The sequence below is a fragment of the Prochlorococcus marinus XMU1402 genome, assembly GCF_017696205.1.
Lineage (GTDB): Bacteria > Cyanobacteriota > Cyanobacteriia > PCC-6307 > Cyanobiaceae > Prochlorococcus_A > Prochlorococcus_A marinus_AC.
The window spans coordinates 283,619-636,556 of sequence record NZ_JAAORD010000002.1; the positions used below are offsets into that span (position 1 = coordinate 283,619).

General features: G+C 31.7%; 380 protein-coding genes, 8 tRNA genes and 1 other RNA gene (1 of these 389 running past the window's edge). 173 read left to right on the forward strand and 216 right to left on the reverse strand.

Going from position 1 to position 352,938, the window contains the following annotated elements:
- Nucleotides 1-446: the 5' portion of a DoxX family protein gene (locus HA141_RS07710; protein ID WP_209118524.1), read on the reverse strand. Its footprint begins 106 nt before the window's first position; only the first 446 of its 552 coding nucleotides appear in the window; its start codon is at nucleotides 444-446; its stop codon lies beyond the left edge, outside the window.
- Nucleotides 447-588: 142 nt separating this feature from the next.
- Nucleotides 589-1,737, reverse strand: coding sequence for an FAD-binding domain-containing protein (locus HA141_RS07715; protein ID WP_209118526.1), 1,149 nt, complete (start codon nucleotides 1,735-1,737; stop codon nucleotides 589-591).
- A 276-nt stretch (nucleotides 1,738-2,013) separates the two neighbouring features.
- Between HA141_RS07715 and HA141_RS07720 the strand changes: the two genes are divergently transcribed.
- Together HA141_RS07720 and HA141_RS07725 are read left to right on the forward strand one after the other, a co-directional pair.
- A complete protein-coding gene (locus tag HA141_RS07720) occupies nucleotides 2,014-2,763 on the forward strand; it encodes an NAD-dependent DNA ligase (protein WP_209118528.1) in 750 nt (249 codons plus the stop codon).
- Nucleotides 2,764-2,871: 108 nt separating this feature from the next.
- Nucleotides 2,872-3,801: an oxidoreductase gene (locus HA141_RS07725; protein ID WP_209118530.1), complete on the forward strand. Its 930-nt coding sequence runs from the start codon at nucleotides 2,872-2,874 to the stop codon at nucleotides 3,799-3,801.
- On the opposite strand, the gene HA141_RS07730 is transcribed toward HA141_RS07725, so the two are convergent.
- On the reverse strand, nucleotides 3,796-4,062 hold the full coding sequence (locus tag HA141_RS07730; RefSeq protein ID WP_025913802.1) for a hypothetical protein: 267 nt from the start codon (nucleotides 4,060-4,062) through the stop codon (nucleotides 3,796-3,798). The two genes, HA141_RS07725 and HA141_RS07730, sit on opposite strands and share 6 nt — an antisense overlap.
- Nucleotides 4,063-4,162: 100 nt before the next feature.
- Between HA141_RS07730 and murD the strand changes: the two genes are divergently transcribed.
- The gene (gene murD, locus HA141_RS07735) at nucleotides 4,163-5,593 is read left to right on the forward strand and encodes a UDP-N-acetylmuramoyl-L-alanine--D-glutamate ligase (protein ID WP_209118532.1); all 1,431 of its coding nucleotides are present in this window, start codon (nucleotides 4,163-4,165) and stop codon (nucleotides 5,591-5,593) included.
- 86 nt (nucleotides 5,594-5,679) lie between these two features.
- Nucleotides 5,680-5,994 (forward strand): hypothetical protein, encoded by a 315-nt coding sequence (locus HA141_RS07740; protein ID WP_025923472.1) that lies wholly within the window; start codon nucleotides 5,680-5,682, stop codon nucleotides 5,992-5,994.
- Nucleotides 5,995-6,007: 13 nt separating this feature from the next.
- Here the strand turns inward: HA141_RS07740 and HA141_RS07745 are convergent, their stop codons facing one another.
- The 6 genes from HA141_RS07745 to HA141_RS07765 form a co-directional block, all read right to left on the reverse strand.
- Nucleotides 6,008-6,739, reverse strand: coding sequence for a pirin family protein (locus HA141_RS07745; protein ID WP_209118534.1), 732 nt, complete (start codon nucleotides 6,737-6,739; stop codon nucleotides 6,008-6,010).
- 93 nt (nucleotides 6,740-6,832) lie between these two features.
- On the reverse strand, nucleotides 6,833-6,961 hold the full coding sequence (locus HA141_RS09730) for a hypothetical protein (RefSeq protein ID WP_257472126.1): 129 nt from the start codon (nucleotides 6,959-6,961) through the stop codon (nucleotides 6,833-6,835).
- A gap of 65 nt (nucleotides 6,962-7,026) precedes the next feature.
- Nucleotides 7,027-7,569 carry a DUF1643 domain-containing protein gene (locus HA141_RS07750; RefSeq protein WP_209118536.1) on the reverse strand — a complete coding sequence of 181 codons (543 nt, stop codon included), beginning with the start codon at nucleotides 7,567-7,569 and terminating at the stop codon, nucleotides 7,027-7,029.
- Nucleotides 7,566-8,051, reverse strand: coding sequence for a DUF2214 family protein (locus tag HA141_RS07755; protein ID WP_011863482.1), 486 nt, complete (start codon nucleotides 8,049-8,051; stop codon nucleotides 7,566-7,568). The genes HA141_RS07750 and HA141_RS07755 overlap by 4 nt, the downstream gene beginning before the upstream one ends.
- Before the next feature lie 87 nt (nucleotides 8,052-8,138).
- Entirely contained in the window at nucleotides 8,139-8,888 is a 750-nt protein-coding gene (locus HA141_RS07760; protein ID WP_209118538.1) for a GAF domain-containing protein, read from the reverse strand.
- 119 nt (nucleotides 8,889-9,007) lie between these two features.
- Nucleotides 9,008-10,252, reverse strand: a complete 1,245-nt coding sequence (locus HA141_RS07765; protein WP_209118540.1) for an NAD(P)/FAD-dependent oxidoreductase — start codon at nucleotides 10,250-10,252, stop codon at nucleotides 9,008-9,010.
- A gap of 185 nt (nucleotides 10,253-10,437) precedes the next feature.
- Between HA141_RS07765 and HA141_RS07770 the strand changes: the two genes are divergently transcribed.
- Both HA141_RS07770 and HA141_RS07775 read left to right on the forward strand, forming a co-directional pair.
- On the forward strand, nucleotides 10,438-10,674 hold the full coding sequence (locus HA141_RS07770; protein WP_209118542.1) for a hypothetical protein: 237 nt from the start codon (nucleotides 10,438-10,440) through the stop codon (nucleotides 10,672-10,674).
- A gap of 139 nt (nucleotides 10,675-10,813) precedes the next feature.
- The gene (locus HA141_RS07775) at nucleotides 10,814-11,686 is read left to right on the forward strand and encodes an EamA family transporter (RefSeq protein ID WP_209118544.1); all 873 of its coding nucleotides are present in this window, start codon (nucleotides 10,814-10,816) and stop codon (nucleotides 11,684-11,686) included.
- Between the two features lie 197 nt (nucleotides 11,687-11,883).
- Here HA141_RS07775 and HA141_RS09735 read toward each other — a convergent pair whose 3' ends face one another.
- Nucleotides 11,884-12,018, reverse strand: a complete 135-nt coding sequence (locus tag HA141_RS09735) for a hypothetical protein (RefSeq protein ID WP_012008254.1) — start codon at nucleotides 12,016-12,018, stop codon at nucleotides 11,884-11,886.
- 119 nt (nucleotides 12,019-12,137) lie between these two features.
- On the opposite strand from HA141_RS09735, the gene HA141_RS09665 reads away from it, so the two are divergent.
- The gene (locus tag HA141_RS09665; protein WP_209118546.1) at nucleotides 12,138-12,389 is read left to right on the forward strand and encodes a cupin domain-containing protein; all 252 of its coding nucleotides are present in this window, start codon (nucleotides 12,138-12,140) and stop codon (nucleotides 12,387-12,389) included.
- A 116-nt stretch (nucleotides 12,390-12,505) separates the two neighbouring features.
- Nucleotides 12,506-12,676, forward strand: a complete 171-nt coding sequence (locus tag HA141_RS07785) for a hypothetical protein (RefSeq protein WP_179852245.1) — start codon at nucleotides 12,506-12,508, stop codon at nucleotides 12,674-12,676.
- Between the two features lie 66 nt (nucleotides 12,677-12,742).
- Here HA141_RS07785 and HA141_RS09740 read toward each other — a convergent pair whose 3' ends face one another.
- On the reverse strand, nucleotides 12,743-12,874 hold the full coding sequence (locus HA141_RS09740; protein ID WP_257008698.1) for a hypothetical protein: 132 nt from the start codon (nucleotides 12,872-12,874) through the stop codon (nucleotides 12,743-12,745).
- Nucleotides 12,875-13,155: 281 nt separating this feature from the next.
- Between HA141_RS09740 and HA141_RS07795 the strand changes: the two genes are divergently transcribed.
- The 3 genes from HA141_RS07795 to HA141_RS07805 all read left to right on the forward strand — a co-directional run bounded on the left by HA141_RS07795 (nucleotide 13,156) and on the right by HA141_RS07805 (nucleotide 14,512).
- The gene (locus tag HA141_RS07795; protein ID WP_209118551.1) at nucleotides 13,156-13,335 is read left to right on the forward strand and encodes a hypothetical protein; all 180 of its coding nucleotides are present in this window, start codon (nucleotides 13,156-13,158) and stop codon (nucleotides 13,333-13,335) included.
- A 611-nt stretch (nucleotides 13,336-13,946) separates the two neighbouring features.
- A complete protein-coding gene (locus HA141_RS07800) occupies nucleotides 13,947-14,111 on the forward strand; it encodes a hypothetical protein (RefSeq protein WP_209118553.1) in 165 nt (54 codons plus the stop codon).
- Nucleotides 14,112-14,176: 65 nt separating this feature from the next.
- Nucleotides 14,177-14,512, forward strand: a complete 336-nt coding sequence (locus HA141_RS07805) for a DUF805 domain-containing protein (protein WP_209118555.1) — start codon at nucleotides 14,177-14,179, stop codon at nucleotides 14,510-14,512.
- 3 nt (nucleotides 14,513-14,515) lie between these two features.
- Here HA141_RS07805 and HA141_RS07810 read toward each other — a convergent pair whose 3' ends face one another.
- Nucleotides 14,516-14,842, reverse strand: coding sequence for a restriction endonuclease subunit S (locus tag HA141_RS07810; RefSeq protein WP_209118557.1), 327 nt, complete (start codon nucleotides 14,840-14,842; stop codon nucleotides 14,516-14,518).
- A 205-nt stretch (nucleotides 14,843-15,047) separates the two neighbouring features.
- Here HA141_RS07810 and HA141_RS07815 point away from each other — a divergent pair, with 205 nt between their 5' ends.
- On the forward strand, nucleotides 15,048-15,236 hold the full coding sequence (locus HA141_RS07815; RefSeq protein ID WP_209118559.1) for a M protein: 189 nt from the start codon (nucleotides 15,048-15,050) through the stop codon (nucleotides 15,234-15,236).
- Between the two features lie 352 nt (nucleotides 15,237-15,588).
- Nucleotides 15,589-16,695 (forward strand): fatty acid desaturase, encoded by a 1,107-nt coding sequence (locus tag HA141_RS07820; RefSeq protein ID WP_209118561.1) that lies wholly within the window; start codon nucleotides 15,589-15,591, stop codon nucleotides 16,693-16,695.
- A 3-nt stretch (nucleotides 16,696-16,698) separates the two neighbouring features.
- On the opposite strand, the gene HA141_RS07825 is transcribed toward HA141_RS07820, so the two are convergent.
- Nucleotides 16,699-16,881 carry a hypothetical protein gene (locus tag HA141_RS07825; RefSeq protein ID WP_209119246.1) on the reverse strand — a complete coding sequence of 61 codons (183 nt, stop codon included), beginning with the start codon at nucleotides 16,879-16,881 and terminating at the stop codon, nucleotides 16,699-16,701.
- Between the two features lie 256 nt (nucleotides 16,882-17,137).
- On the opposite strand from HA141_RS07825, the gene HA141_RS07830 reads away from it, so the two are divergent.
- Both HA141_RS07830 and HA141_RS07835 read left to right on the forward strand, forming a co-directional pair.
- Complete coding sequence (locus HA141_RS07830) at nucleotides 17,138-17,296, forward strand: hypothetical protein (RefSeq protein WP_209118563.1); 159 nt, start codon at nucleotides 17,138-17,140, stop codon at nucleotides 17,294-17,296.
- Complete coding sequence (locus tag HA141_RS07835; RefSeq protein WP_209118566.1) at nucleotides 17,289-17,441, forward strand: hypothetical protein; 153 nt, start codon at nucleotides 17,289-17,291, stop codon at nucleotides 17,439-17,441. Before HA141_RS07830 ends, HA141_RS07835 begins: the two co-directional genes overlap by 8 nt.
- Before the next feature lie 260 nt (nucleotides 17,442-17,701).
- Here HA141_RS07835 and HA141_RS07840 read toward each other — a convergent pair whose 3' ends face one another.
- Nucleotides 17,702-17,842 (reverse strand): hypothetical protein, encoded by a 141-nt coding sequence (locus tag HA141_RS07840; protein WP_209118568.1) that lies wholly within the window; start codon nucleotides 17,840-17,842, stop codon nucleotides 17,702-17,704.
- 187 nt (nucleotides 17,843-18,029) lie between these two features.
- Here HA141_RS07840 and HA141_RS09745 point away from each other — a divergent pair, with 187 nt between their 5' ends.
- The 3 genes from HA141_RS09745 (at nucleotide 18,030) to HA141_RS07850 (ending at nucleotide 19,845) form a co-directional block, all read left to right on the forward strand.
- Entirely contained in the window at nucleotides 18,030-18,161 is a 132-nt protein-coding gene (locus HA141_RS09745; protein WP_257008834.1) for a hypothetical protein, read from the forward strand.
- Between the two features lie 241 nt (nucleotides 18,162-18,402).
- Nucleotides 18,403-19,566 carry a fatty acid desaturase gene (locus tag HA141_RS07845; RefSeq protein ID WP_209118570.1) on the forward strand — a complete coding sequence of 388 codons (1,164 nt, stop codon included), beginning with the start codon at nucleotides 18,403-18,405 and terminating at the stop codon, nucleotides 19,564-19,566.
- A gap of 117 nt (nucleotides 19,567-19,683) precedes the next feature.
- Complete coding sequence (locus HA141_RS07850) at nucleotides 19,684-19,845, forward strand: hypothetical protein (protein ID WP_209118572.1); 162 nt, start codon at nucleotides 19,684-19,686, stop codon at nucleotides 19,843-19,845.
- A 50-nt stretch (nucleotides 19,846-19,895) separates the two neighbouring features.
- Here HA141_RS07850 and HA141_RS07855 read toward each other — a convergent pair whose 3' ends face one another.
- On the reverse strand, nucleotides 19,896-20,513 hold the full coding sequence (locus HA141_RS07855; protein ID WP_209118574.1) for a DUF938 domain-containing protein: 618 nt from the start codon (nucleotides 20,511-20,513) through the stop codon (nucleotides 19,896-19,898).
- Nucleotides 20,514-21,083: 570 nt separating this feature from the next.
- On the opposite strand from HA141_RS07855, the gene HA141_RS07860 reads away from it, so the two are divergent.
- Complete coding sequence (locus HA141_RS07860) at nucleotides 21,084-21,191, forward strand: high light inducible protein (protein ID WP_011132751.1); 108 nt, start codon at nucleotides 21,084-21,086, stop codon at nucleotides 21,189-21,191.
- Complete coding sequence (locus tag HA141_RS07865) at nucleotides 21,191-21,331, forward strand: high light inducible protein (RefSeq protein WP_209118576.1); 141 nt, start codon at nucleotides 21,191-21,193, stop codon at nucleotides 21,329-21,331. The genes HA141_RS07860 and HA141_RS07865 overlap by 1 nt, the downstream gene beginning before the upstream one ends.
- A 478-nt stretch (nucleotides 21,332-21,809) precedes the next feature.
- On the opposite strand, the gene HA141_RS07870 is transcribed toward HA141_RS07865, so the two are convergent.
- Nucleotides 21,810-22,016 (reverse strand): high light inducible protein, encoded by a 207-nt coding sequence (locus HA141_RS07870; RefSeq protein WP_209118578.1) that lies wholly within the window; start codon nucleotides 22,014-22,016, stop codon nucleotides 21,810-21,812.
- Between the two features lie 893 nt (nucleotides 22,017-22,909).
- Between HA141_RS07870 and HA141_RS07875 the strand changes: the two genes are divergently transcribed.
- Nucleotides 22,910-24,109, forward strand: a complete 1,200-nt coding sequence (locus HA141_RS07875) for an LptF/LptG family permease (protein ID WP_209118580.1) — start codon at nucleotides 22,910-22,912, stop codon at nucleotides 24,107-24,109.
- A gap of 184 nt (nucleotides 24,110-24,293) precedes the next feature.
- Here the strand turns inward: HA141_RS07875 and HA141_RS07880 are convergent, their stop codons facing one another.
- Both HA141_RS07880 and HA141_RS07885 read right to left on the reverse strand, forming a co-directional pair.
- Nucleotides 24,294-24,965 carry a pectate lyase gene (locus tag HA141_RS07880; protein WP_209118582.1) on the reverse strand — a complete coding sequence of 224 codons (672 nt, stop codon included), beginning with the start codon at nucleotides 24,963-24,965 and terminating at the stop codon, nucleotides 24,294-24,296.
- A 189-nt stretch (nucleotides 24,966-25,154) separates the two neighbouring features.
- Nucleotides 25,155-25,298, reverse strand: a complete 144-nt coding sequence (locus tag HA141_RS07885) for a hypothetical protein (RefSeq protein ID WP_209118584.1) — start codon at nucleotides 25,296-25,298, stop codon at nucleotides 25,155-25,157.
- Nucleotides 25,299-25,644: 346 nt separating this feature from the next.
- Here HA141_RS07885 and HA141_RS07890 point away from each other — a divergent pair, with 346 nt between their 5' ends.
- Entirely contained in the window at nucleotides 25,645-25,803 is a 159-nt protein-coding gene (locus HA141_RS07890; RefSeq protein ID WP_209118587.1) for a hypothetical protein, read from the forward strand.
- Nucleotides 25,804-25,992: 189 nt separating this feature from the next.
- On the forward strand, nucleotides 25,993-26,442 hold the full coding sequence (locus HA141_RS07895) for a hypothetical protein (protein ID WP_209118589.1): 450 nt from the start codon (nucleotides 25,993-25,995) through the stop codon (nucleotides 26,440-26,442).
- A gap of 3 nt (nucleotides 26,443-26,445) precedes the next feature.
- Here HA141_RS07895 and HA141_RS07900 read toward each other — a convergent pair whose 3' ends face one another.
- Entirely contained in the window at nucleotides 26,446-26,922 is a 477-nt protein-coding gene (locus HA141_RS07900) for a carbon storage regulator CsrA (RefSeq protein ID WP_209118591.1), read from the reverse strand.
- A 129-nt stretch (nucleotides 26,923-27,051) separates the two neighbouring features.
- Here HA141_RS07900 and HA141_RS07905 point away from each other — a divergent pair, with 129 nt between their 5' ends.
- Nucleotides 27,052-27,432, forward strand: coding sequence for a DoxX family protein (locus HA141_RS07905; protein WP_209118593.1), 381 nt, complete (start codon nucleotides 27,052-27,054; stop codon nucleotides 27,430-27,432).
- A gap of 30 nt (nucleotides 27,433-27,462) precedes the next feature.
- Here HA141_RS07905 and HA141_RS07910 read toward each other — a convergent pair whose 3' ends face one another.
- On the reverse strand, nucleotides 27,463-27,657 hold the full coding sequence (locus HA141_RS07910) for a hypothetical protein (protein ID WP_209118595.1): 195 nt from the start codon (nucleotides 27,655-27,657) through the stop codon (nucleotides 27,463-27,465).
- A 287-nt stretch (nucleotides 27,658-27,944) separates the two neighbouring features.
- On the opposite strand from HA141_RS07910, the gene HA141_RS07915 reads away from it, so the two are divergent.
- From HA141_RS07915 to HA141_RS07950, 9 genes are all read left to right on the forward strand, one after another.
- Nucleotides 27,945-28,331, forward strand: a complete 387-nt coding sequence (locus HA141_RS07915) for a DUF3804 family protein (RefSeq protein ID WP_209118598.1) — start codon at nucleotides 27,945-27,947, stop codon at nucleotides 28,329-28,331.
- Nucleotides 28,332-29,989: 1,658 nt separating this feature from the next.
- On the forward strand, nucleotides 29,990-30,199 hold the full coding sequence (locus tag HA141_RS07920) for a hypothetical protein (RefSeq protein ID WP_209118600.1): 210 nt from the start codon (nucleotides 29,990-29,992) through the stop codon (nucleotides 30,197-30,199).
- A gap of 343 nt (nucleotides 30,200-30,542) precedes the next feature.
- A complete protein-coding gene (locus HA141_RS07925; protein ID WP_209118602.1) occupies nucleotides 30,543-30,746 on the forward strand; it encodes a hypothetical protein in 204 nt (67 codons plus the stop codon).
- Between the two features lie 76 nt (nucleotides 30,747-30,822).
- On the forward strand, nucleotides 30,823-30,978 hold the full coding sequence (locus tag HA141_RS07930) for a hypothetical protein (protein ID WP_209118604.1): 156 nt from the start codon (nucleotides 30,823-30,825) through the stop codon (nucleotides 30,976-30,978).
- Between the two features lie 503 nt (nucleotides 30,979-31,481).
- Nucleotides 31,482-31,607: a hypothetical protein gene (locus HA141_RS09750; protein WP_257473171.1), complete on the forward strand. Its 126-nt coding sequence runs from the start codon at nucleotides 31,482-31,484 to the stop codon at nucleotides 31,605-31,607.
- 130 nt (nucleotides 31,608-31,737) lie between these two features.
- Nucleotides 31,738-31,995 (forward strand): hypothetical protein, encoded by a 258-nt coding sequence (locus tag HA141_RS07935; RefSeq protein WP_209119248.1) that lies wholly within the window; start codon nucleotides 31,738-31,740, stop codon nucleotides 31,993-31,995.
- A 202-nt stretch (nucleotides 31,996-32,197) separates the two neighbouring features.
- Nucleotides 32,198-32,344 (forward strand): hypothetical protein, encoded by a 147-nt coding sequence (locus tag HA141_RS07940; protein ID WP_209118606.1) that lies wholly within the window; start codon nucleotides 32,198-32,200, stop codon nucleotides 32,342-32,344.
- A 79-nt stretch (nucleotides 32,345-32,423) separates the two neighbouring features.
- A complete protein-coding gene (locus HA141_RS07945; protein WP_209118608.1) occupies nucleotides 32,424-32,942 on the forward strand; it encodes a hemagglutinin in 519 nt (172 codons plus the stop codon).
- 1 nt (nucleotide 32,943) lies between these two features.
- Complete coding sequence (locus HA141_RS07950) at nucleotides 32,944-33,798, forward strand: LOG family protein (RefSeq protein WP_209118610.1); 855 nt, start codon at nucleotides 32,944-32,946, stop codon at nucleotides 33,796-33,798.
- Between the two features lie 950 nt (nucleotides 33,799-34,748).
- On the opposite strand, the gene HA141_RS07955 is transcribed toward HA141_RS07950, so the two are convergent.
- Complete coding sequence (locus HA141_RS07955; protein ID WP_209118612.1) at nucleotides 34,749-35,057, reverse strand: hypothetical protein; 309 nt, start codon at nucleotides 35,055-35,057, stop codon at nucleotides 34,749-34,751.
- A gap of 292 nt (nucleotides 35,058-35,349) precedes the next feature.
- Between HA141_RS07955 and HA141_RS07960 the strand changes: the two genes are divergently transcribed.
- A complete protein-coding gene (locus HA141_RS07960; protein ID WP_209118614.1) occupies nucleotides 35,350-35,802 on the forward strand; it encodes a hypothetical protein in 453 nt (150 codons plus the stop codon).
- A 35-nt stretch (nucleotides 35,803-35,837) separates the two neighbouring features.
- Here HA141_RS07960 and HA141_RS07965 read toward each other — a convergent pair whose 3' ends face one another.
- The 4 genes from HA141_RS07965 to HA141_RS07980 form a co-directional block, all read right to left on the reverse strand.
- Nucleotides 35,838-36,356 (reverse strand): S24 family peptidase, encoded by a 519-nt coding sequence (locus HA141_RS07965; RefSeq protein WP_209118616.1) that lies wholly within the window; start codon nucleotides 36,354-36,356, stop codon nucleotides 35,838-35,840.
- A gap of 186 nt (nucleotides 36,357-36,542) precedes the next feature.
- On the reverse strand, nucleotides 36,543-38,546 hold the full coding sequence (locus HA141_RS07970; RefSeq protein ID WP_209118618.1) for a tetratricopeptide repeat protein: 2,004 nt from the start codon (nucleotides 38,544-38,546) through the stop codon (nucleotides 36,543-36,545).
- An 8-nt stretch (nucleotides 38,547-38,554) separates the two neighbouring features.
- A complete protein-coding gene (locus tag HA141_RS07975; RefSeq protein ID WP_209118620.1) occupies nucleotides 38,555-41,041 on the reverse strand; it encodes an Hsp70 family protein in 2,487 nt (828 codons plus the stop codon).
- Between the two features lie 2 nt (nucleotides 41,042-41,043).
- The gene (locus HA141_RS07980; protein ID WP_209118622.1) at nucleotides 41,044-41,379 is read right to left on the reverse strand and encodes a hypothetical protein; all 336 of its coding nucleotides are present in this window, start codon (nucleotides 41,377-41,379) and stop codon (nucleotides 41,044-41,046) included.
- Between the two features lie 346 nt (nucleotides 41,380-41,725).
- Between HA141_RS07980 and HA141_RS07985 the strand changes: the two genes are divergently transcribed.
- From HA141_RS07985 to HA141_RS07995, 4 genes are all read left to right on the forward strand, one after another.
- Complete coding sequence (locus HA141_RS07985) at nucleotides 41,726-42,079, forward strand: hypothetical protein (protein WP_209118624.1); 354 nt, start codon at nucleotides 41,726-41,728, stop codon at nucleotides 42,077-42,079.
- Between the two features lie 230 nt (nucleotides 42,080-42,309).
- Nucleotides 42,310-42,579, forward strand: a complete 270-nt coding sequence (locus HA141_RS07990; protein ID WP_209118626.1) for a hypothetical protein — start codon at nucleotides 42,310-42,312, stop codon at nucleotides 42,577-42,579.
- 70 nt (nucleotides 42,580-42,649) lie between these two features.
- Nucleotides 42,650-42,772, forward strand: coding sequence for a hypothetical protein (locus HA141_RS09755; RefSeq protein WP_257471681.1), 123 nt, complete (start codon nucleotides 42,650-42,652; stop codon nucleotides 42,770-42,772).
- A gap of 46 nt (nucleotides 42,773-42,818) precedes the next feature.
- Nucleotides 42,819-43,079: a hypothetical protein gene (locus HA141_RS07995; protein ID WP_209118628.1), complete on the forward strand. Its 261-nt coding sequence runs from the start codon at nucleotides 42,819-42,821 to the stop codon at nucleotides 43,077-43,079.
- 471 nt (nucleotides 43,080-43,550) lie between these two features.
- On the opposite strand, the gene HA141_RS08000 is transcribed toward HA141_RS07995, so the two are convergent.
- Both HA141_RS08000 and HA141_RS08005 read right to left on the reverse strand, forming a co-directional pair.
- Nucleotides 43,551-43,700 (reverse strand): hypothetical protein, encoded by a 150-nt coding sequence (locus tag HA141_RS08000; RefSeq protein WP_209119250.1) that lies wholly within the window; start codon nucleotides 43,698-43,700, stop codon nucleotides 43,551-43,553.
- Nucleotides 43,687-43,869 (reverse strand): hypothetical protein, encoded by a 183-nt coding sequence (locus tag HA141_RS08005; RefSeq protein ID WP_025926966.1) that lies wholly within the window; start codon nucleotides 43,867-43,869, stop codon nucleotides 43,687-43,689. The genes HA141_RS08000 and HA141_RS08005 overlap by 14 nt, the downstream gene beginning before the upstream one ends.
- Nucleotides 43,870-44,041: 172 nt before the next feature.
- Between HA141_RS08005 and HA141_RS08010 the strand changes: the two genes are divergently transcribed.
- The 3 genes from HA141_RS08010 to HA141_RS08020 all read left to right on the forward strand — a co-directional run bounded on the left by HA141_RS08010 (nucleotide 44,042) and on the right by HA141_RS08020 (nucleotide 45,415).
- Nucleotides 44,042-44,236: a hypothetical protein gene (locus HA141_RS08010; protein WP_209119252.1), complete on the forward strand. Its 195-nt coding sequence runs from the start codon at nucleotides 44,042-44,044 to the stop codon at nucleotides 44,234-44,236.
- Nucleotides 44,237-44,995: 759 nt separating this feature from the next.
- Nucleotides 44,996-45,151 (forward strand): hypothetical protein, encoded by a 156-nt coding sequence (locus HA141_RS08015; RefSeq protein ID WP_187151099.1) that lies wholly within the window; start codon nucleotides 44,996-44,998, stop codon nucleotides 45,149-45,151.
- Between the two features lie 48 nt (nucleotides 45,152-45,199).
- On the forward strand, nucleotides 45,200-45,415 hold the full coding sequence (locus tag HA141_RS08020; RefSeq protein WP_209118630.1) for a hypothetical protein: 216 nt from the start codon (nucleotides 45,200-45,202) through the stop codon (nucleotides 45,413-45,415).
- Between the two features lie 773 nt (nucleotides 45,416-46,188).
- Here the strand turns inward: HA141_RS08020 and HA141_RS08025 are convergent.
- Together HA141_RS08025 and HA141_RS08030 are read right to left on the reverse strand one after the other, a co-directional pair.
- Nucleotides 46,189-46,515 (reverse strand): hypothetical protein, encoded by a 327-nt coding sequence (locus HA141_RS08025; protein WP_209118632.1) that lies wholly within the window; start codon nucleotides 46,513-46,515, stop codon nucleotides 46,189-46,191.
- A gap of 534 nt (nucleotides 46,516-47,049) precedes the next feature.
- Entirely contained in the window at nucleotides 47,050-47,187 is a 138-nt protein-coding gene (locus HA141_RS08030) for a hypothetical protein (RefSeq protein WP_158078879.1), read from the reverse strand.
- A 188-nt stretch (nucleotides 47,188-47,375) separates the two neighbouring features.
- On the opposite strand from HA141_RS08030, the gene HA141_RS08035 reads away from it, so the two are divergent.
- A complete protein-coding gene (locus HA141_RS08035; RefSeq protein ID WP_209118634.1) occupies nucleotides 47,376-47,537 on the forward strand; it encodes a hypothetical protein in 162 nt (53 codons plus the stop codon).
- A 40-nt stretch (nucleotides 47,538-47,577) separates the two neighbouring features.
- Here HA141_RS08035 and HA141_RS08040 read toward each other — a convergent pair whose 3' ends face one another.
- Nucleotides 47,578-47,760, reverse strand: a complete 183-nt coding sequence (locus HA141_RS08040) for a hypothetical protein (protein ID WP_079296299.1) — start codon at nucleotides 47,758-47,760, stop codon at nucleotides 47,578-47,580.
- A gap of 42 nt (nucleotides 47,761-47,802) precedes the next feature.
- On the opposite strand from HA141_RS08040, the gene HA141_RS08045 reads away from it, so the two are divergent.
- From HA141_RS08045 to HA141_RS08055, 3 genes are all read left to right on the forward strand, one after another.
- Nucleotides 47,803-47,952 (forward strand): hypothetical protein, encoded by a 150-nt coding sequence (locus HA141_RS08045; RefSeq protein WP_158516825.1) that lies wholly within the window; start codon nucleotides 47,803-47,805, stop codon nucleotides 47,950-47,952.
- A 259-nt stretch (nucleotides 47,953-48,211) separates the two neighbouring features.
- Nucleotides 48,212-48,349, forward strand: a complete 138-nt coding sequence (locus tag HA141_RS08050; protein WP_187151428.1) for a hypothetical protein — start codon at nucleotides 48,212-48,214, stop codon at nucleotides 48,347-48,349.
- 30 nt (nucleotides 48,350-48,379) lie between these two features.
- Nucleotides 48,380-48,541 carry a hypothetical protein gene (locus HA141_RS08055; protein ID WP_209118636.1) on the forward strand — a complete coding sequence of 54 codons (162 nt, stop codon included), beginning with the start codon at nucleotides 48,380-48,382 and terminating at the stop codon, nucleotides 48,539-48,541.
- A 261-nt stretch (nucleotides 48,542-48,802) separates the two neighbouring features.
- Here the strand turns inward: HA141_RS08055 and HA141_RS08060 are convergent, their stop codons facing one another.
- The 4 genes from HA141_RS08060 to HA141_RS08075 all read right to left on the reverse strand — a co-directional run bounded on the left by HA141_RS08060 (nucleotide 48,803) and on the right by HA141_RS08075 (nucleotide 51,335).
- Nucleotides 48,803-49,792, reverse strand: coding sequence for a hypothetical protein (locus HA141_RS08060; RefSeq protein ID WP_209118637.1), 990 nt, complete (start codon nucleotides 49,790-49,792; stop codon nucleotides 48,803-48,805).
- Between the two features lie 10 nt (nucleotides 49,793-49,802).
- A complete protein-coding gene (locus HA141_RS08065) occupies nucleotides 49,803-50,183 on the reverse strand; it encodes a hypothetical protein (RefSeq protein ID WP_209118639.1) in 381 nt (126 codons plus the stop codon).
- 85 nt (nucleotides 50,184-50,268) lie between these two features.
- Nucleotides 50,269-50,514, reverse strand: a complete 246-nt coding sequence (locus tag HA141_RS08070) for a hypothetical protein (protein WP_209118641.1) — start codon at nucleotides 50,512-50,514, stop codon at nucleotides 50,269-50,271.
- Nucleotides 50,515-50,990: 476 nt separating this feature from the next.
- Nucleotides 50,991-51,335, reverse strand: coding sequence for a hypothetical protein (locus HA141_RS08075; protein WP_209118643.1), 345 nt, complete (start codon nucleotides 51,333-51,335; stop codon nucleotides 50,991-50,993).
- A gap of 283 nt (nucleotides 51,336-51,618) precedes the next feature.
- Between HA141_RS08075 and HA141_RS08080 the strand changes: the two genes are divergently transcribed.
- The 5 genes from HA141_RS08080 to HA141_RS08100 all read left to right on the forward strand — a co-directional run bounded on the left by HA141_RS08080 (nucleotide 51,619) and on the right by HA141_RS08100 (nucleotide 54,847).
- Nucleotides 51,619-52,086: a hypothetical protein gene (locus HA141_RS08080; RefSeq protein ID WP_209118645.1), complete on the forward strand. Its 468-nt coding sequence runs from the start codon at nucleotides 51,619-51,621 to the stop codon at nucleotides 52,084-52,086.
- A gap of 84 nt (nucleotides 52,087-52,170) precedes the next feature.
- Entirely contained in the window at nucleotides 52,171-52,812 is a 642-nt protein-coding gene (locus tag HA141_RS08085) for a DUF1651 domain-containing protein (RefSeq protein WP_209118647.1), read from the forward strand.
- Nucleotides 52,812-53,315, forward strand: a complete 504-nt coding sequence (locus tag HA141_RS08090) for a hypothetical protein (protein ID WP_209118650.1) — start codon at nucleotides 52,812-52,814, stop codon at nucleotides 53,313-53,315. Before HA141_RS08085 ends, HA141_RS08090 begins: the two co-directional genes overlap by 1 nt.
- On the forward strand, nucleotides 53,312-54,202 hold the full coding sequence (locus HA141_RS08095; protein WP_209118652.1) for an SHOCT domain-containing protein: 891 nt from the start codon (nucleotides 53,312-53,314) through the stop codon (nucleotides 54,200-54,202). The genes HA141_RS08090 and HA141_RS08095 overlap by 4 nt, the downstream gene beginning before the upstream one ends.
- A 180-nt stretch (nucleotides 54,203-54,382) precedes the next feature.
- Nucleotides 54,383-54,847: an EVE domain-containing protein gene (locus HA141_RS08100; RefSeq protein ID WP_209118654.1), complete on the forward strand. Its 465-nt coding sequence runs from the start codon at nucleotides 54,383-54,385 to the stop codon at nucleotides 54,845-54,847.
- 6 nt (nucleotides 54,848-54,853) lie between these two features.
- On the opposite strand, the gene HA141_RS08105 is transcribed toward HA141_RS08100, so the two are convergent.
- The 3 genes from HA141_RS08105 to HA141_RS08115 all read right to left on the reverse strand — a co-directional run bounded on the left by HA141_RS08105 (nucleotide 54,854) and on the right by HA141_RS08115 (nucleotide 56,025).
- Entirely contained in the window at nucleotides 54,854-55,105 is a 252-nt protein-coding gene (locus HA141_RS08105) for a DUF2811 domain-containing protein (protein WP_209119216.1), read from the reverse strand.
- Nucleotides 55,106-55,414: 309 nt separating this feature from the next.
- On the reverse strand, nucleotides 55,415-55,786 hold the full coding sequence (locus tag HA141_RS08110) for a DUF1818 family protein (RefSeq protein ID WP_209118656.1): 372 nt from the start codon (nucleotides 55,784-55,786) through the stop codon (nucleotides 55,415-55,417).
- Nucleotides 55,787-55,788: 2 nt separating this feature from the next.
- Nucleotides 55,789-56,025 (reverse strand): DNA-directed RNA polymerase subunit omega, encoded by a 237-nt coding sequence (locus tag HA141_RS08115; RefSeq protein WP_079298258.1) that lies wholly within the window; start codon nucleotides 56,023-56,025, stop codon nucleotides 55,789-55,791.
- 96 nt (nucleotides 56,026-56,121) lie between these two features.
- Between HA141_RS08115 and HA141_RS08120 the strand changes: the two genes are divergently transcribed.
- Nucleotides 56,122-57,690, forward strand: coding sequence for an Hsp70 family protein (locus tag HA141_RS08120; RefSeq protein WP_209118658.1), 1,569 nt, complete (start codon nucleotides 56,122-56,124; stop codon nucleotides 57,688-57,690).
- A gap of 7 nt (nucleotides 57,691-57,697) precedes the next feature.
- Here the strand turns inward: HA141_RS08120 and pyrR are convergent, their stop codons facing one another.
- Nucleotides 57,698-58,234 (reverse strand): bifunctional pyr operon transcriptional regulator/uracil phosphoribosyltransferase PyrR, encoded by a 537-nt coding sequence (pyrR, locus tag HA141_RS08125; RefSeq protein WP_209118660.1) that lies wholly within the window; start codon nucleotides 58,232-58,234, stop codon nucleotides 57,698-57,700.
- Between the two features lie 136 nt (nucleotides 58,235-58,370).
- Here pyrR and gpmI point away from each other — a divergent pair, with 136 nt between their 5' ends.
- On the forward strand, nucleotides 58,371-59,993 hold the full coding sequence (gene gpmI, locus HA141_RS08130) for a 2,3-bisphosphoglycerate-independent phosphoglycerate mutase (protein ID WP_209118662.1): 1,623 nt from the start codon (nucleotides 58,371-58,373) through the stop codon (nucleotides 59,991-59,993).
- 22 nt (nucleotides 59,994-60,015) lie between these two features.
- On the forward strand, nucleotides 60,016-60,243 hold the full coding sequence (gene secG, locus HA141_RS08135; RefSeq protein ID WP_025930835.1) for a preprotein translocase subunit SecG: 228 nt from the start codon (nucleotides 60,016-60,018) through the stop codon (nucleotides 60,241-60,243).
- A 69-nt stretch (nucleotides 60,244-60,312) separates the two neighbouring features.
- Here the strand turns inward: secG and groL are convergent, their stop codons facing one another.
- A complete protein-coding gene (gene groL / locus HA141_RS08140) occupies nucleotides 60,313-61,950 on the reverse strand; it encodes a chaperonin GroEL (protein WP_209118664.1) in 1,638 nt (545 codons plus the stop codon).
- Between the two features lie 51 nt (nucleotides 61,951-62,001).
- Entirely contained in the window at nucleotides 62,002-62,313 is a 312-nt protein-coding gene (groES, locus tag HA141_RS08145; protein WP_032527362.1) for a co-chaperone GroES, read from the reverse strand.
- A 219-nt stretch (nucleotides 62,314-62,532) separates the two neighbouring features.
- Here groES and atpD point away from each other — a divergent pair, with 219 nt between their 5' ends.
- Together atpD and atpC are read left to right on the forward strand one after the other, a co-directional pair.
- Nucleotides 62,533-63,993 carry a F0F1 ATP synthase subunit beta gene (gene atpD / locus HA141_RS08150; RefSeq protein ID WP_209118667.1) on the forward strand — a complete coding sequence of 487 codons (1,461 nt, stop codon included), beginning with the start codon at nucleotides 62,533-62,535 and terminating at the stop codon, nucleotides 63,991-63,993.
- Nucleotides 63,994-64,037: 44 nt separating this feature from the next.
- Nucleotides 64,038-64,442, forward strand: a complete 405-nt coding sequence (atpC, locus tag HA141_RS08155) for an ATP synthase F1 subunit epsilon (protein ID WP_209118669.1) — start codon at nucleotides 64,038-64,040, stop codon at nucleotides 64,440-64,442.
- Nucleotides 64,443-64,449: 7 nt separating this feature from the next.
- Here the strand turns inward: atpC and HA141_RS08160 are convergent, their stop codons facing one another.
- The 3 genes from HA141_RS08160 to HA141_RS08170 form a co-directional block, all read right to left on the reverse strand.
- Nucleotides 64,450-64,917: a 30S ribosomal protein PSRP-3 gene (locus tag HA141_RS08160; protein ID WP_209118671.1), complete on the reverse strand. Its 468-nt coding sequence runs from the start codon at nucleotides 64,915-64,917 to the stop codon at nucleotides 64,450-64,452.
- Between the two features lie 106 nt (nucleotides 64,918-65,023).
- Nucleotides 65,024-65,182 carry a hypothetical protein gene (locus tag HA141_RS08165; RefSeq protein WP_209118673.1) on the reverse strand — a complete coding sequence of 53 codons (159 nt, stop codon included), beginning with the start codon at nucleotides 65,180-65,182 and terminating at the stop codon, nucleotides 65,024-65,026.
- A 52-nt stretch (nucleotides 65,183-65,234) separates the two neighbouring features.
- Nucleotides 65,235-66,560, reverse strand: coding sequence for an aminopeptidase P N-terminal domain-containing protein (locus HA141_RS08170; protein WP_209118675.1), 1,326 nt, complete (start codon nucleotides 66,558-66,560; stop codon nucleotides 65,235-65,237).
- A gap of 75 nt (nucleotides 66,561-66,635) precedes the next feature.
- On the opposite strand from HA141_RS08170, the gene HA141_RS08175 reads away from it, so the two are divergent.
- The 4 genes from HA141_RS08175 to HA141_RS08190 are packed head-to-tail and all read left to right on the forward strand — an operon-like array spanning nucleotide 66,636 to nucleotide 71,136.
- On the forward strand, nucleotides 66,636-67,613 hold the full coding sequence (locus HA141_RS08175) for a CNNM domain-containing protein (protein ID WP_209118677.1): 978 nt from the start codon (nucleotides 66,636-66,638) through the stop codon (nucleotides 67,611-67,613).
- Between the two features lie 3 nt (nucleotides 67,614-67,616).
- On the forward strand, nucleotides 67,617-68,855 hold the full coding sequence (locus HA141_RS08180; RefSeq protein WP_209118679.1) for a DUF697 domain-containing protein: 1,239 nt from the start codon (nucleotides 67,617-67,619) through the stop codon (nucleotides 68,853-68,855).
- Between the two features lie 8 nt (nucleotides 68,856-68,863).
- Nucleotides 68,864-69,442 (forward strand): nicotinate-nucleotide adenylyltransferase, encoded by a 579-nt coding sequence (locus HA141_RS08185; RefSeq protein WP_209118681.1) that lies wholly within the window; start codon nucleotides 68,864-68,866, stop codon nucleotides 69,440-69,442.
- Nucleotides 69,439-71,136, forward strand: a complete 1,698-nt coding sequence (locus HA141_RS08190; protein WP_209118683.1) for an NAD+ synthase — start codon at nucleotides 69,439-69,441, stop codon at nucleotides 71,134-71,136. The genes HA141_RS08185 and HA141_RS08190 overlap by 4 nt, the downstream gene beginning before the upstream one ends.
- Here the strand turns inward: HA141_RS08190 and HA141_RS08195 are convergent.
- The 11 genes from HA141_RS08195 to HA141_RS08245 all read right to left on the reverse strand — a co-directional run bounded on the left by HA141_RS08195 (nucleotide 71,133) and on the right by HA141_RS08245 (nucleotide 78,483).
- The gene (locus tag HA141_RS08195; protein WP_209118685.1) at nucleotides 71,133-72,191 is read right to left on the reverse strand and encodes a DUF3326 domain-containing protein; all 1,059 of its coding nucleotides are present in this window, start codon (nucleotides 72,189-72,191) and stop codon (nucleotides 71,133-71,135) included. The genes HA141_RS08190 and HA141_RS08195 overlap by 4 nt on opposite strands.
- A gap of 27 nt (nucleotides 72,192-72,218) precedes the next feature.
- Nucleotides 72,219-72,410, reverse strand: coding sequence for a hypothetical protein (locus HA141_RS08200; protein ID WP_209118688.1), 192 nt, complete (start codon nucleotides 72,408-72,410; stop codon nucleotides 72,219-72,221).
- Nucleotides 72,407-72,733, reverse strand: a complete 327-nt coding sequence (locus tag HA141_RS08205; protein WP_209118690.1) for a 2Fe-2S iron-sulfur cluster-binding protein — start codon at nucleotides 72,731-72,733, stop codon at nucleotides 72,407-72,409. The genes HA141_RS08200 and HA141_RS08205 overlap by 4 nt, the downstream gene beginning before the upstream one ends.
- Nucleotides 72,734-72,749: 16 nt before the next feature.
- The gene (locus tag HA141_RS08210) at nucleotides 72,750-73,700 is read right to left on the reverse strand and encodes a F0F1 ATP synthase subunit gamma (protein WP_209118692.1); all 951 of its coding nucleotides are present in this window, start codon (nucleotides 73,698-73,700) and stop codon (nucleotides 72,750-72,752) included.
- Nucleotides 73,701-73,719: 19 nt separating this feature from the next.
- A complete protein-coding gene (gene atpA, locus HA141_RS08215; protein WP_209118695.1) occupies nucleotides 73,720-75,237 on the reverse strand; it encodes a F0F1 ATP synthase subunit alpha in 1,518 nt (505 codons plus the stop codon).
- Between the two features lie 30 nt (nucleotides 75,238-75,267).
- Nucleotides 75,268-75,810, reverse strand: a complete 543-nt coding sequence (gene atpH / locus HA141_RS08220; protein WP_209118697.1) for an ATP synthase F1 subunit delta — start codon at nucleotides 75,808-75,810, stop codon at nucleotides 75,268-75,270.
- Nucleotides 75,810-76,322, reverse strand: coding sequence for a F0F1 ATP synthase subunit B (locus HA141_RS08225; protein WP_209118699.1), 513 nt, complete (start codon nucleotides 76,320-76,322; stop codon nucleotides 75,810-75,812). The genes atpH and HA141_RS08225 overlap by 1 nt, the downstream gene beginning before the upstream one ends.
- Nucleotides 76,319-76,780, reverse strand: coding sequence for a F0F1 ATP synthase subunit B' (locus HA141_RS08230; RefSeq protein ID WP_209118701.1), 462 nt, complete (start codon nucleotides 76,778-76,780; stop codon nucleotides 76,319-76,321). Before HA141_RS08230 ends, HA141_RS08225 begins: the two co-directional genes overlap by 4 nt.
- Before the next feature lie 68 nt (nucleotides 76,781-76,848).
- Nucleotides 76,849-77,094, reverse strand: coding sequence for an ATP synthase F0 subunit C (gene atpE / locus HA141_RS08235; RefSeq protein ID WP_002805169.1), 246 nt, complete (start codon nucleotides 77,092-77,094; stop codon nucleotides 76,849-76,851).
- 164 nt (nucleotides 77,095-77,258) lie between these two features.
- The gene (gene atpB, locus HA141_RS08240) at nucleotides 77,259-77,984 is read right to left on the reverse strand and encodes a F0F1 ATP synthase subunit A (RefSeq protein ID WP_011863567.1); all 726 of its coding nucleotides are present in this window, start codon (nucleotides 77,982-77,984) and stop codon (nucleotides 77,259-77,261) included.
- Nucleotides 77,985-78,006: 22 nt separating this feature from the next.
- The gene (locus HA141_RS08245) at nucleotides 78,007-78,483 is read right to left on the reverse strand and encodes a hypothetical protein (RefSeq protein WP_209118704.1); all 477 of its coding nucleotides are present in this window, start codon (nucleotides 78,481-78,483) and stop codon (nucleotides 78,007-78,009) included.
- Between the two features lie 266 nt (nucleotides 78,484-78,749).
- Here HA141_RS08245 and HA141_RS08250 point away from each other — a divergent pair, with 266 nt between their 5' ends.
- The 3 genes from HA141_RS08250 to HA141_RS08260 all read left to right on the forward strand — a co-directional run bounded on the left by HA141_RS08250 (nucleotide 78,750) and on the right by HA141_RS08260 (nucleotide 82,011).
- The gene (locus HA141_RS08250) at nucleotides 78,750-79,985 is read left to right on the forward strand and encodes an FtsW/RodA/SpoVE family cell cycle protein (protein ID WP_209118706.1); all 1,236 of its coding nucleotides are present in this window, start codon (nucleotides 78,750-78,752) and stop codon (nucleotides 79,983-79,985) included.
- Nucleotides 79,986-80,067: 82 nt separating this feature from the next.
- On the forward strand, nucleotides 80,068-80,724 hold the full coding sequence (locus tag HA141_RS08255; RefSeq protein WP_209118708.1) for a cytochrome c biogenesis CcdA family protein: 657 nt from the start codon (nucleotides 80,068-80,070) through the stop codon (nucleotides 80,722-80,724).
- Nucleotides 80,725-82,011 carry a cytochrome c biogenesis protein ResB gene (locus HA141_RS08260; RefSeq protein WP_209118710.1) on the forward strand — a complete coding sequence of 429 codons (1,287 nt, stop codon included), beginning with the start codon at nucleotides 80,725-80,727 and terminating at the stop codon, nucleotides 82,009-82,011. It begins immediately after the preceding gene.
- Here the strand turns inward: HA141_RS08260 and queF are convergent.
- Nucleotides 82,008-82,418 carry a preQ(1) synthase gene (gene queF, locus HA141_RS08265; protein WP_209118712.1) on the reverse strand — a complete coding sequence of 137 codons (411 nt, stop codon included), beginning with the start codon at nucleotides 82,416-82,418 and terminating at the stop codon, nucleotides 82,008-82,010. The two genes, HA141_RS08260 and queF, sit on opposite strands and share 4 nt — an antisense overlap.
- A gap of 189 nt (nucleotides 82,419-82,607) precedes the next feature.
- On the opposite strand from queF, the gene HA141_RS08270 reads away from it, so the two are divergent.
- Together HA141_RS08270 and HA141_RS08275 are read left to right on the forward strand one after the other, a co-directional pair.
- The gene (locus HA141_RS08270; RefSeq protein ID WP_209118715.1) at nucleotides 82,608-82,853 is read left to right on the forward strand and encodes a hypothetical protein; all 246 of its coding nucleotides are present in this window, start codon (nucleotides 82,608-82,610) and stop codon (nucleotides 82,851-82,853) included.
- Nucleotides 82,854-82,877: 24 nt separating this feature from the next.
- Nucleotides 82,878-83,216 (forward strand): P-II family nitrogen regulator, encoded by a 339-nt coding sequence (locus HA141_RS08275; RefSeq protein WP_011377098.1) that lies wholly within the window; start codon nucleotides 82,878-82,880, stop codon nucleotides 83,214-83,216.
- Between the two features lies 1 nt (nucleotide 83,217).
- On the opposite strand, the gene HA141_RS08280 is transcribed toward HA141_RS08275, so the two are convergent.
- A complete protein-coding gene (locus HA141_RS08280; RefSeq protein ID WP_209118717.1) occupies nucleotides 83,218-84,030 on the reverse strand; it encodes a TlyA family RNA methyltransferase in 813 nt (270 codons plus the stop codon).
- Nucleotides 84,031-84,311: 281 nt separating this feature from the next.
- Between HA141_RS08280 and purB the strand changes: the two genes are divergently transcribed.
- Nucleotides 84,312-85,607 (forward strand): adenylosuccinate lyase, encoded by a 1,296-nt coding sequence (purB, locus tag HA141_RS08285; RefSeq protein ID WP_209118719.1) that lies wholly within the window; start codon nucleotides 84,312-84,314, stop codon nucleotides 85,605-85,607.
- Nucleotides 85,608-85,655: 48 nt separating this feature from the next.
- Nucleotides 85,656-87,041 carry a class II fumarate hydratase gene (locus tag HA141_RS08290; RefSeq protein ID WP_209118721.1) on the forward strand — a complete coding sequence of 462 codons (1,386 nt, stop codon included), beginning with the start codon at nucleotides 85,656-85,658 and terminating at the stop codon, nucleotides 87,039-87,041.
- Nucleotides 87,042-87,051: 10 nt separating this feature from the next.
- On the opposite strand, the gene HA141_RS08295 is transcribed toward HA141_RS08290, so the two are convergent.
- Nucleotides 87,052-89,778 carry a DEAD/DEAH box helicase gene (locus HA141_RS08295; protein ID WP_209118723.1) on the reverse strand — a complete coding sequence of 909 codons (2,727 nt, stop codon included), beginning with the start codon at nucleotides 89,776-89,778 and terminating at the stop codon, nucleotides 87,052-87,054.
- Nucleotides 89,779-89,917: 139 nt separating this feature from the next.
- On the opposite strand from HA141_RS08295, the gene HA141_RS08300 reads away from it, so the two are divergent.
- From HA141_RS08300 to bioA, 5 genes are read left to right on the forward strand one after another with little or no spacing between them, the layout of a single operon-like run.
- Nucleotides 89,918-91,057, forward strand: coding sequence for an aminotransferase class I/II-fold pyridoxal phosphate-dependent enzyme (locus tag HA141_RS08300; RefSeq protein ID WP_209118725.1), 1,140 nt, complete (start codon nucleotides 89,918-89,920; stop codon nucleotides 91,055-91,057).
- On the forward strand, nucleotides 91,054-91,758 hold the full coding sequence (locus HA141_RS08305; RefSeq protein WP_209118727.1) for a hypothetical protein: 705 nt from the start codon (nucleotides 91,054-91,056) through the stop codon (nucleotides 91,756-91,758). Before HA141_RS08300 ends, HA141_RS08305 begins: the two co-directional genes overlap by 4 nt.
- Nucleotide 91,759: 1 nt before the next feature.
- Nucleotides 91,760-92,518 (forward strand): methyltransferase domain-containing protein, encoded by a 759-nt coding sequence (locus HA141_RS08310; RefSeq protein WP_209118730.1) that lies wholly within the window; start codon nucleotides 91,760-91,762, stop codon nucleotides 92,516-92,518.
- Nucleotides 92,515-93,180: a dethiobiotin synthase gene (bioD, locus tag HA141_RS08315; RefSeq protein WP_209118732.1), complete on the forward strand. Its 666-nt coding sequence runs from the start codon at nucleotides 92,515-92,517 to the stop codon at nucleotides 93,178-93,180. The genes HA141_RS08310 and bioD overlap by 4 nt, the downstream gene beginning before the upstream one ends.
- Nucleotides 93,181-94,482 (forward strand): adenosylmethionine--8-amino-7-oxononanoate transaminase, encoded by a 1,302-nt coding sequence (gene bioA / locus HA141_RS08320; protein ID WP_209118734.1) that lies wholly within the window; start codon nucleotides 93,181-93,183, stop codon nucleotides 94,480-94,482.
- A gap of 8 nt (nucleotides 94,483-94,490) precedes the next feature.
- Here bioA and HA141_RS08325 read toward each other — a convergent pair whose 3' ends face one another.
- Both HA141_RS08325 and HA141_RS08330 read right to left on the reverse strand, forming a co-directional pair.
- Nucleotides 94,491-94,748 (reverse strand): DUF3143 domain-containing protein, encoded by a 258-nt coding sequence (locus HA141_RS08325; RefSeq protein WP_209118736.1) that lies wholly within the window; start codon nucleotides 94,746-94,748, stop codon nucleotides 94,491-94,493.
- 15 nt (nucleotides 94,749-94,763) lie between these two features.
- Complete coding sequence (locus HA141_RS08330) at nucleotides 94,764-95,204, reverse strand: J domain-containing protein (RefSeq protein ID WP_209118738.1); 441 nt, start codon at nucleotides 95,202-95,204, stop codon at nucleotides 94,764-94,766.
- Nucleotides 95,205-95,293: 89 nt separating this feature from the next.
- On the opposite strand from HA141_RS08330, the gene rsmG reads away from it, so the two are divergent.
- Complete coding sequence (gene rsmG / locus HA141_RS08335) at nucleotides 95,294-96,007, forward strand: 16S rRNA (guanine(527)-N(7))-methyltransferase RsmG (protein ID WP_209118740.1); 714 nt, start codon at nucleotides 95,294-95,296, stop codon at nucleotides 96,005-96,007.
- 2 nt (nucleotides 96,008-96,009) lie between these two features.
- Here rsmG and HA141_RS08340 read toward each other — a convergent pair whose 3' ends face one another.
- From HA141_RS08340 to rpsT, 13 genes are all read right to left on the reverse strand, one after another.
- Nucleotides 96,010-97,203 (reverse strand): aldo/keto reductase, encoded by a 1,194-nt coding sequence (locus HA141_RS08340; RefSeq protein WP_209118742.1) that lies wholly within the window; start codon nucleotides 97,201-97,203, stop codon nucleotides 96,010-96,012.
- Between the two features lie 10 nt (nucleotides 97,204-97,213).
- On the reverse strand, nucleotides 97,214-97,573 hold the full coding sequence (locus HA141_RS08345; protein WP_209118744.1) for a ferredoxin: 360 nt from the start codon (nucleotides 97,571-97,573) through the stop codon (nucleotides 97,214-97,216).
- A gap of 9 nt (nucleotides 97,574-97,582) precedes the next feature.
- The gene (locus HA141_RS08350) at nucleotides 97,583-97,975 is read right to left on the reverse strand and encodes a DUF1257 domain-containing protein (RefSeq protein WP_209118746.1); all 393 of its coding nucleotides are present in this window, start codon (nucleotides 97,973-97,975) and stop codon (nucleotides 97,583-97,585) included.
- A complete protein-coding gene (locus HA141_RS08355) occupies nucleotides 97,962-98,177 on the reverse strand; it encodes a DUF2997 domain-containing protein (protein ID WP_209118748.1) in 216 nt (71 codons plus the stop codon). Before HA141_RS08355 ends, HA141_RS08350 begins: the two co-directional genes overlap by 14 nt.
- Before the next feature lie 150 nt (nucleotides 98,178-98,327).
- Nucleotides 98,328-99,095: a HEAT repeat domain-containing protein gene (locus HA141_RS08360; protein WP_209118750.1), complete on the reverse strand. Its 768-nt coding sequence runs from the start codon at nucleotides 99,093-99,095 to the stop codon at nucleotides 98,328-98,330.
- An 18-nt stretch (nucleotides 99,096-99,113) separates the two neighbouring features.
- A complete protein-coding gene (locus tag HA141_RS09760) occupies nucleotides 99,114-99,239 on the reverse strand; it encodes a hypothetical protein (RefSeq protein WP_257473174.1) in 126 nt (41 codons plus the stop codon).
- A 66-nt stretch (nucleotides 99,240-99,305) separates the two neighbouring features.
- Complete coding sequence (gene rlmN / locus HA141_RS08365) at nucleotides 99,306-100,352, reverse strand: 23S rRNA (adenine(2503)-C(2))-methyltransferase RlmN (protein ID WP_209118752.1); 1,047 nt, start codon at nucleotides 100,350-100,352, stop codon at nucleotides 99,306-99,308.
- A gap of 29 nt (nucleotides 100,353-100,381) precedes the next feature.
- On the reverse strand, nucleotides 100,382-100,534 hold the full coding sequence (locus tag HA141_RS08370) for a high light inducible protein (RefSeq protein WP_011863593.1): 153 nt from the start codon (nucleotides 100,532-100,534) through the stop codon (nucleotides 100,382-100,384).
- A 53-nt stretch (nucleotides 100,535-100,587) separates the two neighbouring features.
- On the reverse strand, nucleotides 100,588-104,688 hold the full coding sequence (locus HA141_RS08375; RefSeq protein ID WP_209118755.1) for a DNA-directed RNA polymerase subunit beta': 4,101 nt from the start codon (nucleotides 104,686-104,688) through the stop codon (nucleotides 100,588-100,590).
- Nucleotides 104,689-104,722: 34 nt separating this feature from the next.
- Nucleotides 104,723-106,627: a DNA-directed RNA polymerase subunit gamma gene (locus tag HA141_RS08380; RefSeq protein WP_209118757.1), complete on the reverse strand. Its 1,905-nt coding sequence runs from the start codon at nucleotides 106,625-106,627 to the stop codon at nucleotides 104,723-104,725.
- A gap of 48 nt (nucleotides 106,628-106,675) precedes the next feature.
- Nucleotides 106,676-109,969 (reverse strand): DNA-directed RNA polymerase subunit beta, encoded by a 3,294-nt coding sequence (gene rpoB / locus HA141_RS08385; protein ID WP_209118759.1) that lies wholly within the window; start codon nucleotides 109,967-109,969, stop codon nucleotides 106,676-106,678.
- 235 nt (nucleotides 109,970-110,204) lie between these two features.
- The gene (locus tag HA141_RS08390; RefSeq protein WP_209118761.1) at nucleotides 110,205-110,999 is read right to left on the reverse strand and encodes a TatD family hydrolase; all 795 of its coding nucleotides are present in this window, start codon (nucleotides 110,997-110,999) and stop codon (nucleotides 110,205-110,207) included.
- Nucleotides 111,000-111,015: 16 nt separating this feature from the next.
- A complete protein-coding gene (gene rpsT, locus HA141_RS08395; RefSeq protein ID WP_209118763.1) occupies nucleotides 111,016-111,309 on the reverse strand; it encodes a 30S ribosomal protein S20 in 294 nt (97 codons plus the stop codon).
- Nucleotides 111,310-111,431: 122 nt separating this feature from the next.
- Here rpsT and hisD point away from each other — a divergent pair, with 122 nt between their 5' ends.
- Entirely contained in the window at nucleotides 111,432-112,718 is a 1,287-nt protein-coding gene (gene hisD, locus HA141_RS08400) for a histidinol dehydrogenase (RefSeq protein ID WP_209118765.1), read from the forward strand.
- On the opposite strand, the gene rpiA is transcribed toward hisD, so the two are convergent.
- Both rpiA and HA141_RS08410 read right to left on the reverse strand, forming a co-directional pair.
- Nucleotides 112,715-113,428: a ribose-5-phosphate isomerase RpiA gene (gene rpiA / locus HA141_RS08405; protein WP_348535323.1), complete on the reverse strand. Its 714-nt coding sequence runs from the start codon at nucleotides 113,426-113,428 to the stop codon at nucleotides 112,715-112,717. The two genes, hisD and rpiA, sit on opposite strands and share 4 nt — an antisense overlap.
- A 45-nt stretch (nucleotides 113,429-113,473) precedes the next feature.
- Nucleotides 113,474-114,604, reverse strand: coding sequence for a trypsin-like peptidase domain-containing protein (locus HA141_RS08410; RefSeq protein ID WP_209118767.1), 1,131 nt, complete (start codon nucleotides 114,602-114,604; stop codon nucleotides 113,474-113,476).
- A 155-nt stretch (nucleotides 114,605-114,759) separates the two neighbouring features.
- Between HA141_RS08410 and rimP the strand changes: the two genes are divergently transcribed.
- Genes rimP through infB form a run of 4 tightly spaced genes read left to right on the forward strand, consistent with a single transcriptional unit; the run spans nucleotide 114,760 to nucleotide 120,337 of the window.
- Nucleotides 114,760-115,227, forward strand: a complete 468-nt coding sequence (gene rimP, locus HA141_RS08415; protein WP_209118769.1) for a ribosome maturation factor RimP — start codon at nucleotides 114,760-114,762, stop codon at nucleotides 115,225-115,227.
- Nucleotides 115,228-115,262: 35 nt separating this feature from the next.
- Complete coding sequence (gene nusA, locus HA141_RS08420) at nucleotides 115,263-116,666, forward strand: transcription termination factor NusA (protein ID WP_209118771.1); 1,404 nt, start codon at nucleotides 115,263-115,265, stop codon at nucleotides 116,664-116,666.
- Between the two features lie 17 nt (nucleotides 116,667-116,683).
- Complete coding sequence (locus HA141_RS08425; protein ID WP_245157318.1) at nucleotides 116,684-116,944, forward strand: YlxR family protein; 261 nt, start codon at nucleotides 116,684-116,686, stop codon at nucleotides 116,942-116,944.
- A 45-nt stretch (nucleotides 116,945-116,989) separates the two neighbouring features.
- Nucleotides 116,990-120,337, forward strand: a complete 3,348-nt coding sequence (gene infB / locus HA141_RS08430) for a translation initiation factor IF-2 (RefSeq protein WP_209118775.1) — start codon at nucleotides 116,990-116,992, stop codon at nucleotides 120,335-120,337.
- 16 nt (nucleotides 120,338-120,353) lie between these two features.
- Here the strand turns inward: infB and HA141_RS08435 are convergent, their stop codons facing one another.
- A complete protein-coding gene (locus tag HA141_RS08435) occupies nucleotides 120,354-120,590 on the reverse strand; it encodes a DUF3493 domain-containing protein (protein ID WP_209118777.1) in 237 nt (78 codons plus the stop codon).
- 55 nt (nucleotides 120,591-120,645) lie between these two features.
- Here HA141_RS08435 and HA141_RS08440 point away from each other — a divergent pair.
- The 4 genes from HA141_RS08440 (at nucleotide 120,646) to HA141_RS08455 (ending at nucleotide 125,159) form a co-directional block, all read left to right on the forward strand.
- Nucleotides 120,646-120,717: transfer RNA gene (locus HA141_RS08440), tRNA-Thr, on the forward strand.
- 23 nt (nucleotides 120,718-120,740) lie between these two features.
- Nucleotides 120,741-122,297, forward strand: a complete 1,557-nt coding sequence (locus HA141_RS08445) for an ArnT family glycosyltransferase (RefSeq protein WP_209118779.1) — start codon at nucleotides 120,741-120,743, stop codon at nucleotides 122,295-122,297.
- Between the two features lie 40 nt (nucleotides 122,298-122,337).
- Nucleotides 122,338-123,429: a glycosyltransferase family 2 protein gene (locus HA141_RS08450; RefSeq protein WP_209119220.1), complete on the forward strand. Its 1,092-nt coding sequence runs from the start codon at nucleotides 122,338-122,340 to the stop codon at nucleotides 123,427-123,429.
- Nucleotides 123,430-123,536: 107 nt separating this feature from the next.
- Nucleotides 123,537-125,159, forward strand: coding sequence for a photosystem II high light acclimation radical SAM protein (locus HA141_RS08455; protein WP_209118781.1), 1,623 nt, complete (start codon nucleotides 123,537-123,539; stop codon nucleotides 125,157-125,159).
- A gap of 12 nt (nucleotides 125,160-125,171) precedes the next feature.
- Here HA141_RS08455 and clpS read toward each other — a convergent pair whose 3' ends face one another.
- Complete coding sequence (gene clpS, locus HA141_RS08460) at nucleotides 125,172-125,489, reverse strand: ATP-dependent Clp protease adapter ClpS (RefSeq protein WP_209118783.1); 318 nt, start codon at nucleotides 125,487-125,489, stop codon at nucleotides 125,172-125,174.
- Between the two features lie 30 nt (nucleotides 125,490-125,519).
- Nucleotides 125,520-126,746 (reverse strand): LL-diaminopimelate aminotransferase, encoded by a 1,227-nt coding sequence (locus HA141_RS08465; protein ID WP_209119222.1) that lies wholly within the window; start codon nucleotides 126,744-126,746, stop codon nucleotides 125,520-125,522.
- A gap of 298 nt (nucleotides 126,747-127,044) precedes the next feature.
- On the opposite strand from HA141_RS08465, the gene HA141_RS08470 reads away from it, so the two are divergent.
- Together HA141_RS08470 and HA141_RS08475 are read left to right on the forward strand one after the other, a co-directional pair.
- The gene (locus HA141_RS08470) at nucleotides 127,045-128,868 is read left to right on the forward strand and encodes an Rne/Rng family ribonuclease (RefSeq protein WP_209118785.1); all 1,824 of its coding nucleotides are present in this window, start codon (nucleotides 127,045-127,047) and stop codon (nucleotides 128,866-128,868) included.
- Nucleotides 128,825-129,442 (forward strand): ribonuclease HII, encoded by a 618-nt coding sequence (locus HA141_RS08475; RefSeq protein WP_209118787.1) that lies wholly within the window; start codon nucleotides 128,825-128,827, stop codon nucleotides 129,440-129,442. Before HA141_RS08470 ends, HA141_RS08475 begins: the two co-directional genes overlap by 44 nt.
- Here the strand turns inward: HA141_RS08475 and HA141_RS08480 are convergent.
- Nucleotides 129,428-129,946: a DUF1997 domain-containing protein gene (locus HA141_RS08480; RefSeq protein WP_209118789.1), complete on the reverse strand. Its 519-nt coding sequence runs from the start codon at nucleotides 129,944-129,946 to the stop codon at nucleotides 129,428-129,430. The two genes, HA141_RS08475 and HA141_RS08480, sit on opposite strands and share 15 nt — an antisense overlap.
- A 53-nt stretch (nucleotides 129,947-129,999) precedes the next feature.
- Here HA141_RS08480 and pheA point away from each other — a divergent pair, with 53 nt between their 5' ends.
- On the forward strand, nucleotides 130,000-130,845 hold the full coding sequence (pheA, locus tag HA141_RS08485; RefSeq protein ID WP_209118791.1) for a prephenate dehydratase: 846 nt from the start codon (nucleotides 130,000-130,002) through the stop codon (nucleotides 130,843-130,845).
- A gap of 1 nt (nucleotide 130,846) precedes the next feature.
- On the opposite strand, the gene HA141_RS08490 is transcribed toward pheA, so the two are convergent.
- The 7 genes from HA141_RS08490 to rpsL all read right to left on the reverse strand — a co-directional run bounded on the left by HA141_RS08490 (nucleotide 130,847) and on the right by rpsL (nucleotide 137,209).
- The gene (locus tag HA141_RS08490) at nucleotides 130,847-131,782 is read right to left on the reverse strand and encodes a methyltransferase domain-containing protein (protein WP_209118794.1); all 936 of its coding nucleotides are present in this window, start codon (nucleotides 131,780-131,782) and stop codon (nucleotides 130,847-130,849) included.
- Complete coding sequence (locus tag HA141_RS08495; RefSeq protein ID WP_209118796.1) at nucleotides 131,783-132,439, reverse strand: LON peptidase substrate-binding domain-containing protein; 657 nt, start codon at nucleotides 132,437-132,439, stop codon at nucleotides 131,783-131,785. It abuts the gene before it with no gap.
- 55 nt (nucleotides 132,440-132,494) lie between these two features.
- Nucleotides 132,495-132,815, reverse strand: a complete 321-nt coding sequence (gene rpsJ / locus HA141_RS08500) for a 30S ribosomal protein S10 (protein ID WP_002807536.1) — start codon at nucleotides 132,813-132,815, stop codon at nucleotides 132,495-132,497.
- Nucleotides 132,816-132,918: 103 nt separating this feature from the next.
- A complete protein-coding gene (tuf, locus tag HA141_RS08505; protein WP_025923574.1) occupies nucleotides 132,919-134,118 on the reverse strand; it encodes an elongation factor Tu in 1,200 nt (399 codons plus the stop codon).
- 46 nt (nucleotides 134,119-134,164) lie between these two features.
- Nucleotides 134,165-136,240 carry an elongation factor G gene (gene fusA, locus HA141_RS08510; protein WP_209118798.1) on the reverse strand — a complete coding sequence of 692 codons (2,076 nt, stop codon included), beginning with the start codon at nucleotides 136,238-136,240 and terminating at the stop codon, nucleotides 134,165-134,167.
- 97 nt (nucleotides 136,241-136,337) lie between these two features.
- The gene (gene rpsG, locus HA141_RS08515; protein WP_209118800.1) at nucleotides 136,338-136,808 is read right to left on the reverse strand and encodes a 30S ribosomal protein S7; all 471 of its coding nucleotides are present in this window, start codon (nucleotides 136,806-136,808) and stop codon (nucleotides 136,338-136,340) included.
- Nucleotides 136,809-136,834: 26 nt separating this feature from the next.
- Nucleotides 136,835-137,209: a 30S ribosomal protein S12 gene (rpsL, locus tag HA141_RS08520; protein ID WP_025915119.1), complete on the reverse strand. Its 375-nt coding sequence runs from the start codon at nucleotides 137,207-137,209 to the stop codon at nucleotides 136,835-136,837.
- Between the two features lie 195 nt (nucleotides 137,210-137,404).
- On the opposite strand from rpsL, the gene gltB reads away from it, so the two are divergent.
- Together gltB and HA141_RS08530 are read left to right on the forward strand one after the other, a co-directional pair.
- Nucleotides 137,405-141,979, forward strand: a complete 4,575-nt coding sequence (gene gltB / locus HA141_RS08525) for a glutamate synthase large subunit (protein ID WP_209118802.1) — start codon at nucleotides 137,405-137,407, stop codon at nucleotides 141,977-141,979.
- Complete coding sequence (locus tag HA141_RS08530; RefSeq protein WP_209118804.1) at nucleotides 141,980-142,273, forward strand: YciI family protein; 294 nt, start codon at nucleotides 141,980-141,982, stop codon at nucleotides 142,271-142,273. It abuts the gene before it with no gap.
- Between the two features lie 6 nt (nucleotides 142,274-142,279).
- Here the strand turns inward: HA141_RS08530 and lipA are convergent, their stop codons facing one another.
- Nucleotides 142,280-143,173 (reverse strand): lipoyl synthase, encoded by an 894-nt coding sequence (lipA, locus tag HA141_RS08535; RefSeq protein WP_209118806.1) that lies wholly within the window; start codon nucleotides 143,171-143,173, stop codon nucleotides 142,280-142,282.
- Between the two features lie 348 nt (nucleotides 143,174-143,521).
- Between lipA and HA141_RS08540 the strand changes: the two genes are divergently transcribed.
- Together HA141_RS08540 and HA141_RS08545 are read left to right on the forward strand one after the other, a co-directional pair.
- Nucleotides 143,522-144,145 carry a recombinase family protein gene (locus tag HA141_RS08540; RefSeq protein WP_245157320.1) on the forward strand — a complete coding sequence of 208 codons (624 nt, stop codon included), beginning with the start codon at nucleotides 143,522-143,524 and terminating at the stop codon, nucleotides 144,143-144,145.
- Between the two features lies 1 nt (nucleotide 144,146).
- Nucleotides 144,147-144,359: a hypothetical protein gene (locus tag HA141_RS08545; RefSeq protein ID WP_209118810.1), complete on the forward strand. Its 213-nt coding sequence runs from the start codon at nucleotides 144,147-144,149 to the stop codon at nucleotides 144,357-144,359.
- Here HA141_RS08545 and HA141_RS08550 read toward each other — a convergent pair.
- Entirely contained in the window at nucleotides 144,338-145,264 is a 927-nt protein-coding gene (locus tag HA141_RS08550; protein WP_209118812.1) for a serine hydrolase, read from the reverse strand. The genes HA141_RS08545 and HA141_RS08550 overlap by 22 nt on opposite strands.
- 3 nt (nucleotides 145,265-145,267) lie before the next feature.
- On the opposite strand from HA141_RS08550, the gene HA141_RS08555 reads away from it, so the two are divergent.
- The gene (locus HA141_RS08555; protein WP_209118814.1) at nucleotides 145,268-146,026 is read left to right on the forward strand and encodes a C40 family peptidase; all 759 of its coding nucleotides are present in this window, start codon (nucleotides 145,268-145,270) and stop codon (nucleotides 146,024-146,026) included.
- A 72-nt stretch (nucleotides 146,027-146,098) separates the two neighbouring features.
- Here the strand turns inward: HA141_RS08555 and HA141_RS08560 are convergent, their stop codons facing one another.
- Nucleotides 146,099-146,698 (reverse strand): photosystem I reaction center protein subunit XI, encoded by a 600-nt coding sequence (locus tag HA141_RS08560; protein ID WP_209118816.1) that lies wholly within the window; start codon nucleotides 146,696-146,698, stop codon nucleotides 146,099-146,101.
- Between the two features lie 27 nt (nucleotides 146,699-146,725).
- The gene (locus HA141_RS08565) at nucleotides 146,726-146,839 is read right to left on the reverse strand and encodes a photosystem I reaction center subunit VIII (protein ID WP_209118818.1); all 114 of its coding nucleotides are present in this window, start codon (nucleotides 146,837-146,839) and stop codon (nucleotides 146,726-146,728) included.
- A gap of 308 nt (nucleotides 146,840-147,147) precedes the next feature.
- Between HA141_RS08565 and HA141_RS09670 the strand changes: the two genes are divergently transcribed.
- A complete protein-coding gene (locus HA141_RS09670) occupies nucleotides 147,148-147,312 on the forward strand; it encodes a hypothetical protein (protein ID WP_245157321.1) in 165 nt (54 codons plus the stop codon).
- A gap of 5 nt (nucleotides 147,313-147,317) precedes the next feature.
- Here HA141_RS09670 and HA141_RS08575 read toward each other — a convergent pair whose 3' ends face one another.
- The 3 genes from HA141_RS08575 to psaA all read right to left on the reverse strand — a co-directional run bounded on the left by HA141_RS08575 (nucleotide 147,318) and on the right by psaA (nucleotide 152,944).
- Entirely contained in the window at nucleotides 147,318-148,280 is a 963-nt protein-coding gene (locus HA141_RS08575; RefSeq protein WP_209118823.1) for a glycosyltransferase family 2 protein, read from the reverse strand.
- 104 nt (nucleotides 148,281-148,384) lie between these two features.
- A complete protein-coding gene (psaB, locus tag HA141_RS08580; RefSeq protein WP_011819135.1) occupies nucleotides 148,385-150,613 on the reverse strand; it encodes a photosystem I core protein PsaB in 2,229 nt (742 codons plus the stop codon).
- Between the two features lie 27 nt (nucleotides 150,614-150,640).
- Complete coding sequence (gene psaA, locus HA141_RS08585) at nucleotides 150,641-152,944, reverse strand: photosystem I core protein PsaA (protein WP_011863632.1); 2,304 nt, start codon at nucleotides 152,942-152,944, stop codon at nucleotides 150,641-150,643.
- Between the two features lie 334 nt (nucleotides 152,945-153,278).
- Between psaA and cobJ the strand changes: the two genes are divergently transcribed.
- Nucleotides 153,279-155,081, forward strand: a complete 1,803-nt coding sequence (gene cobJ / locus HA141_RS08590; RefSeq protein WP_209118825.1) for a precorrin-3B C(17)-methyltransferase — start codon at nucleotides 153,279-153,281, stop codon at nucleotides 155,079-155,081.
- A 94-nt stretch (nucleotides 155,082-155,175) separates the two neighbouring features.
- Nucleotides 155,176-155,964: a TIGR01548 family HAD-type hydrolase gene (locus HA141_RS08595; protein WP_209118827.1), complete on the forward strand. Its 789-nt coding sequence runs from the start codon at nucleotides 155,176-155,178 to the stop codon at nucleotides 155,962-155,964.
- 223 nt (nucleotides 155,965-156,187) lie between these two features.
- Here the strand turns inward: HA141_RS08595 and HA141_RS08600 are convergent, their stop codons facing one another.
- The 6 genes from HA141_RS08600 to alr all read right to left on the reverse strand — a co-directional run bounded on the left by HA141_RS08600 (nucleotide 156,188) and on the right by alr (nucleotide 161,488).
- Nucleotides 156,188-157,399 carry a hypothetical protein gene (locus HA141_RS08600; protein WP_209118829.1) on the reverse strand — a complete coding sequence of 404 codons (1,212 nt, stop codon included), beginning with the start codon at nucleotides 157,397-157,399 and terminating at the stop codon, nucleotides 156,188-156,190.
- Between the two features lie 4 nt (nucleotides 157,400-157,403).
- Nucleotides 157,404-157,565, reverse strand: coding sequence for a DUF5989 family protein (locus tag HA141_RS08605; RefSeq protein WP_209118831.1), 162 nt, complete (start codon nucleotides 157,563-157,565; stop codon nucleotides 157,404-157,406).
- Nucleotides 157,566-157,568: 3 nt separating this feature from the next.
- The gene (locus HA141_RS08610) at nucleotides 157,569-157,961 is read right to left on the reverse strand and encodes an SxtJ family membrane protein (protein WP_209118833.1); all 393 of its coding nucleotides are present in this window, start codon (nucleotides 157,959-157,961) and stop codon (nucleotides 157,569-157,571) included.
- Between the two features lie 2 nt (nucleotides 157,962-157,963).
- Nucleotides 157,964-159,817, reverse strand: a complete 1,854-nt coding sequence (locus HA141_RS08615) for a carbamoyltransferase family protein (protein ID WP_209118835.1) — start codon at nucleotides 159,815-159,817, stop codon at nucleotides 157,964-157,966.
- Between the two features lie 321 nt (nucleotides 159,818-160,138).
- Nucleotides 160,139-160,227, reverse strand: a tRNA-Ser gene (locus tag HA141_RS08620).
- 61 nt (nucleotides 160,228-160,288) lie between these two features.
- Nucleotides 160,289-161,488, reverse strand: a complete 1,200-nt coding sequence (alr, locus tag HA141_RS08625; RefSeq protein ID WP_209118837.1) for an alanine racemase — start codon at nucleotides 161,486-161,488, stop codon at nucleotides 160,289-160,291.
- A gap of 17 nt (nucleotides 161,489-161,505) precedes the next feature.
- Between alr and HA141_RS08630 the strand changes: the two genes are divergently transcribed.
- Nucleotides 161,506-162,063, forward strand: a complete 558-nt coding sequence (locus tag HA141_RS08630; protein ID WP_209118840.1) for an HNH endonuclease — start codon at nucleotides 161,506-161,508, stop codon at nucleotides 162,061-162,063.
- Between the two features lie 13 nt (nucleotides 162,064-162,076).
- Here the strand turns inward: HA141_RS08630 and prfA are convergent, their stop codons facing one another.
- The 30 genes from prfA to rplC all read right to left on the reverse strand — a co-directional run bounded on the left by prfA (nucleotide 162,077) and on the right by rplC (nucleotide 178,197).
- Entirely contained in the window at nucleotides 162,077-163,171 is a 1,095-nt protein-coding gene (prfA, locus tag HA141_RS08635) for a peptide chain release factor 1 (protein WP_209118842.1), read from the reverse strand.
- Between the two features lie 28 nt (nucleotides 163,172-163,199).
- Nucleotides 163,200-163,460, reverse strand: a complete 261-nt coding sequence (gene rpmE / locus HA141_RS08640) for a 50S ribosomal protein L31 (protein WP_209118844.1) — start codon at nucleotides 163,458-163,460, stop codon at nucleotides 163,200-163,202.
- A gap of 13 nt (nucleotides 163,461-163,473) precedes the next feature.
- On the reverse strand, nucleotides 163,474-163,884 hold the full coding sequence (gene rpsI / locus HA141_RS08645; protein ID WP_209118846.1) for a 30S ribosomal protein S9: 411 nt from the start codon (nucleotides 163,882-163,884) through the stop codon (nucleotides 163,474-163,476).
- Between the two features lie 9 nt (nucleotides 163,885-163,893).
- Complete coding sequence (gene rplM / locus HA141_RS08650; protein WP_209118848.1) at nucleotides 163,894-164,325, reverse strand: 50S ribosomal protein L13; 432 nt, start codon at nucleotides 164,323-164,325, stop codon at nucleotides 163,894-163,896.
- A 115-nt stretch (nucleotides 164,326-164,440) separates the two neighbouring features.
- Complete coding sequence (gene truA / locus HA141_RS08655; protein ID WP_209118850.1) at nucleotides 164,441-165,247, reverse strand: tRNA pseudouridine(38-40) synthase TruA; 807 nt, start codon at nucleotides 165,245-165,247, stop codon at nucleotides 164,441-164,443.
- Nucleotides 165,248-165,283: 36 nt separating this feature from the next.
- Nucleotides 165,284-165,634, reverse strand: coding sequence for a 50S ribosomal protein L17 (rplQ, locus tag HA141_RS08660; RefSeq protein WP_011863642.1), 351 nt, complete (start codon nucleotides 165,632-165,634; stop codon nucleotides 165,284-165,286).
- A 13-nt stretch (nucleotides 165,635-165,647) separates the two neighbouring features.
- Nucleotides 165,648-166,586, reverse strand: a complete 939-nt coding sequence (locus HA141_RS08665; RefSeq protein ID WP_209118852.1) for a DNA-directed RNA polymerase subunit alpha — start codon at nucleotides 166,584-166,586, stop codon at nucleotides 165,648-165,650.
- A 59-nt stretch (nucleotides 166,587-166,645) separates the two neighbouring features.
- Complete coding sequence (rpsK, locus tag HA141_RS08670; RefSeq protein WP_012008434.1) at nucleotides 166,646-167,038, reverse strand: 30S ribosomal protein S11; 393 nt, start codon at nucleotides 167,036-167,038, stop codon at nucleotides 166,646-166,648.
- A gap of 44 nt (nucleotides 167,039-167,082) precedes the next feature.
- Complete coding sequence (gene rpsM / locus HA141_RS08675) at nucleotides 167,083-167,448, reverse strand: 30S ribosomal protein S13 (RefSeq protein WP_209118854.1); 366 nt, start codon at nucleotides 167,446-167,448, stop codon at nucleotides 167,083-167,085.
- 41 nt (nucleotides 167,449-167,489) lie between these two features.
- Nucleotides 167,490-167,606, reverse strand: coding sequence for a 50S ribosomal protein L36 (gene rpmJ, locus HA141_RS08680; protein WP_011377173.1), 117 nt, complete (start codon nucleotides 167,604-167,606; stop codon nucleotides 167,490-167,492).
- Nucleotides 167,607-167,651: 45 nt separating this feature from the next.
- Nucleotides 167,652-168,200, reverse strand: a complete 549-nt coding sequence (locus HA141_RS08685) for an adenylate kinase (protein ID WP_209118856.1) — start codon at nucleotides 168,198-168,200, stop codon at nucleotides 167,652-167,654.
- A complete protein-coding gene (gene secY, locus HA141_RS08690) occupies nucleotides 168,200-169,519 on the reverse strand; it encodes a preprotein translocase subunit SecY (protein WP_209118858.1) in 1,320 nt (439 codons plus the stop codon). Before secY ends, HA141_RS08685 begins: the two co-directional genes overlap by 1 nt.
- Nucleotides 169,520-169,549: 30 nt before the next feature.
- Complete coding sequence (rplO, locus tag HA141_RS08695; protein WP_209118860.1) at nucleotides 169,550-170,005, reverse strand: 50S ribosomal protein L15; 456 nt, start codon at nucleotides 170,003-170,005, stop codon at nucleotides 169,550-169,552.
- Nucleotides 170,006-170,010: 5 nt separating this feature from the next.
- Complete coding sequence (gene rpsE, locus HA141_RS08700) at nucleotides 170,011-170,631, reverse strand: 30S ribosomal protein S5 (protein WP_209118863.1); 621 nt, start codon at nucleotides 170,629-170,631, stop codon at nucleotides 170,011-170,013.
- Between the two features lie 14 nt (nucleotides 170,632-170,645).
- Nucleotides 170,646-171,014, reverse strand: coding sequence for a 50S ribosomal protein L18 (rplR, locus tag HA141_RS08705; RefSeq protein ID WP_209118865.1), 369 nt, complete (start codon nucleotides 171,012-171,014; stop codon nucleotides 170,646-170,648).
- A 14-nt stretch (nucleotides 171,015-171,028) separates the two neighbouring features.
- Nucleotides 171,029-171,568, reverse strand: coding sequence for a 50S ribosomal protein L6 (gene rplF, locus HA141_RS08710; RefSeq protein WP_209118867.1), 540 nt, complete (start codon nucleotides 171,566-171,568; stop codon nucleotides 171,029-171,031).
- Between the two features lie 12 nt (nucleotides 171,569-171,580).
- Nucleotides 171,581-171,982, reverse strand: a complete 402-nt coding sequence (gene rpsH / locus HA141_RS08715) for a 30S ribosomal protein S8 (RefSeq protein WP_032521994.1) — start codon at nucleotides 171,980-171,982, stop codon at nucleotides 171,581-171,583.
- Between the two features lie 9 nt (nucleotides 171,983-171,991).
- A complete protein-coding gene (gene rplE, locus HA141_RS08720; RefSeq protein WP_025954891.1) occupies nucleotides 171,992-172,531 on the reverse strand; it encodes a 50S ribosomal protein L5 in 540 nt (179 codons plus the stop codon).
- Between the two features lie 74 nt (nucleotides 172,532-172,605).
- A complete protein-coding gene (gene rplX / locus HA141_RS08725; protein WP_209118869.1) occupies nucleotides 172,606-172,962 on the reverse strand; it encodes a 50S ribosomal protein L24 in 357 nt (118 codons plus the stop codon).
- Nucleotides 172,963-173,328 (reverse strand): 50S ribosomal protein L14, encoded by a 366-nt coding sequence (gene rplN, locus HA141_RS08730; RefSeq protein WP_209118871.1) that lies wholly within the window; start codon nucleotides 173,326-173,328, stop codon nucleotides 172,963-172,965. It abuts the gene before it with no gap.
- Nucleotides 173,325-173,591 carry a 30S ribosomal protein S17 gene (gene rpsQ / locus HA141_RS08735; RefSeq protein WP_011819162.1) on the reverse strand — a complete coding sequence of 89 codons (267 nt, stop codon included), beginning with the start codon at nucleotides 173,589-173,591 and terminating at the stop codon, nucleotides 173,325-173,327. The genes rplN and rpsQ overlap by 4 nt, the downstream gene beginning before the upstream one ends.
- A gap of 9 nt (nucleotides 173,592-173,600) precedes the next feature.
- A complete protein-coding gene (gene rpmC / locus HA141_RS08740) occupies nucleotides 173,601-173,819 on the reverse strand; it encodes a 50S ribosomal protein L29 (RefSeq protein WP_209118873.1) in 219 nt (72 codons plus the stop codon).
- A complete protein-coding gene (rplP, locus tag HA141_RS08745; protein WP_209118875.1) occupies nucleotides 173,816-174,298 on the reverse strand; it encodes a 50S ribosomal protein L16 in 483 nt (160 codons plus the stop codon). Before rplP ends, rpmC begins: the two co-directional genes overlap by 4 nt.
- Nucleotides 174,299-174,309: 11 nt before the next feature.
- Nucleotides 174,310-175,041, reverse strand: a complete 732-nt coding sequence (gene rpsC, locus HA141_RS08750) for a 30S ribosomal protein S3 (protein WP_011819165.1) — start codon at nucleotides 175,039-175,041, stop codon at nucleotides 174,310-174,312.
- Nucleotides 175,041-175,427, reverse strand: coding sequence for a 50S ribosomal protein L22 (rplV, locus tag HA141_RS08755; RefSeq protein ID WP_025895064.1), 387 nt, complete (start codon nucleotides 175,425-175,427; stop codon nucleotides 175,041-175,043). Before rplV ends, rpsC begins: the two co-directional genes overlap by 1 nt.
- Nucleotides 175,424-175,702 carry a 30S ribosomal protein S19 gene (gene rpsS, locus HA141_RS08760; protein WP_011819167.1) on the reverse strand — a complete coding sequence of 93 codons (279 nt, stop codon included), beginning with the start codon at nucleotides 175,700-175,702 and terminating at the stop codon, nucleotides 175,424-175,426. Before rpsS ends, rplV begins: the two co-directional genes overlap by 4 nt.
- 37 nt (nucleotides 175,703-175,739) lie before the next feature.
- Nucleotides 175,740-176,603 (reverse strand): 50S ribosomal protein L2, encoded by an 864-nt coding sequence (gene rplB / locus HA141_RS08765; RefSeq protein WP_209118878.1) that lies wholly within the window; start codon nucleotides 176,601-176,603, stop codon nucleotides 175,740-175,742.
- Nucleotides 176,604-176,615: 12 nt separating this feature from the next.
- Entirely contained in the window at nucleotides 176,616-176,918 is a 303-nt protein-coding gene (locus HA141_RS08770; protein ID WP_011819168.1) for a 50S ribosomal protein L23, read from the reverse strand.
- The gene (rplD, locus tag HA141_RS08775) at nucleotides 176,915-177,547 is read right to left on the reverse strand and encodes a 50S ribosomal protein L4 (protein WP_209118880.1); all 633 of its coding nucleotides are present in this window, start codon (nucleotides 177,545-177,547) and stop codon (nucleotides 176,915-176,917) included. The genes HA141_RS08770 and rplD overlap by 4 nt, the downstream gene beginning before the upstream one ends.
- Nucleotides 177,544-178,197, reverse strand: a complete 654-nt coding sequence (gene rplC, locus HA141_RS08780; RefSeq protein ID WP_209118882.1) for a 50S ribosomal protein L3 — start codon at nucleotides 178,195-178,197, stop codon at nucleotides 177,544-177,546. Before rplC ends, rplD begins: the two co-directional genes overlap by 4 nt.
- 281 nt (nucleotides 178,198-178,478) lie before the next feature.
- Here rplC and ndhN point away from each other — a divergent pair, with 281 nt between their 5' ends.
- From ndhN to recA, 5 genes are all read left to right on the forward strand, one after another.
- Complete coding sequence (gene ndhN, locus HA141_RS08785; RefSeq protein WP_209118884.1) at nucleotides 178,479-178,955, forward strand: NAD(P)H-quinone oxidoreductase subunit N; 477 nt, start codon at nucleotides 178,479-178,481, stop codon at nucleotides 178,953-178,955.
- Between the two features lie 5 nt (nucleotides 178,956-178,960).
- Nucleotides 178,961-179,968 carry an LdpA C-terminal domain-containing domain gene (locus HA141_RS08790; protein ID WP_209118886.1) on the forward strand — a complete coding sequence of 336 codons (1,008 nt, stop codon included), beginning with the start codon at nucleotides 178,961-178,963 and terminating at the stop codon, nucleotides 179,966-179,968.
- A 93-nt stretch (nucleotides 179,969-180,061) separates the two neighbouring features.
- Nucleotides 180,062-180,133, forward strand: a tRNA-Gln gene (locus tag HA141_RS08795).
- Between the two features lie 16 nt (nucleotides 180,134-180,149).
- Entirely contained in the window at nucleotides 180,150-180,926 is a 777-nt protein-coding gene (locus HA141_RS08800) for an HAD family hydrolase (RefSeq protein WP_209118888.1), read from the forward strand.
- Between the two features lie 112 nt (nucleotides 180,927-181,038).
- Nucleotides 181,039-182,136 carry a recombinase RecA gene (gene recA, locus HA141_RS08805; protein ID WP_209118890.1) on the forward strand — a complete coding sequence of 366 codons (1,098 nt, stop codon included), beginning with the start codon at nucleotides 181,039-181,041 and terminating at the stop codon, nucleotides 182,134-182,136.
- A gap of 2 nt (nucleotides 182,137-182,138) precedes the next feature.
- Here the strand turns inward: recA and HA141_RS08810 are convergent, their stop codons facing one another.
- On the reverse strand, nucleotides 182,139-182,384 hold the full coding sequence (locus HA141_RS08810; RefSeq protein ID WP_025895071.1) for a DUF2839 domain-containing protein: 246 nt from the start codon (nucleotides 182,382-182,384) through the stop codon (nucleotides 182,139-182,141).
- 29 nt (nucleotides 182,385-182,413) lie between these two features.
- Nucleotides 182,414-183,862 carry a DNA helicase gene (locus HA141_RS08815; RefSeq protein WP_209118892.1) on the reverse strand — a complete coding sequence of 483 codons (1,449 nt, stop codon included), beginning with the start codon at nucleotides 183,860-183,862 and terminating at the stop codon, nucleotides 182,414-182,416.
- A gap of 95 nt (nucleotides 183,863-183,957) precedes the next feature.
- Between HA141_RS08815 and HA141_RS08820 the strand changes: the two genes are divergently transcribed.
- Nucleotides 183,958-184,797: a prephenate/arogenate dehydrogenase gene (locus HA141_RS08820; RefSeq protein WP_209118894.1), complete on the forward strand. Its 840-nt coding sequence runs from the start codon at nucleotides 183,958-183,960 to the stop codon at nucleotides 184,795-184,797.
- Here HA141_RS08820 and crtD read toward each other — a convergent pair.
- Nucleotides 184,787-186,292, reverse strand: a complete 1,506-nt coding sequence (gene crtD / locus HA141_RS08825; RefSeq protein WP_209118896.1) for a C-3',4' desaturase CrtD — start codon at nucleotides 186,290-186,292, stop codon at nucleotides 184,787-184,789. The genes HA141_RS08820 and crtD overlap by 11 nt on opposite strands.
- A 4-nt stretch (nucleotides 186,293-186,296) precedes the next feature.
- Between crtD and HA141_RS08830 the strand changes: the two genes are divergently transcribed.
- Nucleotides 186,297-187,175 carry a fructosamine kinase family protein gene (locus HA141_RS08830; RefSeq protein ID WP_209118899.1) on the forward strand — a complete coding sequence of 293 codons (879 nt, stop codon included), beginning with the start codon at nucleotides 186,297-186,299 and terminating at the stop codon, nucleotides 187,173-187,175.
- A 7-nt stretch (nucleotides 187,176-187,182) separates the two neighbouring features.
- Here HA141_RS08830 and HA141_RS08835 read toward each other — a convergent pair whose 3' ends face one another.
- A complete protein-coding gene (locus HA141_RS08835; RefSeq protein ID WP_209118901.1) occupies nucleotides 187,183-187,548 on the reverse strand; it encodes a CAAD domain-containing protein in 366 nt (121 codons plus the stop codon).
- Nucleotides 187,549-187,840: 292 nt separating this feature from the next.
- Between HA141_RS08835 and HA141_RS08840 the strand changes: the two genes are divergently transcribed.
- Complete coding sequence (locus HA141_RS08840; RefSeq protein WP_209118903.1) at nucleotides 187,841-188,986, forward strand: ThiF family adenylyltransferase; 1,146 nt, start codon at nucleotides 187,841-187,843, stop codon at nucleotides 188,984-188,986.
- A gap of 15 nt (nucleotides 188,987-189,001) precedes the next feature.
- Here HA141_RS08840 and HA141_RS08845 read toward each other — a convergent pair whose 3' ends face one another.
- Entirely contained in the window at nucleotides 189,002-190,162 is a 1,161-nt protein-coding gene (locus HA141_RS08845; RefSeq protein WP_209118905.1) for a cob(I)yrinic acid a,c-diamide adenosyltransferase, read from the reverse strand.
- A gap of 108 nt (nucleotides 190,163-190,270) precedes the next feature.
- Here HA141_RS08845 and larE point away from each other — a divergent pair, with 108 nt between their 5' ends.
- Nucleotides 190,271-191,095 (forward strand): ATP-dependent sacrificial sulfur transferase LarE, encoded by an 825-nt coding sequence (gene larE / locus HA141_RS08850; RefSeq protein WP_209118907.1) that lies wholly within the window; start codon nucleotides 190,271-190,273, stop codon nucleotides 191,093-191,095.
- A 10-nt stretch (nucleotides 191,096-191,105) separates the two neighbouring features.
- Here larE and speD read toward each other — a convergent pair whose 3' ends face one another.
- Complete coding sequence (gene speD, locus HA141_RS08855; RefSeq protein ID WP_209118909.1) at nucleotides 191,106-191,540, reverse strand: adenosylmethionine decarboxylase; 435 nt, start codon at nucleotides 191,538-191,540, stop codon at nucleotides 191,106-191,108.
- A gap of 51 nt (nucleotides 191,541-191,591) precedes the next feature.
- Nucleotides 191,592-192,755 (reverse strand): DNA replication/repair protein RecF, encoded by a 1,164-nt coding sequence (gene recF / locus HA141_RS08860; RefSeq protein ID WP_348535328.1) that lies wholly within the window; start codon nucleotides 192,753-192,755, stop codon nucleotides 191,592-191,594.
- 4 nt (nucleotides 192,756-192,759) lie between these two features.
- Here recF and HA141_RS08865 point away from each other — a divergent pair.
- A tRNA-Arg gene (locus tag HA141_RS08865) sits at nucleotides 192,760-192,833 on the forward strand.
- A 10-nt stretch (nucleotides 192,834-192,843) separates the two neighbouring features.
- Here the strand turns inward: HA141_RS08865 and HA141_RS08870 are convergent.
- From HA141_RS08870 to HA141_RS08905, 8 genes are all read right to left on the reverse strand, one after another.
- Nucleotides 192,844-193,290 carry an N-acetyltransferase gene (locus HA141_RS08870; RefSeq protein WP_209118911.1) on the reverse strand — a complete coding sequence of 149 codons (447 nt, stop codon included), beginning with the start codon at nucleotides 193,288-193,290 and terminating at the stop codon, nucleotides 192,844-192,846.
- 3 nt (nucleotides 193,291-193,293) lie between these two features.
- On the reverse strand, nucleotides 193,294-196,260 hold the full coding sequence (gene ppc, locus HA141_RS08875; protein WP_209118913.1) for a phosphoenolpyruvate carboxylase: 2,967 nt from the start codon (nucleotides 196,258-196,260) through the stop codon (nucleotides 193,294-193,296).
- Nucleotides 196,261-196,309: 49 nt separating this feature from the next.
- The gene (gene gshA, locus HA141_RS08880) at nucleotides 196,310-197,428 is read right to left on the reverse strand and encodes a glutamate--cysteine ligase (protein WP_209118915.1); all 1,119 of its coding nucleotides are present in this window, start codon (nucleotides 197,426-197,428) and stop codon (nucleotides 196,310-196,312) included.
- A complete protein-coding gene (locus HA141_RS08885; protein WP_209118918.1) occupies nucleotides 197,425-198,948 on the reverse strand; it encodes an anthranilate synthase component I family protein in 1,524 nt (507 codons plus the stop codon). The genes gshA and HA141_RS08885 overlap by 4 nt, the downstream gene beginning before the upstream one ends.
- A 59-nt stretch (nucleotides 198,949-199,007) precedes the next feature.
- Nucleotides 199,008-199,430: a photosystem I reaction center subunit II PsaD gene (locus HA141_RS08890; RefSeq protein ID WP_002807018.1), complete on the reverse strand. Its 423-nt coding sequence runs from the start codon at nucleotides 199,428-199,430 to the stop codon at nucleotides 199,008-199,010.
- 110 nt (nucleotides 199,431-199,540) lie between these two features.
- Complete coding sequence (locus HA141_RS08895; protein ID WP_209118920.1) at nucleotides 199,541-200,905, reverse strand: sensor histidine kinase; 1,365 nt, start codon at nucleotides 200,903-200,905, stop codon at nucleotides 199,541-199,543.
- The gene (gene rodA, locus HA141_RS08900) at nucleotides 200,905-202,173 is read right to left on the reverse strand and encodes a rod shape-determining protein RodA (RefSeq protein ID WP_209118922.1); all 1,269 of its coding nucleotides are present in this window, start codon (nucleotides 202,171-202,173) and stop codon (nucleotides 200,905-200,907) included. The genes HA141_RS08895 and rodA overlap by 1 nt, the downstream gene beginning before the upstream one ends.
- Before the next feature lie 3 nt (nucleotides 202,174-202,176).
- The gene (locus HA141_RS08905; RefSeq protein ID WP_209118924.1) at nucleotides 202,177-203,247 is read right to left on the reverse strand and encodes an Mrp/NBP35 family ATP-binding protein; all 1,071 of its coding nucleotides are present in this window, start codon (nucleotides 203,245-203,247) and stop codon (nucleotides 202,177-202,179) included.
- 158 nt (nucleotides 203,248-203,405) lie between these two features.
- On the opposite strand from HA141_RS08905, the gene hemF reads away from it, so the two are divergent.
- Nucleotides 203,406-204,434 carry an oxygen-dependent coproporphyrinogen oxidase gene (gene hemF / locus HA141_RS08910; RefSeq protein WP_209118926.1) on the forward strand — a complete coding sequence of 343 codons (1,029 nt, stop codon included), beginning with the start codon at nucleotides 203,406-203,408 and terminating at the stop codon, nucleotides 204,432-204,434.
- A 27-nt stretch (nucleotides 204,435-204,461) separates the two neighbouring features.
- Here the strand turns inward: hemF and HA141_RS08915 are convergent, their stop codons facing one another.
- Nucleotides 204,462-205,019: a cofactor assembly of complex C subunit B gene (locus HA141_RS08915; RefSeq protein ID WP_209118929.1), complete on the reverse strand. Its 558-nt coding sequence runs from the start codon at nucleotides 205,017-205,019 to the stop codon at nucleotides 204,462-204,464.
- 162 nt (nucleotides 205,020-205,181) lie between these two features.
- Here HA141_RS08915 and HA141_RS08920 point away from each other — a divergent pair, with 162 nt between their 5' ends.
- Nucleotides 205,182-205,817: a ribonuclease D gene (locus HA141_RS08920; RefSeq protein WP_209118931.1), complete on the forward strand. Its 636-nt coding sequence runs from the start codon at nucleotides 205,182-205,184 to the stop codon at nucleotides 205,815-205,817.
- 3 nt (nucleotides 205,818-205,820) lie between these two features.
- On the opposite strand, the gene HA141_RS08925 is transcribed toward HA141_RS08920, so the two are convergent.
- Both HA141_RS08925 and HA141_RS08930 read right to left on the reverse strand, forming a co-directional pair.
- Nucleotides 205,821-206,087, reverse strand: a complete 267-nt coding sequence (locus tag HA141_RS08925) for a hypothetical protein (RefSeq protein ID WP_209118933.1) — start codon at nucleotides 206,085-206,087, stop codon at nucleotides 205,821-205,823.
- 35 nt (nucleotides 206,088-206,122) lie between these two features.
- Nucleotides 206,123-207,352: a lipid-A-disaccharide synthase-related protein gene (locus tag HA141_RS08930; RefSeq protein WP_245157324.1), complete on the reverse strand. Its 1,230-nt coding sequence runs from the start codon at nucleotides 207,350-207,352 to the stop codon at nucleotides 206,123-206,125.
- A 42-nt stretch (nucleotides 207,353-207,394) separates the two neighbouring features.
- Here HA141_RS08930 and HA141_RS08935 point away from each other — a divergent pair.
- Nucleotides 207,395-207,465: transfer RNA gene (locus tag HA141_RS08935), tRNA-Cys, on the forward strand.
- A 213-nt stretch (nucleotides 207,466-207,678) separates the two neighbouring features.
- Here the strand turns inward: HA141_RS08935 and HA141_RS08940 are convergent.
- The 3 genes from HA141_RS08940 to purM form a co-directional block, all read right to left on the reverse strand.
- Nucleotides 207,679-207,846 (reverse strand): hypothetical protein, encoded by a 168-nt coding sequence (locus HA141_RS08940; RefSeq protein WP_209118935.1) that lies wholly within the window; start codon nucleotides 207,844-207,846, stop codon nucleotides 207,679-207,681.
- Nucleotides 207,833-208,477, reverse strand: a complete 645-nt coding sequence (locus HA141_RS08945; protein WP_209118937.1) for a histidine phosphotransferase — start codon at nucleotides 208,475-208,477, stop codon at nucleotides 207,833-207,835. Before HA141_RS08945 ends, HA141_RS08940 begins: the two co-directional genes overlap by 14 nt.
- 133 nt (nucleotides 208,478-208,610) lie before the next feature.
- Complete coding sequence (gene purM / locus HA141_RS08950; protein WP_209118939.1) at nucleotides 208,611-209,654, reverse strand: phosphoribosylformylglycinamidine cyclo-ligase; 1,044 nt, start codon at nucleotides 209,652-209,654, stop codon at nucleotides 208,611-208,613.
- Nucleotides 209,655-209,752: 98 nt separating this feature from the next.
- Here purM and HA141_RS08955 point away from each other — a divergent pair, with 98 nt between their 5' ends.
- The gene (locus HA141_RS08955; protein WP_209118941.1) at nucleotides 209,753-211,285 is read left to right on the forward strand and encodes a bifunctional pantoate--beta-alanine ligase/(d)CMP kinase; all 1,533 of its coding nucleotides are present in this window, start codon (nucleotides 209,753-209,755) and stop codon (nucleotides 211,283-211,285) included.
- Nucleotides 211,286-211,287: 2 nt separating this feature from the next.
- Here the strand turns inward: HA141_RS08955 and HA141_RS08960 are convergent, their stop codons facing one another.
- Genes HA141_RS08960 through HA141_RS08980 form a run of 5 tightly spaced genes read right to left on the reverse strand, consistent with a single transcriptional unit; the run spans nucleotide 211,288 to nucleotide 214,471 of the window.
- Nucleotides 211,288-211,761, reverse strand: a complete 474-nt coding sequence (locus HA141_RS08960) for a low molecular weight protein-tyrosine-phosphatase (RefSeq protein ID WP_209118943.1) — start codon at nucleotides 211,759-211,761, stop codon at nucleotides 211,288-211,290.
- Between the two features lie 32 nt (nucleotides 211,762-211,793).
- On the reverse strand, nucleotides 211,794-212,555 hold the full coding sequence (locus tag HA141_RS08965) for a phycoerythrobilin:ferredoxin oxidoreductase (protein ID WP_209118945.1): 762 nt from the start codon (nucleotides 212,553-212,555) through the stop codon (nucleotides 211,794-211,796).
- Nucleotides 212,556-213,266 carry a 15,16-dihydrobiliverdin:ferredoxin oxidoreductase gene (locus tag HA141_RS08970; RefSeq protein WP_209118947.1) on the reverse strand — a complete coding sequence of 237 codons (711 nt, stop codon included), beginning with the start codon at nucleotides 213,264-213,266 and terminating at the stop codon, nucleotides 212,556-212,558.
- A gap of 6 nt (nucleotides 213,267-213,272) precedes the next feature.
- A complete protein-coding gene (locus tag HA141_RS08975; RefSeq protein ID WP_209118949.1) occupies nucleotides 213,273-213,983 on the reverse strand; it encodes a heme oxygenase (biliverdin-producing) in 711 nt (236 codons plus the stop codon).
- Between the two features lie 56 nt (nucleotides 213,984-214,039).
- Nucleotides 214,040-214,471: a hypothetical protein gene (locus HA141_RS08980; RefSeq protein WP_209119228.1), complete on the reverse strand. Its 432-nt coding sequence runs from the start codon at nucleotides 214,469-214,471 to the stop codon at nucleotides 214,040-214,042.
- 211 nt (nucleotides 214,472-214,682) lie between these two features.
- Between HA141_RS08980 and HA141_RS08985 the strand changes: the two genes are divergently transcribed.
- A complete protein-coding gene (locus HA141_RS08985; protein WP_209118951.1) occupies nucleotides 214,683-216,107 on the forward strand; it encodes an NADP-dependent isocitrate dehydrogenase in 1,425 nt (474 codons plus the stop codon).
- On the opposite strand, the gene HA141_RS08990 is transcribed toward HA141_RS08985, so the two are convergent.
- Genes HA141_RS08990 through HA141_RS09005 form a run of 4 tightly spaced genes read right to left on the reverse strand, consistent with a single transcriptional unit; the run spans nucleotide 216,104 to nucleotide 220,647 of the window.
- Nucleotides 216,104-217,459 (reverse strand): four-carbon acid sugar kinase family protein, encoded by a 1,356-nt coding sequence (locus tag HA141_RS08990; RefSeq protein ID WP_209118953.1) that lies wholly within the window; start codon nucleotides 217,457-217,459, stop codon nucleotides 216,104-216,106. The two genes, HA141_RS08985 and HA141_RS08990, sit on opposite strands and share 4 nt — an antisense overlap.
- 13 nt (nucleotides 217,460-217,472) lie before the next feature.
- Complete coding sequence (locus HA141_RS08995) at nucleotides 217,473-218,324, reverse strand: galactose mutarotase (protein ID WP_209118955.1); 852 nt, start codon at nucleotides 218,322-218,324, stop codon at nucleotides 217,473-217,475.
- Nucleotides 218,325-218,332: 8 nt separating this feature from the next.
- Nucleotides 218,333-219,238, reverse strand: coding sequence for an alpha/beta fold hydrolase (locus tag HA141_RS09000; RefSeq protein ID WP_209118957.1), 906 nt, complete (start codon nucleotides 219,236-219,238; stop codon nucleotides 218,333-218,335).
- A 41-nt stretch (nucleotides 219,239-219,279) separates the two neighbouring features.
- On the reverse strand, nucleotides 219,280-220,647 hold the full coding sequence (locus HA141_RS09005; protein WP_209118959.1) for a cation:proton antiporter: 1,368 nt from the start codon (nucleotides 220,645-220,647) through the stop codon (nucleotides 219,280-219,282).
- Nucleotides 220,648-220,797: 150 nt separating this feature from the next.
- Here HA141_RS09005 and HA141_RS09010 point away from each other — a divergent pair, with 150 nt between their 5' ends.
- Nucleotides 220,798-223,344 carry a glycogen/starch/alpha-glucan phosphorylase gene (locus HA141_RS09010; RefSeq protein WP_209119230.1) on the forward strand — a complete coding sequence of 849 codons (2,547 nt, stop codon included), beginning with the start codon at nucleotides 220,798-220,800 and terminating at the stop codon, nucleotides 223,342-223,344.
- Here HA141_RS09010 and HA141_RS09015 read toward each other — a convergent pair.
- The 3 genes from HA141_RS09015 to HA141_RS09025 form a co-directional block, all read right to left on the reverse strand.
- On the reverse strand, nucleotides 223,337-223,792 hold the full coding sequence (locus HA141_RS09015; protein ID WP_209118961.1) for a hypothetical protein: 456 nt from the start codon (nucleotides 223,790-223,792) through the stop codon (nucleotides 223,337-223,339). The genes HA141_RS09010 and HA141_RS09015 overlap by 8 nt on opposite strands.
- 31 nt (nucleotides 223,793-223,823) lie before the next feature.
- Nucleotides 223,824-224,156 (reverse strand): hypothetical protein, encoded by a 333-nt coding sequence (locus HA141_RS09020; protein ID WP_209118964.1) that lies wholly within the window; start codon nucleotides 224,154-224,156, stop codon nucleotides 223,824-223,826.
- 78 nt (nucleotides 224,157-224,234) lie between these two features.
- Nucleotides 224,235-224,308 (reverse strand) — tRNA-Arg (locus HA141_RS09025).
- Nucleotides 224,309-224,346: 38 nt separating this feature from the next.
- Between HA141_RS09025 and rnpB the strand changes: the two genes are divergently transcribed.
- Both rnpB and HA141_RS09035 read left to right on the forward strand, forming a co-directional pair.
- An RNA gene (gene rnpB, locus HA141_RS09030) (RNase P RNA component class A) lies at nucleotides 224,347-224,726 on the forward strand.
- Nucleotides 224,727-224,746: 20 nt separating this feature from the next.
- The gene (locus tag HA141_RS09035) at nucleotides 224,747-225,496 is read left to right on the forward strand and encodes a ribonuclease III family protein (protein WP_209118966.1); all 750 of its coding nucleotides are present in this window, start codon (nucleotides 224,747-224,749) and stop codon (nucleotides 225,494-225,496) included.
- Between the two features lie 2 nt (nucleotides 225,497-225,498).
- On the opposite strand, the gene HA141_RS09040 is transcribed toward HA141_RS09035, so the two are convergent.
- Nucleotides 225,499-225,684, reverse strand: a complete 186-nt coding sequence (locus HA141_RS09040) for an NAD(P)H dehydrogenase subunit NdhS (RefSeq protein WP_209118969.1) — start codon at nucleotides 225,682-225,684, stop codon at nucleotides 225,499-225,501.
- Between the two features lie 24 nt (nucleotides 225,685-225,708).
- On the opposite strand from HA141_RS09040, the gene rimM reads away from it, so the two are divergent.
- On the forward strand, nucleotides 225,709-226,248 hold the full coding sequence (rimM, locus tag HA141_RS09045; protein ID WP_209118971.1) for a ribosome maturation factor RimM: 540 nt from the start codon (nucleotides 225,709-225,711) through the stop codon (nucleotides 226,246-226,248).
- A 292-nt stretch (nucleotides 226,249-226,540) separates the two neighbouring features.
- Here rimM and glmS read toward each other — a convergent pair whose 3' ends face one another.
- Both glmS and psaC read right to left on the reverse strand, forming a co-directional pair.
- Nucleotides 226,541-228,436, reverse strand: a complete 1,896-nt coding sequence (glmS, locus tag HA141_RS09050; protein WP_209118973.1) for a glutamine--fructose-6-phosphate transaminase (isomerizing) — start codon at nucleotides 228,434-228,436, stop codon at nucleotides 226,541-226,543.
- 84 nt (nucleotides 228,437-228,520) lie between these two features.
- On the reverse strand, nucleotides 228,521-228,766 hold the full coding sequence (psaC, locus tag HA141_RS09055) for a photosystem I iron-sulfur center protein PsaC (protein WP_007099573.1): 246 nt from the start codon (nucleotides 228,764-228,766) through the stop codon (nucleotides 228,521-228,523).
- A 133-nt stretch (nucleotides 228,767-228,899) separates the two neighbouring features.
- Between psaC and acpP the strand changes: the two genes are divergently transcribed.
- Genes acpP through tkt form a run of 3 tightly spaced genes read left to right on the forward strand, consistent with a single transcriptional unit; the run spans nucleotide 228,900 to nucleotide 232,440 of the window.
- On the forward strand, nucleotides 228,900-229,139 hold the full coding sequence (gene acpP, locus HA141_RS09060) for an acyl carrier protein (RefSeq protein WP_002808065.1): 240 nt from the start codon (nucleotides 228,900-228,902) through the stop codon (nucleotides 229,137-229,139).
- Nucleotides 229,140-229,145: 6 nt separating this feature from the next.
- Nucleotides 229,146-230,390: a beta-ketoacyl-ACP synthase II gene (fabF, locus tag HA141_RS09065; RefSeq protein WP_209118975.1), complete on the forward strand. Its 1,245-nt coding sequence runs from the start codon at nucleotides 229,146-229,148 to the stop codon at nucleotides 230,388-230,390.
- Between the two features lie 43 nt (nucleotides 230,391-230,433).
- Nucleotides 230,434-232,440 (forward strand): transketolase, encoded by a 2,007-nt coding sequence (gene tkt, locus HA141_RS09070; RefSeq protein ID WP_209118977.1) that lies wholly within the window; start codon nucleotides 230,434-230,436, stop codon nucleotides 232,438-232,440.
- Between the two features lie 10 nt (nucleotides 232,441-232,450).
- Here the strand turns inward: tkt and thiC are convergent, their stop codons facing one another.
- The 4 genes from thiC to ruvB all read right to left on the reverse strand — a co-directional run bounded on the left by thiC (nucleotide 232,451) and on the right by ruvB (nucleotide 237,261).
- Entirely contained in the window at nucleotides 232,451-233,830 is a 1,380-nt protein-coding gene (gene thiC, locus HA141_RS09075; protein WP_209118979.1) for a phosphomethylpyrimidine synthase ThiC, read from the reverse strand.
- Between the two features lie 408 nt (nucleotides 233,831-234,238).
- Nucleotides 234,239-235,423, reverse strand: a complete 1,185-nt coding sequence (locus HA141_RS09085) for an amidohydrolase (protein WP_209118983.1) — start codon at nucleotides 235,421-235,423, stop codon at nucleotides 234,239-234,241.
- Nucleotides 235,424-235,427: 4 nt separating this feature from the next.
- Complete coding sequence (locus HA141_RS09090; RefSeq protein WP_209118985.1) at nucleotides 235,428-236,216, reverse strand: tetratricopeptide repeat protein; 789 nt, start codon at nucleotides 236,214-236,216, stop codon at nucleotides 235,428-235,430.
- A complete protein-coding gene (gene ruvB, locus HA141_RS09095) occupies nucleotides 236,203-237,261 on the reverse strand; it encodes a Holliday junction branch migration DNA helicase RuvB (RefSeq protein WP_209118987.1) in 1,059 nt (352 codons plus the stop codon). Before ruvB ends, HA141_RS09090 begins: the two co-directional genes overlap by 14 nt.
- Nucleotides 237,262-237,313: 52 nt before the next feature.
- Between ruvB and smpB the strand changes: the two genes are divergently transcribed.
- A complete protein-coding gene (gene smpB / locus HA141_RS09100; protein WP_209118990.1) occupies nucleotides 237,314-237,808 on the forward strand; it encodes an SsrA-binding protein SmpB in 495 nt (164 codons plus the stop codon).
- Nucleotides 237,809-237,827: 19 nt separating this feature from the next.
- Here the strand turns inward: smpB and HA141_RS09105 are convergent, their stop codons facing one another.
- The 6 genes from HA141_RS09105 to HA141_RS09130 all read right to left on the reverse strand — a co-directional run bounded on the left by HA141_RS09105 (nucleotide 237,828) and on the right by HA141_RS09130 (nucleotide 242,940).
- The gene (locus tag HA141_RS09105) at nucleotides 237,828-238,073 is read right to left on the reverse strand and encodes a hypothetical protein (RefSeq protein WP_002805793.1); all 246 of its coding nucleotides are present in this window, start codon (nucleotides 238,071-238,073) and stop codon (nucleotides 237,828-237,830) included.
- Between the two features lie 29 nt (nucleotides 238,074-238,102).
- Nucleotides 238,103-239,641 (reverse strand): lysine--tRNA ligase, encoded by a 1,539-nt coding sequence (lysS, locus tag HA141_RS09110; protein WP_209118992.1) that lies wholly within the window; start codon nucleotides 239,639-239,641, stop codon nucleotides 238,103-238,105.
- Between the two features lie 49 nt (nucleotides 239,642-239,690).
- Entirely contained in the window at nucleotides 239,691-240,437 is a 747-nt protein-coding gene (rpaB, locus tag HA141_RS09115; protein WP_209118994.1) for a response regulator transcription factor RpaB, read from the reverse strand.
- Between the two features lie 157 nt (nucleotides 240,438-240,594).
- Nucleotides 240,595-241,134 (reverse strand): hypothetical protein, encoded by a 540-nt coding sequence (locus HA141_RS09120; protein WP_209118996.1) that lies wholly within the window; start codon nucleotides 241,132-241,134, stop codon nucleotides 240,595-240,597.
- On the reverse strand, nucleotides 241,134-241,883 hold the full coding sequence (gene mreC, locus HA141_RS09125; RefSeq protein ID WP_209118998.1) for a rod shape-determining protein MreC: 750 nt from the start codon (nucleotides 241,881-241,883) through the stop codon (nucleotides 241,134-241,136). The genes HA141_RS09120 and mreC overlap by 1 nt, the downstream gene beginning before the upstream one ends.
- A 4-nt stretch (nucleotides 241,884-241,887) precedes the next feature.
- A complete protein-coding gene (locus HA141_RS09130; protein ID WP_348535324.1) occupies nucleotides 241,888-242,940 on the reverse strand; it encodes a rod shape-determining protein in 1,053 nt (350 codons plus the stop codon).
- Between the two features lie 133 nt (nucleotides 242,941-243,073).
- Here HA141_RS09130 and HA141_RS09135 point away from each other — a divergent pair, with 133 nt between their 5' ends.
- Nucleotides 243,074-243,445: a single-stranded DNA-binding protein gene (locus HA141_RS09135; RefSeq protein WP_209119000.1), complete on the forward strand. Its 372-nt coding sequence runs from the start codon at nucleotides 243,074-243,076 to the stop codon at nucleotides 243,443-243,445.
- Here the strand turns inward: HA141_RS09135 and HA141_RS09140 are convergent.
- Together HA141_RS09140 and ahcY are read right to left on the reverse strand one after the other, a co-directional pair.
- On the reverse strand, nucleotides 243,442-244,101 hold the full coding sequence (locus HA141_RS09140; RefSeq protein ID WP_209119002.1) for a DedA family protein: 660 nt from the start codon (nucleotides 244,099-244,101) through the stop codon (nucleotides 243,442-243,444). The two genes, HA141_RS09135 and HA141_RS09140, sit on opposite strands and share 4 nt — an antisense overlap.
- Nucleotides 244,102-244,103: 2 nt before the next feature.
- Nucleotides 244,104-245,522 (reverse strand): adenosylhomocysteinase, encoded by a 1,419-nt coding sequence (gene ahcY, locus HA141_RS09145; protein WP_209119004.1) that lies wholly within the window; start codon nucleotides 245,520-245,522, stop codon nucleotides 244,104-244,106.
- Between the two features lie 51 nt (nucleotides 245,523-245,573).
- On the opposite strand from ahcY, the gene tsaE reads away from it, so the two are divergent.
- Nucleotides 245,574-246,011: a tRNA (adenosine(37)-N6)-threonylcarbamoyltransferase complex ATPase subunit type 1 TsaE gene (gene tsaE, locus HA141_RS09150; RefSeq protein ID WP_209119006.1), complete on the forward strand. Its 438-nt coding sequence runs from the start codon at nucleotides 245,574-245,576 to the stop codon at nucleotides 246,009-246,011.
- On the opposite strand, the gene HA141_RS09155 is transcribed toward tsaE, so the two are convergent.
- Complete coding sequence (locus tag HA141_RS09155; protein WP_209119008.1) at nucleotides 245,969-246,967, reverse strand: carbohydrate kinase family protein; 999 nt, start codon at nucleotides 246,965-246,967, stop codon at nucleotides 245,969-245,971. The genes tsaE and HA141_RS09155 overlap by 43 nt on opposite strands.
- Before the next feature lie 89 nt (nucleotides 246,968-247,056).
- Here HA141_RS09155 and HA141_RS09160 point away from each other — a divergent pair, with 89 nt between their 5' ends.
- Nucleotides 247,057-247,971: an alpha/beta fold hydrolase gene (locus tag HA141_RS09160; protein WP_209119010.1), complete on the forward strand. Its 915-nt coding sequence runs from the start codon at nucleotides 247,057-247,059 to the stop codon at nucleotides 247,969-247,971.
- On the opposite strand, the gene HA141_RS09165 is transcribed toward HA141_RS09160, so the two are convergent.
- From HA141_RS09165 to gyrB, 5 genes are all read right to left on the reverse strand, one after another.
- Nucleotides 247,956-248,957 (reverse strand): RpoD/SigA family RNA polymerase sigma factor, encoded by a 1,002-nt coding sequence (locus tag HA141_RS09165; protein ID WP_209119234.1) that lies wholly within the window; start codon nucleotides 248,955-248,957, stop codon nucleotides 247,956-247,958. The two genes, HA141_RS09160 and HA141_RS09165, sit on opposite strands and share 16 nt — an antisense overlap.
- A gap of 109 nt (nucleotides 248,958-249,066) precedes the next feature.
- Entirely contained in the window at nucleotides 249,067-250,464 is a 1,398-nt protein-coding gene (mgtE, locus tag HA141_RS09170; RefSeq protein ID WP_209119012.1) for a magnesium transporter, read from the reverse strand.
- A gap of 374 nt (nucleotides 250,465-250,838) precedes the next feature.
- Nucleotides 250,839-251,204, reverse strand: a complete 366-nt coding sequence (locus HA141_RS09175; RefSeq protein ID WP_209119014.1) for a FluC/FEX family fluoride channel — start codon at nucleotides 251,202-251,204, stop codon at nucleotides 250,839-250,841.
- A gap of 3 nt (nucleotides 251,205-251,207) precedes the next feature.
- Nucleotides 251,208-251,537, reverse strand: a complete 330-nt coding sequence (locus HA141_RS09180; protein ID WP_209119017.1) for a hypothetical protein — start codon at nucleotides 251,535-251,537, stop codon at nucleotides 251,208-251,210.
- On the reverse strand, nucleotides 251,534-253,501 hold the full coding sequence (gyrB, locus tag HA141_RS09185; protein ID WP_209119019.1) for a DNA topoisomerase (ATP-hydrolyzing) subunit B: 1,968 nt from the start codon (nucleotides 253,499-253,501) through the stop codon (nucleotides 251,534-251,536). Before gyrB ends, HA141_RS09180 begins: the two co-directional genes overlap by 4 nt.
- A gap of 150 nt (nucleotides 253,502-253,651) precedes the next feature.
- Between gyrB and miaA the strand changes: the two genes are divergently transcribed.
- From miaA to cysE, 4 genes are all read left to right on the forward strand, one after another.
- Nucleotides 253,652-254,551: a tRNA (adenosine(37)-N6)-dimethylallyltransferase MiaA gene (gene miaA / locus HA141_RS09190; protein WP_209119021.1), complete on the forward strand. Its 900-nt coding sequence runs from the start codon at nucleotides 253,652-253,654 to the stop codon at nucleotides 254,549-254,551.
- Between the two features lie 55 nt (nucleotides 254,552-254,606).
- Entirely contained in the window at nucleotides 254,607-255,179 is a 573-nt protein-coding gene (gene infC / locus HA141_RS09195) for a translation initiation factor IF-3 (protein ID WP_209119023.1), read from the forward strand.
- Nucleotides 255,180-255,258: 79 nt separating this feature from the next.
- The gene (locus tag HA141_RS09200; protein WP_209119025.1) at nucleotides 255,259-256,245 is read left to right on the forward strand and encodes a GntR family transcriptional regulator; all 987 of its coding nucleotides are present in this window, start codon (nucleotides 255,259-255,261) and stop codon (nucleotides 256,243-256,245) included.
- Nucleotides 256,246-256,250: 5 nt separating this feature from the next.
- The gene (gene cysE, locus HA141_RS09205) at nucleotides 256,251-256,985 is read left to right on the forward strand and encodes a serine O-acetyltransferase (protein ID WP_209119236.1); all 735 of its coding nucleotides are present in this window, start codon (nucleotides 256,251-256,253) and stop codon (nucleotides 256,983-256,985) included.
- 8 nt (nucleotides 256,986-256,993) lie between these two features.
- Here cysE and secA read toward each other — a convergent pair whose 3' ends face one another.
- Nucleotides 256,994-259,825: a preprotein translocase subunit SecA gene (gene secA / locus HA141_RS09210; RefSeq protein ID WP_209119027.1), complete on the reverse strand. Its 2,832-nt coding sequence runs from the start codon at nucleotides 259,823-259,825 to the stop codon at nucleotides 256,994-256,996.
- A gap of 170 nt (nucleotides 259,826-259,995) precedes the next feature.
- On the opposite strand from secA, the gene HA141_RS09215 reads away from it, so the two are divergent.
- Complete coding sequence (locus HA141_RS09215; RefSeq protein ID WP_209119029.1) at nucleotides 259,996-260,451, forward strand: GNAT family N-acetyltransferase; 456 nt, start codon at nucleotides 259,996-259,998, stop codon at nucleotides 260,449-260,451.
- A gap of 19 nt (nucleotides 260,452-260,470) precedes the next feature.
- Here HA141_RS09215 and HA141_RS09220 read toward each other — a convergent pair whose 3' ends face one another.
- Entirely contained in the window at nucleotides 260,471-260,902 is a 432-nt protein-coding gene (locus tag HA141_RS09220; protein ID WP_209119031.1) for a nuclear transport factor 2 family protein, read from the reverse strand.
- A 189-nt stretch (nucleotides 260,903-261,091) separates the two neighbouring features.
- Between HA141_RS09220 and HA141_RS09785 the strand changes: the two genes are divergently transcribed.
- Complete coding sequence (locus HA141_RS09785) at nucleotides 261,092-261,472, forward strand: GtrA family protein (RefSeq protein WP_373921829.1); 381 nt, start codon at nucleotides 261,092-261,094, stop codon at nucleotides 261,470-261,472.
- On the opposite strand, the gene HA141_RS09230 is transcribed toward HA141_RS09785, so the two are convergent.
- Nucleotides 261,473-262,507, reverse strand: coding sequence for a glycosyltransferase family 2 protein (locus HA141_RS09230; protein WP_209119035.1), 1,035 nt, complete (start codon nucleotides 262,505-262,507; stop codon nucleotides 261,473-261,475).
- A gap of 59 nt (nucleotides 262,508-262,566) precedes the next feature.
- Between HA141_RS09230 and HA141_RS09235 the strand changes: the two genes are divergently transcribed.
- Nucleotides 262,567-263,847, forward strand: coding sequence for a hypothetical protein (locus HA141_RS09235; RefSeq protein WP_209119037.1), 1,281 nt, complete (start codon nucleotides 262,567-262,569; stop codon nucleotides 263,845-263,847).
- Between the two features lie 71 nt (nucleotides 263,848-263,918).
- Here HA141_RS09235 and HA141_RS09240 read toward each other — a convergent pair whose 3' ends face one another.
- From HA141_RS09240 to psbZ, 4 genes are all read right to left on the reverse strand, one after another.
- Entirely contained in the window at nucleotides 263,919-265,202 is a 1,284-nt protein-coding gene (locus HA141_RS09240) for a hypothetical protein (protein WP_209119039.1), read from the reverse strand.
- A 222-nt stretch (nucleotides 265,203-265,424) separates the two neighbouring features.
- Nucleotides 265,425-265,496: transfer RNA gene (locus HA141_RS09245), tRNA-Gly, on the reverse strand.
- A 62-nt stretch (nucleotides 265,497-265,558) separates the two neighbouring features.
- Nucleotides 265,559-266,035, reverse strand: a complete 477-nt coding sequence (gene ribH, locus HA141_RS09250; protein ID WP_209119041.1) for a 6,7-dimethyl-8-ribityllumazine synthase — start codon at nucleotides 266,033-266,035, stop codon at nucleotides 265,559-265,561.
- A gap of 49 nt (nucleotides 266,036-266,084) precedes the next feature.
- A complete protein-coding gene (gene psbZ / locus HA141_RS09255; RefSeq protein ID WP_002807211.1) occupies nucleotides 266,085-266,282 on the reverse strand; it encodes a photosystem II reaction center protein PsbZ in 198 nt (65 codons plus the stop codon).
- Nucleotides 266,283-266,423: 141 nt separating this feature from the next.
- Between psbZ and mutS the strand changes: the two genes are divergently transcribed.
- The gene (mutS, locus tag HA141_RS09260; RefSeq protein ID WP_209119044.1) at nucleotides 266,424-269,165 is read left to right on the forward strand and encodes a DNA mismatch repair protein MutS; all 2,742 of its coding nucleotides are present in this window, start codon (nucleotides 266,424-266,426) and stop codon (nucleotides 269,163-269,165) included.
- A 30-nt stretch (nucleotides 269,166-269,195) separates the two neighbouring features.
- Here mutS and HA141_RS09265 read toward each other — a convergent pair whose 3' ends face one another.
- Nucleotides 269,196-269,819 carry a precorrin-8X methylmutase gene (locus HA141_RS09265; protein ID WP_209119046.1) on the reverse strand — a complete coding sequence of 208 codons (624 nt, stop codon included), beginning with the start codon at nucleotides 269,817-269,819 and terminating at the stop codon, nucleotides 269,196-269,198.
- Between the two features lie 59 nt (nucleotides 269,820-269,878).
- Between HA141_RS09265 and holA the strand changes: the two genes are divergently transcribed.
- Nucleotides 269,879-270,880 (forward strand): DNA polymerase III subunit delta, encoded by a 1,002-nt coding sequence (gene holA, locus HA141_RS09270; RefSeq protein WP_209119048.1) that lies wholly within the window; start codon nucleotides 269,879-269,881, stop codon nucleotides 270,878-270,880.
- Between the two features lie 23 nt (nucleotides 270,881-270,903).
- Nucleotides 270,904-272,664: an aspartate kinase gene (locus tag HA141_RS09275; protein WP_209119051.1), complete on the forward strand. Its 1,761-nt coding sequence runs from the start codon at nucleotides 270,904-270,906 to the stop codon at nucleotides 272,662-272,664.
- 7 nt (nucleotides 272,665-272,671) lie between these two features.
- Here the strand turns inward: HA141_RS09275 and uvrB are convergent, their stop codons facing one another.
- Together uvrB and HA141_RS09285 are read right to left on the reverse strand one after the other, a co-directional pair.
- Nucleotides 272,672-274,711: an excinuclease ABC subunit UvrB gene (gene uvrB / locus HA141_RS09280; RefSeq protein ID WP_209119053.1), complete on the reverse strand. Its 2,040-nt coding sequence runs from the start codon at nucleotides 274,709-274,711 to the stop codon at nucleotides 272,672-272,674.
- 29 nt (nucleotides 274,712-274,740) lie between these two features.
- Nucleotides 274,741-275,517, reverse strand: coding sequence for a DUF561 domain-containing protein (locus tag HA141_RS09285; RefSeq protein WP_209119055.1), 777 nt, complete (start codon nucleotides 275,515-275,517; stop codon nucleotides 274,741-274,743).
- A gap of 85 nt (nucleotides 275,518-275,602) precedes the next feature.
- Here HA141_RS09285 and tilS point away from each other — a divergent pair, with 85 nt between their 5' ends.
- Nucleotides 275,603-276,613 (forward strand): tRNA lysidine(34) synthetase TilS, encoded by a 1,011-nt coding sequence (tilS, locus tag HA141_RS09290; protein ID WP_209119057.1) that lies wholly within the window; start codon nucleotides 275,603-275,605, stop codon nucleotides 276,611-276,613.
- Here the strand turns inward: tilS and HA141_RS09295 are convergent.
- From HA141_RS09295 to HA141_RS09305, 3 genes are all read right to left on the reverse strand, one after another.
- Nucleotides 276,610-278,595, reverse strand: a complete 1,986-nt coding sequence (locus HA141_RS09295; protein ID WP_209119059.1) for a ribonuclease J — start codon at nucleotides 278,593-278,595, stop codon at nucleotides 276,610-276,612. The two genes, tilS and HA141_RS09295, sit on opposite strands and share 4 nt — an antisense overlap.
- Before the next feature lie 81 nt (nucleotides 278,596-278,676).
- A complete protein-coding gene (gene dapA, locus HA141_RS09300) occupies nucleotides 278,677-279,579 on the reverse strand; it encodes a 4-hydroxy-tetrahydrodipicolinate synthase (protein WP_209119063.1) in 903 nt (300 codons plus the stop codon).
- The gene (locus HA141_RS09305) at nucleotides 279,576-280,607 is read right to left on the reverse strand and encodes an aspartate-semialdehyde dehydrogenase (RefSeq protein WP_209119066.1); all 1,032 of its coding nucleotides are present in this window, start codon (nucleotides 280,605-280,607) and stop codon (nucleotides 279,576-279,578) included. The genes dapA and HA141_RS09305 overlap by 4 nt, the downstream gene beginning before the upstream one ends.
- A 127-nt stretch (nucleotides 280,608-280,734) precedes the next feature.
- Between HA141_RS09305 and tig the strand changes: the two genes are divergently transcribed.
- The 4 genes from tig to HA141_RS09325 all read left to right on the forward strand — a co-directional run bounded on the left by tig (nucleotide 280,735) and on the right by HA141_RS09325 (nucleotide 286,159).
- Nucleotides 280,735-282,126 carry a trigger factor gene (gene tig / locus HA141_RS09310; protein ID WP_209119068.1) on the forward strand — a complete coding sequence of 464 codons (1,392 nt, stop codon included), beginning with the start codon at nucleotides 280,735-280,737 and terminating at the stop codon, nucleotides 282,124-282,126.
- An 86-nt stretch (nucleotides 282,127-282,212) separates the two neighbouring features.
- Nucleotides 282,213-282,857, forward strand: a complete 645-nt coding sequence (gene clpP / locus HA141_RS09315) for an ATP-dependent Clp endopeptidase proteolytic subunit ClpP (RefSeq protein WP_348535325.1) — start codon at nucleotides 282,213-282,215, stop codon at nucleotides 282,855-282,857.
- Between the two features lie 103 nt (nucleotides 282,858-282,960).
- Nucleotides 282,961-284,328: an ATP-dependent protease ATP-binding subunit ClpX gene (clpX, locus tag HA141_RS09320; protein ID WP_209119070.1), complete on the forward strand. Its 1,368-nt coding sequence runs from the start codon at nucleotides 282,961-282,963 to the stop codon at nucleotides 284,326-284,328.
- Between the two features lie 58 nt (nucleotides 284,329-284,386).
- Nucleotides 284,387-286,159, forward strand: coding sequence for a DNA polymerase III subunit gamma/tau (locus HA141_RS09325; RefSeq protein ID WP_209119072.1), 1,773 nt, complete (start codon nucleotides 284,387-284,389; stop codon nucleotides 286,157-286,159).
- A gap of 1 nt (nucleotide 286,160) precedes the next feature.
- On the opposite strand, the gene HA141_RS09330 is transcribed toward HA141_RS09325, so the two are convergent.
- Nucleotides 286,161-287,462: a glycosyltransferase family 2 protein gene (locus HA141_RS09330; protein WP_209119074.1), complete on the reverse strand. Its 1,302-nt coding sequence runs from the start codon at nucleotides 287,460-287,462 to the stop codon at nucleotides 286,161-286,163.
- Between the two features lie 27 nt (nucleotides 287,463-287,489).
- Nucleotides 287,490-289,028, reverse strand: coding sequence for a SpoIID/LytB domain-containing protein (locus HA141_RS09335; RefSeq protein ID WP_209119076.1), 1,539 nt, complete (start codon nucleotides 289,026-289,028; stop codon nucleotides 287,490-287,492).
- A 91-nt stretch (nucleotides 289,029-289,119) separates the two neighbouring features.
- On the opposite strand from HA141_RS09335, the gene rpmI reads away from it, so the two are divergent.
- The 6 genes from rpmI to HA141_RS09365 all read left to right on the forward strand — a co-directional run bounded on the left by rpmI (nucleotide 289,120) and on the right by HA141_RS09365 (nucleotide 293,605).
- Nucleotides 289,120-289,317, forward strand: a complete 198-nt coding sequence (gene rpmI, locus HA141_RS09340) for a 50S ribosomal protein L35 (RefSeq protein ID WP_209119078.1) — start codon at nucleotides 289,120-289,122, stop codon at nucleotides 289,315-289,317.
- Between the two features lie 28 nt (nucleotides 289,318-289,345).
- Complete coding sequence (gene rplT / locus HA141_RS09345) at nucleotides 289,346-289,693, forward strand: 50S ribosomal protein L20 (RefSeq protein ID WP_025895195.1); 348 nt, start codon at nucleotides 289,346-289,348, stop codon at nucleotides 289,691-289,693.
- A gap of 36 nt (nucleotides 289,694-289,729) precedes the next feature.
- Nucleotides 289,730-290,287 (forward strand): tetratricopeptide repeat protein, encoded by a 558-nt coding sequence (locus HA141_RS09350; RefSeq protein WP_209119081.1) that lies wholly within the window; start codon nucleotides 289,730-289,732, stop codon nucleotides 290,285-290,287.
- A 2-nt stretch (nucleotides 290,288-290,289) separates the two neighbouring features.
- Nucleotides 290,290-291,084: a thiazole synthase gene (locus tag HA141_RS09355; protein WP_209119083.1), complete on the forward strand. Its 795-nt coding sequence runs from the start codon at nucleotides 290,290-290,292 to the stop codon at nucleotides 291,082-291,084.
- A gap of 166 nt (nucleotides 291,085-291,250) precedes the next feature.
- Nucleotides 291,251-292,444 (forward strand): NAD-dependent epimerase/dehydratase family protein, encoded by a 1,194-nt coding sequence (locus HA141_RS09360; protein WP_209119085.1) that lies wholly within the window; start codon nucleotides 291,251-291,253, stop codon nucleotides 292,442-292,444.
- 27 nt (nucleotides 292,445-292,471) lie between these two features.
- Nucleotides 292,472-293,605, forward strand: coding sequence for a glycosyltransferase family 4 protein (locus HA141_RS09365; RefSeq protein ID WP_209119087.1), 1,134 nt, complete (start codon nucleotides 292,472-292,474; stop codon nucleotides 293,603-293,605).
- A gap of 12 nt (nucleotides 293,606-293,617) precedes the next feature.
- On the opposite strand, the gene HA141_RS09370 is transcribed toward HA141_RS09365, so the two are convergent.
- The 5 genes from HA141_RS09370 to HA141_RS09390 form a co-directional block, all read right to left on the reverse strand.
- A complete protein-coding gene (locus HA141_RS09370) occupies nucleotides 293,618-293,866 on the reverse strand; it encodes a hypothetical protein (RefSeq protein WP_209119089.1) in 249 nt (82 codons plus the stop codon).
- Between the two features lie 130 nt (nucleotides 293,867-293,996).
- On the reverse strand, nucleotides 293,997-296,906 hold the full coding sequence (gcvP, locus tag HA141_RS09375) for an aminomethyl-transferring glycine dehydrogenase (RefSeq protein ID WP_209119091.1): 2,910 nt from the start codon (nucleotides 296,904-296,906) through the stop codon (nucleotides 293,997-293,999).
- Between the two features lie 45 nt (nucleotides 296,907-296,951).
- A complete protein-coding gene (gene gcvH, locus HA141_RS09380; protein WP_209119094.1) occupies nucleotides 296,952-297,341 on the reverse strand; it encodes a glycine cleavage system protein GcvH in 390 nt (129 codons plus the stop codon).
- Between the two features lie 2 nt (nucleotides 297,342-297,343).
- Nucleotides 297,344-298,636: an aminotransferase class I/II-fold pyridoxal phosphate-dependent enzyme gene (locus tag HA141_RS09385; protein ID WP_209119096.1), complete on the reverse strand. Its 1,293-nt coding sequence runs from the start codon at nucleotides 298,634-298,636 to the stop codon at nucleotides 297,344-297,346.
- Nucleotides 298,637-298,654: 18 nt separating this feature from the next.
- Complete coding sequence (locus tag HA141_RS09390; RefSeq protein ID WP_209119098.1) at nucleotides 298,655-299,353, reverse strand: hypothetical protein; 699 nt, start codon at nucleotides 299,351-299,353, stop codon at nucleotides 298,655-298,657.
- Nucleotides 299,354-299,428: 75 nt separating this feature from the next.
- Between HA141_RS09390 and HA141_RS09395 the strand changes: the two genes are divergently transcribed.
- From HA141_RS09395 to HA141_RS09415, 5 genes are read left to right on the forward strand one after another with little or no spacing between them, the layout of a single operon-like run.
- Nucleotides 299,429-300,367 (forward strand): acyl-CoA desaturase, encoded by a 939-nt coding sequence (locus HA141_RS09395; RefSeq protein ID WP_209119100.1) that lies wholly within the window; start codon nucleotides 299,429-299,431, stop codon nucleotides 300,365-300,367.
- A gap of 20 nt (nucleotides 300,368-300,387) precedes the next feature.
- A complete protein-coding gene (gene rplI / locus HA141_RS09400; protein WP_209119102.1) occupies nucleotides 300,388-300,843 on the forward strand; it encodes a 50S ribosomal protein L9 in 456 nt (151 codons plus the stop codon).
- A gap of 58 nt (nucleotides 300,844-300,901) precedes the next feature.
- Entirely contained in the window at nucleotides 300,902-302,284 is a 1,383-nt protein-coding gene (gene dnaB, locus HA141_RS09405) for a replicative DNA helicase (RefSeq protein ID WP_209119104.1), read from the forward strand.
- A 12-nt stretch (nucleotides 302,285-302,296) separates the two neighbouring features.
- A complete protein-coding gene (gene mnmG / locus HA141_RS09410; RefSeq protein ID WP_209119106.1) occupies nucleotides 302,297-304,264 on the forward strand; it encodes a tRNA uridine-5-carboxymethylaminomethyl(34) synthesis enzyme MnmG in 1,968 nt (655 codons plus the stop codon).
- A 48-nt stretch (nucleotides 304,265-304,312) separates the two neighbouring features.
- Nucleotides 304,313-304,888 (forward strand): chorismate lyase, encoded by a 576-nt coding sequence (locus tag HA141_RS09415; RefSeq protein WP_209119240.1) that lies wholly within the window; start codon nucleotides 304,313-304,315, stop codon nucleotides 304,886-304,888.
- Here HA141_RS09415 and HA141_RS09420 read toward each other — a convergent pair.
- On the reverse strand, nucleotides 304,868-305,431 hold the full coding sequence (locus HA141_RS09420; RefSeq protein ID WP_209119108.1) for an RNA helicase: 564 nt from the start codon (nucleotides 305,429-305,431) through the stop codon (nucleotides 304,868-304,870). The genes HA141_RS09415 and HA141_RS09420 overlap by 21 nt on opposite strands.
- Before the next feature lie 83 nt (nucleotides 305,432-305,514).
- Entirely contained in the window at nucleotides 305,515-306,042 is a 528-nt protein-coding gene (locus HA141_RS09425; RefSeq protein WP_209119111.1) for a SprT family zinc-dependent metalloprotease, read from the reverse strand.
- A gap of 85 nt (nucleotides 306,043-306,127) precedes the next feature.
- Between HA141_RS09425 and HA141_RS09430 the strand changes: the two genes are divergently transcribed.
- The 3 genes from HA141_RS09430 (at nucleotide 306,128) to HA141_RS09440 (ending at nucleotide 308,152) form a co-directional block, all read left to right on the forward strand.
- A complete protein-coding gene (locus HA141_RS09430) occupies nucleotides 306,128-306,547 on the forward strand; it encodes a hypothetical protein (RefSeq protein WP_209119113.1) in 420 nt (139 codons plus the stop codon).
- 22 nt (nucleotides 306,548-306,569) lie between these two features.
- Nucleotides 306,570-307,883 (forward strand): ATP-dependent DNA ligase, encoded by a 1,314-nt coding sequence (locus HA141_RS09435; protein ID WP_209119115.1) that lies wholly within the window; start codon nucleotides 306,570-306,572, stop codon nucleotides 307,881-307,883.
- Nucleotides 307,884-307,999: 116 nt separating this feature from the next.
- The gene (locus HA141_RS09440; RefSeq protein ID WP_011377315.1) at nucleotides 308,000-308,152 is read left to right on the forward strand and encodes a hypothetical protein; all 153 of its coding nucleotides are present in this window, start codon (nucleotides 308,000-308,002) and stop codon (nucleotides 308,150-308,152) included.
- A 4-nt stretch (nucleotides 308,153-308,156) separates the two neighbouring features.
- On the opposite strand, the gene HA141_RS09445 is transcribed toward HA141_RS09440, so the two are convergent.
- The 4 genes from HA141_RS09445 to HA141_RS09460 all read right to left on the reverse strand — a co-directional run bounded on the left by HA141_RS09445 (nucleotide 308,157) and on the right by HA141_RS09460 (nucleotide 312,037).
- The gene (locus HA141_RS09445; protein WP_209119118.1) at nucleotides 308,157-308,753 is read right to left on the reverse strand and encodes a TVP38/TMEM64 family protein; all 597 of its coding nucleotides are present in this window, start codon (nucleotides 308,751-308,753) and stop codon (nucleotides 308,157-308,159) included.
- Nucleotides 308,754-308,755: 2 nt separating this feature from the next.
- Complete coding sequence (locus HA141_RS09450) at nucleotides 308,756-311,512, reverse strand: valine--tRNA ligase (RefSeq protein WP_209119120.1); 2,757 nt, start codon at nucleotides 311,510-311,512, stop codon at nucleotides 308,756-308,758.
- Between the two features lie 90 nt (nucleotides 311,513-311,602).
- A complete protein-coding gene (locus tag HA141_RS09455) occupies nucleotides 311,603-311,995 on the reverse strand; it encodes an AIR synthase (protein WP_209119123.1) in 393 nt (130 codons plus the stop codon).
- A tRNA-Val gene (locus tag HA141_RS09460) sits at nucleotides 311,966-312,037 on the reverse strand. The genes HA141_RS09455 and HA141_RS09460 overlap by 30 nt, the downstream gene beginning before the upstream one ends.
- Nucleotides 312,038-312,135: 98 nt before the next feature.
- Here HA141_RS09460 and mazG point away from each other — a divergent pair.
- The 10 genes from mazG (at nucleotide 312,136) to HA141_RS09510 (ending at nucleotide 322,943) form a co-directional block, all read left to right on the forward strand.
- A complete protein-coding gene (gene mazG, locus HA141_RS09465) occupies nucleotides 312,136-312,981 on the forward strand; it encodes a nucleoside triphosphate pyrophosphohydrolase (protein ID WP_209119125.1) in 846 nt (281 codons plus the stop codon).
- 7 nt (nucleotides 312,982-312,988) lie between these two features.
- On the forward strand, nucleotides 312,989-313,840 hold the full coding sequence (gene speE / locus HA141_RS09470) for a polyamine aminopropyltransferase (RefSeq protein ID WP_209119127.1): 852 nt from the start codon (nucleotides 312,989-312,991) through the stop codon (nucleotides 313,838-313,840).
- 1 nt (nucleotide 313,841) lies between these two features.
- Nucleotides 313,842-314,723: an agmatinase gene (speB, locus tag HA141_RS09475; RefSeq protein WP_209119130.1), complete on the forward strand. Its 882-nt coding sequence runs from the start codon at nucleotides 313,842-313,844 to the stop codon at nucleotides 314,721-314,723.
- 50 nt (nucleotides 314,724-314,773) lie between these two features.
- Nucleotides 314,774-315,886 carry a glycine cleavage system aminomethyltransferase GcvT gene (gcvT, locus tag HA141_RS09480; RefSeq protein WP_209119132.1) on the forward strand — a complete coding sequence of 371 codons (1,113 nt, stop codon included), beginning with the start codon at nucleotides 314,774-314,776 and terminating at the stop codon, nucleotides 315,884-315,886.
- Between the two features lie 55 nt (nucleotides 315,887-315,941).
- The gene (gene aspS, locus HA141_RS09485; RefSeq protein WP_209119134.1) at nucleotides 315,942-317,738 is read left to right on the forward strand and encodes an aspartate--tRNA ligase; all 1,797 of its coding nucleotides are present in this window, start codon (nucleotides 315,942-315,944) and stop codon (nucleotides 317,736-317,738) included.
- A 75-nt stretch (nucleotides 317,739-317,813) separates the two neighbouring features.
- On the forward strand, nucleotides 317,814-319,424 hold the full coding sequence (locus HA141_RS09490; RefSeq protein WP_209119136.1) for a CTP synthase: 1,611 nt from the start codon (nucleotides 317,814-317,816) through the stop codon (nucleotides 319,422-319,424).
- 26 nt (nucleotides 319,425-319,450) lie between these two features.
- The gene (locus HA141_RS09495; protein ID WP_209119138.1) at nucleotides 319,451-320,122 is read left to right on the forward strand and encodes a 7-carboxy-7-deazaguanine synthase QueE; all 672 of its coding nucleotides are present in this window, start codon (nucleotides 319,451-319,453) and stop codon (nucleotides 320,120-320,122) included.
- Nucleotides 320,123-320,128: 6 nt separating this feature from the next.
- Entirely contained in the window at nucleotides 320,129-320,803 is a 675-nt protein-coding gene (gene queC / locus HA141_RS09500) for a 7-cyano-7-deazaguanine synthase QueC (protein WP_209119141.1), read from the forward strand.
- Nucleotides 320,800-322,119, forward strand: a complete 1,320-nt coding sequence (locus HA141_RS09505; RefSeq protein ID WP_209119143.1) for an anthranilate synthase component I family protein — start codon at nucleotides 320,800-320,802, stop codon at nucleotides 322,117-322,119. The genes queC and HA141_RS09505 overlap by 4 nt, the downstream gene beginning before the upstream one ends.
- A complete protein-coding gene (locus HA141_RS09510; protein ID WP_209119146.1) occupies nucleotides 322,116-322,943 on the forward strand; it encodes an aminotransferase class IV in 828 nt (275 codons plus the stop codon). Before HA141_RS09505 ends, HA141_RS09510 begins: the two co-directional genes overlap by 4 nt.
- Here HA141_RS09510 and cobA read toward each other — a convergent pair.
- Complete coding sequence (gene cobA / locus HA141_RS09515) at nucleotides 322,916-323,719, reverse strand: uroporphyrinogen-III C-methyltransferase (protein ID WP_209119148.1); 804 nt, start codon at nucleotides 323,717-323,719, stop codon at nucleotides 322,916-322,918. The genes HA141_RS09510 and cobA overlap by 28 nt on opposite strands.
- Before the next feature lie 57 nt (nucleotides 323,720-323,776).
- Between cobA and HA141_RS09520 the strand changes: the two genes are divergently transcribed.
- The 4 genes from HA141_RS09520 to HA141_RS09540 all read left to right on the forward strand — a co-directional run bounded on the left by HA141_RS09520 (nucleotide 323,777) and on the right by HA141_RS09540 (nucleotide 329,311).
- Nucleotides 323,777-325,045, forward strand: a complete 1,269-nt coding sequence (locus HA141_RS09520; protein WP_209119151.1) for an MFS transporter — start codon at nucleotides 323,777-323,779, stop codon at nucleotides 325,043-325,045.
- Nucleotides 325,045-327,123 (forward strand): polyphosphate kinase 1, encoded by a 2,079-nt coding sequence (ppk1, locus tag HA141_RS09525; RefSeq protein ID WP_209119153.1) that lies wholly within the window; start codon nucleotides 325,045-325,047, stop codon nucleotides 327,121-327,123. The genes HA141_RS09520 and ppk1 overlap by 1 nt, the downstream gene beginning before the upstream one ends.
- Nucleotides 327,124-327,332: 209 nt before the next feature.
- Nucleotides 327,333-328,664, forward strand: a complete 1,332-nt coding sequence (locus tag HA141_RS09535; RefSeq protein WP_245157330.1) for a sigma-70 family RNA polymerase sigma factor — start codon at nucleotides 327,333-327,335, stop codon at nucleotides 328,662-328,664.
- A 5-nt stretch (nucleotides 328,665-328,669) separates the two neighbouring features.
- Nucleotides 328,670-329,311, forward strand: coding sequence for a diacylglycerol/polyprenol kinase family protein (locus tag HA141_RS09540; protein WP_209119155.1), 642 nt, complete (start codon nucleotides 328,670-328,672; stop codon nucleotides 329,309-329,311).
- Here HA141_RS09540 and HA141_RS09545 read toward each other — a convergent pair.
- On the reverse strand, nucleotides 329,304-330,371 hold the full coding sequence (locus HA141_RS09545) for a 3-deoxy-7-phosphoheptulonate synthase (protein ID WP_209119157.1): 1,068 nt from the start codon (nucleotides 330,369-330,371) through the stop codon (nucleotides 329,304-329,306). The genes HA141_RS09540 and HA141_RS09545 overlap by 8 nt on opposite strands.
- Before the next feature lie 97 nt (nucleotides 330,372-330,468).
- Between HA141_RS09545 and acnB the strand changes: the two genes are divergently transcribed.
- Both acnB and HA141_RS09555 read left to right on the forward strand, forming a co-directional pair.
- Nucleotides 330,469-333,042 carry a bifunctional aconitate hydratase 2/2-methylisocitrate dehydratase gene (acnB, locus tag HA141_RS09550; protein ID WP_209119159.1) on the forward strand — a complete coding sequence of 858 codons (2,574 nt, stop codon included), beginning with the start codon at nucleotides 330,469-330,471 and terminating at the stop codon, nucleotides 333,040-333,042.
- Between the two features lie 9 nt (nucleotides 333,043-333,051).
- A complete protein-coding gene (locus HA141_RS09555) occupies nucleotides 333,052-334,410 on the forward strand; it encodes a ClC family H(+)/Cl(-) exchange transporter (protein ID WP_209119161.1) in 1,359 nt (452 codons plus the stop codon).
- A gap of 10 nt (nucleotides 334,411-334,420) precedes the next feature.
- Here HA141_RS09555 and purU read toward each other — a convergent pair whose 3' ends face one another.
- Nucleotides 334,421-335,275, reverse strand: coding sequence for a formyltetrahydrofolate deformylase (purU, locus tag HA141_RS09560; RefSeq protein ID WP_209119163.1), 855 nt, complete (start codon nucleotides 335,273-335,275; stop codon nucleotides 334,421-334,423).
- 48 nt (nucleotides 335,276-335,323) lie between these two features.
- Here purU and HA141_RS09565 point away from each other — a divergent pair, with 48 nt between their 5' ends.
- Nucleotides 335,324-336,406: an FAD-dependent oxidoreductase gene (locus HA141_RS09565; protein ID WP_209119165.1), complete on the forward strand. Its 1,083-nt coding sequence runs from the start codon at nucleotides 335,324-335,326 to the stop codon at nucleotides 336,404-336,406.
- Here the strand turns inward: HA141_RS09565 and dnaK are convergent.
- Nucleotides 336,403-338,310 (reverse strand): molecular chaperone DnaK, encoded by a 1,908-nt coding sequence (gene dnaK / locus HA141_RS09570; protein ID WP_209119244.1) that lies wholly within the window; start codon nucleotides 338,308-338,310, stop codon nucleotides 336,403-336,405. The two genes, HA141_RS09565 and dnaK, sit on opposite strands and share 4 nt — an antisense overlap.
- A gap of 117 nt (nucleotides 338,311-338,427) precedes the next feature.
- Here dnaK and HA141_RS09575 point away from each other — a divergent pair, with 117 nt between their 5' ends.
- Together HA141_RS09575 and rpsF are read left to right on the forward strand one after the other, a co-directional pair.
- Nucleotides 338,428-339,288, forward strand: a complete 861-nt coding sequence (locus HA141_RS09575; protein WP_209119167.1) for a shikimate dehydrogenase — start codon at nucleotides 338,428-338,430, stop codon at nucleotides 339,286-339,288.
- 104 nt (nucleotides 339,289-339,392) lie between these two features.
- Entirely contained in the window at nucleotides 339,393-339,854 is a 462-nt protein-coding gene (gene rpsF, locus HA141_RS09580; protein WP_209119169.1) for a 30S ribosomal protein S6, read from the forward strand.
- A gap of 4 nt (nucleotides 339,855-339,858) precedes the next feature.
- Here rpsF and HA141_RS09585 read toward each other — a convergent pair whose 3' ends face one another.
- A complete protein-coding gene (locus tag HA141_RS09585; RefSeq protein ID WP_209119171.1) occupies nucleotides 339,859-341,073 on the reverse strand; it encodes an argininosuccinate synthase in 1,215 nt (404 codons plus the stop codon).
- A 285-nt stretch (nucleotides 341,074-341,358) separates the two neighbouring features.
- Between HA141_RS09585 and HA141_RS09590 the strand changes: the two genes are divergently transcribed.
- Genes HA141_RS09590 through HA141_RS09600 form a run of 3 tightly spaced genes read left to right on the forward strand, consistent with a single transcriptional unit; the run spans nucleotide 341,359 to nucleotide 342,953 of the window.
- Nucleotides 341,359-341,637: a DUF3134 family protein gene (locus HA141_RS09590; RefSeq protein WP_209119174.1), complete on the forward strand. Its 279-nt coding sequence runs from the start codon at nucleotides 341,359-341,361 to the stop codon at nucleotides 341,635-341,637.
- Nucleotides 341,621-342,697, forward strand: a complete 1,077-nt coding sequence (gene mraY / locus HA141_RS09595; RefSeq protein ID WP_209119177.1) for a phospho-N-acetylmuramoyl-pentapeptide-transferase — start codon at nucleotides 341,621-341,623, stop codon at nucleotides 342,695-342,697. Before HA141_RS09590 ends, mraY begins: the two co-directional genes overlap by 17 nt.
- A 10-nt stretch (nucleotides 342,698-342,707) precedes the next feature.
- Complete coding sequence (locus HA141_RS09600; RefSeq protein WP_209119179.1) at nucleotides 342,708-342,953, forward strand: hypothetical protein; 246 nt, start codon at nucleotides 342,708-342,710, stop codon at nucleotides 342,951-342,953.
- Here the strand turns inward: HA141_RS09600 and HA141_RS09605 are convergent.
- The 3 genes from HA141_RS09605 to HA141_RS09615 all read right to left on the reverse strand — a co-directional run bounded on the left by HA141_RS09605 (nucleotide 342,887) and on the right by HA141_RS09615 (nucleotide 349,127).
- The gene (locus HA141_RS09605) at nucleotides 342,887-344,296 is read right to left on the reverse strand and encodes a glycosyltransferase (RefSeq protein ID WP_209119181.1); all 1,410 of its coding nucleotides are present in this window, start codon (nucleotides 344,294-344,296) and stop codon (nucleotides 342,887-342,889) included. The two genes, HA141_RS09600 and HA141_RS09605, sit on opposite strands and share 67 nt — an antisense overlap.
- Before the next feature lie 197 nt (nucleotides 344,297-344,493).
- A complete protein-coding gene (uvrA, locus tag HA141_RS09610; protein ID WP_209119183.1) occupies nucleotides 344,494-347,397 on the reverse strand; it encodes an excinuclease ABC subunit UvrA in 2,904 nt (967 codons plus the stop codon).
- 53 nt (nucleotides 347,398-347,450) lie between these two features.
- Nucleotides 347,451-349,127 (reverse strand): AAA family ATPase, encoded by a 1,677-nt coding sequence (locus HA141_RS09615; protein ID WP_209119185.1) that lies wholly within the window; start codon nucleotides 349,125-349,127, stop codon nucleotides 347,451-347,453.
- 68 nt (nucleotides 349,128-349,195) lie between these two features.
- Here HA141_RS09615 and HA141_RS09620 point away from each other — a divergent pair, with 68 nt between their 5' ends.
- From HA141_RS09620 to thrC, 3 genes are read left to right on the forward strand one after another with little or no spacing between them, the layout of a single operon-like run.
- The gene (locus tag HA141_RS09620; RefSeq protein ID WP_209119187.1) at nucleotides 349,196-351,052 is read left to right on the forward strand and encodes an ABC1 kinase family protein; all 1,857 of its coding nucleotides are present in this window, start codon (nucleotides 349,196-349,198) and stop codon (nucleotides 351,050-351,052) included.
- The gene (locus HA141_RS09625; RefSeq protein WP_209119189.1) at nucleotides 351,052-351,624 is read left to right on the forward strand and encodes an alpha/beta hydrolase; all 573 of its coding nucleotides are present in this window, start codon (nucleotides 351,052-351,054) and stop codon (nucleotides 351,622-351,624) included. The genes HA141_RS09620 and HA141_RS09625 overlap by 1 nt, the downstream gene beginning before the upstream one ends.
- A 6-nt stretch (nucleotides 351,625-351,630) precedes the next feature.
- A complete protein-coding gene (thrC, locus tag HA141_RS09630; protein ID WP_209119192.1) occupies nucleotides 351,631-352,734 on the forward strand; it encodes a threonine synthase in 1,104 nt (367 codons plus the stop codon).
- The last annotated feature ends 204 nt before the right edge of the window (nucleotides 352,735-352,938 follow it).

A 352,938-nucleotide genomic window follows, 5' to 3' on the forward strand; every position in this document is an offset into this window, starting at 1 on the left:
GAAGGTATAATTTCCTCTTCTTCTTCTGATTTCAAAATTCTGATAATGACTTCATCTAAGGAGAAATTACCGGGGCCTGTTAATGCAATTGAAGTTGCTGAAGCGAAATACAAAAGTAAAAGCTCTAGTAAGAAAATATTAAAACCTGAAGTAACAAGTGCATGATATATAGCGACAGAAATTGTTCCAACAATTGCCAAAGCTCCGAATCTTGTGGCTAAGCCGATAATTAGTAACCAACTACCACCTATTTCTGAGAATGCTGCTATGTATGATAAAAATATTGGGAATGGGAGATGTAATGGTCTTACAAAAGCATCAGCGAAATTTTCTATATTTGCTAATTTCTCATAACCGTGATGAATAAGAACAGTTCCAGTTATAACTCTAAGAATTAATAAAGCAGTATCTTTGCTAAACGACTTGGTAAGAATTTTTGAAAGCACTATAAAAAAATTGTCCTTAAGTAAAAATAACTAGTCACAGTATCCATCGTGGATTAAAGAGCAAAAGTCGCGTCTAAATAAGTATTTATACCTACTTACCAAAGGGGTTATTTTCTGATTAGGAATTCAACTAAGTTAAAAATTATTTTTTTGAAAAATTTTCTAATATTCTCTGATTTATTTTTGGAATATTTTCTTTAAATTTAAAAAACCCTCTTTTAGCAAATTTCCAAGCAAATAAATCTTCATCCCTCACAAGATTAAAAATTTTTTTATGGTATAGATTTTTAAACTCAGTTATGAAATCATAATTTTCTCCCACTCCAGGATAAATAATGTCTATTTCGTTAGTATTTTTAAAAGTATTTTCCAATGAATAAGGATCAATCTGTTCAACATTATCAAATTGCTCTAAAAATTCAGAGACCAAATCTTGTTTAAATTTCAATACAGATTCAGACAATTTAATTTGTCTTTGTTCATTTTTTAAAAGAATAATAAATACTTTTTTATAGCTTGGAAGTAAATTTTTAAGGGTTGCAAGGTGCAGATCATTTTCAAACATAATCAGATTATCTGATTTAGGATCCATATCATTTTTATAAATCTCATCTTCAAATGGAATTTGATGAGATTCTTCAAGATAAATTTGTTGATTACTTATTTTTTCTACATTAAATCTATTATTTGAAAACTTTCTGAGGTTTGATGATGCAAAAAGATATTGTTTTCCCTTAGTTTGCAATCCTCCGACCCATCTCCAGCTAAGGAGATTAGATGAAGCATCTCCATCAAAAAGATATTTAAAGAAAAACTTTGCTCCCAATTGCCATGGAAGGCCTAAATTAAATATCCAAGTACTCGCAAACCACATTCTTGTATGGTTATGCAAATAGTTGTACTGCTTTAATTCATTTACCCAAGAATTAAAAAAATCTAATTCTGTATTGCCATTAATTGCACTTTCATATAACTCATAATCAAAATCGAGATTGTTTTCTAAAATAAAATTTCTCCAAACTTTAGGTCTATTTTCCATCCACCCTTTCCAGTAAACTCTCCAAAATATTTCTTCAACAAATTTAGTTGAATTTTTGATTTTGTACTTACTTTTAATATCATGGATCAGATCATATTCCGATAATATTCTATGAGTAATGAAAGGCGATAATTTTGAAACTGAACTTTCGTTATTTGGCCCAAAATCAAAATTTCTTAATTTTGCATAATCATTGATTTTATATTTCGCAAAATTTTCCCAGGTATTTTGAGCTTTTAATAAAAATGACATTTTCTCATAACTTTAAAAAATTTTTTTTTGTTTTGATAGAAATTTCAAAAATTTGTCTTTAAATTAGTCCTTAAAATTTTCTATTGCACTTTAAGTAAATATGTTTGATTGAAGTATTTAATTTAAACGTCTTATAAGTACATTTTATACTCTTAAATCGCTCTCTGAATAGGAGGATATTTAGTGGTCAATTACTTTTTAGATCTAATTTTAATTTTCAAATCTTTATTTAAATGATTTTTTCTAAAAGATTTTTAAATACTTATCAAAATTATTATGAATAATTTATTAGTGAGAGATGTTAAGTATCTTGATGAACAATACAGAATAGGTGAAGGCATAATTTCGGATGATGCATTTAAGCAACTCGAAAAGCTCTTTATTCCTGTTGATCGAGAGCCTGAATACTTTAATCAAAAAAATAATAAACTTTTGCCAAAATTAGCCAAAGAAAACTTTAAAGAATTTTTGGAAAGTTTATTAACAAAAACAAGATTAAGCATTCAACCAAAAATTGATGGCTGTGCTATTGCAATTAGATATCTAGATGGCAATTTTAATAAAGCTATTACAAAAAAAGGATTTGATGTCTCAAGCAAAATTAAACAAATTAAAAACGTCCCCGATTGTATTCCTATCAAACGAGATTTTCAAATTAGAGGTGAACTATACGCTACAAACCAAGTTGCCGGCATTTCCCAAAGAATTACAAGAAAATACCTCAATGATAAGAACGGGATTGGAGAAAGTCTCCGCTTTTGCTGTTTCCAAATACTTAATGGAAGACTTAATCAATACGAAACCCTTAACTATCTTAAAAAATGTGGCTTCAGCACCCCTGACAGTTACTTCACAAATCATACAAGCGAAATCCAAATATATAAAAAAAATTGGTTAGAGAAAAAAATATTTGCGAAATATCCAACTAATGGGATAGTTGTAAAAATAAATAGTAGGAAATTACAGTTACTTAGAGAGAAAAGTTTATCTGAAAAAAACGAATGGCAATATGCAATTGAAAAATAATATTAAATAGTACCTTCAATAAGAGCTCACGATACTGACTTCCAGTATTTACAGTAGAAAAGTAATTAAATTTTGGTTAAATTCCAAAGCAATTTGCAGGATTACTAAATGACTGCCACTATTTCAAGACCTAAAATCTCTAAATGGGAAACATCTAATATTCCAAACCTTACAGGCAAAACAGCGCTAATTACTGGTGCGAATAGTGGTCTTGGATACTACACTGCAAAGGCCTTAGCAGAAAAAAATGCTCATGTTGTTATAGCTTGTAGATCACTTGAAAAAGCTAATCAAACTATCAAAAAACTTAAAGTCCTTAATCTTGAAGGATTATTTACACCTATAGAATTAGATTTGTCAGATTTAAACAATATTGTTGAAGTTCAGTCCAAAATTTTTGATAATTTTGAAAATTTGGATTTATTAATCAATAATGCAGGCATTATGCATCCGCCTAAAACTCTTAGTGCCCAAGGATATGAAATACAATTTGCAGTTAATCATCTAGCTCATATGCTTTTGACTCTAAAGCTACTTCCAATTATTGAAAAAAAAGAAGAATCTAGAATAGTGACGGTGACTTCCGGAGCACAATTTTTTGGCAAAGTTGGTTGGAAAAATCTGAAAGCCGAGAACTATTACAACAAATGGGAATCTTACTCCAATAGCAAATTGGCAAATGTAATGTTTGCTTTGGAACTAAATGAGAACTTAAAGCACAAAAATATACTTTCTTTAGCTGCTCACCCAGGAATTGCAAAAACAAATCTCTTTACTGCTCAAAAACCTAACCCTGGTCCATTAGAAACATTCTCATTGGAATTATTTAGTCCTATTTTTCAAACTGCTGAGATGGGTGCTTTACCTCAACTTTTTGCAGCTACTTCACCAGATGCAAGAGGCGGTGATCATTATGGTCCTAGATTTAATTTCAGAGGTCATCCAAAACTATCCCCTACTTCTCCTTTCGCCATGAATAAAAAAGAAAGAAAAAATTTATGGGAAAAAAGCCTCGAAATACTTAATAACTTCTTATAAGTTTTTCATTTTTACTAACTTTAGAAAATACTTCAAGATATGTAATTCACTCTCTGAAAGTTTCATAAATTCTGTTAAGGCATCATAATTTTTTTCATCAATTTTTTTTGACAATTGAATAAAACTATCATGGTTTTCATTAACAAAGCGTTCAGCAATCTGAGACGGAGTTAAACCCTTTTCAATTAATTCACCTGGAGCATTTTTCTCCCACTTTTCATAAAACCAAGAGAACCAATATTTTGCAGTATTATCTTCCATTAATTAACTTTTATTGGGCGAATACTATAAATACTGAAGAAAAATCTCATGATTGAATTACCCTTTAAACACAATTAATATAAATGCAATTATAAATTTAATGATAGATAATCTTTCAAGTAAAAGAAATATTAATCTTGTAATTGGATTAGGTAAATCTGGATTTTGGGCTGCCAAGTATTTGAGAAGCATCAATAAGAGAGTAATTGTTTGGGAAAGTAAAGATGGGATAGAATTCTTAGAAAGAAAAACAGCATTAGAAGAGCTTAATATCATAGTTTCTCTAAATAAAGAATTTGTATTTGAAGAAATTCAACCTTTTTTGAAAGAGATCGAATCTGTTGTTGTAAGTCCATCAATACCTTATGACCATATAACTATTATTGAATTAAAAAAAAAGGGAATTAAAGTAATTGGAGAAATTAATGTTGCATGGGAAATTTTAAAAGACACAAATTGGATAGGTATTACTGGCACTAATGGCAAGACTACTGTTACTCATCTACTAAGCCATATACTCTGTGATACTGGATTATATGCTCCTTTTGCTGGAAATATTGGTACACCTTTATGTAAGTATGCTCACTCCAAAAAACATGAAAAAATTGATTGGGTTGTAGCTGAATTAAGCAGTTATCAAATAGAAATATCTCCAGAAGTAAAACCTAATATTGGAATATGGACAACCTTCACAGAAGATCATCTTGAAAGACATAAAACACTTGAAAACTATTTCAACATAAAAAAAAGCTTGTTAGAAAAATCAGATTTTAGAATTTATAATTATGACGATAAAAACCTAAGAAATCACTACAGTTCGCTATCAAGAGGGGTTTGGATAACAACTAGTTTCGATAAATCAAATTTTATTCATTGCGATTATTGGATAGATGAACAAGCGTACATTGTTGAGAGAGGGAAGAAATTATTCAAACTTGAACATTTTTCTTTAAAAGGAATGCATAATCTTCAAAATCTTTTATTGGTAATTGCAGCAGCGAGAAAAGTTGGATTATCTGGCAAGAAGATTAAAGATTCTTTATCTAATTACAAACAATTACCCCATAGGATGGAAACAATTTATAAAAATAATAATCTTGAAATCATTAATGATAGTAAAGCTACGAATTTTGACTCATCTATTGCAGGAATAAGTTCAATTAAAGGCCAAATAATAATCATTGCTGGCGGTAGATTAAAAGGTAATGAATATGGTGAGTGGATAAAAGTTTTAAAGAAAAAAGTTAAATATGTTTTCCTTTTTGGAGAAAGCTCAAAAGTCCTAAAAATGGCGCTTATTAATGAAGGATTTAAAAAAAATATTTTTGAATTTTCAGAACTAAAAGAGCTTTTAAATTTTGTTTTTCATTATTTACAAAATAATAGGGTCGGAACATTATTATTCTCACCTGCATGCTCTAGTTTTGATCAATTTAAAAATTATGAAGAGCGTGGAGATTATTTCAAGAAACTAATAAGTGAAAAATTAAAGGTTAATAAATCCATTTTTTGTTCAAGTAACATTACGTAATTTTCAGGTCGGTCATCACAACCGTTTACCCTCTAGCAAATATTCACTTAATTAGTTAGATTTTGACTATAAATTAACTACTAGCAATGAGTGAATCTAACAATTTACCTCAAGCAATAAGTCATAAAAAATTAAGTTACTTGATGCTTAAGGCACAAAAGGATTCTCATTTTTCTGATGAATTAGCCGAAATAGAAAGCCCTGAAAAAAGAGAATTTGAAGAGTTAATCAACAATTGGGAGGCTTCAACTAAGAAGGTAGTTAATGAGTTATCAAAAAGAAAAGAGAATTTACTAAAAGATAAATCACCAAATTCTTTAATTGCACTTGGTGCTATGGAAGTTCACCTTAATATGGCTTTGCAAGCCTTAAATGCATTTAATAAAGGAGTTGATGGGTAAAATAACAGATAAATTATAAGGAAGGCATCGAAAATAAGAGAAAATCTAAGTTTTTTTCAGTATCTATAGAAACATCATCATAATAATTTACTTCAAAACCCAAGCCATCTCCAGATCCGAGAAATATATTTGAATTAGAGTATTTACTTTTTAATAAAAGATTACCTTCTATTATTTGTATCCAATTATATTTATCGATTTTTAATGGCAATTTTTTTTCTTTAATTGGCTTATACTTACAACGCCATAAAGAGATACTTTGATTTAGAAAAAGCTTATTATTTTTACCGTCTTTGTAATTAAAAATAAGATTATCCCACAACTTTTCATTTAATGAAATTTGATCATATCGAGGTTTGATATTTTCTTTTTGAGGGTATATCCAAATTTGGAACAACCTACAGTTCTCATTTTCTTCATTCTTCTCGCTATGGGAGATTCCAGTACCTGCAGACATAACTTGTACTTCATCTTTGTGAATTTTTCCAAGATTGTTTAAAGAGTCTCTATGAGTTATTGCTCCTTTTGTTACAACAGTAATAATTTCCATATTTGCATGAGAATGTGTATTAAATCCTGCATTAGGAGAAATAATATCTTCGTTTATAACTCTAATTTTCCCAAAATTATCCCATTTTGGATCTCTATGCTCTGCGAAAGAAAATGAATGCATTGAATGCAGCCAATCTCTTCTTGATAAAAATCTATCATCGGATTTTCTTATTTTAATAATATTAAAAACCATGAAAATTAAATAGAATAAAAAAATTCTAAATAATTAGAAAAATATTTGTAAAATTTTTTTGATAAATTATTCCTAAAAAAAGCAACTATAAAATTAAAAATTTATTTTACTTTGAGCCTTATTAGCCTTTATCAATATTTTTTGTGCTTCATCTCTTGTAAGGCATTTTTCTGCTTTTACATTTAAGTTTTTAAGTTTTTGCAGTTGCTTTGTGTTACTCATAATTTAACCCGTCCTTAAAGATATCTTAACATAATTTTTAATTAATTACCTCTTAAACCTTTGCATCAAATAGTTTTTACAGCTTTGAGAATAGAATGATCAGAACAGTATAGAGGATGTATTGGATTATCTTTGATTGTTTTCTTAATTAAAAGCGGTCCAAGAGGGTTATCAAAATTATTTTTTCTGATTGAGTTATATTGCATTATTTTTTTTAATATTCTTTTATTTCTATTTAGAAATTTCCCTTTGTTACCCCAACCTAACCATAAATCACAATTTTTATTTTCAGACCAGTGTTTTAAGTTTTTAAAAATATGATTATTGTTTAAATACCCAACTGGGTTTTTGTGATTAAAGAGTCTTGCTGGATTACTTGAAATAAGAGCAAATAAATTGATTAATTTTACTTTGCCATAATTATTATTTTTCGAGATTTTAATTATCTTTTTTGTTGTATTATCCAAGAAAACTGCATCTGATAATGAAGGATTTAGACCAATAAAAATAATCTCTTTTTTAGATTTAGAAATCTTATAACTTAAACTCCACCTATATAGTTTATTTGCAGTTATCAAACAATTTCTTTCTAAAAATAAATTTTTCAACCTAAACCTACACCTCTAGCCATAAGAGTTGCGAACAAAGGTATTGTTGCAAAGCCAACTAATTCGGTGGTAATGATTAGTCTAAACCTCTTCACTAGGTTTTCTGAAATTTCAGGTAGTTTATTCTTACTTAGTGGAATTGCCCAGAGAATATATGTTGTCGTTGGGTATAAAGAAAGTAAGCCAACCAAAATGTAGAGCGAAACCTTTATCCAAAACACAGGATTACCCGTATAGAAATCACCTCCTTGACCAAAATACTTAACACGCAAAATCCCAGTAACTAATATTGCAACTCCTGCCAAACCATAAACCACATCTGCAATTATCATTGAGATCGTCTCATTTCTATTAAGACCTACTTTTAGGGTCAATCTTTCAAACAAAAGAGAACCGAAACACAAAATAATTCCTAAATAATGAACATATGCTACTAATGCACTTTTAGCAATTTCACCTGTTAATAAAGTTCCTAATAACATGTTCGAGTCAAAATTTATACAATCCTAACCACCAAATGAAGAATTTGTTTAGAAATAAATTAATAACTTAAAAGCAAGTTATTAAATCTAAGACTCTAAAAACCTTTTTTGACCATCTTCAAAAAAATCCTTTTTATTCCACACTTCGATTACATCTGGGAAATGTTTTTCCATACAATTATCACAAACCCCATGACTGAATCTAATATCACTAATTTTCGAAAGATATTTTTCTAAATGCATCCAATCGCCCTCCTTATTTTTCACTTCTCTGCAATATGAACAGACAGATAAAATACCTTCCTGTTTATGCAAATTAGATAAAGCATCTAGCAAGTTCAATGACTTTTTTCTAAGCTCTAAAAATGAAACTATTTGCTTGGATAATAATTCCATAATATTAAATTGTTGTGTAGTTAGATTTCCTGGCTTTCTGTCTATTACACAAAGAGTTCCAAGTTTATTACCATCTCTATTTCTAAGGGGAAAACCTGCATAAAAACGAATCTTAGGGTCTCCGGTTACCAAAGGATTATTTATAAACCTTTCATCTTGGAAAGCATCATTAATAATTAATGGACTATTTTCTTTTATTGCATGGGTACAAAAAGACCAATCTCTTCTAGTTTCTGATATTTGAAGTCCTATTTTGGATTTAAACCATTGTTTATCTTTGTCTACCAATGTCATTAAAGAAATAGGCACATTACAGGTTGTAGCAGCAATTTTTGTAATATCGTCATAGCATGATTCTGGCTTGGTTCCCAAAATCCTATATTCTGCTAAAGCTTTTAATCTTCTTTCCTCTTCTTCTTTTTTTGATACAAGATTCTGCATTAATCTTCACCAATAATTAAAACTTTAAAATTAAAGTTTCTCCAAAAAACTTTTTCCGTCTAATACTTAATAAAAAAAAGATAAACTTATTGAATTGTTACTTACTGATTTATTACTTATTAATTTATTATTGATTGATTTAACTTTGAGACTGCCATCCCAGCGATCCATCCACTTGTCCAACAATGTTGAAAATTAAATCCACCAGTGATCCCATCAACATCCAAAACTTCTCCAGAAAAAAATAACCCTGGACAAATTAAGCTCTCCATACTTTTAAAATTAACCTCATTAATTTTTACGCCTCCGGAAGTAACAAATTCCTCTCCAAATGGACCTTTGCCCGAAATTATATATTTATCCCTCATTAGAATATTTATCATTTTCTCCCTTTCATCTGCCAGTAAATCAGCCCACTTTTTCTCTTTATCAATACCTATTTTCTTTAATAAAAAAATCCATAATCTTTTTGTTAATAGTGGAACAGGTCTACTATTAATAAGATTCACCTTGCCTTTATTTAATCTTAAATAATTAATTTTTTCTTTTAACTCCTTATAACTTAAAGAAGACCATTTAATGATTAAATTAAATTTATATTTTTGGCTATAAATTTCCCTTGCTGCAATTGATGAAAGTTTTAATACTGCTGGCCCACTAAACCCCCAATGCGTTATTAGTAAATCGCCTCTGTTTTGAAAATTCTTATTGTTTAAATTAATCTCTATATCTATGCCCCTTATCGATACCCCACTACATTCATCCAAATTTGGTTCTTTTGTGGAAAAAGTGAAAAGCGATGGTATGGGTTTAATAATGGTGTGTCCAAGATTTTGAGCTAATTTATATCCGCTTGGATTACCTCCAGTTGAAAGAATAATATTTTTTGCAGTTACCTTTGCTTTTTTAAGACTAAAAATATTGAATATATTATCTGGAGTTTTTGCAATTTCTTTTACAAAAAATTTTGTTAGTATCTCTACGTTTTTTGATAAAGCACTTTCTCTCAAACAATCAATAACATCTGAAGAAGAATTAGACACTGGGAATACTCTTAGATCTTCCTCAATTTTTAATTTTAAACCTTTTTTCTCAAACCAATCATATACATCTCCAGCAGCAAAACGATTAAATGATTCCAAGAGCTGAATTCCACCTCTGGGGTAATTCTCAATTAGTTCATTCGGTATCCATGTCGCATTAGTGACGTTACATCTTCCCCCTCCACTAATCCTTACTTTCTCCATAAGTTTTGAAGTTCCTTCAAGAATTATTATTCTTTTTACTCCATTTTCAGCAGCAGTTATTGCTGTCATAAAACCGGCTGCACCGCCTCCAACAACTGCTAAATCAAAAGGTTCCAAAAACTTATTATTTAATATGCTTCAATCTGATAATAGCAATTAGTTATAAAGAAAAATTAGTCCAAAAACCATAAAAAAATACATATAAAACTTTAAAACTACATAATAAATAGCTACGATTCGCTAATTTTTAAATTTCTAGAAAAATCAACACAGTCGTTATTTTTATGCTTTAAGTTAATTAAATGAGTTTGTTATTTTCTTACGTTAAATATTCTGAGGCCAGTTTTCCTATGACTGGTCAATATACTGCTCTTCTTTTAATAACTTCTGTTATTTGGGTTCTACTTTGGCTTGGATATAGACAAAATAAAATAAATGATGAGATCAAGAAAAAACAAAAAGAAGAAAGAATTAATGCGAAAATTCAAAGAAGAAAGAAGTTAGAGAGTTTGTACCCTACTAATAAAAAAACTGTTTAAATTAAATCATTTTAGAAACATGAAAAAAAATAATTTCAAATCACTAATTCAGTACTTACCAGGGATTTTGATTCTTATTTATGTATTCTTTTTAGCATTTACTCAATTTATAAAATAAAATTTTTTAAAATTATTCGTTTTGATTGGAATCCTTTCTGCTTTTGGAGCTGCTACATCTTGGACATATGCGTGCTTTATTTGGCGCTCGCAAACTCAAAAATATAAATCAATAGATATTAATTTAATAAAAAATATAATAGCTTTTTTAATTTTTATACCTGCTTTTATCAATCTAAGTTCTACAACTGAATTAAAAAACATATTTATCCTACTAATTAGTGGAATAATAGGTATTGGTTTAGGTGATACTTTCTATTTAAAGTCACTTCAAACAATTGGCACAAGAAAAACTTTATCTATAGAAACTCTTTCTCCTTTGATTGCAGCTTTATCAGGGGAATTTTTTATTAATGAAAATTTAACAACTAAGTCATGGGTTGGAATAATTATAGTAACGATTTCGCTATTCATAATTCTCAAAAAAGGTAACGATTTTAAAGAGAAAAACTCCTCTTTCTCAGAAAAAAATAACTTTAAGATTTTTGCTTATCCTTTTTTATCAGTTTTATGTGCTGTTCTTGGAGGTCTTTTATCAAGGATGGTTTTCCTTCAAAGCAATTTATCTCCTTTCCTTACAACTGAAATAAGATTGTTAGGTGCAATAATTTTTTTAATTAGTCTAAAAGGATTTAAGATTAATTTTTTCTTAAAAAACATAGACAAAAAACAACAAAAAAGATTTTTAATTTCAATACTTCTTGGAACAAATGTAGGAATATTTCTACAACAAGTTGTGTTTAAAACCCTTCCCATAGGAGTAGGATGGGCTTTATTAAGCATATCTCCAGTAATTTCCTTATTTTTTGCTAAGACTGAGGAAAGAGAAATTACCAAAAAAATAATATTTTTTACTTGTTTTTTATTTTTTGGCTTGACATTAATAATTCTTTAAATCTCTGAGTTAATGTAAAAAATACTCATGTTAATAAAAATCAAATTAAATAAAATTACCCTATAAACACTCAAAAAAATGAAAACATTAAAGAAAAAAAGACTCGGCACATTGGAAGTTTATGTTATTTTTTTAAGCTGCATTTATGCAGGCTTTATAGGTTATAAATCTCTATTAAATGTTTTATTTACTTGGAATTAGTTAATTCTTTCTAATGATTTAATCAACTTACCTCCATCTTGGTCATCATCATCATTTGAAGCGAAAAATAAAAAAAATATTCCTAAAGAAGCTATAGATAGCGAAATTGACAATACAGAAAGCTCATCCATAAATTAGAAATTTTTTTTATGATAAACGAAAAAAAATAAAAGACAGTAAAGAAATACACATTCTCGAAAATAAATATTTCTTTTATTTGTAAAATGAAAAAACACATCCGAACTATTTCGTGAGAGTTATAATCACTTCACCTTGTAGTACAAGAGTAATCATTCAATATGGAATAAAAAATTGGCCTGTTTGGGAATGTGAGCCAAGCAAATTTAAATGGAATTACGATGAAAAGGAAATTTGCTTAATTATTGAAGGCCAAGCAAAAATAAGTACTCAAAACGGTGACATTTATTTTATAAAAGCTGGAGATCTAGTTGAGTTTCCTGCTGGACTTTACTGCGAATGGGAAATAACCAAAAGTATTTAAAAACATTACCGATTGGGCAGCTAGATTTAAGAAAAAAGATTTTTTCTTTCTTTACTGCTAATTCAATGCAGATAAAATATGGTTACTAAATAATTTTCAAAAGGGGAACTAAGATTATGCCTTTTACTGATCAAGAATATTTTGAGGTTATCGAAAAAAACGAAATAGTAAAAAAGGCCTTTGAAAATATTAAGCAAATTTGCATTGATTTACAAAAACAAACAAATTGTCCTGAAGAGGACCTAAAAGATTTTCTTGAGTTTATTTCTAAGAAATGGAATAAGTAATAATTAACAAGCCTTTTAAGAATACTAGATTTAAAATCTAAATTTAGTTTTCTGAATGAAAAACTTCTAATCTAATTCCTTTTTTGGTTTTGTATTGATACTGGAAGTTCCCTTAGCAGCAGAAACGAAGAAAAAGAAGCCTACAATTCCTGATATACCAAATATCGCAGCCAAAGGATCAAAAGTGAAAGAAAACATAGAATTTATAAAATCAAGATAAATAATAGTTTTTGAATCAAAATAGTACAATTATTGTTAAGTATAAAAAATAACAAATACGCGATTCATTATGTCATTATTGGTTTCTCAGTAGGTACAAAAAAATTATTATTCAAATTCATATTTAAGAATAAAAATATCAATATATACTAAAGATTTATTCTTGCGACAGAGAAAAGTTTAAAAAATATTTATAGAAATACTGAATAACACTTCCTGGAGGATCCACAATTGTTGTTTCTTTAGATTAGGATCAACGCATGACAGAATTTTACTCAGCTTCTTCAGCAGTAAGTCCTTTTACAGCAATATTATGGTGTCTTTATCCGATAGCTGTACTTGTAATCATTGAGTTACTTCTAGGGGGTGGATTTGATGATGATAACGATGACCAAGATGGAGGAATGCTGATACCTGCTTACTCTAGAACTGATGTTTGAAATTTTTTGATTTTAAATTACAATCACTGAAAAAATCGGTAAATTGTTTAACAATTTTGATACAACTCAAATTTCCCTAATAATCCTTACTATTCTTATTATTTATTCTCTGTCTTGGCTTGTCTTGAGAACCCTTAAAGAAGGTAGTAAAGCTCTTACAGAAATGAATAAGGATAGATCCTAAATAACACAAAAGATATTTAAAAATATTGAATTTTCATTGAATTTATTAAATTCTTAGATTTTGTAAGCTTTACTAAATAAAATTTATATTCGTAATATTTAAAACTTTTCCATATGAAAGTTTGGGAAATCATAAAAAACTTAAATAAATATTAGAATTTGTAAGATTGTTAAGTTAAACAAATAAAAATCCAATGAAATCCCTTTTTTGTGAAAGGCCCTCTCTCAGCTATTACTTTAATAAATAAACATGCATCTAAATTCTTTACTTTATATTTGTTCTATATTTTTATTCATTTATATAATGGCGCTATTTTGGAGAGATTTGCCAAATCAAAAAAAGTAAATAAATAATTAATATTAATTTTGTTGCTTATCAAAATAAATTGAGTTATTAATTTAATGTTGGATTTAATTTTTTTAAATTAATGCTTAAAGAATCATCAAATAACAATAATAATATATTTTCAGAGACTTCAAGTCTTGCAAAAGAAAAGATGATTTGCAAAGACGGATTCTGTTCATTACCCAATCAAGATGATATCCCAAAAAAAGATTCAAATGATATGAATTTATTTGATCCTATTCAGTAAATAAATAACATTTTGATAAATTGAAGATTAAATTAATAACGTTAAATTCTTTGGATTTTTAATTTATGTTTAATGATTTTATAAGTGCATATAAAGAGTTTTGGATTAAAGCTACAGACTTCAAAGGATTCACCTCTAGATCGGATTGGTGGTTAGTCCAATTAGCGAATCTTATAATTTCTTTCTTAACTATCCCAATATTTTTAAAAACATTTGGTTTCAATGCATATGGAATAGTTTGTATTATTCCTCAAATAGCTATTGATATTAGAAGAATCAGAGACTTTGGGAAAGATTGGAAATGGATCTTTATTAATTTAATACCTATCATCGGATGGATCTTATGGTTTATCTGGTTAGGCTTTGGTAAGACAGGTAATGGGAAAAATAAACTTATATAGAAGTTAACTCTTCATTTTTTTTCTTTTTTTAAAATCTACAAATCTTATCTTGTTTCTTAACTCTATTTGTTTTTCAAGAATTCTAAATACATGCATCTCGCATTCAGTTAATTTAAGAAATTGATCAAGTGTATCTTTATCTTCTTCATCAAAATTCTCAAAAACTTCTGAAATAGCAATACTATTTCTAGAAATAAAATCCTCTGCAACATCTTTTGGATTCTTGCCTAATTCGAAATCCTGAAAAGCTTCATAAGAATTAAATTCTCTTGTTAACCATTTTAACCATGGTTCGTTTTTATTATGTTTTTTATTTATGTTTTTCTTCATGAAAAAAAATTTGCTAGTTTAATCATTATTATTTATTCATTCTTTGACAGCTGTACAATTACTTATTTTTTAAATTTAGTTAAAAAAACCTTATTTTTAAATAAATAACTATCAAAATTACCCATAAAACTTCTTAAAGAATTAAGTATTTATTACTCATTTTTTTGTTTATGAGATATTTAGAATTCATTTTTATTAAAGAAAATTGTCTATTCCATTTTATGACTTTCCTTCATCTCCAATTTTAATAATTGGTGCTCTTGGTATTGCAGTAGCAGTAGCAGTTTTTTGGTTCTCTTACCAAAAATATTTCAATTCTCCTATGAACAAAGAACGTGCAGAAAAGAAAAAAGCCTTAATTAGGGAACAAAAAGAATTAAATCAAAGTTTATAAAAAATAGAACAAGATTTAAAAAATTCATAAAAAATTACTCTTGTAGAGATGACTTAATGATCTCGAATTCAAGACCTTAATTTTTTTAACAGGAATTATGGTCTATAAGGGGACTATGGATAAAGATCATCTTATTGATTTAATTTCTAATAGCCTTCTTTTCGAGAGTAAAAATTCGGACTCTACTAAGAATCTTATTGACTTTAAAAATTATTTGGAAAGATTAAATCTAGATCAATTGAGAACTATGTCTAAAGAATTCATTCTTTAGTATGATGTTTAAAATAATTATTGTTTATTAAATAATCAATTCTTTGTATAAATTTTTATTATCAAAAAAATTAAGATAAATATGCTTAAAGTAAATAGACGTGATTTTTTAATAAAGCCATTTCTAAAAAGAAACAATATTAGAGCTTCCTATCAAATTATTTCTACCATCTTCCCAATAATTTCTATTTGGTTAATCATTTACCAAATAATAAATCAACCTTTTTCATTATTGATAAAAGGATCTTTACTAATACCTATTATTTGTCTCCTAACTCTATTCTCTTCAAGAACATTCTCATTAATGCATGATTGCGGTCATAATTCTCTTTTTACAAAACGTAAATTAAACCGCTTTTTTGGATTTTTGCTTGGTCTGGTAAATGGTATTCCCCAAAAATCATGGTCAATTGATCATGCATTTCATCATAGAAATAATGGAAACTGGGAAATTTATAAAGGCCCGATAGATGTTTTAAGTCTTGAAGAATATAATTCCCTTACAAAAAGAAATAAAATATTTTATAAAGTAAGTCGAAACTGGATAATGCTTTTCCCTGGAGGATTTTATTACTTAGTTTTAAAACCTAGGTTAGGAATGGTTATTATCATATTTAATTTCACTAAAGATATATTAGAAGAAACTTTTACAAAAATTAAATGCAAAGAACTCTCTAAACTACTAACTATTAATTCAAGAGTTAGACCTCCTTTTTCAGATTATGGAGATAATTTTAGTGAACTCTTTGAGTTAATAATAAATAACATAGTAGTAATAATAGGGTGGATTTTCATGTGTAAATGGTTTGGTTTAGCTTTTTTCTTATCATTTTATTCCTTAGTATTAACCCTATCAGCCGCAATTTTAATATGTATCTTTTTCGTCCAACATAACTATAAAAATGCATATGCTAAAAATACAAAAAATTGGGACGTCATCGATGGAGCGATTTTGGGAAGTAGCAATTTAGATATACCTAATTGGCTAAATTGGTTTCTAGCAGACATCTCTTTCCACAGCATTCATCATCTTTCTGAGAGAATACCAAATTACAACTTAAGAGCTTGTCATGAAGCAAATATTCATTTGCTTCATCATTCAAAGTTCTTAAAATTAAGCGATTTTTCAAACTGCTTCAAATATATTATTTGGGATAATAAGAATGAAAAATTAATCCCACTAGGTTAATACCTAATTAAACCTTCTTCTTAATTTTCTTTTAAGAGGAATACTGCTATATGCATGAGCACCTATAGATGGAGGCAAATCATTTTTTAAAGGATGCATAAAAGCGTTTGCCATACTCTCTAACATTTTCGAAAGCCAATTAATTACTGATTTCATTTGAAAATCTAAAAGTGTACTCTTTATCATCCAACTAAATTACTAAAAAGTAAATCAGTCTTTATGCTGATTTTCTAGAAGATTACCTTATAAAATTAATAATAAATAATCAGAATATGCTTTCCTTTTCTCTTTTAAAAGAAGTTTATAACTACCTTTTTAAAGGTAAAATAGGCGCAAAATAAATTTAGTAAATAATACTTATTTTTTCAAATTAACTTAATAAATTAAATTATTGAACATAATTTCATGCTATATCTCTATTCCAAATAAATCTCACAAAATCATGAATGATTCATTTCTTTCTACCAACCAAAATACAGAAATAGATTCTATAAATTCATATTTTGAGTGTATTACTGAATGCAGTATTGTGGATGGTCATCAAGAATGTATTACTCGTTGTTTAGAAATTCACTTAAAAGGGAGTGATCAAAATGAATAAAAAAAATTCACCTCAAAGGAAAACAACTTTGAAATGGAACTCGAATGGAGAGCTTTCAGAAATTGATATGTTAAGAATTTTAGAAAAGATATCATCTGATAACCTTAATCAATGTGAATTGACATGCGATTATGATCAAGGTTAAAAATTATCATTTCATAAACTTATTAAATTATTAATTTCGCAAAAAATTTGATTCTAGTATCAAAGAAAATATTAATATTTAAAAAGGTTTTTAATGATCTAAAGTCAAACTAGATTTAGAAATTTCTTTTTTAATACTTTTACTAATACTGCTGCTGAAAGGCAGATTATGGGATTTTTGTAAGATATCAATTTTTAATTAATCAGATTTCAATCAAGATTTAGAACATTTTCAAAAAATCTAAGATTTCATTTTTAATATTAATTTTTAGAATTTCTACCTTTTTTTAAGAATGTTTGACTAATATCTTTTTTTGTTAGTTGAATCGGTTTTACTAAACCTGAATCGCCATGAGTTGGACAATAATAAGTCATAAGCATCCAATTTTTTTCTTGTTCCATGATTAATCGTTTTTAATGATGTTTAAGTAATTAGGACGAATTATGAAAAAATTGATATTTTTTAATCTTTTTTTCTGTTTTACTTAATAATCTATAAAAATTTTGAATATATTCTCACTTAATAGATATAAATACGCATGACTTTTAAAAACAACCCTGCTATTAATTAATAAATTAGAAATTTTCTATGTCTCTCGAATCTATATTGATGGTAGTTGCTCCAATCTGTCTTTTTACAGTAGGAGTTATTGTTTTACCTATTCTAGTAAAACCACGTAAACAATCTGGTTTACCTAAGAGGTATATACGCGGTCTTTAAATTAATTAAGCTTTAAGGAAGAGCAAATTTAATCAACATAAAAAAGAATTAAATAGATAAATAAAGGCTTGCAATAAAAAATAAAAAATGTTCAACACAAATAATTTTATTTGAAAATGAAATTAAAATCATAAATACTTTATTTAAAAGAATTATAAATTCTTTTCATTATGAGATCCTGTGATGGATGATAGAATATATAAATTCAATTTTATTTAACAAAATTCTTAATCAAAAAAATTTGAGTAATATAAAATTTTCAGGTCTTAAAGGCCAAGCGCTTGTAATAGAGGATAAAGATATTCCAAGCATAAAAGAATTTCAGGATGTTATCCCAGATCACTACTTTAAGAGCAATACCAAAACTTCTTTGAGGTATCTTTTACAAACAGCTTTAATCCAATCATTAGTAGTTGCAATAGGGTTATCTATTCCATTTACCCTAAAAATGATCCCAATTTGGATTATTTACGCATTACTATCAGGCACCACTGCTATGGGATTTTGGGTAATTGCGCATGAATGTGGGCATGGAGCATTCTCTAAAAATAAGAGATTGGAATCTATAACTGGTTATTTACTACATTCATTACTTCTAGTGCCTTATTTTTCTTGGCAACGTTCTCATGCAGTTCATCATCGATTCACAAATAACATAACCAATGGAGAAACTCATGTCCCTTTAGTCATTAAAGGGAATGGAGTTACAGAAAAAGTTGGAGGAGAAAAAGAATTACATTTTTCAAATTCCTTAGGCAAGAAAAATTACGGCATTCTTCAACTTGTTTTACATCTAATATTTGGCTGGCCTGCTTATTTACTTACAGGAAGTACGGGAGGTGTTAAATATGGAACTTCAAATCATTTTTGGCCGATTAAACCATTTTCAAAGGCATTATGGCCATCAATATGGGCCAAGAAAGTTTGGATATCCGATATTGGTGTAGGTTTGACATTAATGGGCAATGTTTATTTAGTTTACAAGTATGGAATATTTCCAGTAATTGCTTTGTATTTTGGTCCTTTATTAGTTGTTAATTGTTGGCTTGTAATTTATACATGGCTTCATCATACAGATTCAGATGTGCCTCATCTTTCAAATACGGAATTTTCCTTTATGAGAGGAGCATTTCTATCTATTGACAGGCCATACGGTAGAGTCCTTAATTTTCTTCATCACAATATAGGGTCTAGCCATGTTGTTCATCATGTATGTCCAACAATCCCTCATTATCATGCAAAAAAGGCAACTGTCCTAATTAAAAAAGCCTTTAAAAAAGCATATCTTTTTAATCCTGATCCAATACACAAAGCTCTATGGAATATTGCTTGCAATTGCGTTGCTGTTAAGTCAGACATCAACAGAAGATATATATGGCAATCTATATACAAAAAAGTGGATTAAAAACACAACAAACATTGATTCTTTATCACATTAATTTACGCAAATCTGAAAAGAATATAAAAGAATTAGCGATAACAAAATTTTCATCTTAGAAATTAATCTAAGTAATTTAATTCTATGAGTGGTGACAATTTGCATGGCAAGCAGCCTATTAAGTTTTATTCGGAAAAAATAACACTTACAAAAGTTGAATTATTAGAAAGACAATTGAGTTTAAACGAAAAAATTTCAGATTTAGATCAAAAGCATAAAGAATGGAGCAGAAAACTATCAAGTTGATCATCTAATATGGCAAATTTGGATAACTTATTGAAATTTTATTTAACTTATCAGGAAACTTTTCTGTAAATTATTGAAAAATTATTTGCAGGCATACTAATAATATCTTCTTGAGAAAAACCATTTTTCTTACTCTCATCACACACTTTCTCAAGGTTTTTAATACCCCAAAGATCATTTTGCATTTTCAATGAAATATCGAAAAAATAATTACTTTCACTTGTATGCTTATTACAAATTTTAAATGGCCCATACAATATCAAAAATTTTCCCTTATTTAATAATTTTCCTGACTCTCTAAAGAGTGCTACAGTAGAAGACCACTGTGCTACATGAATCATATTTATAGAGACTATTCCTTGCAAAGAATGAGCTAATCTAAATGGAATTTTCCAAGGAATTTTTTCTACATCAATCTCAAGAGGTTGAGGCATTTTCCTAGTTAAGTCTTCATACTCAATCCAAGAACTTATACTTTTTCTATGCACTAACTCAGGATCACTCGTTTGCCAAATTATTCCAGGAAAGCGTTTTTGAAAAAATACTCCATGTTCACCGCTGCCACTGCCGATTTCCAATACAGAACCTTTTTTTATAACTCTGGAGAGTACATCACCAATGCAGTCCCTATTTTTTTGAGTTGCTGAAAAAAAAAGTCTATTATCCAAAACTAGTAAAATTGGGCGCTTCAGTTAAAATAATAATTCTAAAATCTTTATTATTTAACCTGTCTCAATTTAGGAGTCTTAAAAAACATTATTTTAAGACTAAAGAATAGTATTGAAAATGTAAGGGCCGGCAAAATATAAAGTATTAAATCAGAATTTACTAGAAAAGGAATTCTTGCAAAAATAAAATGCATGTAATATGTTGCAAATGACATTAAACGTTAATATAACTACTTAACTGATAGCAATTATTTAACTTATAAAAAATATTTTTTATTAAAACTAAAGATTTAACTAATAATTAAGAGTCAGCCTGTATCCCTACTAGCTGACTCTTGTGATTATATTAATTTAAATTAGCTTTAAATGAGGATCATAGTCAAATAAAATGATTCTTTAATCAGAATTTTATTTTTTAAAAGCATCACAAATCAAAGTACCGACAAAGTATGTATTGATACAAATCTGTCGCATACCTGAGAATAAATAAGACTTTTCACGTTTTTAAAATAAATTTTCTTTACATTAGTAAATAAATATGTTATAATTGTTTACAATTACATTTATAAAATGACTCCAGAAGCAGAAAGATTTAATGGCTGGGCAGCAATGCTAGGATTTGTTGCAGCAGTTGGTGCATATGTCACAACAGGCCAAATAATTCCAGGTTGGTTCTAATGAAAAATAGTGAAACTAAAGTTATAGAAAAGGAAAAAATCATAGCTGAAAAGCTAAATGGGAGATTTGCTATGTTAGGTTTTATAGCTCTTGTGGGCGCCTACCTTACAACAGGTCAAATAATTCCAGGTTTTATCTAAATACACCCTTAAAATAACCCACAATATTCAAACTTTTAGTAATTTCATAATTACAACTAAATTCTAAATAAAGTTTAATTTTTTTTGCTAATTAAAGTTTGCTCAAGAATAATTCAAACTAAGACAGTTTTTTTAATGTTGATATTAATGTAATTATTGAACTAAATTGATGCAGAAATTAAATTTAAATAAACCTTACGATAGAGTTTAAATATTGATCATTACTAAATCATTTCTTTTAATATAAATTCCTAAGATTAATTCAAAAGAAAATGTTATTTTATTCAAAATAACTTTGAAAATTCATGAGAGTCAAACTTGAACCAGAGACTGCTTTTATTGGTAAAAAGTTTGTCTATATTTTTCTAGGGATAATTTTTAGTCTTAATGCAATTACTTTTATTTGGTTTTTTCTTTTCTCAGGCTTAAATTAAAAAAGCCTTTTTAAATAAAGAAAAATTAGTTGACAAAATTTTTGTTAAAAAATTCCGGGTATAATCTGTCCTGTTGTTATATAGGCACCCACAAGAGCAACAAAACCAATCATGGCCCACCTACCATTTACTTTTTCTGCATTTTGAGGATATCCTTCATAAGAAACAGACTCATCTATATAGGGCCTAGTTTCGGAAGGGAACATATTTTGTCTCCCACCTGACTCTGTTGTAACTCCTGAATTAGACATTTAAAATTTATTAATTGTTAATTAACGTAACATATATATTAATTTATGTAAACCGAAATAAATAAATTATTAAGTGGCGTGAATTTATTAATAAATATGTGACATTTTTGTCAAGCAATAAGATATATTAGCTAGATAAGCATTTATACTCACACTAAGTAATATTACTTAGTAATATATAAAAAGCATTTAGGAAGTGCTTAGCTGGTTAAATCAACAAATCTTGATTTAACTGGGTCGTCATGAGCTTGCCGGTAGGATACTTGCAAGCTCTCTTAATTTAAAATCATTTAGATAAAATAACTAATTTTATAACTTTTATATTTAAAATAAAAATTTTTTTAAAAATAAATCTTAAAGACTGTCTTAATTTTATTTTTTTGCTAAATAGAAGATAGATTTAATAAAAATATGTCCTTAGATTTTATACTTATTCCCTTATGTATTTTTATTATCCTTTTTCTTTTTAATAAAGAAAATAGAATCTACAAAATAAATAAAAAAACCGGTTAATTTTAAAACTTTTATCAGTTCATTAAATAATATAAGAGAAAATAATTGCCTATTTATGCATTACTACGAAAAAAAATAGATTAGATTCTTACTTAAAGTTAATTTTTCCCAATATGATCTTGAATTATTGACTTGCTCTAATTTTTGCTGACAATGCAAGCACTTACATTCTTTTAATAAATTTTTGTTTTTCATTAATTTCTACTTTTTTTAAAAAAACCAAATTATTTGTATTAATGCAAGTATTAATAAATAATTTTTATAATTTATTTGGAACATCCATAATGTAGAAAATTCCGATTAATCACAAAACTTATATTGGTTTCTAAATGATTAGTATTTTATAATTTAAAAAAATTGTACAAATTTAATAAACCCTTTTGAAAATTTCAAATCACTCACTAATTAATAAAGCCATTAACAAAATAATAACTCCCTGGCACTCAATGCCTCTAATAGATAGATGGTTATTAGGGCAAATAATACCTCCTATGATATTTGCCATTTCTGCTTTTACTGTGATTTCTCTTTCGGTAGGTGTAATGTTTGATTTGATAAGAAAAATAGTTGAGTATGGCTTACCTTTATTAGAAGCCTTAAAAGCTTTAATTTATAGTCTTCCTAGCTTTTTAGTGTTATCATTTCCAATGGCTGTTTTATTGTCAACACTATTATCTTATGGAAAACTATCAGCTAATTCTGAATTATTAGCTTTAAGGTCATTAGGAATTAAGACTTCAAGAATCATTGCTCCAGCTATTGCAGTGTCTATATTCATGACGGGATTAACTTTTTATTTCAATGATAATTTAGTGCCCAATAGTAATAAGCTTGCTGAATCGACATTAAGGTCTGGAATAGGAAGTTCTTTTAATCAAGGGAAAAGTAAAAATAACATTATTTTTACTAGAAAAGGTTCAAGAATAAGTCCTACTAATCAGCCAACTAAAATAAATACTTTCCTAACTCATATCTTCTATGCTTCTCAGTTTGAAAACAATATCATGAAAGAAGTTACAGTTTTAGACTTCTCCAGAGAAAATGTAAAGCAGATCCTCACTGCAAATAGTGCAATCTTCGATAAAGATAATTCTTCTTGGGTATTTACAGATGGAAGTATTGTTTCAACAGACTCTTTTGGTCAAACGACAAATATTAGATTCAAACAATACACATACCCTTTCGTTGAAGGGCCATTGGATCTTGCAAAAGTGCCAAAGGATGCAAGTGATATGTCTTTAAAAGAAGCTTTAGAAGCTGAAAGAATATATAAAAAGATAGGAGATATTAAACAAATTAGAAAGATTCAAGTACGAATTCAAGAAAAATTCACATTACCTTGTGCATGTTTGGTCTTTGGATTAATAGGTAGTATTTTGGGATGTAAATCCAATTTAAGGTCTTCAAAAAGTCAGGGTTTTGGACTGAGTGTAATTCTTATATTAGTTTATTATGTTATGTCATTTATATGCAGTTCTTTTGGTGTCAAGGGATTACTCCCTCCAGTAATTGCAGCATGGTTTCCAGTAGTAACTTCTATAGGCGGTGGATTTTATTTTTTAAGAAGAACTTCCATATAATTAAATAAATAAAACCAACAAAATTATTTTTTTAGCAAAACAAATTTTTTTTTAAATGACCTTTGAATTTAAATTCTGAATATTAAAAGTTTTCAATTTTATTGATTAATTCTTTAACTATCTTAAAACTCTTTCTCTTTAAAATAGATATTAATAATCTATTAGGAGATATAAAAATTATTTTTTAGTGGTTTTTAATAATTTTAAATTCTCCCCAAAAATGCAAAAATATTCCAGTAGATAAGAGAAATTCAAAAATCTCTTGATCATTTCTAATATGTTCAACAGTTGATGCCCATGAAATATCATAATAAGCAAAAAATAAAGACACAAATAGAAAAAACAAGCTATATTTTTTACTCGGCAAAGAATTTAAGTTAGGCCATTTTCTCCATCCCACCCATCCAAAGAAGATACATAAAACATGTAATAGTGGATCAAGAAGAATATTATGAAAAAAAGGAAGATTATGAAAATTGGTCTCACCTTGAATACTTAACTCTGATATTGAATTTAATGAAAAACCTGTAATCCTTTCACCCCAACTAATTTCTTCCGCAGAAATTAGGAAACAAAATATACTAAAAAATAACCAAATCAACGCATCAATTGATCTCTTTTTTTTTGACTTATAATAAATAAAAAGTCCCATTAATGAGGATATAAAAAATTGACTAAACTGCAACCATTCCAAAGGTCCATCTTCTTTTTTCAATAAATCAAACCAAGTAGTTCCAAAAAGATTTTTTCCAAATGGTAATATATACACAAAACCATAAATAAATATCAAATAATAAATTGGAAATAAACTAACTTTTGAGGATATTGAACCCCAAGGTGTTTTTATTTCAGACATTTATTTTAAATTTTAATTTATCAGCATAATTTTAAACCTATGATTTAATTAAGTAAAGATTTTTTTCATCGTAAATATTAGATTTTTTTATATTGTTAGGATTTTTTGTCAGGTCTATAAAGCAATAATAATCATTTCTACAAAATTCAAGATTACTTTTAGATAATCAAATTAGATTCAAATTTATCTTTAATTAAACCAACCTTTTTTCTTTGCTTTTACATTTGGGGTGGACTGAAGTTTAGGTGATTCATCAACTCTTCCCTTAATAATCATTAGAGGAACAATTGCCCAGAGCGCTAAAAATAATATCCAAAATAAGTAAATGTTCATAATGCAAAAATTTCTAAATCTATAATAAAGTCGATTCATTAACATCTGTGAGTTTCTTTTTAAAGTTCTAGTTCACATGTATAATCCAATAAAATTTGAGAACTAAAGCATTGTTATGCGAATTGCCTCTTATCAAAAATATTAAGGAGTTTAAGCTTTAAAAAAATGATATTTTTAATAAGTAATAAGTTGATTTATTTCAGAGATTTGCACTCGTCATAACCACTGCTTTGCTTAAGTAGATGAAGAGTGCTCCAATATAATGAAATCTTTAAAAACCTTTTCGTGAATCTTATAAATTTTATTTTGTAAGTATTAAAAAATTCTTTAATAAAAGTTTAATTAAATGAAAAAATGCGATTTATGTAATAAGCCAGATAGAGTTCATTATAGGGTTAAATCCATAATTCATCCAAAATGGATTTTTTGTTGTAAAGAGTGTTGGAATATTATTTCAAAGCATAGTAAGTATTCCTATGGTGGCACGAGAACTTTAAAACAATAAATTATCTAGCAAATTAACTTTTAGAAAGTAATGCAATAATTTATAAATTGGAATTTAATAAAATTGAATTGAATTAAGATAATGACAATTAATTATGATTTAGAAACATGCTTTATGAAATTTACTAACAAAATAATCTTCTTTTTATTCTTTCACCTATCTTCTTAGTGTACTTTTTGTAAAAGAATTTTGTCTTATTTTGCCAAACCCAACTTTATTATCTATGACGAATGGTTTGATAATGATTTAGAAAAAACTAAACTTGATATTAAAAATAAAAAATTAAAAACTATTTCGAATTTGCATGAATATTATTATGAACAATCAAATTACAAAGTTGGTGCTTCTGAAAAGCATATGCAATTAGATATTAAAGTAAATGAAAAAGAAGTAATTACTTATGATTATCTTGAGAAGAGCGCAGAAAAATATTCTTTAGAATCAAACAAAAAATTTCGTTTTTTTCAAAAACTTTTTGAAAGCAGACTTAAGTTTAATATCTCAAAAAAATTAATTTATTCTTTATCAATTTTTGGGTTTATATTATTTTTTGGATTTCTACTAATTTTTATTTCGCAATCTAAAAAAAATAATTCAACAATAACTGATAATTCATTTTATCTAGAAAAAGAATTTTAATTTTTAAAAGAAATTATTAATTTCTTTTTCTATAGATTTATATTCGGAATTAATATCTTTAATAAATTCATCGACTTCTTTTCTAATTTTCTTGTATTGATTAATCTTTTGTTTGCTTTTCTCATAGAAAATAGCTTGAAATGTTCCTGGATTTACCTCCTCAATCCAATATCCTGCCAAACAATAAATTTTATTAGGCACAATACTTATAATTAATGAATTCTTGGAATTTTTATATTGATCAATTATCTTATTAACTAAGCTTCCTTTAGTTTTATTTGTACTAAACAAAATAATATCTTTTGCAAAAGTCTTATACTTCTTAGAAACGCTCTTACTTTTTTCTAATGAATTTCTAGAGAGTAACTTTTCAAGAGAATAACAATAAGCAATTAAATTAGTGTTTTCTTTATTTGAGGGATAAATAGTTATGAAAGAAATAATAAATAAAAAAAAAGATAAAATTAAATTCTTAAACATTTATAATTTAGGTTAAATTTATTATTACATAAAAAAAAAAGAAATTTCAAAACATGCTCTTTATTATCTTTTATATAGTCACATTAGGAAGAATTCTATTACCTTAGCAAACCTTTTTTATAATAAAAAATGAAAAATTCTATCTTCAAAAATAAAAGTTTCAAATCTTTTCTAGATTTTTTTTCAAGATTATCAATTTCGGCAATATTTATCTCAGCTATACCAGGCAAAATAAATGGTTTTGAAAGAACAGTTGAATATATTTCTTCAAAAGGTATTCCTGATCCAATTTCGTCAATTCTTCTAGTAGGGGCGATTATATGTCTTATCTTGGGTTCTGGATTTTTTATATTTGGAGAAAACCAAAAAATTGGTTCGTTTTTTTTATTACTTTTTCTTATTCCAACAACAATAATTTTTCATTTATTCCCTCTCCATCAAAGAGCAGTTCTTATGAATCTCGGTTTGATAGGTGGATTAATTATTTCTGCATTAAGGGAGCCAACATAAATAGCTTAATAAAGTAAGCCCAAATATTTATTATTTTTTATCTCTGAATTCTGAGAAGCATTTTGAAATAAGGATTAATTCATAAACTTCTTTACTATTATATTTTTTATTAGGAATTCCACTACCTACCTCTATCCCTCTTTCTTTCATCTTCATTAAGATCAATTCTTGTCTTTCACTACTAGACAAAGATTTGAATCGTTTTATTCTTTCTTCTTTATTCACTAGATCTTAATTTAATTAAAGATTATTGTTAAGGCTATATCAATTAGCGATTCATTACATAAGTAAGAAAGCCAGTAAATGTAAGTAATTTAAAACCAATAAAGAAAGGCAAATATTTTTTGACCTTTTTTCTAACGGGCAATAATTTGTTTAATGAATTCATGATCGTTTACATTACAAACCTATTTTCTCAAATATACTAACGAATTTTTTTTAAATTATCCAAGTTCGATTTGTATATTTTAAATAATAGATCTAAAGTAAAAGGTAGATGTATCTGATTTTTTATGAATGATAAAGAAACAATTATTTTATTATTAAATGAGTTTGCTAATCCCAAAAAAATGGCTTCATTTTTTGTTGATAACGCAACTCCAGATTTTTTATTTATAAGGCCGAGTGGTAATCCTATAGATGCAAAAGGATTTAAACAAATGATTACTGGTGATATAGTTCAAGAAAAAGCAGAAATAACCAAAATTCACCGATTCGAATTTTTAAGCGAAAATATAGTAATGTGCATTTTTACACTAGGTTCAAAATTTACTTATAAAGGTACACCTAATGATGACTTACCAACAGTCACATCTATTTTTAAAAAAGTAAATAATGTTTGGAAAATTCACTGGATGCAAAGATCTACAGGGAATTCGGATTTATCTTTATGGGATTAGCAAAGTTAATAGCCCTATTAATGGTCTTACTACTAGTAGGTAGCTCCTTTGTTGGTTCAATTATTTATTTTATAAAATAAAATGGTAAAAAATAAACTATACCTAATAACTATTTCCTTTTTTTGAAATAAATTTCTTCTTTATTGCTAAGAAATTTGTTTTTCAGGTGAAAATATAAACTTTAGAAAGACTAACACCTATATCTAAAGCTAATAAAGCAATTAGTAACTTACTCATTTTTTAGAACTCTCAACTATTTTTTTGTAAAGTTCTTCAGAAATAGGTTGCATAAACTTTTAAAAACTGATTACAAATTAGTAATTTCTAAATTAATTTCTCGTTACAAAATATACGGATATATGAATTTTTAGATAGGCAAAAAATATCTCTATAATTAGTTTTTCTTATGAAGTATTAATTAATACTAAGTTAAAAAAATCCAATAAATGTACAAATTTTTTAAAAAAATTAGAAATCTTATTTTAAGTATCTAGATCCTCTGTAAGTAAGCTTTATCGCCTTTTCTTCTTGTTTTCTACAATATACAAATGACTTTCCATTGAAGTACATGTTAACCATGATGCAGCTCCTAAACTTGCTCAAGTCCCCGTCCTATGGCTTGAGTCGTACTGCGGTCTATCAGATGGTAGATCGGACGATTTTGTAGCATTTACTACATCCTATTTATAAAGTATTTATACTTAGATGTCAACAATTAGTAGGAACTTAACTTCAATTTAAGTTTGGATTCTGCTCTCAAGAACTCCTTAAAAAGAATAAAGAACATATAACTACGAGTAACTCCCATAAAAACTGAAAAAGATGCTAGAACTACACAAATGGGGCAATGCGGGAATCCCATTATTTATTTTCCAATATAAATTTTAATTCAGCCTCTGCATTTAAAATATCAATTCTTCTCTTAAATAGTTTAAAAAATTTAATTATTTTTTTCAAAATTAAACCTTCTGTAGGCATCAATAATAATATTATTCCAAGAATGAATATATCAATGAGCAAAAATACTGAATCTATTGATATAACAAAGTTCTTGTAGCATAACTATACAATAAATAACACCAATATATGCTCAGATACTCTTGATCTAATTAATCAATAAAGGTTGATTCAGAATCAAATATAGTAATTAGGCCTCTAGCTCCATTGCAGTGCCATTTTTCTTTTGCTACAAAAATAGAGCGGGCTAAAGTCCAATACTCCACGAGGATTTAGTCCGCCGCCTTAATTCTGAAAGTGAAAATTTTTCTAGATCAATATAAATCTATGCTTCAAGAGATAAATATCTTAATTACTTGATAAGTTTTTTTTGTATATTGCGTATACAAAATTAATAGGTTATCTTAACTTAGTTACTAAATCCTCGTGGAAAAAGCTTTAGTTAATTTCTTTTACTGGCTACTAATAAGATCAGCCGAATCTCATTATGGAGAATCATTTGCATCTATAGAAGTCCCATTTAATTCAATCAAAAGTTTTTCTTAATTCTTTAAAGTTTTTTTGAAGTTTTTAATATTTAAATTCATAGATTTCTTTACCTTGAATAACTTTTTGAGATAATTTAGTTAATTATCTCTATTGCAAATAAAGATAAGGTTGTTATTCTTGCACTTAAAGAAGATACTTAATTTCTTAAACTGATGCAATTTAATCATTTGAATTCCAACGAAGATGATGGCCTCATGTCAATAGAAGATTTAAGGGCTTTACGTCTTCGAAAAAAGAAAATCGAAAGTGATAAGAAAGCCAGGAAATATATCCTTGAGATAAATCAAAGATATAGAAAAATGACTTCTTGCAAAAGTAATAACTTTTTAAGGCATATGAACCCTTTTAAAAAGGCCGCATAAATTGTTAACCTTGATTTTTTAATTTGTTTAACTTTGCAGCTTGCAGAGTAAGATTTTAATGGTGTTTCTTTGGAAGAGTTTCACCAAGAGGGGCCAATTTTTGGCCCCTTCTTCGCGGAGACATTTTTTAATTGAAACTCGTTCTAAAATAAAAGTAATACTTTCCTAGAAAGCGAAAGTGAAAAAATCTTTTGTTTAGAGTTTTTTATTACTACTTAATGAAAACCCTATATCTTCAAATAATTCATCTTATTAAAAAAACAAAAGTTTTAGCTCATGGACCATATACCTAAATTTATGGAATTTTTTCAACAATTATAAATTTTTTCATTTGCGATTTTGAATGGCTTCACCTACAAGTTGGGAATTCTACAAAGAAGTTAAGAGTAAGATTTTATGGGTGAATATTTGTGCCCAAGATTTAGAAGGAGTAGCTATTTCGATCAATAAATGGTGGAAGACAAGATATCCAGCATACAAAATTAGAATAGTTTCTAAAAAAGAATTTGAACTAGTAAAAATGCAAGCTGAGAAAAAGGAGCAATAAAATTATTATTTGGTAAATATTGATGCTGAATATTTAATTTTTGCGGGTATTATAAGTTCATTAAATTAAGAAACAAATGAACTCTGCATTTGCAAAAGTCTCAAATTTGAAGGTTAATAGGGCTTCTAAAATAACTATTACTCTCGCATCATCAACTTTCTTTTTGTATGCCTTGGGTCAAGCCCCAATTTTTAAAAATATTTTTGCAGGTGCCTTTTCTTGCTCTGGCTAAATAAAATACTATTTTATTAAGAGAAGCTAAAAAGCTAAAATAGACAGTGATTGAGAGTCGATCTACACTAAGAGGGATGAACCCCTCTTTTTTAAAGTTTATAGATTTATTTATTAAAAGATAATGACTATTCTTATTTCTCTTTTCTGCTAATGAATATTTCCCCGCACCTATTAATTGATACTGTGATATTAAGCGCTGCCCTTACAATAACTTTGGTATTAAGAGCAAAAGGTAATGCTGCAAGAGAAGAAAAAGAAAATAAATGATTATTAAAGAAGAAGAAAAAGAATTTAAAAAACCTAAATTATATAGATTTTGGAACTTTCTTATTTATGGAAGTTCCATTACTATTGGAGTTTTCTTAGTTTATTTATATTCTGCTTATGTCTTTATAAATAAATGACCAACATGTACACCATAGCGATTACTTATGGAGTTATGAGTCTTTTATTGTTTGGTGGGTTTGCATACTTTACTTTTAAAATGAAACGCTAATTTTTATGTCCTCTTCAATGAAAGATTTCTTAGATAAATTTTTTGATTTATGTAGAGAATATCAACAAGAAATTCCACCTAAGAAGATGGCTGAGATATTAAGAGAATATGCAGATAGATTAGATGAATGATATATACTGGCAGACCTAAAAAGGTATTAAAAGAATATAATTTCTAGCAAAATTTACACAAAATTTTTAAAGGTGGAATAAATTTTTTGAAGATATTTTCCTTACAATTATTCATAATTTGAGATTTTTTTTGATCCTTAATCCGTACAATTTTGTTCCTCTAACCGCACACATAAAACTTGAAATTTACTATTTAAATGAACTAGAACATAGGTGTAGTCAAGAGGTAAGTCCTATGGCACTAAATGACACATTTACTATCCAAGAAATTAATTTGGATAAAAAAAACCTTTCATTTGATAATAAGCTCGAAGAAATTGAAGCTTATTGGAATAACGAATGTGCAGAACATCCGAGTAACAACCATTGCAAGATTTTTTGTGATTAAAAATTTAACTTTTAGGTATTCTTACGCTTGATTTTTACATAATACCCGTACTAAAAAATAATCAGACAGAAAGGAGGCCAAGCGAATGACTAATTTAGGTATAGAAATTTTATTTTGGACAATTTTAATTTCTTATCTGGGATTAAGGTTTTCTCAAACTTGGAATGGATTCAAAAAACAGTATTAATTAGGAGAATAGAAAATGAAACTACAAACTCAGTTCACGGTTCCAAAAAAAGAATTAAAAGATCTTGATTATGTTAAGAAATTAGATTTCTTACAACAAACTTTAAACAAAGAATGTTTAGATTATCCAAATCAAGAAGATTGCTTGGTTTGTTGCAATTAGAAATCAAAAAATAGCTGTTTTTTAAACGTAAACAAATTTTTATTTGTTTTTATAAATTTTCTAAAAGGGAGTTAGCACTATGGAATTAAGATTCTTCCCAATAAATATTTTTAGAGAGACTCCAAAAGTCACATTCTTTGATGCAGGCATAGATAGTTCTAATGGTTCTGATGTTGTGATCCATTCTGGGGAAGCTATATCTCCTCCAGATGATTTAAAAGATGAGCAATATTACGTTCACAATCATCAAATTGACCACAATTTAGTTATCACTGGAGAAAGGAAATTTGTTTTAATAAATCCTTCCTGGGATGAACCTCATCATGTGATTTATTTAAATAGATCTATGGGAGCATTAGAAATTCCTACAGGAACTTATCACAGATCTATCTCAGGGAAAGAAGGTAGTATTGTTTTAAACCAACCCAAAAGAGATAAATTTTTTGATCCTGCTAAAGAATTTATCCCTCAAAAATTAGACAAAATTAATTTAATTAAGGCAAGAAAAAGTCCGCCTGTTTATTGGATTTACGAAAATAACAAAATCAAAAGAATCTATTTTAATCCTCTAGAAAGAAAAGTTAAAACTCTTGTTTGAAATGAAAAAACATATATCTCATAGTAATAATTTAAAAAACCTGAATTTAATTATTAATTCTGATACTTATAAATTGGCTCACGAAGATATTGGCCTACTAAGCCGAAATGAAATGCGTGGAGTTAGAATGCTTCTTGAAATTACCAAACCAGATTTAATCCTTGAAGAAAATAAAATTCTTTCAACCATAATTATTTTTGGAGGCGCAAGCATTGCAGAAGAATCAAATACAAAAAAGAGAATTGAAAATATAAAAGAATTAATTGAAAAAAATCATAAATCGATACTTCTAAAACGAAATTTAAATAGATTAGAAAATTTGCTTCTAATGAGTAATTACTATCAATCTGCAAGGGAGTTTTCTAAACTTGCTTCAATTAATAATCAAAATAAAAACTGTAATTCTCATGTGATTGTTACAGGTGGGGGACCAGGAATTATGGAAGCTGCTAATAGAGGTGCATTTGAAGCAAATTGTAAGTCTATAGGGTTAAATATCAGTCTCCCTAATGAACAAATACCAAATGCTTTTATAACTCCCGGTCTTTGCTTTAAATTTAATTATTTTGCATTAAGAAAGATCCATTTTGTTATGCGATCAGTAGCTGCCGTATTTTTTCCTGGAGGTTTTGGAACACTAGATGAATTATTTGAACTATTGACACTTTGTCAAACAGGAATGAAAACTAAAATCCCAATCATACTTTTTGGTAGAGAGTATTGGAATAAGGTAATTAACTTTGAATATTTAGCTGATCATGGATTAATTGAAGATGAACATTTAAATCTTTTCCAATATGCAGACACTGCAACAGAAGCATGGAAAATTATCAAATCGTCAAAAAAGTCAGCCTAGAAAACTACAAGCTGACTTGATAACAAATGTAGAAGAATTATTAATAAGTATTTGATATTTTGTTTTTCATGCTTTCAATCTTATTGATTAATTCATCTAACCATTCTGTATTATTTTGCTCTTGTCTTTTATGGCTTTGGCTTTTTTGAGTACTCATAAATTTCTTACTTTTATAATTTATTTAATATATCTTCAGAAATTAAAGGAATCAATAAGCAATATTACCAAATCGATTGATAAAACAAGCTTTAGTAGCATTTCATACAAACCTAAACATCACAAATTAATTAAGAAAATCTAAATCTCTTAAATTAAGTATTTTCTACGATGTTTTTATTTGAAATTATGATTTGAATTATTATAGGTATCTATGGATGTTCCTATGGAAAAATCATTTCTGAATTTTATTTATTGGATCCTATTAAAGTCAGCTGAAAGTTACTACGGAGATTCATTAAAAACAGAAGTACCTTATACTCCTTATTTTTAGTTTTGGTGGAACTTAACTTTTAAGATTAGATTTCTATTTTGAGAGTTATTAGTTTGGAATTAATTTATTTAAAAACACAATATGGGTTACTTACTGATTATGAATATAGTGAAATATTTAGAACGGATTGATTAATAATTAATGTTTTATGTATTAAAACTCTTTATTATTTTCTAGAAGTAATACTAGATAACAAATTTAGAAAGCAGATAAATTAAGAATTTCAGAAATCCAATTAAACTTAAAATTCAAAATATAATTGGTAGTTGGTTTGATATGTTTTGAATTGAAGGGAAACTAACTTATGGTCAAATCATATGTGTTAATTTCTAATGTGCGATTGTTCTACAAGAGAAGTTGAGGGAAATCCTTATTTCATTATTAATTGAATTTATTTTATTGATAAAAGTACTTGTTTTTTGGGTTAAAATCTAAGTCTTTAATTTTAAACTAAGGGTAATCAGCTCCTTCTTACCCAATCAGGAGATCCTTTAAACCAATCAGCAAGATCATCATTTTTTGGATCAAAATGATTTTCAGTTTCTAAACCATCAAGCCCAAGATTCTGGATTAGTCCATTTATTCCGTCTGAATTTTGTTTCCCATATCTTCTCAAGCTGTTAGCTTTCTTAAGCCATGTCCATATAGTTGAATTATGTTTTGAAAACTTTTCTACATAAATTCTTTCCTCCAATGAAACATGTGCATCTAGTGAAATCCTTTTCAAAATGTCTTTAATTTTTAAACGAGACTTGTTTGTTAGAAACATATACATAAAAGAAGTTAATGCTTTATAGAAGTTTTTTTTATGAATGTCTTGTCAATCTTTATTTCAAGAAAAAGTATTTTTTAGAGGGTTTTCAAGGACAAAAATATGGATTTTAAAACAGATTTACTAAATTGGTAATATAGACTACTTTTGTTGATTTATATAACTTATGTATTACCCACTCGTTTATAAGTTTCTCTGCCGAATTTAAGATTTAATTTATAAATAATGACGAAAATTCATATTGAATTTGGATCAAAGAGAGTTAACCCATAGCCAATAAGTTTGTTTGATGAATAACAATTTAGAAATAATCAAAAACTTTTATTCATCACTAATGATGAATAAAACTATGTTTGAAGTTAATATTAAAAAAAAGAAAAATATGATTTTTCTTAGGTATTGGCTATTCCCTGCATTAATCTCTTTCAGCTGGTTTAAATGGAGATTTCAGATCTATAAAAACGAATTTGAAATTATTGATAATGAGCTGAAAGCATGTGTTGAATGGGGTAAATCCCAAGGAATATTTTTACCTGAAAAACCAAAATATTGGATATTTTTTGTAGTAGAAAGACCTTGGAATTTAGTTTTAATTAATATTATTATCCTGCCAATATTTATTTTGAATATAGGATTAATTTTCCTTTTCTTATCTCCATGGCAAAAGAAAGTTCTAAGATATAAAAAAGCGATGAATAATCTTAAAATCAAATGGGAAAGAGAATTTTTTAAAGGATCATAAATTAGCTTCAAAAAAATTTAAAATAAAAATCTCCATCATTTCTTATTTAGCTCTAAATTAGGATTATGAAAAAGATAAATACCAATTATATTATTTATTGGTATTGAAAAATTTTCTAAATAATAATTCAAATATTTTTTATTATCAGGTGCAATTAATATAAATTCGTCTTTAATAGAATAAATACGACCTATTAATATATTTAATTTGTATCTACAAATGACTATTTCTCCAATATCTAAATCTGCATGATTTTTATTAAATAACTTATAAACTATAATATCTTCTTTACAAATTGTAGGTTCCATAGAATCAAAACCCAAAATTATAGTTCTATGTTTTAATAGTCTATTAATTATTAATCTATAAATAGGATCGAAAAAATTCAAAGGTGATAAGTAGATATTTTTTAAAGTAAAAAACAATAGCCATCTAAAATCTTTGTAATCGGCTGTCTTTTTTTGCCAATAAGGCCAGTTTTTAAATAACTTATTAAGAGGATAATAAATTAAATAACTTAAAAATAACGCAGGAGGAGTAATTGAAATAAGCATAGTAGAAACAAAAGATGGAAGAAATAAAAAACCCAACAAGAATAAGAAAGAGTTACTATCAAACAAATAAAAAATTATTTCTTTTACGAAAAGAAACGAAATTATTACTAAAAGGTATAAACCTATATATTTAACATTTTTATTAATCTTTTTAAACAATTTAAAGATCATAGAACTTAAATTACATTATTCTTTATTACAGTTTTTTTGATAAATTTTTTCTATATTTTTGTTTTCTGGTGATAATTTCAAAGCAATATCAAAATCTTGACAAGCATCACTTATTTTGTTGAGATTTTTTTTCGAGAATCCTCTATAAAAGTAAGTAATTGATTTATCTATATTTTTATCTGCATATTTAATTGCTAAGTCATAATAAAAAATAGATTGTTGATACTTTTTATTATAAAAATATGTATCGCCAAGCAATTGATATGCATACCAATTTCTAATACCTGAATTTGTATACTTTAATAAATCCTTTTCAGCAGAATCATAATCTTCTAATTTCAAATAATTTCTCCCCCTACCCAAGTATGCTTTAGAAAAGGATCTATCTAATTTAATTGCATTAGTATATGCTTCTGTTGATAATTGATAATTTTTTTGTAGAAACAAATTATCTCCAAGTTTCAGATATGCATCTCTTTTTTCAAAATTTTCGAATTTCCCAGATATTATTTTTCTAAAATAAGAAATAGATTCATCATAATTATCCAAATAGTATAGAGCTAATCCCAGATTGAAAATAGCTTTAAAATAATTGGGATCTAGAGTTAAAGCTTTTTCATAATGTGCTATAGCAGATTTATAATTTTTAGCCTTATACTGTTTATTACCTCTAAAAAGAAAGTCTGATTTATTATCAGTTTCACGAATTTTTGAATTTCTAATTACTATCGGATTAAAGTTATCGTATTGTTTACCATAAAAATATATTGTTAAGAATACAATACTAATACCTAAAAATAATTTTATAAGATAAGTTTTTTCTGATTTTAAAAAAGATTTAAATTCATTAAAAATTGTATATATATTTTTTCTATCCTTTTTATTTTTATTATTCTTTCTTACTTCAGAAAAGTTTTTATATTTTTTTTTCAAAGATTTTGATTGCGTTTTTGATTTAGATTTTGATTCAGTTTTCTCCTTGATTTTTTTATTTTTAAATTTAGTTTTTTTGACTTTTATTTTTGCTCCGGCTATGGTTAATGCATTTATATCTTGGCTAATCAAATCTTTTATTTCTGAAACTTCAATAAATAATCTTTTTAAATCTATTGATATTTCAAGAGATAAATCGATATCCAGATCAGAAATATTTCCAACAAGTGTTCTAAGAACAACTGCTAAATTCCTACTTTGTGAATGAACAAGCCCTCTTTGTTCAAAATTTATTTGGATCGGTTTTACATATCTTACCCATTCATCTATGGATTTAATTAACTTATCTGTCATTAAACTAAGTGAAAGGCTTCCTTTATAAAATTTGGGCGAAATATACTTTTCTATAGCGTCAATTTGCATTGATATTTTAACTTCCCCTTCATCAATAATTTGTTTCGCATTTAATTCATATCTATCTACTAATTCTGGAAGTAAGTTATATTCATATTTGCTATCAGAGTATAAGTCGTAAATTATATTTGAAAAAAAATTAGAATATTCAGAAATAGTTAATTTATCAAAGAATTTATTTATTGTTGATATATAAAATCTCCTCAAATTATTAAGCTCTTCATTTAAGTCTTTAGCTTCATTAACAAGTTTTATATTGCTTATTTTTCTATCCTGATTAATTGCTTCAAGTACTTTTTTACTATCAATAAAATCAAAAAAAATAATCAGGTTTTTTATTAAAAATAAACCATCTTCATGTAAATCTGAATTTAAAATTGAATAAGCAAAAAAATTAGCCGCAGATAAATTAGTTAAATCAAAATCAATTTTTTTTATATTTATATTTTTAATAGATTCTAAAATCCTATTTAGATTTTTATTATCTTCACCTAAAAACCAAGAACATTCTGCAAAAATTCTTCTCTTAGGACTACTTAACACAAGTCTAGCTGAGTTAATTTTTGATGAATCATTATTTAGAAGAGCTTCTTCAGAAAGTTTTAATAACTTTCTTTTGTCGTCAGTAGTTTTTGCTTTTAATAAATAAAAAGGATTGTCATTTAAATCCATTTTTAGTTTTAACCCCTCAAAATATTTGCATCATCCAACCTATTCTCGTCATCATCATATATAACTAACTCCCAGAGAGAATTAAGAATTTTTCTTAAATTCATTGTATTTTCTTTAAATATCATTTCATTTCCCTCAGCTATTAGTTTTCTATAATTCTCTTTATCTAAAAAGAGATGAGGTGAATTTTCAAATTCCTTAAATTTTCTAATAATAAATTCATCTTGACGCCAAAGAATTTTAAAATTTATTTGATGAATTTGATTTAAAGATAACTCAAAATTATTATTATCTAATTCGATAGTTTTACTTGCTGAATTATAAAGAGTTTCAACTTTATTAGATTCAGATGTAGTTGAATATTCTTTAGAATAATTATTAAAGGTATTCATAGCTTTTTTTAAATCTAATTTACGAATATCTCTTAGATATTCTTGCCTCACTTCAGCAAGTAATTTTTTGCTCTCTTGAACATTTTCTAAAGATTTTTGAACATCCTCGGGATCATTTACATTGACTTTATTTTTACTTATATAATCAACTTTCTGTTTAGCTTTCTGGATTTTTTCATCTGTTATTACAGTTTCAAGTTGCTCTAAGCGCACCATAAGATTTTCTACTTGATCTTGAGCTAAGTCATACATTGTTTCGGAGGTGTACTTACCATCTTGAATAGAATAAAAATTTTTATTATTAAATATTTCGCCAATTGAAGGTATTTTTAATCCAATTACTATATTCCCAGAGTCTAAGATTTCAAATTCACATTCTAAATCTGAACCTACAGGGATAAATCCTTCATAAAAATCATTTCCAGTTATTTCTAAATTACCAATATATCTATTGTCATATATTGGTGATTTTATTTCTCCTTCCCAAAGCTTTATTTTTATAAATCCAGTTTTACCTGCCTGAAGAGATTGGCTGGTTTTGAAAATCTTTTTTACTTTTTTTGGGAGAAGATCACCTTCTTTGACAATAAAATCAAGAGTAGAGTTTCCGCCTAATCTATCAAGAACTTCGACACCAATTGAGTGAGATGCTGGTATTCCATCAATAGATGCTGCTGTTTTAGTAATTGAAATCTCATTATTCTTTATTTTTATTTCAGTTCCATTCTCATCGAAAACTGAAGCCAAAAATCTATTTATACCACTTTTATAAAGTTGCAACTCCAATGAAGTGCCATCTTCAACTTTTATTCTTCCCGATGACCATCCAGTATCTTTACTTTTAATTTCCAATTCAATATTTTTAGGGGCATCTTTCTCCAGAGAAATTCTAAGCCTTGATTGTTTAGATGGAGTTCTAGCAAGGTAGTTAAATTTTAAGCTCAATTCGCCAATATCATTAATCTCTGCAGAACTTCGTTTTCGTTCTCTATTTATAGAATCCCAATCAATAGATTCGGCAAATATTGATGCCCCTTCTGATACTGCAGTCATAGGATTTAATTCTGTACTTCCTTCAATATTTAGGGATGATGTAATTCTGTCCCTAAGAGGTTTATAGCTTGTCGGTCCCCCAATAAATACAATCTTTTGTATATCCTCCTCTTCTAAACCAACTTTTTTTAATGTTTGTCTAATTGAATCAATTGCTTGCTCCAAATATTCCTCAATAATTGAATTAAAAATTTTTCTATCAATTGGGATATCAAGATATAAAGGCTCTCCATCAAGATCATTTAATCTTATTTCATTTTCTGAAAGTGTAATTAAAGAATTATGTTTTGAAGAAAGTTCAATTTTTGCTTTTTCAGCAGCCCAATTACATAACTTAATCAAAGTCGCATAATCCTTCATATTAGAAAAATTTTTGGGTAGCACAAAGTTCTCCTCTAGCCATGGTTTTATAACTTCTTTAACTAATAATCTATCGAAATCTCTCCCTCCACACATCGCAATACCTCCATGTGAAAGGAGCGATACAGATCCATCTATACTCTCAGCAATGGCAATATCTAAAGTACCTCCGCCAAGATCAAATATCAAAAAAATGCCATCTGAGTTATCTGACCTCATCACACTCATTACAGCTGCAATAGGTTCTTGCATGAGAGCAACTTTTCCTATGCCTGCCATGGAAGCAGCCTTTAATGTAGCTGTTTTTTGTACTTGATTAAAAGCTGCTGGGACTGTTATTACAGAAAATGTATCATCTGAATTTCTCATTTCTTCTGGTAGATAACCATATAAAACACTTAAGATTTCTGAAGAACATTCTTCTGGAGTTTTGCTCAATTCCAATGCTGGAAATTCTATTTTTGTGCTTGTCCCCATAAAACGCTTAAAAAGTTTTGCAGTATTTTCGGAGTTAAAAGGTTCATTATCATAAGCTCTTTGTCCATAATATTTTGTTCTTTTATTCATAAAAATTACTGAAGGAGTTATATCGTTTTGCTCTGGACTTTTCCAAATCTTTACTTTATCTCCATCAAAAGAAGAGATAGAACTATTAGTGGTTCCTAAATCAATTCCAATAAAATTTTTCATAATTAATTAAGTCCAATCAAAACTGTACCAGATCTTTCAAGCAAATCACCACACATAACAACTGGCTCTAACATTTTTGTAATTACAAGCTCTTCAGTACCTTTAAACTCCTCAATATTAATTGCTTTAACAGGCATCCCAATATCAAATTTACTATCTTCTAAGTTAACAAGTTTAATATTTAAAGTTTCTAGAATATTTTCTAATTTATCGTTAAACCATAAGACCTTCCTATTAAATTTTTCTTGATCAGTTATGTCTCTATCTTCTATTAATTCTTCAGTAAATTTTGACAATCGCCAAGATTCAATAGCTAGATCAATTATTTGGTTCTTCAATTTTAAAATTTTTTTATAATAATAAACGATAAGTTTATCTTTGGATTCCAAATTAAAAGAAATAAATATTTATGCAATTAAATTATAGGATTACTAAAAATTTCAATATTAGAAATTTTATGGATAATAAATTCATATTGAAGAATGTTATTCTTACTTCATTCAAACTTTTAAATTTAACCGAGATCCCATGCCACAAAAGGAACCTAGCTACTGGCTAATGAACCATGTGCCAGTAGTCATAGCAATGGATCTCAAAAATCAGATAAATTCCGTCCACACCTCGTCCACACTTTTCGCGATTGACAGTCGATCTAACATAGAGTGATAAAAACCATCTTTTTAAATGGTGAAGTTTTTAAATAAATATTGGAAAAATATATTAGGTATTCTTTGGTGGATTTTTTATTTAAACAGTGGACGGTATCTTCTTACTGGGGAAGGATGGGGTAAAGATGGTGAATCTTCTATTCGTGGTGTTTTTTTAATTCTCTATCCACTAACCTTATTTCATTTAAATAGTATTTTAAAAACAGGAGAGTTCTTTTACTTAAATAAAGAACAAGAGGCTTCATTAACTTCTGCTCAAAGAACATTTGTCTCTTTAACAACACTTGCTTCAGGTCTAGCATTTATATTTTTAAATATGGCTCACGGATTTGTTTTTTTAGGTTGGGTTTATATGCAACTAAATAAATGAAACGCTTGCTACTTGCACCTCTTTCTTATTGGCAGATGTCTATTAAGTATAAAAAATAGCTCCTAAATATAGAACTCTTCTTCCAACCTTTTTCCATAAATGATTGCGAATACTAGATTTATACACCTCGATTTTTTGCCAATTTTCTTGCTTTTTCCTTATTTTTTCGTAAGTATGAGTATATTGGCTCTAATTTGCTCTAAAAAACTGTCACATGGGGGTTAACGATTATGGAAATTCCAGAAGAAATGTTGAAAGAAATTAGAGAAAGTGGATACGATCAAGAGCTTGTATATAACTACATAAGAGAACTATTAAACAGCGATAAACAAATTAATGAAAATAACAATCTAGAGCTTATAGACAATTACTTATTAGACAAAGATCTACAAGAACCTGCTGCTGAGATACAGATGGCAGCAGAGCTCATAGACAATTACTTATTAGATAAAAGATTTATGAGAGAGCTTGAAGATGATAAAGAATATGATGCTGCTTAATTAGATAAAGTACCTATTTTTTCCTATTTATTTAAAGGTTATTCTTTTGAGAAATAACAGGATTAAAACAATGATGAAACTTGCAATCATTTTTTTACCAATTTTATTTGCAGTTATTTGGGCTGCTTTTATAGGGTTAAGAATAAATAAAGTAGAAACTAGAGATGGAAAAAGAAAATTAATTAATTACTAATTGATTGACAGTCGATCTAACATAGAGGGATAAAACCCTCTTTTTTATGAATACCTTAATAGTTTCTACTTTTGATTGTTCTTTTGAAAATTTCGATAAATTTGTAGCCGATTTCCATGAAAAGGAGGGACATAAATATGTCGAAGAATATGAACTCATCAAGGTAAATGACCATAAAAGTCACTTGATACTTAAAGTCAAAGATTTAGAAGGATTTGCTGCTGCTACAAGTACTCCAGAGATGAAAGAGTGGGATAAAGAAAATGGTTATAAAGACATTTGTTATTCACTAACTCCAGTTGAATAAATTGAAACGCTTACCAAGATATGATGTGGTCTGATGAATAAAGATTTAATAAATCATTATTAAATCAATCTTAAGGATTCATGCATAATATTTGAGACCGATTACTTTATTTATACGACAGTTCTGGTGATCGACTCGACCAAGGTTGACCAACTAGATCTTCACTAACCAATGGTCTGCAACACCAAGGTAAATTAACTTTTCTAACCTTTACGGAAAGTAAGTTAAGTGATCAGAAATTAAACTTTCGGGATTAATTCTGAACTATCTTAAAAATTAAGTCGTTTGTAAAGCATGAAGAAGTGAGTAATCACTTTTACTTCCAAAACTAATTTCTAAGAAAATTCTTAATCTGATTATTAAATAGATCTCCTTTCTGTCGTCACCATTAAAAAAAGACCTGTAACAGGGTTTTTTTTTATGTCTTAAATTTTATTGATTTACTGTTAATCCATAAATAACTAAATATTTTTATCTCACTCTTTCACGATCAGTTAATGCTTTTTCAAAAGTAGAAAAAAAAGTAAAAATGCTATTCAATGCAACCAACAAAAGAACTACTGATCTTCCATGTTGATTTAATTGAAGTGTTCTTTGAGTCATACTCTTAATAATCTTCATTGTAATCGGATGGACTACCAGTTAAAGAACAAACAACTGATTCCTCTTTTTTCATTTCTTTTATTTCCATTATTGGTCTGCCCATTTTCTTAAGAACATTTATATCTTCTTTAGTCTGACAGCGAGCAATTATGTTTCCTTTTTGATCAAAGCAACTGTAGTAAGTCATTTTATTAAATGCAATTTAAAGTTTATGGTTGATTTCAGCTGGAACAACGCAACCGACTCATGACAACCATGTTTTTAATCTAAGTCAGCAATAGATTTAAATGGCTAAAAAAAAGATACCTCTTTCCGTACCAATATGTTCATCAAACCGCACACATTAGATACGCAGTATTTTGTTCAAATCAATTAGAACTTATTTAAGACTTAGAAAAATTTACGAAGGAGAATTTATGAGTGGAGATTTTGAGACTCTTGAAATTAATCAACCAAAAATTACATATCTAAAACCAGAAGATAATACAGGATGGTTAGACAAATTAATTAATAATATTGAGGACATGAAGAACAAAATATCAAAAGATTCTTAGAAATTAAAGAAAAGAAACCTTTTTATTAGATCTTTAGTTTGCATGAGAATCAATTCAAAAAAGAATTTAAATTTTGTATTTAAGGTAACCGCTTTTTTCTGAGCATTATTCAGAATAAAAGTCCGACTATTTTTTTATGCAAAAAAATTTAGATGAAAATTCTTATGAAAAAAGAATTGAAAATATAGAAAAAGGAAAATCTTATTTAAAAAGCAATGGATTTTTTAAATCAAAATCAAATCTATTCGAAGACATACAAAAATTTATCTATAAAAGGTAATTTAAAAAAATTTTTTACTTTTGATTAATTAATTCTCTCAAAATGAAGTGGGTACTTGATGCTAAAAACTAAAACCTTCCAAATCCCTTAATTCTTTTTTCTATTTTATATCCTGCTTGTACGAATTGAGTATTATCAGTCCCTACATCATAAAGAGTATAATTTTTTCCTGCCCCAATACCAATAACAGCTTTTTGAGGAACTTTCTGCTCTTTCTTACGATTTCCATTTAAATCTTCTACTTCAGAATTAACAATCCCCTCTGTTAATTCAAAGTGAAACTGTTGTTTACTTCTTGCAGTAAATAATCTGTTTACATGAAGACGTGTAAGTCTATCAAGGAGTGTCAGTGGCGGCGTATCTAGTGTTAAATTTTCGCCAACATTTTTTGAGCTTTATATTTATCTGAGTATTTTTACTTATATGTTGAGTTGAAGACTTTTAATAATTAATGTTTGTTTTGGGTTTATATATAAGTCATGGATAAAGAACATTTAATTGATTTAATATCTAATAGCATTATTTCTGAGATTAAAGATCTCGAAATTAATGAGGAAAAATTGATTGCAAATAATTATTTAAATAATCTGAATTTAAATCAGCTTAGAATAATTTCTAAAGAATTTATTTTGTAATTTTTATTGAATATTTATTTAAATAAATGAGATTTTCTTCACTATCATTTGAATTTTAATAAGTTAATACCTCTTAATATGAATGATTCAGAAGAATTTAAACCTAGCCTTAAACAAATAAATGAGGATATCAGACCTACATGGGAAGATATCAAAAAACAATCAGAAGTTTTAGTTAACAAACTTGGTTGCCCTAGATCATTTGTAGGAGGGATGCTTCATGCAATAGCAAGCGACTTCTCTGATATGAAAACTTGGGAATAAATGAAAAACTTATTACTTACACCACTTTTCAAACTATTCAAAAAAAGCACTTTCCTCTTATCACTAAATCAAAACTCGTGCCCTGTTTTAGATGCTGAAGACATAAAAAAGCAAGAACAGGAAGAAGCTATTGAAAGGTTGTACCCGTAAACTTTTAACAGAAATGTATCAGATCACATATACGATGCAGCACGGTCATATGCACCCCCCATGCCACCCATTACTTTCCTAAATTGTGACTTTGATGGATAATGAATTTATAACCAAAAAAGTTTGGATAACACGTCCTCCAAGCCTTAAAAATCGCCGAGATACCTTGATATGACTGAAGAAAAGTTTTGGCTAATGAAAAGTGAGCGCGTCTAGCTATTACTGGGATTTCAGGGAATCGTAATTTTTTACTCAAACTTTACTCAAACTTTTAAAGACTAAAAAACTAACCGATATTGAGTTCGGTTCGAAGTAAGAAAACCCTGAAACTATTAATCTCTTTTGATGAATAGTCTTCAAATGACAAAGACACAAAGCACAAAAACTACATTAAGTAGCAAGCTAAGTGTCTTGGAAGTAATCTGCATTAATTAAAAAGGTTTTTGTACTCGTGTGTAGGAGTGCGGGGTTAACCTTGAAACCGCTAGGCTCAAGTCCTTACGAAAAGGACAAGTCCTTAGACCACTTATACCGATAAAATATATTCATAACAAGTTTAGGTAACTTGATTCACTAGCCAAAAACTAATGAAAAGGAAGGTAAATTATTTAATAAATTTCTGCTTATAATTCTGGCTTCTCTTCTTCAACTGGCTTCTCTTCTTCAACTGGCTTCTCTTCTTCATCTGGCTTCTCTTCTTCAACTGGCTTCTCTTCTTCAACTGGCTTCTCTTCTTCAACTGGCTTCTCTTCTTCATCTGGCTTCTCTTCTTCAACTGGCATCTCTTCTTCAACTGGCTTCTCTTCTTCAACTGGCATCTCTTCTTCAACTGGCATCTCTTCTTCAACTGGCTTCTCTTCTTCTTCAGAAAATCTTCTTTTTAAAAATTCAGAAATTTTTTGGAAAAGATCCTTTAGGAATTCAAAAATTTTATACAGAATGTTTTTCATAAATAAAATTCCCTATTAGTTTTACGAGATAAAACTTAAACAAAATTAAACACATATTTCTTTTCAAAGCATTCCGAAAAAATACTTAATTCTTTTTTTAGAAAAAAATATTTTTGAAATTATCTTGGATGTCACATCTAAGAGCTGAATTGCAGTTCAATTTTTCATTTGCTAAAAAGATAGAGCGGGCTAAAGTCCAATGCTCCACGAGGATTTAGTCCGCTGCCGAAAGGTGAATCTATCCTAATTAAAGTAACTTTCTGCTAGTTTTGATAAGTATATTGATTACTTGATAAATATTTTTTGTATATTGCTATTACAAAACTAATAAGGTTATCTAGATTAGTTACTAAATCCTCGTGGAGAAAGCTTTAGTTAACTTCTTTTACTGGTTACTAATAAAATCAGCTATATCACATTATGGTGAGTCATTGGTTCCAGTAGAAGTTCCATCTAATTCAACCAAACCTTTTTCTTAATTTCTAATGGCAGGTATTAAATACTTTAATCAAAAGCTTAGTTAAACTACCTTTTTTATTTTAAAACTAGAATTAATACTCCAAAAATTAAAGTAGAGGCAACAAATCCAACACCAACTAATCCAGCAATTATTCCAGTATTAAGATAGACCTTTACTGTTGCTAATTCCTTCCCTTCTCCAATAGTCCTCATATTTTAAATTTCTTTTTTGATAATCTAATGCGTTCATGTTCTTATCGAGTATGGCAAAAGGAGAATTAGTAAATTTCATGGCATAACACCTCTAAAAAAAATAGTTTATTGAATATTTAATAGATATGAGATTTTATTTATCTCAAGTAACTAGATCCTCTATAAGTAAGCTTTATTGTTTTCTCTTCTTGGCTCTTGCAATATACGAAAGATTTGCCGTTAAAATACATGTTTACCATTATGCAGCTCCTGGTCTTGATCAAGTCCCCGTCCTATGGCTTGATTCGTACTGCGGTCTATCTAATAGTAGATCGGACGATTTGGTAGCATTTACTACACTTTATTTATAGAGTATTTATACTCATTTGTCAACCCTTAAGATTAAAATTCTCAGTCGCAATAGACTAAACAATGCTGATTAGTTGGATGTTCTCTACATTCCCTCTTCCAATAGTCTTCAAATAAATGGTTATCTCTATCAAGATTTCTTGTTATTTCTTCCATTCTGTTTCCAGCATAATTAAATGCTTTTAGGTATCTTGGAAGGATTGTGAATTGATTGAATAGTTTCATTTAGACCTCCTAGATCTATACTTATATTGTCCTCCTATAGCCTTGAAATTTATAGGTCGGTTTGAGGAACTATTAGGTACGGGAAGAGGTATATATTTTGAATCAAAAAATACTAAAGCAGTCCTAAAATTAATACATGGTTGTCATGAGGCAGTTGCAGGGATACAACTGAAGCCAACCATAAATTATTAGAGATCAATTCAAGATTTAAAAGACACTCATTATTTAAAAAGAAATCTTCTCCACTTTAGATAAAACTAAAATAAATCAGGATTTGAAAACAATGTAATCATAGATACCAACAGGTATTTAGCTAATTGATTATATATTTAACACACGAGTTAACCCGTTCCAATTTGTTGACTCTGAGGTTTTACCGTTGATTCCTTATCTTCTGAAAGTTGTTCCTTGCAGCTTTAGATTAAAAAACGGTCTTTATTTAATCTAAACCATGCAAAAGAAAATCGTAAAAAAATATGCTGAATTAATGCATCAGGCGCAACAAGCTACTGGAAGAAAAGAAGCAGTTGGACTAATACATAAAGCAGCAAAGTTAAAAACTAAATTTGATAATTACGAGATGATGTGATCATCTACAAAGCAATTTTCCCAAATAAGAATGTCATTCTTAAATAAATTCTCGATTAAAGATATCATTCTCTCAAGCAAAGAGGCATATCAAAAGGAACTCAAGAACAACGGTGTGGGTTCACAAATAGGTAAGTCATTATTTAATAAATTCTCGATTAAAGATTTTTCCTTCAATATTTCCAACAGATAAGCGTAATTTATAAAGGGGTACCGTCATGATATATAGAGGAAAGGGGTACACTTTCCTAAATAGAAACTTTGATGGATAATAAATTCATATTCAAAGAAGTTACCCAAACTTTACTCAAACCCTATATATTCGCCGAGATCCTATGGTACAAAAGGAACCTAGCTACTGGCTAATGAAAAAAGAGCGAGATGCATTTTGCTAGTCATAGCAAGGGTTTTATTTTTTACAGAAAATTCCATTCGAACCTCATTCGAACTTTTTTTACTCTAACCACCTTTCCTCACCAGTAAATATAATAACTGGTCCACAATCAATAGAACCGTCAGTTTGCCGGTCGTAACCAACATCTACGGTATATTTAAAATTATATATTTGAGCTTTATTTTTATCACTTAAATTCCAGCATTTTTCTTCATCAAGGAGGTTAAGAGGATAAATAATTATGTCACCTGATTTTGTGAAATATTTTTTTCCAGTTTCATCAGGATATTCTCCTGGTCCTAAAGCAGCTTTGAATATAGCGAAATACGTACCATCCTCTAATTGCAAAACATCATTTCTTTCAGGTTGCCATTTATCTTTATTTTCATAATCATCAATAACTTCTAAAGGATCGCCTATAAAATATACGCCTTTTGGCAAACATCTTTGTTCATAAATTATTTCTTTATATTCCTTTCCATTTTTTAGGGCTTCTTTTTGATATTTTTTGGAAGCTTTTTTAGCTAATTCATATAGTGGAAAATATTCTTCAGAATAATTACCAGCCATATTAGCCGCCTCAAGAAAATACCAATCTGGTGCCGGTTGTGTTCCTTTTAAGAGATAAAACTTTTCGTTTAATAAGAGTGCATTAAACAAGCCTTTTTCTATCAAAAAATTAATAGCTAAAATACACTGCCTACAAGCAACTGCAATTGCCAGTGCTATTGGCAAAAGTAAAGTGACAAATAAATTTGAACTTTGGTTAAATCTTGAAACTACAAAAGCAATAATTAATGACCACGCAATTAAATATAAAAATTTTTTAAGTAACTCAGAAACTTTGTAGTTTTGAAAGTTAGTAAATTTAATAAATTTATTAAATTTTTCTTCATCAAAAGAAAAAGATAATCTATATACAAAAATATAAAGAAGAAGGAAAATAAAAACGTAAGGATAAAATTTTATATAAAAAGCACATATAAAAAGCCCTAAATAAAAAAAATCTATAATGTTTATAGATGGTAGAAATTTTTTAATTAATTTCATCTTTTATATATTAACCCCATAACCATTTCGCTCTTTTTAGGTAAGTTTTTAACTGCCACCCCCAAATGCCATAACCAAAAACCAAAAATTGAGGGAAAAATTTTATAGCAAGTAAAATAATTCCTCCTTTACCTCTTGCTCTTGTTGATGTTCTTGCGGCTACATTTGGGTCTATCGATGGAATTTCCCAATTTCCCCAAATATGAATACCTTTTAGGACCATAATCAAACAACAAAAAGCTCCAAAAATACTCATTAATGAAAGGGCTTTAGCACTCATCGATCCTTGTATAATCTTTGGTGATCCATCCTCTTCTTTATTTAAATACATTAGTCCTCCACATAAAAATGGAGATAAAAAACCTATTAAAGCAAACCAAGCTAATACCATAAAAAAAGAGGGTTTTATCCCTCCAATTTTAGATCAACTGTCAATTATTCAATAATTAAGTGTTCACACTCATTTTCAAGTACACCTACCTCAATTCTTCGTCTGGTTGGTTTAATTGCTCCATGTTATAGCTGTGAACTAATGCTTCCATTACTCTCCTCATATGCTGTAATTCTCCAATAAAAGAACCAGCAGAATCTAAAATCTCCTTAAATTGATTAATGTTCTCTTTGTGTTGTCTGCACATTTCATCAACAACTTCGTTCTTGTCTTCTCTGTGGTGTTTCCTTATTCGAGCAAGTTCATTAACCATGTGAGTTGAGGACCTCATATAACCCTCCATGATGCCCTCTATCCTTTCGAGGATACGTTTGTAATCTTCATCATTTGGTCCATCTGGACTTGTTAATAAAACAGCCATAATTAATAATTAAAAATCAATAAATACATCATTAAACAAAAAACAAATAAAGTATATAAATCATTAGTATTACTAAAGTCTGGCTATTTCGCTAATCAACACAGAGGGCGTTCTGTGAGCAATGTAGGTGGTAGTTGTGGTATACCCCGATTCGCTACTACGATTTCAAGAAATTTTTCTCGATTTATAACATATAAGCCTGACTTATCGAAAAAGAGTATTTTCGGAGGGTATACCCCTATTACTAAAGTAATTAACCAAGAATTTCCAAATATAAGCCAAACTTATCAAAAAATATTCCACACTATTAAGCCCTTGTAGCTCAACGGCAGAGCACTTTCTTGGGAAAGGAGTATTGACGGGTTAATAAGAGGAGAACCTGTACTTTATTCCTCTTTATCAATATCTATAACATTATTTTTACTTTGTTTTAATTCTTCTTTACCCCAACTCGATCCAACTACTCCTCCTCCTATCAATCCCATAATAAGACCAAGAATACCTCCTAAAAAACCAATAATTACAGTGGTCGTTATAAGACTTGATAAGAAACCAGCAAATCCACCACCTGTAATTAAATTTATTATCCCAATAAAAATACCCAAAGGAATACCAAAAGAGAAAGAAGTAGAGATAGATCCTTGTATTATTCCTACCAGACCACCTGCCGCTGCGCCTCCAACTGATCCAACAGTTCCTTTAACTTTCCGTTTTACTTCTCTATCTTCCATTGTTTAAAAACTTTTTACTAATTATGGATAATAATTTTTTAAGAATAAATATTCTTAACAAACTAGTCAAATTAAATTGTTGACACTGACTATAAAATTGAATTAATTAGTATCGTTTTGTGAAAAGTTTTTTAATATCCGGATTAGTAGAGGAATACAGAATCAAAACAAATCTCTTCGCTCTCTCACCAAGCCATGCGATCAAAGTTTTTCAACAAAAATATCCAAAAGCTCAAGATATTTTTGTAATACAAAATTTATTTAAAAAGGGAAAATAATTTTGATGGATATAGATAATAATCAAAAACCAAATAAACCAAAAAAATATGGAATATGGGCTTGGGTAGGAGCTATATATGGACCGATTATTTTTTGGGTTCTTTTTGTAAATCTCCCAAAAGTTGAATGGAAATATGTCTTTGAATCTAATAAAACAAGAGTTGCGCGCCACCATCAAAAAGCAAAAGATATTGGATTACCTGGAATACCTTATTGGAGAAATACTGGAACAGGAGCAGTACTTTATGTAAATGAAGAGGACATAGCATACGCAATGTGCGGTCCTGATTTCTCTTGTTCAGAAAAATTAAATGCAAAAAAAGGTATACATTATTTGCCTGTTGAGGGCGGAGCTAAAAGGATTAAAAGTAATGTCATATTTGCTTTAAATAGCTATTGGTGCGATAGCTACGAAATCAACAATTCTGGCAAATGTAGATCAGGTGGTTGGGTTAATGGTTCAGAGAGATAGGATCCTATTTAAGAAATCTTTTAATAAAGAATATTATTGACAACTGATTTACCATTAATGTACTTCTTGAATGCCATAATCTAGATGCTTTTAAATATATTAATTGCCTCATTAATTCCTTTCGTTGTTTGGGTAATTCAAAAAATATCTGGGAATACAGGTCCTAAAGCTTCATATTTGAGAAGGAGAATATTCGCATATGGAATATTAATAATTTTTATTTTTAGCGTTATTGGTTTTATCTCCTTATTTCAAGAGGCACAAGGAAATGGAAAATCAATAGAGATATTATCAAGAGTCTTAGCAAGAGATAGTGTTTTTTGGGCGATATTATTATGGGCGGGTCTATCAAATAAACCAAATGAAGATAAAGGATTTCTTTATTCAATTTGGCAACCCTTTAAAGCTGAATATATTGCTGATAAAAAAAAGATATCTAAATCCCAAAAGAAAATAATTCAGAATAAAGAACCAAAATTTTTAAGTGATGAAACAAAAGAGGGATGGTTAATTGATCAAAAAAATATCTGGTGCAAAAGATTTTATTTAGAGAAAAATCCAAATGCAGATTTAAAACAATATGTTGTAGAGCAAACTGGTAAATTGCTTCCTAACCAACATCCAGAAATAACAAAGGAGCTTAAATTAAAAATTAAAGAAGCAAAATCAGATTGGAAATATTATTTAAATAATGGATGGTTACCTACAGATAAAAAATGGGATTAATGAAACGCTTACTTCTTACACTTCTATTATTTGCTAGTCCTTTATTGGCAGAAGAATTACCAAAAAGACTTTATGGTTCATGGCAATTTACGGGAACAGCTGGTGAAGCTGTAATTGGAGAACTCACAATCACTAAAGACTATGTGGCATACGGATCTTCTCTTAATGGAGTTTGTAGTGACTCATATAAGGTTAAAAGATTAAAGGATGATAATGACTATCCTGATAATTTGGTTGAAGATACAATAGGTTATATCTCCTACAGGACCTATAGATTAATTCTTGATAATCCTGAGAATTGTGTCCACAAAGATGACACGCTCCAAATATCTTTTGAACAGATTCCAATGGGGAAGTTTAAAAATATTTATCCTGATGAACCGAAGTTCATTAATAAAATTAACTTGGTTACTTATATAAGTGGGAAAGTAACTGGTTGGTATTCAAATGGATTTAGATTATCGGAATATATTAGAAAGCCCTGGTCATGGGGAGAAATATGATCAGAAATGAGTATCGTCCACTTAATAATAAGTTTAGACTCTTTGGTTACATAGTTTCCCTTGTAGGACTATTCAAAATAACAATTCCTCAAAATCAATGGCTTCTTATTCCAATCCTTATTCAGAATTTCTACACTCTTAGAGCTCTAAAAAATGGACCTCATAAAGATATCTTCCGGGAATTTAAGATAAATGTTAGTCCTCTAAAAGATCTTTTAAGAATTTTTATAGTTGGATTGGTGGGCTTTTTATATGGAATAAACGTTTCGGCAGGATTTTTAGTAATTATTTATTCAATAACACTAGAGAGGTTTACAGCTGGATTATTAGGAATACTATGCGCTGGGAGCACTCTTTATTTAGTACTTATAACTTTTAATCCTGATTTTGGAAGTAATATTAACCAAAAAAGTTTAAATCCAAAAGAAGATAAGACCCTTTCAGATGTTCAAGTTAATTGGGTAAAAGATAAAGTGGATTCTTTTACAACTAGACTTCCAGAAAAAGAAACTATAGAGAGATTAGGAAATATTTATAATCTCACAGTTACTGCATCAGAAAAAATCTACCAAGATGCAAAAAAGGTTTCAAAGAATAGAGGTAAATCCCTTCCTGATTTAGAGGACATAAACAAAATACTCTCAGAATCTGCTCTCCAAAGATTAACTTTCAATGAAATGGGAGGTCTTTCAATAGATCATGAATATAAAGAACCTAAGAAATCAAAAAGGGAAAATAGTTTAATAAAAAAAAGAGATATAAAATCATCATTACCAAAAAATAGTTCAACAAAAGACCAATTAAAAGAATACAAACAATTATTTGATGAAGGCTTAATAAGTGAAGAGGAATATACTTTACTAAAGAAAAAAGCATTAGATATGTAACCTATTAAAAATCCCAAAAAAATAAAATAAATCTCTCTTGGGATTTACATATATGCGCAGCATGGAGATAACCCCATGCCACCCATTACTTTCCTAAATAGGGACTTTGATGGATAATGAATTTATATCTGAACGAGTTATTCTAACTTCATTCGAACCTGAAATTTTCGCCGAGATCCCATGCCACAACAGGAACCTAGCTACTGGCTAATGAAAAGCGAGCCTGATGCTTATAGCATAGATACTTTAAAAAATGACGGTGAAACTTTATGGGACGGAATAAGAAATTATCAGGCTCGGAACTTTATGAGAAAAATGAATAAAGGAGATAAGGTTTTTTTCTATCATTCGAACTGTAAACCCCCTGGTATTGTGGGACTTATGGAGGTAATAGATTTAAATATTGTTGATCCTACTCAATTTGATAAAGATTCAAAATATTATGATCCAAAATCGAAACCTGATAATCCGAGATGGGATTGTGTAAAAGTAAAATACAAATCTAGATCAGAAAAGATTTTAAGTTTACCTGAATTAAAGATTTTATTTAATGAAGATGAGTTATTAGTTGTGAAAAAAGGGAATAGGTTATCAATATTACCTGTAAGAAATGATATAGCAAAAATACTACTAGAAAAAATATAAAAAATTTTAGTCCTTAAAATTCATTGAGAACATATTGCCAATATAGAGTCTCGTTAAATCCCTATTTTGAAATCCTTTTTGCATCAAAAATCCTGCAATAGCAGCTTGTATTATCCTATATTGATCCCAGTTAGGGTGCTCCTCAACAAATTCTTTCATAGCCCTTTGAAGATTTTCTTGAAGTTCACATTTGAAACTTATTACTTCATCTTTATGATTTATAACTTTTGAATTTTCGTTGTAATTTAACTCTTGCATATTAAAAAATTGTTGAAATTTAAATCTACAAATTCTAGTTTTCTCCAAAATTACTAAATCGTCAACAAGCATTATTAAAAAATAGTCTCAGGTAATAGAATAATGAGATTCCAGTCATAAAAACAGAGGTCACGGAAATTAATTTTATAAAATTAAATTTCACTGAAATATAAAGATTTATGTAAAATCAGAAGTTTTCCACAAGGTTTAGATCAATAGATATTTTTTATAAAAATGTTGTGGAAAAGTTGTGAAAAAATTTTTTTTGAAGGGGAAATATTTTTTAAAATTTCCAATTTTATTTATCTTTTAATCCATTGATTCCCACATGTTTTTTATTTCATAAAATAAATTTTGCGCAATTGGTATCGGCCAATACATTTCGAATGATCTTGTTTGTTCTTGACTTTCAAAAACAAACCTTAAACTCCACTCTTTTTTTTTCCCTTTTAGCTCTATATACCAAGGCAGTTGTTCTAATTCTAAAGAAATAAATTCCTCATCCATTAATTCATTCTTTATATCTAAAAGTTGTTTATTAATTCTTAAAAGTAAAAGATAAAGTGAATGAAATTCCTTTTTTTGTAATTCAATTGACCAATTATCTACTCCAATCAAAAAGCAAAATTTGCCTTTTTTAAAATCTTTCAACAATCTCCACTTTTTTTGGTCTTTTACCAAAATTAACCAGGTAGTAAATCTGGTTGGTCTTGCTCATCGCTTAGTTCAATAATTGACCTTTGAACGGGTTTTATAGTTGACTCCTCCAATAATCCATCAAAATCATCAAAACGTCTTTGTTTAGCTCTAAAAGCAATTTTTACTGTAGTTAGGTATCTATTAGTTGATTTTCTTATTAAACTCTCACCTCTTTTTGCAAGATCATTAGAGTCGATTCCCGTATTATTTGATATGTTCATTAAAAATTTTTTATTATAAAATATATTTTACAGTTTACTGGACAGATTCAAAGCATAAATTACAAAAAGAACTTAATTAATTTATAAAAATTTCATATGGAAAAAAATTTATCTGGAACGCTTGCTATTGATTTAGGGAATACTAACACTGTTGTAGCTTTTCAGGATCAAAAAAATATAAATTATATTTTAGTTGAAATACCAAATATTACTTCATCACCAGGAGTTATACCCACAGCAGTTTGGTACGAAGAGCCTTCAAAAATTTTAAAAATTGGTAATAGTGCTTTGAAGATGAAATATAGCCCTAATTCGGATTTATTTTTTCATTCTAATTTTAAAAGATTAATTGGAAATTCCATTGAAAAAATTAATCAGAAAAATATTTTAAAGCCTATTGAATGTGGCGAAAAATTTTTTAAATTCTTATGGGAAAACATTCCTCAAAAATACGAAATCAAAAGACTTGTTTTAACTGCTCCTATTGACACTTACAAGGGTTACAGAAAATGGTTAGTTAACCTTTGTAGGGATTTATCAGTAGAGGAAATTGCTCTAGTTGATGAACCTACTGCAGCAAGTTTAGGGATTGATTTGCCATTTGGCTCAAAAATTATGACATTTGATATTGGAGGAAGCACTGTAGATATGAACATAGTCAAATTAGAAGGAGGAGAAGGTAAATCTTCTCCAATAGCTGAATTATTAAAATTTAGAGGGAATGATGTAAGCTCAATTTCAAAACAAAAAATAAGATGTGCTGAAATAATAAGTAAAATAGGAACAAAAATTGGAGGCAAAGATATTGATCAATGGATCGTCGATTATTTTATTCCAAACAATAAGTTTGCAAAAAATCTTTTAAGGGCAGAAGAAATAAAATGTAAACTCAGTTCATCTGAAATTAAATATGAGAATAAATACACTACGAAATTTTTAATTGAAGGATCTAAAGAAAAAGAATTTTACATAAGTAAAAAACTATTTGAGAACATTATTATTGAGAATAATTTTCTTAATCTCCTCAACTCCTTACTCAAAGATTTACTGAATGAAGCAAGAGGTAAATTTTGCACAGTAGATGACTTAAGCGCGATTATTTTAGTTGGAGGGGGTTCCCAAATTCCATTAATTAAAGAATGGATAAGTAAAAAGATTCCAAAAATCCCAATAAAATCTCCTCCACCTATTGAATCAATAGCTTTGGGAGCTTTAGCAATGACCCCAGGGACAAAAATTAAAGATATTTTAATAAAAGGATTATCTATAAGATTATTTAATAGAAGAGAACAAAAACACTTTTGGCATCCAATTTTCTGCAAAGGTCAAACATGGCCAACTGAAAAACCATTTAAACTTATTCTTCAAGCTAGTAAAAATAATCAAAAAACATTTGAAATAATAATTGGAGAAACAAAAAATGAAAAAGCATATGATGTTATTTTTGAAAATGGATTACCAAAACTTTCAGAGGTTCAAAGTGAAGAAGAAATTATAAAATGGGACAAAAACCCACTCAAAATCGAACTAAAAAATGCATTAAATATAGGAGAAGACAACTTAAAACTTTTCTTCAAAATAAATGAAAAAGCTGATTTATTAGTTAAGCATTTTGATATTAAAGATGAATTTCTAGGGGAATATAATTTAGGAAATATTTTTTGAACTAAAGTTATTCAAGAAAAACTCCTTCTTCATTATCAATATTATTTAGACGTAAACTAATACTTTCATTTTTACTAGTTGGAACTATTTTTCCGCAAAAATCTGGTTGGATAGGTAATTCTCTATGACCTCTATCTACCATTACTAATAACATCACTTTTTGAGGTCTGCCCCATGAATATAGGGCATCCATTGCAGCTCTAATTGTTCTCCCTGTATAAATCACATCATCTATCAAGAGGATTTCTTGTTTCTCAATAGGTGCTGGAATATCAGTTGCTTTTATTAGGCGAGTTCCAACTCTATTTTGATCATCTCTATAAAAAGTTGGATCAATTATTCCTCTCCTTATTTTTACACCTGACTTATTAAATAATTCTTTTTCTAGCACCTCAGCCAAATCAATTCCTCTAGTAGGAATCCCAACCAAAAGAAGGTTGTCGAGGTTTTTAACTTTTTCGATAATTTCGGAAGTTAAACGTGAAATTGTTTTTCTAAGCTCAACTGCTGTAAGTATTATTACCCTTTTTGTTTTATTAGACATGATTGATCAAAAAAATCTCGTAAAGTATTTAAAAATAAATTAGCAAAAGCTAACTATGTAAAATATAAATTGTTAAAAAGTAGCGTTTAAAGCTAAATTTAAGATTGGATCACAAAACAATAAATTTGATCTAAATATGTCAAAGATTACTAATAACAATATAAATAGATCAAGTATTCCTCAGAGTCCTGTAGTTCTTGCAATACTAGATGGATGGGGACATCGTGAAGACATATCCAATAATGCTATAAAAAGTGCCAATACTCCAATCATGGATTCATTGTGGCATGCATACCCTCATACTTTAATAAGCGCTAGCGGCTCTGATGTTGGACTTCCTGATGGCCAAATGGGGAACTCAGAGGTAGGTCACCTAACCATTGGCTCTGGGAGAATAATCCAACAAGAACTTGTAAGGATTTCAAATGTTATAAAAAATAATCAATTAGAGATGGTTAGTGAGTTTAGGGACTTAGCGGATTCATTAAAGAAGAACAATTCAACATTGCATATCACGGGATTATGTTCTGATGGAGGAGTTCATAGTCACATAGATCATTTGTTAGGTTTAATAAAGTGGGCATCTGATAATGGCATCGAAAAAGTAGCAATACATATTATCACAGATGGAAGAGATACTCCCGCAAAAAGTGCATCTAAATATCTTAATCAAATAGAGTCATGCATAAAAAAATACAATACTGGTGAGATAGTCTCTATTTGCGGAAGATACTGGATAATGGATAGAAATCTTTTATGGGACAGAACAGAAAAAGCTTACGCTAATTTAACTGATCCAGATATTAAAGTAACAAATATTTCTCCTCAGGATTACATAAAAAAAAGTTATGAAAAAAATATTACTGATGAATTTATAGAGCCTATGAGAATGTCAGATAACTATCTGAAAGATGGGGATAGTTTAATTTGCTTTAACTTCCGTCCTGATAGAGCCAGACAAATAATTAAATCTCTTTCAGAACAAAAATTCTCAGATTTTGAAAGAAAAACTTTTCCAAATATTGATTTAGTTACTTTTACTCAATATGACATTAGTTTTCCTGTAAAAGTTGCATTTCCTCCTGAATCTCTTAATAATTTTATTGGCCAAATAGTTTCAGAAAACGGACTTAAACAATACAGAACTGCAGAAACAGAAAAATATCCTCACGTTACATATTTTTTTAATGGAGGAGTAGAAATTCCCTTACCTGGAGAAGAGAGACATTTAATTCCATCTCCAAGAGTCGCAACTTATGATTTACAACCTGAGATGTCTGCTGAAGAATTAACAATTAGTTGCTCTAAAGCAATTAAAAGTGGAAACTATGCTTTTGTTGTAATTAATTTTGCTAATCCTGATATGGTAGGTCATACAGGCAATATGAATGCAACAATTAAAGCTATAGAAAAAGTTGATAAATGTATAGGTCAAATAGTAAATGCTACAGGAGAAATGGGTGGAAGTATTCTTATAACCGCCGATCATGGTAACGCAGAGGTAATGAAAGGGGCATCAGGAGAACCATGGACTGCACACACTACAAATAAAGTTCCATTAATTTTTATTGAGGGTGAAAAAAGAAAAATCCCGAATATGGGGAATGAGATTAATTTACGCGAAAATGCTGGCTTAGCAGATATTGCTCCAACCTTACTACAGTTATTAAATCTTCCAATCCCAAAAGAAATGACAGGAAAATCTCTTATTAAAGAGATCGAGTTAAAAGGTTATAATAAAGTCGTACAACACGTCTAAAGTTAATACAAGTCAATAAACAATGATTCAAATTTTAAGTTGGATATGGGTATTTTCTGGGGTTCTTCTGATACTTCTAGTTTTACTTCACAGTCCAAAAGGCGATGGAATGGGAGGAATAGCTGCCAGTGGAAGCTCAATGTTCAATAGTGCAAGTAGTGCAGAAGCATCTCTAAACAAAATAACTTGGACTTTTTTAGTTATTTTTCTTTCTCTCGCAATTATTCTTAGTGCTGGCTGGATTTCATAAAGTTAGAACAAAAAAAGGGATCATTTTCATGATCCCTTTTTAAAATTAATTTATTGATTATATGTATAGTTAATAATCAAAATCGCCTCCCATACCTGGAGCTCCTGCTGGAGCAGATGAATCTTTTTTCTCAGGTAAGTCTGCAACTATACACTCTGTGGTTAGAACCATTCCAGCTATTGAAGCTGCATTTTGTAATCCTGAACGAGTAACTTTTGCAGGATCAACTATACCAGCTGAGGACATATCTACATATTCTCCTGTAGCAGCATTAAATCCATCATTAAATGGTTTGGATTTTACATTTTCAGCGATCACTGCACCATTAGAGCCTGCATTTTCCGCAATTCTCATTAGAGGAGCAGTAAGTGAAGCTTCAACAATGTTAGCACCAATTAATTCCTCCCCCTCTAAATTTTTATCTGCCCAATCTTTTAGTATTGGAGATAAATGTGCAAGAGTCGTTCCTCCTCCAGGGACAATACCCTCTTCAACAGCAGCCTTTGTAGCATTAATAGCATCTTCAAGACGAAGTTTTTTATCCTTCATCTCGGTTTCTGTTGCAGCTCCAACTTTAATGACTGCTACTCCTCCGGCTAATTTTGCTAAACGTTCTTGAAGCTTTTCTTTGTCGTATGAGGAATCAGTCTCATCCATTTGCTTCTTAATTTGATCACACCTAGCATTGACTGCTTGTTCATTACCCTCTGCCACTATGGTTGTAGTCTCTTTGTTGATAGTTATTCTTCTACCAGTTCCAAGCATATCAATGGTAGCATTCTCTAATTTTAAGCCTGCATCCTCAGTAATGAGTTGACCATTAGTTAGAACAGCCATATCTTCAAGCATTGCTTTTCTTCTGTCACCAAATCCAGGAGCTTTCACTGCCGCAACATTTAATACACCTCTTAGTCTATTTACAACAAGAGTTGCTAAAGCCTCTTTTTCTATATCTTCTGCAATAATTACTAGTGGCTTGCCAGTCTTAGCTATTTGTTCCAAGACAGGAACTAAATCCTGCACTAAGGCAATTTTTTTATCAGTCAAAAGGATATATGGTTCATCTAGAACAGCTTCCATTCTCTCTGTATCAGTTGCAAAATACGGAGAAATGTAGCCTTTATCAAAACGCATACCCTCAGTGACTTCCAATTCAGTAGTCATTGATTTTCCCTCTTCTAAGGAGATAACACCTTCTTTGCCAACTTTATCCATTGCATTGGCGATCATTTGACCTACCTCTTCGTCATTACCAGCAGCAATAGTTCCGCATTGAGCAATAGCATTGCTATCGCTGATAGGTTTAGAATTTTCCTGAATTTTACCCACAAGAAATTCCGTAGCCTTATCAATTCCTTTTTTTAAAGTGATTGCATTAGCTCCAGCGGCAACATTTCTTAAACCTGCTTTAACCATTGCATGAGCTAAAACAGTAGCAGTTGTGGTACCATCTCCAGCTGCATCATTTGTTTTTGATGCTGCTTGTCTGATTAATGCGACTCCTGTATTTTCAATGTGGTCTTCTAATTCAATCTCTTTGGCGATTGTTACACCGTCATTAATGATTTGTGGAGCACCAAATTTTTTTTCCAGTACAACGTTTCTTCCTTTGGGTCCTAGCGTTACAGCTACAGACTCAGCAAGGATATCGATTCCTCTCTCGAGCGCTCTACGAGCTTGCTCATTGTAAATAATTCTTTTAGCCATGTTTAGGCAGTAATTTAGTAATAAGTTTTAATAATTTTTGAAACAAATATTTTAGCCAACTACAGCTAAAATATCTTTTTCTGAGAGTAAGACATATTCATCTCCCCCCAATTTAATGTCTGTTCCAGCGTATTTGCTGTACAGGACTTTATCGCCAATACTCACTTCTGGAGTTTGCCGAGAACCGTCGTCATTAAGTTTCCCAGGACCTACCTGAGCAACTTCTCCAACCTGTGGTTTTTCTTTAGCTGTATCAGGCAAAAGAATGCCCCCAGCAGTTTTTTCCTCAGATGCGGAAACTTTAATAAATATTCTATCTCCCAGTGGTTTTACTGTAGAGACTGTAAGTGAAACAGCTGCCATAGATTAATGGAGGATCATAATTGAGACGCTTAGCGTCATAAAAATGGAAAGAGGAATTCTCTATCCGTATCATCAACAACATAATCCGCGAAGCAGCAATTAAACCATACTTTAACTGTGCGGGTGGCCGAACCGATTTAACGAATCTACCCATTAGATGGTAGTATTTTCGGATTATAAGCTGTTAAAAATCAGCTATTCATCACCAAACAATAAAAAATGGTAGCAACTCCATCAACTTCTTCACAAACAAAGGGCGTAGTACGTCAGGTAATTGGACCAGTTCTAGATGTGGAATTTCCAGCTGGCAAATTGCCTAAAATATTAAATGCATTAAGAATTGAAGCAAAAAATCCTGCAGGGCAGGAAATAGCGCTTACTGCAGAGGTTCAGCAACTCCTTGGAGACCATAGAGTAAGAGCAGTGGCAATGAGTGGCACAGATGGCCTTGTCAGAGGCATGGAGGCAATCGACACAGGAGCACCAATATCAGTACCTGTAGGAGAAGCAACTTTAGGAAGAATATTCAATGTTTTAGGAGAACCAGTTGACGAACAAGGTCCAGTAAATACTAAAGATACTGCGCCAATTCATAGAGCTGCTCCAAAATTAACTGACCTTGAAACCAAGCCAAAAGTTTTTGAAACTGGAATTAAAGTTATTGATCTTTTAGCTCCCTACAGACAAGGAGGAAAAGTTGGATTATTTGGAGGCGCTGGTGTTGGTAAGACCGTTCTTATTCAAGAGTTAATTAATAACATCGCGAAAGAACATGGTGGGGTTTCAGTTTTTGGAGGCGTAGGAGAAAGAACAAGAGAAGGGAACGATCTATATGAAGAATTTAAAGAATCAGGAGTAATAAATGCAGATGATTTAACTCAATCAAAAGTTGCATTATGTTTTGGACAAATGAATGAGCCACCTGGGGCAAGAATGAGAGTTGGCTTATCTGCTCTTACAATGGCTGAACATTTTAGAGATGTAAATAAGCAAGACGTTCTACTTTTTGTTGATAACATTTTTAGATTTGTTCAAGCAGGCTCTGAAGTATCAGCTTTACTTGGAAGAATGCCTTCTGCGGTTGGATATCAACCAACTCTTGGAACTGATGTCGGTGAATTACAAGAGAGAATCACATCTACATTAGAAGGATCAATTACATCAATTCAGGCTGTTTATGTACCTGCTGATGACCTGACTGACCCAGCTCCAGCAACAACCTTCGCACATTTAGATGCTACTACAGTACTTGCGAGAGCTCTTGCAGCTAAGGGGATATATCCAGCAGTTGATCCATTAGACTCAACAAGTACTATGCTTCAACCCTCAGTGGTTGGCGATGAGCATTACAAAACTGCTAGAGCTGTTCAATCAACTTTGCAGAGATATAAAGAATTACAAGACATTATTGCAATTCTTGGCTTAGATGAACTTTCTGAAGAAGATAGATTAACTGTCGACAGAGCTAGAAAAATTGAAAAATTCCTTTCCCAACCTTTCTTCGTAGCAGAAATATTTACGGGAATGTCAGGTAAATACGTAAAATTAGAAGACACCATAGCTGGTTTCAATATGATTTTGTCAGGTGAATTAGATGATCTACCCGAACAGGCTTTTTACTTAGTTGGTAACATTGATGAAGTAAAAGCAAAGGCTGAAAAAATAAAGTCAGAAAAATAAATTTCTGAATTTATAACAATTAACCTCTAAATAATTTCAAATTAATGGCAATTTCTCTTAAAGTTTTAGCTCCCAATAAAAATGTTTATCAAGGCGAAGCTGAAGAAGTAATACTTCCTAGTACTACTGGTCAACTTGGTGTACTACCTGGACATATTTCTTTAGTAACAGCTATTGATATTGGCGTTTTAAGGATGAGAATGAATTCTCAGTGGAAATCGATAGCATTAATGGGTGGCTTCGCTGAAATCGAATCAGATGAAGTCATAGTTCTTGTTAACAATGCAGAAATTGGATCAGAAATTAATGTTCAAAATGCCGAACAAGATCTTAAGAAAGCAAAATTAACAATTAGTAAATTTACTGAAAATGAAAAAAATTCTGAGAGAATAAAAGCTTTGAAGGAAATTTCTAAGGCCGAGGCAAGGATTCAAGCTGCAAAGAACTAATTAATTTTTAAGCAGTTCCACAAAAGGCTACTTCCGGAAACTTTAACTTAGCTTCCTCTAATTTCTTTGTCTTTCCCTCTTCTTGCCAATAATTGATTACTTCTGTTGCTTTATTCAATATCTCAACTCTCTCATTATCTGTAATCCAACCTTTATTTTCTAATTCACTTTTTAATTTTTCCCAAGCATCATCTCTTGGCCAAAAATAATAAGCAGTGAGAGGGCTTGGGCCTCCTCCTACTATTTGATCAACAGCTAAAGCAACATTATCAGGTAACCACAAAACTTTGATAATGAATCTTCCTTCATCAGGTTTAGGGGTATAACCAGTAGGTACTCCATCTTCATCTATTGTGGCAGCTGCTAAAACAGCTGTAGCACTTATCATTCCTGTATTGGGTGGAGAATTTTTAGACTTTGGGTCATCACTATTTTTTTCTTTTGAATTTTGATTTAACTTATCAGATGAAGTCATTCACATATTTATGATTAATTAACAATTTATCAGTTTATGGACACATTTTGATTGATTTTTTCAAAATTTCTTGATTTTAGTTATTGATACTTTCTAAACAAAAATTTTATCTATCATGCGAAACTTGATAAAAATCATAAATTGTAGCTTCTAATGAATCCCAAAGATCCTTAGGTATATCGTTTTCTTCTGCAAACATTCCTAGCTGACTAGCTAAGCCTCTTGCTTGAGAGAGTTTCGAATCGTATGAATCTGACTTATTCATTTTTAAACATTGAGCTTTATAAAAATAAATCTATTAACTAGATAAGTCAAATTTAAAACTCTAAATCAGAAATTTCTTTTAGTGCAGCAATACTTAAAACTTCTGGTTTTTTATCTTTAACAAGAACATCATCTTCTATTCTTATCCCAATGCCTTTCCATTTATCGTCAATAAGGGGTTGTCCCTCAGGAACTGGTATCCTATCGCTTATATATATACCGGGTTCGACTGTAAGAATCATGCCATTCTGCAATGGCATTTCGTAGTCTCCCATTCTGTATGCTCCAACATCATGAACATCCAAGCCGAGCCAATGACCGGTTCTATGCATATAAAGATGTTTATAAGATTGATTCTCAATTATCTCCTCAGTACTACCCGCTAATAAACCAATTTCTTTTAATCCTTCTATCAAAATTGTTAAGGCAACATTATGCACAGAACTAGAATTAGATCCAGATATGGCACTTTTAATTGCATTTTTCTGGGCAGTCAATACAATTTCGTAAATTACTTTTTGCTCTTCAGAAAATTTTCCACCTATTGGAATGGTCCTTGTTATGTCTCCATTGTAATAATCAGTTAGTGAGCAGCCAGCATCTACCAACAATAAATCATTCTTTTTTAAGGGTGAATTATTTGAGGTGTAATGCAAAATACATGCATTATCTCCTGAAGCAACAATAGAGTTATAGGCTGGTCCTCTCGCCCCTTTTTCTAAAAAGAATCCTTCTATAAGACCCTGAATTTGTCTTTCATTTTTCTTTGATGAGATAGATTCTCTTACTAGTTCATGAGCTTCTGCAGAAATTTGTATAGCCTCTCTCATTCTCTTAATTTCAAATTCACTTTTAATTAATCTCATCTCATTTAAGTAAATTTCTGGAGATTTTATAGAATTTGCCCCAAATCCTAATCTTGAACGATTTTCAATTTGTTGTGAAAAAATCTCCAGAACTATTTTTTCAATTAATGAATGCTTTCCAATTGAAAAAACAAGTTCATCAGATCCATCTATGTAACTTGGGAGTAAATCTCTTAGTTCGGTTATTGAGTGAGCCTTATCAGCCTTAAACTCTTTTTCAGCACCTTCCATACCCCATCTGAAGCCATGCCAAACCTCACTTATAATATCTTTTGGAGCAACAAACATGATAAATCTTTCTCCCTTTGGCTTATGCGATAAGAATAGAGCGATTGCATCTGGCTCATCAAAACCAGTTAGATACCAAAAGTTACTATCTTGTCTAAAAGGATATTCACAATCAGCATGATGCTTTACAAGATTAGCCCCAGGGATAATAGCAGCTTTTCCATCTAATTTATTTAAGAAAATTTCTCTTCTTTCTTCAAAAACTTTATTGTCAGTATTAAACATAAAATTGTGTATTGGCGTGTTTAAAAAAAAAATGGAAGAATGAATTAATACAGATTTAGTATTTAGTCTATTTTAATGGAACCAAGCGTTTACGGTTTAGTTTTTCTTATATTAATTATATTAATTGGGTCAGCATGTTGTTCGGGAGTAGAAGCTGCTTTTTTAGCTGTAAATTCAATTCGAGTTCTAGAAATAGCATCAAAACAAAAACCAAAAAGTACTGCAAATCAACTCCTTAAACTTAGAAGACATCTTGGACGGACATTAACTGTAATTACTATTACTAATAATGGATTTAACATAATTGGAAGTCTTATCCTCGGTGTATACGGAACATTGGTGATTAAGAGTAGTTATGGCTTAACCCTTTTCTCAATTGCTTTTTATATATTAGTTGTTCTAGTTGGAGAAGTACTACCAAAAGCTCTTGGAACAAGATTTTCCGTACAAATAGCATTACTTTCTGTTCCAATCTTAAGAATATTAAATACTTTAATGCGGCCGTTCTTAGTATTAATAGAACAAATATTTCCAGTTATTACTGCAGAAAATGAAATTTCAACTGATGAAGAAGAAATTAGACAAATGGCAAAAATTGGTAGTCAGAAAGGTTTAATAGAAGCTGATGAGGCAGCAATGATATTTAAGGTTTTTCAATTAAATGATTTAAAAGCAAAAGATTTAATGATCCCTAGAGTATCAGTACCCTGTCTTAATGGCTCTTCTTCTCTTGAAGAAATTTCAAAACTCATAATGTTTGATAGCTCTCCATGGTGGGTAATTTTAGGGGATAAAGTTGACAAAATACAAGGGGTAGTTAAGCGCGAGAGTATGTTAGCTGAATTAATTAATGGGGAAAATAAAAAATTATTATCAGACATTAGCGAACCTGTGGACTACATTCCCGAAATGATCAAGGCTGATCAATTATTAACAAGATTTGACAAGAATCATAAAGGAGTGAAAGTAGTAGTAGATGAATTTGGGGGATTTGTGGGGATTATTGGTGCAGAAGCTGTTTTATCTGTATTAGCTGGCTGGTGGAAAAAATAAATCATGAAAAAGAGGATTAATAAAAATTATTTTCTTTTAAAAAATTGGTGGGAGAGTATTGATTTTACCAACTATGAAAAAAGTTTTTTTAATAGAGAAATCATTTATTTTAATCAACAACTTTTTAGGTTTAAAGAAAAAAAAATAAGAATCGGCGCATATGGTAAATCAGGCGTAGGTAAATCCTCTGTTTTAAATTCTTTATTAAAAAAAGATATCTTCAAAATTGATATAATCAATGGGAGCACAAGAGAAATACAAGCTCAAGAATTGAATCTTAAAGATCAAACACTCAATAGTGTAGAGTTTCTAGATTCTCCAGGATTTGATTTCTGCGATATTAAATTCCCAGATAAAGTTTATTCCTATATAAAAAACTCAGATCTAATTTTATTTATAATCTCGGGAGATTTAAATAGAAATGAATTAAGCGAAATTAACTCTTTTATTAAAGATGGGAAAAAAATTATTATTATTTTTAACAAAATAGACCTTTTTAATAAACTTGAATTAAGGGAAATAATAGAAAATATAAAACTTAAGCTTCCACAAGATTTAAATATTCCTATAATTGTTAATCATGAAAACAATCTTAGAGATTACATAACAGAAATAATAAATCAACATGGTGAGGAATTATTAACACTAAATTCTCTTCAATCAGCTGACAAATTGTTTCTGCAGATAAAAGAGCAAAGGTTGAAAAGAAGGCAGAAATTAGCTCAATCAACAATAGGTAAATTTTCGACCATAAAGGCATCAACAGTAGCTCTTAATCCTTTTATTTTGATTGATGTTGCCGGTAGTTTTGCAATAGATACGGCATTGATTAGTGAATTAAGTAAGATTTACGGCTTTAATTTGAAAGATGAATCTACAACAAAAATATTTAAAAATATTTCTATTAATAATTTATTTTTGGGCGTTACCCAAGTCGGAGTTAATACATCTTTCAACCTTATTAAGAAAGTAATTTTATTAACGGCACCTTTCACCAATGGGCTATCATTGGTACCTTATGGACCTATAGCAATTATTCAAGCAGCAGTAGCAGTGTACTCTACAAAAATCCTTGGTAAATTAGCCGCTAAAGAGATATTTATAAGAAGCAAAGCTTCCTTTATAGAACCTTATACAATTATTCAAAATATTAAACTTAATGAACCAGAGATTTTCAAATATATGAATATCTATCTATCAAAAAGAAATTTAAACAATAATTTTGTTAGTTTTTTACCTTAAAATCTAAAATGAAAAAAAGTATTGCATTATTTGGTACTAGTGCAGATCCTCCTACCATTGGACATAAAAAAATACTTGAAGAATTATCCAAAATTTATGCTTTCACCATTAGCTATGTGAGCAACAATCCCAAAAAAAAGCATACAGAGGATATCTCAATTCGCAGCCATTTATTAAAAACCCTTATACAAGATTTAGATAATCCTAAAATTTTATTTAATCAAAGAGTTAGTAGCCAATGGGCTGTAGAGTCAATTAAAAAATGTAAAGAAATTTATGAATTTAATAATTTAGATTTTGTTATTGGGAGTGATTTAATTAAAGATATTTTCTACTGGAAAAATTTTGACAAAATTATAGAAGAGGTTAGTTTTTTTATAATTTTAAGAGAGGGATATCCTGTGGAGTCAAAGACTCTTAAAATGTTAAAAAACCATAACGTGAAATTTAAGGTTTCAACCATTAAAATCCCAAAGATTTCAAGTTCTAAATTTAGATTAAATTTTAATTGTTCTAATTTACCAACCTCATTAATAGATATAGTTAAGAAGAATAATTTATATGAATCCACTAAATTAGTTGAATGAAGTTTTTACTTGCTCAAATAAATCCAATTGTTGGCGATTTAGAGGGCAATGCAAAAAAAATACTTTTTATTGCTTCGCAAGCTAGCTCAACTTCAGCTGATTTAGTTCTTACTCCAGAATTATCATTATGGGGATATCCAGCAAATGACCTGCTTCTAAAAAAACATTTAATCAAAAATCAATATCAAATTCTTGACCAATTAGCTTTAGATATCAAAAAAAAATATGGAAATATGAGTATCACAGTAGGGATAGCTGAGATAATAAATGATTCTTTTTTCCCAAATCTTTATAATTCTATTGCATTGCTTGAGCGCGGTGAATGGAAAATAATTGCTCGCAAAATTATTCTTCCTACCTATGAGGTATTTGATGAAAAAAGATACTTTAGATCAGAAGAAAAAGTTTCCGTATTAATAAAAGAAGTTAATAATAAAACTTGGCGACTTGGTTTTACTATATGTGAGGATTTATGGGTCAACAAAAATATAGAAGGCAGAGGAATTCATAAAAAGAATCCAATTTTTGATTTAAAGAAAAAAAAAGTTGATATCTTAGTAAATTTATCGGCCTCCCCATATACCTTCAAAAAGTTAGAGCTACGAACCAAAGTTTCCAGTTTTGCTGCTCAATATCTTCAAGTACCGTTGATATATGTAAACCAGGTTGGAGCAAATGATAATTTAATTTTTGATGGAAATAGTTTTATTCTTGATAAGAAAGGATCTAAAATTAAGCAATTAAAATCTTTTTCAGAAGACCTCTCCAGTTGGGACATTAAGCAAACAAAACCTCAAAATAATAAATTTGAAAAGTCTGATATGTCATCAATTTTTGATGCATTAGTTCTTGGAGTGAGGGATTATGCTCAAAAATGCGGTTTTAAAACAGCTTTAATTGGACTTAGTGGTGGAATTGATTCAGCACTAGTTTCAGCAATTGCGACAGCTGCTCTTGGCAGTAATAATATTTATTGCGTCTCAATGCCCTCCAAGTGGAGCTCATCTCATTCAAAAAGTGATGCGAAGGATTTAGCGAGAAGATTAAAAATAAATTTCAATAGTATCCCAATTGAAAACTTGATGAGCTCTTTTGAAGAGTCTTTTCTAAAAACCATATCATTCAAGATGGCTGAAATAACAAATCAAAATATTCAATCAAGGATCAGAGGAACGCTTTTAATGGCTTTAGCAAATCAAGAAAAGCATTTATTACTTTCTACAGGAAATAAATCAGAGCTAGCTGTGGGATATTGCACACTTTATGGTGATATGAATGGGGGATTATCGGTAATTGGGGATTTATACAAAACTAATGTTTTTCAATTATCCAATTGGCTTGATAGTGAGGATTCAATTAATCATAGAAAATCATATATGTTAGATACCAATGTAAATATAATTGGAGAAAATATACGAACTAAAGCTCCAAGTGCCGAATTAGGTCCTAATCAATTAGATACTGATTCTCTTCCACCTTATCCTATTTTAGATAATATTCTTAAAGGAATTATTGAAGAGAAAAAAGATTTACAACAACTAGAAGAAGATGGTTATAAAAAAGAATTACTTTTAAAAATAATCTCACTTATAAAAAAAGCGGAATTCAAAAGAAAGCAGGCTCCACCTATTCTTAAAATAAGCAGCCAATCATTAGGAAGTGACTGGAGAGTGCCAATTGCAATATCTTATTAATCGCTATAAGAACAATGTTGGATTTTTTTCAAAGGCCGTTTAACTGAATCAAGGTTAATGCCTTTTTTGATTGCAAGAATTATGCCTGCAGCTTCTAAATAATTATCCACTTCAAAAAGATTGGGATAATCATATAACTTATTTGTCACATTTAATGTATTTTGATTTTTTACAGAGATAATATTTAAACCTTTTTCAATTCCTGATAGTACTGCTTCTCCACCTAGTGCCCCATCAGGAACAACAATAGATTCAATCTGATCAGGGTGAAGTGAGATTAATTCATTTTTTGCTGGCAATTCAACAATGTCAGGTGCATTGCTTAACCCAATCAGTACTGATGGTAAAAAAGTATATCCTATTTCTTCTGCAGCTGCACGAGGATCTAAATTTTCATTAAATTCAATTGGATTTAAAGCAGGTGCGTGAGCGCAGGGCACTTTTAAGAATTTGCTTATTAAATGACTTATAACTGCTTCGACTCCAGAAATAGGATCAACTCCTTTTCCTTCTCGATAAATATTTGTTTCTGAAGAATCTGAATCATCTGGAAATTTTGCCACAATTGCTATAGCCGTAACTCCTTTTTCTATTAAACATTTTCCAGCATCAATTAGAGTATCAGGATTTTCAATTATGCCTCCACTTATTTTTGAAGAATCAGAATCAATAACTATTTTTAATGGTTTTTTTGTAATCACATAAGAATGAACATTAATCCCTAAAGTAGAGACACATGCATCAGCAACTTGTAAATGTCGTACTAATATTTGACTTTCAATGGCTGAATCAAAAATTATCCCAATTTTCTGTTGCTTAACCCTTTTTAAAGCGATTTCTCCTTTAGCAAGTCGGTCTAAACTATAGCCTTCAACATAAAAAATATTTTTATCTTTTTCAGAAAGAGTACCGCCATTCATAACATTTGGATGAGTAATTAAACATCCACTTGCAGATGCTAATAATTTAGCGGTAGGAAGTGCATCCCCAGCAAAACCTCCTACTTCACAGCCAATACCAGTTGGAATAATAAATATTGTTGGTGAATTTTCCATTAATAAAAATATTTCAATTTATATTTTTTAATTAGCTAAAACAGCTTTAATTTTAAGTTTTTTTGTTCCAAAAGTGTCAATAGAATTTTGAATATCAACGATTGACCATCGAATTACATCACCTTTTTTTTCTAGACTTATCATGATAAATTGCCTTAAGTTTTTTAATTTTATTGAAACTGGCCAATCTAAATAAAAATCAACTGAACTTAATTTCATTTTTGATATTTACCAAATTGATCATTATATAAATCATCTTCTACTTCTTTACCAATAACAATATTTAAATCTGACTTAGGATATGCCACACATAAAAGTGCAAAGCCCTTTTCCCTTAAATCATCATTTAATCCCATAGCATCTTCTTGATCTACAGATCCTTCCAATATCATAGAAGCACAATCTGTACAAACTCCAGAACAACAACTACTTGGTAAATCTATTCCATTCATTTTTGCCGCTGAAATAATATCTTGATCCTCGGGACATAAAAAACTTAAAGTCTTTTGTTCAAATTGAACTTTTATATTGTATTCAGGCATATCCTAAATCTTATTGCTAAACTGATGAACCTCCTACAACTTCTAATATTTCTTGTGTAATAGCTGCTTGTCTGGCTTTGTTATAAGTTAGATTCAAAGTACTTGCTAATTCTTTAGCATTATCACTCGCATTATTCATAGCAGTCATCCTGCAAGCGAGTTCTGAAGCTGCCGACTCTTGAAGCGCTCTTAGTACCTGATTCTGTAAATATAATGGTAATAACGAATCTAATAGTTGATCAGGACTTTGTTCAAAGACAATGTCTGAAGGTAACTTCTCTAAATCACTTTTTTCAATATTTGATTTTTCAACAAGTAACTTACTATCTTTTGTAGTCAACCTAAAAATTTCATCGTTTTCCTCAGCAATTCCTTGAGGGTCAAGTGGCAATAGTGTTTGAACTACAGGTGCGCAACTTACTAGAGTGATGAATTTCGTGTAAATAATTTCTACCCTATCAGAGTTTTCTGAGAGAAATTCAGCTAAAATTTCATTTGTAATACCCTCAGAGTCCTTCACTGTTGGTACCTGTTCTAGTTCTTTGAAAGTACTTTTAATTACATATCTATCCTTTCTATTTTGAAAATATCCAATAGCTTTCTTTCCTACCAAAACTAAATTTGGCTGATACCCTTGTTTTACTAATTCTGCATATCTTATTTCTACCTTTTTTATTATGTTTGTATTATAACCGCCGCATAATCCTCTATCTGCAGTTATGCAAACCAAAGTGATGCTCTTTACATCTCTCTTGGATAATAGAGGAGAATCGACAGCCTCGAATTGTACTCTAGATTGAATATTTTCTAAGACCCGTGCAAGTTTATCTGCAAAAGGTCTACTCTTAAGAACTTGATCTTGAGCTCTTCTAACTTTAGCAGCCGCAACTAGTCTCATCGCCTCCGTTATTTTCCTTGTATTTTTAACGGAAACTATTCGATCTCTAATCTCTTTAAGATTTGCCATGGTATCTCCTTAAATATAATTAAACTGTGGCAAGCATTGATGACTTAACTTCATTTATCACCTCTTTAAGTGTTGCTTCTAATCCATCATTTAATTTCTTTTCTTTAAGAATCTCTTCTATAAATTCAGCTTTATTTAACTTTAAATATTCTCTAAGTTCAGTTGCGAATTTAGTAACATCTTCAACAGGTACCTCATCAATAAGACCTTTAACACCTGCATAAACAACTGCAACTTGTTCTGCAAGGTTCAGTGGAGAGAATTGAGGTTGCTTTAATAACTCTCTTAGTCTTTTGCCTCTTTCAAGTTGTTGCTGAGTTGCTTCATCAAGATCAGATGCGAATTGAGAAAAAGCAGCCAGTTCATCAAATTGTGCAAGTTCTAATTTTAAAGTTCCTGCAATTTTTTTAATTGCTTTTGTCTGAGCGGCTCCTCCAACACGGCTAACAGAAATACCAACATTAATAGCTGGTCTTAGTCCTGAGTTAAATAAATCTGCACTCAAAAATATTTGTCCATCTGTAATTGAAATAACATTAGTAGGAATGTAAGCCGAAACGTCTCCTGCCTGAGTTTCAATAATTGGGAGAGCTGTCATAGAGCCCCCTCCCATTGCATCAGAAAGTTTTGCTGCCCTTTCTAGTAATCTACTGTGTAAGTAAAAAACATCTCCTGGATATGCTTCTCTTCCTGGTGGTCTTTTTAAAAGAAGAGACATTTGTCTATAAGCCTGAGCTTGTTTTGTTAGATCATCATAAATAACAAGTGTTGCTTTACCCTGATACATAAAATGTTCAGCAATTGCTGCACCAGTGTAAGGTGCTAAGTACTGTAAAGCAGCTGGTTCAGAAGCACCTGCACTAACTACTACGGTATAATCAAGGGCTCCTCTCTCTCTTAAAACCTCTACGATATTTGCTACTGATGCTGATTTCTGACCAATAGCTACATAAACACAAACTACGTCTTGTCCTTTTTGGTTGATTATTGTATCGATAGCAATTGCAGATTTTCCAGTTTGTCTATCACCGATAATTAATTCTCTTTGACCTCTTCCAACTGGAATCATTGCATCAATAGATGTGATGCCTGTTTGCATTGGTTCATGCACTGATCTTCTCTTGATTATTCCAGGAGCCATTTCTTCGATCAATCTAGTATCACTTGTTGGAATTTCCCCTTTCCCATCTATTGGTTGTCCGAGAGGGTTAACAACTCTCCCTTGCATCGCTTCACCAACAGGAACAGATGCGATTTTTCCTGTGGACTTAACGTTACTTCCTTCTTGGACACCAAGTGCCTCTCCCATCAAAACGGCTCCAACATTATCATCTTCAAGATTCAAAGCTATACCTTCGGTACCATCCTCAAATTCCAATAACTCACCTGCCATGACCTGATCTAAGCCATATATTCTTGCAATGCCATCACCGATTTGCAGAACAGTTCCTACATTGCTGACAGTTACAGATTGGTCATAATCAGTTATTTGTTGTTTTAAGATTGAACTGATTTCATCAGGGCGTATAGATACCATGGATTTAAGAATTTAAGGTTGATTAAAAAGTTACTTGGAAAGGGATAAGCCAAGTTTTCTTATTTGTGAAGCAAGGGAAGCATCAATTACTTTTGATCCTACACTGGCGACGAAACCACCAATAAGAGATGGGTCAATTTTAGTTACAAGTTCTAATTTTTCTGTTCCAGCAATATTGATGATCTTTTTGGTAATTAAACCTTTCTGTTCATCAGTAAGCTCGACTGCAGAAGTAACAGTTGCTAAAGCAATATTACTATTTTCTCGGTAAATCTCTAAAAATCTATCAAGAATTGAAGTAAGAATTCCAATTCTCTGCCTATCAGCCAATAGTTTTAAGAAATTCAGTAAAGAAGAATTAACCTTATTTGAAAAAATTTCAATAATGATTTTCTTCTTAGCATCTGTCTCTAAAATAGGAGAGGATAGTGCCTTCTCCAATTCAGTGGAATCATTTATTAATTCCAAAAGTTGTTTAACCTCAGAAACCATCTCTTCAGTTTGCGAATTTTCATTTACAACTTGAAGTAATGCCTCTGCGTATGGTGTAGTAACTGAATTTAAAAGTGGCATTAGTTCACCTCAATATTATTTATTGATTGAGTCACCAAATTTTCTTGTGTTGTTTTATCAAGTCGATTTGGGAGAGAATCTAAAGCTTTCTTAATTGCCAGTTCAACAGCTTCTTTTCGAAGTTGAGAAATTGCTCTGGATGCTTCAGAGCTCTCATCAGAGATTGCACTTTGTTTAATTCGTGCCATCTCCTCTATCGCTTTTTTCTCACTTTCCATTCTGATTGATTCAGATCTTTTAAGAGAATCTGCTTTTATTTGAGAAGCTTTTTCTTCTGCTGAAGATAAATCTTTCTTTGCCTTCTCTAAAGCTTGAGTTGCATTTAGGAGTCGATTTTCAGCATCCTTTAATTCAATAAGGATTCCTTCTCTCCTTTTTTGGAGCATTTTACCTAGAAAACCAGGTAAAAATTTATAAAGGCCGAAAACCACTACAGCCCAATTAAGGATATTAGTTTCGAATAAATTGAAATTTAGTCCAAAACCTTCTGTAGCTAAGAGAGTTAAATTCATTTTTCTAGAATCAATCTATTAACAATAAGTTCGCTTAAATCATCAGCCTGTTTAGAAAGTTGATCACGAGCAGCAGATGTCTGACTTTCAATTTCTTGTCTTGCTTTTTCTTTTGAAGCATTTGCTTCATTGTTAGCAAGTTCTAGTGCTTCTTTATAGAGCTTGTCAGATTCATTCTCAGCTTCGCTTACAATTCTTTGGGCTTCTGTACGAGCAGTCTGAAGCTGAGTTAATAGATCAGCTTCTAATTTTTTAACCTCTGAAAGTTTATTTTTGGCCTCAATAATATTATTACTTACAAACTTTTCTCTTTTTTCTACAACATTGCCAACAGGCTTAAAAAAGAGAGAATTTAATATGTAAGTAAGCGCAACTACTTGTATTGCCATTAGTGGCAAAGTGGCATTTATATCAAATAATCCACCTTCTGTAGCACCAAAAAAATTAAAGGCCAACATATGATTTAGTTGAAGTTAAGAAATTAAATTTAAATATTGCTAATAAGAATTAGAAGCAATATTAACTTTTAGGAAAAAGGATTCGCAAAAAGTAGTACCAAAGCCACAACTAATCCGTAAATTGTTAATGACTCCATGAAAGCGAAAGATAAAAGAAGAGTTCCTCTGATTTTACCTTCAGCTTCTGGTTGACGGGCTATACCCTCAACAGCACCTTGAGCTGCGTTACCTTGTCCAAGACCAGGGCCAATAGCACCTAGGCCAACTGCTAAACCAGCAGCTACAACTGATGCAGCGGAAGTAATCGAATCCATAATTTTGAAATAAAGAGCTTAATACTTTTGATAAATCTTTTTTGTCATACACGCTTGGACATTCTTTATTTAAGAATGGGTCTGATATTTTCAGACCTACGCGATTAGATATTTTGCCAGATTACAGACCCTTTGTAAAAGCGTCTGAATGTATTGGAAGACAGCTAATGATGTTCTTCAACAGCTTCTCCAATGTAGTAGGCCGCTAAAGTTGCGAAAATCAATGCCTGAATTGCACTAGTAAATAAGCCTAGGAACATAACAGGTATTGGTAGAATTAGCGGAACTAAGAATACTAGAACACCAACAACAAGTTCATCAGCCAAAATATTTCCAAATAGCCTGAAAGAGAGTGATAAAGGTTTAGTAAAGTCCTCTAGTATTTTGAAAGGAAGCATAATTGGAGTTGGGTGAACGTAGTATTCGAAATATCTCCAACCTTTATTACTTAAACCAGCATAGAAATAAGAAAGTGAAACCAACAAAGCCAAGGCTATTGTTGTATTGATATCTGCAGTTGGTGCTCCCAGCTCTCCACTTGGTAACTTAATCAATCTCCAAGGAATTAAAGCTCCTCCCCAATTACTAACAAAGACGAATAAAAATAAAGTTCCTATAAATGGCATCCAATCTCGATAAACTTTTTCACCTATTTGTGTCCTTGCAAGATCTCTTATGTAATCCCAGAGAAACTCAAGCAAATTTTGAAGGCCTTTAGGATCATTTTCCATTTTTTTAGTTCCTAGAGAAATAAAAACTAATAACGCTCCCAATAAAATCCAAGATGTCAAAAATACCTGGCCATGTAGTCTGATATTTCCAATTTGCCAATAAAGATGTTGACCAACTTCTAATGCTGCAAAATTTGTTAGCAAGGAATTAAAGAACATTTGATTTGAATAAAAAATTTAGTTAAGAACGTGAAAAATAGATAATGAGAGAAGGTTTATAAATAAAAAAACCTATCATTGCGGGGAAAATATCCAAAGATCCTAGCTTGCTTGCAAAAATAAAGAGGCAAACTGGAACTAAAAGTTGCAATTTTGATACACCTGATGATTCTTTACCTAGTTTTCCTACACTTTTAGCAAGCAAACGTAAGTAAAAAATACCGGCAATTGCACCTATAAAAATACTAAAACCAAAAATAAATCCGAGAAAAATTCCAGTTATTGATGCTACCAAAATAGAAACAATAAAAGTAATTCCAAAAATTGTTAATTGCAATTTTGTGTATTCGTCATTTTGAGAAAGCAAATTATCTATTGGATTGGCAATGCCATATTTGCTGTCTTTGATGATCGAATTTTTTAGAGATTGAGGAAGTTGAACATTCTCATTAGAAGGATGCTCAAGTTTTTTTCTATTTGAGTCCACTGATGTGAACATAGCTTAAAAACCCCCTCTGAAATGGTTTGAAGTAAGTATATAAACTCACGGAATCTATCACGGAGAGGTACCTTTTAGCTAGTTTTTATTTATAAAAAATTAATTCTTAAGATTTGTGATGAATCCATTAACAGTTTTTGTGTCTTGATATTACGGATTAAATATATAAATTTTTATTTGTTTTAGTTAGTTTACGCATTAATACGTTCATAAACACTTGCAAAGTCTGAATTTAACGTCTCAATAGTATATCTACAGTTAAAAAATTGGAGATAAGTCAAGAAAAAATTAAATATAAAACAATTTCCAACCGTAAAAATTTTCTAAATTCTAATTACAAAAAGAATCAAACATTTTTAAAAGAATCTATATTTCCCTTACCTTGGGCCATATGGCCTTATGAAGCAAAAATACTAATTATCCTTGTCGGAATTTGGTCTATTCTAGGTTTATTCATCTTAGGGTCTTCAAGTTGGTGGGTTGCCAGCAGGGAGATGGGGAATTGGGCTTACTTTTTGAAAAAACAAATTATTTGGACAATACCAGGATTGGGCTGTTTTTATTTGATTATCAATACGAAGATTAGAGATCTTTTGAAATTTTCAAGATTTATTTTTTATTTTTTATTCTTTTTGATTTTTCTCACCAATATTTCAGGAATCACTGTAAATGGATCTTCAAGATGGCTATTACTAGGAAATTTACGTCTGCAACCATCTGAATTGATCAAACCTTTTTTAATTCTTGAGTGTTCTAACCTCTTTGCTCATTGGAATTTAATTAAAAATGATAAAAAATTAAGTTCAATAATCTCTTATGGTTTGTTAATTTTACTAATACTTAAGCAACCAAATTTAAGTACTGCATCATTAACAGGGATACTTTTTTGGGTAATGGGTTTGTGTGGAGGCGTCAGACTACGTTCTCTATGCACATTTGCTTCATTAGGATTTATCACTGGATGTATTAGTATCTTCAATAACGAATATCAAAAACTAAGAGTTACCTCATTTATAGATCCTTGGAAAGATCAGCAAGGCAATGGTTTTCAATTAGTTCAAAGTTTATTAGCTATAGGCTCAGGTGGTTTATTTGGACAAGGCTTTGGGCTCTCTATACAAAAATTACAGTATTTACCTTTTATGTATACAGATTTTATTTTTGCTATTTTTGCTGAAGAATTTGGTTTATTGGGATGTACTTTATTCTTAGGATTTTTAACAGTTTTCTCATATATAAGTTTAAGAATTGCTCTTAAGTGCAGGAATAACTATACAAAATTAGTTGCTATCGGATGTGGCGTATTTTTGACGAGTCAATCAATAATACATATTGCTGTAGCAACAGGTTCAATGCCAACTACTGGCTTACCACTACCCTTCATTAGTTATGGTGGTAATTCATTAATCGCATCTTTTTTTATTGCAGGGATGTTACTGAGATGTTCATTAGAGTCAACAGGTTTGATTGGTATGATTAGTACACGAAAGACTCTTAATTAGTTAGAATTTAAAAGATTTAACCCAAGCTATCGAATCATTTAATTTAGTTATTTCAGAATTATCTCAAAAGGGTAATCTGCTTATGCAGAATGGTCTTGATAGTCCTAGTCCATTTACTATATTTTTGGTTTTCAGCGCAGGACTTTTAACAAGTCTTGGACCATGCTCATTATCATTACTTCCAGTGACAATTGCTTATATAGGAGGAACAGAAAAAAATAAATTTAAACTTATTAGTTTTTCAGGAGGAGTAGTTTTTGCGCTGGTTGCACTGGGGGCTGCGAGTGGATTCTTAGGTAAAATATATGGGCAAATTCCAGCTTATTACACTTCGATTGTTGCCTTGATAGCAATAATAATGGGTTTAAATTTACTAGGAATTTTAAAGTTTCAGTTCCCAAATGGACCTGATTTTAAAATAATTGAAGATAAAATTCCCTCCTTTCTAGCACCTTTTGCCATAGGAACTACTTTTGGACTAGCATCTTCACCTTGCATTACTCCAGTTTTAGCAACTCTTCTGGCTTGGGTATCGCAAGCTAAAAACCCGATAATCTCAATTATTTTTTTATTTTCCTTTGGAATAGGCCAAGTCACTCCACTAATTATTGCGGGAGCGACGGCAGAAAACTTAAAAAAATTTTTAGAGCTTAGAAAATTTAGTCAAATAATTCCTACCTTAAGTGGGATATTTTTAGTAGCACTTGGATTATTAAATTTATTTTCAAATTGGATTTAAATGATTATTTTTAAGAATCTAATTTTAAAAATATCAAGTTTAAGATTCGCAATATCACTGATAATCTTCATAGCTATTACCAGTGGCATAGGCACTTTTATACCTCAAAATAATAATAATAAATTTTATATTGATAATTTCGATAGAGCTCCCATTTTTGGATTTTTAGATGGAGAAAAAGTCTTAAAACTTCAATTGGATCATATATATACAAGCTTTTGGTTTTTATTTACATTAATTCTTCTTTGCATTTCTCTGGCAGCTTGTAGTTTCAGGAGGCAAATTCCTTCATTAAAAGCTTCATTAAAATGGATTGAATATAAGAGCGAAAAAGAATTTAGCAAACTGCAACTAACTACAAGTCATCCAATCAATCAAGATGGAGAACATATATCAAAAGTAGATTTATTACTTAAAAAAAAAGGATGGAAAACATACAAATTTAATAGTCATATTTCTGCAAGAAAGGGGTTAATTGGAAAAATCGGTCCTTTAGTTGTACATATCGGATTAATATTCTTACTTATAGGTTCAGCATATGGAAGTTTTACAAGTCAATCAAAAGAACAATATTTACTGCCGGGAGAAACTTTAGATCTTGTTAATGAGAGCACAAACTCAAAAGCCAATGTAAAGTTAGTCGATTTTTCTATAGAACGTGAAAGTGATGGTGTGCCCAAACAGTTTATTTCAAAATTAAATTTTTCCTCTGAAGATCTAAATTTAAATGAAATAAAAACAACCAAAGTTAATCACCCAATCAGGTTTAAAGGATTAACTATTTATCAAGCAGATTGGGCAATATCAAATGTTGTTTTAGAAATAGATAATATCCTTTATCAATTACAGTTAAAGGAGATTCCAGAAATCGGTAATCAAGTTTGGGGAGTTTTAGTTGAATTAGGATCGGAGACTAAAAAAAATTTCCTTTTAACAATAGATAATGAAAATGGTCCACTTAAAATTTCGAATATAGAAAATTTTTCCGGGAATAATATCTTTATCAATGACGATCCTTTAGAAGTAAACTCTTCAAAAGTATCTCTGAAAAAAATAATCCCCAGCAGTGGATTAATAATTAAAAATGATCCGTCTATACCATTTATTTATTTTTCTTTTATCTTAATAATTTTTGGAACAATAATAAGTCTTATACCAACTAATCAATTATGGATTCTGGTAAATAAAGAATCAAAAAAGTTATCTATTGGAGGCCTTAGTAATAAAAATCTAGTCGGTTTTAAAAAAGAATTTTTTAAATTATCAGATGAAATAAAAAATTTTTAATTTCTTTTCTGGCCACTAAAAATATCTAACTGCATAGAAACATTCCCTCTGGGGTTAAATGCAGCATTTAAATGTATCCAGTGAGGTGAACCTTCATTCACTAAATCATCCATAATTCTATTCACAACTTCCTCATGTGATATTTTTATATCCCTAAAATTATTAATATAAAGCTTTAAAGACTTCAACTCATAGACTTTCAAATTAGGTTGATAATTAATATTTAGCTTTGCAAAATCTGGATAACCAGAAAAGGGGCACTTACATGTAAATTCAGGTAACTGAATAGAAATTTCATAAATTCTTTTCTTATTTGGATTATCGAAACAAATTATTTTTGATTCTTCAATAATTCTTTCACCATATAGCGGTCTTTGAGTCGAATCTTCTAATTTAGCTGTACTCATTTTTAGTAGAACTTTTTTACTAAACCTATATAAAAACTATATATAAAGATAAAAATTCGCAAAAGTATCAACAAATATAAGTATTACAATTGGCTAAGTCAAAAGATGTTAAATCTTATTTTTGTATCAACTGTCACATTCATAAAGTCCGCCGAAAGGTTTAGATGTGTTTAGTTCAATTAAAAATTAATGGACATTTGTTTGATAACTATCGATAAAAACTTAAATAAATCCCTTCAACCAAAAACTGCAATTGGAATGTTATGGCTTCAAACACACTTTGAGAATGATCAGTGGGAAGCGTTGTCAAATAGTACAGTAATAATTTCTGAAGAAAATTCCCAAATATTAATTGAAGACGCCAAGAATGCAGGCCTTAATGTTGAATGTTTTTCTGATATTTCAATATTGGATGTTTTCCCAAAAAACAATTAAAATAGGAATGTTCAATCTTTAATCATGAAGAAAATTGAAGCAATCATACGTCCATTTAAGCTGGAGGATGTAAAAATTGCATTAGTAAATTCCGGTATTGTTGGAATGACAGTTAGTGAAGTTAGAGGTTTTGGAAGGCAAAAAGGACAAGTTGAAAGATATAGAGGTTCCGAATTTACTGTTGAATTCCTTCAAAAACTTAAAGTAGAAGTTGTCGTAGAAGATGAAAAGGTTAATTCAGTCATAGATGCGATTGCTGAAGCAGCAAAAACTGGAGAGATAGGTGACGGAAAAATATTTATCACATCAATTGATTCAGTTGTAAGAATTAGAACTGGCGACAAAGACGAAGAAGCTCTTTAATTCAAAGAGTTTCTTTTACTAAATTTTGTATATATTCACTATTAATACTTTTATTTGATTGACTTCCTAAGGTCATCCAAGCTAGATATTCATGATTCCCAGCAGGACCTACCAGCGGAGAAGCTATCAAATTCTTTATATTCCATTGGAAATTTTTAGCAGCATAGAGAACAGACTCTATAGCCTCAATATGGAATTTAGGATTGCGAACAACGCCTCCTTTACTGACTTTATCTTTACCCACCTCAAATTGGGGTTTAATTAAAAATATTCCCTCACTACAATCACCCTCTAATAAATTACCAATAGATTTAAAAACTAACTTTAATGAAATAAAAGACAAATCAGCAACAACAAAATTTGGTAATTCATTACTTCTAGATAAAAGGTCATTAGGTTTTAAATTTCGAATATTGGTTCGTTCAAAAAGTAGAACTTTTGGGTTGTTTCTAATCTTCCATGCAGTTTGTCCATAACCAACATCTATCCCATAAACTAACTTTGCGCCTTGTTGCAATAAGCAATCAGTAAATCCCCCAGTAGAGATTCCTGCGTCAATACATATTTTGTCTTTTACTTTAATTTCAAGTTTTTTAAATGCCTCCAATAATTTTTCGCCGCCCCTTGATACAAACATAGGCGCGGAATCAATAAAAAACTCAGATCCAATTAATACTTGTTGTCCAGGTTTATCAAATACTTTCCCATTGATATCTCTAACCTTGCCCGCAAGAATTAAACCTTGGGCTTTTTGACGAGTTTCACATAAACCTTTATTTAGAAGATAAAGATCTAATCTACTTTTTTTAATCATATATTAATCAATAAAAAAAGACTGAATAATGAACTTCTATGAGATTAAGATCCAAATTCTTTAATACCTTTCAATTTTAAATAAGAACTAAAAAATTACCCATGATTACCGAAAGAATATATGCAAACATTTTTATATTTAAGCTTTCTTTGTCAGCTTGAAAAATGTTACATAGGAAAATAATAATCGGTCAAATATGTTCAATGGCAATTACATCTTTAAAGGTATAGGGCAATAATTCGATTTTGTTATAAAGTTTAAATTGATAATAAATAAAAATTGTGATCGAGCGTTACACATTACCCGAAATGGGGAAAATCTGGACTGAAAGCGCAAAATTCCAGAGTTGGCTTAAGGTTGAAATAGCTGCATGTGAAGCAAATTTTTCCCTCGGGAAAATCCCTGAGAATGCCATGAAAGAGATACGTTCAAATGCAAAGTTTGATAAATCTAGAATTACAGAAATTGAGAAAGAAGTTAAACATGATGTCATAGCATTTCTTACAAGCGTTAATGAATTTGTAGGAGATTCAGGAAGATACATACATGTTGGCATGACCAGTAGTGATGTACTTGATACTGGCTTATCTCTTCAGTTAGTAGATTCTTGCGAATTGTTATTAGAAGAAATTGAGAACCTAGAAAATGAGGTCAGATTATTAGCAAGGAAGCATAAAAATACATTAATGATTGGCAGATCTCATGCAATTCATGGGGAGCCAATTTCCTTCGGTTTTAAACTTGCTGGATGGTTAGCAGAAATAATAAGGAACAAAAAAAGATTGTTAACTCTGAAAGATTCTGTAGCAATTGGTCAAATAAGTGGTGCAATGGGAACTTACGCTAATACGAATCCTAAAGTAGAACAAATAACTTGTGATTTACTCGGCTTAAAACCTGATACAGCAAGTACGCAGGTTATATCGAGAGACAGACATGCAGAATATGTGCAAACTATTGCACTAGTTGGCGCTTCTTTAGATAGATTCGCAACTGAAATAAGAAATTTACAAAGAACTGATGTTTTAGAAGTTGAGGAGGGCTTTACAAAAGGGCAAAAAGGGAGTTCTGCCATGCCTCATAAAAGAAATCCTATTCGAAGTGAAAGAGTAAGTGGTTTAGCAAGAATTTTGAGGAGTTACGTCTTAACAGCACTTGAAAATGTTCCACTTTGGCACGAAAGAGATATAAGCCATAGTTCAAATGAACGTATCATGCTACCTGACGTTTCAATCTGCTTGCATTTTATGCTCAGGGAAATGCAAGATATAGTTAGCAATTTAGAAGTTTATCCAAAAAATATGCTCAAAAATTTAAATATATATGGTGGTGTAATCTTTAGTCAGAAAGTTTTACTTTTGCTTGTAGAGAAGGGCTTGTCTAGAGAAAAAGCTTATAGCTTAGTACAAAAAAATGCGCATCAGGCCTGGAATACTCAGAATGGGAATTTCAAACAAAATATAGAGAGAGATAATGAAATTATGGATTTTATTGATCAAACTGACTTAGAAGAATGTTTTAATCCTTCAATTCATCTTAATCATTTAAGTGTAATATGGGAGAAGTTAGGTATCTAGGATTACTGAAAACCTTATCTAAGTTAAACCAGTGTTTTCAGAGGATTAATGACCAAAAAATTTAGAATTGAAAAAGATAGTATGGGAACAATAGAGGTTCCCATGGAAGCTTTGTGGGGTGCTCAAACACAAAGATCGATAGTAAATTTTTCTATTGGAGAAGAATTAATTCCAATTGAGTTAATTTATTCACTGACCCTCATAAAAAAAGCTGCTTCAATTGCGAATTTCAATTTAGGTTTAATAAATAAAAGAAAAAAAGATTTGATTGTAGAAGCATGTACGGAAATACTTGATGGGCTTCACGATTCACAGTTTCCCTTAAAGGTTTGGCAAACAGGTAGTGGCACGCAAACAAATATGAATGTTAATGAGGTAATTTCAAATATTGCAGCTTTAAAAACTAATTCAAAGCTTGGTAGTCATCAACCAATTCATCCGAATGATGATGTAAATAAATCTCAGTCAACTAATGACACTTTTCCTACTGCTATTCAAATATCTGTTGTTAATGAAATAATCAAAAATTTAGTCCCAACGATCAGAGAACTTACTAAGGTCCTTGATAAAAAAAGTGAAGAATGGAAAGACCTTATAAAGATAGGAAGGACCCATTTTCAAGATGCAGTTCCCCTTACTTTTGGGCAAGAAATATCAGGATGGTCAGAGCAACTTAAAGATGCTGAGAATGCAATTATTATGAGTCTGAATGAATTGTATTTCTTACCATTGGGAGGAACTGCGGTTGGTACAGGGATTAATTGTCCAAAAGGATTTTGTGAAGAGTCTATAAAATCAATTTCCGATGATACTAATCTAATGTTCTATAAATCAAAAAATAATTTTTCTATCATGGCCTCGCATGATCGTCTTGCTCAAGTAATGAGTCAGATAAAAATACTAGCAGGTGCATTATTTAAAATTTCAAATGATATAAAAATTCTATCTTCTGGTCCAAGATCAGGAATATATGAACTAATTATTCCTCAAAATGAACCTGGAAGTTCTATTATGCCTGGTAAAGTAAATCCAACTCAATGCGAAGCCTTATCAATGGTATGCACTCAGATAATGGGTCTTGAATATGCAGTCTCAATGGCAAATTCTAGCGGCACTTTACAGATGAATGAATATAAGCCTCTTATTGGATTTAATATTCTTACAAGTTTAAAATTACTTAAAAGTGTAATTGAAAACTTCAGAATAAAATTAGTTGATGGGATGGAACCTAATCAAAAGAGAATGAAGTTAAATTTAGAAAATTCACTAATGTTGGTTACAGCCATAGTGCCAAAAGTTGGTTATGAAAAAGCAGCTGAAATTGCAAACCTTGCCTTCAAAGAATCATTAAATTTAAAAGAGGCAACAATTAAATTGGGTTATTTAAACGAAAATGAATTTGATGAAGCAATGAATATCAATTCAATGATTTGATTAAAAAAATTTAAAAATTATTGTCAATTCTTTTTGTTGCAGGATTAATATCTTCAGAGACTTTTATAAGATCATTAGATTCAGAAACAGGAAAACGATTAATAGCTTTTAATGCTATTTTAGCTTTGCTTTTTAATTTATTACTAACACCAATACAGTATTGCACTTGAGAAAGGACATCAATTGATCTTCTAATAATCCTCACCACATCACCTTCGTCTAATGAAGTATTAAAAACTAAATCTTTCCATTTTTTTCCTTTTGCCCATTCGGAAATAATTCCAGTCAACTCTGTTTCTAAATAGATAGGAATTTCAATATGATACTTATTTTGTTGAAAAGAGACTAATTTTCTTAATCCATCTAATTCATTAAAAACATCTATTACCTTTAAAGAAGGCTTGAAATTACACCAAAGATTAGGCCTCCTTACATCAACACATATAGCTTGAATAATTGCAGCTAACTCAGGAGGATCTAAATCGTCTAAATAACCACTAACTAAAACAAGACCAATCCATAATTCATTTTCACTTCTTATTGCACCAACTGTTTGTCCAACTTCTGTCAATTCCAAATCATTTAAACAACCAAAATGATTCAAAATTTTAATCAAATCAGTAAAAGTTCTCCAGTGTTGATTTTCTTTATCCTCAAGAAGTTTTTTTCTAATATTTATTTCTTGTTCAACATCAATAATTCTTTTTCTATATTTCTTTAATTTCTTGGAGTCTCCAAATCTGTGTGCGGGATGATCAGTAACTGTTTCTTCTAAATTATTAATTTGTTGCTTTTGTGCCAAAACTTCCGTTGTCAAATCATATTGTGGAGTTTGTAAATCAATTTTTTTAGAAACTTCTAAAATTCGATCCGCATAACACTGCGACATATCATCTCCCCTAAATACCTCTCCAGAAAAATACATCTTTGGCGCTTCAAGTCCTAAAACATCAATTGCATCCAAATCATTAAAAATACTTACTATGTATGAAGGTTTTATAAGAATAAATATATTATCAATTGTCAAACACAATAAACTCTTAATTTTTTGGGATTCATATATTTTCTTACAAATTAATCCTGGAACAATTTTTCTTTTAATTTGGGGAGCTTTGATTGAAATTAAGCTTCCATCTTTAATAAATGGAAGTGCATTTGTTATCTCTTCTGATAATTTTTCTGCTGATTGTTTTTCTAAAATTTTCAAGAGTCTTCTCTCTTCTTTAAGACGATTTTTTAACTTTTCGTATGCATCAAAATCTTTCCATGAAACGTTAGATGTAATTTTTTTTAACTCAATTAAATCCTTATCTAAATTTTCAAGAATTTTATTCTCACCTGATGATTCACCTAAATATAAAAAACTACCAAAACTTCTTTTAATTAATTCTTTAGACTTCTCTAAAGTATAACTTTGTAAAAGATTAAGTACCATTCCATAGCTTGGAGTGAATTGACTTTCTAAAGCATTTGGTTTACTTATAGCCAGTGCACTTGCTTCTTTGGCACCTTCGAATCTTGTTTGTAATGTAACAACATATCCCTGGGTATCTTTTCCTCTTCTTCCAGCTCTTCCTGACATTTGCAAAAATTCACTGCTAAATAATAATCTATGGCCATCTTCTGTCCTTTTTGATAAAGAAGAAATAACAGTTGTTCTTGCAGGCATATTTATTCCTGCAGCAAGAGTTTCAGTTGCAAAAACAACTTTTATTAAACCTTGCTGAAATAATTCCTCAACCAATTCTTTCCATGCAGGCAATAATCCAGCATGATGCGATGCAATACCGCGTTTTAATGCCTCGCATTGAGATTTATCTTTAATTGCTTCCTGATTATTTTTAAGATAAACATCTAATTTTTGGGATATCATATTTGCTTCTGAATAATTTACTAAAGTTAAATCTTTTATATTCTCAATAGCCTTGTCACATCCTCTTCTACTAAAAATAAAGTAAATAGCTGGCAACATACTCCGTTCAGCTAGTTTCGAGATCACAAAGCCAATTGAAGGAGACTTTGGTTGCATTATCCTGCCCACTTTCCCTCTTGTTTTCTGCCCTTTAGGAGCTCTCCAAATCTTACAGTTTGGATGAATTCCATTACCCTTATTATTTAAAAGTGGATGGAAGCCTTTAACACTACAAAAAATAAAATCAAGTGGGACTGGTCTCTTATCACTATTAATTAGTACTGTGGGGCCATGAACTTTTTCTATCCAATTTTGCAATTGATCTGCATTGGCTATTGTTGCTGATAAAGCAATTATTTGAGTTCTAGTAGGGCAATGGATTATAGTTTCTTCCCAAACTGTACCTCTTTGGGGGTCATTCATATAATGACATTCATCAAGAATTACAGATTCTAAATTTTCTAAGGGATCATCAAATTCATCAAATTCGCCATAAAGCATGTTCCTAAAAATCTCAGTCGTCATGACTAAGATTGGTGCTTCTCTATTTATGCTGATATCTCCTGTTAAAAGACCAACTTTATTCTCACCATATTGATTAGCAAAATCTCTAAATTTTTGGTTTGATAGGGCCTTTAAAGGTGTTGTATAAAAAACTCTGCTCTCATGAGATAAGCCTCTATAGATAGCAAATTCACCTATCAATGTTTTACCCGAACCTGTTGGTGCTGTTAAAACAACAGAATTTCCGCTATTAATAGCTCGTATTGCTTCTAATTGGAAATCATCTAGCGGAAAGGGGAAATATTCCTCTAAATTAAGCAATAATTGTGATTGAAGAGAGGATGAGTTAACTTCTTAATATATGATCTATATAGATATTAATAAACAAAAAATACCTTGCAAACTTTAAAAGTAAATCTAAATCTTTTTAATTAAATCCAATATATTTTATTTTGCCAAAATGAAAAAAGTAAAAATTCCAAAAAATAGAATCCGTGAATTAAAAACATTTTCTTTAGGTAAAAAATCCTTCGAACTTCTAAGTTTAAATTCGCAAAATAAAAAACTTATAGACTTATGCAGTAATGATTATTTTGGATTAAGCAGGGACAAGGATTTAATAAAAGCTGCTTACGAAATAAGCTTGTTAGAAGGCTTTGGTTCAGGAAGCTCTAGGTTTATTACAGGTTCAAGACCAATCCATAAATTATTAGAAACAGAACTTGCCAAGTGGCTTGATCAAGAGAAAGTATTACTTTTCCCAAGCGGATTTCAAGCAAATATAGCCGCTATCCAGGCTTTAGCAAACAGAAATAGTATCGTAATAGCAGATAAATTGATCCATAACTCTTTATTGGTTGGAGTCAAAGCTGCTCAAGCAAAACTAGTTCGATTCTCACACAATAATTTAAAAGATTTAGAAGATAAAATTATTAAATCTAACCCCACAAAAAATTCCATTTTAGTTGTTGTTGAATCTCTTTATAGCATGGAGGGATCAATTGCCCCGCTCAGAGAAATAACGGAAATTTGCAAAAAAAATAGTGTACAATTATTAGTTGACGAAGCTCATGCAATTGGAATCTTGGGACCTGAAGGCAGGGGTTTAAGTTTTAATTGTCGTTCAGATATAACTATGATTACTGGAACTTTTGGAAAAGCATTTGGAAGCGGTGGAGCTTTCATAGCTTCCAATTCAGAGATTGGAGAATATCTTATCCAAACAAGTGGTGCATTTAGGTATACAACCGCACTTGCGCCATCTTTAGCTGCTGGGGCGCTAGAAGGTTTAAAAAAAATTTTAGAAAATAAAGAATGGGGGAATGATTTGTTATCTTCTGCAAATGTATGGAAAGATGAAATTATTAAAAATTTTAGTTTTCCAGTTCAGGGAGATTTTCACATTTTATCAATTATTGTTGGCCAAGAAGAGAAAGCAATTTATCTACAAAAATATCTCGAAGAAAAAGGGTTTTTAGCAATTGCGATAAGACCTCCAACTGTTCCAGTGGGGCAATCAAGAATCAGAATAACAATACGAAGAAACTTAGACTTTAATCTGCTAAATAATTTCATTGCAGTATTAAAAGAGTTTAAATGAAACAAATTATTACTCAACATGGTTGGGGACTAAATAAATATTTCTGGGATGATTATAAAGTTGATTTTTTAAATAATAATTGGCATTGGCAAGATAATGACAGGGGCTATTTTTCGACAAATAATTATCAAGCAAAATGGATTGAAAGCGAATCTAAAAAAGAAATCAGAATGACTTTATGCCATTCATTTGGTTTTCATTTAATGCCAAAAAAAATTTTAAAAGAAGCAACTCATATTGTTCTTATAAATTCTTTTAATAATTTTCTTCCTTTTAGTAATAAGAGAAACTTTATTTTGAGGTCTCTAAAAAGAATGGAAACAAAAATCATAAAAGATGAACCTAAGGATATGTTGAAAGAATTTATATATAGATCATTTATGCCAAATCATATGAATAATAGTTTTAAAAATATCTTTTATAAAAGTCTAGAGAGTTTAAATAAAACTCTTCTTTTAAGTGATTTAAAAGAACTTTACATCAATAGAGATTTTCCAGTATTTTTAAGAAAAAATTGCAAAATTATTTTTATAAAATCAGAAAATGATTTAATTCTTGACAACGAATCAAATAATAACTTTTTAGATTCCTTAAATAAAACACTTGAAAGGAAGCCAATTTTAATTAAATTAGCTCAACAAGGTCATTGCTTGAATAATTTAAATTTATACGAGATCTTACGTAATACGCTTAACAATTGAAATGAATAGTAAAAAGTGGAATGAGAAAATAAAAAATAATTTTAATGATGCTGCATATCGGTATTTAGAGCATTCAAATATTCAGAAATTTTTTGCAAAAAAGATTGTTCATCTTATCAAAGAATTAAATCCTCAAAAAAAAGGTGAATGGATAGATCTAGGATCAGGACCAGGACTATTAGCAGATGAAATAGAAAGAATTTCTCCCCAAAAAGTATCCAGAATTGATTTCAGCAAGAAAATGCTTCTTGAGAATAAATTATCTAGAAAAAAAATTTTATGGGATTTGAATAATGATTTACCTTCTGAAATAAATAACTGTTCTCTATTAACATCTAACTTTTGCATACATTGGTTAAACAACCCAGAAAAGATAATAAAAAATTGGTTTAACAAATTAACACCTGGAGGTTTTTTAATCATTTCATATCCATCAAAAGATTGTTTTCCTGAATGGAAAGATACTTGTAAAGAAATTGATATTGAATATAGTGGTCTTAATTTCCTTTGTTCTAAAGAATTATTAAAAGATTTCAAATCAACTGAAATACATTATTCAAAACGGTTTAATTATCTTGAAAATTTTGAAGATGTATATAAACTTTTTAGAAGCATTAAAAATGTAGGAGCACAATCAACAAACTGTAAACGCAAAACAGTGAAAGAGTTAAAGGAAATTCAAAAGTTTTGGCCAAAGAATTACAATAATACAGTGAACCTTTCATGGCAAGTTGAGATTCAAATCATAAAGAAATTATGAGGATTCAGGATAGTATTTTCAAATTTATAATTTGTGGAACAGATACTGATATTGGAAAAACTTTAATAAGCTCTTTTTTCGTTAAAGGATTAAATTCCTTTTATTGGAAACCTATTCAAAGTGGGATTGAATCGCAAACTGATAGTCAAACTGTAGAACAACTTGCACAAGTAAGTAAAGAGAAAATAATCAAAGAAGCTTATGTCTTTACAAAACCTCTTTCTCCGCATTGGGCTGCTGAAATAGATCAAAAAGCTATTAACTTTGACAAGTTGAGATTGCCAAAAGTACAAGGGCCACTAATTATAGAAACTGCAGGTGGATTAATGGTTCCAATAACACGCAATTTTTTGCAAATAGATCAAATAAAAGAATGGAATCTTCCGGTAATACTTGTATGTAAGAGCTCACTTGGTACTCTTAACCATACCCTGCTTAGTATTGAGGCCTTAAAACGAAGAAATATTGAGATTTTAGGTTTAGTAGTCAATGGCGAAAAACACCTAGATAATCCAAAAACTCTAGTTGATTTTAGTGGTATTCCTTTAATTGCTGAATTTCCTTACATCAAAAAAATGGACTCAAATAATTTAGATATACTATGGAAAGAACTAGACATCAAGAATAAGTTGATCTCACTATTAAACTCAAAAATAAGTTAAATGAAATCTTTGGATTCAAAAACTCCAAATCAAGATTGGCACCCAAATATTTGGCCACCTTTTACGCAAATCAATAACAGCAAACCGCAGATAGAAGTAACTCGTGGTAAAGATGCCCTCCTATTTACTAAAGATCCTAAGAAAGAACTAATAGATGCAATTAGTAGTTGGTGGGTAACTCTTCATGGTCATAGTAACGAATATATTGCGGATGCTATTTTTGATCAATCAAAAAAACTTGAGCAAGTTATATTTGCTGATTTCTTACATCCACAGGCAAAAAAATTAGCTGAAAGACTTAGTGAATTAACAAAACTAGAAAGATTATTCTTTTCTGATAACGGTTCTACTGCAGTTGAAGTCGCTTTAAAAATTGCCTTCCAATCATGGCAAAATAGAGGGGAGACAAGAACTCAAATAGTAGCTTTTGATGGGGCATATCATGGCGATACATTTGGCGCAATGGCTTTAGGTGAAAGAAATATTTTTAATGAGAATTTCGATAATCTTATGTTCCCAGTTAGAAGAGTCCCATGGCCTTCAACTTGGATGAACGATGAAGAAGTAGAAAATAAAGAAAATAAGGCGATCCAAAAATTAGAAACTCTTCTTAAAACTCCCACAGTTGCAGTAATCCTTGAGCCACTTGTTCAAGGAGCAGGAGGGATGAATATGGTTAGGCCTCAGTTTATAAAAAAAGTTTCAGAAATTATAAAAAATAATAATTCTTTGTTAATTGCTGATGAAGTATTGACTGGGTTTGGAAGATGTGGAACCCTTTTTGCTTTTCAAAAGGCAAAAATCATTCCTGATTTAATGAGTATTTCAAAAGGTTTAACTGGTGGATTTTTACCGATGGGAATAACTTTATGTAAAGAAAAAATTTTTCAATCCTTTATTGATGATTCCCCAAGAAAAACTTTTTGGCATGGACATAGTTTTACTGCTAATCCTTTAGGTTGTGCTGCAGCAAACGCTAGCCTTGATTTATTAGAAAAAGAACCACAAAAATACCTTTCATTTGAAGAAAAACATTTATCTCATCTAATTAAATTTAAAAACTTACCTTATATAAAGAAGGTTAGGGTATCCGGCACAATAGCTGCCTTCGATTTAGATATGGGAAACAAAAAAGGTTATTTCAATAATATTGGGAAAGAAATTAAGAGTCTTGCAATGGAGCAAGGTTTATTCATTAGGCCCCTTGGGAATGTTATTTACCTCTTGCCGCCTCTCTGTATAACAGATGATCAATTGGGCAAAAGTTACTGGATAATAAGGCATATCTTAGACAATCTTTAGATAGAAGTTTAAGGTCCCTGCAATATTGCATTTTCCACATCTTCTCTATTAATGCAGTAGGAAAATAGTCTTTTAGTTTCTTGTCCTTCACTTTCCCATGTAACACTTAAATCTTCTTGTTCAAAAATAATAGTTGCATTCCAATTTGAAAGTAACAGATACCATTTAGATGGATTATTAATATCCTTCACAGCACCTAAACCAGTTAGCCACAATTCCAATGATTGCAGTGAATTTTGATTGATAGGTTTTTTAGAGGGATTCACAGACTTTTTTTAAAATTATTTAATTAGCCAAAGCGGTATTGTCTCTAATTCTTTTCCAGTAATAGAAGCAATAAAAATCGAACCAATTAAACTTATAGAAATGATGATAATTAAAAGGAACAAAGAAAACAATTCTCCATTCGAAAAAGGTCTTCTATTTCCTATTAAATTTTGATTATTAGAATCGATTACTAAATTATTTAAAACATTAGTATTATTTTTAATCCTAGAGTTTTCTTTTAGTTTGTCATCATATATTTTCCTTAAATTACTATTATTTAAATGTTCATAAGCTTCAAGAACTTCTTGAAATTTACTTTTAGCAACGTCTATTTCTAATGAAGTTGTATCGGGATGCAACTCAATAGAAAGTTTACAAAATGCCTTTCTTAATTCATGATTGGATGCATTTTCATTTACACCTAAAATTTTGTAATAGGAAGTTTCCCTTTTCAAAATAATCTTTTATTAATATTGTAATTCTAATAAATTTTTACTAAATAGAATGTATTTAATGGATGGTTAAAATTCATATTAATAACGAAATGAAAAAACAAAACATTCCAGAAGAAATTCTTTCCTTAATAACTGAAGAAGAAATAAATTTATTTCAAGAGTTACAAATTAAAATTAAAGAATTAAATAATAAGACCAATCTCACAAGATTAACTGATGGTGATGATTATTGGGTATCTCAAGTTTTTGACAGCATTTGGCCATTCAAAGCTTTCACGAATATTAATTTTGATAATAAAAAATTTTTAGATATTGGATCAGGCTGTGGCTTCCCAGGTTTAGCTTATGCAATAACTCATCCTAATTCTGAGATTTACCTAATTGATTCTTTGAAAAAGAAAACAGATGCAATAAAAATTTTAGTTGAGCAGATCAATTTCAAAAACAATATTCATGTAATCAATGATCGTATTGAGAATTTAGCCCACCAACTGTCAATGAGAAATAATTTTAATATTGCAACAACTAGAGCGGTTAGTAATCCATCAACAGTTTCAGAATATATACTACCAATGTTAAAAAAAGAAGGGTTTGGAGTTTTATATTGTGGCAAATGGACGAATCAAGAAAGCAAAAATCTAGATAAAACTTTAGAAATATTAGAAGGGAAAGTTAAAGATAAAAAAGAGATACTATTACCAAGAAATAAAGGCACCCGAAATATTATTCTTATTCAACCAAAGAATTTTTGTCCTGAAATTTACCCAAGAAAAGTTGGCAAACCTGAAAAAAATCCATTATGAAATTATTTTCTTGATAATCTTTTAGCATTCTTATCTCCAAACTTTTCTTTTAAATTTCTCAATTTTTTTATAACTTTTTTTGGGTTTATATGACCTTCTAATACTTTCAATAATTGCCCTTCAGAAACATCCACATCGAGTAAATTAGAATTAGATCCTGGAAACCAATGACTGCCATTCCCAAGCAGTTGATATCTAGCTCTTGCAAATCCATCCATATCCAACCACTCTATTAAATTAGAAAGCCATAGCAAAACGGGAATATTAATATTACCAGGAGTATATTCCCAACTCGGTAGATTTCTATTCCAATTTTGGTGCCACTCTAGACCTAAAGCATTAATTGATTCCTGCCTTAATCTATTTATTATATTTGGAACATACTTATCGGATTCTGATAACAACGAAACAGCTTCTAAATGAAGATCAAAATCTGTCTCTTTTGCGATACCCACACTAATGGTATGGACATTATTATTTCTTAAACAAAAAAGATCATTAAAAACTATAGGATGAAGTGGTCTACAAAGTTCCAACATTTTGTTTGAGGGAGTATGAAGATGTCCTCCTTTATCAGTAGGACTTATTATAAAAACCCCAAGATCATACTTATTTGCTAAATTTATAACCTTTGCATTTTCCTGATTAATGAAATACCAGTGCAAATTTACATAATCAAATAAATTTGTTGAAATAGCCTTCTCAATTAGCGAAGATTTTCCATGCGTCGAAAATCCAATTGAACCTATTAAATTTTGTTTTTGAAAATTTCTTAAAATGTCAATACAACCTCCATCTTTAACAGATTGGTGTAAATGCTCATCAGTATTGATCCCATGTATTGCAAGCAAGTCAATTCTGTTAACTTTCAATTTTTCAATACTAGTCAAAACATCTTTCTCAAAAATTTCCGGATCAATATTTGGTGGGACCTTTGTTTGAATAATATTTGGAATTGTTTTAGTATTTTGAAACCCCATTCCTAATTGCACCTCAGAAGTTCCATAATACTTAGCAGTTTCGACATGACTAAGGCCATATTTGTTAGCCAGTTTCAAAATATTCTCTACTTTGTTTTGTTCTTTATAAGAAATCTCAGAGAAATCTAATTGATCCCAACTTTTTTGAAATCTCATGCCACCCAAAGATAAAATAGGAATCTTCAGATTGGTTCTACCAAATCTACGATATTGCATCTTTTGTATATTAGTGCTTATTCATTCTCGGTGGCTTTCCAAATGTTTGAAACATATCCCTATCGAGACTATTCTCTAGATCATCTAATTCTTCGAATTTGACCCAATGAATACAATCAACAGGGCATGTATCTATTGCTTCTTGTATAACATCAGAGCTATCTCCATCTTGCCTAATAGCTCGACTTCTACCATGAAATTCATCAACAGTGAAAGTGTTCGAAGCGACGTGAACACAGTACTGACAACCAATACACTTTGCTTCATCAACCCATACAGCTTTTTCGGCTAACTTACCACCCAAAACGGGCTCATAGCCTGTAATCTCAATATTTTCTTCGGTATTATGAAATGGATCCGTAAAATCCATATCTTGGCATTAGTTTTCCCACTTAGTTAAGACCAATTCAATAGAACCATCATTTTTATTTTTTTGCTCTACGATTTGATATCCATCTTCTTGAGTTTTAGAAACAATTGTTTGGTAAGCATACATTTGTGTAACTTTAGAGATAAATCTTTCTACTGGAATCTCAAATTTCCATAGATCAAGGTCAGTAACTAATTCATATGCATTAGAATTATTATCCCATTTAAATCCAACTTGGGTATCACCAGGTAAATTCATGCTTATATCAACGGCTGTGAATTGACCTTTATATCCTTTTACAAACTTATCTTCTTGATTAATACTATAACCGAAATGATTTAAAGCTTTAATTAATGGCTCTGCTTCTTTGAGCTGGGTTTTAATCGTACTAAAATGTGACATTAGATTCGTTATTTAATTGTGTTAAGTTTTCACTTTGATTAGAGAGGAAAGCATCAGATGTTTTATTCATTACTGTTACTTTACCGAGAGCGTTTTCGAGATTCTTTGTAGCTTCATTGCATGAATTACCAATAAATCCCTCAACAGTCTCTTCAACCCTTCCGTCTTGATGAATTTTGAATCTCAATGTTTTTTGAGGCATTAAATTCAAGTACTTAGTACTTTTACTTTATATAGAATAACGAAAATATTTTGTTTCAGTTGGTACAAGTTAAATAATTTTAATTTTTATATTGAATATCTGATAAATAATTTTTTTTTTGCAAAGTTCTAGTAAAAAAATTTAGTTTTTTTAATTATAAAAACCTTGCATACCCATTGAATCCAAGGCTGTTTTTGCTTCTTCCATAACAGATGGCTCCTTATCGAAAAGGGCTATTTTGGTACATTCATCAACGAAACTTTCTTGATATGTATTATCTAATTTTTCATACAGCCTGCACAATGACCAGATGCAATTACTTCTTACACCAGATTCATTATCAATCTTTAAACTTATAAAAAGTTGTTCTGCTGCTAACTGAGCGTTTTCGAAAGAAACATTTCCAATTTCAGCTAAAGAACTAGATGACCATAACCTTACTGCAGCCACATCATTCTTTAAAGCACTAATTAATGGCTTTAAAACAATTTGGTCATCATAATTAGCTAAGCTCCACGCAGTTGCCCTTCTCACATAAGCATTATCATCAGTCTCCAATAGACTGACAAGTTTCTTAACTGCGCTAGGGCATGGATTACGACCTAAAGCATATACTGCACTCATTCTCTCAACAGGACAAGGTTGATCGAGTAATGGTAACAAAAGGGGGAAAGATCTTTTATCTCTATATTCACAAAATATTCTTAAGCCTTGTATTCTCTCTTCTCTGTTGCCTTCAAGCATTTTTAAAGCTTCATTGCACTCTTGAGTTATGTTTAAACCTTTTGAAAAATTATCTTCATCAATTTGCTCTAAAGGATCTATTTCAATCTCTAAAGCCAATTCTTTAGCCAAAATATCTGGATCAACTGCAATTTCAGCAAGGCTTTCTTTTTTAGGATCCTTATTTTGTGTCATTTTCAAATACTAAAAATATTAATTCATGGGGGCAGGCGACATCATATCTCCTGGCAACCAAATTCTTGCACTAACTGCAAAGAAGGCAATCCCAAAAAGTGCAACGATAGCGAAAGGTAAAACTTTTGTCTTAATAAAACCCAAAGATTTAAAATTAATTAAGTCAATAATAACCTGTTTAATATACTTTTAAAAATTTTTCCTTGGTTATCATTTATTTTTTGCATTTTGTCTTAACTGACCACAAGCAGCATTTTTGTCTAGACCTCTGCTTTTTCTGAGGCTAACAGCAATGCCATTATTAGAAAGTCTAGATTGAAATAATTGAAGATTTTTTAAAGATACTCGTTTAAATTCAACCTCATCAATTTGGTTGTACTGTATTAGATTTACGTGACATTGAAAACCTTTTAGCAAATTTGTCAATTCATTAGCATGTTCTAACTTATCATTAACCCCACTAAGCATTAGATATTCAAAACTTACCCTCCGACCAGTATCTTTTACAAATTGCTTAGAATCTTCAATTATGTTTCTGATCTTGTAGTTTTTAGCACTTGGTATTATCGTTTCTCTTATTTTTTGGTTTGAAGCATGTAGGCTTATTGCTAATGTAAATTGACAATTACCTAAAATTTGAAAAGACTTTTCTGATAATTTACTTATCATTTTTGGAACAGCAACTGTGCTTACAGTTATCTTTCTCTGACTAATCTGAAAATCCTCGTTTATGGATCTTATTGAAAGAAGCAATTGTTCAATATTCAACAATGGTTCACCCATTCCCATGAACACAATATTAGTCACTTTTCTATTCATTACATTTTCAATAAATAAAATTTGATCTAGGATTTCACTCGCTTTTAAAGATCTCTTCAATCCTTCTTTCCCAGTCGCGCAAAATTTACAGTCCATAGGGCATCCAACTTGACTCGAAAGACATGCAGTTAGTCTTTTTTCAGTTGGTATGCCGACACATTCAATACTTTCATGATCACCTGTAGAAAGTAATAACTTTAGAGTGCCATCATTAGCCAATATTTTTTCTTGAAAACAAAGTTCGTTTACTTTAAAACCATCATCCTTTAATTTTTTTCTAAAATCTAAAGGTAAAACTTCTATTTGTTCTATATTTTTATTCTTATTTTTATAATTATATATCCAACTGTAAATTTGGCGTCCTCTAAAAGCAGCCTGACCATAATCTAAAGCTATATTTTCTAAATCTTTAATACTACTTCCAAGAAGATTTTTCAAATTATGAAGTCTTTAGTTCAGAACTATTTTTACCATAACAGCAAACCATGTTTTAAAAAGAATTCTGTAAGAATAAGTGCAATAAATCCAATCATGGCCATTCTTCCATTAAGTCTTTCATTATAAAAATGGAATCCATAACGAGGTAATTTTCTTTTGGGAACAATCTCTGGCTTAATCATCACTCGTAAATTAAAAATTTATTCTAGTAACTAAAAATAATAATAGATAATATTTATTCATCAGAAAGAAGGCCCTCCTCCTGTAATCCCTCTAATGCTGCAGGATCTGGTAATTGATCTTCAGAAAATTGATTTTCAGCACTTGGTCTTGCAAAAGCAGCGAAATTACTTGAAGAAGGATCTATTCCATGTCTGTTACGAGTAGTTTCCAAATCTTCATCGCTAGGATCATCAAGTATTGCAGTAGAACTTACTGCAGGTGATTGTGGCATATCAACTGTATAATCTGGTCTTAAGTTCTGTGCTCTTCTATATCCACCAGATTCTTCCGCAAGGATATCAGGATGAGGACCAGCTTCTGAAGCTAATTCCTCTACAAATCCGCTAAAACCAGTGCCTGCAGGTATTAATCTTCCGATAATAACATTTTCTTTTAAACCTCTCAACCAATCAGATTTACCTTCAATTGCAGCTTCTGTGAGAACCCTTGTAGTTTCTTGGAATGAAGCTGCTGATATAAAACTATCTGTATTGAGAGAAGCTTTAGTTATACCCAACAAAACAGGGGTGAACTCTGCTGGGGCTCCTCCTGTAATTGCCATTGCTTGATTTGTATCTTCCACTTGCCTCAATTCTATAAGTTCACCTGGTAAGAGAGTAGTATCCCCAGCATCTTCTATACGGACTTTACTTGTCATTTGTCTTACAATAACCTCAATATGTTTATCATCAATTGAAACACCCTGAGACTTATAGACGTTTTGAACTTCATTCACCATACTTCTTTGTAGTTTTGAAATAGATTCTCGAGCAGCATCAATTAAAGGTTTTACATCTTTTAAATCGCTGAAATAGCAATCTAATAATTCATGCGGATTTATTGGCCCATCAGTTAAAGTCTCTCCACCTGAAACTTGTTGTCCATCACTAACCATTATATTTTTTCCAATTGTTAGTTGATATTCATTAACTAAATCATCTTTTTCAATAACAGTTAAAGAAACTGATTCTTCATCATTACCTTGTTTAATCTGAACAATTCCTGATTTTTTACATAAAATTGCAGAATCTCTGGGTCTCCTAGCTTCTAACAACTCTTCAATTCGTGGCAATCCTTGAACAATATCCCCAGTTTTCTGTCTCTCAAACACAAGTAAAGCTAAACCATCTCCCCTAAGAACTAAATCTCCGTCTTTAACATGTAAAACAGAGTCAGGAGAAACCATATAAGGCCTGCCAAGTCTAAGTGTTACTGAACTCTTAGAAATTTCTTCGATTTCTCCACAAGAAGTGGACTTCTCTGATTCACTAACAGGATCACCATCAACTACTCGATCACCAATTTTAACGACTGCTTTACTGCTTATCTTAATTTGAATTTTATCTTGTTCTCTTTCAACAATTATCCTTCTTATGGGCTCATCATCAACAGCATTTGGCAATTGAACCAATCCCTTTTCTTTACAAAGAATTTGAGTGGTTGCTATTACATCTCCTGCTTTAACTGTTTGATTATTTTTGACTTGCAATTCTGTATGAGTTGAGCCATGACTAGAGTCAGATATCGTATCTCTTCTTACAAGAATAGACTCTAAAATTACTAAATTTAACCTATTTATAGATGCATCATGTTTATCTTCAATCGACTCGACATCAATTGTCATTTGAGGAGTAGCATCAAAGCTTTCGACTCTCAAATGGGTTCTAAGAAGTTCAACTCCTTCAACTGATTTTATCAATTCACCGTCTTTATAGGTCAGTCTTTGGATAGCTTTTAAACCTAAATGTGGTCCTTTTTCTTGCTTAACATGAGATAATTCTGGTAATTCTGCTTCATCAGGTATAGTAAACTCCTCTACAGTTCTTAATAATAGGCCTTTACATTTGGAGGTTTCTATTTTCTGCACAAATAGAATTTCGTTATTATCAATACCATCTAAAATCTTTTCACCAGGATTTACTAAATTACCTTCTTCTGTAAATCTATTCAAAACCTCTTCATCGTCGCACTCATGAAAAGTTCCATTTCTAACAGTTATTTCACGGAGGATGTCATTTTTCTGAGTTACAGTAACAATTCCTGATGTTTGACTGAATATATCTTTTACTACTTCTGTTCCTGCTTCAATCCATTTCATATCTTCAATCATTAGAAGAGAAATATCTTTGTTTATTTCATGTGTCTCTTGAGGAATCCAAAGCAATGTTCCGCCATGACTTACTTCAAAACCATTTTTAGATGATCTTGCCTTCTTAACACTTAATCCCGGAGAGTATTTTACTAATCCTCCAGTTTTTGTACGGAACCTTTCATCAGTTAAATCTGCTATGACTTCACCATTACTGATTTTATTACCAGGCGAAACATTTAAACGATAAGTAGTTCCATCATTAGATTCCAAATTAAATATTTGACCTGAGTGTGTAGATTCTTCAATTAATTTAAAATTGCTTATGGACATTGAAGTGGTAACAATTTGAACTTCTCTTGAATCTCCTACTGAATCTCTTAATCGAATTTGTCCGCCAAACTCACTTGCTTGACTTGCCTCTGCTAAAACAGTTTGTTCATTTACAAACTTTCCAGATGAGATAACTGGTCTTGCATTAGGTGGTAAATTATAGACATCACCTGCAAGTACCCACAATCTACCTAATCTTTGAGCTTTTAAAGTAATATTTCCTTGCCTATCTGTAACTTCCTTTGGTTGAATAACCTTGTCATACCTGACTTGACCGCCTAAATCACAGATAACATCTTTTGTAGCTTTTTCAACGCTCTTTTTTACTGCTCCAACAGTAATCTGAGCAACTGTTATGTCAGAATTAATTTCTTCACCATCTTCAACGAATAAAAGAGATCCACTCGAAACTTCAATTTTTTGAGCTTTATTAGAATTATTTCCTTGAGGAATTATTTTTAGTATGAAGTCAACTTCTGCTTGTTTAGCTTCTACGCCATGTGGAGTTCTATAACCTCTAATCTTTGCTTTTGAGCTAAATTCAACTTTACCGGAAATCTTTGATCTTACTACTCCACTTTCAGCAGTTGATACACCTCCTGTATGGAAAGTTCTCATTGTCAATTGAGTTCCTGGCTCTCCAATAGATTGAGCAGCAATGATGCCAACTGCTTCACCTAAGTCAACCAAGTGATTATGAGCCAAAGCCCATCCATAACATCTCCTACATACAGATCTATTAGCTTCACATGTTAATGGTGATCTTATATTGACTTTTGTAATTAATGCTTTCTCAATTTCTTTTGACAATGAAGGATCAATTGCAGTGTTCTTAGGAATAATTAAATTACCTTCAGAATCTAAAATATCTTCAGAGGTGAGTCTCCCAAGAAGCCTTGTTTCGAATTTACCATCTTCAGCTTCAACAACTATTGATCGTTCCGTTCCACAATCTTCTTCTCTAACAATTACGTCTTGGGCGACATCAACTAACCTTCGGGTCAAATAGCCAGAATCCGCAGTTCTTAAAGCAGTATCCACCAACCCTTTCCTTGCTCCGTAAGATGAAATTACATATTCAGTAACAGTGAGACCTTCTCTAAAGTTTGTTCTTATTGGAAGATCAATAATTTCGCCTTGAGGATTAGCCATTAATCCTCTCATACCAACAAGTTGTCTTACCTGAGACATATTACCCCTTGCGCCTGAATTAGCCATCATCCAAACTGAATTTAGAGGATCATTTTGGTTGAAATTATTTTTAACAGCATCGACTAATCTCTCATTAGTTTCAGTCCAGGTATCTATAACTTTTGTATGTCTCTCCACTTCTGTTATTTCACCAAGTCTGTAGCATTCCTCTGTAGCAGAAATTTGCTCTTCAGCTTGCCCTATCAAATTTTGTTTAGCTTCAGGAACTTTTAAGTCATCTACTGAAATAGAAACAGCAGCTTGAGTAGCATATTTAAATCCTAAGTCCTTTAAATTATCAGCCATTGCAGCAGTTATAGCAGTACCATGAGTTTTGTAAGCCCAAGAAACTAAATTTTTTAAAGCTTTCTTATCAACTACTTTATTCTTGAATGACGGAGGAGTTTTGGCTAAGGCAGGCATAGTAACTGGAATATTCTTTTTTGAGTTTTTAGTAGTTTTACGAACTCTAGAATTTTTTTTAGGTTTAGATGATGTCATGGTTTTAAGGTGAATAAAAAATAGTTTTTGAAGATTACGTTTTAGATACAGAATCAATGATTGTATAGTTCATAACTACTCTTCCAACAGTTGTTAGAACAAATCTACTGATTAAGTTATTCTGAGGATCAAATCTCTCTCTTCTTAAATTCCATATTTCTAATCTTGAACCATCTTCTAGTTCTTCAATTTTTTTAGGGCTAGTCATTTCGTCTTCATCTTCAACTTCGCCATTAAATCTAACCCATATCCATTCATGTAGACTTATTCTTTTATCTTCAAAAGCAGAAATGACATCTTCTAGTGAAGCAAAGGTAGTCTTATTCTGACCAAAGTCAGGTTTTTGATAATTAGGCTGCAAAGCCGTCAGATAATAAGATCCTAAAACCATATCTTGTGATGGAGTAACAATTGGTTCCCCAGTAGCAGGAGAGAGGATATTATTGCTAGCTAACATAAGCATCCGTGCTTCAGTCTGCGCCTCTAAAGCTAGGGGGACATGAACTGCCATTTGGTCTCCATCAAAGTCAGCATTAAATGCAGGACAAACTAGGGGATGAAGTTGTATTGCTCTTCCACCAACTAATTTTGGTTCAAAAGCTTGAATTCCTAATCTATGCAGGGTAGGTGCTCTATTTAAAAGAATTGGGTGGCCTTCAATCACTTCTTGAAGCACCTGCATAACTTCATCATCAGCTTTTTGTATTAATTTTTTTGCAGCTTTTATATTATTTACAATATTTTGGCGTATTAATCTATGAATTACAAAAGGTTGGAAGAGTTCAATCGCCATTTCTTTTGGAAGACCGCACTGATGCATTTTTAATTTAGGTCCCACGACTATGACAGATCTTCCTGAATAGTCAACACGCTTACCCAAAAGATTCTGTCGAAATCTTCCTTGTTTTCCTTCAATGATATCACTAAGAGACTTTAAGGCTCTATTGTTTGCCCCTACAACTGTTCTTCCTCTCCTTCCATTATCTATGAGAGCATCAACTGCCTCTTGAAGCATCCTTTTTTCATTTCTTACTATGATTTCTGGAGCTAAAATTTCTTGAAGCCTAGCTAGTCTGTTATTTCTATTAATTACTCTTCTGTAAAGATCGTTTAAATCAGAAGTTGCGAATCTTCCCCCATCAAGCTGAACCATAGGTCTAAGATCAGGCGGTATCACTGGAATTGCATCTAAGACCATCCACTCTGGTTGTGCGTTAGTTGCGATAAAATTATCAATAACTCTTATTCTTTTTATAAGTTTTGCTCTTTTCTGACCCTTACTATTTGTAATTTCTTCCCTGAGTTCCTCAGCAACCTGATTTAAATCAAGATCCTCAAGTAATTGTTTTAAGGCTTCAGCACCAATACCAACAAAAGGTTCATTTTCAATTGTTGAATCTTCAGCATATATTTCATCTTCAATTTCCAACCATTCATCCTCAGTCAGTAATTGCTTATATTTGAGTTCTTTATGATCACCTGGATCTAAAACAACATAACAATTAAAATAAACTATTTGTTCTACATCTCTAAGAGGAATATCCAAAAGAATAGCGACATAACTAGGAATTCCCTTCAAGTACCAAACATGGGAAACTGGCGCAGCAAGTTTTATGTAGCCCATTCTATGTCTTCTAACTCTACTTTCAGTTACTTCAACTCCACATCTCTCACAAACAATGCCACGATGCCTCACTCTTTTATACTTACCGCAATGACATTCCCAATCTTTAGAGGGCCCAAAAATTTTTTCACAAAACAATCCATCCATTTCTGGTTTAAGTGTTCTGTAATTGATAGTTTCAGGTTTCGTAACTTCACCAACCACTTGTCCATTTGGTAAAGTTCTCTGTCCCCAATCCATTATTCTTTGTGGAGAGGCTATTGAAATTTTGACGTAATCAAAGTGGTTTTCTGTTCTTAAGTTGCTGTTTGTCATTTTTGGGAGTTTATTCGGGAATTTAAATTAAAAGTTTTAATCAAGTATTTAATCTTCCTCATATTCAGAGGTTCCAAGTGATTCGTAAGTTGGTCTAGATGGAGTATTCCTTCTCGGATTTATATCTTGCATTAAATCAACCTCTTTTCCTTCATCTGTATAGACCCCAATATCTAGTCCTAGAGATTGTAATTCTCTCATAAGAACTTTGAATGACTCAGGAGTACCAGGTCTTGGAATTGGTTTACCTTTGACGATTGCATTTAGAGCTTCATTTCTTCCTTGCATATCATCAGATTTTACAGTTAATAGTTCTTGTAGAGTATATGCTGCTCCATATGCTTCAAGTGCCCATACTTCCATTTCTCCAAGCCTTTGTCCACCCTGTTGAGCTTTACCACCCAATGGTTGCTGTGTAACGAGAGAGTAAGGACCAGTAGATCTGGCATGAATTTTGTCATCCACCAAATGAACTAACTTAAGGAAATGCGAGTATCCGACTGCAACTGGCTGATCAAAAGGTTCTCCTGTTCTACCATCTTTAAGTAACAATTTGCCTGGATCTTCAGGATTGTAAACCCATGCTTTACCTGGCTGTTTTGAGGCTTCCTCTAAAAATGCTTGAACAGTCTGATGTGATTTTTCAGCACCATACATTTCATCAAATGGTACAACTTTAACCCTACAATTTAAGTTTGAAGCTGCCCAACCCATCAATAATTCAAAAACTTGACCCACGTTCATTCTACTTGGAACTCCTAAAGGATTAAGAACAATATCTACTGGAGTTCCATCAGGAAGATAAGGCATATCTTCTCTAGGTAAGATTCTGCTAATAATACCTTTATTACCATGCCTACCAGCCATTTTATCGCCTACTTGGATTTTCCTTCTCTGGGCCACATAAACTCTAACAACCATATTTGCCCCTGGAGGTAATTCATCACCTTGTTCTCTAGTGTAAATTCGAACATCCAAAACTCTTCCCTTTTCAGTCTTTGGGACCCTAAGGGAGTTGTCTCTAACATCACGAGCTTTTTCTCCGAAAATCGCTCTCAAAAGTTTTTCCTCAGGAGGTTGGTCTGATTCCCCTTTTGGTGTAACTTTTCCTACAAGGATATCTCCACTCTCTACAAAAGCACCAATCCTAATTATTCCCATTTCATCAAGATTATTCAAGCTATCTTCAGAAATATTGGGAATTTCTCTTGTAATTTCTTCTGGTCCTAACTTTGTTTGTCTTGCCTCAATTTCATATTTTTCAATATGTACTGATGTATATAAATCATCAGTTACCATCCTCTCGCTCACAAGAATTGCATCTTCATAGTTGTATCCTTCCCATGGCATATATGCAATTAAGACATTCTGGCCTAATGCTATTTCTCCACCTTCACAAGCTGATCCATCTGCCAACACTTGCCCAGATATAACTTGATCTCCAATTTTTACAATAGGTCTTTGGTTTAGGCAGGTATCTTGATTTGATCTTTGATATTTTTGAAGATAATGAAAATGTTCGTTGCCATCATCATCTTTAATAACTATCTCATTAGCGTCTACATAAGATACAGTCCCATTAACTTTTGTAATAGGTACCATTCCAGAATCTCTTGCAACCTGAGATTCTAGACCTGTGCCCACCAAAGGACGTTCTGGTCTAAGCAATGGAACGGCTTGTCGTTGCATATTTGATCCCATCAAAGCTCTATTTGCATCATCGTGTTCCAAAAAGGGAATGAGTGAAGTTGCAACTGAAATTACCTGAACAGGAGAAAGTTGAACATAATCAACTTGATGAGGAGGGACTTTTTCAAAATCTTGCCTATATCTCACCGGTATTAAATTTGCGAGTATATTCCCATCCTTATCAGTTGCAACATCTCCTGGGGCAACCCTACACTCATCTTCTAGATCAGCAGAAAGGTAAACAGGATTACCTTCTTTGTTAACCTTTCCATTATTAACTTCCCAAAAAGGAGTTTCAATGAAACCATATTCGTTAACTCTTGCATGTGTAGCTAAAGAATTTATAAGTCCTGCATTCGGACCTTCAGGTGTCTCAATAGGACATAATCGTCCATAATGTGATGGATGAATATCTCTCACTGCAAAGCCTGCTCTTTCTCGTGTTAAACCACCAGGACCTAATGCCGAGATTCTTCTCTTATGTGTTAATTCAGCTAAAGGATTAGTTTGATCCATAAATTGGCTTAATTGACTGGATCCGAAAAACTCTTTTATTGCAGCCACCAAAGGTTTAGGATTGACTAGTTGAGCAGGAGTAAGAGAATCTGTTTCTCCAACAGTCATTCTTTCTTTGATAATCCTTTCTAAACGATTAAGTCCTACTCTTACTTGATTTTGAAGAAGTTCTCCTACAGATCTAACCCTTCGGTTACCAAGATGGTCAATATCATCCAAACTTACACCGCCAATATCCAATTCCAAGTTTATTAGGTAATCAATAGTGGAAAGAACATCTTCATGTGTAAGTGTTCTCACTTCATCTGGTACAGTAAGCCTCAATTTTTTATTTATTTTATATCTTCCAACTCGGCCTAAATCATATCTTTTTGGATCAAAAAATCTGCTTTGTAATAGTTGTTGTCCACCAGAAACAGAGGGTGGTTCCCCAGGACGTAGCTTCTTATAGAGCTCAAGTAAGGCCTGATCTTCTGAGTTTATACCTTCTTCATTGGCTGACTCAATTGAGCTTTGATAAAACTCAGGATGCCGAAGTTTATCAACCACATCATTATCAGAAAGTCCCATTGCTCTCATGAGAACATGAGCATTGATTTTTCTAGTTTTATCGACTCTTACATAGAGTAAATTATTTTTATCCGTCTCGAATTTTAACCATGCGCCCCTATTAGGAATAACGCTGGCATTGTAAGTTCTTCGCCCATTTTTATCTTGTTCATCTTTAAAATATACTCCTGGACTTCTAACAATTTGGTTAACAATTACTCTTTCAGCTCCATTAATGATAAAAGTTCCTCTTTCTGTCATTAAAGGTAATTCCCCAATAAATACCTCTTGTTCTTTAATTTCTCCTGTCTCTTTATTAATTAGTCTGCAAGTTACATACATTTGAGAAGCAAATGTCGCATCTCTTCTTTTAGCTTCTTCAACATCATGTCTAGGTCTTTTTAACCTATATTCTTCTCCAATAAAATGTAATTCTAATTTACCTGTGTAATCAGATATTGGAGAAAAATTTTGTAATTCCTCTATTAAACCTTTTTCCAAAAACCATTTAAAGCTTGCTCTTTGTACTTCAACCAAATCTGGTAGATAAGTAGCTGTTTTTGCTACTTGTAAAGCGCTACTGCTCATCCAAGAAAACCTGCGATTTTGTGAGATTTACTATTTACCTTAAATCTACTCAATAATTATTTTTTTAACTTTTCTTTTTATTTGAAATCAATCATTAAATCTCGATTTCAACAAAAAATCAATTTATTAAAAACAAAAAAATTGATCTTTCTAGTCGCAAAACTGTTACCTTAGAAAGTTAAAACTAAAAATTAAGAAAATTTTCCAGTAATTCCTAATAATAGCAGCTGATATGTCAAATTAACAAGTCAAATTTAAACAAATCTTCAGCATTCTTAAATGACTCTTTGGCAATTGTTTTTAATTGAGTAGATCTAAGATCTGCCATAAATTTGGCTACATTTTCAACAAATGCAGGTTCATTTCTTTTACCTCTGTGAGGAACAGGCGCTAAAAAGGGCGAGTCGGTTTCAATTAAGTATTTATCATTAGGAACTATCTTGGCACATTCATGAATTGCAATTGCTTTTGGGAAAGTCACTATCCCACTAAAACTTATATAAAAACCAAGATCCAAGAATTGCTTCATTTCTCTTGGAGTTCCTGTCCAACAATGAAGTACTCCTTTAGGACATTTACCTCTTTTAGAGAGACTATTACATATATCAATCATGTCATTTGCAGCATCTCTGCAATGAATAATTACAGGCAAATTTAGTTCATAAGCCAACTCCATTTGCGGAATAAGAGCATCAATTTGTTGAGTTTTATTATTACTTTTAAAAAAATCCAAGCCTAGTTCTCCAACCGCAACAACTTTTCTATCTTCTTGAGCTGATTTTTTTAAAATAGACTTGGAACTTAGTTCCCATTTTTGTGCCTCTAGCGGATGCAACCCCACTGAATAATAAATCTCATTAAATTTTTGGGATATTTTTTTTAATTTAGGAATTTCTTTTAATTCACAACAAGCATGAACCAACTTTTTTATACCTTTTGAACGCAACCTTTCAACAACATCTTCAAGGTCTTCTTCAAAATTTTCGAATATTAAATGACAGTGTGAATCTATGAGTTCAATATCGCTCATAATTTTGATCTGTTTATTAATTAGTCGTGAGTGTATTTTTTACAATGTTATTGATTTTTGATTTCTTATTAGCCCCATTATTCTTATGTAGAACATTTTTTTTGACTGCTTTATCAATTAAACTAAAAGTCTTATTAAGAGTTTTTTTAATTAAATTTTTATTCTCTTCGCTAGGATCTTTTTTAAATTTTGTACAATTTTCTAAAGTTCTTTTAGTCAAAGTCTTAACTGTAGATTTGTATGATTTATTAATTAAACGATTTCTTTCCGCAATTTGTATTCTCTTTTTTGCTGATTTGTTATTGGCCACTTGAGACACATAAATATAAGATTTTAATCATAACAAATAAATCGACAACTTATCAATCCTATATAATTTAAATAAGGATTAAATTTGGACTTGTGCCTTTCAATTAATAAAAAACTAAAAATATGAAGATCGTAAGTAATAAAAAAGAAGCTTTCCAAGAACTACGAAGGATCTCTAATAGAACTAATTTAGAAAACAATACCAAGATAAATTTAATTGTCGAAGAAATTCTTCAAGATGTAAAAACTAATGGAGATATAGCTGTAGAAAAATATACAAAAAAGTTTGATGGTTTCAATCCTAAACCTATGCAAATAAAGGCGAATGATTTAAAAGATGCATGGAATAGAATTGATAGCAATTTAAAGTGCGCACTTCAGGTAGCACATAAAAGAATTAAGAAATTCCATGAAAAAGAAATTCCATCATCCTTCTCTATAAAAGGTGAACATGGTGATACAGTTCAAAGAATATGGAGGCCAGTAAAAAATGCAGGAATTTATATTCCTGGAGGCAGAGCTGCTTATCCAAGTACAGTATTAATGAATGCGATACCTGCAAAAGTAGCTGGTGTAGAAGAAATTATCATGGTATCTCCAGGTAATAGAGAAGGAAGGGTTGATGAAACTGTTTTAGCTGCAGCTTACTTATCAGGAATTAATAAAGTTTTTAGAATTGGAGGAGCTCAAGCAATTGGAGCTTTAGCATTTGGTACAAAACAAATTGATAAAGTCGATGTTATTTCAGGTCCAGGTAACATTTATGTAACTACCGCCAAAAAATTAATTTACGGTTCTACAGGTATTGATTCCTTAGCAGGTCCAAGTGAGATATTAATTATTGCAGATGAAACCGCAAAAAGTACTCATATAGCCTCTGATTTACTTGCACAAGCAGAACATGATCCCTTAGCTTCATCAATACTTCTGACTACATCACAAGAGCAAGCTAAAGAAGTTTTAAAAGACGTTTATAAAAAAATAGATGATCATCCAAGAAAAGAAATTTGTATGGAATCAATAAAAAATTGGGGATTAATTGCTATTTGTGAAAATCATGAATCATGTATTGAACTAAGCAATAACTTTGCTCCAGAGCATCTAGAAATTTTAGCTTTTGATCCAAAAAAGATTCTTGACGGTATAGAGAATGCAGGAGCAATATTTTTAGGAAAATGGACACCCGAAGCAGTAGGAGATTACCTGGCCGGACCAAATCATACTTTACCTACATCAGGAAATTCAAGGTTTAGTGGATCTTTAGGAGTTGAAACTTTTATGAAAAATACTTCAATAATAGAATTTAATGAAGAAAGTTTAAAAGTTAACAGTCTTGATATTATTAACCTTGCTAAAAGTGAAGGATTACATAGTCACGCCAATTCAGTACAAATAAGGTTTAAGGATTAGCCCACTTTTGAGGGAGAAAAAACAACTGGAATATTGTTTTCAATTTTACCAACCAATACTTTGTCTGTAAGATCAACAAACAATCCGTTTTCTAATACACCCGGAATATTATTTATAGTCATTTCAATCTCTTTTGGATTCTTAATACCATCATTAAACAATACATCTAAAATTAAGTTACCTTGATCAGTCACTATCGGGCCTGCTTTTTTGGTGGCCATTCTTAGAGTAGATATACCATTCATTTTTGAAATCGATTCCTGCACTTGTTTCCAAGCATTGGGAAGAACCTCTACCGGCAAGGGAAAAGATCGATTTAAATTTTGTACAAGTTTGGTTTCGTCAACAACAATTAGCAATTTATTAGCCTTAGATGCAACTAACTTTTCCCTGACATGGCATGCTCCTCCCCCTTTTATCAATTGAAATCTAGGATCAACTTCATCTGCTCCATCAATAGCTAAATCGATTTGAGAAACAGAAGCTAAATCAATAAGTGGGATATCGAGTTGAAGTGCTAAAACTTCTGACTGAAAGGAAGTTGCAACACCTCTTATATTTTGCAGTTTTCCAGAACGAATATTATCAGCGAGACTTTTTATCATAAGAGCGGCTGTAGATCCAGATCCTAATCCAAGGATCATGTGACTTTTAACCTCTTGAATTGCTGCATCAGCAACTATTTTTTTCATCTGAGTTTGTGAATCCAAAATCTTTTTTTTGACTTTATAGTTTATTAAATTTCAATGGGGGATTTATGTCAAACCTGGGAGTGGTTCTGGTTTGATATTAATTTGTATCTCTTTATTATCTCTTAAAACATTTAAGAGAAATATCTTACCTATCTGAGCTTTTTCTACTTCGTCTAGCAAAGCCTTAGGTTCATCTATAGAGATATTTTCAGCTGCTATTACTAAATCTCCTCTTCTTAAACCGGCTTTTTCAGCAGGACTATTAGGTATGACTGATTGAATTAAAGCTCCATTTCTTTCAGGTAATTGAACTAGTGAGTTAGGATCTTGATTATGTTCTTTAGCAATTCTAGGATTTAAAGAAATCAATTGAACTCCTAAATATGGATGTATAACTTCCCCATTTTTAAGAAGCTGATCTGAAACGCTTTTAGCTAAATTAATAGGTATTGCGAATCCTAGACCTGCCCCTGGGCCGCTTCTCACCAATGTGTTAATACCTATTACCTCACCATCTGAATTAATAAGCGGACCTCCAGAATTCCCTGGATTAATTGCCGCATCAGTCTGTATAAGATCAAGCCTTTTATCTGAAAACCCAAGACTATTAATGTCCCTATGTAGGCTACTTATAATCCCTAAGGTAACTGTTTTTTCTAGACCATAGGGCGTGCCTAAAGCAATTGCCCAATCTCCAACTTCGAGATCTTCAGAATTTCCAAGTGGAGCAAAACTAGAAAAGGTAGATTCCTCAATTTTTACTAAAGCCAAATCAGTTACTGCATCTGTTCCCAAAACTTGTCCATCACAAATAGTTCCATCTGCCAAAGTTACTGAAACATCATCAACTCTCTCTACAACATGAGCATTAGTAAGAACCAAACCATTATCATTAATAATCACCCCAGAACCTTGACCTCTCTCTCTCTCAGGATTAATTCCTTGCTCTCCAAGTAAATCCCTTAAAAGAGGATCTAGTAAAGTTGGATCAAATTGTTGTCTCTCAACCAATCGCTCAGTATCAATTTTTACAACTGCAGGTCCAACATTTTTAACTGCAGATGAAACAAAATTATGACTTTCATAAGAATTAGAAGCTAAAGCTTCAGCATTTTGAAAAAAATTAAGTAAATAAAAACTAGAAATAATGGCAATTTGGATTAAATTAATAAATTTAATCTTTAGCTTCTTCATTATATTTTATTTTAGATTTATAAGATAATCTAATTGAAGAAACATATTATTGTTGTTTTTTTTGTTTACATCCATAAAATAAAAAATTTTCAATTTTTATAGAAAAAACTTTTTTATATGTGAAAATTATTTTAAATTAACTTGAATAAATAAATTTGAATAAAGAAAACCAACGTAAATTGGAAACTCTGTTAAAAAGAGTGGCCAGTGTAAGGGATTTCGAAATCTGCAGTTTTAAAATAAAAACTAATCAAAATCCAATCGCTATAGAAATTATTATAAAAAAAACTAATGAAGATGATATTTCACTTGATGATTGTGCGCTTTTTAATAGCCCAGCATCTGAAGAAATAGAAAATTCAAATCTTTTAAATTGTTCATATGTGTTAGAAATTAGTAGTCAAGGGGTCAGTGATGAATTAACCTCAGAAAGAGACTTCAAAACTTTTAAGGGTTTTCCAGTTAATGTTGAGTTAAACCAGAAGAATTCAAAAATTAAATTTCTGAATGGTTTACTTTATGAAAAGTCTAAAGATTATTTAGCCATTAACATAAAAGGTAAGATAAAAAAAATCCCTTTGGATGAAGTACTTAAAATTAGTCTTTGTACATTGAAAGATTAATTATTTCCACCCATAATTTAATTTTCCCATCATAGATGGCATTAGTTATTCTCCCAGGCTTAAACAATCTTATTGAAGATATTAGTGAGGAAAAAAAGTTACCTCCTAATATCGTAGAAGCAGCATTGCGCGATGCTTTGTTAAAAGGATACGAAAAATATAGAAAAACTTTTTACATTGGAATTAACGAAGATCCATTTGATGAAGAATACTTCAGTAATTTTGATGTTGGACTAGATCTAGATGAAGAAGGTTATCGAATATTATCGAGTAAAATAATTGTTGAAGAAGTTGAAAGTGAAGATCATCAAATATCATTAGTAGAGGTTAAACAAGTGGCCGATGATGCGCAAATAGGTGACACAGTAGTTTTAGACGTCACCCCTGAAAAAGATGATTTTGGGAGAATGGCTGCTGCAACAACAAAGCAAGTTTTAGCCCAAAAATTAAGAGATCAACAAAGAAAAATGATCCAGGAAGAATTTGCAGATTTAGAAGATCCTGTTTTAACAGCAAGAGTCATAAGATTTGAGAGGCAATCAGTCATTATGGGAGTTAGTTCAGGTATTGGTAGACCTGAAGTTGAAGCAGAACTTCCTAAGAGAGATCAATTACCAAATGATAATTACCGGGCAAATGCAACTTTTAAAGTATTTTTGAAAGAAGTTAGCGAAATAGCAAGAAAAGGGCCACAACTTTTTGTAAGCAGAGCAAATGCTGGTTTAGTAGTTTATTTATTTGAAAATGAAGTACCGGAAATTCAAGAAGGTACAGTAAAAATAGTTGCTGTTTCAAGAGAAGCAAACCCTCCTTCAAGAGCTGTTGGGCCAAGAACTAAAGTAGCTGTTGATAGTGTCGAGCAAGAAGTAGATCCTGTAGGTGCATGTATTGGCGCTAGAGGAGCGAGAATACAACAAGTAGTTAATGAATTAAGAGGAGAAAAAATTGATGTTATTAAATGGTCATCTGATCCAATTCAGTATATTTTAAACTCTTTAAGTCCTGCGAAAGTTGATCTTGTGAGACTAGTTGACCCAGCAGGACAACATGCACACGTACTAGTTCCTCCTGATCAATTGAGTCTCGCAATTGGTAGAGAAGGTCAAAATGTTAGACTTGCTGCCAGATTAACTGGTTGGAAGATTGATGTTAAAAACTCACATGAATACGATCAGGAAGCAGAGGATGCTGCAGTTTCCGAATTAATTACTCAAAGGGAAGATGAAGAAAATCTCCAACGAGAAGCTGAGCTAAGATTAGAAGCAGAACAAGCTGAACGTGCTGCAGAAGATGCAAGATTAAGAGAACTTTATCCCCTTCCTGAAGATGACGAAGAATATGGAGAAGAACAATATGATGGTGAGCCTTTATCAGCTAATGATCAATTTGAGGCCTCTCAAGGTGGTGAACTACCTACTTACGAGGAAAGACAACGGTGATAAAACAAACCCCTGTCATGCGTATTTGCATTTCATGCAGGAAAACCTACGACAGGAAAAATCTTTTTAAGATTACCAAAGATCATAAGCAAGGCATCATGCTTCAAAAAGGTATGGGTCGTTCAGCTTATATCTGTAAGTCAACAAAGTGTTATTCAGATTCAAAGATCAAAAAAAAGCTTCAAAAAGCTTTAAAAACATTTTTAGAACCTGAATTTATTGATATTTTTGAAAAAGAAATTGCAAGCTACAATGACCAGCCCAATAAGAGAATATAATAAAATTAGATTCTTTTTAAATTCAAAAAAGTAAAATCAGATTAAATGACTATCAGCGACAAAATAAGAATATATGAACTTTCCAGAGACTTAAATCTGGAAAATAAAGATATATTGGATGCCGCCCAAAAACTCTCAATTTCTGTCAAAAGTCATAGTAGTTCTATAACGGCAGAAGATGCAAATAAAATAAAAAGTCTTATTAATAAAAAAAATTCAGATAAAAAAATACTTTCTATTAATAAACCGTCTTTTAAAGAGGAGACCTCCAAGCAAAAGAAAGATGATAAATCTCCTTTTTCCTCCTCTACAAAAGGAGAAGGATCTCTCAAAAATAATTCAAATAAAAAGCCCTTATTAATAAAACCTCTTAATAAACCCGAGGCTCCAAAAAACATTTTAAATCAATCCAAAAATGTAAACAAACCTACTATTATCAGCACAAATTCACAAACCAAAACAAATCTTCGAAATCCGAATTTAAATAATAAACCTTCGCAAAATTTTAACCGAGATAAAAAAAATACTTTCAGCAATACCACAACTCCACCCATCAAAAGTCCTGCAAAACCATCTATTCAACTAATTGAAAAACCTAAAAATATAATTAATTATAAAACTAACAAAAACGTCTATAACTCAGAAGACAAAAGACAATTATTAAACAGATCTGATCAAAATAAGAACAGACCTAAATCAAAAAATCTTGATAATAAAAAAAATACTCCTGAGCTCGTTGGAGCTCCGATAAGGAGAGACGAAACAAAGTTAAACCCCAATAAGCAAAATTCTAATAATAAACAAAACGTTTCTTTTAAACAATCTAACCCCAACAGACTTGGTGCTCCAAACAGAGCTGGCTCATTCAATAGACAGGGCAATCCTAATAGAACTGGGGCTCCAAACAGACCTGGGGCTCCAAACAGAACTGGGGCTCCAAACAGACCTGGCGCCCAAAACAGACCTGGCTCATTCAATAGACAGGGCAATCCTAATAGAACTGGAAGCCCAAATCGTCCTAATGGTAATTTCAGACAAAGCGATTTTAATAGGCCTGGTTCTAAACTCAATAGCCAAAAGCCCACTGGGATTAGGAAACCTGTTTCTCCTAATGAACTTTTACGGATTCAAAAAACTAATAAATCCGAGAAAGACAAACTAAGTAAAAAGGTTAACGAAAAACCGACTATAGATACATCTAAACAGAAGGCTAAGGCTCCTAATAGTCGTCCAAATAGTGCCCTAAACTCTAAAAAACCACCCAATAGAGCATTTTCAAATAGTTCAAAAAAACCAGGCAGGACAGATTGGGACGATAGCGCGAAACTAGAGGCATTAAGAAATAAAAATCCACAGAAACAAAGACAGAAAGTTCATATTATTGGAGAGAATGATGATCCACTAACTTCAGAAACAAGTGGATACTCAGGTGAAAAAGTTTCAATACTATCAGCCAGTTTAGCCCGGCCAAAGAAAGAGAAAGCTTCTGAACCTAAATCTCAAAAATCTTTAAAACAATTTAAGAAGAAGAAAAAAGAGTCCACAAGACAAAGGCAGAAAAGAAGAGCTATGGAATTAAAGGCCGCAAAAGAGGCTAAGCAGGTAAGACCTGAAATGATAATAGTTCCCGAAGATAATTTAACGGTTCAAGAATTAGCAGATAAGCTAAGTCTTGAAAGTTCTGAAATAATTAAATCTCTTTTCTTTAAAGGAATAACAGCAACCGTAACTCAATCACTTGACTTAGCCACTATTGAAGCAGTAGCAGAAGAATTTGGAGTACCTGTTTTGCAAGATGATGTAAAAGAAGCTGCTGAAAAAACGGTAGATATGATTGAATCTGATGATATTGATAGTTTAATAAAAAGGCCTCCTGTTATCACAGTAATGGGGCATGTAGATCATGGCAAAACAAGTCTTTTAGATTCCATTAGAGAATCTAGAGTAGCTTCAGGAGAGGCAGGAGGAATAACTCAACATATAGGAGCTTATCAAGTTGAATTTGAGCATGAATCTAAAAAGAAAAAATTAACTTTCCTCGATACTCCTGGTCATGAAGCCTTTACTGCGATGCGAGCAAGGGGTACCAAAGTAACTGATGTAGCTGTACTTGTAGTAGCGGCAGATGATGGTTGTAGACCTCAAACACTTGAAGCTATTAGTCATGCAAGGGCTGCAAAAGTACCAATTGTTGTTGCAATAAATAAAATTGATAAAGAAGGTGCATCTCCAGAAAGAGTCAAGCAAGAACTCTCAGAAAAAGATTTAATTGCTGAAGATTGGGGAGGAGATACTGTTATGGTTCCAGTCAGTGCAATTAAAAAACAAAATATTGATAAATTGCTTGAAATGATTTTATTAGTTTCAGAAGTTGAAGATCTGCAAGCCAACCCTGAAAGATCGGCAAAAGGTACTGTAATTGAAGCCCATCTAGATAAAGCCAAAGGTCCAGTAGCGACTTTATTAGTACAAAATGGTACTTTGAAATCTGGAGATGTTCTAGCTGCAGGTTCAGTACTTGGGAAAATTAGAGCAATGGTTGATGAACATGGTAATAGAATTAAAGAGGCTGGACCATCATTCCCTGTCGAAGCATTAGGCTTTAGTGAAGTTCCAACAGCAGGAGATGAATTTGAAGTCTACCCGGATGAGAAAACTGCTCGAGCTATTGTTGGAGATAGAGCTACAGATGCTAGAGCTACAAAATTAGCTCAGCAAATGGCTTCGAGAAGAGTAAGCTTATCATCTTTATCGACACAAGCAAATGATGGGGAATTAAAAGAATTAAACTTAATTCTTAAAGCTGATGTTCAAGGGAGTGTTGAAGCGATATTAGGATCGCTAGAACAATTGCCAAAAAATGAAGTTCAAGTGAGAGTTTTATTCTCTGCACCAGGAGAAATAACTGAAACCGATATAGATCTTGCAGCTGCGTCAGGGTCAGTAATCATTGGATTTAATACCTCATTGGCATCTGGTGCAAAGAGAGCAGCTGATACAAATGATGTTGACATAAGAGAATACGAAGTCATCTACAAACTTTTAGAAGATATTCAATTGGCTATGGAAGGCCTACTAGAGCCCGATCTTGTAGAGGAATCATTGGGCAAAGCAGAAGTAAGAGCAACTTTTGCAGTTGGCAAAGGAGCTATCGCTGGCTGTTATATACAAACTGGAAAGTTACAAAGGAATTGCTCTCTAAGAGTTATTAGATCAGAAAAAATAATTTTTGAGGGTAATTTAGACTCTCTAAAAAGGTCAAAAGATGATGTAAAAGAAGTAAATACAGGATTTGAATGTGGAGTTGGTTGCGATAAATTCTCTTCGTGGACAGAAGGAGACATAATTGAAGCATTCAAATTTGTTACTAAAAAGCGTACATTAACTCAATAATTAAATTCTTAAACTTTTAATTTTTATCCTTATCAAGAATTAATAAAGTGGGAAATAGTATACAGGCACAAAGTTGAATTAAAAGATTATTTTGTTGTAATTCACTGCCGCTTGCAATTTTGGAAAGCATAATTAGAAGTCCTAAAAATGCTGAACCACTAAAAGCAATCCATAATATTTTCCTTAATCCCTTAAAAGGAGCTTGAGATTCCTTAAGTAATTTCTTTTTTAATTCAGGATCTATTTTTGACATAAATTCATTCATTTATAATATGAAGTCTATATGAAAATTTAAACATTTTAATTTTGCCGGTATAGCTCAGCGGTAGAGCAACTGTCTCGTAAACAGTAGGTCATTGGTTCAATTCCAATTATCGGCATTTAAAAGCAAAATAAAAAAAGAATGATTAGTAAAATTTTTAAATCTAAATATCTTTTTAAACTATTAATTTTTATCCCTCTAATTATTTATTTTGGCAAAAGAAGTTACATCGCTTTTGATGAAGGATTTTATGCATTACAAGCAAGATGGATACTAGATAAAGGCAACTGGACAATTCCTCTTTGGTGGGATGAATATGTTTTAGATAGGACAATAGGGTTGCAATTTTTAATTGCAAAGTCTCAAGACATCTTTGGAAGAAATATGTTTTCCGCATATCTGCCCACAACAACTGCTGCAATATTGATGCTATTTATAACTTACAAGTTACATGAAGAATTTTTTAATAAAAAATATGCAATTATATCTCCACTCTTACTTGCCACTACATATATATGGTTTGACTACTCACACCTAGCTAGTCAAGACATTATTTTTTCATGTTTGGTTACAATTGGAGTATTTTCCTTAGTCAAAGTAAAAAGTAAAGATAATAAATTTTATATTCTGCTTTTTGGTATTTGGATTGGTTTGTCTTTTATGATGAAAACTTTTCTAGTATGTGTACCTTTATTATCACTTTTACCTTATTTATATAAAAAAAAGAAAATTTTATTTAGTAAGTTCTTTTGGATTGGTCTACTTATTGGATTTGCTCCGTTTTTATTTTGGTCATTATCTATTAACCCTTATTTAGAGAAAAATATTATTTTTTACTTATTCGAAAAGTTTAATATTCTTTCCAATAAAAATACTTTTACAAATCCTATTTATTATTACTTTTGGAATATACCCGTAACATATCTACCATGGAGTATTTTTGGAATCATAGGCATAATACATAATTTGTATGAACGCAAAGAGAATAAATATATACTTGCCTTTTTTCCCTTAATCTTGATTGCAATATTAAGTATTTTTTCTACAAAGACTCCATATTATACTCTACAAATTTCATCTATTTTGACACTAAATTCTTATGTTGGAATTAAATGTTTATTTAATTCTGAAAAATATAAATCTACTTTAATATTTGTATCTTCGAAAATAATTCCATTCTTATTAGTCTCAATTACATTAATTTATTATTTTTTCTTTAAAAATACAAATAACTTTAACTCCAAGGAAAATGCATTTCTAATTCTTGGATTATTATTTTTTGGACTATCGTGGACATTTATAAAACATAAAAACTCATTTAAAGAAATATTAATAACACTCATCATTGGGCCTTACTTACTGACTTCATTCCTTTTACAATCAGGATTATTTACTGATAGATCAAGAGAAATAAGAGAAAAAATGGAATACGTTTCATCCCTTGATGTCGTAAAAAATCGACAAATAAAGGTTGATAAAAGTGGAATAAAAAATCCCAGATCTCAATCAAAAATCATAAAGATTTCTTTATTAACTCCGATATTAGGTGAAAGTTTGGAAAGTATTGATCAGTTAAATAAGTCAGAATTGGCATGGTCCACCGAATTTAAAGATATAAAAAACAATAATTCTGATTATGAAATAATATACGAGAACGATGTTTTACAGCCATGGAAATTAATATTAAAAAAAAAATAATCCATATATACTAAAGTGTCGTTAGCAAACAAATAAAGTGATGAAATCTGTTAATTCTTGGAATTTAACGAATAATAAACTTCATCAATTATTCAAAGAAAATAATGAATTTATTTCAATTAAAGTAAGAGGTAATACTTGGGAGCCAATAACTAGATGGCTGAGATTAGATTCAAGAATTTTTAGAGAAACCACAAGCAAAGCGAGAATAACTTTATGCGATATTGAATCTCTTGCAGAAATTTATAATTATAGGCCTATTAGATGGAAAGCAAAAAAATTAACACCTTTGACAACTAAACTCATTCCAAAATCTTTAAAAAATATTTGTCGTAAACTCCCAATAATTAAGCAACTAGCCTATGAACTAGAAATATTTTTTTATAAATATAATGAAAATATTTCCAACCACTTAATATCAATAGTAATTCCTGCAAGAAATGAGGCTGGTAATAAACAACTTTTAATAAATGCACTTAATAAATTCAAAAAAATACCCAATAAATTAGAAATTATATTTGTTGAAGGAAATAGTACTGATAATACATATGAGATTCTTCAAGAATTAAGAGAAAATTTCTCAGATTCCTTCCAAATATCTCTTTTAAGACAAACTTCTAAAGGAAAGAAGAATGCTGTTGTAGAGGGATTTAATATTTCAACAGGTGAAACCCTTGCCATAATTGATAGTGATTTCACAGTAGATATTGATGATAGTATTGCTGCAATCATGGAATCAACTAAAAATGAAAATATTTTAATTAATTGTGCCCGCACAACTTTCCCAATGGAAAAAGACGCAATGAGATGGGCTAACTATATCGGAAATAGATTATTTGCAATATTTTTATCAATTCTCATAAACAAACCAGTATCAGATTCACTTTGCGGAACAAAAGTTTTTTCTAGAAAATTTTTCAAACTTATGAAACAAAATGGAAGTTGGGATTCCAAATCTGACCCATTTGGAGACTTCACAATAATATTTGAAGCAGCAAACAATAATATTAAAATACTTAATTATCCTGTTAGGTATTATGCTAGAAAATCTGGAGCTCCAAATATATCGAGATGGATTGATGGATTAAAACTTCTTAAGGTTTGTTGGATTTATATGATTTCTGATATTTAAATTGAAATAAATTTACAGAAGAATTTTCAGAAGATTTTTAATTTCACCAAATTAGTAATAAAATAGTTAGATTCTTAATGAAGATAAATTCATTGGAATTTCATCGCATGGAACTTAATTTCGGGTTCAAAAAATTAAATAAAAAAAATTGCCAAAGAAAACAGTATAGAAAAATTCTTACTGTAAGACTTCCATGTAACCCAATATTTCCAATAGGTCCTATTTACCTAGCTGACCACATTCATAAATGTTTTCCAGAAATTGAACAACAATTTATTGATTTAGCAATAGTTCCATCTAATAAAGTTTCCAAATTCTTAGCTAGAAAAATTGATCAATTTAGACCTCATCTAATTATTTTTTCATGGAGAGATATACAAATATATGCTCCAGTTGATGGGAGAAGTGGGAATCCCCTTCAGAACTCTTTTGAGGTTTTTTACTCAAAAAATATCTTAAAAAAAATTAGAGGTTCTTGGGGAGGATTAAAATTGATTGCATCTCATTATGGAGAAATATACAGAAATACTACTTTAGTTAGAAATGGACTTAAAAGAGCGCAAAAATACAACAGAGATGTAAAAGTAATAATAGGAGGTGGAGCTGTTAGTGTTTTCTATGAACAATTAGGGAATCTACTTCCAAAAGGGACTATTATTTCTGTTGGAGAAGGAGAAAATCTTATAGAGAAAATAATTAGGAATGAACCAATAGAGGAAGAAAGATGTTATCTTGCTGGACAAGAACCTCGTAAAAAATTAATACATGAACAACCCTCAGGAACGATTAAAACTGCTTGCAACTATAAATACATCCAATCTATCTGGCCAGAATTTAATTGGTATATAGAAGGTGGAGATTACTATGTAGGGGTACAAACAAAAAGAGGATGCCCGCATAATTGTTGTTTCTGTGTTTATACAGTTGTAGAGGGTAAACAGGTTCGTGTTAATCCTGTTGATGAGGTAATAAAAGAAATGAAGCAATTATATGATCTTGGAGTTCGAGGATTTTGGTTTACTGATGCGCAGTTTATTCCAGCAAAAAAACATATTGAAGATGCAAAAATACTATTGCAAGCTATTAAGGATCAAGGCTGGAAAGACATTAATTGGGCTGCATACATAAGAGCAGATAATATTGATGCTGATCTTGCACAGCTAATGGTGGATACAGGTATGAGTTACTTTGAGATAGGTATCACTTCTGGATCTCAAGAGCTTGTAAGAAAAATGAGATTAGCATATGACCTCGAAACGGTACTAAATAATTGCAGAATGCTTGTCAAATCAGGCTTCAATAATCATGTTTCAGTCAATTATTCATTTAATGTTTTTGATGAAACTCCAAGCACCATAAGACAAACTATTGCTTACCACAGAGAGTTAGAAAATATTTTTGGCAAAGGCTTAGTTGACCCAGCTATCTTCTTCATTGGATTACAACCTCATACTCTCCTTGAGAAGTATGCAATAGATAATAACATTTTGAAACCTGATTATAATCCAATGAGCATGATGCCCTGGACAGCAAGAAAACTTTTATGGAATCCAGGCTCATTAGGGAAAAAACTTGGTCAAGTTTGTTTAGAAGCTTTTGATAATAAAGAAGATGAATTTGGTAAAACAGTTATCAACATACTCGAGAGAGAGTATGGTAAGTCTGCTTTAAAAGAATCCTTAAAAGTTCGTCCTTTATCTGAGAGAAAATTAGCTAATTCAAAACATTAAATTCTACTCTTATTAATCTTCTTTCTCAATTGAACTAGAAATACCTTTTGATTTTAATGATTCTGAATAAAATTCTGCCGGCTCTAGATCACAAACAATTACCAATCCCACACCAGTATTATGAGCCTCTAGCATTATGGAAATAGCATCTTGCTCACTTAATTGCGGTACAACTTCTCTTAGTGAAATGGTGACATACTCCATAGAATTAACTGGATCATTATGAAGTAAAACCTTATATTTAGGGGATTTATTTTTTAATTCGGCAGGTTTCTTTTCAATAACTGCAGAGTTATTACTTACACTTTGTTCTAACTTTATAGGAGCCATTAAAATTTATAATTTAGATAATAATATTAATTATATATTAATTATTCTTTCCATTGCAGCTAAGACATTTGACCGTGAGTTAAATGCTGACAAGCGAAAATAACCCTCTCCTGCTAATCCAAATCCGCTCCCAGGGGTGCCGACGACACTGACTTTTTGAAGAAGAAAATCAAAAAAGTCCCAAGATGTCATTTGATCAGGAACTTTTATCCAGATATACGGAGCATTATCCCCACCGTAAACCTTATATCCTGCAGTATGAAGTTTATTTTTCATAATATTTGCATTTTCCATATAAAAATCTATCAATCCTCTAACTTCTTTTTTTCCTTCAAAAGAATATACAGCCTCTGCTCCTCTCTGAACAATATAACTTACTCCATTGAATTTAGTAGATTGTCTCCTATTCCAAAGAGGCCATAATTCTATTTCCTCATTAGTTGAGCTAAAACCCTTAAGATTTTTAGGTATTACTGTAAAAGCACATCTAACTCCAGTAAATCCTGCATTCTTTGAAAAAGATCTAAATTCAATTGCGCAATCCTTTGCTCCCTCAATCTCATATATTGAATGAGGAAGATCCTCGTCTTTAATGAATGCTTCATAGGCTGCATCAAAAAGTATTAACGATTTGTTTTGAAGTGCATAATCAACCCACCTTTTCAATTCTTCTTTAGTAATGGTTGCTCCAGTAGGATTATTTGGGAAACAAAGATATAAAATATCAACTTTATTTTTAGGTAGTTCTGGCAAAAAGTTATTTTCTTCGTTAATTGCAAGATATGTCAATCCTTGATAGATACCATTTTCGAGAGCATTCCCAGTTCTTCCGGTCATTACATTACTATCAACGTAAACTGGGTAAACAGGGTCTGTAACTGCAATTGAATTGTCACTACCAAGAATATCTAAAATATTGCTACTATCACATTTTGAACCATCTGAAATAAAGATTTCTTCAGGAGAAATTTCACATCCTCTAGAAATAAAGTCATGCTCAGATATTTTTTCTCTGAGCCAAGAATAACCTTGTTCTGGTCCATAACCTCTGAAACCTTCAATTGTTCCCATATCATTTAAAGCTTTACCCATGGCATCTCTGCATGCTTTAGGTAGAGGTTCTGTTACATCCCCTATTCCAAGTTTAATTATGTCAGCCCCCTGATTTACTTGAGAATAAATTCTTACTCTTTTAGTAATTTCAGGAAACAAATAGCCGGCTTTGAGTTTTAAATAATTTTCGTTTACTTGGACCACTTTAGATAAAATTAAACCCATTATTAGGATAATGGATCAACGTGCTTTAGTGGTGATTAAATGTTAACATTATAGTAGTTATGATTAGATCAATAGATAATCATAGCTATGAATTCAATTTCAATACTTTAAAAGTCGTCTAAAACTAATACATAGCAGAATCTAATTGCTATTAATTTTAATTTAAAAGTAAATAATACTAATTTTAAAACTTTAAAAGATTTCTTTCTTAAAAGATAAAAATTTAGATCCTAAGTTTAGATGATTTTCAAAATTCAAAACACTCATAAACAATTATATGTCTCAGCAAATTATCATCGCTGAGCAGGCGCGAATTGCAGCACTACTCACAGATGATCGAGTTGATGAATTAATCGTCGCACAAGGTCAATATCAAATTGGCGATATATTTTTAGGAACAGTTGAAAATGTTCTCCCTGGCATTGATGCAGCTTTCATAGATATTGGTGAAAGTGATAAAAATGGATTCATCCATGTTTCAGATCTAGGTCCATTAAGACTCAAAAAAGGTATTTTGGGGATAACTGAATTACTAGAGCCAAAACAAAAAGTACTAGTTCAGGTAATAAAAGAGCCCACGGGATCCAAAGGGCCTAGACTCTCAGGGAGTATCTCAATACCAGGCAAATACTTGATACTTCAGCCATATGGTCTGGGTGTAAATATTTCCAGAAAAATAAATACAGAAACAGAAAGAAATCGTTTAAAAGCACTTGGAGTTTTAATAAAACCACCCAGCACAGGTTTACTTTTTAGAACAGAGGCGGAACAGATAAAAGAAGAACTTCTTATTGAAGATTTAGAAAACTTAATTCAACAATGGGAAAACATTTTAAAAGTTTCTGAGTCTTCTAGTCCTCCTTATTTAATAAAAAGAGATAATGATTTTTCTCTCAAGATTTTGAGAGATCATATTAAATCATCAACTAAAAATATAATTATCGATAGTAAACTTTCAGTTGAAAGAGCAAAAGATTTTTTAACAAATAATGAATCTAATTTAGATATTAAATTTCACGATAACGATTTAAACCAACATATTTTGGAAAAATACGAAATCAAGAAAGCAATTCAAAAAGCACTTCAACCTAAGGTAGATCTTCCTTCGGGGGGTTATATAATTATTGAGCCAACTGAAGCTCTAACAGTAATTGATGTAAACTCTGGTTCATTTACAAGATCCGCCAACTCACGACAAACTGTTTTGTGGACAAATTGCGAAGCAGCAGTTGAAATCTCAAAACAAATAAAATTAAGAAATATTGGTGGAGTGATTGTTGTAGATTTTATTGATATGGAATCTAGAAGAGATCAATTCCAGTTACTTGAGCATTTTACTTCTGCGATAAAAGATGATTCTGCTAGGCCTCAGATAGCTCAACTTACTGAGTTAGGTTTAGTTGAATTAACCAGAAAAAGACAAGGCCAAAATATATATGAATTATTTGGTAAAAAATGTTCTATTTGCGATGGTACAGGCCATGTAGAAAATATATTGAATTTCGAAATTTTTAATATGAAAATTAAAAATTTTGAAGACAAGCCTAATAAATCAAATATTATAAAACCTGCGGATATTGATACTTCTCAATTAACTGATAAGCAGGAAAAAATAACTGAAAAGGAAATCCTTAATCCCAACAACCAAAATAAGGATGATTCTTATAACAAAAAAGAAAATGATAATAATGATTTGAATACACCTAATCCAAAAGAAAAAAATATAATAACCGTAGACTTGACTGAGGAAGAAAAAATTGTTTTCAGTCAACTAGGTATCAATCCACTGATAAAGTTAGGTAAAGAATATCTCACTAGTAATAATTTTATACGTTTAACAAACGATAATAAAAACGTTAAAGAAAAAACATTAGTTAATAAAAAAACAACAAAAAAGGTAAAAAAAATCTCAAATTCTAAACAATCAGAAGATGTAGAGAGTAATATTCAAACAAATACAAATTCCCAAGATAAACCAACGAAAATACCTAATGAGAACAAACAAGATGAATTTTTAGATAAAAAGAATGAAATTGAATTTGAAGATGAGATAAATAATGCAAGAAAAAAAAGGAGAAGATCTTCAGCAAATATTGAATAAAATATCTGAAGTTGGATTAGATGAAGTTGGAAAGGGAGCAGTTTTTGGTCCAGTTTTTTCAGCAGTAGTAGTGATAACTAAAAAAAATAAAAATATCCTAAAGCAAATTGGAGTAATGGATAGTAAAAAATTAACTCCTAAAAAAAGAAAATTACTTTTGCCAAAAATTTTATTGCTTTCATCAGATTATGGAATTGGGCAATCATCGGTCAGGGAAATAGATAAGCTTGGAATAAGAGATGCAACAGAACTTTCCATGATAAGAGCTTTAAAAAAATTAAAAAAGAAACCAACTGAAATTTTAATTGACGGTCCCTTACGATTAAGACGATGGAACGGCGAGCAAAATAATATTATATCGGGAGACTCCAAATTTATATCAATAGCATCGGCAAGCATATTAGCAAAAGTATCTAGAGACAATCTAATGGAAAGGTTAGAAAAACAATACTCAGGTTACTTTATATTTAAAAATAAAGGTTATGGTACTGTAGAACATCTTTCAATTATTAAAAAAAATGGAATAACTAATCTGCATAGAAAAAGTTTTTTAAAAAAATCAAATCTTATTTGATTCGCACCAATACAAAAAGTCTTTAACTAATTGTTGTTGAACTCTTGACTTTATACCTAGCAAAATCCCATTTAATACAGAATGACCAGTGGATTCCAAAATTTTCTTTGGTATCAATTTCAACAAAGGAGGTTGACTTACAGATACACCTAGAAGCGCCTCGCCCTCTAATCCAATATCAGTTGCTTCCAAATTTGCTTTCAAAATAAGATTAAAGTCATCAATCATCCCCAGACCATCTAAAGTGCTTTCAAGGGCACTCATTCTTAAAATTCCATCTTTATTCTCTACCCCAATTGAAACAACAGGGTTAATATCTAATTGGAAAACCTTAAAACTTGTTACTGTATACTTGTATCTACCTTCTCCTTCAGGCACTAACTTTTTGGAGTCCAGCATTGCTCCAACAACTCTTTCTTCTTCCAAAAGATATTTAGAAAGATATTCTTTATTTCGTGTTACAGAAAGCTTTAATTTCTGTTTGGCATCAAAAGACAACAACATTTTCTATATCCCTCCAATGCTTATTTGAACTCTTTTTTTTCTTACGATTAATCATGCGCAAACAAGTTGCATATTTAGGTCCCAAGGGGACATATGCAGAAAAAGCAGCTCATATACTATCAAAGCTTGCCAATTTTCAGACACCTATATTTGTACCATGTAATGGGTTACATTCGGTCATTAAATCGATAGCCTACAACAATTGTGATGCTGCTGTAGTGCCTATTGAAAACTCTGTTGAAGGGGGAGTTACTGCTACTCTTGATGCACTTTGGAAATTTCCTGATATTTTTATCAATAGAGCGATTGTTTTACCCATAAAACACGCACTAATAAGTGATGGAGACATGTCAGTCATATCCGAAGTATTATCTCATCCTCAAGCATTAGCTCAATGTTCAGAATGGTTATCTGAAAATCTTCCAAATGCGATCCCTCTTCCTACAAATTCAACATCTGAAGCAGTAAATATGGTAAAAGGGAGTAAATTTAGAGCAGCTATTGGTTCAAAATCATTAATTCAAATAGAAGGACTTAAAGAATTAGCATTTCCTATTAACGATGTCACAGGGAATTGCACTAGATTTGTCTTATTGAGTAAAGAATCAAATTATAATTCAGCTAATATTGTCAGTTTTGCTTTCTCATTAATCTCAAATCAACCTGGTGCTTTACTTAAAGCCTTACAACATATTGCAGATTATGGATTTAATATGAGTAAAATTGAGTCAAGGCCCTCAAAAAGAGAGTTAGGAGAATATGTCATTTTTATTGATTTAGAAATTAATAATCAAAATAATATTAAAGATTTTATTGAATTAAAGAATAATCTCAAACCCCTATGTAACCAGTTTGTAGATTTTGGAAATTATTTTTCTGAAAATATTGAGCTAGATTAATTTATCCTCTGCATTTATAAACACCAAATTCCATCAAACCTTTTCTAAATGCCCAGTTCATGAGAAGTATTGTTGGAATCTCTCTGATGGACTTTACTATAGCTAAAGGACCAAGAGACAAAATAACTAAAGGTCTTCGAATACCTTCAATAATAGAGTCGTACCAAGAAGGATTGGTATAAGAATTCCAATTTGCAGAAAAAACTTTTCCTGCACTATTTTTATTAGTTCGAAGTATATTACTGAATTCGTTAATGCTAATAAAATTAGGATGTACCCACTGTTCAAGTAACTGTTTAAGAACTAACTTCTCAATAAAAGATGGGGGATATGCTCTGAGATCTCTTGAGTTCCAATCAGCCAATGCCAGATAACCTCCAGGCCTTAAAGTCCTCAACATTTCATCAGCAAATTTTACTTTATCATTCATATGTGCACCTGCCTCAACACTCCAAACCGCATCAAATGTTCCATCTTGAAATTTTAAATCTAATGCATCCATAACTTGGAAATTGCAATTAAGTGCAGAAGGTGTAAGTTCTCTTGCTCGTTTTACTTGAGCAGGACTAATTGTAATTCCAGTAACATTGAACCCATAATGTTTTGCAAGAATCCTAGAACTTCCGCCTATTCCGCAACCTACATCAAGTATTCTGGAACCTTTAGGCAGTTGGTCTAAACCACTCCACTTGACTAATTTATGAACAAACTGGACTTTAGCCTCTCTAAAATCAATATTTTTATTTCCAGGAGCATAAAAGCCTAAGTGTATATGCTCTCCCCACAATTTCTCAAGTAATTTATCCTCTGTCCAAGCATCATATGCAGTTGCCACTGTACCAGAAGAAATATATTTTCTAGCTTTAAATCTCCAAACAATGAATAAGACTAATATAAAAAAAAATAATAAAAGAACAGGTAATATTAATTCAATCATTTAATTTTCTTTTATGTCAGGAAAACTTTCTTTCAAAGCTGTTCTTGCAGCGAGTTGTTTTCTTGTATGGTCAAGCATTTCATATTCTCTTTGCAAACGAATATAAGTATTTCTTTCTTCAAGAAGTCTTTGCTGTTCCTCAGCAACGGGACCTCCCAAGTGAGCGCCTATCCAAAATGATAATTCCATTGGGTTGTTTGGTAATTTATCGGGCAGATTTTTTTTGGTATTAGTTAATTTACTTGTAAGATTAATTACATCATTAAGTGCTTCTTTGACTAAATCTTTAAGAGAGTCTAATTTTTGAAGATTATCAGTATTGTCATCACTAATCCAACTTACCATCGCTGTACAAAAAGGAGTTGAGCGAACTATTTCTAAAACTTGGAATCTTTGTTGTCCAAGAGTGATAATATTACTTCTCCCATCTTCTGCTGTTTGATGTTTTATTATTTGGGCACAGCAGCCTACACTAGCCATAGTTTTAGAGGTTGGATCCCACTTTATAACCCCAAACATTGAATCAGTCTCTAGAGCAGACTGAAGCATAATTCTATATCTTGATTCAAAAATATGTAGAGGCAATACTTCTTGAGGGAAAAGGACTACTTCTGGCAAAGGAAACAAAGGTAATTCCCTTACTGAGAGCTCTCCCATTTAAACCTCATAAATATATTTTATGTTAGTCAATTAAAGTCGTTTTCGGGAATTCTTACAGTTTAACTTCTATATCTACACCACTAGGAAGATCCAGCTTCATTAAGGCATCAATAGTCTTTGCAGATGGACTATAAATATCGATAATTCTTCGATGGGTTCTTGTTTCAAAATGCTCTCTAGAATCTTTATCAACATGGGGAGACCTAAGAACACAATAAATTTTCCTTTTTGTAGGTAAAGGTATTGGTCCTATTGCTGAAGCAGAGGTAGTATCGGCAGTTTGTATTATTTTATCGCAGGACAAATCAAGCATTCTTCTATCAAATGCTTTTAGTCTTATTCTTATTTTTTGTTGTGCAATTGATGCAGTCATGATTTCAAAATTAACTTTTGATTGAGGGCCATTGGTTGACAATGACCCTAATCCATTTACTTATCTTAGATGATTGAGGTTAAATTATTAAGATTCAAAAATATTATTTGAGAATCTTAGAAACTACTCCAGCCCCAATAGTACGTCCACCTTCACGGATTGCGAATCGCATACCTTGTTCAATAGCAACTGGACAAATTAATTCTCCAGTCATCTTGATTCTGTCACCTGGCATAACCATTTCAACATTAGAGCCATCATCAGAAGTAAATGCTGTGATTTGACCTGTTACATCAGTTGTTCTGATGTAAAACTGAGGTCTATATCCTGCGAAGAAAGGCGTATGTCTGCCTCCCTCTTCTTTTTTGAGGACATAAACTTCACCTTCAAACTGAGTATGAGGAGTAATGGATCCTTTCTTAACAAGGACCATTCCTCTTTCTATATCTTCTTTCTGAACACCACGTAAAAGTAAACCGACGTTATCGCCAGCCATACCTTCATCTAGAAGTTTACGGAACATTTCTACTCCAGTAACAGTTGTCACTCTTGTATCTCTTATTCCAACGATTTCGACTTCTTCTCCAACCTTAACTTTACCTCTCTCAATTCTTCCAGTAGCCACAGTTCCTCTACCAGTAATTGAGAAAACATCTTCTACTGCCATCAAGAATGGTTTATCAACTTCTCTTTCAGGTTCAGGAATACTTGCATCAACTGCTTTCATCAATTCTTCGATTTTTGATTCCCATGTTGAATCTCCTTCGAGAGCTTTTAAACCTGAAACTTGAACTATAGGAATATCATCTCCAGGAAAGTCATAACTGTCTAATAGTTCTCTGATTTCCATTTCAACAAGTTCAATGATTTCTTCATCATCGACCATATCACACTTGTTTAGAGCAACTACTAGAGCAGGAACACCAACCTGTTTAGCTAAAAGAATATGCTCTTTTGTTTGTGCCATAGGACCATCAGTAGCTGCGCAAACTAGAATAGCTCCATCCATTTGAGCTGCCCCAGTAATCATGTTTTTTACATAATCAGCATGTCCTGGGCAATCGACATGAGCGTAATGTCTGCCTTCAGTTTCATATTCGACGTGAGCTGTATTAATTGTAATGCCACGCTCTCTTTCTTCAGGAGCACCATCAATGTCTCCATAGTCTTGAGCTTGGGCTTGACCTTTTTTGGCTAATACATTAGTAATAGCAGCAGTTAGTGTTGTTTTTCCATGATCAACATGGCCAATAGTACCTATGTTGACATGTGGTTTGTTCCTTTCGAACTTCTCGCGAGCCATTTTGAATTAAAGAATCGAGGGTTTAAGAGTTTTTTTGGTTTAGAGATCAGGAGCTGCCCTGATTCTTGGAAATGATAGCTTCAGCAACATTACGAGGAACTTCCTCATAATTTGCGAACTCCATTGAAAATATACCCCGACCTTGAGTCATTGATCGGAGTTGAGTGGCATAACCGAACATTTCGGCTAAGGGCACTTTGGCCTGTACCTTAGACAATCCATCGTCAACAGATTGTCCTTCTACTTGACCTCTTCTAGAAGAGAGATCACCAATTACAGATCCAAGAAAGTCATCAGGACTTTCGACCTCAACTTTCATCATAGGCTCTAGAAGGACAGGGTTGCATTTTTTAACCCCATCTTTAAAAGCCATTGAACCTGCAATTTTGAAGGCCATTTCAGATGAGTCTACATCGTGGAATGAACCATCGACTAGTGTTACTTTTACATCAATTAGTGGATAACCGGCAAGAACACCAGATTCACAGGTTTCTTTCATGCCATTTGATGCAGGACCAATGTACTCTTTCGGTACTGCTCCACCGACAATTTTATTAACAAATTCAAAGCCTTTACCAACTTCAGCAGGTTCCATTTCAATTACTACATGACCATATTGACCTTTTCCTCCAGTTTGTCTTGCATATTTACCTTCACCTTTAGAACTGGACCTAATAGTCTCTCTGTAAGAAACCTGAGGCGCTCCAATATTTGCTTCAACTTTAAATTCTCTTAACATTCTGTCAACAAGAATTTCTAGGTGCAGTTCACCCATACCAGCTATCACTGTTTGATTTGTCTCTGGATCTGTACTGACCCTAAAGGTAGGATCCTCTTCAGACAAAGCAGTTAAAGCTTTTGATAATTTCTCCATATCCCCTTTAGTTTTTGGCTCCACAGCTACTGAAATAACTGGTTCTGGGATAAACAATGTCTCCAAAACTATAGGATCTTCTGTATTACATAAAGTGTCACCAGTTGTTGTGTTCTTAAGACCTAATACAGCACCTAAATCTCCAGCCCTTAGTTCATCCACCTCTTCTCTTTCATCAGCCTTAAGAATTACTAATCTAGAGATTCTCTCTTTGGCGTCTTTAGTAGAATTCATTACATAACTTCCTTTTGAAAGAACCCCCGAATACATCCTTACAAAAGTTAGTTTCCCATAAGGGTCGGACATTACTTTGAAAGCGAGCGCACTGAAAGGAGCATTATCATCTGAAGGTCTTACATCTTCTTTACCACTTGGTAAAACGCCTTGTATTGGTTTCACATCAACTGGAGCTGGCAAGTAATCAACAACAGCATCTAAAACAAGTTGAACCCCTTTATTCTTGAAAGCTGAGCCGCACAATACTGGGACCAATCCATGTTTTAAAACCCCTTCCCTAATTCCTTTTTTTAGTTGTTCTTCAGATAGTTCTCCAGTTTCAAGGAAAATTTCAATTAACTCTTCATCATTTTCTGCAACACTCTCCATTAACTTATTTCTCCATTCAGCAGCTTCATCTTCCATTTCGGATGGAATTGGAGCCTCTTGAATATCAGTGCCTAAATCATTTTTATAAAGATACGCTTTGTTTGCGACTAAATCAATAATGCCTGTAAGGTCACCTTCAGCTCCAATAGGTAGCTGAATTGGGAGTGCATTTGCCTTTAATCGATCTTTAATTTGTTTATTAACCTTTAAGAAATCTGCACCTGTTCTGTCCATTTTGTTAACAAAAACCATTCTTGGAACAGAGTATCTATCTGCTTGACGCCAAACAGTTTCAGATTGAGGCTGAACTCCACCAACTGCACAAAATACAGCTATGACTCCATCAAGGACGCGCATAGATCTTTCCACTTCAATAGTGAAGTCGACGTGTCCGGGAGTATCAATAATATTAATTCTGTGATCTTGCCAACTAGTAGATATTGCAGCAGCAGTAATAGTAATTCCTCTTTCTCTTTCTTGGTCCATCCAATCTGTTACAGCAGCACCATCATGAACCTCTCCTATCTTATGAACTACTCCTGAATAAAATAAGATTCTTTCAGTTGTTGTTGTCTTACCTGCGTCAATATGAGCGGCTATACCTATGTTCCTTACTCGTTCTAGGGGAAAGTCGCGTGCCAATTTTAAAGCTCCAAATAAAATAATTTTTGATAAGTATAGTTCACCCTAAAAGCAAACTTTTATAATAATAAACTACTTAAGTACCTTTTTGATGAAATTAATATCTGTAATGTGCAAAAGCTTTATTGGCTTCAGCCATTTTATGAGTATCTTCTCTTTTCTTAACTGAACTTCCAGTTTCATTTGCTGCATCCATCAACTCGCTAGCAAGTTTTTGGGACATGCTTTTGCCATTCCTTGCACGTGAGAATGTTACGAGCCATCTTAAAGCCATCGCTGTACCCCTTTCTTGGCGAACCTCCATAGGAACTTGATATGTTGCACCACCAACTCTTCTAGCTCTTACCTCGACAAGAGGAGTAGCATTTTTTACGGCTGTTTCAAATAACTCTACTGCATTACTACCTGTTCTCTCGCTTATTATAGAAAAAGCATCAGATAGTATTTTTTGAGCAGTTGATTTTTTACCATGTTTCATCAACCGAGAAATCATCATTGAAGCAAGACGACTATTAAATTGGGGATCTGGAAGAACTGGTCTTTTTACTGCTGCATTTCGACGTGACATTTTTTTAAAGAAGTGATGTTTACAAATTAATCTTTTGGAGCTTTTGCACCATATTTTGATCTGGATTGACGTCTATCTTTGACTCCAGCGGTATCTAAAGTTCCTCTTATTATATGATATCTAACTCCTGGCAAATCTTTAACCCTTCCACCCCTTAGTAGTACTACAGAGTGTTCTTGCAAATTATGACCAATTCCAGGAATATAAGCCGTTACTTCGAAACCAGAAGTTAATCTCACCCTTGCAACTTTTCTTAAAGCTGAATTAGGTTTTTTAGGAGTTGATGTATAAACTCTCGTACATACCCCTCTTCTTTCAGGGCAAGCTTTAAGTGCAGGAGATTTTGTTTTTCTAGTCAGACGTTTTCTTTCTGAACCTATTAATTGTGAGATGGTAGGCATCTATTATATTTAAAAAAAAATAAACATTTAATCATCATAACCTTTTAAGAGCACCAACTAAAAGTTTTTAATGATATTTTTTAAAAAATTTGTGAAATTAAATTTCTTAGGTAAATATTCATTATCTTTAGATTTATTTTCATATTTATTTTTATAATAGAAATACATAATTAACTAAAAAGAATTAAATAATCTATGGGAGAGAGTATCAAAAGAATCGTTGAGCCATATCAAGATAGTTATTCCCCCAATGGAATAATTGGTGAGAAAGACGCGTGTGGAGTTGGTTTCATAGCAAATATTGAAGGGTTAGAAAGCAACTGGATCCTAAAACAATCCCTTAAAGGCCTTAGCTGCATGGAGCATAGAGGAGGTTGTGGAGGGGATAGTGACTCAGGAGATGGAGCGGGTATTTTATGTTCAATTCCCTGGAATTACTTAGAAAAAGAAGTTAATCTTAAAAATAAAAAAGAATATGATAAAGGTATAGGGATGATTTTCATGCCTAATAAAAAAGAGAAAATTGAAGAATGTAAATCAATATGTGAAGAGGAAGCAGATAAATTAAGAATCAACAAGACATTTTGGAGAACAGTACCTGTTAATAATGAAATCTTAGGTCCTTTAGCTAAAGCAAATGCTCCATTTATAAGTCAGTGGATTTTATTTATAGATAAAAAAGACAATAACGATATTGAAAGGCTTTTATTTCAACTAAGGAAAAGAATTGAGAAAAAAATAAGAGAAAGTTTTAAAAACCATGTTGGCGATTGTGAATTTTATTTTGCCTCACTAAGTTCTAAAACAGTTGTTTATAAAGGCATGGTTCGTTCTGAAATATTATCTGAGTTTTATCAAGACTTAAAAGATGAGAGTTTTAAAGTTTCATTTTCCGTTTACCATAGGAGATTTAGTACAAATACACTTCCAAAATGGCCACTAGCTCAGCCCATGAGATTCTTAGGTCATAACGGAGAAATCAATACTCTCTTAGGTAATATCAACTGGGCTAAAGCTTCAGAAACACACATAGATGATTTTTGGGGAAACTTATCTAACGAAATTAAGCCAATCGTAGATATAAATAAAAGTGATTCATCAAACCTTGATGCAACTCTTGAAATCAATATTCGTTCAGGTCAGCCCATCACTGACTCATTATTGAAACTTGTTCCTGAAGCTTTTAGAGATCAACCAGAACTTGAACAAAGAGAGGACATTAAATCATTTTATGAGTATTCTGCAAGCCTACAAGAAGCTTGGGATGGTCCTGCTCTACTTGTATTTGCTGATGGAAATTTTGTAGGGGCAACGCTTGATAGAAATGGTCTTAGACCAGCAAGATATTCAATAACAAATGATGGTTTTGTAATAATGGGTTCCGAAACAGGAGTAGTAGATCTTGACGAGGAAAGAGTCATAGAAAAAGGTCGATTAGGACCTGGACAAATGTTAGCGGTTGATTTTCATCAGAATAGAATCCTCCGAAATTGGGAGGTAAAATCTGAAGCAGCTCAAAGGCATGATTATAAAAATCTCCTAAGTAAGAGGACTATAAAAATTGAAAATAGTGAATGGCTTAAAGACTGCAAACTAAAAGACCTTGAGTTGTTACAACAACAAACTGCGTATGGTTTTTCATCAGAAGACAATGATCTTATATTAGATTCAATGGCTTCATTAGCTAAAGAGCCAACCTATTGCATGGGAGACGATATCCCATTAGCAGTGCTTTCTTCAAAGCCACATATTTTATATGACTATTTCAAGCAAAGATTTGCGCAAGTTACAAATCCTCCTATTGACCCTCTGAGAGAAAAACTTGTAATGAGTTTAGAGATGCATCTTGGAGAAAGGTGTACACCATTTGAGATTAAAGTTCCTAAACCTTTTGTTCATTTAAAAAGTCCAATTCTCAATGAGGAAGAACTCATTTCCATTAAAAACTCAAAAATTAAATCTCAAACAATTTCAAGTTTGTTTGATATTGAGGAAGGTGTTCAAGGCTTAGAAAACCAATTAAAAGAAATTTGCGAACAGAGTGAACTCTCTATAAAAGATGGTTGCTCTTTAATTATCATTTCTGATAAGGGAATTAATCCTAAAAAGACTTTTATTCCTCCTTTACTTGCTGTTGGGACAGTTCATCATTATCTTTTAAAAAAAGAAATAAGGCTAAAAGCTTCCCTAATTATTGAAACTGGTCAATGTTGGAGCACTCATCATTTAGCTTGTTTGATTGGTTATGGCGCGAGTGCAGTTTGCCCATGGTTGACGTTCGAAGCGGGAAGACACTGGTTAAAACATCCAAAAACACAAAAACTCATTGATAGCAAAAAAATAAATCCATTATCAATAATTGATGTTCAAGAAAATATTAAAAAAGCCCTAGAAGACGGTCTAAGAAAAATTCTTTCAAAAATTGGTATCTCACTTTTATCTAGTTACCATGGCGCACAAATTTTTGAAGCTGTAGGCCTTGGATCTGACTTAATAAAAATTGCTTTTAATGGTACAACAAGCCGTATTGCTGGGATAACTTTAAAAGAATTAACTAATGAAACACTTTCGATACATACGAAAGCCTATCCAGAGATCGATTTAAAAAAATTGGAATTTTTAGGATTTGTGCAGTTTAGAAATAATGGAGAATATCACTCAAATAATCCTGAGATGTCCAAAGTTTTACATTCAGCTGTAAAACAAGGACCAGGATACGATCATTTTGAAACTTACAAAAAACTCATTAGTAATAGACCAACAACATCTCTAAGAGATTTACTAACAATTAATTCAAAAAGAAAAAGCATCCCATTAGAGGAAGTTGAAAGTGTTGAATCAATTTGTAAAAGGTTCTGTACCGGAGGAATGAGTTTGGGTGCTTTATCAAGAGAAGCACATGAAGTATTAGCAGTTGCGATGAATAGAATTGGTGGAAAAAGTAATAGTGGAGAGGGGGGAGAAGATCCAGCTCGTTTTAATCTTTTAAATGATATCGATGAAAATACTCAATCAAAGACGTTGCCATTTATTAAAGGTCTTAAAAATGGAGATACCGCATGCTCAGCTATTAAACAAATAGCATCAGGTAGATTTGGTGTTACACCTGAATATCTAAGAAGTGGTAAACAACTCGAAATTAAAATGGCTCAAGGTGCAAAACCTGGAGAAGGGGGACAATTACCTGGTCCAAAAGTTGATTCTTACATCGCAAAACTAAGAAATAGTAAACCTGGAGTAGCTCTAATATCTCCTCCTCCGCATCATGATATTTATTCAATCGAAGATTTAGCTCAACTTATCCATGACTTACACCAAGTTCATCCAAAAGCGAAAGTGAGCGTTAAACTTGTTTCTGAAATTGGTATAGGCACTATTGCTGCTGGAGTAAGCAAAGCTAATGCAGACGTAATTCAAATTTCAGGCCATGACGGAGGCACAGGTGCTTCACCCCTAAGTTCTATTAAACATGCAGGTTTACCATGGGAACTAGGTGTTGCTGAGGTTCATAAATCTCTATTAGAAAATAACTTACGAGAAAGAGTAATTTTAAGAACTGATGGAGGTCTTAAAACAGGCTGGGATGTAGTTATTGCAGCTTTACTAGGTGCTGAAGAATACGGTTTCGGTTCTGTAGCGATGATTGCTGAAGGATGCATAATGGCTCGGGTTTGTCATACAAACAAGTGTCCTGTTGGAGTTGCCACTCAAAAAGAAGAATTAAGAAAAAGATTTAAAGGTATTCCAGAAAATGTTGTCAATTTTTTCTTATATATTGCTGAAGAAGTAAGACAGATAATGAGTAGTATTGGAGTTTCTAATATGGAGGAACTGATTGGTAATCAAGAATTTCTTTCTGCAAGAAATGTCAGTCTTCCAAAAACTTCTAATATCGATCTTTCTTCTTTAGTAAATAGTGAAAATTCAACCACTGATAGATCATGGTTAAATCATTCAATAAATGCTCATAGTAATGGTTCTGTATTAGAAGACGAGTTTTTGTCTGATACAGAATTTATAAATTCAATTAAAAATCACGAAAAATTAACCAAAGAAATTGAGATAAAAAATACAGATAGAAGTGTTTGTGCGAAAATATCAGGGGAAATCGCAGAACTTCATGGAAACAAAGGCTTCAATGGAGAACTCAACTTAAATTTCAAAGGGTATGCAGGACAGAGCTTTGGTGCCTTTTTATTGAAGGGAATGAATGTTCAATTAATTGGAGAAGCTAATGATTATGTTTGTAAAGGAATGAATGGTGGAATACTCACAATCATTCCACCAAAAGCAGATAAAATCTCCTCCGAACAAGTTATTCTAGGAAATACTTGCCTTTATGGAGCAACTGGAGGGAAATTATTTGCATTAGGAAAATCCGGAGAAAGATTTGCAGTAAGAAATAGTGGCGCTACAGCAGTAACAGAGGGAGCAGGTGATCATTGTTGTGAATACATGACTGGAGGTAAAGTAGTTATTCTAGGTTCCACAGGAAGGAATATTGGTGCGGGCATGACTGGTGGAATAGCATTTATACTCGATGAGAATAATGATTTAAGTAATAAAGTTAATAAAGAAATAGTTAGCATTCATAAAATAACTTCATCCAAGCAGGAAGATATTTTATTGGAAATTATTAGAGAATATCAAGCAAAAACACATAGCTTTAAGGCTGCCAAAATAATTGAAAATTGGTCTGATTTCAAGTGTAATTTCAAATTAATTGTTCCCCCAAGCGAAGAAGAGATGCTTGACATAAAAAAAATGTAAATGGCTTTCTTTGTAAAAACTGAAATCATAAAAAAAAAATATTTAATAAATAATGATTTAAAACGAAAAATAATTAACGAACATATTGATTGGATAAAAAAATTAAAAAAAGAGGGAATAAATATAAAAAGTGGTTTTTTGGTAGATGAGTTAAACAGGCCTGGTGACGGAGGATTACTCATTATTGAAATAAATAATTATAAAAATGCGCTAAAAATCATTAAAAATGATCCAATGATTAAGAATAATCTAGTTGAATGGAAATTAAATGAGTGGGTAGATTCAAATAAATAAAAATAACTATCTTGGATACTTTTTCATAAGTTTTTGAATCTCTTCAGCATGGTAACTGCTTCGAGTTAAAGGAGAACTAACTACTTGCATAAAATCCAAATCTTTTTCCCCGAAAAATTTAAAGTAATTAAATTTTGAGGGACTCACAAATCTTTGAACAGGTAAATGATTAGGGCCAGGAGATAAATATTGGCCAATAGTAACAATATCAACGAAATTACTTTTTAAATCCCTAAGAAGACTTAAGACTTCCTCATCTTTTTCCCCTAAACCAAGCATAAAGCCTGACTTTGTATAAACTTTGGGAGAATAGTCTCTGGTTCTTTTAAGTAACTCAAGAGTTCTTTCATATTTTCCCTGAGGTCTTACTTTTTTATATAGCGAAGGCACAGTCTCAATATTATGATTTAAAACGTTTGGATTTGAATCAAGAACTTTTTCAAGAGCTTTCCAGTTGCCACAAAAGTCAGGAATTAAAAGCTCAATAGAAGTTTCTGGAGATTTTTTTCTTACTTGATAAACACATTCAAAGAATTGAGATGCGCCACCATCCTCAAGTTCATCTCTATTGACTGATGTTATAACAACATGTTTAAGTTTCATTCTATAAACGGCTTCGGCTAAACGATATGGTTCTGTTGGATCTAATTCTCTTTTAGATCTATCAAAATCAATATCACAATATGGACATGCCCTAGTACAGCCAGGACCCATTATGAGGAAAGTGGCAGTTCCACTAGCAAAACATTCACCAATATTAGGACAACTTGCTTCTTGACATACAGTATTGAGATTTAAATCATTTAACAAATTTGCAGTATTCCCAATTCTCTCAACTTGTGGAGCTTTTACTCTTAACCAATCAGGTTTTGATATTAAACTATTTGGATTGTTAGTCAATTTGATTGTTTCTAACCTATAAACTTATTTTACTAAAAACAATTTGAATTAACTATTTATAATTTCAACAATGAAGTCTATTCATTATGAAGTGAAAAAATAAATGAATTTAACTAATCCATCGATAATTAAAAACTTGCTAATTCGATTTATTACATACACAATATTTTTGTTTCATAAACTAAAATTAAAACAGTATTTAGAACGTTATTTTTAATACAGATTTCAAAACAATTCAATTATATATCAGATAGCTCAAAAATTAAGAGTCTAAAGTACTTTTTTGTACTAAAAATGTGTTTTTTTTTAATTTATTGGTACAGTAAAAAATATATATTTAATAAAACATTGTCTTTTAAATTTAAAAGAAAACGTCTTTTACTATCTGAAAAATATAAAAGCTCTAAAGCAATAGGTTATGCTAGAGCTATTCATAATGAACATGCATACTTAGAAGAACAAATAAAAAATTTAAAGGAAGAGGGTTGTAGTTTAGTTTTCTCTGAATTGATAAGTTTAGATGAAGAAATTAAACCCCAACTCAATAAAGCTATAAATTGCTTATCTGAAGGCGATCAATTAATAATGACTCAGCTTGATCGAGCATTTAAAAATAAAAAAGAATGTTTGCGGACAATAAATAAACTTATTAATAAGAATATTAAATTGAGAACTTTGAATGATTTTTTTGCTGATAATGAATCCTCTAAATCAAATTCTTCAATTTTTAAGATTTTATATGAATTAGATAATTTAGAAGACAAAAGTTTAGGTGAAAGAAAAAAAGAACAACTATTACGCAGAAAATTATCTGGAAATAATCTGGGAGGCAGGCCCAAAATAAGTCCTTTAAAAGAATCTTTAGTCATCAGATTGCGTAATGAGGGATATTCATATCGATCGATCAGATCACAAACGGGAATTGCATTATCAACAATAAGAAGAGTGATTTTAGAAGGAGAATTAATGTAAAATGATAAATAAAGAAATTGAAAATTTAATTAAGGAAAATTTCAAAGATACAGCATTGCGTATTTATGAATTAGGTAATGAAGATAGAAGAAGTTTATTAGAAGAATATAGAGAATGGATTATGAATGATTTAGATTTTGAAGAGGTAATGATGTTACCTTATGAAGCCTATACAGATAAAATAGATTCTAGTTATTTAGACGATTTACTATAGTCCTCAAAAGGATATCTCTTATTAAATTCATATATTTTTTGGGCTATTAATGGTAAAAAGGAAGCATCTTTAGAATATTTTTCTCCATTACAAAAAACAACTAATAAAGTGTGTAAAGATTGACTATTAGTCCACCAAGCTGAATCATGTCGAACTTCAGACGTTAAGCCTGCTTTACTCCAAAAATTAATGCTTTGTGGTAATCCTTCACCCAAAAAGCCATCTATTTGATTGAGAGAATCGTTTTTAAGAGCAACTTTATCTAAATTTCTTTTTAAAAAACCTCGTAAATTTAAGTCATTTTTTTCATAATCAATATGAATCATAATTTCCTCCAAAACCCTTGCAGCTGAATCAGAATTCATTGCATTTCTATTCTTATTATCATATCCATAAAATTCTTTTTCCCGACCGAATGGGCCATCATCCCAAGTCTTCTGACAGCAGTTTATACCACTCAATTCCTTCCATTTTAAATCATTTAGCCAATCGTTTATTATACTTCTTTGATATTTCCAATTTTCCCATAATTCGCCTTCAATACAAGGTCCACTTGTTGTACCAGTAAGTAAATCAATTAAGAAGCTTGTTGCATTATTACTCGAGAAAGATAACATTTTACTTACAGCATCAATAAGTTCATCTGATAAAAATAAACTTCCTTTTTTTATCCAATAATATGCAGCAAGGCCATAAACCAGCTTGACTATGCTTGCAGGATAAACCATTTTTTTATTATTAATACCAGTTCCAAAACCTTTAAATACACTTTTATTTTCACTTTTATAATTAATCCAAGTTATGGCTATATCTTCTCTTGAAAAATCTTTATTATAAGAGCATGCTTTCCCTAAAATATTATTTAAGGCTAGACCCATCTCTTTACTTAAATAGTAAAAGGACATTGTATGGAAAATTATAAAAATCCTATCTCACTATTTAAACAAACTAATTTTTCAAAAACTATTTGGTGGAAATTAAAAGTTAATATTTCTGGATATCAAAACGAAAAAGAAGATAAATTAGTCACTGAAATATTTAAAAATAGAATTTTTAGGCTAATTTATCCAAACATTTATCAACATAACCATAATTTTTCAAGAATACTTGTTCAACTGTATGAAGATGGTTACATATGCTGGATAAATTTAGATGGATTAATTATTGAGAAATACGAATTTGGAAAAACTGAGCATTCAAAAAATGAACACTTCTTTATTAAAGATAAAGTTAACTCAATTTTAAAATGGATCAAGGATCAATCTGAGTTAACTAATGAATACCTATGGGGAGGCACATTAGGGCCCAACTTTGATTGTTCCGGGTTAATTCAGACTGCTTTTTTTAAACATCATATCCCCATACCGCGAGACTCTTATCAAATAAAAAGTTTTTGTAAACACCTTTTTTATTTCAACGAATCTTATTCAACTCTACAACCAGGTGATCTTTTATTTTTCGGAAATAAAGGGAAATGTGATCATATTGGAATCTACAAAGGAAATGGATTCTATTACCATAGCTCTGGAAGGGATTTCGGCAGAAATGGAATAGGATTAGATACCCTAAAACAGTCTAATGATAAAATCTCAAAGCATTATAAATCCAAACTAATTTCAGCAGGAAGAGTAACTAGAAGTTATAGATGGGACAGAACCATACGTTAGTAACTAAAGCCTGCCGTTAAATTTCAAATTAAATTTAAAATATTATTTATTCTTTTATTTAGGAATTAAGAATTAACCAGCAGTCCAAATATTTTTAATGATTGGCATTATGGTATCTAGATGTAATGTACCAACAAGTAACCAAGCAAAAACAGCTCCTCCACAGCCTCCTAACCAAAATCCACTTGTAAAATCAGCCCAACCAGCTCTCGTAAATAAGTCTTTTGGCGGATTATTAACAGTCGCATCTGGAGGTTGCACATTAGGTGATTTACCGGGTGCATTGTATAGAACTAAAAGTGCTGTCAAGATATGAACAGCTCCAATAGCAGCAAGAAGTCCAGCTGTTAAAGCAAATTCAGAATTCCTTAATGGGCCAGTCATAGTGAAAGGACCGTATAGAAGATATCCAAAAGCTGCTCCAGTTTCTAAACCTCTAAAATTAGGAGAAATACCTTCTCTGTAAAAAGGCAAATTATTTATAAAGGCTTTTGTAAAATAACCACTATTAACTGGAGTAGCTAAATTACCAACGCAAGGATCAGCAACTGTTTTTACTGCCCATTGTTCTGCAACACCAATATCATTTGGTTGTACAGAACTATCTATGTATTTCTCATCAAACTTAATTGAACTTGTTGATTCTGAGAATGATTTTTGAAAGTCGCTCATTTTTTTAATAGTTTTGTGTTTAATAATTTATTCAGTTGCTGTAATAAATCTTCCAATCAATACGATAAAAACAGCAGGCATTGCTATACCAATTAATGGAATAAAAATTGAAGGTAAAAGACTTGGTAAATCAGATGGCATAATTCTTTAAACATCTTTAAACACTTTAGTATTTATCTGCGAAATAGTGTTAATTTTATTACTGGATGATATAAAAATTATTAACTTTTTACATGTTAAATTTTTTCGTAATTGTACTTATTATTTTTATAGGAATATTACTTCTAGTTTTTAAAAAAAGAAACTTTAAAAAGTTAATTAGTAAAGGCAATCTATATTCTGTCAAATTAAACAAAAAAAATAAATTTCTTTCTAGTAAAAATAGTTTTTTGTACAATCATGAAGAAAAAAAGTACTCATTATTTTATAAAAATTCTCAAAGAAATAAAATGTTTAATCTTTTTCAGGGTAATACAAAAAATAAATTAAAAGCATTAAAAATTGCGGAAGAATTGAGTGATAAATCAACATTACCAATTTTGCGAAAAGGCTTAAGAGATATTTCTCCTGAAGTAGTAGAAATTTCAGCTTTATTAATAAGAAAGTTCAAGTAAAAAATTCAATTTTGATTGGTATTACTTATTGATCTAATTCTATAAATTGGACGACTTTGACTTTCATGGTATGTCCTAATTAATAGTTCGCTCAATAATCCAAAGCTAAATAATTGAACACCAGCAATTCCTAATATTAATGCGAACATTAGCAAGGGACGATTTCCAATATCCTCACCTATTAATTTTAAAACTATCAAATAAGAACTCATTAAAAGGCTAATAAAAATACTTATAATTCCAACAAAACCAAATCCATACATTGGTCTTGTTAAAAATTTAGTCATAAACCAAACAGTAAGTAAATCCATTAAAACTCTAAAAGTTCTATCAATTCCATATTTACTAGATCCATATTGCCTTCTTCTATGATTGACTTTTATTTCTTTGATTCTTGCACCTTCAATATTTGCTAAAACTGGTAGAAACCTGTGCAGTTCACCATACAACTTAATATCATCTATTATTTCTCTCTTAAAAGCTTTTAATGAGCATCCATAGTCATGCAATTTCAAACCTGTTACCAGAGCTATTAATTTATTCGCTATTTTTGATGGTATCTTTCTATTAATTAATTTGTCTTTCCTATTAAACCTCCACCCACAAATCAAATCATAGCCATTATTAATTTCAGAAATTAATTTAGGAATATCATTTGGATCATTCTGTAAATCACCATCCAAAGTAATGACGATATCCCCTTTAGAATTATCAAAGCCAGCTGACATTGCAGCAGTTTGCCCATAATTTTTGCGAAGGGAAATAACTGACAATTCTTTAATTTTTAGAGTTAGTTGTTTTAATACTTGCTGAGTATTATCTTTAGAACCATCATTTACAACAATCAATTCAAAATTAAATTTATAAAATGACATTACATTTATAACTTCATCCAATAAAAGGGCAATACTCTCACTTTCATTGAAAACAGGGACGATAATAGAAATTAATTGTTTTATATCTGACATTTATATTTAATAATAACTATATAATTTTAACTTAATTTAGAACACTAAAATTAAACAAAAAAAAATCACCACAAACGTGGTGATTTAAATTATTTAAGGAAAATTTAACCAAACTTACCTGAGGTTGATGCGATAACAAATGCACCAAACGTAAGTATATTTCCAATCGTGAAATGTGCTAGTCCAACTAGTCTAGCTTGAACGATTGAAAGTGCAACTGGCTTATCTCTCCAACCAACAAGATTAGCTATAGGAGTACGCTGATGTGCCCAAACTAATGTTTCAATTAATTCTTGCCAGTAACCACGCCATGATATTAGGAACATGAAACCAGTAGCCCAAACTAAGTGACCGAATAGGAACATCCAAGCCCAAGGAGATAAAGAATTTACTCCAAATGGATTGTATCCATTAATAAGTTGAGCAGAGTTTAACCAGAGATAATCTCTGAACCAACCCATTAGATAAGTCCCTGATTCATTAAATTGAGCTACATTACCCTGCCAAATTGCTAGGTGTTTCCAATGCCAGTAGAAAGTGACCCATGCTAGTAAATTCAAGGCCCAGAACATTGCTAAGTACATAGCGTCCCAAGATGAACTATCGCAAGTACCTCCACGTCCAGGTCCATCGCAAGGGAAAGCGTAACCTAAATCCTTCTTATCAGGAATTAATTTTGTTCCTCTAGCGTCAAGTGCACCTTTGATAAGGATTAATGCAGTTGTATGAAGTCCTAAAGCAATAGCATGGTGAACTAAGAAATCTGCAGGACCAATAGGTAAGAAAGCACTTAATGCATCTTGTCTATTAATAAGATCCATCCAGTAATGATTACCTGGCAATGAATTAGCTGCGAGACTTGCTGAACTTGTAGGATCAGATAATAAAGCATTAAATCCATACATCATCTTACCCTGAGCAGCTTGAACGAATTGAGCAAATACTGGCTCAATTAGAATTTGCTTTTCAGGATTACCAAAAGCTACAACGACATCGTTATGAACATAAATTCCAAGAGTATGAAATCCTAACAACATGGTTACCCAGCTAAGGTGACTTATCAAAGCTTCCTTTGTTCCAAGAACTCTTGCTAAAACATTATCTTTGTTTAATTCGGGGTCATAATCTCTTACAAAGAAAATGGCTCCGTGTGCGAATGCACCAACCATCAAGAACATTGCAATGTACTGATGATGACTATATAAAGCAGATTGTGTAGTGTAGTCCCTTGCAATAAAAGCGTAAGAAGGAAGTGCACCCATATGTTGCGCTACAAGTGAAGTTGCTACGCCAAGTGATGCTAATGCTAATCCAAGTTGGAAATGCAATGAATTATTTACAGTTTCATATATTCCATCATGATTTATTCCGAAACTACCTTTATGCGGATCATTAGGATGTCTTGTATTATGAGCTTCTGTAATTTCTTTGAGGCTATGACCAATACCAAAGGTATTTCTATACATATGACCTGCAATTACAAAAACTGTTCCAATCGCAATATGATGGTGCGCAATATCAGTAAGCCATAATGCTTCACTTTGAGGATGAAGACCACCTAAGAAGGTAAAGATTGCAGTACCAGCTCCCTCAGCTGTTCCAAATACTTGATCTAGAGAATCAGGATTCTGAGCATATGCTCCCCAGTTTAAGGTAAAGAAAGGAGCTAATCCTGCAGGGTGTGGAAGCACAGTTAACCAGTTATCCCAACCTACATGTTGTCCTCTTGATTCAGGTATAGCAACATGAACTAAATGACCTGTCCAAGCGATACTACTAAATCCAAATAAGACAGCTAAATGATGGTTTAATCTTGACTCTGCATTTTTAAACCAAGCTAGAGAAGGTCTGAATTTTGGCTGTAAGTGTAACCAACCTGCAAATAGAGTCCAACAAGCCAAAATACTCATAAAAATTGAAGCTTGAAAGAGTTGCTCATTAGTTCTCATTCCAATTGTGTACCACCAATGGTAGAGACCTGAGTAAGCTATGTTTACTGGACCACTAGCTCCAGCTTGTGTCATTGCTTCTGTGATTCCAGATCCAAAATGTGGATCCCAAATAGCATGAGCAATAGGACGAACGTGGGTCGGATCAAGTACAAATTGCTCGAAGTTACCTTGCCAAGCAATATGAAATAAGTTACCAGCTACCCAGAGGGCGATTATTGCTAAATGACCAAAATGTGTGGAGAAAAGCTTCTGATAAAGCTTTTCTTCGGTCATACCATCATGACTTTCGAAGTCGTGAGCGGTAGCTATTCCGTACCATATTCGTCTGGTTGTAGGGTCCTGAGCTAGACCCTGGTTAAATGATGGAAATTTTGTTGCCATTGAATTAAAAAGGTGAAGTTCAGGTAATTAGCCCAAGCCGAAAAGGCGAGCATGGAAGAAAGCCCATGTGGTAGCAATACCACCGACAAGGAAGTGTGTTACACCTACTGCTCTACCCTGAGTGATAGATAAAGCTCTTGGTTGAATAGTTGGGGCAACTTTAAGTTTGTTATGTGCCCAAACAATTGATTCAAATAATTCTTGCCAATATCCCCGTCCACTAAAGAGGAACATTAAACTAAATGCCCATATGAAGTGAGCTCCTAAGAACATCAAACCGTACATGCTTATGGATTGGCCATAACTTGTTAAAACTTGAGAAGCTTGCGCCCAGAGGAAATCTCTTAACCAACCATTAATAGTAATGGAACTTTGTGCGAAATTACCACCGGTAAGTCCCCAAACATCACTCTGCATTTTCCAAGAGAAGTGGAAAATAACTATTGATAAACAATTGTACATCCAGAAAAGAGCCAAGAACACGTGGTCCCATGAAGAAACTTGACATGTACCACCTCTTCCAGGTCCATCACAAGGGAATCTAAATCCTAAAGAGGCTTTATCAGGGATCAACCTAGAACTTCTAGCGTAAAGTACTCCTTTGAGAAGTATTAAAACAGTTACGTGAATTTGGAAAGCATGAATATGATGAATCATTAAATCAGCTGTACCTAATGGAATAGGAGCTATAGCAACCTTTCCACCAACCTCTACTAAACTTCCATTAAAAACTTCACTTAAAGCTTTGTGAGGTAAAGCTTCTGCAGTACCTGCTAAAAGCGAAGTTCCAACAGCAGATGCTTGAATACTCTGTACCCATTGAGCAAAAATTGGCTGAAGTTGAATTGCAGAATCACTAAACATATCTTGGGGTCTACCCAAAGCTCTCATAGTATCGTTGTGAATATAGAGTCCAAAACTATGGAATCCTAACCACATACATACCCAGTTCAAGTGACTAATTAATGCGTCTCTTGCTTTAAGTATTCTGTCTAATACATTATCAATATGTTTAGCTGGATCGTAATCTCTAACCATCGCAATACCAGCATGCGCTCCCGCACCTACTATGAATAATCCACCTATCCACATGTGATGAGTAAATAATCCAAGAACTGTCATATAGTCAGTAGCTATATATGGATATGGAGGCATCGCATACATGTGATGAGATACAAGTATGCTTATTGATCCGAGCATTGCTAGGTTTACCGCAAGCTGGGCATGTCTACTTTCTGCCATGAACTCAAAAAGACCTTGATGACCTTTAGGAGCAGGGAATAATATTGGGTCTCCTTGCTGTGAATCTAATATTTCTTTCATACTATGACCAATACCGTAATTGGTTCTATACATATGACCACCAATAATTGCTATTACACCAAAAGCTAAATGATGATGTGAAACATCAGTCATCCATAAGCTTCCTGTCACTGGGTTAAGTCCACCTTTGAAAGTAAGGAAGTCTGAAAAAGCTAACCAGTTTAAACTAAAGAAATTACCTGTTCCACTTGCTAATCCTGGAAATATCTGACCGATAATTTGTGGATCACAAAGTTGATGCGGCATAGGCATATCTGCAATAGTTGCTATTTCTTTACCATTGATGACTAAAGGAGAGCCTGCATCAATTGCATCTAATAGAGCTGCAGTAGGAGCTCCGATATGAATACAATGACCAGCCCATGCTAAAGATCCTAGTCCTACTAAACCAGCTATGTGGTGGTTAAGCATAGACTCAATATCTTGAAACCACTCCATTTTTGGAGCTGCTTTGTGATAATGAAAAATTCCGGCATGAAGCATAAGTGCAGCCATTACTACAGCACCTATTGCTAAAGCCATAAGTTCACTCTCGTTAGTAATTCCCCATGCACGCCACATGTGAAATATTCCTGAACTGATTTGAATACCGTTGTAGTTAGCACCAAGGTCAGCATTTAGCATTTCTTGACCAACAATTGCCCATACTTGTTGAGCTCCTGGTTTGACATGAGTTGGATCAGCTAACCAACCTGAATAATTAGAAAATCTTGCTCCATGGAAAAATGCAGCACTCATCCATATAAAAATGACTGCAAGATGTCCAAAATGGGCTGAAAAGATTTTTCTTGTTGCTTCTTCAGCATCGCCTGTATGCACATCGAAATCATGTGCGTCAGCATGCAAATTCCAGATCCAAGTTGTAGTTTTTGGACCTTTAGATAATTTAGTTGACCAGAAACCTGGCTTATCTAATTTGGCAAAATCAATAGGTCTTGGATCGGCCTTAACAGGATCCTCCAAAACTTTTTTGTTTTTTTCTCCACTTTCTGGTGGGCTGATGGTCATCTAGCACCTCGAAAATAATTGACATTAAAGCCGATTGATCGGATCTTGAACTTATTTCTAATGATAATGTTCAAGAAAACGAATCATTCTGAACTTTAGATATTCGTTTCAAAAATAATAAGGCAAAGATTCTTTCGTTATGCATTAACGTAACAAATGTTCTAATGATTGTTACTATATGAATATTTTGTTAAATTCTAGTCTATGACTAAATTATGAGTATTTTTACTTAAATTTTATATAAATTTCTTAAATTTTTTTTTATATTTCAAAGAGAATTTTTTAAATCCAGCGACAAGATATAATTTCAACGTAACTATCAATAGTTTCTGATTTGAAAGGAATTGCTATAGGTCTATCTAATAATTCAAAAGAAATTTTAAAAAGGCTTAAAAAAACCGAATTTGTCGAAGAGATATATATTGCAGGTTCTTCAAAAGATGATGGAGAGGAAAATGAACTTATTCAAGTACATAAACCGCGAGAAATATTACTTAAACAATGGCCTGAGTTAGATTTAATAATTTTTATAGGTTCAATTGCTGCATCAATACGCATAATAAATTCTTTTTTAACCTCTAAAGATCAAGATCCAGGTGTAATCGTTATAGATAAAAAATGTTCCAAAATAGTTCCTTTAATTGGCTTACATCAGTCAAATACGCAAAATATTGCATATCAAATTTCTAATTTACTTGGTGGCGAAATTATAGAAACTAATAATTCCAATGATCAAAGCTTCTTAAATCTTGATTCATTTGGAAATCAATGGGGTTGGAAAAGATCTGGCAACATAAAAGATTGGTCAAAACTAGTAATTAAACAATCTAAGAACGAAGAAATATTTTGCAAACAATTATCTGGTAATAGCTTATGGAAAACTTCAGAATCAGGTGAGATTATTAATCAAATTAATAAAAAAGAAATTGAAAAACCAGATTCAACATTTCATGTGAGTATATTCGAAAATAATAAAAGAAATTGGCATCCTCCCGTATTATGGATTGGCATTGGATGTGAAAGAAATACAAGTAAAGAATTAATATCAAATTCTTTAAATAATTTTTTGGAGACAGGAAATTTATCAAAACAATCAATTGCGGGATTTGCAACTATTGATATTAAAAAAGACGAGAAAGCAATCTTAGAACTTTCTGAAGAAAAAAACTTGCCTGTAAAGTTTTTTAGTAAAGAAGATCTTTCAAAAATAATTGTTCCAAATCCATCAAATGTCGTCCACAAGGAAATTGGCACACCTTCCGTAGCAGAAGCCTCTTGCTTACTCGCAGCAGGAGAAAAATCAAAATTATTACAAGAAAAAAGAATTTTTAAAAATCAATCTGGGGCAGTAACTATCGCTGTGGCTGAATCAAAAAATCAATATTATCCGGCCAATGGCGAAATACATATTATTGGAAGTGGACCTGGTGATATCTCTTTCCTAACCAGTAATGCAAAAAAAGCACTTTCAAGATGTATTGTTTGGATTGGATACAAGATGTATTTAGATTTAATTAAACCCTTAAAAAGGGATGACCAAGTTTTAGTTGAAAGTAAACTTACTCAGGAAAGGGAAAGATGCATTAAAGCAATTAAACTTGCCGAAGAAGGAGTAAAAGTAGCTTTAATTTCTTCAGGTGAATCTGGTTTCTATGGAATGGCTGGGCTACTTTTGGAGTTGCTACAAAAAATCAAAAAAGAATCTAGACCATATTTTGAAGTACATCCTGGTATAAGTAGCGTTCAATTAGCGGCTGCTCTTAGTGGAGCACCACTAATGAATGACTTTTGTTCAATAAGCTTAAGTGATAAGTTAACTCCATGGTCTTTAATAGAAAAAAGAATTGAAGGAGCTCTTATAGGTGACTTTGTTATAGCTCTATTTAATCCTCAATCAATTGAGAGAAATTGGCAGCTAAAAAGTGTTATTGATCAATGTTTAGAATCTAGGCCTGGGAATACTCCCGTTTTAATAGCTAGGCAAGTAGGGAGAGAAAATCAATCAAAAAAATTCTTTACTTTAGGCACTATCCCTTTTAAAGAAATTGATATGTTATCAATCATTATTATAGGTAATTCTCAAACAACCCTAGTTGATGAAATATTTCTCACTCCAAGAGGATATTTACAAAATTAAGTTTAGATAATTCATTATTTGATAAATAGAATTTTTCTCTTTGCTTTTTTTTTATTAGAATACTAATCTTTTATAGTAATAATTAGAAAATAAATTGAAAAATATTGGTTTAATTTTGTTTGACATAGATGGGGTAATCCGCAGCGTAGAAAATAGTTACAGACTTTCATTAAAAAAAACAGTTTACAAATTTTCCGGATGGGAGCCAAGTTATATAGATATTGATAATGCAAAAAATGAAGGAATCTGGAATAATGACTGGGATTTAAGTTTAGAACTTATAAAAAGATGTATAAAAAAAGAGAACTTAAACCTTAAAATTCCTCCAAGAGAGGAAATAGTAAAATGCTTTGAAGAGTTTTACTTTGGTGCCGATCCAAATGAAGATAGTAAATATTGGTCTGGTTACATAACAAATGAGGAATTATTAGTTGATAAAAAGTTTTTTGATTTAATTCAAGGTAATGGAATAATCTGGGGTTTTGTTAGTGGTGCAGAGTCTGCTTCTGCAAAATTTGTTTTAGAAAAAAGACTTGGACTAAAATCACCACCATTAATATCTATGGGAGATGCACCCGAGAAGCCTGATCCTAAAGGTTTTATTAACTTATCAAAAAAGCTTATTGGAGATAAACTTGGCGAATCAAATATTCCCATTGCATATGTAGGCGATACTATTGCAGATATAAATACAGTTATAAACGCGAGAAAGGAAATACCATCTCAGAAATTCATAAGTATCGGAATAGCTCCCCCTCATTTACATTTAAATTCTCGATTAAAAGAACGTAAATCTTACGAAACAAATCTTAGAAATGCAGGCGCTGACTTGATTTTAAATTCTATTTATGACCTCAAAGATATTAATCTTGACTTGTTTTAAAACAAATATTTATTAAAAAATTTTCTGAATAAATCACGGAGGGGGATTCACTAGAAAGAGAACGCTAGTGAACCTCGATGAACTAATACGAACTAACATGATCCCAGATGGAGTTAATTTACCCACCAGTTTTTTATGTTAATTAATTGATGATTTACGCATCTGAGTTATTAATTAGAAAGTTTACTCAAAAAATTAAAAGTATAAAAAAATATCATTAAACCTACATACCCAACATTTGTGTAACACGCTCTCGAATTAGGTCTGCGATTCTTTTATTACCCTCATTGTTAGGATGTCTAGCATCGGTATAAAGTGAATCATCAATTGTTAAAGCAAGATCATTTGAGATATCTAAACAATAATTTTTTGTGCTGCACAGTTCTCGAAGTATTGAATAAAGGTATCTTATTCTTGCAAGGTATTTAGGGTAGTCTTTACGATCTAAAATCAAACAATTTTCATTTATGATTTTACAGTAATCTTTGTTCAATCCAAGTGTAGGTTGGAGGATTACAAGATATTTTGAATTCATCGCTAGGGATGCAGAATTCATGAATTTAATATTTTTTTCCCAAATTCCCGCACTGTAAGCAAGCAGTTCCTTTTCCTCCTTTGAGATGTTATGGACACCCAATTCTTTCTTTGTGAGATTAGGATTCAGAGTTTTTTTGCTCAAAAAATTTGTTTTTAATTTACTCAACTGCTTGAATGTAGTGGACTCTTTAATGTACCCAATAAGATTTGAGGGGAAGGTCCTCTCTATTTTAAAAGTTTTTCCTTCTAATCCTTTTATAACCCCAGAATTAATTCCCCTCAGAAGCATATTTGAAGCAAGAACGTTTTCTTTATTTCTTAAGTAAGGATTCCAATAAAAATATATTTCATTGATACCATTAAATGAAATGACTAGGTCATATTTGTTACTATGAAACTTGGTTATTAGTCGCAACAATTCGTTAGAAGATGTTGCTCCAGCACTTCCTGCATTTTCAACTAGGTATCTCGAGAAATTGTTTTGTGAAATACCATCAAAGAGATGATGAACCCACGTCCCGCGGAAACCAGAAAATTGTGTACCTAATGGGTCTGTCGTAGAACCACCTAAAGTTAGAACCTTAAATTGTGATGAAAAGTCATCATCATTTTGAAATACTTCGGTTGCAGAAAGGTTATCAAAACTTAGTTCCGATGTGTTGATATTTTTCCTGAAATCATTTAACTGATGAGAATGTCCTACACCAGGGTGAAATACTAATTTATGCCTTTCAGTTGAGATAGTTTTGCCAGTTTGGATCGCATTTGAAATAACTGATTCTGAATACTTAACCTTGTTCCTGATAAATTTTGCAAGATTAAGAGACAATTCTATTGATGCAATCATCCCTGTAAAAATAGCGATATTGATAAATAAAATCTTGAATATTTTTTTCACTGAACTAAAAAATTGTATAAATAAATGGCGCAACTACTGAACCCTGAGTAAATACAATGAGTATCCCCATTAAAACAATCGTAATTATCAAAGGTGCTAACCAATACTTTTTACGAACTTTCAGAAAGTCCCAAATGTCTTTAACAAGATCAAGAAATGCTTCCATGATTCAAAAGATGCGGGTTAGATCTGTTTGATGTTTTTGTTTATTTTCTCTGTAACTCTTATCTCCTTTTCTTCGTCTTCTTAATGGATCATATCCAATTAAACGCATTACAAACGAAATAGGTAGAAGAACAATAATATAAACAAGACTAAGAATTATCCTACTATTAAACCATCCAAGTGTTAGACCGATTGCCATCCAACCCTTATATGGATAGTAAAGTAAGCGGGGCGATGTAAGTCCAAGCACCAATCCTATAATGCCTACCCAAAGAGTCCATGTCCTGAATTCATGCCCAAATAGTAAAGGAAGCAACCAACCAATTAGAATGGGGAATACCAACCCAATAAGCATTCCAAACTCACGAAGTTGTTTTTTAGAGATTGTATCTTTCATAATCAATCGAGTTCAAACTCCTCCTTCCAAGTTTCATCCTTCTCGACCTTGGGTTGCTCGCTCTTGAAAAGAATTTGGTTTTGAAGAACCAAGACATCCATCTCTGTCCTCATAAAACACCTATAGGCATCTTGAGGAGTACAAACAATTGGTTCTCCTCTTACATTAAATGAAGTATTTACAATAGTCGGACAACCAGTCTTTCTCTTGAAAGCACTAATCAAATTATAGTAGCGAGGATTGGTAGTTTTGCTTACCGTTTGAACTCTTGCTGAGTAATCGACATGGGTGATTGCAGGCAGTAAAGATCTTGGGATATTGAGTTTCTCAATGCCAAAAAGTTTTTTGTCTTCTTCTGTCATCTTCTTACAAAGTTCTTTCTTCACTGGAGCAACCAAAAGCATGTAAGGACTCTTATTATTCATCTCAAACTGATTGCTGACATCTTCTTCCAGAACCGATGGGGCAAAGGGACGGAAACTTTCCCGGTACTTGATTTTGAGGTTCATCACGCTCTGCATCTTCTGATTGCGAGGGTCTCCAATGATGGAGCGCGCACCTAGTGCTCTTGGACCAAACTCCATTGGTCCATTGAACCATCCAATCACATGACCTTTCTGAAGTTCCTCAGTTAGACACTCGAATAACTCAGGATCACTATAAGTGTGGAATGGCGTTTTGATTTGTTCAAGATATTTGGTAATTTCATCGTTGCTGAACGCAGGACCTAAATAGGTCCCTTTCATGGAGTCGTTCGTGTTGACCACTCTTTCCTGTTCTAGGTGTTGATGCCATCCAACCAAGGCAGCACCTATTGCTGAACCAGCGTCACCACTAGCAGGTTGAATCCAAATTTCATCAAAGATCTTTTCTTGCAGCAATTTCCCATTGACAACGCAGTTCAGAGCGACTCCACCAGCGAGACAAAGATTGTTGATGCCCGTTTCTTCTCTCAATGACTTTGCCAGTTTGACGACAATCTCTTCAGTGACGACCTGAATAGATGCCGCTAAGTCCATGTGGAACTGGGAGAGTTCAGATTCTACCTGTCGTGGAGATCTACCAAAAAGTTTGTGAAACTTCCGTCCTGTCATGCGGAATCCCCGATGGTATTTGAAGTAACTAATATCGAGACGGAATGTCCCGTCCTCCTTGATATCAATTAAATTGTCTTTGATCTTGGAGACATATCTGGGTTCTCCATAGGGAGCAAGACCCATTAGTTTGTACTCGCCAGAATTGACTTTGAATCCGCAGTAATATGTGAATGCTGAGTAAAGAAGACCCAGGGAGTGTGGGAAACTAATTTCCCAGAGAGGTTCAATGTTCTTTCCCTTACCAATCCAAGCAGATGTTGTTGCCCACTCACCTACGCCATCCATACATAAGATAACCGCTTTATCTAAAGGACTAGGGTAAAAAGCAGCAGCAGCGTGGGAAAGATGGTGCTCTGAAAAAAGCAAGTTGGGAATATCGGTTGAATCAGTGCCAAATAACTTTTGCACTTCTTTAAGATTCTTCTTAAGTTCAGTCTTTAAAAAGAGTTTTTCCTTCAACCAGACCTGCATCGCTGAAACGAAGGACCTTCCTCCCCTTGGTGCGGCGCCTAGATAAGTTTCCAAAAGACGCTCAAAGGTCAGGAGAGGTTTTTCGTAGTAAACGACCTCTTTGACGTCTGAAAGATCAATACCCTGCGATTTGAGGCAGTAAGAAACAGCATTCTTAGGGAAGCGTGAATCATGCTTTTTTCTAGAGAATCGTTCTTCTTGTGCTGCAGCAATTATTTCTCCATTTTTTATCAAAGCAGCAGCACTATCATGGTAATAACAAGACAAACCTATGATATAACTATCCATCAGAAATTTTCCAATTAACTAAATGACAATGTTATTAGAATACACAATTACCGGTTAATATTTCATTTCTATTATTAGTTAATGTTTAATTAATAATTTTACCCACCACAATCGCTTAGAACGGTCTCTCTGAGTACGTTATCTCTACTCACCATTTTTACTCCAGATATACATTTTACCCACCAATTTACCCACAAATTGGTTGACTTACTTTTGAACTTATGCGAAACTTTATGGACCTCATATTCTGGCATCTGTAGTCGTATCAGTAGATCTGAAACTTCAGCGAACTCTTATAAACTTCCACGAACCAAATAATCACGGAGAGGGAGGGATTCGAACCCTCGACAAAAGTTACCTCCTGTAACTCCTTAGCAGGGAGCCGCTTTCAACCACTCAGCCACCTCTCCAATTCTTATAGATTATCAATTTTTTTGCAAACATTCAAAATTTTTTAGTTAATCGAAATGTCTAATCAACTTGAACTCTCGGCAATCTATTTTTGAAAGAACAAAGAATTTCCCATGGAATAGTGTTAGATTCTCTTGCCCAATCAACAGGAGAAATTACTTTGTCTCCGTCAGATCCCAGTAATACCATTGTAGTACCAATATTTATTTCATTTGAACCTGTTATATCTACCATCATTTGATCCATAGTTATAGATCCAACCTGGGGATATAGTTTATTATTATGAATAACGTTTATCTTGCCTGAAAGATTTCTTGGAACTCCATCTGCATAACCAATACTTAATACAGCTAACTTAGTTTTTCTACTACTTACAAATTTTCCTCCGTAACTTACACTTACTCCTCGATCAATAATTCTTATAAAAGCTACTTTGACCTTCAAAAATAAAGCTGGTTTGAGCGATAAATTTTCATCTATTTTTGAAAGAGGACTATATCCATACATAGAAAGACCAACACGTACCATATCAAAATGAAAATCTTTTTTGATAAGCATGGCAGCAGAATTAGCTAAATGAATCTTGATATTGTGATTTTTATAAACGTAAATTTGCTTTAATAATTCCTGAAACTTGAATTTTTGTCGCTGAGCACTGCTTTTAGGATTTAATGAGTTATCTTCATCTGCAGAGGATAAATGACTATATATTCCCTCTATTATAATGTTTTCGAAAGATGTTATTTTTTCAAAATTTTGCACAAATTTATTACATTCAAATCCTAATCTTGACATCCCAGTATCAACTTTCAGATGTAAAGAAAATTTCAACCCAAAGTGTTTCCCAATATTATTACAAATTAAACACTCTCTCATACCACTAATAGTTGGCATAAGGTCATTTTTAAAGGCTATTATCAAATCTCTTTTCGTATATAAATTGCCCAGAATAAGAATTGGTTTTATAACTCCTGAAGAACGAAGTTTAATCCCTTCTTTTAATGTGGCAACTCCTAATTGCGAAGCTCCACCTTTAATAGCATAATCAGATACTACTTTTGCATCATGACCATATCCATCAGCTTTTACAACTGCCATAAATTGACAATTTTTACTTAATTTCGATCTTAACTGCCTTACATTTGTTTCTATTGCTTTACCTTTAACTTCAATCCATGCTCTTTGTTTTGGATCTATATCTTTTTCAAAGGTTGCATATTTATCGAAATTAAAAACCTGATTTGATTGCCGAATTTGCATTAACTTTGCACAATTATATGCGCTTATTGAAATATACAGTTAGCATGACATGTAAATCGAATTTTGGCATGGGCCAGACTCTAGTTTTAAATGCTTCTTATGAACCTCTAAACATCACATCGTGGCGAAGAGCTGTTATTTTGATGATCAAAGGTAAAGCAGAAAGCCTAGAAGAAGATAAATCATATTCAATACATTGTGGAAGAAAATTACCTACTGTTATAAGACTCCGTTACTACGTCAAAGTACCTTTTAGAGAGGTCTCTTTAACAAGAAAAAATATTCTTCTAAGAGATAATAATTCTTGCCAATACTGTAACTATAGAGGTAATGATTTATCAATAGATCATGTTTTACCGAGAAGCAGAGGTGGCACTGATAACTGGGAAAATGTCACTACTGCATGTCTTAGATGTAATGTACAAAAAGGGAACCGTACCCCAGAAGAGGCAAATATGCCTTTAAAGCGAAAGCCATACCGACCACTAAGTAATCTCAATTTTGAGGCTACAAGACAAATCGATTCTGGAAGACATAAAGAATGGAGTAAATACGTGATAGGGGTTGCAGTTTAATAAAAATATAATCTTAATTAACTTCGTTATTAAAATCTTCCATCATTCTCTTTTGTTCTTGCGCTATGCATGCATCTATCACTTCTTCCAATTGACCTGCGAGAATTGGTTCCAGTGAAAAATTGGAACCTAATCTATGATCGGTTGTCCTGTTATCTTTAAAATTGTAAGTTCTAATTTTTTCACTCCTATCACCAGTTCCAACCTGCGAAAGTCTTTGTGACCTTTCTTTTGCATTTGCTTCTTTTAATTGAATTTCATATAATTTGGCTCTTAAAATTTCCATTGCTCGTTCACGATTTTGCAATTGTGATCTTTCTTGAGTACAAAAAACTCTTATCCCTGTAGGTTTGTGGAGAAGGTCAATAGCAGTCTCTACCTTGTTAACGTTTTGTCCCCCTGCACCACCTGATCTTGCTGTACCAACCTCTAAATCGGTTGGATCAATCTTGACCTCAACGGGGTCAGCCTCAGGCATTACAGCAACTGTTGCTGTAGAGGTATGAACTCTACCTTGAGACTCAGTAGCAGGAACTCTTTGGACTCTATGAACACCAGCCTCATATTTTAGTTGACTATATACAGAATCTCCCTTAACAGAAATTACTAATTCTTTGAATCCTCCCATATCCGACTCCGAAGCACTTATAGGTTTTACAGACCATCCAATTTTTTGTCCATATCTTTCATACATTCTTGCTAGATCTCCCGCCCATATGCAAGCCTCGTTACCCCCTGCACCCGCTCTAATCTCTAACATTACACTTCTCTCATCTCTTGGATCTTTAGGTAGTAAAGCGATTGTAGTTTTTTGAATAAGTTGATTCTTACATTCCTCCAAAATAGTTAACTCCTCATTTATTAATGATTCCATCTCCTTATCATTTCGATTCTCTTTCAGTAAATTTTTCGAATCTTCAATTTCCTTATCAGTATCAATCAATTTATTAAAATCAATAACCAAAGGTTCCAATTTTGACCTTTCTTTTGCGATTGTTTCTAATTTTTTAGGATCATTGGCTATGTCAGGATCTGCGAGCTGAACTTCCAAATTTTCAAAACTTTCTGAAGCAGTTTTCAACCTTGCAATTAGTGTTGAGTATTCCAATTAAAATTAAGCTTAATTTTTGAAAATTCTACTTTTTAGAATCTTTTTTTTCTTTTTGCTCTTTTGATGTAGCTGAATTAGCTGAACCCATTCCATATTTTTTCATAAACCTATCAACTCTTCCCTCTGTATCAAGAATTTTTTGAGTTCCAGTAAAGAAAGGATGGTTACCGCTCCATACATCAACATTTAGCTCAGGCTGAGTTGAACCTATTGTCATTACAACTTCTCCATTACAAATAACTTTTGCATCTGGATACCATTTTGGGTGAATTTCTGGTTTTGGCATAATTTAAATTCCTTTAACGTTTGGAGAATTGAGGTGCTTTTCTTGCTTTTTTAAGACCATATTTTCTTCTTTCCTTGGCTCTAGGATCTCTACTGAGATGACCTTCAGTTTTTAGCGGTTTCCTATTGTCAGGTGATAATTCACAAAGTGCTCTAGCTGCACCTTGCTTAATAGCATCTGCTTGACCTGTTAATCCACCCCCAAAAACATTTACCAAAATATCATAAGAATTTTCTAAGCCTAATGTTTGAAGAGGTGCTTTTACTGAATTTAAGTGCAGAGGGTTGAAATTTAAATAATCATCTCCAGAACGACCATTAATTTTAATTTGTCCATTTCCTGGAATCAAGCGAACTCTAGCAACTGAAGTTTTTCTTCTTCCAGTACCCCAATAAACAGCTTTGTTTTTTATTTGACTATCCATTTTAATAAATTAACTATTTAATAATACAGGATTCTGTGCAGCATGAGGATGATCAGTACCTTTATAAACTTTTAGTTTTTTGAATTGCTGTCTTCCTAAAGAATTATGTGGCAGCATACCCTTTACAGCTTGCTCTATTATTCTTTCAGGAATTCTATCTCGAAGAGATTCAAATTTTTCAATTTTCATTCCACCTGGCCTACCAGAGTGTCTTCTATATAACTTTTGTGATGCTTTTTTACCCGTTACCTCTACTTTTTCAGCATTTACAACAATGACAAAATCGCCTGTATCTAAATGAGGTGTAAATGTTGGTTTATTTTTGCCTCTTAGAACAGTTGCAATCTCTGTAGCAAGTCTCCCAAGTGTTTTATCTTTTGCGTCAACTAAAAACCAATTTCTTTCAATAGTTTCTATAGACGGCGTAATTGTTCTATTCATTTACCAAATTTATGCAAATAAATTTAAATTCAGTTTTAAATTCTACCTCATGAAAGGAGTATTAAACAATAATTTTCGATAAATCTCACAAATTAGTTCCTTTATTAAAATTTACTTAAGAAGAACCTCGAATTAAAAATACTGGAAATAAATCATTTTTATTAATTTTGTTAAAAACATTTTCTTCATAAACAGCATTTACAAAGCATAACCCCTTTGCTGGAGCAGATTCTTTAACATCATTTTTTCTTTTATTTACCCATCTATCTGTAAAAATATCTGGCGATATTTTTTTTTCTCCAACCAACACCAGTTGACCAACAATTAAACGGACCATTCCATAAAGAAAACCAGTTGCTTTAATATCAACTAAAATTAAATCTTCTACTCTTTTAATATTTATTTTTTTTATATTTGTAATAGATGTTGCCCTGTTACTTCCACTTTTCTGAAAAGCAAAAAAGTCGTGTTCTCCTTCCATTCTCTTTGATACGTTTGACATTAACACTGCATCTAGTACTTTTTGGTACCTATGCCATGACCAATCATTTATAAACACATTAGTAAATTTACTATTATTAATAACATATCTATAATGCCTATACTTTGCTGAATAGCATGCATGCCAACTATCATTAACTTCAATCGATTCCAAGATTCTAATTGTTGAAGGTAAATAACTATTTAGTAAATCTGAATAACGATTTCCTGGAATAATAAAATCTATATCAAAGTGTACTACTTGACCTGATGCATGTACTCCTGCATCAGTTCTTCCTGCCGCAAAAGTCTTTACGACATGATTTGTAATTTTAAAAAGAGCTTTTTCAATAATTTCCTGAACTGTTTGTGCATTTTTTTGTCTCTGCCAGCCAGAATAATTAGAACCATTATATTGAATAAGTAAAGCTACTCTTTTCAAAAGTGATTTATAGTAAATGCCCTTTTATAAACAATCTTAAACAAGCTCAATTATAGCCATCTGAGCGTTATCACCTTTTCTAGAAACGGTTCTGACTATACGTGTATAACCACCATTTCTATCTCCGTACCTTTCTTTTGCTTTTTCAAATAATGAATGAACTAATTTCTTATCATAAATATAGCCAATAGCCCTTCTTCTTGAAGCCAAACTACCCTCTTTAGCTAGAGAAATCATCCTTTCAGCTTCGTTTCTTAAGGCTTTTGCCCTAGCTTTTGTTGTTGTTACTCTACCTTCTCTTATCAATTGTGTAGTCAAACCTCTTAAGAGTGCTTTCCTCTGGTCAGCAGGTTTACTTAATAATGGGATTCTAAGTTGGTGTCTCATAATCTTAAAAATTTTAAACAGATGTTCTGCTTTGTGGAATAGAAATTCCTATGCGCTCAAGTGCTTCAATAACCTCATCTGCAGATTTAGAGCCAAAGTTCTTAATTTCCAGAAGATCTTCATAGCTAAAACCCATTAAATCCGAAACAGAATTAACTTGAGCTCTTTTTAAACAATTATAAGCTCTAACGGACAAGTTTAGTTCTTCAAGAGGAATTTGGGCTTCTGGGGATGGTTCAGGTTCTTCAGGAACTTCCTCCACCATCGTCACTGTAGCAAGAGGCTGAAAGAGTTCTATTAACTGATTTGCCGCTTCAGAAATGGCATCATCAGGACTTGTTGAACCATCTGTTACTACTTCCATTTTTAATCTTTCTCTACCTGTTCCACCCTCTGCTACAGCAGTTTCATCAATAGTAAAATTAACTCTTTTTACTGGCATAAATACAGCATCTATTTGAAGTAAATCAATAGCAGTTGTCTCTTCATTCTTACGATCTACTGGTCTATATCCTACACCTCTTTCAACATGTATTTCTAACTCTAAGTTATGACCCTCCTGAATAGTTGCAATCGGTTTTTCACCATCAACAATTTCAACTTGAGATGAGAATTGAATATCATTAGCCTTCACGTCCATTGGACCAGTAGCAACTAACCTGCCGATTTCAAGTTCAGGATTAGAACTATTAATTGATAGTTGCTTACAATTGAGAAGAATATCTAAAACATCTTCTCTAACTCCAGGAATAGTTGCATATTCGTGGTTAATTCCTGCTATTCTGACTGCAGTAACTGCACTTCCTTCCAGCCCTCCCATGAGGACTCTTCTAAGCGAGTTGCCTAAAGTTGTAGCTTGTCCCCTTTCTAAAGGGCCAATTAAAAAAGTTCCTGTTTGGGAGCGATCATCTGATATTTGATGGTCGATTCTGTCAATCTGGTATTGCAACACGGAAAATAATAAGGTTGAGAGTTTGTTTTTTTTGGGGTGGGGTTGAGAATGGTTAAGATCTAAACGCGTCTCCGTTTAGGTCTTCTACATCCATTATGAGGTAATGGAGTTACATCTCTTATTAGAGTTATTTCTAATCCGGCAACTTGTAAAGCTCTTATGGCGGTTTCCCTACCTGCGCCAGGCCCTCTAACAAGTACTTCTATTTGTCTCATCCCTTGATCAAGTGCTCTTCTGGCTGCAGCTTCAGCAGCTGTTTGAGCTGCAAATGGCGTACCTTTCCTAGCGCCTTTAAATCCACTTGCGCCTGCGGAAGACCAAGAAATTACATGACCAGAGGTGTCAGAAATTGAAACAATAGTATTATTAAATGTGCTTTGGATATGTACCACACCATTTGGTACATTTCGTTTAGATTTCTTTGAACCTGTTTTTTTTACTGTGGCTGCCATGATGTTTTAATTTAGTACTTCAATTTGTAAATAGATTTAGTTAATTATTTTTTCCTTCCAGCAACTGTTTTTCTTGAACCCCTTCTTGTTCTTGCATTCGTCCTAGTTCTCTGTCCTCTTACTGGAAGACTCATTCTATGTCTTCTTCCTCTCACACAGCCAATATCTTGTAAACGCTTTAGGGCCATTCCTTCTTTTCTTCTCAAATCTCCCTCTAAAGTAAATTCCTCTGAGGCGCCTCTAATTTTTTGCACATCAGAGTCTGAGAGATCTTTGACACGAATATCTGGGTTCACACCCGTATTAGCAAGAATTAGCTTAGATCTTGTTAAACCAATTCCATAAACGTATGTAAGTGCAATTTCTACTCGCTTTTCGCGAGGTATGTCAATTCCTGCAATCCTGGCCACGTGTTTTGAATAAGTAAAAGTTTGAATTATAGGGTTAAGAATTAACCCTGACGCTGTTTATTGCGAGGTCTTTTCTTGTTAATAACATAGATTTTACCTCTTCTCCTCACGATCTGATCGTCAGGACTAATTTTTTTGACTGAAGATCTGACCTTCATAAGGGTTTTTAAAATAAATCAATAATTTTATATTCTACATCATCATCAAACCATTTTCTGTTTGATATCAGAGGAAATGGTTTTTAAATCTCGATCACCATCAATATACTCTAATAATGAAAGATCTTTAAAATATTGAATCAACGGTTCTGTAGTTTCTTTATAAATGTTAACTCGTGTTCTAATAGTATCTTCAGTGTCATCTTTTCTTCCTCTTAAAAGCAAACGCTTGATTAGAACTTCTTCTGGAATATCTAAGTAAAAAACTACTTCTATAGGTTGATTTATTTCAATTAAGACCTTATTCAATGAATTTGCTTGAGATAGATTTCTTGGATAGCCATCTAAAATCCAGCCTTTATTATCCTTATTTAAATTTTGCTTTACTATTTTTAAAACAAGTTCGTCACTTACAAGTTCGCCACTATTAATAATATCCTTAACCTGTCTCCCAAGATTAGTATCCATTTCAATTTCTTTTCTTAATAATTCACCTGTAGAAAGATGCAAGTAAGAATTAGCTTTACTCAGTAATTCCGCCTGAGTACCTTTTCCTGCTCCAGGTGCTCCTAAAAATAATAAATGTTTTTTCATTAATTATTAATTAGTCCCTCATACCTTTGAGAAATAACATAAGTTTGAATTTGCTTAGCAGTATCAATAGCAACACCAACAAGAATAAGTAGTGAAGTTGCCCCTAAACCTTGAAAAGTCTGAACATTTGTAGCCCTCTCGACTGCTGCAGGGATAATAGCTACTGAACCCAGAAATAATCCTCCTAATAATGTCAACCTATTTTGAATCCCTGAGAGGTAATTTGCTGTATTACTTCCTGGTCTAACTCCTGGAATTGCTACTCCCCCTTTCTTTAGATTTGAAGCCACATCAACTGGATTAATTGTAAGAGACGCGTAAAAATAGGAAAATCCCAAAATTAATGCAAAGAATGTAAAAGCATAGGGCCATGGATTAGAAGATCCGGGATTTAAACTACTCGCCAATTTGATTAGTACTGGATTACCCGTAACATTTGCAATAGTTATAGGTAAAAAAATTAAAGCAGATGCAAAGATAATAGGCATAACTCCTCCTGCATTTAACTTTAAAGGTAAATAACTTTGTCTTGTAGGAAGTAATGTTGTATTTCCTATTTGTCTTTTTGCACTAACAATAGGAATACGCCGTGCTCCCTCTTGGACAAAAATTATCCCAACAATTGTTAATAAAAACACTCCAAGTAAAACTGCTATCCCCAAAACATCTCCCCGATCACCAGTTTGGGCTTTTTCTATTGTTGAACTTAAGGCCTTAGGTAGAGTTGAAACAATATTCAAAAAAATTACTAATGAAGCTCCTTGACCTATCCCTTTTTCTGTAATAATTTCACTAAACCACATCACTAACATTGAGCCAGTAACTAGAGCAATTGAGGTTTGCAATACAAATGTAGTTTCACTTATGCCCTGAATTGCATATTGTCTAAGAATTAAAGAAAAAATAATACTCTGCAAAAACCCCCATCCTAATGAAACATATCTAGTTATTTGAGCAATTTTTCTTCTACCTGCTTCTCCTTCATTCTTTTGTAGGTCTTCCAGAACAGGCAATGAAGCTGTAAGAAGCTGGATAATAATCGATGCATTGATAAAAGGAAGAATACCTAATGCGAATATTCCTAAGGTTGAAATTCCTCCACCGGTAAATATATCTAAAAAACCTATTAATTGGCCGCCTTGATCTATAAAACTCTTAAAAGCAACCCTATCAATACCAGGCATGGGAATATAAATACCAAGTCTTACTAAAAGAAGAAGACTTAAAGTAGTTAAAACCCTACTCCTTAGCTCTTTATTTAAAAATAACTGAGAAAGTATTTCAGAAGCGCTAGGGTTTCTAGTTTTGTTAATAAACATTTTGAAGATTAACTAAATTTTTATGTAAAATTATTTATTTATTAACTCGCAAGATCCGCCTGCATTTTCAATTTTTTGTTTAGCAACTTTTGTAAATGCATGAGCTTGGACTGTTAACTTGACATTAACTTCTCCATTACCGAGAATTTTTAAAGGGAATTTTGGCTTGAAGATTAATCCTTTCTTCACTAGTGAGTCCAAGTTAACAGTATCGTTATCTTTGAAATCATTTAATTTATTTAAATTTATTATCGAAAATTTCTTTTGATTGATGATTTCAAAATGCTTTAATTTAGGAACTCTCCTGTAAAGAGGCATTTGGCCTCCTTCAAAACCTGGACGTGTGGGTCTTCCAGATCGTGACTTTTGTCCTCTCATTCCGAAACCACATGAAGCACCCTGACCTGCAGCAATACCTCTACCCTTTCTTAATTTTTTCTTTCTAGAGCCTGAGTTTGATTTAAGTGTATTTAATGTTGAAGTCATAATTTTCAAGAATAGAGTTGTTCAAGTGAGATCCCTCTCTCCCTTGAGGCAGATTTGTGTGTTCTTAATTGTGAAAGAGCTACCATAGCTGCTCTTGCGTTATTTAGAGGTGTTTTACTACCCAATCGTTTTGCTAAGACATTTTTTATGCCTGCCAATTCTAAAACCGTTCTTATTGAACCACCAGCAATTACTCCTGTACCAGGGGCAGCAGGTCTAATTAGTACATTTGCTGCACCATCTCGACCTATAGATAAAGTAGGTATTGAATTATTTGGAGTTAAGGGAACCCTAACAAGATTCTTTTTACCATCTGAAACGCCCTTTCTCACCGCACCAATAACATCACCTGCTTTTCCAACTCCAACTCCAACTTGTCCTTTTTCATTACCAACTACAACAATTGCTCTGAAACTCATTTTTTTTCCACCTTTAACAGTTTTAGAAACACGTCGTATTTGAACAACCCTTTCTTGCCAATCAGAATCTCTCTCAAGATTTTTTCCATCTCCTCTTCTATTTCTTTTTTTATCATTACGATTGTTCTTTTTTTGTTCCACAGGCATGGCTCCAGGAGCATTATCGTTCTTGGATTGGATTTCTTGTTTAGTCGGAGTGTCAGTCATAGTAAAAAATAAAGTTAGAATTCTAAGCCAGCTTCGCGAGCAGCGTCAGCAAGTGCCTTAACTCTACCGTGATATAAATTACCTCCACGGTCAAAAATTACTTGCTTTATACCTTTTTTTATAGCTCTATTTGCTAATAATTTTCCAACAACGGAAGAAGAATTACAATCAGAAGGTAATTTCTCAGATTTTTCTCTGAGTTCCTTATCAAGAGTTGAAGCTGAGCAAATAGTTGTTTGAGCGCTATCATCTATAACCTGAGCATAAATATGGTTATTAGAGCGAAAAACAGACAATCTTGGACGCGTTGCATCTCCAATTAAGAATCTTCTTAATCTTCTATGTCTTTTTTGGGTTTGTGATTTCCTTGAAAGTTTGGTCATTTTTTTAATTGGAATTATTTTTTGCCAGATTTACCAGCTTTTCTGAGAATTCTCTCATCATGGTATTTAATTCCTTTACCTTTATACGGCTCTGGAGGTCTAATTGATCTGATTTTTGCTGCTTCATTGCCAACAATTTCCTTATCAATTCCAGATACGGTAACGTTTGTATTACTCTCAACTTTGTATGTTATACCATCAGGGGGGGTCATTTCTACAGGATGACTATATCCTGCACTGACAACTAGATTTTTACCTTTTACTTGTGCTCTTGATCCAACGCCAACAATTTCTAGTTTCTTCGAAAAACCTTGAGTAACCCCTTCAACCATATTTGCAATTAAGGCTCTACATAAACCATGTCTCTGCCTTGAATGTATTTTAGTTGTAGTAGGACTTACGATAATAGTATTATCTTTCTTATCAAAACTAACTCCCTCAGGCATGAGACGTTTTAACTCCCCTTTTGGGCCTTTTACTGTAACTGTTAATCCATCAAAATCAACTGTAACTTTCTCTGGAATAAGTACTGGTGTTTTTCCGATTCTAGACATGATTAATTCTCCTTAATAAACATAGCAGAGGACTTCACCGCCAATGCCTTGCTTCCTAGCATCGCGATCACTCATGACACCTTTAGAAGTTGATATTATGGCAACTCCAAGGCCCCCAAGAACTTTTGGTAAAGCTCTAGTATTTTTATAAATTCTCAAACCAGGTTTACTTACTCTTTGCATTGATCGAATAGTAGGGAATTTATTCTTACCACTATATTTAAGACCAAGTATTATTTGTGATTTATAACCTTCACCTTCTTCATTAATATCAGAAATAAACCCCTCTTTCTGAAGCACTTTTGCGATACTTAAGGACATTTTTGAACCTGGGATAGTTGTGGTTGTATGCTTTTTTTGACTCGCATTTCTAATTCGAGTAAGCATATCTGAAATAGGATCGTGATTTGACATAGTTTTAATTTAATTCTTACTAAAAGGCATTCCTAACTCCTGCAAAAGAGCTTTACCTTCTTGATCTGATTTTGCACTAGTGACAATAGTTATATCCATACCTCTTATTGAATCTATTTTATCAAAAGAGATTTCAGGAAAAATCAATTGCTCCTTCACTCCAAGGGTGTAATTCCCTCTCCCATCAAAACTTTTTGGATTAACTCCTCTAAAGTCTCTTATTCTTGGTAAAGCTAGATTTATAAATCTCTCCAAAAAGGAATACATTCTGTCTCCTCTCAAAGTTACAGTACAACCAATAGGCATCCCCTCACGAATTTTAAAACCCGCGATAGCTTTTTTAGCCCTAGTTACGAGGGCCTTTTGTCCAGTAATTGTTGCCATTTCGTTTAAAGAAGCTTCTAAAGCTTTAGAATTTGAAGCTGCCTCACCAAGACCTCTGTTAACGTTGACTTTGACAACTTTAGGTACTTGATGAATATTTTTAAGACCAAGGTCCTTTAAAAGTTTTGGTCTAATTGATTCTTTGTAGCGATTTTTTAGAGTCATAATTTTTTGTTAATTCTGGTCTTTGTCAGAATTGGTAAATTAGAAAAAGTTGAAATCTGATTTCTGATGAAAAATTAATCAATTACTTCACCAGTTTTCTTCAATCTTCTTTTCTTAACCCCCTCTTTATCAATAAAGTATTCAATCTTACTTGTAAGATTTTTATCCTTTGAAAAGAACATTACATTTGAAGCATGTAAAGATGCTTCTTCTGTAAGTATTCTTCCAGTTTCTCCTTCTTGATTTGGTTTTACATGTTTGGTCCTAAGGTTAATACCCTTTACAACTACCCTATTTTGAAGAGGGATAGTTTTTAAAACTTCACCAGTTTTCCCTTTATCCTTGCCATTAATTACTTTTACCAAATCTCCAGTTTTGATTCTCATTTTTATTCTCTGGAAATTTTTCTTTTGCTTTAATGAATCCAACATTTAAATCACCTCCGGAGCAAGAGAAACAATCTTAGTATAATTTTTATCCCGCAGTTCTCTGGCTACAGGACCAAAGACTCTCGTACCTTTTGGATTCCGATCTTCATTAATCAATACTGCCGCATTGTCATCAAATCTGATTGAATTACCAGTATTTCTTCTTAATGTTGCTTTAGTTCTGACGATAACAGCTTTAACAACTTCAGATTTCTTAACTCCCATGTTAGGAAGAGCATCTTTTACAGTTGCTACGATTACATCTCCAACATGAGCATACCTTCTATTAGAACCTAAAACCCTAATACATTGGAGTCTTTTTGCTCCGCTATTATCAGCAACTGTTAAATAAGTTTCTTGTTGAATCATTTTTTAACCTCCTTAGCCTGACTTGTTTTATTGAGAATCTCTTCTATTGCCCATCTTTTATGAGCACTGAGCGGTCTAGTTTCTCTAATTTTAACTCGATCACCTAAAACACATGTATTTTCTGGATCATGCGCTTTATATCTTGTAGTTCTACTTACAATTTTTTTATAAGTGGGATGTGGATATCTGTTAATTACAGCAACAACAACTGTTTTATCCATTTTGTCGCTGACAACAGTACCAATTCTTTCTTTAAGTGCCATAACTAATAATTAATCAGAAGTTGTTTTAGAAGCAGATTGACTCTTACTGAGAGTGAGTAATTGCGCAACTTGTTTCTTGATAATTTTAAATTTATGAGTTTCATTAAGCTGCCTTGTGGCTTGCTTGAATCTCAAATCAAAAAGATCTTTTCGTAATTGGTCAATCTTTTCAGTAATTTGTACAGAATTTAATTTTTTAAATTCCTTAAGTGACTCTGAGTTTTTCATTGTTTAACCTCCTCTTGAGATTTTTTACTCTTTTTCGTATTTTCTTGGGAGGAATTATCTAGATTTTTATCAATGGAGATAAATTTAGTTTTTACAGGAAGTTTGTATTGAGCCAGACGCATAGCTTCCTTTGCAATTTCCTCAGTGATATCCTCACCACCCATTTCAAAAAGTATTCTTCCAGGTTTTACAACTGCGACCCAAAACTCTGGATTACCTTTACCAGAACCCATCCTGGTTTCGGCAGGTCTCATAGTTACAGGTTTATCAGGAAATATTCTGATCCAGATTTGACCACCACGTTTGATATATCTGGTCATAGCTCTTCTGCTTGCTTCAATCTGACGTGCAGTTACCCAGCCACAGTCTTGAGCTTGTAGAGCAAATTGACCGAACGCGATAGTATTACCTTTTGAGGCTACACCCCTCATTCTGCCTCTATGTTGTTTACGGAATTTAGTACGTTTTGGACTAAGCATTTTTATACCTCCTATGAATTCTCATTTGAACGATCCTCAAATTGCTGAGGTCTTCTACTAGCTTTCCTCTTAGGGCTAGCACCAACAGGGATAGTTTGTTCTTCTTTAGGAAGAACTTCACCTTTGAAAACCCAAACTTTAATGCCTAGAACACCGTAAGTTGTATTAGCTTCACGTGTTGCATAGTCAATTTCAGCTCTTAATGTATGTAATGGAACTCTACCCTCTCTAGTCCATTCAGTTCTAGCTATTTCAGCTCCATTCAACCTTCCCCCTACTTGAATTTTAAGACCTAAGACTCCAGCCCTTTGAGCCCTTTGTAAGGCCATCCTTATAGTTCTTCGAAAGGCGACTCTTTTTTCAAGTTGTTGCGCAATATATTCAGCTAGTAAAAAAGCATCAGCATCTACGCGTTCAACTTCTACAACGTTAATTCTAACTTGCCTTGTTCTATCCCCTATAGTTTTTTGAATGCCAGATCTTAATTCTTCAATCCCACTTCCTTGTCTTCCAACTATAACTCCTGGTCTTGCTGTTTTTAATTCGAGTTCCAGTTGGTCAGCTTTTCTAGCTATTAAAACATCGCTAATTCCTGCTGCTCCGTATTTTTTTTGTATGAAGGTACGAATTTTAAAATCTTCTTGAAGAAGAATTGGATATGTTTTAGAAGTAGCAAACCACTTAGAGCGATGCTCTTGTGTAATTCCTAATCTTAGTCCAGAAGGATGTATTTTATGTCCCATTAGTTTTGTACCTCCGCATTAGTTTGAGTAGGAGCAGATTCAACAGAAATACTGATATGGCAAGTCTGTTTTTTAATTGAAAAAGCTCGACCTTGAGCTCTGGGCCTATACCTTTTCATTACTGGACCACTATTAGCCCATGCAGAGGAAATAACTAAGGTGGATGGATCCATTCCAAGGTTATGTTCTGCATTGGCAACTGCAGATCTTAAAACTTTAGTGATGGGGTCTGTAGATCTGTAAGGCATAAATTCCAACATAATCAATGCATCTCTATAAGACCTGCCCCTTATCTGATCCAAAACTCTTCTCACTTTAGAGGCTGATCCGCGAACGTAATTCCCATGAGCAATTGCTGTTTTTGTCGTTTCAGGTGTTTTTGTCATGATTTTGCTCCTTTCTTATCTCTAATATGACCACGGTAAGTGCGTGTAGGAGCAAATTCACCAAGTTTATGACCAATCATTTGTTCAGTAATAAATACTGGAATGTGAGTCTTGCCATTATGTACAGCAATTGTGTGACCAATCATTAAAGGTAAAATAGTAGAGGATCTCGACCAAGTTTTGATAACAGACTTGTCATTATCAGTATTTTGTTTTTCAACCTTCTTGAGCAAGCTATCTGCTATAAAAGGTCCTTTTTTTAGTGAACGTCCCATGTTTATGTAATAGAAATTGAAATAATAAATGAAGTAATCAAGAGTCTCTTCCTCCTCTACTCCTCTTAGAAACGCGACGGCGTCTTCGAACAACTAATTTATTACTTGGTTTGTTCTTTTTACGTGTCTTTAATCCAAGAGCTGGTTTACCCCATGGAGTAACTGGTCCTGCTCTACCAATTGGTGCTTTTCCCTCTCCTCCTCCATGTGGATGATCACATGGGTTCATTACACTACCTCTTACTTGAGGCCTTCTTCCAAGCCATCTTCTTCTTCCTGCTTTACCTAAGCTAGTATTTCTTATTTCAGAATTACCAACTTCACCAAGAGTTGCATAGCATTCTTTTCTTACAAGTCTTACTTCAGTAGATGGGAGTTTTAAAGCAACATAATCTCCCTCTTTTGCCATAACTTGAGCACTAGCTCCTGCGGATCTAACCATCTGAGCACCCCTACCTGCATATAACTCAACACAATGAACACTAGATCCTAATGGCATGACAGAAAGTGGCATTGCATTACCATCTTCAATTGGAACACTTTCTCCAGATATGACATTTTGTCCCACTTTTACTCCTGCTGGAGCGATAATATATCTTTTTTCCCCATCTTCGTAGAATAAAAGTGCCAATCTTGCGTTTCTATGAGGATCGTAGTGTATAGCTGCAACTTTAGCGTTAATGTTTCTTTTATCTCTTCTAAAGTCAACTAATCTATATTGCCTTTTGTGACCACCCCCACGATGACGACAAGTAATAACTCCACGATTATTCCTGCCTTTAAGTCTATGTTTTGAAACTATTAGTGATCTCTCGGGTTTTGAACTTGTTATTTCACTAAAGTCAGTAACTACTCTTTGCCTAGTACCAGGTGTATAAGGTTTAAATTTACGGATTGCCATGATTAAAACTCCTTAAGATTCTGGAAAAAGTTGGATTTTGTCTCCTTCAGCAAGACGCACAATTGCCTTCTTGACCTGAGAACGTTTACCGGAAAATTTCCCAACTCTTCTAGTTCTCCTCGGGGGATTCATAGTGTTAACTCCTATGACTTTAACACTGAATAAGGCTTCAACAGCTGCCTTTATTTGTGGTTTTGCCGCTCTATGATCTACTTCAAAAGTATATTGGTTAAGATCTAGCGCATTTGTAGCTTTCTCAGTAATAACTGGCTTTCTAATTACATCGGCTAAACGAGAATCGAATAATTTACTCATGATGCATAAACCTCCTGAATTTTATCTATCGCTGATTGCCCAATGACCAATTTATTAGCATTGAGAATATCAAATACATTTAATTGATCGGCAGCAATTAATTTTACTTTTTCAATATTATTAATCGATTTTTTTATAACATCGGACGGTCTATCAAGAATAACCAAAACTTTTTCAGTTTTTTGTATTCCTAATCGAGCAAGGCCATTGATGATATCACTTGTTTTAGGCTGCTTTAAAGTAGATCCAAAATCTTCAACGGCCTTCATATCAGATACTCTAGACATAAGTGCAGTTCTAAGAGCTAACCTACGTTCCTTACGATTCATATCAAGATTGTAAGAACGTGGCTTCGGCCCAAAAATAATTCCGCCACCAGGTCTTAAGGGTGTCCTTATAGATCCTTGACGAGCTCTTCCAGTACCTTTCTGTTTATATGGCTTTCTACCGCCCCCACGCACTTCAGATCTTGTCAAAGTTGATGCTGTCCCCTGTCTTTTATTTGCTAGCTGCCTAAGGACTGCTCTATGTATTAAGTCTGCAGAAGAATTTTCTTTAGCAACTGCTAAATCAAGGGATACTTTGCCGGATTTTTTTCCATCCCACTTAAGAGTTTCAAGTTTTGTCATGATTTTTCACCTCCTTTTTTGCCTACAACATTATTTGGCTTAATATTTATTATTGAGCCTGGCTTACCTGGAACAGAACCCTTTACTACAAGCAAATTTTTCTGATCATCAATTTTTAGAACTAACAAACCCTTAGTAGTAATCTGTTTTCCACCATATCTTCCTGCCATTCTTTTCCCAGGATAAATTCTGCCTGGAGTTGTTCCTGCACCTGTAGATCCAGGTGCTCTATGATTTTTTGAACCATGACTCATAGGACCTCTGCTAAAACCATGTCTTTTCTGGTAACCAGCAAAACCCCTACCCATAGATTTGCCACTGATATCAACTTTTTGACCAACCTCAAAGTTTTTTACAGTTATTTGATTTCCGATTTCATAAGATGAAGTTTCTTCAACCCTATATTCTTTCAAATGCTTTAAAAGTTCTTCTCCTGATTTCAACAAATGTCCCTTCTCAGGCTTACTTATATGCTTATCCTTTAACAAGCCATAACCTATTTGAACGGCAGTATAACCATCCAAAGCGGTTGTTTTCAATTGAGTGATACGGCAAGGACCAGCCTCAATGAGAGTAACTGGCACCGAATTACCTTTCTCGTCGAAAAGTTGGGACATGCCCAATTTCTTTCCTAAAATTCCTATAGACATAAGACTAAATTAGGCTAGCTCGTAATGATTTTTAAATTATCTAAAACCTTAAGTTATTAAGGTGAAGTTAATAAAAAAACAATTAAATAAGGTTGAGACTTATCTGAAAATCTAGATAGTTTCTCTTGGGATAAACCCACCTGTGTTTTTTAACGAAACGCTAAAAAATGTGAAATTTTACAGAGGCTCGGCTAGCTTGCGAGCTTAAAAATTCACTGAATTACAATTGTACATCATCAAGTACCATAAAATAAAATAAAATAGAAATAAAGGAAATTTTTATGCCATTACTTCTCACAGGGAAAAAGTTTCATAACGATTTAAAAACTAACAAATGTCTTGCTATCTTTGCTCCCCTTGAAGGTGGTTATGAAACTCGTCTTTTGAGAAGAATGAGGGCAAAGGGATTTAAAACTTTTATAACCTCAGCAAGAGGGCTTGGAGATCCAGAAGTCTTCTTGCTTAAATTGCATGGAGTTAGACCACCGCACCTTGGTCATCAAAGCATAGGAAGAAATGGAGCACTTGGGGAAGTTCAACAAGTTATCCCACAAGCTTCTGAGTTATTTAATGAAAATGATAAAAATAAATTACTTTGGTTATTAGAAGGTCAAGTACTTTCTCAATCTGAATTAGAGAGCTTAATAGATATTTGCACTAATGATAATAAACTAACGATAGTTGTTGAAATGGGGGGTTCAAGAAAACTTGAATGGAAGCCGTTAAGTAACTATATTTTAGATGAATTTGAAAGTTAAATTGTTTGATTACAACTAAGAATAAAAAAGATAAGTGGATTAAATTAATTTGTGGTGCAAGTAATGAGGATATTGTTGCCATAGAAGATTTATGCGCAATTTATACAGCTGCTGGTGTCGACTACATAGATGTTGCCGCAGAAGAATCTATAGTCCACGCAGCAAAAAAAGGAATCGAGTGGGCAAAAAAAGTCTTTAAGAACTCCCCTGGATTAATGATAAGCATTAGTGATGGAAATGATATCCACTTTCGTAAAGCAAAATTTGATCCGTTGAAATGCCCCCCTAATTGTCCAAGACCGTGCGAAAAAGTATGCCCCACCTTTGCAATTGATAATTCTGGGATTAAAAAGAGTAAATGTTATGGATGTGGAAGATGTTTGAATAGCTGTCCCCTAAATCTAATTAGTGAATATGAATATAATTTGTCAAAAGATGATTTAGGGTCAACACTTCAGAAAATAAAGCCTAATGCAGTAGAAATTCATACAGAAATCAATCGCCTAGATTCTTTTGCAAAAGTTGTCAGTATCCTTAAATGTTCTGGAATGAAATTAGACAAGATATCTACCAGCTGTGGATTAAATCAATCTTTCAAAAAATCACAAGAGCCCCAAGATCTTTTGAAAGCTCTTTGGGAAAGATATGAAATTCTTAAAAAACTTGATATTCCCCTTATTTGGCAGCTAGATGGAAGGCCAATGTCTGGAGATCTTGCTCCTTCAACAAGTAGGGATGCTGTTCAGTTGTTTGAAAAAATCGGTTCAGATCTTCCACCTGGATTAATTCAATTGGCAGGAGGAACAAATGAAAAAACTCATGAATTTTTCAATTCAAACAATCTCCCAGACGGAATAGCATTTGGAAGTGCTGCAAGAAAAATTATGCAGCCCCTTATTGAATTTGCTCACAAAAATAACAAAAAACTCTATGAGTATCCTGAAAGAATGGCTTTAGCAATCAAAAAAGCTAAGAAATTTCTAGAGCCATGGAAATCGGGCTCATTCAAATAATATTTTTATTTTCCAAACTAGCGTCATGTTTATAAAAACTTTGTATTTTTTGGATAGAAAAAAATCTTTTCATGTATTAAAATAAAAATTCAATGGGCCGTCGCCAAGTGGTAAGGCATCGGGTTTTGGTCTCGACATTCCTAGGTTCGAATCCTAGCGGCCCAGTTCTAATATTCAATAGGTGTCTTCTCAAAAAATATTTCTATTTGATTTCGATGGAGTAATAGTCGATGGAATGCAAGAATATTGGCATAGTTCCCTGCTGGCTTGTGAAAGATATTTAAATTCACCATGCATCTCTGTTGATCAAAAACTTTATAAAAGAGTACCAAATTCTTTCAAAGAAATTAGGCCTTGGGTTAAATATGGTTGGGAAATGATTTTAATTGTTCACGAAATTATAAAAACAGAAAATCCATTAAAAAATGATAATAAAGATGATTTCATTAATAATTATCATGAAAATTGCCAGAGGATATTAAAGGAAAATTCCTGGATTGCTGAAGATTTACAAAAAATGTTAGATCAGTCGCGTAAGTACCAAATTGATAAAGATTTTAAATCGTGGGTAAATTTACATAATCCTTTTTTTGAAATTATAAATTTTATGAAAGAATTAAGGAAAAAAGAAATAAAAACTGGAGTCATAACAACTAAAGGTAAAATATTTACAGAAAAGATTCTTAAACAATTAAATATTTTTCCAGAATTTATTTTTGGTTATGAATCCGGAACAAAAGTTAAAATAGCTGAGAAGATTACGCAAACTTACGAAATTTTAGGCTTTATAGAAGATAGAAAAAAAACTCTAATAGATATTAAACAAAATTCAGAAACTTCTCACATTCCATGCTTCCTAGCTGATTGGGGGTATTTGAAAGGATCAGATAAGCATATTTTAAGTAATGAAATCAAATTATTGAAATTAGATAACCTTGAGGAATTAGTTGCAATTTAAAGATAATCGGTTAGAGTACAGATGTACTATAGTTTGTATTTATGAAGTTTGGTTTAAATAAAAATTTCCAAATTTAGAATAATTACAAGAACTTTAACCGGTAAATCAAACAATGAGCCTTGAAGAAAAGAAAAAAACTGAATCAAAAGAAAAAGACAAAGCATTAAGTCTTGTCTTAGGTCAAATAGAAAGAAATTTTGGACGAGGATCAATAATGAGACTTGGTGACGCCTCAAGAATGAAAGTAGAAACAATATCTACTGGAGCGCTCACCTTAGATTTAGCATTAGGAGGAGGATATCCAAAAGGAAGAGTAGTAGAAGTTTACGGACCAGAAAGCTCAGGAAAAACTACATTAACGCTGCACGCGATTGCGGAAGTCCAAAAGAATGGAGGAGTAGCTGCATTTGTAGATGCTGAGCATGCACTCGATCCAGTTTATGCAGCCTCTTTAGGAGTTGATGTTGAAAATTTGTTAGTTTCACAACCAGATACAGGTGAAATGGCTCTGGAAATAGTTGACCAACTTATAAGATCAAGTGCAGTAGATCTTGTAGTTGTTGACTCGGTCGCAGCACTAACCCCAAGAGCTGAGATAGAAGGAGAGATGGGAGATCACGTAATTGGAAGCCAAGCAAGGCTAATGAGCCAAGCAATGAGGAAAATAACAGGAAATATTGGTAAATCTGGATGTACGGTAATATTCCTAAATCAATTACGCCTAAAAATTGGCGTTACATACGGCAATCCAGAAACAACCACAGGAGGTAATGCATTAAAATTTTATGCCTCAGTGAGACTTGATATCAGAAGAATTCAAACTCTTAAAAGAGGTACTGAAGAATATGGCATAAGAGCAAAAGTGAAAGTAGCAAAAAACAAAGTTGCGCCACCATTTAGAATTGCAGAGTTTGATATTCTCTTCGGAAAAGGTATTAGTACAACAGGATGTTTATTAGATTTAGCAGAAGAGACTAATATCATAATAAGGAGAGGCGCTTGGTATAGTTATGAAGGAGAAAATATTGGACAAGGAAGAGATAATACAATTATTTGGCTTGATCAAAACTTAGAAATCAGGGATAAAGTAGAATCTATGGTTAAAGCGAAATTAACAGAAGGAACTGAAGTCAGTTCTAATTCAATGAAAGCATTAAATAGCAATCCTGCTAATACAATCGCTGTTAATGATATAAAAACAGTAGCTTAGATTTATAGAGAATCAGCTAAAGTCCACCACCCAGCAGCAGGGCCTATAAATCTCACTACAATCCATAAGATAACTAACCCTCCGATTCCAAACCAACTGGCCTTAATACTTAATTTAATTAAGTTATCTCTTTGATTGATTGTAAAGGGAAGCCATTCAAATAATCTTGGAGACTCATCAATTTTAGTTTTAGTATTATTTTTTTTTGGAGGTAAACCAAGTGTTTTACGTCTTTTTGCTTCTCCCATATTTCTTTATTTATTTACAAAATAATAACCTAATCAAAAGGTAGCATATAGTTAATTTTTTTTGAGGGTTGAATGTTATGCAAAAGTAATCTTCCCCAGTTTCTTTTATTTACTCTTCCATCTAAGATTATTAACTTACCTGAGTTTCTTCTTAAAGGCGAAATAGATCTTTCAAGTTTAATTCTGGCTTGAGGAAGAAAGAAGTCTCTAAACCAATCCTGAGAAAGCTTCTTTTTATGCGAGACTGTAATTGCATTAATAGGTTCTGACATATTCGGAATAGGAAGTAAAGGAATAATAATTTGTTCTGGAATTTGAATTAAATAAGAATTCATAATCCACCAGTCAAAACTAGAGCAAAGAATTTCATTTTTACCAGAGGGAATTGTCTCTAGCAATACCCTTTTCCCGTACTCAGAAGCTAAATCTGTAGCAATATTAGTTTTCAAATCAATATCATCAGAAAGAACTAAAGTTAAACCCTTTCTAAAAAGTATTAACTTTTTGCATTTATCCATGATTGAATTTGTAAAAAGAGGATTATTAGGAAGCAACTGTTTAGAGGGTATATATAATGAAATCTTTTTCTCTTCAAAATTACTTTTAAAATTAATAACCAAATCAATATCTAAGCTGTGTTTTTTAAAATACATTTGGAAAAAATTGTCTTTTCTCAATGCTGATAAAAAAACAAATTTATTATTTAAAAAAAATTCCTTTATATGAGAAAGTTCATCTATTGGCTGCAAATACAAAGTCCAATCTAAATTTTTATCGTTTAACTTTACCCAGCACGCCCAACCCTTAGATAATGCTTTATTAACGCTTAAAAATTTATCAGAAAAAAAAGAATTTTCATGAAAAAAGTTTGAAAAAAAACTTATTTCTTTTTCATTTAAGTTGATATAACTATTTCCTAAAACCTTTCTCATGAAGAACTTTTTCTTCAATGAATCATATACTTTTATAAATTTTTGATTGATTAATTCAAATTCATTAAAATTTTTTGTCCAATCCTTTTTAAGCAGGGAAATTCTAAAATGATTTTTTAAATCCTGTTTTATATCCTCAATTCCAGAATAAATTATTCGATGATTTCTAAGATTACGAGAATTGGGATCATTAAGTAAATTATGGATTGTTATCAAACGAATATGATGATTTGCAAAAATAAGTTGATCATCTTTCAAAATAAAATTAAAACCTAGATTTCTCAATGAATCAATCTGAAATTGGCTTATAAATTTAATTTTTTCTTTAGATAAAATAAAAGTTGAATCCTCTTCCTTTAAAAATAAAGAAATCAAAATTGGAGGTAGCCAATCATAGCTAGAGAAAATTTCTGAATTAATTAGATATGTAGAATCATTTTCAATACATTTGGAAATTATTCTCCCAAAAGAATATATGTGTTCCCACTTAATACTTTGATCTCTCAAATAATTTTTCAAATATTGATGACTTAAAATTTCAAGCATTTATAATTAATTTAATTTCAAATACATACAAAAATTATTAACTTAATATACAAAAAATTGGTATCAATATAGGAGAGTCTTGAATTAATCAATCTATGAAAATTGGAATAGTAGGATTAGGTTTAATTGGCGGTTCTTTAGGATTAAAACTCCAAAGTCTAAATCATACAATTTATGGAATAGCAAATAATGAATTAAATGAAAAAAAAGCTAAGGATAAAAAACTTGCAAATTTTGTTAGCTGTGATCTGAGCTTATTAAAAAAATGTGAGCTAATAATTTTGGCATTGCCCATCAAAGATTTGATCAGTCCGTCTCAAGAATTAGTAGCATCAATACCTCAGAAAACAATATTAACTGATGTAGGCTCTTTAAAAGAACCAATTGTAAATACATGGGAAAGTTTACATCCTCTATTTATTGGATCTCATCCAATGGCAGGAACAGAAAAAAAAGGAGTTAATTCAGGTTTTGAAGGTCTTTTTAAAAATGCAAAATGGATTATTACCCCAACACAAAATAGTGACTTTAATGCAGTCAGAACTATTTCCGAGCTTATAAAATCAATGGATTGTGAAATTTGCCAAGCTTCACCAAAAGAGCATGATCAAGCAGTATCTCTAATTTCTCATTTGCCTATATTTTTAGCTTCCGCCCTTATAGAAACTGCACAAACAAAAAATAATCAATCTTTATTAGATCTCACCCAAAAATTAGCTGCCACAGGATTTGCTGACACTTCGAGAGTTGGCGCAGGAAATGAACAACTAGGCTTAGATTTAGCTATTAATAATCAGATTAATGTTTTAAACTCCATAAATAGTTTTAAAAATAAGTTGAATTTACTGGAATCTCTTATTAAAGAAAAAAATTGGGATCTACTTTCTAAAAAACTTGCTGAAGCAAAAGAAAACAGACAAAATTTTATAAACTAAAATTTTCTATGCCTTGGGAAGCTAAAATTTGTCTTGAAACCATTAATGCAGACTGGCTAACACCTGCAGTCCCCTCTCCTGGATAAATCGAATCTCCACATAACCATAAACCTTCAAAAGGTGTCCTACTTGATAATCCAAATAAACCAAAAATATCTGGATTTTGACCCAGCCCGCCTACTATTCCATTAGGTCTTTTTGTCCATTTTTCAAAGCCCAATGGAGTTGCTAATTCCCTATGTAGCCATTTTTCAGGATCAATATCAAATTGACTTTCCAATTCGAGGGATATTTTTTTCATGAAACTATTTTTCTTTTTTAGGTAAGTTTGTTTATCTAAATCAAACCAATCTTTAGTTTTGGTAAAGATACTGGCAATTAAAGTAACCTCACCTTTCGGCGCTCTTCCATCACCATCATCACTAATTGATACAAATAAAGAACAAAATTCTTTCGAAACAAATTGATAATGATTGGAGAATGTTTTTTTAATATGTTCCTTTTTTAAGGCTGAATAAAAAACTACAGCTCCACTTGGATCAGGCAAATTATCAAGTCGATTTTTATAATATTTTTTTCTTTCTAAAGGATCTTTCAAATGCTTGAGCAAAGATTGTGGAGGCGCTGTATAAATAACATCTTTTGCTTGGTAAATAAATGATTTTTTTTTCGAATTAGCAGATACTTGCCAACACATGTTTACATCGTCATAAGTTATAGAATTAACTTCTTGTCCAAAAATTAAATTTACTCCAGTTTTAATCAATGAACTTTCTAATGATTCACTTAAAGACTGCATAGATTTTTTAAGATGCCACAGACCATGTGGCTGTTGACACATCTGAAGAACAGTAGATCCATATAATGCTGCTGTATTATAAACGTCCTCTTGAGAATAAAGTTTTAGTTGAAGATTTAAGAATTTAATCAAGCGCTCATTCTTAGATAATCCACATATCCGCAATAAATCATAAATAGTAGATTTAAGTAAAATACCTGTGACAAGGTTTGAAGGTACTATTGCTTTAAAAAGTTGAGAAAAATCCCAAAAATTACTTATTGGTAATACAGGATTATTATTAGCAAACACCCAATTACTTTCATGTATGAGGGTACAAAGTTTCCAAAACCTTTGACTCCCAGGAAATTGCATTTCTCGTTCTGCTATCCATTTACTTTTTTCATACCAAATAGTTATGGGATTACTACCATCATTCAAATCAACAATGCAAGCAGGATCTAAAATTGTAGCTTCTGGGGATGGGATATCTAAAAAATCAAAAATTCTAGAATGTATTCCTCCCTTCTCTAAACCCGCAACCTGAGTTGCTCCAACATCAAAAATATAATTCTTTCTTTTAAAAGTACCTGCACATCCTCCTGCTTGAGTATGAGATTCGATTAAAGTCACTGATAAGCCTTGTTTTGATAAAATCGCTGCAGAAGTTAGTCCTGCTATACCAGCGCCTACAACAATAACTTCAGACTTTCTCATTAAAATGGAAAAATTATCACCTATTGAAATTAACGAAATTTGTGAAGAATTAGGTGAAACCTATCCAAAAAGTATTGAACAAGTGCATGGTGGTGATATACATAGTTCCTGGCGAATAGAATTCTCAAACAAAAAGTTATTTCTTAAAAAAAACATAAGAAACAAAAAATTTCTTGAATTTGAAAAATATTGTCTTCAAAATTTGAGGAATTATATTAATCAAAAAAATTTAGTTATTCCTGAAGTTATTGCATATAAAAATATAAAAGATATAGAGATTCTATTAATTGAATGGATAGATATGCATAACTCTGACCAAAATAAGCTTGGAAAAGGTTTAGGTGAATTGCACCTAAAATCAGCTGAATCTAATCCCAAAATGTTCGGGTTTCCAGTTGAGGGTTTTATCGGAACAACCGATCAGAAAAAAGGCTTGGAGGATAATTGGATAGATTGTTTTTTAAACTTAAGGATAATACCTCAATTATTAAGTCTTAAATCCCAAATTTTAGATAAAGAAATTATAAATAAAGTTAAAGAAAAAATTAAATCAGAATTACTGAATCACAAACCAATAAATGCTCTAGTTCATGGTGATTTATGGTCAGGCAATGCAGGAATGGACAAAAATGGGAGGGGGGTAATATTTGACCCTGCATCTTGGTGGGCAGATAATGAAGTAGATATAGCTATGACAAGACTATTTGGAGGTTTTAGAAAAGAATTTTATGAAGAATATCATAGAATTTTCCCTCTAAAAAACGGATTTGAAAAAAGAATTATTATTTATAATTTTTATCACATATTGAATCACGCCAATATGTTTGGAGGAGGGTACTTAAAACAAGTACAAGATTACATAAGAGCAATACTAAAGATGTAATATTAAACTAACCTAGATATGTTTTTTTAAGATTTTGAACCTTATCTAAAACAGCTTCACGATTTTCACTGGTACGAAGATTCTGCCAGCTCCATTGACCGACAACAATTACGCCTAGTAGTTCTAGTAAACCTGGGAGAATTGGGAAAAAGTTAATCGTGTCAATGACAACTTTTATTATAATCTGAGCTATTACGACAACAGCGATTATGCCTGCCGCTTTGCCATACTTACCCATCTGAGTCCAATCAACATTGCCAAGGGTTTCGTTGATTTTACCCATAACATCAGAGTATTTCTCTGAAAAGCCTTTGGTTTCTGAGCTTGTATCGGTGCCGGAGTCTTGATTTGACTCTGGAGTGTTATCACTCATGAATTCAGTAAACTTAATATATGAACCAGACAGTATCGGAAAAATCGCCCGTTGACTACCTTTTTGTTGTGCAAAATTCCGAACCGAAACATTTTGTATTTTCTTAGATGCACTGGTGTATATAGTTTTTGAGGATATTTAAACCTAAAATTGCTTTATAAAAACTTCACATTATCATCTTGTTCTAACAAAAACATTAATAAATCCTGGTTATAGGAAAATTTTTAAAGGCTAAAAATTTTTTTTTAATTATTATATTTTCATAGTTTCTTTTGTACTTTAGATAAGTAGTATGCCCAAAGATATCAAATTTAATTACTTAAATACAGATGAAAAGGAAAGATATCAAAAACATTTAAGCCTTAAAGAGATAGGTTATAAGGGCCAAATAAAACTAAAAAACAGCTCTGTACTATGTATTGGAGCAGGTGGACTTGGTTCTTCTGTTTTACTTTATATGGCGGCAGCAGGAATTGGGAAAATTGGAATAGTAGATAATGATCAAGTTGAGAAGTCTAATCTCCAAAGACAGATAATTCACGGAACAAATACTATTGGGAATCTTAAAATTGATTCTGCAAGGGAAAGAATAAAAAAATTTAATCCTAATACTGAATTATTAACATTTGGAGAAAAAATTTATCCTAATAATGCCTTAGAAATAATTAGAGATTTTGATATTATTTGTGATTGTTCTGATAATTTTGGTACTCGATATTTAATAAATGATGCATGTCTGCTACTAAACAAACCTCTTGTCTTTGGAAGCGTACAAGGCTTTGAAGGGCAAGTTAGTGTTTTTAATTTACATAAAAAAAGTCCAAATTTAAGAGACTTGCTTCCAGAATCACCTTCAAAAAATGCTATCCCAAGTTGTGCCGATTTTGGAGTTGTAGGTGTTTCTACAGGTTTAATAGGAATTCTTCAAGTGAATGAAATCATTAAAATCATTTTGAAAAAAGGTGAAATTTTAGATGGTAAAATTTTGATTTTTGATCTGCTGAATATGAATATGAAAAAATTACATTTAAAAAGCGATCAGGTCAATAAGCAAATAAAAAATCTTTCCCAATTTTTAGATTTTTATAATGAGGATGTCTGTTCTGAGAAAGATAATGAAATCAAAAGGATTAACGCTAATGACTTTAATAGCTTGTACAAAACAAAACCTAGCAAAATTCTTTTAATTGATGTTAGGGAATATGAAGAATTTTCTACTTCTGCAATAGAGGGTTCTATATCAATCCCTCTAAGTCTTTTGAACCAATATTCTGACTTTGAATTTATTCAAAAAGAAAGTTTAGTCAAAGAGATTTTTACCATATGTAAATCAGGTAAACGTTCTGAAAAAGCATCAAGAATCCTGTCTAAATTCAAAATTCAATCGAGATCAATTGAGGGTGGAATTGAAAAAGTAAATGAATTATTGAGCAATTAAAACTCTTAAGAAAATTTAGTAATCTACACCTCTTTTCAAATCAACTCCAACATTCGCATAATGCTTATGACAAACCATTTCAGAGTAAACATCGGCAAGTTCAAAGTAGGATGGTTCATTTTTACATCTTCCAGTAATAACAACTTCTGTTTCTGCTGGTTTTCTTAGGAGCGTTTGATATATTGATTCCACTGGTAGCAACTCTAAATCAACAGTCGGGTTCAATTCATCTAAAATTATTGTTTTATACAAACCACTCAAAATAGCAGCTTTAGCAATTTCCCATGCTCTTTCAGCTTCAACATAATCAATTGGTTTTTGCTGACCTCTCCAAACGATCGCATCTCTACCTGAACGCAAATGATCCACCAAATGCGGGTAACTTTCTCTTAATGCTTCTATGGCAGCATCTTCTGTGTAACCGTTTCCACCTTTCAACCACTGCAATATTAAAACTCTATGGCTTTTATCTTGAGATATTCCTTTACCAATAGCTTGAAGAGCCTTGCCAAGTGCACTTGTGGATTTCCCTTTTCCTTCACCCGTATAAATCTCAATTCCACCATTAAATCTTCTTTGCCCTATTCGTTTTGATAAGTCTTCTTTTAAACGTGGTCTCATTTCTGAATGTAGTTGCGATATTCTCACCAAAGAAGTAGGGGCTGCCCTTCCGGTAATAATTATTTCCAGTCCATCAGGCCGATTTTGAAGAGAATCAACTACTTCCTTGATATCAAGCATTCCTAAATCCAAAACTGGATTCAACTCATCAAGTACAACTACAGAATAAAGAGAACTTGCAATTGCCCCTTTAGCAATATTCCAACCTCTTTTAGCCTCACCAATATCAAATTTAGTAACCTGATCAGCATTAAAGAATTCCGATCTTCCTGTCCTTACATGGTCAATTAAGTGTGGAAAGCCTCTCTGCAAGGCCTCTATAGCCGAATCCTCATCGTATTGCCTCTCAGGACCTTTTAAAAATCTGAGAAGAAGGACTCTTGACTGTCTTTTTTCGCATATCCCTAATCCTATTGTCCTTAGCACAACACCCAAAGCAGCTTGACTTTTACCTTTCCCTTCTCCATCATAAATATGCAATTGACCTTTTGACCTCTCTTGACTGTCACTTGCTGTGACTATTCCAATCCCTCTATTTCTATTTGTATTCGTCAATTGAATAACGTGAATAAATTTAATCTAAGATATAGTTAAGATTATTATTAAAAATTTAATAATAAATTCAACCTATTCATAGGTAATCTGAATACTAAAGTAATTAGCATGTTCAATCAACTAGAAATTCTCTCTGATGAACAAAGTGAAAAACTTTATACAATAAGAAGATACATTAAGGATCTTGATAGCGTGTGTATTGCGTATTCAGGAGGAGTCGACAGTACATTAGTAACATCATTAGCATTCGAGCAATTAGGTAGTAAAGCCATTGCAATTACTGGTATTTCTCCTGCATTAGCAAATACACTTCGTGAAGAAGCAAAAAGTCAAGCAAAATGGATCGGAGTAAAGCATTTAGAAATCAAAACATCAGAATTAGACCATCCAAGTTACAGTAAAAATCCCAAAGATAGATGTTTTGCGTGCAAAAAAGAGCTTCATAAACATACAACTTACTTATCAAAAAAACTGAACTACAAGAATGTTTTAGATGGAGTAAATCTTGATGATCTTAAAGATTATAGGCCAGGTATAGAGGCTGCAAAAAAGGCAGGAGTTATTTCTCCTCTTGCAAAATTTCAATTTTCAAAAAAAGATATTCGTGATATATCAAGAGCATTAGGTTTTCCTTGGTGGGACAAACCTGCTCAACCTTGTCTATCATCAAGATTTCCTTATGGTCATGAAATCACTAATGAGAGGCTAAAAATGGTGGAAAAAGCAGAAGAATATCTAAAAGAAGGTGGTTTATCGGATGTCAGAGTTAGATGCCAAGGCTCAACAGCAAGAATAGAAATTCCCCAAGATGAATTAAAACATTTTTTTAATAAATTTAATTTTCATGAATTAGTCCAATATTTTTCAAATTTAGGATTTAATTGCACGAGCCTAGATCTCGAGGGACTAATAAGCGGAAAATTAAATAGATGAAAGTTTCAAGTTAAACAAAAGTTCTCGTCTGTTTAGGGACTTCTACGGGAGGATTACGCTCAATTATACGCAAAGAATGTTCTTCAGCATTCAAAGATTTGATTAAATATTGACTAGCTAGTTCAGGCATCATATTTTGACCACATGTAAAAATATCGACTGCAGAATAGTTAGATTCTGGCCAAGTATGTATTGAAATATGAGATTCCGCGAGTAAAGCAATTGCTGTAACACCTTGAGGTTCAAACTTATTACTTATTAAATTCAAAACTGTAGCATTTGCCAATTTTGAGGCCCTATTTAATGTACAGCGCAAAAAGGATTCATCATTTAATTTTTCGGAATCACATCTATAAAGTTCTAATAAAAGGTGCTTACTTTGATGAATTAATTTATTATCGTCACTAAACGAATGCAAAATTTGATTTTTTTTAGGTACTTCCATTAAAAAAATTTATATAAGTATAAGATTAGCTAAAAATCATCATTTTTAGAATTATAAATAAATCATTTGTGAAGAGCCTATGAAAGATTGATTAAATTTATCTAGATGTGTCGCGCTTATTAAACATTGACTATCTTTGCCGACAGAATTTAGTAACAAATTTTGTCTTGTTATATCTAGTTCCGCTAAAACATCATCTAATATAAGTATTGGAGGAATATTTAATGTTTTAGTTAATAAATCTAGTTCGGCCATCTTTAAAGCCAAGATAAAGGTTCTTTGCTGCCCAGATGAACCATATTTTCTAACTGAACTATTATTAATTAGAAACTCAATATCATCACGGTGTGGACCAAAGCTACATTTCCCAGTCAAAGCTTCCATTGAACGCTGATTTAATAATTGCTCTAATACTTTCTTACGTATAAATTCTTCTTCTTCATCTTCTGGGCTTATATTTTGTATACCTGAAAGGAAATTTATATCTATTTGCTCCTTAGATTTACTTAAGTGATTATGCCAATACTCAACATATGGTTTGATTTTTAATAAAGCTCTTCTTCTACGTCTAAAAATTCTTGTACTTATTATTGACATTTGGATATCAAAACTTTCTACAATGTCATATGATTGGTCATTAAGAGAGCTTTTTGAACGCCAAAAATAACTTCTTTGTTTTAAAAGCCTGTTGAATCTACTTATTAAGTCTAAATATACGGGTTCAAGCTGAACGACAACTTTATCAATCCATGTTCTTCGATAACTTGGTTCACTTCTAACAATATCTATATCATTAGAACAAAAACATACGCTTCGAATATAATTCTTTATTGCACTATGCTTTTTTAAGATTGATTCATTTACATAAATTTTTTTAGGTCCTTTCCGAAACAAATTCAACTTTAAATCATCTTTAAAATCTATTTGCCCCATAACGACAGCCATATCACTATCATTTTCTATTAAATCTTTATCACTTAATGCTCTATTAGATTTTAATTGACTTAAAAATTCAACCGATTCAAGTAAATTTGACTTGCCAATACCATTGCAGCCAAGAACTATAGCTCTTTGCTCTTTTAGATCAATTTCAAAACTTTTATGGTTCCGAAAATTTTTAATTTTTAAGTTATTTAAAAAAATTTTCTTAATGCATTCATTAATTAACCTAGCTAAATTAAAAGTATTTAGATTTTCTTTAAAGAAATTGAAAATTAAAGGGCATGTAGCTCAGTTGGATAGAGCATCAGATTCCGGTTCTGATAGTCGGGGGTTCGAATCCCTCCATGCCCGTAACATAATTTTAAAGTTTATATCCCATTACTCTTATGCCATTGGGATCTAGTATAAATCCATTTTCTTCTAAACTAATTAATGAAGAAACAGGAGCCTGGACAGAAATACTACATCCAGGCATTTCTCTATTTATTTTCTCAAGAGTGAGTTGAAGCAATACTGCATAAAAAAGTTTCTGGTTATTTCCTGTTAATGCACTTAAATTCCATAAGTTAGCATTCAATCCTCTGTCTGATGTAACCCTTACGAAGCCATATAATTTATTTTTTAATTCATTTTGTATGGTGAAGAAGAAATTGCTTTTCTGAATAGCCTCAGACAGTGGTTTTATTGGGAATGTCTCACAACCACAATTAACTAAAAGTTTGTTAACTTCCTTAGCTAATGGGATCTTAGAAGAGTTAACAAAATAACCTTCAGGAAGAATAAGTTTTTTTTTAGAAAAATATTGCAATTATCAACCTGTATTTCTCATGCCAGCTGCAATTCCATTAATAGTTAAGAGTGCCCCTCTTAATAGTTCACTTCTACTATAAGCTCTTCTAGATTCATCTTTTTCAAAAAATTCGCTAATTGGGGGTTGTCTTGTTTGGTCTCTAAGTCTTCTTAAAAGTGAAACCTGCAAAAATCCTAGAGGGATGATTGTCTTATTTCTCAAATTTACTGATGATTTTAAGTCTCTATCAGATTCTAGAAGCTTATTTTTACCAGTTATTTCAAGAATTAAAGATTTTGTTAGATTATATTCTTTAGATATTACTTCAAAAATAATATCGAATGACTCTCTATTTTCTTTACTACCAAGAGTATCAACATAATATTTGGCAACTTCTAAATCTACTTTGGATAATGTCATTTCTACCTTAGATATGAGCATCCTAAAAAATGGCCATCTTTGATGCAAAACTCGTAATAATTCAATTTGTTTAGGATCTAAATTTAATTCAGATGATAAAGCAGTACCCACTCCAAACCAACTAGGCAATAGAAATCTACTTTGTGTCCAACCAAATACCCAAGGAATAGCTCTTAAACTTGACAAATCTTTTGCGCCTTTTTTTCTTCTCGCAGGTCTACTAGATATTTGTAATTTACTTATTTCTTCAATTGGAGTTACCTCTTGAAAAAAATCTAACAAATCAGGATTTTCATGCACTAATTTTCTGTAGTGGGACCTTGATGTTTCTGCTAGTCTAGACATTAATTGATTCCATTCTGGAGTATCATCAAGCCTGTTATTTACTAGACTATTTTGAATAACAGCTGTAGTAACCGTTTCGAGATTATATAAAGCCAATTCAGGAAGACTATATTTTGAAGCTAAAACCTCACCTTGTTCTGTTATTTTTATTCGCCCTTTTAAAGTACCACTTGGTTGAGCCAATATTGCCTGATAAGCTGGTCCTCCCCCTCGACCTACAGATCCGCCTCTTCCATGAAAAAGCCTTAGCAATAGATTATTTTTATTTGCAAGATTTTGCAGAGCTATTTGTGCTCTATGAATTTCCCAATTACTTGAAACAAACCCTGAATCTTTATTACTATCAGAATACCCAAGCATTAATTCTTGAAGGGGTTTAAAAGATTCTCCAACTTTTGGCAATAATGATTTATAGAAATCTAATTTAAATAACTTTTCCATTACTTCTGGAGCTCTTTTCAGATCTTCAACAGTTTCAAAAAGAGGAACGACTAGTAGTTTTGACTTTTGAGGATTTTGATCTAGAAGTCCCATTTCTTTTGCCAACAATAAAACTTCCAGCAAGTCAGATGCACTATGACTCATTGAAATTACATAAGAATGACAAATACGACTGCCAAATTCTTGCTGCAGTCTCTTAACCATTTTAAAAACTGAAAAGGTTTCTTCTGTAGTTTTTGTCCAGTTAACATCAGAGGGGATTAAAGGCCTTTTTGTATTTAATTCTTCTATAAGCCATTTAACTTTCTCTTCTTCAGACATTTGATTGTATTGCAAAGATAAATCGAGATAATTTGTAAGCTCCTCTATTGCCTCGCTGTGCCTTGTACTTTCTTGACGAATATCTAAACTTGCTAAAGAAAATCCAAAAATATGAACCTGAGTAAGTAGATTATTAACCGCTTCGCAAGTTAGATCTGTACTAATAAGGCTATTTTTAATCAGTTCTAAATCATAAGTAAATTCATTAACTGATTTGTAATATAAGTTTTCAACTTTTTCTATATTTTTAGTATCTATTTCCCCCTCTAAGTCAAATTTCCAGCCACTATCAGCTAGTAAATTGTTTCTTTCTTGTGTTAATCTTAATTTTTCTAAAATATAACTTAATTTCAATCTATAAGGTTCTGATCTATACCTTGTAGCCCTAGCTTCATAGATTTCTGGGAACTTAACTCTATCTGTTTCTAATGATTCTAAGAGAGAGGAACTAACTTGGCTCCATTGCATAGATACACTTAGTTGATCTCTAAGATTAGAAATTGCAATAATATATCTCTCCAACATTAACTGCCTTTGGTAGCAAGCAGTTCTCCATGTTATGTCAGGAGTAACCGATGGATTACCATCTCTGTCGGAGCCAACCCAAGAACCAAAGTTGCAAAAAGATTCAGATGGCATCTGAACATCTGGATAATTTTCGGTAAGTGCTTCAAAAATTCTGCCTCTTAATTGGGGCATTGCATTAAATAAAACTTGCTGAAAATAATGCAAGGCATAATCTACTTCGTCTAAAACTGAAGGTTTAAATTGATGTAATTCGTCTGTTCTCCACCAAAGTCTTACTTCCTCCTTTAATTGAGTCTTTAAAGAGTTTTTTTCTTCTTTTGTTAAAAACTGCTCAACCTGTATTTTTTTTAACAAATTTGCCACTCTGGTTTGTTTATGTCTAATCGTATGTCTTACTATCTCGGTTGGATGAGCAGTAAAAACTAAACGAATGTCTATTTCCTGTAATAACTCCTCTAATTTTCCAGGAGGTACATTTAATTTTCTCAGTCTATAAAATAATTCTCTAAATGTTACTGGGGCATTTTGTCTAGCTAATGCTGGGGCAAAAGGATCAAGATTGTCGGGAGATTTTTGAACATTCTTATTGGTAAAGCTTTGAATATATCTATCTTCCTCAACTCTTTGTTCCAAAATATTGACTAGTTGAAAATATAATGAAAAAGCTCTAGCTGCTGCTATTGATTCTGCCAAATCCATGGAATTTACAATATCAACTATCTCTTTTTTAAAAGTTTTTGAAGTATCGTCATCAATTTGTTTTGAAGAACTTAATTCTTTAAGTTGAATTAATCTCTCTGCTTGCTCATTAGGGCATTCTTCTCGAAGCACAGATTCCCATAAATCTTCTATTAGGGGGCGATTTTTATCAAGTGGATCATTATTACTTATAAGATCCATTTTATTATTTTCCTTCTGTTTAAAAGATTCCATATGTTTATTATGTCACAAGTAAAATTGTTCAGATAAAATGTTTATTTAATCAAATACTCTCTTCTTCATTTCTGATCATATCATCAATAGTAATTTTCATGATTTGCTCAATAGAAAGGCCTTGTTTATATTGATTGATCCATTTCATAGATTGATTACCTTCTTCAAGCACTTTATAGATGGGTTGCAAAAGATGTTTCATATTAAATTTTTCTGCTGTAGAGGACAAATCTGATAATAAGTTTTGAATCCATTCTCTACAAATTATTTTTTTACCATCTTGCCAGCAAATTAACTCTGCATTCAAACTATCTCTAGCAGCATTAATTTCATTTTGGTCACATATTTCTGATAATTTATCAGTAGAAAAAATACTTGCTGTCATAGGATCTAAAGTGTTTATATTTTCAAAAAGATCTAAAATCCTGAGTTCTAGCATTGCCGTTATCCCCAATAACAAATTAATATCATGAACGAAATCACAAATTCTTAATTCCAAACGATCAATAATTAAAGGCCTTTGAGGACCATTTGGTCTAATTGAAGACCAAAAATGCCTGATATTTTGCATATTTTTATTAGCTATATTTTCCTCGATCCAATCGATATAAGAATTATGATTTACAAAAAAAGGAACTTTACTTGGTGTTTTTGGAAACTGAATCCATCTCTGAGAGTGATTTTCCGTAATTTTATTATTTAAAAAAGGTGAGCTAGCACTTATGGATAGATACAAAGCAGCCTCAGACCTTATAAGTCTAATAGCAGCAAAAAGTTTATCTAAGTCATCTATTCCTATATTTATGTGGACACTGGAAGTTGCAATAGAAATCCCATAGTTATCTTGTATAAATTGATGATAAACATTATCAATTTCTGATCTTTGAAATTGAATATCGTGTTTAAAGCAAAGTGTAGATGAAGGAATGATCGTTAAATTTTTAGCATTTAGCCACTTTCTTAACTTTCTTCTTGGATTTATTAATTTCTCATATAAAAAATTGTAGTCTTTTTCAGGTGTTGTTATATATTCAACGTTTCTATTATCTGGCTCTTTAACAAAATCAAGAAATTTTTTCTCAATTTCAGCAGAAACACCAATATGAGAATTTACAGAACCCGTGAAAAGTTCTACCTCAAAACCCTTATAAAGATTATTTTGACTCATTTATTTTCCAAACATGCTAATGCTTGTAGTATCCCCTTTGCTTTATTTATCGTCTCTTGATATTCATTTTCAGGATAAGAATCAGCAACTATTCCAGCCCCTGCTTGCACTGAAACATCATATTTCCCATCTCTTGAGGGTTTAACTACCATAGTTCTTATAGTAATTGCCGTATTTAATGCACCATTAATATCAATAGATCCGTAAACACCAGCATAAGGTCCTCTAGCATCTTTTTCAAAGTCTTTAATTAATTGCATAGCTCTTATTTTTGGTGCACCAGTTACTGTGCCAGCGGGAAAAGATGCTTTTAACAAATCCCATACATCAGCATTGTTTTTTAAGATTCCCTCAACTTCACTAACTATATGCATAACATGTGAATATCTCTCAATAACCATTAAATCCTTGACCTTTACAGTACCAATTTCACAAACTCTGCCAAGATCATTTCTCCCAAGATCTATTAGCATTACATGCTCAGCTATCTCTTTTGGATCTTTTAGTAAATCCTTTTCTAATTCCAAGTCTTGTTGATTATCAATACCTCTAGGTCTTGTGCCAGCTATTGGTCTTAAGCTTGCAACAATCTGACTATTTTTATTTTTTTCAGCTTTAACCATTACTTCAGGACTTGAACCTATCAGATACCAAGAGCCAAAATCAAAAAATGACATGTATGGAGATGGATTAACCATCCTCAAACTTCGATATAAATTAAAGGGATCATTATTGACTTTAGTTTCGAATCTTTGACTTATAACTATTTGGAAGATATCCCCCTTTCTTATGTATTCTTTTGCAGAGATAACTGCATCCTCAAAATCTTTTTTCTTCCAATTGCTTTCTAAATCTAAATTCATATTCTTATTTTCATTCCAATCTAAAAACTCATTTTCTTTTAGAGGAACTCTCATTAAATTTCTAGTTTTCTCAATTTTTGAAATTGAGTTTAAATATAATTCTTCGGTCGAGGACTCTTTTGAAAAATCAGTATCTGCATAAACCACCGCAGTAATACATCTTTTTATTTGATCAAAAATAACTAACTGATCAAAAAACATCCAGGATCCATAGGGAATATTACTTCCTTCGATTTTATTTATTGGAACGCTTGGTTCTATTCGATTTATTAATTCATAACCCCAAGAGCCATATAACTGTCCAATTGATGGCAAGTCATCAAGCATGGTTGACTTATATTCCTTTGTCCAACTTTTTAAGATATCAAAAGGATCACCTCTATGTGTTTCAGTTTTGCCATTATTCCAAGTTCTAACTATTTCTTCTCCATAACAGACGGCTTCCCAAAGAGGTTTGGTAGCAACAATACTCCACCTACCCAAACTTTCCCCACCTTCAACAGATTCAAGAAAAACACCATGGGAATCTTTTGAGGATAATTTTAACCAAGTCGATAATGGAGTCTCTAAATCTGCTGGCCAAGTTTGAGTAATAGGTATAAAATTTTTACCTTCTTTGTAAGCTTTTAAAAAATTATTTTTCTGTGAGCTGATCATACTAATAGTGTCAACCCAAATTATAATTATTTTCTTCTTTTATATCAACTTTAAGGAAGTTAATCAAAAGTATTCTTAGTTGTAAATTTCAAACCAGCTGGATTAGGATTCTCACCTATTCTTCTAGGATTATGTCCAACTTTCTCTCTTCCTTCATTTACTTTTTCAGAGAAAACACCATCTTTTGGATGTAAAAATTCAATATCGCCACCTGGGAAAATTCGGTAAATTTTAAAGTCTTCAATTCTTGGTTTAAAGGCTCTTAATTGTGTCCCTAACGCAAGGCATTGTTCTTTTCTTGCAAAGTACATTAAATTATCACCTTCATGCATAATTGCAGCTCCCCCAGTGGGCAATTCAAATGCTTGTTCCTTTGAACTTTTCCATACAATTGCATATTTTTCTTCGGTTTCTGCTGAGTTTAATAAACCCCCAGTACTTCCTATATGCTTTGGAAATTGACCAACTAAAGTTTCAGTCATCCTAGATTTTGAGTTATTTCTAATAAGAAATTAGCATTCATATTTTGCAAAATTCCAAATTTATAGTAAATTTTCTACATTATTTAATATATGGAAAACTTATTTTCATTTTATTTTGAATCTGAAATCGGAAAAAATACTGTCAAACCTGTATCACGTCTTTGTGTGACATGCCCTCCTAAACTAGCTAACAACTTTTGTGTGGCATTTTGACTGAGTTGTAAACTTCCAGTTTGAGGGTTCCAATTTAAAACAGGACCAATATCAGAACCGTTATCTTTTTTTTGAATTTCTTTTTGATTATTATCTAATTTTTGTACCTTTAATTGAAGTTTAAGTTTTTGACCAGCGGGTCTTAATTCTAAAATCAATGTACTACCTTCTTTTAATCCTCTAGTATTTTTATCAATTAATCCTCTTAACATTAATTCTAATTTTTCAGAATCACTCATAATTTCTGGAAGTTGATTGGGGATATCAATCTTAAGAGAAATCCCGCGTCGATTTAATTGTTCATTCCATAAAGGTGCAAGCTTTTTAAAAATTTCGGCTAAATTAATTTTTGCCAAATTATTTAATGACGGAACTTCATTACTAACTAATTCTGCTGCATCAAAGATTAAACCAAACCTATCAATTTGTTCATTACATTCACTTTCTATTTGAATTAAACGATTTTTCATTGATTGGTCCATCTTATATTTTTTTAAAGTAGAACTTATTAGGGTTCTTATTGTTGCCAAAGGCGTTCTTACTTCATGAGATATTGCACGTAATAATTTTGCTTCAGTTATTTGTTCATTTTTTCTATCATTTTTACCAGAATTAAGAATATTGTGATTTGGCGTAATAGTTGCTAATTTTGCCGACAATATTGGCCAAAATAATTTTTCAAATTGATTATTAATATTAAGGTTTCCTAAATTATTAATTGCATTACGAAATTTTACTCCTTCCTCAAAATTTTCTTGATTTAATTTTGCATGCATTAATTCAATTGATAGTTTTAGACTTTCTTCATCACACTTCATTAGTAAAATTTTCTTATCTTTTTCTCCTACAATCGATAATATACACTGAAAATTTGGGGTGATTATCATCAAAAAAGGTTCAAAACCATCTTCTTGACTAAGATTTAAGACTTTATAGTTACTAACTAAATCGAAATCTTTTTTTATCTTTTCTGAATTGTTTACTGGTAAAAAACCTGCATTCTCATTTTGAAAGTATGGAAAGCCCTCAGGAGACCAAAGCCATCCATGAAGTTTATTTAAAAATTTTTTATCATTAAAAGCTGGCAAAGGGGAGGCAACCCAAATCCCCCCATGTTTATAATTCTGAGATAAGAAATCTTTTTGAATAATTTCTAAAGAAGCCCACCACATTCTTCTAGATGTATCATCATCCACATATGTAGTTTGAACTTCTTCAAGCAAAAGGTCTTGAATTTTTTTTATAGTTGTTTGTGATTTCATCAACTTCTTAATGATCTAGAACGTTTCAATATAGATAAAACAAATCCAATTGATATAAAATTCGTAACCAATGAAGTTCGACCATAGCTCATAAAAGGAAGAGGAATTCCAGTAACTGGTCCTAACCCAATAGTCATAAATAAATTAATAATTATTTGGAATAAAAAAGTTGAGGCTATTCCAATAACAATTAGAGATTCAAAGTTAGTCCTAGCATTTGTTGCAGTATTAATAAGATTTTTAATCAAAAAAAAGAACAAGAATAGAACTATTATGCACCCAACAAAACCCAATTCTTCTCCTAAAGCGCTGAATATAAAATCAGTATGTTGTTCTGGTATAAATTGCAAATTAGTCAGCTTACCTCTTAGCAAACCAGTACCAAATAATCCTCCAGAACCAATTGCAATTTGACTCTGAATCAAATGATATCCGCCACCTAATGGATCTCTATTTGGATCTAAAAATAAAACTAATCTATCTTTTTGGTATTCTTTTAAGCCATATTCCCATAAAAATGGTGTCAATTTTGCCACTAATAAATGAAACGAAATAGCCAGAGCAGAAAAAATAATTTTCTTTCTCGAAGATCTATAAGCAAGATACCCTATAACTGGAATCCAGAAAATAAGAAGAGTTGGTAAGGTTAAATATAATATAGAAGTGAAAATACAAAACATTAATATCAAAATCCACTCTATGGGCATTTGTGACCAATAAAGCATCACACTTGTCAAAACTAGTAAAACTAAAGAGGTACCTAAGTCAGGTTGAAAGAAAATTAATAACCAAGGAATTATTACTACTAAGAGAGGCAATATTAAATCTCTTGTTGTTAAGACTAATTTTTTGTCGAGTACTAAAGCGAGAGTTAATACAGTACTTAGTTTAGCTACTTCTGAAGGCTGAAAAGAAAAGATACCCAAGTTTAGCCATCTTTGAGCTCCAGAAACTGAGATCCCAAAAAAATAAATTAGTAATAAGGATACTAAAGTAAACAAATAGAATGGAACTAAATATTTTCTAATTCTCTCTAAAGGTATATAAGAAATAAAAAATGCTAAAAAATAACCTAGAAAACCAGTAAGGATATGACTTAAATAATTCGATACAATTAAACTTTCCTGAACACTTTTTATTAATAAACCTGAAACAATAACTAAAAACAAAGGAATTAAAAGTAGTGGAGAAAATAATAAACCTCTATTAAAGTTGTCTTTTTTTGATAAAAATCCTCTCTTATTTAATAAAGAAATTCTCCTAAACATCAATTATCTATTAACAAATTGATTCTTAATTAATTTAGCTAAATTACCAAATGCAATAGAACTTTCTCTATTAGGCTGGCTTATTGAGATTGGCACACCTTTATTACTTTCATCAACGAGAGGAATTTCAATAGGAATTTGGGCTAATAATGGTAAATCATTTTCTTTAGCTAATGTTTGTCCACCACCTTTACCAAAAATTTCATATTTTTTACTTGGCATATCCGGCGGAATAAATACTGACATGTTTTCTACAATTCCTAGTAAAGGCACTCCGAGTTGTTTGAACATTGCTAACCCCCTCCTTGCATCTTGCAAAGATACTTGTTGAGGAGTAGTTACAACAATAGCTCCAGAAATAGGAACAGATTGAGAAAGGGATATTTGTGCATCTCCTGTGCCTGGAGGCAAATCAATAACCAAAAAATCAAGATTATTCCATTCAACTTGGTACAAAAATTGTCGAATAATACTATTAAGCATTGGTCCTCTCCATATAACTGGCTGACCTTCTTCTATGAGGAAACCCATTGATACCAATGAAATTCCATATTTATTTATTGGAATCAACCTTTGATCACTGCCACTACCTTCTGTAACCTTTGGATTCTGTTCTGCAACTCCCATCATTGAGGGAGTATTAGGTCCATATATATCCGAATCCAACAAACCAGTTTTTAAGCCTAATTTAGCTAGAGAACAAGCTAGATTAACTGCAATGGTACTCTTTCCCACTCCACCTTTACCACTGCTAACAGCTATTATGTGTCGAATTCCGTCTATTTTCTGTAACTCAGTAACATTACTTTGAGTTTTAGATTCTGTTTTAGAAGGATTATTATCTATCTCTATTTGAACATCATCAATATCGTCAAAATCAAGTAATAGTTTTCTAACCTCTTGCACAATTCTATCTCTCTGAGAAATCGCAAATGATGGTAATGATAATGTTACGATTACTCTCGGTATAGATACTCTTACATTTTTGATCCAAGCTAATTCAATAACATTTTTCTGTGATCCAGCATCTAAAACTTTTTGTAAAGCAAAATTCGCATCTTCTATTGTGGTCATTAAATTTTTAAATATTTTGACTAGATAGTCGACTGTTTAAAAGATTAAGAACTATGTCGAACTATCAAATAATAGGCAATAAGGACCCCCTAAGAGAAATTATAAAGGGAAACTTATAATTAACCAAAAAAATTTTTTCTTCAATATTTACTAAATACATGTTCAGAGAACCTCCTAAAAACTCGAGAGAGAAAACTAAAAATCTCTTATTAACTCTACAAGACAAAATTTGTTCAGGACTTGAAAATATTGATGGCAAAGGGAAATTTATAGAAGAATCCTGGCTAAGAGAGGAAGGTGGCGGTGGAAGATCAAGAGTATTGAAAAATGGTTCTATTTTTGAGCAAGCAGGAGTAAATTTCTCTGAAGTACAGGGAAAAGAATTACCTCAATCTATAATCTCTCAAAGGCCTGAAGCAAAAGGTCATAAATGGTTTGCTACGGGAACTTCTATGGTTTTGCATCCTAAGAATCCCTATATTCCAACAGTTCATCTGAATTATCGATATTTCGAAGCTGGTCCTGTTTGGTGGTTTGGAGGGGGTGCAGATTTGACCCCTTTTTATCCTTATCTTTCTGACGTGAGAAATTTTCATAACGAGCATAAAAAAGCTTGTGAGAAAGTTGATAAAGATTTGCATAAAGTTTTCAAACCCTGGTGTGATGAATATTTCTTTTTGAAGCATAGAAATGAATCTAGAGGCATAGGAGGTATTTTTTATGATTATCAAGATGGTTCAGGCAATATTTATAGAGGAAATAATCCAAATGGAGAGGCATCAAGAGCTTCACAAAATATCGGCGAATCTAATTTAAATTGGGAAAATTTGTTTTCTTTAGCAGAAAACTGTGGGCAGGCATTCCTCCCTTCATATTTACCAATTATTGAAAAAAGAGCTAATCAAAAATATACATCCAAAGAAAGAGAATTCCAGCTATATCGCAGAGGTAGATATGTAGAATTCAATTTAGTTTGGGATAGAGGGACAATTTTTGGACTTCAAACAAACGGCAGGACCGAATCTATATTAATGTCCTTACCGCCTCTAGCTAGATGGGAATATGGGTATAAAGCTAAAAAAGGTTCTCGAGAAGAATTTCTCACATCAATTTTTACAAAACCCCAAGATTGGTTAAATGATAAAGATTTAGAGAAATTCTGTATTGAGAATAATATCTTTGATTAAAAATTATCGATAAAATTTTTATAGTATTTAAATAGGTGTTTTAAATAAAGAACCGTCACTTTTTAATTGAAGTTTTTCTCCAAGTTCATTTTCTAAAGAGATTAATTCATCTCTATGCGCTCTTAATCTCATAAAAGTTGAATCATTATCATTTTCATTGATTAACCTTAATTCAAATTTCTCCTCTCTTGCTGATTTTTTAAAATAAACAATGCCAGACAAAGGTCCCCCAATTAATCCTAAAAGAATTGGCCACCAACCTAATTCAGGATATATTTGAATAATTACTAATCCCAAAGCACAAGAACCAAAACCGCCAAGAAAACCTAAAAAAATTGCTAAAAATTTACTAGAAACGACTTGTCCCTTGAATATTAAAATTCTTTGTTCAAAATCTCCTCCCGCTTGCTTCCATCCCCTCAAATTAAGCCATTCACATAAACCATTTAAGACCTTTACTGGCTGCTGAGAAGATGAAATCTCAACGACAGTAGTTCTATCTTTACTAGAAGCCCTAAGAAAAAAAAATAATCCTATGGCCAAAAGAATTGTCAGCAATAACGTTGAATTTAAGGAATAGGACATTAAATAAATTTTTCTAGTAACTCGAGTATAAAAATTAAAATTACATCATAATATAATTTTTTAGATTTATTCTGTAAAATAGTCTCATGAGATCAAAATTCTTAATTAAATAAAATCACAAGTAATATTCTAAATCCTAAACTACTTTAAATTCCTATTAAAATGACATCTGAAAATAAAAATATTGATCTTCTGTATAGCGATTTAACTGAAGATTTGTACAATCTTTATAAAAATTCGTCTTACCTAGCTATTGATACTGAAGCAATGGGTTTAATTCATGGAAGAGATAGACTCTGTTTAGTACAAATATGTGATGAATTCAAAAGAACATCCTGTATAAAAATCGAACTTAATACATTTTCTTCACCTAATTTAAAAGCACTTCTTGAAGATGACAAAATTACTAAAATCTTTCACTATGCAAGATTTGATATAGCAGCTCTAAAATGTAATCTTGAAATTAATACAAAAAATATCTTTTGTACAAAAATTGCTAGTAAATTGGCAAGAACTTATACAAATAAGCACGGTTTAAAAGATTTAATTAATGAATTGTTAGGTATAGAATTAGACAAAAGCGCACAAAGCAGTGATTGGGGTAGCAACGAAGATTTAACAAAAGATCAATTAGATTATGCAGCAAATGATGTTAGATATTTAATTGAAGCTATGCATAAATTAAAAGTTATATTAAAGAGAGAAAATAGATATGAATTAGCTCAAAAATGTTTCGAAACAGTTCCTGTACATGCTGATTTAGACATACTAAAATTCTCAAATATTTTTGAACATTAAGAATCAATCTTCAGTAAAAAAATTATCCTCACCATCAATAGTCTCCATAAGCTTATCAAGTATTCTTGAGGAACTTAATTTATCTCCATCATTTTTTTCACAAATTTCTAAGACTTTTTGAGCAACTTGTATTTTTTCTTGAATAGTTTTCGAACCTTCTTTTGCAATTTGTATTTCTACTTTCTTCTTAGCAGAAGATAAGCTTATACTCATAATTTTTGCAATCTCTGCGCAAATTTTTAGATATTGCCGATCATTTATTGGATACATGAAAGAATTAATAATTAATACGCTAGTGCCATTTACTAAGATAACAAATGAAGGTTTATATAATCTACGATTTTCTTACTTGCTCCGGATTCCCCCATTCTTTTTTTTCCAATTTTTGCTTGTTCTAACCTAATAACTTTTTCTGACAAAAGTAAACTTAAACGCTTTAAAAGAATTGTTTTGTTCTTGCATACTGAAACACTACCTCCCAATAATCTCGATTGCCTTTTTGCAAATGATTTTGTAAATTGTGGTCCAGATCCAGGTAGAGACAGAGATGGAATTCCAAGGCCAGCAATTTGCTCTGTAGCAGTTCCTGCATTACACAAGCCAACTTCAGCCATATTGGCCCATAAATTGAATTTACCCTTTCCAATTACTACATATTGATCTTTCCTTTTCCATACTGAATCTTCTCCAATTAAAAATTGAAGTTTACTCTGTTTTATAAAACTATATTTATTTAAATAACTTTGAATTTGAATCACATTTGCATTAGTGCTCAAAGGCAAAAGTATTATCAAATCCTTTGAAAAATCGAAGTCTTTCAAACAATTAAGAAAATTATCAAGATTTTTAAGAGCTTCAGGGTATCTACTTCCAACCAATAAAATAATCCTATTAAAAGAAACAATATTTGATATCTTCTCATTTGTAGCATTAACAAAATCCATCATTGGATTACCCAAGTATTTTGCATTAATATTTTTTCTATTCAAATTATTAGCTGTGATTTTATCTCTCACAATTAAATTTTTACATCTTGGAGATTTCATTAAAAACATTTCCCATGGATCCCATTCAGAGCCTTTCAAGTTATGATAAAAATCGCTCAAAGACCAACTTGGGCCACTACTCCAAGTATGGTCACTTTTGGGAGTTCCAATAAAACTAAATTCGCATCCTGAACTCCATGCGTAAAGCAATGGTAGAAAATCTCCTACTGCAATAATTTTGCAGTTTTGTTTTGACTTTTGTTTTACAATTAAAAAATTTCTTAAATTATCAATTAAAAATCCTGCAAACAAATCAAGCAAAAATCCCTTTAGGCTTTGATTACTAAAACCTCCACTAGGCAACTCTTTTAAATATCCTATTTTACGAAATTTGTTTGATTTTATTGAATTAAATACATCTCCATTACCTACTAAAGGCATAACTTCAATTTTTTTATTTTTTATCTTTTTTAGTAATCTTTTTATTATTTCTGATGCGATTACATCCTCTCCATGGCCATTACATATAAATAACAGAGAATGAGTCATCTTACTGTTAAGATCATAAAAAGACTTAATTGAATCTTTTTCGGCGGCATGGCCAAGTGGTAAGGCAGAGGATTGCAAATCCTTTATCCCCAGTTCGAATCTGGGTGCCGCCTTCGTTAATTTTTCTACGCATTTAATTATGAAATGTTCGAAGAACTTCAATTTCAAATAAAGGCTAGAAAGTTTCAATTACTTATTGATATATAGAAAAATAATCTTTTCTTTATTATTGATAAATAATACCTTATATGTTTCATTAATAAATACTATCAGATGGATTTATTAATTATTTTCATCAGATTACTTAAATAAGCATTTGAATTATTTTAATAATCATTATCTGCTACACACATTCCTAAACATCTAACTCCATTTGATGCAGTCCTTTTGCAATGATTACATAAAATAGGATCTTTCTCTGAAGAAAGATTGATTTTTGAATTATTTTTATCCTTAAAACTTATCAACTCTTGTGTTGAATCAATTAGAGCCATTCTTGGAATCATTACTTGAATCGATACTAACAACAAGCGAAGCATTTGTGTTGGCAGAGGGTATATCCATGATTTTTACAGTTTCTTTAGGCTCATCAATAACTTGATTTTCATCAGTACTATCATCAACAGCACATGCTTCAAGAGCCTCTCGCAGTAGTGAATCAAAGGTTGCTCCAGGCAATCTATGTCTGGCAACCTCAAGAAAAGTTCTAGGTAAAGATTCAGATGCTGCATCTCTTAAAGCAGGATTATTCTTTCTATGTTCTTGTTCTTCTTCTATTGATTTAATAAACCGCAATGTGACATCTCTTTTGGTAGAGGCTTTTATCAGGGTATCGTTTTCAGGATTATTAACATTAGGCTCATTTTCAAGATCACTAAGCCTTTTTTCCAAACTATTTAAAACTTCATTAGCTTCTTTACTAATATGAGCTAATTGACCATCGGACAAATTAGGTAAATCAGCCACAAATACTTTACCATGATCTCTTAATGTCAAAAAAGTAGGTCTTGGGCCTTGAGCCTGTCTACCACTAAATTCGGAATTATTACCTATCGGTCTTTTTGGTGGTGTTGGACCAGCTGAACTACGTCTACGTGTAATTCTTTGATTATTTGCAAAGGGCATTGAATAAAAGGTTAAATCTTAATACTTAAACTTCCGATATAATTCGGCGGTAATTTTATTATATTACACGTAACTTTTTCATTTTGGTACAAAAAATAATTTTTAAAACTCATTATAAAAAAGATAAAAAAATTTAAATTAAAATTTCCGGCAGAAATTTACTAATAGCTGAATCGTTTTTTCTCATTATCTTTCCAATCTCCCAACTATCTATGTCATGATCTTTACAGATATTTAATATCTCATCCTTAAATTGTTTGTCAATAACTAAACAAAATCCGACTCCAAGATTGAAGGTATTCCAAAAATCTTTTTCAGGAATTGTTCCTTTCTCTTTTAGGAAGTTAAATAAAGTTGGTATTTCCCAAGAATTAGTATTGATATAAGGAATGAAATCAGAAGGTATACATCTTGGTAGATTCTCTGGAATTCCTCCACCAGTAATATGAGACATTGCTTTAATTTCTATATTTTCAGATAACATTTGGTTAATCACATTATTGTAAATTTTTGTAGGTTTCAATAATTCATCATAAAAATTTAAATGATAAACTTTTTCAAATTCTTTATCTATTTGATTATTGTTTTGAATTATTTTTCTTACTAAACTAAACCCATTACTATGCACTCCATTACTTTTTAAAGCAATTATTAAATCATTTTCAGATACTTTTTTACCATTAATAAGATTATCCTCATCAACTATTCCTACACAAAATCCTGCAAGATCATACTTATTTTTTGAATAAAATCCTGGCATTTCAGCAGTTTCCCCACCGAGTAATGAACAGTTATTTTCTCCGCAGCCATGAGAAATTCCCTGAACAACCCTCAATAATTGTTTCTTATCAAGCTTACCAGTAGCAATATAATCAAGAAAAAATAAAGGTTTTGCCCCGCTAGTAATAATATCATTCATGCACATAGCAACCAAATCAATACCAACCTCAAAGTGAAAGTTTTTACTTTGGGCTAATTCTAATTTTGTTCCAACGCCATCAGTTCCTGAAACAAGAACTGGTTTTTTAAAATTATTGATAGGAATTCTAAACAACCCTCCAAACCCACCGATACCCTCAATCACATTAGATGTGTGAGTCTCTTCAACTGCCTGTTTAATTTGGGAAACAAATTCTCGCCCAGCTTCTATATCAACACCTGATGTTTTGTAATCCATGAAATAAAAATGATAGACTTTGCCTATATAGATATTCCTCCTAAGATTGCTTTTGTCCAGTAATTATTTATCAAATAGATTTATTTTTTAAAAACAAAGTGAAGAAAGTAATCATAAGAAAAACTGAAGAAATAGAAAATTGGAGAAGAAATATAAATAGTGAAATTAACTTTATCCCAACAATGGGCAATCTTCATAATGGACATATAAAACTAATAACAACAGCAAAAAATGATAATTCTAATGTTAATTTAGTAAGTATTTTTATTAATCCACTTCAATTTGATAACAAGTTTGATTTAGAGAATTACCCTAAAACAATTGAAAATGATATAAAAATCTCCTTTGAAAATGGCGCAGATGCCATCTTAATCCCAAGTACTGAAGATATATATCCAACAAATAACAAAAATGTTAAATTCCTGAAAGCTCCAATAGAATTAACTTCTGCATTATGTGGATTAAATCGAATTGGACATTTTGATGGCGTTTGTACTGTAGTTTATAGATTACTTAATCTCATCAAGCCAAAAAATCTTTACTTAGGAGAAAAAGATTGGCAACAACTTTTAATTTTAAAAAATCTTGTTCTAACGAAAAAATTAAATATTGCCATTAAATCTATTCCTACACAAAGAGATTTTGATGGAATTCCTTTAAGTTCACGTAATGTACATTTATCAAAAAACGAAAGAAAATTAATTAGATTTTTTTCAAGTGAGTTATTAGAAATAAAAAAAAATTTTCAACAAGAAAAAAAAATAAATTTACAAGAAATAATTAAAAAGCTATCAGAAAAAAAAATTTCAATTGAATATTTAGAACATTTACATCCTCATACCCTTCAAAAAGCAAGACTTGAGGATAATATTTCATTACTGGCTGGTGCGATAAGATGTGGAGAAACAAGATTAATTGATCACGTTTTTCTAATGAAAAGAAAGCCGATTATTGCAATTGATGGCCCTGCAGGGTCAGGTAAAAGTACCGTAACAAAGTTAATAGCGAAGAAACTTAAACTTTTATACTTAGATACTGGAGCAATGTATAGGTCATTAAGTTGGCTTCTACTAAAAGAAAATATTGATTATAAAAAAGAAAAAAATTTACAAAATTTTCTTAAAGATATATCTATTGTTTTCAAGTCGAACACAAATTTAAATCAGGATGTTTTTATTAATAACCACTGTGTTACTCAAGAAATTAGGTCGCAAGAGATAAGTTCAATCGTTTCGAAAATCTCCTCAATAAAAGAAGTAAGAAAATTCTTAGTAGAAGAACAAAGAAGAATTGGAGAAACAGGCGGACTTGTAGCTGAAGGAAGAGATATAGGAACTACTGTTTTTCCCAATGCAGAACTTAAAATATTTTTAACTGCTAGCATCGAGGAAAGAGCAAAAAGAAGAAAATCTGATAAAAATTGTAAAGACTCACAAGAAATTGACCTAAATACATTAAAAGAACTTATAGAGAAAAGAGATTTTGAAGATTCCACTAGGGAAATTTCACCTCTAATAAAAGCGAATGACGCAATAGAAATTATTACGGATAAATATTCAATTAATGAGGTAGTAGATAAAATTATTGATCTCTATAATGACAAGATTCCTAAAGAGACTCAGATCCAATAAATTCAAGAAATACTCTCCAAGAAACCATTTACAGAGTCATCTAATATATCAAGAACATAATCAAAGCCCTCATCACCTCCAAAATATGGGTCAGGGACTTCGTGCTCACAAAAAACTGATCTAAAATCTTGTATTTTTTTAATTGATGCAAAATCAGTTGAAGATGTTTTATTTTTAAGTTCTTGAATATTTCTAAAATTTGAGTCGTCCATGGCAAGAATATAATTAAATTCTTCAAAATCTTTGCAAGTTATTTGACGCGCCCTGCTTAAGATATTTATATCTCTTCTTTCTGCCGCGATTCTCATCCTAGAGTCTGCTCTTTTTCCAATATGCCAACTCCCAGTTCCAGCAGAGTCTACAATAAATCCATCTATTAATCCTTTTTTTTCTAATAGACTTATAAAGATAGCTTCTGCTGCAGGAGACCTACAAATATTTCCCAAACATACAAAAAGAACAGAAATTTTTTTCATATTATTTCAAATTTAAATAAATTATAAGACTTCTAAGTAGTAAACAAAACTTCTTTAATTAAAGATTCAGTAAATTCCTTGCCAAATAAACTCGATAACATTGGCCTTGCTGGATCGTTATCTCTTCTATATTTCAAATAATTATTTTGACCGTTTATTAATTCTTTTTGCAAATCAATATTGACTTCCTTACTTGCAAAAAGAATTTTTAAATACAAATTAAAATATTCCTTAAATGAGGTATAAAGCTGATTAGCAATTAAAAAATCACTCTTTTCTTCTTTTGGTAATTTTGACCAAATTACTCCTGGAGAAAAAAATCTAGCTACGTCTGCAGACATTTTTTCAGCACATGGGAGTGAGGAATGGCAATGAGTTTTGAGTTTTTTAAGTTTTTCTAGTAACTCATTATCATATTGATTTTGTATTTTTAATGAAGGCTGAAAATCTAATACTAATAAATGACTATTAGGTAGAGAAACAAAATCTACACCAAAAAATGGGATATTATAAATACTATTAGGAATAATTAAAAAATTTAAAACAGAATAATTGGGACTATTAATGCAAACTGCTCTTGCTAATTGAATTCTTTTTTTATGTATTACGCACCAAGTAGAGAGATTCACATTTTTTTTTGACTTTTTTGAACCATAAGTTGAATCTTTATAAGAATATTCGGAGGGTATTATTTTTTCTTGACATTTATATTTAATTAAATTTTTAGTTAAATATTTTAGAAAATTATGCCATCTCCAATCTGGTCTATAAAAAATAGTATCTTGTATTAACATTCAATGGATAATCTCATTATTTAATGTAAAGAGAAATTTATTAATAAATTTTTTTGTCCATTTTTCTCCAAAAAAAGATTTAAACAATTTTTCTGCAGGGTCTTTTTCAAAACTGTACTTATCATATTTAATTTGATTAATCTTTATTTCTTCAGTATTTAAAAATTGATTAACAGTATTCAATTTATAAATGTTCAAATAATTATTTACAAATGAATAAAATATATTATTTAAATCTCTATCAAGGTTTAATTTATTTCCTCTACATATAATTACCCATGGGGAAAAGTACTTTTTTGAGTCATAGATATTCTTCATTTTATTATTATCAAATTCAGAATACTTTTTCTTAATTCTACCTAAACTTGAACAATATTTTTCAAGATACTTGCCTTCTTGAATCAAAGGTTGATAATCAAGTATTGCCAATAACTTTTGAGCAGTTCCAAACCATAAAATATCAGCGCCTAAGATGGGTACTTCACTATCAAAATTTGGATATGCAACCGTATTAAAAACTTGTAGTTTTTTGCCGCCATCTAATCGGGTTATACGCCACTTTCTATATTCGGAAGATGAAAAAAGCCAATTTTTAATAATATATTTTGAGTCTTCATTGTGATGTTCTTTAAATTCGCTAGATATTGGTACTTCATGACCATTTAATTCATCAATATTGGTTTTAAGGAAATCAACTAATGAATCAAACATAAATTACTAGGTCTCGGTGCTTCCTTTTCTAACTTTTTTTGTAATGTAATTAAATACAATCTTCCCTAAAACAGCAATCAAGTTACCTTCAAGCTCTTTAAACATTTTCATATTGTAAGTAAAAGCTTGATTAGCTTCATCAATAATTTGATCTGCAGTCTTTTGATTTATTGGAAGTTGGTTCAAAGTAAGGGAATATTCTTCCTTGAATTTTTTTTCGTCAGCAATTAATTCAAACTCGTAAAAGTTTAAACCATCATTTCCCTGCAAATTTAGTGCTTTTTTAGCGATCCTTTTCAAAATTTGCCCTCCAGATAAGTCTCCTATATAGCGTGTGTAGTGGTGACCAACTAATAGCTCTGGTGATTTTTTTGCGACTTCATGGATTCTTTCTACGTATTCTTTTGCTGATTGAGAAATATTAATTTCATTCTTCCAGTTATCCCCGAAATAAAATTTAAGATCATTTACAAGGGTTTCTTTCCTGAATAATGATTTAAAACCAATAGGTTTTATTACGGGATGATCCTCATTAACCAATCTTTCAATCTCTTCTTCCATAGCTTTATAAACAAAATATAAATCACTAATTAATTTTCTATAGGATTTTTTTTCAACAACTCCTTTTAAAAAACAAGCCACAAAGCCAGTATTTTCAGCCATAGTGTGGGATTTTTTTGTCCCCTCTCTTAATTGTCCTGCTAGAGCAACTGCCATATATTTGAAATTTTTTTGTCAGTGTATTTAATCTACAAGGAAAATACAAAAAACAGCTAATTTTTGTTACCAGCGGATGTTGTTGAGAATAACTTATAAAGTTCTTTGCAAACCAAAAAAAGATTATCTTTTTGTTTCTGTTGCGGTAAATGAGTACCAGTCATTTCCCAATCTCCGATGGTTGCTACTCTCCATCTCTCGGAGGGTACAATCATACCTCGCATTATTATACCTAGCAATTTCGGAACTCTGTCAGTATTATCTTTTTCAATTCTTAATTGTAATAGTATTGCTCTACATTCAATCAGAGGACTCCATCCAGGGAAATGAAACGCAAAATCAATTGTATCTTGCATGTATTCGTTATTTGGACTATCCCAAGGACTAAAGTTTACGCTGGCATCAGGAAAGTATTTTCGAAATAAAGCTGCAGTAGAAGCAATTTTATTAGCTATTTCAACATTACTTACATTTGAACTAGCATTCATAAATAGCTGAGTAGTCTTTTGAAAAATGACATAATTTGCTTTATCTTGCTTATTAACTACTTTTTCTTTTAACAAAGATGTTGAAATGCTCATCAATAAACTATTCTCTATTCACATTTGAATAATAAATTTCTAGCTTTTAAAGAAAATAACTCATCGCAAATTACAATACGAGGAAATTCAATGAGTTATCTTTTATTAATTCAAAGCTATGCCAAAATTTGAAAAATTAACTTTACCTAATGAAGGCGAGATTATAACTTTTAATCAAGGCAATCCTAATGTTCCTAATAATCCCATTGTCCCCTTTATCAGAGGTGATGGTACAGGAGTTGATATTTGGCCAGCTACTCAAATCGTTCTTGATTCAGCGATTAAAAAAAGCTATGGAAATGAAAGGAAAATTAATTGGTTTAAAGTTTATGCAGGAGATGAAGCTTGTGAACTTTATGGAACATACAACTATCTCCCTCAAGATACTATTGAAGCAATCAGACATTTCGGTGTAGCCATTAAAGGACCGTTAACGACTCCTATTGGCGGAGGTATTAGATCTCTTAATGTTGCATTAAGACAAATCTTTGATTTATATAGCTGTGTTAGACCATGCAAATATTATTCAGGAACTCCAAGCCCTCATAAAAATCCCCAAAATTTAGACGTTGTTGTTTATAGAGAAAATACAGAGGATATCTACATGGGCATTGAATGGGAAGCCGAGGATAATAATTGTCTTGAATTAATTAATCACTTAAATGAAGTTGTCATACCGAACAGTAAAAAATTAAAAAATAGGTCAATTCCAAAGGGGTCTGGAATTGGTATAAAACCAGTTAGTAAATTTGGTAGCCAAAGGCATATTAGAAAAGCTATTGAACATGCTAAAAGATTATCTGGAGACAAAAGGCATGTGACTCTTGTACATAAAGGGAATATCATGAAATATACCGAAGGTGCATTTAGAGATTGGGGATATGAATTAGCAGTTGATGAATTTAGAGAAGATTGCATTACAGAAAGAGAAAGCTGGATCCTAGACAATATTCAGAAAGATCCAGAAATTACAATTGAAAATAATGCTCGAAAAATCGAACCAGGTTATGACAAGCTTACAAATAACAAAAAAGCATTTATTTGCGAAGAAATTAAAGAAGTTATTTCATCAATATCAAATTCTCATGGAGATGGTAAATGGAGAGAACTTATTCTTGTTGATGATCGGATAGCTGACAGTATATTTCAACAAATTCAAACTAGACCTCAAGAATATTCAATTCTTGCAACATTAAACCTTAATGGAGACTATGTTTCTGATGCAGCTGCAGCAATTGTTGGTGGCTTAGGTATGGCTCCTGGTGCAAATATTGGAGATAATGCAGCAATTTTCGAAGCAACGCATGGTACCGCGCCAAAACATGCAGGCTTAAATAAGATTAATCCAGGCTCAGTTATTCTCAGTGGTGTAATGATGCTTGAATACTTTGGTTGGGATGAAGCAGCTAACTTAATTACTAATGGTTTAAGTAAGGCAATAGAACAAAAAAAAGTCACCTATGATCTAGCACGCTTAATGGAACCGAAAGTAGAACCTCTATCCTGCAGCAGTTTTGCTGAAGAAATTATCTCAAATTTCTAATTTTTAAAATTATTTTTATTTTCAAAAATCTTCCAAATATTAACCAGTGAATCTTTACTGCCAATGTTTCCAGGATGAGTAATAATAGGGAGTTTTTCGTCATTTTTTAAATTATGAGTCACCACTGAAATGCCTGTTAATATCTGTCCTTGAAGATAAACATAATCTGCATTAAGTCCATTACTTAGAATCACATTTGTTGTGATACCTCCTTTTGAAATCAAATATCCTATTTCATATTTTAAATCAGCAACTAATTCAGCAATAAAACAAGCAAGTGAATTATAAAAATTAAATTGTTTAGAATAATCTAAGGACATAAATTTTCTTGAAGTAAACAATACAGGAGTTTTGCCCTTCTCAAATGAAATTCTAATTTCTTTCAAAAAATTTTTTTTTAATAAATTCCTTAGCTCCCGATAATTTTCTGATGAATTAATTTTAAAGAATTCAAAAACATCTAATTCAATTGGATTGCAAATAGTTATTTCTAATAAATTATTCAATTGGATTGTTGAAAGTTCCACATAGGATCCAACAATTATCAATCCTGGGAGAAAAACCTTTTCTTTATTTCTTATTCTTAAGTCAGAAAAATATGTCTCACCCTTAGAGATCCTTTTTTTCTCAGAAATTGAACTTATAAAACTTGCTGCAGTTCTAAAAAGGAATTTTTTTTGTTTAGTCAATTTTTTAATTACTAAAGAAAATTTTTTTAATTGAGAATAATTTTCTATATCTACAATTAGATGTTTATTATTCTTTAAATTCTTTAGTCTTTTAAAAACAATATTATTTTCTTCATCATTTAAAATTTCAATATCTGACAATAAAAGATTTTGAATATCTTCAAAATTTATTTGCGATTTACTTTTCTGAAATAAAAGATTCTTGACATTACTTGTCTCATATCCAAAAATTTTATCTTTTGCAAAAATTGTTTGATTAATTGGAGTTTTATCAACAAAGTGTGATCCATTAATGGTTAATCTTTTACCCTCTATAAAAGCTGGAATATGAAAAGTAGCATCAAAAGGACCTAAGCAACTATTTAAGGCACTTGGCTCTAAAAAGTTATGTCCTCGAAGAGTAGAGTCTCCTCTACTTATAAAAATAATTTCTTCTTCATAAGCTCCAGAAGCTATAACGGTCTTAAGATTTTTGCAAATTTCCTCTATTGTTAATTTCGCATCGTTTTCAGATAGTGACCTTGTATTAGCCAAAATAAAAAATAAATTAGATTTAGATTCAAAACCTTTGACTAAAGTTGAGCAGTTCCACTTAAGAAGTAATAAGCAATCATGAACAGTTTGAGAGCCTGTTGGATCATCATCTATAACAACAAATTTCATGAGTTTTGCATAATTATTTAAAAGATTTTATTTGTATTGATGCATCAAACCTTTGACAATCATTTGAAGGAATCATAATATTTCTAAATCCATCAACAAAAGAATTTCTTGGACTAGTCCAAGGTTCGAGACATATCATTCTTCTTGGAGGATCACTCCAAATGACGCCTAGATCAAAAGGATATGGATGATTTAAAGTTAACTGTCTTTGAAAAATTTTATCTCGAAAAGCGCTTCTGCCAGAAGTATACATAAGTAGATCAACTCCTAAATTAATATTGTTTAATTCATCCAAAGTATTACTTATGATGTTTTTTTCTTGATTCTGACAATTAAGTGGATTATCAATAAACTCTAAATTCTTGAAATCTGAAATATTAAAATAAGGATGCAAACCAAAATTTATAGGCATAGCAATATCAGTTTTGTTATAGATTTTAATTTCAAATTCTAAACAGTTAATCTTTAAGGTAACTTCAATTCTAAGTTCGAAATCGAAAGGATAATATTTTTTTGTTTTTTTAGATTCATTTAAAAATAAGCTCAATGAATTCCCATTTTTATTAAGTGAGTGTTGCCATTGCAAGTCCCTAGCGAAACCATGCTGTTTTAATTGCAAATAATCTTCTCCAAATACTGAATTAGAGGTATTGAGATTTCCACAAATTGGAAACAGGATAGGAATCCCTCCCCTAATACTTTTTGTCTTATCCATAAATCTTTTTTCATCGAAATAAAGTATTTCATTACCATCCGAAACCCAATTTGTAATCAACCCTCCTCTCTCCGGACAAAATTTAATATAGTTTTTTTTGTCTAATTGAAAAGTATATATACCTTGATTGTTGCCTGAACTGATTTCCACAAAAATATCTACAAAGAATCAATCCATTCTAGTATGTGCTTATTAACTAACTCGGGGACTTCATCATGAGGACAATGCCCAGCGTCAAGAATAATTTCTTTAGTATTATTTGGGGCAAATTTTTCATAAAGAAGTCTTTTGCGTTTGGTATTCATCCAAGGATCTGAACCTCCCCACAAAAGTAAAAGTGGAGATTTTAATTTGTTGAATAATTTATCAAATGGTTCTCCTTTAACTCCTGATGGATTCCAAACAGTTTTAAAAACATTAAATGCTCCAGGATCTAGTGAAGGCCTTAAAATTGAATCTATAAGATAATCGTCAACATTAGTTTTATTTACATACACCTTCTTCAAAGTATTTTGAATTGTTCCTCTTCTTCTCATAAAGTCGAATGTTCCTCGTTGAAGAAAAAAATTACCTCTAAAAAATGTTCCAACTAAAGTTCTTATAGAACTCTCAAGTCTATTCTTTGGTGGAACCTCTTCTTCAGTGAATGATCCAGCAGCATTAAGCAATATAACACCTGCTGATAGTTCTTCTAATTCTGCACTGGCAGCAAGAGATGCATAACCACCTAAAGAATTTCCAACAATAAAAGTTGGTTTTTTAATGACTTCTTTTACGTATGATGCAACTTGATCTTTCCAAAGATGACTTGAATATTGAACATCTGATGGTTTGGGACTTTTTCCAAAACCCAAGAGATCTATTGCATGAACCTCATATTTTTCACTCAAAACAGGAATATTAAAACGCCAATGATCTGTGGAGGCTCCAAAACCATGAATTAAGAGAATTGCACAATTTCGAGAGCTCTCCTCTTTTGGTTTTGCAGTAACAGTATGTATTGGATAACTTAAAAAATTCCAAGAGTAATTTACCTCTTTACTAATCTGTACTGATTTTTCCATTTACTAGATATTGTTTCAAATAATTCTAATAAAATAATTTCCTAAAGAAGACCCACAGGATCAGCCGCAACATCATCTGAAATTTTATTGCCATCATTTGGGGGCTTATCTTTTAGAACAATTCTCAAAAGAACAGGTGCGAGAAATGTAGTTCCAATTACCATTAATAAAATAGCCGCTTCAAGAGAAGGAGTTAACAACTTAGCACTTGTTCCTAACCCAAGGAAAATTAAACCTACCTCTCCTCTAGGCATCATACCCAGGCCTACAACTAATCTATTAGTGGGTTTATCACTTGAAAATACCCATCCGGCTGCAATTTTTCCAATAATTGCAACAACTAATAAAAATCCTGCAACTACAAGAGCTGATCTACTTGTTGGATCAAGTGGATTGATAACTGATAAATCCATTCCAGCACCAACTAGTACAAAGAAAATAGTTGCGAATAAGGAAACTAAAGGTAAAACCGATTGTTGTATTGCATGATTATTTTTAGAACTGCTAAGAATCAATCCAGCTGCAAAAGCACCTAAGGCTGCCTCTAATCCAATAGCTGTTGCGACAAAACAACATAATACAAGTATGACAAAAGAAGCCACGACTACAGCTCCAGGCGCTTTCAATCTATCTAATAACCAATCAAATCCTGGTGCTGCTGTTCGACTTAATGCGATAGCAGCAATAACAAATACTACTGCTGCCGCAACTAATTTAATAATAGGAGCAATTTCTAAAGAACCTCCTGCAGCAAGAGCCACAACCACTGCCAGAATAACAATTCCCAAAATATCATCTAGCACTGCTGCGCCAATAACAATTTGTCCTTCTCTAGTTTTCAAATATCCTAATTCACCGAAAACGCTTGCAGTAATTCCTATACTTGTAGCCGTCATCGATGCTCCAGCAAAAACTGCTGGGATTAAATCTACCTGGAAAATAAACATTAATCCGAGAGTTCCAAAGGCAAACGGTAAAATTACCCCAGCCATAGCAACAGTAAAAGCCTGCGCACCGACAGCTACCAATTCCTCTAACTCACTTTCTAATCCTGTTAAAAATAAAAGTGCATATAACCCAAGTGTTGCTACTGCTTGGAGGGATGGGAAACTTTCGAAATAAACCTCAGATACTGATTCCGGAGGTATTGACGCTAATGAACTAATAACATTTACAAGTCCCTCATTTAGTTCAGTTCCTGCTGAGGGCGGTATCAATAAATGGAATCCTGATGCTCCTATTACAACCCCTGCAAGAAGCTCACCAACAATTGTTGGCAAACTTAGTCTTACTAATACTTCTGCTAATGCTCTTGCTGCTAAAAAGATCAATAGAAACCTAATCACTCCTATCAACGTTTCAGCAACTTCTAGATCATGTGCACTTAATTCAGCAAGTAAAGGGTACATTTAAGTGTAAAAAATAAACTATCTAATTGGAAGATAGTTTATTGAGGGCCCACTTTAAGAAATATGTAAGAAAAAAGCAAAAATACTCAACAAGTGTGGATCTGAAGTTACAACAAAGAAATTTTCTTAAAAATGGCTATTGTCTGTTATATGGCTAATCCAATGAATTCCAACAAACCCTTCGATCTACGCTTGCCTACCCCAGGCTGCTATTTAGATCCTGAGAAAGCTGGTATGGATTCAGATGCTGTTTTTCAAGGAATGACAGCCCATCTTTTTTATACCCTTGGAAAGCTAGCTACTTCTGCAAGTCCTCACGACTTGTATATGGCTTTAAGTTATGCCGTTAAAGATAGGCTAATGACCAGATACTTAGCCAGTCAAGAAGTTATAAGAAAAAAACCACAAAAAACAGTAGCTTACTTATCAGCAGAATTTTTAATAGGTCCTCAATTAAGTAATAACCTACTCAATCTTGGAATAACTCAAGAGGCAGAAGATGCTTTAAAGAGATTTGGAATAGATTCGTTATCAACGATTCTTGAAGTAGAAGAAGAACCTGGATTAGGTAATGGTGGACTAGGAAGGCTCGCCGCATGTTATATGGAATCATTAGCATCACTACAAGTTCCAGCGGTTGGTTACGGTATTCGATATGAATTTGGTATATTTAATCAGTTAATTAGAGATGGTTGGCAAGTTGAAGTTACGGATAAATGGCTAAAAGGAGGATGGCCATGGGAACTTCCTCAACCTGATGAATCATGTTTTGTTGGTTTTGGAGGTAGAACTGAAAGTTTTAGAGATGATAAAGGAAACTACAGATCAAGATGGATTCCTTCAGAACATGCTATAGGAGTTCCTCATGATGTCCCTGTACTGGGTTATAGGGTAAATACATGCGATAGATTAAGATTGTGGAGAGCTGATGCGACCGAAAGTTTTGATTTTTATGCCTTTAATATTGGTGATTACTATGGAGCTGTAGAAGAAAAAGTTGCATCTGAAACCCTTTCTAAAGTTCTTTACCCAAACGATGGAACTGATGAAGGTAGAAGATTAAGACTCAAACAACAGCACTTTTTTGTAAGTTGTTCTCTGCAGGATATGTTGAGAAGCCTTGAAAAAAGATCAATACCAATAATAGATTTTCCTCGACATTGGACTGTCCAATTAAATGATACTCATCCTGCTATTGCAGTAGCAGAATTAATGCGACTCCTCATTGACCAATATCATGTAGGCTGGGACAAGGCTTGGAACATAACAACTTCTTCAGTTGCGTACACAAACCATACCTTACTTCCAGAAGCTTTAGAAAAATGGGATTTAGGTTTATTTAATGATCTCCTCCCTCGTCATCTAGAAATTATTTATGAAATAAATTGGAGATTTCTACAACAATTAAGACTACGTTATCCTGGCGATGATAAAATCCTTCAAAAACTTTCCATAATTGATGAAGAAGGATCTAAATCAGTAAGAATGGCTCACTTAGCTACAATTGGGGCCCATCATATTAATGGTGTTGCAGCTCTTCACTCAGATTTAATAAAAAGACAACTTCTTCCTGAATTTGCAAAACTATGGCCTGAAAAATTTACGAATGTTACTAACGGAGTTACTCCAAGGAGATGGGTTGCTCTCTCAAATCCATCTTTATCCAAACTACTAGAAAAAGAAGTAGGTCCTAATTGGATAACTAATATGGAACTACTTAAAAAGTTAGAAGGGAAAAAAGATGATAACGGCTTTTTACAAAAATTTGAAGAAACCAAATTAAATGGAAAGCGAAAATTAGCTAGCTTTATCCATTCAAAAACAGGAATACTAGTTGATCCATCAAGTTTATTTGATGTTCAAGTAAAAAGAATTCATCAATATAAAAGACAACATTTAAACGCTTTACAAGTTATAGCTCAGTATCTACGAATAAAAAATGGTACAAATAATTATGCAGTACCAAGAACAATCATCTTTGGAGGTAAAGCTGCACCAGGTTACTTTATGGCAAAACTAATGATTAGATTCATTAATGGTATTGCTGATGTAGTGAATTCTGATCCAGATATGGAAGGTCTTTTGAGGGTAGTTTTTCTACCAGACTATAATGTAAAACTTGGTGAAATTGTTTACCCTGCGACGGATCTTTCGGAACAAATTTCAACTGCTGGAAAAGAAGCATCTGGAACTGGCAATATGAAATTCGCCATGAATGGAGCTTTGACTATTGGAACCTTAGATGGAGCTAATGTGGAATTAAGAGATCTTGTAAAGAAAGAAAATTTCTTCCTTTTTGGAAAAACTGAAAGTCAAATTATGGATTTAAAATATAGTGGTTACTCGCCCAAAACTTTTATTGACCAATGTCCAGAATTACAAGAAGTAGTTCGCTTAATTGAAATTGGACACTTTAGTAATGGCGATAAAGAATTATTTAAACCTTTATTAAATAGCTTGACTGGATATGACCCATTCTTTGTTATGGCTGACTTCGAAGACTATTTGAATAAACAGGATGAGGTGAGCAAATGCTGGAATAATAAAAAATCTTGGAATAAGATGGCATTACTAAATACTGCAAGATCTGGTTATTTTTCATCAGATAGATCTATCAGAGAGTATTGCAAATCTATCTGGAAAGTATCTCCCATGCCTGTAGAAATTACTTGCGATGTAGAAGAATTAACTAATTAATATTTTTCTTATCTGGGAAATCGGGAGTTTGATGAAATAATCTATTAAGAATTAATCTATCTACGTTTAATGGATCTGGAGCTAATTCATTTGCAATTTCTTTAAATTTTAATTCTATATTGTTTGAAATTTTTATATCAAAAATTCTTTCCATTAATGCCTCAATTGAATATAAATAAGCATTAACACTCTCAAGTTCATCTAAAACTTCAGTAATTTCTATATCAGAAATATGTTTTTCCCCTGAACTAATATCTTCATTAGATTCCCTTTCAGATAATTGTCTCTGCAATTCCTGAGTAACCTTACTACAAAGAGTCCTGAAAGATTGAATTGATGCCCAGTTTAATTCTTGTTGCTGCTTAAAAGTAGGAAATTCTCTAATCAAACGATCATGTTCTTTATAAAATCTCTGACAATCAGAGCATTGGCAAGGTTCTTCAGTCAAAAGAAAATATAACTCTATTTATATCATCTCATTATTTGGGCATACTTGTAGGACCATCCAATAATTCGTCATTTTCATCAAGAGAATCAGGGCTGTCAGGCAAAGGTATTTCAATACTAGTAACCAAGTTAATGACATCTCTTAATCTCATTGAGTCAGCAAACCAACCCATTGCCTGTTCCGCATCTCCTCTTTTTTCGGCATCATTTGCTTGATCTTCATGAGCTTCTGCCAATAAAGTGAGCCAACATAAGCATCTTGCTTGAACTATTGAAAGATCTAAATCATTGGGTTGAGATTTAGAAATACGTTCATGCTCTTGTTGTATTAAGAGCTTTAAACGCATATCATGCAACTTAGCCATAAAAGATTTATTACTATCCTTACGCTAGCTAGAGAGTAGCAATTTTGCACACATACTACATATAGTTTATTAGTTTAACGGGACTGGCGGGACTCGAACCCACGACCTACGGTTTAGGAAACCGTTGCTCTATCCAGCTGAGCTACAGCCCCAATAGATGTTTTTTAGAGTACTAAGCACTATGCTAAATGAAAGCAGGAGAGGCAATCGCAAAAAAGTTTTATTTTGGAAACAAAATAAAACTTTTTTGAGGAAAGTCCGGGCTCCCATGTGGTCAGGCTTGCTGGGTAATTCCCAGTGCGGGTAACCGTGAGGAAAGTGCCACAGAAACATACCGCCTAATACTTTATGTATGGCAAGGGTGCAAGGGTGCGGTAAGAGCGCACCAGCAACATTGAGAGGTGTTGGCTAGGTAAACCCCGGCTGGGAGCAAGGCTTAGTAGATTTATGACCATTAAACAATCTACTTAAAAGCGCCGCTTGAGGCTGTGAAGTAATTCCAGCCCTAGATAGATGATTGCCCATCTTATTTAAGATGAACAGAACCCGGCTTATGACCTGCTTTCTAATTATTTTATTAGTCAAATCAAATGACAAATATAATTAACGCTAAGAGAATTAATCAAATTATTACTTTTTTAAAGTCTTTAAAAGTTAAATCAAAAAGATTTTCTGAGATAATTAGAACGCAAAATATTTCACTAATTCAAAATTTTAATCAAGCATTAACCCATTCTTCAGATAGCAAAGAAATAAATTACGAAAAATTAGAATTCTTTGGAGATGCAGTACTCAGATTGGCCGCATCAAATTTTATTGAAAAGAAATATCCTCAAATGAGCGTAGGCGAAAGATCAGAGCTTAGAGCACAAATTGTCAGTGATGAGTGGTTAACTAAATTAGGGAAAAAAATTGGCATAGAGAAATTAATAATTAAAGGGCCTAAAGCTCTTGGTGATGAAAATTCAAAAAACACTATTATTGGTGAAGCTACAGAAGCTTTAATCGGCGCCATTTATAAATGTTTTAATTCAATTCAAGAAGTCAACCTATGGTTAGATGATATTTGGGAAGAGGATTCAGAAATTTTTTTAAAAGCTCCATACAAATTTAAATCTAAGACAGTATTACAGGAGTGGTGCCAAAGTAAAGGTTTTGATTTGCCAGTTTACAAAATAATTGAGGTCTCTAAAACAAATGGCGACCCAAAAAGATTTTCCTGCGACATTTTTATCGATGGATTAAAAGAATCATCGGCATTTGGCAAATCGCATAAACAAGCCGAAACAAATGCAGCTAGAGTTTTAATAGAACAATTTATAACTTTAGGTAAGATCTAATTTTATACTATTTCTAAATTAGTTAACTGAAAAGTTATGAGCTTATCCCAATTACCTCCTTCAAATAAAACAGCTGCTTTTTTGTTTGTAACTCTCTGTACAAAACCTTTATATCCTCTATATATAGAGTTAGTATCTTTTACAACAACAAAAGAACCAGGGAGTATTGGTTTATTCGATAATTCCATAGAACATTTTATTTAATACAATCTATGATAGATAAAAATGAATGGTTGGTTGTTGGGTTAATAACATCATGTCATGGAATTAAGGGACAAATAAAGGTTAAATCTTTTAGTGATTTTGAAGAAAGATTTCTATTACCTGGAATCAGATGGTTGCAAAAAGACAATGAACCACCCTCAAAAATAGAACTTACCTCTGGTTACAAACAACCTGGTAAAGATACCTTCATTATTAAATTACAAGGAATAAATACTAGAAATAATGCAGAACAACTTAAAAAATATAAAATTCTTGTAAAAACCAATAAACTACCTAAATTAAAAAAAGAAGAATTTCACTTATTAGAACTTATAAACTTGCAAGTCAAGTCTTTAAAAAATAATGAATATAAAATAATTGGTAAAGTAATTAATTTAGAAAATGAAAAGAATAATTTACTTGTTATTGAACTATTCGAAAATAATAAAAAAGTGCTAATACCATTCGTTAAAGAAATAGTACCATTAATCGATATAGAGAATAACTTTCTTATCATCAATCCCCCAAACGGACTTTTGGAGCTATAAGTATCTCGATACAAAATTTATTGTAATTTACTCTTATAAAATATCTAAGTAGCTTTTCTTTAAAAGATAAACTGTTAAAACTTATCTCACATCAATATAAAAATCAGACAAATATTTGAAAATTAATATTCATCATTAGGTTAAATTCACAAATTAAAATGAACCTCTTTTCTGAGAATATCATCTTTAATAATTCTAAAATGCTTAATTCCTAAATTTAAAAATTGTGCAGTTTCCAAAGAAAATAAATTTTAAATATTTATTTATTCAAATGATTTGCTTTAAACATAACCTATTCGACTGTGACGCTTTTAGCTAAATTCCTTGGTTGATCTACATCAAGTCCTCTATGAGCAGCAATATGGTAACTCAATAGTTGTAAAGGGACTATGTTAAGTAAAGGTGAAATCCATTCATTGGAAGAAGGAATTTTCATTAAATAGTCAAAAATTTCAGTTCCCTTACATTCAGGAGCTATCCCGATCAAATATGAGTCTCTAGCTTTTGCTTCTTGAGCATTACTTATAACTTTATCAAAAACTTCACCAGGAGAGGCGATAGAAATTACAGGTACTTTTTTATCTAACAAAGCTATTGGACCATGTTTCATTTCACCTGCTGGATAGCCAGCAGCATGAATATAACTAATTTCTTTAAGTTTTAATGCACCTTCAAGAGCTATAGGATAATTTATGCCTCTTCCTAAAAAAATAACATCTTTAATATTAAAAAAGTCATGTGCTAGTTTTTCCGATGATTGATCATGTTTGTCAAGTAAATCTTCTAGTAATGGAGGGAGTTTGATGAGTTCTGTTATCAATTTTCCGATTTCATCTGAACTTTGACTACTTTTAATTTGCGCAAAGTGTATAGCCAATCCATAAAAAGAAAGTAATTGTGCAAAAAAAGTTTTTGTTGCAGCAACTCCCACTTCTATTCCTGCACAAATATCAATTATGTTTGAAACCTGCCTTCCTATAGAGCTCTCTCTTCTATTAGTTATGGCAATAAGGTTAGGTTTAAATCTTTCATCTTTAAGCAAAGACCTTCTTTTGATTTCCATATCAATAGCTGCAATAGTATCAGCAGTTTCTCCAGATTGAGAAACTCCAATAGTTAATGTATTTGGGAGTAGTGGGGGAGGTGAGTAACGAAATTCACTAGCATAATAAACATTTGTAGGAATACCCGAGAATTGCTCTAGTAAAAAGCAACCTACCATTGCAGCGTGTTTACTGGTACCACAAGCAATAATTTCAATTCTCTCGATTGAATCAAAAAACTTTGTATCAAATGGATACTTGATTTGATATTGGCCATTTTCTAAATTTTGTGTAACGTAGTTTTTCACCCAATTTTTTGCAGTATCGGGCTGATCATATATCTCTTTTAACATGAAGTGTTTGAAATTCATCTTATCAATTACCTGCTCTGAAACTTTTAAGGAAACAGGACTTCGATATTGTCTCTCGTTGTTTGAGTCATATATCTCTATTCCAAGGGGGGTTAATAAAGCTATTTCCTCATCCTCCATGGGAAGAATAATGTTTGTAAAGTTTGCAATAGCAGGAGTATCACTTGCACAAATAAATTCTCCTTCGCCCAAACCAATAATCAAAGGTGCTTGTCTTCTTGCAACTACCAGAGAGGTTGGAGCACCCGCCCACAAAACTGCCAAAGCATAAGATCCTTCTAAATCAGATATTACATTTCTTACAGCTACTAATAATGTTGAGCCATTATTCTCAAGTTTAAGTTTACTTAAGGTATTTAATTCTCTTTGAATTAAATGAGGAATTACCTCAGTATCTGTATCAGAATTAAAAGTAATACCCTCTTTCTCTAGTTTATTTTTTAAGTCTTGAAAATTTTCAATAATACCATTTTGAACAACCGCTATTGCTCCTGAACTATCGGTATGGGGATGGGCATTTTTAACCTCAGGTTTCCCATGGGTAGCCCAACGAGTATGAGCTATACCCACAGTTCCTGGAATATTGTTTTCGTCAAGATGAACTCTTAAATTCTTTAGTTTTCCCTCTGCTTTGTTACAAAGAATAGAATTTGTTTCAGGATTAATAACTGCAATACCTGCGGAATCATATCCTCTATATTCTAATTTTTCTAAACCATTCATTAATAATGGTAAAGCTTTTTTATAACCAGTTACAGCAACTATTCCACACATATGCTAAATCTTTTCTCAATTATTATATTGAAAAAAAATGAGTATTTATTAAGTTATGGACTCTCTTGAAACTGCACTATAAATTTAATATGCTAAGCCCATACTCCTAGAAGTTTCATCTCCTAAATAAACACGGATACTTAAAAAGTCAGTAGGACAAGCCGTTTCACATCTTTTACAACCTACACAATCTTCAGTTCTAGGCGATGAAGCGATTTGGCCAGCTTTACAGCCATCCCAAGGAACCATTTCTAAAACATCAAGTGGGCAAGCCCTTACACATTGGGTACATCCAATGCAAGTGTCGTAAATTTTAACTGCGTGTGACATGTAAAAATTGTCTTTTGAACCTCGCTTTATAATACTATTGTCTTACAAAGAAATTAAAAAAATTAAGATATGCTTCACTCTTGTTAACTCTAGGGCATAAAATCATATAGATAATTAGTAAATTCCATAAACTATGTCACAAGAAATTCTTGAAAAAGTCTGTTCTATTGTTTCAGAACAATTAAGTGTTGAAGCAGGAGAAGTAAAATCAGACTCAAATTTCCAAAATGATTTAGGTGCAGATTCTCTTGATACCGTTGAATTAGTGATGGCTCTTGAAGAAGCATTTGATATTGAAATCCCTGATGAAGCAGCCGAAGGAATCGCTACTGTAGGTGATGCAGTAAAATTCATCGAAGAAAAAAAAGGATAATAAAGAATGCCAAACTTCCATCGAGTAGTTATTACCGGTATCGGAGCAGTAACTCCAATTGGTAATAACATTGATGAATATTTAGTCGGTCTTCAAACAGGTACTAATGGGGTATCAGATATTACTCTTTTTGATCCTGAACAACATCCTTGCAAATTTGCAGCAGAAGTTAAAAATCTTCAATCTGGAAATTTTATAGAAGCTAAAGAATCCAAAAGATGGGATCGTTTTTCCCAGTTCGGAGTAATTGCTGCTAAGCAAGCCTTTAGTGATTCTGGACTTGAAATTACTGAAGCTAATTCATCAAGAATTGGAGTAATTATTGGCTCAGGTGTTGGAGGCTTACTAACTATGGAAAGTCAAGCTCAAATTCTTAGTCATAAAGGACCTAAAAGAGTAAGTCCATTTACAGTTCCAATGATGATCCCAAATATGGCAACAGGACTTGCTGCGATTGCTTTGGGTGCAAAAGGACCAAGTTCCTCTGTTTCAACAGCCTGTGCTGCCGGTTCGAATGCAATTGGTGATTCTTTTAGATTACTCCAACTTGGAAAGGCAGATGCAATGATCTGTGGAGGAGCAGAAGCGAGTATTACGCCTCTTGGAGTAGCTGGTTTTTCCAGTGCTAAAGCTCTTTCTTTTAGAAATGAAAGTCCTCAAACTGCTAGCAGACCTTTTGATGCAGAAAGAGATGGATTTGTTATTGGAGAGGGATCTGGAATTCTTGTTTTAGAAACTTTAGAAAATGCAAAAAAAAGAAATGCAAGAATTTATGCAGAAATAATTGGATATGGAACAACATGTGATGCTCATCACATAACTGCCCCATCTCCAGGAGGAGTTGGAGGCGCTCAGGCTATCAAACTAGCAATTGAAGACGCCTCTCTTAGTCTTGAAAAAGTTGATTACATAAATGCGCACGGAACAAGTACATCAGCTAATGACAAAAATGAAACTTCTGCAATTAAATCCATATTTAAAGACAGATCTTACCTCATTCCTGTAAGCTCTACTAAGTCGATGACTGGTCATCTCCTAGGAGGCTCGGGAGGTATAGAAGCTGTAGCTTGTATACTTTCTTTGACACATAATTTTATCCCTCCTACAATTAACTACGTCAATCCAGATCCTGAATGTGATCTTGACTATGTACCAAATAATGCAAGAGAAGCTCAAGTAGGAGTTGCTCTTTCTAATTCCTTCGGCTTTGGTGGTCACAATGTTTGCCTTGCTTTCAGCAAAATGAATTGAAGACAACCAATTCTGTATTTCCAACTTAACTTTTTTTAAAACAATGGTCGCTGCATCTGTTTCATTAGAATCACTTTGTGTAAATAGTATAAGAATGCTTGCTGTAGATGCAGTAAATAAATCTAATAGTGGACATCCTGGTTTGCCAATGGGGTGTGCTCCTATGGGTTATGCATTATGGCAAAACATACTTAATCACAACCCCAATAATCCAAAATGGTTCAACAGAGACCGCTTTGTATTATCAGCTGGTCATGGCTGTATGCTGTTATATTCATTACTTCACTTAACAGGATACAAATCAGTTTCTATAGAAGATATCAAAGAGTTTAGACAATGGGGATCCAAAACTCCTGGACATCCAGAAACATTTGAAACTGAAGGAGTTGAAGTTACAGCTGGGCCTCTAGGAGCTGGAATTTCTAATGCAGTTGGTTTAGCAATAGCTGAAACTCACTTAGCAGCTAAATTCAATAAGCCTGATTGCAATATCGTTGATCACTATACTTACGTCATTATGGGTGATGGCTGTAATCAAGAAGGGATCGCATCAGAAGCTTGCTCATTAGCTGGTCATCTTAAGCTTGGAAAATTAATTGCACTGTATGACGATAATCAAATTACAATTGATGGGCGAACAGATGTATCTTTTACTGAAGATGTTTTAAAAAGATACGAAGCTTATGGATGGCATGTACAACATGTTGAGGATGGAAATCATGATGTTAAAGGAATAACTGAAGCTATTGAGAAAGCAAAATTAATTACAGACAAGCCTTCAATTATCAAAATATCTACAACCATTGGTTATGGTTCTCCTAATAAATCAGACACTGCTGGAATTCATGGGGCAGCTGTTGGAGAAGAAGAAGCTGCATTAACTAGAGATTTTCTAGGTTGGGATTATCCTCCATTTGAAATACCAAATGAAGTATACGCCCATTTTAGAAAATCAATAAACAAAGGAGAAAACTTAGAGAAAGAATGGGACTCTAGATTTGAAGAATATCAAAAAAAATATCCCTCTGAAGGAGCTGAGTTAAACAGAATGTTAAAAGGGCAATTACCTGAAAATTGGGATTCAGATCTCCCATCTTACACACCTGATGATAAAGGATTAGCTACCAGAAAGCATTCACAAATTTGTTTAGGCGCTCTAGGTCCCAATCTGCCTGAATTAATTGGTGGTTCTGCTGATTTAACTCACTCAAACTACACAGATATTAAAGGAGAGACTGGATCATTCCAGCCTCATAGCCCTGAAAAGAGATATTTACATTTTGGTGTAAGAGAGCATGCTATGGCAGCCATACTTAATGGTATTGCCTATCACAATAGTGGACTTATCCCTTATGGTGGAACCTTCCTTGTTTTCGCTGATTATATGCGAGGTTCAATGAGACTTTCCGCACTTAGCGAATTAGGAGTGATCTATGTATTAACCCATGATTCAATTGGTGTAGGCGAAGACGGTCCAACACATCAACCTATTGAAACTATCCCTTCTCTTAGAGCTATGCCTAATATGCTAGTTTTCAGACCAGGAGATGGAAATGAGACTAGTGGAGCTTATAAGCTAGCGATCCAAAATCGAAAAAGACCTTCTGCACTCTGTTTAAGTAGGCAAGGTATGCCTAATCAGGAAAATACTTCAATTGACAAAGTTGCATTAGGAGGATACGTAGTTTCTGATTGCGAAGGAACACCAGATTTAATATTCATTGGTACAGGAAGTGAACTAAATCTTTGCATCGAAGCAAGTAAAGAAATAACAAACTTAGGTAAAAAAACCAGAGTTGTCTCTATGCCTTGCGTTGAACTATTCGAAGAACAAGAAGAATCATACAAAGAAAGTGTTTTACCTTGCAGTGTTACAAAGAGAGTTGTAGTGGAAGCTGCCCATTCATTTGGTTGGCATAAATATACAGGTTTTGATGGGATTTGTATTACTATGGATAGATTTGGTGCGTCAGCACCTGGTGGAGAATGTATGAAAAATTTTGGATTTACAGTTGAAAACGTTGTAAAAAGAACAAAAGAAATTTTATAAAATTAATTTGCTACTGCACTAAGGTATTACTATTACATTCTTCAAGTTTATCTTTTAACTGATCAAGAGATTCATCAGAAATTTTTGAATTCATTGGACAATGTTTAGGGCCACACATTGAGCAAAACTCGGCTTTTTTAAAGATTTCTTCAGGCAGTGTCTCATCATGGTACTGCTTCGCTCTTTCTGGATCTAGTGAAAGTTCAAATTGTTTGTTCCAATCAAAGTTATACCTTGCATGACTAAGTTCATCATCTCGATCACGAGCTCCAGCTCGATGTCTTGCTATATCAGCAGCATGAGCAGCTATTTTATAAGCAATTAATCCTTCTCTTACATCTTCTGCATTTGGAAGCCCTAGATGTTCTTTTGGGGTTACATAACATAACATAGAAGTTCCATACCAACCTGCCATCGCCGCTCCAATAGCACTTGATATATGGTCATAACCAGGAGATATATCTGTTACTAATGGACCAAGTACATAGAAGGGAGCTTCTGAACATTCTTCCATTTGCTTCCTTACATTAAACTCAATTTGATCCATGGGTACATGACCAGGACCCTCAACCATTACTTGGACATTATGTTCCCATGCTCTTCGAGTAAGCTCGCCTAAGGTCTTCAATTCAGCTAATTGAGCATCATCAGAAGCATCATGCAAACATCCTGGCCTGAGTGAATCTCCTAGAGAAAAAGTACAATCATATTTCTTAAAAATCTCACAAATATCATCAAACCTTGTATATAGAGGGTTTTGCTTAAAGTGATGAAGCATCCATTGAGCTAAGATGCCTCCACCTCTACTTACAATTCCAGTAATTCTTCCTTTGACTTTAGGTAAATGCTCTATTAATAATCCAGCATGAATAGTTTGATAATCTACGCCTTGCTGGCAATGTTTTTCGATAATATGCAGAAAATCATCTTCAGTTAATCTATCTATAGAGCCATTAACACTTTCTAAAGCTTGATAAACGGGAACTGTTCCTATAGGAACAGGAGATTCCTGAATAATTGCTCGACGAACTTCATCTAAATTTACACCTCCTGTAGAAAGATCCATAACCGTATCAGCTCCATATTTAACGGCTAGCTTGAGCTTCTCTACTTCTTCATTGATATCACTTGCATTAGGGGAAGCACCAATATTCGCATTAACTTTACATCTAGAAGCAATACCGATAGACATTGGTTCAAGATTCAGATGATTAATATTAGCTGGAATGATTAATCTTCCTCTTGCTACTTCTTCCATTATTAAAGAAGAGGGTAGATTCTCTCTTTTTGCAACAAAGTCCATTTCTTCAGTAATATAGCCGTTCCTCGCAAAGTTCATCTGAGTTACATTTTCTTTCCCAATGCGAGGATTAATCCAGGAACTTCTCATAATTTATAAATTTTTAAATGTGTTATTACTAAAGTTTGATCAAATTTCCACTTCCCTGAATCAGAATTAATGATTTAGGTTCAAAGGGTATGATCTCAGCTAAGTTTAATTTCTTAGCACCCCTAGTATTAATCTTATTAATAGCTCTTTTCTAAAAAATAGTCATCAAATGTTGAGTAAAAAAAATAAAATAATTTTATTTAACTTTTTGATAAGACTTTATCTTTTTTAAAATAGTTTTCCTATCCAAACGTCTTCTGACATTTTTCTCAAAAATAATTGTGATCCCCATTAAACCAATAGGTAAATAAAAAATCTTCTTATTATCACTCCTAAATACTAAGCCAATAGCGGACATAAAGATCATTAGAGGGGCCACAAAAGACAACATAAATTTTTTATTAACTGTCATTTATCAATTTTATTAATTATTTCATTATTTAATTTTACAATGGATTCTGTTATCACTTTTATTCCAACTGCAATAGCTCTTTCATCTGGATCGAATGTAGAACTATGTAGAGGTGCACATTTATCTGAACCAGAAACACCTAGTCTAAACATAGCTCCTGGGATCTCTTGCAAAAACTCAGCGAAATCTTCAGCACCCAATGATGGTTTTTGTAATTCGATAACATTTTCTTTGCCCAAAACCTTAATTCCAGAATCTCTTAATACTCTATTTATTTCAAAATTATTATTAACGGGTGGAGTAATTTCTCTAAATAATACTTTTGCATCAGCTCCGCAACTATTAGCTAAAGACGAGATATTTTTGCTGAGCCAATTACCAATATTCTTGAATATTTTAAAATTAGTACATCTAACTGTACCAATTAAATTAACCTTTTCGGCAAGAACATTAAATGCATTTCCACCATTAATTTTACCAAAAGTTATTACAACAGGATCTAAAGGATCTAACTGCCGTGTTATTAATTCTTGAATGCCCGAAATAACTTTAGAGGCCACCCAAATAGCATCAACTCCTTCATGAGGTCGAGCACCATGGCCTGATTTTCCTTTTATCTCTACCTTAAGTTCTCCGGCAGCTGCGGTTAGACTTCCCTCTTTGATACCAATAGTCCCTACAGATAAATCAGGGTAGACATGAACACCTAAAATATAGTTTAAACCAATAGTTGCACCATCCCTAATCATCCATCTAGCTCCACTCGCAATTTCTTCAGCGGGCTGAAAAATTATCCTAGTCCCGAAATTAAGTTTTAAATCCTTCACAATTTTTGCTACACCCAACCCAATTGTTATATGCAAATCGTGACCACACGCATGCATAACACCATCTACTTTTGAAGAAAAACTTAATTTAGTCTCTTCAAATATTGGTAAAGCATCCATATCCACTCTTATGCCTATTATTCCTTTATCTAGGGGGCCAAAATCAGCTATAACTCCGGTTCTACCTATAGATTCTGTAACAGTCCAACCAATATTTTTTAAATAACCACTTATCAAAATCGCTGTTTGATTTTCTAGTCCACTTAATTCCGGATGTGCATGAATATGTCTTCTTAAGTTAATTAATTCATCATTAAACGAATCAATTTTTTTAAAAAACTGATCTCTATTCATTAATTTACTTTAATTCGATAAATTTCATTAAATCTTTAGTTGGTTTTGGAGGCCATCTTCTCACTTTTATTAACCACTCTTCATCACTATACCTTGGATCTAACTCAGTTACTGCAATCCAATTACTCTCTGCCTTACCAATTTCACCCTTCGACCAATTTAAAGCTGTTAAAGCTGCCCTAGCATCTGCAAAAGTTGGATAACGTCTAATTAATTTTTTTAATTCTTTTTCAGATTCATTAATACTACCCAACTGGTAATCTGCTAAAGCCATACTTGACCTTGCCATAGCAAATCCTGGATTATATAAAGCAGCTTTAGAAAATAAATCTCTTGCTGTTTCCCATTGTGAAGTAGAGCCTTCAACATTAGCCAAATTATATAATGCAGAGAAATTCTCACTATCTTTCGAAATAACAAAGATATAATCTTTTTTTGCTTGAGACCATAGACCCAATGCTTCCTCTGCTATACCTCTATTAATGTAGGGATCTATTTCGCCAGGATTTAAACTTATTGCATTATTTTGATCATCTATGGATCCCTCTACATCTCCAATAACAAGTCTTACATTTCCTCTATTACTAAAACCTGCAGCATCATCAGGATAATAATCTAGATAGCGATTCCATTCTTGTAAAGCAAGCTTAAATTGTCCTCTTGAACTTAAATCTAATGCATTCTTAAAAAAATCCTCTCTAGAAGATAATGAATAGGATGGATCAATGTAAAAAATATTTACTAAGACAAAAATCAATAACAAACAAACTTTTACTTTTTTAAAAGTTAGCATTTTCTGAATCAATGTACTTTTTACCTGAATTTGTGAGCAATCTTCCTCGAGGAGTTCTAATGAGGAAACCAATTTGAATGAGATATGGCTCAACTACAAATTCTAACATTGATGAATCGTCCCCCAATCCTGCCGCAATTGAATCGAGTCCAGTTGGAATATTATTATTTAAATTTAAGAAAGATAAATATTGTCTATCTAGAGAATCCAATCCTTTTTCATCTATTTGGTAAGAATTTAAAGCTTTTTTCAATAAATTTATGGAGATAAAATTAGTTTCATTTACGACTTGAGCATAATCTCTAACTCGTCTTAGCAATCTTAAAGCAATTCTTGGAGTACCTCTAGATATCTCTGCTAAATTATAGGATGCTTCATCATCTAAATTTAGGTTTATTAATCGAGCAAAATTAACAATTATTTGTTTTAGTTCATCATTAGTATAAATTTCAATTTTCTGAGATATTCCAAATCGATCTCTCAATGGGGGGCTAATTGAAGCTAATTTAGTAGTTGCACCAATTAGAGTAAATTTGGGAAGATTAATTGTTCTACAACGTGCTCCTCTATTAGCTCCCATAGTTAAATCGAGTCTAAAATCTTCCATTGCAGAATATAACAACTCTTCGGTCAACCTATTTAATCGATGTATTTCATCTATAAATAAAACTTCACCTTCTTTTAATCCAAGCAATAATCCTACAATATCTCTAGGTCTTTCAATTGCAGGGGCAGAGGCTATCCTACATTTTGTATTCATTTCATGTGCTATCAAAAAAGCGAGGGTAGTCTTACCTAATCCAGGCTGTCCATATAAAAGAGTATGCTCCATAGGTTCTTTCCTATAAATTGAAGCATCAATAGCTATTCTTAAAGAAGACTTAAGTTTTTCTTGGCCAATAAATTCTTGTAAACTAACTGGTCTCGCCAAGTTTAGATTATTATTTCTTTTTTCTTCTGTGCTGATTTTTGAATCAACTATTCTAAGCTTTTTTTTTCGGTGAGAAAAATCATTATCGTCTATATTGGAGGAAATTATTGCCATAATGAAAGGTTAATTGCAATTGCTCTGAGTAGAAAGATTTTTTACAACTAAAATGGCAAAAAATTTAAACAAAGTTCAAAAAATTACTAAAAAAGAAAATATTATTAAACATCTGGCTGATAATAGATATGCAAAATATCAATATGAAATATCTGAAACAATCGAAGCTGGAATTGAACTTTTAGGGACTGAAGTAAAGTCTATTAGAAACGGAAAGGCAAATTTAAGAGATGGGTACTGTTCATTTAGAGATGGTGAGATTTTATTGTTAAATGTTCACATTTCACCACATAAAAATGTAGGTTCTTTTTTTAATCATGATCCCCTAAGAAACAGAAAGTTGCTACTACACAAAAAAGAAATAATAAAACTGAAATCCAATATCGAAAAGAAAGGAATGACTATTGTTCCATTATCTCTTTATTTAAAAGGCTCATGGATAAAACTAACTATTGGAGTTGGCAAAGGGAGGAAATTACATGACAAAAGGCAAGCTGAAAAACAGAAAAATATAAAGAGAGAAATCAATTCCGCCTTAAAAAGATAAAATTATTGCTATGTCTTTATCAATCTAAACTCACAGAACTTGGAGGAGGGGAAGGATCTGGATCTGCTATAAGCATATGCTGTAAGACAGTTTCAGGTCTCTCACTATCTCTCCATCTAATTTTATAAGCTGGCATTTTTGTACCTCTACTAGTAGTTTGTTCTACTGGTTCAATAACCCATCCTCTTCTAGATCGACCTTGAGGATTTCTTTTCACTACTGCATCCGCGTGTTTGAAACGGAAACCAACACGTTCACCACTCATTTAAAAAATTTCGTATTGGATTAATTTTTTTATTTTACTCCATTCGAGGGTAATTTTTCATTTTTATTCGAAGTTATTTCTGGTTTTAACAATGGGAAAGGGATCACATCTCTAATAGATGGACTATTAGTTATTAACATAATAAGTCTGTCAATTCCTATACCTAATCCTCCAGTAGGAGGCATGCCAATCTCTAAAGCATGTAAAAAATCTTCATCTATACAATGAGCCTCAAGATCGCCTTGATCTCTTAAAGATTGCTGTAATTGCATTCTTTCTCTCTGATCTACTGGATCTATTAATTCACTAAAAGCATTTGCCAACTCTCGACCAACAATAAATAATTCGAATCTCTGAACCATTTCTTTATTATCAAGATGAGGCCTCGCTAGAGGAGAGATTTCAACAGGATAATCAATAACAAAAGTAGGCTCCATAAGCTGTGACTCTACTCTTTGCTCAAAAACCTCATTTAAAAGTCTACCGATAGTATTTACTTTAATAGAGAGTTCTACATTTATACTTTGAACAGCCTTTTTTGCAGCTTGAAAGTTACCACCAAAAGAATCAAAATCTATCCCTGTATATTTCTTGACAATATTTTTCATCGATATTCTTAACCATGGTTTAGAAAAATCAATTTCCTTATCCTGATAATTGATAACTAAAGAACCACATGTATTAGCTACGATATCTTTAATTAATTCTTCTGTTAAATCCATCATATCGAAATAATTAGAAAAAGCTTGATAAATCTCAACTGAAGTGAATTCTGGATTATGCTTTGTACTAATTCCCTCATTACGGAAGATTCTTCCCAATTCATAAACTTTCTCAAATCCTCCAACGACCATTCTTTTTAGATGTAATTCTGTTGCTATCCTTAAATAAAGAGGAATATCTAGTGTATTGTGATGAGTAATGAATGGTCTTGCTTCAGCACCGCCTGCTTCTGATTGAAGAATTGGAGTCTCTATCTCTAAAAAATTTCTTTTATCAAGCCATCTTCTTATAAAACTTATGCATTTAGCTCTTTTTTTAAATACATTTTTAGAGTGAGGATTAACTATTAAATCGAGATAACGTTGTCGATATCTTTTTTCAATATCAGTCAAGCCATGCCATTTATCTGGAAGAGGTTGTAATGATTTAGATAACATTTCCCATTTTTCTACTTTAATTGAAAGCTCGCCTTTATTAGTTTTTTTAATAGTTCCGTTGACTCCTATCCAGTCGCCAATATCTACAATTTCCTTAATATCTTCAAAAGAAAGCAATTTTTGGTTTTCTAAATTTATATTGATAATACTTTTGTCTAAATAAAGCTGAATTTGACCTTCTTGGTCACTTATAGTGAAAAAGGCGATTTTACCCATTACCCTTTTTGCCATTACTCTGCCAGCAATAGAAACATTAAATTCTTCTTCTTGACCGTTTTCTAGATAATCAAATTTTTGAATAAGAAATTGTGTGGTATGAGAAATTCTAAAACTTTCTGCGTAAGAAGAGAATCCTTTACTAATTAGTGAATTAGCTTTTTGTAATCGAGCTTCTCTGATTTCAGACAAAATTTAATTAATATATTTGTTTTATTTAATAAAAGTATCAGAAGAAGGATCAACTTGCCAAAGATGTTGCAGTTTCGCCAACTCTCTGAGATGCATAACCAATTCCTCTAACAGTTAATATTAATTCTGGATTTCTTGGATCTGGTTCCAATTTGCCTCTAAGTCTCGCTACGTATACATCAACGACTCTTAAATCTGCAGCTCTCCTCGGTGGATAACCCCACAACTGTTCTAAAATTTCAGCTCGTGGAACAACCTTTCCTGGCTCATCAAATAATAATTCTAGGAGACTAAATTCGGTATAAGTTAAACTTATTCTTTCGCCGGCTCTAGAAACTTGTCTTCTATTAGTATCAACAACTAAACTTCCAAATTTCATAACACCTTTACCGGAGGGGGTCTCTTTCGTTTCGGCAACCGTTACGCTAGGACCCATTCTTCTCAAAATAGTAGCTATCCTAGCTTCTAACTCTTTCGGACTAAATGGTTTGGATAAATAATCATCAGCACCTAAATCTAAACCTGCGACTCTCTCGGAAATCGCTTCAAGTGCAGTCAAAAATATTATTGGTACAACTGATTCAGCTCTAATTCGTCGGCAAACTGCAAACCCATCCATCTTAGGGAGCATAACATCAAGAACTATCAAATCAGGGGAATCTCTATGAAAAGACTCGAGAGCTTCTTCACCGTTAGTAGCCGAAAAAACTTGATATCCTGCTAGTTGAAGTCTTGTAACTAATACCTTCAAGACTGCTGGTTCATCATCAACAACTAAAATTCTTGCTTTTGACATAGTTTAAAAAGATTTCCAGATATTTCAAAGCAAAAAATATTGCTATTGAATTTTGATTCTAACAATTAAAAATATAACATTAAGAAGCCTCAAAGAGATATTCCCAAGATTCAGAATATCTTAAATATTTTAGGAATTGTGAATTTCCCAAAAATGTTTATTTCTTCGAAAGATTGATAATTATACTTTTTCTCCTAGAAAATTTAAAAAGTCTCAAAAGTTGCGAGCAAATGAAAGGAGCAAATAAGCCTGTAAGAAAAACTTCAACCAAAATATTTTGAACACTTGTGATAAAAAGTAAAAAAGTACTATCTGAAAAATTTTTAACCACAATTTGTGCAAAATACAAAGTACTGCACAATAAACTACCTAAAGAACAAATTAAACCATACCTAAAATGTCCCACCAAAATATCACTATGAATTTTTATTCTGCCAAACCATATTCCACATAAAATTAAACCTGGAATTTGAGTAAAACTACCTTCTAGCGTTAAGGAATCTAAAATAAGGCCTAAAAAAAAACCAAATACTAATCCGTTCATTGATCCATTAATCATTGACCATGGCAACAACCAAAATAAAGGCCAATATGGCTGAATACCTAAAAATCCAAGCCAATTTGGATGCCATAAGAAAATAATTGGAACAAAAATTAAACATATTATTGATAATTTATTTTTGAAAAATTTATTCACTAACTTTTTACTTTTACAATTTGCACCCAATCAATTACTTGAGGTTTTGCTAAAAGAAGTATTTCTGCCATTTTCTTGCCTTTAAATGGCCTATCTATAGATTTGACAATGCCAATAGGGATATTTGGGGGTAACAAAGTACTGGCTGGAGAAGATGAGACAAAATCCCCGACTTTTATATCAGCATCTTTTGAATAAAGTATTAAATTAGGATAATCCTCGCCTGAACCAATAAGTAGTCCATTTATCTGAATTCTATCCACCCATACACCTACTTTACTTTCTGGAGAAGTTAATAATATTACCGACGAAGTAAAAAAAGATGTACTGCTTACTCTTCCTAATAATCCACCGGGTCCCATAACATAACTACCAATTTCCACCCCATCTTTTGAACCTTTATTTAGGGTAATTTGTCTCCACCAACTACCTGTTTTTCTTGAAATAACCGCAGCTGAAATAGTATTACTATTAGATGATTCTTTAAGGTTTAAAATTTCTCGCAATCTTTTATTATCTCTTTTAAGAAGATTTAATTTTATTAGAGATTCTTGTTCTGAGCTCTGAAGAATAACTTCTTTTTGAAATTGACCTGGCCAAAAAGGCTTTGAAATCAAATAATAAAAATCCTTATAAAGAGAACCTTTTGATATCCTTACAAAAACCAAAAATAAAAAAATTGCAAACAATATCCAATTTTTCTTTTTATGCCACCAACGACTAGTAGAAATTCGTCGGATATTTAACATAGTATTAATCTCTTATCGCGTTTCTAATAAATTCTGGAGTATCCACAACTCTTTTAAGTGTTTTAAAATTATCCAAAACCTCTCCGCAACCATTTACTACGCATAGCAGTGGATTTTCGGCTATGTGAGTAAAAATTCCCGTTTCATCACTCACCAAATCATTAATTCCTCTTACTAAAGCTCCACCCCCTGCGAGCATAATACCCCTATCAACAATATCTGCAGCAAGTTCAGGAGGAGTTCTCTCTAAAGTTCTTTTTACAGCTTCAACTATTTTGCTGAGTGGATCAGCCATGGCTTCTCTAATTTCTCCAGATGTCAGAGTAACTGACCTAGGTAAACCAGACAAAAGATGTAACCCTCTTACCTCTAAAGAGGTTTTATCGAAATCGTCATCTGGAAATGCTGAGCCAATTTTGATTTTAATATCTTCTGAAGTTCTTTCTCCAACAACTAAATTGTGAACTTTTTTAAGATAAAGTGCAATTGATTCATTAATCTCATCGCCAGCTATTCGAACAGATTCACTTAATACAGTTCCACCCAGACTTAATACAGCAACCTCTGTAGTGCCACCACCAATATCAACAATCATAGTTCCAATTGGCTCAGTTACTGGTAAAGATGCTCCTATTGCCGCTGCCACAGGTTCGTCAATTAAGTGAACTTCTCTAGCTCCGGCTAATCCAGCCTCTCTTACTGCCCTTCGTTCAACACTAGTAACTCCGCTTGGAATACCAATAACAATCCTTGGAGCTAATAAGCCCTTGCCTTCATTACATTTTTGAATAAATGTTTTTATCATTTGCTCTGCCGCATCAAAATCTGCTATGACCCCATCTCTGAGTGGTCTAACTGCTCTGATATTGCCAGGCGTTCTTCCTAGCATTAACTTTGCTTCTTTACCAACTGCCAATGGAACTCCTTCTTCTAAATCCATTGCCACCACTGAAGGCTCTTGTAAAACAACCCCCTTCCCTGATACATGTATAAGAGTATTAGCCGTTCCCAGATCTATGCCAATGTCTCTAGAAAATTTAAATCTGTTGAAAATCACGATAAGAAATCTTTTTTTTCAATAATATATCTATTTTTTGTTGAGCTCTAACAATTCTTTCATTTAGTTATGAATAGCACTTAAAACTTTGAGCAAAAACTCAAAATATGAGTAGTATTAAAAAAAAAATTTTATGCAAATTAACACTATTAACCTAGTTGGTAGAGCTGGAAGAGAACCCGATGTCAGATATTTTGAATCTGGGAGTACTGTCGCTAATTTTACTCTGGCAGTTAATAGAAGAAGCAGAGACGAAGAGCCAGATTGGTTTAATTTAGAGATATGGGGCAAACAAGCCCAAATTGCAGCAGATTACGTTAAAAAAGGATCTTTAGTTGGAATTACAGGAAGCTTTAAAATTGATAGTTGGAAAGATAAAAATACTGGTGAAGACAGATATAAACCAGTTGTCAGAGTAGACAGGTTAAATTTGCTAAGTTCAAAAAAGGAATCTGAAAATAACCAATATTCTAATAGTAATAACTCTAGTGAAATTCCTTTTTAAGCTCTATTTTTTTTTAAAAATCTAATAAGTATTCTTATAAAAAAATATAAGAAAATTAAAATTAAAATTGGCTTTACAACATATTTAATTTGATCTAAGTAAGTTTCAATGATTGGATAATTTTCACCAAATAAATAACCTGCATAAGTTAGAAGTACTACCCATATCAAGCTCCCAAATGTAGTCCAAATCAAAAATTTTCTTAATGGCATAAGTTCTATGCCAGCGGGAACTGAAATAAGAGTTCTTATGCCTGGTACTAAACGCCCCCAAAAAACTAAAGAAACCCCGTATTTATCAAACCATCTTTTACTTTTAATTAAATCATTAGAAGAAATACCCAGATATTTTCCTTGTTTATCTAAAAAATTTGAAAGTCTTTTTTCATTTACTAATCTACCTAAGTAATACCAAGGCAATGACCCTAAAATAGTACCAAGTAATCCACAAAAAACTAAAATATAAAAATTTAATTTTTGTTGATAAACGAAAAAACCTCCCAAAGGCATAATAATTTCCGAAGGTATTGGGGGTATTATGTTTTCTAAAAACATAGCCAAACAAATAGTGAGGTATGCAATTATTGAATTCTTTTCAACAGCCAAGCTAATGTAGTCGGGGATTGAAGTAAGAAAATTTACAAAAATTAGGCTCAAACTTAATATCTATAAAGCTCTGGTTTATAAGGTCCATCTACAGAAACATTAATATAATCAGCTTGTTCTTTGGTTAATTTTGTTAATTTTGCACCAATTTTATCAAGATGTAATCTAGCTACCATTTCATCTAAGTGTTTTGGTAAAACATAAACCTCTTTAGAATATTCTTCGGATTTATTGAAAAGTTCAATTTGAGCTAAGACTTGATTAGTAAAAGAATTACTCATAACAAAACTTGGATGTCCAGTGGCACAACCTAAGTTGACTAATCTACCTTCAGCTAAAAGGATTATTTTATTGCCACTCGGTAAAGTTATGTGATCAACCTGTGGCTTAATATTCTCCCATGGATAATCTTTCAATGAAGCCACATCAATTTCATTATCGAAATGGCCAATATTACAAACTATGGCCTCATCTTTCATCTTGACAAGATTCTCGTTTTTTATTACCTGATAGTTCCCAGTTGCCGTAACAAATATATCTATATCCTCCACAACATCGTCCAATGTAACGACGCTAAAACCTTCCATTGCCGCTTGAAGAGCACAAATTGGATCAACTTCAGCAACTTTTACAATTGCACCAAGTCCTCTTAAAGACTGGGCTGAGCCTTTACCTACGTCACCAAAACCCATTACTAAAGCAACTTTCCCAGCAATCATCACGTCAGTAGCACGCTTTATGCTATCAACTAAAGATTCTCGGCAGCCATATAGATTATCAAATTTGCTCTTAGTTACTGAATCATTAACGTTAATAGCAGGAAAAGGTAGAGCATTTTGCTTTTGCAGTTGATAAAGTCTTGCAACTCCAGTTGTAGTTTCTTCAGTGACGCCAATAATATTACTCTTAATTCTAGAATAAAAGTTACTATCATTTTCCAACTTGTATTTTATAGATTTGAATAAAGCAATTTCTTCTTCATTACCAGGATTATTTAAAACAGATAAGTCTTTTTCTGCTTTAATACCAAGTATCAATAATCCAGTTGCGTCTCCCCCATCATCAAGAATCATATTCGGAGAGTCGGAGCCCCAATCAAGAATGTAGTGAGTATACTGCCAATATTCATCGAGAGTCTCACCTTTTTTTGCATATACAGAAATTCCTTGATCTGCGATAGCTGCAGCAGCATGATCTTGAGTTGAAAAAATATTGCATGAAGCCCATTTCACTTCTGCGCCAAGATCAACAAGAGTTTCTATTAATACTGCTGTCTGAATAGTCATATGAAGGCTTCCAGCTATTTTTGCACCTTTTAGTGGTTTTTCAGATTTATATTTATCTCTTAGCGCCATTAATCCTGGCATTTCTGTTTCGGCAATTTTAATTTCTTTGCGACCAAAATCTGATAAAGAGATATCAGCAATTACGTAATCAGGTGTAGAGGTCTTAAGTGAATTTGCGATAACCATATCTTGTAAATACTTTTTCTACTAAACTATAAATGATTTTTGAGTAATTTTGTGTTTGTTGAGAATTTAGAAGAAACTTTAAATTTAGGAAAAAAAATTTCACACAAATTAAATCCCCAATCGATTGTTTTATTACAGGGTCCTATTGGAGCTGGAAAAACTTCATTTGTTCAAGGGATTGCTAAAGGCCTATCAATCTCTGAGGAAATTACAAGCCCTACATTTGCTTTATCGCATCACTATAACTCAGGAAAAATTCCACTAATTCACCTTGATTTATACAGATTAGAAAATGTTTCTTCAGCAAGAGAAGTTTTTTTTTCAGAAGAAGAAGAGGCAATGCAAAAACAGGCAATTTTAGTAATTGAATGGCCAGAATTAATAGAACCAGTTATTGATAATTTCTGGAAAGTAGAAATTAGTTACGCAAAAAATTATGGAAGAAACTACGAAATAAGAGATCCAAAAAATTTATTAACCTTCTCATAATCGGGCTGTTGCTCAATGGCGCCTTCACCAAGACAAGTCAATAATCCACAAACACCTGCGAACTTAATGCAATCTTCAACCTCTAGTTTATTTGAAGGGTAGCCAGAAGAAATTAATTTTGAAATTAAGCCAGCTAGAAAAGCATCGCCTGCCCCAGTTGTATCAACAATTTTTTGTGAAGTTGGGTTTTCGGTAATTCCCTGGAATCTATTGATGTACCATGAAACGGGGTTTTTCCCATCAGTTATTATTACATCTGGCCTATTAGACAATTGTTGAGAAATTAGCAAGGGATTTTCATCCTCAAAGAACAAAGTTGCTTCCTCCTTAGCAAGTTTTAAAACATTTGCATGATTTAAAAAGTTCTTGATTAAATTAACTCTAGCCGCTTTACTAATTTCTGATGAAAAACTTGAATGATCCCAAAAGACCTCTCTCCAATTCAAATCAATAACTACTTTGACTCCCAATTTTTTAGCCTGTTCAAGAAGAAAAAAAATAGTCTCAGCTGATCTTGGAGATGATAATAAGATCGTTCCTGTAACCAAATATTTTGTTTCCAGAAAAGATTTATCCAAATTTAAAATTTCTTTTTCGATTAATTTCTTACTTAGAACTTCATCTGCAAAGCATGAATGAGGACTTTGCTCAAAGCCTGAAAAAAAACGATCTCCAAATTGATCTCTATCTACATTAACCACGCGAGTAGCTGAATCATTATCTAATTGCAAGAAATCTAAATTAACGTCTAATTCATTAAATTGAGTAATAAATTTTTTTCCATAATCATCATTACCCAAACTTCCTATAAATGTTGAATCTATTTTTAATTTTCTTAATGCACAAGCAACATTCGCCGGAGCACCTCCCAAAAAATCTGTAAATCCCTGATTTGATTTATTTCTAATTCTGTCTATTAAAGCCTCTCCTATGCATATGACCTTTTCCCTTTTCATAAAATTAGCGCTTTTTCTTAACTTAGAATAATTTATTAAAAACGAATAATTTTTTTTTGAATTAAAGTTTAATTAAAAGAATATTATTTGTGTCTTTAAATAAATCTGAAACTTGGAAATGGGAAAATTGGGAAATTTCATGGTCTCTATCAAAAGAATCTACTTCTGAAAAAGATATTAAAATTTTATTAGTTCATGGATTTGGGGCATCAAAAAACCACTGGAGACATAATCAAGATTTTCTTGGTAAATTTTCTAACTGCTACGCAATTGACTTATTAGGATTTGGAAAAAGCAGTCAGCCAAGTGCTTTATTAAATTACGAACCTTATAAAGCAAGCTCAATTAAATATTCATTTGATTTATGGGGTAATCAGATATCAACATTTTGTGAAGAGGTAATAAAATCTCCTGTTTACTTAGTAGGAAACTCAATTGGTGGTGTTATTGCATTGAAAGCTGCTGAAATTCTCAAAGATAAATGTAAGGGAGTCATTTTGATTGATTGTGCACAAAGAACTATGGATGATAAACGTTTAAAAAAAAGCAATATCTTAATGAATCTACTGAGACCCGTTCTTAAAACGATAGTCAGACAAAGAGTAATTAGTAATACACTTTTTACAAGAGCTGCTAATCCAAAAGTTATAAAGAAAATACTTGAACAAGCTTACCCTTCAGGAAAAAATATCGATGATGAATTAATTGAAATACTATATCAACCGACTAAGAGGTCAAACTCTAAAGAAGCATTTCGTGGCTTTATTAACTTATTTGATGACTATCTTGCTACAGACCTGTTCGATAAGATTCACAAACCAATCCAATTGATCTGGGGAGAAAAAGATCCCTGGGAATCTTTAAGTGAAGCAAAAAAATGGAAGAAAGAATTTAGGAATATTAAAAGATTAGACATTATTGAAGGTGCTGGACATTGTCCTCATGATGAAGAACCTGAAAAGACAAATAAATTAATATTAGATTTCCTTCAAGAGACAAAATAAGCTTCCACGTTATCACTAAGCCTTCTCAAACCTCGTAGTCCATCTCTTTCTAGATTTCTTACACGATCTCTGCTTATCCCCAATACCCTTCCTATACCTGTAAGAGACATTGGCTCATCACCATCCATACCATATCTCATCCTTAAAACTCTACATTGCAGATCAGGTAATTGATGTAAAAGAGAATGAAGATCACCTCTCATACAATCCATTTCTATTTGTTCATCGGGTAAATCCTCACCACCTGCTAATAAATCTAGTAGAACAGTATCCTCACCATCACCAACTTTTGTTTCTAGACTTACTGGCTGTCCAGCTTTGCACATTAAATCTTTAACGTCTTCTTCAGGAAGCTCTACGTATTTCGCAAGTTCACTAACTGTTGGAGTTCTAGACATTTCTTGACTCAACTCCCTTTGACCTTTTTTCAACTTATTTAGCATTTCAGTTATATGAATTGGAAGTCTTATTGCCCTACTTTTTTCAGCGATTGCTCTAGTGATACCTTGCCTAATCCACCAGTATGCATATGTTGAAAACTTATAACCTCTGGCTGGATCAAATTTTTCAACTCCTCTTACCAATCCAATAGTTCCCTCTTGTATTAAATCTAATAACTCCATATTTCTTTTAGTATATTTTTTTGCAACACTTACGACCAGCCTTAGATTTGCGGCAACCATTCTTTCTTTAGCTCTCTGTCCAGCTCTTAATCTTTTTTTGATGATGGAAGTAGACATATTTAGTTTGATTGACAATTCTTCAATACTTGGCTTATCTCCTGTTAATTCAATAATTTCCAATTCTGCCCTTTCGACTTGCATATATTCTTGGACCTGCCTACCAAGAGTGATTTCTTGCTCGTGAGATAGTAAAGGAACTCTACCTATATCTCTCAAATAAGATCTAACAAGATCGACATCGTTACTAGCTTTTAGACTTGATATTGTCGCTAATTTATTCTCACTTAATGTTTCAGAAGACATGAAAGCTAAATGTTGTTTTGTAAACAATACCATTAAGAAATGTAAAGTTAAACAAAAAAATCCACAATTTTACAAAAATGAGAATTTATACCTAGTTGATTAGGGTTAATTAAGAGTTTAACAACCATTTTGCAGTACTTAGATAAATAAATACACCTGCAATATCAGTAACAGTTGTTATGAACGGAGAGGACATTAGGGCTGGATCTAATTTCATCTTGTCAAAAAGTAAAGGGAGAATAGCGCCGGTTGTAGCAGCTAAAGTCGTTATTGATATTAAGCTTATCCCTACCGCAGAAGCTATTAAGGGACCTTCTCCTTGCCACCAAGCGAAAGGGAATACCACTAACATCATCAATATCCCCAAAAGAGCTCCTGTTATTGCCTCTTTAACCACTGCCTTAATGGCTCCAAGAGACTTCAATTTTTGAGTACTTAAACCTCTAATGACAACAGTTGAACTTTGAGCACCAACATTTCCTCCAGTTCCTATAAGTAGAGGGATAAATGCAGCTAATAAAACTATTTCTTTCAATATTTGATCATTCATAGCAATAACTTTTGTTGTCAAACCATTTGCAAAAACCAAAATTAATAACCATAAAATTCTTCGACGAGCTATCGTAAACAATCCACTTTGAAAATAATCATCTTCATCACCAGGTTGAACCGCTCCTGCTGCATAAATATCTCTTGTTGCTTCTTGCTCAATAACATCAATTAAATCATCTACAGTTACAATTCCAACAAGTCTTTTTTCTTTATCAACAACTGGTAAAGCTAAAAAATCATATCTTTGAATTGCTCTTGCGACCTCTTCTTGATTCGTATTAGTAGAAATATTAACCACATCTCTGGTCATAACATCTCCAATTGGCTTAGAGGGTTCAGCAGTGACAAGATCTCTCAAAGAAAGAATACCCGTTAAATGCCTTTCTTTATCCGTAACATATAAGCTATAAATTGTTTCTGTAAATGGAGCTCTTTTTCTGACTAAAGCAAGGGCCTCTGCCGCTGTTTGCATTTCTTTAAGGTCTATGAATTCAGTTGTCATTAACCTTCCAGCAGTTTCAGGCTCATACCCAAGTAATTCAGCTGTTACTTTCCTTTCGCCGGGACTTAAAGCGGACAAAAATTTTCGTACAACTTTTGCAGGTAATTCATCAAAGAGTTGAACCCTATCATCAGGGGACATTTTCTCAACTATTTCTAAAACTTCTCCTGAACGAAGTCTATCTAATAAAGTTTGTTGAACTATTGGATCTAAATATTCATAAACCTCAATTGCCTCATTTTTCTTTAACAAACGAAATGCTAAAGCCTGCAATATTAATGGAAGACTTCCAATAGCATCTGCGATATCTACAGGTTGAGATGGTTCTAGAAGTAACTTTGCCTCATCATAATTTCCTGCGACGAGCAAATCTTCAAGTTGAATAGTAATATTTTCTCGAGTACTTAAATCTGAAGATAAAGATGTAACCGTTTCATGATTATTTTCATTCATAAATATAATTCCCTTTCAAAGTGACATCACTATTATATGAAATCTAATTAATTTTTCTACTGATCCAGAACCCGAAATACATCGTGAATAGATTTATGAAAATGATCAAATTTAAAAAAATTATAAATTTAAGCCAATCTCCTTGATTAAGAATTGGGTACAAAAAATATATAAATCCACTAAACGATGTGAAGCAAGAAAAAAAACCACTTAATAAAATTTTTTCGCTTGTGTAACTTAATTTTTTACTGATAATACAACCAACGAAAAATGATCCAATTATTGAAATAATAAAGTTATTTTCTACAAATAATCTTAAAAAAGTTGCTAGATAACAAGCAATTAGAATATAAAAAAAATTTTTTATTTTCACTTTAAAATAATTTAATCAAATAAAAACCTAAATAAAAAAACATAAAAGAAAAAAATATTACTTCAATATAGTGAAAAAATAATTTGAAGAATTTCCTTTTTTTAAATAAATTAAATAGTTGCTTTATGAAGGAAGAAAATGTACTAAGACACCCTAAAAAACCTGTATACAATAAAAATAATATTTCATTATCAATAAAATTTAGGGCTACTAAAATTCCCAAAAAAAATGAAGCAACAAAGTTGACGATAGTATTACTCTGAATAGCAAAACCTATATTTATCTTAAAATTATTTTTTATAAATATTCTTAGTATTAATCCAAAAGTGCTGCCAATTAAAATAATAGCTATTGAATAAACATCCAAAATTTACATTTTTATCCAGCCTTTTAAAATCTTATTAGGATTGTCTAGAAATTTATTAGAAGCCAATTCAACCCTAACCCAAGTTTCGCTTTCGCTGACTTTCCAATTTCGCAAAATTGACAAAGTTGTACCTATATCAAGAACTAATAATTCATTAGCATGAATTTCAGGAGAAGAATAGAGAAAGGTATTGGAACTCAATATTATTTCATTTGTATTATGAGAAAACTTATTTTGGCTTAAACTTTTTTGAATTCCACCAGCCGGTAACGTAATCGGCGCAATTAATGCAAAAATAATTAAGCAAAAATTCTTCAGAAGATTATTAATCATATATCTAAAGTTGCCAAATCTAGGTTACTACTATGAGTTTCAATAAATTCTCTTCTTGGTGCAACTTTATCTCCCATTAATATATTAAATATTCTGTCAGCTTCAAGTGCGTCTTCAATTTCAACCCTTTTCATCATCCTAGTTTGAGGATTCATAGTTGTATCCCATAATTGTTTTGGCATCATCTCTCCTAATCCCTTAAATCTTTGGATATTATAATTTGCATTTTCTCCAAAATCTGCAATTATGTCTTTCAATTGATTCTCGTTATAGCAATATTTATGATTCTTACCTCTTTCAACTTTATAAAGGGGAGGACAAGCAATGTATATAAAACCATTTTCAACAAGTTCTCTTTGATACCTATAAAAAAATGTTAATAATAAAGTTCTTATATGCGCACCGTCAACATCAGCATCCGTCATAATTACAACTCTGTGATATCTCAAAGAGTTAACATCAAATTCCTCTCCTTTAATTCCTAATCCAAGAGCTGTTATTAGTGACTGAATTTCTGTATTTTTATATATTTTAGTATCATCAGTTTTTTCGATATTAAGAATTTTACCCCTTAGAGGCAAAATAGCCTGAAAATTTCTATCTCTTCCTTGCTTGGCGGAACCTCCCGCAGAATCTCCCTCAACAATATAAATTTCTGATTCTGAAGGATCTCTAGAGCTGCAATCTGCTAATTTACCAGGCAAAGTTGAACTTTCAAGAACACTTTTTCTTCTGACCAATTCCCTAGCCCTTCTTGCAGCTTCTGCTGCATTAAATGATTGAATTGCCTTTTCAAGGATCAAATCTAAAATTCCAGGATTGAATTCCATATATTTTGTAAGAGCTTCTCCAATTAGAGAATCAACAATTCCTCTTACTTCAGTATTCCCCAATTTTGTTTTCGTTTGTCCTTCAAATTCAGGATCAGGAACTTTAACTGATAAAACTACAGTCAATCCCTCTCTAATATTTTCGCCAGCCAAATTTTTTTCAATATCTTTTCTTTTACCTCTTTTTTTTGCAAGATTATTGAATGTTCTTGTCAAAACTGTTTTTAATCCTTCAATATGAGTACCCCCATCAATAGTTCTAATATTATTGGCAAAGCCTAAAATATTATCTGAATAAACATCTGAACACCATTGCAAAGCTGCTTCTACATAAACATTTTCTTTCTGTGAGTCAACATAAATTATCTCAGGATGAATAGAATCCTTTTCTTTATTCATGTATTGAACATATTCTTTAATACCTCCTTGATATAAATAAATTTCTTCTTTGAAAGAACCATCAGACAATTGATTACGCTCATCTCTAAAAACAATTTTTACGCCCCCATTTAGATAAGCTAGTTCTCTTAACCTAGATGAAAGAAGATTATATTCAAATTCGATGCCTCCAGAAAAAATTGTTTTATCGGGTTTAAAACAAATAGTGGTTCCTTTTTTAAAAGGCTTTATGGACTGCTTTTTAGATTGCAATTCGCCCTGAGATAAACCTTTTTCAAAGCGTTGATTAAACTCACTACCATCCCTAAAGACAGTTACATTAACCCATTCACTTAAAGCATTAACTACAGATATTCCTACTCCATGCAAACCACCAGAAACTTTATAACCGCCACTCCCAAATTTTCCTCCTGCATGAAGAACAGTCAGTACAGTTTCCAAAGCACTTTTTCCCGTCCTTGGATGAACATCTGTTGGGATGCCTCGTCCATTATCTGAAATTAAAGCTGATCCATCTGCGCGAAGCACTATTTCTATATGATCACAGTGTCCTGCAAGTGCTTCATCAACTGAATTATCAACGACTTCATATACAAGATGATGTAAGCCTCTAGGACCTGTAGAACCTATATACATCCCAGGACGTTTACGAACCGGTTCTAATCCTTCTAAAACCTGAATCTGATCTGCACCATAATCATCTGAGATTTTATTAGATCTTTTGTCCTCGCTCATTTAATATAAAAAAAATTAAATTTTTAAAAATTGTTATTTTTAAAAGGTCTTTCATTAAATTTACCACTGCAATAAGAGAAAGGCTCGAAGTCTATGAAAATTTTAATCTCTTTCATTAAATAATTAGTAGATTTTTCTTCAGAACCTAATATGTCTTCTTATCCACCATGTGTAATTGTTTTAATTGGACCCACAGCAAGTGGTAAAACAGAATTAGCTATAGAAATTGCTGATTACTTTAAAACTCGTATACATAATATAGATTCTAGACAAATTTATAAGTCTATGGATATTGGGACAGCAAAGCCATCTGAGATTCAACAAAAACAAATAAAACATTTTCTAATAGATATTGAAGAACCTATCCATCCAATAAATGTAAAACAATTTCAAGAAATTGCTGAAAAATCAATCAAAAGTGAAATCCAAAAAAATCATTTACCTTTTCTTGTTGGAGGAAGTGGTTTATATATGAACTCAATAACAAAAGGGTTTTTTGTACCAGATGTCCCTCCGCAAAAAAATTTAAGAAAACAGTTAGAAGAACTTGGTCAGCAAAAATGTTGGGAGCTTTTGAAAAATTGTGATCCAATATCTACAAATAAAATCAATTTTGCTGATCGCATTAGAACAATAAGAGCTTTAGAAGTTTTTTACGTAACAGGAAAACCTTTGTCAAATCAAAAATTACAAAAACCGCCCAATTGGAAGATACTAGAACTTGGATTAGATAGAGATGATTTAAAAAAAAGAATTTATCAAAGAACAAAAAATATGTTTTTATCTGGAATAGTTGAAGAGACCAAGAATCTTATTGCTGAGTATGGTTCTGATTTAAAAATATTAGAAACCATTGGTTATCGTGAAGCCAAAGAAGTTCTAAAAAACGAATTAACTTTTGACGAGGCGATTGAATTAACTACTAGAAAAACTATCCAATTTGCCAAAAGGCAAAAAACATGGTTTCGTAATAAAAATAATCCTATATGGCTTAATAACAAAAACCTGCTAAAAGATGCAATAATTAGAATAGAGTCTTTTATAGGCTAGTTTTATAAAATAAGAAAATTTGCTCATCATCCAATCAATTTATTAACTGAACTGAATGCCACCACGCCCACGTTTTGACCGCCGCGCTCCAGTTAGAGAGCTCCCAAATATTAATGAAAGAATAAAATACCCTCAATTGAGAGTCGTTGATTCAGATGGAAAACAATTAGGAATAATTGATAGATTGAAAGCATTAGAAATAGCCTCTCAAAGAGAACTTGATTTGGTTTTGGTGAGCGAAAAAGCAGATCCACCTGTATGTCGAATCATGGACTATGGAAAATATAAATTTGAACAAGAAAAAAAAGCTAAAGAAGCAAGAAAAAAATCTCATCAAACAGAAGTTAAAGAAGTAAAAATGAGATACAAAATTGCTCAACATGATTATGACGTACGAATAGGTCAAGCTACTAAATTTTTAAAATCGGGGGACAAAGTAAAATGCACCGTGATTTTTAGAGGTAGAGAAATTCAACACTCAAATTTAGCTGAAACACTACTTTTAAAAATGGCTAATGATTTAGAAGAACAATCAGAAGTACAACAAAAGCCAACTAGAGAAGGTAGAAATATGATTATGTTTTTAAGCCCTAGAAAAACCCCTCTTGTAAAAAAAGAGGAAGGATGAAAATTTTTTATCGAAAAGCTATGACGAATGTTAAAGTGTCACTGTGAGAAAATATTAATTAAGTAAGGATTTTTCTAAAGTGAGATTCCATGTTCAACAAGAGAGTGATATACCAGCATCTACACAACTGTATAATCAAATTTGCTTTGCAATAGCAGCAAGACATTTCCCTCCAGGTCACAGACTACCCAGTACTAGACAACTCGCAATGCAGACTGGACTCCATCGAAATACTATAAGCAAAGTTTACAGACAACTTGAAATAGATGGGGTTGTAGAAGCCGTAGCTGGATCGGGTATTTATGTAAGAGATAATATTACTAAGAGAGACTTCAAAAAATCAATTTACTCAAAGGATATAATCAGTAAACCACCAGATCAGGAAGCAAAGAAATCTATTGATAATTTTATAAGTCTTGGATGTACTTTACAAGAAACAAGAGAAGTATTACTGAATGAAATTGATTGGCGTATTAAGTGCGGATCAAGAATTATAGTCAGTACGCCTAGAGAGGATATAGGAGCATCTATGCTTATAGCAGAAGACCTTTCTCCAAAAATTAATGTTCCAGTAGAAGTCATACCTATGGAAGAATTAGAAAAAGTTTTGAGTAGTTCAAATAATGGTACTATTGTCACAAGCAGATATTTTTTACAACCTCTAGAAAAAGTTGCTAAACAACATGGAGTTCGAGCTATTGCAGTCGACTTAAGCGACTTTCAAAAAGAATTAAAGATTCTCAAAGAATTAAATACTGGCAGTTGCGTAGGCATTGTTAGCATTAGCCCGGGTTTGTTAAGGGCGGCAGAAGTAATCATTCACAGCATGCGAGGTAGTGAATTAATGCTCATGACGGCTATCTCAGATAATAACAGTAGATTACTATCTCTTTTAAAAGCTTCAAACCATATCGTTTGTGATGGCCCCAGTTTATCAGTTGTAGAAAACATTCTACTAAAAAACCGTTCTCAACTTATGAGATTACCTCAAATAATATGTGCAAAAAATTATTTGAGTATAGAAACAATAAATCAATTAAAAAAAGAAATTGGAGTTATTACTTAAAAATGATACTTAGAACTTTTAGATCAGATATAGAAATTATTAAAGAGAGAGATCCTGCTGCCAGAGGAATACTTGAAATTTTTCTTTGCTACCCAGGTTTTCAATCAATAGTTATTCACAGATTTACACATAAATTATGGCAATTAAAATTTCCTTTAATTCCCCGTTTTTTAAGTCATCTTAATAGGATAGTGACAGGTATTGAAATACATCCTGGGGCAAAAATTGGTAAACGAGTTTTTATAGACCATGGAATGGGAGTTGTAATAGGAGAAACAGCTGAGATTGGAAATAATTGCCTACTTTACCAGGGAGTTACATTAGGAGGTACTGGCAAAAGTCATGGTAAAAGACACCCGACCTTAATGGAAAATGTTGTAGTTGGAGCAGGAGCAAAAGTTCTTGGGTCCATCACAATAGGATCTAATACACGTATTGGTGCGGGTTCAGTAGTTGTTCGTAATGTAGAGAGTAATAGTACTGTAGTTGGAGTTCCTGGAAGAGTAGTGCATCAAAGTGGTGTTAAAGTGAACCCATTAGCTCACTCTGCCTTACCTGATGCAGAAGCTAATGTGATTAAGAATTTAATGGATAGAATAGATTCACTTGAAAATGAAATTCTTAAATTACAAAAAATTCTTCAATGCCTAGCTAATTCAGAATCTATTGATATTTCTAAACTGGGAAATGCTCAAAATCTTAAAGACAAAGAAATTATTGAATTTCTTGGAGATGATTAAATCTTGATCTAGTTTGCATCATCAATCTGAGTTTTTGGCTGAAACATAAACATTGAATAAATAACATTTCGTCTCATATTAGTCATCATCTCTAAAAACATATCATAGCCTTCATTTTTATATTCAATTAAAGGATCTTTTTGGCCATAACCTCTCAACCCAACTGATTCCCTTAAAGAATCCATGGATTGAAGATGTTCACGCCACAAATTATCAATTTGCTGCAAAATAAAGAATCTTTCAGCTTCTCTCATTAATCCTGGACGAATCTTTTCTATTTGAGATTCCTTTAAATCATATGCTATTCGCAACTGTTCTTGAAGATAGTTTTTTAATTCCTCTATTGACAACAAATTAATATCATCAGGTTTTAAATCATCTAGTAAATAAATAAACTCTTTAACTTTAGAAATTAATTGCTCAATATTCCATTCTTCAGGAGGGAGATCAGGATTAATATAAGCATCTACAATTTCACTCATTGTTCTTTCTCCATAGCCTATTACTTGCCTCTTTAAATCAATTCCTTGCAATACTCTTAGTCTTTCACTATATACTGCTTTTCTTTGATTATTCATTACCTCGTCATATTCAAAAACTTGTTTTCTAATATCGTAATAATAAGTCTCTACTTTCTTTTGAGCACTTTCTAGAGACCTAGTAAGCATTCCTGACTCTATAGGCATATCTTCATCAACCCTAAATGCATTCATTAGATTTGCAACTCTGTCGCCTCCGAAAATCCTTAATAGATTATCTTCTAAAGATAAAAAGAATCTGGTACTACCTAAATCACCTTGTCTACCTGCTCTACCTCTAAGTTGATTATCTACTCTTCTTGACTCATGTCTTTCAGTACCAATGACATGCAAACCGCCAGCTTCTCTTACTTTTCTCTCTTCATGAAGCAAAACTTTTTCATATTCTTCTTTTACATCTGATAAAGCTTCCCTTAAAAGTTCTATCAATTTATCATCGGTAGGTGCTTTTTCTGCAGCTGTAGCTATCCTGTCATCAAGCTCTAAGACAGATAGTTGTCTATCTCCCCAATTATTCACAAGTTCATTAGATAAAAGAGAGAGTTTCTTTTCAATTTCTTCATTAAGTTTGCAAGGGAAAAGACTTGTTGAAGGCTCTGAAATATTCTTTTTCAAATTTGAACCAACTTTTGATGAAAAACCACCTTTCGCTTTTGAACTTCTTTGTTTAGGGATTGGTGGTTTATGCTCATTATCTGGCTTTACTAACAAAGGAATTAAGATATCTTTTAATTTAAGTCTTGCCATATAGTCACTGTTGCCACCCAGAATTATATCTGTTCCCCTTCCGGCCATATTAGTGGCAATAGTAACAGCACCTGCTCGGCCAGCCTGAGCAACAATTTCCGCTTCACGTTCAACATTCTCTGGCTTAGCATTTAACAAATTATGAGGAATGTTTTCTTCGGATAAAAGAACACTTAATAACTCACTTTTTTCAACACTTGTAGTACCAACTAAAACAGGTCTACCATTTCTATGAATTTGTGCAGTTTCTTTGGCAACAGCTTTCCATTTACCTTTCTCCGTCTTAAATACTTGATCTGACCAGTCTTGTCTCTTCCTTATTTGATTTGTCGGTATAACAGTTGATTCTAATTTATAGGTTTTTTCAAATTCAACCTCCTCTGTTTTTGCAGTTCCTGTCATACCTGCTAGGCCAGGATATAAAAGGAAAAAATTCTGATAGGTAATGGATGCTAAAGTTTGTGTCTCGGGCTGAATTTTAAGACTCTCCTTTGCTTCTATTGCCTGATGCTGTCCATCACTCCATCGCCTTCCTGGCATTACTCTACCTGTAAATTCATCCACTATGACAGCCTCATTATTTTTAATAATATAATTTACATCTTTAATGAATAATTCCTTAGCTTTTAAAGCATTGGTTATGTAGTGTGCCCAAGGATCTTGAGGATTATATAAATCACTTATCCCCAAATACTCTTCACATTTGGCGAAACCCTGATCAGTTAAAATGCAACTTCTTTGCTTTTCATCAACTTCGTAATCACCTTCTGGATCAATTCCATCTTTACTTAATTCTTTTGCTCTGACTAATGTCAAAGCTAATTCTGAAGCTTTCTGATATTTTTCTTGGGGTCTTTCAACTTGTCCAGAAATAATTAGAGGTGTTCTTGCTTCATCAATTAAAATTGAATCAACCTCATCAATCACACAGTAATTGAATTTTCTTTGCACTACTTCATTAATATCAGTTGACATATTATCTCTTAAGTAATCGAATCCTAATTCTGAATTAGTGGCATAAGTTATATCACATTCGTAATTTTTCTTTCTCTCAACTGGGCTCATATCTTGTTGAATCAAACCAACAGATAAACCTAAAAAACGATGAACTTGTCCCATCCACTCAGCATCTCTTCTAGCTAAATAATCGTTCACTGTAACAACATGCACCCCTTTCCCAGTTAAAGCATTTAAATAACACGGCAATGTGGCGACAAGAGTTTTTCCTTCTCCTGTCTTCATCTCAGCAATTTGACACTCATGTAAAACTATCCCACCTATTAACTGAACATCAAAATGTCTCATATCAAGAACACGTTTGCTCGCTTCTCTAACAATTGCAAATGATTTAGGGAGGTATTCTTCTAAAAGTTCTCTTTGTTTTTTAATATCTGATTCTGATGAGATTTTTGCTTTAAGATCATGAGTTTCTCTTCTCAACTCATCATCAGTTAATTTAGAAATTTCTTCTTCTAAAAAATTTATATCTTCCACTATTGGTTGATAGCGCTTTAACTTTCGGGTATTCGGATCTCCCAACAAAAGTTTTAGCATAAGTAACAGTCCTTCAAAAATTTATCCTATTACAAACATTATAAATTAGTGCGTTACAAGAGGATGAAGAAAAATCATATCTCTTTATTTATAAAAGTGATCTACAGGGTTATTTAAATTAAAATTACTGATAAACATATTATTATTTATTTTCTGCAAATTTTTAAAAAATGAAGGCAATATCTCTAATTAAACATTCCAGAGGGGCTATAGGATTAAGGTTTTTTGGATTAGGCCCTCATCTAAAGCCAGTCAATGGATTAAATAAACTACAAAAATTACTTGATAGAAATGCTTTTTGGGCAAAAAGCAGAACAATAAATGATCTGAAAAAATGCCTTGCCAATAGTGACGTTATTGTAAGTCTTTGGGTTGGCAACGAAATAGTTGGTTTTGGTAGAGCTTTAACAGATGGGATTTACCGAGGGGTTCTTTGGGATATAGTTATAGATCAAAATCACCAAGGAAAAGGTTTTGGCACATTAATTGTAAAACAACTTTTATCTTCAAATAAGGTTAAAAATACAAAGAAATTATATTTAATGACAACTAATAAAAAATTGTTCTATTCGCAATTTGATTTAAGAGAAGTTACTTCTCAAGATTTGTTAGTTCGTGAAATATAAGAAACTTCTTTATTAAAAATCAAGATACAAATTTACTATAAAGCCATCTTATGAAAGGTCCTAAGATAGGAACTGGTCCAAAAGTGGGACCACAAAAATCAAAATAATCTCTATGCTCTTTTATTAATCCATTTTCACCAAATAATAAACGAGTAGTTCCAGGATAAATAAATTCTTTACCCATAATTTGTAAACCCATTGTCCATTCTACGAAACCACAATTGCCACTTATAGAGATCGCATGAGTTTCTAAAAAGACATCATCACATCTTTTAACCAGATTTTCTTGTGCTTTGATATAAGAATCTAATCCCTTTGTTTCCTGCGTAGGGTCTGTAAAAACAACATTCTCATTATAAAATTCAGCCCATTTTTGCTTTGTTGGTGCATCAGCACCATAAGGTTTAGTAAATAATACTCTTAAATCCTCAATGGAAATTACTTTTTTCATTATAAAAATATAAACACAAATATCCTAAAAGAAACAAAAATTAAAAGCGGAAAAAGAGTTTCTAACCTAAGACATAGTTATCCTAAGGTAGTGGTAGGAATAAGTGTTATTTAATAATATCCTCTATAAAATTTTAATTGAAGTTTTGAATATTTTAGGCTTATCATTTTTAAAATAGAGAATTTTAACATGTATAAATTAAGCAATTTAAATCTTAAAATTCGGTTTATTATATACGGGTTGATAAATACATTGGTTAGTAATATTTTTTTGCAAATAATTATTTTGCTATTTCCACTTTGGATCTCAACATTTTTAAGTCAAATGTTTAATGTAATTTTAGGATTCTTTATATATTCAAATTTAGTCTTTAAATTGAGAAGAAAACCTTTAGAGAAATTCGTAAAATATTTTCTTTTTTCTATTTTCACATGGAATCTTAACGCGTTTCTAATATTTAACATGAATTACCACCTAAATATAAACGTTCGAATTTCAGCTATATTGGCAATACCTATTTTAACTATATTATCTTTCTACTTTCAGAAAAAAATAATTTTTAAAATTTAATTACTGATACTTAGATTTATACTGCATTTCAATATCTTTAAGGTAAAATTCAAAGTTTACATTTTGAACCTTATCAGCTGAAGTATAATCATAAAAGAAAAATAATAGCAATAACATTATTGATATCGTAATCATGCTTGTAAATAGAGTTGCAATTCCTGCGCTGACATAGATTTGTGCAGCAATATTTGGAGCAATACTTTTAAAGTAAATATTTAAAGTATATAGAATTGATGTGAAAAGCAGTATTAATAGTAAACTGCCTAAATTTATACTTAAAAAATAATTATTTTTTAACCTTCTAAATATTGATATCAACCAAAAATTAAATATCGGGAAAATCATTGCTCTACTTTTCATTGAGCTTTGCCAATGTCTAGAGTAATTGGCCGCCATTGGAAACTGAAAAATTTTGCATTTAAACATACAACTTTTTTCTAAAATACTACTTTCAAAAAGATATCTAGAGGATAATTCTGTACCAATATTATTTGATAGTAAATATTCTAATGATAAGGAATTAGTTGCTATGAAGCCATTAGCAATATCTGATAAACCTCTGTAATTTAGAGCCATTCTTGCCATGGGCTCCAATAACACTGATCCTATTCTTCTAATTAAAGGAACTTTAATATTTTTTTCATAAAAATGATATCTAGATCCTTTTAAGATAAAAAGTTCATGTCTTCGAATAGTTAATAAAAATTGTATTATTTCTCCTAAATATTCAGGAGAATGTTGTCCATCAGCGTCAATTTTAATAAAGAAATCACAATTATCTTTTTTAGCCGCATTGAAACCTGTTATCGATGCTCTGCCAACTCCAAGATTCTTAGTGTGTTTAATAATATTCAAATCAAATTTTTTATCGACCTCTTTCCAACTACTATTTGGACAATTATCATCAACTAAATATATCTTAATGAATGCATATTCTTTTATTACATTGGTAGATTTAACTATCCTATCTATAACATTATTTATAAATCTATTAGCTTTGTAACAAGGGATTATTATACCTATAAGTGGTTTCATTCAAAAGGTATTATGAAATTTATTATCAATTATAAACTAAATCAATTTAGTTGAATTTCATGAAAATAAAAAATATTAGAAAAAATATTATTACAGAAAGTACTAAATATCCCCTCTTAATTCTAATTACATTTCTAATTATTTCTTACATATACACATTTTTTCATCCCTTACCTTCCGAAATCGGTGAAAAAACAATTGGTTTAGGAGCTGAAATACTGAACATTGGAGATAGAACTTTTTATTTTAATGAGACAAACTATGATTATGGTTATGGAGATGTAAAAGGAGGAACTTTATATCCATCGTTACTTAAATATATAGCAATTTTGATTTCTAAAGTAAGTTTTGCAAATTCCATAAAATTATGGAATATGATTGTTATTTTTTTTGCTAGTTTATGTTCGATTATTTCTCTAATTTTAATTGACAAATCTGGAAATATTATTTTTAACAAAAAAGTTGCCACTATTTCAAATTTAATATTTGTTCTCAGTCCGTACACTTTCTTCTATTCTCTAAGTGGCGGAATAACAATTTATGTGACTTTAGGATGTTCTTTCTTAACATACGTAGTAGTTAATAGTAACTTATTTAATAAGTCAGAGGTTTGCCATAACTTAAAATTTACATTAATTTTATTATCGATTGGCGTATTATTTTTATCGTCTTTGAGACCCACAGGCATTGTTTTTTCCCTTGTAATATTGATTTTAATAAGCATTGAAATTTATAAAAAACATCGGGAAAATACGATTCAAGTATCAAAAACAGAAAAGTATCTTATCTATTTTATTTTTAGTTTGTGTTACCTATATTGTTTGCATGAGTTAAAAAATAATACACTCTACCTTAATCATACTTTAGAAAATTTCATATCCGAAGGTGGTACGTTTTTTGGATTTGAAAGAGAAGATTTAAGAAATAAAATTTTTTCTTCAAGGACTTTAGATTTTAATGGCTTAAAATCATATTTTTATTTAATTTTATGGAAAATTACTGATTTTGTCTCAGGTTTAAGTGATATCAGAGATACACATAGCAATATAGAAGAAACTCCATTATTCCCTTTCTTCATAAGAACATTTACTGGTATTTTTATAACTTTTCCTTTAAATCTCTTGAGCTTTTTAGGTACATTTATATTTTTTAGAAAGATTTATCGTAGTGGATTATATATACCCATTATTGCTTCATTACTCTGTCTAGTACCAAATCTTCTTGGAGTAGCATTTACAAGATATCTAATAATGATTTCTCCTCCCTTTATTATCTTAGCTTCAGGTGTATCTGCAATTCTCATAAATGCTTTTGAAGACCAAAAAAAGAATATATATTAATTTATTATGAAATGGACATTTTATAATGATGATAAAGAAGCAATAATTATAAATTTATTTTGAAAGCAAAACTACTTCTCATCATAAATACTTATTAAATAATTAAAAATCTTATGATTCTTTATTTCTTTGGGAAATTTAATATTAGGAGAAAATATATCTCCCTGATTTATATGTGAACCTGTCCTATTTAGATTTTTAAAATATTTATAGAAAGGGATTTTCATTTTTTCATTTTTAATAAAAGCATCATGTTCTACATGATGGTAAATATTTAATCTAAAAAATAATTTATTTTTACTCATTCTTGAGACATAAAATAATTTTTCACCAGTATTTAAAGAGCAATTTGATAAAAGATCGAGTGCACTTTTTGTTTTTATAAATGATTGGAATTCCAGTATGGCATCATTTGTCATATTCTGTTCAATTTTTACTTCAGAAATTCCTAACTTTTTCAAGAGAATTCGAGGATTAATTTGCCTATAAATCTGAATATCATTTTTGCTTGTTTTTTTTTGTTTAAATCCGTTTAATATTAAAAGTTTATTTTGCTTTAAATTTATATCTTTAATTAATATCTCAAAAATTTTATTACATATTTTCACACCATATTCCATTTGAGGATGAACCTTGGGAAAATCCTCCCAAAAATGATGCTGTAAATGAGCTATGTGATTTAGAAATAATATAGAAATATCTATATTTTTAATTGATTTTATTTTGGAGTAATATAAAACTAGAACATAATCAAATAATGTAGTCAGCGTATGTATATTAATTCCTGGCCTTAAGATAGATTTTGAAATTTCTGAAATAAGAACTTTAAATATAAAAAAGTTTTCTTTTTTAAAAAAAAATAAAAATGACTTAAAAAATTTCTTTATTAAACTTAAAAAATTAAAAGCTAAATAATTTTTTGATACGTAAATTGGAAGTGCTAATAAATCATTTAATTCATCTGGATAAGGTTTCTCAAGATAATTCCATGGATCAGGACAAAAGGTTACACATCCATTTGATGATCCTCTACTTGCATTTAAAGGACCTATTACTCCCCAACTTAAATTGCTTTTTTCGGATAAATAATTCCACAATTGTTTTTTTTGTTTACTTTCTCCTAATCTTTCAATACCGTGTTCATCAGATGTCAAGCCACTATGAATACTAACCCATTGAACCCAAGGATCTAAACCTTCAAACTCTTTTTCATCATGTGAGATAGAGTGTGTATGTCTGAAGTCTAGAAATTTTTTTAAATAATATAAATCATATTTTAGAGCTAATTTCTTTAGGTAAGAAGGGCAAAACTCATTGAGTTCTATTATTAATAATTTTGTCCTTGCATCTGACATAATTTTTTATAAGTTCAAACTAAATTAACACACAACTTTCATTTTAAGATTTTGATAATCCTTAAATATAATCAAATAAAGCCCATATAGCTAGCTAAAACTATTAACTTACAATTTATAGAAATATACCTTACTAGGCTATTCTGCTCTAAACTAGATAATTTTTTTATCTAGATAATTTCTGCCAATAAGAAAATCCTGTCATAGAAGGGATTTTATAGAAGCGGATGAAGAGATTCGAACTCTCGACATTCTCCTTGGCAAGGAGATGCTCTACCACTGAGCTACATCCGCAGAATATTTCTATTTTATCTCAAAGAAGGTATCAATGATAGAAATAATTAATTTTTTTTCAACTAATTTAAATTCTTAATTAAAGATCCCATCTCAATTGCTTGTAAAGCATAATTCCAGCCAAGATTATTTTTAATCCCTGCTCTTTCTAAGGCCTGCTGCATAGTATCAGTAGTCAAAACTCCAAAAATAATTGGGACATTATTCTCATTTGAAACTTGCGAAATACCTTTGCTAGCCTCAGATATAACTACATCATAATGAGATGTTTCACCACGTATAACAGCCCCTAGAGCAATTACAACATCACAACTCTTTTTTTTAATAAGCGTTTTGGCTGCTATTGGCAATTCAAATGAACCAGGTACCCAAACTATATCTACTTGATTACTTGCTTCCGAAGTATCTAACCCATGTCTTTTTAGACAATCAAGACAACCAGATAGAATTTTATTTGTAATTAAATCATTAAATCTCGCGATTACAATACCTACTTTTAAAGTAGATGCATTAGTAAAAGACCCCTCAAAAATAGCCATTAAATTTTACTTTGGTATATTAATAGACTCTCACGAAAAGGTATTAAGTTCAAACTAATGAAGAAACAATTCCCGTAACAAAAACTAAAACAACCCATACAGCAGCTATAGAATAAATTTTTCTCCTACTTTCTCGCTGTCCCTCCTCAGTAGAAGGTTGAGTTACATACAAAACAGGAACTCCAACTACCGCGATTAAAGAAGCGAATAAAAGAGCATTTACGAAGAAAAAGTTTACAGCCTGCATAATTCAGTCTTAGTTTCAAATTATTATAAATAATATAATCTCATGAAAATGACTATTTTTAGAGAAAATTTACATACTTTAAGCCATTTTAGATGCAAAAGAAAAATTTCTACCTAATATCTATTTAGAAATTAAAAAAGTATGCAAGAAGATACGATAATTCAAAAAAATTTATTTGCGATTGATAATGAAAAAAATCAAAAAAAAGAAACAACAATAATTCCAGAAGATTTATCTTGGGAAGATCTAAAAAAAGAATCGCAAAAAAGGCCTAGACAAAGAAAAAATTCACTTAATTTAATAAATAAATTAAAGACTGATTTAATTACAAATAACAAAAATGTGTGTATCAATGAAGAATCCTACAGCTATAAAACAGTTTCAAAATTAAAATTAACTCCTGTAATGAAGCATTATGTAACTATAAAAGAGGAAAATCAAGATAGGTTATTACTTTATAGATTAGGAGATTTTTTTGAATGTTTTTTTGAGGACGCTGTATTAATATCCAACCTTCTAGAAATAACTCTAACCAGTAAAGATGCTGGCAAAGAAATTGGAAAGATTCCTATGGCAGGGGTTCCTTATCATGCAATGGAGAGATACTGCGCTGATTTAATTAAAAAAAATTATTCTGTGGTTATATGCGATCAATTGGAAAAAAGTTCTGGAAATTACGGGACTCCGATTAAAAGAGGAATAACAAGAATCATTACTCCTGGAACTGTAATTGAAGAGGGAATGTTGATAGCAAAAAAGAATAATTGGATTACTGCTATTTACTTATCAGAAGAAAAGTCAGAGGAATCTTATGAATGGGGTATATCAAAAGCTGATGTCAGCACAGGAGAATTAGTAACTTTAGAAGGTCAATCTCTTTCAAAACTATTTGATGAAATTATTAAATTAGATTCTTCAGAAATCATTGTGGGAAGCAATGAAGTAAGAGATTTATTAAATAAAGAAAATAGTCAAATTACTTATACTGTTTCTCAAGAGACTAATTTTGGCATTAATGAAGCAAATTATCTAATAAAAAAATATTTCGAAATTGCAAGCCTAGAGGGAATAGGACTTAAAAATTTAAACAATGCGACAAGATCACTTGGAGGTTTATTAAATTATTTAGAAAAAATTAATCCTTCAAATTTAGATAAAGATTCTTCTGTAAAAATCTCATTAGACTTTCCACAAATTCAACTTGGTCACAACAAATTAATTATTGATTATCAAACTCAAAAAAACTTAGAAATCAAAAATACACAACGAGAAAACAATTATGTAGGTTCGCTACTATGGAGTATTGATAGAACTTATACTTGCATGGGTGCAAGGTGTTTAAGAAGGTGGATAGATTCACCACTATTAAACATCAATGAAATTTATGAAAGACAAAACATAATTACAAACTTTATTGAATCTAAACAATTACGTATAGATACCCAAAATTTACTTAGAGCAATGGGAGATTTAGAAAGACTTGCGGGGCGAGCTTGTGCAGGTCATGCAAGTCCTAGAGACTTAATTGCAATAGCGGAAGGTTTAAAAAAATTGCCTAGAATAAAATCCATAATTGAATTATTTAAATATGATCTTCCAGATTGGACTGATCAATTAAAAAATATTGATGAAGGACTCTTAGAATTAGCTGATACTATAAGTTTTAAACTAATAGAAAATCCTCCTTTAAATGTAAGTGAAGGAGGCATGATCCACGATGGTGTTGACAATATCTTAGATGGTTTACGAAATTTAATGGATGATTACTCTGAGTGGCTAAATAAAGAGGAATTAAAAGAAAAGAAAATTAGCAAAATTTCAAACCTAAAAATTCAATTTCATAAAAATTTTGGTTACTACATTTCTATAAATAAATCAAAAATTAATTTAGCTCCACAACATTGGATCAAAAGGCAAACACTTACTAATGAAGAAAGATATATCACTTCAGAAATTAAAAATAAAGAAAATAAGATTTTCCAAATAAAAACCAGAATTTCATCAAGAGAATATGAAATTTTCTGCGAATTAAGAAATATTGTAGCTGAAAAAACAAAACAAATAAGATCAATCGCAAAATCCATAGCCTCTCTTGATGCATTGCTTGGTTTATCAATTACTTCAGTAGAAAACAATTTTATAAAACCTTCATTAATACCAATAAATGATTCGATGACAAAAAATAGTACAAAAATTATCGCAGGAAGAAACCCAATAGTAGAGCAATTGTTAAGTGATAAAAAGTTTATAGAGAATGATATCGCTTTTGAAGATAATCAAAAATTAATTATATTAACCGGTCCCAATGCAAGCGGAAAAAGTTGCTTTATAAGACAAATTGGTTTAATACAAATTCTTGCACAAATTGGTAGCTTTGTTCCTGCTAATAATGCTGAAATCAAGATTTCAGATAGAATTTTTACAAGAATTGGGGCAGTTGATGATCAATCATCAGGACAATCAACATTTATGGTAGAAATGTCTGAAACTGCATCCATACTAAATCAGGCAACTTCTAGCTCATTAGTTTTACTTGATGAGATAGGTAGAGGGACATCTACGTTTGATGGCCTTTCAATAGCTTGGTCGGTAAGTGAATATCTTGCAAAAAAAATTAAATGTAATACTATTTTTGCTACGCACTATCATGAGCTGAATTATTTAAAAAATTCAAATAAGAATATACAAAATTTTCAAGTTTTAGTTGAACAGAATAACGATCAGCTAATTTTTAGTCACAGGATTGTAAAAGGGGGCTCAAACAAAAGCTACGGTATAGAAGCAGCTAAATTAGCAGGAGTTCCAAGAGAAGTTATTGAAAAAGCAAAATTAGTTCTAAATTCTTTAGAAGAAAATAATCAATTAAACAATATTATTAATTAAATTATTGACATTTCAATAACATAAAACCTTTTAAATAGATTCCCTCAGTAAGGCATTTACAGTAGCAGCTGCCATAGCAGCACCGCCTCTAGTTGAATTCAAAACAATATTAGAAAGATTGGTGGAAATCAGTTTGTTTTTGCTTTTTTCTACTCCTATAAATCCAACGGGCATTCCAATAATTAAACTTGGTAAATCGTTTGCATTCTCTAAGATATCAATTAAATAAGATAAAGCTGTTGGCGAACTACCAATTACTACAATAGGTGATTTTATTCCAGAATTTTTAACAGATAACTCCTTCCAGCCTTCACTTAATCCATATGCAGTTTTAGTTAATTTTGTGTGATTATTTTTTCCAAACCACATTCTAGCTGTGAACACTTTATTCCTAGTGGTATTTTCTGCCATAGATTTTATAGCTGTTGCAGCCATATCAGTATCAGTTAAAATTGGCGCACCATTTTTAAGAGCTTGAAGCCCCTTTTCGCATGCACCTTCACTAAACTCTATTAGATTTTGAACAGAAAAATCTCCCGAAGTATGTACTAATCTTTCTAAAACTTTTTTTTCCAAATAATTAAGATCATTTTCTCCTAAATGAGATCTTATGAATCTGATACTTTCCAAAAAAATTGGATGATCTATTACCATTGAATTTTATTTGTGTTAGAAGTAATCATAGTTAATATAAGATTCTTTATTGAGCGATTATGCCAATACAAATATTATGGGGCAATGACTTAAATGCGCAAAATACATTTATCAAAGAATTAATTGAAAAAGAAGTATCCAAAGAATGGAAAGAAATAAACGTAACTAATTTAAATGGTGATGATGATGAACAAGTAAATAAAGCTTTTAATGAAATTCTTACACCTCCTTTTGGAGAAGGATACAGAATAGTTACATTAAAAAATAATCCAATTTTTAATACAAAAAATGAGAGTTTAAGAACTAAATTTGAAAAAATTCATGGCAATATTCCAACAAATACTTATTTCATTTTACAAAATATTAAAAAACCTGACTCAAGACTGAAGAGTACTAAATTTCTGCAAAAACTTATTAAAAATAATTTAGCCAAAGAAAAATCATTCTCTTTACCAGAAATTTGGGACTATGAAGGACAAAAAAGATTTTTAGAAGATTCAGCAAATGCAATAAATATCAGACTTGATAAAAAAGCAGCCGAATTAATTATTGATTATGTTGGAAATGATAGCTTTAAATTAAAAAATGAATTAGCTAAAGCAAAAATATACCTTTCCTCAATAGCAAGTTATTCGAATTCCCAACTTTTTCTAAAAAGTAATGATGTAAAAAAAATATTTAGTGATCATCAATCCAACGTTTTCAAAATCATTGATCTTCTCTTGCAAAAAAATATGAATGAAAGCCTTCTTGAAATAAATTATTACTTACAGAAAGGAGAACCTCCTTTAAGACTAAATGCAGGTTTAATTAGTCAAATAAGAATTCATACCATCATAAAATTAGCAGTTAATTCAGGAAACGATAATGCAGAAAAGATTTGTAATCTTGCAGGCATTTCTAATCCAAAAAGAATTTTCTTTATCCGAAAAAAAGTAAAAAATATATCGCAAGAATATTTAATTAATTTACTTAGTAACCTATTAGATATTGAATCATCACTAAAACAAGGTAATAATCCTGTAAATGTTTTTACCGAGAATTTAATTAATTTAAGTTAACGAATTTACATTATTATTTAAATATGGCTTTACTAATAAAAAAATTTGGCGGTACCTCTGTCGGTGATATTAAAAAAATTCAAAATATTGCAAGTAATATTTGTCAAAGTAAAGAAGCAGGAAATGAAATTGTCGTAGTTGTCTCTGCAATGGGGAAAACCACAGATGACTTAAATTGTTTAGCTGAATCAATAAGTAAAAATCCTAATCGAAGAGAATTGGATATGCTTCTCTCAACAGGAGAGCAAGTAACTATAGCTCTTCTCTCAATGGCATTAAACGAATACGGTATACCTGCAATTTCAATGACCGGGAGTCAGGTAGGAATTATTACTGAATCAATACATGGGAAAGCAAGAATTCTAGATATTAAAACAGAAAGAATCCAAAACTATATAAATCAAGGTTTTGTAGTGGTAGTAGCTGGATTTCAAGGAACAACATTAAGCCACACTGGATCAATGGAAATTACAACTTTGGGTAGAGGTGGTTCAGATACATCCGCAGTAGCTTTATCCACAGCTTTAGGAGCTGAGACTTGCGAAATTTATACAGACGTTCCAGGGGTTCTTACTACTGATCCAAGAATTGTTCCTAATGCAAAACTTTTAGATAAAATTAGCTGCGAGGAAATGCTTGAACTTGCAAGCGTAGGTGCCTCAGTTCTACATCCAAGAGCAGTAGAAATTGCTCGCAATTATGGAATTAAATTATGCGTCAAATCAAGCCAAAGTGACTCAAGTGGGACTTTCCTCGAAAGTCAAATCCAACCTCTCCCACTCAAAAGAGGAAGCTTAGAATTGACAAAAACAGTCAATAGTCTTGAAGTATTAGAAAATCAAGCAGTATTCAGTCTCTCAAATATTCCTGATAGACCCGGGATTGCTGCACAAATTTTTGAAAAACTATCTGAAGCAAGTATTAATGTAGATTTAATCATACAAGCGACAAATGACGGAAATAATAACGATATTACATTTACTGTTAATGAATTAGAAGTTAAAAAAACTGCAGAACAATGTGAACTTATAACTAGTCAATTGGGAGGAGAATACAATCTAAAAAGAAACATGACCAAATTGAGTATTCAAGGAGCAGGCATTATGGGCAGACCAAGTGTTTCAGCTGATCTATTTGATACTTTATCTCATGCGAATATAAATGTCAGGTTAATAGCTACTAGTGAAATTAAAGTCAGCTGCGTAATTGAAATTAATAATATTCCAAAAGCTATTAGATTTGTTGCTGAGAAATTTAAGTTATCAGATACACAAATATTTGTTAATCCAATCAACGCAAAACAAGATCAACCTGAAGTAAGGGGCATTGCATTAGATAAAAATCAAGTTCAAGTAAGTTTTCGAAAACTGCCTGATCGTCCTGGTGTAGCCGCATCGATATGTTTAGCATTAGCTGAAAATAATTTAATTTTTGATACGATTGTCCAGTCTGAAAGAATTTCCTCTTTAAAAACTAAGGATATTAGTCTCACAATGAATAAGCAAGATAGAGAAAAAGCGAACTTAGTTTTTGAGGCCTTAACAAAGAAATTACCCGGCTCCTACATCGAAGATGGCCCTGCGATAGCAAAAGTAAGTACTGTAGGAGCAGGAATGGCATTTAAAGTTGGCACGGCTGGAAAAATATTTAGAGCTCTCGCTGACCAAAATATCAATATTGAAATGATTGCCACTAGTGAAATTAGGACTTCATGTATTGTCTTAGAAAAAGATTGTGACAAAGCTGTTAATGCGATTCATAATCATTTCAAATTAGAGAAATAAATTCTTTTTAGTTGTTTCTTGCTAATTTTTGTCTTAACTTTTTGATTCGGTCCCTCAAATTTGCCGCCTCTTCAAAATTTAACTCTTTTGCAGCATCTTTCATTTTAATTTCTAACTTTTCTATTAAGTCAGGCAATTCTTCTAGCAAACATTGATTATCGCTGGAATTGAGAATTGCGTCAGTTTTATTATTAACTATATTTATTAGATCTTTAGATAAACCACCGGCATCTAATTTTCTGGAAAGTTCTAGAAAAGATAATATTGAATTTTCTATTTTTTTACCTGCGGGTTTTGGAGTAATACCATTGACTTTGTTATATTTTTTTTGAATAGTTCTTCTTCTTTCAGTCTCAGATATTGCTCTTTTCATTGAATCTGTGAAGTTATCTGCATAAAGCAAGGCAACACCTTCAACATGCCTTGCAGCTCTTCCTATTGTTTGAATCAATGACCTTTCTGCCCTCAAAAAACCTTCTTTATCAGCATCTAAAATGGCGACTAAAGATACTTCAGGAAGATCTAATCCCTCTCTTAATAAATTAACTCCTACCAAAACATCATATTCGCCCACTCTAAGGTCTTGAATAATTTCAATTCTTTCAATTGAATGAATTTCGGAATGCAAATATCTAACTCTTACTTTATTTTCAGATAAAAAATCAGTTAGATCCTCAGCCATTCTCTTAGTAAGCGTTGTCACTAGCACTCTTTGATTCTTTTCAGCTCTAATTCTTATTTCAGATAACAAATCTTCTATTTGGCCCTCACTAGGTCTTACATCAATTACGGGATCTAATACCCCAGTCGGTCTTATAACTTGCTCAATAAATTCACCATCACATTGATCTAATTCCCATTGACCAGGAGTTGCACTGATAAATAATGTCTGTTTTGATTTATCCCAAAACTCTTCACATTTTAAAGGTCTATTATCTGCAGCACTGGGCAATCTAAAACCATGATCTATTAAAACTTTTTTTCTAGATTGATCACCGTTGTACATCGCATGAAGTTGAGGACATGTTACATGACTCTCATCAACTACCAACAACCAATCTTTGGGAAAGTAATCTATTAAGCATTCTGGCGGTGAACCTTCCTCCCTACCTGATAAATGACGAGCATAATTCTCAACTCCATTACAATAACCTACCTCTTTAAGCATTTCTAAATCATATTTTGTGCGTTGTTCTAGACGTTGAGCTTCTAATAATTTTCCTTCGTAAGTAAATTTATCTAGTTGAGTTTTTAATTCACTTTTAATTGCACTTATTGCACTCTCAAGTCTTTCTTTTGGAGTCACAAAATGCTTCGCTGGGTAAACGCTAATTTTTTCCAAACTTTCAAGTATTTCTCCAGTAGTAGGATCAACATATCTAATAGCCTCGACATCATCACCAAATAATTCGATTCTTATTAGTCTATCTTCATAAGCTGGACCGATTTCTAAAACATCACCTTTAATTCTGAATCTACCCCTAGTAATTTCAATATCATTTCTAGTATATTGATTTTCAACAAGAGACCTCAAAGAAGAACGTAGATTTATTGATTTTCCAACTTCAAATTTAACTGCAGCCTTCAAATACTCACTTGGTATACCAAGACCATAAATACAACTTATTGAAGCTACAACAATTACATCTTTTCTCTCAAATAATGAGCGTGTTGCAGAATGCCGGAGCATATCTATTTCTTCATTAATTGAAGCAGTTTTCGCTATGTAAGTATCACTTACAGGAACATAAGCTTCAGGTTGATAATAATCATAGTAAGAAATAAAGTACTCAACAGCATTTTTTGGAAAAAACTCCCTTAATTCATTACATAGTTGTGCAGCTAAAGTTTTGTTATGAGCTAATACAAGAGCTGGTCTTCCTGTTTGTTGAATTACATTCGCAATAGTAAATGTTTTACCAGTTCCAGTAGCCCCTAATAGAGTCTGAAACTCTTTACCACTATTTACACCTTTAACTAATTTTTTAATAGCTTCTGGTTGATCTCCATTTGGTTCATAAGGGGCTTGAAGCTTATAGTTGTTCATCAAGCAAGTAGCTAAAAGATATTAATATACTAGGAAATTTTTTCTCCAATTATTGAATTTTTCAAAGATTCTTTTAAGCCCCTAACAACAGCAATCATTGATATTAAATCATCTAATTTATTAACTACAGATCCAACACCAACTGCTGAGGCTCCAGAGGATATTGCTAGTGGACAAGTTATTTGGCTTAAGCCAGAGGCACTCATGATTGGTATATCTAGAGACTGTTTCTTAAATTCTTGATGAATAGCATAGGTAGCTGCAAGAGTTGGTACTGATTTTTCAAAAAAGCCCTGAATTCCTGGAGAGTATGGAGTAGAGCTGGTGCCACCTTCTGTTTGAATAATATCAACACCCTCTTCAACTAGCTTTACAGCAAGATCAACTTGTTTATGGATAGGCATAGTATGAGGAACAGTTACTGATAAGGGAACATTAGGCAATAAATCTCTCGTCTGTTTTGTAATGTTTAAAACTTTTTTATCTGAAAAATTAATGCCTTTTTTATAAAAAGTATCGTAATTTCCTATCTCAATTAGTGAGGCACCTGCTTTTACAGAATCTAGAAAAGATTGAGGCTCCACTGAACTAACACATACGGGTATTACTGAATTCTTAAGTACTAAATCAACAAGTTCAGGTTTACAAGCAATATCGACAAGATCTGCGCCTCCTAATGAAGCAGCCTCAACAATTATTTTCACAGATTGAACATCGAAATTATTCAATCCTGAAATAACTTTGAGTAAAGATTTGTTTTTTAACTCCTCTTTAATTTTTTGTGGCAAAAGATTAATCAGACTCATTTACTTAATGAATTTATTACCCGATTGTGACATTGTTTTAGTAAAACAGTGCATTTTTTAAAGAATATTATCTGAGCAACACACAATGTCTGATAAAAAATTAACTCAGAAAAATTGGTCATCATGGCATCATCAGCTTCATAAGGAGATTCTTACCAAAAAAATATTAATTCCCAAAGGATCAAATATTTTAATAAGTGTTTCCGGCGGGCAAGACTCAATGGCCTTATTGACCCTAATTAATGATCTAAAAAAACTTCATAATTGGTCTATTAGTGTTTGGCATGGTGATCATCAGTGGCACACAAAATCTTCAATATATGCTCTTGAATTAAAAAGTTATTGCGAAGATAAAAATATTTCATTCTATGTTGATCAAGCAAATAAAGAAAATATTTCTTCAGAAGAAAAAGCACGAGAATGGAGATATAAAAAATTATGTGAAAGAGCCAAAACTTTATTTAACAAGAACCAGCAAAAAAATAATATTTATTTGTTAACTGGTCACACGAGTAGTGATAACGCAGAAACATTTATCCTCAATTTATCTAGAGGAAGCAATTTTGCCGGTCTAAGTAATATTGAAAGCAAAAGATTACTAGAAAATCAAATTTTTTTAATAAGGCCAATATTAATTTTCAGTAGAGAAGATACAAAACAATTTTGCAATAATATGAAAATCCCAGTCTGGGAAGATCCTACAAATTCAGATCTTAAATTAAAAAGAAATTTAGTAAGAAAAAAAATTATTCCTTCCTTAGAGGTTATGTATCCTGGCTGTTCTGAAAGAATAAATATTTTTTCCCAAAAAATAAGCAACTACAATAATGAACGTAATGATCTAAGTGAACTAGCATACCTATATTGTAAGAATTCAAAAGGTATCAATAGGAATCTCTTAAATAGTATGTGTATTGAAGCGAGGTGCACAATCTTAAATAGATTTTTAAAAGAAATATCTACGAAGCAATGTAGTTCTAAAAATCTGACAAAATTAGCAACTTCAATTTATCAAAAAAATAAAGGTCAAATTAGCTTGCAAGAGTTTTTAAAAATTGTTTGGGATAAAAACTATATAAATTTTAAAGAAAGTTAAGATGTTAAAGCAGATCTTCTTCTTCTTGTTCTACCTTCAAATGAATCTTCTGTAGCAGTCTCAGTTGATGGATTTTGTGAAACTTTTGATTTTTTTTGATTATTTTGCGAGTTATTTGAACTATTGGGATGATGATTATTTGATTTCCTATTGAAATTATTATTATTTCTATTTCTATTGGAAAAATTTTGCTCTTCGGTAATCTTTGGAATATAAGCACGGGTTCCACTTGGTGCAGGTTGAACTAAACACAAAATCAGTGGTTCAACTTGTAATTCTCTCCTCATCCTTCTCGATAAACCATTTTCAATTTCTCTTTGTACACCAATCCAATCTACTTCAAAATTATTCGGCCCAGTTTGCCTAGATAATTGTTTCCATCTATTCTCTAAAACCCAGCTTATTTCTCGTTCTGTCCACATAGACATTTTTCTTGGCTCTGCAGTAGTAACAACTCCTCTTAAATTAACTCTGGGAGGCGCAACCATCTTCCCATCTGTACTAATAGGAGCTAAAACAGTTACTACGCCATCGCCAGCTAATTGCTGCCTTTCCTTTAATACACGAGCATCTACTATCCCATTTCGTGAGTTATCAAGAAGTTCAACACCAGCTTTTACAGGATCACCTTTTTGAATAGAATGAGGTGTTAGTTCAACTACATCTCCATTTTCAATAATTAAAATATTGTCCTTTGGAACCCCCATAGTTTGTGCACTCTTACCATGAGAAACAAGCATTCTATGTTCTCCATGAACAGGAACAAAAAACTTAGGTTTAGCAAGTGCCAACATTAACTTTTGATCTTCTTGAAAACCATGACCAGAAACATGAATATTCTCACCCTTTCCATAAACAACCTTTGCTCCGAGTTTCATTAATCTATCTATTGTATTAACAACAGAAATAGTATTTCCAGGAATTGGGCTAGCTGAAAATATCACAGTATCAGTAGTCTTAAGACGAACATGCTGATGTTCACCACGAGATATTCTGCTTAACGCTGCCAGAGGTTCCCCTTGACTTCCAGTCATTAATAATAAAGTCTCTCTATCTGGTAAATCTCTAATTTGTTTTATAGGAACAAACAAATCATCTGGGCATTTCATATAACCAATATCTCTAGCTTTAGCAATAACATTAATCATCGATCTACCTAACAAACCGACCTTTCTTCCATGTTTCATGGCCAACTCTAAGATCATTGTCACTCTATGAACAGAACTAGCAAAAGTGGTAAGGATAACTCTTTCTTTTGCCTCAGCAATATGTTTTTCTAAAGAGGGATAGATAGTTTTCTCAGAAGGACAAAAACCTGGAACTTCGGCATTAGTAGAATCACTGAACATGCATAAAACACCCTTCTCTCCATAATGCACCATTCTTTCAATATCAAATTGCTCTCCATCTACTGGCATGTGATCAAACTTAAAATCCCCCGTGAAAATAATTGTGCCAACAGGTGTTGTAACTGCTAAAGAAAAACTATCGCAAATAGAATGGGTATTTCGGATAAATTCAACAGAAAAATGTTGTCCAACTTTTACAACATCTCTTGGATTTACTGTCTGTATAGTTGTTCTATCAGATACCCCTGCTTCCTCCATTTTTCCTCTGAGCATTGACATTGCCAGTCTTGGACCATAAATAATCGGAATATTAAAATGCTTTAGATGATGAGAAATACCTCCAATATGATCTTCATGACCATGAGTGACAATCATTCCTTTTATTCTTCTTTGATTTTCTTTTAAAAAAGTTGTATCCGGCATAACAACGTTTACGCCATGCATACCATCAGATGGGAAAGCGAGGCCAGCATCAACAAGCATCAATTCATCACCATATTCAAAAACACAAGTGTTTTTGCCTATTTCATGTAGTCCTCCAAGAGGTATTACACGTAAAGCTGGCGTATTAGTTTTAGATCTAGATGAATCATTAGTAGATCTATTTGCAGTTGAATTTGTACTTGGTTGCATAATTTTGAAATTTTATGAAGGCCTGCTTGTAATCAAATAAGGTTTATTTAAATTTAATTATCAAGTTGAATATAATCCCTATTATAAGGATTTCAGGATAAAAGATAGTTGTTTTTTCATGTCAGTTGTTAATGGTGACAAAGGACTTCTTGGATTACCTACATTCCATCCCGATAGCTCCAAAGCAGCCTTAATTGGGATTGGATTAGTAGTCATAAAGAGTGCTTTAAAAAGAGGCTGAAGTTTTTCATGAATGGCAAGCGCATTGGAAACTTCTCCACTTTGAAAAGAATGAATCATCTCTTTCAATTGCAATCCAACTAAATGACTTGCAACACTTACTACTCCTACAGCACCTACAGATAACATTGGAAGCAACAATGAATCGTCGCCACTATATACAGAGAGTTCGGAGCCACAAATAGCTCTTAGTTCTGTTACTTCTTCTATTCTACCGCTTGCAGCTTTAATACTGAAGATATTTGAGAAATCCATAAGTTTCTTCACAGTATCTGGTAATAAATTGCACCCTGTCCTTCCAGGTATGTTGTAAAGCATTAGAGGCAAATCCTTGGCAGAATTAGCAATAGAACTGAAATGTCTATAAAGACCTTCTTGAGGTGGTTTATTGTAATAAGGAACAACAACCAATGCACCGTCGGCTCCAGAGTCGTATGCTTTTCTTGTAGCTTCCACAGCCTCACTTGTGCAATTACTACCAGTTCCAACTATTACTTTACAGCTTGAATCCAAAGATCCTTTTACTGCAATAAATAAATCATGCTGTTCCGCCCATGAAAGAGTCGGAGATTCTCCAGTAGTTCCGCATAGTACAATTCCATCGGAACCATTCTCAAAAAGATAATTTGAGAGTTTTATAGCTAGTTCAAAATCTACATCTCCATTTTCAGTAAATGGAGTAACCATTGCAGTCAATATTCTTCCAAATAGTGGATTATTACACTCAGTTTTGTCTGTAATCATTTTTTTGGAATTAATAACTCAGCTATTTGAACAGCATTAAGTGCTGCTCCTTTCCTTATTTGATCTCCACATAACCATAATTCTAGTCCATTAGGATGACTTATATCAGTTCTTAGCCTGCCAACAGCAATATTATCCCTTCCCATCACGTCGTTTGGCATAGGAAATCTATTATTTTTATAATCCTCAATTATTTCAATTCCAGGAGATTTTTTTAATTCTTCAAGAGCATCTTTAGGCTCAACTACCCCAGCAAATTCAATATTGATTGATTCAGAATGTGCTCTAAGTACTGGGACTCGAACACATGTAGCAGAGAGCTTTAAATCAGCAATATTTAATATTTTTCTGGTCTCATTAACCATTTTCATCTCTTCTTCGCAGTAATTATTTTCAAGCATGGGAGAATTATGTAAGAACAAATTAAAAGCAAGAGAGTATGGCAAAACTTCACTTTTTTGAGGATTACCATGAAGAAATTGTTCAGTTAAAATTTTTAGTTCCTCCATCGCTAATTGCCCTGCACCACTTACAGATTGATATGTTGAGACTACAACTCTTTGAATAGTCGAAAGTTTATTTAACGGAGCTAAAACTAATGACAATAAAATAGTAGTGCAGTTTGGATTTGCTATTACCCCATCATGATTGAGTACTTCACTAGCATTTACTTCAGGAACTACAAGAGGTACATTCTTATCTAATCTAAAAGCACTTGAATTATCTATCATTAGAGCATTTTGTTCCATAATTGTAGACAACCATTTTTTTGAAATATTTCCACCAGCTGAAGCTAAAACTAAATCAAGATTTAAAAATTCTTCCTTAGTGGTTTTTTTTGTGACTAATTCTTCACCTTTCCAAATAATCTTTTTCCCTTCTGACCTCTCTGATGAAAGCAAAACCAGTTCTGATATTGGGAAATTACGTTGTTCAAGAATTCTGAGTAATTCAGATCCCACAGCACCTGAAGATCCTAAAACAGCAACTTTTAATGGCCTACTAGGCAAAAACGGAGATTGTCTCACACTTTAAAAATGATTTTTATTAATAGATTGACTATTTTTTTTACTTTATCAAAAAATTTACTTTCAAGGAAATCACATAATGTGAAATAATTAAGTTACGTCTTTATAGCAATAATTACACAAAAACATGGCTAAAGAAGAATTAATAGTCAAAACAACTCCTCTGCCTCAAAGTAGAATTTCATTTGAATTAGAAATACCATCGGAGACATGCAAAACCTTTATTAATGAGACAATCAGCACTATTAGTCGTTCGGCTAAAATTCCAGGATTTAGACTTGGTAAGATTCCTAAACAAGTTCTAATCCAAAGAATTGGAATAACACAATTACATGCATCTGCTCTAGAAAAAATAATTGATAAATCATGGCAAGAAGCATTAAAAATTAAATCTATTGAGCCTCTTAGTGAACCAGAATTGGTAGATGGCTTTGAATCTTTACTTGCAAAATTTAGTCCTGAAAAATCACTTAAGGTTACTCTTCAAACTGACATTGCCCCCGAAATAAAACTAAAAAAATCCAAAGGACTTAGTGTTGAAATCTCAAAAACTAAGTTTGATCCTAAGTCAGTAGATGAAGCTCTAGAAAAATCTAGAAATCAGTTTGCAAATATTATCCCAGTAAGCAATAGAGCAGCGAAATTGGGTGATATTGCTGTAGTTAGTTTCAAAGGAAAATATAAAGATTCTGGTAAAGAGATTGATGGTGGAACAAGTGAATCAATGGATCTTGAATTAGAAAAGAATAAAATGATTCCCGGTTTCGTTGAGGGAATCGTAAAGATGAAAATTGGTGATACTAAAACCCTAAACCTTAAATTTCCTGAAGATTATTCTCATGAGGATTCAAGAGGCAAACAAGCTATATTTGAAGTTAAACTTAAAGATCTCAAGGAAAAAGAATTACCTGAACTTAATGATGATTTTGCAAAACAGTCTGGTAACAAAGAATCATTAAAAGAATTAAGGAAAGATATTGAAAAGCAATTAAAAGATAATTTTGAAAAAACTCAAAAAGATATCAAAATTGAAGCTTTATTAGATGCCTTAACAGATGAATTAGTTGCTGAAATTCCAAAATCTATGATTGATTTAGAAGTGAGAAATAATATTGAACAAACCGCCCAAAGATTTGCTCAACAAGGTCTTGATGTTAAATCTACTTTCACTCCAGAATTAGTTAAGTCATTAGCAGAGTCCACGAGGCCTCAAGCTGAAAAAAATGTTAAAAGAAATTTAGCTCTAAAAGCATTAGCTGAAAAAGAAAATATAACAGTTGATAAAGATGAAATTGATTTAAAAATGAAAGATTATGAAGATGCAATCTCTAAATCTTCAAAACAAATAGATATTAAAAAATTAACAGAAGTAATAAATAACGATTTACTCAAAGAAAAATTAATAATATGGCTTGAAGAAAATTCCGAAGTAAAAGAAAAAACTACAAAAACCTCTAAAGCTAATAAAACCTCCAAAACAACAAAAACTGCAGCAAAAACAACAAAAACTAAAAACTAAAAATAAAAAATAAAAAAATAATTTGTGTAATTTCTAACTAATTAAAAGAAAACCCTTTAAATTATTAATATGATGAAAATTATTCTGTGAATTCTGAAAAAAAACATTTAATCCAAAGCTCAATAGGTTCTTACGAAAGCATTAATAAAACTAGTGCTGCTGTTCCTACCGTAATAGAACAATCTGGTAGGGGAGAAAGAGCTTTTGATATTTATTCAAGACTATTGAGGGAGAGAATTATTTTTTTAGGTACTGGAATTAATGATCAAGTATCTGATTCTCTAGTTGCACAATTATTATTTCTTGAAGCTGAAGATCCTGAAAAAGACATTCAAATATATATTAATTCTCCTGGAGGCTCAGTAAGTGCAGGAATGGCAATATACGATACTATGCAACAAATATCCCCAGATGTGGTGACAATATGTTTTGGAGTAGCTGCAAGTATGGGGGCATTTCTACTCTCTGGTGGGGCAAAGGGGAAAAGATTGGCTTTACCTAATTCCAGGATAATGATTCATCAGCCTCTCGGAGGTGCACAAGGTCAAGCAGTAGAAATTGAAATTCAAGCTAAAGAAATACTTTTTCTCAAGAAAACATTAAATTCACTTTTATCAGAACATACTGGACAACCTTTAAAGAAAATTAATGAGGATACTGAAAGAGATTATTTCTTATCTCCGGCAGAAGCAGTCGAATATGGATTAATCGATAAAGTTATCAAAAAATGACAAGGGAGACTTATTTTTTAAGAATATGATGACGAATCGATGTTTATGAGCAATCCTAGTGAATAGGGTTAATTAACACCTTTAATTTTAGACTTTAAAATCGATGGCTAAATTCGACGCCCATCTTAAATGTTCATTTTGCGGCAAATCACAAGATCAAGTTAGAAAGCTAATAGCTGGTCCTGGAGTTTATATCTGTGATGAGTGCATAGATCTTTGTAATGAAATTCTTGATGAAGAACTACTTGATAATCAATCTATTACAAACAACTCCCCACAAGTAAAAAAGAAGTTATCAACTGATAATCCCAAAAAATCTATTCCTTTAGAATTGACCTCAATTCCTAAACCATTAGAAATTAAAAGTTTTCTTGATAACCAGGTTGTTGGACAAGAATCTGCAAAAAAAATATTATCAGTAGCTGTATATAACCACTACAAAAGATTAGCTTGGAAAGTTAAAGAAGAGAATAAAAATAGCAATTCACAAGATTCACAAGCAACGAAATTACAAAAATCAAACATTTTACTTATCGGGCCAACTGGAAGTGGCAAAACATTATTGGCACAAACTTTAGCTGAGTTTCTTGATGTTCCTTTTGCAGTTGCTGATGCAACGACTTTGACAGAGGCTGGATATGTAGGAGAAGATGTTGAAAATATACTTTTAAGACTTCTACAAAAATCAGAGATGAATGTAGAGCTAGCTCAAAAAGGAATTATTTATATAGATGAAATAGACAAAATTGCTAGAAAAAGTGAGAATCCCTCAATTACTAGAGATGTCTCTGGTGAAGGGGTACAGCAAGCATTATTAAAAATGCTTGAAGGAACAATTGCCAATGTGCCGCCGCAAGGAGGCAGAAAACACCCCTATCACGACTGTATCCAAATTGATACGAGTCAAATTCTATTTATTTGTGGAGGAGCTTTTATAGGTTTAGAGGACATAGTTCAAAAACGTATGGGTAAACACTCAATAGGATTTACCACCAACGAAGATCAAAACAAGGTTAATTCAAAAAAATTAGTTGATCCACGAGATTCCCTAAAAAATTTAGAGTTAGATGATTTAGTGAAATATGGGTTAATTCCAGAATTTATTGGAAGAATTCCAGTTTGTGCCGTATTGGATCGTCTTACTAAAGAAACTTTACAATCTATTCTGACTCAACCAAGAGATGCTCTCGTAAAGCAATTCAAAACGTTGCTAAGTATGGATAATGTTGAATTATCATTTGAGCCTGATTCTGTTGAGGCAATAGCGAATGAAGCATATAAAAGAAAAACAGGCGCAAGAGCATTAAGATCAATAATTGAAGAACTAATGCTTGATATTATGTATACTTTGCCTTCTGAAGAAAATATAAAAGAATTCACAATTACAAAAAAAATGGTAGAAAATTTATTCGCATCCAAAATTGTTAAACTACCTTCTGGATCAAAACGAATCATTAAAGAGTCTGCATAAAAATTGGAATTTAATTGTTGAAATTTAAAAATTACTTTATTTAATTAATGAATAATAAATGTCTAATTTACATAAGCCTTTTCATCAAAAATATAGACCAAAAAACCTAGATGAACTTGTTGGGCAAAATTTTATATCTATTACTCTAAAACAAGCATTATTAACAAAACAGATTGCGCCTGCATATCTTTTTAATGGTCCAAGAGGCACTGGCAAAACATCAAGTGCGAGAATATTTGCGAAATCTTTAAACTGCCAAGCATTCGAACAACCAACAATAAAGCCTTGTGGTAAATGTAACTTATGTAGACAAATTACAGATGGGATTGCTTTAGATATTACAGAGATTGATGCAGCATCTAATACAGGAGTTGAAAATATAAGGGAAATTATAGAAAGAGCGAGGTTTGCTCCTACTCAAGCAAGATGGAAGGTATACGTTATTGATGAATTTCATATGCTTTCCACAGCAGCTTCAAATGCTTTACTAAAAACTATTGAAGAACCACCCTCAAGAGTTGTATTTATCCTTGCGACAACAAATCCTGAGAGAGTATTGAATACAATACAAAGTAGATGTCAAAAGTTTGATTTTAGAAGAATAAGTCCCAAGGACATTTTTCAGCAATTATCAAAAATATCAGCAAAAGAATCGATTCAGTACGAAGTTCAAGGATTAAAAATGATTGCAAAAAGATCCAATGGAGGAATGCGAGATGCACTTAGCCTTCTTGAACAAATTAATCTTCTACCGGAAGGTATAACGATTAAAAATGTTCATAACTTGTTAGGTGAAGTATCGGAAATTGAATTAACAAATCTAATTAAATCATTAATTGAGAATAATCCAGAGTCATTAATAATCACCTGCAATAAATTATATGACGATGGAAACGAACCACATCAAATAATTATTGGATTATTGAATATAACGAGAGATTTACTACTACACTCTACAAAAAATAAATATTCTGATCTTTATTACACATCTGAAGAATTTCAAGATGAATTAGACAAAATCTCAAAAAAAATAAATAAATCAACAATAATTAATTGGCATAAAAATCTCAGGAATATTGAATATCAAATCAAAACAAGTGATAATCCCAGGCTTTGGTTTGAAATACATTTAACTGGTCTATTAGATAATCAAAAGATTGAAAATATTGAAAATATTGAAAATAAGCAAGAAAATAAAAATATTTTCATCAAAGAGAAAAATCTCAATACAACAAGCAAGGAAATAATTAATGAAGAAAATATTTCTAATGAAATTCAAAACTCAGCCACCAAAGAGAATATAAGTCGAGAAAAATTTATTTTAAAAGAAGACGAAAAATTAGAAAATTTCAATGGTCTCGAAAAAGAAAAAATGGGAAATATTTCTAACAATAACCAAAACAATATTGGGTCAAATAACTTAAAAAATCAATGGGAATTAATTCTTTCTAAATTAGAGTTACCTTCAACAAGAATGTTGCTTAAACAACAAGCCGAACTTGAAAGTCTTGATTCGGAAAAAATCACAATTGCATTATCTCCAAACTGGGAAAATATGATAAAAGACAGAAAAATTTTAATAGAGAATACTGTAAAAAAGATATTTGGAGAACAAATAATACTTAATTTTTCCTCCAAACAATCAACTAAAATAAACCCAAAAAAAACTTCAGAAACAAACAAAAATGAAGCAAAGAATTTGAAACAGATAAAAAAAATAGAGCCAAAAACTAGTTTTTCAACAAAAATATCTGATGAAGAAACTTATGATGATAGTTCAAAAAACTTAGCAAATTTTTTTAATGGAGAAATTATTGACTTTGATGAATAAATTAAACCCCAGTATGAAGAGTCTTTCGCCAAAGTATCTTTTTTGGGAAAATAGACATCTTTATTGTTACCCATGGAATTACTAAAAACCAATGTGATAAATAAAAAACCGATACAAATACCATCAAAACATTTCTTTTTTGCAATACTGGCACTTCGCTTTTGCAAGAAGAACCGTACCAAAAAGCAATTCCAGAAAGCATAAAAGCTGTGAACGAAATAGGCCAATAAATTGGTGAATCAAATAAAGCAAAACTGAAAACAAGATCAAAAATAGAAATTATTGGCAATGCATATTGCAATATGAAAAAGTAAGTCAGGTCAAATTTTTGCAAATAATCAATTTTATTAGTAACTAATTGATCCCCATAATCAAAGAATCTTTGCAAACCTCCCTCTGCCCATCTTTGCCTTTGAGATAATAAAGCATTTAAATTCTCAACTGCTTCCTCCATAACTGGAGGATCCCATAAGATTCCAATTCGAGATTTTGATAACAATAACCTTAAACTTAAATCTAGATCATCCGTAACTGTATCTTCATTAAAAGAGCCACATGCCAATAATGTATCTTTTTTAATTAATTGACCATTTCCCCTTAATTCAGAAACTCCAGCAACTGATAATCTTCCATACTGAAAGATTGCATCCATGGCCATCTCCATTGACTGACATGAAGTTAAAAAATTTTCACTTACATTTGTTACTGATTTTCTTAATTGAACTGCAGACCAATCATCCTGTTTTACGAAACTAAATAGCCTTTTCAGAGAATCTTGTTTTAGTTGAGCATCAGCATCCAAGACTAATAACCATTCCCCATGAGTAAACTTCAAAGCATAATTTAAAGCTCCTGACTTTCCTCCTCCAGCGTTTGAAGAACGACTTACTACTTTTAGCTTTTCATATTGTCTAGATAATCGATCTAAAATTAAAGGCGTCTTATCAGTACTGCCATCATCGATTATGTAAATATTTAATTTATTTGTTGGATAATCTAAATTAAATAATCTTTCAACTAATCTTGCTATAACATTCTCTTCATCTCTAGCTGCTACTAAAATATCAAGCACGGGTAAGTCTTTATTTCTAATTCTGATGTTTACAGTATTTGAAACCTTATTTCTATTAAAATTTCTAGAAATAACTATTAAACCGTAAAAAACAACCACAAAAGAAAGAATCAAAATAAGGTAAAAGAAATTTTCAATCTTGTAAGCATGAGGAATAAGAGCTACTAAAAAACAAGCACTAAGAAATATAAACGACTTTAATCTTCGATTTTTATAAAAACCCTGACTCATAAAAGTAAATGATTAATTATTTAATTTTCATTGAGACAATATCTCAAATTTTTTTAATTTTGCATCTCCATAGTAATGATTCAATATTTGTTCATAAGAGAATCCTAATTTAGCCATTTCAATTGCTCCTGACTGAGATAAACCTACACCATGACCGAAGCCTCCTCCTCTAAAAAGCCATAAATCATCACTTAATTTATTAATAGTAAACAAATTACTAGGTATAAAATTTAATACCCGTCGAATATCATCTTTAACTAGAACAATAGATTTATTAACTTTGTTCGTTTGTATTGCCAATTTTGTAACTCTGCCACTAAACCCACGTTCAATAGAATTTAAATCGAAAACATCATCATTAATATTTATGAGTTTGTTTTTAATTAACTTTTCTTTAATTTCACTACTAGAAATTTTCTTATTCCATCGAAAAAGAGAATGATTACTCCCATAAAAGTCTTCTTTATCAAAATCTAAAAAATTATTTACATCAGATTCACTTTTAATTGGAAGTTTAAAATTATTATTTAATGATTTAGAACCATCAATGAATGAATTAAAGTAAGAATAATCTTGTATTTGCCAAGACTCTCCTGCAGTAGCAGATACGCCACCATTAGAACCATGGTAAAAAGCATTTATTGGTTGATTTCTATAAGTTAGAATTAAATTTGAAGTTGCTTCTATAGCTTTTTGAACTTTTTTATTTGTAATTCTAGGAGGCTTATAAACTTGACATTGAGTGGTGGTACATAAATGATATTTATCCATATTAAATCTATGAGAATTAAAAATGCCCCAAGTTCTTGCTATTACTGCTTGTGCCTTAAGTGCTTCTAAAGGAGAATTTGGTCCAATTTCGTATGGCAAAACACCTGCCAAATAATCATCAAACTCAATTTTTTGAACTAATGTCCAAGTTCCATATAAATCTTTTAATAAATAAAAATTTTTGCCAAAATTGACACCATTTATTGTTATGTCATCTTGAGCAGTAATATATATAGGTCCTTCGAGTTTCATAAGACTATATTCACTTCTAAGAACAGGAGTAATTTGAAAATTATTTATTTTTCGAGAAATCTTATTTTTTAATTTAAACTCTGGCAGATCATCCTCAAATGGAATCCATACTTCCCAATTTTTAGGGTAAGCAACAGTCGTATCAAATCCTTTATCTTTAAGTTTCTCTGCTTGTTTTTTTGCTGATTCATAGCTAGCAAAAGGACCAAAAACAATTCTTTCGATTGTTTTTGGATTTTTGATAGGTATATCCACCCAACTAATATTAATCTCTTTTGATTTATGTTTAATACCGTTGGACGATATCAGATTTAAAAAACCTTTATCAGTGGTAAAGTTTATATTCTGTTTTTTTGAAAAACTGTCATTCTCCCCACCTAAATATTGCTTTAAACCAATTAAAAAATTTCCTTTTTTGATTTCTGTATTGGTATGAACATTTAGTAATTCTTCTCCTTTTACATTCGAAGTAAATTTAGTGTTTATTAATAAAAGAGAAATACATCCTAAAAACAAGTTGAAAAAGGCAAATTTAAGTTTCATAAGTTAGAACTTTCTTAATCAATTAAAAACTTTAATTTGCACCAATGCGTATAAAGGTTTAGATTATCCTAATTAAACACATTTGACTTAAATGTCTAAACTAAAAACTCGTAAATCAGCTGCCAAAAGATTTAAAATTACTGCGACGGGTAAATTCATGAGAAGAAGAGCTTTCCATAATCATTTACTTGATCATAAAAGCTCAAAATTAAAAAGACATCTATCAACAAAAGCCGTAGTTGATGAAAGAGATGCTGATAATGTAAGATTAATGATTCCATACGCATAAATCTTTAACCAATTTTTATTAGATATTCATGGCACGCGTAAAAAGAGGCAACATAGCCAGAAAAAGAAGAAACAAAATCTTAAATCTTGCAAAAGGTTTTAGAGGCGGCAACAAAAATCTTTTCAGAACAGCAAATCAAAGAGTTATGAAAGCTCTTTGTAATGCTTATAGGGATAGAAGAAGAAGAAAAAGAGATTTTAGAAGACTTTGGATTTCTAGAATTAACGCATCTGCCAGGATAAATGGAACAAACTACAGCAAGTTGATCAATGGCATGAAAAATTCAGAAATTATTATTAATAGAAAAATGCTTGCTCAATTAGCCTTAAACGATCCTAAGTGTTTTGAAAAAATTGTTTCTTCCGTTAGTAAGTAGAAAAAAGCATATAATCTAGAAAACTTAATATAAATAATGGAAATATCTTCCTTTCAATCTTATTTAATAATTCTTTTTGTTGTAATAATAATAATTTCTATTTTTGTATTCAGACAATTCCTAAAAACAAGAAGTGATGAATTAGATTTAGTAAAATTCGAGCAGAAAGGTTTAGATTCTCTCACCCAAGCTACAGAATTATATGAATTTGGGTCTATTCAGATAAAAAAAAGATTATATTCTGAAGCAACTAAAACTTTTTTAAAAGCAATTGAAAATTATGAAAATGAACCTGATGAAGCCAAAGCGATAATAAACAATGCTTTAGGATTTTCTTATGCCGCTCAAAATGAATTTAAGAAAGCAATTAAACACTATAATTCTGCAATAAAATCACTCCCAGAATATCCTATAGCTCTAAATAACCTCGCATCAGCACAACAGCGTTTACTTGAATACGACTTGGCATATGCAACTTATCAAAAGGTTTTGGTGATAGATCCAAAAAACAAAACAGCAATTAAAAAAAGTAAGGAGTTAGAAAAAAGAAACAATTATAAACCTTATAAAGGTATTAAAGATAAGGGATTTTAAATATGGAAAATGATTCTTCTTTACTAATTGGTGGAAAACAATTTTCCAGTAGATTAATGGTAGGCACTGGCAAATACAAATCTTCTCAAGATATGGTAGAAAGTTTGTCAAATTCTGAAACGGAAATTATAACCGTCGCTATTAGAAGAATTAAAAATGATCAAACCGGAGAAAATTTACTCGAAAAGATAAACTGGAAAAAATACTGGATGCTTCCTAATACAGCTGGTTGTATAAATTCCGATGAGGCAGTGAGAATAGCAATTTTGGGTAGAGAACTTGCTAAATTATCTGGTCAAGAAGAAAATAATTTTGTAAAGTTAGAAGTTATTCCTGACAAAAAGTATTTGCTACCAGATCCAATAGAAACCATTAAAGCGGCCGAAATTTTAATAAAAAAGGGTTTTGATGTACTTCCCTATATCAATGCAGATCCTATTCTTGCAAAAAGACTAGAAGAAATAGGTTGTGCAACAGTAATGCCATTGGGATCGCCAATAGGCTCCGGGCAAGGTTTATTAAATTTATCAAACATAAGGATAATCATTGAGAATGCAAAAGTGCCAGTAATAATTGACGCAGGAATTGGGGTACCTAGTGAAGCTTCTCAAGCTATGGAAATTGGAGCTGATGGTGTGTTGATCAATAGTGCAATTGCACAAGCTGAAAATCCTGCTCTAATGGCTCAAGCGATAAATTATGGTGTGAAAGCTGGCAGGCAAGCTTTTCTGGCAGGAAGAATTAAGAAACAAGACTTTGCAGTAGCAAGTTCACCTGAAATAAACATATCTATCTAATTCTCTTTATTGAGAAAAGTTTAAAAAGAAAATAAAAACTTATTATTTGATTAATAGTAATTAAGAAAGAAGATTTGAAACTATTTTCAATGTTTTTTCGCAAATTGGAAGCACACTGTAGTAATTTAATAAATATATTATGAATCTATTAATTCTGGAGTCCTGAGTGAAAGTTATTGTTCTAGGTGGAGATGGTTTTTGCGGTTGGCCTTGTGCGGTGAATTTAGCAGAGCAAAATCATGATGTAATTATTGTCGACAATTTAAGTCGTAGAAAAATTGATATTGATCTAGAGGTAGAATCTTTAACTCCAATTGCTTCGATAACAGAACGACTTTCTGCATGGGAAGAAATTGGAGGTAAGCCTATGAGATTTCTTAACATGGATATCTCTAAACAATATCAAAAATTACTCGATTTGCTAATTGATGAAAAGCCAGATTCTGTGATCCATTTTGCAGAACAAAGAGCAGCCCCTTACTCGATGAAATCTAGTTTTACCAAAAGATATACAGTAGATAATAATGTTAATGGCACCCATAACCTTCTTGCTGCAATAGTAGAAAGTAATTTAGATATCCATGTTGTACATTTAGGAACAATGGGAGTTTACGGATATGGATCACATAGGGGGGCAACAATTCCAGAAGGTTATCTAAAAGTTGAAGTTCCACAACCAGATGGAAGCCGCTTTGAAGAAGAAATATTACACCCAGCAAGTCCAGGTAGTGTTTACCATATGACTAAAACTTTAGATCAATTATTATTTCTTTACTACAACAAAAATGATCTTGTAAGGATTACTGATCTACATCAAGGTATTGTTTGGGGAACAAATACAAACGCAACTTTAAAAGATCCAAGATTAACAAACCGATTTGACTATGACGGTGATTATGGAACTGTTCTAAACAGATTTCTTATGCAAGCTGCAATTGGATATCCATTAAGCGTTCATGGAACAGGAGGACAAACAAGAGCTTTTATACACATAAAAGACTCTGTAAAATGTGTGCAACTTGCTCTTGAAAATCCTCCAAAACCTGGGGAGAGAGTTAAAATCTTTAATCAAATGACTGAAAGTCATCAAGTTGGAGAACTAGCTAAAAAAGTTGCGTCTCTGACAGGGGCTGATATCAATTATTTACCAAATCCAAGGAATGAAGCAGTAGAAAATGATCTCATAGTTGATAATAAATGCTTTATAGAATTAGGCTTAAACCCAACGACCCTTGATAATGGTTTATTAGAAGAAGTTGTTGAAGTTGCTAAAAAATACTCCAATAGATGTGATCTTAAACGCATACCTTGTGTTTCATCATGGACTAAAAAACAAGCTGAGGCTATAAAGACTAATTAAAATTCCTGAAATATTTACCTTACGAAAGTGAAAATTGCATTGTTTACTGAAACTTTTTTACCTAAAGTTGACGGCATAGTCACAAGACTGACTAAAACGATTGAATTTTTAATAAAAAATGGTGATGAAGTTATAATTTTTTGCCCGGAGGGGTGTCCCGAATCATATATGGGCGCAACTGTAGTCGGAGTTGCAGCAATGCCATTACCCTTATACCCAGAGTTGAAGCTTGGGTTACCAGGTCCTGCAGTCTCAGATAAGTTAGAAAAATTTAACCCAGATCTGATACATGTTGTTAATCCAGCTGTACTTGGATTAGGTGGCATATGGTTGGCGAAAACTAATAATATTCCTTTGATTGCCAGTTACCATACTCATCTTCCGAAATATCTAGAACATTACGGTATGGGTATGTTAGAACCACTTTTGTGGGAATTACTTAAAGCAGCACATAATCAAGCCTTGTTAAATTTATGTACATCAACCGCTATGGTAAATGAGTTAAAAGATAAAGGCATTCAAAGGACAGCTCTATGGCAAAGGGGAGTAGATACGTATAGTTTCCGACCAGATTTGAGAAGTGAGAAAATGAGAAAAAAATTATTTGGGGAATATAACGACGCTAATTACTTATTGATTTATGTAGGAAGATTATCAGCGGAAAAACAAATTGAGAGAATTAAACCAGTCTTAGAAAGTATCCCCAATGCTTGCCTAGCACTTGTAGGTGACGGACCATATAGAAACCAGCTTGAAAAAATCTTCGAAAATACAAAGACTAATTTCATAGGATACTTATCTGGCGATGAACTTGCTAGCGCCTATGCCTCTGGAGATATATTTTTATTTCCATCTAGTACAGAAACTCTTGGGTTAGTTTTACTAGAAGCAATGGCAGCAGGATGTCCCGTTATTGGAGCCAACAAGGGGGGAATTCCAGATATTATTAGCGATGGGATTAATGGTTGTTTATATGATCCTGATGAAAAAGATAATGGGGAACAAAGTTTGATTGAAGCGACAAAAAAAATTCTAGAGAATGAAGATAAAAGAGAAGTTATGAGAAAAGAGGCGCGAAACGAAGCAGAAAAATGGGATTGGAATCAAGCAACACTACAACTGCAAAATTATTATGCAGATACTCTCAAAGAAATAGATTAAAGTTATTCTTAATTATGCTACGTGTGGAGGGGTGGGATTATTATACGAACTTAAAGGAAGTATTAGAGTAGCGATATTTTGATTCTTTTCAGGCCTTTTTTTCTTTGAAAATTTCTTACCAAAGGGTACTCTTATAACATTAGTTCCCTCAATGGAACAAATCTTTGAGTTATCACCTGAAAAATTATTGACAAAATTTGGTAAATCTAAGTTTTTAACTGGCAAGTTCTTAACATTACCAGATTTAAAATCTTTGGTCATAGCTTCAAATACCCCAAAAAAATTTGATGCTCGATTATTTTAATAAAAAAATTTAAAAAAATTCTATAAGAAAATATTAAATTTTTATTCTCACTGATAATAACTTAGTAAATATAAGAACGCTAGTCCTTTAAGCACATTTTTTTTCTTCGAAAGTCTCGCCTTGATTTACATTACAAGAACAAATTAAATTGCGATCGCCATATGCATTATTGATCCTAGAAACTGAAGACCAAAACTTAATAGAAGTTGGAGTTTTATAAGGAAAAGAAGCTTTTTCTTTTGAATAAGGATAATGCCAATTATCAGCAATTAACTCTTTCAGCGTATGAGGAGCGTTACTTATTACATTATTATTCTTTAATGCAACATTTTTTTCTATTTCGCTGATTTCTTCTCCAATCAATAGCATAGCCTCGCAAAATCTATCCAATTCAACCAAACTTTCACTTTCAGTAGGCTCTATCATTATCGTCTCTGGAACAGGCCAACTTATAGTTGGGGCATGAAAACTATAATCTATTAATCGTTTAGCTAAATCATTCACACTCAAACCAGTTTTGGATTTTAAATCCCTAAAATCTAAAATACATTCATGTGCGACAAAATTATTTTTTCCTTTATAAAGAATCTTGAATTTATGCTTTAAAGAATGCGCAATATAATTTGCAGATAAAATTGCATGCGCAGTTGCTTTCCTTAAACCACTAAGACCAGCCATTTTTATATACATCCAACTTATTGGAAGAATACTTGCACTCCCATGCTTGGCAGAAGATACGTAATTGGAACTAATAGATAAATTATTATCCATTAAAGAATGAGTAGGAAGAAATGGGCTTAAAGTTTCTGATGCAGCAACTGGACCTACTCCTGGACCACCACCTCCATGTGGAATGCAGAATGTTTTATGTAAATTCAAATGACAAACATCAACACCATAATTCCCCGGCTTACATAATCCAACCTGAGCGTTCAAATTTGCTCCATCTAAATAGACAAATCCTCCCACAGAGTGAATTAAATCACATATCTTTCTGATCTGTAATTCAAAAACTCCATGAGTAGAGGGATAAGTCAACATAAGAGCCCCTATTTGGTTATCAAATTTATTGACCTTGATTGACAAATCTTGAAAATCAATATTTCCTTCTTCATCACATTCAACAGTTAACACGTCAAAACCAGCCATAACTGCACTAGCAGGATTTGTTCCATGAGCACTTTTTGGAATTAAACATTTTTTTCTTAACAGTTCACCTTTTGATTCAAAATAAGAATTTATTGCCAATAAACCTGCAAACTCTCCTTGAGATCCTGCATTTGGTTGAAAAGAAACTGATTTTAAACCAACAATCTCACTAATCCATTTTTCTAGGTCAGAAATAATTTTTGAATAGCCTTTAGTTTGACAAGGTGGGGAAAAAGGATGAATGGAAGATAAATTAGCCCAAGAGACTGGATTTAACTCTGCTGCAGAATTTAACTTCATGGTACAGCTTCCCAATGGGATCATCCCATCTACCAGAGAAAAATCTTTTTCTGCAAGTCGGAATATATATCTCATTAATTCAGTTTCACTTTGGTAATTTGTGAATATATCTTGCTGCATCCATGCACCGGATCTCAACGCTAAACTTTCAAGATGAAATTCTTTATCGTATTTTATATGCTCTAAATCTTCTTCTTTTTCTATAAGGTTTGATATGAAAGACAAAATATCTTTTATTTCTTTTTCATTACTAAGCTCATCTAAAGAGATCCCAAAGCCAGTTGAATTTTCAATAGTTGATCCCAAGGGCAAAATTCTTAAGTTATAGCCATTTTTTAATGCTTCATTATGGATCCTCTGGGAGTGCTCAGAATAAACATCAACACTATCAAATCTAATCCCATCAGGAATATCAAAACCTAAAGCAGCTAAACTTGATTCTAAATTTATTCTCAACTCAACTAATCTCTTAGCAATTTGCGTTAATCCAGAAGGTCCATGATAAATAGCATAAAAAGAAGAAATTATGGCTAACAAAGATTGAGCAGTACAAATATTACTAGTGGCCTTTTCCCTTCTAATATGTTGCTCTCTTGTTTGCAATGCTAGTCTTAGTGACTTTTCTCCATTTTTAGATAGAGTTTGCCCAACTATTCTTCCGGGTATCAGCCTTTTATATTTTTCGCTACAGGCAAAATATGCTGCATGGGGGCCACCAAAACCCATTGGAACTCCAAATCTTTGCATACTCCCCACTGCTACATCAACACCAAATTCAGAAATTGGTTTAATCAAAACTTGTGCTAGTGGATCAATACATGACGTAACAATAATTTCTGATCTATGTGCTTGGGATATTAAGAATGTAGGATCATATAATTGACCATTTTTACCGGGTAATTGCAACAACATTCCAAAAACATCATCATGCTTAGGAAGGTTGCTTTGAGTAAAGCGTTTTAAGGATATTCCCAAAGGTTTTGCTCTGGTTTGTAGAACATTAAAAGTATGATCAAAAACATTTGACTCCACTAAGTACACATTTGAAGATTTATTTTTTCTTGCGGAAAAACTCATGGCCATGGCTTCTGCTGCAGCAGTACCCTCATCCAATAAAGATGCATTAGCGACAGGGAATCCTGTTAGTTCACAAACAATAGTCTGAAAATTAAATAGAGCTTCTAATCTTCCTTGTGCAATTTCTGCTTGATATGGAGTATAAGACGTGTACCACCTTGGATTTTCAAGAACATGTCTTTGGATTACTTTAGGCATATGATTGTCGTAATAACCTAGGCCTATAAGTGATCTCATTTTAGTATTTTTATTCGCAATCTCTTCTAATTCGTTTAAAGCCTCAATTTCTGAACAACCTTGGGGTAATATTTCTGAAAATTTATCTTTAAGCTGAATATCTTTCGGAATAACTTGATTTATAAATTGATCAATATTATTAAAACCAAGCTTGTTCAGCATAATTCTTTCATCATTATCTCCTAACCCAAGATGCCTATCTATAAACAAATCAGACCCAAATTTGGATGTCATATTAAAATATTTTTCTTTAAAATAGCTCTTTTTAAAAAGTTTGCCTTATTTTGGTACAACCTTTGATTGATATTCCTCAGAAGTCATCAAATCAGCAATTGATGTTTTTGATTTTGGTTTCAAAATGACTAACCAACCGTCTCCAATCGGATCATTCTGTAAAAGCTCAGGATTCTCAATAACACTTTCATTTACAGATACTATTTCCCCTGAAAAAGGCAGATAGACTTCCTCTACGGCCTTCACTGATTCTATTGTTCCAAAAGTCTCGCCTTTCTCTAAAGTCGCCCCTTCATCAGCTAGTTCAACAAAAACAATATCTCCTAATTGATCTATAGCAAATTCACTAACTCCAATTTTTAATAATCCATTTTCTTCCAAGACATATTCATGAGTATCAGCATAGTTGAGGTTGTCTGGAAACTTGTAAGACATGATTAAGTAGATAAAGGAGGTAGAGAATCCTTTGAAATTAATTTTTCCTCTAATAATTCAGATAATAATCGAATTAATGCAATTTTGATGTGAGCTATGTTAGAACCACCTTGAACAAAAATATTGTAAGGATCTCTTAAAGGGGCATCAGCAGAAAATTCACTTGTACTACCTTCAATAAAGGTACCTCCTGCCATTAATAATTTTGAATCATATCCATCCATTGATGATGGAACAACATTCAGAAAAGAATCTACTGGTGAAGAATTTTGAAAAGATTGACAAACTTTTTGAACCAAATCAGGATTATTCAATCTTACTGACTGAATAAGATCAGATCTATAAGTTGCTGGCTCTGGTAAAACCTTAAATCCCAAATTTTTAAAGACTGCTGCAACCATATCAGCACCTTTTAGTGATTCGTGAACAATTTGTGGTGCCAAAAACAAACCCTGCAAAATTAATCTTCCTAGTCCAAAATTTATTCCTGCAGAAGAGCCAATGCCTGGTGAGGTTAATCTAGAACATGCCATCTCAACCAACTCTGCATCACCTGCAACGTAACCACCAGTAGGAACGATTGTTCCTCCCAAATTTTTAATCAATGATCCAGCAATTACATTTGCCCCTTTAGAAATTGGTTCACTATCTTCAACAAGCTCCCCATAACAGTTATCAACAAAACATATACAATTAGGATCGAGAGAATGAATAAGACTACAAATTTTCTCTATTTGATGATTCGTAAGAGACTTTCTCCAACTATATCCACAACTTTTTTGTATGAATACTAATTTGTATGAATTTTCTTCAAAAGAATGAACAATTTTTTCTTCAAAAGAATCAAAATTATCGCAGATATTTATTTGCTTATATTCAATGTCAAAATCTTTAAGTGAGCCTTTTCCTCCTCCCCTTATTCCAATGACTTCTTCTAACGTGTCATATGGTTGTCCTGTAAGAGATAACATTACATCTCCAGGTCGAAGAATTCCAAATAAGACAGAACTTATTGCGTGCGTTCCACTTACAAATTGCATCCTCACAGCAGCCTTTTCAGCAAGAAACAATCTTGCAAAAACCGCATCAATTTTTTCTCTAGATATATCATCATGACCACTACCAGAAGATTGATTGAAATGACTAGTAGAAACTTTTTCTTCCTTAAAAATTGTCAAAATATTTTCTAATTTCTGGAAAACCTGATTGGACCTTTCTTGGAAAACTTTATTTAAACTCTCTTCGACAGAAAGAACCGCGTTTTCAGCCAGTTTTAAGTTATCGTCAAGAGTCATTTATTATGAAAATTCATGTTATTTTTCAGAAGCTAAATTTCTTAATTCTGCAAGGAAAGCATTAGGTCCCCTTCCCTGAAAATAAGAAAGTTTTTTTGAAGCCTCATATAAATCAAGAAGTTCTCCATCTAATTCTTCTGCCGTATAATCTCTAATTCCTGCAATTACCTCAGCAAACCGTTCTCTACGGGCAGATTTATTGACAACATAGGCATCCATTACCTGCATTTTACATGATCTCCAAGCTTTATTCTGACAAAAATGCACAGAAAGAGCATCACTTAAAGCAGAAGCTTCTTCATCTTCTATGTACCAGTCAAAAGATGAAGGTAAAGGTTTTAATCCTGAAAATATCTCGAATAACTCCCCGGCCGACAATGGATTACCAAAATCATTTTTTAGGGGTAATGCAGACTCTTCCAAAGATTTCCATAACTCTGGGTAATCACTTTCAAAACGATCCCTGATTTTTTCAATACCTTGATCAAGAATCGTATTAACTTGAGCTAAAGCAAGAAAAACTTCAGGACCTGGCGAAGATAACTTCCCATTCCTAAGATTAGAAATTTGCGAATTATGAACTCTACCTAAATCAAGAACTTCTGAAAGTAATGGCAATACTCTGTGGGACCAACCATTTCTTTCATGCCAGAGGTGTATCAAGTGAGCCATAGCCCTCCGACCTCTAGATAATTTATCGCGATATCCTAGACTCACAGATAATTAAACTTATCAATAGTATAGTATGATAATATTACATATCGGTAATTTTGAAAATAGTATTTCAATATCATGAATTCAGTAATTTTCCAAGAAACAGCAAAATTAAAAAAACCCGTTCCAGCTGAAAAAGTTATAGAACTCTCAGAAAAATTACTGGAACCTTCCACACATTCAAAAAGATATCCTCCAAGACTACATAAAACATGGGGAACAATTATTTTTATGGTTGCAATTCATATTCTTTCTCTTGTAGCTATACAACCAAAATTTTGGAGTCTACCTGCAGTCACTTCATTATTATTTTTTTACTGGGTAACTGCTTGTTTAGGAGTCACCCTTGGATATCACAGATTATTATCACACAGATCGTTCATTGTACCAAGATGGTTAGAAAGATTTTTTGCTACCTGTGGCGCAATAAGTTGCCAGCATGGACCAATAGATTGGGTAGGTTTACATAGGCATCACCACTCTTTTTCAGATACTGAAGTAGATCATCACAATAGTAAAAAGGGATTTTGGTGGAGTCATATGGGTTGGATGTTTAAAGACGTAGAAGCACTAAAAGCTGTTCCAAAACTAAGTGCAGATTTAATCAAGGATCCATACTATAGATTTTTAAATAAATATTTTTTACTCCTACAAATTCCTATTGGACTATCATTGTATGCAATAGGTGAAGAATTAGGAGTTGGAGGATGGGCTCTAGTCCTTTGGGGAATTCCATTGAGGCTTGTGGTTGTTTATCATATAACTTGGTTAGTCAACTCCGCGACGCATTGTTGGGGTAAAGCACCATTTGAAAGTGGTGATTCATCTAAAAACAATGCATGGGTTGCTGCATTAACTTTTGGAGAAGGCTGGCATAATAACCATCATGCATTTCCCAATTCGGCAAAACAAGGATTATTTAAAGGTCAGATAGACATAACATGGGAACATATTAAGATTCTTGCGAAATTTGGTTTTGCAAAAAAAGTAAAGTTACCCTCTAGGTCTTATTATTAACTATATTGTTCAATATTTTCATGGCTAAAAGAGTACAAGTCGCATTAACTGAATCAATCGCATCACTAGGTAAAGAAGGAGATCTAGTTGATGTAGCACCAGGATATGCAAGAAATTTTCTATTACCTTATGGCAAGGCAATGAATGTAACACCAGCAGTCCTTAAACAAATTGAGAGGAAGAAAGAAAAAGAAAAAATCGCTGCTGATAAATTAAAGCAAGAAGCTTTAGATTTCCAAACTGCATTATCTACAATAGGTAGGTTTACTATCAAAAAACAGGTTGGAGAAGATGGTGTCCTTTTTGGAACGGTTACCAATGGGGATGTTGCCGAAGCGATAGAAGCGGCAACTAAAAAAGAAATTGATAGAAGAAACATTACTGTTCCTGATATTCATAATTTAGGTTCCTTTATTGCAAAAATAAAATTACATCCAGAAGTAAATGCAGAAGTAAATATTGAAGTAACAAGTTAATCAATTTGTTGCATTATTTTGAAAAGTAGCCAGAGTATATATCTAAGCAATTAAAGATATGGTTTCCGTACCTTTTCCAAATAATGGGAAAAATAAAAACTTTAAAAAGGATTTTAATACTGAAAACTCTGGATTAGTACCTCCTCAAAATGTTCAAGCAGAGGAAGCTGTTCTTGGGGGCATACTTCTTGATCCAGACGCGATCGGAAGAATTGCAGACTTAATTAAACCTGAAGCTTTTTATATAAATGCCCATCAAGAGATTTATAAAACAGCATTAATGTTGCATACCCAGGGTAAACCAACTGATTTAACGTCAATGAGTGCTTGGTTAGCAGATAATGGATCACTAGAAAAAATTGGAGGAAACAGCAAACTGGTAGAACTAGTTGAAAATGTTTCCTCTACAGCTTCCATAGAACAAGTTGCTAATTTAATTAACGACAAATTCATGAGAAGGCAACTTATCAGATCTGGGAATGAAGTGGTTCAACTAGGTTTTGATCAAACTCAAGATACTAATGAAGTTCTAGATAAAGCAGAGCAAAAAATATTTGAAATCAGCCAAGAAAAACCTTCAAAAGGCCTGACTCAAGCAGCTGAAATCCTTACAAGTACTTTCAATGAAATAGAGTCAAGATCATTAGGTACTTCAGTAGCTGGTATTCCAGTTAATTTCTACGACCTTGATGGGATGACTCAAGGTTTTCAAAGAAGTGATTTAATAATTGTTGCTGGAAGACCTTCAATGGGGAAAACTTCAATAGTTCTTAATATGGCAAATAATGTTGCACAATCGCAAGATTTACCTGTGTGTGTATTTAGTCTTGAAATGAGTAAAGAACAATTGACATATAGATTGCTCTCTATGGAAGTTGGAATCGAGAGTGGCAGGCTAAGAACAGGAAGATTACAACAAGATGAATGGCCATTACTCGGAGAAGGTATCAATTCATTAGGTCAATTACCAATATTTATAGATGACAAACCTAACTTAAGTGTTTTAGAGATGAGATCTCTGTGCAGAAGATTAATAGCTGAACAAAAAAAAGAACTTGGATTAATTGTGATTGATTACCTGCAGTTGATGGAAGGATCAACCCCTGATAATAGAGTGCAAGAACTTTCTCGGATAACAAGAGGTCTCAAAAGCATGGCCAGAGAATTAAATGTACCAGTAGTAGCTTTATCTCAGCTTAGTAGAGGGGTAGAGTCTAGAACAAATAAGAGACCAATGTTAAGCGATTTAAGAGAATCAGGATCTATTGAACAAGACGCAGATTTAGTATTAATGATTTACAGAGACGAATACTACAATCCAGAGACTGAAGATAAAGGAATTACAGAAATCATTGTCACTAAACATAGAAATGGACCCGTTGGAACTGTTAAATTATTATTTGAACCTCAATTTACGAGATTTAGGAATTTAGCTAATTAAATCGATCCTAAAATGCAATATCAACACTCAACAAATGAATCTTTTGATATCATCGTTATTGGTGGAGGACATGCAGGATGCGAAGCCGCTATAACAACAGCAAAATTAGGATTTTCTACAGCCTTATTTACAATCAATTTAGATAGGATTGCATGGCAACCTTGCAACCCTGCTGTTGGCGGCCCGGCAAAAAGTCAGTTGGTACATGAAGTTGATGCATTAGGTGGAATTATTGGTAAATTAGCTGATGAGACAGCTATACAAAAAAGAATATTAAATGCAAGTAGAGGTCCAGCTGTATGGGCATTAAGAGCTCAGACAGATAAAAGAGAATACTCAAAAAAGATGATTGAAATACTTCAAAATACAGATAATTTATCATTAAAAGAAGCAATGATTACTGAACTAGATATCGGAAAAACTGAAGAAATTGGATTGAACTCAAAAAAAATCGTAAAAAAAAGAATAAAGGGTGTAAGGACTTTCTTTGGTAGTTATTATTCAACAAGATCAGTTATCATCACAGCTGGTACGTTCTTAGAAGGAAGAATATGGATAGGAAATAAATCAATGTCAGCTGGTAGATCGGGCGAACAAGCAGCAAAAGGTCTTACTCAAAATTTACACGAAATTGGTATCAAAACAGAACGTTTAAAAACAGGAACTCCAGCAAGAGTTGATAAAAGAAGTATCATTTTTGATGAATTAGATATTCAACCAAGTACTGCAGCAGATAAATATTTTTCGTTTGATCCAAATATCAAAAATAATATGCCCCAAGTTAGTTGTCATATTACAAGAACAACTACTAAAACACATCAACTAATTCGAGACAATTTACATTTAACTCCCATTTACGGTGGTTTTATTGATAGTAAGGGGCCAAGATATTGTCCATCAATTGAAGATAAAATCGTTAAATTTGCTGATAAAGAATCACATCAAATTTTCTTAGAACCAGAAGGAATTAATACCCCTGAAATTTATGTTCAAGGGTTCTCTACAGGTTTACCTGAAAATATTCAATTAGAACTTCTAAGAACCTTACCTGGATTAAATGAATGTAAAATGTTGCGACCAGCTTATGCTGTCGAGTATGACTATATACCTGCAACACAACTCCAAACATCACTCGAAACGAAAGAAATTGAATATTTATTTAGCGCTGGACAAATTAATGGAACTACTGGGTATGAAGAAGCAGCAGCACAAGGATTAGTAGCAGGAGTCAATGCGACAAGAAAACTAAACAAAAAAGATCCAATAATCTTCACTAGAGAAAGCAGCTATATAGGAACAATGATCAATGATTTAATTACCAAAGATCTCAAAGAACCATATAGAGTTCTTACTAGTAGGAGTGAATACAGGTTAACCCTTAGAGGAGATAATGCAGATAGACGATTAACCCCATTAGGTTATGAAATAGGGCTAATTGATGAGAAAAGATGGTCGGTCTATCAAGAAAAAATGAAACTCCTTGAAGAAGAGAAATTAAGATTAAAAAACACTCGTTTAAAAAACACGGACGAAATATCAAAAAAACTAGAATTAGACACTGGATCAAAAATCAAAGGCTCAACAACTTTGAAAGAACTCTTAAAAAGACCAAACTTTCATTATTCAGATTTAATTAAATATGATTTAACTGAAAAAAATATAGCTTCTTCAATACAAGAAGGGGTTGAAATAGATATCAAATACGAGGGTTATCTTAAAAGACAAAAAAACAACATTGAACAAATAAATCGTCAAAGCTGTAAATCTCTGCCTCAAGAAATTAATTATGAAAAGATAGATACATTATCTTTAGAAGCTAGAGAAAATTTGAATAAGATAAAGCCAAAAAATTTTGGTGATGCTTCAAAAATTCCTGGGGTTAGCAAAGCTGATTTAACTGCTTTACTTGTTTGGCTAAAAATAAGAGAAATAAAGAAAGAAAAAACAAATATTTTTGTCGAAAAAAAGTTATCATCTTAAAAGAAATTCCACAGAGCACTGAATAATAAACTTTTTAACTCACCAAAAATTTTATGGGAAGAAAAAGCCTCTACTTTTTTAGTGAAAAATTCATTACCAAAAATATCCGGTCCATGGAAATTAATGCTGCTTGGGGATGGAAGCCCCACCAGGCATCTACAGCTTTTAACTAATCAAGAGACAAAAATTAAACTAATTTCAATGCAAGTAGATCCTCTATTCATTAAAGAGGGTCCTAAAGAATTAAATCAGTTGAATGGACCTTTAATAAGAAGACAAGTATGGATTAAAAACAATAATAAAAACTTAGCATGGGCTGAAAGTTGGTGGAATGCAGAAGAAGTGAATGAAAATTTAAAAGCTAAAGAGGAACCAATTTGGAAGAATTTGACACAAGATAGATCAGAATTATTTAGAGAAGTTGATCGAATTTCGCTTGTTAATTCAAATTGGCTAGAAGATCAATTTTGTTTTAAAGGCCCATTCTGGTCAAGAAATTATAGATTTTTTCGAGACAAAAAGCCACTAACGATTATTAGAGAAGTATTCAACCCTTATTTAGAAAATTTAATAGGTTATTCAGGAATTAAAGAATTTACGAAATTATACTCTTCTCCTTCTTGATCTAGGAAGATTTCTTGATTTTGATTGACCTCGTTGGTTTAATTCATTTCGTTGAATATCATTTTCTTTTTCTGAAGCTCTTTGCCATCTTTCAACTTTCAAATCCATTTCATCTGGCCAATCTTCATCTTTACTTTTAATACCATAAGGTAATTTTTTTTGATCATTTGTCTGCAAATTTTTTGGTTGCCTTAAAGATATTGCTTCTAAAGGTCTTTTTGAATACGTTTTAGTAGATTCATAAGAATTTGATTCTCTAGTAAATGTCTTAATATCACTGTTATCATCATAAAAGTTATTATCATTCCAATCATCATTTTCTTCATCAAAAAATAAATCCACTTTTTCAGATACCCATCTTCCTACTTTTTTAACACTCTTACTTGTTATTCCTTGAAAATCTGAGTTCCTTCTTTTACCTGGCCTAGAACCAGATACTCCATCAACGAATTGTCTGCCAGTTTCAAAAATTTTATCAACTTGCTTATCAACAATATTTCTATCAAAACTATTTTTAAGATTTCTAATTCTCCTTGAATCCATAAATTATTATGCTTTTTAAAATATAAAGTACATTAAAAAATAAATAATTCCAAATATAGAAACAAAAACACATCTTATTATTTCTAATCAAACAAAATTAAACACTTTTTATTCCATGATCCATTAAAGAAATTTATACAACATTTTTTGCAGGCAATGTTCTTTATTCTTTTTCTATAAAAAAATTTCTCACCACAATTTTTACAAGTTCCTATATATTTTAATTCTCTTCTTTCTATAGGAAATGAGTGCCTTACAGCAATTTGAAAATTCTTCTCTTTCTCATTAATTTCATGCATCTTTTCTAAGAAATTTGGACCATGAATCTCATTTTTCTTTAATATCCTATCTACCCATGCATGAATCATTTCATGACATAACGTACTGTTTATTTCATTAGTGGATAATTTACTCAAGATAGGTTTCGATAAGATAATTTCAGAATCTACAAGACCATTAATTCGTTTTCTTTTATAAAAACCAGCAGTAGTTTTTAATCTATTATCACTCCATTTAACTTTTACTAAAGCTTGATTATTGACCGTTAAAGAATTTGCAAAATATTGACTATTAAATCTATGAAATAAGGGTAAAAGAGGAATTAAAGGCATTATGGATTAAAATTAGTATTATTTTGACAAAAAAAGTCATCAAAAACGATTTCTTTTCTTAAAGTAATAAAAAACTCAAATTAACATGGATGCAACACTAGTTAAAGATATCGGTATTAAAGCATTATTAGTTGGCGGAGCAGTACTAGTTTCTTTTTGGACTTTTAATGCAGTAAAATTAGTTTTAAGCGCTAGAGGAATTAATCCATTAGTAAGAAAGTTTTTTGATCAAATAGCTGCTGGCAGAATTGATGCTGCTTATGGTTTGACTACAAAAACTTATAAAACACATGTTAAACGCCAAGATTTTCTAAAATTTTTAGCTAGTTTAAACCTCAATAAATACAGAAATTTAAAATCAGGAAGACCTAGAGTCCAAGAAGATCAAATCATAATAACTTTGAATTTAAAATCAGAAGACAAACAAGATGAGCTTCCATTAGATTTTACTTTCTCAAAAACTGACAATGATTGGAAAATAGACAGAATATCTAAAGTGAATTAAAAAATTTTGTGAGGCAAAAAAATTGTTTAAAGAAGAAATAATACATCAATTAGAATTACACCCAAGTAGATTAGATAAAGAAAAAATCATTTTAGAAGCAATGGAAGAAGGTCTAGATGATTTTTTTGAAGGTATTCGAATGGCACTTGATCCATTGGTAACTTTTGGTGTAAAAATTGTTCCTGAGAAAGAGACTGAAAAAAGTCAAAATTTTTTATGGGAAGATTTTAGAAAATTAGCCAATAAGCTTATTCAAAGAGAACTTACTGGTCACGCTGCTCGCGATGCAATTCTTACCGCTATGGAATCTGCAACAAAAGAAGAATGGAATGGATTTTATAGACGAGTTTTAATTAAAGATCTTAGATGTGGTGTATCGGAAAAAACAATCAACAAAATAGCAAAGAAATTTCCCAAATATTCCATTCCTATTTTTTCTTGTCCTTTAGCTCATGACAGTGCAAATCATGAAAAAAAAATGATAGGAAAAAAGCAAATTGAAATCAAATTAGATGGTGTACGCGTCTTAACTATTATTAGACAAAACAAAGTAGAAATGTTTTCTCGTAATGGAAAACAATTCCATAATTTTGGTCATATTATCTCCGAAATAGAAAACGTCTTAAAAGATAACCCAGCACCTTATGACTTAGTGCTCGATGGTGAAATAATGAGCGCTAACTTTCAAGATTTAATGAAACAGGTACATAGAAAAGATGGCAAAGAAACCAAAGACGCAGTTCTCCACCTATTTGACTTATGTCCTCTTGAAAACTTTCAAAAAGGGAGCTGGAACACTAGTCAAACAAAAAGAAGTTTATTAGTAAAAGAATGGGTATCAAAATATTCTATGCTTCTAAAACATATACAAACACTTGAATGGGAAAATGTAGATCTCGATACTATTGAGGGACAGAAAAGATTTGTAGATCTGAATAAATCTGCCGTAGAAGGTGGATATGAAGGAGTAATGATTAAAGATCCTGATGCTATGTATGAATGTAAAAGAACACACAGTTGGTTAAAAGCAAAACCTTTCATTGAAGTCACTTTAAAAGTTGTATCGGTTGAGGAAGGTACAGGTCGCAATAAAGGTAGACTGGGAGCAATCCTAGTAGAAGGAAAAGATGATGGGGATGAATACAGTCTTAGCTGCGGAAGCGGATTTAGTGATATCCAAAGAGAAGAATATTGGTCAAAACGTAATCATCTAATTGGTCAACTTGTAGAAATCAGAGCTGATGCTAAAACTAAATCCAAAGATGCAGTAGCTTTTAGTCTTAGGTTTCCAAGATTCAAATGCTTTAGAGGATTTAAAGCTGGAGAAAAAATTTAAATTTTAAAAAATATTATTCAACAAAGGAGTCAATGAAAAATATGATTTTTAATTACAAAACTTAAAATCTTAGCTATAAAATATAAGAATAATTTTCAAGATTTTTTGCAAGACTTATGACAAAGAAAACAGTTTTCAACTACATAAAAACACCCTGTGGACAAGCAAAATATATCGAATTAGAAGCTAACAAAACTTTGCTAGGTAAATTTAGACTTTTGTGGTTTATCTTAATTGCATCTATAAGAGATTGGAATATTAAAGACTAAATTCTTAGGATTTTTCAAAATATTCTTTAGAGTATTTAGCTAAAAAATATACAACTAAAGAAGTTGAAACAACACCAATGATGGTCATATATAAATTATTTGGTGATTGTACATTTTTTAAATCCTGAAGACTTTTTGCCAAACTACCTATAGAGCAATACAGAAAAGTTCCAGGAATTATTCCAATAAGACCAAGAGTGAAATCTTTAAACTTAACATTATTCAAACCATAGAAATAATTAAGAATACTGAAAGGAAAGATCGGCGATAATCTCGCTAAAAAAATTAATTTTAGTCCGCCTTTTTCTACTACTTTTTCCATAACACTTAACTTTGGATAACGGCTAAAAAGATTTTTTAGCTTTTTTGCAAAAAAACTTTTTGATACAAAAAAAGCCACTGATGCTCCTATGGAAGCAGAAATAAAAACGATAATTGATCCTAAATATGAGCCATATAAAAAACCTGATAATAAAGATAACCAAGAAGCTGGAAGTATTAATAAAACAATTAAAATATAAATACAAACAAAGGAAAGAATACCAATTCCAGTATTAAAAAAAAACGACAAATTATAAATATTTTCAAGAAATATATTCATTCTTAACTCAAAAGTTCGAGTTTTTTAGTAATTCTCTCCATTTGTACCAAACCTTCGTTTAATTTAAATCTGCATTCCTCAACAATATCTTTTGGAGCCTTATCAACGAAATTTTTATTAGATAATCTCTTATTTAAATTTTCTAACTCAATATTCACCTTTTTTAAATCCTTGTTTAACCTTTCCTTTAATGCATCTAAATTTACAAAATCATGAAAAGGTAAATAAACCTCTAAATCACTAATTATCCCAGAAAAAGATTTTGCTAAATCTTTTTTATTAACTTCATTATTTTTAAAAATAAGTACTTCAGAAGATTTAGATAAAGTTTGAATATCATCAACTAAAATTTTTAAAAAATAAATTAATTCATCATTATCTGAAATTAAGTAAACAGGAACTTTTTCTGATGGCTTGAGGGCTAATTCAGCTCTCAAATTTCTAATCAATCTAATAATTTCAAAGAGTTTTTGGAAGGAGTTATCAAGCTTATTATCAACAAATTTATTTTCTTGGGTTGGCCACTTTTGAAGAGATAATAACGCTTTATTTGGTTTTAGTTGCAGTGCATGCCAAAGTTCTTCAGTAATATGAGGCATAAAAGGATGAATCATTACCAAAATATCATTGAGGACTTTTATTAAAACTTTTTCAGATATTTGTCTATTTTTATTTTCTTTATTATTAAACCTTTGTTTAGCAAATTCTACATACCAGTCACAAAAATCATTCCATGTAAATTCATATAATAGTTTCGCAGATTCTCCCAATTTATATTCTTTCAACAAAGCAGCGACCTTTATATTGACCTGATTCAATTTAGATAAAATCCACTTATCACATAATTCTAAAGAGGTTTCATCATTCTCATTGAGCGAATAATTATTATTGGAAGTTTTATTAATTAATACAAATTTAGTTGCATTCCATAATTTATTTGCAAAATTTCTTGAAGCTTCAACAGTTGAAGATGTATCTTTTTTCCTATCAAAATCAAGCCGAATATCTTGTCCAGCGCCTGCAACTTCTCGGATTAAAGCGAATCGCAAAGCATCGGAACCATATTTATCAATTAAAAGTATTGGATCAATACCATTACCTGAACTTTTACTCATTTTTTTATTATTTTCATCTCGAACTAGACCATGAATATACACATCCTTGAAAGGAATATTACTCGTGAAAGTATTTCCCATCATTGTCATTCTCGCCACCCAAAAGAAAATAATATCGAAACCAGTAACAAGAACACTATTTGGATACCATTTTTTAAAATCCGGATGATTTGTATTTGGCCAACCAAGGGTTGAAAAAGGCCATAAACCACTTGAAAACCAAGTATCTAATACATCTTTATCACGAACTAATTTAATATTTAATCCAAATTTTTTATTAGCTTTGATTAAGGCGTCTTCTTCATTTCTTGCAACTACAAATGGAGTATTTTGTTCTATTGAGTCTTGAGAATCATTTAAAACGTACCATGCTGGTATTTGGTGACCCCACCATAATTGCCTACTGATACACCAATCATTAATATTCTCTAGCCAATCCTTATAAACTTTTTCCCAGCGTGGAGGAATAAATGATGGTTTTTTAGAATCAATTTCATTAAGACATCCTTGAGATATATTATCCATTTTCAAAAACCATTGTGTTGACAATAAAGGTTCAATTGGCACCTTGCCTCTATCAGAAAAAGGAACAGTATGTTTATACTCTTCTATTTTTGTCAAAAGGCCTAAGTTATCCAATTCTTTGATAATTTTCTTTCTAGCCTCATATCTATCTAAATTTTGAAATTTGCCTGCATTTATATTTAAAGTTCCATCTTTGTTCATTACATTAATCTGTTTTAAATTATGCCTTTTCCCTATTGCAAAATCATTTGGATCGTGGGCTGGAGTAACCTTGACACATCCAGTACCAAAATCTTTATCAACATGTGAGTCAGCGATAACAGGTATTTCTCTATTAACGAAAGGAACTTTTACTTTGGCACCAATAAATTCTTTATATCTATCATCATCAGGATTTACTACGACAGCAGTATCACCCAAAAGAGTTTCTGGTCTTGTTGTTGATATCTCTAAGTACTTATCTAAGTGTTCACCACTTTTAGAAAGTAAAGGGTATTTAAAATACCATAAATGACCATTTACTTCTTGCATTTCAACTTCAAGATCACTAACGGCAGATTGAGATTCAGGACACCAATTAACTAAATATTCACCTCTATAAATTAAATTCTTTTTATAAAGAATATTAAAAGCCTCAACAACTGCCTCATTTAATTTTTGATCCAGAGTAAATCTTTCTCTAGTCCAGTCAACTGAATATCCTATCCTTTTTAATTGAGAAACTATTCTGCCACCACTTTGCTCTTTCCAATTCCATGCTCTTTTAAGAAATTCATCTCTTCCAATATCCTCGCTTGTTTTACCTTCGCTTTTTAATTGTTTTTCAAGAATAGTTTGAACAGCTATTGAAGCATGATCAGTTCCTGGTAAACACAAAACATTCTTCCCTAAAAGTCTTTGAAAACGAACTACAACATCTATCAACGCTGTATTAAATGCATGTCCCATATGCAAAGATCCAGTTACATTTGGCGGCGGTATAACAATACAAAAAGGCTCGCCATCATCCTCAGGTTTAGGACTAAACGCTTTTAAGCTTTCCCATTTTTCTTGCCACTTTTTCTCTACTTCAAAAGGTGAATAATTCTTTAAAGGTAATGGATCATTCCTCTCTGTCATATGTAAATTTTCTTTCTAGAATCTTTTTATTTATTTTATCTTGATAGCAGCCAATTAATGAAAATAATATTAGTTTGCAAAAAAGTCACATTAATTCTCCAAAAGTTTGAAGCCAGATCCACAGGAACAACGTTTAGCATTTTTTGGTGTTGAAATAAGAAATCCACCACCGCTCAGATCACCGTAATAATCTAATTTTAAATCTCTCAGTAAATTGAACTTTTTTAAATCCGCATATAAAGTGACTCCTTCTGTTCTTGAAATAGGAGATCCATTACATGTACCTGGCCTTAATTTAATATGCATCCATCCTTCGGAACAATTTTTGTCCTCAACCAAATCAATTGACATTTCTCTAGGGGAACCTCCAAAAGAAGATTGCCTAGATAGTTCTGAAGTAGCGCTTTGACTGATTGAAAGATTGACGATCTCAGTCATTAGAAAAATAATAAATGGGCGATCCAGGGTTCGAACCAGGGACATCCTGCTTGTAAGGCAGGCGCTCTACCGCTGAGCTAATCGCCCTTATAATAGACTATTCTAATGGATGAAGTTGAAATATTTATACTAAGTATTTAAATATTTCATGATTGAGGCAAAATTGAATTAATAAAATTTATCCTATGTCCTCAAACGGTAGATATAACTTGCAAAAGAATTCCGATTTAGAAACTATAGAGAACTTTAAAATTTTAATATCTAATATCAAATCATTAAAAGATAAAACTTGGGGATGCCCATGGCAGAAAATACAGTCTCATGAATCGTTGATCCCATTTTTACATGAAGAAAGTAGTGAATTTATAGATGCGATATACGAAAAAAAGGCAGATAACATTTGTGAAGAGCTAGGAGATCTTTTATTACAAGTAATGCTTCATGCTGAAATCGGTTACGAAAACAAAGAATTTAAACTAAATGATGTTATAAAAAATCTAAACACGAAAATTATTAATAGACATCCATATATTTTCAACAAAAAAGAAAAAGTATCTCTAGAAAAATCGCAGCAGATTTGGGAAAATATTAAAAATTCAGAAAAAGAAGCACCTCATATGGAGGCATCGATTAGTAAAAATTTAAATTTGAAAATCAAAAATTTACCTCCAATGGTTGGAACAGATAAAATCACAAATGTTGTTAAAAAATATGGTTTTAAATGGGAGAGTACCGATCAGATTTTTGAAAAGTTAGAAGAAGAGATTAATGAATTAAAGGAAGCAATTAACAGTAAAAATGGTTCAGACATAAAAAATGAATTTGGGGATATTTACTTTACCCTTATGAATCTCTCAAACTTTTTAAAAATAAATCCTGAATCAGCTCTTCAAAAAACTAATAAAAAATTTTTAGACAGATTTTCAATCATTGAACAACATGCAGGAGATAATATTAAAAAACAAACTCCTAAAGACTTTCGACGGCTTTGGCAAATAGCTAAACAAAAACTTAAAAGAAAAAATTCTTAAAAAGAAAATGAATCATGTTTCAACATGGATAGATGAATATCATAATGGCTCAAGATTCGGGCTAAATGGTGAAATTCTAGTTCAGCAAAACTCGAAATATCAAGAAATTATTGTCATTGAAAATGAAAATTATGGCAGAGCTTTAATGCTAGATGGTTGTTGGATGACATCATTAAAAGATGAGAAATATTATCATGAGTGTCTTGTTCATCCAGCATTGAATAGCATTAACAAAAAAACTAATATACTAATTATTGGTGGAGGAGACGGGGGTACTGCAAGAGAATGCGTTAAATACTCTCAAATATCAAAAATTGATCTAGTAGAGATTGATGAGGAAGTAATCAAAATATCTAAAAAATTTTTAAAAGAGATTGGAGGCGAAGCATGGAATGATAAAAGATTAAAGATTCATATAGATGATGGTGTTCAATGGGTAAAAAAAACAAGAGATAATTTTTACGACGTCATATTTATAGATTGTTCAGATCCCTCAGAATTTTCAAATTTATTATTTTCAGATTCGTTTTATAGAGAATGCAAAAGAATTCTTACAAAAGATGGTATTTTAGCAACGCAAAGCGAATCCCCTGAATCCTTTAAAAATATTCACGTAAATATTTTGAAAACCCTGAAAAAAATCTTTAGAGTCTCTAAAACTATGTATTCTTTTGTCCCTATATATCCAAGCGGTATTTGGAGTTGGACCTTCGCTTCTGAAAAAGTCTTAGATTTATCAAAGCAAAATTCCAATGAAGCACTAAGAATAGAAAAAGGTTGCGAAATTTGGAATTTAAATTTTCAAAATGCAGCATTTAAAATGATGCCAAATAAAATTATAAAAGAACTTAATTCATAGAATGATAAAAAATTTATTTGATAACGAAAATTCAATTTTTATGGGTGCGAAAAGAAGCCCTGATAATTGCTCAATTGGTATATTTGGAGTCAATTATGATGGGACATGTTCTTTCAAACCAGGAGCTAGATTTGGTCCAGAAGCTATAAGACAAGTCAGTTCTTGTTTAGAAACATATTGTCCAAAACTAAATAAAGACTTAGAAGAAATTATGTATGTTGATTTTGGGTCAATACTAATTGATAAAAATGATTCAAAGTCCGTTATTGAATCGGTTAAATCAGCAACAAATTATTTAATTAATAAACGACTTAGTCCTATTATGCTTGGAGGTGAACACTCTATTACCAGAGGTGCTATTGAAGCATTAGTAAAAAAATATCCAGATTTAATATTGGTTCAACTTGATGCTCATGCAGATTTAAGAGAATCATACATAGGAAATAAACATAGTCATGCGTGTACTATGAAAAGATGCTTAGAGGTGCTACCTAAAAAGAAAATTTTACAAGTAGGAATAAGAAGTGGGACTAAAGAAGAATTTCAAATTATGCATAATAACAAACAGTTGGTTAACTTTTGTCCAGGCGGAAATGCAAAAGAGTTAAAACAAGCTCTTGTGCCATACTCTAAGTCTCCAATATATTTAACAATAGATTTAGATTGGTTTGATCCTAGTTTATTAGCAGGAACAGGAACTCCAGAACCAGGAGGATTTTTTTGGAATGATTTTGAAGAAATCCTCAAAACTTTAAAAGATTTTAGAATTGTGGCTTCAGATATTGTGGAATTATCTCCAGAAATTGACAAAAGCGGAGTTAGCAGCATAGTTGCAGCCAAAGTACTTAGAAGCTTAATTTTGTCATTAGAAAATATGCAATAAAAAATTTCTAAACTAAAGTATAAAAATACTAAATACAAAATAAATATTTCATGGATTTGCTTAAAAGTCCTCTGTATTCAAAATATGTTCAATCCAATGCAAAATTAGTGGATTTTGCAGGCTGGGAAATGCCCATATCATTTTCAGGATTAATTAAAGAGCATGAATCAGTTAGATCTTCAGCAGGAATTTTTGATATTTCTCACATGGGTGTAATCTCTATTAAGGGAATTAATCCAAAGGATTATATTCAAAAATTTTTTCCTACTAATTTATACTCCTTCTCTGAAGGTCAAGGGCTTTATACTGTAATGCTCAATGATAAAGGAGGAATAATTGATGACCTAATAATTTATGACCTTGGTTTACAAAAAAATGGCATATCAGAATTATTGTTAATAGTTAATGCAAGTAGATATAAAGTAGATTTTCAGTGGATAAAAAATAATTTAAATAAATATAAAATTTCGATAACAAACTTTAAAAAAGACAAAGTACTTTTAGCACTACAGGGAAAAAACTCATTCGATTTATTTGAAGAATGGATTGAATCTTCGATCTCACATATCCCTCACTTTGGATGCGAATTTAAAATTTTTGAACATATTTCGCCTAAAGAAAAAATCTTCTTTTCCAAGACAGGATATACAGGGGAAGATGGTCTAGAAATACTTTTATCTAAAAAAGCAGCAATAAATTTATGGGATTTCTCAATTTCTAGAAATGTTACGCCTTGTGGTTTAGGAGCTAGAGATACTCTTAGACTTGAAGCAGGCATGCATCTTTATGGTCAAGACATAAATGAAGAAACTTCTCCATATGAAGCAGGGTTAGGCTGGCTAGTACATCTAGAAAATAATCATGAATTCTTTGGAAGAACATTTCTTGAAAATCAGTCAAGATTAGGCATTCAAAAAAAGTTAGTTGGCCTCTCTATAGAAGGTAAAGCAATAGGGAGAAAAGGTTGCGCAGTACTTAAAGGTGAAGAAAATATTGGAACTATCACTAGCGGAAGTTGGTCTCCAACTAAACAACAAGCTATAGCTTTTGCATACATAAATACTACGCATGCCTCAATAAATAATGAAGTTCAAATATTAATAAGAGGCAAAAAATTCAAAGGTGTTATAACAAAAAGAGCTTTTTATAAAAAGAATTATTAACAAAATACACCCTTAAAGAATTATTATAAGTTATTGATCAATAAATCATACTTAGATGAGAAACAAAATTTGCAAAGAACTCAATAATACAGATATTGGTAAATTAGTTAATCTATGCGGATGGGTAGATAGAAGACGAGATCATGGAGGTGTAATTTTTATTGATTTAAGAGACCATAGTGGATTCTTACAAATAACAATTAACCCTGATGATGGAGCAAATCTATTTAAACAGGCAGAAACTCTAAGAAATGAGACGGTAATAATGGTTAGCGGAATTATTAATGAAAGGCCCAGAGATTCAATAAATAAAAATTTAAGTACTGGAGAGTTAGAACTTAAGGTTAAAGATTTACAAATTCTCAATCAAATTAAAAAAAACTTACCTTTTCCAGTGTCTATACATGATTATGAAAATACAAAAGAGGAACTCAGATTAAAATATAGATATCTAGATTTAAGAAGGGGAAAATTACTAGAAAATTTAAAAACAAGACATAAGATCATTAAAGTTGCTAGAGAATTTCTTGATAATTTTGGATTTACAGAAGTAGAGACTCCAGTACTTACAAAATCAACCCCAGAAGGCGCTCGCGATTTTCTTGTTCCTGCTCGTCTTTCGAATGGAGAATTTTTTGCTCTACCTCAATCCCCACAACTATTTAAACAACTTTTAATGGTTGGAGGCTTGGACAAGTATTATCAAATCGCAAAATGTTTCCGTGATGAAGACTTAAGGGCAGATAGACAGCCAGAGTTTACTCAATTAGATATTGAGATGAGCTTTGTTACTGAAGAAGAAATAATTTCTTTTAATGAAAGTCTTATAAAAAAAATATGGAAAGAAGTATTAAATATTAATTTTGATAATGCTTTTCCAAGAATGTCATGGCAATCAGCAATGGATAATTACGGCACTGATAGACCAGATACTAGATATCAAATGTTATTAAAAGATTTAGGAAAAGTATTAGGTGATATTGGATTTAATATTTTTACCAAAGCAATTAAGTCTGGAGGTTATATAAAATCCATAACAGTCAAAGGAGGTAATTCAAGTATTAGCAACGTAAGAATTAAACCAGGAGGTGATATCTTCCAAGTAGCTCAAGATGCAGGAGCTGGTGGTTTGGCATTTATAAGGGTCAAAGGAGATGAGCTTGAGACTATTGGGGCAATTAAAAATAATTTAAGTGAAGAGCATATAGCTGATATTTTAAGAATCACAGAAGCAAAAGATGGAGACTTAATCCTTTTAGGAGCTGGAGATAAACAAATTGTCAATCAGTCGTTAGATAGGGTGAGACAATACATCGCAAAAGACTTAAATCTCATAGATAAAAGTAAATGGAATTTCTTATGGGTAACTGATTTCCCTATGTTTGAGATAAACGAAGAGGAAAAAAGATATGAAGCTTTACATCATCCTTTTTGTTCTCCAAAAAATATAAAATCTAAAGATTCTGAAAACTTGAAAAAAGAAATTGAGAGCTCTACAGCAAATGCTTATGACTTAGTTCTTAATGGATTGGAGTTGGGAGGGGGGTCTTTACGTATTCATGAAGCGAACTTACAACGAGAGGTTTTGAAAACAGTAGGACTTACTGATAAAGAGATTGATGAAAAATTTGGATTTTTAATAGAAGCCTTAGAGATGGGTGCTCCTCCTCATGGTGGAATAGCGTTTGGATTGGATCGTATTACCATGCTTATCATTGGCGCAGATTCAATCAGAGAAACCATTGCTTTTCCAAAAAATCAACAAGCAAAATGTCTTCTAACAAATGCACCTTCAAATGTCTCTGAATCACAATTAAAAGAATTAGATATTGAAATAACAATTGATGAATAAGAATATATATGGATGTTCTAAAAGTTTTTTGTTTAAATAAAATATAAGGAGGACGTGCTTAATTAAAAATATTTAATGTCAAAATTTGTATTTGTCACCGGAGGAGTAGTTTCTAGCATTGGTAAAGGAATTGTAGCTGCAAGCTTAGGAAGATTATTAAAGTCTAGAGGATATAGTGTTTCAATATTAAAACTAGATCCATATCTAAATGTTGATCCAGGAACAATGAGCCCTTTCCAACATGGAGAAGTTTTTGTAACCGAAGATGGGGCTGAAACCGATCTAGATTTAGGTCACTATGAAAGGTTTACTGATACTGCAATGACTAGGTTAAATAGTGTGACTACGGGATCTATTTATCAAGCAGTTATCAATAAAGAAAGAAGAGGTAGTTATAACGGTGGGACTGTGCAAGTAATACCTCACATAACTGGAGAAATAAGAGAGAGAATTCATAGAGTAGCCGCCAACAGCAATGCAGATATTATTATTACTGAAATTGGTGGAACCGTTGGTGATATTGAATCTTTACCTTTTTTAGAGGCAATAAGAGAATTCAAAAATGATGTCAACAGGAACGATGTTGCATACATACACGTAACGTTACTTCCTTACATCAAAACCTCCGGCGAAATAAAAACTAAACCAACACAACATTCAGTGAAAGAATTAAGATCAATTGGAATTCAGCCAGATTTACTTGTATGCCGAAGTGATAAATCTATCAATGAAGCTCTTAAAAAGAAGCTTAGTGGTTTTTGCGGTGTCAGTTTCAACTCTGTAATTGAAGCTTTAGACGCAGACAGTATTTATTCTGTACCTCTCTCTTTAAAAAAAGAAGGTTTATGCAAAGAAACCCTGAAGTATTTGGACCTTGAAGATAAAAAATGTGATTTGAAAAATTGGGAACAGCTAATACACAATCTAAGAAATCCTGGAGCTCCAATCAAAGTTGCTCTCGTAGGAAAATACATTGAACTTGGAGATGCATATTTGTCAGTTGTTGAAGCTTTAAGACATGCATGCATTGAACACAAGGCTTTATTAGACTTACATTGGGTAAGTGCCGAAATGATAGAAAAAAATTCAGCAGAAACTTACCTAAACGAAGTTGATGCAATTGTCGTTCCAGGGGGATTTGGCAATAGAGGAGTCAATGGAAAAATTTCGGCTATAAAATTCGCAAGAGAAAATAAAATTCCCTTTTTAGGTCTGTGCCTTGGTATGCAATGTGCAGTTATAGAATGGGCCAGAAATATAGCTAATCTTCCAGATGCATCTAGTGCAGAACTAGACCCAAACACTCCCAATCCAGTTATACATTTATTACCAGAACAGGAAGATGTAGTTGATTTAGGTGGGACAATGAGACTTGGAGTTTATCCATGTAGATTGACAAAAAATACAACTGGGAAAAAATTATATGATGAGGATGTTATTTATGAGAGACATCGACATAGATACGAATTTAATAATTACTACAAACAAAGTTTTTTAGATTCTGGATACAAAATTAGTGGTACATCACCAGATGGAAGATTAGTTGAGTTAATTGAGTTAGAAAATCATCCTTACTTCTTAGCATGTCAATATCATCCTGAGTTTTTATCACGACCTGGCAAACCTCATCCATTATTTAAAGGTTTAATAAAAGCCTCTCAAGAAAAGTTAACTCAATCAAATTAATATTCTTTATTTTTTTGAATGAAAAAATGACAAATTTTTTACCCTTAGTTGAACAATTTCATTCATTACAAGGTGAAGGTTATCACGTTGGAAAAAGTGCTTTTTTTGTAAGATTAGCCGGATGTAAAGTTGGATGTTCGTGGTGTGATACCAAGAATTCATGGGATGAGAAAAAACACCCTTCAATATCAATTGAAAAAATAATAGATCGCATAAAAATTGCCAGAGAAAAAGGAGCATCTTTTTGCGTTATTACAGGTGGAGAACCTTTACAACATAACTTGGATAATTTTTGCAAAGCCATAAAAAAAATGACTATGGGAAAAGAACAAAACTCAATGAAAATTCATATTGAGACAAGTGGAGTTAATTCGATATCAGGAAGTTATGACTGGATTACTTTATCTCCTAAAAGACACTCACCTCCAAAAGATTATTTTTTAAAAAACTGTAATGAAATCAAAATAATCATAAATGAAATAGAAGATATTGAATTTGCTATTCAAATAAAAAAAGAAACTTTAAAACAACATCAACTTTCTAAAAGCGAGGATGGCTTAAAAAAAGAAGAAAAAATTTTTTATTTACAGCCAGCATGGAACAATAAGAATGGGTTTTCTCTTGCTATTGATTTCGTAAAAAATAACCCCGATTGGAAATTGAGCCTTCAAACTCACAAATACTTAAAAATTAAATGAAATCATATGACTCTTAAAAATAAATCGATAGTAGTTTTATTATCTGGAGGTTTAGATTCTTCTACAGTTACTGGTATCGCAAAAAAATCCGAAGCTAAAATTTTTGGCCTTTCATTTGACTACGGTCAACGCCATAAAAAAGAATTAAATTCTGCATCAATAATTGCAAAACACTTTGATATCGAAGAATTTAAAATAATTAAGCTTGACTTGTCTTTGTGGGGAGGCTCGTCATTAACTGATAGAAAAAAAAATATTCCTACAGAAGGAGTAAAAACCAATAAAATTCCTAATACTTATGTTCCTGGTAGAAATACTATATTTATTTCCGTTGCACTAAGTTATGCCGAAGCAATAGATGCTGATTTTATAGGATTAGGAGTTAATGCACTGGATTATTCTGGTTATCCAGATTGCAGACCTGACTACATAAAAAAATTTCAAGAATTAGCAGATTTAGCCAATAAAAGAGGAAGAGAAAATAATCCAATAAAACTTTGGACACCGCTATTAGATTTAAATAAAGAAGAAATCATTAAATTAGCTTTTGACAATCATGTCCCTTTAGATAAAACATGGAGTTGTTATTCGGGTAATTCAAAACCATGCGGTAAGTGTGATAGCTGCAGAATTAGAAATGCCGCTTTTGAAAAATGGCTTAAAAACAATAATAAAAAATGAAAATAAAAAAAATAATTCTAGAAAAATGGATAGATCCAGCACTGATTGCTTATCATCTAACAAAAAAATTCGGAGATAAAGGATTAGCTTGGCTAGACAGTGATGGTAAAGAAAATGGGGAATGGTCAATAATAGGAATTAAACCTAAAAAAATAATTCAATCAAGAGATATTAATAACTTAGACAAAACTAATAATCCCTTTAACAATTTAAAAAATATTGAAAAAGGATTTTGGATCGGATGGTTAAGTTATGAAGCTGGAGCATACATAGAACCAAAAAACCCATGGCGACAATCTGATATGGCAACTTTATGGATTGCATCATATGATCCAATCATTAAATGTAATCTAATAAAAAATGAAATAATTATCGAAGGCACAAACTCAGATGAACTCATGAGTTATAAAAATATAATCAACAATATAAGAACTATTAAAGAAGAAAATATTATTAAAACAAATTTGAATTTTGATTTTTCAAAAATTAATTTGGACAAAATGGCTGAAAAATTTCAGAAAAATATTTTAAAATTGAAAAAATTAATTTCTTTAGGGGATTTATTTCAAGCAAACCTAACAACTAAATGCGAAATTGAATGTTATAAAAACTATAGTCCTCTTGATATTTATTTAAAAATAAGAAGGAAATTAAGAGCTCCCTTTGGAGGAATAATAGTAAATAATAATGATATTTATAAAGAGGCGGTATTATCTACCTCGCCAGAAAGATTTATAAAAATAGATAATAAAAATTTTGTAGAATCAAGACCTATCAAAGGGACTAGATCAAGAGATAAAGATTTAAATCAGGACGCACTTAATGCTATAGATTTAATAACGAACGAAAAAGATAGAGCCGAAAATATCATGATCGTTGACCTCATAAGAAATGATTTAAGTAAAGTTTGCGAAACAGGAAGCATTATGGTTCCAGAAATATTAAAACTTGAAAGTTTCTTAAAAGTTCATCATCTAACTTCAGTAGTCAGAGGCAAATTAAAAAAAGACAAGAACTGGATTGACTTACTAAAAGCTTCTTGGCCTGGGGGCTCTATAACTGGAGCACCTAAATTAAGATCATGCCAAAGACTTTTTGAATTAGAAGAATGCGAACGCGGACCATACTGTGGCTCATTTTTGAAGCTTGACTGGAATGGAGAATTTGACAGCAATATACTCATAAGATCATTTTTAATTAAAGACAAAAAAATCAATATATTCGCTGGTTGCGGCATAGTTATTGACTCTAATCCTGAAGAGGAAACTAATGAACTAAAGTGGAAACTTTTACCATTAATTGATTCACTAAAATGATAGAAACATTTGGCTGGTACAAAGATCAATGGTCAGATATTAATAGAATATTTATTGCTGCTAATAATAGAGGATTAAAATTTGCTGATGGTGTATTTGAAACCATATTGATCAAGGAAAACAAACTTGTTCTTTTTGATGAACATCTGAAAAGGTTAGAAAAAAGTAGCAAAATTTTAAATATTAATCTCAAAATAAATAAACTAACTTTGAGACAACTTATTAATGATGGAATTAAAAAATTATCGCTTAAGAATGATCAATTTGCTTCAGTAAGAATAAACTATAGTCGAGGAACTAATGAGGGTCGAAAACTAACAATTGATAGCACTCTAGAGACAAAAGATTTAGATAATTTATGGCTTGAGTTCTATAGAATAAAACCAAATTTCAATCCAATAAGCGTTTTTATTAGTCAAACGGAAAAAAGAAATGAATTCAGTCTTATTAGTAAATGCAAAACATTTTCATATAATCAAGCAATACAAGTTTTGACAGAGGCTAATGAAAAATCATTTGATGATTCTATTCTGTTGAATACGTCAGGCGAACTTTGTTGTGGAAGTACTTTTAATCTTCTAATTAGAAGAAATAATCAATGGATAACACCAAGAAAAGAGAGTGGCTGTTTAGAGGGGATAATGGTTTCTAAAGCTTTAGAATTAAAAATTGTAAAAGAGGAATTAATATCTCCAAAATTTCAAAATGATGACATAGTAATTGCAATAAATAGTTTATCTTGCAGACAAATTAATCAAGTTAATAATTTAAAACTTAAACCTAAATTCGATCCAATTTACTTTTGGGATTTATTATATAATTGAACTTTATTAATATCTGGTAAGTAGACATCGGATACTTTAGTTATATTGTTGTTGACCTTAAATTCAACAATTTTTCCAATAATGATAATTGATGGAGCTAAAAATTCTTTATCTTTGATTTTATCTGCGAGATTATCTAATTTCTCTATGAAACATTTTTGATTTTTCAAAGTAGCTTCTTGAATTACAGCACATTTTGTATCCTTACATAAACCACCTAAAATTAATTCTTCAACAATAAATTCAATATTTTTTATACCCATAAAAATAACTAAACTATCTGAAGATTTGGCTAAATCTCTCCAATTCACTTTCTTTTTTTCCTTATCTACATGCTCATGTCCAGTGACGAAAGTTACAGAACTAGCAGCATCTCTATGGGTCAGTGGAATACCAAAATATGTGGAAGCAGCAATCCCAGAAGTAATACCGGGTACTATTTCAACTGAAATTCCACTTTTTTCTAAAATCGATACCTCTTCACCACCCCTAGAAAAAACGAATGGATCTCCCCCTTTAAGCCTTACAACATTCTTACCTTCTTTAGCCAATTGCAAAATAAGAGCATTAGTTTCAGCCTGAGGTACAGAACACTTTCCAGCTCTTTTTCCGACATGATAAATTTCTGTATTCTTTCCAGCTTCATTAATTATTTCATCTGGAATTAGTGCATCATGCACTAATGCATCACAATTTTTTATTAAACGTAAAGCTTTAAGAGTTAAAAGCTCGGGATCACCAGGACCTGCTCCAACTAAATAAACGATACCAGACACATTAATCTCCATTAACAAGTATGGTAGTAGAAGTTAAACGCAATGAAGGTAAATATTGTGAAAGAAAGTTTATTGAAACCAAATAAAAAATTTACTCTCCTAAGTGCTTTTGTAACTCTTCTAAATGATCGATTAAGTGAAAGTATACTTTTGCCTATTTTACCTTCTTTTGTTTTACTGTTTGACTCTAAAGCCAGTACATATGGCTTATTATCGTGTACTTATCAACTAGCTCAATTTACAGCTTCCCCTTTTATCGGACTTATGAGTGATAGATACGGCAGAAGGCCTGTCACTCTTTTTTGTATTACAGGCTCAATAATTGGAATATCAATATTATCTTTTACGGTTCTTTTTAACTGGTCAAATTCAATAGCCTCTATACCTTTATTTTTCTTATTCCTTGCGAGACTTATTGACGGCTTAAGTGGGGGAACTGCAGCTACTGCAACAACCATTCTTGCAGATATTTCAACCCCTGAAAAAAGAGCCAAGACATTTGGTCTTATTGGTGTAGCTTTTGGATTAAGTTTTTTCTTAGGAAATATTTTTGTTGTAATTTTTGCAAAAAATACAAATAATAATTTTATTATTCCTGTTTTGATAGCCTCAATCATTCCAATAATAAATTTTCTCCTAGTATTTTTTTACTTACCAGAAACGAAACCTAATAATGCCTCTAATAATTCAAAAACTTTTTTTAAAAACCCTTTAAAAGAGCTATTTAAAGTTTTCAAAGAAGAAAAGATTAAAAAATTATCATTAGCTTTTTTTATTTACTTTATTGCTTTTACTGGATTAACCAATATCTTGATATTTTTCCTTCAAGAATCTTTGGGCTGGACGACAAAAGCATCAAGTGGAACTCTTGTGGTAGTAGGAATTATTGCAATTATTGTTCAGGGAGGACTGATTGGGCCTCTAGTAAAGCAATTTGGAGAAATGAGATTAACTCTAATTGGATCAAGCTTCATTCTTGTAGCATGCTCACTTTTAATAACTGCTCCAAAAGAAAATGCAATAATTAATATTTATTCAGCTGTTTCATTCTTAGCCGTTGGAGCTGGATTAATTACACCTACCTTAAGAGCATTAATATCAAAGAAATTAGACGTTGATAAACAAGGCTCGATTCTAAGTAACCTTCAAGGCCTTCAAAGTCTTGGAGGTGTTTTAGGAATTGCAATGGCTGGAAAAGTATATGATAGTTTTGGCCCTAAATCCCCTTTTATAGCAGGTTCCATTATCTTAATTTTCATGATATACCTTATTGCAGAGGGTAAAAATAATAATTCTTTGAACAAACAAAAATCAAAAGTTATTTAATGAAAAGCCAAGCTAATGTTTTTATAAATAGAGAATTAAGTTGGATTGAATTCAATAAAAGAGTACTCCTAACTGGCATGGAAAAAGAGTACAAAATTCTAGATCAAGTAAAATTTTGTTCGATTTTTAGCAATAATCTTGATGAATTTTATATGGTAAGAGTAGCTTCATTAAAAGCTCAAGTTGAAGCAGGAATTACAAAAACAAGTATTGACGGACTCAGCCCTAAAGAGCAATTAACAAAAATAAACAAAGAAGTAAAAAATTTAACTGACCTTCAAGAAAACTTTGTAAATGATTTAGTAAATAATAAACTAAAAAAGCAGGGTGTATTTTTAAAAAATTATAAGGACCTAACTGAAAATCAAAAAAATTGGTGTAATAACTTCTTCACTTCATCTATATTTCCTTTATTAACACCATTAGTTGTTGATCCAGCACATCCATTCCCATTTATAAGTAATTTAAGCCTAAACATAGCAGCTTTAATTAAAGATAGGGAGGATACGAAAAATCAGTTTGTCAGAATAAAAATACCAACAAAAAATATTAATCGATTTATACAAATTCCCAATGAAATCATTCAAAGTAGTGATGAAATTTCTCACTTTTTCATAAGTGTTGAAGATTTAATTGGGAATAACATAAATGCATTATTTAACGGAATGGAATGTATAAATTACTCTTTTTTTAGAGTAACTAGAGATGCAGATTTAGAATTAAAAGAACTTGAAGCTGATGATCTTCTCTTAGCAGTTGAAAAAAGCTTACAGAAAAGAAGATTAGGAGGAGACGTAGTTAGATTAGAAGTTAAATCAGATATTCCACAAAACATTCTCAAATTACTTATTGAAAGTATCTCAATACAAAAAGAATATATATACTTTTGCAAAAGTTTATTAGGCCTTGACGATTTAAATCAGCTGACAAAGATTAATAGAGATGACTTAAAAGAAAATCTGCTAATTGGGAAAACTCATCAGGATTTAAAAAATTTAGATTCGCCTTCAAACAAAAATTTAAATTCTATTTTCAAAATAATTAGGAAAAAAAATATTCTGCTTCATCATCCTTACGATTTATTTAAAACTTCAGTTGAAGAATTTATTAACAGGGCAGCTGATGATCCGCTTGTGATGGCTATAAAAATTACTTTATATAGAGTTTCAAAAGATTCACCTATAATCTCGGCTCTAATGAGAGCAGCAGAAAATGGGAAAGAAGTAATGACTCTTGTTGAACTAAAAGCAAGATTTGATGAGGATAATAATATTCAATGGGCAAAACAACTTGAACAAGCTGGAATTCATGTTGTATATGGAATCATAGGATTTAAAACACATACAAAAATTGCTTTAGTAGTTAGAAAAGAAAAAGGACGATTAAGAAATTACTTTCATATTGGGACAGGGAATTATAACTCTAATACTTCGAGATTTTATACAGATTTAGGATTACTTTCAACTGATCCTGATATTGCTTCAGATTTACTTGAGTTATTTAATTACTTATCAGGATTTTCTAAACAAAAACGATATAAAAAGTTATTAGTTTCTCCCTCATCGATGAGAGAGAAATTTATTTTTCTCATAAAAAGAGAAATTAAAAATGCAGAAGAAGGAAAAAAAGCTGAAATAATTGCAAAAATGAATTCTTTAGTAGACCCGGAAATAATTAAACTTCTTTATTTAGCTTCTAACGCAGGTGTAAAAATTAGTCTTATCGTAAGAGGTATTTGTTGTTTATACCCACAAAGAAAAAATTTAAGTGAAAATATTCAGGTTATAAGCATTATTGGACATTTTCTTGAACACTCAAGAATTTTTTGGTTTTGCAATGATAATGATCATGAAGTTTTTATTGGTAGTGCAGATTGGATGAGAAGAAACCTTGATAGAAGGATAGAAGCTATTACTCCAATAGAAGAGTATGAATTAAAAAATCAAATACACACGCTTTTACAAATCTACATTAAAGATGATTACTATTCTTGGATCATGAAAGAGGATGGTTCTTACTCAAAATATAAATTAGATGTAGCAAATAATCGTTCGCAAATTGACCTCATAAAAAAATAAATAAAATATTGATTTTTATAACATTTTAAAAAAAACTCAAAATTTTAGAAATTTTTATATTCTTATAAAACCCCCTCGTATCAGTTGATTTTAAGGAATTTTGATAAAATAAATTTTTTTTGTCTTTAAAGTTTCAACGTAAAAGTAGTTTTTATTTCAATTTCAGTGCTAGTTTTTTAAAAAATCCATTATTTAAGGAGGCCAGGGTGATGGGGATCCCTCTGGAATCTGCAAAGAGCTCTTCAAGTAATATTGATGAGCCTAGATTACCAAACACTGCGGGTAAATCTCGCAAAACAAAATCAGATTTAAATGACTCTTCTAAGAGTTCTTCGATAAATAACTTAGAGGAACCTAAGTTACCTATTACTGGAAATGAATCTCGAAGTAAAAAATCTCGATCAACTTCAAATCAAAGCCAAAAAAGATCAACACGATTTGTAACAGATTCTATTGGTTATTACTTATCTAGTATTGGAAGAGTACCATTATTAACTGGTGAAGATGAGATTGATTTAGCAAAAAAGGTTCAAACCTTAAAAATGCTTATCAAGTCAGTAACAGAAAACAATGAGCTTTCTGAAGCATTAGCTGTCAAAAGTGATTTTAATATTAAAGAAAATATAAGTGATAAAAATACAGAAAAAGAGGCTGATCCTGAAAAATTGTTTAAACATGATTTAGAGAATAGTATTTATGCAGGCAAAGAAAACTTTAGTAAGATAGAAAGCCAATCGAAAAATAGTTTTGCAAAATTAATTTCTTGCCTTGAAAGATATTTTAAAAATTACAATAAAAATGATGAATGGAAACAATTGAAAAGAGGTTTAAAAGCCAGAAATAAAATGATGGAAGCTAATCTAAGACTCGTTGTATCCGTCGCAAAGAAATATCAAAACCAAGGCTTAGAATTATTAGATTTAATACAAGAAGGAACAATTGGTCTTGAGAGAGCTGTAGACAAGTTTGACCCAAAAATGGGATATAAATTTTCTACTTATGCCTATTGGTGGATTAGGCAAGGAATGACTAGAGCTATTGATAATAGTGCTAGAACTATAAGACTACCGATTCACATTAGTGAAAAACTTTCAAAGATGAGGAGAGTTACTAGAGACTTATCCCATAAACTTGGTAGACAACCAAGCAGACTAGAAATGGCAACAGCCATGGGAATTGAACAAAAAGACTTAGAAGACTTGATTTCTCAAAGTGCACCTTGCGCATCCCTTGATGCTCATGCAAGAGGAGAAGAAGATCGAAGCACTCTTGGGGAACTTATTCCTGACCCGAATAGCGAAGATCCTATGGAAGGAATGGATCGATCTATTCTTACAGAACATTTAAGCACTTGGCTTGCTCAATTAAATGAAAGAGAACAAGAAATTATGAAAAAAAGATTCGGCTTAGATGGAACGGAAGAATCCACTCTTGCAGCAATAGGTAAAGATATTGGTGTATCTAGAGAAAGAGTTAGGCAATTAGAAGCAAAAGCCCTGAAAAGGCTGAGAATGATGTCAAATTATGATAAGGCAGCCTAATTAAATTGTTAAAATTTATAATAGTTTTACTATATTTATTTTCAATTTTTTTAATCTCAATAGTTTTTAAAAAATTTAATGAAAATAGTAGAGAAATTGTTAGAAAAATAATACATATTGGAATAGGGCCTTTAATACCAATTGCACAATTTCTAAAAATTGATCAAAATTCAGCTCTTATTTTTACAGGAATTGTTTCATTCATGGTTTTTATCAATTACACCTATAAATTATTGCCAACAATTGAAGATATTGAGAGAAAGAGCTATGGAACATTATTTTATTGTCTAAGTTTATTTATTTTGATTTATCTTTTCTGGGATAAAGATCCATATGCATTAATTACTGGATTTTTTATAATGACTTTTGGTGACGGATTAGCTGGGTTAATTGGAAAAAGCATTAACTCAAAGAGTTGGGTTTTGTTTAACCAAAAAAAATCATTATTTGGCACTATCACAATGCTTTTAACAAGCTTAATAGTAGTTTGCTCAATAGGATACACCCAACAAAGTGGATTAAATTTAAATTATTTTACAATAGCTTTTTTTGCGACTTTGCTAGAACAATTCAGTGTTTTAGGAATAGATAATTTCATTGTTCCAATCTCATCAGCATTATTTTTTAATTTTTTTATAACTAACTAAGTGAACCGTATAAAATAGCCAGTAATTTTTTTGTAGTTTCAATATCTATGCATGCATCTGTGATACTTCTACCAAACTGGAGATCCTCTTTTTTTAAAAGTTTTTGATTCCCTTCCTTCAAATGACTTTCTAACATAACTCCTAAAATATTTTTTTCACCATTACTTATCTGAGAAGCTATGTTTTTTAGCACTTCCGACTGTTTTCGGAAGTCTTTATTGGAATTTCCATGACTACAATCAATCATCACTTTATGTGGAAGATTACATTGCCTCAATTCAGCTGAAATTCTTTTGACATGTTCACTCTCAAAATTTGGACCTTTTGAACCACCCCTTAAAACTATATGTCCATCTGGATTTCCTGTAGTGTTTACAATAGAAGCCATTCCATTTTCATTTACACCTAAGAAATGATGGGATTTTGAAGCTGACTGCATTGCATTGATTGCAGTAGTGAAAGAACCATCAGTTCCATTTTTAAAGCCTATAGGCATTGATAATCCAGATGCCATTTCCCTATGAGTTTGACTTTCAGTAGTCCGCGCACCTATGGCCGTCCAACTTATTAAATCGGCAATATATTGGGGAACAATTGGATCTAGTAATTCTGTAGCAGAAGGTATGCCCCGAGTGGCTAGATATGAAAGCAAACTTCTCGCCCTTCTTAAACCAGTATTTATATCATAAGAATCATCTAGATGAGGATCATTTATCAATCCTTTCCAACCAATAGTAGTTCTTGGCTTCTCAAAATATACTCTCATGATTATTTCTAATTTATCATTATAAATTTCTCGAAAGTTTTGAATATATTTTGAATATTCCTTTGCCGCCTCTAGATCATGAATTGAACATGGACCAACAATGACTAAAAGCTTTTGGTCATTATGATGCAAAATATTTTGTATCGATCTTCTGGTTTTAGATACTGTATTAGCGGAGGCGTGATCTAAAGGTATATCATTATGTAATCTGCTTGGAGGTATTAATGGACGCGTTTCAACAACATGTAAATCTGATGTCTTTTCTAAAGCTGAATTATTTGATGATGTCGTCATTGATTAATTAAGAAGTTTGAATATTTAAAAAAGCATTTATGAATACTCTCCTTTTCAATATTAAAAATAACAATAGATTAGGCATTAAACCTTACTAATGAAGAATTTGGAAACATTGCTAAAAGATTATTCAGATCACGTAGCTGAGAGAGCTGCCAAAGGCATACCTCCTTTACCTTTAAATGCTGAGCAAACAAATTGTGTTACAAAATTATTAGAACAAGATAGTAATTACGATTCATCTTATTTACTTGATTTGCTTATAAATAGAGTACCACCAGGAGTTGATGAGGCTGCTTATATAAAAGCAAGCTGGCTTACAGCTATTGTTAATTCCGAAAAATATTGCAAATTAATTAATCCTGAAAAAGCAATTGAAATACTAGGGACAATGATAGGAGGTTATAACGTAAATTCTTTGGTTGAAGTACTTAAAAGAAAAGATAGTTTACTTGCTAAAAAAGCGTCAGAAGTTTTAAAAAATATTATTCTTGTTTACGACTCAGCTAATGATATTTATGATTTATCTCAAAATAATATTTATGCAAAAGAGGTTGTAAATAGCTGGGCAGATGCAGAATGGTTCAAAAATAAAAAAGTTCTGGAGAAAGAGATTACTTGTTTAGTATTTAAAGTTGACGGTGAGACAAACACAGACGACTTATCTCCAGCTGTACATGCAACAACACGCCCAGATATTCCAATGCATGCATTAGCTATGTTGGAATTTAAAAAACCTGATGGACTAAAGATTCTTGATAATTTAAAAAAACAAAATTTACCAATAGCTTATGTTGGAGATGTTGTTGGAACAGGGAGTTCTAGAAAATCTGCTATTAATTCACTCATTTGGCATATAGGAGAAGATATCGATTTTGTTCCCAACAAAAAAACAGGTGGAATAATAATTGGCAGCAAAATAGCCCCAATTTTCTTCAATACTGCACAAGATTCAGGAGCTTTACCTATAGAAGCTGACGTATCTCAAATGAAAACAGGAGATGTTATTAAAATATATCCCTATGAAGGCATTATTAAAAAAATTGAAAAAGATTCAAATACTGAAGAATTAATAAGCAAATTCGAGTTATATCCATCAACTCTTACTGATGAAATTCAAGCTGGCGGAAGAATTAATCTTATGATTGGAAGATCTCTTACGGACAAAATTAGAAACAAATTAGATTATCAACCAAGTGAAATATTTACTAGACCACAAAATCCAACCGAAAGTAGTTCCGGATTTACTCAAGCTCAAAAAATAGTAGGCAAAGCATGCGGTTTAGATGGAGTTAGGCCAGGAATGACCTGTGAGCCAATTATGACCACAGTTGGTAGTCAAGATACTACTGGGCCAATGACTAGAGATGAATTAAAAGAACTAGCTTGTTTAGGATTTACTGCAGATTTAGTGATGCAAAGTTTTTGTCATACAGCTGCATATCCTAAGCCAGTAGATCTACTTACCCATAAAGAATTACCTGATTTTATATCTCAAAGAGGTGGAGTAGCTCTTAAACCTGGAGACGGCATCATTCATAGCTGGCTTAACAGAATGCTTCTCCCTGATACTGTTGGCACAGGTGGAGATAGTCATACAAGATTCCCTCTTGGCATTTCATTTCCTGGAGGCTCAGGCATTGTTGCATTTGCCGCTGCAATAGGATCAATGCCATTAAATATGCCGGAATCTGTGCTGGTTAAATTTAAGGGAGAATTATTACCGGGAATTACTCTTAGAGATTTAGTTAATGCAATCCCTCTCTTCGCAATTAAAAAAGGACTATTAACTGTTGAGAAAGAAAATAAGAAAAATATATTCAACGGGAAAATTATGGAAATTGAGGGATTACCAAACCTAAAACTTGAACAAGCTTTTGAACTTACTGATGCTACTGCAGAACGCTCATGCGCTGGTAGCACAATACTTTTATCCCAAGAAACTGTTCAAGAATATTTAAAAAGCAATATTTGCCTGCTAGAAAAAATGATCGAGAGCAATTATGAAGATTCAAAATCGATTTCAAGAAGAATAAATGATATGAAAAATTGGTTAAAAAAACCATCATTAATTCAACCAGATTCAAACGCTCAGTATGAAGAAATCATTGAAATTGATTTAGCAAAAGTAAAACAACCTATAGTTGCTTGCCCTAATGATCCAGATAATGTAAAAGAAATCACTGATGTTGCAAATACAAATATTGACGAGGTTTTTATAGGTTCTTGCATGACAAATATTGGTCATTACAGGGCAGCTGCAAAAGTTCTTGAAGGAGTACAAAATTTAAAAGCTAAATTATGGATTTGTCCACCAACAAAGATGGATGAAGAAACTCTAAAAGCTGAAGGCTACTATAAGATATTTGAAGATTGTGGTGCAAGATTAGAGTTGCCAGGCTGTTCTTTATGTATGGGAAATCAAGCTAGAGTTGATGAAGGTTCTGTAGTATTTTCTACCAGTACAAGAAATTTTGACAATAGACTTGGCAAGAATGCGCAAGTATTTTTAGGGAGCGCAGAATTGGCAGCAGTTTGTGCACTGGTTGGAAAAATACCTGAAATAGAAGAATATCAGGATATTACTAAAAATAAAATTAATCCATATTCAGATGAACTTTATCGCTATCTTCAATTTGATGAAATACACGATTTCAGCTTGACAAAGTAATCATGGACCATGCCAAACTTTATAAAAGATAATATTCAAAAAACAAGTAATAATTCTTCTCGTAGTATCAAAAAATTATTAAAGCAAAGATCTCTAGTCGTTGCATTTTCGCTCTTATTAACAGGTCTAGGGGCTTCAATTACAAGCATATCTTTTAAAACTGGAATCTATTTTATTAATAATTGGAGATTAGCATTATTAGACCAATTCCCATCAATTGCGGTCTTACCTATTTTTGGAGCTCTAGGAGGAGCTATTGCAGGATATTTGATCAAAAATATAGCACCTGCGGCAAAAGGTTCGGGTGTGAGTCAAATCATGGGTTTCTTAAGACATAAAAAAGTTCCAATGAATTTAAAAGTAGGATTAGTAAAGCTCATATCAGGAATTATTGCGATTGGTAGTGGATTCCCTTTGGGTCCAGAAGGTCCATCAGTTCAAATGGGAGGATCCGTAGCTTGGCAAATGGCCAAGTGGCTAAAAGCTCCTACAGCTTTCAGAAGAGTAATAGTAGCAGCAGGTGGTGGTGCTGGAATAGCTGCAGTATTCAGCGCTCCATTAGGAGGGTTTATCTATGCAATAGAAGAGTTATTAAACTCTGCTAGACCAGTAATTTTATTATTAGTAGTAATTACAACTTTTATTGCAGATTCATCTGCTGATATTATTCAAGCCTTGGGTTTAGATCCTAAAGCAGGAGGCTTTGATTTTAACCTCGGATTTTTGATTCAAAAAGAATATGACCCATCAGTTTTTTTCTTACCTATAGATTTTATTTACTTAGTTTTACTAGGAATAATTATTGGAATATTTGCAGAATTGTACAGCAGATATGTTTTGTTAATGCAAAATCTTGGGAAAAAGTGGTATAAAAATAAATTTGTTTTAAAAATGAGTATCTGTGGACTTATTTTAGGCAGTATCTACTCTTTTTTACCCAGTACATTTCATAATTTAGATGAATTACAGAAAATAATAGCTGAACAAAATACAAGTATTGGAATTGCTTTATTAGCAGTTTTAGTACTATTTATCACGACAGGTTTAGCTGCAGCATCCGGAGCTCCTGGTGGACTATTCTATCCAATGCTTACTTTAGGAGGATCAATCGGCCTAATAATTGGGAGCTGGGTGGAAATTGCTACAGGACATGCACCAAGTACATACATTTTTGCGGGAATGGGAGCTTTCGTAGCAGGATGTTCGCGAACGCCAATAACAGCAATGTTTTTAGCTTTTGCTTTAACAAAAAATTTATTAATAATGAAACCTGTCTTAATCAGCTGCATTGCCAGTTTCTTGGTAGCAAGAGCTTTTAATGAAGAATCAATTTATGAAAGACAAATACAGATAGAATTAGAAGACTAAAAAACTATCTTCAATCAAAAACAGCAGTTTTGCTGTTATAGACGAATACCTGATGATTTAGATGTAATCTAACTGCTCTTGCTAAAGCTATTCTTTCAATATCTCTTCCTTTTCTAATCAAATCATCAACTTCATCCCTATGACTTACATTAACTGTACATTGCTCTATTATAGGGCCTTCATCAAGATCTTCAGTAACATAGTGAGCAGTAGCACCGATTAATTTAACACCTCTCTTCCATGCTCTATGATATGGTTGCCCGCCCTTAAATGCAGGTAAGAAAGAATGATGAATATTTATTATTGAAGAAAACTTTTTTAAAAAAGAGTCACTCAAAATTTGCATATATTTAGCTAATACAACAAGATCAATGTCATATTCTTTTAGTAAATTTAAAAATTGATCTTCAACAATAGTTTTATTAGTTTTAAAGGTATCAATATGTACAAATTTTGCATTAAAGTCATTTGCAATATTTTCAAGATGAGAATGATTTGAAATTATTAAAGGAACTTTCATTTTGAGTTCTCCATTTCTTACTCGCCAAAGTAAATCAATCAAACAATGATTTTGTTTACTCACGAAAATAGCAACATTTGGGATTTCATCAGAATAATTTACATTAAATTGTCCATTTACTTCATCTGCAATTTTTTCAAATTCTTTATAAATTTCATCTCTATTAAAAGATTCATTGTTACTATTCCATTCAATTCGACTAAGAAACAAACCTGCATCTTGATCTGTATGATGATCAGAATGTTTTATGTTGCCACCGTAATTTGAAATCCAACTTGTAAGTAAACTTACAAGGCCAGGACGATCGGGACAAACAATTTTGAATATAATTGAAGGATGTTCCAAAAAATCTTTAACTATTAAATCAAATAAACAAGTATATCTAATATATCAATGAAAAGCTTAAAAGAAAATTTTCAAAAAGCAAACATAGTTATTATTGGATCAGGGATTATTGGAAAATTTAACGCTTTAGAATTATCAGAATTAGGTTTCCAGGTAACGATAATAGATCCAACTCAACTCCAAAATAGTAGTAATGCAGCTTTAGGCTTGATAATGGGCAATATGTATCAAAAAAGAAAGGGCAGAAGCTGGGATCTCAGGAAACAAAGCATTGAATTATGGCCACAATGGATTACGTTCCTACAAAAATTTAATTATGAATTAAATATCGAAAAACCATTAATACAACTAACTACTAATGAAGAAAAGTTTAAAAAATTAGAGAAATTTGTTTATGAAAATAATGATCCAACGTTACTAATTTTAGAAAGAGACTCAATATTAATCAAGAAAATAAATAAAGCCTTCCAAACAAAAAATATAAAAGGAATGATCTCCTTCAAAGATGGAAGAATAAATGCTTTATCGTTACTTCAAACATTAGATAAATATCTAAAACATAAAAAAGTAAATTATTTACAAGGAGAAATAATAAAAATAAAAAAATCAAACAATCAATGGATTTCTACAACAAGGAATAATGAAAATATCAAATCTGACATGGTTATTTTGTGCAATTCACTAAAAGCGATTGATTTAATAGATAGCCGATCTCACAACATCAAATTAAAGCCTGTTTTAGGTCAAGCTATGGAAATTGAGATTAATGATGCAGAAGTTGATTTGTTATCGCTGCCAAAACAATTCAATATAAATGGTATAAATTTAATTCCAAAATTAAAAAATAAGCTAATTATTGGATCAACTGACGAATATAGTACTAAGCCAGGAAAAAATACATTCGAAAAACTCACAAATTTTCTCGATAAAAAACCAAATTGGCTAGAGAAAGGAAAAATTTCTAAAAAGTGGTACGGTATTAGGGCAAAACCAGATGGTGAGCCTTCACCAATAATGAAAAATCTTGAAGATGGACTAATTATATGTACAGGTTTTTATAAAAATGGGATTTTACTGGCTCCCGCTTGTTCTAAATGGGTTGCTAATGAAATTAAAACTTACCTTTACTAATCTTTTGTTTCAGTGAAGTCTGCATCAATTACATCATCTCCACCTTTTTGATTTGAATCACTCTGATCAGGACCGCCTGCTGCGCCAGATGATGGAGGCTGATTGCCTGGTTGCTGATAAACAGATGAACCAACTGCGTAAAGTTCTTGCTGGAGTTCTTCAAGAAGTTTTTTCATTGATTCATAATCTTCTTTTGAAGTTGCTTCTTTTAAAGCATTACTTTTTTCTTCAACTTTGGACTTTGCTGCAGCATCTATTTTGTCTCCTAACTCACCAAGTTGCTTTTCCGTTTGATAGACAAGTGTTTCAGCTTGATTTTTTAAATCAATTTTTTCTCTTTTTTCTTTATCTGCAGATGCATTTGATTCAGCATCTTTTACCATTTTTTCAACTTCATTATCAGATAAAGTAGAAGCACCAGTGATAGAAATACTTTGCTCTTTACCACTTCCTTTATCTTTAGCAGTAACACTAAGGATTCCATTTGCATCGATATCAAATGTAACTTCAATTTGCGGAACTCCTCTTGGTGCTGACGGTATTCCATCCAATTTAAAGGTTCCTAAGCTTTTGTTATCAGAAGCCATTTCTCTTTCACCTTGTAAAACGTGTATTTCAACATTTGTTTGACCGTCTACAGCAGTTGAATATGTTTCAGATTTCTTTGTAGGTACAGTAGTATTACGATTTATCATTTTTGTCATTACTCCGCCAAGAGTCTCTACACCTAGAGAAAGTGGAGTAACGTCAAGCAACAATATATCTTTAACCTCTCCTGCTAAAACTCCTCCCTGAATTGCAGCTCCAACAGCTACTACCTCATCAGGATTAACGGTTTGATTTGGATCTTTACCAATTATTTTTTTCACTAAATCTAGAACAGCAGGTATTCTAGATGAGCCTCCGACCATAACAACTTCATCAATTTCATTAGTAGAAATTTTTGCATCGCTTATAGCTCTCTCAACTGGGGTCTTACACCTATCAATTAAAGAAGCTGCTAATTCCTCGAACTTTGCTCTAGTAAGGTTCAAATCTAAATGTTTTGGTCCTTCAGGCGTGGCTGTAATAAAAGGTAAATTTATCTCACTTTGCGTAGCATTTGAGAGCTCTATTTTTGCTTTTTCTGCAGCTTCAGTCAATCTTTGCAAAGCTTGCTTATCTTGTCTGAGATCAATTCCCTCATTTGATTTAAAAGTACTTGCTAAGTGATCTACGATACATCTATCAAAATCATCACCACCTAAATGTGTATCTCCAGATGTAGATAAGACTTCAGTTACTCCATCACCAGCTTCAATAACTGAGACATCAAATGTTCCTCCCCCTAAGTCAAATACAAGAATTTTTTCATTTTCCTTATCCAAACCATATGCTAAAGCTGCAGCGGTTGGCTCATTTACAATTCTTAGAACTTCTAAACCTGCAATCTTTCCTGCATCTTTTGTAGCTTGTCTCTGAGAGTCATTAAAATAAGCTGGAACAGTAATTACAGCCTGTGTAACCTTTTCACCAAGGTATTTACCCGCATCATCTGCTAACTTTCTTAAAACTTGAGAACTTACCTCTTCAGGGGAAAACTGCTTATCCAATATAGGACATTTTAATTTGACACTAGAACCAGATTTTTCAACAGCATAACTAACTTCTTTAGATTCTTCATTTACTTCATCAACTCTTCTACCAACAAAACGCTTTGCAGAATAAAAAGTATTTTCAGGATTCATAACAGCTTGTCTTTTTGCGATTTGTCCAACAAGCTGATCTTGATTTTTTGTATATGCAACAACTGATGGAGTAGTTCTGAAACCTTCAGCATTTGCTATTACAGTAGGTTTACCACCTTCCATTACAGCGACACAACTATTAGTTGTTCCTAAATCAATTCCTACAACCTTCCCCATGGGTAAATTCTTATATTTAATATTCTCCATAATCGGTCATCAGCGTCATTATTGTTACTCAAAGACGGGGAGTGGTTCCCGAACAGATCGTTATTTTTTAAGAAAAAAATTCTAAACATGATTTCAAGTAAAACATCTTTTATTGCATTAATTGGGAATCCAGTAAGCCATTCTTTATCGCCGATTATGCAAAATGCTGCCTTTAAATATTTAGGCCTAGATTTAATTTATATAGCAATACCTTGTAAAGATAAAGATCTAGAATTAGTTTTGAATACTTTGAAAAAAATTAATTGTAAAGGTCTAAATATTACAATTCCTCATAAAGAAAGAGTATTCAACCTTTGTAGTGAAATTTCACCTATTGCAAGAAAACTGAAAGCAATAAATACTCTAAAGTTAAATTCTGAAAAAGAATGGAGTGCTACTAATACAGATGTAGAAGGATTTATTTATCCGTTAAAGAAATTAAACTTAAAAAAAAAGCAATCTATTGTTCTTGGCTCCGGTGGTGCAGCACGATCTGTAATTCAAGGATTAATAAATTTAAATCTTTCAAAGATTTCAGTTATATCACGAAACAAATCATCACTAAATGAATTAATAAAAAATTTTGAAAATAAAATTAAACTTCAAGGTTTGTTAAGTAATAACAATCAAGCTCAAAATTTAATTGAAGAAGCAGATTTAATTGTAAATACAACACCCGTAGGAATGAAAACAGCAAAATATGAAATGGATGTATTACCATATGGGGATTCTTTTTGGAGATCTCTGAACTCACAAACAATTGTTTATGATTTAATTTATAATCCTTCACCAACTCACTTATTGAAACTTAGCTCCAGCAAAGGATGCATGACTATCGATGGTTTGCAAATGCTTGTTGCTCAAGGAATGAAATCATTATCATTTTGGACAAATGGATTAGAAGTACCTTTTAATATTATGAATGAAGCAATCAAAAATGATCTTTAAATAAATAATGCTAATTTTCAAGGAAATGCACATCATGATGTATCGTTGAATATGAACAGACGCTCATCACATAAATTTATGAGCCAAAGACCTTGTCTGAAACTATGAAAGATCAACAATTTTATTACGAAACAATGTATATCCTCCGCCCAGATATTGCGGAAGATGAAGTAACTAATCACATTGATAAATACAATAAGCTTTTAGAAGAATTTGGCGGTACCATCCTTGATAGTCAAATGAGAGGTAAAAGAAGATTAGCTTATCAAATAGCAAAACATAGAGAAGGTATTTACGTCCAATTAAGTCATCAAGGCGATGGACAACATATTTTCAAAATTGAAAAAGCAATGAGACTTAGTGAAGACGTTATAAGATATATGACCGTTAAACAAGTAGGACCTTTGCCAACTCCAAGAGCTTCTGCTAAGAGTTCAACTCAATCAAATGATAAAGAGAATTCAGAATCTAAAGTCGAATCTAAGGAAAAACAACCAGTTGTAAGCACAGATACTTCAACTTCGGGAAAAGATGATGCTGAAACCAAAGGAAATGCAGAATCTTAAAATATTAATCTCTTGTTTTTGAATTTAACTCAGCCCATATTTTATTAGACATACCCCACATATAAATAAAGCCTTCTGCTAAAGAATGATTAAAAACATCATCATTACTGTAGGTTGCCAAATCTTCCCTGTAAAGTGAATTATTTGCAGACATTCTCCCAATTACTATAGCGTTACCCTTATGAAGTCTAATCTTTACTCTTCCATTCACTGAAGTTTGAGTCGATGAAATAAATGCATCTAAACTATCTTTAAGAGGTCCAAACCAAAAACCTTGATATACTAATTGACCCCATTTTTTTTCCACTATTCCTTTAAAGTCGATGACATCAGGATTTAATGTAATACTCTCTAATTCTTTGTGAGCTTTGATTAAAAGTGAGAGACCAGGTGTTTCATAAATCTCTCTACTTTTAATACCTACTACTCGATCCTCAATCATATCTATTCTTCCAAAACCGTGCGCACCTGAAAGATCGTTTGCTTTTTGAATAATCTCTACTGGAGTTAAAAATTCATCATTAATTGCAACTGGAAACCCATTTTTGAAGACAATTTCTATATCTTGCGGGGAATCAGGTGTATTATCAATTGACGATGTCATCGCAAATATATCTTCAGGTGCTTCTTGCATTGGATCTTCTAAAATCCCCGCTTCAACACTCCTACCAAGTAAGTTAAGATCTATTGAATATGGTGATTTTTTTGATACTGGTGCAGGAATACCAAATTTTTCTCCATACACTATTGCCTCTTCCCTACTCATATTCCACTCCCTTGCAGGAGTAATTATTTTTAAATCAGGGCCTAAAGCATTAATTGCTAAATCAAATCGAACTTGATCATTGCCTTTACCCGTGCATCCATGAGCTACTGCATCAGCATTAATCTCTCGAGCAATCTTTACAAGATTTTCAGCGATTAAAGGCCTTGCAAGAGCTGTAGATAATGGATATTTATCTAAATATAGTCCGTTTGCTCTAATAGCTGGAAAAGCATATCTCTCAACAAAACTATTAACTAAATTACCCACGATTGATTGAGATGCGCCAGAATTTAAAGCTTTTTGCCTAATAAGTTCTAAATCCTCTCCTTGTCCAAGATCTGCTACAAAAGTAATCACATCTGAAATTCCATATTCATTCTTTAGGTATGGAATACAAACGCTCGTATCTACCCCACCAGAATAGGCTAGTACAACTTTTTTTACCTGCTGCATCTAAATTTGCTCCATAAATTTAAATTTTTTGTCGTAATTAAGAATTTGAAAACTTATTAAAAACTAATATTATTGTAACTAAAAGAGCTGGACCAAAAACCAATAACAAGAGGAGAAAGTTATTAATTATTAAAACATCGGGATTCAAATATCCAATGAGTTTAAATAATCCAGACAGAAACAATGAAATTAGCCAGATAAAAAAGTATTTTAAATTTGATTTATCAAACAAAGTTTTTAGTATGCATCATTGTGTACTATCTTATATATAGAACATAAACTTTAATGGACTCAAATAAACTAAAACTTAGATTAGATGATATTTCTGAAGTCAACCCTGCTTTAACTTGCTACCACAGAGATGATCCAGCTCCTGTTTTGCCCTTAAGAGATGAACCTGATCTGCTATCTTGGCTTGAAAATACAGGAAGGCTTATCGCAGAAAAAGAAGGAGATTCACAAGAAATTAGTACAATAGAAGAAGAAGAACTTTCAGCGCTAATGGGAGAAAAAGAAGATTATAAGACTGAAGAAGAGCCTTCAGAAGATGATTGGGAAGATTAAAAAATTTAACTTTAAATCGTTAGTAATTTTAAATACTTTTGCCCTAATAGTTACATCGTATTTTTTTAATAATTTTCTTCTTATAGGAGTTTTTACATTATTTTTTTTTATTTCTTTATTAACAACAAAGAATGGTCTAGAAATAATTAGAAAATTAAATTTACTTCAAAATATTAGAACAGAAGGTCCCGCTAATCACTATAAAAAAAATGATACCCCAACGATGGGTGGAATCTTAATGATAGTCCCTTTTTTAATTTTTCTTTTGATAATAACTATAAATTTAGGTTCTCTAAAATTATTTCTTTTATTACTGTCTATTTCTGGATTTTTCATTATAGGGTTTTTAGATGATTATTTAAGTATTAAAAACAAAGAAAATACAGGGTTAAGAACAAAAGAAAAATTTATTCTACAAAGTATCATCTCAATGATTTTTTTATTGTTAGCCTATGAAAAAAATTTAATAAATCCATTAATAACAGTATCTGACTCTTGGGGAATAAATATGAATATATTTATATTGCCAATTTCTTTTTTAGTACTAGTTGGTATGAGTAATTCAGTAAATTTGACTGATGGACTTGATGGATTAGCAGCTGGATGCAGTGGGATTGTCTTTTATGGATTAGGGACAGAAATTTTAATGAAAGAACAGCAGGAACTTTTTGTTTTTAGTATTCTTTGTTATTCAATGTCTGGAATATGCTTAGGATTTCTCAATTACAATAGTTATCCTGCAAAAATATTTATGGGTGACACTGGATCTCTAAGTATTGGTGCAATACTGAGTTCTATAGCATTATTAACCGATAGCGTTTTTACATTATCTATTTTCTCAGGAATATTTATTATTGAATCATTATCAGTAATGGTTCAAGTAGGTTTTTTTAAAATTACAAAAAAATTATTTCGCAGAGGTAAACGCATATTTTTAATGGCTCCACTGCACCACCATTTTGAACTTCAAGGAGTTAAGGAACAAAAAATAGTTGAAAATTTTTGGAAAATCAACATTTTACTAGTAATTTTAGGTATAGTTTTAAAAATCAATCTTTAAGAAATTTGTTATGAATTTTTTTACATGGAAAGATAATGGATTAACAAGTGACTGCTCAAGTCTTGATGCAATGGCATCACGATTCGAAGAAACTGCTAACTTAATGAAAAAACTATCTAAAAAAGGTTTCAAACTAAAGAAAACTCAAAATAATCAGCTAATTCTTCACCCTGATCCTAAAGTATTTGATCAATGGGGTTTTATTAGTGAAGAACTTCCTTTTAAACAACTCTGTTTAATATCAGATGAGGAATAACTTTTTGACCTTGAAAACTCTTCTGAAAGTATTGATAAATAATTGCGTACATGAGTGTTCCAACTAAAGTGCCTATTAACGCCTTCGATACCATTTCTGCTCCATAATTTCCACTGATTATTATTAGATATCCCTTTTTCAAGAATAACTTTCAACTCATTAATATCAGTAACATCTACTAAAAGTCCATTTTCACATTTTGAGCGAATTTCTTTTGGTCCTCCATCATTTGTTGATATTATTGGTAAACCACATGAAGAAGCTTCTAGAAGTGTTAAACCAAAGGGCTCCGTCAAAGCTGGATTTACAAATACACCCCCTCTGCTAGCAGCCCATCTATATAAAGCAGGAATCTGACTTGGAAGATGCTTTTTTGGATAAGCTACCTTTCCATACAAGTTATATTTATCAATCGTTTCAAAAATTTTATTAAAAACATCTTTTTGTTGAGGATCAAGTTTTGAGGTACTATCTCGACAACCCAAAATCAAAATTAAATTAGCTTTTCTTTTTAATTTTTCTGATCTGCCATATGCCTCAATCAAAGAAGGAATATTTTTTCTTCGTACAGCTCTAGAAATATTTAATAATGGAGGTTTAGTAGAATCCTTGAGAAAAGGTTGCATCATATTATCAATTTCAGCTGTCTCTGTTGTCGAGTGAATATGGTGAAACTTATTATGATCAACACCAGGAGGAATTACTCTAGCTTTATGAGGTGCAAAAGAAGAATATTGGGAATATTGATAAACTGACTCTTGTTTGGTACTCGTAACAATAATATCTGCGGACTTTAACGCTTTTTCTTCTGCCTCAATTCTTTTACTTATTGCATAAAGCTTTTCTATTTGATTAGTTTTTAAACCAGTATCAAGCAATTTCCTTTTTTTCTCTCGTCCTAAAGAATGGCCAGTAAAAATTAGTGGAATATTTAAGGATTTACTTAGTTTAACTCCTACATACCCAGCATCTGCATAATGTGCATGAATAAAATTAGGCTTTTTATTTTTTTGATAATAAGAGATAAGTCTTTCAGTTAAATGATCTAAATAAGGCCAAAGTAATTCCTTTCTTAAATATTTATTTGGTCCAAATTTGAATCTTAATATTCTAACTCCAGGTTCTACAAATTCTTCTTCTTGAGAATATTCATCATCTACTTTAGGATCATTAACTAAACGAGTCACTAAATCTACTTGATCAACTTCTGAAGTGTTAGCCAAACTTTTAACTAACTCTAAAACATATTGTGTTTGTCCTCCTGTATCTGCATCTCTGCCTAATTCAAGATTTTTAGAGCGAATAAGACCGTGTAAATGTAAATGTAAAAATTTAAACCTCATTCAGCAAATCCTCCGATCAACGGCCTTTAATACAAATAAGCTGAATTTCCAAAGGAAATATTAAGAAAGAATTATGATTTTTATTTTTTTTATACATAAAATTTTAAAAAAATTAGATGGTGACTGGAATAATACCTCTAAAAACAAAACTTTCATTTTACTCAGATAATTAAAAATACAAAGAAATACAACAAATTTTATTTAAGAACTTTTTTAAGATATTTTGCTGTATGACTTGTAGGATGTTTCGCTACATCTTCAGGAATACCTTCTACAATGATTTCGCCACCTTTATCTCCTCCATCAGGTCCTAAATCAATAATCCAATCAGAACATCTAATTACGTCTAAGTTATGTTCGATAACAATCACAGAATTCCCTTTATCTACCAAACGTTGTATCACATCCATTAACTTATGAACGTCATAAAAACTTAAACCTGTAGTTGGTTCATCAATCAGATATAGAGTTTTTCCAGTAGCCCTTTTAGATAATTCTGTAGCTAACTTAACTCTTTGAGCCTCTCCTCCAGATAATGTAGGAGCAGGTTGGCCTAATTTGACATATCCTAATCCTACATCTACTAATGTAGATAACCTATCAGCAGCTTGAGGTATTGCAGAAAAAGTTTCTGCAGCTTGTTCAACAGTCATCTCTAGGACATCAGATATATTAAACCCTTTGTATTTAACTTGAAGAGTTTCTCGGTTAAATCGAGCTCCTTTACATACTTCACATTGAACATACACATCAGGCAAAAAATTCATTTCAATGACATTAACTCCTTGACCTTTGCACGCTTCGCATCTTCCACCTTTCACATTAAAACTAAACTGCCCAGCCTGGTAACCCCTCGCTTTGGCTTCCACAGTGGCAGTAAATATTTGTCTTATGGGATCAAAGGCACCTGTATAGGTAGCAGGGTTTGATCTTGGTGTTCGCCCTATTGGAGATTGATCAATAACGATAACTTTGTCAATTGCCTTTATACCCTTTAACTCGCCTACCCCCTGAGGAAAAGGGACTTTTAATCCAAGAGAATGACACAAGGCAGGATGTAGTAGTTCATTTATCAAAGTACTTTTCCCACTACCACTGACACCAGTTACAGAAATTAGTCTGCCTAATGGAAATTCTACAGATATATTCTTTAAATTATTTTTTGAACAACTATTTAAAATTAAACTTTTTTTAACAGAGGATCTTCGTTCTTTTGGAGTAGGAATCGACTTCCTACCACTAAGATAAGCCCCAGTTAGTGATCTCTCTGATTTCAAAACATCTTCATATGATCCTTTAGCAATAATTTCCCCACCGTAAATACCTGCACCTGGACCAATATCTACTAAATAATCTGCAGATTTCATAGTATCTTCGTCATGTTCAACAACAACTAAAGTATTGCCAAGGTCTCTTAAGCTTTTTAATGTTTCTAATAATCTATCATTATCTCTCTGATGTAAACCTATACTTGGTTCATCTAAGACATAAAGAACACCAGTGAGGCCAGCACCTATTTGCGTAGCTAATCTAATACGCTGAGCTTCTCCGCCAGACAAAGTCATGGCAGGTCTATCTAAAGTTAAATAATCTAAACCAACATTAATTAAAAACTTCAAACGTAAACGAATCTCTTTTAACACCAATTCACCTATCTGCTTTTGTTTTTCTGATAAAGATATATTTTCCTTCTTCGTCTTACCTAATCCCATGATGCGTTCTATTTGAGTTAAAGTTTCAGAAACGCTTATTGAAGTTAAATCAGTAATATTATATGGGCCAAGTTTAACTGCCAAAGCCTCAGGTCTCAATCTTTTACCAGAACATGTCTTACAGGGGACTAATTCTAAGTACTTTTCTAATTTTTGTTTTACTGATTCTCCATTAGCTTCATTCAATTGCCTTTCTAATATCGGTAGAATTCCTTCAAAAGGTCTTTCAAAACCACTAGAAGTTTTAAAACGACTGTCAGCTTGAATTAATATTGGTTTATCTGATCCCAAAAGTAGTACTTTCTTTTGAAAATCACTTAAATCTTTCCAAGGAGTTTTTAATTCAAAACCATACGCCTGACCTACAGAATAAAGTAAAGAGAAGTAATAAGTATTATCTTTTTCACTCCAAGGCGCTATTGCAGCATAAACAGGCAATGTTTGATCAGGTATAACTCTATCGGCAGTAAATTTTTTTAAATAACCAATCCCATGACAGTCTGGACACGCTCCATATGGGCTATTAAAGGAAAATAGTCTAGGAGAAAGTTCTTCTATAATAGAACCATGTACAGGACATGCATAATTTTCTGAATAGAGCTTTTCTCTCTCTAAGTTAGAAGGTAAATTTTCTCCTTTTTTTGGAACAACCTCAACTATTGCTAGGCCATCCCCTCTTTTAAGACAAGTTTGTAGAGAATCATTTAATCTTTCTTGTATTCCTTCCCTTGCAATTAGTCTATCAACTACTACCTCGATATTATGAATTTGATTTTTATCTAATTCAATACTATCAGCAAGTTCTCTTACTTCGCCATTTATTCTTACCCTTGCAAAGCCCTCAGCCGCAAGTCCACTTATTAATTTTGTATGAGTTCCTTTCTTCCCTCTTACTACAGGAGCCAACAATTGGTATCTTGTTCCTTCTGGCAATAAAAGAATTTGATCAACCATTTCATCAATTGTTTGTGGCGCAATTGGAATTCCACAATGATGACAATGCGGTTCACCAGCACGACCAAACAATAATCTTAAGTAATCTTGTATCTCTGTTACTGTTCCAACTGTTGATCGAGGATTATGACTTGTTGATTTTTGATCAATTGAAATAGCGGGGGATAATCCTTCTATATTGTCTACATCTGGTTTATCTACTTGACCTAAAAATTGCCTTGCGTACGCTGAAAGACTTTCAACATATCTTCTTTGACCTTCAGCAAAAATCGTATCAAAGGCTAAAGAGCTTTTACCGCTTCCACTGACTCCTGTAAAAACAATAAATTTATTCCTTGGTAAAGAAAGATCAATATTTTTTAAATTATGCTGACGAGCTCCCCTAATAACAATTGAATTATCTTGATCAAAATTATTATCAGTTTTTATAACCATGTTTAAATCTAATTATGGTTTAAAAAAGTTATTATAGTAGAATTTTTTTTATTTTATGCAGCAGCTTGATCAAGAAGTCTAGAAGCATATTCATTTACTTCGGCAGAACCTCCTCCAATCAGTTCCATTAATTCATGTTTTCTTTGTTTTTTTGTATTTAGTTTTAATATTGAAGTATAAGTTATTCCATCAATAACGTTTTTATTAACTTTAAAATGAGCTAATCCTCCAGCAGCCAAGAAAGGCTGGTGTGTAATACATAAAACCTGTTGATCATTAGAAATTTTTTTAATTAGCTCAACCAATGAAAGTAAAGATTTACCACTTAAACCGTTATCAATTTCATCTAAAAAGAAAGTATTTGGTTTTTTTGAAATACTAGATTTTATAGCTAATAAGAATCTTGACATTTCTCCACCTGAAATAACATTTGATAATGGAGCAAGCTTCTGATCAGGATTAGCAGAAAACAAGAAACTTATATTGTCAATTCCCTCCCCAGAAGGGTTACATTCTAAAAATTGAATTGAAAAATTTGCATTTTCTAATCCTAAATCCCTTAAAATTGAGATTACTGAATCTTGTAACTGTTTAGCAATTTTTTTTCTTTCTATAGATTGAATAAGAAACAAAGAATTTAAATTAGTTTGCAATTTTTTAATTTGATTTTCGATATTAAGAATCTCGTTACCTTTATCGTTTTTTTGAAAATATGCCCTTAATTGATCTCGCTTTTTAATTAATTGAGGTAGATCTAATGAAAAAGTTCTCTGCAAGTTTTTTAAAAAAAATAATCTTTTTTGTATTTCTGAAAGATTAGAATTATCACTATCTATTTCTTGCATATATGAGTTTAAAGCGAAAATTAAATCTTCAACATAAGTTTGAATATCTAATAAATTTTCTCTAAACTTTTGAATTTTTAAATCAAACTCTGCTGTTTTATTTAAATTTTTTATTGATTGATTTATCAAAGAAGCTATTGATGGTTCATCATAACTGAAATTATTTAAGTTTTTTAAAGATGATTGAACTGAATTATTTATTTCAAGATTATTTACAAGTTTATTTTCTATTAACTCTAATTCTATGATTTCCTGACTAGACTCTAAATTAGCTTCCTCTAGAGTTTTCAATATTTGCTTAGTTATTAAGTTATTTTCCTCTTGCTTCTTAGAGGATTCCATTTTTTCATTCATCAATCCTTTTAAAGCCTGACTTTCAGCCCATATATTTTTAATCTTCGCACTTGTATCTCTCAATTCTTGCGAACATAAATCATCAATAATTAATCTTCTTTTATCTTGAGAATCAAATATAAAAGTATCTGATTGACCTGCAAAATCAATTAATAATTGTCCAAGTTCTTCTAATAATTTTTTATTTATTAAAAAATTATTAAGACTAAATTTAGATAAAATTTTATTATTTTTTCTATAGGATATTCTTTTGATATTTAGAACTGAACTGCTTTTAAAACCATTACTAATTAACCAGTTATTTACTTGAGAGGAAGAAGAAAATTTGGCCTCAATAACACAATCATCTTTTCCTGGACGTATTAAGTGCTTTAAAGGTATATTAGTTCCACCAAATAAAGCATTTAAGGAATCAAGAATTAGTGATTTTCCTGAACCAGAATCCCCAGTAATGATGTTCAAACCTTTTTCGAAATTAATTTCTATAATCTCTATTAAGGCAATATTCTCTATCTTTAATTGTATGAGCATAATAAATCTTCCATATAAAAAAATTAACTTCTTTTTTAAAAAAATAAAGGTTTTAAATATATAAAGTTATGAAAGAAGATTTTACTGATTTTATTGAGGTATCTGGATTGTTGAATTACGATCCAGAAACAATATCTAAAATTTACAGAAAGAACCCAAAAAGACTTTTAAAAAGACTTTGGCAAACACTCATACCTATTTTTGCCTATTTATTTTCTATTGGTTGGGATAAATTTACTGGTAGATTAAAAAACGAAGAAAAAGCAAGATTTAGAGCAAAAGAATTAACAAATTTATTAGTAGAACTTGGTCCAGCATTTGTCAAAGCCGGACAAGCTTTATCAACAAGACCAGATATCATTCCAGGGATTCTTCTTGAAGAATTATCCGAATTGCAAGATCAACTACCAGGATTTGACGGAGATAAAGCGATGGAATTAATAGAAGAAGATTTAGGATCCAAAATAAATGAAATTTTTTTAGAAATTGATAAAGAGCCAATTTCTGCTGCCTCTCTTGGACAAGTACATAAAGCTAAATTAAATAATGAAGAAGTTGTTGCAGTTAAAGTCCAGCGACCAGGATTGAGAGAACAAATTACCTTGGATCTTTACATAGTAAGAAATATTGCAAATTGGCTAAAAAATAATATTGGATTGATAAGAAGCGATCTTGTGGCATTGATTGACGAATTAGGTAAAAGAGTTTTTGAAGAGATGGATTACTTAAACGAAGCTGAGAATGCAGAAAAGTTTAGAAATATGCATAAACATAACCAAATGATTGCAGTACCAAAAATTTACAAAGAAATAACTTCAAGAAGAGTTTTAACAATGGAATGGATTAACGGCACAAAATTGACTAATTTAGAAGATGTCAAAAAATTAGGAATTGATCCTAATAGGATGATCGATGTAGGAGTTCAGTGCAGTTTAGAACAGCTTTTAGAGCATGGTTTTTTTCACGCAGACCCGCATCCTGGTAATTTATTAGCCTTGAAAGATGGCAGATTATGTTATTTAGATTTTGGAATGATGAGCGAAGTTTCCAGAGACTCAAGATCTGGTTTAATTCAAGCAGTAGTACATTTAGTAAACAAAAACTTCGATAAATTATCTCAAGATTTTGTAAAATTGGGATTTTTATCTGAAGAAGTTAATCTTGAGCCAATTGTTCCCGCATTTCAAGATGTTTTCATTAACGCTGTTGAAAAAGGAGTTTCAAAAATGGATTTCAAGACTGTTACAGATGACATGTCAGGAGTGATGTATAAATTTCCATTCAAATTACCTCCATATTATGCACTTATAATTAGGTCATTACTAACATTAGAAGGTATTGCTTTAAGTGTAGACCCAAATTTTAAAATTTTAGGAGCAGCTTATCCATATTTTGCGCGGAGATTAATGGAAGACCCTGATCCACAATTAAGAGAAAGTTTGAAAGAGATGCTATTTGATGAGAAACAATTCAAATGGGATCGCTTGGAAGATCTTCTCGCTAATGCCGCAAAGCAGACAAATCTAGATTTGGAAAAACTTTTAGATGAAGTCATAAATCTTCTCTTTTCTCCAAATGGAGGATTCCTAAGAAATGAAATAATTGAAGGATTAACAAATCAAATTGATTTACTAAGTCTTAAAATGCTGAAAAATTTAAATAACTTTCTTCCTAACTCAATTAAATTAAATATTTCTAATGAAAATAACAACTTAAGTGATCTTGTAATGTATGTGGAACCATTAAGAAACTTTTTAGAAATTTTACAAAATGTACCTGGATATTCTATTGATATCTTTTTAAAAAGAGTTCCTCGACTAATAAATGAGCCTTATACGAAAGAAATGGGTATAAAAATTGCTAAGAAAGTAACTGAAAAAGGAGTTGTTAGACTCGTAAAGATTGCTGCCGGTGCAAATATATAATGAAATTTAGTAAATATCTAATAATAAAATTATTTTTTATTTTTATAAGTTCTCAATTTCTTTTTAACGTTTCAAAAGCTAATGCTGCAGAAGAAATCAAAATTACATACAGCATTTTTTCTAGAACAATTAAAGTAAATTCATTAAAAACTTTTGCTCAAGGAGGTAATTCAACAAAAAAATTAAAAAGAATTTTAAGAGCAACTGGATCTAAAGATAAAGAAATTAGATCGGTATTAAATAAAAATTTTGAGATCCCTATTACGATTGCAAGTAAATTGGTAAATTCAGAAATAGGTAATGTTTTTTTAACAAGACTTTCATCGGTAATTCACACTCCAAGAGCAGATGATGAAAAGACAGGTATGCTAGCCCTTAGGGCAAGTGTAATTCAAGGTATTAAAATAGGAAATGGAAAAATAAATATGATAAATTTTTTTGAAGGATATCCAACTAAAACAATTATTTTAGATGTCAACGCTTTAAGCAAAGTTATGAATAAAGTAGAATCCATTTCAGAACTATTAAACTTTTTTACAGATTCTCCTATAGAAAAAATCAAAACAAATTAAATAGCCATGGTGTTTTTAAATAAAATCAAGAATAAATTAGGTATCAATTACAGAAAAAAAAGATGGCCAGGTCTAATTGATGCTTATAAACAATATCTTCCAGTTACAAAAAAAACTCCTATCATCTCACTAAACGAAGGAAATACACCACTAATTTTTAGTGACTCGATTAGCAAACTAATCGGAAATGATACAAAAGTTTTTCTTAAATATGATGGTCTAAACCCAACAGGATCTTTTAAAGACCGGGGAATGACGATGGCCATAAGTAAAGCAAAAGAAGAGGGACGTGAAGCTGTAATTTGTGCAAGCACTGGTAACACTTCTGCAGCAGCAGCAGCATATGCTTCTAGAGGAGGATTAAAACCTTACGTTTTAATCCCTGAGGGATTTGTTGCACAAGGAAAGCTTGCACAAGCTTTGATGTATGGTGCTGAAATAATATCTATTAATGGAAACTTTGATAAAGCTTTAGAAATTGTAAGAGATTTATCTGCGATACATCCAATAGAACTTGTTAATTCTGTTAATCCATATCGAATACAAGGTCAAAAAACAGCAGCTTTTGAAATTGTTGATGACTTAGGTTTTGCACCTGATTGGCTTTGTATTCCAATGGGAAATGCGGGAAATATAACAGCTTATTGGATGGGTTTTAAAGAATATTCAACAGTAAAAAGAAATTTAAAATTACCACTTATGATGGGTTTTCAATCTGAAGGTTCTGCCCCGTTAGTAAAAAATATAGTAGTCAAAAATCCAGAAACAATTGCAACTGCGATTCGAATTGGAAATCCAGTTAATAGAGAAAAAGCAAAAATAGTGAGAAAAGAAAGTAAAGGAGACTTTCAGTCAGTCTCTGATGAAGAAATAATTAATGCTTATAAAGTTCTGGCCAAAGAAGGAGTTTTTTGTGAACCTGCTAGTGCAGCATCAATTGCTGGACTCATTAAAAATAAGAATAGAATACAAAAAGAATCAACCATCGTTTGTGTTCTTACAGGCAATGGATTAAAGGACCCTGATTGTGCTATTGAAAATAACGATGCGATTTTTAGGAAAAATGTTGAACCTTCATTAAAAAATATTACTAAAATCTTAGGATATTAAAATCCAAAAAAAATAGTGTCTGTGGAAATCAATTGAAAACAAATTTTTTTTGTTGAAAAGTTTATAAGAAATAATTTTTTTTGTTGAATAGATTAAAGGTTTTAGCGTGAATGAAAATTTTTTCAACAAATAACAAATTTTTTCCACCTATTTAAATCTTTATAAAAAGAGTGATTTAGGAACTAAATTTTTATATTCCACAAT

Coding starts and splice junctions, on each gene's coding strand:
- HA141_RS07715 (WP_209118526.1), bottom strand. CDS start 1,737: ATGTCATTTTTATTAAAAGCTCAAAATACCTGGGAAAATTTTGCGAAA.
- HA141_RS07720 (WP_209118528.1), top strand. CDS start 2,014: ATGAATAATTTATTAGTGAGAGATGTTAAGTATCTTGATGAACAATAC.
- HA141_RS07725 (WP_209118530.1), top strand. CDS start 2,872: ATGACTGCCACTATTTCAAGACCTAAAATCTCTAAATGGGAAACATCT.
- HA141_RS07730 (WP_025913802.1), bottom strand. CDS start 4,062: ATGGAAGATAATACTGCAAAATATTGGTTCTCTTGGTTTTATGAAAAG.
- murD (WP_209118532.1), top strand. CDS start 4,163: ATGATAGATAATCTTTCAAGTAAAAGAAATATTAATCTTGTAATTGGA.
- HA141_RS07740 (WP_025923472.1), top strand. CDS start 5,680: ATGAGTGAATCTAACAATTTACCTCAAGCAATAAGTCATAAAAAATTA.
- HA141_RS07745 (WP_209118534.1), bottom strand. CDS start 6,739: ATGGTTTTTAATATTATTAAAATAAGAAAATCCGATGATAGATTTTTA.
- HA141_RS09730 (WP_257472126.1), bottom strand. CDS start 6,961: ATGAGTAACACAAAGCAACTGCAAAAACTTAAAAACTTAAATGTAAAA.
- HA141_RS07755 (WP_011863482.1), bottom strand. CDS start 8,051: ATGTTATTAGGAACTTTATTAACAGGTGAAATTGCTAAAAGTGCATTA.
- HA141_RS07760 (WP_209118538.1), bottom strand. CDS start 8,888: ATGCAGAATCTTGTATCAAAAAAAGAAGAAGAGGAAAGAAGATTAAAA.
- HA141_RS07770 (WP_209118542.1), top strand. CDS start 10,438: ATGAGTTTGTTATTTTCTTACGTTAAATATTCTGAGGCCAGTTTTCCT.
- HA141_RS09735 (WP_012008254.1), bottom strand. CDS start 12,018: ATGGATGAGCTTTCTGTATTGTCAATTTCGCTATCTATAGCTTCTTTA.
- HA141_RS07785 (WP_179852245.1), top strand. CDS start 12,506: ATGCCTTTTACTGATCAAGAATATTTTGAGGTTATCGAAAAAAACGAA.
- HA141_RS09740 (WP_257008698.1), bottom strand. CDS start 12,874: ATGTTTTCTTTCACTTTTGATCCTTTGGCTGCGATATTTGGTATATCA.
- HA141_RS07795 (WP_209118551.1), top strand. CDS start 13,156: ATGACAGAATTTTACTCAGCTTCTTCAGCAGTAAGTCCTTTTACAGCA.
- HA141_RS07800 (WP_209118553.1), top strand. CDS start 13,947: ATGCTTAAAGAATCATCAAATAACAATAATAATATATTTTCAGAGACT.
- HA141_RS07805 (WP_209118555.1), top strand. CDS start 14,177: ATGTTTAATGATTTTATAAGTGCATATAAAGAGTTTTGGATTAAAGCT.
- HA141_RS07810 (WP_209118557.1), bottom strand. CDS start 14,842: ATGAAGAAAAACATAAATAAAAAACATAATAAAAACGAACCATGGTTA.
- HA141_RS07820 (WP_209118561.1), top strand. CDS start 15,589: ATGCTTAAAGTAAATAGACGTGATTTTTTAATAAAGCCATTTCTAAAA.
- HA141_RS07825 (WP_209119246.1), bottom strand. CDS start 16,881: ATGATAAAGAGTACACTTTTAGATTTTCAAATGAAATCAGTAATTAAT.
- HA141_RS07830 (WP_209118563.1), top strand. CDS start 17,138: ATGAATGATTCATTTCTTTCTACCAACCAAAATACAGAAATAGATTCT.
- HA141_RS07835 (WP_209118566.1), top strand. CDS start 17,289: ATGAATAAAAAAAATTCACCTCAAAGGAAAACAACTTTGAAATGGAAC.
- HA141_RS07840 (WP_209118568.1), bottom strand. CDS start 17,842: ATGGAACAAGAAAAAAATTGGATGCTTATGACTTATTATTGTCCAACT.
- HA141_RS09745 (WP_257008834.1), top strand. CDS start 18,030: ATGTCTCTCGAATCTATATTGATGGTAGTTGCTCCAATCTGTCTTTTT.
- HA141_RS07850 (WP_209118572.1), top strand. CDS start 19,684: ATGAGTGGTGACAATTTGCATGGCAAGCAGCCTATTAAGTTTTATTCG.
- HA141_RS07860 (WP_011132751.1), top strand. CDS start 21,084: ATGACTCCAGAAGCAGAAAGATTTAATGGCTGGGCAGCAATGCTAGGA.
- HA141_RS07865 (WP_209118576.1), top strand. CDS start 21,191: ATGAAAAATAGTGAAACTAAAGTTATAGAAAAGGAAAAAATCATAGCT.
- HA141_RS07870 (WP_209118578.1), bottom strand. CDS start 22,016: ATGTCTAATTCAGGAGTTACAACAGAGTCAGGTGGGAGACAAAATATG.
- HA141_RS07880 (WP_209118582.1), bottom strand. CDS start 24,965: ATGTCTGAAATAAAAACACCTTGGGGTTCAATATCCTCAAAAGTTAGT.
- HA141_RS07885 (WP_209118584.1), bottom strand. CDS start 25,298: ATGAACATTTACTTATTTTGGATATTATTTTTAGCGCTCTGGGCAATT.
- HA141_RS07890 (WP_209118587.1), top strand. CDS start 25,645: ATGAAAAAATGCGATTTATGTAATAAGCCAGATAGAGTTCATTATAGG.
- HA141_RS07900 (WP_209118591.1), bottom strand. CDS start 26,922: ATGTTTAAGAATTTAATTTTATCTTTTTTTTTATTTATTATTTCTTTC.
- HA141_RS07905 (WP_209118593.1), top strand. CDS start 27,052: ATGAAAAATTCTATCTTCAAAAATAAAAGTTTCAAATCTTTTCTAGAT.
- HA141_RS07915 (WP_209118598.1), top strand. CDS start 27,945: ATGAATGATAAAGAAACAATTATTTTATTATTAAATGAGTTTGCTAAT.
- HA141_RS07920 (WP_209118600.1), top strand. CDS start 29,990: ATGCAATTTAATCATTTGAATTCCAACGAAGATGATGGCCTCATGTCA.
- HA141_RS07925 (WP_209118602.1), top strand. CDS start 30,543: ATGGCTTCACCTACAAGTTGGGAATTCTACAAAGAAGTTAAGAGTAAG.
- HA141_RS07930 (WP_209118604.1), top strand. CDS start 30,823: ATGAACTCTGCATTTGCAAAAGTCTCAAATTTGAAGGTTAATAGGGCT.
- HA141_RS09750 (WP_257473171.1), top strand. CDS start 31,482: ATGTCCTCTTCAATGAAAGATTTCTTAGATAAATTTTTTGATTTATGT.
- HA141_RS07940 (WP_209118606.1), top strand. CDS start 32,198: ATGAAACTACAAACTCAGTTCACGGTTCCAAAAAAAGAATTAAAAGAT.
- HA141_RS07945 (WP_209118608.1), top strand. CDS start 32,424: ATGGAATTAAGATTCTTCCCAATAAATATTTTTAGAGAGACTCCAAAA.
- HA141_RS07950 (WP_209118610.1), top strand. CDS start 32,944: ATGAAAAAACATATATCTCATAGTAATAATTTAAAAAACCTGAATTTA.
- HA141_RS07955 (WP_209118612.1), bottom strand. CDS start 35,057: ATGTTTCTAACAAACAAGTCTCGTTTAAAAATTAAAGACATTTTGAAA.
- HA141_RS07960 (WP_209118614.1), top strand. CDS start 35,350: ATGAATAACAATTTAGAAATAATCAAAAACTTTTATTCATCACTAATG.
- HA141_RS07965 (WP_209118616.1), bottom strand. CDS start 36,356: ATGCTTATTTCAATTACTCCTCCTGCGTTATTTTTAAGTTATTTAATT.
- HA141_RS07970 (WP_209118618.1), bottom strand. CDS start 38,546: ATGGATTTAAATGACAATCCTTTTTATTTATTAAAAGCAAAAACTACT.
- HA141_RS07975 (WP_209118620.1), bottom strand. CDS start 41,041: ATGAAAAATTTTATTGGAATTGATTTAGGAACCACTAATAGTTCTATC.
- HA141_RS07985 (WP_209118624.1), top strand. CDS start 41,726: ATGGTGAAGTTTTTAAATAAATATTGGAAAAATATATTAGGTATTCTT.
- HA141_RS07990 (WP_209118626.1), top strand. CDS start 42,310: ATGGAAATTCCAGAAGAAATGTTGAAAGAAATTAGAGAAAGTGGATAC.
- HA141_RS09755 (WP_257471681.1), top strand. CDS start 42,650: ATGATGAAACTTGCAATCATTTTTTTACCAATTTTATTTGCAGTTATT.
- HA141_RS07995 (WP_209118628.1), top strand. CDS start 42,819: ATGAATACCTTAATAGTTTCTACTTTTGATTGTTCTTTTGAAAATTTC.
- HA141_RS08000 (WP_209119250.1), bottom strand. CDS start 43,700: ATGAAGATTATTAAGAGTATGACTCAAAGAACACTTCAATTAAATCAA.
- HA141_RS08005 (WP_025926966.1), bottom strand. CDS start 43,869: ATGACTTACTACAGTTGCTTTGATCAAAAAGGAAACATAATTGCTCGC.
- HA141_RS08015 (WP_187151099.1), top strand. CDS start 44,996: ATGGATAAAGAACATTTAATTGATTTAATATCTAATAGCATTATTTCT.
- HA141_RS08025 (WP_209118632.1), bottom strand. CDS start 46,515: ATGAAAAACATTCTGTATAAAATTTTTGAATTCCTAAAGGATCTTTTC.
- HA141_RS08030 (WP_158078879.1), bottom strand. CDS start 47,187: ATGAGGACTATTGGAGAAGGGAAGGAATTAGCAACAGTAAAGGTCTAT.
- HA141_RS08040 (WP_079296299.1), bottom strand. CDS start 47,760: ATGAAACTATTCAATCAATTCACAATCCTTCCAAGATACCTAAAAGCA.
- HA141_RS08050 (WP_187151428.1), top strand. CDS start 48,212: ATGCAAAAGAAAATCGTAAAAAAATATGCTGAATTAATGCATCAGGCG.
- HA141_RS08055 (WP_209118636.1), top strand. CDS start 48,380: ATGTCATTCTTAAATAAATTCTCGATTAAAGATATCATTCTCTCAAGC.
- HA141_RS08060 (WP_209118637.1), bottom strand. CDS start 49,792: ATGAAATTAATTAAAAAATTTCTACCATCTATAAACATTATAGATTTT.
- HA141_RS08065 (WP_209118639.1), bottom strand. CDS start 50,183: ATGGTATTAGCTTGGTTTGCTTTAATAGGTTTTTTATCTCCATTTTTA.
- HA141_RS08070 (WP_209118641.1), bottom strand. CDS start 50,514: ATGAGGTCCTCAACTCACATGGTTAATGAACTTGCTCGAATAAGGAAA.
- HA141_RS08075 (WP_209118643.1), bottom strand. CDS start 51,335: ATGGAAGATAGAGAAGTAAAACGGAAAGTTAAAGGAACTGTTGGATCA.
- HA141_RS08080 (WP_209118645.1), top strand. CDS start 51,619: ATGGATATAGATAATAATCAAAAACCAAATAAACCAAAAAAATATGGA.
- HA141_RS08085 (WP_209118647.1), top strand. CDS start 52,171: ATGCTTTTAAATATATTAATTGCCTCATTAATTCCTTTCGTTGTTTGG.
- HA141_RS08090 (WP_209118650.1), top strand. CDS start 52,812: ATGAAACGCTTACTTCTTACACTTCTATTATTTGCTAGTCCTTTATTG.
- HA141_RS08095 (WP_209118652.1), top strand. CDS start 53,312: ATGATCAGAAATGAGTATCGTCCACTTAATAATAAGTTTAGACTCTTT.
- HA141_RS08100 (WP_209118654.1), top strand. CDS start 54,383: ATGCCACAACAGGAACCTAGCTACTGGCTAATGAAAAGCGAGCCTGAT.
- HA141_RS08105 (WP_209119216.1), bottom strand. CDS start 55,105: ATGCAAGAGTTAAATTACAACGAAAATTCAAAAGTTATAAATCATAAA.
- HA141_RS08115 (WP_079298258.1), bottom strand. CDS start 56,025: ATGAACATATCAAATAATACGGGAATCGACTCTAATGATCTTGCAAAA.
- HA141_RS08120 (WP_209118658.1), top strand. CDS start 56,122: ATGGAAAAAAATTTATCTGGAACGCTTGCTATTGATTTAGGGAATACT.
- pyrR (WP_209118660.1), bottom strand. CDS start 58,234: ATGTCTAATAAAACAAAAAGGGTAATAATACTTACAGCAGTTGAGCTT.
- gpmI (WP_209118662.1), top strand. CDS start 58,371: ATGTCAAAGATTACTAATAACAATATAAATAGATCAAGTATTCCTCAG.
- secG (WP_025930835.1), top strand. CDS start 60,016: ATGATTCAAATTTTAAGTTGGATATGGGTATTTTCTGGGGTTCTTCTG.
- groL (WP_209118664.1), bottom strand. CDS start 61,950: ATGGCTAAAAGAATTATTTACAATGAGCAAGCTCGTAGAGCGCTCGAG.
- groES (WP_032527362.1), bottom strand. CDS start 62,313: ATGGCAGCTGTTTCACTTACAGTCTCTACAGTAAAACCACTGGGAGAT.
- atpD (WP_209118667.1), top strand. CDS start 62,533: ATGGTAGCAACTCCATCAACTTCTTCACAAACAAAGGGCGTAGTACGT.
- atpC (WP_209118669.1), top strand. CDS start 64,038: ATGGCAATTTCTCTTAAAGTTTTAGCTCCCAATAAAAATGTTTATCAA.
- HA141_RS08160 (WP_209118671.1), bottom strand. CDS start 64,917: ATGACTTCATCTGATAAGTTAAATCAAAATTCAAAAGAAAAAAATAGT.
- HA141_RS08165 (WP_209118673.1), bottom strand. CDS start 65,182: ATGAATAAGTCAGATTCATACGATTCGAAACTCTCTCAAGCAAGAGGC.
- HA141_RS08170 (WP_209118675.1), bottom strand. CDS start 66,560: ATGTTTAATACTGACAATAAAGTTTTTGAAGAAAGAAGAGAAATTTTC.
- HA141_RS08175 (WP_209118677.1), top strand. CDS start 66,636: ATGGAACCAAGCGTTTACGGTTTAGTTTTTCTTATATTAATTATATTA.
- HA141_RS08180 (WP_209118679.1), top strand. CDS start 67,617: ATGAAAAAGAGGATTAATAAAAATTATTTTCTTTTAAAAAATTGGTGG.
- HA141_RS08185 (WP_209118681.1), top strand. CDS start 68,864: ATGAAAAAAAGTATTGCATTATTTGGTACTAGTGCAGATCCTCCTACC.
- HA141_RS08190 (WP_209118683.1), top strand. CDS start 69,439: ATGAAGTTTTTACTTGCTCAAATAAATCCAATTGTTGGCGATTTAGAG.
- HA141_RS08195 (WP_209118685.1), bottom strand. CDS start 72,191: ATGGAAAATTCACCAACAATATTTATTATTCCAACTGGTATTGGCTGT.
- HA141_RS08200 (WP_209118688.1), bottom strand. CDS start 72,410: ATGAAATTAAGTTCAGTTGATTTTTATTTAGATTGGCCAGTTTCAATA.
- HA141_RS08205 (WP_209118690.1), bottom strand. CDS start 72,733: ATGCCTGAATACAATATAAAAGTTCAATTTGAACAAAAGACTTTAAGT.
- HA141_RS08210 (WP_209118692.1), bottom strand. CDS start 73,700: ATGGCAAATCTTAAAGAGATTAGAGATCGAATAGTTTCCGTTAAAAAT.
- atpA (WP_209118695.1), bottom strand. CDS start 75,237: ATGGTATCTATACGCCCTGATGAAATCAGTTCAATCTTAAAACAACAA.
- atpH (WP_209118697.1), bottom strand. CDS start 75,810: ATGCCACTTTTAAATTCAGTTACTACACCATACGCAGAGGCATTACTT.
- HA141_RS08225 (WP_209118699.1), bottom strand. CDS start 76,322: ATGAATTTAACTCTCTTAGCTACAGAAGGTTTTGGACTAAATTTCAAT.
- HA141_RS08230 (WP_209118701.1), bottom strand. CDS start 76,780: ATGTTGGCCTTTAATTTTTTTGGTGCTACAGAAGGTGGATTATTTGAT.
- atpE (WP_002805169.1), bottom strand. CDS start 77,094: ATGGATTCGATTACTTCCGCTGCATCAGTTGTAGCTGCTGGTTTAGCA.
- atpB (WP_011863567.1), bottom strand. CDS start 77,984: ATGTTCTTTAATTCCTTGCTAACAAATTTTGCAGCATTAGAAGTTGGT.
- HA141_RS08245 (WP_209118704.1), bottom strand. CDS start 78,483: ATGTTCACATCAGTGGACTCAAATAGAAAAAAACTTGAGCATCCTTCT.
- HA141_RS08255 (WP_209118708.1), top strand. CDS start 80,068: ATGCAGAATGGTCTTGATAGTCCTAGTCCATTTACTATATTTTTGGTT.
- HA141_RS08260 (WP_209118710.1), top strand. CDS start 80,725: ATGATTATTTTTAAGAATCTAATTTTAAAAATATCAAGTTTAAGATTC.
- queF (WP_209118712.1), bottom strand. CDS start 82,418: ATGAGTACAGCTAAATTAGAAGATTCGACTCAAAGACCGCTATATGGT.
- HA141_RS08270 (WP_209118715.1), top strand. CDS start 82,608: ATGGACATTTGTTTGATAACTATCGATAAAAACTTAAATAAATCCCTT.
- HA141_RS08275 (WP_011377098.1), top strand. CDS start 82,878: ATGAAGAAAATTGAAGCAATCATACGTCCATTTAAGCTGGAGGATGTA.
- HA141_RS08280 (WP_209118717.1), bottom strand. CDS start 84,030: ATGATTAAAAAAAGTAGATTAGATCTTTATCTTCTAAATAAAGGTTTA.
- HA141_RS08290 (WP_209118721.1), top strand. CDS start 85,656: ATGACCAAAAAATTTAGAATTGAAAAAGATAGTATGGGAACAATAGAG.
- HA141_RS08300 (WP_209118725.1), top strand. CDS start 89,918: ATGAAAAAAGTAAAAATTCCAAAAAATAGAATCCGTGAATTAAAAACA.
- HA141_RS08305 (WP_209118727.1), top strand. CDS start 91,054: ATGAAACAAATTATTACTCAACATGGTTGGGGACTAAATAAATATTTC.
- HA141_RS08310 (WP_209118730.1), top strand. CDS start 91,760: ATGAATAGTAAAAAGTGGAATGAGAAAATAAAAAATAATTTTAATGAT.
- bioD (WP_209118732.1), top strand. CDS start 92,515: ATGAGGATTCAGGATAGTATTTTCAAATTTATAATTTGTGGAACAGAT.
- bioA (WP_209118734.1), top strand. CDS start 93,181: ATGAAATCTTTGGATTCAAAAACTCCAAATCAAGATTGGCACCCAAAT.
- rsmG (WP_209118740.1), top strand. CDS start 95,294: ATGAAAAAACAAAACATTCCAGAAGAAATTCTTTCCTTAATAACTGAA.
- HA141_RS08340 (WP_209118742.1), bottom strand. CDS start 97,203: ATGCAATATCGTAGATTTGGTAGAACCAATCTGAAGATTCCTATTTTA.
- HA141_RS08345 (WP_209118744.1), bottom strand. CDS start 97,573: ATGGATTTTACGGATCCATTTCATAATACCGAAGAAAATATTGAGATT.
- HA141_RS08350 (WP_209118746.1), bottom strand. CDS start 97,975: ATGTCACATTTTAGTACGATTAAAACCCAGCTCAAAGAAGCAGAGCCA.
- HA141_RS08355 (WP_209118748.1), bottom strand. CDS start 98,177: ATGCCTCAAAAAACATTGAGATTCAAAATTCATCAAGACGGAAGGGTT.
- HA141_RS08360 (WP_209118750.1), bottom strand. CDS start 99,095: ATGACACAAAATAAGGATCCTAAAAAAGAAAGCCTTGCTGAAATTGCA.
- HA141_RS08370 (WP_011863593.1), bottom strand. CDS start 100,534: ATGATTAAGCCAGAGATTGTTCCCAAAAGAAAATTACCTCGTTATGGA.
- HA141_RS08375 (WP_209118755.1), bottom strand. CDS start 104,688: ATGACATCATCTAAACCTAAAAAAAATTCTAGAGTTCGTAAAACTACT.
- HA141_RS08380 (WP_209118757.1), bottom strand. CDS start 106,627: ATGACAAACAGCAACTTAAGAACAGAAAACCACTTTGATTACGTCAAA.
- rpoB (WP_209118759.1), bottom strand. CDS start 109,969: ATGAGCAGTAGCGCTTTACAAGTAGCAAAAACAGCTACTTATCTACCA.
- HA141_RS08390 (WP_209118761.1), bottom strand. CDS start 110,999: ATGAGCGATATTGAACTCATAGATTCACACTGTCATTTAATATTCGAA.
- hisD (WP_209118765.1), top strand. CDS start 111,432: ATGAAGATCGTAAGTAATAAAAAAGAAGCTTTCCAAGAACTACGAAGG.
- HA141_RS08410 (WP_209118767.1), bottom strand. CDS start 114,604: ATGAAGAAGCTAAAGATTAAATTTATTAATTTAATCCAAATTGCCATT.
- nusA (WP_209118771.1), top strand. CDS start 115,263: ATGGCATTAGTTATTCTCCCAGGCTTAAACAATCTTATTGAAGATATT.
- HA141_RS08425 (WP_245157318.1), top strand. CDS start 116,684: ATGCGTATTTGCATTTCATGCAGGAAAACCTACGACAGGAAAAATCTT.
- infB (WP_209118775.1), top strand. CDS start 116,990: ATGACTATCAGCGACAAAATAAGAATATATGAACTTTCCAGAGACTTA.
- HA141_RS08435 (WP_209118777.1), bottom strand. CDS start 120,590: ATGTCAAAAATAGATCCTGAATTAAAAAAGAAATTACTTAAGGAATCT.
- HA141_RS08445 (WP_209118779.1), top strand. CDS start 120,741: ATGATTAGTAAAATTTTTAAATCTAAATATCTTTTTAAACTATTAATT.
- HA141_RS08450 (WP_209119220.1), top strand. CDS start 122,338: ATGAAATCTGTTAATTCTTGGAATTTAACGAATAATAAACTTCATCAA.
- HA141_RS08455 (WP_209118781.1), top strand. CDS start 123,537: ATGGAACTTAATTTCGGGTTCAAAAAATTAAATAAAAAAAATTGCCAA.
- clpS (WP_209118783.1), bottom strand. CDS start 125,489: ATGGCTCCTATAAAGTTAGAACAAAGTGTAAGTAATAACTCTGCAGTT.
- HA141_RS08470 (WP_209118785.1), top strand. CDS start 127,045: ATGTCTCAGCAAATTATCATCGCTGAGCAGGCGCGAATTGCAGCACTA.
- HA141_RS08475 (WP_209118787.1), top strand. CDS start 128,825: ATGCAAGAAAAAAAAGGAGAAGATCTTCAGCAAATATTGAATAAAATA.
- HA141_RS08480 (WP_209118789.1), bottom strand. CDS start 129,946: ATGTTGTTGTCTTTTGATGCCAAACAGAAATTAAAGCTTTCTGTAACA.
- pheA (WP_209118791.1), top strand. CDS start 130,000: ATGCGCAAACAAGTTGCATATTTAGGTCCCAAGGGGACATATGCAGAA.
- HA141_RS08490 (WP_209118794.1), bottom strand. CDS start 131,782: ATGATTGAATTAATATTACCTGTTCTTTTATTATTTTTTTTTATATTA.
- HA141_RS08495 (WP_209118796.1), bottom strand. CDS start 132,439: ATGGGAGAGCTCTCAGTAAGGGAATTACCTTTGTTTCCTTTGCCAGAA.
- rpsJ (WP_002807536.1), bottom strand. CDS start 132,815: ATGACTGCATCAATTGCACAACAAAAAATAAGAATAAGACTAAAAGCA.
- tuf (WP_025923574.1), bottom strand. CDS start 134,118: ATGGCTCGCGAGAAGTTCGAAAGGAACAAACCACATGTCAACATAGGT.
- rpsG (WP_209118800.1), bottom strand. CDS start 136,808: ATGTCACGTCGAAATGCAGCAGTAAAAAGACCAGTTCTTCCAGATCCC.
- rpsL (WP_025915119.1), bottom strand. CDS start 137,209: ATGCCTACCATCTCACAATTAATAGGTTCAGAAAGAAAACGTCTGACT.
- gltB (WP_209118802.1), top strand. CDS start 137,405: ATGGGAGAGAGTATCAAAAGAATCGTTGAGCCATATCAAGATAGTTAT.
- HA141_RS08530 (WP_209118804.1), top strand. CDS start 141,980: ATGGCTTTCTTTGTAAAAACTGAAATCATAAAAAAAAAATATTTAATA.
- HA141_RS08545 (WP_209118810.1), top strand. CDS start 144,147: ATGATAAATAAAGAAATTGAAAATTTAATTAAGGAAAATTTCAAAGAT.
- HA141_RS08550 (WP_209118812.1), bottom strand. CDS start 145,264: ATGTCCTTTTACTATTTAAGTAAAGAGATGGGTCTAGCCTTAAATAAT.
- HA141_RS08555 (WP_209118814.1), top strand. CDS start 145,268: ATGGAAAATTATAAAAATCCTATCTCACTATTTAAACAAACTAATTTT.
- HA141_RS08560 (WP_209118816.1), bottom strand. CDS start 146,698: ATGAGCGACTTTCAAAAATCATTCTCAGAATCAACAAGTTCAATTAAG.
- HA141_RS08565 (WP_209118818.1), bottom strand. CDS start 146,839: ATGCCATCTGATTTACCAAGTCTTTTACCTTCAATTTTTATTCCATTA.
- HA141_RS09670 (WP_245157321.1), top strand. CDS start 147,148: ATGTTTAATCTTTTTCAGGGTAATACAAAAAATAAATTAAAAGCATTA.
- HA141_RS08575 (WP_209118823.1), bottom strand. CDS start 148,280: ATGTCAGATATAAAACAATTAATTTCTATTATCGTCCCTGTTTTCAAT.
- psaB (WP_011819135.1), bottom strand. CDS start 150,613: ATGGCAACAAAATTTCCATCATTTAACCAGGGTCTAGCTCAGGACCCT.
- psaA (WP_011863632.1), bottom strand. CDS start 152,944: ATGACCATCAGCCCACCAGAAAGTGGAGAAAAAAACAAAAAAGTTTTG.
- HA141_RS08605 (WP_209118831.1), bottom strand. CDS start 157,565: ATGGAAGCATTTCTTGATCTTGTTAAAGACATTTGGGACTTTCTGAAA.
- HA141_RS08610 (WP_209118833.1), bottom strand. CDS start 157,961: ATGAAAGATACAATCTCTAAAAAACAACTTCGTGAGTTTGGAATGCTT.
- HA141_RS08615 (WP_209118835.1), bottom strand. CDS start 159,817: ATGGATAGTTATATCATAGGTTTGTCTTGTTATTACCATGATAGTGCT.
- alr (WP_209118837.1), bottom strand. CDS start 161,488: ATGCAAATTCGGCAATCAAATCAGGTTTTTAATTTCGATAAATATGCA.
- HA141_RS08630 (WP_209118840.1), top strand. CDS start 161,506: ATGCGCTTATTGAAATATACAGTTAGCATGACATGTAAATCGAATTTT.
- rpmE (WP_209118844.1), bottom strand. CDS start 163,460: ATGCCAAAACCAGAAATTCACCCAAAATGGTATCCAGATGCAAAAGTT.
- rpsI (WP_209118846.1), bottom strand. CDS start 163,884: ATGGATAGTCAAATAAAAAACAAAGCTGTTTATTGGGGTACTGGAAGA.
- rplM (WP_209118848.1), bottom strand. CDS start 164,325: ATGAATAGAACAATTACGCCGTCTATAGAAACTATTGAAAGAAATTGG.
- rplQ (WP_011863642.1), bottom strand. CDS start 165,634: ATGAGACACCAACTTAGAATCCCATTATTAAGTAAACCTGCTGACCAG.
- rpsK (WP_012008434.1), bottom strand. CDS start 167,038: ATGGCAGCCACAGTAAAAAAAACAGGTTCAAAGAAATCTAAACGAAAT.
- rpmJ (WP_011377173.1), bottom strand. CDS start 167,606: ATGAAGGTCAGATCTTCAGTCAAAAAAATTAGTCCTGACGATCAGATC.
- HA141_RS08685 (WP_209118856.1), bottom strand. CDS start 168,200: ATGAAAAAACATTTATTATTTTTAGGAGCACCTGGAGCAGGAAAAGGT.
- secY (WP_209118858.1), bottom strand. CDS start 169,519: ATGTTTATTAACAAAACTAGAAACCCTAGCGCTTCTGAAATACTTTCT.
- rplO (WP_209118860.1), bottom strand. CDS start 170,005: ATGACTTCAACATTAAATACACTTAAATCAAACTCAGGCTCTAGAAAG.
- rpsE (WP_209118863.1), bottom strand. CDS start 170,631: ATGACTGACACTCCGACTAAACAAGAAATCCAATCCAAGAACGATAAT.
- rplR (WP_209118865.1), bottom strand. CDS start 171,014: ATGACCAAACTTTCAAGGAAATCACAAACCCAAAAAAGACATAGAAGA.
- rplF (WP_209118867.1), bottom strand. CDS start 171,568: ATGTCTAGAATCGGAAAAACACCAGTACTTATTCCAGAGAAAGTTACA.
- rpsH (WP_032521994.1), bottom strand. CDS start 171,982: ATGTCAAATCACGATCCTATTTCAGATATGCTTACTCGAATTAGAAAT.
- rplE (WP_025954891.1), bottom strand. CDS start 172,531: ATGACTCTAAAAAATCGCTACAAAGAATCAATTAGACCAAAACTTTTA.
- rplX (WP_209118869.1), bottom strand. CDS start 172,962: ATGTTGGATTCATTAAAGCAAAAGAAAAATTTCCAGAGAATAAAAATG.
- rplN (WP_209118871.1), bottom strand. CDS start 173,328: ATGATTCAACAAGAAACTTATTTAACAGTTGCTGATAATAGCGGAGCA.
- rpsQ (WP_011819162.1), bottom strand. CDS start 173,591: ATGGCACTTAAAGAAAGAATTGGTACTGTTGTCAGCGACAAAATGGAT.
- rpmC (WP_209118873.1), bottom strand. CDS start 173,819: ATGAAAAACTCAGAGTCACTTAAGGAATTTAAAAAATTAAATTCTGTA.
- rplP (WP_209118875.1), bottom strand. CDS start 174,298: ATGCTTAGTCCAAAACGTACTAAATTCCGTAAACAACATAGAGGCAGA.
- rpsC (WP_011819165.1), bottom strand. CDS start 175,041: ATGGGACATAAAATACATCCTTCTGGACTAAGATTAGGAATTACACAA.
- rplV (WP_025895064.1), bottom strand. CDS start 175,427: ATGACAAAAACACCTGAAACGACAAAAACAGCAATTGCTCATGGGAAT.
- rpsS (WP_011819167.1), bottom strand. CDS start 175,702: ATGGGACGTTCACTAAAAAAAGGACCTTTTATAGCAGATAGCTTGCTC.
- rplB (WP_209118878.1), bottom strand. CDS start 176,603: ATGGCAATCCGTAAATTTAAACCTTATACACCTGGTACTAGGCAAAGA.
- HA141_RS08770 (WP_011819168.1), bottom strand. CDS start 176,918: ATGAGTAAATTATTCGATTCTCGTTTAGCCGATGTAATTAGAAAGCCA.
- rplD (WP_209118880.1), bottom strand. CDS start 177,547: ATGACAAAACTTGAAACTCTTAAGTGGGATGGAAAAAAATCCGGCAAA.
- rplC (WP_209118882.1), bottom strand. CDS start 178,197: ATGTCTATAGGAATTTTAGGAAAGAAATTGGGCATGTCCCAACTTTTC.
- ndhN (WP_209118884.1), top strand. CDS start 178,479: ATGCCATTACTTCTCACAGGGAAAAAGTTTCATAACGATTTAAAAACT.
- recA (WP_209118890.1), top strand. CDS start 181,039: ATGAGCCTTGAAGAAAAGAAAAAAACTGAATCAAAAGAAAAAGACAAA.
- HA141_RS08810 (WP_025895071.1), bottom strand. CDS start 182,384: ATGGGAGAAGCAAAAAGACGTAAAACACTTGGTTTACCTCCAAAAAAA.
- HA141_RS08815 (WP_209118892.1), bottom strand. CDS start 183,862: ATGCTTGAAATTTTAAGTCATCAATATTTGAAAAATTATTTGAGAGAT.
- HA141_RS08820 (WP_209118894.1), top strand. CDS start 183,958: ATGAAAATTGGAATAGTAGGATTAGGTTTAATTGGCGGTTCTTTAGGA.
- crtD (WP_209118896.1), bottom strand. CDS start 186,292: ATGAGAAAGTCTGAAGTTATTGTTGTAGGCGCTGGTATAGCAGGACTA.
- HA141_RS08830 (WP_209118899.1), top strand. CDS start 186,297: ATGGAAAAATTATCACCTATTGAAATTAACGAAATTTGTGAAGAATTA.
- HA141_RS08835 (WP_209118901.1), bottom strand. CDS start 187,548: ATGAGTGATAACACTCCAGAGTCAAATCAAGACTCCGGCACCGATACA.
- HA141_RS08840 (WP_209118903.1), top strand. CDS start 187,841: ATGCCCAAAGATATCAAATTTAATTACTTAAATACAGATGAAAAGGAA.
- larE (WP_209118907.1), top strand. CDS start 190,271: ATGTTCAATCAACTAGAAATTCTCTCTGATGAACAAAGTGAAAAACTT.
- speD (WP_209118909.1), bottom strand. CDS start 191,540: ATGGAAGTACCTAAAAAAAATCAAATTTTGCATTCGTTTAGTGACGAT.
- ppc (WP_209118913.1), bottom strand. CDS start 196,260: ATGGAATCTTTTAAACAGAAGGAAAATAATAAAATGGATCTTATAAGT.
- gshA (WP_209118915.1), bottom strand. CDS start 197,428: ATGAGTCAAAATAATCTTTATAAGGGTTTTGAGGTAGAACTTTTCACG.
- HA141_RS08885 (WP_209118918.1), bottom strand. CDS start 198,948: ATGATCAGCTCACAGAAAAATAATTTTTTAAAAGCTTACAAAGAAGGT.
- HA141_RS08890 (WP_002807018.1), bottom strand. CDS start 199,430: ATGACTGAAACTTTAGTTGGTCAATTTCCAAAGCATATAGGAAGTACT.
- HA141_RS08895 (WP_209118920.1), bottom strand. CDS start 200,905: ATGAAATCACAAACAACTATAAAAAAAATTCAAGACCTTTTGCTTGAA.
- rodA (WP_209118922.1), bottom strand. CDS start 202,173: ATGTTTAGGAGAATTTCTTTATTAAATAAGAGAGGATTTTTATCAAAA.
- HA141_RS08905 (WP_209118924.1), bottom strand. CDS start 203,247: ATGACCACAATAGAAGATGCGAATTTTGCTTTACAAAAAGTTTTAGAT.
- hemF (WP_209118926.1), top strand. CDS start 203,406: ATGTTCAGAGAACCTCCTAAAAACTCGAGAGAGAAAACTAAAAATCTC.
- HA141_RS08915 (WP_209118929.1), bottom strand. CDS start 205,019: ATGTCCTATTCCTTAAATTCAACGTTATTGCTGACAATTCTTTTGGCC.
- HA141_RS08920 (WP_209118931.1), top strand. CDS start 205,182: ATGACATCTGAAAATAAAAATATTGATCTTCTGTATAGCGATTTAACT.
- HA141_RS08925 (WP_209118933.1), bottom strand. CDS start 206,087: ATGTATCCAATAAATGATCGGCAATATCTAAAAATTTGCGCAGAGATT.
- HA141_RS08930 (WP_245157324.1), bottom strand. CDS start 207,352: ATGACTCATTCTCTGTTATTTATATGTAATGGCCATGGAGAGGATGTA.
- HA141_RS08940 (WP_209118935.1), bottom strand. CDS start 207,846: ATGGCTCTAATTGATTCAACACAAGAGTTGATAAGTTTTAAGGATAAA.
- HA141_RS08945 (WP_209118937.1), bottom strand. CDS start 208,477: ATGCCCTTTGCAAATAATCAAAGAATTACACGTAGACGTAGTTCAGCT.
- purM (WP_209118939.1), bottom strand. CDS start 209,654: ATGGATTACAAAACATCAGGTGTTGATATAGAAGCTGGGCGAGAATTT.
- HA141_RS08960 (WP_209118943.1), bottom strand. CDS start 211,761: ATGAAAAAAATTTCTGTTCTTTTTGTATGTTTGGGAAATATTTGTAGG.
- HA141_RS08965 (WP_209118945.1), bottom strand. CDS start 212,555: ATGTTAATACAAGATACTATTTTTTATAGACCAGATTGGAGATGGCAT.
- HA141_RS08970 (WP_209118947.1), bottom strand. CDS start 213,266: ATGTTTGATTCATTAGTTGATTTCCTTAAAACCAATATTGATGAATTA.
- HA141_RS08975 (WP_209118949.1), bottom strand. CDS start 213,983: ATGGCAGTTGCTCTAGCAGGACAATTAAGAGAGGGGACAAAAAAATCC.
- HA141_RS08980 (WP_209119228.1), bottom strand. CDS start 214,471: ATGAATGCTAGTTCAAATGTAAGTAATGTTGAAATAGCTAATAAAATT.
- HA141_RS08985 (WP_209118951.1), top strand. CDS start 214,683: ATGCCAAAATTTGAAAAATTAACTTTACCTAATGAAGGCGAGATTATA.
- HA141_RS08990 (WP_209118953.1), bottom strand. CDS start 217,459: ATGAAATTTGTTGTTATAGATGATGATCCAACAGGCTCTCAAACTGTT.
- HA141_RS09000 (WP_209118957.1), bottom strand. CDS start 219,238: ATGGAAAAATCAGTACAGATTAGTAAAGAGGTAAATTACTCTTGGAAT.
- HA141_RS09005 (WP_209118959.1), bottom strand. CDS start 220,647: ATGTACCCTTTACTTGCTGAATTAAGTGCACATGATCTAGAAGTTGCT.
- HA141_RS09010 (WP_209119230.1), top strand. CDS start 220,798: ATGGCTAATCCAATGAATTCCAACAAACCCTTCGATCTACGCTTGCCT.
- HA141_RS09020 (WP_209118964.1), bottom strand. CDS start 224,156: ATGGCTAAGTTGCATGATATGCGTTTAAAGCTCTTAATACAACAAGAG.
- HA141_RS09035 (WP_209118966.1), top strand. CDS start 224,747: ATGACAAATATAATTAACGCTAAGAGAATTAATCAAATTATTACTTTT.
- HA141_RS09040 (WP_209118969.1), bottom strand. CDS start 225,684: ATGGAATTATCGAATAAACCAATACTCCCTGGTTCTTTTGTTGTTGTA.
- rimM (WP_209118971.1), top strand. CDS start 225,709: ATGATAGATAAAAATGAATGGTTGGTTGTTGGGTTAATAACATCATGT.
- glmS (WP_209118973.1), bottom strand. CDS start 228,436: ATGTGTGGAATAGTTGCTGTAACTGGTTATAAAAAAGCTTTACCATTA.
- psaC (WP_007099573.1), bottom strand. CDS start 228,766: ATGTCACACGCAGTTAAAATTTACGACACTTGCATTGGATGTACCCAA.
- acpP (WP_002808065.1), top strand. CDS start 228,900: ATGTCACAAGAAATTCTTGAAAAAGTCTGTTCTATTGTTTCAGAACAA.
- fabF (WP_209118975.1), top strand. CDS start 229,146: ATGCCAAACTTCCATCGAGTAGTTATTACCGGTATCGGAGCAGTAACT.
- tkt (WP_209118977.1), top strand. CDS start 230,434: ATGGTCGCTGCATCTGTTTCATTAGAATCACTTTGTGTAAATAGTATA.
- thiC (WP_209118979.1), bottom strand. CDS start 233,830: ATGAGAAGTTCCTGGATTAATCCTCGCATTGGGAAAGAAAATGTAACT.
- HA141_RS09085 (WP_209118983.1), bottom strand. CDS start 235,423: ATGAATAGAGATCAGTTTTTTAAAAAAATTGATTCGTTTAATGATGAA.
- HA141_RS09090 (WP_209118985.1), bottom strand. CDS start 236,216: ATGCTAACTTTTAAAAAAGTAAAAGTTTGTTTGTTATTGATTTTTGTC.
- ruvB (WP_209118987.1), bottom strand. CDS start 237,261: ATGGCAATAATTTCCTCCAATATAGACGATAATGATTTTTCTCACCGA.
- smpB (WP_209118990.1), top strand. CDS start 237,314: ATGGCAAAAAATTTAAACAAAGTTCAAAAAATTACTAAAAAAGAAAAT.
- HA141_RS09105 (WP_002805793.1), bottom strand. CDS start 238,073: ATGAGTGGTGAACGTGTTGGTTTCCGTTTCAAACACGCGGATGCAGTA.
- rpaB (WP_209118994.1), bottom strand. CDS start 240,437: ATGTCAAAAGCAAGAATTTTAGTTGTTGATGATGAACCAGCAGTCTTG.
- mreC (WP_209118998.1), bottom strand. CDS start 241,883: ATGTTAAATATCCGACGAATTTCTACTAGTCGTTGGTGGCATAAAAAG.
- HA141_RS09135 (WP_209119000.1), top strand. CDS start 243,074: ATGCAAATTAACACTATTAACCTAGTTGGTAGAGCTGGAAGAGAACCC.
- ahcY (WP_209119004.1), bottom strand. CDS start 245,522: ATGGTTATCGCAAATTCACTTAAGACCTCTACACCTGATTACGTAATT.
- HA141_RS09155 (WP_209119008.1), bottom strand. CDS start 246,967: ATGAAAAGGGAAAAGGTCATATGCATAGGAGAGGCTTTAATAGACAGA.
- HA141_RS09165 (WP_209119234.1), bottom strand. CDS start 248,957: ATGTCTTCTGAAACATTAAGTGAGAATAAATTAGCGACAATATCAAGT.
- mgtE (WP_209119012.1), bottom strand. CDS start 250,464: ATGAATGAAAATAATCATGAAACGGTTACATCTTTATCTTCAGATTTA.
- HA141_RS09180 (WP_209119017.1), bottom strand. CDS start 251,537: ATGATTAATAATCTTCTGAAGAATTTTTGCTTAATTATTTTTGCATTA.
- gyrB (WP_209119019.1), bottom strand. CDS start 253,501: ATGAGCGAGGACAAAAGATCTAATAAAATCTCAGATGATTATGGTGCA.
- miaA (WP_209119021.1), top strand. CDS start 253,652: ATGTCTTCTTATCCACCATGTGTAATTGTTTTAATTGGACCCACAGCA.
- infC (WP_209119023.1), top strand. CDS start 254,607: ATGCCACCACGCCCACGTTTTGACCGCCGCGCTCCAGTTAGAGAGCTC.
- secA (WP_209119027.1), bottom strand. CDS start 259,825: ATGCTAAAACTTTTGTTGGGAGATCCGAATACCCGAAAGTTAAAGCGC.
- HA141_RS09215 (WP_209119029.1), top strand. CDS start 259,996: ATGAAGGCAATATCTCTAATTAAACATTCCAGAGGGGCTATAGGATTA.
- HA141_RS09220 (WP_209119031.1), bottom strand. CDS start 260,902: ATGAAAAAAGTAATTTCCATTGAGGATTTAAGAGTATTATTTACTAAA.
- HA141_RS09785 (WP_373921829.1), top strand. CDS start 261,092: ATGTATAAATTAAGCAATTTAAATCTTAAAATTCGGTTTATTATATAC.
- HA141_RS09230 (WP_209119035.1), bottom strand. CDS start 262,507: ATGAAACCACTTATAGGTATAATAATCCCTTGTTACAAAGCTAATAGA.
- HA141_RS09235 (WP_209119037.1), top strand. CDS start 262,567: ATGAAAATAAAAAATATTAGAAAAAATATTATTACAGAAAGTACTAAA.
- HA141_RS09240 (WP_209119039.1), bottom strand. CDS start 265,202: ATGTCAGATGCAAGGACAAAATTATTAATAATAGAACTCAATGAGTTT.
- ribH (WP_209119041.1), bottom strand. CDS start 266,035: ATGGCTATTTTTGAGGGGTCTTTTACTAATGCATCTACTTTAAAAGTA.
- psbZ (WP_002807211.1), bottom strand. CDS start 266,282: ATGCAGGCTGTAAACTTTTTCTTCGTAAATGCTCTTTTATTCGCTTCT.
- mutS (WP_209119044.1), top strand. CDS start 266,424: ATGCAAGAAGATACGATAATTCAAAAAAATTTATTTGCGATTGATAAT.
- HA141_RS09265 (WP_209119046.1), bottom strand. CDS start 269,819: ATGGTAATAGATCATCCAATTTTTTTGGAAAGTATCAGATTCATAAGA.
- holA (WP_209119048.1), top strand. CDS start 269,879: ATGCCAATACAAATATTATGGGGCAATGACTTAAATGCGCAAAATACA.
- HA141_RS09275 (WP_209119051.1), top strand. CDS start 270,904: ATGGCTTTACTAATAAAAAAATTTGGCGGTACCTCTGTCGGTGATATT.
- uvrB (WP_209119053.1), bottom strand. CDS start 274,711: ATGAACAACTATAAGCTTCAAGCCCCTTATGAACCAAATGGAGATCAA.
- HA141_RS09285 (WP_209119055.1), bottom strand. CDS start 275,517: ATGAGTCTGATTAATCTTTTGCCACAAAAAATTAAAGAGGAGTTAAAA.
- tilS (WP_209119057.1), top strand. CDS start 275,603: ATGTCTGATAAAAAATTAACTCAGAAAAATTGGTCATCATGGCATCAT.
- HA141_RS09295 (WP_209119059.1), bottom strand. CDS start 278,595: ATGCAACCAAGTACAAATTCAACTGCAAATAGATCTACTAATGATTCA.
- dapA (WP_209119063.1), bottom strand. CDS start 279,579: ATGATTACAGACAAAACTGAGTGTAATAATCCACTATTTGGAAGAATA.
- tig (WP_209119068.1), top strand. CDS start 280,735: ATGGCTAAAGAAGAATTAATAGTCAAAACAACTCCTCTGCCTCAAAGT.
- clpX (WP_209119070.1), top strand. CDS start 282,961: ATGGCTAAATTCGACGCCCATCTTAAATGTTCATTTTGCGGCAAATCA.
- HA141_RS09325 (WP_209119072.1), top strand. CDS start 284,387: ATGTCTAATTTACATAAGCCTTTTCATCAAAAATATAGACCAAAAAAC.
- HA141_RS09330 (WP_209119074.1), bottom strand. CDS start 287,462: ATGAGTCAGGGTTTTTATAAAAATCGAAGATTAAAGTCGTTTATATTT.
- HA141_RS09335 (WP_209119076.1), bottom strand. CDS start 289,028: ATGAAACTTAAATTTGCCTTTTTCAACTTGTTTTTAGGATGTATTTCT.
- rpmI (WP_209119078.1), top strand. CDS start 289,120: ATGTCTAAACTAAAAACTCGTAAATCAGCTGCCAAAAGATTTAAAATT.
- rplT (WP_025895195.1), top strand. CDS start 289,346: ATGGCACGCGTAAAAAGAGGCAACATAGCCAGAAAAAGAAGAAACAAA.
- HA141_RS09350 (WP_209119081.1), top strand. CDS start 289,730: ATGGAAATATCTTCCTTTCAATCTTATTTAATAATTCTTTTTGTTGTA.
- HA141_RS09355 (WP_209119083.1), top strand. CDS start 290,290: ATGGAAAATGATTCTTCTTTACTAATTGGTGGAAAACAATTTTCCAGT.
- HA141_RS09370 (WP_209119089.1), bottom strand. CDS start 293,866: ATGACCAAAGATTTTAAATCTGGTAATGTTAAGAACTTGCCAGTTAAA.
- gcvP (WP_209119091.1), bottom strand. CDS start 296,906: ATGACATCCAAATTTGGGTCTGATTTGTTTATAGATAGGCATCTTGGG.
- gcvH (WP_209119094.1), bottom strand. CDS start 297,341: ATGTCTTACAAGTTTCCAGACAACCTCAACTATGCTGATACTCATGAA.
- HA141_RS09385 (WP_209119096.1), bottom strand. CDS start 298,636: ATGACTCTTGACGATAACTTAAAACTGGCTGAAAACGCGGTTCTTTCT.
- HA141_RS09395 (WP_209119100.1), top strand. CDS start 299,429: ATGAATTCAGTAATTTTCCAAGAAACAGCAAAATTAAAAAAACCCGTT.
- rplI (WP_209119102.1), top strand. CDS start 300,388: ATGGCTAAAAGAGTACAAGTCGCATTAACTGAATCAATCGCATCACTA.
- dnaB (WP_209119104.1), top strand. CDS start 300,902: ATGGTTTCCGTACCTTTTCCAAATAATGGGAAAAATAAAAACTTTAAA.
- mnmG (WP_209119106.1), top strand. CDS start 302,297: ATGCAATATCAACACTCAACAAATGAATCTTTTGATATCATCGTTATT.
- HA141_RS09420 (WP_209119108.1), bottom strand. CDS start 305,431: ATGGATTCAAGGAGAATTAGAAATCTTAAAAATAGTTTTGATAGAAAT.
- HA141_RS09425 (WP_209119111.1), bottom strand. CDS start 306,042: ATGCCTTTAATTCCTCTTTTACCCTTATTTCATAGATTTAATAGTCAA.
- HA141_RS09430 (WP_209119113.1), top strand. CDS start 306,128: ATGGATGCAACACTAGTTAAAGATATCGGTATTAAAGCATTATTAGTT.
- HA141_RS09440 (WP_011377315.1), top strand. CDS start 308,000: ATGACAAAGAAAACAGTTTTCAACTACATAAAAACACCCTGTGGACAA.
- HA141_RS09445 (WP_209119118.1), bottom strand. CDS start 308,753: ATGAATATATTTCTTGAAAATATTTATAATTTGTCGTTTTTTTTTAAT.
- HA141_RS09450 (WP_209119120.1), bottom strand. CDS start 311,512: ATGACAGAGAGGAATGATCCATTACCTTTAAAGAATTATTCACCTTTT.
- HA141_RS09455 (WP_209119123.1), bottom strand. CDS start 311,995: ATGTCCCTGGTTCGAACCCTGGATCGCCCATTTATTATTTTTCTAATG.
- mazG (WP_209119125.1), top strand. CDS start 312,136: ATGTCCTCAAACGGTAGATATAACTTGCAAAAGAATTCCGATTTAGAA.
- speE (WP_209119127.1), top strand. CDS start 312,989: ATGAATCATGTTTCAACATGGATAGATGAATATCATAATGGCTCAAGA.
- speB (WP_209119130.1), top strand. CDS start 313,842: ATGATAAAAAATTTATTTGATAACGAAAATTCAATTTTTATGGGTGCG.
- gcvT (WP_209119132.1), top strand. CDS start 314,774: ATGGATTTGCTTAAAAGTCCTCTGTATTCAAAATATGTTCAATCCAAT.
- aspS (WP_209119134.1), top strand. CDS start 315,942: ATGAGAAACAAAATTTGCAAAGAACTCAATAATACAGATATTGGTAAA.
- HA141_RS09490 (WP_209119136.1), top strand. CDS start 317,814: ATGTCAAAATTTGTATTTGTCACCGGAGGAGTAGTTTCTAGCATTGGT.
- HA141_RS09495 (WP_209119138.1), top strand. CDS start 319,451: ATGACAAATTTTTTACCCTTAGTTGAACAATTTCATTCATTACAAGGT.
- queC (WP_209119141.1), top strand. CDS start 320,129: ATGACTCTTAAAAATAAATCGATAGTAGTTTTATTATCTGGAGGTTTA.
- HA141_RS09505 (WP_209119143.1), top strand. CDS start 320,800: ATGAAAATAAAAAAAATAATTCTAGAAAAATGGATAGATCCAGCACTG.
- HA141_RS09510 (WP_209119146.1), top strand. CDS start 322,116: ATGATAGAAACATTTGGCTGGTACAAAGATCAATGGTCAGATATTAAT.
- ppk1 (WP_209119153.1), top strand. CDS start 325,045: ATGAAAAGCCAAGCTAATGTTTTTATAAATAGAGAATTAAGTTGGATT.
- HA141_RS09535 (WP_245157330.1), top strand. CDS start 327,333: ATGGGGATCCCTCTGGAATCTGCAAAGAGCTCTTCAAGTAATATTGAT.
- HA141_RS09545 (WP_209119157.1), bottom strand. CDS start 330,371: ATGACGACATCATCAAATAATTCAGCTTTAGAAAAGACATCAGATTTA.
- acnB (WP_209119159.1), top strand. CDS start 330,469: ATGAAGAATTTGGAAACATTGCTAAAAGATTATTCAGATCACGTAGCT.
- HA141_RS09555 (WP_209119161.1), top strand. CDS start 333,052: ATGCCAAACTTTATAAAAGATAATATTCAAAAAACAAGTAATAATTCT.
- HA141_RS09565 (WP_209119165.1), top strand. CDS start 335,324: ATGAAAAGCTTAAAAGAAAATTTTCAAAAAGCAAACATAGTTATTATT.
- dnaK (WP_209119244.1), bottom strand. CDS start 338,310: ATGGGGAAGGTTGTAGGAATTGATTTAGGAACAACTAATAGTTGTGTC.
- HA141_RS09575 (WP_209119167.1), top strand. CDS start 338,428: ATGATTTCAAGTAAAACATCTTTTATTGCATTAATTGGGAATCCAGTA.
- rpsF (WP_209119169.1), top strand. CDS start 339,393: ATGAAAGATCAACAATTTTATTACGAAACAATGTATATCCTCCGCCCA.
- HA141_RS09585 (WP_209119171.1), bottom strand. CDS start 341,073: ATGCAGCAGGTAAAAAAAGTTGTACTAGCCTATTCTGGTGGGGTAGAT.
- HA141_RS09590 (WP_209119174.1), top strand. CDS start 341,359: ATGGACTCAAATAAACTAAAACTTAGATTAGATGATATTTCTGAAGTC.
- mraY (WP_209119177.1), top strand. CDS start 341,621: ATGATTGGGAAGATTAAAAAATTTAACTTTAAATCGTTAGTAATTTTA.
- HA141_RS09600 (WP_209119179.1), top strand. CDS start 342,708: ATGAATTTTTTTACATGGAAAGATAATGGATTAACAAGTGACTGCTCA.
- HA141_RS09605 (WP_209119181.1), bottom strand. CDS start 344,296: ATGAGGTTTAAATTTTTACATTTACATTTACACGGTCTTATTCGCTCT.
- uvrA (WP_209119183.1), bottom strand. CDS start 347,397: ATGGTTATAAAAACTGATAATAATTTTGATCAAGATAATTCAATTGTT.
- HA141_RS09615 (WP_209119185.1), bottom strand. CDS start 349,127: ATGCTCATACAATTAAAGATAGAGAATATTGCCTTAATAGAGATTATA.
- HA141_RS09620 (WP_209119187.1), top strand. CDS start 349,196: ATGAAAGAAGATTTTACTGATTTTATTGAGGTATCTGGATTGTTGAAT.
- HA141_RS09625 (WP_209119189.1), top strand. CDS start 351,052: ATGAAATTTAGTAAATATCTAATAATAAAATTATTTTTTATTTTTATA.
- thrC (WP_209119192.1), top strand. CDS start 351,631: ATGGTGTTTTTAAATAAAATCAAGAATAAATTAGGTATCAATTACAGA.